The organism is Pseudonocardia sp. TRM90224, assembly GCF_021245725.1.
GTDB lineage: Bacteria > Actinomycetota > Actinomycetes > Mycobacteriales > Pseudonocardiaceae > Pseudonocardia.
In genome coordinates, this window is the sequence record NZ_JAJGSX010000007.1 from 1 (window position 1) to 407,514 (window position 407,514).

At 71.8% G+C, this 407,514-nt stretch carries 391 protein-coding genes, 21 tRNA genes, 4 pseudogenes and 1 riboswitch; of the genes and pseudogenes, 183 read left to right on the forward strand and 233 right to left on the reverse strand.

Annotated features, from left to right (window positions below):
• Positions 1-53: 53 nt before the first annotated feature.
• Positions 54-290 carry a helix-turn-helix domain-containing protein gene (locus LL648_RS45735; protein ID WP_374112034.1) on the reverse strand — a complete coding sequence of 79 codons (237 nt, stop codon included), beginning with the start codon at positions 288-290 and terminating at the stop codon, positions 54-56.
• 407 nt (positions 291-697) lie between these two features.
• On the opposite strand from LL648_RS45735, the gene LL648_RS45740 reads away from it, so the two are divergent.
• The 4 genes from LL648_RS45740 (at position 698) to LL648_RS12720 (ending at position 4,092) form a co-directional block, all read left to right on the forward strand.
• A complete protein-coding gene (locus LL648_RS45740; RefSeq protein WP_374112042.1) occupies positions 698-1,267 on the forward strand; it encodes an HNH endonuclease signature motif containing protein in 570 nt (189 codons plus the stop codon).
• Entirely contained in the window at positions 1,150-2,319 is a 1,170-nt protein-coding gene (locus LL648_RS12710; protein ID WP_232662727.1) for a Gfo/Idh/MocA family protein, read from the forward strand. Before LL648_RS45740 ends, LL648_RS12710 begins: the two co-directional genes overlap by 118 nt.
• 54 nt (positions 2,320-2,373) lie before the next feature.
• Positions 2,374-2,712: a winged helix-turn-helix transcriptional regulator gene (locus tag LL648_RS12715; RefSeq protein ID WP_232662728.1), complete on the forward strand. Its 339-nt coding sequence runs from the start codon at positions 2,374-2,376 to the stop codon at positions 2,710-2,712.
• A gap of 129 nt (positions 2,713-2,841) precedes the next feature.
• Entirely contained in the window at positions 2,842-4,092 is a 1,251-nt protein-coding gene (locus LL648_RS12720) for an MFS transporter (RefSeq protein WP_232662729.1), read from the forward strand.
• Here LL648_RS12720 and LL648_RS12725 read toward each other — a convergent pair.
• Both LL648_RS12725 and LL648_RS12730 read right to left on the reverse strand, forming a co-directional pair.
• Positions 4,002-5,672: an MOSC and FAD-binding oxidoreductase domain-containing protein gene (locus LL648_RS12725; RefSeq protein ID WP_232662730.1), complete on the reverse strand. Its 1,671-nt coding sequence runs from the start codon at positions 5,670-5,672 to the stop codon at positions 4,002-4,004. The two genes, LL648_RS12720 and LL648_RS12725, sit on opposite strands and share 91 nt — an antisense overlap.
• Before the next feature lie 18 nt (positions 5,673-5,690).
• Entirely contained in the window at positions 5,691-6,416 is a 726-nt protein-coding gene (locus tag LL648_RS12730; RefSeq protein ID WP_232662731.1) for an SDR family oxidoreductase, read from the reverse strand.
• A 99-nt stretch (positions 6,417-6,515) separates the two neighbouring features.
• Between LL648_RS12730 and LL648_RS12735 the strand changes: the two genes are divergently transcribed.
• Positions 6,516-7,031, forward strand: a complete 516-nt coding sequence (locus LL648_RS12735; protein ID WP_232662732.1) for a CGNR zinc finger domain-containing protein — start codon at positions 6,516-6,518, stop codon at positions 7,029-7,031.
• A gap of 6 nt (positions 7,032-7,037) precedes the next feature.
• Here LL648_RS12735 and LL648_RS12740 read toward each other — a convergent pair whose 3' ends face one another.
• From LL648_RS12740 to LL648_RS12765, 6 genes are all read right to left on the reverse strand, one after another.
• Entirely contained in the window at positions 7,038-8,003 is a 966-nt protein-coding gene (locus LL648_RS12740; RefSeq protein ID WP_232662733.1) for a zinc-binding dehydrogenase, read from the reverse strand.
• A gap of 33 nt (positions 8,004-8,036) precedes the next feature.
• Positions 8,037-9,578, reverse strand: coding sequence for an FAD-dependent monooxygenase (locus LL648_RS12745; protein WP_232662734.1), 1,542 nt, complete (start codon positions 9,576-9,578; stop codon positions 8,037-8,039).
• Positions 9,579-9,655: 77 nt separating this feature from the next.
• A complete protein-coding gene (locus tag LL648_RS12750) occupies positions 9,656-9,877 on the reverse strand; it encodes a hypothetical protein (RefSeq protein WP_232662735.1) in 222 nt (73 codons plus the stop codon).
• 129 nt (positions 9,878-10,006) lie between these two features.
• Positions 10,007-10,663: a hypothetical protein gene (locus LL648_RS12755; protein ID WP_232662736.1), complete on the reverse strand. Its 657-nt coding sequence runs from the start codon at positions 10,661-10,663 to the stop codon at positions 10,007-10,009.
• 2 nt (positions 10,664-10,665) lie between these two features.
• Positions 10,666-11,094, reverse strand: coding sequence for a MarR family winged helix-turn-helix transcriptional regulator (locus tag LL648_RS12760; protein WP_232662737.1), 429 nt, complete (start codon positions 11,092-11,094; stop codon positions 10,666-10,668).
• A gap of 32 nt (positions 11,095-11,126) precedes the next feature.
• The gene (locus LL648_RS12765; protein WP_232662738.1) at positions 11,127-12,317 is read right to left on the reverse strand and encodes an MFS transporter; all 1,191 of its coding nucleotides are present in this window, start codon (positions 12,315-12,317) and stop codon (positions 11,127-11,129) included.
• A 31-nt stretch (positions 12,318-12,348) separates the two neighbouring features.
• On the opposite strand from LL648_RS12765, the gene LL648_RS12770 reads away from it, so the two are divergent.
• Positions 12,349-13,389 (forward strand): LacI family DNA-binding transcriptional regulator, encoded by a 1,041-nt coding sequence (locus LL648_RS12770; protein ID WP_232662739.1) that lies wholly within the window; start codon positions 12,349-12,351, stop codon positions 13,387-13,389.
• A 3-nt stretch (positions 13,390-13,392) separates the two neighbouring features.
• Here LL648_RS12770 and LL648_RS12775 read toward each other — a convergent pair whose 3' ends face one another.
• The 4 genes from LL648_RS12775 to LL648_RS12790 all read right to left on the reverse strand — a co-directional run bounded on the left by LL648_RS12775 (position 13,393) and on the right by LL648_RS12790 (position 17,619).
• A complete protein-coding gene (locus tag LL648_RS12775) occupies positions 13,393-15,759 on the reverse strand; it encodes an ATP-binding cassette domain-containing protein (RefSeq protein WP_232662740.1) in 2,367 nt (788 codons plus the stop codon).
• Between the two features lie 69 nt (positions 15,760-15,828).
• Positions 15,829-16,254 carry a VOC family protein gene (locus LL648_RS12780; protein WP_232662741.1) on the reverse strand — a complete coding sequence of 142 codons (426 nt, stop codon included), beginning with the start codon at positions 16,252-16,254 and terminating at the stop codon, positions 15,829-15,831.
• A gap of 4 nt (positions 16,255-16,258) precedes the next feature.
• Positions 16,259-16,708 (reverse strand): helix-turn-helix transcriptional regulator, encoded by a 450-nt coding sequence (locus LL648_RS12785; protein ID WP_232662742.1) that lies wholly within the window; start codon positions 16,706-16,708, stop codon positions 16,259-16,261.
• Positions 16,709-16,752: 44 nt separating this feature from the next.
• Positions 16,753-17,619 (reverse strand): LysR family transcriptional regulator, encoded by an 867-nt coding sequence (locus tag LL648_RS12790; protein WP_232662743.1) that lies wholly within the window; start codon positions 17,617-17,619, stop codon positions 16,753-16,755.
• Positions 17,620-17,720: 101 nt separating this feature from the next.
• On the opposite strand from LL648_RS12790, the gene LL648_RS12795 reads away from it, so the two are divergent.
• The 6 genes from LL648_RS12795 to LL648_RS12820 all read left to right on the forward strand — a co-directional run bounded on the left by LL648_RS12795 (position 17,721) and on the right by LL648_RS12820 (position 23,563).
• The gene (locus LL648_RS12795; RefSeq protein WP_232662744.1) at positions 17,721-18,923 is read left to right on the forward strand and encodes an MFS transporter; all 1,203 of its coding nucleotides are present in this window, start codon (positions 17,721-17,723) and stop codon (positions 18,921-18,923) included.
• A 96-nt stretch (positions 18,924-19,019) separates the two neighbouring features.
• Complete coding sequence (locus LL648_RS12800) at positions 19,020-19,271, forward strand: hypothetical protein (protein ID WP_232662745.1); 252 nt, start codon at positions 19,020-19,022, stop codon at positions 19,269-19,271.
• 21 nt (positions 19,272-19,292) lie between these two features.
• Complete coding sequence (locus tag LL648_RS12805; protein WP_232662746.1) at positions 19,293-20,048, forward strand: DUF4184 family protein; 756 nt, start codon at positions 19,293-19,295, stop codon at positions 20,046-20,048.
• A gap of 317 nt (positions 20,049-20,365) precedes the next feature.
• Positions 20,366-21,205, forward strand: coding sequence for a helix-turn-helix domain-containing protein (locus LL648_RS12810; RefSeq protein ID WP_232662747.1), 840 nt, complete (start codon positions 20,366-20,368; stop codon positions 21,203-21,205).
• Positions 21,206-21,299: 94 nt separating this feature from the next.
• Positions 21,300-22,643, forward strand: coding sequence for an FAD-binding oxidoreductase (locus tag LL648_RS12815; protein ID WP_232662748.1), 1,344 nt, complete (start codon positions 21,300-21,302; stop codon positions 22,641-22,643).
• Positions 22,640-23,563, forward strand: a complete 924-nt coding sequence (locus LL648_RS12820) for an NAD-dependent epimerase/dehydratase family protein (protein ID WP_232662749.1) — start codon at positions 22,640-22,642, stop codon at positions 23,561-23,563. Before LL648_RS12815 ends, LL648_RS12820 begins: the two co-directional genes overlap by 4 nt.
• 21 nt (positions 23,564-23,584) lie before the next feature.
• Here the strand turns inward: LL648_RS12820 and LL648_RS12825 are convergent, their stop codons facing one another.
• Positions 23,585-24,592 carry an NAD(P)/FAD-dependent oxidoreductase gene (locus LL648_RS12825; protein ID WP_232662750.1) on the reverse strand — a complete coding sequence of 336 codons (1,008 nt, stop codon included), beginning with the start codon at positions 24,590-24,592 and terminating at the stop codon, positions 23,585-23,587.
• Positions 24,593-24,682: 90 nt separating this feature from the next.
• Between LL648_RS12825 and LL648_RS12830 the strand changes: the two genes are divergently transcribed.
• From LL648_RS12830 to LL648_RS45745, 3 genes and pseudogenes are all read left to right on the forward strand, one after another.
• Positions 24,683-25,270 carry a helix-turn-helix domain-containing protein gene (locus LL648_RS12830; RefSeq protein ID WP_232662751.1) on the forward strand — a complete coding sequence of 196 codons (588 nt, stop codon included), beginning with the start codon at positions 24,683-24,685 and terminating at the stop codon, positions 25,268-25,270.
• Positions 25,267-25,926 carry a class I SAM-dependent methyltransferase gene (locus LL648_RS12835; RefSeq protein WP_232662752.1) on the forward strand — a complete coding sequence of 220 codons (660 nt, stop codon included), beginning with the start codon at positions 25,267-25,269 and terminating at the stop codon, positions 25,924-25,926. The genes LL648_RS12830 and LL648_RS12835 overlap by 4 nt, the downstream gene beginning before the upstream one ends.
• Positions 25,927-26,369: 443 nt before the next feature.
• Positions 26,370-26,672: pseudogene (locus LL648_RS45745) on the forward strand (NADAR family protein); the annotation flags it as partial.
• A gap of 16 nt (positions 26,673-26,688) precedes the next feature.
• On the opposite strand, the gene LL648_RS12840 reads toward LL648_RS45745, so the two are convergent.
• Complete coding sequence (locus LL648_RS12840) at positions 26,689-27,006, reverse strand: hypothetical protein (protein WP_232662753.1); 318 nt, start codon at positions 27,004-27,006, stop codon at positions 26,689-26,691.
• Between the two features lie 93 nt (positions 27,007-27,099).
• Between LL648_RS12840 and LL648_RS12845 the strand changes: the two genes are divergently transcribed.
• Positions 27,100-27,534: a nuclear transport factor 2 family protein gene (locus tag LL648_RS12845; protein WP_232662754.1), complete on the forward strand. Its 435-nt coding sequence runs from the start codon at positions 27,100-27,102 to the stop codon at positions 27,532-27,534.
• A 5-nt stretch (positions 27,535-27,539) separates the two neighbouring features.
• Here LL648_RS12845 and LL648_RS12850 read toward each other — a convergent pair whose 3' ends face one another.
• Positions 27,540-29,942, reverse strand: a complete 2,403-nt coding sequence (locus LL648_RS12850; protein WP_232662755.1) for a DUF6493 family protein — start codon at positions 29,940-29,942, stop codon at positions 27,540-27,542.
• Positions 29,939-31,261, reverse strand: coding sequence for an SWIM zinc finger family protein (locus tag LL648_RS12855; RefSeq protein ID WP_232662756.1), 1,323 nt, complete (start codon positions 31,259-31,261; stop codon positions 29,939-29,941). The genes LL648_RS12850 and LL648_RS12855 overlap by 4 nt, the downstream gene beginning before the upstream one ends.
• 235 nt (positions 31,262-31,496) lie before the next feature.
• Between LL648_RS12855 and LL648_RS12860 the strand changes: the two genes are divergently transcribed.
• The gene (locus LL648_RS12860) at positions 31,497-31,931 is read left to right on the forward strand and encodes a MarR family winged helix-turn-helix transcriptional regulator (RefSeq protein WP_232662757.1); all 435 of its coding nucleotides are present in this window, start codon (positions 31,497-31,499) and stop codon (positions 31,929-31,931) included.
• Positions 31,928-32,344, forward strand: coding sequence for a hypothetical protein (locus LL648_RS12865; RefSeq protein ID WP_232662758.1), 417 nt, complete (start codon positions 31,928-31,930; stop codon positions 32,342-32,344). The genes LL648_RS12860 and LL648_RS12865 overlap by 4 nt, the downstream gene beginning before the upstream one ends.
• On the opposite strand, the gene LL648_RS12870 is transcribed toward LL648_RS12865, so the two are convergent.
• The gene (locus LL648_RS12870; RefSeq protein ID WP_232662759.1) at positions 32,339-34,027 is read right to left on the reverse strand and encodes a hypothetical protein; all 1,689 of its coding nucleotides are present in this window, start codon (positions 34,025-34,027) and stop codon (positions 32,339-32,341) included. The two genes, LL648_RS12865 and LL648_RS12870, sit on opposite strands and share 6 nt — an antisense overlap.
• Positions 34,028-34,100: 73 nt before the next feature.
• Here LL648_RS12870 and LL648_RS12875 point away from each other — a divergent pair, with 73 nt between their 5' ends.
• The 3 genes from LL648_RS12875 to LL648_RS12885 all read left to right on the forward strand — a co-directional run bounded on the left by LL648_RS12875 (position 34,101) and on the right by LL648_RS12885 (position 35,736).
• On the forward strand, positions 34,101-34,823 hold the full coding sequence (locus LL648_RS12875; protein ID WP_232662760.1) for an antitoxin YezG family protein: 723 nt from the start codon (positions 34,101-34,103) through the stop codon (positions 34,821-34,823).
• Between the two features lie 120 nt (positions 34,824-34,943).
• On the forward strand, positions 34,944-35,366 hold the full coding sequence (locus tag LL648_RS12880; protein ID WP_232662761.1) for a DUF6069 family protein: 423 nt from the start codon (positions 34,944-34,946) through the stop codon (positions 35,364-35,366).
• Between the two features lie 22 nt (positions 35,367-35,388).
• Positions 35,389-35,736, forward strand: a complete 348-nt coding sequence (locus LL648_RS12885; protein ID WP_232662762.1) for a YciI family protein — start codon at positions 35,389-35,391, stop codon at positions 35,734-35,736.
• A gap of 85 nt (positions 35,737-35,821) precedes the next feature.
• On the opposite strand, the gene LL648_RS12890 is transcribed toward LL648_RS12885, so the two are convergent.
• Both LL648_RS12890 and LL648_RS12895 read right to left on the reverse strand, forming a co-directional pair.
• Positions 35,822-36,322 (reverse strand): DinB family protein, encoded by a 501-nt coding sequence (locus tag LL648_RS12890; protein ID WP_232662763.1) that lies wholly within the window; start codon positions 36,320-36,322, stop codon positions 35,822-35,824.
• A gap of 221 nt (positions 36,323-36,543) precedes the next feature.
• Positions 36,544-37,371, reverse strand: a complete 828-nt coding sequence (locus LL648_RS12895) for an MBL fold metallo-hydrolase (protein WP_232662764.1) — start codon at positions 37,369-37,371, stop codon at positions 36,544-36,546.
• A 112-nt stretch (positions 37,372-37,483) separates the two neighbouring features.
• On the opposite strand from LL648_RS12895, the gene LL648_RS12900 reads away from it, so the two are divergent.
• Entirely contained in the window at positions 37,484-38,425 is a 942-nt protein-coding gene (locus LL648_RS12900) for a hypothetical protein (protein WP_232662765.1), read from the forward strand.
• Positions 38,426-38,535: 110 nt separating this feature from the next.
• Positions 38,536-38,952 (forward strand): VOC family protein, encoded by a 417-nt coding sequence (locus LL648_RS12905; RefSeq protein WP_232662766.1) that lies wholly within the window; start codon positions 38,536-38,538, stop codon positions 38,950-38,952.
• 12 nt (positions 38,953-38,964) lie between these two features.
• Here LL648_RS12905 and LL648_RS12910 read toward each other — a convergent pair whose 3' ends face one another.
• The 4 genes from LL648_RS12910 to LL648_RS12925 all read right to left on the reverse strand — a co-directional run bounded on the left by LL648_RS12910 (position 38,965) and on the right by LL648_RS12925 (position 43,699).
• Positions 38,965-40,104, reverse strand: a complete 1,140-nt coding sequence (locus tag LL648_RS12910) for a serine hydrolase domain-containing protein (protein ID WP_232662767.1) — start codon at positions 40,102-40,104, stop codon at positions 38,965-38,967.
• Positions 40,105-40,563: 459 nt separating this feature from the next.
• Positions 40,564-41,127 (reverse strand): RICIN domain-containing protein, encoded by a 564-nt coding sequence (locus LL648_RS12915; RefSeq protein WP_232662768.1) that lies wholly within the window; start codon positions 41,125-41,127, stop codon positions 40,564-40,566.
• A gap of 146 nt (positions 41,128-41,273) precedes the next feature.
• The gene (locus LL648_RS12920) at positions 41,274-42,488 is read right to left on the reverse strand and encodes an MFS transporter (RefSeq protein WP_232662769.1); all 1,215 of its coding nucleotides are present in this window, start codon (positions 42,486-42,488) and stop codon (positions 41,274-41,276) included.
• A 194-nt stretch (positions 42,489-42,682) separates the two neighbouring features.
• Positions 42,683-43,699 carry a TIGR03557 family F420-dependent LLM class oxidoreductase gene (locus LL648_RS12925; protein ID WP_232662770.1) on the reverse strand — a complete coding sequence of 339 codons (1,017 nt, stop codon included), beginning with the start codon at positions 43,697-43,699 and terminating at the stop codon, positions 42,683-42,685.
• Positions 43,700-43,793: 94 nt separating this feature from the next.
• On the opposite strand from LL648_RS12925, the gene LL648_RS12930 reads away from it, so the two are divergent.
• Positions 43,794-44,030 carry a hypothetical protein gene (locus tag LL648_RS12930; RefSeq protein ID WP_232662771.1) on the forward strand — a complete coding sequence of 79 codons (237 nt, stop codon included), beginning with the start codon at positions 43,794-43,796 and terminating at the stop codon, positions 44,028-44,030.
• Between the two features lie 325 nt (positions 44,031-44,355).
• Here LL648_RS12930 and LL648_RS12935 read toward each other — a convergent pair whose 3' ends face one another.
• A complete protein-coding gene (locus LL648_RS12935; protein WP_232662772.1) occupies positions 44,356-45,255 on the reverse strand; it encodes a LysR family transcriptional regulator in 900 nt (299 codons plus the stop codon).
• A gap of 92 nt (positions 45,256-45,347) precedes the next feature.
• On the opposite strand from LL648_RS12935, the gene LL648_RS12940 reads away from it, so the two are divergent.
• The 3 genes from LL648_RS12940 (at position 45,348) to LL648_RS12950 (ending at position 48,213) form a co-directional block, all read left to right on the forward strand.
• Positions 45,348-46,130, forward strand: coding sequence for an alpha/beta fold hydrolase (locus LL648_RS12940; RefSeq protein ID WP_232662773.1), 783 nt, complete (start codon positions 45,348-45,350; stop codon positions 46,128-46,130).
• 93 nt (positions 46,131-46,223) lie between these two features.
• A complete protein-coding gene (locus LL648_RS12945; protein WP_232662774.1) occupies positions 46,224-47,633 on the forward strand; it encodes a DHA2 family efflux MFS transporter permease subunit in 1,410 nt (469 codons plus the stop codon).
• A 7-nt stretch (positions 47,634-47,640) separates the two neighbouring features.
• Entirely contained in the window at positions 47,641-48,213 is a 573-nt protein-coding gene (locus LL648_RS12950; protein WP_232662775.1) for a dihydrofolate reductase family protein, read from the forward strand.
• Between the two features lie 37 nt (positions 48,214-48,250).
• Here LL648_RS12950 and LL648_RS12955 read toward each other — a convergent pair whose 3' ends face one another.
• From LL648_RS12955 to LL648_RS12990, 8 genes are all read right to left on the reverse strand, one after another.
• Positions 48,251-48,505: a hypothetical protein gene (locus LL648_RS12955; RefSeq protein WP_232662776.1), complete on the reverse strand. Its 255-nt coding sequence runs from the start codon at positions 48,503-48,505 to the stop codon at positions 48,251-48,253.
• 391 nt (positions 48,506-48,896) lie between these two features.
• Positions 48,897-50,654, reverse strand: a complete 1,758-nt coding sequence (locus LL648_RS12960; RefSeq protein WP_232662777.1) for an ABC transporter ATP-binding protein — start codon at positions 50,652-50,654, stop codon at positions 48,897-48,899.
• Positions 50,651-52,324 (reverse strand): ABC transporter ATP-binding protein, encoded by a 1,674-nt coding sequence (locus LL648_RS12965; protein WP_232662778.1) that lies wholly within the window; start codon positions 52,322-52,324, stop codon positions 50,651-50,653. The genes LL648_RS12960 and LL648_RS12965 overlap by 4 nt, the downstream gene beginning before the upstream one ends.
• Positions 52,321-53,148 carry an ABC transporter ATP-binding protein gene (locus LL648_RS12970; RefSeq protein WP_232662779.1) on the reverse strand — a complete coding sequence of 276 codons (828 nt, stop codon included), beginning with the start codon at positions 53,146-53,148 and terminating at the stop codon, positions 52,321-52,323. Before LL648_RS12970 ends, LL648_RS12965 begins: the two co-directional genes overlap by 4 nt.
• Positions 53,145-54,248: a FecCD family ABC transporter permease gene (locus LL648_RS12975; protein WP_232662780.1), complete on the reverse strand. Its 1,104-nt coding sequence runs from the start codon at positions 54,246-54,248 to the stop codon at positions 53,145-53,147. Before LL648_RS12975 ends, LL648_RS12970 begins: the two co-directional genes overlap by 4 nt.
• Positions 54,245-55,228: a FecCD family ABC transporter permease gene (locus tag LL648_RS12980; protein ID WP_232662781.1), complete on the reverse strand. Its 984-nt coding sequence runs from the start codon at positions 55,226-55,228 to the stop codon at positions 54,245-54,247. Before LL648_RS12980 ends, LL648_RS12975 begins: the two co-directional genes overlap by 4 nt.
• Positions 55,229-55,299: 71 nt before the next feature.
• Entirely contained in the window at positions 55,300-56,283 is a 984-nt protein-coding gene (locus tag LL648_RS12985; RefSeq protein ID WP_232662782.1) for an ABC transporter substrate-binding protein, read from the reverse strand.
• Positions 56,284-56,312: 29 nt separating this feature from the next.
• Positions 56,313-58,274, reverse strand: a complete 1,962-nt coding sequence (locus tag LL648_RS12990; protein WP_232662783.1) for a siderophore-interacting protein — start codon at positions 58,272-58,274, stop codon at positions 56,313-56,315.
• Positions 58,275-58,450: 176 nt separating this feature from the next.
• On the opposite strand from LL648_RS12990, the gene LL648_RS12995 reads away from it, so the two are divergent.
• Positions 58,451-59,923, forward strand: a complete 1,473-nt coding sequence (locus LL648_RS12995; RefSeq protein WP_232662784.1) for an AraC family transcriptional regulator — start codon at positions 58,451-58,453, stop codon at positions 59,921-59,923.
• 122 nt (positions 59,924-60,045) lie between these two features.
• On the opposite strand, the gene LL648_RS13000 is transcribed toward LL648_RS12995, so the two are convergent.
• The 3 genes from LL648_RS13000 to LL648_RS13010 form a co-directional block, all read right to left on the reverse strand.
• Entirely contained in the window at positions 60,046-60,417 is a 372-nt protein-coding gene (locus LL648_RS13000; RefSeq protein WP_232662785.1) for a hypothetical protein, read from the reverse strand.
• A gap of 521 nt (positions 60,418-60,938) precedes the next feature.
• Positions 60,939-61,013: transfer RNA gene (locus LL648_RS13005), tRNA-Ile, on the reverse strand.
• 103 nt (positions 61,014-61,116) lie between these two features.
• Positions 61,117-62,142 carry a DoxX family protein gene (locus tag LL648_RS13010; protein ID WP_232662786.1) on the reverse strand — a complete coding sequence of 342 codons (1,026 nt, stop codon included), beginning with the start codon at positions 62,140-62,142 and terminating at the stop codon, positions 61,117-61,119.
• 97 nt (positions 62,143-62,239) lie between these two features.
• Here LL648_RS13010 and LL648_RS13015 point away from each other — a divergent pair, with 97 nt between their 5' ends.
• From LL648_RS13015 to LL648_RS13025, 3 genes are read left to right on the forward strand one after another with little or no spacing between them, the layout of a single operon-like run.
• Positions 62,240-63,184 (forward strand): ROK family protein, encoded by a 945-nt coding sequence (locus tag LL648_RS13015; protein WP_232662787.1) that lies wholly within the window; start codon positions 62,240-62,242, stop codon positions 63,182-63,184.
• A 45-nt stretch (positions 63,185-63,229) separates the two neighbouring features.
• The gene (locus tag LL648_RS13020; protein ID WP_232662788.1) at positions 63,230-64,843 is read left to right on the forward strand and encodes an alkaline phosphatase D family protein; all 1,614 of its coding nucleotides are present in this window, start codon (positions 63,230-63,232) and stop codon (positions 64,841-64,843) included.
• Positions 64,840-65,343, forward strand: a complete 504-nt coding sequence (locus tag LL648_RS13025) for a GNAT family N-acetyltransferase (protein ID WP_232662789.1) — start codon at positions 64,840-64,842, stop codon at positions 65,341-65,343. The genes LL648_RS13020 and LL648_RS13025 overlap by 4 nt, the downstream gene beginning before the upstream one ends.
• Positions 65,344-65,349: 6 nt before the next feature.
• Here the strand turns inward: LL648_RS13025 and LL648_RS13030 are convergent, their stop codons facing one another.
• Complete coding sequence (locus LL648_RS13030) at positions 65,350-66,093, reverse strand: maleylpyruvate isomerase family mycothiol-dependent enzyme (RefSeq protein ID WP_232662790.1); 744 nt, start codon at positions 66,091-66,093, stop codon at positions 65,350-65,352.
• Positions 66,094-66,561: 468 nt separating this feature from the next.
• Between LL648_RS13030 and LL648_RS13035 the strand changes: the two genes are divergently transcribed.
• Positions 66,562-66,843, forward strand: coding sequence for a hypothetical protein (locus LL648_RS13035; RefSeq protein ID WP_232662791.1), 282 nt, complete (start codon positions 66,562-66,564; stop codon positions 66,841-66,843).
• A gap of 123 nt (positions 66,844-66,966) precedes the next feature.
• Positions 66,967-70,176: a fused isobutyryl-CoA mutase/GTPase IcmF gene (gene icmF, locus LL648_RS13040; protein WP_232662792.1), complete on the forward strand. Its 3,210-nt coding sequence runs from the start codon at positions 66,967-66,969 to the stop codon at positions 70,174-70,176.
• A gap of 76 nt (positions 70,177-70,252) precedes the next feature.
• Here icmF and LL648_RS13045 read toward each other — a convergent pair whose 3' ends face one another.
• The 3 genes from LL648_RS13045 to LL648_RS13055 all read right to left on the reverse strand — a co-directional run bounded on the left by LL648_RS13045 (position 70,253) and on the right by LL648_RS13055 (position 73,700).
• Positions 70,253-70,933: a DUF4328 domain-containing protein gene (locus LL648_RS13045; protein ID WP_232662793.1), complete on the reverse strand. Its 681-nt coding sequence runs from the start codon at positions 70,931-70,933 to the stop codon at positions 70,253-70,255.
• A gap of 59 nt (positions 70,934-70,992) precedes the next feature.
• Positions 70,993-71,577 carry a TetR/AcrR family transcriptional regulator gene (locus LL648_RS13050; protein ID WP_232662794.1) on the reverse strand — a complete coding sequence of 195 codons (585 nt, stop codon included), beginning with the start codon at positions 71,575-71,577 and terminating at the stop codon, positions 70,993-70,995.
• 149 nt (positions 71,578-71,726) lie between these two features.
• The gene (locus LL648_RS13055; protein ID WP_232662795.1) at positions 71,727-73,700 is read right to left on the reverse strand and encodes an MFS transporter; all 1,974 of its coding nucleotides are present in this window, start codon (positions 73,698-73,700) and stop codon (positions 71,727-71,729) included.
• 68 nt (positions 73,701-73,768) lie between these two features.
• On the opposite strand from LL648_RS13055, the gene LL648_RS13060 reads away from it, so the two are divergent.
• Positions 73,769-74,677, forward strand: a complete 909-nt coding sequence (locus tag LL648_RS13060) for a LysR substrate-binding domain-containing protein (protein ID WP_232662796.1) — start codon at positions 73,769-73,771, stop codon at positions 74,675-74,677.
• Positions 74,678-74,743: 66 nt separating this feature from the next.
• Here LL648_RS13060 and LL648_RS13065 read toward each other — a convergent pair whose 3' ends face one another.
• On the reverse strand, positions 74,744-75,424 hold the full coding sequence (locus LL648_RS13065) for a GNAT family N-acetyltransferase (RefSeq protein WP_232662797.1): 681 nt from the start codon (positions 75,422-75,424) through the stop codon (positions 74,744-74,746).
• Positions 75,425-75,443: 19 nt separating this feature from the next.
• Here LL648_RS13065 and LL648_RS13070 point away from each other — a divergent pair, with 19 nt between their 5' ends.
• Entirely contained in the window at positions 75,444-76,187 is a 744-nt protein-coding gene (locus LL648_RS13070) for a helical backbone metal receptor (protein ID WP_232662798.1), read from the forward strand.
• Between the two features lie 130 nt (positions 76,188-76,317).
• Here the strand turns inward: LL648_RS13070 and LL648_RS13075 are convergent, their stop codons facing one another.
• The 6 genes from LL648_RS13075 to LL648_RS13100 form a co-directional block, all read right to left on the reverse strand.
• Positions 76,318-77,766, reverse strand: coding sequence for a mannitol dehydrogenase family protein (locus LL648_RS13075; RefSeq protein ID WP_232662799.1), 1,449 nt, complete (start codon positions 77,764-77,766; stop codon positions 76,318-76,320).
• On the reverse strand, positions 77,763-78,629 hold the full coding sequence (locus LL648_RS13080; protein ID WP_232662800.1) for an ABC transporter permease: 867 nt from the start codon (positions 78,627-78,629) through the stop codon (positions 77,763-77,765). The genes LL648_RS13075 and LL648_RS13080 overlap by 4 nt, the downstream gene beginning before the upstream one ends.
• The gene (locus tag LL648_RS13085; protein WP_232662801.1) at positions 78,629-79,528 is read right to left on the reverse strand and encodes an ABC transporter permease; all 900 of its coding nucleotides are present in this window, start codon (positions 79,526-79,528) and stop codon (positions 78,629-78,631) included. Before LL648_RS13085 ends, LL648_RS13080 begins: the two co-directional genes overlap by 1 nt.
• Positions 79,525-80,643, reverse strand: coding sequence for an ABC transporter ATP-binding protein (locus tag LL648_RS13090; RefSeq protein ID WP_232662802.1), 1,119 nt, complete (start codon positions 80,641-80,643; stop codon positions 79,525-79,527). Before LL648_RS13090 ends, LL648_RS13085 begins: the two co-directional genes overlap by 4 nt.
• 73 nt (positions 80,644-80,716) lie before the next feature.
• Positions 80,717-81,961 carry an ABC transporter substrate-binding protein gene (locus LL648_RS13095; RefSeq protein ID WP_232662803.1) on the reverse strand — a complete coding sequence of 415 codons (1,245 nt, stop codon included), beginning with the start codon at positions 81,959-81,961 and terminating at the stop codon, positions 80,717-80,719.
• On the reverse strand, positions 81,958-82,971 hold the full coding sequence (locus tag LL648_RS13100; RefSeq protein ID WP_374112036.1) for a LacI family DNA-binding transcriptional regulator: 1,014 nt from the start codon (positions 82,969-82,971) through the stop codon (positions 81,958-81,960). Before LL648_RS13100 ends, LL648_RS13095 begins: the two co-directional genes overlap by 4 nt.
• A gap of 132 nt (positions 82,972-83,103) precedes the next feature.
• On the opposite strand from LL648_RS13100, the gene uxaC reads away from it, so the two are divergent.
• Complete coding sequence (gene uxaC / locus LL648_RS13105; RefSeq protein ID WP_232662805.1) at positions 83,104-84,519, forward strand: glucuronate isomerase; 1,416 nt, start codon at positions 83,104-83,106, stop codon at positions 84,517-84,519.
• Between the two features lie 113 nt (positions 84,520-84,632).
• On the opposite strand, the gene LL648_RS13110 is transcribed toward uxaC, so the two are convergent.
• Positions 84,633-86,813: an ATP-binding protein gene (locus LL648_RS13110; RefSeq protein ID WP_232662806.1), complete on the reverse strand. Its 2,181-nt coding sequence runs from the start codon at positions 86,811-86,813 to the stop codon at positions 84,633-84,635.
• A gap of 93 nt (positions 86,814-86,906) precedes the next feature.
• On the opposite strand from LL648_RS13110, the gene LL648_RS13115 reads away from it, so the two are divergent.
• Positions 86,907-87,305: a nuclear transport factor 2 family protein gene (locus LL648_RS13115; protein ID WP_232662807.1), complete on the forward strand. Its 399-nt coding sequence runs from the start codon at positions 86,907-86,909 to the stop codon at positions 87,303-87,305.
• On the forward strand, positions 87,302-88,069 hold the full coding sequence (locus tag LL648_RS13120; protein ID WP_232662808.1) for an AfsR/SARP family transcriptional regulator: 768 nt from the start codon (positions 87,302-87,304) through the stop codon (positions 88,067-88,069). The genes LL648_RS13115 and LL648_RS13120 overlap by 4 nt, the downstream gene beginning before the upstream one ends.
• Positions 88,070-88,435: 366 nt before the next feature.
• Here LL648_RS13120 and LL648_RS13125 read toward each other — a convergent pair whose 3' ends face one another.
• The 4 genes from LL648_RS13125 to LL648_RS13140 form a co-directional block, all read right to left on the reverse strand.
• Positions 88,436-89,011 (reverse strand): DUF3558 domain-containing protein, encoded by a 576-nt coding sequence (locus LL648_RS13125; protein WP_232662809.1) that lies wholly within the window; start codon positions 89,009-89,011, stop codon positions 88,436-88,438.
• A complete protein-coding gene (locus tag LL648_RS13130) occupies positions 89,008-89,367 on the reverse strand; it encodes a hypothetical protein (RefSeq protein ID WP_232662810.1) in 360 nt (119 codons plus the stop codon). Before LL648_RS13130 ends, LL648_RS13125 begins: the two co-directional genes overlap by 4 nt.
• Before the next feature lie 76 nt (positions 89,368-89,443).
• Complete coding sequence (locus LL648_RS13135; protein ID WP_232662811.1) at positions 89,444-90,574, reverse strand: L-talarate/galactarate dehydratase; 1,131 nt, start codon at positions 90,572-90,574, stop codon at positions 89,444-89,446.
• Positions 90,575-90,576: 2 nt separating this feature from the next.
• A complete protein-coding gene (locus LL648_RS13140) occupies positions 90,577-91,410 on the reverse strand; it encodes an IclR family transcriptional regulator (RefSeq protein WP_232662812.1) in 834 nt (277 codons plus the stop codon).
• Positions 91,411-91,484: 74 nt separating this feature from the next.
• Between LL648_RS13140 and LL648_RS13145 the strand changes: the two genes are divergently transcribed.
• Genes LL648_RS13145 through LL648_RS13170 form a run of 6 tightly spaced genes read left to right on the forward strand, consistent with a single transcriptional unit; the run spans position 91,485 to position 97,407 of the window.
• Positions 91,485-92,414, forward strand: a complete 930-nt coding sequence (locus tag LL648_RS13145; RefSeq protein WP_308190313.1) for a 5-dehydro-4-deoxyglucarate dehydratase — start codon at positions 91,485-91,487, stop codon at positions 92,412-92,414.
• Between the two features lie 14 nt (positions 92,415-92,428).
• Positions 92,429-93,730 (forward strand): glucarate dehydratase family protein, encoded by a 1,302-nt coding sequence (locus tag LL648_RS13150; protein ID WP_232662813.1) that lies wholly within the window; start codon positions 92,429-92,431, stop codon positions 93,728-93,730.
• 21 nt (positions 93,731-93,751) lie between these two features.
• Positions 93,752-94,735, forward strand: coding sequence for a Bug family tripartite tricarboxylate transporter substrate binding protein (locus tag LL648_RS13155; protein WP_232662814.1), 984 nt, complete (start codon positions 93,752-93,754; stop codon positions 94,733-94,735).
• Positions 94,735-95,235, forward strand: a complete 501-nt coding sequence (locus LL648_RS13160; RefSeq protein WP_232662815.1) for a tripartite tricarboxylate transporter TctB family protein — start codon at positions 94,735-94,737, stop codon at positions 95,233-95,235. The genes LL648_RS13155 and LL648_RS13160 overlap by 1 nt, the downstream gene beginning before the upstream one ends.
• 12 nt (positions 95,236-95,247) lie before the next feature.
• A complete protein-coding gene (locus tag LL648_RS13165) occupies positions 95,248-96,777 on the forward strand; it encodes a tripartite tricarboxylate transporter permease (protein ID WP_232662816.1) in 1,530 nt (509 codons plus the stop codon).
• A 27-nt stretch (positions 96,778-96,804) separates the two neighbouring features.
• Positions 96,805-97,407 (forward strand): trimeric intracellular cation channel family protein, encoded by a 603-nt coding sequence (locus tag LL648_RS13170; protein ID WP_232662817.1) that lies wholly within the window; start codon positions 96,805-96,807, stop codon positions 97,405-97,407.
• Positions 97,408-97,451: 44 nt separating this feature from the next.
• On the opposite strand, the gene LL648_RS13175 is transcribed toward LL648_RS13170, so the two are convergent.
• Entirely contained in the window at positions 97,452-98,105 is a 654-nt protein-coding gene (locus LL648_RS13175) for an FMN-dependent NADH-azoreductase (protein WP_232662818.1), read from the reverse strand.
• Positions 98,106-98,217: 112 nt separating this feature from the next.
• Between LL648_RS13175 and LL648_RS13180 the strand changes: the two genes are divergently transcribed.
• Positions 98,218-98,742, forward strand: coding sequence for a MarR family winged helix-turn-helix transcriptional regulator (locus LL648_RS13180; RefSeq protein ID WP_232662819.1), 525 nt, complete (start codon positions 98,218-98,220; stop codon positions 98,740-98,742).
• Between the two features lie 90 nt (positions 98,743-98,832).
• On the opposite strand, the gene LL648_RS13185 is transcribed toward LL648_RS13180, so the two are convergent.
• The 3 genes from LL648_RS13185 to LL648_RS13195 form a co-directional block, all read right to left on the reverse strand.
• Entirely contained in the window at positions 98,833-100,050 is a 1,218-nt protein-coding gene (locus LL648_RS13185; RefSeq protein ID WP_232662820.1) for an RNA polymerase sigma factor, read from the reverse strand.
• Positions 100,047-100,415 (reverse strand): YciI family protein, encoded by a 369-nt coding sequence (locus LL648_RS13190; RefSeq protein ID WP_232662821.1) that lies wholly within the window; start codon positions 100,413-100,415, stop codon positions 100,047-100,049. Before LL648_RS13190 ends, LL648_RS13185 begins: the two co-directional genes overlap by 4 nt.
• Positions 100,416-100,518: 103 nt before the next feature.
• A complete protein-coding gene (locus LL648_RS13195; RefSeq protein WP_232662822.1) occupies positions 100,519-102,381 on the reverse strand; it encodes a putative nucleotidyltransferase substrate binding domain-containing protein in 1,863 nt (620 codons plus the stop codon).
• A gap of 171 nt (positions 102,382-102,552) precedes the next feature.
• On the opposite strand from LL648_RS13195, the pseudogene LL648_RS13200 reads away from it, so the two are divergent.
• Positions 102,553-103,920: pseudogene (locus LL648_RS13200) on the forward strand (glycoside hydrolase family 6 protein).
• Between the two features lie 116 nt (positions 103,921-104,036).
• Here the strand turns inward: LL648_RS13200 and LL648_RS13210 are convergent.
• From LL648_RS13210 to LL648_RS13220, 3 genes are read right to left on the reverse strand one after another with little or no spacing between them, the layout of a single operon-like run.
• A complete protein-coding gene (locus LL648_RS13210; protein ID WP_232662823.1) occupies positions 104,037-105,593 on the reverse strand; it encodes a GMC family oxidoreductase in 1,557 nt (518 codons plus the stop codon).
• Positions 105,590-107,095: an APC family permease gene (locus LL648_RS13215; protein ID WP_232662824.1), complete on the reverse strand. Its 1,506-nt coding sequence runs from the start codon at positions 107,093-107,095 to the stop codon at positions 105,590-105,592. The genes LL648_RS13210 and LL648_RS13215 overlap by 4 nt, the downstream gene beginning before the upstream one ends.
• A 47-nt stretch (positions 107,096-107,142) precedes the next feature.
• On the reverse strand, positions 107,143-108,609 hold the full coding sequence (locus tag LL648_RS13220; RefSeq protein WP_232662825.1) for an aldehyde dehydrogenase family protein: 1,467 nt from the start codon (positions 108,607-108,609) through the stop codon (positions 107,143-107,145).
• 68 nt (positions 108,610-108,677) lie between these two features.
• Between LL648_RS13220 and LL648_RS13225 the strand changes: the two genes are divergently transcribed.
• Positions 108,678-109,451 carry an IclR family transcriptional regulator gene (locus LL648_RS13225; protein ID WP_232662826.1) on the forward strand — a complete coding sequence of 258 codons (774 nt, stop codon included), beginning with the start codon at positions 108,678-108,680 and terminating at the stop codon, positions 109,449-109,451.
• 170 nt (positions 109,452-109,621) lie between these two features.
• On the opposite strand, the gene LL648_RS13230 is transcribed toward LL648_RS13225, so the two are convergent.
• The 4 genes from LL648_RS13230 to LL648_RS45190 form a co-directional block, all read right to left on the reverse strand.
• On the reverse strand, positions 109,622-110,761 hold the full coding sequence (locus LL648_RS13230) for an aromatic ring-hydroxylating oxygenase subunit alpha (protein WP_374112037.1): 1,140 nt from the start codon (positions 110,759-110,761) through the stop codon (positions 109,622-109,624).
• A 10-nt stretch (positions 110,762-110,771) separates the two neighbouring features.
• Positions 110,772-113,171, reverse strand: coding sequence for a GcvT family protein (locus LL648_RS13235; RefSeq protein WP_232662827.1), 2,400 nt, complete (start codon positions 113,169-113,171; stop codon positions 110,772-110,774).
• Positions 113,168-113,521 carry a bifunctional 3-phenylpropionate/cinnamic acid dioxygenase ferredoxin subunit gene (locus LL648_RS13240; RefSeq protein ID WP_232662828.1) on the reverse strand — a complete coding sequence of 118 codons (354 nt, stop codon included), beginning with the start codon at positions 113,519-113,521 and terminating at the stop codon, positions 113,168-113,170. Before LL648_RS13240 ends, LL648_RS13235 begins: the two co-directional genes overlap by 4 nt.
• A gap of 128 nt (positions 113,522-113,649) precedes the next feature.
• Positions 113,650-114,834 carry an MFS transporter gene (locus LL648_RS45190; RefSeq protein WP_232662829.1) on the reverse strand — a complete coding sequence of 395 codons (1,185 nt, stop codon included), beginning with the start codon at positions 114,832-114,834 and terminating at the stop codon, positions 113,650-113,652.
• Between the two features lie 99 nt (positions 114,835-114,933).
• On the opposite strand from LL648_RS45190, the gene LL648_RS13250 reads away from it, so the two are divergent.
• From LL648_RS13250 to LL648_RS13275, 6 genes are all read left to right on the forward strand, one after another.
• The gene (locus LL648_RS13250) at positions 114,934-115,992 is read left to right on the forward strand and encodes a LacI family DNA-binding transcriptional regulator (RefSeq protein ID WP_232662830.1); all 1,059 of its coding nucleotides are present in this window, start codon (positions 114,934-114,936) and stop codon (positions 115,990-115,992) included.
• A gap of 13 nt (positions 115,993-116,005) precedes the next feature.
• The gene (locus tag LL648_RS13255) at positions 116,006-116,638 is read left to right on the forward strand and encodes a TetR/AcrR family transcriptional regulator (protein WP_232662831.1); all 633 of its coding nucleotides are present in this window, start codon (positions 116,006-116,008) and stop codon (positions 116,636-116,638) included.
• Entirely contained in the window at positions 116,635-116,979 is a 345-nt protein-coding gene (locus LL648_RS13260) for a UBP-type zinc finger domain-containing protein (protein WP_232662832.1), read from the forward strand. Before LL648_RS13255 ends, LL648_RS13260 begins: the two co-directional genes overlap by 4 nt.
• 107 nt (positions 116,980-117,086) lie before the next feature.
• Positions 117,087-117,407 carry a hypothetical protein gene (locus tag LL648_RS13265; RefSeq protein WP_232662833.1) on the forward strand — a complete coding sequence of 107 codons (321 nt, stop codon included), beginning with the start codon at positions 117,087-117,089 and terminating at the stop codon, positions 117,405-117,407.
• Positions 117,408-117,554: 147 nt separating this feature from the next.
• A complete protein-coding gene (ilvA, locus tag LL648_RS13270; protein ID WP_374112043.1) occupies positions 117,555-118,814 on the forward strand; it encodes a threonine ammonia-lyase IlvA in 1,260 nt (419 codons plus the stop codon).
• 81 nt (positions 118,815-118,895) lie between these two features.
• Positions 118,896-119,177, forward strand: a complete 282-nt coding sequence (locus LL648_RS13275) for a metal-sensitive transcriptional regulator (RefSeq protein ID WP_232662835.1) — start codon at positions 118,896-118,898, stop codon at positions 119,175-119,177.
• Positions 119,178-119,190: 13 nt separating this feature from the next.
• Here LL648_RS13275 and LL648_RS13280 read toward each other — a convergent pair whose 3' ends face one another.
• Both LL648_RS13280 and LL648_RS13285 read right to left on the reverse strand, forming a co-directional pair.
• A complete protein-coding gene (locus tag LL648_RS13280; protein ID WP_232662836.1) occupies positions 119,191-120,783 on the reverse strand; it encodes an AMP-binding protein in 1,593 nt (530 codons plus the stop codon).
• A 48-nt stretch (positions 120,784-120,831) separates the two neighbouring features.
• A complete protein-coding gene (locus LL648_RS13285; protein ID WP_232662837.1) occupies positions 120,832-121,635 on the reverse strand; it encodes an SDR family NAD(P)-dependent oxidoreductase in 804 nt (267 codons plus the stop codon).
• A gap of 159 nt (positions 121,636-121,794) precedes the next feature.
• On the opposite strand from LL648_RS13285, the gene LL648_RS13290 reads away from it, so the two are divergent.
• The gene (locus LL648_RS13290) at positions 121,795-122,466 is read left to right on the forward strand and encodes a TetR/AcrR family transcriptional regulator (RefSeq protein WP_232662838.1); all 672 of its coding nucleotides are present in this window, start codon (positions 121,795-121,797) and stop codon (positions 122,464-122,466) included.
• Positions 122,467-122,507: 41 nt separating this feature from the next.
• On the forward strand, positions 122,508-123,740 hold the full coding sequence (locus tag LL648_RS13295) for an MFS transporter (protein ID WP_232662839.1): 1,233 nt from the start codon (positions 122,508-122,510) through the stop codon (positions 123,738-123,740).
• Positions 123,741-123,786: 46 nt separating this feature from the next.
• Here LL648_RS13295 and bla read toward each other — a convergent pair whose 3' ends face one another.
• From bla to LL648_RS13320, 5 genes are all read right to left on the reverse strand, one after another.
• On the reverse strand, positions 123,787-124,719 hold the full coding sequence (gene bla, locus LL648_RS13300; protein ID WP_232662840.1) for a class A beta-lactamase: 933 nt from the start codon (positions 124,717-124,719) through the stop codon (positions 123,787-123,789).
• Positions 124,720-124,766: 47 nt separating this feature from the next.
• Positions 124,767-125,066, reverse strand: a complete 300-nt coding sequence (locus LL648_RS13305) for a hypothetical protein (RefSeq protein WP_232662841.1) — start codon at positions 125,064-125,066, stop codon at positions 124,767-124,769.
• A complete protein-coding gene (locus LL648_RS13310) occupies positions 125,063-125,680 on the reverse strand; it encodes a hypothetical protein (RefSeq protein ID WP_232662842.1) in 618 nt (205 codons plus the stop codon). The genes LL648_RS13305 and LL648_RS13310 overlap by 4 nt, the downstream gene beginning before the upstream one ends.
• Positions 125,681-125,750: 70 nt before the next feature.
• A complete protein-coding gene (locus LL648_RS13315) occupies positions 125,751-127,013 on the reverse strand; it encodes an MFS transporter (protein WP_232662843.1) in 1,263 nt (420 codons plus the stop codon).
• Entirely contained in the window at positions 127,010-127,576 is a 567-nt protein-coding gene (locus tag LL648_RS13320; RefSeq protein WP_232662844.1) for a TetR family transcriptional regulator, read from the reverse strand. Before LL648_RS13320 ends, LL648_RS13315 begins: the two co-directional genes overlap by 4 nt.
• Before the next feature lie 115 nt (positions 127,577-127,691).
• On the opposite strand from LL648_RS13320, the gene LL648_RS13325 reads away from it, so the two are divergent.
• Together LL648_RS13325 and LL648_RS13330 are read left to right on the forward strand one after the other, a co-directional pair.
• Positions 127,692-128,771: a multicopper oxidase domain-containing protein gene (locus tag LL648_RS13325; RefSeq protein ID WP_232662845.1), complete on the forward strand. Its 1,080-nt coding sequence runs from the start codon at positions 127,692-127,694 to the stop codon at positions 128,769-128,771.
• A complete protein-coding gene (locus LL648_RS13330) occupies positions 128,768-129,952 on the forward strand; it encodes a ZIP family metal transporter (RefSeq protein ID WP_232662846.1) in 1,185 nt (394 codons plus the stop codon). Before LL648_RS13325 ends, LL648_RS13330 begins: the two co-directional genes overlap by 4 nt.
• A 193-nt stretch (positions 129,953-130,145) precedes the next feature.
• On the opposite strand, the gene LL648_RS13335 is transcribed toward LL648_RS13330, so the two are convergent.
• Complete coding sequence (locus LL648_RS13335; protein ID WP_232662847.1) at positions 130,146-130,805, reverse strand: HNH endonuclease family protein; 660 nt, start codon at positions 130,803-130,805, stop codon at positions 130,146-130,148.
• 174 nt (positions 130,806-130,979) lie between these two features.
• Here LL648_RS13335 and dinB point away from each other — a divergent pair, with 174 nt between their 5' ends.
• A complete protein-coding gene (gene dinB, locus LL648_RS13340; RefSeq protein ID WP_232662848.1) occupies positions 130,980-132,176 on the forward strand; it encodes a DNA polymerase IV in 1,197 nt (398 codons plus the stop codon).
• Positions 132,177-132,463: 287 nt separating this feature from the next.
• On the opposite strand, the gene LL648_RS13345 is transcribed toward dinB, so the two are convergent.
• Positions 132,464-133,045 carry a TIGR03086 family metal-binding protein gene (locus LL648_RS13345; RefSeq protein ID WP_232662849.1) on the reverse strand — a complete coding sequence of 194 codons (582 nt, stop codon included), beginning with the start codon at positions 133,043-133,045 and terminating at the stop codon, positions 132,464-132,466.
• Between the two features lie 51 nt (positions 133,046-133,096).
• On the opposite strand from LL648_RS13345, the gene LL648_RS13350 reads away from it, so the two are divergent.
• From LL648_RS13350 to LL648_RS13360, 3 genes are all read left to right on the forward strand, one after another.
• Positions 133,097-133,513, forward strand: coding sequence for a MarR family winged helix-turn-helix transcriptional regulator (locus LL648_RS13350; RefSeq protein ID WP_232662850.1), 417 nt, complete (start codon positions 133,097-133,099; stop codon positions 133,511-133,513).
• A 68-nt stretch (positions 133,514-133,581) separates the two neighbouring features.
• Complete coding sequence (locus LL648_RS13355) at positions 133,582-133,893, forward strand: putative quinol monooxygenase (RefSeq protein ID WP_232662851.1); 312 nt, start codon at positions 133,582-133,584, stop codon at positions 133,891-133,893.
• Between the two features lie 10 nt (positions 133,894-133,903).
• Positions 133,904-136,084 (forward strand): glycoside hydrolase family 3 C-terminal domain-containing protein, encoded by a 2,181-nt coding sequence (locus LL648_RS13360; RefSeq protein ID WP_232662852.1) that lies wholly within the window; start codon positions 133,904-133,906, stop codon positions 136,082-136,084.
• Here LL648_RS13360 and LL648_RS13365 read toward each other — a convergent pair.
• The 22 genes from LL648_RS13365 to LL648_RS13470 form a co-directional block, all read right to left on the reverse strand.
• Positions 136,038-136,871: a putative protein N(5)-glutamine methyltransferase gene (locus LL648_RS13365; RefSeq protein WP_232662853.1), complete on the reverse strand. Its 834-nt coding sequence runs from the start codon at positions 136,869-136,871 to the stop codon at positions 136,038-136,040. The two genes, LL648_RS13360 and LL648_RS13365, sit on opposite strands and share 47 nt — an antisense overlap.
• Before the next feature lie 40 nt (positions 136,872-136,911).
• Positions 136,912-138,348, reverse strand: coding sequence for an FAD-dependent monooxygenase (locus LL648_RS13370; RefSeq protein ID WP_232662854.1), 1,437 nt, complete (start codon positions 138,346-138,348; stop codon positions 136,912-136,914).
• 38 nt (positions 138,349-138,386) lie between these two features.
• Positions 138,387-138,456, reverse strand: a tRNA-Cys gene (locus LL648_RS13375).
• A 3-nt stretch (positions 138,457-138,459) separates the two neighbouring features.
• Positions 138,460-138,544, reverse strand: a tRNA-Ser gene (locus tag LL648_RS13380).
• Positions 138,545-138,559: 15 nt separating this feature from the next.
• A tRNA-Gln gene (locus tag LL648_RS13385) sits at positions 138,560-138,633 on the reverse strand.
• A 168-nt stretch (positions 138,634-138,801) separates the two neighbouring features.
• Positions 138,802-138,879, reverse strand: a tRNA-Tyr gene (locus LL648_RS13390).
• A 1-nt stretch (position 138,880) separates the two neighbouring features.
• Positions 138,881-138,957 (reverse strand) — tRNA-His (locus tag LL648_RS13395).
• A 2-nt stretch (positions 138,958-138,959) separates the two neighbouring features.
• Positions 138,960-139,032 (reverse strand) — tRNA-Asn (locus LL648_RS13400).
• A gap of 9 nt (positions 139,033-139,041) precedes the next feature.
• Positions 139,042-139,114 (reverse strand) — tRNA-Phe (locus LL648_RS13405).
• 1 nt (position 139,115) lies between these two features.
• Positions 139,116-139,192, reverse strand: a tRNA-Met gene (locus LL648_RS13410).
• Position 139,193: 1 nt separating this feature from the next.
• Positions 139,194-139,265 (reverse strand) — tRNA-Asp (locus LL648_RS13415).
• A 163-nt stretch (positions 139,266-139,428) separates the two neighbouring features.
• Positions 139,429-139,501: transfer RNA gene (locus LL648_RS13420), tRNA-Leu, on the reverse strand.
• A 25-nt stretch (positions 139,502-139,526) separates the two neighbouring features.
• Positions 139,527-139,598 (reverse strand) — tRNA-Val (locus LL648_RS13425).
• A gap of 34 nt (positions 139,599-139,632) precedes the next feature.
• Positions 139,633-139,705: transfer RNA gene (locus tag LL648_RS13430), tRNA-Lys, on the reverse strand.
• Positions 139,706-139,728: 23 nt separating this feature from the next.
• Positions 139,729-139,805, reverse strand: a tRNA-Ile gene (locus LL648_RS13435).
• A 30-nt stretch (positions 139,806-139,835) separates the two neighbouring features.
• Positions 139,836-139,915: transfer RNA gene (locus LL648_RS13440), tRNA-Glu, on the reverse strand.
• Positions 139,916-139,950: 35 nt separating this feature from the next.
• A tRNA-Glu gene (locus LL648_RS13445) sits at positions 139,951-140,025 on the reverse strand.
• Between the two features lie 74 nt (positions 140,026-140,099).
• A tRNA-Val gene (locus LL648_RS13450) sits at positions 140,100-140,171 on the reverse strand.
• 16 nt (positions 140,172-140,187) lie between these two features.
• Positions 140,188-140,261, reverse strand: a tRNA-Leu gene (locus LL648_RS13455).
• Positions 140,262-140,341: 80 nt separating this feature from the next.
• Positions 140,342-140,602, reverse strand: a complete 261-nt coding sequence (locus LL648_RS13460; RefSeq protein ID WP_232662855.1) for a WhiB family transcriptional regulator — start codon at positions 140,600-140,602, stop codon at positions 140,342-140,344.
• Between the two features lie 126 nt (positions 140,603-140,728).
• Positions 140,729-140,801, reverse strand: a tRNA-Gly gene (locus LL648_RS13465).
• A 1-nt stretch (position 140,802) separates the two neighbouring features.
• Positions 140,803-140,874, reverse strand: a tRNA-Ala gene (locus LL648_RS13470).
• A gap of 214 nt (positions 140,875-141,088) precedes the next feature.
• On the opposite strand from LL648_RS13470, the gene LL648_RS13475 reads away from it, so the two are divergent.
• Both LL648_RS13475 and LL648_RS13480 read left to right on the forward strand, forming a co-directional pair.
• The gene (locus LL648_RS13475) at positions 141,089-145,156 is read left to right on the forward strand and encodes a serine protease (RefSeq protein ID WP_232662856.1); all 4,068 of its coding nucleotides are present in this window, start codon (positions 141,089-141,091) and stop codon (positions 145,154-145,156) included.
• Positions 145,147-149,250, forward strand: a complete 4,104-nt coding sequence (locus LL648_RS13480) for a serine protease (protein WP_232662857.1) — start codon at positions 145,147-145,149, stop codon at positions 149,248-149,250. The genes LL648_RS13475 and LL648_RS13480 overlap by 10 nt, the downstream gene beginning before the upstream one ends.
• Positions 149,251-149,328: 78 nt before the next feature.
• Here LL648_RS13480 and LL648_RS13485 read toward each other — a convergent pair whose 3' ends face one another.
• Positions 149,329-149,820, reverse strand: a complete 492-nt coding sequence (locus LL648_RS13485; protein WP_232662858.1) for a pyridoxamine 5'-phosphate oxidase family protein — start codon at positions 149,818-149,820, stop codon at positions 149,329-149,331.
• A gap of 166 nt (positions 149,821-149,986) precedes the next feature.
• On the opposite strand from LL648_RS13485, the gene LL648_RS13490 reads away from it, so the two are divergent.
• A complete protein-coding gene (locus tag LL648_RS13490; RefSeq protein WP_232662859.1) occupies positions 149,987-150,589 on the forward strand; it encodes an FAD-binding oxidoreductase in 603 nt (200 codons plus the stop codon).
• 131 nt (positions 150,590-150,720) lie between these two features.
• Here LL648_RS13490 and LL648_RS13495 read toward each other — a convergent pair whose 3' ends face one another.
• The 3 genes from LL648_RS13495 to LL648_RS13505 are packed head-to-tail and all read right to left on the reverse strand — an operon-like array spanning position 150,721 to position 153,230.
• A complete protein-coding gene (locus tag LL648_RS13495; RefSeq protein ID WP_232662860.1) occupies positions 150,721-151,791 on the reverse strand; it encodes a hypothetical protein in 1,071 nt (356 codons plus the stop codon).
• A gap of 9 nt (positions 151,792-151,800) precedes the next feature.
• Positions 151,801-152,382 carry a chloramphenicol phosphotransferase CPT gene (gene cpt / locus LL648_RS13500; protein WP_232662861.1) on the reverse strand — a complete coding sequence of 194 codons (582 nt, stop codon included), beginning with the start codon at positions 152,380-152,382 and terminating at the stop codon, positions 151,801-151,803.
• A complete protein-coding gene (locus LL648_RS13505) occupies positions 152,379-153,230 on the reverse strand; it encodes a helix-turn-helix domain-containing protein (RefSeq protein WP_232662862.1) in 852 nt (283 codons plus the stop codon). Before LL648_RS13505 ends, cpt begins: the two co-directional genes overlap by 4 nt.
• A 92-nt stretch (positions 153,231-153,322) precedes the next feature.
• Here LL648_RS13505 and LL648_RS13510 point away from each other — a divergent pair, with 92 nt between their 5' ends.
• The gene (locus tag LL648_RS13510) at positions 153,323-154,519 is read left to right on the forward strand and encodes a Gfo/Idh/MocA family protein (RefSeq protein WP_232662863.1); all 1,197 of its coding nucleotides are present in this window, start codon (positions 153,323-153,325) and stop codon (positions 154,517-154,519) included.
• 18 nt (positions 154,520-154,537) lie between these two features.
• On the opposite strand, the gene LL648_RS13515 is transcribed toward LL648_RS13510, so the two are convergent.
• A complete protein-coding gene (locus LL648_RS13515; protein ID WP_232662864.1) occupies positions 154,538-155,155 on the reverse strand; it encodes a TetR/AcrR family transcriptional regulator in 618 nt (205 codons plus the stop codon).
• 46 nt (positions 155,156-155,201) lie between these two features.
• On the opposite strand from LL648_RS13515, the gene LL648_RS13520 reads away from it, so the two are divergent.
• The 6 genes from LL648_RS13520 (at position 155,202) to LL648_RS13545 (ending at position 161,084) form a co-directional block, all read left to right on the forward strand.
• Entirely contained in the window at positions 155,202-156,038 is an 837-nt protein-coding gene (locus LL648_RS13520; RefSeq protein WP_232662865.1) for a CPBP family intramembrane glutamic endopeptidase, read from the forward strand.
• Between the two features lie 50 nt (positions 156,039-156,088).
• Entirely contained in the window at positions 156,089-156,598 is a 510-nt protein-coding gene (locus LL648_RS13525; RefSeq protein ID WP_232662866.1) for a toxin-antitoxin system HicB family antitoxin, read from the forward strand.
• A 5-nt stretch (positions 156,599-156,603) separates the two neighbouring features.
• The gene (locus LL648_RS13530) at positions 156,604-157,440 is read left to right on the forward strand and encodes a DUF4097 family beta strand repeat-containing protein (RefSeq protein ID WP_232662867.1); all 837 of its coding nucleotides are present in this window, start codon (positions 156,604-156,606) and stop codon (positions 157,438-157,440) included.
• A 102-nt stretch (positions 157,441-157,542) separates the two neighbouring features.
• Positions 157,543-158,544, forward strand: a complete 1,002-nt coding sequence (locus LL648_RS13535; RefSeq protein WP_232662868.1) for an ATP-binding cassette domain-containing protein — start codon at positions 157,543-157,545, stop codon at positions 158,542-158,544.
• A complete protein-coding gene (locus LL648_RS13540) occupies positions 158,541-159,344 on the forward strand; it encodes an ABC transporter permease (protein WP_232662869.1) in 804 nt (267 codons plus the stop codon). The genes LL648_RS13535 and LL648_RS13540 overlap by 4 nt, the downstream gene beginning before the upstream one ends.
• A gap of 129 nt (positions 159,345-159,473) precedes the next feature.
• Positions 159,474-161,084, forward strand: a complete 1,611-nt coding sequence (locus LL648_RS13545; RefSeq protein ID WP_232662870.1) for a sulfatase-like hydrolase/transferase — start codon at positions 159,474-159,476, stop codon at positions 161,082-161,084.
• A 19-nt stretch (positions 161,085-161,103) separates the two neighbouring features.
• On the opposite strand, the gene LL648_RS13550 is transcribed toward LL648_RS13545, so the two are convergent.
• A complete protein-coding gene (locus LL648_RS13550; protein WP_232662871.1) occupies positions 161,104-162,516 on the reverse strand; it encodes an MDR family MFS transporter in 1,413 nt (470 codons plus the stop codon).
• Between the two features lie 66 nt (positions 162,517-162,582).
• Between LL648_RS13550 and LL648_RS13555 the strand changes: the two genes are divergently transcribed.
• Entirely contained in the window at positions 162,583-162,999 is a 417-nt protein-coding gene (locus LL648_RS13555) for a helix-turn-helix domain-containing protein (protein ID WP_232662872.1), read from the forward strand.
• A 223-nt stretch (positions 163,000-163,222) separates the two neighbouring features.
• Complete coding sequence (locus LL648_RS13560; RefSeq protein WP_232662873.1) at positions 163,223-163,573, forward strand: hypothetical protein; 351 nt, start codon at positions 163,223-163,225, stop codon at positions 163,571-163,573.
• 8 nt (positions 163,574-163,581) lie between these two features.
• On the opposite strand, the gene LL648_RS13565 is transcribed toward LL648_RS13560, so the two are convergent.
• The 3 genes from LL648_RS13565 to LL648_RS13575 all read right to left on the reverse strand — a co-directional run bounded on the left by LL648_RS13565 (position 163,582) and on the right by LL648_RS13575 (position 165,292).
• Positions 163,582-164,337, reverse strand: a complete 756-nt coding sequence (locus tag LL648_RS13565; RefSeq protein WP_232662874.1) for an SDR family NAD(P)-dependent oxidoreductase — start codon at positions 164,335-164,337, stop codon at positions 163,582-163,584.
• A gap of 88 nt (positions 164,338-164,425) precedes the next feature.
• Positions 164,426-164,941 (reverse strand): HAD domain-containing protein, encoded by a 516-nt coding sequence (locus LL648_RS13570; protein ID WP_232662875.1) that lies wholly within the window; start codon positions 164,939-164,941, stop codon positions 164,426-164,428.
• 278 nt (positions 164,942-165,219) lie between these two features.
• Positions 165,220-165,292: transfer RNA gene (locus LL648_RS13575), tRNA-Asn, on the reverse strand.
• A 182-nt stretch (positions 165,293-165,474) separates the two neighbouring features.
• Here LL648_RS13575 and LL648_RS13580 point away from each other — a divergent pair.
• Positions 165,475-165,681, forward strand: coding sequence for a hypothetical protein (locus LL648_RS13580; RefSeq protein WP_232662876.1), 207 nt, complete (start codon positions 165,475-165,477; stop codon positions 165,679-165,681).
• A 52-nt stretch (positions 165,682-165,733) separates the two neighbouring features.
• Positions 165,734-166,153: a nitroreductase/quinone reductase family protein gene (locus LL648_RS13585; RefSeq protein ID WP_232662877.1), complete on the forward strand. Its 420-nt coding sequence runs from the start codon at positions 165,734-165,736 to the stop codon at positions 166,151-166,153.
• Between the two features lie 31 nt (positions 166,154-166,184).
• Here the strand turns inward: LL648_RS13585 and LL648_RS13590 are convergent, their stop codons facing one another.
• Entirely contained in the window at positions 166,185-168,287 is a 2,103-nt protein-coding gene (locus tag LL648_RS13590) for an alpha-galactosidase (protein WP_232662878.1), read from the reverse strand.
• Positions 168,288-168,424: 137 nt separating this feature from the next.
• Between LL648_RS13590 and LL648_RS13595 the strand changes: the two genes are divergently transcribed.
• The 7 genes from LL648_RS13595 (at position 168,425) to LL648_RS13625 (ending at position 175,468) form a co-directional block, all read left to right on the forward strand.
• Positions 168,425-169,768, forward strand: a complete 1,344-nt coding sequence (locus LL648_RS13595; RefSeq protein WP_232662879.1) for an ABC transporter substrate-binding protein — start codon at positions 168,425-168,427, stop codon at positions 169,766-169,768.
• Positions 169,769-169,772: 4 nt separating this feature from the next.
• The gene (locus tag LL648_RS13600) at positions 169,773-170,723 is read left to right on the forward strand and encodes a carbohydrate ABC transporter permease (protein ID WP_232662880.1); all 951 of its coding nucleotides are present in this window, start codon (positions 169,773-169,775) and stop codon (positions 170,721-170,723) included.
• Positions 170,720-171,634, forward strand: coding sequence for a carbohydrate ABC transporter permease (locus LL648_RS13605; protein WP_232662881.1), 915 nt, complete (start codon positions 170,720-170,722; stop codon positions 171,632-171,634). The genes LL648_RS13600 and LL648_RS13605 overlap by 4 nt, the downstream gene beginning before the upstream one ends.
• An 87-nt stretch (positions 171,635-171,721) precedes the next feature.
• Positions 171,722-172,489, forward strand: a complete 768-nt coding sequence (locus LL648_RS13610) for a DeoR/GlpR family DNA-binding transcription regulator (RefSeq protein ID WP_232662882.1) — start codon at positions 171,722-171,724, stop codon at positions 172,487-172,489.
• Positions 172,486-173,613, forward strand: a complete 1,128-nt coding sequence (gene galT, locus LL648_RS13615) for a galactose-1-phosphate uridylyltransferase (protein WP_232662883.1) — start codon at positions 172,486-172,488, stop codon at positions 173,611-173,613. Before LL648_RS13610 ends, galT begins: the two co-directional genes overlap by 4 nt.
• Positions 173,610-174,752, forward strand: a complete 1,143-nt coding sequence (galK, locus tag LL648_RS13620; RefSeq protein ID WP_232662884.1) for a galactokinase — start codon at positions 173,610-173,612, stop codon at positions 174,750-174,752. Before galT ends, galK begins: the two co-directional genes overlap by 4 nt.
• A gap of 92 nt (positions 174,753-174,844) precedes the next feature.
• The gene (locus LL648_RS13625) at positions 174,845-175,468 is read left to right on the forward strand and encodes an FMN-binding negative transcriptional regulator (RefSeq protein ID WP_232662885.1); all 624 of its coding nucleotides are present in this window, start codon (positions 174,845-174,847) and stop codon (positions 175,466-175,468) included.
• Here the strand turns inward: LL648_RS13625 and LL648_RS13630 are convergent.
• Positions 175,465-176,685 (reverse strand): serine hydrolase domain-containing protein, encoded by a 1,221-nt coding sequence (locus LL648_RS13630; protein ID WP_232662886.1) that lies wholly within the window; start codon positions 176,683-176,685, stop codon positions 175,465-175,467. The genes LL648_RS13625 and LL648_RS13630 overlap by 4 nt on opposite strands.
• A 171-nt stretch (positions 176,686-176,856) precedes the next feature.
• Here LL648_RS13630 and LL648_RS13635 point away from each other — a divergent pair, with 171 nt between their 5' ends.
• Complete coding sequence (locus tag LL648_RS13635) at positions 176,857-179,109, forward strand: ATP-binding protein (protein WP_232662887.1); 2,253 nt, start codon at positions 176,857-176,859, stop codon at positions 179,107-179,109.
• A gap of 301 nt (positions 179,110-179,410) precedes the next feature.
• Positions 179,411-179,629 carry a helix-turn-helix domain-containing protein gene (locus tag LL648_RS44015; RefSeq protein ID WP_255685400.1) on the forward strand — a complete coding sequence of 73 codons (219 nt, stop codon included), beginning with the start codon at positions 179,411-179,413 and terminating at the stop codon, positions 179,627-179,629.
• Between the two features lie 124 nt (positions 179,630-179,753).
• On the opposite strand, the gene LL648_RS13645 is transcribed toward LL648_RS44015, so the two are convergent.
• The 4 genes from LL648_RS13645 to LL648_RS13660 all read right to left on the reverse strand — a co-directional run bounded on the left by LL648_RS13645 (position 179,754) and on the right by LL648_RS13660 (position 184,293).
• A complete protein-coding gene (locus LL648_RS13645) occupies positions 179,754-180,638 on the reverse strand; it encodes a hypothetical protein (RefSeq protein WP_232662888.1) in 885 nt (294 codons plus the stop codon).
• Positions 180,639-180,692: 54 nt separating this feature from the next.
• Positions 180,693-181,088: an OsmC family protein gene (locus LL648_RS13650; protein ID WP_232662889.1), complete on the reverse strand. Its 396-nt coding sequence runs from the start codon at positions 181,086-181,088 to the stop codon at positions 180,693-180,695.
• Complete coding sequence (locus LL648_RS13655; protein ID WP_232662890.1) at positions 181,085-182,524, reverse strand: ATP-binding protein; 1,440 nt, start codon at positions 182,522-182,524, stop codon at positions 181,085-181,087. Before LL648_RS13655 ends, LL648_RS13650 begins: the two co-directional genes overlap by 4 nt.
• A gap of 110 nt (positions 182,525-182,634) precedes the next feature.
• Entirely contained in the window at positions 182,635-184,293 is a 1,659-nt protein-coding gene (locus tag LL648_RS13660; RefSeq protein ID WP_232662891.1) for an FAD-dependent oxidoreductase, read from the reverse strand.
• Positions 184,294-184,388: 95 nt separating this feature from the next.
• Here LL648_RS13660 and nfi point away from each other — a divergent pair, with 95 nt between their 5' ends.
• Positions 184,389-185,060, forward strand: a complete 672-nt coding sequence (nfi, locus tag LL648_RS13665) for a deoxyribonuclease V (RefSeq protein WP_232662892.1) — start codon at positions 184,389-184,391, stop codon at positions 185,058-185,060.
• 6 nt (positions 185,061-185,066) lie between these two features.
• On the opposite strand, the gene LL648_RS13670 is transcribed toward nfi, so the two are convergent.
• The gene (locus LL648_RS13670) at positions 185,067-185,675 is read right to left on the reverse strand and encodes a hypothetical protein (protein ID WP_232662893.1); all 609 of its coding nucleotides are present in this window, start codon (positions 185,673-185,675) and stop codon (positions 185,067-185,069) included.
• A 51-nt stretch (positions 185,676-185,726) separates the two neighbouring features.
• Between LL648_RS13670 and LL648_RS45195 the strand changes: the two are divergent.
• A pseudogene (locus LL648_RS45195) lies at positions 185,727-185,837 on the forward strand (endonuclease V); the annotation flags it as partial.
• Positions 185,838-185,873: 36 nt separating this feature from the next.
• Here LL648_RS45195 and LL648_RS13680 read toward each other — a convergent pair.
• Positions 185,874-186,410 carry a hypothetical protein gene (locus tag LL648_RS13680; RefSeq protein ID WP_232663115.1) on the reverse strand — a complete coding sequence of 179 codons (537 nt, stop codon included), beginning with the start codon at positions 186,408-186,410 and terminating at the stop codon, positions 185,874-185,876.
• A 267-nt stretch (positions 186,411-186,677) separates the two neighbouring features.
• Here LL648_RS13680 and LL648_RS13685 point away from each other — a divergent pair, with 267 nt between their 5' ends.
• Positions 186,678-187,460 (forward strand): FHA domain-containing protein, encoded by a 783-nt coding sequence (locus LL648_RS13685; protein ID WP_232662894.1) that lies wholly within the window; start codon positions 186,678-186,680, stop codon positions 187,458-187,460.
• 123 nt (positions 187,461-187,583) lie between these two features.
• Positions 187,584-189,593 carry a serine/threonine-protein kinase gene (locus tag LL648_RS13690; RefSeq protein WP_232662895.1) on the forward strand — a complete coding sequence of 670 codons (2,010 nt, stop codon included), beginning with the start codon at positions 187,584-187,586 and terminating at the stop codon, positions 189,591-189,593.
• A gap of 63 nt (positions 189,594-189,656) precedes the next feature.
• Here the strand turns inward: LL648_RS13690 and LL648_RS13695 are convergent, their stop codons facing one another.
• From LL648_RS13695 to LL648_RS13710, 4 genes are all read right to left on the reverse strand, one after another.
• A complete protein-coding gene (locus LL648_RS13695; RefSeq protein WP_232662896.1) occupies positions 189,657-191,126 on the reverse strand; it encodes an aldehyde dehydrogenase (NADP(+)) in 1,470 nt (489 codons plus the stop codon).
• Entirely contained in the window at positions 191,123-192,022 is a 900-nt protein-coding gene (locus LL648_RS13700) for a fumarylacetoacetate hydrolase family protein (protein WP_232662897.1), read from the reverse strand. The genes LL648_RS13695 and LL648_RS13700 overlap by 4 nt, the downstream gene beginning before the upstream one ends.
• A 248-nt stretch (positions 192,023-192,270) precedes the next feature.
• Positions 192,271-193,452 carry an RtcB family protein gene (locus LL648_RS13705; protein WP_232662898.1) on the reverse strand — a complete coding sequence of 394 codons (1,182 nt, stop codon included), beginning with the start codon at positions 193,450-193,452 and terminating at the stop codon, positions 192,271-192,273.
• Positions 193,453-193,492: 40 nt separating this feature from the next.
• Entirely contained in the window at positions 193,493-194,434 is a 942-nt protein-coding gene (locus LL648_RS13710) for a TetR/AcrR family transcriptional regulator (RefSeq protein ID WP_232662899.1), read from the reverse strand.
• A 108-nt stretch (positions 194,435-194,542) separates the two neighbouring features.
• On the opposite strand from LL648_RS13710, the gene LL648_RS13715 reads away from it, so the two are divergent.
• Entirely contained in the window at positions 194,543-195,718 is a 1,176-nt protein-coding gene (locus tag LL648_RS13715) for an FAD-dependent monooxygenase (protein ID WP_232662900.1), read from the forward strand.
• 79 nt (positions 195,719-195,797) lie between these two features.
• Here the strand turns inward: LL648_RS13715 and LL648_RS13720 are convergent, their stop codons facing one another.
• Positions 195,798-196,370: a TetR/AcrR family transcriptional regulator gene (locus LL648_RS13720; RefSeq protein ID WP_232662901.1), complete on the reverse strand. Its 573-nt coding sequence runs from the start codon at positions 196,368-196,370 to the stop codon at positions 195,798-195,800.
• Between the two features lie 48 nt (positions 196,371-196,418).
• On the opposite strand from LL648_RS13720, the gene LL648_RS13725 reads away from it, so the two are divergent.
• Entirely contained in the window at positions 196,419-197,216 is a 798-nt protein-coding gene (locus tag LL648_RS13725) for a class I SAM-dependent methyltransferase (RefSeq protein WP_232662902.1), read from the forward strand.
• 78 nt (positions 197,217-197,294) lie between these two features.
• Here the strand turns inward: LL648_RS13725 and LL648_RS13730 are convergent, their stop codons facing one another.
• Genes LL648_RS13730 through dnaG form a run of 3 tightly spaced genes read right to left on the reverse strand, consistent with a single transcriptional unit; the run spans position 197,295 to position 200,436 of the window.
• On the reverse strand, positions 197,295-198,056 hold the full coding sequence (locus LL648_RS13730; RefSeq protein ID WP_232663094.1) for a trans-aconitate 2-methyltransferase: 762 nt from the start codon (positions 198,054-198,056) through the stop codon (positions 197,295-197,297).
• A 5-nt stretch (positions 198,057-198,061) separates the two neighbouring features.
• Positions 198,062-198,583 (reverse strand): hypothetical protein, encoded by a 522-nt coding sequence (locus LL648_RS13735; RefSeq protein WP_232662903.1) that lies wholly within the window; start codon positions 198,581-198,583, stop codon positions 198,062-198,064.
• Positions 198,580-200,436 carry a DNA primase gene (gene dnaG / locus LL648_RS13740; RefSeq protein WP_232662904.1) on the reverse strand — a complete coding sequence of 619 codons (1,857 nt, stop codon included), beginning with the start codon at positions 200,434-200,436 and terminating at the stop codon, positions 198,580-198,582. Before dnaG ends, LL648_RS13735 begins: the two co-directional genes overlap by 4 nt.
• A gap of 133 nt (positions 200,437-200,569) precedes the next feature.
• Here dnaG and LL648_RS13745 point away from each other — a divergent pair, with 133 nt between their 5' ends.
• The gene (locus tag LL648_RS13745; RefSeq protein WP_232662905.1) at positions 200,570-200,854 is read left to right on the forward strand and encodes a hypothetical protein; all 285 of its coding nucleotides are present in this window, start codon (positions 200,570-200,572) and stop codon (positions 200,852-200,854) included.
• Between the two features lie 17 nt (positions 200,855-200,871).
• Here the strand turns inward: LL648_RS13745 and LL648_RS13750 are convergent, their stop codons facing one another.
• On the reverse strand, positions 200,872-201,459 hold the full coding sequence (locus tag LL648_RS13750; protein ID WP_232662906.1) for a TetR/AcrR family transcriptional regulator: 588 nt from the start codon (positions 201,457-201,459) through the stop codon (positions 200,872-200,874).
• A 60-nt stretch (positions 201,460-201,519) separates the two neighbouring features.
• On the opposite strand from LL648_RS13750, the gene LL648_RS13755 reads away from it, so the two are divergent.
• Both LL648_RS13755 and sigJ read left to right on the forward strand, forming a co-directional pair.
• On the forward strand, positions 201,520-202,866 hold the full coding sequence (locus tag LL648_RS13755; protein ID WP_232662907.1) for a cytochrome P450: 1,347 nt from the start codon (positions 201,520-201,522) through the stop codon (positions 202,864-202,866).
• A 10-nt stretch (positions 202,867-202,876) separates the two neighbouring features.
• Positions 202,877-203,755, forward strand: coding sequence for an RNA polymerase sigma factor SigJ (gene sigJ, locus LL648_RS13760; RefSeq protein WP_232662908.1), 879 nt, complete (start codon positions 202,877-202,879; stop codon positions 203,753-203,755).
• On the opposite strand, the gene LL648_RS13765 is transcribed toward sigJ, so the two are convergent.
• A complete protein-coding gene (locus LL648_RS13765; protein WP_232662909.1) occupies positions 203,730-204,302 on the reverse strand; it encodes a carboxymuconolactone decarboxylase family protein in 573 nt (190 codons plus the stop codon). The two genes, sigJ and LL648_RS13765, sit on opposite strands and share 26 nt — an antisense overlap.
• 102 nt (positions 204,303-204,404) lie before the next feature.
• Between LL648_RS13765 and LL648_RS13770 the strand changes: the two genes are divergently transcribed.
• Positions 204,405-204,839, forward strand: a complete 435-nt coding sequence (locus LL648_RS13770) for a MerR family transcriptional regulator (protein ID WP_232662910.1) — start codon at positions 204,405-204,407, stop codon at positions 204,837-204,839.
• A gap of 68 nt (positions 204,840-204,907) precedes the next feature.
• Positions 204,908-205,897: an aldo/keto reductase gene (locus LL648_RS13775; protein ID WP_308190316.1), complete on the forward strand. Its 990-nt coding sequence runs from the start codon at positions 204,908-204,910 to the stop codon at positions 205,895-205,897.
• A 178-nt stretch (positions 205,898-206,075) separates the two neighbouring features.
• On the opposite strand, the gene LL648_RS13780 is transcribed toward LL648_RS13775, so the two are convergent.
• A complete protein-coding gene (locus LL648_RS13780; RefSeq protein ID WP_232662911.1) occupies positions 206,076-207,374 on the reverse strand; it encodes a serine hydrolase domain-containing protein in 1,299 nt (432 codons plus the stop codon).
• A 7-nt stretch (positions 207,375-207,381) separates the two neighbouring features.
• Positions 207,382-208,758, reverse strand: a complete 1,377-nt coding sequence (locus LL648_RS13785) for an MFS transporter (RefSeq protein WP_232662912.1) — start codon at positions 208,756-208,758, stop codon at positions 207,382-207,384.
• Positions 208,759-208,821: 63 nt separating this feature from the next.
• Here LL648_RS13785 and LL648_RS45200 point away from each other — a divergent pair, with 63 nt between their 5' ends.
• Positions 208,822-209,487: a TetR/AcrR family transcriptional regulator gene (locus LL648_RS45200; RefSeq protein WP_232662913.1), complete on the forward strand. Its 666-nt coding sequence runs from the start codon at positions 208,822-208,824 to the stop codon at positions 209,485-209,487.
• Between the two features lie 120 nt (positions 209,488-209,607).
• On the opposite strand, the gene menC is transcribed toward LL648_RS45200, so the two are convergent.
• The 5 genes from menC to LL648_RS13815 all read right to left on the reverse strand — a co-directional run bounded on the left by menC (position 209,608) and on the right by LL648_RS13815 (position 214,737).
• Positions 209,608-210,714, reverse strand: a complete 1,107-nt coding sequence (menC, locus tag LL648_RS13795; RefSeq protein ID WP_232662914.1) for an o-succinylbenzoate synthase — start codon at positions 210,712-210,714, stop codon at positions 209,608-209,610.
• Positions 210,715-210,728: 14 nt separating this feature from the next.
• Positions 210,729-211,970, reverse strand: a complete 1,242-nt coding sequence (locus LL648_RS13800) for a deoxyguanosinetriphosphate triphosphohydrolase (RefSeq protein WP_232662915.1) — start codon at positions 211,968-211,970, stop codon at positions 210,729-210,731.
• 2 nt (positions 211,971-211,972) lie between these two features.
• A complete protein-coding gene (locus tag LL648_RS13805) occupies positions 211,973-212,593 on the reverse strand; it encodes a YdcF family protein (protein WP_232663096.1) in 621 nt (206 codons plus the stop codon).
• Between the two features lie 140 nt (positions 212,594-212,733).
• Positions 212,734-213,726, reverse strand: a complete 993-nt coding sequence (locus LL648_RS13810; protein ID WP_232662916.1) for an XdhC family protein — start codon at positions 213,724-213,726, stop codon at positions 212,734-212,736.
• Positions 213,727-213,825: 99 nt separating this feature from the next.
• Positions 213,826-214,737: a hypothetical protein gene (locus tag LL648_RS13815; RefSeq protein WP_232662917.1), complete on the reverse strand. Its 912-nt coding sequence runs from the start codon at positions 214,735-214,737 to the stop codon at positions 213,826-213,828.
• 239 nt (positions 214,738-214,976) lie between these two features.
• Here LL648_RS13815 and LL648_RS13820 point away from each other — a divergent pair, with 239 nt between their 5' ends.
• The 3 genes from LL648_RS13820 to LL648_RS13830 are packed head-to-tail and all read left to right on the forward strand — an operon-like array spanning position 214,977 to position 217,534.
• Positions 214,977-216,296, forward strand: a complete 1,320-nt coding sequence (locus LL648_RS13820) for a hemolysin family protein (RefSeq protein ID WP_232662918.1) — start codon at positions 214,977-214,979, stop codon at positions 216,294-216,296.
• Positions 216,293-217,285 carry a hemolysin family protein gene (locus LL648_RS13825; RefSeq protein ID WP_232662919.1) on the forward strand — a complete coding sequence of 331 codons (993 nt, stop codon included), beginning with the start codon at positions 216,293-216,295 and terminating at the stop codon, positions 217,283-217,285. The genes LL648_RS13820 and LL648_RS13825 overlap by 4 nt, the downstream gene beginning before the upstream one ends.
• Positions 217,286-217,339: 54 nt before the next feature.
• Entirely contained in the window at positions 217,340-217,534 is a 195-nt protein-coding gene (locus tag LL648_RS13830; RefSeq protein ID WP_232662920.1) for a hypothetical protein, read from the forward strand.
• 3 nt (positions 217,535-217,537) lie between these two features.
• Here LL648_RS13830 and LL648_RS13835 read toward each other — a convergent pair whose 3' ends face one another.
• On the reverse strand, positions 217,538-218,935 hold the full coding sequence (locus LL648_RS13835) for a glycine--tRNA ligase (RefSeq protein ID WP_232662921.1): 1,398 nt from the start codon (positions 218,933-218,935) through the stop codon (positions 217,538-217,540).
• 149 nt (positions 218,936-219,084) lie between these two features.
• Here LL648_RS13835 and LL648_RS13840 point away from each other — a divergent pair, with 149 nt between their 5' ends.
• Together LL648_RS13840 and LL648_RS13845 are read left to right on the forward strand one after the other, a co-directional pair.
• Positions 219,085-219,435: an ArsR/SmtB family transcription factor gene (locus tag LL648_RS13840; protein WP_232662922.1), complete on the forward strand. Its 351-nt coding sequence runs from the start codon at positions 219,085-219,087 to the stop codon at positions 219,433-219,435.
• Positions 219,432-220,097, forward strand: a complete 666-nt coding sequence (locus tag LL648_RS13845; RefSeq protein ID WP_232662923.1) for an SRPBCC family protein — start codon at positions 219,432-219,434, stop codon at positions 220,095-220,097. Before LL648_RS13840 ends, LL648_RS13845 begins: the two co-directional genes overlap by 4 nt.
• Here the strand turns inward: LL648_RS13845 and LL648_RS13850 are convergent.
• Positions 220,083-220,403: an antibiotic biosynthesis monooxygenase family protein gene (locus LL648_RS13850; protein WP_232662924.1), complete on the reverse strand. Its 321-nt coding sequence runs from the start codon at positions 220,401-220,403 to the stop codon at positions 220,083-220,085. The two genes, LL648_RS13845 and LL648_RS13850, sit on opposite strands and share 15 nt — an antisense overlap.
• Before the next feature lie 96 nt (positions 220,404-220,499).
• Here LL648_RS13850 and LL648_RS13855 point away from each other — a divergent pair, with 96 nt between their 5' ends.
• Both LL648_RS13855 and LL648_RS13860 read left to right on the forward strand, forming a co-directional pair.
• A complete protein-coding gene (locus tag LL648_RS13855; protein ID WP_232662925.1) occupies positions 220,500-220,871 on the forward strand; it encodes an ArsR/SmtB family transcription factor in 372 nt (123 codons plus the stop codon).
• On the forward strand, positions 220,868-221,281 hold the full coding sequence (locus tag LL648_RS13860; protein ID WP_308190317.1) for a Fur family transcriptional regulator: 414 nt from the start codon (positions 220,868-220,870) through the stop codon (positions 221,279-221,281). Before LL648_RS13855 ends, LL648_RS13860 begins: the two co-directional genes overlap by 4 nt.
• Here LL648_RS13860 and LL648_RS13865 read toward each other — a convergent pair.
• The gene (locus LL648_RS13865) at positions 221,271-221,930 is read right to left on the reverse strand and encodes a TetR/AcrR family transcriptional regulator C-terminal domain-containing protein (RefSeq protein ID WP_232662926.1); all 660 of its coding nucleotides are present in this window, start codon (positions 221,928-221,930) and stop codon (positions 221,271-221,273) included. The two genes, LL648_RS13860 and LL648_RS13865, sit on opposite strands and share 11 nt — an antisense overlap.
• Before the next feature lie 51 nt (positions 221,931-221,981).
• On the opposite strand from LL648_RS13865, the gene LL648_RS13870 reads away from it, so the two are divergent.
• Positions 221,982-222,785, forward strand: a complete 804-nt coding sequence (locus LL648_RS13870) for an alpha/beta fold hydrolase (RefSeq protein ID WP_232662927.1) — start codon at positions 221,982-221,984, stop codon at positions 222,783-222,785.
• A gap of 115 nt (positions 222,786-222,900) precedes the next feature.
• Here the strand turns inward: LL648_RS13870 and LL648_RS13875 are convergent, their stop codons facing one another.
• The gene (locus tag LL648_RS13875) at positions 222,901-224,028 is read right to left on the reverse strand and encodes a TerD family protein (protein ID WP_232662928.1); all 1,128 of its coding nucleotides are present in this window, start codon (positions 224,026-224,028) and stop codon (positions 222,901-222,903) included.
• A gap of 75 nt (positions 224,029-224,103) precedes the next feature.
• On the opposite strand from LL648_RS13875, the gene LL648_RS13880 reads away from it, so the two are divergent.
• The gene (locus tag LL648_RS13880) at positions 224,104-224,901 is read left to right on the forward strand and encodes a DUF1963 domain-containing protein (RefSeq protein ID WP_232662929.1); all 798 of its coding nucleotides are present in this window, start codon (positions 224,104-224,106) and stop codon (positions 224,899-224,901) included.
• 64 nt (positions 224,902-224,965) lie between these two features.
• Positions 224,966-225,559: a hypothetical protein gene (locus tag LL648_RS13885; RefSeq protein WP_232662930.1), complete on the forward strand. Its 594-nt coding sequence runs from the start codon at positions 224,966-224,968 to the stop codon at positions 225,557-225,559.
• Positions 225,560-225,566: 7 nt separating this feature from the next.
• Here LL648_RS13885 and LL648_RS13890 read toward each other — a convergent pair whose 3' ends face one another.
• Both LL648_RS13890 and LL648_RS13895 read right to left on the reverse strand, forming a co-directional pair.
• Positions 225,567-225,947, reverse strand: coding sequence for a hypothetical protein (locus tag LL648_RS13890; protein ID WP_232663098.1), 381 nt, complete (start codon positions 225,945-225,947; stop codon positions 225,567-225,569).
• A gap of 17 nt (positions 225,948-225,964) precedes the next feature.
• The gene (locus LL648_RS13895; RefSeq protein ID WP_232662931.1) at positions 225,965-226,750 is read right to left on the reverse strand and encodes an isoprenyl transferase; all 786 of its coding nucleotides are present in this window, start codon (positions 226,748-226,750) and stop codon (positions 225,965-225,967) included.
• A gap of 145 nt (positions 226,751-226,895) precedes the next feature.
• On the opposite strand from LL648_RS13895, the gene LL648_RS13900 reads away from it, so the two are divergent.
• Genes LL648_RS13900 through LL648_RS13910 form a run of 3 tightly spaced genes read left to right on the forward strand, consistent with a single transcriptional unit; the run spans position 226,896 to position 229,265 of the window.
• Positions 226,896-227,480 (forward strand): DedA family protein, encoded by a 585-nt coding sequence (locus LL648_RS13900; protein WP_232663099.1) that lies wholly within the window; start codon positions 226,896-226,898, stop codon positions 227,478-227,480.
• Between the two features lie 16 nt (positions 227,481-227,496).
• The gene (locus tag LL648_RS13905) at positions 227,497-228,630 is read left to right on the forward strand and encodes a sensor histidine kinase (RefSeq protein ID WP_308190318.1); all 1,134 of its coding nucleotides are present in this window, start codon (positions 227,497-227,499) and stop codon (positions 228,628-228,630) included.
• On the forward strand, positions 228,621-229,265 hold the full coding sequence (locus tag LL648_RS13910) for a response regulator transcription factor (RefSeq protein WP_232662932.1): 645 nt from the start codon (positions 228,621-228,623) through the stop codon (positions 229,263-229,265). The genes LL648_RS13905 and LL648_RS13910 overlap by 10 nt, the downstream gene beginning before the upstream one ends.
• A 165-nt stretch (positions 229,266-229,430) precedes the next feature.
• Here LL648_RS13910 and LL648_RS13915 read toward each other — a convergent pair whose 3' ends face one another.
• From LL648_RS13915 to recO, 4 genes are read right to left on the reverse strand one after another with little or no spacing between them, the layout of a single operon-like run.
• Complete coding sequence (locus LL648_RS13915) at positions 229,431-229,808, reverse strand: DUF2809 domain-containing protein (RefSeq protein WP_232662933.1); 378 nt, start codon at positions 229,806-229,808, stop codon at positions 229,431-229,433.
• A 37-nt stretch (positions 229,809-229,845) separates the two neighbouring features.
• Positions 229,846-230,382, reverse strand: coding sequence for a DUF3558 family protein (locus LL648_RS13920; RefSeq protein WP_232662934.1), 537 nt, complete (start codon positions 230,380-230,382; stop codon positions 229,846-229,848).
• Positions 230,383-230,402: 20 nt separating this feature from the next.
• Entirely contained in the window at positions 230,403-230,765 is a 363-nt protein-coding gene (locus tag LL648_RS13925; protein WP_232662935.1) for a WXG100 family type VII secretion target, read from the reverse strand.
• A 53-nt stretch (positions 230,766-230,818) separates the two neighbouring features.
• Positions 230,819-231,562 (reverse strand): DNA repair protein RecO, encoded by a 744-nt coding sequence (recO, locus tag LL648_RS13930; RefSeq protein WP_232662936.1) that lies wholly within the window; start codon positions 231,560-231,562, stop codon positions 230,819-230,821.
• Positions 231,563-231,659: 97 nt separating this feature from the next.
• Between recO and LL648_RS13935 the strand changes: the two genes are divergently transcribed.
• Positions 231,660-232,379: a DUF4190 domain-containing protein gene (locus LL648_RS13935; protein WP_232662937.1), complete on the forward strand. Its 720-nt coding sequence runs from the start codon at positions 231,660-231,662 to the stop codon at positions 232,377-232,379.
• A gap of 13 nt (positions 232,380-232,392) precedes the next feature.
• Here the strand turns inward: LL648_RS13935 and era are convergent, their stop codons facing one another.
• The 5 genes and pseudogenes from era to ybeY all read right to left on the reverse strand — a co-directional run.
• Positions 232,393-233,307 carry a GTPase Era gene (era, locus tag LL648_RS13940; protein WP_232662938.1) on the reverse strand — a complete coding sequence of 305 codons (915 nt, stop codon included), beginning with the start codon at positions 233,305-233,307 and terminating at the stop codon, positions 232,393-232,395.
• The gene (gene lhgO, locus LL648_RS13945; protein WP_232662939.1) at positions 233,304-234,560 is read right to left on the reverse strand and encodes an L-2-hydroxyglutarate oxidase; all 1,257 of its coding nucleotides are present in this window, start codon (positions 234,558-234,560) and stop codon (positions 233,304-233,306) included. The genes era and lhgO overlap by 4 nt, the downstream gene beginning before the upstream one ends.
• The gene (locus LL648_RS13950; RefSeq protein ID WP_232662940.1) at positions 234,557-234,904 is read right to left on the reverse strand and encodes a cytidine deaminase; all 348 of its coding nucleotides are present in this window, start codon (positions 234,902-234,904) and stop codon (positions 234,557-234,559) included. The genes lhgO and LL648_RS13950 overlap by 4 nt, the downstream gene beginning before the upstream one ends.
• Positions 234,888-236,207, reverse strand: coding sequence for a hemolysin family protein (locus tag LL648_RS13955; RefSeq protein WP_232662941.1), 1,320 nt, complete (start codon positions 236,205-236,207; stop codon positions 234,888-234,890). Before LL648_RS13955 ends, LL648_RS13950 begins: the two co-directional genes overlap by 17 nt.
• Before the next feature lie 3 nt (positions 236,208-236,210).
• Positions 236,211-236,763 (reverse strand): annotated as a pseudogene (gene ybeY / locus LL648_RS13960) (rRNA maturation RNase YbeY); the annotation flags it as partial.
• Between the two features lie 111 nt (positions 236,764-236,874).
• On the opposite strand from ybeY, the gene LL648_RS13965 reads away from it, so the two are divergent.
• Both LL648_RS13965 and LL648_RS13970 read left to right on the forward strand, forming a co-directional pair.
• Complete coding sequence (locus tag LL648_RS13965; protein WP_232662943.1) at positions 236,875-237,849, forward strand: TolB family protein; 975 nt, start codon at positions 236,875-236,877, stop codon at positions 237,847-237,849.
• 19 nt (positions 237,850-237,868) lie between these two features.
• Positions 237,869-239,092 (forward strand): D-arabinono-1,4-lactone oxidase, encoded by a 1,224-nt coding sequence (locus tag LL648_RS13970; protein WP_232662944.1) that lies wholly within the window; start codon positions 237,869-237,871, stop codon positions 239,090-239,092.
• Between the two features lie 151 nt (positions 239,093-239,243).
• Here LL648_RS13970 and LL648_RS13975 read toward each other — a convergent pair whose 3' ends face one another.
• Together LL648_RS13975 and LL648_RS13980 are read right to left on the reverse strand one after the other, a co-directional pair.
• On the reverse strand, positions 239,244-240,812 hold the full coding sequence (locus LL648_RS13975; RefSeq protein WP_232662945.1) for an alpha/beta hydrolase: 1,569 nt from the start codon (positions 240,810-240,812) through the stop codon (positions 239,244-239,246).
• 434 nt (positions 240,813-241,246) lie between these two features.
• Positions 241,247-242,272 (reverse strand): PhoH family protein, encoded by a 1,026-nt coding sequence (locus LL648_RS13980; protein ID WP_232662946.1) that lies wholly within the window; start codon positions 242,270-242,272, stop codon positions 241,247-241,249.
• A 437-nt stretch (positions 242,273-242,709) separates the two neighbouring features.
• Between LL648_RS13980 and LL648_RS13985 the strand changes: the two genes are divergently transcribed.
• Positions 242,710-246,555 carry a Pls/PosA family non-ribosomal peptide synthetase gene (locus LL648_RS13985; protein ID WP_232662947.1) on the forward strand — a complete coding sequence of 1,282 codons (3,846 nt, stop codon included), beginning with the start codon at positions 242,710-242,712 and terminating at the stop codon, positions 246,553-246,555.
• Positions 246,546-247,862, forward strand: coding sequence for a M1 family metallopeptidase (locus tag LL648_RS13990; RefSeq protein WP_232662948.1), 1,317 nt, complete (start codon positions 246,546-246,548; stop codon positions 247,860-247,862). Before LL648_RS13985 ends, LL648_RS13990 begins: the two co-directional genes overlap by 10 nt.
• An 82-nt stretch (positions 247,863-247,944) precedes the next feature.
• On the opposite strand, the gene LL648_RS13995 is transcribed toward LL648_RS13990, so the two are convergent.
• Positions 247,945-248,529 (reverse strand): TetR/AcrR family transcriptional regulator, encoded by a 585-nt coding sequence (locus tag LL648_RS13995; protein WP_232662949.1) that lies wholly within the window; start codon positions 248,527-248,529, stop codon positions 247,945-247,947.
• Between the two features lie 103 nt (positions 248,530-248,632).
• On the opposite strand from LL648_RS13995, the gene LL648_RS14000 reads away from it, so the two are divergent.
• Both LL648_RS14000 and LL648_RS14005 read left to right on the forward strand, forming a co-directional pair.
• Positions 248,633-249,766, forward strand: coding sequence for an FAD-dependent oxidoreductase (locus tag LL648_RS14000; RefSeq protein WP_232662950.1), 1,134 nt, complete (start codon positions 248,633-248,635; stop codon positions 249,764-249,766).
• Entirely contained in the window at positions 249,763-250,386 is a 624-nt protein-coding gene (locus tag LL648_RS14005) for a DUF3159 domain-containing protein (protein ID WP_232662951.1), read from the forward strand. The genes LL648_RS14000 and LL648_RS14005 overlap by 4 nt, the downstream gene beginning before the upstream one ends.
• Positions 250,387-250,525: 139 nt before the next feature.
• Here the strand turns inward: LL648_RS14005 and LL648_RS14010 are convergent, their stop codons facing one another.
• Both LL648_RS14010 and LL648_RS14015 read right to left on the reverse strand, forming a co-directional pair.
• Positions 250,526-251,440, reverse strand: coding sequence for an NADP-dependent oxidoreductase (locus LL648_RS14010; RefSeq protein WP_232662952.1), 915 nt, complete (start codon positions 251,438-251,440; stop codon positions 250,526-250,528).
• 57 nt (positions 251,441-251,497) lie between these two features.
• Entirely contained in the window at positions 251,498-252,700 is a 1,203-nt protein-coding gene (locus tag LL648_RS14015) for a serine hydrolase domain-containing protein (RefSeq protein WP_232662953.1), read from the reverse strand.
• A gap of 151 nt (positions 252,701-252,851) precedes the next feature.
• Between LL648_RS14015 and LL648_RS14020 the strand changes: the two genes are divergently transcribed.
• Positions 252,852-253,511, forward strand: a complete 660-nt coding sequence (locus LL648_RS14020; protein WP_232662954.1) for a hemerythrin domain-containing protein — start codon at positions 252,852-252,854, stop codon at positions 253,509-253,511.
• 73 nt (positions 253,512-253,584) lie between these two features.
• On the opposite strand, the gene LL648_RS14025 is transcribed toward LL648_RS14020, so the two are convergent.
• Positions 253,585-254,175 (reverse strand): TetR/AcrR family transcriptional regulator, encoded by a 591-nt coding sequence (locus LL648_RS14025; protein ID WP_232663101.1) that lies wholly within the window; start codon positions 254,173-254,175, stop codon positions 253,585-253,587.
• Between the two features lie 65 nt (positions 254,176-254,240).
• On the opposite strand from LL648_RS14025, the gene LL648_RS14030 reads away from it, so the two are divergent.
• From LL648_RS14030 to LL648_RS14055, 6 genes are all read left to right on the forward strand, one after another.
• Positions 254,241-254,720: a pyridoxamine 5'-phosphate oxidase family protein gene (locus LL648_RS14030; protein ID WP_308190319.1), complete on the forward strand. Its 480-nt coding sequence runs from the start codon at positions 254,241-254,243 to the stop codon at positions 254,718-254,720.
• The gene (locus LL648_RS14035) at positions 254,717-255,364 is read left to right on the forward strand and encodes a DsbA family oxidoreductase (protein ID WP_232662955.1); all 648 of its coding nucleotides are present in this window, start codon (positions 254,717-254,719) and stop codon (positions 255,362-255,364) included. The genes LL648_RS14030 and LL648_RS14035 overlap by 4 nt, the downstream gene beginning before the upstream one ends.
• Complete coding sequence (locus tag LL648_RS14040; RefSeq protein ID WP_232662956.1) at positions 255,361-256,053, forward strand: MBL fold metallo-hydrolase; 693 nt, start codon at positions 255,361-255,363, stop codon at positions 256,051-256,053. The genes LL648_RS14035 and LL648_RS14040 overlap by 4 nt, the downstream gene beginning before the upstream one ends.
• A gap of 679 nt (positions 256,054-256,732) precedes the next feature.
• The gene (locus tag LL648_RS14045) at positions 256,733-257,017 is read left to right on the forward strand and encodes a hypothetical protein (protein WP_232662957.1); all 285 of its coding nucleotides are present in this window, start codon (positions 256,733-256,735) and stop codon (positions 257,015-257,017) included.
• A gap of 98 nt (positions 257,018-257,115) precedes the next feature.
• Complete coding sequence (locus LL648_RS14050; protein ID WP_232662958.1) at positions 257,116-257,475, forward strand: hypothetical protein; 360 nt, start codon at positions 257,116-257,118, stop codon at positions 257,473-257,475.
• Positions 257,476-257,600: 125 nt separating this feature from the next.
• Positions 257,601-257,900, forward strand: a complete 300-nt coding sequence (locus LL648_RS14055; protein WP_232662959.1) for a hypothetical protein — start codon at positions 257,601-257,603, stop codon at positions 257,898-257,900.
• 86 nt (positions 257,901-257,986) lie between these two features.
• Here the strand turns inward: LL648_RS14055 and LL648_RS14060 are convergent, their stop codons facing one another.
• Positions 257,987-258,724, reverse strand: coding sequence for a class I SAM-dependent methyltransferase (locus LL648_RS14060; RefSeq protein ID WP_232662960.1), 738 nt, complete (start codon positions 258,722-258,724; stop codon positions 257,987-257,989).
• A gap of 50 nt (positions 258,725-258,774) precedes the next feature.
• Here LL648_RS14060 and LL648_RS14065 point away from each other — a divergent pair, with 50 nt between their 5' ends.
• Positions 258,775-259,278: a winged helix-turn-helix transcriptional regulator gene (locus LL648_RS14065; protein WP_232662961.1), complete on the forward strand. Its 504-nt coding sequence runs from the start codon at positions 258,775-258,777 to the stop codon at positions 259,276-259,278.
• Between the two features lie 76 nt (positions 259,279-259,354).
• On the opposite strand, the gene LL648_RS14070 is transcribed toward LL648_RS14065, so the two are convergent.
• From LL648_RS14070 to hrcA, 6 genes are all read right to left on the reverse strand, one after another.
• Complete coding sequence (locus LL648_RS14070; RefSeq protein WP_232662962.1) at positions 259,355-260,986, reverse strand: thiamine pyrophosphate-binding protein; 1,632 nt, start codon at positions 260,984-260,986, stop codon at positions 259,355-259,357.
• A complete protein-coding gene (locus LL648_RS14075; protein WP_232662963.1) occupies positions 260,983-261,756 on the reverse strand; it encodes a cyclase family protein in 774 nt (257 codons plus the stop codon). The genes LL648_RS14070 and LL648_RS14075 overlap by 4 nt, the downstream gene beginning before the upstream one ends.
• 58 nt (positions 261,757-261,814) lie before the next feature.
• A complete protein-coding gene (locus LL648_RS14080; RefSeq protein WP_232662964.1) occupies positions 261,815-262,570 on the reverse strand; it encodes an alpha/beta hydrolase family protein in 756 nt (251 codons plus the stop codon).
• A 120-nt stretch (positions 262,571-262,690) separates the two neighbouring features.
• Positions 262,691-263,437, reverse strand: a complete 747-nt coding sequence (locus LL648_RS14085; protein ID WP_232662965.1) for a 16S rRNA (uracil(1498)-N(3))-methyltransferase — start codon at positions 263,435-263,437, stop codon at positions 262,691-262,693.
• Between the two features lie 7 nt (positions 263,438-263,444).
• Positions 263,445-264,596 carry a molecular chaperone DnaJ gene (gene dnaJ, locus LL648_RS14090; RefSeq protein ID WP_232663103.1) on the reverse strand — a complete coding sequence of 384 codons (1,152 nt, stop codon included), beginning with the start codon at positions 264,594-264,596 and terminating at the stop codon, positions 263,445-263,447.
• Between the two features lie 63 nt (positions 264,597-264,659).
• Positions 264,660-265,679 carry a heat-inducible transcriptional repressor HrcA gene (gene hrcA, locus LL648_RS14095; protein ID WP_232662966.1) on the reverse strand — a complete coding sequence of 340 codons (1,020 nt, stop codon included), beginning with the start codon at positions 265,677-265,679 and terminating at the stop codon, positions 264,660-264,662.
• A gap of 76 nt (positions 265,680-265,755) precedes the next feature.
• Here hrcA and LL648_RS14100 point away from each other — a divergent pair, with 76 nt between their 5' ends.
• Together LL648_RS14100 and LL648_RS14105 are read left to right on the forward strand one after the other, a co-directional pair.
• Positions 265,756-266,361 carry a hypothetical protein gene (locus LL648_RS14100; RefSeq protein ID WP_232662967.1) on the forward strand — a complete coding sequence of 202 codons (606 nt, stop codon included), beginning with the start codon at positions 265,756-265,758 and terminating at the stop codon, positions 266,359-266,361.
• Positions 266,362-266,403: 42 nt separating this feature from the next.
• Positions 266,404-267,411, forward strand: a complete 1,008-nt coding sequence (locus LL648_RS14105) for an ABC transporter substrate-binding protein (protein WP_232662968.1) — start codon at positions 266,404-266,406, stop codon at positions 267,409-267,411.
• A gap of 154 nt (positions 267,412-267,565) precedes the next feature.
• Here LL648_RS14105 and hemW read toward each other — a convergent pair whose 3' ends face one another.
• A complete protein-coding gene (gene hemW / locus LL648_RS14110) occupies positions 267,566-268,711 on the reverse strand; it encodes a radical SAM family heme chaperone HemW (protein ID WP_232662969.1) in 1,146 nt (381 codons plus the stop codon).
• Positions 268,712-268,836: 125 nt separating this feature from the next.
• Between hemW and LL648_RS45750 the strand changes: the two genes are divergently transcribed.
• From LL648_RS45750 to LL648_RS14145, 8 genes are all read left to right on the forward strand, one after another.
• Complete coding sequence (locus LL648_RS45750) at positions 268,837-268,956, forward strand: putative leader peptide (protein ID WP_374112038.1); 120 nt, start codon at positions 268,837-268,839, stop codon at positions 268,954-268,956.
• 96 nt (positions 268,957-269,052) lie between these two features.
• Positions 269,053-270,729, forward strand: coding sequence for a nitrite/sulfite reductase (locus tag LL648_RS14115; protein ID WP_232662970.1), 1,677 nt, complete (start codon positions 269,053-269,055; stop codon positions 270,727-270,729).
• Positions 270,726-270,896: an Insertion element protein gene (locus tag LL648_RS14120; protein ID WP_232662971.1), complete on the forward strand. Its 171-nt coding sequence runs from the start codon at positions 270,726-270,728 to the stop codon at positions 270,894-270,896. The genes LL648_RS14115 and LL648_RS14120 overlap by 4 nt, the downstream gene beginning before the upstream one ends.
• The gene (locus tag LL648_RS14125; protein WP_232662972.1) at positions 270,893-271,597 is read left to right on the forward strand and encodes a phosphoadenylyl-sulfate reductase; all 705 of its coding nucleotides are present in this window, start codon (positions 270,893-270,895) and stop codon (positions 271,595-271,597) included. The genes LL648_RS14120 and LL648_RS14125 overlap by 4 nt, the downstream gene beginning before the upstream one ends.
• Positions 271,594-272,502 (forward strand): sulfate adenylyltransferase subunit CysD, encoded by a 909-nt coding sequence (cysD, locus tag LL648_RS14130; RefSeq protein ID WP_232662973.1) that lies wholly within the window; start codon positions 271,594-271,596, stop codon positions 272,500-272,502. Before LL648_RS14125 ends, cysD begins: the two co-directional genes overlap by 4 nt.
• A complete protein-coding gene (locus LL648_RS14135) occupies positions 272,502-273,770 on the forward strand; it encodes a sulfate adenylyltransferase subunit 1 (RefSeq protein WP_232662974.1) in 1,269 nt (422 codons plus the stop codon). Before cysD ends, LL648_RS14135 begins: the two co-directional genes overlap by 1 nt.
• The gene (locus LL648_RS14140) at positions 273,770-274,543 is read left to right on the forward strand and encodes a sirohydrochlorin chelatase (protein WP_232662975.1); all 774 of its coding nucleotides are present in this window, start codon (positions 273,770-273,772) and stop codon (positions 274,541-274,543) included. The genes LL648_RS14135 and LL648_RS14140 overlap by 1 nt, the downstream gene beginning before the upstream one ends.
• Positions 274,544-274,693: 150 nt before the next feature.
• Positions 274,694-275,125: a DUF4189 domain-containing protein gene (locus tag LL648_RS14145; protein ID WP_232662976.1), complete on the forward strand. Its 432-nt coding sequence runs from the start codon at positions 274,694-274,696 to the stop codon at positions 275,123-275,125.
• A 6-nt stretch (positions 275,126-275,131) separates the two neighbouring features.
• Here LL648_RS14145 and LL648_RS14150 read toward each other — a convergent pair whose 3' ends face one another.
• Positions 275,132-276,187 (reverse strand): LacI family DNA-binding transcriptional regulator, encoded by a 1,056-nt coding sequence (locus tag LL648_RS14150; RefSeq protein ID WP_232662977.1) that lies wholly within the window; start codon positions 276,185-276,187, stop codon positions 275,132-275,134.
• Positions 276,188-276,370: 183 nt separating this feature from the next.
• On the opposite strand from LL648_RS14150, the gene LL648_RS14155 reads away from it, so the two are divergent.
• From LL648_RS14155 to LL648_RS14170, 4 genes are read left to right on the forward strand one after another with little or no spacing between them, the layout of a single operon-like run.
• Positions 276,371-277,381 carry a hypothetical protein gene (locus LL648_RS14155; protein WP_232662978.1) on the forward strand — a complete coding sequence of 337 codons (1,011 nt, stop codon included), beginning with the start codon at positions 276,371-276,373 and terminating at the stop codon, positions 277,379-277,381.
• A 17-nt stretch (positions 277,382-277,398) separates the two neighbouring features.
• Entirely contained in the window at positions 277,399-278,298 is a 900-nt protein-coding gene (locus LL648_RS14160) for a carbohydrate ABC transporter permease (RefSeq protein ID WP_232662979.1), read from the forward strand.
• A complete protein-coding gene (locus LL648_RS14165) occupies positions 278,288-279,112 on the forward strand; it encodes a carbohydrate ABC transporter permease (RefSeq protein ID WP_232662980.1) in 825 nt (274 codons plus the stop codon). Before LL648_RS14160 ends, LL648_RS14165 begins: the two co-directional genes overlap by 11 nt.
• A gap of 25 nt (positions 279,113-279,137) precedes the next feature.
• A complete protein-coding gene (locus tag LL648_RS14170; RefSeq protein WP_232662981.1) occupies positions 279,138-280,421 on the forward strand; it encodes an ABC transporter substrate-binding protein in 1,284 nt (427 codons plus the stop codon).
• A 119-nt stretch (positions 280,422-280,540) separates the two neighbouring features.
• On the opposite strand, the gene LL648_RS14175 is transcribed toward LL648_RS14170, so the two are convergent.
• From LL648_RS14175 to LL648_RS14190, 4 genes are read right to left on the reverse strand one after another with little or no spacing between them, the layout of a single operon-like run.
• Positions 280,541-280,696 carry an anti-sigma factor family protein gene (locus LL648_RS14175; RefSeq protein ID WP_232662982.1) on the reverse strand — a complete coding sequence of 52 codons (156 nt, stop codon included), beginning with the start codon at positions 280,694-280,696 and terminating at the stop codon, positions 280,541-280,543.
• A complete protein-coding gene (locus tag LL648_RS14180; RefSeq protein ID WP_232662983.1) occupies positions 280,693-281,916 on the reverse strand; it encodes an MFS transporter in 1,224 nt (407 codons plus the stop codon). Before LL648_RS14180 ends, LL648_RS14175 begins: the two co-directional genes overlap by 4 nt.
• A 32-nt stretch (positions 281,917-281,948) precedes the next feature.
• Positions 281,949-282,185: an anti-sigma factor family protein gene (locus tag LL648_RS14185; RefSeq protein ID WP_232663104.1), complete on the reverse strand. Its 237-nt coding sequence runs from the start codon at positions 282,183-282,185 to the stop codon at positions 281,949-281,951.
• 5 nt (positions 282,186-282,190) lie between these two features.
• Positions 282,191-282,832, reverse strand: coding sequence for an RNA polymerase sigma factor (locus tag LL648_RS14190; protein ID WP_232662984.1), 642 nt, complete (start codon positions 282,830-282,832; stop codon positions 282,191-282,193).
• A gap of 178 nt (positions 282,833-283,010) precedes the next feature.
• Here LL648_RS14190 and LL648_RS14195 point away from each other — a divergent pair, with 178 nt between their 5' ends.
• The 3 genes from LL648_RS14195 to LL648_RS14205 all read left to right on the forward strand — a co-directional run bounded on the left by LL648_RS14195 (position 283,011) and on the right by LL648_RS14205 (position 284,483).
• The gene (locus LL648_RS14195) at positions 283,011-283,157 is read left to right on the forward strand and encodes a hypothetical protein (RefSeq protein WP_232662985.1); all 147 of its coding nucleotides are present in this window, start codon (positions 283,011-283,013) and stop codon (positions 283,155-283,157) included.
• 126 nt (positions 283,158-283,283) lie between these two features.
• A complete protein-coding gene (locus tag LL648_RS14200) occupies positions 283,284-284,165 on the forward strand; it encodes a sulfite exporter TauE/SafE family protein (RefSeq protein WP_308190320.1) in 882 nt (293 codons plus the stop codon).
• 108 nt (positions 284,166-284,273) lie between these two features.
• Positions 284,274-284,483, forward strand: a complete 210-nt coding sequence (locus LL648_RS14205) for a hypothetical protein (protein WP_232662987.1) — start codon at positions 284,274-284,276, stop codon at positions 284,481-284,483.
• 65 nt (positions 284,484-284,548) lie between these two features.
• On the opposite strand, the gene LL648_RS14210 is transcribed toward LL648_RS14205, so the two are convergent.
• A complete protein-coding gene (locus tag LL648_RS14210; RefSeq protein ID WP_232663105.1) occupies positions 284,549-285,427 on the reverse strand; it encodes a LysR family transcriptional regulator in 879 nt (292 codons plus the stop codon).
• A 79-nt stretch (positions 285,428-285,506) separates the two neighbouring features.
• Between LL648_RS14210 and LL648_RS14215 the strand changes: the two genes are divergently transcribed.
• Positions 285,507-286,394, forward strand: coding sequence for an LLM class F420-dependent oxidoreductase (locus tag LL648_RS14215; RefSeq protein ID WP_232663106.1), 888 nt, complete (start codon positions 285,507-285,509; stop codon positions 286,392-286,394).
• Between the two features lie 50 nt (positions 286,395-286,444).
• Here the strand turns inward: LL648_RS14215 and LL648_RS14220 are convergent, their stop codons facing one another.
• The 3 genes from LL648_RS14220 to LL648_RS14230 form a co-directional block, all read right to left on the reverse strand.
• Positions 286,445-288,979, reverse strand: a complete 2,535-nt coding sequence (locus LL648_RS14220) for a polynucleotide kinase-phosphatase (protein WP_232662988.1) — start codon at positions 288,977-288,979, stop codon at positions 286,445-286,447.
• Complete coding sequence (locus LL648_RS14225) at positions 288,976-290,385, reverse strand: 3' terminal RNA ribose 2'-O-methyltransferase Hen1 (protein WP_232662989.1); 1,410 nt, start codon at positions 290,383-290,385, stop codon at positions 288,976-288,978. The genes LL648_RS14220 and LL648_RS14225 overlap by 4 nt, the downstream gene beginning before the upstream one ends.
• 100 nt (positions 290,386-290,485) lie before the next feature.
• Positions 290,486-292,390: an FAD/NAD(P)-binding protein gene (locus LL648_RS14230; RefSeq protein WP_232662990.1), complete on the reverse strand. Its 1,905-nt coding sequence runs from the start codon at positions 292,388-292,390 to the stop codon at positions 290,486-290,488.
• A 316-nt stretch (positions 292,391-292,706) separates the two neighbouring features.
• On the opposite strand from LL648_RS14230, the gene LL648_RS14235 reads away from it, so the two are divergent.
• A complete protein-coding gene (locus LL648_RS14235; protein ID WP_232662991.1) occupies positions 292,707-293,822 on the forward strand; it encodes an LLM class flavin-dependent oxidoreductase in 1,116 nt (371 codons plus the stop codon).
• A 90-nt stretch (positions 293,823-293,912) separates the two neighbouring features.
• On the opposite strand, the gene LL648_RS14240 is transcribed toward LL648_RS14235, so the two are convergent.
• The 3 genes from LL648_RS14240 to LL648_RS14250 form a co-directional block, all read right to left on the reverse strand.
• Complete coding sequence (locus LL648_RS14240) at positions 293,913-294,662, reverse strand: N-formylglutamate amidohydrolase (protein WP_232662992.1); 750 nt, start codon at positions 294,660-294,662, stop codon at positions 293,913-293,915.
• A gap of 56 nt (positions 294,663-294,718) precedes the next feature.
• Positions 294,719-295,444, reverse strand: coding sequence for a DUF2382 domain-containing protein (locus LL648_RS14245; protein ID WP_232662993.1), 726 nt, complete (start codon positions 295,442-295,444; stop codon positions 294,719-294,721).
• Between the two features lie 198 nt (positions 295,445-295,642).
• Positions 295,643-296,044: a PaaI family thioesterase gene (locus LL648_RS14250; protein ID WP_232662994.1), complete on the reverse strand. Its 402-nt coding sequence runs from the start codon at positions 296,042-296,044 to the stop codon at positions 295,643-295,645.
• 88 nt (positions 296,045-296,132) lie between these two features.
• On the opposite strand from LL648_RS14250, the gene LL648_RS14255 reads away from it, so the two are divergent.
• Together LL648_RS14255 and LL648_RS14260 are read left to right on the forward strand one after the other, a co-directional pair.
• Positions 296,133-296,927 (forward strand): helix-turn-helix domain-containing protein, encoded by a 795-nt coding sequence (locus LL648_RS14255; protein ID WP_232662995.1) that lies wholly within the window; start codon positions 296,133-296,135, stop codon positions 296,925-296,927.
• Positions 296,928-297,309: 382 nt separating this feature from the next.
• Positions 297,310-298,215, forward strand: coding sequence for a hypothetical protein (locus LL648_RS14260; RefSeq protein ID WP_232662996.1), 906 nt, complete (start codon positions 297,310-297,312; stop codon positions 298,213-298,215).
• Here the strand turns inward: LL648_RS14260 and LL648_RS14265 are convergent.
• Positions 298,151-299,074, reverse strand: coding sequence for a 1-aminocyclopropane-1-carboxylate deaminase/D-cysteine desulfhydrase (locus tag LL648_RS14265; RefSeq protein ID WP_232662997.1), 924 nt, complete (start codon positions 299,072-299,074; stop codon positions 298,151-298,153). The two genes, LL648_RS14260 and LL648_RS14265, sit on opposite strands and share 65 nt — an antisense overlap.
• Before the next feature lie 152 nt (positions 299,075-299,226).
• On the opposite strand from LL648_RS14265, the gene LL648_RS14270 reads away from it, so the two are divergent.
• Positions 299,227-299,928 (forward strand): ferritin-like domain-containing protein, encoded by a 702-nt coding sequence (locus LL648_RS14270; protein ID WP_232662998.1) that lies wholly within the window; start codon positions 299,227-299,229, stop codon positions 299,926-299,928.
• Between the two features lie 265 nt (positions 299,929-300,193).
• On the opposite strand, the gene solA is transcribed toward LL648_RS14270, so the two are convergent.
• Entirely contained in the window at positions 300,194-301,324 is a 1,131-nt protein-coding gene (gene solA, locus LL648_RS14275; RefSeq protein WP_232662999.1) for an N-methyl-L-tryptophan oxidase, read from the reverse strand.
• 80 nt (positions 301,325-301,404) lie between these two features.
• On the opposite strand from solA, the gene LL648_RS14280 reads away from it, so the two are divergent.
• The gene (locus LL648_RS14280) at positions 301,405-302,172 is read left to right on the forward strand and encodes an enoyl-CoA hydratase-related protein (protein WP_232663000.1); all 768 of its coding nucleotides are present in this window, start codon (positions 301,405-301,407) and stop codon (positions 302,170-302,172) included.
• Between the two features lie 6 nt (positions 302,173-302,178).
• Here LL648_RS14280 and LL648_RS14285 read toward each other — a convergent pair whose 3' ends face one another.
• A complete protein-coding gene (locus LL648_RS14285) occupies positions 302,179-302,913 on the reverse strand; it encodes a GntR family transcriptional regulator (protein ID WP_232663001.1) in 735 nt (244 codons plus the stop codon).
• Between the two features lie 122 nt (positions 302,914-303,035).
• Between LL648_RS14285 and LL648_RS14290 the strand changes: the two genes are divergently transcribed.
• Positions 303,036-304,142, forward strand: coding sequence for a TIGR03364 family FAD-dependent oxidoreductase (locus LL648_RS14290; RefSeq protein WP_232663002.1), 1,107 nt, complete (start codon positions 303,036-303,038; stop codon positions 304,140-304,142).
• Positions 304,143-304,160: 18 nt separating this feature from the next.
• Positions 304,161-304,832, forward strand: a complete 672-nt coding sequence (locus LL648_RS14295) for a phosphonatase-like hydrolase (RefSeq protein WP_232663003.1) — start codon at positions 304,161-304,163, stop codon at positions 304,830-304,832.
• Positions 304,833-304,927: 95 nt separating this feature from the next.
• Here the strand turns inward: LL648_RS14295 and LL648_RS14300 are convergent, their stop codons facing one another.
• Positions 304,928-305,518, reverse strand: a complete 591-nt coding sequence (locus tag LL648_RS14300) for a TIGR03086 family metal-binding protein (RefSeq protein WP_232663004.1) — start codon at positions 305,516-305,518, stop codon at positions 304,928-304,930.
• A gap of 74 nt (positions 305,519-305,592) precedes the next feature.
• Here LL648_RS14300 and LL648_RS14305 point away from each other — a divergent pair, with 74 nt between their 5' ends.
• Positions 305,593-306,579, forward strand: coding sequence for an NAD-dependent protein deacetylase (locus LL648_RS14305; protein WP_232663005.1), 987 nt, complete (start codon positions 305,593-305,595; stop codon positions 306,577-306,579).
• Positions 306,580-306,587: 8 nt separating this feature from the next.
• Positions 306,588-307,127: a GNAT family N-acetyltransferase gene (locus tag LL648_RS14310; RefSeq protein WP_232663006.1), complete on the forward strand. Its 540-nt coding sequence runs from the start codon at positions 306,588-306,590 to the stop codon at positions 307,125-307,127.
• Here LL648_RS14310 and LL648_RS14315 read toward each other — a convergent pair.
• Genes LL648_RS14315 through LL648_RS14330 form a run of 4 tightly spaced genes read right to left on the reverse strand, consistent with a single transcriptional unit; the run spans position 307,114 to position 308,670 of the window.
• The gene (locus LL648_RS14315; RefSeq protein ID WP_232663007.1) at positions 307,114-307,626 is read right to left on the reverse strand and encodes a DUF402 domain-containing protein; all 513 of its coding nucleotides are present in this window, start codon (positions 307,624-307,626) and stop codon (positions 307,114-307,116) included. The genes LL648_RS14310 and LL648_RS14315 overlap by 14 nt on opposite strands.
• A gap of 11 nt (positions 307,627-307,637) precedes the next feature.
• Positions 307,638-308,006, reverse strand: coding sequence for a barstar family protein (locus LL648_RS14320; RefSeq protein ID WP_232663008.1), 369 nt, complete (start codon positions 308,004-308,006; stop codon positions 307,638-307,640).
• Positions 308,003-308,494 (reverse strand): ribonuclease domain-containing protein, encoded by a 492-nt coding sequence (locus tag LL648_RS14325; RefSeq protein ID WP_232663009.1) that lies wholly within the window; start codon positions 308,492-308,494, stop codon positions 308,003-308,005. Before LL648_RS14325 ends, LL648_RS14320 begins: the two co-directional genes overlap by 4 nt.
• On the reverse strand, positions 308,491-308,670 hold the full coding sequence (locus LL648_RS14330; RefSeq protein WP_232663010.1) for a hypothetical protein: 180 nt from the start codon (positions 308,668-308,670) through the stop codon (positions 308,491-308,493). Before LL648_RS14330 ends, LL648_RS14325 begins: the two co-directional genes overlap by 4 nt.
• A gap of 44 nt (positions 308,671-308,714) precedes the next feature.
• Here LL648_RS14330 and LL648_RS14335 point away from each other — a divergent pair, with 44 nt between their 5' ends.
• Together LL648_RS14335 and LL648_RS14340 are read left to right on the forward strand one after the other, a co-directional pair.
• Positions 308,715-309,680, forward strand: a complete 966-nt coding sequence (locus LL648_RS14335) for a zinc-binding dehydrogenase (RefSeq protein WP_232663011.1) — start codon at positions 308,715-308,717, stop codon at positions 309,678-309,680.
• Positions 309,681-309,771: 91 nt separating this feature from the next.
• Positions 309,772-310,236, forward strand: coding sequence for a MarR family winged helix-turn-helix transcriptional regulator (locus LL648_RS14340; protein WP_232663012.1), 465 nt, complete (start codon positions 309,772-309,774; stop codon positions 310,234-310,236).
• Between the two features lie 34 nt (positions 310,237-310,270).
• Here the strand turns inward: LL648_RS14340 and LL648_RS14345 are convergent, their stop codons facing one another.
• Complete coding sequence (locus tag LL648_RS14345; RefSeq protein WP_232663013.1) at positions 310,271-310,915, reverse strand: MOSC domain-containing protein; 645 nt, start codon at positions 310,913-310,915, stop codon at positions 310,271-310,273.
• 99 nt (positions 310,916-311,014) lie between these two features.
• Between LL648_RS14345 and LL648_RS14350 the strand changes: the two genes are divergently transcribed.
• Positions 311,015-311,704 (forward strand): DUF899 domain-containing protein, encoded by a 690-nt coding sequence (locus LL648_RS14350; protein ID WP_308190321.1) that lies wholly within the window; start codon positions 311,015-311,017, stop codon positions 311,702-311,704.
• A gap of 22 nt (positions 311,705-311,726) precedes the next feature.
• Here LL648_RS14350 and LL648_RS14355 read toward each other — a convergent pair whose 3' ends face one another.
• The 3 genes from LL648_RS14355 to lepA form a co-directional block, all read right to left on the reverse strand.
• Positions 311,727-312,809 (reverse strand): nitronate monooxygenase, encoded by a 1,083-nt coding sequence (locus LL648_RS14355; protein ID WP_374112039.1) that lies wholly within the window; start codon positions 312,807-312,809, stop codon positions 311,727-311,729.
• Between the two features lie 96 nt (positions 312,810-312,905).
• Complete coding sequence (locus LL648_RS14360) at positions 312,906-313,274, reverse strand: hypothetical protein (RefSeq protein ID WP_232663014.1); 369 nt, start codon at positions 313,272-313,274, stop codon at positions 312,906-312,908.
• Positions 313,275-313,284: 10 nt separating this feature from the next.
• Complete coding sequence (gene lepA, locus LL648_RS14365) at positions 313,285-315,135, reverse strand: translation elongation factor 4 (protein WP_232663015.1); 1,851 nt, start codon at positions 315,133-315,135, stop codon at positions 313,285-313,287.
• Between the two features lie 147 nt (positions 315,136-315,282).
• Between lepA and LL648_RS14370 the strand changes: the two genes are divergently transcribed.
• Both LL648_RS14370 and LL648_RS14375 read left to right on the forward strand, forming a co-directional pair.
• Entirely contained in the window at positions 315,283-316,206 is a 924-nt protein-coding gene (locus LL648_RS14370) for an SPFH domain-containing protein (RefSeq protein ID WP_232663016.1), read from the forward strand.
• On the forward strand, positions 316,206-316,400 hold the full coding sequence (locus tag LL648_RS14375) for a hypothetical protein (protein ID WP_232663017.1): 195 nt from the start codon (positions 316,206-316,208) through the stop codon (positions 316,398-316,400). Before LL648_RS14370 ends, LL648_RS14375 begins: the two co-directional genes overlap by 1 nt.
• 27 nt (positions 316,401-316,427) lie before the next feature.
• Here LL648_RS14375 and LL648_RS14380 read toward each other — a convergent pair whose 3' ends face one another.
• Positions 316,428-317,003, reverse strand: coding sequence for a CGNR zinc finger domain-containing protein (locus LL648_RS14380; protein WP_232663018.1), 576 nt, complete (start codon positions 317,001-317,003; stop codon positions 316,428-316,430).
• A gap of 62 nt (positions 317,004-317,065) precedes the next feature.
• On the opposite strand from LL648_RS14380, the gene LL648_RS14385 reads away from it, so the two are divergent.
• The 4 genes from LL648_RS14385 (at position 317,066) to rpsT (ending at position 321,782) form a co-directional block, all read left to right on the forward strand.
• The gene (locus LL648_RS14385; protein WP_232663019.1) at positions 317,066-318,271 is read left to right on the forward strand and encodes an MFS transporter; all 1,206 of its coding nucleotides are present in this window, start codon (positions 317,066-317,068) and stop codon (positions 318,269-318,271) included.
• A 146-nt stretch (positions 318,272-318,417) separates the two neighbouring features.
• On the forward strand, positions 318,418-320,193 hold the full coding sequence (locus tag LL648_RS45205; protein WP_232663020.1) for a GGDEF domain-containing protein: 1,776 nt from the start codon (positions 318,418-318,420) through the stop codon (positions 320,191-320,193).
• A 38-nt stretch (positions 320,194-320,231) separates the two neighbouring features.
• On the forward strand, positions 320,232-321,425 hold the full coding sequence (locus tag LL648_RS14395) for an MFS transporter (RefSeq protein WP_232663021.1): 1,194 nt from the start codon (positions 320,232-320,234) through the stop codon (positions 321,423-321,425).
• Between the two features lie 93 nt (positions 321,426-321,518).
• Positions 321,519-321,782, forward strand: coding sequence for a 30S ribosomal protein S20 (gene rpsT, locus LL648_RS14400; protein ID WP_232663022.1), 264 nt, complete (start codon positions 321,519-321,521; stop codon positions 321,780-321,782).
• Positions 321,783-321,845: 63 nt separating this feature from the next.
• Here the strand turns inward: rpsT and holA are convergent, their stop codons facing one another.
• A complete protein-coding gene (gene holA / locus LL648_RS14405; protein WP_374112040.1) occupies positions 321,846-322,811 on the reverse strand; it encodes a DNA polymerase III subunit delta in 966 nt (321 codons plus the stop codon).
• A gap of 128 nt (positions 322,812-322,939) precedes the next feature.
• A riboswitch (SAM riboswitch) is annotated at positions 322,940-323,058 on the forward strand.
• Between the two features lie 8 nt (positions 323,059-323,066).
• Here holA and thrC point away from each other — a divergent pair.
• The gene (thrC, locus tag LL648_RS14410) at positions 323,067-324,335 is read left to right on the forward strand and encodes a threonine synthase (protein ID WP_232663024.1); all 1,269 of its coding nucleotides are present in this window, start codon (positions 323,067-323,069) and stop codon (positions 324,333-324,335) included.
• Here the strand turns inward: thrC and LL648_RS14415 are convergent.
• The 6 genes from LL648_RS14415 to rsfS all read right to left on the reverse strand — a co-directional run bounded on the left by LL648_RS14415 (position 324,223) and on the right by rsfS (position 330,712).
• On the reverse strand, positions 324,223-326,700 hold the full coding sequence (locus LL648_RS14415; protein ID WP_232663025.1) for a ComEC/Rec2 family competence protein: 2,478 nt from the start codon (positions 326,698-326,700) through the stop codon (positions 324,223-324,225). The genes thrC and LL648_RS14415 overlap by 113 nt on opposite strands.
• Before the next feature lie 44 nt (positions 326,701-326,744).
• Positions 326,745-327,509, reverse strand: a complete 765-nt coding sequence (locus tag LL648_RS14420) for a ComEA family DNA-binding protein (RefSeq protein ID WP_232663026.1) — start codon at positions 327,507-327,509, stop codon at positions 326,745-326,747.
• A 559-nt stretch (positions 327,510-328,068) separates the two neighbouring features.
• Positions 328,069-328,911: a DegV family protein gene (locus tag LL648_RS14425; RefSeq protein WP_232663027.1), complete on the reverse strand. Its 843-nt coding sequence runs from the start codon at positions 328,909-328,911 to the stop codon at positions 328,069-328,071.
• 25 nt (positions 328,912-328,936) lie between these two features.
• Positions 328,937-329,677 (reverse strand): diglucosylglycerate octanoyltransferase, encoded by a 741-nt coding sequence (gene octT, locus LL648_RS14430; protein WP_232663028.1) that lies wholly within the window; start codon positions 329,675-329,677, stop codon positions 328,937-328,939.
• 10 nt (positions 329,678-329,687) lie between these two features.
• Entirely contained in the window at positions 329,688-330,311 is a 624-nt protein-coding gene (locus LL648_RS14435; protein ID WP_232663029.1) for a histidine phosphatase family protein, read from the reverse strand.
• Positions 330,311-330,712: a ribosome silencing factor gene (gene rsfS / locus LL648_RS14440; RefSeq protein ID WP_232663030.1), complete on the reverse strand. Its 402-nt coding sequence runs from the start codon at positions 330,710-330,712 to the stop codon at positions 330,311-330,313. The genes LL648_RS14435 and rsfS overlap by 1 nt, the downstream gene beginning before the upstream one ends.
• A gap of 293 nt (positions 330,713-331,005) precedes the next feature.
• Here rsfS and LL648_RS14445 point away from each other — a divergent pair, with 293 nt between their 5' ends.
• Positions 331,006-331,269 carry a helix-turn-helix domain-containing protein gene (locus LL648_RS14445; protein WP_232663031.1) on the forward strand — a complete coding sequence of 88 codons (264 nt, stop codon included), beginning with the start codon at positions 331,006-331,008 and terminating at the stop codon, positions 331,267-331,269.
• Positions 331,270-331,647: 378 nt separating this feature from the next.
• On the opposite strand, the gene nadD is transcribed toward LL648_RS14445, so the two are convergent.
• From nadD to LL648_RS14470, 5 genes are all read right to left on the reverse strand, one after another.
• Positions 331,648-332,229: a nicotinate-nucleotide adenylyltransferase gene (gene nadD / locus LL648_RS14450; RefSeq protein ID WP_308190322.1), complete on the reverse strand. Its 582-nt coding sequence runs from the start codon at positions 332,227-332,229 to the stop codon at positions 331,648-331,650.
• Between the two features lie 21 nt (positions 332,230-332,250).
• The gene (locus tag LL648_RS14455) at positions 332,251-332,874 is read right to left on the reverse strand and encodes an alpha-ketoglutarate-dependent dioxygenase AlkB (RefSeq protein ID WP_232663032.1); all 624 of its coding nucleotides are present in this window, start codon (positions 332,872-332,874) and stop codon (positions 332,251-332,253) included.
• A 42-nt stretch (positions 332,875-332,916) separates the two neighbouring features.
• Positions 332,917-333,483: a TetR/AcrR family transcriptional regulator gene (locus LL648_RS14460; protein WP_232663033.1), complete on the reverse strand. Its 567-nt coding sequence runs from the start codon at positions 333,481-333,483 to the stop codon at positions 332,917-332,919.
• A gap of 102 nt (positions 333,484-333,585) precedes the next feature.
• Positions 333,586-333,948 (reverse strand): SPW repeat domain-containing protein, encoded by a 363-nt coding sequence (locus tag LL648_RS14465; protein ID WP_232663034.1) that lies wholly within the window; start codon positions 333,946-333,948, stop codon positions 333,586-333,588.
• Positions 333,949-334,060: 112 nt separating this feature from the next.
• Positions 334,061-335,494, reverse strand: a complete 1,434-nt coding sequence (locus LL648_RS14470) for a vWA domain-containing protein (protein WP_232663035.1) — start codon at positions 335,492-335,494, stop codon at positions 334,061-334,063.
• Between the two features lie 105 nt (positions 335,495-335,599).
• Between LL648_RS14470 and LL648_RS14475 the strand changes: the two genes are divergently transcribed.
• The 3 genes from LL648_RS14475 to LL648_RS14485 are packed head-to-tail and all read left to right on the forward strand — an operon-like array spanning position 335,600 to position 339,089.
• Entirely contained in the window at positions 335,600-336,307 is a 708-nt protein-coding gene (locus LL648_RS14475; protein WP_232663036.1) for a response regulator transcription factor, read from the forward strand.
• The gene (locus LL648_RS14480; RefSeq protein ID WP_232663037.1) at positions 336,304-337,365 is read left to right on the forward strand and encodes a HAMP domain-containing sensor histidine kinase; all 1,062 of its coding nucleotides are present in this window, start codon (positions 336,304-336,306) and stop codon (positions 337,363-337,365) included. Before LL648_RS14475 ends, LL648_RS14480 begins: the two co-directional genes overlap by 4 nt.
• The gene (locus LL648_RS14485) at positions 337,362-339,089 is read left to right on the forward strand and encodes a DUF4153 domain-containing protein (protein ID WP_232663038.1); all 1,728 of its coding nucleotides are present in this window, start codon (positions 337,362-337,364) and stop codon (positions 339,087-339,089) included. The genes LL648_RS14480 and LL648_RS14485 overlap by 4 nt, the downstream gene beginning before the upstream one ends.
• 61 nt (positions 339,090-339,150) lie before the next feature.
• Here LL648_RS14485 and LL648_RS14490 read toward each other — a convergent pair whose 3' ends face one another.
• Positions 339,151-340,005 carry an AAA family ATPase gene (locus LL648_RS14490; protein WP_232663110.1) on the reverse strand — a complete coding sequence of 285 codons (855 nt, stop codon included), beginning with the start codon at positions 340,003-340,005 and terminating at the stop codon, positions 339,151-339,153.
• A 100-nt stretch (positions 340,006-340,105) separates the two neighbouring features.
• Between LL648_RS14490 and LL648_RS14495 the strand changes: the two genes are divergently transcribed.
• Positions 340,106-342,256: a RecQ family ATP-dependent DNA helicase gene (locus LL648_RS14495; protein WP_374112041.1), complete on the forward strand. Its 2,151-nt coding sequence runs from the start codon at positions 340,106-340,108 to the stop codon at positions 342,254-342,256.
• Between the two features lie 47 nt (positions 342,257-342,303).
• Entirely contained in the window at positions 342,304-342,741 is a 438-nt protein-coding gene (locus LL648_RS14500) for a nitroreductase/quinone reductase family protein (protein WP_232663040.1), read from the forward strand.
• A gap of 34 nt (positions 342,742-342,775) precedes the next feature.
• On the opposite strand, the gene LL648_RS14505 is transcribed toward LL648_RS14500, so the two are convergent.
• From LL648_RS14505 to LL648_RS14545, 9 genes are all read right to left on the reverse strand, one after another.
• Entirely contained in the window at positions 342,776-343,981 is a 1,206-nt protein-coding gene (locus LL648_RS14505; protein WP_232663041.1) for a methyltransferase domain-containing protein, read from the reverse strand.
• Between the two features lie 59 nt (positions 343,982-344,040).
• Positions 344,041-345,165, reverse strand: a complete 1,125-nt coding sequence (proB, locus tag LL648_RS14510; RefSeq protein ID WP_232663042.1) for a glutamate 5-kinase — start codon at positions 345,163-345,165, stop codon at positions 344,041-344,043.
• On the reverse strand, positions 345,162-346,631 hold the full coding sequence (obgE, locus tag LL648_RS14515) for a GTPase ObgE (RefSeq protein ID WP_232663043.1): 1,470 nt from the start codon (positions 346,629-346,631) through the stop codon (positions 345,162-345,164). The genes proB and obgE overlap by 4 nt, the downstream gene beginning before the upstream one ends.
• 84 nt (positions 346,632-346,715) lie before the next feature.
• Positions 346,716-346,973, reverse strand: coding sequence for a 50S ribosomal protein L27 (gene rpmA / locus LL648_RS14520; RefSeq protein ID WP_232663044.1), 258 nt, complete (start codon positions 346,971-346,973; stop codon positions 346,716-346,718).
• A 15-nt stretch (positions 346,974-346,988) separates the two neighbouring features.
• On the reverse strand, positions 346,989-347,297 hold the full coding sequence (gene rplU / locus LL648_RS14525; RefSeq protein ID WP_232663045.1) for a 50S ribosomal protein L21: 309 nt from the start codon (positions 347,295-347,297) through the stop codon (positions 346,989-346,991).
• A 120-nt stretch (positions 347,298-347,417) separates the two neighbouring features.
• Positions 347,418-350,645, reverse strand: coding sequence for a translation initiation factor IF-2 N-terminal domain-containing protein (locus LL648_RS14530; RefSeq protein WP_232663046.1), 3,228 nt, complete (start codon positions 350,643-350,645; stop codon positions 347,418-347,420).
• Between the two features lie 177 nt (positions 350,646-350,822).
• Positions 350,823-351,626, reverse strand: a complete 804-nt coding sequence (locus tag LL648_RS14535) for a TIGR03936 family radical SAM-associated protein (protein WP_232663047.1) — start codon at positions 351,624-351,626, stop codon at positions 350,823-350,825.
• Positions 351,627-351,780: 154 nt separating this feature from the next.
• Positions 351,781-352,275 carry a GNAT family N-acetyltransferase gene (locus LL648_RS14540; protein ID WP_232663048.1) on the reverse strand — a complete coding sequence of 165 codons (495 nt, stop codon included), beginning with the start codon at positions 352,273-352,275 and terminating at the stop codon, positions 351,781-351,783.
• The gene (locus tag LL648_RS14545; protein ID WP_232663049.1) at positions 352,268-354,244 is read right to left on the reverse strand and encodes a TIGR03960 family B12-binding radical SAM protein; all 1,977 of its coding nucleotides are present in this window, start codon (positions 354,242-354,244) and stop codon (positions 352,268-352,270) included. Before LL648_RS14545 ends, LL648_RS14540 begins: the two co-directional genes overlap by 8 nt.
• 123 nt (positions 354,245-354,367) lie before the next feature.
• Here LL648_RS14545 and LL648_RS14550 point away from each other — a divergent pair, with 123 nt between their 5' ends.
• Entirely contained in the window at positions 354,368-356,533 is a 2,166-nt protein-coding gene (locus tag LL648_RS14550) for a hypothetical protein (protein ID WP_232663050.1), read from the forward strand.
• Between the two features lie 82 nt (positions 356,534-356,615).
• On the opposite strand, the gene LL648_RS14555 is transcribed toward LL648_RS14550, so the two are convergent.
• From LL648_RS14555 to LL648_RS14650, 20 genes are all read right to left on the reverse strand, one after another.
• Entirely contained in the window at positions 356,616-357,407 is a 792-nt protein-coding gene (locus LL648_RS14555; RefSeq protein ID WP_232663051.1) for a tryptophan-rich sensory protein, read from the reverse strand.
• A 66-nt stretch (positions 357,408-357,473) separates the two neighbouring features.
• A complete protein-coding gene (locus LL648_RS14560; RefSeq protein WP_232663052.1) occupies positions 357,474-357,698 on the reverse strand; it encodes a type II toxin-antitoxin system Phd/YefM family antitoxin in 225 nt (74 codons plus the stop codon).
• 331 nt (positions 357,699-358,029) lie between these two features.
• Positions 358,030-358,845 (reverse strand): ABC transporter permease, encoded by an 816-nt coding sequence (locus tag LL648_RS14565; RefSeq protein ID WP_232663053.1) that lies wholly within the window; start codon positions 358,843-358,845, stop codon positions 358,030-358,032.
• Positions 358,842-359,654 (reverse strand): ABC transporter permease, encoded by an 813-nt coding sequence (locus tag LL648_RS14570; protein WP_232663054.1) that lies wholly within the window; start codon positions 359,652-359,654, stop codon positions 358,842-358,844. Before LL648_RS14570 ends, LL648_RS14565 begins: the two co-directional genes overlap by 4 nt.
• A gap of 28 nt (positions 359,655-359,682) precedes the next feature.
• The gene (locus LL648_RS14575; protein WP_232663055.1) at positions 359,683-360,606 is read right to left on the reverse strand and encodes an ABC transporter ATP-binding protein; all 924 of its coding nucleotides are present in this window, start codon (positions 360,604-360,606) and stop codon (positions 359,683-359,685) included.
• Between the two features lie 54 nt (positions 360,607-360,660).
• Positions 360,661-361,983 (reverse strand): FAD-binding oxidoreductase, encoded by a 1,323-nt coding sequence (locus tag LL648_RS14580; RefSeq protein WP_232663056.1) that lies wholly within the window; start codon positions 361,981-361,983, stop codon positions 360,661-360,663.
• Positions 361,984-362,132: 149 nt separating this feature from the next.
• The gene (locus LL648_RS14585; protein ID WP_232663111.1) at positions 362,133-365,399 is read right to left on the reverse strand and encodes an AfsR/SARP family transcriptional regulator; all 3,267 of its coding nucleotides are present in this window, start codon (positions 365,397-365,399) and stop codon (positions 362,133-362,135) included.
• 157 nt (positions 365,400-365,556) lie between these two features.
• Positions 365,557-366,753 (reverse strand): CehA/McbA family metallohydrolase, encoded by a 1,197-nt coding sequence (locus tag LL648_RS14590; RefSeq protein WP_232663057.1) that lies wholly within the window; start codon positions 366,751-366,753, stop codon positions 365,557-365,559.
• A gap of 5 nt (positions 366,754-366,758) precedes the next feature.
• Entirely contained in the window at positions 366,759-367,862 is a 1,104-nt protein-coding gene (locus tag LL648_RS14595; RefSeq protein ID WP_232663058.1) for an ABC transporter ATP-binding protein, read from the reverse strand.
• Complete coding sequence (locus LL648_RS14600; protein WP_232663059.1) at positions 367,862-368,680, reverse strand: carbohydrate ABC transporter permease; 819 nt, start codon at positions 368,678-368,680, stop codon at positions 367,862-367,864. The genes LL648_RS14595 and LL648_RS14600 overlap by 1 nt, the downstream gene beginning before the upstream one ends.
• On the reverse strand, positions 368,677-369,576 hold the full coding sequence (locus LL648_RS14605; RefSeq protein WP_232663060.1) for a carbohydrate ABC transporter permease: 900 nt from the start codon (positions 369,574-369,576) through the stop codon (positions 368,677-368,679). The genes LL648_RS14600 and LL648_RS14605 overlap by 4 nt, the downstream gene beginning before the upstream one ends.
• Before the next feature lie 19 nt (positions 369,577-369,595).
• On the reverse strand, positions 369,596-371,017 hold the full coding sequence (locus tag LL648_RS14610) for an extracellular solute-binding protein (protein ID WP_232663061.1): 1,422 nt from the start codon (positions 371,015-371,017) through the stop codon (positions 369,596-369,598).
• Positions 371,018-371,117: 100 nt separating this feature from the next.
• Positions 371,118-371,861 (reverse strand): GntR family transcriptional regulator, encoded by a 744-nt coding sequence (locus LL648_RS14615; RefSeq protein WP_255685336.1) that lies wholly within the window; start codon positions 371,859-371,861, stop codon positions 371,118-371,120.
• 102 nt (positions 371,862-371,963) lie between these two features.
• A complete protein-coding gene (gene ndk / locus LL648_RS14620) occupies positions 371,964-372,374 on the reverse strand; it encodes a nucleoside-diphosphate kinase (protein ID WP_232663062.1) in 411 nt (136 codons plus the stop codon).
• 21 nt (positions 372,375-372,395) lie between these two features.
• Complete coding sequence (locus LL648_RS14625; RefSeq protein WP_232663063.1) at positions 372,396-372,950, reverse strand: DM13 domain-containing protein; 555 nt, start codon at positions 372,948-372,950, stop codon at positions 372,396-372,398.
• Positions 372,951-373,029: 79 nt separating this feature from the next.
• Positions 373,030-373,434 carry a DUF4233 domain-containing protein gene (locus LL648_RS14630; protein WP_232663064.1) on the reverse strand — a complete coding sequence of 135 codons (405 nt, stop codon included), beginning with the start codon at positions 373,432-373,434 and terminating at the stop codon, positions 373,030-373,032.
• Positions 373,434-374,906 carry a bifunctional folylpolyglutamate synthase/dihydrofolate synthase gene (locus LL648_RS14635; RefSeq protein ID WP_232663065.1) on the reverse strand — a complete coding sequence of 491 codons (1,473 nt, stop codon included), beginning with the start codon at positions 374,904-374,906 and terminating at the stop codon, positions 373,434-373,436. The genes LL648_RS14630 and LL648_RS14635 overlap by 1 nt, the downstream gene beginning before the upstream one ends.
• Positions 374,903-377,524, reverse strand: coding sequence for a valine--tRNA ligase (locus LL648_RS14640; protein ID WP_232663066.1), 2,622 nt, complete (start codon positions 377,522-377,524; stop codon positions 374,903-374,905). The genes LL648_RS14635 and LL648_RS14640 overlap by 4 nt, the downstream gene beginning before the upstream one ends.
• A 227-nt stretch (positions 377,525-377,751) precedes the next feature.
• Entirely contained in the window at positions 377,752-378,426 is a 675-nt protein-coding gene (locus LL648_RS14645; protein WP_232663067.1) for a hypothetical protein, read from the reverse strand.
• 33 nt (positions 378,427-378,459) lie between these two features.
• Positions 378,460-379,653: a Cmx/CmrA family chloramphenicol efflux MFS transporter gene (locus LL648_RS14650; protein WP_232663068.1), complete on the reverse strand. Its 1,194-nt coding sequence runs from the start codon at positions 379,651-379,653 to the stop codon at positions 378,460-378,462.
• A 68-nt stretch (positions 379,654-379,721) separates the two neighbouring features.
• Here LL648_RS14650 and LL648_RS14655 point away from each other — a divergent pair, with 68 nt between their 5' ends.
• Positions 379,722-380,144 (forward strand): PPOX class F420-dependent oxidoreductase, encoded by a 423-nt coding sequence (locus tag LL648_RS14655; RefSeq protein WP_232663069.1) that lies wholly within the window; start codon positions 379,722-379,724, stop codon positions 380,142-380,144.
• Positions 380,145-380,224: 80 nt separating this feature from the next.
• On the opposite strand, the gene LL648_RS14660 is transcribed toward LL648_RS14655, so the two are convergent.
• From LL648_RS14660 to LL648_RS14695, 8 genes are all read right to left on the reverse strand, one after another.
• Entirely contained in the window at positions 380,225-380,491 is a 267-nt protein-coding gene (locus LL648_RS14660; protein WP_232663070.1) for a DUF6457 domain-containing protein, read from the reverse strand.
• Positions 380,492-380,517: 26 nt separating this feature from the next.
• On the reverse strand, positions 380,518-380,658 hold the full coding sequence (locus LL648_RS14665) for an MFS transporter small subunit (protein ID WP_232663116.1): 141 nt from the start codon (positions 380,656-380,658) through the stop codon (positions 380,518-380,520).
• The gene (locus tag LL648_RS14670) at positions 380,655-382,034 is read right to left on the reverse strand and encodes an OFA family MFS transporter (protein WP_232663071.1); all 1,380 of its coding nucleotides are present in this window, start codon (positions 382,032-382,034) and stop codon (positions 380,655-380,657) included. Before LL648_RS14670 ends, LL648_RS14665 begins: the two co-directional genes overlap by 4 nt.
• Before the next feature lie 156 nt (positions 382,035-382,190).
• On the reverse strand, positions 382,191-383,471 hold the full coding sequence (gene clpX, locus LL648_RS14675; protein WP_232663072.1) for an ATP-dependent Clp protease ATP-binding subunit ClpX: 1,281 nt from the start codon (positions 383,469-383,471) through the stop codon (positions 382,191-382,193).
• A 198-nt stretch (positions 383,472-383,669) separates the two neighbouring features.
• Positions 383,670-384,302, reverse strand: coding sequence for an ATP-dependent Clp protease proteolytic subunit (locus LL648_RS14680; protein WP_232663073.1), 633 nt, complete (start codon positions 384,300-384,302; stop codon positions 383,670-383,672).
• 5 nt (positions 384,303-384,307) lie between these two features.
• Entirely contained in the window at positions 384,308-384,925 is a 618-nt protein-coding gene (locus tag LL648_RS14685) for a ClpP family protease (protein ID WP_232663113.1), read from the reverse strand.
• A gap of 147 nt (positions 384,926-385,072) precedes the next feature.
• A complete protein-coding gene (tig, locus tag LL648_RS14690) occupies positions 385,073-386,563 on the reverse strand; it encodes a trigger factor (RefSeq protein WP_232663074.1) in 1,491 nt (496 codons plus the stop codon).
• A gap of 158 nt (positions 386,564-386,721) precedes the next feature.
• On the reverse strand, positions 386,722-387,063 hold the full coding sequence (locus tag LL648_RS14695) for a hypothetical protein (protein ID WP_232663075.1): 342 nt from the start codon (positions 387,061-387,063) through the stop codon (positions 386,722-386,724).
• Between the two features lie 96 nt (positions 387,064-387,159).
• Between LL648_RS14695 and LL648_RS14700 the strand changes: the two genes are divergently transcribed.
• From LL648_RS14700 to LL648_RS14740, 9 genes are all read left to right on the forward strand, one after another.
• On the forward strand, positions 387,160-387,720 hold the full coding sequence (locus tag LL648_RS14700; protein ID WP_232663076.1) for an RNA polymerase sigma factor: 561 nt from the start codon (positions 387,160-387,162) through the stop codon (positions 387,718-387,720).
• Positions 387,711-388,328 (forward strand): Asp23/Gls24 family envelope stress response protein, encoded by a 618-nt coding sequence (locus LL648_RS14705; RefSeq protein WP_232663077.1) that lies wholly within the window; start codon positions 387,711-387,713, stop codon positions 388,326-388,328. The genes LL648_RS14700 and LL648_RS14705 overlap by 10 nt, the downstream gene beginning before the upstream one ends.
• Before the next feature lies 1 nt (position 388,329).
• The gene (locus tag LL648_RS14710) at positions 388,330-388,626 is read left to right on the forward strand and encodes a hypothetical protein (RefSeq protein WP_232663078.1); all 297 of its coding nucleotides are present in this window, start codon (positions 388,330-388,332) and stop codon (positions 388,624-388,626) included.
• A 187-nt stretch (positions 388,627-388,813) separates the two neighbouring features.
• The gene (locus LL648_RS14715) at positions 388,814-389,827 is read left to right on the forward strand and encodes a LacI family DNA-binding transcriptional regulator (protein WP_232663079.1); all 1,014 of its coding nucleotides are present in this window, start codon (positions 388,814-388,816) and stop codon (positions 389,825-389,827) included.
• Positions 389,828-389,906: 79 nt separating this feature from the next.
• Positions 389,907-391,547 (forward strand): glycoside hydrolase family 13 protein, encoded by a 1,641-nt coding sequence (locus LL648_RS14720; RefSeq protein WP_232663080.1) that lies wholly within the window; start codon positions 389,907-389,909, stop codon positions 391,545-391,547.
• Positions 391,548-391,576: 29 nt separating this feature from the next.
• Entirely contained in the window at positions 391,577-392,950 is a 1,374-nt protein-coding gene (locus LL648_RS14725; RefSeq protein ID WP_232663081.1) for an ABC transporter substrate-binding protein, read from the forward strand.
• A 7-nt stretch (positions 392,951-392,957) separates the two neighbouring features.
• On the forward strand, positions 392,958-393,857 hold the full coding sequence (locus LL648_RS14730) for a carbohydrate ABC transporter permease (protein ID WP_232663082.1): 900 nt from the start codon (positions 392,958-392,960) through the stop codon (positions 393,855-393,857).
• A complete protein-coding gene (locus LL648_RS14735) occupies positions 393,854-394,819 on the forward strand; it encodes a carbohydrate ABC transporter permease (RefSeq protein ID WP_232663083.1) in 966 nt (321 codons plus the stop codon). The genes LL648_RS14730 and LL648_RS14735 overlap by 4 nt, the downstream gene beginning before the upstream one ends.
• A gap of 1,535 nt (positions 394,820-396,354) precedes the next feature.
• A complete protein-coding gene (locus tag LL648_RS14740; protein ID WP_232663084.1) occupies positions 396,355-397,011 on the forward strand; it encodes a DUF998 domain-containing protein in 657 nt (218 codons plus the stop codon).
• On the opposite strand, the gene LL648_RS14745 is transcribed toward LL648_RS14740, so the two are convergent.
• Entirely contained in the window at positions 396,954-397,661 is a 708-nt protein-coding gene (locus LL648_RS14745) for a (2Fe-2S)-binding protein (protein ID WP_232663085.1), read from the reverse strand. The two genes, LL648_RS14740 and LL648_RS14745, sit on opposite strands and share 58 nt — an antisense overlap.
• 90 nt (positions 397,662-397,751) lie before the next feature.
• On the opposite strand from LL648_RS14745, the gene LL648_RS14750 reads away from it, so the two are divergent.
• From LL648_RS14750 to LL648_RS14770, 5 genes are all read left to right on the forward strand, one after another.
• Complete coding sequence (locus LL648_RS14750) at positions 397,752-399,569, forward strand: ABC transporter ATP-binding protein (protein WP_232663086.1); 1,818 nt, start codon at positions 397,752-397,754, stop codon at positions 399,567-399,569.
• A 153-nt stretch (positions 399,570-399,722) separates the two neighbouring features.
• On the forward strand, positions 399,723-400,571 hold the full coding sequence (locus LL648_RS14755) for a MerR family transcriptional regulator (RefSeq protein ID WP_232663087.1): 849 nt from the start codon (positions 399,723-399,725) through the stop codon (positions 400,569-400,571).
• Positions 400,568-400,927: a VOC family protein gene (locus LL648_RS14760; protein WP_232663088.1), complete on the forward strand. Its 360-nt coding sequence runs from the start codon at positions 400,568-400,570 to the stop codon at positions 400,925-400,927. Before LL648_RS14755 ends, LL648_RS14760 begins: the two co-directional genes overlap by 4 nt.
• A gap of 446 nt (positions 400,928-401,373) precedes the next feature.
• The gene (gene gltB, locus LL648_RS14765) at positions 401,374-405,909 is read left to right on the forward strand and encodes a glutamate synthase large subunit (RefSeq protein WP_232663089.1); all 4,536 of its coding nucleotides are present in this window, start codon (positions 401,374-401,376) and stop codon (positions 405,907-405,909) included.
• Positions 405,902-407,356 carry a glutamate synthase subunit beta gene (locus LL648_RS14770; RefSeq protein ID WP_232663090.1) on the forward strand — a complete coding sequence of 485 codons (1,455 nt, stop codon included), beginning with the start codon at positions 405,902-405,904 and terminating at the stop codon, positions 407,354-407,356. The genes gltB and LL648_RS14770 overlap by 8 nt, the downstream gene beginning before the upstream one ends.
• The last annotated feature ends 158 nt before the right edge of the window (positions 407,357-407,514 follow it).

Sequence of the window (407,514 nt, forward strand, 5' to 3'; positions counted from 1 at the left end):
TCCTTCCCGACCGCCATGTCGATCACAGCGGTCGATCTTGGTCCACCCGCGGCTTACACCGTTCGCGTGACACGCCCGGTGGGGCCGCCGTGGCGACTCAGTTCACGGCTGATCGTGCACCGTGGGCGACCGAGCCGGCGCGCGATCTCGGCCTGGGAGAGTCCTTCGGCCAGGCCGAGATCGATCAGTTCGCGTTCCGTCTCGGACAGGTACCGCCCCGACGGCGCAGCAAGATCGGGTTTCACCCCGCCAGCCTGGGCGAACCAGCGACGACCGGTCGTTGCCGCCACGCCGACACGATCAGCGGCTTCTTCCACCGACCCACACACCGACAACGCCTGCCAGAACGCACGAACACGACCACGACACAACCGCGGACGACCCACCACAACACCCCACAAGATCAGGTGTTGCAACGACCCTGCGAATCGGAGCGCTCACAAACAGCCAGAACGTCGTTGTCGACGGTCTCTCCGGCGGGGCTGTGGGTGGCGGGCACGCCTTTGGCGCGACCTCGCAGAGCCCGTTGTGTCCTCGCAGAGGTTGTGCGGTCTGCGACGACACCCCCAAGTCTGCGCGGTCCTCCGCAACTTGCGGCTACCGGACCGTGATGCCGTCGACTTCCAGGAGTGGGACGGTCGTGCTGCCGCCGATCTGCGTGGAGTAGGTCATCGATCCCCGGACCGTGACCTCGGCGGTGAACTGGTCGTCGGCCACTACGTCGGTCCGGATAGCAATACTGGACTTCGGCGGTGCCATCACCACCAAAGACCTCCGCCAGCTCGCCTGCAACGCCGCCGTCATCCCGATCGTCATGAACAGCGACAGCCGACCACTCGACATCGGCCGCCTCTCCCGCGTCATTCCTGACGGAATGCGACGAGCGGTTGCCGCCCGTGACCGCGGATGCGCACGGTGCGGCCGCCCGGCGAGTTGGTGCGTCATCCACCACATCATCGAATGGCAGAACGGCGGACCAACCGAAATCACCAACCTGGTCATGTCGTGCAGAATGCATCACAGGGAGATTCATTCCACCGAATGGATCGTCCGGATGATCGACGGTCTACCGGAGTTCATTCCACCCAGATATGTCGATCCGGATCAGGTCCCCCGCCGAAGTCCCCACCACCGTGGCAGGCTCGTGCCATGCACGAGCGACCTGACCTGCGCATCGGCGTCATGGGCCTCGGCGTCCGCAGCGGCATCGCCGAGTACGCGCACCAGCCGGGCGCCGGGTCGCGGATCGTCGGCGTGTGCGACGTGAACCCGGCGCGCGTCGCCGCCGCGGTCGCGGCACTCGGGACGGACGTCGCCGGCGTCGGCACGCTCGATGAGCTGCTTGCGCTCGGCCTCGACGGGCTGCTCGTCCTCACGCCCGACCAGACGCACGAGTCGATCGCGATCGCGGCGCTGGAGGCCAGGGTCGCGGCGTTCGTCGAGAAGCCGCTGGCCATCACGGTCGAGGGCGCCGACGCCGTACTCGACGCCGCCCGCCGCAGCGGGTCGCGGCTCTACGTCGGGCACAACATGCGGCACATGCCGGTCGTGCTGGCGATGCGCGACCTCATCGCCGCGGGCGCAATCGGCGAGGTGAAAGCCGTCTGGTGCCGCCACTTCGTGGGGCACGGCGGCGACTTCTACTTCCGCGACTGGCACGCCGACCGGCGCAACACCACAGGGCTGCTGCTGCAGAAGGGCGCGCACGACCTCGACGTCATCCACTGGCTCGCCGGCGGCTACACCACGCGGGTCAACGCGATGGGCGGGCTGCTCGTCTACAGCGGGAACGGCAATCGCGTCGACCGCTCCGACCAGCTCATGCGCGACTGGTACGACCCCGAGGCCAACTGGCCGCCGTCGGACCTCTCGCTCAACGAGGTCGTCGACGTCGAGGACCTCAGCATGATGCACATGACGCTCGACAACGGCGTGCTCGCCAGCTATCAGCAATGCCACTTCACCCCCGACTACTGGCGCAACTACACCGTGCTGGGCACGCACGGCCGGCTGGAGAACTTCGGCGACACCGACGGTGCCGTCGTCAAGGTGTGGAGCCGCCGCTCGGGATTCCGCGACGAGCCCGACCACAGCGTCGACGTACCGGCCGGCGAGGGGACGCACGGCGGTGCCGACGCGACGATGGTCGCGGAGTTCGTCCGGTTCGTCCGCGACGGCGCCCCGACCCGCACCTCGCCGATCGCAGCACGGCAGGCCGTCGCGGCCGGGGTCGCGGCGACGGAGTCGCTGCGCTCCGGCGGCCGACCCGTCGACGTCCTACGCGTCCCCGCACCGCTGCAGGCGCACTTCACCGCTTGAACGTAAGCGACTTACGTCTTGTGAGGGCACTTATCTTTCGTTAGTGTCCCGGACGTGGACCTCACCGACAGTGCGTTCTGCCCGCGCTACCACCGCGCCGTCGAGCTCATCGGGAAGCGCTGGACCGGGGTCGTGCTGCGGGCGATGCTGCTCGACGTCACCCGCTTCGCCGACCTGCGGGCCGTCGTCCCGGGGCTCTCCGATCGCATGCTGGCCGAGCGGCTCAAGGAGCTGCAGGACGAGGGCGTCGTCGAGCGGATCGTGCACGACGAGACACCGGTGCGGATCGAGTACCGGCTCACGCAGAAGGGGCGTGAGCTGCACGACGCGGTCTACGCGCTCAGCAGGTGGGCCGACCGCTGGATCCCCGTCGAACCGGTGCCCGTGAGCTGATCCACCGCCCGCACCGCGGGCGACACGAACACAACCACATCCACCCGACACCGTCGGGCACTCACCGCTGCGCGCAAAACCGTTCCACGGCGCGCAGGCGATGGCGGCTGCCCGCAGAACGGAGCTCCCGTGACCCTGCCCGAACGCCCGACCCCACGCATGTGGCTGGGCGTGCTCACCGTTTCCCTCGGCATCTTCTCGATGATCACCGCGGAGCAGCTGCCGGTCGGGTTGATCCCGGCCATCGCACAGCAGCTCGACGTCTCCACCGGGGTGGCCGGCCAGACCGTCACCGTTCCGGGTGTCGTCGCGGCGTTCTCCGCGATCGGCCTGCCACTGCTGATCGGCAGGTTGGACCGGCGCGTGCTGCTGGCGGCGCTGCTCGCGGTGATGGCCGTTGCGAGCACCGTCTCGGCGTTGGCGCCCAACTACACCGTCCTGATCGTGTCGCGCCTCTTCGTCGGGATCACCATCGGCGGGTTCTGGGCCGTCGCGGGCAGCCTCGCGATGCGGCTGGTCCCCGGCGCGTACCTGCCGCGGGCGATGGTGCTGATCTTCGGCGGGGTCGGCGCCGCGGCCGTGCTCGGGGTGCCGATCGGGACGGTCGTCGGCGACTGGCTCGGCTGGCGCGCCGCGTTCGGCGCGCTCGGCGGTCTGAGCGCGCTCGTGCTGCTCGCGGCGCTGACGCTGCTGCCGCGCCTCCCGGCCGCCGAGCCGGTCCGCCTGCCCACCCTGCGTGCGCAGCTGCGCAACGGGCCACTGGTTGCGGGCATCGTCGCCACCGGCCTCCTCGTCGCCGGCCACTACGGCGCCTACACGTTCGTCAGCCCGGCGCTGCTCGCCATCTCCGGTGTCGACGCCGGTGTCGTCGGCGTACTTCTGCTCGGGTACGGCGCGCTTGGCATGGTCGCGAACGTGATCGCGGGCCCGCGGGCCGCGCGGTTCCCCGGCCGCACCGCCGCGGTGATCGTCATCGCGCTCGGCTCGACGCTCGCCCTGTTCCCGCTGCTCGGGACGAACCCGTGGAGCGGTGCGGCGCTCCTGATGATCTGGGGGCTCGCGTACGGCGGGGCGCCCGTCTTGTTGCAGACCTGGGTCCTGCGGGCGGCGCCGGCGAGCGCCGAGGCCGCGTCGGCGGTCTACTGCTTCGTGTTCAACCTCGCCATCGCGTTCGGGGCCGCGGCGGGCGGGCTCGTCGTCGACGCGATGGGTGTGCCGAGCGTGCTTTGGCTCGGCGCGGCGCTCGTGCTGCTGGTCCTGCTGACCGTGCGACGGGCGCCGCAGTCCGATCACATGTCGACGACCACCTCGTCGCGCGGACGCGCGCAACACACGAGCACGGTGCCAGGTGAAGGCTCTTCCAGCGGTGCTGGCGAGTAGTCGACCGTGCCGGAGAGCAGCGGCGTCTCACACGTACGGCACACCCCGGAGCGACACTGCCAGCGCGCGGGCACGTCGCACGCCTCCGCGAACTCCAGGAGGCTCGATCGGCGGGTATCGAATGGCGCTGTGACGCCGCTGCGCGCGAATGTCACCCGCGGGCCGGTGCCCGGCTCCCCGGCCGGCAGGTGCGGTGCGCGGCCGGTCGTGCCGACGATCCCCGGCCTGATCGCGGCGAGCGCACCGAACGTCTCGCTGCGGATTCTCGCCGCGTCGAGGCCGGCCGCCCGCAGGCCGGTCGACACGTCGGCCATGAATCCCGCCGGCCCGCACACGTAGGCGGTCGCGTCGGCGGGGAGCCCTAGTTCCGCGATCCGCTCCGCGGTGAGCCGCTCGCCCGCGGCGCTGTGGAAGACGCGGGTGCGGGCGCACGGCAGCGTGGCCAGCAGCTCGTGCGCCTCCGCGGCGAACGCCTGCTCGTCGGGTGTGCGGGCCGCGTGCAGCCACCACACCTCGCGCGTGGTGCGTTCCGCGGCGAGCCGGTGCAGCATCGCCAGGACCGGGGTGATGCCGATCCCGGCCGAGACGAGCACGACGGGCGCCGCGCCGTCGTCGAGCACGAACTCGCCGCGCGGGGCGGCGGCCTCGACGGTCGTGCCCGGTCGCACCGTGTCGTGGATGTAGCCGCTGACGGCGCCGCCGAGTTCACGCTTGACGCTGATCCGGTACGCGCCCGGCGCCGCCGACAGCGAGTAGCTGCGCACCCCCACCGGCGATCGCAGCGTGAGGTACTGGCCCGGCCGGGCGCTCGGGAGGGCCACGCCCTCGGGGTCGGCGAGGTGGATCGACGACACCGCCGCGCTCTCGCGGACCACGTCGGTGACGGTCAGCGCACGGAATCCTGCCCACGCCGGCTCGTCCTTCGTGGTCTGGTGCTCCGCCTCCGCGAGCAGCTGCCGCAGCGACGCCTGCCAGCCCGGGCTCAGCGCGGGGATCCGCACCGCACGCCGCAGCGTGTCGAGGTCGCGGTCGGGCAGGTACAGCAGCGCGTCGGCATCGGCAACGCTGACCCGCTCCGGCCCGGTCGCGGTCCGGACGATCGGGTCGCCCGCCCGCACCCGGCCCTCCCGCACCACCCGCATGTAGAAGCCGGGCCGGTGGTGCGCCACGAGCAGCGCCGCCAGCTGCGGTTCCCCGATCCGCAGGCCGGCGCGATAGCAGGTGACCCGCGGCTGGCTCACCTCGAACTCGGCCTCGCCGATCCGGTAGCGGTCGCCGATGCAGACCTCGGTGTCGGCGAGACCCTCGACGGTGAGGTTCTCCGCGAACGTGCCGGGTTCGAGGTGGCCGCGGCCCAGGCGCTCGCTCCAGTACCGGTACGACTCGAGCTGGTAGACGAGCACGGCCCGGTTGGGCCCGCCGTGACCGGCCGTGTCGCCCTGCCCGTCGCCGTCGATGCCCAGGCGACGTGCGGTGCCGCCGCCGTCGACGGGGTACTTCCAGGCGCCGGTGTGCACCGTGGCGCCGTTCCATTCGACGTCGCGGGGCTCCCCGACGTTGACCGAGACAAGTGTGGGCATGACCGCTCCGATCTGCTGTCAGGTGAGCGCTTCGCCGCCGTCGACGGCCAGCGTGACCCCGGTGAGGAACGTGGCGGTCAGCGCGTAGAGCACCGCGCCCGCGATGTCCTGCGCGGTGCCGATCCGGCGGGCGGGGTTGCGTTCGCCCTGGTCGGCGAACATCGCCGCCTTGCCCTCCGCGCCGAGCCCGTCCCAGGCGCCCGTGTCGACGACGCCGGGCGAGATGGCGTTGACCCGCACCGGCGCAAGCTCGAGCGCGAGCGAGCGGGTCAGCGTGTCGGCGGCGCCGTTGGTGATCGCGACGGCCAGCGTCCCGATGGCGATCTTGAAGGCGGCGACGCCCGAGAACAGCACGATCGAGCCGCCCGCGTCGATCCGCGGGCCGAGGTGCTTGGCCAGCATGAGCGGGCCGAGCACCTTGGTGTTCAGCGACGCCAGCACGGCGTCCCGATCCAGGTCCGCGAGCCGCCCGCGGGCGCGCGCCGACGCGGTGCTGACGACGTGGTCGAGGGAGCCGAGCCGTTCCCCGAGCGCGACGATCGAGGCGTCGTCGGTGACGTCGACGGTCTCGACGGTGATCCGGTCCTCGCCGGCGTACGCGGCGGCCAGCGCGTCGGCGTTGCGGCCGGCTGCGACGACGTTCGCCCCGGCGTCCCGCGCGGCGAGCACAACGGCGCGGGCGATCCCGCTACCGCGGCCGACGACGAGCACGGTGCGGTCCTGCAGCTGGCCGATCTCAGTCATGGCTAACTACCCATCGTTGAATAGTTGGTTAGGTTTCCAGGAATCACACACCGCGGATATCTAACTTGTCAACGACAGCATCACGGTTAGAATCGTGTCATGAAGCACACGGTGGACCCGGATGGCGAGGTCGTCCTGCTCGACCTGCTCAACACCACGCCGGTCACCGCGGACGGTCCGACCGACCTGCTGGCCGACGACGCCGCCGCGACCGCGTGGGCCCGCGCCCGCGGCGGCGTGGGCTCAGCGGCGGAGGCGACGCACCTGCGCCGCGTCCGCGACCGGCTGCAGGCCGTCGTGCGAGGGGCGGAGCCGGCGAGCGCGCTCGGGCCCGCACTGCGTGGGGTGCGCCTGGTTCCCGACATCGACGGCACCGGCCTGAGCTGGCGCCTCGACACCGACGACGACCGGCGCCTCGCCGCCCGCGCGCTCCTGGCGTGGGGCCGGGTGCAGGAGCAGCTGCCCGGCCGGCTGCGCCCGTGCGCGAACGACGAGTGCCACCTGTTCCTGCTCGACCGCAGCCGTCCCAACACCGCCCGCTGGTGCTCGATGAAGGTCTGCGGCAACCGGCTGAAGGCCCGCCGGCACTACCAGCGCAGCCAGCAGGGGGAATAGCCCACGTCAGACCAGCAGCAGGCTCTTCCCGATGAACCTGCGCGCCTCGATGTCGGCGTGCGCCTCGGCCGCCGCACCCAGCGGGTAGGTCCGGCCGATGATCGGGGCGAGCCGGCCGGCGGCGGTCTCGTCCAGCACGTGCCGGACGCGCCGCGGGCCGTCCGTCCACAGTCCCGGCAGCTGCGACATACCGAGCACCCGCACCCGCCGGTCCGTCCCGCTCAACGCCGCCTCGGAACCGCTGCTCATGCCGTAGCCGGAGAACCGGCCACCGTCCACCAGCAGGTTCGCCGCCGCCACCCCGACCGAGCCGCCGACGCCGTCGAACACGACGTCCAGGCCGTGCCCGCCGGTGATCGAACGCACCGCGTCGGACCAGCCGGCTGCCGAGTAGTCGACCGCGGCCACACCGAGCGCACGCGCGGCACTCAGCTTGTCCGCACCGCGGACGGCCGCGATGACGGTCGCGCCGGTCCGCACGAGGAGCTGCACCAGCAGGTTGCCGAGTCCGCCGACTCCCGGCGCGACCAGCACCCGTTCGGCCGCGCGCACCGGGGTGACCTCGAGCAGGCCCAGCGCGGTGCTCCCGTCGTCCATGACAGCCATCGCGCTGCGCAGGTCCATCCCCGCCGGCAGCGGGAACGACGTCTCCGGTCGTCCGACCACCGTGTCGGCGTATCCACCGCCGTAGGCCTCGCCGGCACGGGTGACCACAGTGGCGCCGAGCCAGCCCTCGTCGACGTCGTCACCGATGGCATCGACCGTGCCCGCGACCCCGCTGCCCGGCACGTACGGCGGCGCGACGGCGAACACCGCCGGCCCCTTGCCCGCCCTGATCCGGGCGTCCATCCAGACGACGTTGACCACACCGACGGCGACGCGGATCTCACCCCTCCCGGGCTCGGGTGTCGGCAGCTCGACGGGCTCGAGGACGTCGGGAGCACCGAACCTGGTCACCATGATCGCTCGCATGGCCCAAGCCTGGAACCTGCACCCGACTCGAGGTCAAGCCGCGGTGACCGTGGCCAACGCGCTGTGCAACGCCGCGGTGTCGGTAGGCCGATCGCGCCAGCGAGCCCCGACGTGGCCGTCGGGCCGGACGAGCACCGCGCCGTGCCGGGAGATGCCGCAGGCCTCGGCGAGCTCGTCGGGCAGCGGCTCGACGTGCAGCGGCACCCCGTCGACGGGCCGTGCCCAACCGGCGGGATCCGCGGTGAACAGGGTGAACCACTCGCCCACCGTGTCGAGCGTGGAGCGGCCCGGGGTGAGCCACAGGTGCGGCATACGACGGCCGGGGGCGGCGGTCGGAACGTAGTCCGTCGCTTCCTCACCCGGCGCCTCCTCATCCCGTTCGGCGCCGCTGCCGTCGGGCAGGAGCGCGGCCGAGCGGTACGTCCCACCCAGCACGAGCCCGAGCTGGGCGAAGTACCGGTCCGCCCACGGCCGGTCGGCACCCTGCTGGTTGCGCTCGTTCTGCATCTCGTGCATGAGCCGGGAGTTGGCCACCGCCTGGCGCAGCGTCCGGTGTGCGACGGGCTGCCGCTCCGCCTCGTAGGAGTCGAGCAGGCCAGGCCCGGCCCAACCGCGGAGCACCCCCGCGAGCTTCCAGCACAGGTTGTGCACATCGGCGATGCCGGCGTTCATGCCGAGCCCACCCGCCGGCGGCACGGCGTGCGCGGCGTCACCCGCCAGCAGGACGCGACCGTGCCGGAAGCGCTCGGCGACGAACGCGTTCACCGCCCAGTGCTCGACGCGCTCGACGGCAACCTTCACGTCGGCGTCCTCGCTGATCGCGCTGGCGACCAGGGCGGGCCAGTCGGCGCTCTCCGGGTCGGCCGGCGTCGGCCGGATCCAACCCCAGCCGCCTTCGGGGTAGAGCGGCAGGAACGACCCCTGCAGCGTCAGGTAGACCCCGGCGGGGTGGTCGGCGCTGCAGCGGTCGATGTCGGCGTCGAAGACGACGGTGGTCAGGCGGCTGAGCACACCAGGGCCCGCGGTGCCGATGTCCAGCAGCTGCCGGACCGTCGAGTTCGCGCCGTCGGCGGCGAGCAGGTAGCGGGCGTTGACGCGGCTCGCGACACCTTCGCGCCGGTCGAGGAGCGAGGCGATGACGCGGCCGTCCTCCTCGGTCACGTCGACCAGCTCGACCCCGAACCGCACCCCCGCGCCCGGCGCGGCGAGCAAGAGGGGCTCCAGCCGGTCCTGCGAAGTCACCGCGCCGATCTCGGGACTCTCCGGGATCGGCGCGTTGATCCCCACCATCGCCGACGACACGAAGTCGTCGTCCCGCAAGGTGGCGCGGAAGCGGATGCGACCGAACTCCGGAGGGAACGCGCGCGCCCTGATCCCGTCGGCCAGCCCGAGCAGCCGGAAGATCTCCATCGACCGCACGTTGACCAGCCGCGACCGCGGGAACGGCGCCGGCTCGGCGTGCTTCTCGACCACCATCGCCCGCACGCCCCAGCGTTCGAGCAGCGCGCGGGCGGTCAGCCCGACCGGCCCGGCGCCGACGACGAGCACGTCCACCTCGGCATCCACGTTCTGCATGCCGACACGGTGCAGGGGCGTCATCTCACCCGGCTTGCACCGGCGCTTCAGCCGCTCAGCGGCCGATCATCGGTCGATCAGCACCGCCGGCCGTTGGTGACGCACCCGCTGCAGGGCCGACCAGTGTCGGGGTTGTACCAGATCTCGCCCTCTTCCATCCGGCCCGCGCTGACGAGGGCGCAGCACCATTCCGGGATCTCGCAGTACCCCGCCTCGGCGATCGCCTTCGGGACGAACCGCGCGAGCAGGCGCTCACCCGTCCTCGCGACGCGGTCGTGCATCTTCTCGACTACGGACATGCGTGCCTCCCCGATGGCGTGCCGGACCGTTCCGGACGATCGTCGCGGACGGATCCGGCCCGTTCCAGGAATCGTGGACGCCCGAGCAGCGGACGGACGTCGTCCGGCCGATTCCTCCGCCGTCGCCCGTCAGCGCGCCGCCGCGGCCGGCCGGCCGGCCCGGATCCGGCGCCCGCGGTGCACCGCGACACCGATCACGGCCGCCAGCGTCATGATCGGGTAGTCGAGCTTGGCGACGTACTCGACGACCGGCACCACGACCGCCGCGGCATACACCCACGCGGGCGGCGTCCAGTCGGCCGGCCGCCCCGCGCGGGCGCCGCGACGACCCCACGGCTTCGCGATCGAGACCCAGACCATCAGCACCAGCGAACCGAGCGTCCAGCAGGTGCCGACGACGAGCGACGTCGCCGACCACGCCGCTCCGCCACGCTCGGCCTCGACGATCCCTTCCAGCGTGTGGCCCAGGTAGAGGCTGCCGAGCAGGACCGCGACCAGCGTCAGCCAGAACTTGACGGTGACCCAGTGGTGCCGGAAGTAACCCCATGGCGTCAACGCGCTGAGCATGAGCCCGGTGTAGGCGGTCACGATCCCGAACGGGTCGAGGATCTCGTTCTCGAGGAACAGCGCCGTCTCGAACGTGACCAGCCGGTCGCCCCCGTCCATGCCGAAGGCCCTGGCCAGCAGCGTGAGCTGGACGACGGCCATCGCCACCCACCCGACCGACGCGAGCACGTGCAGCACGAGCAGGAGCTGCCGGCCGCGCTTGGCCGTGAACGCAGGCACGGTTACGACCGCTCGACGGCGCGGCTGAGGATCGCGTGCAGCGCCACCCGGTCGGCCTCGTCGAGCCGGCCGATCGCGGGGGCATCCTCGGCGAGCTGCTCGCGCATCCGGTCGCGCACCTCGACGCCGTGCCCGGTGAGCTCGACGTGCTTCACCCTGCGGTCCGCGGGCAGGACCTTGCGCTCGACGAGCCCGCGCGACTCCAACCCGTCGACGATCCCGGTCATGTTCGACGCGTCGTAGCCCATCCGGGCGGCCAGCGCACGCATCGGCACCGGTCCGTAGATGCGCAGGACCGTCCGGGCTTGCACGACCGTCAGCCGCTCCCCTGCCGCGATGTCGGCGAACTGGGCCTTGAGGTGGTCGGTGACCGCGAACAGCATGTCGACGATCTCCGATGTCGGCCCTGGCCGACGGGGCGTTCCGTCCATGGGTCCAGCTTGGCCAGAATTACTGGTAGATATCAACCATTGTCTTGCACCAGCGTTCGGAACGCGGCCGAGCGCAGCATGACGGCCGCCCCGACCAGCCCGCAGATCGCCGCCGTCGCCACCGCGGCGACCAGGCTGCCGCGATCCAGCCCGACCCCGCCGATCCAGGCCCCGAGCGCGATGCCGATCTGGAAGGCGACGATGTAGACGGCGGAGGCGAGGTCCTGCCGGGTGTCGGCGACACGCAGCACCGCGGCCTGCAGCACCACGGCCATCCCGCCGGCCGGCACGGCCCAGAGCACAACCACGACCGCGCCGACCTGCGCCCCATCCGCCCCGATGACGAGCAGCGCGAGCATGCACGCGGCAGCGCCACAGGTGACCAGGAGTCCTGTCGCCCGGGGCCGCCCGTCGACCAGCCTGCCGATCAGCACGAGCCCCAGCAGGCCGGCCGCGCCGTGCGCGAGCAGGAGACCCGATGTCGCCGCACCGGTCAGGCCGACGTACTGCGCGATGATCACGGTGATGTAGGTGAAGGCCGCGAAGTGCCCGGTCACCACAACCGCCGTCACCAGGTTGACCCCGGCGAGGGAACGGTCGGCCACGACCTCCCGGATCGCCGCGAGTCCCTGCCGGGTCGTCTGATCCCCCGGTGGCATCGGGTCGACCGTCGCGCGGATGAGCACGACGGCCAGCGCGGCGACGCCGGCGAGCGCGAGCGCCGTCGGCCGCCACCCGATCGCCGCGCCGAGCCACGAGCTCAGCGGGAGCCCGAAGAGGAAGGCGAGCGAGTTCCCGGCGAAGACCACCGTGGTCGCACGGCCGCCCTGGCCCGGTCCGAGCAGCCGCGCGGCCATCGGCGCGACGATCGACCAGAACACGCCGTGCCCGGCCGCCGAGATCGTCCGCGCGACCACGGCGACGCCGTAACCCGGCGCGACGGCCAGCAGCAGGTTGAACGCCGCGATCGCCGCGACCGTGACCAGCGCGGCCGTCCGCCGGTCCCACCGCGAGGTCATGGCCACGAGCGGCACCACGGTGACCGCGACGACCACCGCGTAGCCCGTGACCAGCAGGCCGATCGCCGATTCGGGGACGCCGAACCCGGCCGCCAGATCCGGCAGCAGCGCGACGGGCAGGTTCTCCGACGTCACCGAGACGAAGCAGGCGGCACTGAGCGTCGCCAGCGCGACACCGGTTCGCGAGATCTGGGATATGCCCACTTGTGTAACGATACACAGATAGGCTGTGCCGGTGCAGGATCCAGGGTCGCCGCGCATCACCATGGCCGAGGTCGCGCGCCGCGCCGGCGTCTCCCCGATGACGGTGTCGTACTGCTACAACCAGCCCGAACGGGTCGCGCCCGGTACGTTGCGCCGGGTCCGCGAGGTCGCGGCCGCGCTCGGCTACCGCGGCCCCGACCCGACCGCGCGCTCGCTGCGCCGCCGCCACAACGGCGCGATCGGCGTCGTGCTCGGCGAGCACCTCGCCTACGCGTTCGAGGACCCGCAGGCCCGCCGCTTCCTCGCCGGGGTCGCCGAGGTGTGCCGCGAGCGCGGGACCGGCCTGAACCTCATCCCGACCACCGGCGCGGACGACGACGCCGAGCGCGTCCGGTCGGCGTCCGTCGACGGCTACATCGTCTGGACGACCGTCGATGCCGACCCCGTCCTCGAGGTGCTGAGCGGCCTCGACAAGCCCGTCGCGATCCACGGCGGGCCGGCCGTCCGCGGCGCGCAGGTGATCGGCATCAACAACCGCGCCTCCGCGCGCGAGCTGACCGCACGCACCGTCCGGGGCGCGCTGCGGCCGGCGGTGCTCAGCCTCCCGTTCGACCGCGACCGCAGGCCGCGCCTGGAGTTCGGGCCGCAGCCCGAGCTCGTCACGTTCCCCGTCACACGCGAGCGCCTGCTCGGCATCTACGACCACTTCGCCGAGGCCGGTCCCGACCCGCTACGCCTGCCCGTCGCCGTTGCCGCCCACAACGACCGCGCCGTCGCCGCGCCCATGGCCGAGGAGCTGCTCGACACCTGCAACCCCGACGCGGTGGTCGCCATGAGCGACCAGCTCGCCTTCGCCGTGCTCGACGCCGCCCGCCGGCGCGGGCTCACCGTGCCCGCCGACCTGGCGGTGGCCGGGTGGGACGACGACCCGGACGCGAGCGGCGCCGGCCTCACGACGATCGCCCAGTCGATGTTCGACCAGGGGCGGGCGTGCGCGCTGGTCGCGGTCGGCGATCGCGCCCCGACCACCGCGGCCGCCTGGAGCACGGTCGTGCGGAGCAGCACCCGCTGACGGCTACTTCGTGACGTACTCCGCGAGGTGCTCGCCGGTGAGCGTCGAGCGCGCAGCGACGAGGTCGGACGGGGTGCCCTCGAACACGATCCGGCCCCCGTCGTGGCCCGCCCCGGGCCCGAGATCGATGATCCAGTCGGCGTGCGCCATGACCGCCTGGTGGTGCTCGATCACGATCACCGACTTGCCGGCGTCGACGAGCCGGTCGAGCAGCAGGAGCAGCTGCTCGACGTCGGCGAGGTGCAGGCCGGTGGTCGGCTCGTCGAGGATGTAGACCCCGCCCTTCTCCCCCATCCGCGTGGCCAGCTTCAGCCGCTGCCGCTCGCCGCCGGAGAGCGTGGTGAGCGGCTGGCCCAGGCTGAGGTAGCCGAGGCCGACGTCCTTGAGCCGGTCGAGGATCGTGTGCGCGGCCGGGATGCGGGCCTCACCCGCGCCGAAGAACTCCTCGGCCTCGGCCACCGGCATCGCCAGGACCTCGCTGATGTCCCGCCCGCCCAGGTGGTACTCCAGCACCGACGCCTGGAACCGCTTGCCCTCGCAGTCCTCGCAGGTGCTCGACACCCCGGCCATCATGCCCAGGTCGGTGTAGATGACACCGGCACCGTTGCACGTCGGGCACGCGCCCTCGGAGTTGGCGCTGAACAGCGCCGGCTTCACCCCGTTGGCCTTCGCGAACGCCTTGCGGATCGGCTCCAGCAGCCCGGTGTAGGTGGCGGGGTTGCTGCGGCGCGAGCCGCGGATGGCGCCCTGGTCGATGGCCACGACACCGTCGCGGCCCGCGACGGAGCCGTGGATCAGCGAGCTCTTGCCCGAGCCCGCCACGCCGGTGATCACGCAGAGCACCCCGAGCGGGATGTCGACGTCGACGTCTCGCAGGTTGTGCGTGCCGGCCCCACGCACCTCCAGCGCCCCCGACGCCGCCCGGACCGACGGCTTCAGCGCGGCCCGGTCGTCCAGGTGCCGCCCGGTGAGCGTGCCGCTGCCCCGCAGCCCCTCGACGGTGCCCTCGAAGACCACTTCCCCACCGGCGGTGCCGGCGCCGGGCCCGAGGTCGACGACGTGGTCGCCGATCGCGATCGCCTCCGGCTTGTGCTCCACCACGAGCACCGTGTTGCCCTTGTCGCGCAGCTGCAGGAGCAGCTCGTTCATGCGCTGGATGTCGTGCGGGTGCAGGCCGATCGTCGGCTCGTCGAAGACGTACGTGACGTCGGTGAGCGACGAGCCGAGGTGCCGGATCATCTTGGTGCGCTGCGCCTCGCCGCCCGAGAGCGTGCCGGCCGGCCGATCCAGCGACAGGTAGCCCAGTCCGATGTCGACGAACGAGTCGAGGGTCTCCCCCAGCGCCGTGAGCAGCGGCGCCACCGACGGCTCCGCCAGCTTGCGCAGCCACTCGGCGAGGTCGTTGATCTGCATCGCGCAGGCGTCGGCGATGCTGATCCCGGCGATCTTCGACGAGCGGGCCTCCGCGGCGAGGCGGGTGCCCTCGCATTCCGGGCAGGTCGTGAACGTCACCGCGCGCTCGACGAACGCGCGCACGTGCGGCTGCAGCGAGTCGATGTCCTTCGACAGGTACGTCTTCTGGATCTGCGGGATCAGGCCGAGGTAGGTCAGGTTGATCCCCTCGACCTTGATCTTGGTGGCCTCCCGGTACAGCAGGTCGTGCAGCTCCTTCTTGGTGAACTCCCTGATCGGCTTGTCGGGGTCGAACCAGCCGCAGCCGCGGTAGATGCGCCCGTACCAGCCCTCCATGCTGTAGCCGGGGATCGTCAGCGCACCCTCGTTGAGCGACTTGCTGTCGTCGTAGAGCGCGGTCAGGTCGACGTCGTTGATCGAGCCCATGCCCTCGCAGCGCGGGCACATGCCGCCGAGCCGGTTGAACGTCGCCTTCTCGGCCTTCGTCTTGCCGCCGCGCTCCACGGTGATCGCGCCGGACGCCCGCACCGAGGGGACGTTGAACGAGAACGCGTTGGGCGGGCCGATGTGCGGCTGCCCGAGCCGGCTGAACAGGATGCGCAGCATCGCGTTCGCGTCGGTGGCGGTGCCGACCGTGGAGCGCGGGTTCGCGCCCATCCGCTCTTGGTCGACGATGATCGCGGTGGTCAGCCCGTCGAGCACGTCGACGTCGGGCCGCGAGAGCGTCTGCATGAACCCCTGCAGGAACGCGCTGTACGTCTCGTTGATCATCCGCTGCGACTCGGCGGCGATCGTGCTGAACACGAGCGAGCTCTTGCCGGAGCCGGAGACCCCGGTGAAGACGGTCAGGCGGCGCTTGGGCAGCTCGACGTTGATGTCCTTGAGGTTGTTCTCACGGGCGCCGTGCACGCGGATCAGGTCGTGGCTGTCGGCGACGTGCCGCGGATCCGTGCTCATCCGTGTCTCCATCTGTCGGCTGTCGGATCGGCGCCGCTCGGGGGCAGCGCATGGGGAACTGACCCGGCGTCAGGCCCGGTGCTGGATCCGGATCATATTGCCGGCGGGATCGCGGAACGCGCAGTCGCGCACCCCGTAGGGCTGGTCCATCGGCTCCTGCACGACCTCGGCGCCGCTGGCCTGCACCCGCTCGAAGATGCCGTCGACGTCCTTGGTCGCCAGCACGACGCCGGCGTAGGTGCCCTTCGCCATCATCTCGGCGATGGTGCGGCGCTCGTCCTCGGTGATGCCCGGGTCGGCGCCCGGCGGGTTCAGCACGATGGACGTGCTCGGCTGCCCGACCGGACCGACGGTGATGAAGCGCATGCCCTCGTACCCGACGTCGCCGCGGACCTCGAAGCCGAGCACGTCGCGGTAGAACGCCAGCGACGCGTCCGGGTCGTCGAGGGGCAGGAAGCTCGCGTGGACGGTCAGGTCGACCGGTTCGGATGTCATGGCGTCACGCTAGGTGCGGCTCGGGAACCGGTGCTTCTCGATTCCTGATCGGTCTCGTCACGCGCTTCACGACGCACGACGGCATCCCCGCGGTCGCGCGGGCGGCGCGCCGCTTGTAGGTGCTCGGCGGCACCCCGACCAGCTCCGTGAACCGGGTGCTGAAGGTGCCGAGCGACGAGCAACCGACGGTGAAGCAGACCTCGGTGACGCTCAGGTCGCCGCGGCGCAGCAACGCCATCGCCCGCTCGATGCGCCGCGTCATCAGGTACGCGTAGGGCGACTCGCCGTAGGCGTTGCGGAACGCGCGACTGAGGTGCCCGGCCGACATGTTCACCCCTCTGGCCAGCGCTTCGACGTCGAGCGGCTGCGCGTGCTCCCGGTCGATCCGGTCGCGCACGCGACGCAGCAGCGCGAGGTCGCGCAGGTGCTGATCCGCAGCGGGCCTGGTGGGCACGTGCCGGATCGTGCCACGTCAGAGCGGTGTTGCCCAAGAGCGGTTCACCCGTCGAGGACGGCGAGGAAAGCGGACGCCGCGGGGGTGCGCCCGGCCCGGCTCCAGATGACGTGCTCGACCCGCGCCGGCGCGTCGGTCACTTCGATCGTGGTGACGCCCGTCAGCTGCGGGACGAACGTCGAGGGGAGCAGCGCGACGCCGAGCCCTTCCTCGACCAGCCGGGCCGTCAGGTACGCGGTGGTCACCTCGAAGGCGACGTCGCGGGTGAGACCGGCCGCCTCGAACGCCAGGTCCGACTGGATGCGTCCGGCCGTCTTGTGCGGCAGGTCCACGAAGGGCTCCGCGGAGAGCCGTTCGAGGCTCACCTCCGACTCGCCCGCGAGGGGGTGGTCGGGCGCAACCACGGCGACGAGCCGGTCGCGCGCGAGCTCACGACCGTCGACGCCCTCGAGCCGGGCCGTCGTCGGCAGCCCGAGGAAGGCCACTTCGACGATGCCCTGCCGGACGGCCTCGACGAGGTCGTCGCTCGCGCCGGCCCGCAGGCTGACGCGCACGTGCGGGTACCGGCGGCGGAACTCGCGCAGCGCACGAGGCACGTCGACCGCGGCGACCGTCGAGATCAGGCCGACGGCGAGCCGGCCGCGGATCTCACCGACCGCCGCGGCGACCTCCGCGGCCGCGCGCTCGGCGGCGTCGAGGCACTGGCGGGCGGCGGGCAGGAACGCCGCGCCGGCCGGCGTCAGCTGCACCCGGCGGCTGGTGCGCTCGAAGAGCCGCGCGCCCAGCTCACGCTCCAGGCGGGCGATCTGGTGGCTGAGCGCCGACTGGACGACGAGGCACCGCGCGGCAGCCCGGGTGAAGCTGCTCGTCTCGGCGACGGCAACGACGTAGCGCATCTGCTGGAGCTCCACCCATCCATCGTGCATCGAGATCGATGGCGTGACAAACATGTGTTGGACTCATCGATCGTCGCAGGCTCTGATGGAGGCAGACCCTCGATGGAAGAGATGACATGACCACCACACACGCTGGACGCCAGCAATCGACGACCCAGCACTCGACACTGAGGGCCTGGCTGGGTGTTGCCGCCATCACGGCCAGCCTGTTCGTCTTCCTCACCACCGAGCTGATGCCGGTCGGCCTGCTCACCCCGCTGAGCTCGGGCCTGAGCATCTCGGTCGGTGCGGCCGGGCTGATGGTGACGCTCTACGGCCTCTCGGCCGGCCTGGGCGTGCCGTTCATCGTCGCCTGGACCCGGCACGTCGACCGGCGCGTGATGCTCTCGGCGCTGCTGGCGGTGCTGGCGATCGGCAACCTCGTCACCGCCGTGTCGCCGAACTACCCGCTCGTCCTGACGACGCGGCTCGTCATGGGGTTCGCCAGCGGGGTGTTCTGGGCGATCGGCGTCAGCATGGCGATGCGCATCGTGCCGGGCCGGCACGCGAGCCGGGCCGCGGCGGTGGTGATGTCCGGCATCTCGGTCGCCGCGGTGGTGGGCATCCCGCTGGGCACGCTCCTCGAAAGCCTCACCGACTGGCGCACGACGTTCCTCATCTGGAGCGGGTTGAGCGCGATCGTGTTCCTCGCGGTCGCCTGCACGCTTCCGTCGTTGCCGGCGCAGAATGCGGTGCCGGTGCGGGAGGTCTTCCAGCTCCCGCTCCGGAACGGGCGGCTGCGTTCGGTGATGGTCGTCGTCGTGCTGTTTGTGCTCGGCCATTTCGGCGCGTACACGTTCATCCGCCCATTCCTGGAAGACGGTTCGGCCGCGACCGCGGCGACCGTCACCGGGCTACTGATGATCTACGGCGTCGGTGGGGCGGTGGGGAACTTCGTGGCCGGCCACGCCGTGACGAAGCACCTGCGAGCCAGCTTCGCCGTCGGCTGCACCGGGCTCGTGGTTTCGCTGTTGCTGCTGCTCACACTGGGCAACGGGACCGCGGTACCGGTCGGCTCCCTCGCGCTGTGGGGCGTGTCGTTCGGCGTGGTGCAGTTGAGCCAGCTCACCATGACCCAGGCGGCGGCGCCCGACACGTTCGAGGCCGCGATGTCGCTCAACACCATGGCGTACAACACCTCGATCGCGCTCGGGGCGATGTTCGGCGGGCTGCTCGCGGACCATCTCGGCGTGCGCAGTGTGTTCTGGTTCGGCATGGTGCTGACCGCGGCCGCATTGCTCGTCGCAATTACCTCGGGCCGGTTGCGCCGATCCGATTGATCGGTTTCACTAATTCGCCCATGAGAAGGAATCGTTGGACAAATCAGCGGCATCGGGTTGAGCTTGTCCCACCGATTCACAACATGGGGGGAATCCGTGAAGAAGACGGTTCAGCTGATGCTCGCGACACTGCTCGTCCTCGGCGCGCCGGCGCTGGGCGCGCTCCAGAACGGCGCGAATCCGGACGGAACGCGGGTCACCGGCGTCGGCGTCGTGGCGGCGAGCGCCGACGGGCGGGAAGACGGGCGGGAGGACGGCCGGGAAGACGGCCGTGAGGACGGTCGTGAGGACGGTTGGGGCACGGACGGCCGCGACCAGGGCGTCGGCACCCAGAGCCGGGACTTCTGACCGGCAGGTCAGGATGGGCGGGTGCCGTTCACGCTCGCCCATCCGGCCGCGGTGCTGCCTCTCCGGAGGTGGCTGTGCCTTCCCGCGCTCGTCGCGGGTTCGGTTGCGCCTGACGTCGCGAGCTACCTCCCGGTGCCGGGCGGGCTGGGCGCGACACACACCCTGACGGCCGCGGTGAGCCTCGACGTCGTGCTCGGAGCCGTAGTGCTGGTCGCCTTCGTCGTCGCGCGGGGGCCGCTGATCGCCGTCGCGCCGGCGGGACTGCGGGCACGCCTCGGCGGGGCGCCGTGGTGGGTCGGCAACCGCGGGTTGGGCGGCGCTGCCGTGGTGGTCGTCTCGATCGCCGCCGGCGCGATCACGCACGTGCTGTGGGACATGGTCACGCACGCACGCAGCCCGCTGGTGCGCGCATGGCCGTGGCTGCGGGCGACGGTCGTCGGGCCGCACACGGTCTACAACGTGATCGGTTACGTCTCGGCCGTCGGCGGGCTCGTGATCATCGGGGTGACCGTCGCCGGCTGGTACCGGCGGACACCGCCGACGGCCAGGGGCGTGTCCCCGACGAGGCAACGCCGCCTGCTCGTGGTGGCGCTGGTCCTCGCCGGTGCCGCCGGAGCCGCCGCCGCCCTCACCGCCCCCGAGGCCTGGATCACCGGCTACGACGTCGTCCGCCACACGCTGATCGGAACAACCCGCGGGGCGCTGGTCGTCCTCGGCGGCTACGCCCTGCTCTGGCACGCGGCGACGTGGGGCCGCAGGCGGACGACGGTGTCGTGACCGCGCCGTGGTGACCCAGGTGTGTGCGTTCCGCACACGTTGCCAGGAAAGTGGCTTTCCTGGCACCACAGGACAGGAAAGTGGCTTTCCTGGCACCCCGGCCGGCCCAGTCCTGGGTCGCGTGTGACCGGGCAGACCACCGCGCAGACTTCCGGCCCTCGACCTACTCGCAGGCCGCGGACCCGAGCGCGCCCCAGCACGGATTCACATCCCTCGTGGCGGCCCGGAGGGCCATGACGGACTTTCCTGGCACACCGCCCGCCCGCTTTGCCGGGGAAGGCCTTGACGTCGGGACCGGCGGACGGTTGGGTTCGCAGGTGGCCGAGGGCTCCTACGTCGAGAGCCCGCCGTTTCCGGAGCTGGCGGGTGTGGTGCGCACGGTCTGGATCCAGCGCACCGGCGACACGGCGTACGTCCAGCGGCACGTGCCGACCGGCGGGGTCGAGATCCATTTCCCGATCGGCGGCCGTCCCCAGCTGCTCGGCCCGCTGACCGGCCCGCAGATCGAGGTCATCCCGGCGCACACCACCCTCGTGGGTGTCCGGTTCCACCCCGGCACCGCACCGCCCCTCCCGACGGTGCTCGACGACCTCCTCGACCAGCGCCTCGCCCTGCCGGAGCTCTGGGGCAGCCCGGTGGACCGCCTGGTCAACACGATGGCGGTGGCCGGGTCGCCCGACCGGTCGCTGATGGTCTTGCAGGCGCACCTCCTGCACGAGTACCGCAACACCGTGCGCGTCGACCCGCTGGTCGGCGAAGCGGTGAAAGTGCTGATGCCGTGGCATCCGGTCGACATCCGCAGGCTGGCCACCCACCTCGCGCTCTCGGAGAGCCAGCTGCGCCGCAGGTGCCTGAACGCGGTCGGGATGGGCCCGAAGGTCCTCCAGCGGACGTTGCGCTTCCAGGGCTTCCTCGCGTTGGCCCAGGCCGGCACCACGGCATCGGGTCGGCGCGGCACCGACGGGGTGGCCGGGCTCGCGATCGACGCGGGGTACGCCGACCAGGCCCATCTCAGCCGGGAGTGCCTCCGCCTGACCGGTCTCACCCCGCGCAAGCTCCTCGGCGGCGACGTCGACCGCTGCCTCTGCGGCCACGAGCACTCCGCGTCCTACAAGCCGTTCCTCGCCACTCGCGGCCGGCCGCCCCTGCGCTTCTGAGTGTCTGCGGGTCTGCGGGTCTGCGGGTCTGCGGGTCTGCGGGTCTGCTCGTTTCGTTCAATCCCGGTCGGCCGGCCGCTCGTAGGTTGAGCTCGTGCCCGATCCCGCCGACTTCCGCAGCTCGCTCGACGGCGAGTGGTTCAGCCCCGATTCACCCGGCTACGACGAGGTCCGCCGCCCGGCCGACGTCAACCACCGGGACGTCCGGCCGCGGCTGGTCGTCCGGTGCCACACGGTCCGCGACGTCGTCGGCGCCATCGCGCACGCGGCGGCCACGGGCGACCGCATCGCCCCTCGCGGCGGCGGGCACTGCTTCGTGGGCCGGTCGTCGACGGACGGGATCGTGCTCGACCTGGCCGGCTTCGACGACATCTCGGTGGCCGACGGCGGGATCGCGACGATCGACGCCGGCGCCCGCCTGGCCAGGGTCTACGCAGAGCTGCACACCCACGGCCGCACCCTGCCGGCCGGATGCGGCCCCACCGTCGGCATCGCCGGCCTCACCCTCGGCGGCGGCATCGGCCTGCTCGGGCGCAAGCACGGCCTGACGTGCGACCGTCTCGTCGGCGCGCGGGTCGTGCTCGCGGACGGCAGCGTCGTCGACTGCGACGACGATCGTGAACCGGACCTGTTCTGGGCGCTGCGGGGCGCGGGCGGTGGTCAGTTCGGGGTGGTCACGTCGCTGCGGTTCGCCACCGTTCCCGAGCCGACGGCCACGCGCGTCGAGGCGCGCTGGTCCGGCATTTCGCTGGCGGACCTGGTCTCCATCTGGCAGGCCTGGGCCCCGGACGCTCCTGACGAGCTCACCGTCGACCTCTCCCTCATGTCCGAACCGGACGCGCCGGTGCAGGCCCGCCTCTTCGGATCGTCGCTCTTCGACGAGCGGACGACCCGCGAGCTGCTGCGGGAGTTCGCCGGCCGGGCGGGCGTCGCCCCCACGTTCGACCTGCGCGGCGGCCTGCCGTTCCACCAGCTGAAGAGCTCCTTCGCCGAGCCTGCGGACGCACCCGAACGTGCCTTGCGGACCAGGTCGGAGTTCTTCTCCCGGGCGCTGGCCGACTCGACGCTCGCGACCCTGCTGACCCGGCTCGGCGAACCACGCACCACGGGCACCCGGGAGATCACGTTCGCCGCGATGGGCGGCGCCTACAACCGGGTCGCCAAGGACGCGACGGCGTTCGCCCACCGCGACCAGCGCTTCCTGCTCGGGCACATCGCCGCGACCACCGATCCGTGGATCGACGACTCGTGGGCGACCGCCCACGTCGACGGTTCGGGCCGCGTCTACCCCAACTTCCCCGACCTCGCGCTCGACGACCCGGGCCGGGCCTACCACGGCGGCAACCACTCGCGACTGGCCGCGATCAAGAGCGCGTACGACCCGCACAGCTTCTTCGACTTCCCCCAAGCCGTTCGACCAGCTAAGGAAACGCCATGAGCAAGATCCTCGTCACCGGTGGGCTCGGCATGATCGGCGCCCACACCGCCCGCGCGCTGCTCGACCTCGGGCACGACGTCGTTGTGACCACCCACCGCCGAGGCGAGATCCCGTCGTTCCTCGCCGGGCGGGTGACCGTGGAACCGCTCGACGTCACCGATCGCGACGCCTTTCTCGCGCTCGGCGAGCGCCACGAGATCAGCGACATCGTCCACCTCGCCGGCAGCATCCCCGACGACCCGGTCGACTTCTTCCGCACCGACCTCACCGGCCTGCTCAACGCCCTCGACGCCGCCCGCGCATGGCAGGTGCGCAGATTCGCCGTCGCAAGCAGCCTCGGCGTGTACATCGGCCGGCCGGAGATCCCGTGGACCGAGGACCTCGACCAGCCCACCACGGCGCTGCCGCACCTGATCATCGCCTTCAAGAAGGCCGTCGAGCCGATCACCACGCACAGCCTCCAGGGCAGCGGTGTGCAGCCCGTCGTGCTCCGGATCGGCACGATCTGGGGCCCGCTCGTCGACCCGGAATCGCCCTTCTTCCACATCCCGCCGTTCATCAACGCCGTGCTCCGCGGCGAGGAGCCGCGGCCGCTCTACGCCGATGACGGCGGCGACTGCTGCTACGCACCGGACGCCGGACGTGCGATCGCGCTGCTGACCAGCGCGGAGACCCTGCAGCACGACACCTACAACGTGTCGAGCGGCCGCCCGGTCGCCAACCGCGAGTTCGCGGACGCCCTGACGGCGATCACCCCGGGCCTGCCGCTCGACCTCCTGCCGGGGCGGCAGCACGGGCCCGGCGCCGATCCCCACCTCGACATCACGCGCCTCACCCGCGACACCGGCTTCACCCCGGCCTTCGACGTCGCCGACGCGGTGGCCGACTACGTCAAGTGGCGGGCCGACAACGCCCGCTGACCCAGCCCGGATCACGATTGCTCAGGCAGCTGTCGCTCCGCGACGAACGGCGGCGAGTGCCGTGTCGGTGTCGGCCGTGGCCAGGTCGGCGTTCATGTGCGCGCCTGCCATCGCGCCGGCGGCGGCGGACGCGCCTACCTGGGCGGTCAGGTCGGTGGCGTTGCCCGCCACCCAGACGCCCGGGATGGCGGTGGTGCCCGCCGGGCCGGTGACGAAGCGGCGGCCCATGCCGTTGGGCAGGTCCTCCATCGGCAGGCCGAGCCCGTCGAGGCCGGCAGTCCGCGCAAGCATGGTGGTCGCCACCGCGATGACTCGGCGAGGCACGACCTGGCCGTCGGCGAGCCGGACCCCGGTGATGCCGGCGCCGGCGGAGACGACCTCCGTCACCGGCGTGTCGACGACGCGGATGTCCCGCGCGGCGAATCGGTCGCGGGTGTTGTCGTCGAGGTCGGTGCCGCGGGTGAAGTAGACGAGATCGGCGGTCAGCTGCCGGAACAGCAGGGCGTGGTGGACCGAGGCCGGGCCGACGGCCAGCACGCCGATCGGCTCGTCCCGCACCTCCCAGCCGTGGCAGTACGGGCAGTGCACGACGCCGCTGCCCCAGTGCGGGGCCAGCCCGGGGACGTCGGGCAGCTGGTCGCGCAGGCCGGTGGCGATCAGCAGCCGGCGCGTGTGCGCCACGGTGCCGTCGGCCAATTCGATGGTGAAGCGGGGGTCGCCCTCCGCGGAGAAGGCGGCGGGAGCGGCGGCGGTGACCTCGCCGGCGACGATCCGCCCTCCGTAGCGGCGCACCTCCGCGCGGCCGGCACGCAGCAGCTCCGCGGGCGGGACCCCGTCGTGGCCGAGCAGGCCGTGCACGCCGTCGGCGGGTGCGTTGCGGGGTGTGCCGCTGTCGATCACGACGACCGAGCGGCGGGAGCGGGCCAGCATCAGCGCACCGTTCAGCCCGGCGGCGCCGCCGCCGACCACCACGGCATCGACGGTCGTGCCGGGCAGCTCGTCGCTCTCGAAACCCGTGGTCGTGGACATGGTGAGGCCTTTCTCGCGTCGAGTGGGCCGGAACGGCCCGTCCAGACCGACGCTACGCACGTCCTGCGTGATTGGCATACAGTCTTGCCTATGACGCAAGAAGACGGCGAGCTCGACAGCCTCGTGCGCAAGCGGATCCGCGCGCTGCGGGTCGCGCAGGGCTGGTCGCTCGACGCGCTGGCCGCCCGGGCCCGGATCAGCCCGTCCACGCTCAGCCGCATCGAGACGGGTCAGCGGCGCCTCGCTCTCGACCAGCTCGTCACGCTGGCGCGCGCACTGGACACGTCGCTCGACCAGCTGGTCGAGACGAGCACCGAGGACGTCATCAGCAACCCCGTCCACGACGCGGCACGCCACACGATGCATTGGGCAGTGCGCGCCGACCCCGACCTCACCGTCATGCGACAACGGATGGTCGACCCGCCACCCGACAACCCCGCTCGCCTGCGGGCCCACCCGGGCCGGGAGTGGCTGGTCGTGCTGTCGGGCACGGCGATCCTGCTGCTCGGGAACCGCCGCCTGCGCGTGGAGACCAACCAGGCCGCGGAGTTCCCCACCATGCTCCCCCACGCCATCGGCACCGCCGGCGGGCCGACCGAGGTGCTGGGGATCTTCGACCGCGACGCCCGCCGCGGACACCAGGACACACCCTCGACACGGATGGAGGTGCGGTCGTGAGCGCGACCCTCGACCGGGAATTCTGGGAGGAACGCTGGTCGCAAGCCCTGCGCGAGCACGGCGACACGATCGCGAAGATGCCCCCGAACGCCCACCTGACCGACGCCGCCGGGGACCTGCGCCCCGGCCGCGCGCTCGACGCCGGCTGCGGCCACGGGTCCGACACGCTCTGGCTCGCCGCACGGGGGTGGCGGGTGACGGCCGTCGACTTCGCCGCGACCGCGCTGGCGCACGGCCGGGCGACGGCCGAGACCGTCGGCGGGGACGTCGCGGCGCGTGTCGACTGGGTCGAGGGCGATCTCGCGACGTGGGCGCCGCAGCCCGAGCACTACGACCTCGTCGCCTGCCTCTACGTCCACGTGGCGGGGTCGGTGCGGGAGATGGTCCGGCGGATGGCGGCCGGCGTCGCGCCCGGCGGGACGTTGCTGCTGGTCGGCCACCGTCCCGTCGACCCGGCGACCGGGACCGCGACGCCCGCGGCCGGCCAGGTGCAGGTCTCCGTCGACGAGGCGGTCGCTGCGCTCGAACCCGACGGGTGGGAGTTCGTGGTTGCCGCCGACCGCCCACGGCGCCAGGCGGGCACCGGCGTCGACGCCGTCATCTGCGCACGCCGCTCGAATACGCCGCCCCCAACAAATGCTGGACAAAATCCGTAGGGGAAATTGCCGCCAGCCGTAACGCAATGCCTTGTCGAGACACTTCCGACATGCTATTCAGATCCTCTCCGACCGAGAGGAAAAAGATGATGGAAATAGTGGGCAAGCTCGCTGACCGGGTCCTTGGCCTGGTCGCACCGAAGGCGAACGCGGCCGCGTCGTGGGAGACCTGCGCGAACTTCTGCCCACCACAAGGCTGCAGCTACTGGACCTGTTGTCCCGGGCTGTGGGAGCAGAGATCATGCCGCGTCGCCAGTGGGTGCCAGCTGGAGCGACGGAACAAGTGCTGATGCCGTAGGCCGACCCATCACCATTCTGTCGATCCCTGTCGAGCCGCGCCTGCAGGCTCGGCAGGGGACGAATGCTGCCGGCCGAAATCCGCTGGAATTGTCACCGCGGTCGGCTATGGTCCGGGCATGAACCGGGCCGAGCTGATCGAGCGGATGGCGGCCGGCTACGAGCCGGAGTTCCTCTTCTTCTGGGGCCACACCGCCAGCCCCGGGCACGACCTCGGGCGGTGGGTGCTGAGCCAGTGGTGGCTGGAGGACTTCGAGGTCGACGGCGTCGTGTACCGCAGCGCCGAGCACTTCATGATGGCGGCCAAGGCCCGGCTGTTCGGTGACGACGAGATGCTGGAACGGATCCTGCGGGCCGAGGCACCGGCCGACGCGAAGCGGCTGGGCCGGGCGGTCCGCGGCTTCGAGCAGGACCGCTGGCTCGAAGAGCGCTACGGCATCGTCGTGCGGGGCAGCATCGCGAAGTTCAACGGCCGGCTGCGGCCGTTCCTGCAGACAACGTGTGATCGGGCTGGGGCACGACGACGTCCGGCCCGCTGGTGTCGGCGGGCTCGGCTCGGCCGAACCAGCCGGCGAACACCCGCATCCGGACGGGTTCGGTGGTCAGCGCCGCGACCGGGAGGCCGTACTCCTGCGGGTCGAACGCGAGCACCTCGGCCGGGACCGGCTCGCCCTCGGCGCTGCGCAGGAAGGGCAGCTGCGCCTGCCCGCACCCGAGCAGCGACAGCCCGGCGAGCGCCGATGCCAGTGCGACACAGGCACGGGTGGAGCGCAGGTTCACCATGGCATTGGGACGGTGGCGCGCGGGCGTCCGGTTGCATCGCGACGGCGGAAACCCGCCAGCGCAGAGCGCTCCGAGGAACCACAGTGATCGTCCATGACCACGTCGACAACGTCCGCCGCCGCCGTCTTGAAGGGCATGTACGCGGCAGAGGCCGAATACCTGGCCGCGGGCGGACCCGGAACGGCCTCGTTCACCCCTCTCGCCCCGTTCTTCGCCCCCGATGTCGTTTTGCACCAGGCCGATTCCCTGCCCTACGGCGGGATCTGGCGCGGCCACGACGGTCTGGAGCGGTTCTTCCTCGCGATGAGCCGGACCTGGGGCGCCTTCGAGATGGTCGAGCAGGAGTTCCTCTCGCACTTTAGCCCGCTCGTCGTGCTCACCCAGGTGCGCGCCCGCGCTCGCGCCACGGGTCGTGAGCTCCAGTTCCCGATCCTGCAGACGATCACCGTCGAGAACGGGCGGATCAGCGAGATCCGCCCGTTCTACTGGGACGTCGCAGCGATCGCGGACGCCTGCTCCACCGCCTGACCCAGCTACCCCATGGCGGCGGCGAGCCGTTTCGCTTCGGCCACCACCCTGCTCGAGCCTCGTTTGGCCGCCACCGCGGCCACCCCCGGCACGTCGTGCCGAGGCCGCACCTGCTGGGCCAGCTCGACGGCGAGCGCGATCAGGTCGGCGAGGCCGGGCACGGGGTGCCCGGCGGCCGGATCGAGCAGCGTGGGCAGCGCGGCGGCGACGAGCCGCCAGATCTGCGGGGCGGCGCCGCCGAGCGCGGCGTCGCGCAGCGCCGGGACCGCCCTGCCGAGGATGATCTCCCGCCGGGCGACCTGCCGGCCGAGGACCCCGCCGAGCGCCTCGCCGTCGAGCTGGTCGCGGGCGGCCAGGATCAGCACGGCGTCGACCGCGTACATGCGGTTCTCCGGGCCGGCGGCGCCGAAGCCGTAGCAGAGCGCCAGGTGCATCGCCTCGCCGATCGGCCCCTCGGCCTCGGCGAGCAGCGGAAGCACCGGATGTCCTCGTCCCAAGCGCTCGCTCGTGTCGAGCCGCAACGTGGGGAGCAGGTGGCCGGCGATCGCATCGCGATGCGCTGGCAGCAGGGCCGGCCAGCACGTCACCCACGGGGCGTCGTGCTGCCGGGCCGTGGTGTCGACGGCGCCGATCGGCCCGATCCGCGGCACGGCGGCGAGCAGCTGGCCCGCCTCCTGCGAGTGGTGCAGCCTGATCTCGACCGGATCGGTCGCAGGCACCCGCAACCGCGCGAGTGCAAGATCCGACGGCCACGGCTGCCAGCCCTCGGCAGCCGCCCGCCGCAACCGCTCGTCCAGGACATCGGGATCGATCAGCCCGCTGGTCGAGGTCGGGGTCGACACCAGCGCCGGCCGCGGCGAGCACGACAACCCGACAGCGATCTCGTGCAGTCGCTCGATGATCGAACAGCTGGGCGGCCGGTCGCCGATGGAGTGCAGCTCGGCGGTCCAGTCCGAGCGCCGGCCCGGGTTGGCGAGGACGGTTGCCGGCACAGCGGCGGCGCGGACCACCACGGCGAGCGCGCTGAAGGGATGCCCCGGCACCTCGTCGTTCCACGTCGCGGGCGTGGGCTCCATCCACGCGTTCTTCGCGAACAGCGGCTCCAGCCCGGCGATCAGCCCCGGCCGATCACGATGGGCGAACGACACCAGCGCCGCGAGCACCCGTTCGAGCTGGATGGCGTCCTGGTTGTCGATCCACCGCCCGAGCATGGCGGTGAGCTCCCGCTGCAGCTCGTCGACCGTCTCGATCGGCACCACCGGACCGGGCGGTGTGAACACCGCTGCAGGGGCCACGGGAGCGGCCGGGACGTCGACGCCCAGCGCCGCCGCGAGGTCGGGCGCCAGCCCGGCTGCCTCCCGCAGCACCTGCTCGCGGGCGGCCGGCGCGGCGCGCCCGACGTGCTCACGGACGAGGTCGACGGCGACCGCCTGCACGTCGGCGGTCTCGTGCCGGAACGCCGTGGTCGCGACGACGAGCAGCTCATCAAGATGTGCCGGCGCACGCGCGATGACCTCGGCGAGCCAGGCGAGCTGGGCCCGCACGAGCCGCTTCTCGGTGCGCGCGAGCAGGCGCCGGCTGGTCTCGTGGAACAGCTCGGTGTCGAGAGCGCCCGCGGCATCGAGGCGTTGCAGCAGCTCCTGGGCGCGACCGGCGACGGGCGAATGGGCATCGGCCAGCAACGACACGTAGTCGCGGGCGCGGAGCGCGACCTCATCGAGGCTCGGTGCGAGCGCGTCGTGCAGCGCGAGGAAGCCGGTGACCTCACCGGGCCGCCCGCCGCGCTGCAGCCGCGCGATGCTCGCATCGAGGACGGCCGGGCGGTCGAGCAGTCCGTCGCCGACCGACGCGACGATCGCGTCGCGCCACCACGGCGAGAGCCGCGCCCCGACGCCGTCGACGTCGAGCATCGGCAGCACGAGTGCGACCCGGCCGCGCTCGGCCAGCAGCCACTCGGGAGTGCCCTCCGCGGCGAGGTGCAACAGGAACCCGTCGCTCGTCGGGGCCGGGCAGCCGGACTCCTCGACCAGCGCCACCACGAGGCGGAACAGCCCCGGGCGGAGCTCGCGACCTGGGAGCCGCTCGGCGAGGCGCGCCGCCAGGTCGGGCAGCCACGGCACGGCACGTTCGCGTAGCACCTCCACGACTCGCGCGTTCTCCTCGTCGGGCTGGTTGCGCAGCAGCCACGCGGCTGCCGCGGCCGCCGGCAGGAGCGCAGCGCCCGCGACGGCGAGCCGGCCCCGCATCACCCAGCTGCCGGTGTCGCCCTTGCGGAGCTTCCGCTCATAGCCGACCAGCGCCTCGGCCAGCTCTCGCCGCCGCGCGGGGGTGAGTCCGCGCAGCGCCGCTGCCACCTCGGCCGGTCGGCCGGCCTCCAGCAGGCGCAGGAGGGTGTTCCACTCGGTCATGACCGCCCCCTGACGATGTCGGCGGCGAGCACGTGCTGGCACTTGCCGCGGGTGCCCCGGTACTCCACCCACCACGTGCACGTGCACGAAGTGCCGCGCACGTGGTACTCGCGACCGGCCGCCGTCACCACGGCGGCGTCGCCCTCCAGCCGCACCGCACCGGCCGTGACCAGGCTGTTCGCGTTGGCCAGCCGCGGATTGGCCGCCAGCGCGGCCTGGCCGTCGAACGGCAGCTCGCGGTGGAAGTGCGCCGACTCGGCCAGGTCGAACCCGACCCGGCCGGACGTGCCGAGCCGCGTGAGCGCCGCGCGGACGCGGGCTTCGGACAGCCCCGACCGTTGCGCCAGCTCGGCGATCTCGATGCGGGGCTCGAAGGTCAGCAACGAACCGACGAGCTCGGCGTCGCTCGCACCCTCGGGCGCGGTGAGCGCGTCGAGCACGGCGCCCTCCCCCGAGAGCCCCCTGCTGATCTCCGGGGAGAGCACCAGCACCATGCGCTGGTGGCCCAGGTCCAGCTCCCACGCGCTCACCGACGGCAACCGCCCGGGCGGCGCCGCCGGCCCGTACACCCGCATCGACCTGGCGTGCGGCAGCAACGGCCCGATCGCCTCCAGCCGATACGGCCCGGCCACGCAAACGGCACCGGCCGCGGGCCGCCCCGACAGCCGCAGCGTGCGACCCGCGGGGACCGCCCACATCGGTCCGCGCACGCCGCGCGGCAACGACCGGACGAACCGAACGGCATCCGCTCCGGCCAGCTCGGCGCGCAGGTCGAAGCCCGCCGTGATCACCTGGGTCTCGGCGAAGCCGCGCAGCCACCGCGACGGCAGCGGCACCTTGCGCTCCTCCACCGCGGTCTCGCGGGTGGTGACCACCATCCGGTCGGACCCCACGGAGACGTGCAGCGGGTCGCGGCCCACGACCCGCGAGAGCGCCCGCCGCAGCGGCTCGTTGACGTCGACGTTCGTCGTGCCCCGATCGACCACCTCACCGTCGAGCGCGCCGGACAGCACGTCGAGCCGCGCGTAGACACCGCAGCACCCGGAGAACGACTCGAAGCGCAAGCGGTCGCCCGAGCAGGTCACGACCGGGTCGAGCGACGCCCGCGCGGAAGGTTGGTAGTAGCGGGTGTGCGCCACCTTCGCCACCGCGAGCACCCCCTCCGCGGCGCTGGCCGGAAGCCGACCGCGGTAGAAGAACGGATGGACGCTCGGCCCGGTGAGCGCGGTGCCTCCGGACGTCGCGAGACCGACCGAGCGTGACCGCTCGCCGACCGTCGAACCGCTGCGATACCTGTACGTGTGAACGGCTGCCCCCATGACCGTGACGGTACGACAGGGCACCGACAGTTACGGGCGAAGCAAGGAGTCCGCGTTCCGGAGCGGTGAGTCGACACTTCCAGCACGGTGAGTCGACACCATCGGCACGACGAGTCGACACTTCCAGCACGGCGAGTCCCACGTTCCAGCTGGCGAGTCCCACGTTTCGGTTTGGCGCGACGCCCACGCACTTTGCCTTGCCGACAGATACTCCGATCTCGTATAGTCCGATCTCGTGAAATACGAAACGGTTGAACCTGACTGGTCCGCGCTGCTCGCGCTGCAGCGGGCAACACACGCCACGTTGCAGGTGCTCGCCGCCGAGCTCGTCGACCTGGACCTGACGGCGTCCGAGGTCAACGCGCTGGCCAACCTCGCCGACGGACGCGGCCGGACGGTGTCGGAGCTCGGCGCAGCCGTCGGTGCCCGGCCGACGACGCTGACCAGCGTCCTGGACCGCCTCGAGCGACGAGGGCACGTCACCCGCGGTGCGCGGCCAGGGGATCGACGCGTGGTGATCATCGAACTGACGCCCTCGGGGGCTGCGGCAGCTGCCACGATCCGGACGGCCGTCGCCGACCTCGAGCGGCGCGCACTGGACGGTCTGCCAGCCGAGGCCGTGGCCGGGTTCCGGGCAGCGTTGCAGCGCCTCACCGAGGTGTCGTCATGAGCCGCCAGGGCACGCCGGGGGTATTCGACGGAATGCTCGCCGAGGTGATGGCAGGCGCCGAGCGGTTCGGCCACCGCGAGCACGTCCACCTGACCTGGCTCGCCGTCCGGAGGTACGGAGTCCGCGGCGCCGTCGATGTCGTCAGCGCCGGCATCCGACGCACGGCGCGCTACGCGGGCAAACCGCAGAAGTACCACGCGACCATCAGCCGGGCCTGGGTGGAGCTGGTCGGATTCCACACGGCCGAACATCGAACGGCCGATTTCACGCAGTTCGTGGAGCGCGAGCCGGCATTGCTCGACAAACGGCTGCTCACCCGCTTCTACCGCCCCGCGACGCTGGCCGCGGCGCCCGCACGCAGCGGCTGGGTCGAGCCCGACCTCGCACCCTTCCCCTGGACCCACGATTCATGAGCCGTGCTGCGGAACCGGTTGTCTTGGCCGCGCCAGCACATCCGCCACCCGCACGGCCACATATCCGTACCGGCCGGCCACGATCCGGTCGTCACGCACGTTCCAGTAGATGAAGTTGTAGGAATCCTGGTCGTCGAACATCTCCGGCGGGAACGGGATGAACGTGCCGTCGCCGGGGAAGTAGAGCGCGCCGACGTCACCGCTATCGAGGTTGCCGAACCTGAGCAGCAGCCCGTTCGCCGGTCCCGGTCGCACACCCAGCACGTTCGTCCACGCCTCGACGTGGCGGCGCGGAACGCCGCCGCGGTGCATTTCGTACAGACCGGCCCCGGCACGGTAGAAGAAGCCGTCGTCACCGGCCGGCGCGGACGTCCAGTCGTACGTGCGCCGAGCGCCCATGGCGAACGTCTTCGTGCACCCGGTCCCGGCCGGGTTCAGCTCGTACCCGTCGCCGTCCCAGATCAGCACGTCGCTACCGTCGGCGAGCCGCACCGAGCCGGTTTGCGGCGATTCCGCATCACCCAGGATGCTCTTCACGACCGCGGCCGGTTCGATTCCCGGGATCGGCTCCCATTCCCCCGACGGCCCGAGCCACAGCGGGCCGGGCAAGGGATCGCCGACCTCCATTCCGCCGAACCGGAGCAGGTGCGTCTTGACCTCGTGCAGCACCACCGGACGGCCGCCCAGGAAATAGCACTCGTGCGCGTCGAGATCGGCCCCGTCCGGCCCTTTCGCCGGCAGGACGGTCGGCGGGTCGTCCGAGCCCTCGACGAGGATCGGGGTGAAGGCGCGTGGTCGGGCCCGGGTGTCGGTGGTCGAGAACGCGAGCCATCGCCCATTGCCATCGCGCGGGCGGTCGCGTGCCGCGGCCACCCAGAACTCGTCCCGCGCCAGGACGCAGCGCGGCGGCCAGACCGACAGGTCCCAGAGTTCGACCCGCGGTGTGCCGTCGCTGTGCGACATGCGGAAATCGTCGCCGACCACGTCGTCCAGGACGCTCGTGATGGGCGACATCGGCGCGGTCTCCACCTCTGTGGCAGGCATGCTGTCGGTGCCGAGATAGCTGGCCCACATCAGCGCGGGATCTCCCGGGAACTCGCCGGCGGCCGGCACTGCCAGATCCGTTGCTTCCCAATACGCCAGATCACGATCCACCGCGGCCCGCAGAACCGCCAGCATCCCGCGGTGGTCGCGCTGCCTTCCCTTCGACATCGACGCGACCTGGGCCTCGACCCAGGCGAGGACCCCGGGCACCTCGGCGGCCGGCACGAACAGACCGGCGGAGTAATTGCCGTTGAACGCGACGGGGAACCGGCCACGCAGTTCCGGTCGCGCAGCGATGAGCTCGTCGAAGAGGTCGTCCGGGCTGTAGGCGCCCCAGTGCGGGCAATCGTCCGGGAACACATCCCCCGGCCGCATCGCAAGGCTCAGCGCCAGCCCCCGCTCATACCGGTACGGCAGCATCGAAGCGCTGAACATGACGGCCGCGACGCTGATCGCCCCAGCCGCCTCGTGCGGGTCCCCGGTACGCAACAACGAGCGGGTTTGCGCCCAAACCTCGGCTGCGCCCGGATGCACGCGGTCGAGTGCGGTCTCGTCGTCGGACGTGCCCAGCAAACGCGGCACGAACGTCTCGCGGATCGCCTTCTCGTCGACCAGGTGCAGCGTGCAGTCGTATCCCACTTGTCCCCCCGGAATGAGCGCTGACCACATCCAACCATCCAGGACGTCACCACGAACCGATAGCGTCGGACCGGTGCTGTCACCGATCGAGCAGAACGAGCTCCTCACCGAGACCGCCGAACTGATGACGACCGTCATGCCGGACGCGTTTCGGATGGCGGAGCTGGACGGCATCGTGCTCGCCGGCACGTCCCTCTACCGGCTGCGCGTAGACGAGGGCGACCCGGAGAAGATGCGGCGGGTCAGCATCCCCTACGGGCTCGACGAGAAGCTGCGCGAACTGCGGCGCGGGATGTACGACCCCGAGCCCGGCACCTGGTACAGCCTCCACCTCACGCTGTCCGGCGACGGCAGCTTCACCGTCGAGTACAACTACGACGAACGCCCCGGCGCCTCGATCCTCGACGACGAGTTCACCAGGGACCTCGGCAATTTCCCCCGAGCCGAGGAGCACATCCCCGGGTGGCTGAAAGAGGTCATGGCCGGCGCGTCCAACACGTTCGGCTCGGTGCACGACGTGCCCGATCTGCCCGATCCCCACGTGATCGCGGAAGCGTTCCGGCACGCCGGATGGAGCACCGAGGTGAACGCCGACACCGAGTACACGCTCACCACCGACTGGGCCCGACTGACCACGATGAACACCTACCCGATCGTCAGGTTCAGCGGGCGGGTGGACCTCTCCAGGATCGCCGAGCTGGAGGCCGTGCTCGCGACCCTCGCTTGGCAGTCGGGGTTCGAGACCTACGACGACCGCGGGCAGCTGCTGACGGAGGTCGCCGTTCCGCGAACGTAGGCGCCCACAAAAAGATCTTGAAAGATTTCTCGGCGGCGATGTCGAACGGCGGCGGGCCCGTTCGTGGCCATGGTGAGGGACCGGCAACCGCGCCGCTCCCCGCACCTGCCGGAGGCTCCCGTGTCCATCACCGTCCCCACCACCGCGCCCGCCACCACCGCCACCTCCCCCACCGTCGGCTCGCTGCTGCTGGCCGGCTCGGCAGCCACCGTCGCCGCGGCGGTCACCACCGCCCTCGTCGCCGCCGCGGGCGAGGCGATCGGCGTCAGCACGGCCATCTCCGGCCAGCCGATCCCGGCGTCCGGGTTCGCCGTCATGACGGCGATCTTCTCCGTGCTCGGACTGGTCGTCGCCGCAGGGCTGCGCCGGTTCGCCCGCCGGCCGCGCACCGCGTGGATCCGCACCTCCGTCGCGCTCACCGTGCTGTCGTTCGTTCCCGATGTGCTCGTCGACGCCTCGATCTCGACCAAGGTGTTCCTGATGCTGACGCACGTCGTCGCGGCTGCCATCGTGATCCCCGCCGTCGCACGTCGGCTGTCCTGACCCCGAACGAGGAGCGATCGCCGTGCACTTCCTGCTTGGCGTCCTGAACGACGAGAGCGTGCCCCAGCCCACGGGCGCCGACCTCGACACACAGATGGCCCAGATCGACGCCGTCAACGAAGACATGAAGGCGAAAGGGATCTGGGTGTTCGGCGGCGGACTCATGACGTCCGACCGGGCCGCTGTCGTCCGCGATCAGAGCGGCGTCGTCACGACGACCGACGGGCCGTTCGCCGAGACGAAGGAGCAACTCGGCGGGTTCTGGGTCATCGAGGTGCCCGACCGCGACGCGGCGCTGGCCTGGGCCGGACGGTGTGCGGTGGCGTGCTGGGGACCGATCGAGGTCCGCCCGTTCATAGGCCTCGCCTGAGCCCTTTCAGGTGCTGGTGGCGAACCCCACGACGTCGTCGATCCGGCCGGAAAGGATGATCTTCACCATGGCGGGAACCGTCCGGTCAGCGGAGCGTGGCGGTGCGTCCGGCATCGATCTGCTCGCGCAGGATGTCGCCGTGACCCGCGTGCCGGGCGAACTCCTCGATCATGGATAGCAGGGTCCAACGCATGCTGACCGTTCCCTCACGGGGATTGTGCTTCGTGTCGTCGAGGTCGAACCGAGCGGCGATCACCCGCGACCGTTCGCTCGCCCGTTCGAATTCTGCGATCACGTCGACCAACGTCTCGTCGTCGGCGACGGCGAACGTGCCGACATCCCGGTTCGAGTAGCCGTCGCACTCGGATTCGTCGAGTCCCGCCCAGAACCGTTGGAACCAGATCCGTTCGGCGCCCGCCGCGTGCTTGATCAGTGAGATCGGTGTCGTCAACGACGGCACCAGCTTCCGGCGGGCATCGATTTCGGAAAGCCCTCGCACGGTCTCGATGAGAGCTGCCCGGTTGCGATCGAGCATGTTCTCGAGGATCGATCGCTCGGCACCGTCGGTGATGCGGTCGACGCTCATGGGTGCAGCTCCATTCTTCGTGGCCGAGGATCCATGTGGCGCCGCTGCGCGGAAATGTGCCGGTACCGGGAACTCGGAGACGTCCGTACGTTCGAGGCAGATGCGGGGAGATCGGACACCGCAGCCGTGGGCAGCCCTGATGGGGCGCCGAACGCGATCATCTCATGGTTGCGCGATGAGCTGGTTCGCGGGCCGGGGATCGAGGCCGGGTCGGCCTCCGATCAGGCGTCCCCGCCGTGCTCGCCCTTCGGCGCGAGCTGCTTTGCCTGCCATTCGTGCACGGCGGGCAGCCAGTCCTTGCCGTACGTGGCCGAAGGCCCGATGCGCGGGTCGTCGGGGGTGCGACCGTCGCGCAAGGCCTCCACGTAGGCGCGATCCAACTCGATGCGTGCGCGCATTTCATCGGCCCCGCAGACGGACCCATGACCGGGGACGAGGACGGCGACGTCGTCCGCCACGGCCTCGAGCAGCCGCAGCCCGACCAGGTAGTCCCCGATCGGGTCGGCGGCGCCCAGGTCAGGGAACGGCATCAGGATGTCGGACAGCATATCGCCGGCGACCACAACGCCGCGTTCCCCGATCAACAGTGCCGCGTGCCCCTGGGCGTGGGCCGGATGCTCGATGATCCGGACCTCGGGCCCGTCCCACGGAAGCTGCGCGGTTCCGGGAGGCAAGGCGGTGATGCGACCGAACAGGTCGAGCGGAATCTCATCGGCGATTTCCGGCGGCAATCCATCGGCAACCTGGGCTTTCCAGTCCGCGTTCGACAACAGGTCTCGCATGAATTCCGCGCAGCGGGCGGTGCCGTAACGGGGCGCCTCGCCGAGATCGGCGTGCCAGAGCACGTGATCCCAATCGGGGTGCGTCGCGAAGCCGGCCACAACCGGCTGCCCCAACTCGCGGATATCGGTCGCGAGGCAGGTCAATTCATCGCCCGTTATCCCTGGATCGGCGAGCAGTACGCCCGACGCGCCTTGCACGACAACGGCGTTGTTCTGGAGCAACTCGCTCTGGTGGAACAGCACACCTTCCGCGATCCGCGTCAGCACGTCACTCCTTCAACAGATTGCCGGGAAAATACCCCGCAGCGGAGGGCATCGCAAGCCGGCAAGAACGGGATGGGATTCGGCGAGCCCCGAGCCCGCTTGACATGATGTCGTCGTGGATCTGCAGCAGTGGCGTGGACTCGGTGCGGCCGAGGCGGCAGCCGCGGCGCAGGAGATCGCCGAGTCGGTCGGTGCGGCGCTGATCGGCGTGCATACCCATGAGTTCGCCGGGCGGCCCGGGCGGGTTGCTCTGTTCGACATCGACGGCGAGCGCTTCGCACTCGTTCCCGGCGGCGCGACCGAGGTCGGCTGGGACGCCACAACCTTCCGGCCGACCCCCGCGCAGCAGGACGAGCAGCAGCGGATGGCGAACGACTTCGGGTTCCCGGCCGATCTCACCGAGTTCCTCGCCTCTCTGACCACCCCTCGACGAACGGCCGTCGTACCGACGCTGCTGGTGGCGGTGCACGCAACGGATGCGCGAGGCCCGGCGCTGGCGCCGGACGATCCCGACGTCGTCGCGTTCCTCGATGACATCCGGAACCGTGCCGGTGGCGAATCGGCACCGCGTCGGGCCGAGGATCCGGGGCGGCTGCGACTCCTGCTCGACGACGACTGGTCGGTGCGAGCGGCCTGGGGATTGTGGGAGCCGTCCTACACGCAGGAAACACAGCACCTCGCCGACGCAGGCCAGCGCCTGCTCACGCCCGACGAGTGGGAGCACGCCTGCGGTGCCGGAGCCGTGACGCTGTTCCGCTGGGGCGACACCTACCCGCCTGAGGGCAGTCCGGACTCGTTGCAGGCCGGGCCGCACCGGATTCCGAACGCCTTCGGGCTGGAGATCGGCCAGGACCCCTACTCCGCCGAACGCACCGCCGACCGGAAGGTCGTGTGTGGAGGCGACGGCGGCACCCAGATCTGCGGCGGTTCCGGGCACTTCATGTCGTGGCTGGGTATCGCGACCTCGTTCCGAGAGCCCGACTACGGCATCTGGCTCGACGAGAACGAGGAGTACGTCGAAGAGCAGTACGTCCGCGCCGCGATACCGCTGCCCTGACAAACCGGCCATATCACCCGGGTGAAGCTGCCCCTATAGGTCAGGATCTGACCTGTACGGGTGCGATGCTCTGTATGAGCGAAGGAACCCGAGTGAAAGAGGACAGGCCGATGCTGCGAGGACTTTCGGGGATCTGCTACTCGACCAACGACATGCCGTCGGCGATCGCTTGGTACTCCGAGCTCGTCGGGACCAGCCCGTACTTCGTGCGCCCGGTCGAGGGCCCGCCGGCCTACGCCGAGTTCCGGGTCGGCGACCTGCAGACCGAGCTCGGGCTCATCGACCGCCGCTACACCCCTGACGGGTCCGGCGACGGCGTGGGCGGTGTCGTCACGGCCTGGCACGTCGACGACATCCGGGCGACGTTCGACCGGCTGGTGTCGCTGGGAGCACGCGAACACGAGCCGGTCACCGAGCAGGAGTCGGGGTTCGTCACGGCGTCCGTCGTCGACCCGTTCGGCAACGTCATCGGGCTGGAGTACAACCCGCACTACCTCAAGATGATCGCTGCGCGGACCGAAGCGTGACAGCGGCTCCGCTCACCGCGTTGCGCGCGCCGCGGTGACGCAGGCGCGGAGCAGGCCTTCGTTCTCCGGCGCCGCACCACCGGGATACGCGTAGCGGCGACGGTTGTAGCCGTACGCCAGGCCGCTGCGCGGATCCGCGAGGGCCTGGCTGCCTGCCGCACCGCTGTGCCCGAAGGCGCCTTGGCCCAGGAACGGGTAGAGCTCCGCCACAGCACTGAACCCCAGCCCGAACGCCTTGTGGACCCGCGAAACGACGTCGTGCCCGATCGACTGGATCTGCGCGAACGCCGCCATCGTGCCCGCATCCAGCAGGGGCGGCCTGCCGTTCATCCCGGTCGCGGCCGCCGCGTACATGCCGGCCAGTCCGCGCGCCGACGCCACGCCGCCCGCCGACGCCTGACCCTGCGCCCGGGCGATCCGCTGGTTCGGGAAGTCCCACAGCTCCGGTGCATCCGCGCGGTGTTCGTTGAACGCGATCCCGCCCAGGCTCTCCGGCTCGCTCACTTCTGCGTCGATCTCCGCCTGTTGCTCCGGTGTCGGCAGCATCGGCAGCGTGGTCGCGAACCGCGGCTCCAGCTCGTCGGGCAGGCCGAGGTGGAAGTCGAGCCCGTACGGCGCCCGAACCCGCTCCTCGAACAGCTCCTGGATGGACCGACCCGTCGTCCGCCGCACCACTTCGCCGGTCAGCGCGCCGATCACCCACGCGTGGTAGCCGAACGCGACGCCCGGCCGCCAGTACGGCCGCTGGCCGGCGAGCCGCGCCGCGATCCTCCGGTCGTCGGCCAGCTCCTCCAGGCTGAACCCCGCATCGGCGCCGATCACACCCGCCCGGTGCGCCAGCAACTCCCGCAGTGTGACGTCCTGCTTGCCCTCCGCGGCGAACTCGGGCCAGTAGTGGCTGACCCGCTGGTCCGGATCGAGCACACCGTCCTGCACCAGCAGCGCCACCACCAGCGACATCGCACCCTTGGTGGAGGAGAACACCCCGGTCAGGGTGTCGGCGGTGAACCCGGGCCCCGTCCACAGGTCCACGACCCGCTCGCCGCGGACGTACGCGACCAGCTGGCCCGCGTAGTCGTCCCGCTCCGCGGCGACCACCCTCGCGAACTCCTCGCGCACGCTTTCGAACCCCGCCGCCACTGCACCGTCCACGTTGCTCCCCCCAGCGCAGCCACCCTCCGGCAGTGCCGCCCACGATCAAGATAGCTGCGGCGGCGTCGACGACCTCGCAGTCCGAGGTCAGCGGATCGGCAAGCTGCCGGCAACCTGCCCCGACCCGCTGGTCGTCGCCATGCCCCGGAGTAGCTTCCATCTCGTCGGATGGTCTCCGGTATGGGGGGGTTGTCGTGAATTCCTTCGTCGCTGCGGTATCCGATCGATTGCTCGCACGGTTCGTCCCGCAGGTCACGGCGACCGCCGTGCCACCGTGCGGGTGCTGGCGGGTGGAACGGGCCACTGCATGTGGTTCGTGTGGGATCCGCGTATCCAGCTGTGCCGCGAATACGACAGGCGCTGCTCCTGCTGAACGCTGGACCGCAGGTCGCAATCGCGAATTGAGTGTGCTGGCGGCTGCCACAGCAGCCGTCAGCACACTCAACCGGCCAGCACGCCTCACTCTGTGTCCGGGCACGCCTGGATCCCGCATTCGCCCTCGTCGTCAGGCTTGGGACCGGAAGGCGAAGCGCTGAGGATCCGCCATCGGGCGTCGCTCTCCCAGAAGTTGCCGATCACGACCTGACCTTCGGTCGCGACCAGGAAGACGGGGACATCCGGGTTGTACTGGATACCGAGCCGTAGCTTGTTCGTGGACGGCGCCCAGACCCTGAACTGCTGATCGACGGCTTCAGCGGGTGGACCGCAGGGGCGGAGATCGATGGGGCTGCCCATGGCCGGAGCAGGAGGCGATCCCGACGTGCGGACCTGCAGGCAATTTCCGGTCTGCCGGTTGATGATCTGGGTAGCCCAACCCGCAGGACGGGTGGTCCACCGCTGGCTCGCCTCACGGCCGCATGGACGGGTCACCGCGATGGTTTCGCCGCCGTCCGTCGCGATGTCCAAGCACTGTGCGTCGCCGTCGTTGCGCAACCACTTGCCCTGGAACTCATCGGCGTGCGCGGTGCCCCCGGCCAGCAGCGACCCCGCGGCGACGACGACCACGGCGACGACTGCCGTCACTCGCATCCGCATGTTACTCCCTCGCATCCACCCTTGATCATCTCCGCGCTGACAGTACTGACCAGGGGAAATCGTGCCTATACCAGATTTCTGGGAGTCCACGCGAGCTGGCGGTCAGCTGTTCCCGGTGATCGCGACGGTCGGGCTCACGCGTCGACGGCCACGCAGATCCGACGCCAGGCGACGGCAGCCGGTATCGCCGTCAGCGTCCCCAGCGCGGCGATGGTGGCCACCGTGAACGCCGGCGAGCCGAGCAGGGAGACCAGTCCCGCGCCCGCCAGCAACCCGACCCCCTGCACAGCTATGAGCCCGGAGCCGGCCAAGCCGAACGCCTGGCCGCGTTCGGCGTCGGGCACGAGCCGCATGAACGTCGCCGCGGCCGTCACCTGGTAGGCCGCGCAGCACCCCGATCCGAACAGCAGCCCGATCGCGACCACGGCACCGGGGCGGAACGCGTACCCGAGGAGGGGCACGATCGCGAACAGCGCGAGCGGGCCGACCAGCCGCAGGCGCGTCCGCGGGCTCGCCCACCTGTTGAGCGCGAACGCGCCGGCTGCAATGCCGGCCGGGTGCGCAGCCAGCATCAACCCGGCGACGGTCGCGCCGCCGCCGATCTCCGCCGCATACGGGAGGGCAAGCCCTTCCGGGACGATCACAAAACCGGCGAGCCATGCCAGGCCCGTCAACGACCGCAGCCGCGGGTCGCGCCTGATCGTCCGCGCGCCGGCGCTGACGCGCTGCCACGGGGACGGTCCGCCGGTTCCGGTGGCGGCCGGCCGGTGCCGGACACCGTGCCGCACGACGATCGCCGACACGGCGAACGTCGCCGCGTCGACGGCCAGCGCGCGGTGGGCCCCGAGCAGCGCGACCACCACCCCGCCTGCGGCGAAGCCGGCCAGCTGCCCGGCCTGGTGCGTGATCTGCCGGATCGACTGGCCGCTCGCGTAGAGCTCGCCGGGCAGCACGGTGGGCAGCAACGCCGCCTGCGCCGCGCTGAACGGGCTGCCGGCCAGCTGGGCGATGACCAGCAGCACGGCCACGACCGCCAGGGGGATGCCCGGCAGCGCCATGACCCCGATCGCGGCGGCGCGCAACGCGTCGGCACCGATCATGATCGTGCGTCTCGGGTACCGGTCGGCCAGCCCACCGAGCACCGGTCCGGCGACGATGTCGGGCAGGTACGTCAGCGCGTAGGCGAGGGCAGGCCAGGTGGCCGAGCCGGTGTCGTGGAACACCAGCACGGACACCGCCAGCCGAGCGAGCTGATCGCCGATGACCGACTGCAGCTCCGCCAGCCAGATCGAGCGGAACTCCCCCACCGCAATCGCGGCGCGGAACGACGAATCACCAATTCTGACCACGCACAGCACTCACCGTCCTCTCCGAACATCGATCGATGTACGGGACGGTAGGCCGAGCTGCCTGCATATCGCTGAACGATCGCTGTACGCCACCTCGAACAGCCGTCCGCAGCAACAACCCTGATCGCGCGGATCTACCGGATCAAGCGCGAACTGCTGATGCGCCGATTAGCCGGAACTATCGGCATTCCCGATCATGTGCCACTCCATGACCGCACCGGGATCCCCGGGGCGTCGCACGACCCGAACTCCTCGCGCAGTGCCGGCAGGAGCTGTTGCCCTGCGAACTCCAGGAACTCGGTCTGGGTCTCGCCGCCGGTCTGGGCCAGCGTGACGTGGGTGTAGCCGGCATCGACGAACGGACGGACGGACTCGACGTGCGTGGCCACGTCGGGACCGCACGGGACCACCGCTGCGACGTCCTCGCGCCGGACGCACGCGGAGGCTGCGGCGAACCCGGCCGGGCCCGGCAGTTCGACGTTGACCTTCCACCCACCGGCGAAGAACCGGAACAGCGTATGGGCGCGCTCGGCCGCCGCGTCGGCGTCCGGGCCCCAGCTGATCAACTGCTGCCCGATCGCCGGCACCGCCGCGCCGGCCTGCTCCATGAAGGCGCCGACGAACGCGGCATCCGGGTTGACCGCCACCATCGCGTCGCTGACCGGCGCAAACGTCTTCACCGACCGCTTGCCCGAGACCGCGACAGCGATCGGCACGCCTTCGTCAGGCCGGTCCCAGAGCTTCGCCGAGTCGACGCGGAAGTGCGGCCCGGAGTGGTTGACGTATCCGCCGCCCAGCAGCTTCCGGATGATCGGCACCGCCTCGGCGAGCATCTCGTGGCGCACGTTCGCCCCCGGCCAACCGGCCCCGACCACGTGCTCGTTGAGGTTCTCCTCCGACCCCAGCCCGAGCGTGAACCGCCCACCGGACAGCACCGCGACGGTCGCGGCCTTCTGCGCGACGACGGCCGGGTGGTAGCGCATCGTCGGGCAGGTCACGTAGGTCATCAGCCCGACGCGTCGGGTCGCGGTGGCCACCGCGCCGAGCACGCTCCACGCGTACGGGGAGTGGCCCATCTCGTCCAGCCAGGGGAAGTAGTGGTCGCTGATGACCTCGAAGTCGAACCCCGCCCGCTCCGCCGCGACGGCGTCCGCCACCAGCTCGACCGGCCCGCGTTGCTCACACAGCAAGGAGTATCCGAATGCCGTCATACCGTAGTTGTACCCGCCGCCGGACCTTGCTAGGAATGCGTTCGTTCGGGCTGTCGCTGCAGTCGTGAAGACCATGGAAGAGTGAGCTAGCACGGTGCATGACGTCGTCGCCGCTGTTCTCGTTGAGGATCGGCACGTGTTGCTGACCCACAGATCACCCACCCGCATCCACCGCTGGCAGGGCGAACCGGTCAACGCCTGCCCCGCGGAGCACGATCAGATCGGCTGGTTCGCGCTCGACGATCTGCCGCGCCTCGACTACGCACACGCGGCCTTGCCCGACCTGTTGGGCAGCATGCTCGGCGGCGAGGCTCCGGTTCGTGGAGATTGATCACGTCTTGTAAGAGCTCTTACACGATGCTACTCTGCCCCCACGATGGAGGCGTGCATTCTACTTCACCGGAAAGGTCGGATATGAGCATCCTCAGCAGGGCAGCAGACCATCTGCTGGACATTCTTGTGCCGAACGTCGAGGCGGCCGCAATGGATGCCGAATGCATAGGCCCGCAATTTCTCGAGCCCTGCTCGGGTTGCGTCGAGCGTCAGCAACTCGCGAGTGAATGCACCTACTGCGCAGGTCAGAAGTATTGCGGGCCCTGCCGTTGGGTGCGGTGCTGAGCGAAATTCAACCTGTCATACGTGGAACGGAACACACTTCAGTCGCGTACGACGAAGCCGGAGACGACCTCAGCAGCCACCGTGGCGAAGGCGCGGATGGCCGCGTTCTCCCGGTCCGTGCGCCACACCAGCACGCTCTCGGTGGGCGGCATGTCCCGGATCGGGACGTGGGTCACGTCGGGGTGCCGGTAGTAGGTGGTGAAGGACGCGACGGTCGGGTGGACGATGTCGCCGCGGGCGACGAGGTGCAGGACGTCGCTGCTCATGGTGATCTCGGGACCGCGAGGGATGGGACGACCGCTCGGCGTGGCGGCCGGGAAGAACTCGTCGTACATCCTGGCCGGGATACCGGCGCGCGAGATGACGGCGTAGTCCCCGAGATCCTCGAGCGTTGCGTGGCCGCGCTCGGCGAGCGGATGACCGACGTGGACCAGCAGGATGCGCTCCTCGAGACTCAGCCGCGGGCCGATCGTCAGGTCCGGCTCGGAGATCGGCTGCCGCTGGCACATCAGGTCGTAGGCGCCCTGGCGCAGCCGGTCGAAGTCGCCGGGGAACTCCTCCGCGACGACCAGCCTGCACGCCGGGAACCGCGCCTGGAACGCTCGAGTGATCGCGGTGAAGGACGGGCCGGCCATGGAGTAGGTCGGCACGCACAGGCGCAGCACCCCGCTGACCCCCTTGGCCCGATCGGAAGTGCTGACCAGAGCCCGCTGGATCTGCTCGTAGCCGGGTCGCAGCTCGTCGCGCAGGTGCTCGCCGAGCGGGGTCAGGCCGACCCGCCGGCTGGTCCGATCGAACAGCTTGCCACCGATGCGGTCCTCCATCGCCCGGATCGTCTGGCTGATGCGGGACTGGGTCAGGTAGAGCCGCTCGGCGGTGCGTCCGAAGTGCAGTTCCTCGGCGAGCACGAGGAAGATCTCCAGCTCCCTCATCTCCATGCCGGCAGCCTACCGATCGAGTAGCTCGACTAATAGGTGGCTTGCGGAGTCGGCCGTTGATGGTCGATCGGCGCCACCCCATGCTCATAGCCATGAACAACACCGACATCTCCACCGCCGGCTACGCCAACGTCAACGGCCTGCGGATGTACTACGAGATCCACGGCAACGGCGGGACGCCACTGGTGCTGCTGCACGGCGGCGTGCTGACGATCGACATGACGTTCGGCGCCATGGTGGCCGACCTCTCGGCGAACCGACAGGTGATCGCCATCGAGCTGCAGGCTCACGGGCACACCGCCGACATCGATCGCCCCATCACCCTCGACAACCTCGCCGGCGACGTCGTCGCGCTGCTCGACCAGCTCGGCATCGAGCAGGTCGACATGTTCGGCTACAGCCTCGGCGGTCTCACGGCGCTGCGGGTGGCCATGCTGCACCCCGACCGGGTCCGTCGGCTCGTGGCTGCCGCCACCCACTACCGCAGCAGCGGCTACCACCCCGGGATCCGCCCGCCCCAGCCCGAGCTCTCCGCCGACCGCATGCCGACCATGGAGGAGTTCCAGCAGTGGCAGGAGTCGTACGAGCGCGTCGCCCCGCACCCGGACCAGTTCTTCGCGCTCGCGGAGAAGGCCACCCCCGCACCCGACGACGTCGACGGCTGGCTGGAGAGCGAGCTGCAAGGGATCACCGCCCGCACCCTCCTGGTGATCGCGGACAACGACTTCGTCCGGCTCGATCACGCCGCCGCGATGCGCGACCTGATCCCCGGCGCCCAGCTGGCCGTCATCCCGGGGGCTACCCACACCGGCCTGTTGCGCCGCATCGACCTCCTGCTCCCGCTCGTGGAGTCGCACCTCTCCGAGAAGAGCTGACCCGGTCCGCTACGACAACGAGCTGAGGTAGCCGTGACCGAACCGACCGTCCTCCTGGCTTCGTCGCCCGCGCGGGCGACGAGGCCAGGGGCGATGCCCCGCCGGGACGCAGCGATCATCGCGATCCTGCTGGTCTCCACCTTCGTCGTCATCCTCAACGAGACGATCATGGGCATCGCGCTGCCGGTGCTCACCGCCGACCTCCACGTCGACTTCGCAGCGGGCCAGTGGCTCACGTCGGGCTTCCTGCTGACGATGGCGGTGGTCATCCCGGTCACCGGGTTCCTCATCCGACGTGTCCGCACCCGCCGGCTGTTCTGCGTGGCGATGGCCTTGTTCAGCGCCGGCACGCTGCTCGCGGCGACAGCACCGGTGTTCGGGGTGCTGCTCGCCGCGAGGGTCGTGCAGGCTTCCGGCACCGCGATCATGATGCCGCTGCTGATGACCACCGTGATGAAGCTGGTGCCGCCGCAGCGGCGCGGAGCTGTCATGGGCAACATCGGCACGGTCATCGCGGTTGCTCCGGCCATCGGCCCGACGATCTCCGGGTTCGTGCTCCACTCCCTGAGCTGGCGCTTCATGTTCTGGCTGGTCCTGCCGGTCGCACTGACCGCGCTGGTCGTCGGCAGCCGGCGGATCGTCGACGTCGGCGAGCCCGAACACGTCCGCATCGATCCGCCATCGGTGATCCTCTCGGCCTTCGGGTTCGGCGGGCTCGTCTACGGGCTGAGCAGTCTCGGTCACGAAGGCACCGGCGCGTCGCCGAGCTGGGCGCCGATCGTGGTCGGAGTCACGGCGTTGGCGCTGTTCGTCGGCCGCCAGCGCCGGCTGCAGCGCACCGATACCGCGCTGCTGGACCTGCGCACCTTCCGGTCCGGCGGGTTCACCATCGCCCTGCTGCTGATGATGCTGTCGATGACCACCCTGTTCGGGATGGTCATCCTGCTGCCGATCTACATGCAGACCGTGATCGGACTCGACACCCGGACCGCCGGCCTGCTGCTCCTGCCTGGCGGCCTCATGATGGGGCTGCTCGGGCCCGTGGTCGGCCGCCAGTACGATCGGCTCGGCGCGCGGCCTCTCGTGGTGCCGGGCATGGTCCTCACCAGCCTCGCGCTGTGGTCCGCCACGCTGTTCACGTCCGACACGGGCATCCCGATGCTGATGACGTTCCACATCATGCTGGCCGTGGGCCTCGCATTGGTCTTCACCCCGCTGTTCACCGCCGGTCTGGGATCGGTGGCGCCGCGGAACTACTCGTACGGCAGCGCGATCTTCGGCACCGGCCAACAGCTCGCCGGAGCGACCGGTGTCGCGCTGCTCGTCAGCGTCATGACCGCACGTTCGAGCTCCCTGGCAGCCGCAGGAACGGTGCCGGTGGAGGCCGCGGCCGGCGGCATCCACGCGGCGTACCTGGTAGCGGCGACCCTGTCGCTGATCGGCATCGTCGGGGCGTTCTTCGTGCGCACCCCCGTCACGTCGGAGAGCACACCCGAAAGGTGATTCCACGATGTCAACGCTCATGGTCGACTTCATCGTCTCGCTCGACGGCTACGGCGCCGCCGAAGGCTGGCCCAGCTTCTGGGGTCTGGAAGGACCGGAGTACCTCGCCTGGCTCGGCGAGAACGACCAGGAGGGGATCGTCCACCTCATGGGCGCGAACACCTACCGGGTCATGGAGAGGATCGTCGGCGCGTCGCAGGACGCGGCGTCGGACGCGTTGACCAGAGCACGCAAGGTGGTGTTCTCGTCCACGCTCACCGCGCCGCTGTCGTGGTCCAACAGTGAGCTGGTCAGCACCGACGCGGTTGCGGCCGTCCGGGAGCTCAAGGAGCACGAGACGCGGCGGCTGTGCACCCTCGGCAGCCTCGGCCTGAGCCGGTCACTGCTCGCTGCCGGGCTGGTGGACCGCTTCCGCGTGGTCGTGTTCCCCGTGATCACCGGCGCCACCGGGCGGGAGCCCATCTTCGCGAACTACCCGGATCTGACGCTCGAACTCGTCGAGAGCCGCACGTTCGACGGCCGGCTCCAACTGCTCGAGTACGTCCCCACGGTGCTCGACGGCCCCCCGACCGCCCGCTGATCCTCCCGGTCGCGATGGCGACGTCGACGAGCGCCGGCTACTCCTTGTCGTAGTACCTGAAGTACCAACCGTCCGGCGTCATGACCTGGTAGAAGCAGGGGCGGGCGTAGTAGTACCGGCTGTACTCGGCACGAGTGGAGACGCACTCCCGTTCCGTGGCGTAAGGGCCCTTCGTCCCGAGGTAGCCCTGCGCGTCGACGCCGCCTTCTGCCGCGGCGGCAACCCCGGTGGTCATGGCCGCGACCGCGGCCGCAGCGAGCGCTGCAGCCGTCGCGTTGCGGAAGGACATCATCTTCTCCACCCTCTGGAACGATTCGGTAAGGGCTCGAACCATATCGAAATGCGAGCTCGTTCGTCGAGCCCTACGGAAATATCGCGTGCCGCGTCCTGGTCAGCACCCTGACCCATGAAGATGCGGCGGCCGACCAGACGCGTCGGCGGGGCGCTCCCTCGGTAGTGCGGCGGGCAGGTCGACGCCGCGCATGCGCCGGCGCGCCCGGTGCCCCGTGGCCGACAACGAGTTACGTTGTCACGTCGGCACCAGGCATGTTCAGGAGTGCGACCGCGAAGCCGCCTCCCCGACCTCGACGACGCGACCCCACAACACAACGGGCTCCTCGGCCGAGGCGCCGGCGTAGGACGGAACGCACACTTCCTGCCCAAGCTGCCGTGAGAGCACACCGTCATCCCGAAACGCCCCCGCCGCCGAGCCGCTGCCCGTCCCACCAAGCGACCCAGAGCCCGGCGTACACACCACCCGCGGCAACGAGCTCGTCGTGCGTCCCGGCCTCGACGATCCGCCCGTGTTCCATGACGACTACCCGGTCGCACGCCGCGGCCTGGGCGAGCCGGTGGGCGATCACCAGGCCGGTTCGGCCGTCGAGAGCGGCCTGGGCGGCTCGGTCGAGCAGATCGGCGTGGGTGGAGCCGGCTTCGGCGGTCGCTTCGTCGAGGATCGCCAGCTCCGGGTCGGTGAGCAGCAGCCGGGCGAGGGCGAGCTGCTGCGCCTGGGCGTCGGTGAGCGGATACCCGCTGACGCCGACGACGGTGTCCAGCCCGTCGGGAGCCAGGTCGAGGAGCGCGGTGGCGCTGGTGGCGTCGAGCGCGTTGCGCAGGTCGCGGTCGGTGGCCGACGGGGCAGCGAGGGTGAGGTTGTCGCGCAGGGTCCCGGCGAACACGTGGACCTCCTGCGTGATGACCGCGGTGCGGTCCGGGCGGGTCACCGAACCGGTCGCCGGCGGACGGATGCCGGCGATCACCGCCGCGAGCGTGGTCTTGCCCGCCCCGGAGGCGCCGACCACGGCGACGTGCTGACCAGCGGCGATGTCGAGGGTTACGCCGTCGAGCACACGTGGGGCGCTGTCGTCGTACCGGAACGCGACCTCGCGGAGCCGTACGGCGATGCCCGCATCCGTCGCCGATCGCTGTCCGCCCGCCGTGTCGTGCACGTCGGACGGAACGGTGACGACGCCGACCATGCGGCTCAGCGAGGCCAGAGCGGACTGGAGGGTGTCGATGACGAACATCAGCTGGTTGACCGGACCGAGCAGGCGCAGGACGACCAGCAGCGCGGTGGTGGCGCCGCCGACGGTGGAGGCTCCGGCGTCGATGAGGACGAAGCCGACGACGAGCACTGCGGCCAGGCTCAGGCATTCACCGAGGTTCAGCCGGGCGTTGAACCTGCTCTGCACGGTGCGGGCCCGCAGCGCCTGCACCGCGACCTGCCAGGAGGCGGCCATCACGGCGTGGTGCCGCTGCTCCGCGAGCCCGAAGCCGAGCACGGTGGCGTAGCCACGCTGGGACTCGACGATCTGCTGGGCGCGCGTGCTCATCGCCGCGCGTTCGGCACGGTACACCGCGGGCCCGTTCCGCAGGTACCAGCGCAGGGCGAGGGCGTACACGGGCAGCACGACGACGAGCGCGGCGGCGTAAGGCCACTCCAGCGCCGCGAGCCCGGCGAGTGACACGACGATCGTGAACGCGGCGACCGTGACAGCCGGGATCACCGCGGGGGCGGCATCGGTCACGGCGGTGACGTCGTCGCTGGACCGGGAGACCAGATCCCCGGTGCCGGCGCGTTCGACGACGTGCTGCGGGAGCCGCAGGCCACGCTCCACGAGCCGTTCCCGCAGGTCGGCCAGGATGCGGTGGAAGACGCGGGTGGCCAGGACGATCGTCGCCGCCGCGCCGGCGGCGCCGAGGACCGCCGAGCCCATCATGACCGCCGTGAGCATCAGGACGGTGCCGAGATCGGCGGTGCCTGCCTGCACCCGGTCGACGAGCAACCCGATGGCCACGGGAACGACCAGGTCGACGGCGGCGCCGGCGATCCCCACCGCGACGACAACGGCGACGCGGAGCCGGAGCCCACGGCTGGTGCGCCACACCTCGCGCGCCGTCTCCGGTCCGGTGGCGACGCGCAACGCGCCGCCGGCGGTCATCTGGCCTCCGTCCGGCCGGTTACCGACGACTCGGCGAGCAGGTCCACGACGCGGTCGCAGCCGGCCAGCAGTGCCGGGGAGGAGGCGATCAGCAGCGTCGAGCGTCCTGCACGAACGGCACCGAGTCTCCCCACGATCGCCTGCTCGGTCACCGGGTCGACAGCGGTCGTCGGTTCGTGCAACACCAGCACCGGCGCATCGGTCACCAGGGCACGCGCGAGCGCGACCCGCTGGCGCTGGCCGCCGGAGAGGCGGTTGCCGTTCTCGCCGACAGGATCGTCGAGGTCTGCGGCGAAGTCGTCGCACGACGCGGCCTGCACCGCGGCAGCAACGCGATCGGGGGCGGGCCCGCCGCTCGCGGGAGTGAGGTTATCGCGGATGGTGCCGGTGAACAGCGTGACCCGGTGCGGCGCGACGGTGACCCGGGAGCGGTACTCGGCCGGGCTCAGCTCGTGCGCCGCGCGACCGTCGAGCCGTACCTCGATGTCCCGGTCGCCGACCGGGTTCAGCAGGGCCCCGGCGAGACGTGCGGCGGTCGGGTCGTCGGCGCGCACTCCGACGAGCTCACCGGGCTCGACCTGGACGCGCACCCCCCGACCGACCACTTCCAGCGTGGGGACCGCCGGCGCCGGGGATCGGCCCCCGTCGCCCGGCACGGGCCCGGCAGCGCCCCGCAGGACGTCGAGCAGGCGTGCGGAGGCGGCGCGGGAGCCCGCGAGGTTGGGGATGGAGAGCCTCGCGATCGACTCCACCTGCGGCAGCAGCGCCTGGGCGAGGCCGATGGCGGTGATCAGCCCGCCGACGCTCAACTGCCCGCTGACGGCGAACCAGCCCGCCAGCCCGGTCACCGCGAGGACGAACACGCCGGTGACGACGCCCGAGCCCAGTAGGAACCGCCCGAGCAGCCCGGCGTTGCGCTGCGCCCCGACCAGGGCCGCCCGGCTGGCCTGCCGGTAGCGCGTGGTGGCCTCGGTCTCGGCGCGCACGCCCTTGATCACCCGGTAGCCGGCGACCAGATCCGTCGCCCGCCCGACCGTGGAGGCGAGCAGGGCCTGGTACTCGCGGGTGTCCCGGGACAGCCGCTCGCTGAGCAGGCCCATCAGCCAGACCGACACCGGCGCCCCGACCAGCACCACGAGCCCGAGCACCCAGTGCGTCGCCAGCAGCGAGGCGGCGATGAACCCGATGGTGACGATCCTCGCGATCGGCATGATCGCGAGGAGCACCCCGTTGGACAGGCGTCCGACGTCGTTGGTCATGACCGACACGACCTCGCCGTCCGGTGCGCGGGTGGTTCCGCCGACCGGATGCAGTACCAGCGCGGAGAGGGTGGCCCGCAGCCGATGCTGCACCAGCTGCACCGAGGAGACGGTCAGCCGCAGCGAGCGCCCGGCCGCCGCCGTCAACGCGACGTACAGCGCGATCAGCACACCGAGCCACAGCGCCAGCTGGCCCGCGTCGCCGGTCGCGAGTGCCCGGTCGATCGCGACACCCGTCACGACCGGGACCGCCGACTCGCCCACCTGCCACACGATCGCCAGCAGCATCGCCGGGACGGTGCTCCGCCGCACCGATCCGATCACGTGCAGCACGAACCGACCGGGCGTCGTCCCCGGCCCGACGGCGAACGGCCGTACCGTGGGCGAACCGGCGTCGCCGGCGCCCGTCACGGCTGCCCCGAGGGCCGGTCCCTGCCCAACGGCACCACGTGCGGTGTACCGGTCACCGGGTCGGGTACGACGAGGCAGCGCAGCCCGAAGACCTCCTCGACGAGCTCGGCGGTCACGATCTCCGACGGCGTCCCCACCGCGACCACCGCGCCGTCCTTCATCGCGATCAGGTGCGTGCCGTAGCGGGCGGCCTGGTTCAGGTCGTGCAGCACGGCGACCAGGGTGTGGCCGACGTGGTTCAGGTCGACGAACAGCTCCATCAGCTCGATCTGATGGGCGATGTCGAGGAAGGTGGTCGGCTCGTCCAGCAGCAGGATGTCGGTGTGCTGCGCGAGCGCCATCGCCACCCACACCCGCTGCCGCTGCCCACCTGAGAGCTCGTCGACCGGGCGGCCGGACAGGTCGGTGACCGCGGTGCGGTGCATCGCCCCGAGCACGGCCTGCTCGTCGGCCTCGGTCCACTGCCGGAGGAACCCCTGATGCGGGTACCGACCCCGGGCGACCAGGTCGGCCACGGTGATCCCGTCGGGTGCGATCGAGGCCTGCGGCAGCAACCCGACCCGCCGCGCCACTTCCTTGGTCCTGAACGAGCTGATGTCGGCACCGTCGAGGACGACCTGCCCGGTCGACGGCCTCAACAGTCGCGACAGCCCTCGAAGCAGGGTGGATTTGCCGCACGCGTTCGGGCCGACGACGACCGTGAACGACTCGTCGGGGATCGCCACCGACAGCTCGTGGGAGATGACGCGCTTGTCGTAGCCGATCGTCGCCGACTCCACGCGGAGACGTGAGCTGCTCAGGGTGTTCCCAGTCGTCGTACTCACAGTCGTCTCCTGGCTTCGATGAACAGCAGCCAACCGAGGTAGCCACCACCGAGCACGACGGTGATGGTCCCCACCGGCAGCGGGGTGGGCGCGACGTGCTGGGCGATGTAGTCCGCCGACAGGCACAGCAGCGCGCCCACGACGGCGGCGGGCGCGAGGGTGATCCCCGCGGTGCGGGCGAGCCGGCGGGCGATCTGCGGTGCGACGAGGGAGATGAACACGATCGGCCCCGACGCGGCCGTGACCGTCGCCGTCAGCGCCACGCCCACCACGACCAGGCCGAGGCGGGCCGGCGAGACCCGTACCCCTTGGGACGCGGCCGCATCGTCACCCAGCTCCATCTGCCGCATCGGCCGGCTCGACATCCCCGCCAGCAGCAGGAGCACGAGAATGCATGCGCCGCCGACGGCCACCTGGTTCCAGGACACGCCGTTGAGCGACCCGGAGTTCCATGCCGCCGCGGCCAGCGCCTGTTTCAGGTCGGCCTTGAGGATCAGCCAGGTGTTCAGCGAGTCCAGCACGGCCGATACGCCGATCCCGATGATGATCAGCCGGAAGCCCTGCAGCCCCCGTCGATGGGCGAGCAGGTACACGGCGACGGCGGTGGCCATGCCGCCCAGCACCGCCCCACCGACCAGCTGCCAGTAGGTGCCGTTCACGACCAGGATCACGACCAACGCACCCGTGTAGGAGCCCTGGGTGAAGCCGATGAGGCCGGGGTCCGCGAGCGGGTTGCGCAGCATCGACTGGAAGATCGCCCCGCTCACCCCCAGCGCGGCACCGAACACCAGCGCCGCGGCCACGCGGGGAAGCCGCCACTCCACCACGATGTCGTGCACCAGCCCGGTCTGCCCGCCGGTCAGCGCGGACACCACCTGCCCGGGGCTGAGCAGGTACGAGCCGGTCATCAGCGCGAGCACCGCCGTGCCGGCGATCACGAGCGCGAGCACCAGGCAGACGACGACCGAACGCTGGTCGAGCCGCACCGCGACCCGCCACCGCCGCAAGGTCAGCACCCGCCGCCCGAAGGCCACCCGCTCCCCGGACGCCCTGCCCGTCGAGCGGGTGCGCGCCGACCGTGACGACACGCCTGTGCTCACAGTCCGCTCGCCTTCTTCCGGCGCGCCAGCACGATGAGGACGGGGGCACCGACGAAGGCGGTGACGACCCCGACCGGGATCTCACCGGGCCGGATCACGAGCCGGCCGAGGACGTCGGAGGCCAGCAGCAGGACGGCGCCCAGCACCGCGCTGTAGGCGAAGATCCAGCGCTGGTTCGGGCCGACGATCCAGCGGGCCACGTGCGGCACCATGAGCCCGACGAACCCGATCGGTCCGGCGATGGCCGTCGCACCTCCGGCGAGCAGGGTGAGCGCGATGATCGCGAGGACGCGGGTGCGCCCCAGGCGGACGCCCTGGGCGACCGCCATCTCGTCACCCAGTGCCATGGCGTTGAGCGAGCCCGACACCGCGACGGCCAGGACGAGCGCCACCCCGAACAACGGCAGGATCGGCCACACCACCTCCAGCGCGCGGCCCGCAGTCGAACCGGCGTTCCAGCTCCGCATCGCGTCGAACGCAGCCGGATCGGTCAGTTGGAGCGCCTCCCGGGCGCCCCCGAGCACCGCACCGACGCAGACCCCGGCGAGCACCATGACCACCGGCGAGGAGCCCTGCCGCGTCGACCCGATGGCGAGCACCATGAGCGTGACGATCAGCGCCCCCACGAACGCGAACCACATGTAGCCGTGGACGTCGCGCACGCCGAGCAGTCCCACGGCAACCGTCATCGCGAAGGACGCCCCGGCGTGGACGCCGAGGATGCCCGGATCGGCCAGGGGGTTGCGGGTGAGCGCCTGGATCAGCGCGCCCGACAGGCCGAGCGCGACGCCGACGACCAGACCCACGACCGTGCGCGGCAGCCGGTAGTCGCGGATCGCGAACTGGTCGATGCCGACCGACGATCCGACGAGCGCGTCCCACACCACGGACGGCGCGATCGCCGTCGAGCCGATCATGACGCTCAGCACCAGCAGGACCACCAGCACCACCAGCGCGACGACCAGCCCCAGCAGACGCATTCCGGGCAGGCGACGACGCGGTCCGGGCACCGCCGCGGTGCCCGGACCGTCCCGCTGCGGGGCGAGGGCCGTCACCCCGTGGCCGGCAGGGTCGCCAGGGCGCGGTCGAGCGATTCCAGGTACCGGATGACGGACCCGTAGGAGTTGTTGCCGGGGCAGAAGACCCCGAGCGCGTGACCGGAGCCCACCTCGGGCAGCGCCTTCCAGGTGTTGGTCTCGACCACCGGCGCGAAGGGTTCCGTCGGCCGGCCCGCGACGTCGACGGGGTAGGTGATCACGTCGTACTTCGACAGCTCACCGATCTGCTCGAACGGCAGGGCCGTCCAGGCCAGGGGATCGGCGCCGTCGGCGGCCTTGGGGAAGTTCATGCCGACCTCGTCCCTGGCGATCTCGGAGCACCCGATGTCGGCGATGGCGAACGTCCCGGGATCGGACGACGAGTAGCGGGTGACGTCGACGAACGAGGTACCGCCGACGATCCCGCGGTACTTCTCCTTGATCGCGGCGAGGCGCTGCTCGAACTCCGCCTTCTGCGCGCCCAGCGCACCGGTGACGTTGCCGGCGTCCGCGACTCCGTCGGCGAGGGCCTTCCACTCGGCATCGAGCCCGAAGAACACGGTCGGGGCGATCGCCGTCAACCGCGCCTTGATCGACTCGAACTCGGACTCGGGCACCTGGACCAGGATGAGGTCCGGGTCCAGCCCGGCGAGCTTCTCCATGTCGACCTCGTCGGCGCTGGGCGCGAGGATCGTGGCCGACTTGTACGTCGCCTGCTCGTCCGCAGGCAGCAGCGCGACGTCGGAGTCCGACTCCGCCGTGACGCCGACCGGTTTCCCGCCGAGGTCGATGAACGGCAGGGTCGTGTTGCCGATCGTGGCGACACGCTGGGGCGCGACCGGGACCTCGACCGCGCCGTTGCCGGCCTGCACGGTGCGGGTCTCGGCGACCGGATCGGCGGGCGCCTCGGTGCCGGCTCCGCCGCAGGCGGTGAGGACGAGCGCCGTGATCGACAGGGTGGCGGCCACAACGGCGCCGCGGCGTCCCAGAAGGGTCATGTCTTCACTTCTTCGTTTGGGGGGAAGGGTCAGTGCGTATCGGGGTGGGATTCAGCGCGCGTCAGTTCGTGGACCGTGGTGCCCCAGCCGACGGTGTGCGTCGCGCTCCGTTCGAGTCCTGCTCGGGCGATGACGGCGTCGAGCTCGGCGGCGGTGCGGAGCCCCGAGCCGTGCACGGTGAGGGCGAGCAGATCGGTTTCACCGTCGTGTTCGTCGAGGTCGTCGGTGTCGAAGAGGTCTTCGACCAGCAGGACCCGGCCGCCGGGGAGGAGGTTCTCCGCTGCTCGACGCAAGGCATGGGCGGCATCGGCGTCGGGCAGGTTCTTGAACGCGCGGATGACGAACACGGCGTCGGCGGCGGGGCTGGGCTCGAAGACGGACTGTTCGACCACGCCGACCCGGGCGCGCTGCTGCTCGTCGGGGATGGTGTCGGGCAGGTCGCGGCGCAGCCAGTCGGCTTGCGCGGGCAGCGCGCAGATCGTGATCCGCAGGTCGGGGTGGGCGGCGACGAACTCGCGGGCCTGGGCGCCCGCGCCGCCGGAGTGGAGCACCAGGTGCCGGACCCCGGAGAGGATGTCGGAGCCGGCGATCGGCTCGGCCAGCGTGGCCTGGAACTTCGCCAGTCGTTCCAGGTAGCGGTCCTCGTAGTCCTGTTCGGCCCGTACCTCGGCATAGGTCTGCCCGCAGACGGTGGCGTAGGCCGGCCGGCCGGTGCGGATCGACTCGGTGAGCCCGCGGATGCCGAGCATCTCGCGCCCCGCCACCCCGGCGGGGTGCAGGAAGTCGGCCATGAAGTCGACGGTCAGGACCTCACCCACCGACGTCAGGTCGTAGTGGCCCGGTTCGGTTTCGGTCAGGACGTCCAGGGCGTGCAGGTAGCGCAGCAACTTGCCCAGCGCGCGCTCGTCGACGCCCGCCTTGCCGGCCAGGTCCGCCGTGGCGGTCACGCCGCGGGAGATCAGCTCAGGGAGGTCCAGCTCGACGGCTGTGCGGATCGCGACCGGTGCGATCAGCTCGGTCAGGTCGTGGAGCTTCTCGAGCGGGGTCCTCGTCTTCGCGGGGTCGGGCACCGCCCCGTCGGTCTCCAGCGCGACGACCTCGCCGCGGCGCCAGTACCCGCTGAACTCGATGTCCTGCTTGGCCACTCCCCGGTCCTCGACCAGATGCCGCCGGATGTCGCGCACCGTCGCCTGTTCTCCGGCGACCCACGCGAACGGCTTGCCGTCCCACCAGGCGCAGTTCCTGACCGCGTCGACCAGGCGGCGGGCCGTGCCGGCCTCGGCTCCGTCGCGCACGAGCCAGCTCACCTCGACGCCGGGCAGTTCCCGCAGCTCCTGGCGGTGCGCGTCCTCGGCGACCTCGATGAACACCTGCGCCCTCGTACCCTCGGGCAGCTCGTCGAGCAGGCGGGCGATCGCGGGGATCGTCGAGTCGTCCCCGGCGACCAGCAGCCAGTCCGCATCCTGCGGGAGTGCCCGCGACGAGCTCGGGCCGAAGAAGTGGACCCGATCGCCGACCTGGGCGCGGTACGCCCAGGTGGTGCCGACGCCGATGCCGTGCTTGAGGAAGTCGACGTCCAGCTCGCCCGTCCCGGGCGCCCACCGACGGACGGTGTAGAGCCTCGTCAACGGCCGCGGATCTCTCGGCAGGTCCAGGCCCTTCTCCTGCTGCACCGGCAGCACCGGCTGGTCCTGGCCGGGGTAGCGGAACACCAACCGGATGTCGTCGTCGAAACCGGTCGAGTCGAACGCCGGCTGGGCGAAGCCGTTCGCCGAGGTGAACTCGCCCAGCTGCGCACCGGCCAGCGTGATCCGCCGCATCCCCGGCGTCAGGTCCCGCACCCCGACGACCTCGACCTCCCGCAACGTCAGGGGGCGCACGGTGATCCGGCGTGAGGTCTTCGGCATGCGGGGAACAGCCCTTCCGGACGCGACGATGGTGACGAGGCCGCCCTGCGCCATCGACAGGAGGACGGCGCTGATGGTAGGCAATCCTTACTCCGCGCGGTGTGCGTGGATCGCCACATAGTTAGGACACGTTGGGCGTGGATGTCCCGCCGCCGGGCGCGAGCCGACCGCCGTCGATCCCTTGGGTTCGGTCGAAAGGCTCATGGGATCAGCCCGAGCATCTCCTGCTCTGGGTCCGTACGGGCTCGGCATGCGTCCGGGTGGAGGACAGCCCGGAGTGTCGGCTCGCCGAGGGCGAGGGGGTCTGGATCCCGGCGAACCCCGGCAACCACTGGACGGTCATCACCGAGCCGGGCACGGTCGCCTTCCCGCTGTTGACACATCCGAGTCTTGCCGCCGAGACCGTGTCCGAGCCGAGACGGTTCGTGGTTCCCCATGGCTGGCAGGACTGGCTGATCCAGCACTTCAACCTCATGGTCACGCCGCTGACCGGCCACGGATACTCCCAGGACGCGCTCGTCGATCTTCTCCGCGACTCCGGACGGCGACCGCCGCCGCGAAGCGAAGACACCCGGCCGGACGCGGTCGATCCGCCGGCGATGCCGAGAGCCGGCGGGGCCCGGGCAGTGGCCGACGAGCTGCTGCGGAATCCCGCGCTCGACCTCACCGTCGACGAGTGGGCGACCCGGGTGCTGTCCAGCCCGCGGACCCTGCTCCGCGACTTCCGCGCCGACACCGGGCTGACCTTCGAGCAGTGGCGGCTGCGCTGCAGGTTGAGTGCGGCCGTCGAGTTCCTGGCCGCCGGGTTCGGCGTCGACCAGGTGGCCGCGCGGGTGGGCTTCGCCAGCCGCAGCGGATTCACCCGCGCGTTCAGGCAGCAGTTCGGGTCGACTCCGTACGAGTTCAGCCGGACGCTCTCCGCGCACCCTGCCGTCGGCGACCACTCCCGGCGCACGGCTGCCGTGCGTCAGGCCGATGACCTCGTGACGATGATGCGGGGAGGCAGGGTCGCGCCGGATGCACCCGGGTTGCTTCCCGCGACCCGCACGATCTCGCACGCCAACGACTCCCATGTGCTCTGCTGGGCGTACCGCGGCAGCGGATACCTGGGCGTCGGCGATCGTCGTTACGAGTGGGGCCGGGGCGTCGCGACCTGGATCCCGGCGGGCGTGAAGCACGTCACCGGTGTGCATCAGGACTCGATCACGCTGCCGATCGGCGACGCCGATGCCGGCGACCTGCGGCTGATCGAGCCGTTGCAGGTCCAGTTCTCCCCCGACTGGGACGACTACCTGCTGTTCTGCTCCATCATCGCGCGCACACCGATGCGGCCGGACGGCTACGACCCCAACCATGTCCTCGACCTGTTCGCCGACCAGGTCGCCGCGCAGCGAGCGCTCTCGCTACCGATGCCGACCGACTCCCGGGCACGGGGAGCCGCCATGGACTACCTGCGCCGCATCGGCACTTCCGGGGGCTCAGGGCACGACGTGCCCGCCGCCATCCACCGGACCTTCCGCGAACAAACCGGCATGAGCTTCTCCCGGTGGTGCTACGCCGCCCGCATGCGCATCGCCCGCGACATGCTCGCCGGCGGCCCGGGAGGAGCCAAACCCAGCGCCGTCGCCCGCCGCCTCGGCTATGCCCACCTCCCGACCTTCAGCTCCGCCTTCACCCGCTTCCACGGCCTCTCACCGCGCGACTACCAGGAGCGTGAAACCGGGAGGCCCTGACCGGCGGACCCTCGCGTCGTCGGCGCGATGATGGAACTTCAGCCGTCCTGCCCTGATGGTTGAGCAGGCAGGCCACCACGCGCCGGTCCACGTCACCCGCCGTGGGCGTCCGCCGTCATCCCCTACTCGTCCCACGCCGCCTCGACGGCGGCGAGCTGCGCTGCGGACAGCGGCGGATCGAAGCCCTCGGGGTTCATCAACATGATCGGCTGCGGCCACATCGCCTCAAGGCCATGGACGCCGCACTCGAGGGCGATCTCATGGCGGTCGTTGTCCGAGCAGAACTCTCCGCCGCGGCTCCACGGCTGATCGTGAGTCAGGCAGCGGTAGCCAACCCAGGAACGGTCACAGACGGTCTCGCTCTCCTCTGCCATCGGGTCGTAGAACCCTGGCTGCCAAAGTACCTGTGTCACCTTGCCCTGCGGATCATCACGGTAGGGAGGAACGACCCTGTACGCATGCCACCGCAACGTGGTGGGAAATGCATCGGTCACGGTGGAAACTCTCCTGGGTCGTCGTCAGAACGACAACACGTTCATCGACGCTTGCGCCAGGCTACATACCCGACCAGCTCGCCAACTGGACATCTCCTCGCGCTCCCTCCTCGTCGCCATGATCCAGCAAACGTCAAGCCGTCGCATTGCAAAGGCGCGACATCAGCGGGACCTCCTGCCAGGAGCTGACCAGGCCGACACCTCGTCTGTCTACTGTGCTCTCAACGTCAGTGGGCGGCGCGGGTTCGCAGCCAAGATGGCTGCCAAGTCGTCCCAAGTAGACGTCGACGTTGAATCGACTGCCCCGACTGGAAGCCTCTCACGCTCTGGCGTCCTTGCAGCGGACAGCGCGACACGGGCGGGTACGACAACACCGTGGGTCCCCATGGCTAACGGTGCTCGCGCCATCGCAGTCGCCTCCCGGATCAACCCAAAGCGTTGGCATTCCGTTGGGTTAGATCTTGAAAGCGTATGACGTCGAGCTGACACAACGCTCTGACCTGCGGTGATACGATGGATTGTGGGGCGGGTGGGGTTCGAACCCACGACCTGACGGATTATGAGTCCGCTGCTCTGACCAGCTGAGCTACCGCCCCCGCGGCCCCGAGGTTACCGGGCGGGGCGACGCGGTCGCCCCGGGCCCGGACGTAGGAGATCGCCGAACCCGAAGGCTCGGCGATCGGTCCCACGGGAGGGAGGTCAGCTGGTCATGGCGCTGACGCGCTTGCGGGCGTCCTTGGCTGCGCCTTCGGCCTGGTGGGCGACCTCCGCGCCGATGACGGAGGCGCGTTCGGCGACGTCGCGACCCAGGCGGGTGGCCTGGTCGATGATGTCGGGGGCCTTCTTCTCCAGTTCGGCGCGCTTCTTGGTGGCGGCCTTCTGCAGCGCCGCGCCCCGCTTCTCGGCGGCCTTCTGCAGGGCGGCTCCGCGCTTCTCGGCCGTCTTCTGGAGCACCGCGCTGCGCTTCTCCGCCGTCTTCTGCAGCTTGGCGGCACGCTTCTCGGCGCGCTTCTTCGCCTTGGCCGCGCGCTTCGCCCAGTCGGTGGAGAGGTCGGAGGCCCGCGTGGACAGCTCGGAGGCCTTGGACGAGACCGCCGCGCCTGCGCCGGGGGCGAAGCCGGCGAGGCCCGCGGCCAGCCCGGCCACGGTGGACGCCGGCGAGCTCGCGCTGTGGCCCGCGCCGCTGATCTTCCCGCCGAGCTCGTGGACGGTGCCCGAGACGGAGCCGGAGACGTCGTGCGCCATCCCTGCGATCGACGCCGCCTGCGACGTTGCCGCGGTGCTCGCGAGGCGGGCCGCGCGTCGGCCGCGCCAGCCCAGCGAGGGTTTGCCAGCGGTGTCCGCGGCCGCGATGAGCAGCCCGCCGAGCAGGCCGACGTTCTTGAAGAAGTGGATCTGCTGCTGGCTGCGCTTCTCGGGGTCGGTCTCCTCCCAGAACCGGTGGCCGGCGAGCGTCGTCGGGATGAGCGACGCGGCCAGCGCCGTGGAGGCGAGGCGGGGGAACTTGCCCAGCGCGAGCATCGTCCCCGCGGCGATCTTCACACCCGCGTCGATCTTGATCAGCATCTCGTCGTCGGGGCGCTGCTCGAGTGGGACGGGCGCTGCCTCGACGGCCTTGTCGACCGCGGGCCCGACGGCATCGATGACCGGTTTGGCCGCCTCGGCGTGGCCCTGCGGCGACCTCAACGCGTTGATGCCGCCCGTGATGAAGATCGCTGCGAGCATCGGCCTGGCAACTCGTCGAAGGAGCATGCCAGACGATTCCCCGAATCCGACTTCACCAAACGCTTGATCGATCAATCCGGGGTGACATCATGCGACGGTGACGACGAGCAGGCTTGCGATCGGACTCGACATCGGCGGCACGAAGATCGCGGGCGCGGTCGTCGACGAGCACGGCAAGGTGCTGGCCGAGGTCGTCGAGCCGACCCCGGAGGAGTCCGACGCCGAGGCCGTCGCCGCGGTGCTCCTGCGCCTGATCGAGCAGCTGCGCGCCGAGCACGACGTCATCACGATCGGGGTCGGCGCGGCCGGCATCGTCGAGTGGCCCGTCGGCAAGATGCTCTGGGCGCCGAACAACCTCTACCGCGACTGGCCGGTGCGCGAGCAGCTGGAGAAGGCGACCGGGCTGCCGGTGCGGGTCGACAACGACGCCAACGTCGCCGCGCTCGCCGAGGCCCGCCTCGGTGAGCCGTTCCCGAACATGGTGCTGGTGACGGTGGGCACCGGGATCGGTGGCGGCCTGGTGCTCGACGGCCGCATCTACCGCGGCCCGACCGGCCTCGGCGCCGAGCTCGGCCACATCATCCTCAACCCCGACGGCCCGCGCTGCGGCTGCGGCAACCACGGCTGCTTCGAGGCGTACGCATCCGGCACGGCGCTGACCCGCATGGGCCGCGACGCCGCGGCCGACGACCCGGAGGGCCTGATCGCGCGGCTGGGGGCGGAGCAGGGCGAGGTCACCGGCCACACCGTGGTCGACGCCGTCCAGCAGGGTGACGAGGTCGCGAAGGCGCTCTTCGCCCGGCTCGGACGCTGGCTCGGCGTCGGGATCGCCTCGCTCGCCAACATCTTCGAGGTCGACGCGGTGGTGGTCGGGGGCGGGCTCGTCGAGACCGGTGAGCTGCTGCTCGCGCCCGCCCGGGCCGCGGCGCGCGAGTTCGCCTACGCCCCGACGGCACGTGGCATCACGCCGATCCACGCCGCGACGTTCGGCGGCGATGCCGGCAAGATCGGTGCGGCGCTGCTGGCGCTCGAGCACGTCTGACCGACCTGAGGGCGCGCACCGGCGTCCCTCAGTAGGGTGAGAGCTGTGCCACTCGTACTCGGCCCCATCCTGCGTCACGTCGGCGAAACGACCGCACAGGTGTGGGTGCAGACGGACCGACCGTGCACGGTCGAGGTGCTCGGTTCGAGCGCCCGCACGTTCGAGGTCGCCGGCTTCCACTACGCGCTCGTGGGCGTCGAGGGCCTCGAACCCGGCACGACCACGCCGTACACCGTCGAGCTGGACGGCGAGCAGGTTTGGCCGCTCGCGACGAACCTCTACCCGCAAAGCCTGATCCGCACCCGCGGCGCCGAGACCGCCCACAGCAACCGGTTCATCTTCGGGTCGTGCCGCTACGGCAAGGTCGCCGACCCGAAGCTCACGGCGAAGCTCGGCATCGACGCGCTCGACGCTTACGCCGCCCGGATGGCGCTGCGACCGCCCGAGGAGTGGCCCGACGCGCTCCTGCTGCTCGGCGACCAGGTCTACGCCGACGAGCTCACCCCGCAGCTGCGCCGGCGCATCGCGGGGCACGCCGATCGCGACCCCGACTGGCCCGACGACGAGATCGTCGGCTACGACGAGTACGTCGGGCTCTACCGCACGTCGTGGTCGGATCCGGAGATCCGCTGGCTGCTCTCCACCGTGCCGACCGCGATGATCTTCGACGACCACGACATCCGCGACGACTGGAACACCTCGGCCGTCTGGCGCGACAAGATGCGCGCGACGTCGTGGTGGCACGACCGCATCCGGGCCGGGCTCGCCTCGTACTGGGTCTACCAGCACATCGGCAACCTGTCGCCGGCCGACCTCGCCGCCGACGCCGACTACCGCAAGATCGTCGAGCACGACGGCGACACGTGGCCGCTGCTCGTGGAGCTCGCCGACCGCGCCGACGCCGAGACCGACGGCTCGAAGGGCGTGCGCTTCAGCTACCGGTGGGATCTCGGCGCCACCCGGTTGATCATGATCGACTCGCGGAACGGTCGGATACTCGACGACGGCGAGCACCTCATGCTCGGCGAGTCGGAGTTCACGTGGATCGAGGAGCAGGCCGCGGCCGCGGGCCAGGTGGACCACCTCGTTCTGGGCACGTCGCTGCCGTGGCTCATGCCGCACGCGATCGGCGACCTGCAGACCGTCAACGAGATCGCCGCCGCCCGCCCCGGGATCCGCGGCCGGGTGGGCGAGTGGATCCGGCAAGCCGCCGACCTGGAGCACTGGTCGGCGTTCCGGGCGTCGTTCGACCGGCTCACCGAGATGATCGGCCGCGCTGCCGACGGCGGGCCGGCGAGCGTCAGCGTGCTCTCGGGCGACGTCCACCACAGCTACGCAGCGAGGGCGGACCTGCCCGGCGATCCAAGCGCTCGCGTCCACCAGCTCACCTGCTCGCCGGTGCACAACAAACTCGACTGGTACATAAAGCCGGGCTTCAGCGCCGCGTGGTCGCGCCCCGCCCGCGCCCTCGCCTCGATGTGGGCCACGAGCAACGGCGCGCCGCCGAAGCCGGTGTCGTGGGAACGGCTCGCCGGCCCGCTCTTCGGCAACACCATCGCCACGCTCGACATCGACGGCCGCACCGCGCGCGTGTACTTCGAACAGCCGCAGTCGGCGTCGTCACTGGCCGAATGCGCCCGACTGGAGCTGACAGCATGAGCACGCCCTTCGCGATCGCCGGCCAGACCGTCGTCCTGCGACCCACGACGGCCGCGCACGTGCCGACGTTCCTGGAGATCCTCGACCACCCGGACATCGCCAAGTGGTGGGGCGGCTACGACCTGGAGCGGGTGCGGCGCGAGCTGCTGGGCCCGCTCGGCTACGCGATCGAGCTCGCGGGCGAGGTCGTCGGGCTGATCATCTATCGCGAGGAGCGCGACCCCGACCACCGCCACGCGGCCATGGACCTCGCGCTGCACCCCGACCAGCACAGCCAGGGCCTTGGCTGCGACGCGATGCGGGCGATGGCCAGGTTCCTGTTCGAGCGCGGCCACCACAGGGTGGTCATCGACCCCGCCGTCGACAACGAGCGGGCCATCCGCAGCTGCCGCCGGGCCGGCTTCCAGCCGGTGGGCGTCATGCGCAGCTACGAGCGCTCCGCCGACGGCGTCTGGCACGACGCACTGCTGATGGACCTGCTCAGCGACGACGTCGTCTGAGGACGATCAGAACGGACTGCGGTCCAGCCAGGACGTCCAGATGGTCGAGTCGCCGAAGACGGTGAGCCGGTCGTCGTCCGCGTCGATGCGGCGCATCGCGGCGAGCAGGAGATCGCTCGCGCGGCCGCGGACGGCGGCGTCGCCCTTGGCGTGGCCGGGCTCCCACTCGATGCCGTCCGCGGTGCCGCGCACCGACCACTCCCCCGCTGCACCGAGGCCGTCGTCGGTGGCGTGCAGGTGCAGCGTGACGCCGGGGTCGAGCGGCGAGCCGCCGGTGCGCGCGGCGACCAGGTCGAGCCACTCCGCGAGCCCGTCGGCGCCGAGCTCCGGCGCGAGGTCGTAGGGCACGCCGATCGCGATGGCGGCGTCGGCCCGGTGCACGGTGGCCTCGTGCAGCCTGCGGCGGATCCACCATGCGGCCGGGCGCGGCCCGACGAACGTCCAGACGGGGACGTCGGGGCCGACCTCCTCGACCGCGTCGAGGATGTGCCGGGCGCCCGCGGAGAGCCAGGCGAGCAGGCCGTCGACGTCCTCCGGCGGCTTCCCGTCGGCCACGGTGCGGGTGTCGACGGCGACCTGCGAGCGGGTGCGAATGATCGTCGCCGCCCACCGGTGCTCGCGCCCGACGTGGGTCAGCAGCTTGCGCACCGACCATCCCGGCGTAGTCGGCACCGGCGCCGCCAGGTCGGCGTGCCGGGCCAGCTCGCCCAGCAGGTCGGTCTGCTCGACCAGCGCGCCCGCGTAGTCCACGGAGCAAACCCTAAGCCCGGGCGGGGACGGCCGCAGCCGGCACCCGCCCGGGCCGGATCGTCAGCAGCCGCAATAGCAGACGTAGTTCGGGGTCTGCCCAGGGCGGTCGCAGCACAACATGTCGCGTAGGCCACCGGGACCACAAGGACGCTTCGGGTTGCATCTGCAGATCTCCCCCACTGCCTTGGCCTGGGCCTTGGGGACGATGATCTCGAGCATCCGGTCGCTGATCACGCGCACGGCTTTCACAGACACCTCCAGGGGTAATGGCCCACAAGAGTGCCCATGGTGCGCCGGGTGCCGCGCCGGTGGTCGCGGATTCGGATAAGTCAGAAAGCGCTCGCGCCGCCCGTGGAACCATGCACGAGCAGCAACGATGAGCAAGATCCGTACCACGGACGGTGACAATCTTCGGCGCGTCGCCCTCCCGGATGCATGGCTTCCGGACGGATCGGGTAGGAAACGCGCATGGCGCGTGACCCTCGGGAGTGGTCGATCCCAGCACCGGTGCGGGCGCTCATGTGGTGGCCGGCAGCGTCGTTCGTGCTGGTCATCGTCGCGCCGGAGGCCGCTGTCGGCTCGATCATGCTGGCCGGGGCGGCGCTCGCGCTCTTCGGTGGGCTGCTCTCGACGCTCGCCCGACGCATCCGCCGCACCGCCACGGTCATCCCCCACGAGCTGCCCGCTACCGAAACGAGTGTCGGCGACGTTCAGCCGGTCGACGTGCCCAGCCCCGGCAAGGTCGCCTGACCAGCGCCTCCCTTTTCGGACGTCGGCACCATCACGTCCCGGAAGCTTGTACGTCCGATACTAGGATGTCAAACTAAATTCGTCAGTGAGCGCTGACCCGCGCTTTCGGCGAGAGGACATCCCATGGCTGACCTGCACGTACCGGAGAACCCCATCCGGTTCGTCACCGCAGCGAGCCTGTTCGACGGGCACGACGCCGCGATCAACATCATGCGACGGATCCTGCAGCGCCAGGGCGCCGAGGTGGTGCACCTCGGGCACAACCGCTCGGTCGACGAGGTGGTGGCCGCGGCCATCCAGGAGGACGTGCAAGGCGTCGCCATCAGCTCCTACCAGGGCGGCCACGTCGAGTACTTCACCTACCTCGTCGAGCTGCTGCGCGAGCGCGGCGCCGGCCACGTCAAGGTCTACGGCGGTGGTGGCGGCGTGATCGTGCCGTCGGAGATCGAGCTGCTGCACTCCCGCGGCGTAGCGCGGATCTTCTCCCCCGACGACGGCCAGCGGCTCGGCCTGCCCGGGATGATCAACCTGATGATCCGCGAATGCGACGTCGACCTCGCCGGCCAGCCGCCCGCGGCGTTCGACGGCCTCTTCGCGGGCGAGCACGCCACGCTGGCCCGCGCGCTGACGCTCGCCGAGGCCGGCCGCCTGCCCGACGAGGTGCGCGAGCGGATCGCGGCCGCCGAGCGGCCCGTTCCCGTCCTGGGGATCACCGGCACCGGCGGCTCCGGCAAGTCGTCGCTCACCGACGAGCTGGTGCGCCGATTCCGGCTCGACCAGGAGGACAAGCTCCGCATCGCCGTGCTGGCCGTCGACCCGACGCGGCGCAAGGGCGGTGGCGCGCTGCTCGGTGACCGGATCCGGATGAACGCCCTGACCGGCGACCAGGTCTTCTTCCGCTCGATGGCCACCCGCGGCAACGACGGGAACCTGCCCGAGCAGCTCGGGGACGCGATCGCCGTGCTCAAGGCCGCCGCGTTCGACCTGGTGATCGTCGAGACGCCGGGCATCGGGCAGGGCGACGCCGGCATCGTCCCGTTCGTCGACCGCTCGCTCTACGTGATGACGCCGGAGTTCGGCGCCGCGTCCCAGCTCGAGAAGATCGACATGCTGGACTTCGCGGACGTCGTCGCGATCAACAAGTTCGAGCGCCGCGGCGCGGAGGACGCCCGCCGCGATGTCGGGCGGCAGCTCGTCCGCAACCGCGACGCGTTCGGCAGCTCGTGGGAGGACATGCCGGTCTACGGCACCAGCGCCGCGACCTTCAACGACGACGGTGTGACCGCGCTCTACCAGCACCTGACCGGCCTGCTCGACGAGAACGGCCTGCATCTCGACGAGGGCCGGCTGCCCCGCACCGACCGCAAGACGTCGTCGGAGCACGCCGCGGTGATCCCGCCGAACCGCACGCGGTACCTCTCCGACATCGCCGAGACGGTGCGGGGCTACCACGAGGCCACCGAGACGGCCGTCGCGGCCGCGCGCACCCGCCAGCACCTGCGCACCGCGCGTGAGCTGGTCGGCGAGGCCGTCGACGAGGAGCTGCGGAAGGCCGAGAAGGCGCTGCCCGCGGAAGCGGCCGAGCTGGTGGACAGCTGGCCGCGGGTCGTCGAGGACTACTCGGGCGACGAGCTGGTCGTGCGGATCCGCGACAAGGAGCTGCGCACGCAGCTGACCCGCGAGACGCTCTCCGGCAGCAAGGTCCGCAGGGTGGCGCTGCCGCGCTACACCGAGGACGCCGAGCTGCTGCGCTTCCTGCGCAGGGAGAACCTGCCCGGCCGGTTCCCGTTCACGGCCGGCGTCTTCCCGTTCAAGCGGGAGGGTGAGGACCCGGCGCGCATGTTCGCCGGCGAGGGCGACGCGTTCCGCACCAACCGGCGCTTCCAGTACCTGTCGAAGGACTCCGACGCCAAGCGCCTCTCCACGGCGTTCGACTCGGTCACCCTCTACGGACGCGACCCGGACACCCGTCCCGACGTCTACGGCAAGGTCGGCACGTCCGGGGTCTCGATCGCGACGCTCGAAGACATGAAGGTGCTCTACGGCGGGTTCGACCTGACCTCGCCGACGACGTCGGTCTCGATGACGATCAACGGACCGGCACCGACGATCCTCGCGTTCTACCTGAACACCGCGATCGACCAGCAGCTCGAACGGTTCCGCGACGAGGAGGGCCGCGAGCCCGATGCCGCCGAGCGCGAGGAGCTCGCGGCGTTCGCGCTGGCGAACGTCCGCGGCACGGTGCAGGCCGACATCCTCAAGGAGGACCAGGGCCAGAACACCTGCATCTTCTCCACCGAGTTCAGCCTGCGGATGATGGCCGACATCCAGGAGTGGTTCATCCGGCACAAGGTGCGGAACTTCTACTCCGTCTCGATCTCCGGTTACCACATTGCGGAGGCCGGGGCGAACCCGATCTCGCAGCTCGCGTTCACGCTGGCCAACGGCTTCACGTACGTGGAAAGCTACCTCGCGCGCGGCATGGACATCGACGACTTCGCGCCCAACCTCTCGTTCTTCTTCTCGAACGGGATGGACGCCGAGTACTCCGTGATCGGCAGGGTCGCGCGGCGGATCTGGGCGGTCGCGATGCGCGAGCGATACGGCGCCAACGAGCGCTCGCAGAAGCTCAAGTACCACGTGCAGACGTCCGGGCGCTCGCTGCACGCGCAGGAGATGAACTTCAACGACATCCGCACGACGCTGCAGGCGCTCTGCGCGCTCTACGACAACGCGAACTCGCTGCACACGAACGCGTACGACGAGGCCGTCACCACGCCGACGGAGGAGTCGGTGCGCCGCGCGATGGCGATCCAGCTGATCATCAACCGCGAGTGGGGCCTGTCGATGAACGAGAACCCGCTGCAGGGCTCGTTCGTCATCGACGAGCTGACCGACCTCGTCGAGCAGGCCGTGCTCGCCGAGTTCGACCGCATCGCCGAGCGCGGCGGCGTGCTGGGCGCGATGGAGACCGGCTACCAGCGCGGCCGGATCCAGGACGAGTCGATGCTCTACGAGCACCGCAAGCACGACGGCTCGCTGCCGATCATCGGCGTGAACACGTTCACCAAGCCGGAGTCGGACGAGACGCCCAAGGAGATCGAGCTCGCGCGTGCGACGGAGCAGGAGAAGCAGAGCCAGCTCGACCGGCTCGCCGACTTCCACACCCGGCACAAGTCGGAGGCCGAGGCCGCGATCCGCAGGCTGCAGGACGTCGCGACCGGCGAGGGCAACGTCTTCGACGAGCTGATGAGCGCGGCGCGGGTCTGTTCGCTCGGCCAGCTCACCGACGCGTTCTTCGAGGTCGGCGGGCAGTACCGGCGCAACATGTAGCGCAACTTCCCCACCGTTTTGCCAACTTGCACGCCTTCCAGGGTGTGCAGGTTGGCAAAACGGTGGGGAACTTTCGTCAGCGCGACTGCCAGCGGGTGATCTGCGTGATGACGGCTACGGCGAGCGCGGCGGAGATGACCGTCAGGACGCCTTGGACTGTCGCCAGCACCGCCGACGTGTAGTAGCCGTCGGTGGCGACGCTCCTGACCATCCCGGCGATCGGCCACAGCAACCACGTCCCGACCGAGACGAACCACCACAGGCCGACCAGCCCGCCGCCGCGCTGCTCGGCGGACGGCGCGCTCGCGCGCCAGACGTCCAGCACGACGATCACCGGCAGCACCAGGTTCGCGAACGGCACGAACCACGAACCGGCCGCCCAGCCCTTCGCCAGCCGCATCGGGGCCGCCGGTGAGATGCGCTCGGCGTTCTCGCGCGCCCTGCTGAGCCAGACGATGAACACGATCGCCGCCACGAAGCAGACCAGCACGGTGATGCCCTGGTTGATCATGCTCTGCTTGATCGCGCCGACGCCCGTCGCATACCCGGCGATCAGGCCGCCCGATCCCGATTGCACCCGGACGAGGGTGGCGTAGGCGGTCCAGCCCGCGATGTGGTTCGTGATCGCCCACGCGATGGCACCGATGCCGATCAGGACCGACGAGGCGACGGCGAGCCCGCCGAGCGGGTGGAGCGCGGCCGGCGGCGCGCCGCCGTACGGGTTCATGGCCGGCGGGGGTGAGGCGTGCGGGTGCATGCGCCGATCATCCGGCCCATCGCCGGTTCGGTGAAGGCAACTGAACAGGCAAAACGCGATCAGCAGCGGCCGGCGAGGATCCCGGCGAGCAGCCACTGCAGCCCGCTCGCGAAGTTGTGCTGCAGCTCGTCGAGCGGGACCGGGTTGCCCTCGGGCGGGCCGGCGGCGAACGCGGCGAAGCCGATCGTGTAGACGATCAGCACGCGGCGCGCCTCCACGGCGTCCGACCCGGTGATCCCCACCCGCTCGAGCGCGGCCGCCATGATGTCGCCGAGGCGGCGCGCGTGCGGCCCGCGCGATCCCTGGCGGGCCAGGAACGCCGGCATGAGGTCGGGATGGCGCAGAAGTGCGGTCAACGTCTCCGCCATGATCTCGCGCAGGACGGCCTCGACGTCGTCGGTGGCCGGCTCGCGGATCGTGCGCAACGTGGCGTCGAGTACCTCGTCGACCAGCTCGGTCTTGTTCGCGACATGGCTGTAGAGCGCGTTGGGCGCGACGGCGAGGCGCTCCGCGACCGCACGCATCGTCAGGGCGCCGAACCCGCCGTCGGCGAGCACGTCGTTCGCGGTGGCGATGACCTGCTCCTTCGTCAACCCTGCCCGCTGTCCTGGATAGCGCTGTCCTGGATGTCGCCGTGCGTTCATGGTTGGCAATTGTACGTCGTCCAGCTAAACTGGACGTCGTACAGCTCAACGTCTTTGGAGGGGTCATGGAGACGAAGCCCGAACCCGTCACCGGAGTTGCAGCAGGCGTGCCGTTCGTGGCCCTGCCGCCGGAACACCCCACGAGCAGCTCACCCGTCGTTCTGACCTGGCACCTCATGGATCCGCCGCGCACCGAGCGCGCGTTCGCCGCCGCGCTCCCCCTCACCGGCCTCGACGCCTGGCGGATCCACCTGGGACTGCCGCTCTGCGGCTCCCGCAGCCCCGAGGGCGGCCTCGACGAGGTCATGCGGCTCGGCTACGAGGACGCCGTGCTCAACCTGCACAAGCCGGTGACCGACCAGGCCGTCGCCGAGCTCGGACCGGCGCTCGCGGAGCTGCGCGAACGGTTCGGGCTGGGCGACGGCCCGATCGGGATCGTCGGGGCGTCGCACGGCAGCGCGGTCGCCCAGCTCGTGCTCGCCGAGGGCACGCTCCCGATCGCCGCAGCCGTGCTCATCAGCCCGGTCGTGCAGCTCGGGTCGGTGGTGACGGCGATGGCGACCCGTTACGGGTTCGAGTACCCCTGGTCGGACGCCGCGCGCGCGGTGGCCAACAAGATCGACTTCGTGGCGCGGGCCGATGAGATCGCCCGCCACGGCGCCGGGGTACTGCTTCTCGTCGGTGAGGACGACGACCGGGCCGGCTTCTGGGAGCCCGCGCAGCGGCTCAGCGCGGCACTCGGTGACCGCGCCGAGGCCCGGCTCGTCCCGGGCATGGCGCACGCGCTGGCGGAGGAGCCGGGCATCGAGCCCGCGCCGCAGATCCCGGCCGCGGCCGAGGTCGATCGGCAGGCCGTCGAGTGGCTGCGCTGGCACCTCACGCCTGGGCAGTGACCCCGCTCCCCGCGCGGGAGCGGGCATCGTGCGCAGCCGCAGCGCCAGCACGAGCGCTGCGGCGAGCAACGCGCTCACGTAGCCGAGCACGCCGAGCCAGCCGGCGCCGTCGTAGGCGAGCCCGCCCGCGGCGCCGCCGACGCTGTTGCCCGCGTAGTACGCGAACAGGTACAGCGCCGACGCGATGCCGGGCGCACCGCCGGGCAGCAGCATCGATCGCCGCCCGACCCAGCTCGACGCGACCGAGTGGCCGCCGAAGAAGCCGACCGTCACCAGCAGCACCCCGCCCAGCACGGCCGGCAGGGCATCGGGGAGCGTCACCCATGCGCCCGCGAGCGCGACGACGATCGTCCCCCAGAGCACCGGCCTGCGGCCGAAGCGGTCGCCGAGGCGTCCGGCAGCGGTCGACGCCCACCCGCCGGCGAGGTAGCCGAGGAACACGAGCCCGATCAGGCCGGGCGAGAGCAGGAACGGTGGGGCGATGAGCCGGAAGCCGAGGTAGTTGTAGACCGTCACGAACGCGCTCATCAGCAGGAACGAGATCGCGAAGAGGCAGCGCAGGCCCGGGTCGCGCAGGTGGTCGCGCACCTGCGTGGCCAGCCCGCGCAGCGGCGTCCGCGGCGGGTCCGGCGCGAGCGGCGGCGGCAGGAGCAGCCGGAACGCCACCGTGCACAGCAGCGACATCGCGCCGATGACGGCGAGCGCCATGCGCCAGCCGCCCAGCTCGGCGACCCCGCCTGCGACGAGCCGGCCCGAGAGGCCGCCGATGGTGTTGCCGGCGATCAGCAGCCCGAGCGCGCCACCGAGCCAGCGCGGCGCGACCTCGCGGGTCACGTGTGTCATCGCCAGCGCGGGCAGGGCCGCGAGCGCGATCCCCTGCAGCCCTCTGATCGCGACGAGCGTCCAGAACGTCGGGGCCAGCGGTGCCAGCACCCCGAGCACGGCGGAGGTCGCCATGGCGGCGGTCATCACCCTGGCGCGGCCCCACGACTCGGCAACCACGGAGAGCGGGACGATCGCGATCGCGAGCATGCCCGTCGTCGCCGAGAGCGCGAGGCTGGAGGTGGATGCGGAGACGTCGAACTCGGCCGCGAGCGTGGGCAGCAGCCCTTGCACGCAGTAGACCAGCACGAACGTTGCGAGCCCCGCGCACCACATGGCGGCGCCGAGCCGCCGGTAGCCGGGGCTGCCGCGCTCGTGCCCGGTGGCGACCGCACTGATCGTTGTCATCGCTACCGACCGTAGGTCGCGCCGACGTCATGCGTCCAATGCATGTTCGGAAGGGCCATGATGCAGGAATGGATGAACATTCCGTCCTCAGCGCGCTCGCGCCGCGACTGCACCAGTTCGTCGCCGTCGCCCGAGCCGAGCACATGACCCACGCCGCCGACGAGATCGGCGTGCCGCAGTCGACGCTGAGCCGGGGCATCGCGCGACTGGAGGCGGACCTGGGCGTGGCGCTCTTCGTCAGGGCCGGCCGCACCGTGCGGCTGACCAGGGAGGGCCGGACGCTGCTGCGGCACGCGGAACGGGCGCTCGGCGAGCTGGCCGACGGCACCCGCGAGATCCGCGGCGAATCCGACGCTCTGCACGGCAGGGTCGGGCTGGCCTTCCTCACGACGCTCGGCACGGCCGTCGTCCCGCGGCTGCTGCGCGACTTCCGCGCCGAGCACCCCGGCATCCGGTTCGACCTCGTGCAAGGGCCGCACGCGCTGCTGCTGGTGCAGCTGCGCGCCGGCGCGGCCGACATCGCGCTCACCTCGCCGCTGCCCGACGAGCCCGCGCTCGTCTCCGAGCCGCTCGACGAGGAGGAGCTGCGGCTCGTCGTGCCCGCCGAGCACCGGCTCGCGGCGCGCCGCGGCGGGGTCGAGCTCGCCGAGGCCGCGCGGGAGCCGTTCGTCGGGTTCCTGCCCGGCAACGGGCTGCGGCGCACCGTCGACGCGTGGTGCCGGCAAGCCGGGTTCGTCCCGCGGCTGGCGTTCGAGAGCGCCGACGTCGAGACATTGCGGGGGCTCGTCGGCGCGGGGCTCGGGGTGGCGCTGCTGCCGGTGGCACACCACCCGCACGGGCCGGGTGTGGTGGAGCTGCCCGTCACCGCGCCGCGCACGACCCGCACGATCGGGCTGGTGTGGGCGCGGGCGCGCTCGCTGACCCCGCCGGCGCTGGCGTTGCGGGAGTTCGTCAGGAGGCGCCGCCTGCTGGGCTGACTTCCCCACCGTTTTGGGTGGATGCGCGCCAAAACGGCGCGCAAGTGCACAAAACGGTGGGGAACTTCAGGCGGGCGTGCGCATGCCCGCGAAGCGGACCTGTCGGGTCGGGGTGAAGCCCATGCGCTCGTAGAGGCGGATGGCGGCGGTGTTCCGCATCGACGTGTGCAGGAACGGGCGCTCACCGCGGTCGCGGATCACCCCGATGAGCGCGCCGACGAGGCGGGTCGCGAGGTTCTGCCCCCGGTGCGCAGGGTCGGTGCACACCGCGCTGATCTCCGACCACCCGGCGGGCCGCAGCCGCTCACCGGCCATCGCGACGAGCGCGCCGCCGCGGCGGACGCCGACGTAGGTGCCCATGGCCGGGGTGCCGCTGCGGAACGGGCCGGGGCGGGTGCGCTCGACGAGGTCGAGCATCGCCGGGACGTCGTCCGGGCCGAGCACCAGCACGTCGGCGGCGGGCTCCCCGGGCTCTACGGCGGTCCCGTCGAACTGCAGGCAGTCGGTGTAGCCGGTCACCTCCCAGCCTGCCGGCGGGAGGCGGACCGGGCCGTTGATCACCACGGTCCGGCCGCGGCCGTGCAGCGCCGCGAGGTCGGCCCAGGCCGCGGCGTCCGGGTCCGTGGGGAACGCCGAGAGCGAAGTGACCTCGGCGCGGTAGCGCAGCGCGCTGCCGTGCCGCTCGGCGAAGTGGGCCTGCGGTCCGGCGAGCGCGGCCAGCGCCGGGTTCTCGAGCGGGTCGTTCACGGCAACTAGTGTCGTTCAGGTGGTGATCGACGACGAAGGGCGAACGGTTGCGACGTCCGGCACAGTGGGGCGGGTCGTGTCGATCGTCCCCTCGCTCACCGAGGCCGTCGCCGCGACGGCACTGGGGTTGCTGGTGGGCGCGACCGACTGGTGCACGCACCCCGCCGAGCTCGACGTCGTGCGGGTGAAGGGCACCAAGAACCCCGACGTCGACGCGATCGTGGCGCTCGCGCCCGACCTGGTCGTCGCCAACCAGGAGGAGAACCGCCGCCCCGACCTGGACGCGCTGCGCGCCGCCGGCCTAGCCGTCTACGTCACCGACATCCGCACGCTCGACGGCGCGTTCGACTCGCTCGCGCGGATGCTCGCCGCCTGCGGGCTCGACCGGCCGGAGTGGTTGGACGCCGCGGAACGCGAGTGGGCGGCCCTCCCGGAGCCCGCGGCGCGCCGCCGGGCAGTCGTGCCGATCTGGCGCAAGCCCTGGATGGCGGTCGGCAGCGACACCTTCACCGGGGCCGTGCTGGCCCGCCTCGGCGTCGACAACGTGCTGGAGGACGCCGAGGAGCGCTACCCCCGCTTCGACCCGGCCGAGCTGCCCCCGCACGACCTCGTCGTGCTGCCCGACGAGCCGTACCTCTTCACCGCCGACGACGGCCCGGAGGCGTTCGACGCACCCTCGGTGCTGGTGAGCGGCCGGCTGCTGACGTGGTACGGCCCAAGCCTGCTGGAAGCGGCGCGGACCCTCCCGACGGCACTCCGGTAACCCAACGCAACCACCCGCGGCGGTCGTGTGTGGTTCAGGAAAGCCACTTTCCTGTCCCCAGAGTTCAGGAAAGTGGCTTTCCTGAACTCCCCCGCGGCGCGGGTCGACGGCCAGTGGTTGCGTTGGGTGACTAGAGCTCGGCCACGTGGGCCTGCAGGAGCGCGCGGAAGGTCTGCGACTCCGCGAGCTCCTCGTCGAACACCTCGCGCACGCCGAGCATCCGGTCCACGAGCCCGCCCTGCGGCCCGGCAGCGGCGGCGCGGAGGCGGTCGGCGAGCGGGTCGTCCAGCGGCAGCGGGGTGCCGTTGACGTCCGCGCCGCGGGCCACGTAGACCATCCAGGCCGCGACGGCGAGGGCCGCCCACCGCGGCTCGGCGCCGGCGCGCAACCGCTCCCGGACCGTCCCTAGCAGCCGCACCGGCAGCTTCATCGAGCCGTCCATCGCGACCTGCGTGGTGCGGTGCTTCAACGCGGGGTTGGCGAACCGGTGCAGCACGGACCGCTGGTACTCGTCGAGGTCGAGGCCGTCGGGGCGGGTGAGCGTCGGCAGCGAGTCCTCCGCCATCAGCGCGGTCGCGGCGGCGGCCAGCCGCTCGTCGCGGACGGCCTCGGCGATCGTCGCGTAGCCGGCGAGCGCGCCCGTGTAGGCGAGCAGCGAGTGCGTCGCGTTGAGCAGCCGCAGCTTCACCGCCTCGAACGGCGCGACGTCGGCGGTCAGGGTCGCCCCCGCGCGGTGCCACGCCGGCACCGGTCCCGCGAAGTCCTTCTCGATCACCCACTGCGTGAACGGCTCCGCGACGACGAGCCCCTCGTCCCGCAGCCCGAGCAGCCGCGCAGCCTCGTCCCGGTCGGCGTCGGTCGTCGCCGGCACGATCCGGTCGACCATGCTCGACGGGAACGTGACCGAGCTGGCGATCCACTCCCGCAGCGGCTCGCCCTCGGGCGACGGCAGCGCTGCGCAGAAGTCCACCACCAGCCCGCGCACGACCTCGCCGTTGCCGACGAGGTTGTCGCAGGACAGCACGGTGATCGGGGTGCCGTGTGTGGTGGCGCGGCGCTGCAAGCCGCGCACCAGCCGTCCGATCGCGGATCCGGGCGCCGCCGCGTTCTCCAGGTCGGAGCGCACCACCGGGTCGGTCGTGTCGAGGCTGCCGTCCGCGGCGCGCCGGTAACCCTTCTCCGTGACGGTCATCGTCACCACCGCGACCGCGGCATCACCGATCCGCGCGACCACGACGTGCGGCTCCTCGACGCCCGCCACGACCTCCAGCACCGCCCCGACGACCCGCGCCGAGACGCTGGCCTGATGAGCACTGCCGGCGTCGCGCTGCAGCACGCCGTACAGGCCGTTCTGCGGCGCCAGCTGGTCGACGACCGCACGCGAGCGCTGCGTGACCCCGCAGATCCCCCACCGCGTCGAGCCGTCGGCCGCCATCGCGTCCTCGGTGTAGACGGCCTGGTGGGCGCGGTGGAAGGCGCCGATCCCCAGGTGCACGATCCCGACCGACGCGGGGTGCTGCGGCGCGCCGACGCCGGCGGCGAGCCTGCCCAACGTCGAGGCGCTCAACCTCTCGCTCACGGTTCCGGGGTCTCCTTCACTCGCGCCACGAGCTGCGTCGGGTTCACGAACCGCAGCGCGATGACCAGCAGCACCAGCATCGTCGATGTGTAGATCACGGCCATGGCGTCGATCGACTGCTGCGCCCTGATGCCGGCGGCCGACATCGAGTAATACAGCGCGACGACCAGCGTCTGCGAGTCGGGACCGGCCGTGAGGAAGGTCAGCTCGAACATCCCGACGGTGCGCACCAGCACGAGGATGGCCGCCGCGAGGATGCCCGGCACCAGCAGCGGGCCCAAGACCCGCAGGAACAGCGCGCGCACGCCCGCGCCGCACATGCGGGCCGCCGACTCGATGCTCGGGTTGATCTGCTCGATGAACGGCGTCATCGTGAGGATCACGAACGGGACGGACGGCACCAGGTTGGAGAGCACCACACCCGCGATGCCCGGCGCCAGCCCGAACTTGTAGAGCACGGTCGCCAGCGGGATGCCGTAGGTGATCGGCGGCATCAGGATTGGCAGCAGGAACGCGAACATCACCAGCCGCTTGAACGGGAACGTCCGTCTGGCCAGCACGTACGCCGCAGGCACGCCGATCAGCACCGAGATCAGCACGACGAGCAGCGAGATCTGCAACGTCACCGAAATGACGTCGAGCAGGCCGAACTCCTTCCACGCCGCGCCGTACCACTCGCCGGTGAACCCCTCCGGGAACCAGCTGTCGAACCAGCGGGTGCCGAACGAGCTGACCAGCACCGACCCGACCACACCGGCCAGGTTGAGCAGGAAGAACGCCACAGCGGCCCAGACGAGCCACGCGCCGGGGCTCGCGACCAGCCGCCGCCGGGTGGTGGTGTTCGTGCTGGTTGTGGCCGCCATCAGCCCTTGCCTCCCGTCGTGCCGGTGTAGAGCTGCGACCGGGCCAGCAGCACCACGCCGATGACGATCAGCTCGACCGCCCCCATGATCATCGCGATGGCCGAGGCGAGCGAGTAGTCGAACTTCTCGTACGCCGCCTGGTACGCCGCGAGCGAGAGCACCCGCGTCGAGCCGGCCGGGTCGCCGACCAGCACCGCCGACGGGAAGACGCTGAACGCCAGCACGAACGTCAGGCAGAACGTCGTCGCCAGACCCGGCGCGAGCAACGGCAGCGTGATCCGCAGGAACCGCTGCTTCCAGTCGGCCCCGAGCGTCGCCGCGGCCCGCTCCAGCGTCGGGTCGATGCCCGAGAGATAGGACAGGATCAGCAGGAACGCGAACGGGAACCCCGTGATGACCAGCGAGAAGAACACGCCCCAGTAGTTCTGCACGAGCTGGGGCATGTCCGCGATCCCGATCGCGCCGAGCAGCCGGTCGAACCAGCCGTTCGGCCCGAGGAAGTTGCGCAGCCCCTGCGCGGTGAGCACGGTGCCCAGCGTGATCGGCACCACGAGCAGGATCGTGAGCAGCCGCTTCCCGCGGAAGTTGCCACGCATCCGGTACGCGATCGGCACCGACGCCAGCACGTTGAGCAGTGCGGCCGGCAGCGCGAGCTTCAGCGTGATCCAGATCGTGCCGCTCTGGTAGGAGTCGCTGAAGAACGCGATGTAACTCGCGAACGGGCCGCCCTGCGCGGGCGCGAACGAGAGCTGCAGCCCGTAGAAGAACGGGTAGAGGAACAGCAGCACGACGAACAGCACGGCCGGGAGCAGCAGCAACAGCTGCCGGTCCACACCGCGTTCCGCCAGCCGGTGGCGCAGCCCGGGATCCGCCGGCGCCCGTTCGGCGGTGAGCGTCACGTGCCCGCCCCGGCTTCCACCAGCGGTTGGGCCGCGGATCCCGCGTCGGACGGGTAGAGCAGCAGGCGCTCCGGCGACACGGTGAGCCGCACCGCGTCGCCGGGCGCCAGCCGCTCCTGCGTGCGGAGGTGGAGCGCACGTCCCCCCGGCGTGCGCGCCTCCACCGCCTGCTCGCGGCCCTGGTACTCCACGACCTCGACCACGGCCTCGAGGCCCGCTCCGGTCGTGACCCGCAGGTCGTCCGGCCGGACGGCGGCCTTCACGGTCGCGCCTGTGGAGATGCCCGCCGTGACACCCGCCGACCCGCCCGCAACGGTCCCGGTCAGCCGGGTGCCGTCGAACTCCACCTCGGCCTCGGTGCCCGTCGCGCCGACGACCCGCGCGTCGACGATGTTGCGGAAGCCCATGAAGTCGGCGACGTGCCAGTTCACCGGCCGGGAGTGCAGCTCCTCGGGCGTGCCGATCTGCTGCACCCGGCCCTCGCGCAGCACGACGAGCCGGTCGGCGAGCGAGAGCGCCTCCTCCTGGTCGTGCGTGACGTACACGGTGGTGAGCCCGAGCGACTGGTGCAGCCTGCGGATCTCGGTGCGCATCTCCAGCCGCAGCTTCGCGTCGAGGTTCGACAGCGGCTCGTCCATCAGCACCAGCGACGGCTCCAGCACGACGGCCCGCGCGATCGCAACCCGCTGCTGCTGCCCGCCGGAGAGCTGGCCGGGCAGCTTCCCGGCGTGGTCCTCCAGCTGGACGAGCTTGATCCCGGCGTCCGTGCGGCGCTTCACCTCGCCGCGCGGCAACCGCTGCATCTGCAGGCCGAACGCGATGTTGCGCCGCACCGACATGTGCGGGAAGAGCGCGTAGCTCTGGAACACCATGCCGAAGCCGCGCTTCTCCGGTGGAAGCGTGTCGATCCGGCGCTCGTCCATCCACACCGAACCCGCCGTCAGCGGCAGCAGCCCCGCCAGGCAGTTCAGCGCCGTGGACTTGCCGCACCCCGAGGGGCCGAGCAGCGCGATGAACTCGCCGGACCGGATCGTCAGGTCGAGGTCGACCAGCGCATCCTTCCCGGCGAACCGCCGCCCGACCCCGTCGAGCCGCAGCTCGGAGAACGAACTCACCGCTCGACCTCGCTGACGCTCGGCCGGCGCTTCGCGCGAGCCCTGTACTGATGGTTCGCTCGCTGACACTCACTCACCCGGTCGCCCCGATCTCGCGGTCCCACCGGTCGAACGCCGCGACGATGTCCTTGGTCGCGAGCGGCGTCGTCGTCGGGTTGTTCGCGATCAGCGCGTCGTACTCGGGGCGGCCGTACTGGGCGATCACCTGCTGGCTCTCCGGCGGCGCCATCTGCAGGGTCACGTCCTTGATCGCCGGACCCGGGTAGAAGTAGCCCTTGTCGTAGGCCTTGGCCTGCTGGTCGGGGGTCAGCATGTAGGCGATCAGCGCGAGCACCGCGGCCTGCTTGTCGGCGGAGGCGCCCTTCGGGATCACGGCGTAGTGCGCGTCGGTGACCCACGTGAAGCCCTCGAACGCGTTGACCTTGTAGTTCGGCGGGACGGTCCCGATGGCGCGGCCGTTGATGTCCCACCCGGTCGTCGACAGGATGATGTCGTACGTCCCGTTGGCCAGGTTCTTCATCGTGTCGGTCGTGCCGCTGGGGTAGCTGGTGATCGTCTTGTCCAGGTCGGCGAGGAACTTCCAGGTCTTCTCCCAGCCGTTGACCGGGTCCTTCGGGTTGCTGTCCTTGAGGATGTAGGGCAGCCCCATCAGGAACGTGCGGCCGGGCCCGGAGTTGGCCGGGCGCGCGTAGCCGACCTTCCCGGGGTGCGCCTGCGCGTAGGCCAGCAGCTCGGCGGGCGTCGACGGCGGGTCGGGCACGCGGTCCGGCGCGTACTCGATGAGCGGACCCGACGGGTAGTAGGTGACCACCACACCCTGGTTGGACGCGAGCTCCTGCATGGCCGCGGCCGGCTGCAGGTAGTTCTTCATGCCGTCCAGGCGCGCCGCGAACTGCGGCAGCAGCGGCGTGAACAGGCCCTGCTCGATGCCGGCCGAGAGGCCGTCGGTGCCGGTCAGCACCATGTCGATGCCGAGTCGCCCGGCGTCCTGCTGCGCCTTGATCTTGCCGGCCATCTCGGGAGCGGTGGCCTTCTCGGTGGTCACCTTGGAGACGATGTCGGGGTTCTTCGCGACGAAGTCGTCGATCATCCCCTGCGTCAGCTGCAGGTTGCCCGCGATGTCGAGGATGTTGAGCGTGACGGGCTGGCTGGGCTTCGCCGGCACGTCGGTCGCCGGCGTCTGGCTCCCGCCACCCGGTGCCGTCGGTGCACCGCAGGCGGCCACCATCAGCAGCGCGGAAACACCTCCCGCCACCAGTGCGGTCCGCCAGCGCGGCCCCGGCTTCAACGTCGTCGTCATCGACTCGGTTCCCTTCATGAGTGACCGTCCGCCGGCCGGTCGGAGGCACGCGCGACGCCGGTGGTGGCGCGCACGATCAGCTGGGTGGGTAGCTCTCGGTGCAGTGCGCTTGCGGCGCCGCCCTCCGCGAGGACGGAGAGCAGCAGGCCGACCGTCGCGCGGCCGGCCTCGTGCTTGGGAACGGCGACCGTGGTCAGCGCCGGGTGGGTCATCGACGACATGCCGATGTCGTCGCAGCCGACCACGCTCATCCCCTCGGGGACGGCGACGCCACGCGCGCTCAGCCTGCTCATCAGGCCGAGCGCGACGACGTCGTTGTAGGCGATCACCGCGGTCGCGCCGGAGGCGATCACCAGGTCGGCGGCCGCCACCCCGCCGTCGAACTGCGGCGGGAAGTACCCGAGGTGCGCAAGATCGGTGCCCGTGTCGGCGATCGAGCGGTGCAGGCCACGTTCCCGCTCGCTGTTGGACCACGACGTGCGCGGGCCGGCGACGTAGGCGATGCGGCGGTGGCCGAGCGCTGCGAGGTGCTCGACGGCCTGCCGCATCCCGTCGGCGTTGTCGACCGTCACGCTCGGCCGGTCACCGACCCTGCGGTTCATCAAGGCGACGGGGGTGCCCGGGCCGACCGCTTCGAGCTCGTCGTCGGGCGCGCGCGGCGAGCACAGGATGATGCCGTCGACCTGCTTGGACAGCGCCCGCAACAGCCCGATCTCCGACTCCGACTCCTCGTCGGTGTCGGCGATGAACACCGAGTAGTCGGCCGCCCGCGCAGCGCCCTGCACGCCCTTCACGACGGCGGAGAAGAACGGGTTGGCGATGTCGGGCACGATCAGCCCGAGGTTGCCGGTGCGCCCGGTGATCAGGCCGCGGGCGGCGCGGTTGGGCTCGTAGCCGAGCCGGCGCGCCACGGAGACCACGCGCGCGCGGGTTTCGGGGTTGACCAGCTCAGGGGTGGACAGTGCGCGCGACACGGTCGACTGTGAGACCTGTGCCGCTTGCGCGACATCCCTGATCGTGGCTGCCACGGCGTCCTTCCGTCCACGCTCCTACCCGGGTGGCGAGAGTCTGAAACCGTTTGCGGTTCACGTCAAGACCCAGCGTCTTGCGCTGTGATGCTTCGTGTTGCAATCCTTTTCATAACTGACGTTGGAGGTCGAATGCGTCCCTTGCTGCTCGACGACGATCGGGCGCTGCCCGCCGACCCTGCGACGCGTGCGGTCGCGCGCACGCTCTACCAGGAGGTCCGCGACCTGCCGCTGGTGTGCATGCACGGCCACGTCGACGCCGCCGTGCTCGCGCAGGACCGGCCGTTCGGCGACCCGGCGAGCCTGTTCGTGGTGCCCGACCACTACCTGCTGCGCATGCTGGTGTCCCAGGGCGCCGACCTGCGCGAGCTCGGGGTGCCGTCGACGCGCGGCGGGGCCGTCGAGACCGATCCGCGGGAGATCTGGCGGCGCTTCTGCTCGGGATGGCACCTCTTCCGCGGCACCCCGACGCGGTACTGGATCGAGCACGAGCTCGCCGACGTCTTCGGCGTGACGGTGCACCCGAGCGCCGAGACCGCCGACGCCTTGTACGACCACCTCGCCGAGCAGCTCGCGAAGCCCGACTTCCTGCCGAAGGCGCTCTTCGAGCGCTTCAACATCGAGGTGCTGGCCACCACCGACTCGCCGCTCTCGACGCTGCCCGACCACGCGGTGCTGCGCGAGCAGGGCTGGGGCGAGAAGGTCATCCCGACGTTCCGGCCCGACGCGCTGCTGCACGTCGACCACGAGCACTGGCGCGCGGAGATCGAGCAGCTCGCGGAGCTGAGCGGCGTGGACACCGGGACGTACGCGGGCTTCCTCGACGCGTTGCGGGCGCGGCGGCGCACGTTTGTCGAGGCCGGGGCGCTCGCGACCGACCACGGCCACCTCGGCGCCGACACCACTCCCCTGTCGGACGAGGAGGCGGCCCGTGTCTACGCGGCGGCGCTCGCCGGCGACGTCGTGGCGTCCGACGCGGCGGCGTTCTCGGGGCACATGCTGCACGAGATGGCCAGGATGAGCTGCGAGGACGGGCTCGTCATGCAGCTGCACCCCGGCGTGCTGCGCAACCACGACAGCGACGCGCACGCCCAGTTCGGCCCCGACCGCGGCTTCGACATCCCCGTGGCCGCCGAGTTCACCCGCAACCTGCGGCCCGTGCTCGAGTCGTTCGGACGCGACCCGCGCTTCCGCCTGATCGTCTTCACCGTCGACGAGACGATCTACGCGCGCGAGCTGGCCCCGCTCGCGGGGGTGTACCCGGCGATGCGCCTCGGGGCGCCGTGGTGGTTCCTCGACACCCCCGACGGCATGCGCCGCTTCCGGGAGGCGATCACCGACACCGCCGGCTTCTACAACACGACCGGCTTCGTCGACGACACCCGCGCGTTCGTCTCCATCCCCGCCCGCCACGACCTCGCCCGCCGCATCGACGCCGGCTTCCTCGCCCGCCTCGTCGGCGAGCACCGCCTCCCGATGGACGAGGCGGTCGAAACAATCCGCGACCTGACCTACACGCTGCCGAAGGAGAGCTACCGGCGGCGGTGACGCCGGGACGCGTGCCGTCCCCCACGCGAGGGCAGGAAAGCCACTTTCCTGCCCTCACAGGGCCGGAAAGCCACTTTCCTGCCCTCCCCCAGCCCGACGCTGGCCGTGCCGGGTTAGATGATCGCCGTCGGCGGCATCGTCCGGCCCTGCCTGCGCAGGGCGGTGAACGTGTCGATGCCCAGCGCGTGCAGCGTGGTCGCCTGCCAGCGGTCGCTGATGTCCTGCCAGACGGCGAACACCTGGGTGCCGATGTCCTCGGTGACGGCGTCGAAGGCGCCGTAGAGCTGGGCGGCCTGCGTGAAGTCGCCGCGCTGGGCGGCGACGTCGGCGACGTGGACGAGCTGGTGGGCCATGCCCCACGTGTCGCGGAGCTCGGTGAAGAGGGCGAGCGACCGGTGCAGCAGCGGGGTGGCCCGTTGCGGATCGTCCAGCAGCGCGGCGGTCCGTCCGGCCATCCCGAGCGTGACGGCGAGCGGCCAGGGCGCGCCGCGCGCTTCGACGAGCGGCAGCTGCGCCGTGAAGTCCGCGTCGACGGCGGCGACGTCGCCGCGCAGCAGCCCGATGTGCGCGTCGACGATCACGGCGCAGGACTCGGCGTGCGGGTCGGCGGAGGCCTGACGGGCCTGCGCCACCAGGGCCGCGGCGCGGTCGGCGGCGGCCCGGTAGGACTCGGCGGTCGCCTGCCAGATCAGGGCCCACGCCCGCTCGGTGGAGTCGTCCGCGATGGCGGCGGCCGCGGCGCAGTGCTCGGCCGCCTCGGCGAGCGCCCCGCGCGGGAGGGCGGTGCAGCCCGCGACGAGGTGCAGCCGGGAACGCGTCGTCGCGGAGAGCTGCGGATCCCGCAGCGCTGTCGTGGCGAGCTCGTGCAGGTCGTGCAGGTGCCCGCGGACGACCCACAGCAGCCAGCCCCTGTGCGCAGCTGCGGCGAGCCGGTCGACGTCACCACGGCGCAGCAGGTGCCGCAGCGCAGCGATGATGTTCGGCTGGTCGTGGGCGAGCTCGTCGAGCGTCTCGGCGCAGTCCGGGCTCCACAGCTGCGGGGCGGCCGCCTCGAGCAACCCGGTGGTGACCTCGGCGTGCCGGTCGCGCGCGGCGTCCAGCGTGCCGGCGTTCGCAGCCTCGTCGAGCATGAAAGCCCGCACGGTCTCCAGCATCCCGAACCGGGGCTGCGCAACCGGCGCCCGGACGATCAGGCTGTGCTCGATCAGGCCGTGGTGCTGCGCGAGGACGGCGTCGGGATCGCCCCCGATCATGGCCGCAGCCGCGTCGAGCGACCAGCTGCCGATGAACACCCCCGCGGCGCGCAGCAGCTCGCGCTCGGCGTCGGTGACCAGCTCGACGCTCCAGCGCACGGTGTCGCGCACGGTCTGCTGGCGCGGTTCCAGGTCGCGGGGGCCGCGCAGCGCCGTCACCGCGTCGAGCCGGGCGAGCTGCTGGGCCGGGCTCAGCAGGCGGGTCGCCGCGGCGGCGAGCTCGATCGCCAGCGGCAACCGGTCGAGCCGGCGGCACAGCTCGTCCACGAGCTCGGGGTCGTCGACGACGGCCTGCCCGGTCGCCGCCTCCGCCCGGGCGAGGAACAGCTCCGCGGCATCGGTGGCGGCGAGGCCGTCGAGCCGGTGGACGGCCTCACCGGCGATGCGCAGGGGTGCCCGGCTCGTCGCCAGCAGTGTCAGGCGCGTGGTGGCGGCGAGCAGGTCGGCCAGGTCGGGCGCGCAATCGACCACGTGCTCGACGTTGTCCAGCACCAGCAGGAGGTGGCGACGGCGCAGGTGGGCGGCAAGTGCGTCGCGGGTGCCGCGCTGCCTGGCCTCGGTCAGCCCGAGCGCGGTGGCGATCGCGGCCAGCACGTCGCCGGGACGCGTGACCCGCGACAGCGCGACGAACACGACCCCGTCGGCGTGATCGGCGGCGCACCGGGCCGCGATGTCCACCGCCGCGCGGGTCTTGCCGACCCCACCCGGCCCCGTGATCGTCACCAGCCGGGAGCGGGTGAGCAGATCGGTCACTCGCCCTACGTCGTCGACGCGGCCCAGCATCGGGTTCGCCGGCGCCGGCAGCGACGCGAGCGGGGCGCGCGTGGGGATCGCCTCGTCCCATTCGCGGCGCTCGTCCGGCGGCACACCCAGCGCGGCCGCGAGCGCGTCGCGGGTGTGGCGGTACGGGCGTTTGCGCGTACCGCGCTCGAGGGCGCTGACGGCGTCGACGCTGAGCTCGGCCCGTTCGGCCAGCTCCTCCTGCGTGAGGCCGGCCCGCTCACGCAGCTCGCGCAGCCGCTCCCCGAACGCCTCTCGCACAGTTCGAAGTGTCCGGGACGCTGTCGGTGTTGCCGCACCCGCCCCACCGGCACGCTCCCGACGTCACCATCGTCGAACACCCTGGAGCACCCGATGGCCCGATCCGACCTCGACATCGTCCGCGACCTGTACGCGGCGTTCGCGCGCCGCGACCTGGACACGATCCGCGCAGCGATCCACCCCGCCTTCGTGATGGAGCAGAGCGCGGCGCTGCCGTGGGGCGGCACCCGCCGCGGCCCCGACGGGTTCTTCGCGTTCCTCGGCAGCCTGCTCACCCACCTCGACCCCGCCGTCGAGACCGAGCAGCTCTACGACTCCGGCCAGCACATCGTCCAGATCGGCCACACCCGCGGGACCGTGCACGCCACCGGCGCCCCGTTCCACGTCCGCGAGATCCACATCTGGCAGCTCGAAGACGGGAAGCTGCGCTCCTACCACGTCCACGTCGACGTCGAGGCCATGCAAGCGGCGCTGGACGCGCCGGCCGCATGACCCTCGGGATCACGGTGCTCGGCCCGACCGTCATCCGGGCGGCAGGGCTGCGGATCGACCTCGCGCGATCGATGGAGCGTGCGCTGCTCGTGCGGCTCGCCGTCGCGGGCGGGCACCCCGTGCTCGACGGCGACCTGCACCGCGACCTGTGGACCCGGCCCGGCCGGAGCGAGCCCGCCCGGCTGCGGGTGCTGGTCTCCCGCACGCGCGCGTCACTCGGCCCGCACGGACACCACCTCGAACGCGCCTGCGGCGGCTACCGCCTCGCGGGCGAGGCGACCGACCTCTGCAGCGTCCGAACCCTCACCCGGTACGCCGACGCCGCGGCCCGGCACGGCCGGCCGGACGAGGTCGTCGCCGCCACCACGGCCGCGCTCGACCACTGGACGGGACCGGCGCTGGCCGACCTGCGCACCTTCCCGTTCGCCGAGGCCGAGGGCCGTCGCCTCGACGAGCACCACCTCGACCTCACCATCCGCCGGCTCGACGCCCAGCTCCACCTCGACGCCGCCCAGGCCCCGGTCGGCGAGCTGGGCGCGCTCGCCACCAGACACCCCCAGCACGAACACATCCGCTCCCTGCTCGCGCACGCCCTCTACCGTGCGGGCCGGCAGGCCGACGCGCTCCACGAGCTCGCGCAACTCCGCCGCCACCTGGCCGAAACGCTCGGCCTCGACCCGACCCCCTCCGTCGCGGCGATGGAGGTGCGCATGCTCCGCCACGACCCCACCCTCGCCGCCGCATCGGTGCGGCGGGCGGGGTGAGCTGGACGACGGGATGTGTGCGCGACGCACGCGTTGCCAGGAAAGCCACTTTCCTGGCGCCGCAGGACAGGAAAGCCACTTTCCTGGCACCCCCCGACTACCCGCCCGCACCCGGCCGGCGGTCGGGTGCGACCGGGCATGACCGCGCAGACCTGGATGTGTCCTCGCAGACCTGAGTGCGTCGTCGCAGACCGCCCACGCTCTGCGAGGACACAACGAGCTCTGCGAGGACGCCACACCCGAGCTCGAACCACCCACGGGCCGGTGGCTGGGCGGGCGTGGGAGGGCAGGAAAGCCACTTTCCTGCCCTGTGAGGGCCGGAAACTGGCTTTCCTGCCCTCCCGTCACCACGGGAGCGCCGTTCGTTCAGCCGCCGGCGCGGGTGAGGAGAGTCTGTATCACGAACTCGGCGGCCGTACGCGCCTTCTTGCACGCCACCTCGCGAATCATCGGCAGGTTGCCGAGGTAGTCGTACGAGACCTGGATGGTCCGGCCCGCGGCGACGTCGAGAAAGATCTGGCAGGTTTCCTCGCGTGGGGCGTAGAGGGTCTGCGTCTCGACTGCCGGAAAGCCGGCCACACGGATGACGTCCGCCCCGAGCGGGTTGCGCAGCATGACTTCCGCGCCGTACGCGATGTGGATCTCCACGACGTATCCCTCCCTCGGCTCATCGGGCGTGTGTCTCCATTGGCACGTTCTCCTGCCATCCCGCCGCGGCTCCCGATTCGCCGATATACCGACGTCGAGCTGGATGAGCTGCTCGTCGGCCAACAGGGAGCACGGATCGAGGCCGTCGATCACGATGTCGCCCGGCCGCGGCGGTAAGGACGCGCCCCCTGGGCTGTGGGCTGTGGGCACGCCGACGACGGGCGCCGGCGAACAGGAGCTGACGATCAACGCTGCCGCCACGACAGCGAACGTCGGGATTGCACGTGCCCTCATCCACGCGGCCGGTAGGAGTTGGCGATCTCATCGTCCGTGTAGCCGTAGAACCTCGCGGTTTCGTCTAACGCACTCGCCGCCTCACGGAGATCGCTGTTGTACTGCTTGCATCCTTCGAACAGTGCTTCGATGCGCTCATTGAATGCGGCCTGCGCATCCCGGGAAACTGGATCACCACCGCAAAGACCGATTCCAGGGTTGTTGTTTCGCGCGTTGGTGAGGACGTCGTCCAGCCGATCCGCCTCCGCCATCAGCACCGCGCGTGCCTTCAGCACGTTGTCGCGGTTGACCTGCATCGCCACCGACGCCACGGCAGCATCGAGCTTGGGCCGGAAAGGCCCGGGTGAGTCAGCCATGCCGAGGAGGATAGAACTCGACCACGGCCCGCCGGGCCGTTTCGGAGAAACCCGTAAAGAGGCCCTGAAAGGATCCCTATGGCTGTTTTCCGAATTCCGCCGAGGCCACCGTCCAGGCCCGCGCCTGTTCCGAGATCGTCACGCCGATGCCGGGTCGGTCGGGGACGAGCATGCGGCCGTCGCTGATCTGCAGGCTCTCGTCGAAGAGCGGTTCGAGCCACTCGAAGTGCTCCACCCACGGCTCCAGGCCGTACGCCGCGGCCAGGTGCAGGTGTATCTCCATGGCGAAGTGCGGCGCGAGCTGCAGGCGGTGGTGCTCGGCGAGGGCGGCGAGGCGCAGGAACGGGGTGATGCCGCCGATCCTCGGCGCGTCGGGCTGCACGACGTCGGCGGCGCCCGCCCTGATCAGCTCCCAGTGCTCTGCGACGCTCGTGAGCATCTCGCCGGTCGCGATCGGGGTGTCCAGCGCGCGGGCGAGGGCGGCGTGCCCCTCGGCGTCGTACGCGTCGAGCGGCTCCTCGATCCAGGTCAGGTCGAGGTCCTCGAACGCGCGGCCCATCCGCAGGGCGCTGCGCCGGTCCCACTGCTGGTTCGCGTCGACCATGAGCGGCACGCCGTCGCCGAGGTGCGAGCGCACCGCCGTCACCCGCGCGAGGTCGACGGCCGCGTCCGGGTGCCCCACCTTGATCTTGATGCCGCCGATGCCGCGCTTCAGCGACTCCGTCGCGTTCTCCAGCACCTCCTCGATCGGCGTGTGCAGGAACCCGCCGGAGGTGTTGTAGCAGCGCACGGAATCGCGGTGCGCCCCGAGCAGCTTCGCGAGCGACAGCCCGGCCCGTTTCGCCTTCAGGTCCCACAGCGCGACGTCGATCGCGGCGATCGCCTGCGTCGCGAGCCCGCTGCGGCCCACCGACGCCCCCGCCCACAGCAGCTTCTCGACGATCCGCGCGATGTCGCTGGCGTCCTCACCGATCAGGTCGGGCGCGATCTCGACGGCGTGCGCGTACTGTCCCGGCCCGCCGGCCCGCTTCGAGTAGCCGAACCCGACGCCGCTGTGCCCGCCTTCGGTGACGATCTCGGCGAAGAGGAACGCGATCTCCGTCATCGGCCGCTGCCGGCCCGTCAGCACCTTGGCGTCGCTGATCGGCGTGCTCAGCGGCAGCGTCACCGACGACAGCCGGACCCACACGATCGCCCCGTCGGTCACCCTCAGATCCCCGTGAAGTCGACGGGCGCGGCCAGGTCGACCGGCGCCATCTGCTCGATCGCGAGCCGCGTCTGCTCCATCGCGGCGATGATCTCCCGCTCGCGACCGTCCCGCAGGCGCGTCACCGGCACCGAGCAGCTGATCGCGTCGGCGGCAGGGCTCGCGTACCGCAGTGGCAGCCCGAAGCACACGACGCCGACGTAGTTCTCCTCGTTGTCGATCGAGTAGCCGCGCTCCCGCGTCCGCCGGAGGTCGGCGACCAGCGCTTCCTTCTCGATGATCGTGTTCGGGGTGAGCGGGGTCAGCTGATCGGGCAGGTGCGGGTCGATCGCCCCCAACCGCTCGGCGAGCAGCGCCTTGCCCATCGACGTGCTGAACGCCGGCAGCGTGCGCCCGACCCGGCTGAAGGGCCGCATGTACTGCGTCGATTCCTTCGTGGCCAGGTAGACGATGTCGACGCGGTCGAGCCGGCCGAAGTGGATCGTCTCGCCGAGCGCGGCGCCGAGCTCGTTGATGTGCGGCGCGGCGATGCGCACGTACGGGTCGGTGTCGAGGTAGGTCGTGCCGGCGAGCAGCGCCCTGATCCCGATGCTGTACTGCGTGCCGGTCGGGTCGGTGCGCACCCAGCCGCGCTCCACGAGCGTCCGGATGAGCGCGTAGATGCTGCTGCGCGGCGCCCCGAGGCCCTCGCTCAGCTCACGCAGCCGCGCGGGACGATTCTGCCGGGACGCGAGCAGCTCCAGCAGCTCGACGGTGCGCGCCGCGGATTTCACCTCACGCACGCCCGGCAGCCGGTCGGCACCGCTCTCTACGTCCAGGTCTTCAGGCTCGGCCACGCTTGACAGCATAGCAACACATGCTTAGCGTCCAGATTCACACGTAGATGCTGTCTATATATGGAGACGACCGAGTGGCGGATGCAGCGGCACGCTTGCGCGAGGCGATGGGACGGTCGGTGCTGTCCTTCCCGCTGACCTCCTTCACCGAGGACGGCGAGATCGACATCGCGGGTTTCCGCGACCACGTGGGGCGCCAGGTCGCGGCCGGTCCCGCGGCGCTCTTCGTCTGCTGCGGGACGGGCGAGTTCTTCTCGCTCGCCGAGCCCGAGTACGAGCAGCTGCTCACCGCGGCGGTCGCCGAGGTCGGCGGGCGCGTTCCGGTCGTCGCGGGCCTGGGCTACGGCTGGGCGCAGGCGTCGCGGTTCGCCGCCGCCGCCGAGCGCGCGGGCGTCGACGCCGGGCTGCTCATGCCGCACTACCTCGTCGAGGCGCCTCAGCTCGGGCTCGTCGCGCAGGTCCGCGAGGTCGCGGCGCGCACGGCCCTGCCGCTGATCGTCTACCAGCGCGGGCAGGTGCGCTTCAGCGCCGCCGCGATCGCCGAGCTCGGCGGGGTGCACGGCGTGATCGGCCTCAAGGACGGCCACAGCGACCTCGACCAGCTGCAGCGCGCCCGGCTCGCCGCACCCCCTGACTGGCTCTTCTTCAACGGCGCCGCCACCGCGGAGATGCAGGCCCGCGCCTACCGCACCATCGGCGTCCCCGCCTACTCGTCGGCCGTGCACTCGTTCGCGCCGGAGATCGCCTCCGCGTTCTTCCGCGCCTTCGCCGCACACGACGACGACACGATGGAGAAGCTGCTGCGCGGCTTCTACTGGCCATTGGTCGAGCTGCGCGACAGGCGGGCCGGCTACGCGGTCTCGCTGGTCAAGGCGGCCGCCAGGCTGCGCGGCGAGCGCGTCGGGCGAGTGCGGGCACCGCTGACCGATCCCACCCCGGACGAGACCACCGAGCTGGAGGCCCTGCTCGACGCCGGTCTCGGCCTCGTAGGAGCAACGCGATGACGGGAGCCAGTTCCGTGCCAGTCAGTTCTGGGCCAACCACTTCCGGGCCCACGATCACCCGAGCGACGGTCACCCCGATCCTGATCGGCGACCCGCCGCTGCTCAACACCCAGGGCGTGCACCAGCCGTACACGCCGCGGATGATCGTCGAGCTGGAGACGGACGCCGGCGTCACCGGCGTCGGCGAGACCTACGGCGACACCGACTACCTCACGATCGCGGAACGGCTCGCCGTCGCCGTCGTCGGTCAGCCGCTGAGCTGCCTGAACCGGCTCGGCACGCTCGTCGGCGGCGATTCGAGCGCGCCGGAGTCGACCCGGCTCGACGTCGGCGGCCTGCGTGGGGTGCGGACCAGCACGAAGCTGACCGCGAGCGTCGTCTCGGCGTTCGAGGTCGCCGCGCTCGACGCGCTCGGGCGCACCACCGGCCTCCCCGTGCACGCGCTGCTGGGCGGCAAGGTCCGCGACCGCGTCGAGTACAGCGGATACCTCTTCTACCGGTGGGCCGAGCACCCCGTCCCGGACGCGCCCGCCGACGACTGGGGCGATGCGCTCGACCCGGACGGTGTCGTGGCGCAGGCCCAGCGGTTCGCCGACCGGTACGGCTTCACGTCGTTCAAGCTCAAGGGTGGCGTGTTCCCGCCCGAGGAGGAGATCGCGGCGATCAACGCGTTGCGCGCAGCCTTCCCGGAGGCGCCGCTGCGGCTCGACCCGAACGGCGCGTGGTCGGTCGCGACCGGCATCTCGGTGGCGAACGAGCTGGCCAACGTCGTGGAGTACCTGGAGGACCCGACGCTCGGCGTGACCGGGATGTCCGAGGTCTACCGCAAGACCGGCGTCCCGCTCGCGACCAACATGTGCGTCACGACGTTCGCCGAGGTCCCGGCCGCGTTCGCGGCCGACGCCGTGCAGGTGGTGCTCTCGGACCACCACTTCTGGGGCGGGCTGGTGGCCACCCGCGAGCTGGCGGCGCTCTGCCGGACGTTCGGCGTGGGCCTCTCGATGCACTCCAACACCCACCTCGGCATCAGCCTGGCCGCGATGACGCACGTCGCGAGCACGGTCCCCGACCTGCTCTACGCCTGCGACACGCACCGGCCGTGGCAGACCGAGGACGTGATCACCGAGCCGCACACGTTCAGCGGCGGCTGCGTGGACGTGTCCGACGCCCCCGGGCTCGGGATCGAGCTGGACCGCGACAACCTCGCCCGCTTCCACGAGCGCTGGAAGGCCGGCGACGTGCGCAACCGCGACGACGTCTCGGCGATGCGGGTGGCTCGACCCGAATGGACCCAGCCGGCGATGCCTCGCTGGTGACCCCACCGATCGGAGCAGACCATGCACAGGCGCATCGTGGCGCTGTTGGCAGGCACGGCCGTCGCGCTGACCGCGTGCGGAGGCGTTCAAGGCGGTAGCGCCGCGCGCGACGCGGCCGGCTTCCCCACCAAACCCGTCGAGCTGACCGTCCCGTCCAGCGCGGGCGGCAGCAGCGACCTCATCGGGCGGGCGGTCGCGCGGGCGGTGGAGAAGCCGCTCGGCACGTCCGTACCGGTGGTCAACAAGCCCGGGGCGAACGGCGCCGTCGGCGGCAAGGAGGTGCTGGGCAGCAGCCCGGACGGGCACCGGCTCGTCATGCTGTTCAAGTCGCTGATGTCGATCACGCCGCTCGCCGTGGACGACCCGGACGCGATCCGGTTCGACCAGATGACGGTGGTCGCGCCGCTGACCGTCGAGGACTACGTGCTGGTCGTGCCGGCGGCGTCGCCGCACCGCACGGTGGCCGATCTCGTCGGGGCGGGCCGGCTCTCCTACGGCACCACCGGCGCCGGCACCGGGAGCCAGCTCGCCCAGGCGCTGCTGTTCGGCGCGGCGAAGGTCGACGCCACCGACGTGCCGTTCGACGGCGGGGCGCCGACGATCACGGCGTTGCTCGGCAGCCAGGTGGACGCCGCAGTGATCCAGATCGCCGAGGCCGCGCCGCAGGTCGACGCTGGCGCGCTGCGCCCACTGGCGGTGTTCTCCGAGGCGAGGATCCCGTTCCTGAAGGACGTCCCGACGGCGAAGGAGCTCGGCTACGACGTGGTCGTCGACCAGCGCCGCTTCCTCGCCGCGCCGGCCGGGCTCGCCCCCGAGGCGCTCGCGACGCTGCAGAAGGCCGTCGCCACGGCGCAGCAGGACCCGCGATACACGGAGTTCCTGGAGAAGAACTACATCAGCCCGTGGACCGACCCGGCCGACCAGGTGATCCCGCACCTCGAGGCGGCGAAGAAGGGCTACGCCGACGTGATCGCGGCGTCCGGGATCACGTTCAAGGAATCCTGATGGATCAGGAGCAGGAGGAGGTCCAGGAGGAGGTCCAGGAGCAGGTCACGGCCCCGGCCGGCCGATCGCGGACGACGGCGGTCGCGGCGGTCGTCTCGCTCGCCGTCGGCCTGCTCGCGGGCTGGACGGCGTGGGGCATGCGGGTGGGCACGCTCTCCGAGCCGGGTCCGGGGCTGTGGCCGCTCGTCGTGAGCGTGGTGATGGTGCTGTCGTCGGTCGCGCTGCTCGTCGCAGCGGGGCACGCCACCGAGAGCGACCCGTTCACCCGCGGCAGCGCGGTCGTGCTGCTCGGCGCGGTGTCGCTGCTGGCCTACGCGTGGGCGTTCGAGCGGATCGGGTTCGAGATCCCCACGGCGCTGCTGCTGATGCTGTGGCTCACCGTGATCGGCAAGGAGCCGCTGCTGACGTCGCTGCTGGTCACGGTGGGCGCGACGGCGGCGGCCTACCTGCTGTTCGTAGTTGCGCTGGGCGTCTCGCTGCCTCGGCTGATCGCGTTCTGAGGCCGGGGATCCATGGACGTCATCGGGCCGGCACTGGCCGGCTTCTCCGTCGCCTTCGAGCCGGCGAACCTGCTCTACTGCCTGCTCGGCGTGACCCTCGGCATGCTCGTGGGCGTCCTGCCCGGGCTCGGGCCGGCCGCGACGATCGCGGTGCTGCTGCCGATCACGTACACGATCGAGCCGGCCTCGGCGATCATCATGCTCGCCGGGATCTTCTACGGCGCGCAGTACGGCGGCACGATCACGTCGGTGCTGCTGCGGCTGCCCGGTGAGGCGTCGACGGTGGTCACGGCGATCGACGGTTACCAGATGGCGCGCAACGGCAGAGCGGGCGCCGCGCTCGGGATCGCGGCGATCGGCTCGTTCATCGGCGGCACGGTCGCGATCCTCGGGCTGACGTTCCTGGCGCCGCTCGTGGCAGGCGCGGCGTTGAGCTTCGGGCCGCCCGAGTACACCGCCTTGGCCGTCCTGGGCATCCTGCTGGTCACGACGCTGGGCGGCGGCTCGGTGCGGGCGAGCCTGCTCGCGGCCGCGATCGGGCTGCTGCTCGCGACCGTGGGCCGCGACCCGATCGTCGCGACCGAGCGCTTCACGTTCGGCAGCGACGAGCTGGCCGACGGGATCGACTTCGTCGTCGTCGCGATGGGCCTGTTCGGGATCGGCGAGATCCTGTTCAACCTGGAGCAGCACCGCGGGACGAACCCGAAGCCGCCGCCGATCGGACGGGCGTGGCCGTCGCGGCAGGACTGGCGCGACGCGCGGGCCGCGGTCGGGCGCGGCTCGGTCGTCGGGTTCGTGCTCGGCGTGCTGCCCGGCGGTGGCGCGACGATGTCCTCGCTGGTCGCGTACGCGGTGGAGAAGCGCAGGGCGAAGGACCCCAGCCGGTTCGGCAAGGGCGCCATCGAGGGCGTCGCAGGACCGGAGACGGCCAACAACGCCGCCGCGACGTCGTCGTTCATCCCACTGCTCACGCTGGGCATCCCGGCCAACGGGACGATGGCGATCATGTTCGGCGCGCTGCTGCTGCACGGCATCACGCCGGGCCCGCTGCTGATCGGGCAGCACCCCGACGTGTTCTGGGGTGTCATCGACTCGATGTACGTCGGGAACCTGCTGCTGCTGATCATGAGCGTGCCGCTGATCGGGATCTTCGTGCGGGTCCTCGCGGTGCGCACCGCGATCCTCGCCCCGCTGACCGTGCTGATCACCATGATCGGCGTCTACACGGTGCGGATGAGCGTGTTCGACATGCTCGCCGTCGCCGTGTTCGGGGTGCTGGGCTACCTGATGAAGAAGGTCGGGCTGGAGCCGGGCCCGCTGGTGCTCGCGTTCGTGCTGGGGACGCTGCTGGAGACGTCGTTCCGGCAGTCGATGCGGATCTTCCACGGTGACCTGGCCGGGTTCGCGGGCCGGCCGATCTCCGGCGTGCTGCTCGGCGCGGTCGTGGTGATCGTCGTCGTGGCGGCGCTGCGCCGCCGCAGCCACCGGAAGACCGTCGACAACGACGTTTTGGCTGTTCCGGGGCCCACAAAAGAGCCATAACGTCGTTGTCGACGGTTACTGTCGCCCGTGCTCGTCGTTCTCGACCTCATCGGTGTCGCGGTGTTCGCCGCGTCCGGCGCGCTGGCCGCCGTGCACGCCAGGCTGGACGTGTTCGGGGTGATCGTGCTGGCGGCCGTGACGGCGCTGGGCGGCGGCGTCGTGCGCGACGTGCTGATCGGCGTCACACCGCCGAGCACGCTGCGGCAGTGGCCTTACCTGCTGGTTCCGGCCGTGGTGGCGCTGCTGGTGTTCCGCTGGCACCCGGCGGTGGCCCGGCTGCGCCGCGGCGTCCAGCTCCTCGACGCGCTGGGACTGGCGCTCTTCGCGACCACCGGCACCGTCGCCGCGCTCGGGACGGGCGCGCCGGCCGTCACCGCCGCGCTGGTCGGGGTGATCACCGGCGTCGGCGGCGGCATGCTGCGCGACGTGCTGCTCAACGAGGTGCCGACCGTCCTGCGCCGCGAGATCTACGCGCTCGCGGCCGCGGGCGGCGCCGCCGTCGTGGTCGCGGGTCACCGGCTCGGGCTCCCCTCCGGGCCGGTGACCCTCGCGGCGGCCGCACTCGTCGCCACCGTGCGCGTGCTGGCGCTCTGGCGCCACTGGAACGCGCCGGTGGCCGGCCACCTCTGACGCGTCGCCCTCGATGGTGAGAGGCACCGATCGGAGTTTGACGGTCAGACGCCCGCGCCGACCAGGTCCGCCAGCGCGCGACCGCGCTCCGCTGCGCGCTCGTGGGCCTGCGAGAGCGATTCGGCCGCGAGCGGGCGCAGCTCGGCCATCGCCGGCGTGACGTCGGCGAGGGTCAGCTCGGCCTCGACGACGGTGACGTCGGCGCCGAGCACGTCGGAGAGGATCCGGACGAGGTAGGGCGTCGCGTGGTCCCAGCCCTCGCGGGGCGTGCCGGCGCCGTAGCCGCCGCCGCGCGCGATCACGAGCGTGACGGGACGGTCGCCGAGCAGCTTGCCGCCCGCCTGCGCGCGGGGGTCGAGCAGCACGAGGTCGATCCAGTTCTTCAGGTGCTGCGAGACGCCGAAGTTGTAGAGCGAGGTCGCGACCACGATCACGTCGGACGCGAGCAGCTCGTCCACTAGCGCGACCGACAGCGCGGCGGCGGCCGCGTGCTGCGGCGAGCGTGGGGCCTGCGGGTCGTAGACGCCGGCCGCGGCCGAGGTCCACGCGGTCGGCGGGAGCGGCTCGGCGGTCAGGTCCCTGCGGACGACCGTGCCTTCCGGGTGCCGGCCGGTCCACGCCTTCTCCAACGTGTCGGCGACCTGGCGGCTCACCGAACCCTGCTGGCGGATGCTGCTGTCGAGACGGAAGAGCGTCATGACTTCTCCACTACTCCAAGTGCGTGGTTGTGCTGTCCAGACGATGTTCTGCTTTGCAGACGATCGTGTCAACAGACAGTAGCCCAGGTCGCATTCCCGGTATGCTCGACGTGTGACCACCCCCGCCGGCGTCGAGACCGATCTCGGTTGGGCGCTCGGCACGGTGATGCGCACGTACCTGCGCATGGCCGACGCGCGCCTGGCCGGTATCCCCGGTGGCCCGCGCGGCTACCAGGTGCTGGCCTCCGCGTCCGACCCCGAGCTGAACAGCCAGCTGGCGCTCGCGAAGTACCTCGGCGTCGACCGCACGGTGATGACCTACTTGATCGACGACCTCGAGGGCGCCGGGCTCGTCGCGCGCGTCCCCGATCCGGCCGACCGCAGGGCCCGCCGGATCGAGCTGACCGACGCGGGCACCGAGCGCCTCTGCCAGCTCGAACGGAGCCTGCGTGAGGCCGAGGAGCACCTGCTCGGCGCCCTGGAGCCGGAGGAGCGCGAGGTGCTGCGCACCCTCCTGCACCGCCTCGCCACCCGCGGCGAGCAGCAGCACAACGCGTGCGACGTCGCCGACATGCTCGACTCGGCAGGCCCCGCGGGCCCGCCCGCCGCACCCACGCGGCGCAAGCGCCGCCGCTGACCCGACCCCCGTAGAAGTTCCCCACCGTTTTGTGCATCTGCGCGCCTCCAGGGCGCGCAAGTGCACAAAACGGTGGGGAAGTTCGGGGTTCTAGCGCAGCGCGGCGGCCTTGCGTTCGAGGTAGGCGCGCTCGGGGAGGCTCGTGGTGCGGCGGGCGGCCTCGAGGTAGGAGGCCAGCGCGCCGGCCCTGTCGCCGATCAGCTCCTGGAGGTAGCCGCGCACGGCGTGCAGGCGGTGGTGGCGCGAGACGCGCTCGTCCTTCTCCAGCGGCTCCAGCAGCGCAAGCCCGGCCGCCGGGTCCTGCGCCTTCGCGACGGCGACCGCGTGGTTGAGCGTGACCATCGGATTCGGCGCGATCGTCTCCAGCACCCCGTACAGCACGACGATCTGCGCCCAGTCGGTGTCCTCGTCGCGCGCGGCCTCGGCGTGCACCGCCGCTATCGCGGCCTGCAGCTGGTACGGACCGACCGCGGCGGTCGCGAGCGCGCCGCTGATCAGCGCGACGCCTTCGGCGATCTGCGCATGGTCCCAGCGGGCCCGGTCCTGGTCGGCGAGTGGGACCAGGCTGCCGTCCGCGCCGGTGCGGGCCGCGCGCCGGGCGTCGGTCAGCAGCATGAGCGCGAGCAGCCCTGTCACCTCGCCGTCCTCGGGCAGCGCCGCGCGCAGTTTCCGGGTGAGCCGGATCGCCTCCGTGGCCAGCTCGGGACGGTGCAGGTCGGCGCCGGACGACGCGGTGTAGCCCTCGTTGAAGATCAGGTACAGGACGTGCAGCACCTCGGGGAGGCGTTCGGTCCCGGCCGGCAGGTGGAACCCGTCCGCCTGCTTGATCGACTTCTTGGCGCGGCTGATGCGCTGCGCCATCGTGGCCTCCGGCACGAAGAACGCGTGCGCGATCTCCGCGGTCGTCAGACCGCCGACGGCACGCAGCGTGAGCGCGATCTGCGACGGCGGCGAGAGCGCGGGGTGGCAGCACAGCAGGAGCAGCGTGAGGCTGTCGTCGACCGGCGCCGCCGCCTCGCCGGGACCGGCGCCGACCGGCTCGGGATCCAGGACGGCCAGCTCCGCCTCGCGCCGCCGTCGCGCGCTCTCGCTGCGCCACTCGTCGGTCAGCCGCCGCGTCGCGACCGTCAGCAGCCAGGCGCGCGGGTTGTCCGGCAGGCCGTCCCCCGGCCACTGCGTGGAGGCGGCCAGCAAGGCCTCCTGCACGGCGTCCTCGCACGCGTCGAACTGGCCGTGGCGGCGCACGAGCACGCCGAGGACCTGCGGCGCGAGCTCGCGCAGCAGGTCCTCGATGCGGGTGCCCGTCACATCTCCATGCCGGCGGAGAACATGACCGGCCGGACCTCGATGCCCAGCCCCTCTATGGCCGCGTCGGGGATCATCGCGGCCAGCTCGTAGGCGCGTTCCTCGCTCTCGACGTCGACGAAGTAGAAGCCGCCGATGTACTCCTTCGCCTCGACGTAGGGCCCGTCGGTGACGACGGTCGAGCCGTTGCGGACGCTCACCACGACGGTGTTCGCCGGGTCGCCCAGCGCCTGCGTCCCGATCATCTCGCCGGACTCCTTGATCGCCTCCATGAACGCGCCGTGCCCCTCCATGACCGCGTTGCGCTGCTCCCCGGTCAGGGCGTCGAACACGGCCGGGTTCTGGTGCATGATCAGCAGGTACTTCATCGCTTCTCCTCGTGGTCGACCACCGCACCCGCGGTGGACACCGCAGGGTCGGAGCCGGGTGGCCGATCTCGACACGGACTCTCGACACGGACCGTAGTGCGTCTCAGCGCACGCCCTGCTCCAGCTCCCCCGCGATCCGCCGCTGCACGGCGGCCACCGCTCGGAACGCCTCGCGCAGCGACGCCCGGGTGACGGCGGAGAGGTCCCGCGGGCGCACGAGGTCGTCGGGGACCTCGCCGGCGCGCAGCTGCTCGACCTGGTGCGCCAGCCGCAGCTGCAGCACCAGGTGGAACGCCTCTTCGAGGGTCGCGGCGGCGCCGGCGTCGAGCGTGCCCGCCGCAACCGCGGCACGCAGCCGTGCCGGCGTCGACGCGCTGGTGACGCCCGCGGCCATCCCGGCCCACCTGGCGAGGTCGACGATCGGGACCAGACCGCCGGACTTCAGGTCGAGCCGGCCGCGGCGCCGACCGGTGTGCTCGACGACGAAGTCGCGGAGGAAGCCCGTCGGCGGCCGGTGGGCCAGCGCGTACTTCCCGAGGAGCCGCAGCAGGTCGGGGTGGCGCCGCGCGTTGCGGAAGACGTCGGGGACTGCGGGGTCGACACGCAGCCCCCACACCGGGCGCGCGTCCACCATGAGCGAGACGAAGATCGGCGCCTTGGTCTGCGCCGGATCGGTGAGCCAGCCGCGCGCGGCCGCCTGCCACGCCTCGTACGAGCGCGCGAAGAGCCGGTTGCTCGCGACCGCCCCGTTGGAATCGGCCCGGAACCCGGCCGCGGCGAGCCCGTCGAGGACCCGCTCCGCCAGTGTCCGCCCGTAGGTCTCCGCCTCGTCCTCGTCGGCGGGCCCGACCCAGACGAGCCCGCTGTCCACGTCGGACGACGGCACGGCCTCGCGGCGCGCGAGACTGCCCAGCGCGAGCCAGGTGAGCGGGCGCGGCGGGTTGCCCAGCTCGGCGACGACCAGCTCGATGAGCCGCCTGGTCAACGCGTCGACGACCACCGACGTGATGCCGGCGATGTCGCTCGCCGCGACCTTCGCGTCGTGCAGGGCGATCACGGTCGCGGTGAGCCCCTGCGCGGCAGCCACCAGCTCGGGCACGGTCGCGGCCCGCGCGATCGCTGCACGCAGCCCGAAGCTGCTGCGGGTGGTCGCGGCGACGACGTCGGCGTCCTCCAGCACACCGAGCAGCCGGCCCGTCGCGTCGAGCACGGGCACGTGGCGCACGCCGCGGTCGAGCATGTCGAGCAGCACCTCGCCGCCGAGCCGGTCGGCGGCCGTGGTCCACGCCGGAGCGCTCATCGCGAGCCGGACGGGCGCCGCGGTGTCGGTGCCGTCGGCGATGACGGTGCGCAGGTCGCGGTCGGTGAGGATGCCGAGGCGGCCGTTTCCCGGTGGACCGTCGCCGAGGGGCACCACGACGGCCGTGGCGCCGCACCCGGTCATCCGCTGCGCGGCCTCGCGGATCGAGGTCTCCGCCGGCACCGTGCACAAGGGCGCCCTGATCAGCTCGCGGACCGGGCGTTGCGCGGCGTCGGGCCCGCTGTCGGGGCCGCTGTCGGGACGGGCAGCCGCGAGCAGTGTCGGGGCCAGCAGCGAGCGGGCGACGTACCGCAGGCCGGCCGGTCGGCCGAGCAGGTCGCGGACCGCGGCGGCGGGCAGCCGCAGGCACGTCGTCGGGCCGTGCGCGACGGCGGTGAACCCGATCGGCAGCCCGGCGAGCATCGCGGCGTGGCCGAACAGCTCGCCGGGGCCGAGCAGGTCGAGCACGCGCCCGGAGTGCACGATCTCGACCGACCCGCTGCGGACCACCCGCACGTGCTCCGGCGGGCCTTCGCCGCGCACGAGGATCGACGCCCCGGCGGGGTGGTCCTCGGTCGTGGCCGTGGCGGCGAGCGCCGCCAGCTCGGCGGGTTCGAGACCGTCGAACGGCGGGTGCGCGCGCAGGAACTCCGCCTCGTCGGCCACGCCGCCATCCTCGCCCATCGGGCCCGGCAACGGAATTCGCCGGTGGGCGGTCGTTTTCGAATGCGATCGTCAGCGCAATCCAGCTGACAGGTGTTTCACTCCCCCGTGGCATTCCTCGGCGGCCCCGAGTCCAGAAAACTGTGCGCTATCGCCGCGAGGAAGGCAGCATCCGTGTTCAGACCTGCGCGGCACGGCCTGCTGGCCTCCTCCGCGGCCCTCGCGGTCGCCATCAGCGGGCTCGGCGCACCCGCCGCGGTCGACCCCGTTCTGAGGCCCGGGACGACGTTCTTCACGCCACCGCCGAAACCGGAGGCGCTCAAGCACATCGCCGAGGTTGCCGCAGGTGGTGACGTTGCGCTCGCCGCCAAGCTCACCGACATGGTGACCACGCCGCAGGCGTACTGGCTCGCCGGCGACAAGCCGGCGAGCATCGAGCGCCGGGTGCGCACGGTCACCACCGCGGCGGCCGCGCTGGGCCAGGTGCCGGTGCTCGTCGCCTACAATATCCCTTTCCGCGACTGCGCGCAGTTCTCCGCGGGCGGCGCCACGAATACCGCGGAATACCTCGATTGGATGGGCGCGTTCGCCAGGGGCATCGAGAACCGCAAGGCCGTGGTGCTGCTCGAACCCGACGGGCTGGGCATCATCCCGCACCACCGCAACATCCAGGGCGAGCCGGAATGGTGCCAGCCGAAGGAGGCCGACCCGGCCACCGCGGCCGCCGAGCGCTACACGCAGCTCAACAGGGCCGTCGACATGGTCACCGAGCTGCCCGGCACGAAGGTTTACCTCGACGGCACCCACCTGCACTGGCTCGGTGCCGGTGACACGGCCAAGCGGCTCGCCGCTGCCGGCGTCGACCGCACCGACGGGTTCTTCCTGAACGTGTCGAGCTTCGAGACCGACGCCTACAACGCCCGCTACGCGCTCTGGGTGAGCTCGTGCCTCGCCTTCGCGGCCAACCCGGACGACGGCGGATGGCGGCTCGGCCGTTACGAGTAGTGCGCTAGCCAGTACCACCCCGCGAAGGTCGACGACGAGAGCACGTGGCACCTCACCGACAAGTGGTACGCCGACAGCCTCGGCAGGGCGCGCCCGACCACCCACTACGTCGCCGACACCAGCCGCAACGCCCGCGGCCCCTGGACGCCACCGGCCGCGCACCCGCCGGGTGACCCGCAGACGTGGTGCAACCCGCCCGACCGCGGCCTCGGGTTCAAACCGACCACCCGGACCGGCAACCCGCTGCTCGACGCCTACCTGTGGGTGAAGGTCCCCGGCGACTCCGACGGCGAGTGCAACCGCTGGAACCCGCCGGGCGCGATCGACCCCGTCCGCGGGAAGCACGACCCGCGCGCCGGAGCTTGGTTCCCCGACCTCGCCGTCGAGCTGGTGCGCAACGCCGGCCCGACGCGGCCGCCGGACGAGGCGCAGCTCTCCCCCGCGCTGCCGGAAGGCACAGGGGCGGAGCAGACGGGCGAGGACCCGAGCTGGCCCCACGTCGACCTCCCCGACGAGCGGCGCTGGCCCCAGCAGTAGGGCGGCCCCGGCGGCCCCATGCGTTCCGCACGCGAGGGCAGGAAAGCCACTTTCCTGCCCTGTGAGGGCCGGAAAGTGGCTTTCCTGCCCTCCCCAGCGCCGTGGCCGGGGCGCCGCTAGGCGCGAAGCAGGTCGGCCGCCTTCTCCCCGATCATCATGCAGGTGATGTTGGGGTTGATCGCCGGCAGGAACGGGAGGATCGACGCGTCCGCGACCCGCAGCCCCGTCACCCCCCGCACGCGCAGCTGCGGGTCGACGACGGCGTCCGGGTCGCTCGCCGGACCCATCTTCGCCGTGCTCGCGGGGTGGTAGACGGTGTTGTGGGTCTTGCGGATGTAGTCGACGAGGTCGTCGTCCGTGACGGCGTCCGGGCCGGGGGTGAGCTCGCGCGCCACCCAGTCCTTCAGCGCGGGCTGCTCCGCGATCCGCCGCGCCAGCCGCACCCCGGCGAGCATGACGGTCATGTCGTGGTCTTCGGGGTCCGTGAAGTAGCGCGGGTCGACCTTCGCGCGGTCGCGGAAGTCGAGCGACCGCAGCCGCACCGTGCCCCGCGACCGCCCGCGCGTGACGTTCGGGGTGAGGCAGAACCCGTTGTCGGTGGTCGGGTAGCCCCAGCGCACGGTGTTGAGGTCGAACGGGACCGAGCCGTAATGCATCATCAGGTCGGGCCGGTCGAGCCCCTCGCGGGTGCGGGTGAACAGCCCGATCTCCCACCACTGCGTGGAGCGGGTGACCATGGGCCGGGTCGCCTCCCACATGACGAGGCCCTCGACGTGGTCGTCGAGGTTCGCCCCGACGCCGGGCGCGTCCACCAGCACCTCGACGCCCATCTCACGCAGGTGCGCCGACGGTCCGATGCCCGAGAGCATCAGCAGCTTCGGCGTGTCGATGGCGCCCGCGGAGAGCACCACTTCGCGCCGCGCCGTGACGGTGTGCCGGCCGGGTCCGATGTCCTGCTGGTACTCGACGCCCGTCGCGCGCCGGCCGCCGTCCTCGTCGCCGAAGAGCACCCGCGACGCCCACGCCCCGGTCCGGATCTCCAGGTTGGGTCGGGAGCCCATGATCGGGTGCAGGTAGCTCACCGACGCCGAGGCACGCGTGCCGTCGGGCAGCTGGTTGATCTGGAAGAACCCGGCGCCCTCGCACACCGTCGTGCCCTCGTTGAACCGCACGGTCGGCAGCCCGACGGCCGCCGCGGCCTCCAGCACGGCGACACCGCACGGGTCGTCGGCCGGGATCTGCATGAGGTTGACCGGGCCGGAGCGCCCGTGGCCGTCCCACTCGCCGTCGTTGGTCTCCAGCCGCTTCAGCAGCGGGAAGCACTCGTCGGCGCTCCAGCCCTCGCACCCGGACGCCGCCCACTCGTCGAGGTCCTCGCGCGGCGTCCAGAACGCGATGCACGAGTTGTGCGACGAGCACCCGCCCAACACCTTCGCCCTGGCGTGGCGCAGGAAGCTGTTGCCCCGCTCCTGCGGCTCGACCAGGTAGTCCCAGTCGTAGCCGGAGTCGAGCAGCGCCATCCAGTCGGTCAGCTTGAGGATGTTCTGGTCGCCGACGTCGCTCGGGCCCGCCTCCAGGAGGCACACCGTCACGGACGGGTCCTCCGACAGCCGCGCGGCGAGCGCGCAGCCCGAGGAGCCACCGCCGACGATCACGTAGTCGAACTCGCTCACGGTGCTTGCTCCAGGTTCTTCGCCATGTGCTCCGGCAGCGTGCCGACGTGGTGGCGGCCGCGGAACTGGTACCAGGCCAGCCCGCCGAGCGCGACGATGCCGATGAAGATGAACGCGATCCAGCTCAACCAGCCGGTGCCGTACACGGCCTCCCGCGGCCACGCGAGGTTGATCGCCATCGCCGCGCCCCAGACCACCGCAAGGATGTTCACCGGCAGCCCCCACCGGCCGAGCGTGAAGTAGCCGGTGCCCGCGCCCTCGTCCGGCCACTCCCCACGCAGCCGCTTGCGCAGCATGGGCACCGTGACCAGCAGGTACGCGATGTAGATCATGATGATCGCGACGCTGGTGACCGCCGTGAACACCTCGGGGACGCCGGCGTTGGCGACCAGGATGATGATCGCGAGCACGCCGATGAGCACGGCCGGGATCACCGGCGTCTTGCGCACGGGGTCGATCTTCGCGAGCGTCGCGCCGGCCGGCAGCGCGTTGTCGCGGGCCATCGCGAACATCAGCCGGATCGCCGCGGTGTGCACGGCCAGCGCGCAGACGGTGATCGCGATGGTGATCGCGATCAGGAAGATCGTGCCGACCGGGCCGCCCAGCACCTGCAGCAGGATCAGCTGGCCGCCGCCGTTCTTCTGCCCGAGCGCGGGGTCGGCGAGGTTCGGCGCGGCGAGGATGCAGAGCAGCAGGATGAGCCCGCCGATCACGAACGACGCGATGACGGCACGCAGGATCGCGGTCGGCGCGGTGCGGCGCGGGTCGACCGTCTCCTCGCCGAGCGAGCTGGCCGTGTCGAACCCGTACATGACGTACGCGGAGGCGAGCGCCGCGATGAGGAACGTGCCGAGGTAGCCGCCCGTCCCCTCGCCGAAGCCGGTGGTGTCGAAGAGCACCGACGGCGGGTTCACGATGTTGAACGCCAGCGCGATGATGATCGCGACGGCCGCGATGAGCTCGATGAACACCCCGGCGCTGTTGATCTGCGCCATCAGGCGGACGCCGACCGCGTTGATCACGGTGGTGAAGATGATCAAGATGGTCCCGAGGATCACCCCGTTGAGCGCGGCGTCGGTCGCCTCGGCGGCGCTGCCGACGAACTGGAAGCCCGACCAGATCTGGGGCAGCACCAGCTGGTAGGCCAGCACGACGGCGGAGATCGTCACGATCGACGCCGTGAGCATCATCCAGCCGGCCATCCAGCCGGTGGTGGTGCTGCCCAGGCGCTTGGCCCAGTTGTAGACCGAGCCCGCCACCGGGTAGCGCCCGGCGAGCTCCGCGAAGCTCAGCGCCACCATCAGCTGGCCGGCGAAGACCAGCGGCCACGACCACCAGTACGGCGCCCCACCCGTGCTGAACCCGAAGTAGAACAGCTGGAACGTTCCGGTGAGGATCGATATGTAGCTGATCCCCGCAGCGAAGCTGGCGAACTTCCCGATGCTGCGGTCGAGCGTTTGGCTGTACCCGAATTCAGCCAGGTCATCAGAGTCCTGCGTCATCGCAACACCTCCGTGGGATCAGCCCCCGACGAATCAACACCGACGTATCAACCCTTGAACCACCGCGCCGGCGCTGGTGCGGTGTTGTGCCACACGTGCTTGTGCTCCTGGTACTCGGCGAGCCCGGTCGGACCCAGCTCCCTGCCGTTGCCGGACCTCTTGAACCCGCCCCACTCCGCCCCCGGGACGTAGGGGTGGTAGTCGTTGATCCACACCGTGCCATGTCTGAGCGCGCCCGCAACTCGGTGCGCGCGGCCCATGTCGGCCGTCCACACCGCCCCGGCCAGCCCGTACTCGGTGTCGTTGCCCAGCTCGATCGCCTCGGCCTCGGTGCTGAACCGCTCGACGGTGAGGATCGGCCCGAACGTCTCCTCGCGGATCACGCGCATGTCGCGGCGCACGTCGGCGAAGACGGTCGGGCGGTAGAAGAAGCCCTGCTGCAGCTCCGGCTCGTCCGGCCGCTTGCCGCCGACGACGAGCCGCGCGCCCTCCGCCTGCGCCGACGCCACGAAGTCCTCGATCTTGGCGCGGTGCGCGGCGGAGACCAGCGGGCCCGACTCGCTCTTGTCGTCGAAGCCGTTGCCGAGCCGGATGCGCTCGGCCCGCCGGCCGATCTCGGCCACCAGGTCGTCGTGCAGGGCGTCCTCGACGATGAGCCGCGCGCCGGCCGAGCAGACCTGGCCGGCGTGCAGGAACACGGCCGTGAGCGCCCAGTCGGCGGCGAGGTCGAGGTCGGTGTCGGCGAAGACGATGTTGGGGTTCTTGCCGCCCAGCTCGACCGCGACCCGCTTCACGGTGGCCGCCGACGCCCTGATGATCGCCTGCCCGGTGGCGAGCCCGCCGGTGAAGCTCACCATGTCGACGGCCGCGTGCTCGGTGAGCGGCGCGCCGACGCTGCGCCCGTCGCCGAGCACGATGTTGACCACGCCGCGCGGGACGCCCGCCTCCTCCAGGAGCTTCACCAGCAGGATGCTGGTGAGAGGCGTGACCTCGCTCGGCTTGATCACGCAGGTGTTGCCGGCCGCGAGCGCCGGCGCGACCTTCCACGACAGCTGCAGCAGCGGGTAGTTCCACGGCGTGATCAGCACGCAGACGCCGACGGGCTCGTGCACCACCCGGGCGAGCACGTTCGACTGCCCGGTGTCGACGATCCGGCCGGCCTCCTTGTCGGCGAGGTCGGCGTAGTAGCGGAAGACCGCCGTGACGTCGTCGACGTCGATGCGGCTCTCGACGAGGGTCTTGCCGGTGTCGAGCGTCTCGGTGCGGGCGATCTCCTCCTTGTCCCGCACGAGCAGCTCGGCGACCCGGCGCAGCAGCGCGCCGCGCTCAGGCGCCGACGTGGTGCGCCACGGCCCGGTGTCGAAGGCCGTCCGAGCAGCGATGACGGCGCGCTCGACGTCATCGGGGCCCGCCTGGTCGACCGTCTCGACGACGCTCGCGTCGAACGGGTTGATGACCTCGGCGCTGCCGCCTGATCCCGCGGTCCATGATCCGTCGATGTAGAGGCTGGGCACGCGCTGATCGTCCTCTCAACCGTCGTCACGTCAAGCACTGCGTTCGATTTGGTGCTAATAGTTTCGTCATGAGCAACACCGCTGGTCGTGATGGTGGCGTGCAATCCGTCGATCGGGCCATCAGCGTGCTCGAGATTCTCGCCAGACGTGGTGAGGCCGGCGTCAGCGAGGTCGCCGCCGAGATCGACGTGCACAAGTCGACGGCCTTCCGCCTCCTCGGCGCGCTGGAGGGCCGGGGGCTCGTCGAGCAGGCGGAGGACCGCGGCAAGTACCGGCTCGGGTTCGGGCTGATCCCGCTGGCGGGGGCCGTTTCAGACCGGCTGGACGTCACCCGGCAGGGCCGCGAGGTGTGCAAGCAGATGGCCGTCGCGATGGGCGAGACGATCAACGTCGCGGTGCTGCAGAAGCAGTGGGCCGTCAACGTCGACCAGGCCCGCGGGCCCTCCACCGTCGCCACGCACAACTGGATCGGTCGCCTCACCCCGCTGCACAGCACGTCGAGCGGGAAGGTGCTGCTCGCCCACCTCGACGAGAAGCGCCGCGCGGCACTTCTCGCCGGCGGCATGGAGCGGTTCACCGCCCACACCGTCCGGACGGTCGCCGCGCTGGAGAAGGAGCTCGCGCAGGTGCGGGCCGACGGGTACGCCGTCGCCGTCGAGGAGTACGAGGTCGGTCTCAACGCGATCGCCGCGCCGGTGCACGACCAGTCGGGCGACGTCGTCGCGGCCGTCAGCGTCAGCGGGCCCAGCTACCGGCTCGACGAGCCGCGCCTCGCCGAGCTGGTCGTGCCGTTGAAGGCCGGGACCGCCGAGATCAGCCGTCGGATGGGCTGGCTGGGCTGAGCTGAACCCCGAACTTCCCCACCGTTTTGTGCACTTGCGCGCCCGCAGGGCGCGCATCCACCCAAAACGGTGGGGAGATCGGGGGTCCGGCGCCGCAAGGTCCCCACCGTTTTGCCAACCTGCAGACCTGCAAGGCCGTGCAGGTTGGCAAAACGGTGGGCGGCTTCGGGTCAGGCGAGGCGCTCCTGCAGCCAGCTGTGGAACTCGCCGATGTGGTGCTCGCTCGGCACGAGCACGCCGCCGTCGCGGTAAGCGCGGCTGGCCATTCCGGGCTGGGTGCGCTCGCAGGCGTCGAAGTCCTGCTGGTTCACCCGGTGGAACAGTTCCACGGAGACGTCGAGGTCACGGCCGCTCGCGACGACGTCCGGCGCGAAGAGCCAGTCGCACTCCACGATCGTGCGGTCCGCGGCGAGCGGTGTCATCCGGTGCACGATCACGTGGTCGGGCACGAGGTTGACGAACACCTGCGGCTTGATCGTGATCGCGTAGTAGCGCCGGTCCTGGTCGTCGCTGACGCCGGGGAGCTTGTCGGCGCCCGCGCTGCCGTCCACCGTGAACCCGTCGATGTCGCCGCCGAACGCCGCACCGTGCCCCACGAAGAACTGCGCCGCGTACCCCTCCGCGAACTCCGGAAGCACCTCGGTGAGCTCCGGGTGGATCGTCGCGCAGTGGTAGCACTCCATGAAGTTCTCGATGATCAGCTTCCAGTTGGCGGCCACGTCGTAGCGGATCCGCCGGCCCAACGCGAGGTCCTCGACGCCGTAGCGCTCGATCGACCCGACGTCACCGAGCCGGGTGACGACCTCGCCGATGACGTCCTCCTCGAACGAGGGCGGGTCGTCGCCGAGGCAGATCCACACGTACCCGAGCCATTCCCGGATGTGCACGGGCAGCAGGCCGTAGCGGTCGCGGTCGACGTCGGGCATCGACGTGAGGTTGGGCGCCGCGACCAGCTTGCCGCTCAGGTCGTACGTCCACGCGTGGTACGGGCACTGCAGGTTGCGCCGCAGCTGACCGGTCTCCTCGGTGCACAGCTGCGCGCCGCGGTGGCGGCAGACGTTGAGGAACGCACGCAGCGCCCCGTCGCGCCCGCGGACGAGCACGACGCTCTCCCGCCCGGCCTGCACCTTCTGGAACGCCCCGGTCGCCGCGAGGTCCGCGACGAGGGCGACGCACGTCCAGGAGCGCTCGAAGATCTGCTCCTGCTCGCGCGCGAAGATCGCCGGGTCGGTGTAGTAGCTGCCGGCCAGCGTGCTGATCAGACTCGTGCTGATCGGACTCGGCGTCACACCCGGAGTGGCGGCGGTCACACGATCTCCTTCAGCATCTGATGCGCTTCATCTCTGGGTCGAACAGCGGCTCCGCGGCCACCACCGCCGCGAGCCGTTCACCGAAGTACTCCACCTGCACGGCCGTGCCCGGCGCCGCGGCCGCCGCCGGCAGCCACGCGTAGGCGATGCCGGCGCCGATGGTGTGCCCGTACGCCGCGCTCGTGACGTACCCGGCGGGCGCGCCGTCGACGTAGACCGGCTCCTTCCCCAGCACCACCCGGTCGCCGGCCAGCAGCAACGGCACCAGCTTGCGGGACGGGCGCTCGCGACCGGCGATGGCTGCCCGGCCGACGAAATCGCCCTTGTCGGGGCGCACGGCGAACCCGAGGCCCGACTCGTACGGGTCGTGCTCGGTGGTCATGTCGGTACCGGCGGAGCGGTAGCCCTTCTCCAGCCGGAGGCTGTTGAACGCGTGCCGGCCGGCCGCGATCACCCCGTGCCGCTGCCCGGCCTCCCAGAGCAGGTCCCACAGGTGCAGCCCGAGGTCGGCCGTGGTGTACAGCTCCCAGCCCAGCTCGCCGACGTAGGACAGCCGCAACGCGGTCACCGGCACCGAGCCGACGTGGATCTTCTTCGCCCGGAAGTAGCCGAACCCCGCGTGCGAGATGTCGTCGGCCGTGAGCGGCGCCAGCAGGTCGCGGGCCCGCGGGCCCCACAGCCCGATGCAGCACGTCCCCGCGGTGATGTCGGCGATGTGCACGTCGCCGGCGCCACCGGCCTCCCGCAGGAGTCGGTCGAGGTCGGTGTTGCCGTTCGCGCCGACCTGGAAGACGTCATCGGCCAGCCGCGCCACGGTGAGGTCGCTGCGCACCCCGCCCGACGGTTCCAGCATCAGCGTGTAGGTCACCGCGCCGGGCTTCTTGTCCAGGTTGTTGGTGGTCAGCCGCTGCAGCAGCGCCAGCGCGCCCTTGCCGCTGACCTCCAGCCGCTTGAGCGGGGTCATGTCGTACATCGCGACCCGCTCGCGCGTGACGAGCGCCTCGGCGCCGGCGATCGGCGACCAGTGCTTTTCCGCCCAGTCGTCACGCGGCGGGACCCGCTCGACCTCCGGCAGCCCGCCGTTGGCCTCGAACCAGTACGGCCGCTCCCAGCTGCCCATCTGCAGGAGCAAGCCGCCCAGCTGGCCCTGGCGCTCGTAGAACGGGCTGACCCGCAGCGGCGGCTCGGTCGTCGTGTCGAGCGGGTGCAGGATGTCGTAGACCTCGACGAACCCCTGGGTCGAGCGCGTGCTGATGTACTCGGGCGAGAGCTGGACCGCCTCGAACCGGTTGAGGTCGCACTCGTGCACGTCGATCTCCGGCTCGCCGTCGACGAGCCACTCGGCGAGCGTCTTGGCCACCCCGCAGGAGTGCGTGACCCAGACGGCCTCGGCCACCCAGAAGCCGCGCAGCTCGGGGTGCTCGCCCAGCAGCGGCATGCCGTCGGGGGTGAAGGAGAAGATCCCGTTGATGCCGCTCTCGATGCCTGCGTCGGTGAGCGCGGGCAGCAGCGCGCACGCGTCCGCGAACGACGGCGCGAAGTCCTGCGGCGTGAAGTCCAGCACCGACGGCATGCCGGTCGCCGGAAGGGCCGACACGTCGATCGGCATCGGGCGGTGCGCGTAGGAACCGATGCCGATCCGGTCGCCGTGCTCGCGGAAGTACAGGTCGCGGTCCTGGTGGCGCAGGATCGGCGAGACGGCGTCGGCGGTGACGCCCGCCATGGCCGCCACCTGCCCCGACCGCGCGTACTGGTGGGCCATCGGCAGCAGCGGGATGGTCAACCCCACCATCGCACCGGTCTGCGGACCCCAGAACCCGGTCGCGGAGACCACGACGTCAGCGGGCACGTCGCCGTGATCGGTGCGGACGCCGGTGACCCGGCCGCCCTCGGAGAGCACGTCCAGCACCTTGTGCTCGGCCAGCACCCGCGCGCCGCGATCGGTGGCGCGGGCCAGCTGCGCCGCGACCGCGCGCGGTGCGGCGGCGAGCCCGTCGGTCGGGGTGTGGAAGCCGCCCAGCACCGCGTCGGCCGGCAGCAGGGGGTGCATGGCAGCGCACTCGCCGGGGTCGACGAGCCGCGACTCGATGCCCCAGCTGGTCGCGAAGCCGTGGCGCCTGCGCAGCTCGGCGAGCCGCTCCGGCGTCGTCGCCACCTCCAGGCCGCCGACCTGGTTGAAGACCTCCAGCCCGACCATCTTCTGCACCGTGTAGGCGGCGAACCCGGCCATCGTCTTCGACGGGTTCGTCTGGAACACCAGCCCCGGCGCGTGCGACGACGAGCCGCCCGGGAGCGGCAGCGCACCCCGCTCCAGCACGGTGACGTCGGTCCAGCCGCGCGCGGTGAGCTCGTCGGCAACCGCCGCCCCGACCACGCCGGCACCGATGACGACGACCCGGGGCGAGCTCACGACGCTGCTTCCAGCTCGTCGCCGCCGATGTCCGCCATCACGTCCGGCGTGGAGAGCACCAGGTAGACGGAGTCCGCCTCCACGAGCACCCGGTGCGTGCGCACCGGCTTGCGCGCCAGCAGGCCGTCCGGCTCGCCCGTGCGCAGGTCGAAGATCGCCGCGTGCAGCGGGCACTCGACCTCGCAGCCCTCCAGCCACCCGTCGGCGAGCGACGCGTCCTGGTGGGTGCAGGTGTCATCGATGGCGTAGAACTCACCGTCGGAGGTGTGGAACACCGAGACCGGTGGGACGAGCGGGAGTCGGCGAGCGCTGCCACGGGGCATGTCGGCGAGCGCGCAGACGTGAATCATGTGGGTTCTCCGGAGCGCAGTGCGGAACGGTGTGCACGACACGCAACAGAGTTCGTGGTCGAAGGGCCGCTGTCAAGCGGCCGGCGGGCCCGAAACCTGCCGGTAACCTGGCAATTCTCGCGAAAGCATCAACCCGCGGTGCGCTCGCGGCTCGCGCCGGCAGCGAGCAGGCCGAGCACCAGCGCGCCCAGCACGACGAGCAACCCGCTCAGGATCCCGTTGTGGTCGGAGATCAGGCCGATCAGCGGGGGCCCCGCGAGGAACGCCGTGTACCCGATGGAGCTGACCACCGAGACCCGCGCGGCGGCCCGCACCGGGTCGTCCGCCGCGGCGCTCATGCCGACCGGGAACCCGAGCGAGGCGCCGATCCCCCAGAGCAGCGCGCCGGCGAGCGCGACCGGGGTCGAACCGCCGAACAGCACCAACGCCAACCCGGCTACGGCGATCACCGCGGTCGCGCGCAGCACGGGAACCCGGCCGAAGCGCTCCAGCGCCGAGCCGCCGAACAAGCGGCCGATCGTCATGGCCGTGACGAAGAGCCCGAAGGCGATCGCGCCGACCGTCTCCGACGCACCGTGGCCGTCGACGAGCGCCAGCGCGATCCAGTCGTTGGCGGAGCCCTCGGTGAACGCGAACCCGAGCACCATCAGCCCGACGACGAGCGTGCGCGGCTCGCGCCACGCGCCGAGCACCCCGGATCCGGCCCCCTTCTCGTCGGCGCCCACCTCGACGACCGGCAGGAACCTTCGGGTGACGACGAACGCGACCACCGGCCCGACCACCGCGATGACCGCCACCTGGACCCCGACCGCAACCCCGAGCGCCGCCGACGCGGCGCCCAGCGCGGCACCGGCAACCGTGCCGAGGCTGAAGGCCGCGTGCAGGCGCGGCATGAGCGAGCGGCCGAGCCTGCGCTCGACGTCGGCGCCCTCGACGTTCATCGCGACGTCCCAGACGCCACTGCCCAGGCCGGCGAAGGCCAGCCCGATCCCGGCGGGGAGGACGGTGGCCGTGAACAGGCCCGTGGCCAGCAGCGCGAGACCCAGCCCGACCGACAGCGCACCCAGCAGCACACCCTTGCCCGCGCCGAGCCGGTGCACGATCGGCCCGGACAGCGGCAGTCCGGCCACCGCGCCCACGGAGAGGCAGAGCAGGAGCAGCCCCATTTGGGCGATGGAGAGGCCGAGCGTGTCGCGGATCGCGGGGGTGCGCGAGATGAAGGACGCGAACGACAGCCCGTTCGCGCCGAACGCGATGACAACAGCCGTTCGTGCGCGGAGGAGCTCGGCGGGCGGCGCGCTCGTCGTGGTCACCAGTTCTCCTTGTCGAATCGATTCGATCGAAGGAAACCGTACGTCACGCCCCTGCCGGTCGGCAATCGCTTTGGGCCGGTTGCGACTACCGTCTCGTTCGTGACCACCCGCCCGACGCTGGCCAGGGTCGCTGCGCACGCCGGCGTCTCCCCGTCGACGGCGTCGCTGGCGTTCTCGGGAAGCCCTCGCGTGACCCCGGCGACACGCGACCGCGTGCTCGCCTCCGCCGCCGCGCTCGGCTACGCCGGGCCGGACCCGCTGGCGGCGTCGTTGCGCCGCGGCCGGGTAGGCGTCATCGGCACGTTCGTCGGCGAGCGGCTGCTCTACGCGTTCCGCGACCCGGTGGCCGTCCAGCTGCTCGACGGCATGGCCGGGGTGCTCGGTACGCACGGCGTCGGCCTGCTCCTGCTGGCGGGCGACTACGGCCGGCCCACATCCGAGCAGATCGCCCGCATCCCGCTCGACGCCGCCATCTTCGCCACCTGCGGGCTGGAGGACGACCCGGCGCTGCACCAGCTGCGCGCCCGCGGCGTGCCGATCGTCGGGCTGGAAGGTCCCGACCTCGACGACGTCGTGCTGATCGACATCGACGACCGCGGCGGCACCCGCATCCTCGCCCAGCACCTGCACGACCTCGGGCACCGGCGGGTCGAGGTGGTGGCGATGCCGCTGCGCCTCGACGCCTCCCGCGGCCCGGTCAACGCAGCGCGGCGCGCGCGGGCGCACTACCGCGACGTGCGCCACCGCCTCGAAGGCGTGGAGGACGTGTTCGGCCCGGTCCCCGCGTTCGAGACCCCCAGCAACGCCGTCGAGGAGGGGGTGGTCGCCGGCCGCGCGATCCTCGACGTGCCGGCGCACCGCCGCCCCACCGCCGTGATCGCGCAGAGCGACGTGCTCGCCGCCGGAGTGCTGAAGGCCGCCGAGGAGCTCGGGCTGCGCGTGCCGGAGGACGTCTCGGTGGCCGGGTTCGACGGCGCCGACCTGCACTGGCTGGGCGAGACGCGCCTCACGACCGTCGTCCAGCCGACCGAGGAGAAGGGCCGGCTCGCCGCGGAGGCCGCGATGCAGCTCGTCGAGGGCATCACCCCACCGGACGTGATGCTGCCGGTCAGCCTGCGCATCGGGACGACGAGCGGCGCCCCACCCGCCGACCGGTGACTACGCTGGCCCGGTGAGCACGCCAGCGAGCCGGCCCGTCGGCCGTCGCGAGGAGCGCACGGCGACCAGCCGGGCGCGGATCCTCGACGCCGCGGTGTCGTGCCTCGTCGAGTCCGGGTACGCGGGCGCGACGACGCTGCGGATCCAGGCCAGGGCCGGAGTCTCGCGCGGCCGCCTGCTGCACCACTTCCCCTCGCGCGACCAGCTGCTCGTGGCGGCCTCCCGGCATCTCGCGATCACGCGGATGGACCGCAGCTTCGACCGCAGCGCCGAGTTCGCCGGCCTCTCGGTCGCCGAGCGGCTCGACCGGGTGATCGACCTGATGTGGACGACGTTCTCCGAGCCGTACTTCTGGGCCGCGATCGAGCTGTGGACGGCCGCGCGCACGAACCCCGAGCTGCGCACGGCGCTGCTGCCGGAGGAACGTGAGGTCGGGGTGGCGATCCGGGCCGGGATGGACCGCTACTACGGCCCGGAGATCCGGGCGCTGCCCCGATACGCGCACGTGCGCGACCTGATCTTCACGAGCATGCGGGGGGTGGGGCTCAGCTACGCGCTGGAGCACCGCGACCCGCGCACCGACCCGCACATCCCCATGTGGAAGTCCGTCGCACGGACGCTGCTTGCAGAAGGAGACCGCACATGACATCGGCAGGCATCAACCCCGGCGCCGCCCCGAGCGGACCGGGCTGCGCCGACTGCGACCAGGTCGGCGGCTGGTGGGTGCACCTGCGCCGCTGCGCGGAGTGCGGGCACGTCGGGTGCTGCGACTCCTCGCCGGCCCAGCACGCCACCGCGCACTTCCGCGCGAGCGGGCACCCCGTCGTGCAGAGCTTCGAACCGGGCGAGGACTGGTTCTGGAACTACACCACCGGCGAGGGCCTCGACGGGCCGCCGCTCGCCGCACCCACGCACCACCCCGTCGACCAGCCGGCGCCCGGCCCGGCCGGCCGGGTGCCCGCCGACTGGCGGAGCAAGGTCCATTGAGGACCCGACGGCGGGTCGGCAGCATTTCGGCGCGGTGCCCGCGCCGATCGGCGACGGGTTCCACGCAACTGGTCCACAGTGGTGCGTCGCTGGTTAGCCTCCGCTGCATGCAACCAGCCGTTGAGGACAGCACGCCCAGATTAGGTCAGCTCCAGAACGACCTCGTCGGCGCATACGAGTCGATCGCCTCCACCGACAAGCGGGTCAAGAAGATCGACAAGCAGGTGGCGTCGATCGACACCCGCGTTGCGTCGATCGACGAACGCGTCACCTCGCTCGACACCCGCGTCACATCGCTCGACGAACGCGTCACCGTGATCGAAAGGCAGCTCGCCGAGCACACCCTGATCCTCGACAAGCACACCGAGATCCTCGACGAGCACGGCTCCAAGCTCGACCTGATCATCGAGCTGCTCCAGGGGCATTAGGCCCCAGCGGGATGCGTGCGTGCGTTCCGCACGCGAGGGCAGCAAAGCCACTTTCCGGCCCCCACAGGGCAGGAAAGTGGCTTTCCTGCCCTCCCGGGCGCCCTGCCCGGAGCCCCGCTCCGTCCGTCCACTTCGGGTGCGAGGAGGATCGGGGGCGTGTCCGCCCCGTCCGTCGCCGACGACGTCGCCGCAGCAGCCGCACGGCTCAGTGGTGTCGCCGTCCGCACCCCACTCGTCCGCAACGACCGGCTGAGCGCCGCCACCGGCGCCGAGGTGTACCTCAAACGCGAGGACCTCCAGGTGGGGCGCTCGTACAAGCTGCGGGGCGCGTACAACCTCCTCGCCCAGCTCAGCACCGAGGAGCGCGCCGCGGGGGCGGTGTGCGCGAGCGCGGGCAACCACGGCCAGGGCGTCGCGTACGCCTGCCGCACGCTGGGCATGCGGGGGCGCGTGCACGTGCCTGCCACGACCCCGCGGCAGAAGCGGGAGCGGATCGTCGCGCTGGGCGGCGGCAACGTCGAGCTCGTCGTCGGCGGCGACACCTACGACGAGGCCGCGGCGGCCGCCGCCGAGCACGCAGCGCTGACCGGCGCCACCGTCGTCCCCGCCTTCGACGACCCGCGCACGATCGCCGGGCAGGGCACGGTCGGCGTGGAGATCGTCGAGCAGCTCGGCCGCGCGCCCGACGTCGTGGTCCTTCCCGTGGGCGGCGGCGGGCTGCTCGCCGGCGTCGGGACCTGGCTCGCGGCGCGACACCCGGGCGTCCGCGTCGTCGGGGTCGAACCCTCGGGCGCAGCCGGGATGGCGGCCGCGCTCGCCGCGGGCGAGCCGGTGGCGCTGCATGAGCTCGACACGTTCGTCGACGGCGCCGCGGTGCGCCGCGCGGGCGACGTGACGTTCCCGCTGGTCCGCGACACAGGTGCCGAGCTGGTGGCCGTCGCGGAAGGCCGGGTCTGCACCGAGATGCTCGACCTCTACCAGGTCGACGGCATCATCGCCGAGCCCGCAGGCGCGCTCGCCGCGGCGGCACTGGGCGACGAGGTGCTGCTCGAACCGGGCGCCACGGTCGTCTGCATGCTCTCCGGCGGCAACAACGACGTCAGCCGCTACGCCGAGGTCGTCGAGCGCTCGCTCGTGCACCGCGGGCTCAAGCACTACTTCCTCGTGGAGTTCCCGCAGGAGCCGGGCGCGCTGCGACGGTTCCTCGACGAGGTGCTCGGCCCCGACGACGACATCGTCCTGTTCGAGTACGTGAAGCGCGACAACCGCGAGACCGGCGCCGCGCTGGTCGGCGTGGAGATCGCGGCACGCGACGGGTACGAGCCGCTGTGGGCGCGCATGAAGGCCAGCCCGCTGCGGATCCAGCTGGTCGCACCGGGCAGCACGGCGTACCGGTTCCTCGTCTGACCGTGTGAACGTCGACCTGGGTGAACGTGACGCGGGGCCCCGCACCCCGTACCGTCGTGGGGGACGAACGACGGAGGCGTGATGGCGAGCTACAGCGGCGATAAGGACGCCTACCTCAAGCGACTGCGGCGCATCGAGGGTCAGGTCCGCGGATTGCAGCGGATGGTCGAGGAGGACAAGTACTGCATCGACATCCTGACGCAGGTGTCGGCAGCCACGAAGGCGTTGCAGTCGTTCTCCCTCGAGCTGCTCGACGAGCACCTCGCGACGTGCGTCGTGCAGGCCGCGGCGGCCGGTGGCGAGGAGGCCGACGTCAAGGTCCGCGAGGCGTCCGACGCGATCGCCCGCCTCGTCCGCAGCTGACGGGCACAGCGAGCTACTTGGGCGATACCCCCGCCATCAGCACCTGGCGGACCTCGCGCTTCAGCACCTTGCCCGTCGTCGAGCGGGGCAGCTCCGGCCACACCTCGACCTGCATGGGCGCTTCGACGCCCCCCAGCTGATCGTCGGCGAACGTGAGCAGGTCGGCGATGGCCGCTTCGGTGTCGTCGACGGGAGCCTCGGCCAGCTGGACGACCACCACGATCCGCTCGCCCCACTTCTCGTCGGGCAGACCGACCACCGCGCAGTCCAGCACGGAAGGGTGCTGCATCAGCGCCTGCTCGACCTCGGCGGAGTAGATGTTGGAACCACCGCTGACGATCACGTCCTTGGCGCGGTCGACGAGGTACAGGAAGCCGTCGTCGTCGAGGTAGCCGATGTCGCCGGTGCGGTGCCAGCCGTGCCGGCGCGACGCGACGGTCGCCGCGGGATCCTTGTGGTAGCCGGCCATCACCAGCGAACCGCGCACCACGATCTCGCCGCGCTCCCCCACTCCGAGCGGTGTGCCGTCCTCGTCCATGATCCCGACGGTGACCAGCGGCGACGGCCGGCCGACCGACGTGAGCCGGTGCCGGGCGATCGTGCCCTCCCGGTCGAAGTGGTCGCGCGGGGCCATCGTCGCGATCACCAGCGGCGCCTCGGCCTGCCCGTAGAGCTGCGCCATCACCGGCCCGATGGTCGTGATCGCCGCTTCGAGCCTGCGCGCCGGCATCGGCGCCGCGCCGTACCAGAAGCACTGCAAGGACGAGAGGTCGGCGTTCGCCAGCCCCGGGTGCCGCAACACGGCGCCGAGCAGCGTCGACGACAGGAGCGTGTGCGTCACCCGCTGTTCGACGACCAGGTCGACGAACCTCCCGACGTCCGGCTTCCGCATGATGACGATCCGTCCGCCCAACGTCATGATCGGGAGGCAGAGGCCGGCCGCCACATGCGTGGGCGTGCACATCGTGAGGAAGGTGGGCCGACCGTCGAACGGGTACCCGCCGAGCACAGCGGCGACCATCGCCTCGATCGCCCGCCCGGTGATCACCACGCTCTTGGGGGTGCCGGTGGTGCCGCTCGTCCCGGCGATGATCGCGATGTCGTCGGGGTTGGGTGCGTCGACCGGATCGCTGGGTGCCGGATCGGGGTCGGCCGTCTCCTCGGCGTCGGTGCCCGCCTCGAGCCAGCTCTCGAGCGACGGCAGCGCAGGCGCTTCCGCGTCGAGGCACACCAGCACCCGCAGGGCCGGCAGCTGCGACGCGATCCGGCTGAGCAGCGGCGCGAACGCCGACTGGAAGATCAAGCCGGCGCAGTCGACGTGGTCGAGCAGCCTGCGGACCTCCTCGGCGTCGCTGTGCGGGCTGATCGGGCACCAGACGGCGCCCCGGCGCGAGATGCCGAAGATGCAGGCCGAAGCGACCGGGTCGTTCTCCGAGAGGACGGCGACCGTCTCCCCCGGTTGGATCCCCGATCGGGCGAGCGCGCGGGCGACGTCCCAGCTCAGGTCCTGCACCTCGCCGTAGGTCAACACCTCGTCGTCGGTGACGAGACAAGGGGCGTCGCGGCCGAGCGACGCGCCCTTGTCCAGCTGGTCGACGAACGCCATCTCAGCTCTGCGCGCCCATGCCATCGACCTCGCAGATCACCGCGACCGTCACATCCCCATCCCGCCGTCGACCGGCAGCCCGACGCCGTTGACGAACCGGGCGGCGTCGGAGGCGAGGAAGACGACGGCGTCGGCCATGTCGGCCACCTCGCCCAGGCGACCGGACGGGGTGAGCCCGACGACCGCGGTGACGGCCGCCTCTGGGCTCTCGAACAGGCCGAGCCCCGCGGTCTCGACCGCCAGCTTCATGCCCATCTCGGTAGGCACGAGCCCCGGGTAGAGGCAGTTGACGCGCACGCCGTAGCCCAGCTTGCCCGACTCCATGGCAGCGACCCGGGTGAGCCGGTCGACGGCCGACTTGGTCGCGGAGTAGCCCGCGATACCGGGGAAGGCGATCGTGGCTGCGACCGACGCGATGTTGATCACCGAGCCGCCCGCGCCGGCGGCACCGCCGGGCCGCATGGCGCGCAACGCGTGCTTGACGCCGAGGGCAGTGCCGACGATGTTCACGTCGAGCATCTTGCGCAGGTCGTCTGCGTCGAGATCGACGAGGAGCTGGGTGATCTCGATGCCGGCGTTGTTCACGACGATGTCGAGCCCGCCGAGCTCCGCGACCGTATGCGCGACCGCCTGCTCCCATTCCGCGTCGCTGGTGACATCGAGCTGCACGAACCCTGCTGTGGCTCCGGATGCGGCGATGGTGCCCGCGGTCTGCTCGCCGAGGTCCTTCAGGACGTCGGCGATCATCACCGAGGCGCCGGCGGCGGCCAGCGCCTCGGCCATCCCCGCCCCGAGGCCGCGTGCGCCTCCCGTGACGAGCGCCTTGCGACCGGTGAGCTCGAAAACACCCATGCGTTGCCGTCCTTTTCTCATCCCCGCTGATGTGAACCTCAAGGTAGAAGACGTCTTGACAGGTGTCAAGATTTTCTTGGGCAGTCGTCAAGACGCCCTGCGCTACCCTGACCTCGTGATTTGTGTCGGAAAGGACGTCGGAGGAGAAGACAGGCCGAGATGACCGCAACCGCCGACAAGCTCGACCGCGTCTCGCGACGTCAGGTCGACAAGTTCGAGGAGCGCCGTCGCGAGCTGGCCTCCGCGGCGCTGCTGACGCTGTCGGAGCTCGGCTACGCGCGCACCAGCCTCCGCGAGATCGCCCAGAACTCCGCCTTCTCCCACGGCGTGCTGCACTACTACTTCCGCGACAAGAACGACCTCATCACCTATTGCGTCCGGCAGTACAAGGCGCAGTGCGCGCAGCGCTACGACCAGGTCGTCGCCGAATCACCGACGGCCGACGCGCTCGCCGCCGGATTCGCCGACGCCATGATCGCGACGCTGCGCGAGGACGGCCACATGCACCGGCTGTGGTACGACCTGCGCTCGCAGGCCCTGTTCACGAGCTCCTTCCGCAGCGACGTGCTCGAGATCGACGAGCTGCTCGAGCAGATGATCTGGCGGGTCGTCTCCCGGTACGCCGAGCTCGCCGCCGTTGCCGAGCCGAAGTCGTCGGCGCTGACGTACGCGCTGTTCGACGGGGTGTTCCAGCACGCGCTCCTGCGCCACCTCGCCGGCCTCGACGTCGCGCCGACGCTGCACTCCGACGTGCTGTGCGTACTGGGCACGGTGGTTCCGCGCGACACCGATCCGGCCGTTCCCGAGCAGGTACCCGCCACCACCACATGAAATCGGTAGGCCGGCTGACCCTGGGCCTCTAAAGTCGGGCGGTGGCTTCGGGCGCGGTGACGCTGCTGGTGTCGAACGCCGGTTTCCGCCGGCTCAGCGTGGCCCGGGTGGTGTCGTTCGTCGGCGACTCGCTGAGCCTGGTCGCGCTGATGCTGCACGTCGCGGAGACCACGGGGCAGGCGCTGGCGGTCGCCGCGTTGCTGCTGGTCGGCGACTTCGCCCCGGCGTTGCTCAGCCCGATCAGCGGCGCCATCAGCGACCGGTTCGACCGGCGCCGGGTGATGATCACCTGCGAGCTCGTCCAGGCCGCGCTGCTCATCGCGATCGCGGTCGCGCTGCCTCCACTGCCGCTGCTGCTGGTGCTCGTCGGGGTCCGGGCGCTGGCCGGGCAGATCTTCCAGCCCGCGTCGCGCGCCGCGATCCCGGCACTGGTACCGGGCAAGGACCTCGAAGCCGCCAACTCCACGCTGGGGTTCGGCACCAACGGCGCGGAGGCGCTGGGCCCGCTGGTCGCGGCGGCACTGCTGCCGTTCGTCGGCATCCAGGGGGTGCTGCTGGTCGACGCCGCATCGTTCCTGCTCTCCGCGGCGCTGCTGGCCAGACTGCCCGCGCTGCCACCTGCGCGGGACGACACGGCTGCCGACGCCCCTTCCCCGACGCTGCTCGGGCAGGCCCGGGAAGGGCTGGGATACATCTGGTCGATGCGCTCGATGCGGATCATCGCGATCGGGTTCTGCGCCGTCGTCGCCGCGAACGGGATCGACGACGTCGCGCTGCTCGTGCTGGCCACCGACACCCTGCACGCCGGGGAGTCCGCCGTCGGGCTGCTGCTCGGCGCCGTCGGGATCGGGCTGCTCGTCGGCTACCTGCTGCTCACCCGCACCGCGAACCGTTCCATGGTCGTGCTGCTCGTGGCCGGGTTCGCCGTCAGCAGCGTCGGCAACCTGTTGACCGGGCTGGCCTGGGCCGTCGCCGCGGCGTTCGCCGTGCAGCTGGTGCGCGGGCTGGGGATCGCGGCCATGGACGTCGCCAGCAACACGCTGGTCCAACGCCTCGTGCCCGACCACATGCTCGGGCGCGTCTTCGGCAACCTCTACGGCGCGATCGGCGTCGCTGCCGCCATTTCCTACATCGGCGGCGGCCTCCTGCTCGACGCTACCGACGCCCCGACCACCTTCATCGTCGCCGGCGCCGCTGGCACCCTCGCCACCATCGCCGTCGCGCTCACCCTGCCCCGCGCGCTGCGCCGCACGCCACCGTCGACAACGACGTAATGGCTGTTGTTAGCGCTCACAAACAGCCAGAACGTCGTTGTCGACGTCAGCCGCCGGTGTTGATCGTGGTCGGGATGGGGACGAACGCGTCGGGTGTGCCCAGCTGCGCCGCGACGATCTTCGCAGCCTCGGCGATCAGTGCGCTGTCGGCTACGGCGTCCTTCGCGGGCTTCGTCGAGAGGATGGAGACCACGATCGCGGGCATCGACGGCGGCCAGGCGATGGCGACGTCGTTGGCGGTGCCGTAGCTGCCGGTCCCGGTCTTGTCGCCGACCTTCCAGTCGGGCGGCAGCCCGGCCCTGATCCGGTCGTCGCCGGTGGTGTTGGTGGTGAGCCAGCGGGTCAGCTCGAACTTGGTGTCGGTGGCCAGGCGCTTGCCGAGCACCAGCTCGCGGTAGTCGTTGCCGATCGCGCGCGGGCTGGTGGTGTCGCGGGGGTCGCCGGGTTCGGCGCTGTTCAGCTCGGGTTCGATGCGGTCGAGCCTGGTCACGTCGTCGCCGAGGGACCGGAGGAACGCCGTGAGCTCGGCCGGCCCGCCGATCTGCTCCAGCAGCAGGTTGGCCGCGGTGTTGTCGCTGTACCGGATGGCCGCGTCGCACAGCTCGCGCACCGTCATCCCGCTGCCGACGTTCTCCTTGCTGATCGGCGAGCCGTCCAGGAGCGCCCGCGAGGTGAACGGGACGACCTCCTCGAGGTGGCTGATCGGGAACTTGTCGAGCAGGGCCGCCACGGCGAGCCCCTTGAACGTCGAGCACATGGGGAACAGCTCGTCGGGGCGGTGCCGCACCTCCTTGCCCGAGATCGGGCTGATCGCGTAGACGCCGAGGCGAGCACCGAAGCGGCCCTCCAACGCGGCGAGATCCGCGCTCGCCGGCGACGCCGCCGGAGGCGCGATGTGGTCCTCCGCCAACGCGCACCCGGCGAGAGGCAGCATCAGCGTCGCGGCGAGCAACGTCCGGCGTCGCATGGTGGCACCCATGTAACCCATGATCTCGGTGCGACTGATGTGACGCCGGACGGGGTGGGTCAGTTGCAGTATTCGTGCACCGTACGGGCGGTGTCGCTGACGCCGTCGGGGCCGCCGGCGGCACCGCGGCGGACGGCGTCGAGCAGGGGCCCGAGCTCGTTGCCACCGTCGCCGAGCCGATCGACGACGGGCTCCACGACGGTGCTCCACACCGCGGAGCGATCGCTCGGGCTGGCGTCGAGCCACTCCTCGGCCGCCGCGCAGACCACCTCGGCGCCGACGGAGGAGCCGCCCTTCCCGCAGCCGCTGACGAGCGCTGCCGCCGCGACGGCGACCGCAACGACGATCTTCGCCTTCATCGGGCGCTCTTCTCGAACGACGCGCGCCGGTCGGCGTCCTCGGGCTGCTCGCCCTTGTCGGACTTCCCGCTCTCCCACAGCGGGCCCGCCACCAGCCAGATGCCGACGACCACCCACACGCGGCCGATCCACCAGCTGAGCAGCCCCGACTGCGACTCGTCCGCGACGAACCAGATCAGCCCCAGCAAGGTCGCCGACGCGATGGTGGCCGCCGTGACGACGCGGTTCCACTCGCGCCACAGGTGCGCCTTGCGCACCGGGCCGCGCTTCGGCAGCTTCTCCGGCTTCGGCCCACCCGCGAACCGGTAGGCGAAGTGCTTGTCGGCCCACCGGACGATCGTCGGCCCGAAGGCGACGCTGAACCCCAGGTAGACCGCGGCGAGCCCGTGGATGGCGCGGGCCTCGGCGCCGTTGTGCAGGTCGAGCACCGTGGCGATGACGAGCACGACGTCCAGCAGCGGGATCCCGGCCAGCACGACGGTGCTCGTGCGGCGCAGCCGCAGCAGATAGCGGGCGGCCAGCCCGGCCGCGAGCATGATCCACAGCCCGAACTCACACGCGATGATCACCCCCGCGATCGGGTTGTCCCTCAGCAGCTGCATCAGTTCCGTCATGCCTCGAATGCTGCTGCGGGAGACCCCTTCCGGTCGTCGGCGGCAGGATCGATCTCCGCGGCCGGTTCCGTCATCCCTTCGCCTGATCCGGTGCGACGGAAGGATGACGCCGCAGGCCGCGCGAGCACGCCGCGTAGACGGCCGCGAGCAGGCATCCCGCGGCGATCACGGCGAACCCGGCCGCGGCGCCGCCGGCGTCGACCACCGGCCCGAGCGCGAGCAGCCCCAGCGGGCCAGCTGCCACGGCGACCGACGTGTAGCTGCCGATCACGCGGCCGCGCAGGCGTTCCGGCGTGCGCTCCTGCATGATCACGGCGACCACCGGGTTCACCGGTCCGGAGACGACCCCGGCGACGAACGCCAGCGCCAGCATCACCGGCACCGTCGGGAGGAACGCAAAACCCGCGAGGCCGATCGCCGTGAGCGTGACGGTGCCGACCAGCACCGGACGCTCGGTGAAGCGGTGGCCGACGAGCCCGTACCCGATCGCGCCGGCCAGCCCACCGACCGCCAGGACGGCCAGGATCAGGCCGTACTGCCCGGGTTCGCCGACCTCCTGCAGGTGCGCGTTGAGCACGACCGACCCGAACGGGGCGATGAACGCGACGATGACCGTCGCGGTCAGCGCCACAGCTCGCAGGCCCGGATCCTTGAGCAGGAACACCAGGCCTTCCTTGACCGAGCGCAGGTAGGGCTCGCGCACCGGCAGCGGCGACAGGTGCGCCGGCACCGTGCAGGCGGTGATCACCGCCGAGAGCACGAACATCACCACTGTCACCCACAGTGCTCCGAACCCGTTCAGCGCGACCAGGAGCAGGCCGCCGATCCCCGGCCCGACCATGTTCCCGACGCTCTCCGCGGCCTCGCCCCAGGCGTTGACGCGCGGCAACGGCTGCGCGCCGGCCTTCGCGACGTCGGGTCGCAGTGCCTCGCGGGCCGCGGCGCCGGGGCCGTCGAAGACCGCCCCGAGCGCAACGAGCACGAGGATCAGCCAGTACTCGAGCCCGAACGCGGCGTCGAGCAGCGGCATCGCGGCGACGGCGAGCGCGCTCAGCACGTCGGCGCCGACCGCGCAGAAGCGCCGGCCGAGCCGGTCGATCAAGGCGCCGCCGAAGAGCGCGGCCAGCGCGACCGGCAGGATCGCCGCCGCCCCGGCGACACCCGCGGCGGTGGCGCTGCCGGTGCGGGCGAGCACGACCCACGGCACCGCGACCGCAACAACCGCGTTGCCGGTGACGGAGAGCGCCGTCGAGACGAGCAGCCCGGCCAGCGGGCCACGAACCCGCCGGCCGCGCTCCGGGGCCTTCACCGCAGCCTTCACGGCGGGGTTCATGACGGTCCGATACCGCTGATGAGCGTGTCGAAAGCCAACGCCGGCGCGTCGAGCACGGCCAGCCGGCCGGCGGCGACCGCCTCCCACGCGGAGTACGCCAGCGAGTAGAGGATCGAGACGACCCACCAGACGGGGACGCCCGAACGGATGGTCTGCTCCTTCTGCGCGCGCAGGATGAGGTCCTCGACCGGCACGTCCAGCGTCTCGACCCGCGACATCAGCGCGTCGTCGAGCTCGTCGGCGGCGTGCCGGATCAGGAACGTCAGCCGCGGGCCGAGCGGGATGAGCGCGCCCAGCAGCCTGCGCAGCGCGGCGGCGTCCGCCGAGTTGGCGATGTCGGCGCCGGCGATGGCCTCCTCGATGCGGTCCATCGAGTCGCGCCCGATCGCGATTAGCAGTGCCTCCCGCGTCGGGTAGCGCTTGTGCAGGGTGGTGCGCCCGACCCCGGCCGCAGCCGCGACATCGGCGAGCGACGCGCGTGGGTCGGCGATCAGCACCTCGGCCGCGATGTCGAGCATCGCCCGCTGGTCACCGCGGGGAGATCGACGAGAGTGAACACTCATGTTCAGAAGTGTACATCACTGTTCGTTCAGGCCGGAAGAGGCGACTATCTCAGAATTGAGACATACCTCCCCGATCGAGTGAACCTCGTCTAACATCCGCCGTCATGGTGGCTCCATGACGGGCTCGATCACGACGCGCCGCGGCTTCCTGACCGTTGCGGGCGGGACCGCGCTCACCGCGCTCCCGCTGCCGGCCGGGCAGGGCCCGCACGACGACCACCCACCCGGTGGGTCGAGCGACGGCGGGCAGGGCGGGAGCGGGCAGGGCGGGAGCGGGCACGCACCCGATGCGCATGGCGGGATCAACGGGGCGACGTTCCGCGGCGGCGCCGGCGTCGACCACACGTTCAACGGCTTCGACCCGCGCACACTGCTGCGCGAGTTCGACCTCGGCACCACCTCGACCGGCCCCGACGGGCGCACGGTGCGGGAGTGGGAGATCGTCGCCGAGGACCGCGAGATCGAGGTGGCGCCGGGCGTCCGGTTCCCGGCGTGGACGTTCGACGGGCGCGTGCCGGGCCCGACGCTGCGCTGCACGGCGGGCGACCTGCTCAGGGTGCGGTTCGTCAACCGCTCCGAGCACCCGCACACGATGCACTTCCACGGCATCCACCCCGCCGACATGGACGGCGTCCCGATGATCGGGCGCGGGATCATCAGCCCCGGCGAGGAGTTCACCTACACGTTCGACGCGGAGCCGTTCGGCCTGCACCTGTACCACTGCCACGTCGGGCCGCTCGCCGAGCACATCGCGCGCGGCATGTACGGCACGTTCATCATCGACCCGCCCGGCGGCCGGCCGCCCGCCGACGAGATGGTCATGGTGATGCACGGCTACAACACCACGTTCGACGGCGAGGGCAACCAGCTCTACGCGGTGAACGGCATCCCGTTCGTCTACATGAACGACCCGATCCGGGTGCGCCGCAACGAGCTGGTGCGGATCTACCTCGTGAACATCCTCGAGTACGACCCGATCAACAGCTTCCACCTGCACGCGAACTTCTTCGACTACTACCCGACCGGCACCCGGCTCGAGTCGGCCGAGTACACCGACACCGTCGTGCTCGGGCAGGGCCAGCGCGGGATCTGCGAGGTGCGGTTCCCGCACCTCGGGAAGTACATGTTCCACGCGCACAAGACCGAGTTCGCCGACCTCGGCTGGATGGGCCTCTTCGAGGTGGTCGAGCCATGACCAGCGCACCGCGGACGCGCCGGACCCCGCTGTGGGTGCTCGGCGCCGGTGCCGTCGCCGTGATCGCGGCCGTGCTGACGGCGCTCGCGGTGTTCGGCGGGGCCGCGCTGCCCGAGCGGGCCGGGCCGCCCATCGAGGAGCTCGCCGTCGAGCGGACGGTGCTCACCCCGGGGACGATCGAGCTGGCGCTGCGCAACACCGGGCCCGATCCGGTGACCGTGGCGCAGGTCTTCGTCAACGACTCCTACGTCGACTTCGCCGGCGGCGACGAGCCGATCGGCCGGCTCGGCACCGACACGCTGCGGCTGGCCGTGCCGTGGATGGACGGCCAGCCGTACACGATCTCGATGATGACCTCGACCGGGCTGGTGATCGAGCACGTCGTCCCGGCCGCCGTCGCCACCCCGCCGCCCGACCCCGACTTCTTCGGCCTGATGGTGCTGCTCGGCACCTACGTCGGGGTGATCCCGGTCGCGCTCGGCATGCTGCTGCTCCCGCTCTTGCGGCGCGCGAGCAGCACGGTCGTGCGGGTGCTGCTCGCGCTTACCGTGGGGCTGCTCGCGTTCCTCGCGGTCGACGCCGCCGCGGAGGGCTTCGAGCTGGCCGTCCTGGGTGGTGGGGCGTTCGGCGGCGCGCTGCTGGTGCTGCTCGGGGCCGCGCTCGCGTTCGTCGTGCTGATGGCGGTCGACCGGTGGCTCGCCACGCGCAGCGCCACACCCGAGGGCGGGAGCAGCAGCGGGATGCGGCTCGCCGCGATGATCGCGATCGGGATCGGGCTGCACAACCTCGGCGAGGGCCTCGCCATCGGCTCCGCGTACGCGGTGGGCGAGCTCGCGCTCGGCACGGCGCTCGTCGTCGGGTTCGCGCTGCACAACACGACGGAAGGGCTGGCGATCGTCGCCCCGCTCTCGTCCGCGCGACCGCGGCCCGTTGCGCTCGTCGTGCTCGGGCTGGTCGCGGGCGCGCCGGCGATCCTCGGCGCGGTCGTCGGGGCGGCGGTGAACAACGCCGCGCTGGCCGCCGTCCTGTTCGGCGTGGGTGTCGGCGCCATCCTGCAGGTGATCGTCCAGATCCTGCCGGGCCTGCGCGGCGAGGGCCGCACCGTCGACCTACCGGTGCTCGGCGGCCTCGCCGCCGGCGTCGCCGTGATGTACCTGACGGGCCTCCTCGTCGCCGCCTGACGAACCGAAACGCGGAACTCACCTACCGAAACGTGGGACTCGCCGGCCGAAACGTGGGACTCGCGCGCCGAAACGTGGGACTCGCGGCTCCGCGGGCGAGTCCCGCGTTTCAGTGGGCGAGTCCCGCGTTTCAGTGGGCGAGTCCCGCGTTTCAGTGGGCGAGTCCCGCGTTTCAGTGGGCGAGTTGCGCGTTTCAGCCGGCGCGTTCGAGGGCTCTCGTGTCGTCGGCGACGGGCTCGCCGGGGCACGTCGCGAGGATGCGTTCGATGGCGCCGCGCTCGGCGGCGGTCACCCACAACCCGTACCGCGCCTTCACCGCCACCTGCCGGGCGACGTACGCGCAGCGGTAGGCGCGGTTGGGCGGCAGCCAGGTGGCGGCGTCGCCGTCGCCCTTCGACTGGTTGACCTTGCCCTCCGTCGCGATCAGGTTGAGCGGGTCGTTGCCGAGCCGCTCGCGGGTCGCGGCGTCGAGCTGCTGCGCGCCGGTCTGCCAGGCGTTGGAGAGGGCCACGACGTGGTCGATCTGCACGTCGTCGCTGGTGGTGTTGCCGCGCAGGAACGGGATGGTGCGGCCGGTGTAGGCGTCGTGCAGCGTCCCGGTGAGGACGACACAGTCGTGCGTGCCGGGCTTGAACGTCTCGTCGACGAGGTCGCGGGCGAGGACGTCGTTGCGCTGGTCGCAGCCGTTGCGGTCGATGTCGGCCCAGCGTTTGCCGAACCCGTCGCGCTCGTAGCCCGTGCGCGGTGCGCGACCTTTCGTCGGCAGCTGCGCGAGCACCGCCGCGGCGTCACCCTGCAGGGCCGCTTCGGGTAAGGCTCCGGGCCCCGTCGAACCCGCCTCAGCGGGCACCACGGAACAAGCTCCGAGAAGAACGACGAGAACGCAGACGACCCAGCCCCACCTGAGGTACCGCAGGACCCCTCCCACCACTCAGGTCACAAATGTAACCCCCGGACGGTATCGCCCGATCGTGGTGATCGCCGGCTGAACACGCCGCTCGCCACCGTCGGTCTCGGATGCGAACATATGTTCGTGCGCGCCACCGCCACGATCCTGCACGCCGACCTCGACAGCTTCTACGCGTCCGTCGAGCAGCGCGACGACCCGCGCCTGCGCGGCGAGCCGGTGATCGTCGGCGGCGGAGTGGTGCTCGCCGCGAGCTACGAGGCGAAGGCCTACGGCGTCCGCACGGCGATGGGTGGGCGGCAGGCCCGCGCGCTCTGCCCGCGCGCGATCGTCGTCCCGCCGCGCATGTCGGCCTACTCCGATGCGAGCAAGGCCGTGTTCGCCGTCTTCAAGGACACCACACCGCTGGTCGAAGGCCTGTCGATCGACGAGGCGTTCCTCGACGTGAGCGGGCTGTGGCGAATCGCCGGCACCCCGCTGGAGATCGCGACGAAGCTGCGCGGCGAGGTGGCGTCGCGCGTCGGACTGCCGATCACGGTCGGCGTCGCGCGCACGAAGTTCCTCGCGAAGGTGGCGAGCGGCGTCGCGAAGCCCGACGGGCTGCTGCTCGTCGACCCGGAGGCGGAGCTGACCTTCCTGCACCCGCTGCCGATCGAGCGGCTGTGGGGCGTCGGCACGGTGACGGCCGCCAAGCTGCACGCGCTCGGCGTGCACACGGTCGGCGAGGTCGCCGGGCTCGGCGAGGCCGCGCTCGTCTCCATCCTCGGCCGGGCCACGGGCCGACACCTGCACGCGCTCGCGCACAACCACGACCCGCGGCACGTCGACACCGGCCACCGGCGCCGCTCGATCGGCTCGCAGCGCGCGCTGGGGCGCCGGCAGCGCAGCACGGAGGAGCTCGACGCGATCCTCGCCGGGATCATCGACCGGCTCGGCCGGCGCCTGCGCGCGGCGCACCGGGTGTGCCGCACCGTCGTGCTGCGCATGCGGTTCGCCGACTTCACGCGCGCCACCCGCTCGCACACCGTCGCCGAGGCAACCGACCACACCGAGACCCTGCTGGCCACCGCACGCATCCTGCTCGCCGACGCGCTGCCGAAGATCACCGCCGACGGCATCACGCTGCTCGGCGTCTCCTTCACGAACCTCCAGGACGACCGGTCGGTGCAGCTCGCGCTCCCGTTCGACCAGCAGAGCGGCCGGGCACTGGACACGACGCTCGACTCGGTGCGCGACCGCTTCGGCTCGGCGTCGATCACCCGGGCCGCCCTGCTCGGGCGCGACCAGGGCCTCAGCGTTCCGCTGCTGCCCGACTGATGACACCTCGACCAGGGTGGCGTCCGCCACGGTGGATGTGAATCCGTGCGCGGCGCGGCCCGGCCCGGGCGGGCGGGCGCCTGGAAAGCCACTTTCCCGGCGTGAGGGGCCGGGAAAGTGGCTTTCCCGGCAACGTGTACGACCATGCCGTTCGCACCGTTCACCCGGGTGCTGGGGAGGGCAGGAAAGCCACTTTCCAGCCCTCACAGGGCAGGAAAGTGGCTTTCCTGCCCTGTCGTGCGCAACGCACACATCCCGACCGGCCGTCGCGGCCCGGCCCCGAGCCCTCAGACCTTCCGCCCCACCAGCGCGAGGGCGATCCGCCAGTCGTCGGTCCCGCTGTAGGGCAGGATCGGGCCGAACGGCGCGTCGACGGTCTCGCGCACCGGCCCGCCCGGGATGCCTCTCGCGATCTTCAACGTCGCGGCGACCAGCTCGTCGTCGGGGGTGTAGGCGATCCCGAGCGTGGTCGCAACGTCCCAGGCGTGGACCGTCGAGTCGAGCAGGTGGAACGAGAGCACCAGCCCCGCGGGGAACCGCATGTCGTCGCTCATCTCGGCCATGCGCACCGGCGTGTCGAGGTCGGCGGCGGCGAACGCGGTGGCCAGCCGGTCGGCCGACTCCTTCCAGTCGGCCTCGACGGCGTCCGGTTCCGGTGGGCGTTCGGCATACGCGGAGCGCGGCGCGTCGCCGTCCTCGACGGCAGCGGCGAAGCCGTGGTTCTGGCCGACCATGTGGCCGAGGAGGGCCCGCAGGTCCCAGCCGACGCACGGGCTCGGGCGGGTGAGGTCGTCGGGGCCGATGCGCGCGATCAGCCCGGTGGTGTCGTCGAGTGCGCGGCGGTGCAGAGGTCGCAAATCCGTGTGCATGTGTAGATGGTCTACCGAGGTAGATTATATGTCAAGCGATAGGATCCCGACGTGCCCGAGCAGCAGCAACGTGATCTGGGAGAGATGCTCTTCGTGCTCGCCAGGACCGTCATCGAGGCGGAGGAGCCCCTGCTCCGCGGGCACGGTGTCGAGATGTGGGACTACGCCGTGCTCAGCCGCCTCGCGGACGGCCCGGCGTCGACGCAGGCGGAGCTCGCCGCCGCCGTCCGGCGCGACAAGACCAGGCTCATCCCGATCCTCGACCGGCTGGAGGTGCGCAAGCTGCTGCTGCGCTCCCCCGACCCCGCCGACCGCCGCAACCGGATCGTCTCCCTCACCGACGCCGGGCACGAACTGCTCGCCGCGTGCAAGGCGTCGATCCGGCAGATGGAGGACGAGCTGCTGGCCGACCTCGGCCCGCAGGAGCGCGCGACGTTCGTGGCGGCGCTGACCCGGCTGGTCGACTGATCGGCCGACCGTCCCTCTGTCGCGTTCGTGCAATACCCGCGGCCGCCGGTCGACCTAGCGTCGCCGCCATGTACTTCGGCTACAACGGCACCATGCGCACCCGGCCCGGGCGGCGCGACGAGGTGGTCACGCTCCTGCTCAGCGGGCTGGAACACCCTGCCGTCGGCTGCCTCTCCTACGTCGTGGGCACCGACGACGAGGACGCCGACCTGATCCACGTCACCGAGGTGTGGCTGAGCGAACAGCACCACGACGACTCGCTCACCCTGCCCGAGACGAAGGACGCGATCGCGCGGGCGATGCCGATGCTGACGGGCGAGTTCACGAGCACGCGGATCACCGTCCTCGGCGGGGTCGGCCTCGAGGTCGGGAACGCGTAGCTTCACGACGGTGGACGTCGATCACCTGACCGTGGCGCAGAAGGCAGCACTGAGCATCGGCTCGTCGGTGTGGGACACCGCGGCCGTTCCGGAGCACGACATCGAGTCGATCACGCTCTCCGACGGCCCGCACGGGCTGCGGTACCAGCCGGCGGACGAGCAGGACGACCTGATCAAGGGCCGGCCGGCCACCTGCTTCCCGACGGCGTCGGCGCTCGGCTCGTCGTGGGACGAGGGGCTGGCCGCCGAGGTGGGCGCCGCGATCGGGGTGGAAGCGCGGGCCAGCGGGGTCGCGGTGGTGCTCGGCCCGGGCGTCAACATCAAGCGCACCCCGCTGTGCGGGCGCAACTTCGAGTACTTCTCCGAGGACCCGTTCCTCTCCGGCCGGATGGGTGCCGCGCTGGTCGAGGGCCTGCAGTCGCAGCAGGTCGGCGCCTCGCTCAAGCACTTCGCCGCGAACAACCAGGAGACCGAGCGCCTGCGGATCAGCGCCGACGTCGACGAGCGCACGCTGCGCGAGATCTACCTGCCGGCGTTCGAGCACATCGTCACGACCGCACGGCCGTGGACGGTGATGTGCGCCTACAACAAGGTCAACGGCACGTTCGCGTCACAGCACCGCGAGCTGCTGACCGGGATCCTGCGCGACGAGTGGGGCTTCGACGGGCTGGTGGTCTCCGACTGGGGCGCCGTGCACGACCGGGTCGCGGCGATGATCGCCGGTCTCGACCTGGAGATGCCGCCCAACACCGGCATCAGCGACCGTGCGGTCGTCGAGGCCGTCGCTGACGGGTCGCTCGCCGAGGATGTGCTCGACGAGTCCGTCCGGCGGCTGCTGCGGCTGGTCGAGCAGGCCCGCGAGCGCAAACCCGCCACCGCCGACCTCGACGCGCACCACACGCTCGCCCGCCGCGCCGCGGCGGAGTCGATGGTGCTGCTGAAGAACGACGGCGGGGTGCTGCCGATCGCCGACTCCGCCGGCCTGACGGTCGCGGTGCTCGGCGAGATGGCGACGGTCCCGCGCTACCAGGGCGCGGGCAGCTCGCTGGTGAGCGCGACCCGCGTCGACATCCCGCTCGACGCGCTGGCCGCGGCGCTGCCGGCAGCGACCGTCCGGCTCGCAGGGTCGGCGAGCGACGTCTCCGGCGCGGACGTGGCCGTCGCGTTCCTCGGCCTGCCGCCCGCCGTCGAGTCGGAGGGTTTCGACCGCGCCGACATCGACCTGCCGGCCGACCAGGTCGCGTTGCTGGAGGCGGTGGCCGCCACGGGTGTGCCGGTCGTGGTCGTGCTGTGCAACGGCTCCGCGGTGCGGACCAGCACGTGGGACCACCACACCGCCGCCGTGCTGGAGTGCTGGCTCGGCGGGCAGGCCGTCGGGTCGGCGGTGGCGGACGTCCTCACCGGCGCCGTCGCACCGTCGGGGCGGCTGACCGAGACGATCCCGCTGCGGCTGCAGGACTCCCCCTCGTTCCTGAACTTCCCCGGCGAGGAGGGGCACGTCCGCTACGGCGAGGGTGTGTTCGTCGGCTACCGCGGGTTCGACGCGAGCGACACCGCTGTCGCGTACCCGTTCGGGCACGGGCTCACCTACACCGAGTTCACCTACTCCGCCCTGGACGTCTCCGTCGCCGGCTCGGCCGACGAGGGCACGCTCGCGATCACGGTCGCGGCCACTGTGACCAACACCGGGGCCCGTGCCGGCCAGGAGGTCGTGCAGCTCTACGTCGGCGACCCGGTGGCATCGGTCGCGCGGCCGCCGCGGGAGCTGAAGGGCTTCACGAAGGTCCGGCTCGGACCGGGCGAGCACACGACGGTGACGTTCCCGCTCGCCGCGCGCGACCTGTCGTTCTGGTCGATCGCGAAGCCCGGCTGGCTGCTCGAACCGGGCGAGTTCACGATCGCCGTCGGAGCGTCGTCTCGTGACCTGCGGCTGAGCGCGACGATCACCGTCGACGCGACGCTGCCGAGGCAGCCGCTGACGGTGACGTCGACGCTCGGCGAGTGGCTCGCCGACCCGGCCGGCGCGGCGCTGATCGCCGCCGCGGTGGGCGACTCGGCAAACGGACTGTTCGAGGATCAGGGGACGCTGCGGATGATGGCGCCGGTCCCCCTCGACAAGCTCGTGCTCTTCCAGGGGACCGGTGTCACCCGCGCCATGCTGGACGAGCTGGTGGCGCGGCTGCCCGGGTAACGGTGCTGGTATCGGCGCTGGTGGCGATGAGGACCGTCGCACCGAGCTCGTCGCACCGGCTCACCGCCGGGTCGAGGCCGGCCGCGGTGGCGATGGCGGCGGCCGTCCCGATCTGGCGGTCGCTGGTCTCAACGAGCAGGTGCCCGCCGGGCGCCAGCCATGCCGGGGCCTGCGTCGCGACCCGGCGCAGGACGTCGAGCCCGTCGGCGCCACCGTCGAGGGCCACCCGTGCCTCGTGCAAGCGGGCCTCCGCCGGAAGCAGCTCGACGTCGTGCGACGGCACGTAGGGGACGTTGGCGAGCAGCACGTCGACCCACCCGCGCAGCGCCTGCGGGAGCGGCTCGAAGAGATCACCCTCGTGCACCCGCCCACCAGCGGGTTCGACGTTGCGGCGGGCGCAGTGGACGGCGGCCGGGTCGACGTCGGCGGCATGCAGCTCGGTGTCGTGCACGGCCGCGGCGACGGCGAGGCCGAGCGCGCCGGTGCCGCAGCAGAGATCGACGACGACGGCGCCGGGCGCGGCCCGGCGCACCGCCTCCCGCACGAGATGACCGGTGCGGCGGCGCGGCACGAAGACCCCCGGCTCGACGACGACCCGCTGCCCGCAGAACTCCGCCCACCCGACAACCTGCTCCAGCGGGAAGCCCTGCGCGCGGCGTTCGACCATCGCGGCGAGCTCCGCCGGGCTCGATGCGGCCTCGACCAGCAGCGCGGCCTCCTCCTCGGCGAAGACGCAACCCGCCACCCGCAGGCGAACCACGACGTCATCGACCGGAACCGGCTCCATCCACGCAATGCTATCCAGGGCTATTCAGGGCTATTCAGGGCTATTCCGCGGGCTTGCCGAACCAGCGGGCGAGGTGGTCGTCCAGCTCGTGCTGGTGCTCGCCGATCCAGGCGACGTACCCGTCGGGGCGCAACAGGATGGCCGGAGCATCCACCGCCGCCTCGGGAGCGGCGATGAGGTCGACCCGGTCCGACCAGCTCTCGACGGTCAGCCGTCCGGTGCGGTCGAGCACCAGGCCGCGCCCTCGGCGCAGCCGGTCGTACAGCTTGCCCGCGCCCAGGTGGACGTCGGGCAGGCGGCGGCCGAGCAGGTCGGGGCCTGCACCGAGGTCGTAGCGGACGCTGAGCGCGGTGATCTTCTCGATCAGGTGGCGGTGCACCTCGTCGAAGGCCATCAGCTCGGTGAGCAGCTTGCGCACGGCCCGCGGGCCCGGCTCGGTGGACGTCAGCACCACCTGGGCGCGGGTGTTCTCCAGCACGTCTTCCGCGACCGGACGGCGTTCGGCCTCGTAGGTGTCGAGCAACGCCTCCGGCGCCCAGCCGTGGATCTGCGCGGCGAGCTTCCACCCGAGGTTGAACGCGTCCTGAACACCCAGGTTCATGCCTTGGCCACCGGCGGGCGGGTGGATGTGCGCCGCGTCGCCGGCCAGCAGCACCCGCCCGACCCGGTACCGCTCGGCCAGCCGAGTGGCATCACCGAAGCGGGACAGCCAACGCGGGGAGTGCACGCCGAAATCGGTGCCCGCGACCGCGCGCAGCTGCTGGCGGAAGTCCTCGATGGTGGGTGGCTCCGCGCGATCTTCCTCGACGCCCGCGGCGGGCACCACAACACGGTAGGCCCCTCCACCGAAGGGCCTGAGGCTGAACACCTTGTCGGTCTCGCGGATCTCGGCGACCTGGGCGGCGATCTCGGCCTGCGGCACGCCCACCTCCAGCTCACCCATCAGCGTGTCGACGCGCGAAGGTTCGCCGGGGAAGCCGACACCGAGCAGCTTGCGCACCGCGCTGCGCGCGCCGTCGCAGCCGACGAGGTAACGCGACCGCAGCCGCTCCCCGTCGGCCAGCTCGACGGTCACGCCCTCGTCGTCCTGCGCGAGACCGGCCACCGCACAACCGCGCCGGACCTGCGCACCCAGCTCGACGGCATGCGCTTCGAGCAGCTGGTCGACGATCGGCTGCGGGATGCCCAGCTGGTAGGCGTAGGCGGAATCCAGGGCGGGGTCGGTGGCGCTGGGGCCGGGGATGGCGGCGAAGACGCCACCGAGCGGACGCTGCCGGCCGCGTTCGAGGAAGCGACCGAGCAGCCCGCGCATCGCCATCAGCTCGAGCGTCCGGACGTGCATGCTGACCACCCGCACGAGCGACGACACCGGTCGCGGTTCCTTCTCCAGAACGAGCACCCGCACGTCGTGCAGGCGCAGCTCGGCGGCGAGCGTCGCGCCCGTCGGCCCGCACCCCGCAACGATCACATCGAACATGAACCACCCATCCTCGCTCGACTCTCTGCGACTGATCGAGTCACCGGTGGGAGTCGAACCCACATCAGCCGCTTTGCAGACGGCCGCCCCCAGCCGGAGAACGGTGACCTGCGGAAGATGAAGGAGTCGAACCCTCAGGACGCGCTGCCTGGCCGGGTTTTCAAGACCCGTTGCCCACCACCGGGCGCCATCTCCCTCCATGGTGCATCAGCACCCCCACCAGGACTCGAACCTGGACCTCCTGAGTCAAAGTCAGGCGGGACTGCCGATTGCCACCACGGGGGTCCAAGGCCGTGTTTAGGGAGTCAGGGTCGATGCACTTCGTGATCCAGATCGTCGCCGGCAAGGCGCCGCCACGAGCCGTCGTACTGAGTACCCGGTCGTGGCGGCAACGCCGCCAGGGGCGATCTGGGCGCGAAGAGCGCGATCAGGACTCCCTAAACACGGCCTTCGTCCCAGCAGGAGGATTCGAACCTCCACAGCCCGAAGGCAGCGGCTTTACAGGCCACTTCGCTCACCAGCGCTACCGGGTTGGGGTGATCGGCGGGACTCGAACCCGCTCTCTCCAGGGTCACATCCTGGCGCCTCGACCGCTTCGGCTTCGACCACAGCTCCCCCAGCAGGACTCGAACCTGCACCCATCTCCTTAACAGGGAGCCGCTCAGCCGGTTGAGCTATGGGGGACCGAACAAGTGGATGCGGCAGGAGTCGAACCTGCGACAGCCCGGGCTTCAACCGAGCGCTCTACCGTCTGAGCTACACATCCTTGGTGGCGGTGGTCGGACTCGAACCGACGATCTCCAGGCTTATGAGGCCGGCGTGATGGCCGCTTCACTACACCGCTGCGGTCACGACGGGATTCGAACCCGCATCCTTCCGGCTGACAACCGGCTGCTCCACCGTTGAGCTACGAGACCCTGATTCCGTTCAAGGGATTCCATTCACTTGCCGTCCGTGCCCACGAGCGTCGAACGGCCACCGCAGGAGCGATAGGGATCGAACCCATCCCGGCCGGCTTTGGAGACCAGCCTGCGACCCAGCGCCACTCCCATGACGTGATGACATGATCTAGTTGTTGCGTAGCCCCACTCGGACTCGAACCGAGAACCCCCGGGTTTGAGCCGGGTCCATATGCCGATTCTGGTACAGGGCCATCGGCCGGCCACCCAGGCCGTGCGTGTCCTCGGCAGGAATCGAACCTGCGCACTCCTCGATGTCGACGAGGTGCTCTCCCGCTGAGCTACGAGGACGTAGCGGACGTGCTGCCGTACTGCCGTGCTGCCGTACGCCGAGAAGGATTCGAACCTTCGCCTTGAGGATTAAGAGTCCCCAGCTCTGACCGCTGAGCTACCGGCGCGTGACGGGCCGTTGCGGGCCCAGTAGGAGCAACTGGATTCGAACCAGTCTGATGTCCTCGTTATCAGCGAGGTGGCCACATCCGAGCAGCCCCTGCTCCCCTGCGGATGGCATCCGCGACTTCGATCACGTAGCGCTGACGGGACTCGAACCCGCGTCGCTTGTCCGGGGTGAAAACCCGGCGGCCCCTTACCGTCAGAGCAACAGCGCCACAACCCGGCGCGGCACCCCCGTGACGCACCCCCGCATCCCATGTCGGGCTCGAACCGACGATCTTCTGGCTGAGAACCAGATGAGCTTTGCCAACAGCTCCAATGGGACATCTGGATGGAATTTTCAAGGGTCGCGCCTGCGGGTGTCGCAGCGTTCGGCTCTCGCCTCCTGCTGGCCCGACGTACCTGGTAGAGGACTCGAACCTCCGCGTGGCGGTGTGTGGAACCGCTGCTCTGCCGCTGAGCTAACCAGGCGCATGAAGTTGTGACGTAGCTCCGGTGGGAGTCGAACCCACAGACTCTCGGGTCTGAGCCGAGCCCATATGCCAATTCTGGTACGGAGCCATCAAAAATGCCGTCGCGAAACTCAGTGGTGGCGACGGAGAAAATCCACGTAGCCCGGTCACGTCACGGGCCACGGCCGCTTACGCGGTATAGGCCCGCTTTCGGGTCGATACGGAGGCCGCGCGCTTCGCGATGCGCCGTTCGTCCTCCGACAAGCCGCCCCAGATCCCGGTATCCTGCCCCGACTCCAGAGCCCACGTAAGGCACTCGGACGTCACGGTGCAGCGACGGCAAACCGTCTTCGCCTCGGCGATCTGGAGCAGGGCAGGCCCGCTCGTCCCGACGGGGAAGAACAGCTCAGGATTCTCGATGCGACAGATCGCTTGGTGTCGCCAGTCCATGGTGCTCGCCCCCTCTCCGAGACGTCGGTAGTAGCTTCGGGTGACAACGGTACGTGGATGACCGGGGACCGTCAACTCTTTTTCGGACCCTCTTTGGTCGTCCGGCACCGCTCTCGTGCCCGTACGAGTCCCGAACCGGATTCGAACCGGTACGACTGCGTTGGAAGCGCAGCATGCTGCCGTTGAACATCATCGAGACGTGGACCCGCTCGGATTCGAACCGAGACCTGACTGTATGCAACGCAGCCGCACTGCCGTTGTGCTACGAGCCCGTGGATGAAGTTGTCAGGGTTTGCCAGGACGACTGATTCGAACGCATGGGCACCAGGGCCCCTCGAACCATTCAGTTGATGTTCTGTTGTGCTTGCTCTTCAAGAGTAGCTCCGGCCGTCAAAGCAATATCTGGCGTCCTCTCCAAACGATCATGGTCAGTGTGGCGACCATGGACCGGACACCACGTACCTCGGGGGATAGGCTGCGGCCGTCATGGGGGAGACAGCCACGGTCAGGGGCGGGCCCGCGGTAGCGGGCGCCGTCGTGCGCTTCTGGAACTCCATGGGCGAGCCGGTCGGCGGCGGTTTCATGGTGGGCACAGATCTCATCGCGAGCTGCGCGCACGTCGTCGCCGACGCCGTCGACTGCGATCCCTACGACCCGTCCGCGCCCGCCGAGCCGGTCACCGTCGACTTCCCGCTGCTCACCGGCGGCGGGCCGACGCACACCGCGCTGGTGGAGCGGTGGTCGCCGATCGCCGAGGACGGGACGGGCGACATCGCGATCCTCCGGCTCGTCGAGCCGCCACCGGCGCAGGCGGCGATGCCGCCGTTGCGGCGGGTGGACCGGCTCTGGAACCACGGGTTCCAGGCGTTCGGGTTCCCCGGCTCGCACCCGGGAGGCGTGTGGTCGAGCGGCCTGATCCGCGGCGAGCAGTCCACGCGCTGGTTCCAGCTGCAGAGCACCCCCGGCGAGCAGCGCGTCGAAGGTGGCTTCAGCGGCTCGCCGGTGTGGGACGCGCAGACCGGCGCCGTCGTGGGGATGACCGTCGCCGCCGACCGCGGCGACACCACCACCGCCTACCTCATCCCGATCGACGCGGTGCTCGGGCTCGACCCGGCGCTGGCCACCTGCCCGTACCGCGGCCTGCAGCCCTTCGACGAGGAGCACGCAGCGACGTTCTTCGGCCGGTCCGAGGAGATCGGTCTGCTGCTCGACGCGGTGGGGCGCCAACCGGTGACCGCGGTGGCCGGTCCGTCGGGTGTCGGCAAGTCGTCGCTGGTCAGGGCCGGCCTGCTGCCCCGGCTACGGGCCGGCGGCGCGTCGATCGTGGACCTGCGGGCCGCGCCTGGCGTCGAGCTGGCCGCACGGCTCGACGCCACGCGCGAGCCCGGTTCGGTGGTGGTCGTCGACCAGTTCGAGGAGCTGGCCGCGATCGACCCGGCCGGCGCGCGCGAGCTGCTGGAGCGGCTGGTCGGGATCACCGCGACCGACGGCGTGCGAGCAGTGCTCACGATGCGCTGGGCGGCGCTGGACGAGGTGGTGCCGCCCGCGCTGCTGGGGACGCTGGAGCGGGGCATGGTGCTCGTCGCGCCGATGAGCCGCGCGCGGCTGCGCGAGGTGATCGTCGGGCCGGCGGAGCGCTCGCCGGGGCTGGCGTTCGAGCACGGGCTCGTCGACCGCATCCTCGACGACGCCGGCAGCGAGCCCGGCCAGCTCCCGCTGGTGGAGTCGCTGCTGACCGACCTCTGGCACCAGCGCGACGGCGGCCGGCTCACCTTGCGCGGGTACGAGGCGGCCGGCGGGGTCGCCGGTGCGGTGGCCCGCCACGCGGAGCGGTCGCTGCAGTCCACGGGCGCGGCGGCGCTCGGGCCGGCCCGGGCCCTGTTCACCGCGCTGACCCGCCTCGACCGCGACGACCGGTTCGTCCGCCGCCCGGTGCCGCTCGCGCACCTCCCGCCGGAGCAGCGGGCGCTGGTGCCGGCGCTCGCCGACGGCCGGCTGCTCGTCGTGGGCCCGGACGGCACGGTCGAGCTGGCGCACCAGGCGCTGATCGACCACTGGCCGCGGTTGCGCACCTGGCTCACCGAGGACCGCGCGTTCCTCGTCTGGCGGGCGCGCGTCGAGGGGCAGCGGGAGCAGTGGGACACCGAGGCCCGCGCCGACACCGCGCTGCTGCGTGGCGCGGCGCTGGCCGAGGCGGCGGAGTGGCTCCCTGCCCGGGTCGCCGATCTCGGTGAGGGCACCGTCGACTACCTGCGCCGCAGCCAGGCCCGGGCGCGCTGGGAGGTGCGCCGCTGGAGGGTGGTGACCGCGGTGCTCGTCGTCCTCGCGCTCGCCGCCGCGACGCTCGCCGTCGTCACGATCAACCGTCGTGACGTGCTGGCCGGGCAGCTGGCGAGCGCGGCGGCGGAGATGGCCGGCCGCGCGTCGCAGGCCCGCGCACCGTCCGATCCCGTGCTGGCCGCGCAGCTCGCCCTGGCCGGCCGGCGGACCGACCCGGCGAGCCCGACGGCGACGGCCGCGCTGGCGTGGTCGTACCAGTCGCTGCGCACGGCGCAGGCCGAGCTGCTGAACACGGGCAGGGAGCCCATCACGGGCCTCGTGGTCGCCGGCACCACCGCGCTCGTGCTGACCACGACCCGCGCGGTGGCCGTGCTCGACGCCGACGGACCGCAGCCGCGGCACGTCGAGCTGCCCGAGAGCGCCGGGAACTCCCACGTCCTCAGCCCTGACGGAACCCGCATCCTCGACCTGACACCGGACGCCCGGACCATCCGGCTGCGGACGATCGCAGGCCCGGCGGCTACCGACATCGAACTGCCGCTACCGGCGGGTGAGATCTCGGTGCCGCGGTTCTCACCGGACGGCAGGCGACTCATGTGGGTCAGGTTCGGCGCCGCCAAGTCGTTGCACCCCGTCGTCTGGGACCTGGAAGCGGGACGTGAGATCCCGACCGGATTGGGCCCGCTCCCCACCGATACGCAGGCGTTCTGGCTGACCACACAACCGGACCGGATGCTCCTGCGGAACGGGCGGTCGAACTCCCCCGACACGCGGCTCACGCTGCGTTCGCTCTCCGACGGTTCGGAGATCAGCGCCGCGTCCCCGTCGTCGGGGGTCGTGGAGGACGGCGCGGCAGTGGTGACGTGTGTCGCGGGCGCGAAGCTCGGCGACGGGTCGACGGTGTCGGTGTCCGGCATCGGCGAGGACGCGCCGCGGCTCCAGTTCCCCGCGCTGCGGCCCGGTTGCGGGAGACGTCTCACCGCGGATGGCCGAACGCTGGTCGAGCCCGACTTCTCGGTCGCGGACATGACCGACACGGTCCGGCTCACCGATCTGCGGTCGGGAGCCACCCGGCAGGCCACGCTGCCCAAGGGGATGATCGGCGAGGATCCGAGGGCGGCGTTCGGCGTCACGTCCCTCGCGCTGGTGGCGCGACCCGGTGCGCCGCCCGTCGTGCTCGGCGCACAGGGGGCCTCGCTGCTGCGGTTCACGACGGCACCGCTCGCGTCCGGCAAGGCAGGATACGACGGCACCAGTCGCGAGATCTCCACCGACCAGCGGTACGTGATCCGCCGGGACGGCGACCTGCGGATCGCCGTCGAGGACGCCGTGACCGGCACGACGCTCGCCGAGCTGCCCGAGGCTTTCCAGCCGCCGGTCCAGACGGGGGTCGGCGAGGACCTGTGGGTGATGGACACCGAGGCCGACCGCTGGCGGCTGCGCACCTTCACGCTCCCCGAGCTCCGCCCGATACTGACGATCCCGTTCCCGGCCTCCCCTGATCCGATCCCGGTCGACGGTTTCGACGGGCCGCGGGTCGCCTTCGAGAGCTCGGAGAACGACTCCGACGGTGTGCTGGAGACCGTCAGCACCGGCATGCTCTCGACGATCGACCTGCGCACCGGACAACCGCTGCACGCCCCCGTAGCGCTGGGCGCCACCCCGGAGCAACATCGCTGGTACCAGCGTTTTCCCACCGTCCGGGCCCGACACGGCCATCCCGGCCAGGCCGTCGTCGCCGACGACGTCGGCGCGCTGCAGCTCAGGGACACCGCATCGGGCGCCGTCGTGCGGACGATCCCGACGACCTGGCGGCCGAAGAGCTTCATCGACCCGAACCCGCCGAAGTTCGCGATCGACCCGACGGGTGCCCGGCTGGCGCTGCTCACCCCGGAGGCGACCCTCGAGATCTGGGACCTGGACACCGCGACGATGACGGGCCGGCCGGTCCCGGCGCCGGGGGTGTCGGACCTGCTCGGCTTCACGAGCGACGGGATGGTGGCGGTGGAGTTCGAGCAGGAGCACGCTGCCGTGATCGATCCGGTGGCGGGCCGCGAGATCGCCCGGTTGCAGGTCCCGTCGCGGACGGCGTCGCTGGACGGTGACGGCTCGGCGATAGCGGTGAAGACCCTCGACGGCGAAGCGCCGTACGCACTCGCGATCACCGTCGACGGCTGGCGCGACAAGCTCTGCGCCGTGCTGGACCGGCCGCTCTCGGACGCTGAGCTGGCGCAGCTCCCCGAGGGCGCCGACCGGGAGCGGCCATGTCGGTGAGCAACGAGATCGTCGCGGGCAGGGACCTGACGGTCGTCGCCGGCGCGGTGCTGCGGGTCTGGGCGCGGGGGGAGGTCGTCGGAGCGGCGTTCCTCGTCGCGCCCGACCTCGTCGCGACCACCGCCGGCGTGGTCGCGGAAGCGTTGGGCCACGAGCCGGGTGCGCCGCCGCCGTCCGGTCGGGTGGTGCTCGACCTTCCGATGCTGCGGGTGGACGACGAGCCGCCGAGGGTCTCGGCGCGGGTGGAGCGCTGGGCGCCGGAGCACGACGTCGTGCTGCTGCGGCTCACCGACCCCGCGCCCGCCGGCACGCGGATGCCACCGCTGCGCCGCATCGAGTACACGCAGGAACGTTCCTTCTCCGTGCTGGGCTTCCCGCCGGGCCTGGTCGACGGCGTGTGGACGACAGGGGCGATGCGTCCGGCCGGAACCCAGCCGGCGCTGCGGCCGATGCTGCTGGCGGCCGCCGGCGAGCAGCGGATCGGCGCCGGTCACGCCGGTGCCCCGGTCTGGGAGGCAAGCACCGGTGCCGTGGTCGGGATGGTCACGGTGCGCAGCGGGCCGCCCGGGCTCGTCCCGATCGACGACGTGCTCGGGTACGACCCCGAGCGGCTGCCGTGCCCTTACCCCGGGCTGCGGCCGTTCGGGGAAGGCGACGCGGGCACGTTCTTCGGGCGCGACGCCGACATTCGCCGGCTCGCCGATGCCGTCGAGCGGCTCCCCGTCGTCGCGGTCGCGGGACCGTCGGGAGCCGGGAAGTCGTCGCTGGTGCATGCCGGGCTGGTGCCCCGCCTGCGCGCGGCCGGCGCAGAGGTCGTCCCGTTGCGCGCCGGGGCCGGTCCGATCGCCGTTCCAGCCGCGACCGGCAGGCGCACCGTGCTCGTCCTCGACCAGTTCGAGGAGCTGGCGATGCTCGACCCCGCGGCGGCGAAGGAGCTGCTGGAGCGGGTGGTCGCGCAGACCGGCGACGCGGTGCGGGCGGTGCTGACCGTGCGCTGGTCGACGCTCGACGAGCTGCTCGTCCCCGAGCTGGTCGAGACGCTGCGCTCGGGCATCGTGCTGGTCGGGCCGCTCGACCGGGACCGGCTGCGCGAAGCGGTGGTCGGGCCTGCCGCGCAACCGCCCGGCCTCGCCTTCGAGGAGGGCCTCGTCGAGCGCATCCTCGACGAGGCCGGCGCCGAACCGGGGCAGCTGCCGCTGGTCGAGTCGCTGCTCACCGACCTCTGGGAACGCCGCGGCGGCGGGTCCTTGACGCTTTCGGACTACACGGCCGCGGGCGGCGTCGCGGGCGCGCTCGCCCAGCACGCCGAACGTGTTGTCGGCCCGATGGCCGCCGATCCGGCGCTCCCCCGGCTGTTCACGACGCTCGCCCGGCCCGACCACGGCGGGCGGTTCGTCCGCAAGGCGGTCCCGCTCGACCAGCTCCCGCAGGAGCAGCGGGCGCTGCTGCCGGCGCTGACCGGCGGGCGACTGCTGGTGGTGGGGCGCGCGTCCGGCTCTGCATCGGGCCACGGCGACGGGCACGGCGACGGGCACGGCGACGGGCACGGCGATGTCGTCGAGCTCGGCCACCAGGCGCTCATCGACCACTGGCCGCGGCTGCGTGGCTGGCTCGCCGACGACAGCGCGTTCCTCGCCTGGCGCGAGCAGGTCGGCAGCGGGCGGGAGCGTTGGGAGGCGGAGGACCGCGCCGACACCGCGCTGCTGCGCGGCGCGCTGCTGGCCGGCGAGGGCGAGCACCTGCCGGCCCGCGCCGCCGACCTGCCCGCACCCGACCTCGACTACGTGCGCCGCAGCCGCGCACGGCAGCGCCGCGAGGTGCGGACGTGGCGGATCGTCGCCGCGGTGGCCGCGGTGCTCTCGCTGGCCGCCGGTGGCCTCACCGCGGTCGCCGTGCAGAGCGGGAACCGGATCGCGACCCAGCTGGCCAGCGCCAACGCCGAGACGCTCGGCCGCGAGTCGCAGACGAGGGCGGCCGAGGATCCCGCTGCCGCCGTGCAGCTCGCGCTGGCCGCCTGGCGGGAGGACCCGCGCAGCCCGCAGGCCCGCACCGCGCTCGGCAACGCCTACGTGGCGAACCGCTCGCTCGAGCGCGAGCTGCCCGACCTCACAGCGGCCCCGATCTCGGCGGCGCAAGCCGGCGGCGACACCGTTCTGCTCTACTCCTCGCCGCACGTCACGGTGGTCACCGGAGTCTCCGGCCCGGAACCGGTGCGCACCGAGCTGCCCGATGTCCTGCCCGACCGGCAGATGGCGCTCGGCGCCGACGGGCGATGGCTGGTCAACCAGCTGCCCGACCGCAGCGCCCTGCAGGTGCGGGACGTGATCGCCGGGACGCCCCCGGTCACGCTGCCCGCGTCCCCGGGCACGGAGGCCGTACAGGGCCGGATCTCCCCCGACAGCAGCCGGGTGACCTGGATGGAGCTCACGGGCCCCACGGCCCGGCTCAGGATCTGGGACCGGGTGACCGGCGCCGAGATCCCGCACGGGCTGGGCCCCCTGCCCTCCGACACGGTCGCGGTGGTCCCCGGCCCACTGCCCGACCGCGTCGTCTTCCGGCACGGCACCCCGAGCCTCCCCGACTCGCGGCTGGTGGTGCGCTCGCTGGACGACGGGGCCGAGCTGCTGACGCTCCCCGCCGGTTCGGGCAACGTGCTCGGCGGCACGGCCGGAGCGGCGTGCGCGGACGAGGACGGGACGAGCTCGACCCCGGCGGTGATAGTGGTGACCCCGTACGACGGCAGCGAGCCGCGCCGCATCCCGATGACGGGCAGCTGCTTCTCGCAGACGTCCTTCATCATCACGACGGACGGCCGCGCCGCCATCGAGCGCGACTCGTCGCGCAGCGGGCTCGGATACGCGTCGGCACGGCTGATCGACCTGGCCACGGGGACGCCGTACCTCGTCCGCACCCCGACCACGCTCCAGCCGGACCTGAGCGGCGCGGTCGGCTTCCTGGACGACCTCAGCTTCCTGCCCGGCCCACGACCGGCGTTGCTGCAGGCCCGCGGGACGTCGTTGCTGCGGCTCGCCGCCGAACCGTGGCCCGTCGATCGACCCGGCGAGCGGCAGTTCTTCAACCACGACGGGCACGTGGTCGGGGCCCTGCCCGCGCAGGCCGGCTTCTTCGTCGACGAGATCGCCACCGGTCGGCGCGTCGCGGAGCTTCTGGAGCCCGACAAGAGCGCCAGGACACTGTCGCTGTTGCGGGGGCAGCTGTGGGTCGCCCGCACCACCACAACCGGCTGGGACCTCGCTCGGTACACCATGCCCGACCTGCGACTGATCGACCGGTTCCCGCTGCCCAGCCGCGACGGTGCCGCGCCCACCGGGAGGGACGACGTGCCGCCCTCGGTGTCCATGGAGCGCGAACGGCCCGCGGACGGCGGGCGGGTCTACGCCATCGCCGACGGCGTGCTCACCGCGTGGGAACCGGACACCGGTCGCGCCATCGGGACACCCATCACCCTCGACCCGGCCCGGCTCGACGCCAAGTACCTGAAAGTCTTCCCGCGGCTGGTGCTCCGGCCCGGTCACCCCGGTCAGGTCGCCGTCGTCGGGCCCAAGGAGATCCAGATCTGGGACGTCCCCGCAGGCCGGATGCTCACGAGCATCTCGACGAGGTTCGACCTGTCGGTCCTCTCCGGCAACACGGCTGCCGTCGCGTTCGACCCGAGCGGCAACCGGCTCGCCGTCATCACCGACGAGCAGACCCTCCAGTTCTGGGACGTCGACCCCGGTCGGCAATCGGGCCACCCGATCCCCATGCCCGCGGTGCGTGGCCTGATCGGGTTCGACGCCGACGGCTACCTCTCGTGGCACTCCGGCCTGACCCAGGACGCGACCGTGCACTTCCTCGACCCGACGACCGGGGCGGAAGCCGGCACGGTGAACCTGCCCGTGCTGGTGGGGTTCGTCGACGAGGCGAGGACGACGTTGCAGCTCCAGCAGGGCGTCGGTGGGCCGCTCGTCGACCTCCCGGCGCGTGCCCAGGCCTGGCACGACGCCCTCTGCGCCGTCGTCGACCGCCCCTTCACCGAGGGCGAACGGCGCCTCGTGCCAGCCGGCGCCTCGACCGACCCGCCCTGCGGCTGAAACTTCCCCACCGTTTTGGGTGGATGCGCGCTCCTGCGGCGCGCATCCACCCAAAACGGTGGGGAGATTGAGCGCTGTTCAGTCCTTGCGGATGACCCGCTCGTCCTCGCCGCGCTTCCAGACCGTGATGGTCAGGCCGCCGTCGGCGATCTCGACGGCGGATCCGCCGAGGATGTCGGCGACGTAGAAGTACGGGAACTCGCGGCCGCGCAGGTCGAACCCCGTCGTCTCGTACAAGACGTCGGTGAAGCGCCGGTGCAATGCCGGGTCGGGAACATCGACGACCGTGCCCCAGATCTTTGCGTCGCCGTCCGACACGTGGGTGTCGACGGTCGCCGTGTGCAGCGTGAACCGCGGATCGCGGTGCAGGTCGGCGAACTTCGTGGTGTTCGGCATCCCGCCGACCACCAGGTGTTCCTCGAACATGCGCGGCTCCATGGGGCTGATCCGCGGGAAGCCGTCGGAACGCAGGGTCGCGAGCATGCAGAGGTTGCCGGTTGCGGTGTGCCGCCGCACGAAGACCTCGGCGATCCGGGGCGCTGCCTTGGTGAACTCGCTCCAGGTGGTCATGCATAGCAACGTACGGCCGATCCCTGCCACCTCCTGTCAGTGAAAGGCCGGGAGTAACGAAGATGCGCCCACACGGACTCAATAACCACCAGTGGGGTCGATCCGCGACCTCGCCGTTTGTCGATGTGGCGAGGGAAGCATCGGATCATCCGCGGAAGGTGGACAGATGAGCATCCGGTCCGAGAACTGGACGCCGGGCTTCACACCCCAGGACGTCACCGCGCTCGAGAGCGTCACCGAGGGCGACGTGCTGCTGGCGGGCGCGCCGTCGTTCTGCACCGAGATCGGTGTCGGCGAGGCGCACGCCCCCGACATCGCGCTCGTCGCCACCAGCACGGCGGACGTCGTCGCGGGCGTCCGGTTCGCGAAGAGCTTCGGCCTCGCGATCACCGTCGCCGCGCCCGGCGAGGCGTTCGCGGAGCCCGCGAAGGGCGGTCTGCTGATCGCGACGAGGAAGCTCGACAGCATCCACGTCGACGTCCGCGGGCGCACCGCGATCGCCGCCGCGGGCGCGATGTGGTCCGACGTCGTCGCGCGGGCGGAGGCGCACGGCCTGGCACCGCTGGCGCCGGCCTACCCCGGTGCCGGCGTGCTCGACCCGGCGTTCACATGGACCCGCGAGGAGGTCGCCTCGATCGAGGTCGTGGAGGCGGACGGGCGGATCGAGCACGTCACGGCGCGGACCGACCCCCGCCGCTTCCGGGAGCTGCGCACGGGCACGATCGCCTCGAGCGTCATCACGGCGATGACGTTCACGCTGTTCCGCTAGCCGCGGTCAGGGGCACGCACACGCGGGCTGCGCCCGTTCCGCACGCGAGGGCAGGAAAGCCACTTTCCTGCCCTGTGAGGGCCGGAAAGTGGCTTTCCTGCCCTCCCCAGGGCGCTGTTGGGCCGGCGCGGTCACGTGCCCGTCAGGTCGCCGATCAGCTGCGCGCCGGGCTTCGGCTCCGGCGCGTCGGGCTGCCGGACGAGGTTGTCGATCGCTTTCTGCACGATGTCGGTCTCGTCGCAGGTGCCGACGCCGACGGTGAAGCCGCCGTTGTAGATGGTCTTCTCTTCCTTGCTGAACAGGAGGTCGGGCAGCACCGCCACCTGGTACGCGCAGCCGCCCGCGGCGATCCCACCCGTCCGGTAGGTGGTGAAGTCGCCGATCTGCACTGGTTCCCCGTCGAGGTCCAGGATCGCGGAGTAGATCTCGAACTCCACGGCGTACTTCGAGATCGCCGTCCCGGATTCGCCTTCGCAGCTGTACGGGTCGCTGAGCCGCACGGTGCGCGGCTCACCGGGGTCGTCGGGAATGTCGGCGACGGCGGCGAGCAGCGCGGCGCACGGGTCCTTGCCGAGCAGCGGGATTCGTGGTGTCGTCAGCCCGGCGGCGAGCTGCGGCGGGTTCTTCCACTTCGGCAGGACGACGTCGGCGAGGTACTGCTCGCCGGTCTCGCACACCTGCGCGTCGCTCGGTTGCGCACCGGTGTTCGCCGCCTGGGAGTAGCTGATCTCCGCGCGCAGCCCGACGTTGCCGGCCGCGAACGGCACGAGGTACTCGCACTTGCTGGAGATGTCGGGGTTGCGCATCACCTTCGTGCCGGCGAGCGAGGCCTGCTCCCAGCCCTCCGTCAGCCGCTGCCCGACCGACAGCGAGAAGTCCCATCCCGCGGCCGGCCGGCTCTTGTCGACCTCGAGGGTGCATGTGGCCAGACCGGTGGACAGCCGCATCGACGCACGCTTCGCGCCGGTCGCCTTCTCGGCCGCCTCGACGTCGAGCAGCGCGCACACATCCGTGCTGCGCGCTTTGACGAAGTCCGGCGCGAACGTCGCGGAACGCTCGTCGTAGGTGATCTGAGTGGGCGCGCCGCCTGCGGAGCCGGTGCCGCTGCCCGCCGGCGACGCGCGGCCGGGCTCGACGACGGTGCACGCCGACACGAGCGCCAGCAGGAGCAGGACGACGCCCAGCCGCCGGACCCTCGACATGCCGGCAGGCTACAACGCCGCAGGCTGAGAGCTCTCCGGAGTCGCTGAGGACGCTGAGGACGCGAGGTGGGCGGCGATCCGGCGCGCGCACTCGATCGACTCCGCGCGGCCGGTGTCGATCTCCACGTCGTACGCCACACCACTGTGGACGATCTCGGCCTGTGCCGCTGCCATGCCGGTCGTCCGGTCGCCGCGCGCGATCTCACGGCCGGTGGCCACGTCGGGATCGCACCGGACGCCCACCCAGAGCACGTCCAGTCCGCGTAGAGCCTCGCGCCAGCGTTGCTGGGAGGCCGGGCCGCCGAGGAAGACGTCGTCGACGATCATCCCGGCGCCGGCGCGCGCCATCGCGGCGACACCTTCCATCCACGCCGCCTCCAAGGTCCGGAAGGAGGCGCCGACTACCACTCCACCGTCGGGGGCGAACTCGATGCCCATGTCGGACGCCCGGAGCGCTGCGGGCATCGCGTCGACCAGCGTGTCGACCCCGACGACGAGCCACGGTTCGGGCAGCACGGCCTGCAGGCACCGCGCGATCGCCGACTTGCCCGAGCTGGAGCCGCCGTTGAGCACGATCACCCGGACGGTCACGGGGCTGCCGGCCTCGGGACGGTTGCGCGGTACTCGCGCCGGAACATGGCCGGGGGCACGCCGCACTCCGCGGTGAAGGCCGAGTAGAACCGGCTGACCGAGCCGAACCCGGAGTCGGTGGCGACCCTGCTCACCGGGAGGCCCGTCGTCACGAGCAGCCTGCGGGCCTCCGCGAGGCGGCAGCGCAGCAGGTGGTCCCCGAGCGTCATGCCCGTGACCTTGCGGAACTGGGTCATCGCGTAGTTCGGGTGCAGCTGCGCTGCGCGGGCGACGTCGGCGACGGTGAGCGGCTCCCGGAACTCCTCGGCGATGTGCTTCGCCATCGAGGCGGCCTGGCGCAGCGTCGCGTCGGTGCCGGCCCGGAGCGGCGCTGTGCGGGACAGCGCCGGATCGGGCGGGACGACGAGGAAGACCCTGCGGATCTGGGCCTCGATCTCCAGCATCGCGATCCGGGCGCGCTCGGGGTTGCGGCTGTCGAAGTCCGCGACCCACCGGTCGAAGGTGGCTCGGTCGGCGAGGGCGTGCCGCGTCGAGATCAGCGGCGGGCCGGACAGCAACCGCCCGGTCGCGGCCTCCGGGAGGCCCCAGCCGAGGAACGTGCCGAAGGGCACATGGACCCAGAACCCCTTCGACACCGAGCTGGCCACGACCTGGTGCGGCAGCGCGGCCCAGAACACCGCCAGATCGCCGGGCCCGACCTCGACCGGTTCGCCGCCGAACAGGTAGACCATCGAGCCGCCCTCGGCCACGAAGTTGATCTCGAGGTCGTCGTGCTGATGAGCGGAGGGCATGAGCGACGGGAGCCCGACCCACGCTTGCACGCCGAAGCTGGAGATGGTCGATGTCATCCGAGAATCCTGGAACCTCTACCTCTGATCGATGAAGAGTTCGCCGATTCTACGCCCTTACGGTCGAATCTCCACGACCTCGGAGGGTTCCCGTGTTCTCAATCGGCATCGTCGGCGCCGGCCAGTTCGCCGGCTCGTTCGCGAAGCTCTGGAAGCTGCACCCCGGCGTCGGCGACATCGTGGCGACCGACCTCGTCCCCGAACGGGCCGCCGCGCTGGCCGCCGACCACGAATTGGCCGGCACCCTCCCGTCCTTCGACGCCGTGCTCGACTCCGACGTCGACGCGGTCGCGATCTTCACCCAGCGCTGGACGCACGGCCCGCTGGTCGTCGCCGCGCTGCGGGCCGGCAAGCACGTCTACTCGGCGGTGCCGATGGCGGTGACCGAGGCGGAGATCGCGGCCATCATCGACGCGGTCCGCGAGACCGGGCTGACCTACATGATGGGCGAGACCAGCCACTACAACCCGGCGACCGTCTACGCCCGCGAGCAGGTCGCGAAGGGCGCGTTCGGGCGGCTGTTCTACGCGGAGGGCGACTACGTTCACGACATGGACCTCGGCTTCTACGCTGCGTACCAGTACAGCGGCGGGGAGAACTGGAAGCCGACCGCGAGCTACCCGCCCCTGCTGTACCCGACCCACTCGATCGGTGGGGTGCTCGGGGCCTGGGACACCTACGCGACGAGCGTCTCCGCGATCGGCGTCGTCGACCAGCGCGGCGACGGTGTGTTCGACCGCGAGGTCAGCCAGTTCGGCAACGACTTCTCCAACGCGACCGCCCTTTTCGAGGTCGCGGACGGCGGATCGTTCCGCACCAACGAGTTCCGCCGTGTCGGCTACCCGTCGCACATCCGCGAGTCGCGGTTCCGGTTCTTCGGCACCGAGGGCAGCTTCGAGCAGCTCGTGACGGTCGGTCTCTGGCAGGACAAGGAAGGCGTCCACGACGTCTCGCAGCACCTGCAGCCGGCCGCGACGCTCGCGCTCGACGATCCGTCGCTCGCCGGCGTGGATCCCGCCCTGCGGGAGGCGTTCACCTCCGGCTGCGCGCCGGTGCACGACCGGTCGCGGCTCCCGGTCGAGTTCGCCGGCGCGCCCAACGGCCACGAGGGCAGCCACCATTTCCTGGCCGACGACTTCGTCCGCGCCGTGACGACCGGCTTGCTGCCGCCGGTCAACGCGTGGGTCGCCGCGCGGTACACGATGCCCGGGATCGTCGCGCACGAGTCGGCGCTCAAGGGTGGCGTGCGGCTCGACATCCGCGACTTCGGCGACGCACCCGGCACCTGAGACACCAGGCGAACCCGATCAAACGGGCGGGGGAACCAGCTGGTCCAGCTCCGCCCGCAGGAGAGCCCGGACCTGCGCCGCCGGCATCGCGTCGGCGAACATCGCACCCTGCAGGGTCAGCCCGTCGACGACGACGTGCAACCGTGCGGCGAGAGGTTCCAGCTCACCGCTGACAGGGTCCCCGATGGCCGCCGGCGCGGGCACGCCGAAGCACAGCGCGACCGCGGTCCGGCAGATGTGGCGCTCACCGGCCCACGCGCCGGCACGAAGGTCGTCCCAGGTGCTGTCGAGGCGGAACCGCGTCAGGCAGGCGAGCCACACGTCGGCTTCGACGCGACGGTCGGCGTCGAGCGGGAGCAGCTCCTCGAGCAGCCCCTGAGCTGCGACGACCCCACTGCTCATGGGTTCGAGGTCGCGAGCGAGCCGGGCCTGCGCGGCCACCGCGACCTGCTCCGCGGCGAATCGGAGCAGCCCGTGCTGGCTGTCGAAGTAGTGCCGTAGGCCGCCGACGGACACCCCGGCCCGCTCCGCGACCCTGCGCACGGTCGCACCTTCGATGCCGTGGCGGTCGATGACCGCCCACACCGCCCGGACGAGCTGCGCGCGCCGATCGTCATGGTCGACAACCTTCGGCATGCCCGTCATTACAGCACAAGCGTGCGGTTTCCTATACCGTACAAGCGTGCGAAATAAGGGGGTGCTCACGGCAGGACTGGCGATGATCACCGGTGCCGCGGCGTGGCTGGCCCTCACGGGCCGAGCGGACATCCGGTACTCCGCCGACCACACCTCGACGCTGCCGATGTGGCACCGCTGGGTGCCCGCACTGGTCGGGATCGCACTGGTCCGCCTCACACCGCCGCACCTGCCAGCAGCCGCGCCGCACGGGCGCCCGGACCGCTTCGAGACGGTCACGCTGGTGGCCGCCGCCGTGACCTTCGCCGTCGCGCTGCGCGCCGTCGGCGGCGGCGAACCCGCGCACACGCTGCTCAAGATCCCGCTGCTGCTGGGCGTCCCGCTCGTGGTGTTCGCAATGACCCGGCGGCGCGCGCCGGGTCTGCCCGTGGCCGCCCTGGCGCCAGGCGTGTGGCGCCACTACGGCCCCGCCGTCCCGGTCGCGGCCTGGCTCGCGATCAGCTACGCGTCCCCATTGGCAGTTCCACCCGACACCACTGCCGCACGCTTCGACGCCTTCACGCTGGTCGCGACGGTGCTCGTGGTCTTCCTCGTCAACGCCGTCCTGGAAGAGGTCTTCTACCGCCGCTGGCTGCAGACCCGCCTGGAGGCGACCGTCGGACCGTGGCCGGCGATCGTCGTCTCTTCACTCTTGTGGGCGGCATGGCACGTCGGCATCCAGGGCACCGGAGACCTGGCCGTCGACCTCGCGTCCGCGGCCGTGAACCAGGGCATGCAAGGCCTTTTCCTGGGCTTTCTGTGGAGCAGGTACCGGATGATGTGGCCGATCCTGACTGTCCACGGCGCCGCCAATGCGGCACCACTGCTGCTCGGACTGCTCTGAGCGCCACATCGAGACTTGTCATGGCGCCAAGATGGTGTCATAGTGGCGCCATGGATTTGGGGTCGTATGTCGAGTCGATCCGTCGCGAGCTCGCGGTAGCGGCGGAATCCGGTGACGACGAGTCGCGCGCACTGGCCGAGCGGCTCATCGCCTCGGTGGGTTCCGCGGTGCGGTTGGCCCTGCTCGAAGCGCTGGCAGCCGCGGCCGACGAGATCACCCGCGAGCTCGCACCCGGCTCCGTTCACATGACTCTACGCGGCCGCGAGCCGGGGTTCGTCGTGGTGGTGCCACCGGCCGACAACCAGGAGGCGAGCTCGCCGGCCGCCGAGCTGCCGACGCCGCCGAGCCCGCCCGAAGCGATGGACGGCGCCACGTCGCGCATCAACTTCCGGCCGCCGGAGAACCTCAAGACGCGAATCGAGGAAGCCGCAGCCAAGGAAGGGCTCTCGGTCAACGCGTGGCTCGTGCGCGCCACCTCCGCCGCGCTCGACCCCGGCCAGCAGCGCGATCGTCGCCCGCCGCGCGCGTCCGGCGGCCGCTTCACCGGATGGGTCGGCTGATTCCCGTGTACAGCTTCGAGACACCCGAGCCCATCGCCGTCACGCTCGACCTGCCCAACAGCAGCGTCCGCATCATCGCGAGCAAGCGGAGCGACACCCGCGTCACCGTGCTCAACACCGATACCGACGACAACAACGTGCACGTCGACTTCCTGAACGGACAGCTGCTGATCAAGGGCACCCCGCACCGCGGTCTCGGCTGGGCGCTCGACCTCATCCGCGGCAGCAAGGCGCAGGACGTCGAGATCGAGCTGCCGGCCGGTTCCCGCTTCGGTGGGAAGGTCTCGGCCGGCGACCTGCGGTGCGAGGGCCCGCTCGGCGAATGCCGGTTCTTCACCAAGTACGGCAACATCCGGTTCGACGAAGGCGGGCCGGTCCAGCTGGCCACCACGTACGGCGACGTCGAGGTCGACCGCGCCCACGGCCACGCGGAGCTCTCCACCGGCTTCGGCGAGATGCGCGCGCACCACGTCGATGGCACCGCGGAGATCAGGAACAACTACGGGGATTCGCGCATCGGCGAGGTCGCGGGCGACCTGGATGTCGAGGGTCTCTACGGCGAGATCCGGGTCGACAGGGCCGGGGCCGGCGTTGTGGCCCGCACGGCCTACGGCAGCGTCCGGATCAAGGAGGTCGTGCGCGGCGTCGTCGACCTCAGCACGACGTCGGGCGAGCTGGAGATCGGGATCAAGGCGGGCACGGCGGCCTGGCTCGACGTCAGCTCCACCACCGGCAAGGTCCGCAACAGCCTCGACGGGCACTCCGGGCCCGACGGGTTCGCCGAGACCGTCGAGATCCGGGCCAGCACCAGCGGTGGCGACATCCTGATCCACCGCGCCTGACCCCGGCACCCAGCACAAGCACCGAACCCACCACCGGTACACCGCGGCGTCTCATGGCGCACGCGGCGATCCGGCCTGCCCGCACGACGGAAAGGAGTGACCATGACCGCCCCACCCACCGCCTCCGCGATCACGGTTTCGGACCTGCGCAAGTCCTTCGGCGACCTGGTCGTGCTCGACGGCATCGACCTCGACGTCCCCGCCGGCACGATCTTCTCGCTGCTCGGCCCGAACGGCGCCGGCAAGACCACAACCGTGCAGATCCTCTCGACGCTCATCCCCGCCGACGCGGGCGTCGTCCGCATCGGGGGCCACGACCTGCGCGCCGACCCCGGCTCCGTGCGTGGCGTCATCGGCGTCACCGGCCAGTTCTCCGCCGTCGACAACCTGCTGACGGGCGAGGAGAACCTGATGCTGATGGTCGACCTCAACCACCTCGACCGGCGGGAGGGCCGCCGCAAGGTGGACGACCTGCTGCAGCGGTTCGACCTCGTCGACGCGGCGAAGACGACGCCCTTCACCTACTCCGGGGGGATGCGGCGCAAGCTCGACCTCGCGATGACGCTCGTGGGGAGCCCGCGGGTGATCTTCCTCGACGAGCCGACGACCGGGCTCGACCCGCGCACGCGCCGGACCATGTGGGAGATCATCCGCGAGCTCGCGGCCGACGGCGTCACGATCTTCCTGACCACCCAGTACCTCGAAGAGGCCGACGAGCTCGCCGACCGCATCGCGCTGCTCGACCACGGCCGGATCGTCGCCGAGGGCACCCCGGCCGAGTTGAAGCGGATGATCCCGGGCGGGCACGTCAGCCTGCGTTTCACCGATCCGGCCCGGCTCGCGGCCGCCTCGGCGGCGTTCGACGACGCCTTCCGGGACGACGAGGCGCTCACCCTGCAGGTGCCCAGCGACGGCGGGGTGCGCTCGCTGCGCGCCGTGCTCGACCGGCTCGACGCGGCTGGTGTGGAGGCCGACGAGCTGACCGTGCACACCCCCGACCTCGACGACGTCTTCCTCGCGCTCACCGGCCGACCAGCGCCGGCCGACCCCACCGCTGCTCCCACCGCTGCAGCCGCCGACAAGGAGAAGGAGCTGAGCCGATGACCACGCTCGCCTACACGGTCCGCGACTCGCGGACGATGCTGCGCCGCAACGTCCGGCGCATGCTCCGCTACCCGTCGCTGACCGCCATGGTCATCGGGATCCCGGTGGTCCTCCTGCTGCTGTTCGTCTTCGTGTTCGGCGGGACGTTGGGCGCGGGCATCGACGCCGCACCCGGTGGCGGCCGCACCGAGTACGCGAACTACGTCGTCCCCGGCATCCTGCTGATGACGCTGGCCGGCGCGGTGCAGGGCACGGCCATCTCGATCTCGATGGACATGACGGAAGGCATCGTCGCCCGGTTCCGCACGATGGCGATCTCCCGGGCCGCGGTGCTGACGGGACACGTCATCGGGAGCGTCATCCAGTCGGCGATCGGCGTCGTCGTGGTGCTCGCCGTCGCGTTCGCGATCGGGTTCCGGCCGACCGCGGGCCCGCTGGAGTGGCTCGGCGCGGTCGCCGTGCTCCTGATGGCGGCGCTCGCGCTCATCTGGCTGGCCGTCGCGCTGGGGCTCAAGGCGAAGAGCGTCGAGACGGCGAGCAACACGCCGATGTTCCTGATCCTGCTGCCGTTCCTCGGCAGCGGGTTCGTCCCGACCGACTCGATGCCGGTGGCGCTGGCGCTGTTCGCCGAGTACCAGCCGTTCACCCCGATCATCGAGACGCTGCGCGGCCTGCTGCGGGGCACGCCGATCGGCGCGAGCGGGGTGCTCGCCGTGGTGTGGTGCGTCGTGATCGCCGGCGGCGGCTACCTGTGGTCGCGGCGGCTGTACGAGCGGGCCTCGGTCCGGCCACGCGCCTGATCCCGGCTGCCGCCGGACGGATCCGGCCGGGAAAGGCTGAACCCCTTCCCCGCCGGATCCGTGCTGACTGGTGTGCTGAGAGCTTCCCCGAAAGCCCAGAAGCCCCGCCGGACGCGTCGGGTGATCGGCGTGACGGTCACGATCGCCTCCGCCGCGCTGGTGTTCATCGCGCTGGTCGCGCCCCGCGAGGTGGGGCAGCTCAGCCCGCTCGCCCTGCTGCGGATCCCGCTGGAAGGGCTGCTCGGCGCCGCGCTGCTGCTGGTGCTGCCGGCGCGGGCGCGACGGATCGTCGCGCCGGTCGCCGGGGCCGTGCTCGGTGTGGTGACGGTGTTGCGGGTGCTGCAGATGGGCTTCCTGTCGGTGCTGGCGAGACCGTTCGACCCGCTCTTCGACTGGCCGCAGCTGGGCAGCGCGGTCGAGCTGCTGCACGGGTCGCTGGGTGATGCCGGCGCAACCGCCGTCGCGGTCGGCGCCGTCGTCGCCGGCGTCGTGCTGGTCGTCGTCATGCCGCTGGCGGTCCGGCGGCTCGCCGGTGTCGCGGCGCGGCACCGGGGCGCCACGGCCCGTGCCGTCGCGGTGCTGACCGTCGCGTGGATCGGCTGCTTCGCGGTCGGCGCGCAGCTCGTCGCGCCGGTTCCGGTCGCGGCGCGCAGCGTTGCCGCGGCCGCGACGCAGACCGCCGACCAGGTCGCCACCAGCCTGCACGACCAGCGGGTCTTCGACGAGCAGTCGGCGAGCGACGCCTTCGGGCGCACCGCCGATGCCGACCTGCTCACCGCGTTGCGCGGGAAGGACGTCGTGCTGACCTTCGTCGAGAGCTACGGGCGCTCGGCGCTGGAGAACCCGCAGTTCGCCCCGACCGTCGACGCCGTGCTCGACGAGGGCACCCGCCGGCTGGCCGCGGACGGTTTCTCCGCCCGGAGCGCGTTCCTCACCTCCTCGGTGACCGGCGGTGGCAGCTGGCTCGCACACGCAACGCTGCTTTCCGGGCTCCAGGTCACCAACCAGCACAGCTTCGACAAACTGGTCGGCAGCAACCGGCTCACCCTCTCGAGCGCATTCGGACGAGCCGGCTGGGAAACCGTATCGGTGATGCCCTCCAGCGTCGGTGAATGGCCGGAGAGCACCTTCTACGGCTTCGACCGGGTATACGACTCGAGCAATCTCGGGAACCGCTCGGGCACCTATTCCGGATTCCAGACCCCGGACCAGTACACCCTTTCCGCATTCGAGCGGCTCGAACGCAGCCGTGCCGGTCGTGGGCCGTTGATGGCGGAGATCCCGCTGGTCACCAGCCACTGGCCGTGGGCGGAGGTGCCGAAGTTGCGCGACTGGGCCGACATCGGCGACGGCACGGTCTTCGACCAACCGGAAGCCGGTCGCAGCGAGTCGGTCGAGGCCGTCGAGAGCGATCCGGACCGCATGCGCGACGGGTACCGGCGCTCCATCGAGTACTCCCTTTCGACGTTGATCTCCTACGTCGAGACCTACGGCGACGACAACCTCGTGCTCGTCTTCCTCGGCGACCACCAGCCGGCCACGTTCGTCTCCGGGGACGGTGCCGGGAAGGACGTCCCGATCACGATCGTCAGCCGCGACCCCGGCGTGCTCGACCGGATCGCCGGCTGGGGCTGGTCGACGGGGCTGCGGCCGGACGCGCAGGCGCCGGTCTGGCCCATGGCGTCGTTCCGCGACCGGTTCCTGACCGCGTACGGGCCGACGCGCAGCGGCGCCAGGTGATCGCTGTTCGAATCCGGGCTCAGCTCGGCTTCGGCTTCGGCACGGCCAGCGCCAGCACGACGAGCACCACCGCGGCGGGCAGGCTCCACATCAGCACATCCGGGATCGTGTCGGCGACGAGGTCCGCGGTGACCTGGCTGCCTTCGAGCCTGCGGCTGAGCATGTTGCCGAGCACGGCCACACCCAGCGTCATGCCGAGACCGCGGATCGACAGCGCGGCCGTGGTCGCGCCGGCGAGGTCCGAAGGCTCCACGGCGTTCTGCGACACCGTCACCAGCAACTGCATGATCAGTCCGAAGCCCAGGCCCATCACCACGCAGACCACCACGAACAGCGGGTATGAGCTGTTGTGGTCCAACATCGACAGCAGCGCGACGCCGGCCGTGATGATGATCGGACCGAGCACCAGCAGCGGCTTCGCTCCCACCGACGCCACCTTCGCACCCGCGATGCCGGAGGCCAGCACGAACGCGAGCATGTACGGGATGAGCGCGAACCCGGACTGCGTGGCGCTCATCCCGAACGCGTTCTGCATGTACGTCGGCAGGAACACGACCACGCCGTACAGCAGCGCACCGAGAAGCGCGGCCGCGGGCAGCGCCACCGCGAGCGTGCGGTTGGTGAACAGCCGCAGCGCCAGCACCGGGTTCGCCGCTCGCCGTTCCCAGGCGACGAACCCCGCCAGCAGCACGACGAACGCGGCCGCCAGCGAGAGCACGACGCCCGATCCCCAGGCGTACGTCCGGCCGCCCCATTCGGTGACCAGCATCAGGCTGACGACGGCGCCGACCAGCAGCGTCGACCCGAGGAAGTCCACGGCAGCGTCCTGGCGGAGCAACGGCAGCCGCAGCGTGAACGCCACCAGGAGCGCCGCCACGACACCGATCGGCAGGTTGACGTAGAAGATCCAGCGCCAACCGACGGCGTCGGTGAGCACTCCGCCGACGAGCGGGCCACCGATGCTGGCCACGGCGAACAACACCCCGACGTAGCCCTGCACCTTGCCGCGCTTCTCCGGTGGGTGGAGCTCGGCCAGCGCGATGGTCGGCACGACGAACAGCGCTCCCGCGCCGACGCCTTGCAGCGCGCGGTAGGCGATCAGCTCGCCGAGCGTGCCCGCCGAAGCGCACAGCAGCGACGCCACGGTGAAGAGCATGATCGAGAACAGGTAGACCGGCCGCCGGCCGAACCGGTCGCTGAGCCTGCCGTACAGCGTGCCGGTCGCAGTGGAGGCGAGCACGTACGCGGTGACGACCCAGCTGATCGACTCGAGCCCGCCGAGGTCGGTGGCGATGCTTTGCAGCGCGATCGCCACCACCGTCTGGTCCAGTACGGAGAGCAGCACCCCGAGCGCGAGCCCGATCGAGGCGAGCGGGACGTTGCTGGTGCGTGCCGGCCGGCCCGCCTCGGTCTCGATGACCGCCTCGTCCATCGTGTTCCCCTTCTTCCGGCGCAGGTGTCCTTGACGTGCGGCCCAACTCTGCAAGTTAATGTGAACATGAAGTCAAGCGGTGCGACCTACTCGATCGGTGCGCTGGCGGCCCGGTTCGGGCTGGCGACCCACGTGCTGCGGCACTGGGAGGCGGTCGGCCTGCTCACCCCCGCGACGAGGGTCAGCGGCCGCCGGCGCTACACCGACGACCACGTGACGCGGGTCGTGATGATCCTGCGCGGCAAGCAGGCGGGCTTCAGCCTGGCGCAGCTGCAGGAGATGCTCACCGCACCGGACCCGGCAACGAGACGCGTGCTCATGCAGCGCCACCGGGATGAGCTCGACGCACGGCTGTCGGAGATCCTCGAATCCAGGAAGCTCATCGACCACGCGCTGGCGTGCGAGGCCGAGGACTTCACGCAGTGCCGGACGTTCCAGCGCCTGGTGCACTCGCTGGTCACACAGTGGGGAAAGACCCACTGAGACGGAAAGGTCCTTACCTATTCCAAGCGATTTCCCAATGGTGTGAGCAATTCGACGCCGAGTTGACAGCGACGGACGCAGTACTGCAGGATCGAACGCTCATGCAAGACAAGTCGGGGGATTCATGCAGGAATTGATTCGCCGACGAATTCTGTTCATCGTATTTCCACCGACAGCGGCAGCTGTACTCATGGCGGCAACTTTTGTCGCGATGGTCGGCAGGGTGACCGATACGGTGGAGGTCGGGCAGCTCGGCCGCAACGGCCTCCAGCACACGACGTTGTTGGCGCACGCGGCGGTGCACGTCTGCACCGGGGTGCTCATCTCGGCGACGGTCTGGGTGCTGCTGCACTACGTCACGTCGACCGCCGGACCGGCGTTCGTCGTCCGCGCGCTCACGTTCCTCTCCTGGTTCACCGTGGCCGTGCTCACCTACCGGCAGGGCGTCGAGATCTCGGCGAACATCGGCTTCGCCGGCGAACACACGTCGCCGTGGCTGTCGGTGCTCGACTGGACGGTCGGTTTTGTCGCCGGCACCGTCGCGGTCGTCGCGATCCGGCTCGACGAATCGTGACCCGCGGCTCAGACGATGGTGTAGCCGCCGTCGATGACGATGGTCTGCCCGACGACGAACGCCGATTCGTCGCCGCAGAGGTAGGTCACCAGCGGCCCGAGCTCGTCGGGGCGCCCCATCCGCCCCGCCGGCGTGCGGCGCATCCACTCGTCGACCATGTCGGGGTCGGTCGTCGACACGGACTTCGTCATGTCGGACGCGAAGTAGCCCGGCGCGATCGCGTTGACCCGGATCCCCAACGGCAGCCACTCGACGGCGAGGCTCGCCGTCAACATCGACACCGCCGCCTTCGACGCGTTGTAGGCGGCCTGCGGCTGGGGCAGGTTGACGACCATCCCGGACATCGACGCGACGTTCACGACGGACCCGGTCAGCCCAGCGGCGACCACCGCGCGGGCGAACGACTGGCAGGGCAGGAACGTGCCGGTGACGTTGACGTCGAGCACCGTGCGGAACCGCTCCGCCGTGACGTCGATGGCCGGCTCGTTCCACGCGATCCCGGCCGCGTTGACGAGGATCGTCGCGGTGCCGAGCTCGTCTGCGGTGCGGGCGAACACCTGGGCGACCTGGTCGGCTTCGGTGACGTCGCAGCGCTGAGCGGCGACGGCACCGGGCAGCTCGGCGTCGAGCCGGGCCGCGGCATCGGTCACGGACTCCAGCACGTCGACCAGCATGAGATCGGCGCCGTTGCGACCGAGCGCCTCGGCCATGGCGTACCCGAGTCCCCTGCTGCCGCCGGTGACGACGGCGGTCCTCCCGGCCAACGACCCTTCCGACACTGGCATCGGGGTCTGCTCCCGTCCTGACGTTGATCGTGCAGAACCGGCAGCCTGGGGCCGGGGCGGGCAGCTGTCAAACCGGCACGTCCTCGGTCAGCCACGCTTCGAGCGCCGTCAGGTCGGCGCCACGCAGGCCCAGCCGGGGATCCACCCTGTGCAGAAGCGTCGGCTCGGGGTGGTGCGCGGACATCCACCTCCGGTCGATGTCGGTGATCTCGTCGTCTACCCAGGCGAACCGCCGGCCCGCCGCCCATGCGGAGAGGGCCCGGGTCTTCCAGTGCAGTCCGGCGCGCTCGTCGAACGCCTCCTCCTCGGTGGGCGGCGGCCAGTCCACGAACGGAAGCGGCGGCAACCCGAGGCGCGGTGCGACGCATTCGTTCGCCTCGCCCATCCAGGTCGTCGCCCACACCAGCTCGCAGCGCATCGCGAGCAGCCGGGGTCCGATCGAAGGATCGACCCGCGCCAGCAGCGGGTGGTCGTGCGGGGGCGCGGGCGGGAACGTGGGATAGCCGCCCGGATGCGTCACGACAGTCGCGCCGAACGGGACGAGCGGACCGTCGACATCGAGGAAGAGCACGGGTACCGCCACCCGCGGACGGTAGCGCCCTCCGGCGGCGAGATGGGCTGTGTCGCGGCCTGGGCAACGCTGCCGCCCATCTCGTCATGCGCGCGTCGCCGGCGTGCACCGGCCCAGGAGCGGCTGCCAGGGCAGACCGGGGGTCGCTCGTGCACAGGATCGGCTGACGGGTGCCGCTGAGGTGCTGGAGGTGTTCGGCTCGCTCCCCACGGGTTCCACCGAATAGTGGGGGTAAAGTGGGGGCTGATCTTGAGATTCTCGCCGCATTACCCCTCTGACCTGGGGTTTTGCTCCTCCGACTGGACTCGAACCAGTAACCCTGCGATTAACAGTCGCATGCTCTGCCAATTGAGCTACGGAGGACCGTACGGGTGCGGGGGCGTGCCCCGCTGGCAGGAAGAACTTTAGCGCACCCCCGCATCCGGTTCGGGTGGGGGTCCCGCCGGCCGCACGGGTTCGGCGGTCCGCCGCTCCTGCCGTCGGGACGGGGTTCGGGGGCGCGCGGCTGGGGCACTATGGGTCGGGAGGCGAGGCCGGGAGGCATCATGCTGAAGTTCCTGCTGGGTGCGGCCGTCGGTTACGTGCTCGGGGCGAAGGCGGGGCACGAGCGGTACGAGCAGCTCAAGCGCACCTACCAGCGGGTGGCGGATCATCCGGCCGTCCAGGGGGCGGCGGGGGTGGTGCGCGCCAGGGTCGAGGAGACGGTCAGCGGGCGCCGCCACGACGAGGGCGCGAGCGGGCACCACCGCTGAGGGTGGCGCGTTCGTGCAATACCGCCGGCCGACCGCCGGTGAGGATCGGGCCATGACGATCGACATGGCGGCTTTCAACCGGTCGCTCATCGAGGAGTTCCGGGCGACGGGGGGTCGGCCCGGCGGGCCGGTGGCCGGGATCGACCTGATCCTGCTGACCACGACCGGCGCGCGGACCGGCCGCCCGCACACCACACCCCTCGGCTACACGCTCGACGGGTCGCCCGACCGGATCATCCTGTTCGCGTCGAACCGGGGCGCCCCGCGCCACCCGGCGTGGTTCCACAACCTGGTCGCGCACTCGGAGGTGCAGGTCGAGCGCAGGGACGAGACGTTCACCGCGCGGGCGCGCGTCGCCGAGGGCGCGGAGCGCGAACACCTGCTGGCGCTCTGGCTGGCCGCATCCCCGGCGACGGCGACGCACGAGGCCATGGCGGGCCGCACCATCCCGATGGTCCTGCTGCAGCGCTGACCCACCGCACACACCTCGTGGCTGTGTGCCGTCAGAGCGGGGTGGCGTGGACGATCACGGCTTCGCCCGGGTTGAGCATCGGCGCGGCCAACCCGACGTGCACCAGCGCGGCGCCGGGCAGCTCGGCGCCCGGGTCCAGCCAGCCCGGCAGCGCGCGGCCGGCCGTCCCCGCCTCGGGGCGGGCACGCACCCGGTAGCGACGGTTCGCGTCCAGCCCGGGGAACAGCAGCCGCTGCGGCACCTGGTCGGGCCCGGTCGCGAGCCGCACGTAAGCGTAAACGCCCTCGCCGTCGCGCACCACGCCGTGCAGCAACGCACCCTCGCCCGCGTCGTCGGCCCGCACGGTGACGCCGGCGTGCAGCAGCCCGCGCAGCTCCTTGTACAGCGCAGCCCATCCGCGCAGCCTGGCGACGTCCTCCGCGGGCGCCGCGGAGAGGTCCCACTCGATTCCGGCGTGGCCGAAGAGCGACGTGGCCATGCGCAGGCCGAGGTCGGTGGTCCGGCCCGTCGTGTGCCCGACCGTCGCGCCGATGTGCGCCCCGACCAGCTCGGGCGGCAGCAGCAGGCCGGTCCACCGCTGGATCTGCTGCCGCTCGATGGCGTCGGTGTTGTCCGAGGCCCAGATCCGGTCGGTGCGGGCGAGCGTCGCGAGATCGGTGCGGGCGCCGCCCGACGAGCACGACTCGATCTCCAGCCGCGGGTGCCGCGCCCGCAGCTCGTCGAGCAGGCGTTGCACGGCGAGCGTCTGCAGGTGCACGCCGGGCCGGCCGGCGTGGACGGCTTCCAGCAGGTCGCGGTTGTGGTCCCACTTCAGCGCGTCGAGGTCGTACTCCGTGACCAGCGCGTCGAGCGCGCCGAGGACGTACGCGAACGCCTCCGGCCTCGCCAGGTCGAGGACGTGCTGGTGGCGGTACTCGCGCGGCAACCGGCCAGGCGCGGCGAGCACCCAGTCGGGGTGCGCGCGGGCCAGATCGGAGTCGAGCGAGATCATCTCCGGCTCCACCCACAGCCCGAACTGCATGCCGAGGCCCCGGACGTGCTCGACCAGCGGATGCAGCCCGGACGGCCACACGGTCGTGTCGACCGTCCAGTCGCCGAGCGAGCTGGTGTCGTCGCGCCTGCCGTGGAACCAGCCGTCGTCGAGCACGAACCGCTCGACCCCGACGGACGCTGCGAGGTCGGCCAACGCGGTGAGCCGGGCCAGGTCGTGGTCGAAGTACACGGCCTCCCACGTGTTGAGGATGAGCGGGCGCGGCGAGCTCGGGTGCGTCGACCGCGCCCTGACGTGGGCGTGCCAGCGAGCCGACAGCCCGTCGAGACCGGTGTCGGACCACGTGGCGAGCAGCCGTGGCGCCGCGTAGCTCTCCCCCGGCGCTAGTACGACCTCGCCGGGGTGCAGCAGCTCGCCGCCGCCGAGGACGGCGCGGCCTTCGGGGATCCGCTCGGCCAGGTACACGGCGTCGCCGCCACAGGCCACGTGCACGCCCCAGACCTCGCCGGTCGCGAAGCCGAAGCCGGGCGTACCGGCGATCAGCAGCGGCGTCCGGTCGTGCCCCGGGCGGCCGCGCCACGACTCCCGCGCGCGCGTCCCGATCGTGAAGGCGGTGCGCTGCGGCGACGTCTCGCGCGCCCACCGCCCGGTGAAGTCGAGCAGCTCGCGGGCGCGCTGCGGCACGGGGAGCACAGGCGTGATCCCGTCGAGGACGTACGGGTCGGGGCCGTCGTTGCGCAGCTCGGTGTCGACCGCGGCCACGCCGGCGGCGTCGAGCGCGATCGTGACGGTGAGCGCGAGCCCCAGCTCCTTGTCGGCGGCCTCCACGGTGACGGCCGACGCCGTCGCGCGTGTGACACCGACCACCCAACGCGGGAACGCGGCCGCACCGTCGCGATGACCCCGCACCGCGGGCCGCGCCGGCCAACCGTCAGCGGCCCCGGGCAGCACCGTGAGCGGCCACGGAACGTCCAGCGATCCGCCGCTCCGCCCTGGTACGAGAGCCGCGACGAGGTCGGCCGCCCCGTCGCCGAGGTCGACGTCGGCGCCCCAGTGCAGCACGCGCGGCAGGTCGGGACCGCTCACGTCCAGCAGCAGCGAGACGCCACCGCCCCGTAGAGCGATGTTCGTACTTGTCGACATCTGCGCGACTCCCCTGTTCGAAGTTGTTGGGAAGTATTGACTGTTCCGCCTTGCTGCGCCATCGTTCGTTCACCTCGCGGCCGGGGACGGGGCATGACGAGGAATTCGACCCTGACTTGATCACCAATGGAGGCGACATGTCCCGACCCTCGTCAGAGGCGCAGTACCTGGCACGGCTCGTGCCCCCGTCGGTCGCCGCGACCGGCATCAACCGTCGCGCGCTGCTGCGGGGTGCCCTCGGCGGCGCCACGCTGCTCGGCGCCACGAGCCTGCTCGCCGCCTGCGGCTCCGGCGGCGGCAGCGGCTCCGTCCCCGCTGACGGCGCTCTGACGATCGGCTCGAGCGCGTCGGACGCGGTGCCGAAGAAGGCGCTGGCCGACGTCGTGGCCGGCTTCAAGGAGCCGGGCATCACCCCGCGCATCAACACCGTCGAGCACGAGGCCTTCCAGGAGAACATCAACAACTACCTGCAGGGCTCCCCGGACGACGTCTTCACCTGGTTCGCCGGGTTCCGCATGCAGTTCTTCGCCGCGCGCGGTCTCGCGGGCGACATCAGCGACGTCTGGCAGAACGTCACCGGCATGACCGAGGCGCTCAAGAAGCAGTCGACCGGCGAGGACGGCAAGCAGTACTTCATCCCCAGCACGTACTACCCGTGGGCCGTGTACTACCGGCCGAGCGTGTGGGCCGAGAAGGGCTACACCGCGCCGAAGACGCTGGACGAGTACGTCGCGCTCGGCGAGAAGATGAAGCAGGACGGCCTGGTCCCGATCGCGTTCGCCGACAAGGACGGCTGGCCGGCCATGGGCACGTTCGACCAGCTCAACCTGCGCATCAACGGCTACGACTTCCACGTCGGGCTGATGGCGGGCAAGGAGTCGTGGGACACGCCGCAGGTCAAGAACGTCTTCGACACCTGGCGCCGGCTGCTGCCGCTGCACCAGCCCGACTCACTGGGCCGCGAGTGGCAGGAGGCCGCGCAGGCGATCCAGCAGAAGAAGGCCGGCATGATGGTCTTCGGCATGTTCATCGGCGAGCAGTTCAACGAGGGCGCCGACCGCGAGGACCTCGACTTCTTCCCGTTCCCCGAGGTCGACTCCCGCATCGGCACCGACGCCATCGAGGCGCCGATCGACGGCTACATGATGTCGGCGCGGCCGAAGAACGAGCCGGGCGCCAAGAAGTTCCTCAGCTACCTCTCCAGCCCGGCGGCGCAGGACGTGCAGGTCAAGGCCAACCCGACGGTCGTCGCGACCAACTCCGCCGCCACCACCACCGGCTACTCGGCGCTGCAGAAGAAGGCCATCGAGTACGTGGCGAGCGCCAAGTCGATCGCCCAGTTCATGGACCGCGACACCCGCCCCGACTTCGCCTCGACGGTGATGATCCCGGCGATCCAGCAGTTCATCTCGAACCCGAACGACATCGACGGGCTCGTCAAGAGCATCGAGAGCCAGAAGAAGACGATCTTCACGGGCTGATGTGATGACCACACAACAGACCGCACCCCCGAAGGCGGGCGCGGCGGCCACCGCGCCCGCCGGCCGCGTCAACCGGCGCGTCCGCCGGCTCACCGGGCTCGACCTGGTGGTCGTCTCGCTCATGGTGGCGATCCCGACGCTCGCCGTGCTGGTACTCGTCTGGTTCCCCGCCGTCGCGTCGGTCCTGCTGTCGTTCACCAACTGGGACGGCGTCGGATCGATCGGCGACATCGACTGGATCGGCGGGACGAACTACGTCAACGTCGCGACCAACTACCCGCCGTTCTGGCCGGCGCTGCAGCACAACATCATCTGGTTCGCGGTGCTGTTCCTCTTCGCGACGCCGGTCGGCATGTTCTTCGCGGTGCTGCTGGACAAGGAGATCCGGTTCACCCGCTTCTACCAGACCGCGATCTACCTGCCGGTCGTGCTCTCGCTCGCGTTGACCGGCTTCGTCTGGCAGCTGCTCTACTCGCGTGACCAGGGCCTGATCAACGGGCTGCTGGGGACGCAGATCGACTGGTACGGCGACCCGAACTACAACCTGTGGGCCGCGATCGTCGCGACGTGCTGGAAGCACATCGGCTACATCATGTTGCTCTACTTGGCCGGCCTGAAGGCGGTGGACGCCTCATTGCGCGAGGCGGCCTCGATCGACGGCGCAAACGAGCGGCAGACGTTCTTCCGGATCGTCTTCCCGGTGATGCGCCCCATCAACGTGATCGTCCTGGTGATCACGGTGATCGAGTCGCTGCGCGCGTTCGACCTGGTCTGGGTGATCAACAAGGGCCGCAACGGGCTGGAGCTGATCGCGGCGCTGGTCACGGCGAACGTCGTCGGGGAAGCGAGCCGGATCGGCTTCGGCTCGGCGATGGCGACGATCATGCTCGCGATCAGCTCCGTCTTCGTCGCGATCTACGTCACGATCGTGACGCGAGAGGAGCGCCAGTCATGACCGCCGTGCTCGAGACCCCGCCGGGAACGACCGGCGGGTCGCTGCTGCCGACGAAGCACCGGCCCGGGCCGCGCCGCATCCTGCTGCACGTCTTCCTCGCGCTGGCCTCGCTCGGGTTCCTGTTCCCGCTGGTGTGGGCGGTGCTGAACTCGTTCCGCGACTACGAGTACACCGCCATCCACGGCTACGTCTCGTTCGGCGGGTTCACGCTCGACAACTACGCCGAGGCGTGGGTGCGCGGCGACTTCGGGCTGCACTTCTGGAACTCGCTGATCATCACGGTGCCGGCGGTGCTGATCACGCTGCTGCTGGCGTCGTGCATGGGCTTCGTGCTCTCGCGGTTCAGCTTCCGCTTCAACACGACGCTGCTCGCGGTGTTCCTCGCCGCGAACCTGCTGCCGCCGCAGGCGCTGCTGATCCCGATCTACCGGATGTTCCGCAGTGCGGAGGTGCCGTACTGGCTCAGCGACTCGGGGACGCTGCTCAACACCCATCTCGGCGTGATCGCCGTGAACGTGGCGTTCCAGCTCGGGTTCTGCACGTTCGTGCTCAGCAACTACATGCGCACGATCCCGCGGGAGATCTACGAGTCGGCCCGGGTCGACGGCGCGAGCGTGACGCGCCAGTTCCTCCAGCTGACGCTGCCGCTGTGCCGGCCACCGCTCGCCGCGCTGGCGACGCTGCAGGTGACGTGGGTCTACAACGAGTTCTTCTGGGCGACGGTGCTGCTGCAGAGCGGCGACAAGTACCCGATCACCAGCTCGTTGAACAACCTGCGTGGCGAGTACTTCACCGATTACAACCTGCTGTCGGCGGGGTCCGTGCTGATCATGCTGCCGGTGCTGCTGATCTTCTTCCTGCTGCAGCGGCAGTTCGTCGCAGGCCTGACGCTCGGCGCCACGAAGGGCTAGCTCATCCACTATGGATCTCGGCGGCTTACCGGGCGGCGCTGCTGCCATCATGAGGGCGCGCCACACCGGCGAACGGGGAGAGAACTGATGCTCGCGCGGCAACGCCAGGAACTGATCCTGGACGAGGTGCGCCGGACCGGCGGGGCACGGGTCTCCGAGCTCGTCGACCGGCTCGGGGTCTCCGACATGACCGTCCGGCGCGACATCGAGGTGCTCGCCGGGCGCGGGCTCGTCACCCGCGTCCACGGCGGGGCGACGCTGGCCGGCAGCAGCGTCGACGAGCCCGGCTTCGTCGCGAAGTCGGGCTTGCACACCACCGCGAAGCAGGCGATCGCGACGGCGGCCGCGCAGCTCGTCGAGGCGGGGGCGTCGGTGGCGCTCTCGGCGGGCACCACCACGCACGCCGTGGCGTCGGCGCTGCTGGGCGTGCCGCGGCTGACCGTCGTCACGAACTCCCTGCGGGTGGCCGAGGTGCTGCACGAGTCGGGGCGGGACGATCTCACCGTGGTGATCACCGGTGGGGTGCGCACCCCGTCCGACGCGCTGGTCGGCCCGGTCGCGGTGGCCGCGCTGCGCGGGCTGCACGTCGACTGGCTGCTGCTCGGGGTGCACGGGATGGACGCCGAGGCGGGGTTCACCACACCGAACCTCGTCGAGGCGGAGACGAACAGGGCGCTGGTGGCGAGCGCACGCAGGGTCGCGGTGGTCGCGGACAACTCGAAATGGGGAGTGGTGGGTTTGAGCACGATCGCGGCGCTGGACGAGGTCGACGTCGTGGTGACCGACACCGGGCTGGAGCCCGGTGCCAGGTCGGTGCTGGAGAACTCGTGCGGTCGGCTGGTGCTCGCCGCATGAGTGCGACCGTACGACGGACCGACGCCCGCATGGCCGACGGGCGTGAGCTGTTCTACTTCGACGACACCGAGCCCTACGCGAGCGGCGGGGCGAGCCGCGCGGTTCCCGACACGCGTGACCTGCCGCCGGTGCAGCACGGCTCGACGATGCGGTTCGACGTGCTCACCGGCGAGTGGGTGACGATCGCCGCGCACCGCCAGGACCGCACGTTCCTCCCGCCGCCCGACGAGTGCCCGCTCTGCCCGACCGGGCGCGGCTCGGAGCCGTCGGAGATCCCGGCGGCCGACTACGACGTCGTGGTGTTCGAGAACCGGTTCCCGTCGTTCTCCCAGCATCCCGACCCGGACGTCGCGCCCGCCGTCGACGGCGACCCGCTCTGGTCGCAGCGGCCCGCGGTCGGCCGGTGCGAGGTCGTCTGCTTCACGAGCGACCACAAGGGGTCGTTCGCGAACCTGCCCCCGTCGCGGGTCCGCACGGTGATCGAGGCGTGGGCGAACCGCACGGCGGAGCTCTCCGCGCTGCCCGGTGTCGAGCAGGTGTTCCCGTTCGAGAACCGCGGGCCGGAGATCGGGGTGACGCTGGAGCACCCGCACGGGCAGATCTACGCGTTCCCGTTCGTCACGCCGCGCACCGCGCAGCTGATCACGAGGGCGGGCGCGCACCGGCAGCGCACCGGCCGCGACCTGATGGGCGACGTGCTCGACGCCGAGCGCAAGTCCGGCAGCCGGATCGTGCTCGACGGCGAGCGCTGGACGGCGTTCGTCCCCGCCGCGGCGCGCTGGCCCGTCGAGGCGCACCTCGTGCCGCACCGCGCGGTCCCCGACTTCGCGGCGCTCGACGACGACGAGCGCGCCGAGCTGGCCGTCATGTACCTCGACCTGCTGCGCAGGCTCGACCGCTCGCTCGGCGAGCTCTCCCAGCTGCCCTACATCGCCGGCTGGCACCAGGCGCCGGTGCACACCGGACGCGACCTCACCCGGCTGCACCTGCAGCTGTTCTCGCTGCGCAGGGCCCCGGGGAAGCTCAAGTACCTCGCGGGCTCCGAGTCGGGCATGGGCGCGTGGGTCAACGACGCATCACCGGAGCGGATCGCGCAGCGGCTCCGCGACGCAGGAGGATCATGAGCACGTTCGAGGAGCTGTTCGGCCGCCCACCGGACGGACGGTGGGCAGCGCCGGGCAGGGTCAACCTGATCGGTGAGCACGTCGACTACGCGAACGGGCTGTGCCTGCCGTTCGCGATCGCCGAGCGGACCGTCGTGCAGGTCGCCGCCCGCACCGACGACGTGCTGCGGCTGCGCAGCAGCGCGGAGGACGACGGCTTCGAGGGCACGATCGACGGCGTCGGGCCGGGCGCACCGGGGGCGTGGGCCGGCTACGCGGCCGGCGTGCTGTGGGCGCTGCGCGCCGCTGGGCACACCGTGCGCGGCATCGATCTCCTGGTCACCGCCACCGTCCCGCTCGGCGCCGGGCTCTCGTCGTCGGCCGCGCTCGAATGCGCGACCGCGCTCGCCGTCGACGACCTGTTCGGGCTCGGGCTCGGCGGCTCCGACAAGGGGCGCCGGACGCTCGCTGCCGCGTGCATCCGGGCGGAGAACGACGTCGTCGGCGCGCAGACCGGCGGGATGGACCAGGCGGCGTCGCTGCTCTGCACCCAGGGGCACGCGCTGCTGCTCGACACGCGCGACGGCTCGACCCGCCAGGTGCCGTTCGCGCCCGGCGACGCGGGTCTCGCCGTGCTGGTGATCGACACGAAGGTCCGCCACCGGCTCGCCGACAGCGAGTACGGCAACCGGCGGGCGTCGGTGGAGAAGGCCGCGGCCGCGCTCGGGCGGCCCGACCTGCGCGACGCGACGCTGGCGGACATCGAGCCGCTCGGGGAAGGCGGCAACGGGGAGCTGCTGCGGCGGGCGCGGCACGTCGTCACCGAGATCGCGCGCGTGCGGGAGACCGTCGAGCTGCTCGACCGGGGCGACCTGGCCGGCGTCGGCCCGGTGCTGGACGCCTCGCACCGCTCGCTCGCGGGCGACTTCGAGCTGTCCTGCCCGGAGCTCGACCTCGCGTGCGCGACGGCGAACGCGTCGGGCGCGCTGGGTGCGCGGCTCGTCGGCGGCGGGTTCGGCGGCTCGGCGATCGCGCTGGTGCCGGCGGACCGGCTCGCCGCGGTAGCGGCAGACGTCACGGCGGCGTTCCAGGACGCGGGCTACAAAAAGCCGGACATCCGCACAGCAGAACCGTCAGCGGGAGCGGCGCGCGACACGTGAGGCGTCGACAACGACGTTCTGGCTGTTTGTTAGCGCTCACAACAGCCATAACGTCGTTGTCGACGGGCTCCCCCGGTGCGCAAACTGGGGGCATGTACGTGCCTGCGCACTTCACCGCGGACGAGCGTGACGTCCGCGAGCTGCTCTCCCGGCCCCAGGCCGCGGACCTCGTCACCATGACCGACGACGGGCTCGTGGCCACGTTCCTCCCGTTCGTGTTCGACCCCGACGCGGGCGAGCACGGCGCGTTGCTCGGGCATGTCGCCCGCAACAACGACCAGTGGAGGCGGACGCCGACGGGTGAGGCGTTGGTGATCGTGCACGGCCCCGACGCCTACATCACGCCGAACTGGTACGCCACGAAGGCCGAGCACGGGCGCGTGGTCCCGACCTGGAACTACGTGACCGCGCACGTCTACGGCGAGCTGGTGACGCACGACGACCCGGCGTGGCTCGACGCGCTCGTCCGCAGGCTGACACAGCTGCACGAGCGCGGCGAGCCGGCACCGTGGTCGGTCGACGACGCGCCGGCGCCGTTCGTGGCGGGGCAGCTGCGTGCGATCGTCGGCGTCGAGCTGCGGATCACCCGCATCGAGGCGAAGGTGAAGCTGAGCCAGAACCGCCCACCGGCCGACATCGACGGCGTGGTCGCCGGCCTCGCCGCCCGCGGCGACACCGCAAGCTCCGAGGCGGTGAGCACGGCCCGGAAGAACTAGCGCGACCAGGTGGCGCCGGTCTGCCGGTAGCCGAGCGAGGCGTAGACGGCGTCGATCAAGGACTGGCCGCGCGGGTTGAGCCCGAGGCCGAGACCCTGCCGGTTCATGACGTAGCCGAACGAGATCCGCGCGCCCGGGTCGGCGAACCCGACGGAACCACCGATGCCGGGGTGCCCGAACGCGTCCTCCGAGTAGCGGACGCCGTCGCGGTCGCCTGGGTTCCGCTCGTGCTCGTTCATGATCGCCTTCACGAAGCCGAGGGTGAACCGGCTGGTCACCCCCATGGTGAGGTCGACGCCGTGCGAGCGTTCGCGGCCCATCAGCGCGAGCTGCTCCTCGTCGACGAGCCGCACACCGCCGTACGCGCCGTCGAGCGCGAGCGGCCGGTAGAGCTGCGCGAGACCGCGGGCGCTGGTGATCCCGCCGACGCTGCCCATCTCGGCGGCGTGCGCGGCGCGGCTGTCCGACTCGAAGGGGTCCATGTAGCCGCCGGTGTTGCCGATCTGCAGCGCCGGCACGGACGTGGGGTCGGACATCGCGGTGAGGAACATCGTCGGCACGGCCGCACCGGGCGCGGTCGGGTCGGCGGGGATGTTCGGGGCGACCCGCGACTCGGCGTCCTCCGGCAGCCCGAGGTGCATCTCGATGCCGAGCGGGCCGGCCACCTCCTCGCGGAAGAACGTCCCGAGCGAGCGGCCGCTCACCCGGCGCACCACCTCGCCGACCAGGAACCCGAACGTCAGCCCGTGGTAGCCGTGCGCGGCCCCGGGCGTCCAGAACGGCTCCTCCTTCGCCAGCGCGTCGGTCATGGCGTTCCAGTCGTAGAACGCGCCGCGCGGCAACGGCTGGCGCAACGCGGGCAGCCCGGCCTGGTGGGAGAGCAGGTGCGCGACCGTCACCGCCTCCTTGCCGAACTTGGCGAACTCCGGCCAGTACGTCGCGACGGGCGCCTCGACGTCCAGCTCGCCGCGGGACGCGAGCATGTGCGCGCACAGCGCGGTGGCGCCCTTCGTGCACGACCACACGTGCGTCAGGGTGTCGTGGCTCCACTCCCGCCCCGAGGCGACGTCGGCGACCCCGCCCCAGAGGTCGACGACCGGCTCCCCCTCGATCGTCAGGTGCACGGCCGCGCCGAGCTCGGCACGTTCGGCGAAGTTGCGTTCGAACTCGTCGCGCACGGCGGCGAACTCGGGCGCGCACGTTCCGTTGACGGTCATCAGCTGCTCCTCGACGTCGGAACCGCATGCCACCACGCCCCGTCCACGCCGGGTAAGTAGTGGTTCCGCAACCACTAAGCCAACTTCCCCACCGTTTTGTGCACATGCGCGCCATTTCGGCGCGCATCCACCCAAAACGGTGGGGAACTTCGGGCCGGGGTGTGCGCGAGGATGGCCGTCCGGGACGAGCGGGAGGGCGTCATCACGAGCGAGCTGGTGGGCCGGGCGGCCGAGCTGGAGCGGGTGCTGGCCGCTGTGGGCGGGGCGCCGTCGGCCGGGCTGCTGTGCGCGCTGGTGACGGGCGAGCCGGGCATCGGCAAGTCGCGGCTGCTCGACGCCGTGGCCGGCGGATTGCGCGAGCGGGGCTGGACCGTGCTGTCGGCTGCCGCCGACGACCTGCTGCGCCGCATCCCGTACGCCGCGCTGCGGACCGGAGTTGAAGCGCTCCCGGGACACGAGGGCGTGCTCGACGCGCTCACCCCGGCCGCGGCGGTATCGCCGACGTCGTTCGGCAGCGCGTGCGACGCCGTCACGCGGCTGCTCACGGAGCTGAGCGCGGCCGGCCCGGTCGCCGTGTGCGTCGACGACGTCGACCAGCTCGACGACGACTCCGTCGCGCTGCTGACGGTGGTGCTGCGCCGGGTCGCGGCGGCGCCGGTCGGCCTGGTCGCGACCGTCCGGTCCGCGGTGCTCGCCGAGCATCCCGGTGTGCAGGGGTTCCGCGAGCGGCTCGCCGGGTTCGCCGAGCTGACGACGTGCGAGCTCGGCCCGTTGAGCAGCGCCGACCTCGGCCCGATCATCGCCGCGGAGCTCGGCGGGCCGGTCGACGCGTCGATGGCGGCCGACGTGCACCGCCGGGCCGACGGCAACCCGTTCTTCGCCACGGAGATCACGCGCTCACTGCGCGAGCTGGACGTCGTGGCCGTCGTCGAGGGCCGGGCGCGGCTCGCAGTCGCGCCGGCGGACATCCGGCTGACCCGTCGCGACGCGCTGCTGCGGCGGGTCGCGCCGCTGCAGGGCGACACCCGTGCCGTCGCACAGGCCGTGTCGGTGCTGCGGCAGGCGCGGCTCGACCATTTCCCGTTGCTGGCGAGCGTCACCGAGCTGCCCGAGCGGTCCGTCGGGGCGGCGTTCGACGAGCTCGTGCGCACGAGGCTCCTCGTGGGCGACGAGCGCGGCGACTACCGCTTCTCGCACGCGCTGGTCGCCGACGCGTTGTACGAGGGGATCGGGCCGGCGGAGCGCCGACGGCTGCACGGGACGGTCGCGGCGAGGCTGCTCGCCGACCGCGAACGCGGGATGCCGGTCGGCGTGCACCGGCTCGCGTGGCACGTCGAGGAGTCGGCGCGGTTCGGCGACGAGGCCGCGGTCGCGGTGCTGGCCGAGGCCGCGATGCTCGCCCGGACGAGCGCGCCCGACCGGGCGGCCGCGCTCTGCGCCACCGCGCTCACGCTGCTCGGGCCGGCCGCGCCGCAGCGGCCCGGGTTGCTGTCGACGCGCTGCAGAGCCCTGGTCAGGGCGTCGCGGCCGGTGCCGGCGATCGAAGCGGGACGAGCGGCGTTGCAGCTGCTGCCGCCGGGCCGCGAGCGCTCGCAGACCGTCACCGCCGTGCTGGCCGCACTCTTCGCCACCGAGCGGTTCGTCGAGGCCATGGCACTGGCCGACGCCGAGGTCGCAGGCGGCGCGGCCGAACCGACCGTGCATGCCGTCCGCGCGATGCTCTCGGTCTTCACCGGCCGGTCGGCGGAGGCGCTCGCGCTCGTCGAGGCGACGGAGGCGCTGCCCATGTCGTCACCGGCGGAGGCGGTCGTCGTCTTCGGCCGGCTCGCGATGACCACGTCGGTGCTCAACCGGCACGACCGGACCGTCCACTACGCAGATCGGGCACTGCGCGCCGCCACCACCCCCGATCTCGAGCTGCAGGCCGCGGCGATGGGCGCGGTCACCGGCTCGCTCGCCGGCCTCGTCCGCGACGCGACGCGGCGGCTCGGCAGGGCGGAGGAGCTGGCCCGCGCCGGCGGCGCCGGGTTCCGGGGGCGAGCTGCTCGTCTCGCGGCTCGCGCTCGACTGGCTGGCCGGGCGGTGGGACGCGGCGCTGGAAGGGATCGGGCAAGCCGGCAGCGAGCTGGCCGCCCGCGACGAGATCGTGCTGCACGACGCCGTGCGGGCGATCGAGCTCGACATGCGCACGTGGCGCGGCGAGCTCGACGTGGCGGCGCGGCTGGCCGCGCAGGAGCCGCCGCGCTCGCCGAACATGCGGGGCCTCTTCGCGCTCGCGCTCAGCGCCTACCGGACGGTCGCCGGCGATCCCGCCGGTGCGCGGGCCGCGATCGCGACGGCGACCGCGGCGCCCGCCACCGACCCGTACGCGTGCGTTCTGCTGGGCCGGCTCGTCGAGCTGCTGCTGGCCGGCGGCGACCGTGACGGAGGGGACGGGGTACTCGCGACGCTGGTGGACGTCGCGGCCGGGCGGACGTCACCCTGGTCGCGGCTGGCGCTGCACCGGGCCACCGGCCTCACCCGGCGCGACGCCGACGAGCTGCGTGCCGCGGTCGTCGACGCCGCAGCGGGCGGGCTGGTGTTCGAGCAGGCGCGGGCCCAGCTGGCGCTCGGCGAGCTCGTCGATGACCCCGGCGAGGGCCTGGCCGAGGCGTACCGCACCTTCCACCGCCTCGCCGCGCACGGCCTGCGCCGCCGTGCCGGCGCGCGCCTTCGGGAGCTGGGGATGAAGGTGCCGAGGGCGGGCACCCGTGCCGCCGGGGTGCTGACCGACTCCGAGGAGCAGGTGGCCCGGCTCGTCCAGCAGGGCATGCGCAACCGCGACATCGCGGCGGCGCTGCACTACTCCCCCAGGACGGTCGAGGTCTACCTGTCGCGGATCTACACGAAGCTCTCGGTGTCGTCGCGGCTGGAGCTCGCGCGCAGGCTGGACACCCGCCGTTGACGGGAAGAGGACCTGGACGGGCGACACGTGCGTTTCGCATGCGAGGGCAGGAAAGCCACTTTCCGGCCCTCACAGGGCAGGAAAGTGGCTTTCCTGCCCTCCCCCGGACGACCCCAGTGGGCGTTCAGAGGCTCGCCGCGAGTTGGGGGTAGGTCGAGGCCAGCTGGTGCAGCAGGTGCGCGGCCGCCGTGTTGTCGCCCATGACGAGCGGGTACTGCAGCGCCCCGAGGAGCCTGGCCTGCTCCGTGGCGACGGCGGCGGCCGCGGTGGCGCCGATCCGGGACAGGCTCGTGGCGGCGTCGGCCAGCCTGCGTGTGCCCACCTTGACCGCGAAGTTCGCCAGGTGCGCGCGAAGGCCCTCGTCCGGGCCGGCCGCGATCATCCCCGCGAGCTTCGTGGCGGCAGCGGCGCTGCTGGCGCCGTTGCCGAGCCGGTCGCGGGCCTGCGGGAGCGACGCCGCCAGCGCGTCGAGCACGTCGACGTCGCGCGTGCGCCGGAACCCGCTGAGCATCGTGAACGGCTCGGCCGGGTAGTCGAATGAATTCGACCCCCACGCGGCGCAGAATTCGTCGATCGGCAGCGTGGCGAACGGGAATCCCTGCGGGTCGTGGAAAACGACCTGCTCGGCGACGTCGAGGACCACCACGAAATGGTCGGAGCCGATCGGGCCGGTCATGTCGGGGGCGTGGCGCAGCAGCTCGATCTCGACGGGGCCGACGAACACCGACCCCTCGCGCGTGGCCGCTCGCAGGCGGGCGACCGCATCGGCTGCCGGGCCGCCACTCGTCCAGTCCGCGTGCCATCCCAGCAGGTCAAGGGCAGCAGGCAGGCCGATGACCGGGTCCCAGCCAGGCGCGTCGAAGTACGGCGTGCCGTTCTGGAACTGCATCCCGAACGGCGAGCCCGTCAGCACCTCGATGTCCGACGGCGACGGGGCGGGCGCACCGAGCACCATGGCGAGCGAATTCGCGTAGCAATACGGGCCGGACCCGGTGTAGGAAGTCTCCATGCCTCGATCGTGGCAAATTTCCTACATAATTCGCAACATTTCAGATTTCACCGGTCAGTTCAATGCTTCCCCGTCGTGCTCGACGACCGTACGGATGGTGAACGACGGTCGCAGCATCATCGTCAGCTCCGTGCGTTCGAGCGCATCGGCGAGCTCGTGCGCCTCCGCCGGGCGGATCCGCGTGGGCAACAGCACGCGGCGGTAGAGCAGCGTCGGCGGACCGCCGTCGAGCGTCACGACGACCTCGACGTCGCCGCGCTCGCCGAGCCGACCGAGGTACGTGCGGGTGGTCATCGCGCTGCAAGCGGCGAGCGACGCCGTCATGAGCTCCAGCGGCTTGGGACCCGCGTCGCCGTGGTCGACGACCATGTCGTGCTGGCCGATCCGGACCGTCACCGACGTGCCGGTGCCGGCGGTGGCGTCGGCGCTGGCCAGCGGGACCTGCATCATTCGGGAACCTCTTCCATGGGGAGCAGCACCTGGAACCGGGTCTCGCCCGGTTCGGAATCGACCCGCACGTCACCGTGGTGGCGGCTGACGACCACCCGGTAGGTGACGTCGAGGCCGAGGCCGGTACCGCGTCCGACCGGCTTCGTCGTGAAGAACGGCTCGAAGATCCGCTGCCGGATCTCGGGCGGGATGCCGGGCCCGGTGTCGCCGATCTCGACGAGCACCCGCCCGTTCTCCCGGCCGGTGCGCACGGTGAGCGTGCCGCTGCCGTCCATCGCGTCGATGGCGTTGTCGATCAGGTTCGTCCAGACCTGGTTGAGCTCGGCGGGATAGGCCGGGATCGTGGGGAGCGACCGGTCGTAGTCCTTGACGATCGACACCCCGCTCTCCTCGCCGAGCTTGCGGCCGAACATCACCAGCGTGGCGTCGAGGCCCTCGTGGACGTCGATCCACCGGTGCGGGGCGCGGTCCATCTGCGAGTACTGCTTCGCGGCCGTCACCAGGTCGGAGATACGGGTGGTCGCGTCGAGGATCTCGCGCAGCAAGCTCTCGGTCTCGACGGTGTAGGCGAGCCAGCGGACGGCGCCTTCGAGCGTGGTCTCCTCCGCGGCGGTGGCGACGGCCTCCATGTCCTCCACGCCGAGCCCGCCGGCGACGAACACCGGCGCGAGGTCCCAGCCGCCCTGGATGCCGTGCTCGTCGAGCCAGTCGCCCACCTCGTCCTCGAGGTCGGTGGCCTGCAGCGGGGAGAGCGTCGGGGCGTGGCGGACCTTCTTGACGAACTCGTCCTGCGCCATCACCAGCTTCTTCAGCTGCGTGCCGGCGAGCTTCCCGTCGGCGATCATCGCGAGCTTGGCGCGCATCCCGGCGACCTTGTCGCGCAGCGCGTCGGTGGCCCGGCCGGCCGCGGCCGCGGGGTTGTTGAGCTCGTGCGTGAGGCCGGCGGACAGCTTGCCGAGCGCGAGCAGCCGCTCCCGCTCGCCCACCAGCGCGTTGCCGCGCCGCAGACCGAGGACCATGCCCTCCAGCAGGTGGACGGCCATCGGGAACCACTGGCGGAACTGCGCGGCGAACTCCTCGGCCGGAAGCGCGAGCACCGCGCAGTCGCTGATCGCGCGTACCGACGCCGGGTAGCTCTTCGCCGTCTCGTCGTCGAGGTAGAACTGCGTGGCGCCGAAGTACACCCCGCGCTGCTCGGTGCGGGTGGTCTCGACGTCGTCGCCGGCGATGTTGCGGCTCATCGCGATCGTCCCGGAGAGCAGGACGTAGAAGCAGCGCGACGGATCGCCCTCGACGACCACGTCGGTGCCGGCGCTCTCCTCGACGACGTCCGCGTTCTCCGACACCCAGGCCAGCTGCTCGTCGGTGCAGTCGGCGAAGAGGAACAGCGTGCGCAGCTCGTCGGGGGTGAGGTGCGCCGGTGCTGATGTGCTCACGGATCGAGCGTAACCCTCGATCAGCCGCAGCGTCGTCACCCGAACTTCCCCACCGTTTTGCCAACCTGCAGACCCTGGAGGGTGTGCAGGTTGGCAAAACGGTGGGCGGCTTACTGCTCGGACAGGTACCGGTGCACCAGCGTGACGGCCATGGCGCCCTCGCCGACGGCGGAGGCGACGCGCTTGACCGAGTCGGCGCGCACGTCCCCTGCCACGAACACGCCGGGCACGCTCGACTCCAGGTGGTACGGGTCGCGGTCGAGCGACCAACCGGCCGGGCGCTTCCCGTCGACGACGAGGTCGGGGCCGGTCCGCACGAACCCGCGGACGTCGCGCTCGACCACCCCGTCGAGCCACTCGGTGCGCGGCGCGGCGCCGATGAACACGAACATCGACCCCGCCCCGACGGTCTGCTTCTCCCCCGTCGTGCGGTCGGAGAGCACGAGGTGCTGCAAGTGCCCGTCGCCGCTCGCCTCGGCGACCTCGGTGCGGGTGCGCACCGTGATGTTGTCGATCACGTCGAGCTGCTTGATCAGATAGCTGGACATCGACGCTTCCAGGTTCGGCCCGCGCACCAGCAGCGTCACGGTCGCGGCGTGCCGCGAGAAGAAAACAGCAGCCTGACCTGCGGAGTTGGCGCCGCCGACGATGTAGACGTCCTCACCCGCGCACCCCGGCGCCTCCGTGGCGGCGGAGCCGTAGAACACGCCGCGACCGGTCAGCTCGGCCACACCCGGCGCGTCGAGGCTGCGGTAGGAGACACCCGTGGCGAGCACGACGGAGTGCGCGGCGATCTCGCTGCCGTCGCCGAAACGCACCACCCGCGCCGAACCGCGCGCCTCGAGCGCGACGACGTCGCGGGCCGTGAGCACCTCGGCGCCGAACTTGGCCGCCTGCCGACGCGCGCGGTCGGTGAGCTGCGCCCCGGAGACGCCGTCGGGGAAACCGAGGTAGTTCTCGATGCGCGAGCTCTGCCCGGCCTGCCCGCCGGTGGCCTGCCGCTCGACCAGCACGGTGCGCAGCCCCTCCGACGCCCCGTAGACGGCGCTGCCGAGGCCGGCCGGGCCGCCGCCGATCACGATGAGGTCGTAGAAGTCGGTCGCCGGGTCGGTGGTGAGCCCGACGGCCGACGCGATCTCGGCATCGCTCGGCGCGCGCAGCACGGTGCCGTCCGTGGTGATCACGACGGGCACGTCCTCCGGCGACGCCCCGGACGCCTCCAGGAGGCGGGCGCCCTCCGGGTCCTCGATCGAGTAGTAGCGGTAGGGCACCGAGTTGCGGGCCAGGAAGTCGCGCGCCTCGAAGCACTGGGCCGACCAGCGGTGCCCCACGACGCGGATCTCGTCGACCGGCCGCACGCCGACCGCGCGCCAGGTCTCCACCAGCGCGTCGATCACCGGGTAGAGCTTCTCCTCCGGCGGGTCCCACGGCTTGAGCAGGTAGTGGTCGACGTCGACGACGTTGATCGCCTGGATCGCGGCGTCGGTGTCGGCGTACGCCGTGAGCAGCGCCCTGCGCGCACGCGGCGCGATGTCCATGGCCTGCTCGAGGAACTCGATGCCGTTCATCTCCGGCATGCGGTAGTCGGCGAGGATCGCGGCGACGGGCTCGCCGCGCAGCGTCAGCTCACGCAGCGCCTCCAGCGCGTCGCGCCCCGACTCGGCCCGCACGATCCGGTAGTCCTGGCCGTAACGACGACGCAGGTCGCGGGCGACGGAGCGGCTCACGCCGGGGTCGTCGTCGACGGTCATCAGGACGGGTTTGGTCACTACGTACTCCTGCTCGCGATGCGGTGTGCGCCACCGAAACTAGCCGTCACGAGACGCCCCCGCGAGTGCGTCCGCACCGGGAGCAGACTGGCGTGGTGCAGATCCCGCCCGTCAGCTCTCCCGCCACCCTGGACGAAGCCCGGCGGCTGCAGGCGGACCTGGCCTCCCGGGTCGAGCTCACGGACGCCCCAGGCGGGCTGCCCACCGTCGTGACGGGTCTCGACGTCTCCTACCGCGTCGGGTCCGACGACGTCGTCGCGGCCGCGGTTGTGATCGACATCGCGTCCGGGGAGATCATCGAGCACCAGGTCGTGCGCGGCACCGTCACGTTCCCGTACACGCCGGGCCTGCTGGCGTTCCGCGAGATCCCGATGCTGCTGGAGGCGCTGCGCGGGCTCCGTACCGATCCCGGGCTGCTGCTCTGCGACGGGCAGGGCATCGCGCACCCGCGCCGCTGCGGCCTCGCGAGCCACCTCGGGGTGCTGCTCGACCTGCCGGCCGTCGGGTGCGCGAAGCGGCGGTTCATCGGCACCCACGACGAGCCGGGGCAGCGCCGCGGCGACCGCGCCGCGCTGGTCGACGGCACCGAACGCATCGGCTCGGTCCTGCGCACGCAGGACGGCGTGGCGCCGGTGTTCGTCTCGCCGGGGCACCGGATCGACCACGAAGCCGCGTGCGAGCTGGTGCTCGCCGCGGCGCCGCGCTACCGCCTCCCCGACCCCGTCCGGCACGCCGACCGGCTGTCCAGGGCCGCACTGGTGGGGTGAGCCGGATCAGGCGCCCCAACTCTTCGCGACCTTGTCGATCACGGAGGTGGCGAGGTACAGCGTGCCGCGGGTGGCAGGCCCGACCTCGAGCGTGAACGGGTACAGCTCGGGCGAGGTGATATCTGTGATCGGTGTGCCGTCGACCGCCAGCCGGACGCCTGCCGGGTTCACGGTCCGCAGCTTGGCCGGGATCCCGCTCGTCGCGGTCGCGAAGGCCGCGGTCGAGAAGCAGACGTAATAGGAGCCTTCGAGCTCGTCGAAGTCGAAGACCGTCCAGCCGATCGAAACCTTGAGGTCGCCGGAGCGGGCAGCCAGGTAGGAACTGACGAGCTGCCTGTTGCGGACCGAGAGCACCCCGGAGAACGCGACCGGTTGCAGGGCGCCCAGCCCCCAGCTGACGTCGCCGAGCGCAGCGACGATCGGTATGGCAGGGCCCCCGGCCGGGTCGCCGCGTCCGGCGAGGGCGCCCGCCTGAACCGGATCGGTAACGCTGATGTCCGCCACCAGTGCCGTCGTGCCGACGGTGAGGCGGGTGATCACCCCGACGGGGTTCCGCTCCTGGGACGTCGGGTTGAAGGTCTGGCCGATATCGCAGGACTTCCTGAACTCCGGCATGGCCGACATCCTCCCGCGAGGCGGCGTCGAGCGGGCGGCAACTTCGGTGCGATCGACGGCGCCGAACGCACCGGCTCGGTCCTGCGCACGAAGGACGGCGGCGCGCCGGTGTTCGTCTCACCGGGGCACCGGATCGGCCACGACGCCGCATGCGAGCTGGTGCTCGCCGCGGCGCCGCGCTGGTGGGGTGACCGATCCCTACTTCTTGCAGTACTTGCCGTTGTTCGTCGAGATGTAGAGGATCGGCGGTGCGTGCGGCACCGTGATCTTCAGACAAGCGCCCTTCTTCCCGTGCTCCGTCGCGGCCCGGCGGATGTTGTCGCGCAGGACGTAGGTCTCGACGGCCGGCTTCGCGACCGCGAGTGCGCACAAGGCACCCGCAGCGGCCGTCGGCTTGTTCTCCTGCAGCGGGTGGCAGACCTCGTCCTTGAGGTACCTGAGAAGGGCCGCGCCATCGCCCTCGCGCTCGTGCAGGTTCTTCGTCGCTGCCCGCGACAGGTAGAAGGAGCAGGAGCCCACGCTGCAGTTGACCGTCACCACCCCCCTCGTGACGGAACGGTTGAGGAGGCCGCTGCCGCGGCAGCTCCCGTTGTCGTTGTGACCGAAGACGCACAGGCCTGCGGGGGCGGCCGGGGTTGCGGGTACCGCGGCGTTCGCGACCGCCGGGCCGGTGAGCTGCATCGCGGCGAGCAGTCCCACGATCGCAAGGACGCGGCCGATCAGGTTCGCATTCATTCTTCGCATGGTTGATCTCCTCGATCGACGGCGATCGTCGATGCGGTCGCAGGTCTGATTCGGTGTCTTGACGACCGCGCGTTGTCGTCGCCCGGAATCATCCGAGGCGGCCGCCGGGCGGTGGAACCCCCGAACTCAGGGGTACCGCCGGTCCGTACCGGTGCACGCCCGATACCATGTGCACAGGTGGACGGCAACCCTTGAAGTCGGTCGGCGGAAATGACGGAACCAATGAGCACCGCACAGTGCGGGCCAGTACGCATAAGCGTGCATGAACGCGATCCGATCATTCTGCTCGAACCGCTTCGCCGCATCACGTTCGGTCGGGATCCGACGGCCGATCTGGTTTTCTCGGGCGACCCCGGCCTGTCGCGTCATGCCGGGGAGATCCGGCACGCTGGCTCCGGCGTGGTGATCGCGAATCTCAGCGCACGGCATTCACTGTTCGTCGCGGAAGCCGGCCGACGCACCAGACTGCACCCGGTGCAGAGCGGCGCGGCGCGGGTCTCGCTGTTCCTCGCCGCCGGCGTCTTCGAGGTCACGGCACAGAACTGGGAGGCGTCGGGCTGCCGCATCGCGATCCACGTTGCGCCCGCCGATCCCGTCGACGTGGAGCAGGTTCCGGCGCAGGCGCGCACCGAGACCGAACACTCCCTTCGGCTCAACCCGGCCACCAAGGAGTTCGCCACCGCACTCGTGCTGTGCAGCGCCAAGCTCCGAACCGGAACGGCGGCCTCCGTGCCGACGGTGCCGGAGCTGACCCGCCAGGTACTGGAAGCCACGGGCAGCTGGCACCTGCTGCGTCGCCTCGATGACGATCCCGCCACCCGAAGCAGGCTGACCGGACGCATCCACGAGCACCTCAAACAGCTGCGCTCGAAGCTCAAGGCGCGGAAGCTGGCGCCCGAAGGCGCGATGGCACCCGCACTCCTGGCCGACGTGCTCATCGACAACGACATCATCGCGCCGACCCATCTCGGGCTCCTGGAAGATCCCGACTGGCTCGCCGTGCAGGCCGAACTGTGGTGGTCCGCGCCCGACGACGGATAGGGGTCAGGGTTCCCGAACCCCTGCGTTCAGGGGGATGCCCGCGCACTGCCGCCGTGTATCGTCGACGCGTCACATCATCGGGCACAATTGATCGTCGCGGCGGAGCACGGGCTGAGGTGTGTCGTGAGCACGGAACCGGATCCGTCGAGAAACTTCGGACGCTATCGTCTCGATGAGTTGCTCGGCCGCGGCGGAATGGGTGACGTGTACCGGGCGTTCGACACCGAAACAGAACGCGATGTGGCCGTCAAACGGTTGCGGCCGGAACTCGCCCAGGAGAAGACGTACCGAGAACGGTTCCAGCGCGAATCCAAGATAGTTTCCAGACTGAATGAGCCGCACATCATTCCCGTCCACAACTTCGGGGAGATCAACGGCTGGCTGTACATCGAAATGCGGCTGGTGAAAGGACTCGACCTCGCAGCGCTGCTCGACCAGTTCGGCCCGCTCCCGGCCGAGCGTGCGGTGAGCATCGTGGTCCAGATTGCGGACGCGCTGGCTGCCGCTCACGGTGAAGGTCTCGTCCACCGCGACGTCAAGCCGTCGAACATCCTCGTCGCCGGCAGCAGTCACGGCGGCGACGGCTTCGTCTACCTGACCGACTTCGGGATCGCCCGAAGCACGACGTCCACGTCCTTGACGATGACCGGGGCAGCGATCGGCACCTTGCACTACATGGCACCCGAACGCTTCGCAGGCCGAGGGGACGATCCGTCGGCCGACGTGTACGCGCTCGGATGTGTGCTCTACGAAGCGCTGACCGCGAGGAAGCCGTTCGCCGCGGAGGATCCGGCAGCACAGATGTTCGCGCACACCAGAACGCCACCGCCCGCCCCGTCGCACCGGATGCCGAACCTGCCCGCCGCGCTGGACGACGTCGTTGCCAGGGCCATGGCGAAGGACCCGCGACAGCGTCACCCCACCGCGATCGAGTTCGCCACCGCCGCGCGCGCCGCCCTCGTTGCCGGTCCGGCGGCGCCGGTAGCGGCGCAAACGGTGACCGCGGCATCGTTCGCGATCGGGGCGAGCATCTCGGTCCGATCCGCTGTCGGGGATGCACCGAACGGGGCGGCAGCGTCCCGATGGTCGCGCCGGGGCCCGCGGAAGTGGATCACCGGAACGGTCGCCGTCAGTGCAGGCGCAGCCATGGCGCTCGCGTTGTGGGGCGCTACCGCGCAGTGGACCCCGAGGGTCACCGCCGCCCCGGAAAACCCCGCCGTCGTCGCCGCCGGCGTCCCGCGGAACACGGTGATCGCGACCGTAGGTGTCGGCGCCTACCCGATCGGGGTCGCGGCTTCCGCCGGCGTGCCGAAGGTGTACATCGCCAACTCCGACTCCGCGGCCGTGTCGGTCTTCGACACCGCCGCTGGCACCGTGACCTCGACGGTGAAGGTCGGCGGAAGCCCGTTCGACGTGGCTCTCGCACCGGACGGGAGCCGCGCCTACGTGACGAACATCAGCGACAACTCGATCTCGGTGATCGACACCGCAGACGACTCCGTCGTGGCGACGGTCCCCGTCGGTGCGTCACCGCGGGGACTCGCCGCGAACCCACGCGGTACCGACGTCTATTTCACCACCGTCGGTTCGAACACGTTGTCCGTGCTCGACACCACCACCAGGACCGTCACGTCATCGATTCCGGTGGGGAACTTCCCGATCAGCGTCGCCCTGGACGAGGCGGGGGCCCGCGCCTACGTCTCGAACATCCAGAGCAACACGGTGTCCGTGATCGACACCGCAGCCGGCATGGCCGTCGCCACGGTGCAGGTCGGGACGTCGCCGAGCGACGCGGTGGTCAGCCCCGACGGGAAGCGGGTGTACGTCGCCAACAACGCCGCGAGCTCGCTCTCGATCATCGACACGCGGACCGACACCGTGATCGCCACGGTCCCGCTGGTGGCCGACCCCGACCGCCTCGCTGTCACACCGGACGGCCGCCGCGTCTACGCACTCAGCCCGGGGACGGAATCGACGGTCTCGATGATCGATACGTCGAGCCTGTCGGTGGCATCGACCTTCAGGGTCGGCCCGCATTCTGCCGACATCACGATCTCGGCCGACGGGACGCGCGCCTACGTCACCGACAACGCTGCCAACACCGTCTCGGTGGTCGACATCACCGCGGGCTGACGTGTAGGGCTTGACACTCCGGCAGGCAGCGTCTTCGGCGTGCTCGTCCGGAAGGCGGCGCGCCTACAACGCCTCAGTCGTGACCGTCCCGTCCACCCTGCGCGGCAGGCCGAGCGGGTTGCCGTCGAGCAACGCCTCCGGCAGCAGCGCCTGCGGGGTGTCCTGGTAGCAGATCGGGCGCTGGAACCGGCGCACCGCCGTCACGCCGACGCTCGTGTGCACCGAAGCCGTCGTGGCCGGGTACGGGCCGCCGTGGTGCTGCGCCCAGGACACCGCAACCCCGGTCGGCCAGCCGTTGTAGACCACCCGGCCGGCACGTTCCCGCAGCCGCGAGACCAGCGGCGCGAGCGAAGCGGCGTCGGAGTCCTCGGCGTGGACGGTCGCGGTGAGGTTGCCGCTGAACGCCGCCGCCGCGGCGAGCAGCTCGTCCTGCCCGGTGTACTCGACGACGATCGAGGTGGGGCCGAAGCATTCGCGCAGCAGCGCGTCGGGGTCGGCGAGCAGCTCCTTCGCCGACGTCGCCAGCAGCGTGGCGGCCACCCCGGCGTCGCGGTCGCCGCCGTCGACGAGCGTGCGCACCGCGCCGAGACCGGTGAGGCGGGCGCGCTCGTGCTCGTGGCCCTCCTGGATACGGTCGTTCAGCATCGCGGTCGGGACCGTGCCGCCGACGGCGCCGACGAGCCGCTCCTCCAGCCCGTGCCCTTCAGGGAGGAACAGCAGGCCCGGCTTCGTGCAGAACTGGCCCGTGCCGAGGGTGAACGAGCCGACGTACCCGTCGGCGATCGCCTCACCGCGCGCCGCGAGTGCCGCCGGCGTGACGAACACGGGGTTGAGGCTGCCCAGCTCGCCGTAGAACGGGATCGGCACCTCGCGCGACGACGCGATGTCGAGCAGCGCGCGCCCACCGCGTTCCGAGCCGGTGAACGACGCCGCGGTGATCCGCGGGTCGGTGAGCGCCGCCGTGCCGACCTCCATGCCGTGCACGACGGCGAGCGTGCCGTCGGGCGCACCGGCCGCGCGGAGCGCCTCGATGAGCACCTCGCCGGTGCGTCGGGACGTCTCGGGGTGCCCGGGGTGGGCCTTGACCACGACGGGAGCGCCGGCGGCGAGCGCGGAGGCGGTGTCGCCACCGGGCACGCTGAAGGCGAAGGGGAAGTTGCTGGCCGCGAACACCAGCACGGGGCCGACCGGCACCAGCATCCGGCGCAGGTCGGGCCGCGGCACCGGCTTGGCGTCCTTGTCGGCGCTGTCGATGATCACCTCGAGGATCGAGCCCTCCTCGAGCGCGGCGGCGAACATGCGCATCTGCCCGCTGGAGCGGGCCACCTCGCCGGTGAGGCGCGGCTGGGGCAGCTTCGACTCCGCCATCGCCAAGGGGACGAGCTCGTCGACCGCGGCGTCGAGCGCGTCGGCGGCGGCGCGCAGCAACGCGGCCCGCTCCGCCGGGCGCATCGCGGCCAGCGGTTCGGCGGCGGCCGCGGCAGCGGCGAGTACGGCGTCGAGCTCGGAGGAGGTGGTGTCGCTGACGGTCACTGCTGAACCTTCCGTGCAGAGGGGTGGTCGAGCGCGTCGACGAGCCAGCTCATCGCGTCCCGGCCGCGGACGACGGGGTTGGACAGGGTGCCGACCTGCGCGATCGTGATCTCGACGGTGTCGCCTTCGTCGAGGGAGAACGACAGCTCGGGGACGATGCCGGTGCCGGTGGCCAGCAGCGCGCCGTCGGGGAAGTCGAGGCCGGCGAAGAGCGCGCCGACGAGGTCGGTGAGGCTGCGGTGCAGGCGCGACGTGCTGGTCTCGCCTTCGAAGGCGACCTCCCCGCCGCGCAGCACCTTCGCGGTGATCGCGAGGTCGGCGGGGTCGACCTCCCACGCCGGGCGGATCCCGCTCGCCAGCGCGCAGCTGCCGTTGTAGATCTTCGCCTGGGGCAGGTAGAGGGGGTTCTCGCCCTCGATCGAGCGCGAACTCATGTCGTTGCAGATCGTGTAGCCGACGATCTCCCCGAACTGGTTCGCGACCAGCGTGAGCTCGGGCTCCGGCACGTCGAGGGTGGAGTCGGCGCGGATCGCGATCGGCTCCCCGTCGGTCACCACCCGCCACGGCACCGCCTTCAGGAACAGCTCCGGCCGCTCGGCGTCGTAGACCTTCTCGTAGACCGAGGCCTCCGCGCTCTCCTCGACCCGCCCGCTGCGCGACCGCTCGTACGTGACGCCGGCGGCCCACACCTCGGTCCGGCCGTCGAGCGGCGGCAGGAGGCGCACGTCCGCGACGTCCACGGTGGGGCCGGACGGCACCAGCTGGTCGCGCAAGCCGGCCAGCGGCAACCGCAGCAACTCCGCGACGCTCCCGAACGGCAGCGGCGCGACGGTCCCACCCTCCCGCAGCCCGACCGCGACCTGCCCGCCGTCCCCGACGTACCGCACGATCTCCACACGCGCCCCCGTTCCTCGTCTGATGACCCGAACCGTAGGGCTGCCCGGGTGCGCCGATCAACAAACGTGAGCGGGGACGCCAGCCCGAGCACGAACTTCCCCACCGTTTTGGGTGGATGCGCGCCTGCGGAGCGCGCAAGTGCCCAAAACGATGGGGAAGTTGGCCGCGGCACCCCCGAACTTGCCCACCGTTTTGCCAACCTGCACGCCTCCGCGGGTATGTAGGTAGGCAAAACGGTGGGGAAGTTTCAGTCGCCCTTGACGTTCAGGATCTGGCGCAGCGTGTGGTCGATGGTGACGAGGTCCTTCGCGTCCTCCATCACCTGGTCGATGTCCTTGTACGCCGCCGGGATCTCGTCGAGGAACGCGTCGGCGTTCTCGGCGCGCCACTCGATGCCCTGCATCGCCTCGGCGAGCTGCTCGACGGTGAACCGGTCGCGGGCCGCGCGGCGGGAGAAGTTCCGCCCGGCGCCGTGCGGGGCCGAGTTGAACGACGCCGGGTTGCCCAGGCCCGTCACGACGTAGGACCGCGTGCCCATCGAGCCGGGGATCAGGCCGCGGCGCCCGGCCGACGCGTCGATGGCGCCCTTGCGGGTGAGCCAGACCGTCTTCCCGCCGTGCTCCTCCTGCTCGGTGTAGTTGTGGTGGCACTGGACGTCGTCGGTGCGCTGGATGTTCGTGCCGGCCCACTCGGCGAGGCACCCCACGATCCTGTCGAGCATCTCGGCGCGGTTGAGCAGCGCGAACCGCTGCGCCCACCGGAGCTCCCTGATGTAGCGCCAGAACTCGTCGGTGCCTTCCACGAGGTATGCCAGATCGCGGTGCGGGAGCGTGATCCACCATTTCTCGCACAGCTGCTGCGCCACTTTCACGTGGTGCTGCGCGATGCGGTTGCCAACTCCTCGCGAGCCGGAGTGCAAAAACACCCAAACCCGTCCGTCTTCATCGACGCACAGCTCGATGAAATGGTTTCCCGAGCCGAGCGTGCCCAGCTGGAGACGCCAGTTGCCGGCATACGAGGCCGGGTCGAACCCAGCCTTCTCCGCCGCCGCCTCGAGCTCTGCGACCTTCGGCTCCGCGGTCGGTGCGACCTTCGTCGTGTACCCGCCCTTCGACACCGGGACAGCCGCCTCGATCGCCGTGCGCAGCGCGGCGAGACCCCGCGGGTTGCCCTGGACGTCGTCGATCCCCAGCTGGGTGCGCACCGCGGCCATGCCACATCCGATGTCGACGCCGACGGACGCCGGCATCACGGTGCGGATCGTCGGGATGACGCTGCCGACGGTGGATCCCATGCCGAGGTGGGCGTCGGGCATCAGGGCGACGTGTGGCCGGACGAAGGGCATGGTGGCGGTCTGGACGGCCTGTTCCCTGGTTGCGTCCTCCAGTACGGAAGCCCAGTTCAGCAGGCCCTTTGCGATCTGCTGCATAGCGCATTCCTACCAGTGCCGCCACGTTCGCCGCGATGCATTAGCGATTGCTCACCATCTCTTCCATACCGTCGAGCACGCGCTGCAACCCGAACTCGAAAAGGCGGTCGAGATCGAGATCGTAGTTGCCCATCCCGCTCACCTCACGAAACGTCGGGAAGGGCCCGTTGGTCAGCAACTCGATGAGCGGCTGGTCGACGTCGGCCCATTCGTCCCCGGTCAGCCCGGTGTCCTCGGTGGCCTCCAGCTCCGGCGCGAGCCCGATGGCCACACCACGGACGAAGATGCAGACGGTCATGTGGATGTCGAGCAGGTCCTGCTGGCCCAGCCCGAGCGGGACGAGCCCGGTGAGGTTCCACTCCGCGATGCGGAACAGGTTGACCAGCGGCTGAGGCCGGGTCAACGAGATCACCTGCGCGAGCCAGGGATGGCGCCGGTAGCTCGCCCACTGCAGCCTCGCCGAGGCCGCGAGCGTCTCTCGCCAGCCCGTCGGTGCCACGGCGGGGTAGGGCTCCTCGCCGAACGTGGCATCGATCATCAGCAGCACCAGCTCGTCCTTGCTGCGGACGTGCCGGTAGAGCGACATCGTCGGCACCTCGAGCCGGCCGGCGATGCCCCGCATCGAGAGCGCGGCGATGCCGTCGCGATCGGCGGTCTCGACGGCGCAGCGGACGATCCGGTCCACGGTGAGCGCCCCGCCTGGTCTCGCGCCGGGCCGCGCGGGGCGCCGCGCGGCCCGCTGCGGTGTCTGCTGGTGGAGCCGCCGGGCCGCGACGACCGTCCCGACCCGTGGCACGGCGTCCACCAGCCCCTCGTTGCCGAGCACGGCGAGCGCCTTGGTCGCGGTGGCGAGCGCGACGCCCCAGTCGCGCATGATCGCGCGGGTCGACGGCACGCGGTCGCCCGGCCGCAGCCGGCCGGTGGCGATGCGCTCGCGCAGCTCGCCGGCGATGCGCAAGTAGGGCGGATCGGCGTCGGACACGAGCGCACAGTAGCGCACTCCTGTACTAGGACAAGCCAGATCTGAGCTAGTACAGAACCTACACTGACCTGCTTGTATCTTTGCTTCAATCAGATTTACGGTGTACCCATGACTGGTACAGCGCACACCGTCCTGATCTCGGGGGCCAGCGTCGCGGGCCCCACGCTCGCCTACTGGCTGCGCCGGCACGGCTTCACCCCGACGGTCGTGGAACGGGCCGCGGCCCCGCGGGTCGGCGGGCAGGCCATCGACGTTCGCGGAGTCGCCGTCGACGTGGTCGACCGGATGGGCGTGCTCGCAGAGGTCCGCGCAGCGCGCACGCAGATGCGCGGGATGGCGTTCGTCGACGAGAACGGCGCCGAGCTGATGAGCACGACGACGATGACCTTCACCGGCGGCCCGACCGAGGGCTCCGACGTCGAGATCCTGCGCGACGACCTCAGCACGATCCTGCTGAAGGCCACCGAGGGGATCGAATACCTCTACGGCGATTCGATCAACGGCATCACCCAGCACGCCGACGGCGTGGACGTCACGTTCGAGAAGGCGGAGCCGCGGACGTTCGACCTGGTCATCGGCGCCGACGGGCTGCACTCGGCAGTGCGGGGGCTCGCCTTCGGCCCGGAGCGCGACTGCGTGACGCACCTGGGCAAGTACCTCTCGGTCTTCACGGCGCCGAACTTCCTCGACCTCGACCGGTGGCAGATCTTCCACCAGACGACCCCCGGCGCCATGGCCGGCCTGTACACGGCGCGCAACAACACCGAGACCCGGGTGAACATGGGCTTCGAGTCGGAGCCGTTCGACTACGACCACCGCGACGTCGAGCAGCAGAAGAAGCTCATCGCCGACGCGTTCGCGGGCGCGGGCTGGGAGGTGCCGCGGATGGTCGAGGAGATGTGGCGCTCTCCCGACTTCTACTTCGACTCGATGGCGCAGGTGCACCTCGACAGCTGGGCACGCGGGCGGGTCTCGCTGGTCGGCGACGCCGGCTACTGCGCCTCACCGCTCTCCGGCCAGGGCACCAGCCTCGCGCTCGTCGGTGCGTACGTGCTCGCGGGCGAGCTGAAGGCCGCCGGCGGCGACCACGCGGCCGCGTTCGCGAGCTACGAGCGGGAGATGCGCGAGTTCGTCGCGGCCAACCAGCACCTCGCAACCATCAACGGCGAGCAGATGAAGACGCTCCTGGAGGAGCAGGCGCAGGACGACGACGCGATCGAGCAGCGCGTCGGCGACCACTGGGTCGCCTCGGCCGCGAACCTGATCACGCTCAAGGACTACTGAGGCGCCAACTTCCCCACCGTTTTGGGCGGATGCGCGCTCCGCAGGCGCGCAAGTGCCCAAAACGGTGGGGAACTTCCGGTCAGGCGAGCACCGTGCGGACCGTCTTGTGGACGGTTTCGACGGCCGGCGGGGCGGCCCTGTCGGCGAAGAGCATGTGGGTGGCGCCGATCAGGGTCGGCGCGAGGGTGTCGACGTCGGCCGTCGGAGGGATGCGGCCGAGCTCGCGTTCCGCCGCGAGGTAGCCGGCGATCATGGCCGCCGCCTCCGTGAGCAGCGGGACGCCGGTGGGCCACCGCTCGCGCAGCCGGGCGCGCAGCTCGTCGCGGAAGATCAGCAGCGCGACGACGGCGACGGCCACCGACCCGAACAGCGCGGTGAGCGCCTCGGTGAGGTTGCCGGTGACGGTCCCGGTCCCCGCGGACTCCCGCAGCGCGATCGCGGCCGCCTCCATCCGCTGGACGCGGTCGATCACCAGCTGCGCGAGGAAGTCGTCGAAATCGGTGAAGTGGCGGTGCAGCACCCCCTTCGCGACCCCGGCCTCCTCGGTGACGGCGCGGCTGGTCAAGCCGTTCGGTCCGGCCTGCAGCAGCACCCGCTCGGCGGCCTCGAACAGCTGCTCGCGCGCATCGCGGATGTGGACGCCAGTGGGCAACCGGACTCCTCGGTCGACGAGTGGGCACGTGCCCACTAGAGTGGGCGCATGCCCACTCTACCCGAGCCGCACCGGCATCGAGACACCGCGGAGTCGTTCGGCACGAACGCCGCCCGCTACGACCGGACCCGGCCCAGCTACCCCGACGCCATGGTCGCGGCGATCGTCGCCGCAGGTCCGGGACCCGGTGTGCTCGACGTGCTCGACGTCGGGTGCGGCACCGGCATCTCGAGCAGGCAGTTCGTGGCAGCGGGCTGCCGCATGCTCGGCGTCGACGCCGACCCGCGGATGGCCGAGTTCGCCCGCGGCACCGGCCTCGACGTCGAGGTGGCGAGGTTCGAGGACTGGGAGGCCGCCGGACGGACGTTCGACCTGGTCGTCGCAGGGCAGACGTGGCACTGGGTCGACCCGGTCGCCGGTGCGGCAAAGGCGGCGACGGTGCTGCGCCCCGCCGGCCGGCTGGCCGTGTTCTGGAACGTCGCACAGCCGCCGGAAGAGGTAGCGGAAGCCTTCGCCGAGGTGTATCGCCGGGTGCTGCCGGACAGCCCGTTCGGCACCGTGTCGGCCCAACCGCTCGACGCGTACGCGCCCGGTTTCACGACGGCCGCCCACGGGATGCGGGCTTGCGGCGCCTTCGGCGAGCCGGCGCACTGGCGCTACGAATGGGAACGCCTCTGCACCCGCGACGAGTGGCTGGACGTGGTGCCGACGCACGGCGGGCACAACCTGCTGCCGCCCGCGCAGCTCACCGAGCTGGTCGACGGCTTCGGCGCCGCCATCGACGCCGCGGGCGGCAGCTTCCCGATGTCCTACACGACCGTCGTCGTCACCGCCGCCCTCAACTGACCCAGAAGTTCCCCACCGTTTTGCCTACTTGCACGAGGTTTTGGGTGTGCAGGTTGGCAAAACGGTGGGGAAGTTGGGCTAGCCGAGGCGCTTGCGCGCGACGACGAAGATCCGGCGGAACGGGAACCAGGTCGTCTCGTCGGCCTGCGCCGGGTACGCGGCGCGCAGCAGCGGAGCCAGCTCGGCGCGGAAGGCGGCATACCGCTCCTCGTCGAGCGCGTCGCGGACGGGCCGCAGTGCCGTCCCGCTGATCCACTCCAGCACCGGGTCGGTGCCGGTGAGGCGGTGCAGGTAGGTGGTCTCCCACACGTCGACGTCGGCGCCGGTGCCGGCGAAGAGCTCGGCGTAGGCGGCCGGGGTCGGCACCGCGTTCTCCCCGCGCAACGCGAGGCGCGCCCGCCACCGCGGCGCCGCCGCCAGCTCCCTGACCAGCACGTGCGACGGCGCGCCGAAGTTGCCGGGCACCTGCATCGCGAACCAGGCCCCCTCGGGGAGCGCGGTCATCCACCCGGGGATCAGCTGGGGGTGCGCCGGCACCCACTGCAGCACGGCGTTCGTGACGACGACATCGGTGTCGGGCCCGGGCATCCAGTCGACGACGTCGGCCTGCTGCGCGTCGATCCCGCGCTCGCGCGCTGCGGCGACCATCTCGGCCGACGAGTCGAGCGCGGTGACCACGGCACCGGGCCACCGGGCGCTGAGCAGCCCCGTGAGGTGTCCCGGACCGCAGCCGAGGTCTACGACCCTGCGCGGGGCATCGGCACCGATGCGCGCGAGCAGGTCGTGGAACGGGCGCGAGCGGTGGTCGTCGAAGCGCAGGTAGAGCGCCGGGTCCCACAGCGTGCTCACGGCGCCAGCCCCAGCGTGCGGGCGACGTCGGAGGCGAGCGAGCGCACCGACGTCTCGTCCGTCCCGGGGTCGGGCCGGACCTGCAGGACGATCCCGTCGCGGCCGGGCACCTTGCGCCGGACGAACCACGCGCCGCCGCTCGGGAGGTCGCGGTGGTGGCGGGAGCGGATCGACCCGGTGACCCGCTCGTGCACCACCTGCGGGACCTTGCCCGGCTGGGCGAGCTTCAGCCGCCGCGGGGCGAGGTCGTTGATCAGGACGGCGCCGCCGACGTCGACGCCCTCCTCCGACTCGATGATCGTGATCACGTCGTTCTTCCAGGTCGCCTTGCTGATGAGGTGCCAGCCGAGCCGCCGCCCGTCGGGGAGCAGCAGCCCCCGTGAGGTCGCGACGAGATGCTCGCCCTCGACGATGGTCGCCGCCGCGAGCACGTGCTCGTCGGCGTCGAGGGTTGCGGGAAAACCCGGCGGCAGCTCGCCGCGGCCGAGCAGCCTGCGCACGATGGCGAGCGGATTCACCGCAGGGCCTTCTCGCGCAGCGCGATGCGGTACTGCTCCAGCGGAACGAGGTCGCCGAAAAGCTGGTGGTACGCGTCGGCCTCCTCGATCGGGTTGGTGCGCTGCAGCCGCGATTTGAGCTCGGCGACCTGCGCCTCGACCAGCGCGAGTCGCACGCCGGCGATCACGCTGGCGACGTAGCGCGCCTCCTCGACGTTCTTGCGCGGCAGCTCCATCGGCTCGACGGCCAGCTCGGTCACGAGCCCGCGCGCCTCGGTGTTGCACTCGCTGAGCACCGACTCGACCCAGGCGTGCCCTTCCTTCCCACCACACACCCCGCCGGCGGCCTGCACCGCGCGGTGCACGCCGGCGAACACGGGGTGGGTGAACGCCTGCTCCGGCAGCTCGTCGTAGGACGGGCCGGCGACCGAGGGCACCTGCAGGGCTGCCTTGAGCGCCTCGCGTTGCAGGTGCAGGCGCGGGTCGTCCTTGTGGGGCGCGTCGACGACCTTCTGGCGGGGCGCCCGGACGGGTTCGGCCGGCGCGCCCGCGCTCTCCCGGACGCGACGCACGACCATCGCGATGTCGTCCCAGCTGGCCCACCCGGCGAGCCGGCGCGCGTACTCGTCGCGCAGGTCCTCGCGCCGGATCCGCGCCACCAAAGGCACGCACCGCTGCAGCGCCGCGACGCGGCCCTCCGCGGTGTCGAGGTTGTGGTCGCGCAGCATCGAGCGGATCGCGAACTCGAACAGCGGCTCGCGGCGCGCGACGAGATCGCGCACCGCGGTGTCGCCGTGGCTCTGCCGCAGCTCGCAAGGGTCCTGACCGTCGGGAGCGATCGCGACGAAGGTCTGCGCGGCGAAGCTCTGGTCGCCCTCGAACGCCTTCAGCGCTGCCGCCTGGCCAGCCGCGTCGCCGTCGAAGGTGTAGATGACCTCGCCGAGGTCGAACGAGTCGTCGCCGATCAGCCTGCGGATCACCGAGACGTGCTCGGCGCCGAAGGCCGTCCCACAGGAGGCGACGGCGGTCGGCACGCCGGCCAGGTGCATCGCCATGACGTCGGTGTAGCCCTCGACGACCACCACCTGGCGGCGCTTGGCGATCTCCCGCTTCGCGAGGTCGAGGCCGAACAGCACGTGGGTCTTGCGGTACACCGGCGTCTCGCTGGTGTTTAGGTACTTCGCCTCGATCTGGTCGTCGTCGAAGAGGCGGCGGGCGCCGAACCCGACGACGTCGCCGCCCAGGTCCCTGATCGGCCAGAGCAGGCGCCGGTGGAACCGGTCTATCGGGCCCCGCCGGCCCTCCTTCGACAGGCCGGCCTTCATCAGCTCGTCGAGGGTGAACCCGGCGCCGAGCAGGTGCTTGGTCAGGACGTCCCAGCCGCCGGGCGCGTATCCGCAGCCGAATGTCGTGGCCGCGGCGGTGTCGAACCCGCGGGCGGTCAGGAACTGGACGGCCGGCGCGGCCTCCGGGGTGCGCAGCTGCGCGGCGTAGAACTCGGCGGCCCGCTTGTTCGCCTCCAGCAGGCGCGAGCGGGTGCCGCGGTCGCGTTGGACGGAGCTGCCGCCGCCCTCGTAGGTGAGCTGGATGCCGACCTTGTCGGCGAGCCGCTCGACCGCCTCGACGAACCCGACGTGCTCGATCTTCATGATGAACGCGACTGCGTCGCCGCCTTCGGCGCAACCGAAGCAGTGGAACATCCCCCGCGACGGGCGCACGTTGAACGAGGGCGTCTTCTCGTCGTGGAACGGGCAGAGGCCCTTGAGCGAGCCCGCGCCGGCGGGGCGCAGCGCCACGTACTCGCCGATGACCTCGTCGATGCGGACCCGGTCGCGGACCTCTGCGATGTCGCTGTCGCGGATCCGGCCTGCCACATCGGCGAGTCTATGCCGCGCCGCCGCGCGGGCTGCCGGCGAGCGGCCATCGGCCGAAAGGTGGAGCGGTTCGGACGGTGATCCGTACCTCCGACCGAGGTCAACGGCTTCCAAAGTGGCCAGAGTGGACACCATGACGATCGCGGACTTCGTTGGGATCCTCGGAGCCATTGCCGGGATCGCGGTGCTGGCGCTCATGGCGGCCGTGCCGCTCCTGCTGGCCCTCCCCCTCCCGAGCAAGAGCGCCCAGCCGATCAAGAGCACAGGACGACCGGCGCCGGTCGACGCGGTGGCGCCCGCTCCGGCGGCGGCCCCGCCCGTTGCGGTGCCGGCGCAGCGCACGGCGCCGGTGCGGCGGATCACCACCCCGCACCTCGGGTCGCACGGCGCGCACGGGACGCACGCGGCGGCGAGCTGAGCCGTCAGGTCGCGCCGTCAGGTCGCCGGGCGCAGCCCCACGGCGCCCGGGATCGCCGCCAGCGCAGCAGCCAGCTCCGCACCGGACGGTGTTGCGTCGGGATCGAGCAGCCACTGGGCCAGCAGGCCGTCGGAGATCGCGATCTGGAACGACGCCAGCGCCCTGGCGTGCGGACCCTCCGGCACGCCGAGCGCACCGACCAGCAGCTCGGCAGCAGCGACCCGGCTGCGCTCGTACGCCGTCGCCAGCTTCTCCTTGAGCTGTGGCGAACGTTCCGCCTGCGCGAGCGCCTCGACGAACGCGACGGCGAGCCCGCGGAACTCACCGAACGCCGCGATCATGGCCGACCACGACGCCGCCATGAGGCTGAAGGCGTCGTGTGCTGGGGCGATGTCGAGGGTGAGCACCCTGACCCGGTCGACCCACTCCTCGAACATGTCCGAGATGGCCTCGTTGAGCAGCGCTTCCTTCGAACCGAAGTGGTAGCCGATCGAGGCGAGGTTCGTCCCCGACTCGGCGACGAGGTCGCGCGCGGTGGTGCGGGCGTAGCCGCGCATCTCCAGGCAGCGGCGCGCGCCGGCGAGGAGGTCTTCCCGGTGGCCCATGCGGATCACGATAGCCGAACCGATAGACGTCTGTCTTATACGTACGTATGATTAGCTAGCATGAGCTCGCTGCCGCCCGGTCCCCGCGTTCCGCTCGCCGCCCAGACCCTGCTCACCTGGCGCCTCACCCGCTGGTGGCTCGACACCTGCCACCGCCGCTACGGCGACATCTTCACCGTCCGCGTGGTGCCGACCGGAACCGTCGTCTACTTGGCCGACCCCGCCGACATCGCGACCGTCTTCGCCGGCAGCCCTGCCGTCTTCCACGCCGGTGAGGGGAACGTGGCACTGAAAGGACTGCTCGGCGAAGACTCGGTGCTCCTGCTGGACGAGGAGCGCCACCGCGACCGCCGCAAGCTGATGCTCCCTGCGTTCCACCGAGCCTCGGTGCGCAAGCAGGAGGCCGAGATCGCCGACATCGCGGCGGCCGAGGTCGCCCGGTGGCCGGTCGGGCGGGAGTTCCCCGTGGCGGAGCGGATGGCGGCGGTCACGCTGGAGGTCATCCTCAAGGTCGTCATCGGCACCCGTGACGAGACCAGGCTCGCGGCGCTGCGCCGAGCGCTGCCGGCCGTCATGCGCAGGGGGTTCCGGGAGACCTCGGCCATGGCCCGGCCCGAGCTGCTCGCGCTGCGCCCGTGGCAGGCCATCCGCGACCACCGCGCCGAGGCCGACCGCCTGCTGCACGACGAGATCCGGCGCTGCCGGGCCGATCCCGCGCTCGCCGAGCGCACCGACGTCCTCGCGATGCTCGTGCGCGCCTCGCAGGAGGACAGCCGCGCGATGTCGGACGGCGAGCTGCGCGACCAGCTGATGACGCTCCTGCTCGCCGGTCACGAGACGACCGCGACCGGGCTCGCGTGGACGCTGGAGCGGCTCGTCCGGCACCCGGACGTGCTGGCGAAGGCCGTGCGCGCCGCGCAGGACGACGACGTCGAGTACCTCGACGCGCTGGTCAAGGAGATCCTCAGGGTGCGTCCGGTGATCATGGATGTGGCGCGCAAGCTGACGGCGCCGGTCGAGGTCGGCGGGTACCTGCTCCCGGCCGGGACGGTGGTCGCGCCGGCGATCGGACTCGTGCAGCACTCGGCGCGGCACTACCCCGACCCGCTGCGGTTCGACCCCGACCGGATGCTCGGCGCCACGCTCACCCCGACGACCTGGCTGCCGTTCGGCGGTGGCGCCCGCCGTTGCCTCGGGGCGGTGTTCGCGCAGGTCGAGATGCGGTTGGTGCTGCGGGAGATCCTGCGGGCCGTCGAGCTGGCGCCGACGTCGGCACGCGCGGAGCGCGCCCGTTCGAAGCACATCACGCTGGTCCCGCACCGTGGGGCGCGGATCACGGTGCGGGCCCGCCACCCGAGAGAGGTCGAGGGAGCAGGGGCCGGGACGGCCGGGGCTGGGACCGCGTAGCTTCCGGGGCGTGCTCACCGACGAACTGGGGTTCGAGCAGCACCGCGCCCACCTGCTGCGGGTCGGGTACCGGATCACCGGGAGCGTCGTCGACGCCGAGGACGCCGTGCAGGAGGCGTGGCTGCGGATCGCGGCGCTCACCGACGCGGCGCGCGCCGAGGTGCGCGACGTGCGGGCGTGGCTCAGCACGGTTGTCGGGCGGATCTGCCTCGACCGCCTGCGTTCGGCGACGGCCCGCCGCGAGCGCTACGTCGGCCCGTGGCTGCCCGAACCGCTGGTCACCAGCGACGACGCCGACGACCCCCTGACCGCGGTGGTGCGCGACGAGGGGGTGCGGATGGCCGCGATGGTCGTGCTGGAGCGGTTGAGCCCGCCGCAGCGGGTCGCGCTCGTGCTGCACGAGGCGCTCGACCTGCCCTACGCCGAGATAGGCGACGTGCTGGGCTGCTCGGCGGCCGCGGCCCGGCAGCACGCCGCCCGCGCCCGCCGGATCGTCGAGGCCGACCCCGCCCCGCCGCGGGCGAGCTCGGCGGAGCAGGAGGAGGTGCTCGCGCGGTTCGCCGCCGCCGTCGCGAACGCGGACACCGCCGCGCTGCTCGAGCTGATGCACCCCGACGCCGTCTGGCTCAACGACAGCGACGGCCGCACCAAGGCGGCGCGGCAGCCCGTCGTGGGCGCCGACAAGGTCGTGCGGCTGATGCTCGGGCTCCTGGAGATGTACGGCTCCGACATGACGGCGGGCTGGGAGCCCGTGCTCGTCAACGGCGAGCTCGGCATCCGGTCGGCGGGCGCGGGCGAGGTACCGCGCTCCATCGCGGCGATCGCGATGGAGGGCGGCCGCATCACCGGCATCTACCAGGTGCTCAATCCGGCGAAACTCCCAACCTGACCTTGCATGCGGCGTCGAAGCCCTGGTCGACGATGCCCAGCGCGGCGTAGCTGCGGGCACGCATGTTCTCCAGCCCGATCTGCAGCGTGAGCTCGACGAGCCCGGCCCGGCCCAGTGCCGCCTCCAGCTCGGCGAGCTGGTCGTCGGTGACGGTGGGCGGCTGCGCCGTCATCGCGTCGGCGTAGGCGATCGCCATCCGCTCGACCGGCTCGTACAGCGGGTTGGTGGCGTACTCGTCGATGTGCTTCAGCCGCTCGACGTCGAGCCCGTCCAGACGGTGGAGCATGGTGCCGAAGTCGACGCACCACGAGCAGCCGACCTGGGTCGCCGTCTGGAAGACCGCCAGCTCGCGGATCCTGGCCGGCAGCACGCGGGACGCGCGCTGGTAGCCCAGCTCCGCCACCATCGCCGCCCAGAACAGCTTCTTGTGGTGGCGCACCACCGAGAACGGCTCCGGCACAACCCCGAACCTGCGGCGGAACACCTTGTACGCCAGTCGCCCGAACACGCCGGCCTCCGCGGCCGGCACCGATGGGATGCGTCCCATTTCGTCCTCCCTGTCTCGTCCTTCGCCATTTGGACGAGACAGCAGGACGATCCGTGACACGGGTTTGCGTTAGAGCGCGCTCGAAGGCCTACCGTCGATCCCATGACCGCAACGGTGGACGGGAACGCAGCGATCGACCGGCTCCGCATGCAGAACGCTGCTGTGCCGGAGGCGGGCGCGACGCTCACGATCGCCGACATCGCCGAGCGCACCGGCGTCACCGCGCACACCTTGCGGTACTACGAGCGGATCGGCCTGCTCGACGTCGAGCGGGACGGCGCGGGCCACCGCGTCTACGGTCCGGCGGAGTACCGCAGGGTCGTGTTCCTCAACCGGATGCGGATGACCGGGATGCCGATCCGCGAGCTGCAGCGCTACGTCGCGCTCGTGCGCGAGGGCGAGCAGACCATGCCGGAACGGCTCGCGCTGATGCTCGCCCACCGCGAGGCCGTCCGGCGGCAGCTGGCCGAGCTGACGTTCGCGCTGGAGACGATCGACTTCAAGATCACCGCATACGGCGGCGACTGCCCCGTCTGACCTGTCCGTTTGCGTCAACCGGCCCGCGACCTGCGGCGTCGGGCGATCACACCTGCTTGGAGAACACCGTGTCACGTGCAGTTTCCCTGCCCACCCGCACCCTCGGCGGCCTCGACGTCTCCGCGCTCGGACTCGGCTGCATGGGCATGAGCGTCGCCTACGGTCCGGCCGACCGCACCGAATCGATCACGACGCTGAACCGTGCGCTCGACATCGGCGTCCGGTTCCTCGACACGGCCGACATGTACGGCCGCGGCCACAACGAGGAGCTGCTCGCCGAGGTGCTGCGCACCCGCCGCGACGAGATCGTGCTGGCCACGAAGTTCGGCATCCTCGTCGAGGACGACCTGCGGGTCGTCGGCGTCGACGGGCGCCCGGAGTACGTCCGCAGCGCCTGCGAGGCATCGCTGCGCCGGCTCGGCGTCGAGCACATCGACCTCTACTACAACCACCGGCCCGACGTGAACGTGCCGATCGAGGACACCGTCGGCGCGATGGCCGAGCTGGTCACCGAGGGCAAGATCGGCCACATCGGGCTCTCCGAGGCGTCGGCGGAGACGATCCGCCGGGCTGCGGCCGTGCACCCGATCACCGCCGTGCAGTCGGAGTGGTCGGTGTTCAGCAGGGACATCGAGCAGGAGGTCCTGCCGGCCTGCCGTGAGCTGGGCATCGGCGTGGTGCCCTACAGCCCGCTCGGGCGCGGGCTGCTCACCGGCGCGCTCGCCGAGATCGGGGACAACGACTTCCGCCGCACCCTGCCCCGGTTCCAGGGCGACAACCTGGATCGCAACGTCGCCGCCGTGGCCACCGTCAAGGCCGTTGCCGACGCGCACGGCGCCACGCCGGGCCAGGTCGCGCTGGCGTGGCTGCTCGCGCAGGGCTCGGACGTCGCGCCGATCCCCGGCACGAAGCGCGTGCGGTACCTGGAGGAGAACGCCGGCGCGCTCGACGTCCGGCTGACGGCCGAGGACCTGGCCGAGCTGGACGGGCTGCGCCCGGCTGGCGACCGCTACCCCGACATGACGTGGGTGGACCGCAACACCGCGCAGGCAGGCTGACCGCGAACTTCCCCACCGTTTTGTGCACATGCGCGCCGTTTTCGCGCGCATCCACCCAAAACGGTGGGGAAGTTGGGCCTCCACGTACCGACGACAGGTAGAAGGTCCCCACCGTTTTGCCAACCTGCACACCCGAAACGCCGTGCAGGTTGGCAAAACGGTGGGGAAGTTCGCGGGTTCAGCCGTCGGAGTGGGTGCGCCTGAAGACGCGGCCGCCGATCCGCAGGCCGAGCAGCGCACCGTCGTCGGTCCGCAGGAACTCGGCGGGGAACCCGCGCCACACGCCGTTGCGGACGCGGAACAGGTCGCCCTGTTCGCGGCCGAGCTGCAGGCCGTCCGGGTGGACGTCCGGGTCGTGCTCCGATTCGAGCCGGATCACCAGACCAGAGTCCTGCGACCGGACGGAGATCCGCTCGTCCGGCCCGCCGATGTGCGGCACGACGTAGCTGCCCACCAGCGCGGCGACGGTCGCGGCGTCGACGTCCGGCTGCAGCTGCGGATCGTGGAATTGGATCCCGGCGTACTCGGCGAGCAGCTTCTCGGTGAGCGCCCGGTGCAGCGGCTCGCCGGCGTCGGCGTTGGTCAGGACAACCGCGGCGAACCGCGCTTGCGGCACGAACAGCCCGACGGACGCGCTCCCGGAGAGCCGCCCCTCGTGGTAGACGAGGTCGGCGCCGGGGTGGTGCACGATGTGCCAGCTCAGCCCGGCCGAGGCCGGGCCCGCGCCGACCGGCACCAGCTCGGTGAACATCCGCCGGCGGGTCGCGACGGTGATCGGGCCGCGCTCGTCGTCCGACATCCACCAGCGCAGCCACGCCAGCTGGTCGGCCGCAGTGGAGATCAACCCGCCGGCCGGGTTGGCGCAGCGCGGCACCAGCCCGGACATCGCGGGCGCGGAGATCGACTGCTCGGCGAAGAACGTCGACGACGTCATACCGAGCGGTTCGAGGATCGTGCGCCGGACGTGCTCCTCGTAGACCTCCCCGGTGACGACCTCGACGATGCGGCCGGCAACGACGAACCCGCTGTTCGCGTAGGAGAAGGTGGTGCCGGGCGGCAGCACCTGCGGCGCGTCCTTCATCGCCACGACGTGCGCGGCGAGCGCGCCGTCACCGCGGTCGCCCTCCCCCGGGATGTCGCCGATCCAGCCGACGGCGTGGCGCAGCAGGTGCCGGACCGTCACGGCCTTGCTCGCGGCCTCGTCGGCGACCCGGAAGTCGGGCAGGTAGGTGCGCACCGGGGCGTCCAGCTCGACCTTGCCCGCCTCGACGAGCGCGAGCACCGCGGTCGCCGTGAACGGCTTCGACATCGACGCCACCGGGACGCGCGTGTCGACCCGGAACGGCGCCGCGGGATCGGTGCGGGCCTGCCCGTAGGCCGCGAGGACCGTCTCGTCCCTGTGCGCGATCCCGACCGCGCAGCCCGGGCACCCGTGCTCGGCGAGCAGGCTCTCGACCGTCTCGGTGATCTCGTGCATAGGTCGACTATCCCGGTGAGCCACCGCTGATGCCCAACCGCCGCGGCGCCGTCCACGCGACGGCCGCAGCGACCGCGAAGAGGCCCGCCGCGCCGAGCACGCCGACCCGGTAGCCGCCGACCAGCTGCGCTCCGGCCGAGGCGGTTGCGACCAGCGCCAGCACCGCGAGGACCACCGCGGCGCCCAGCTCCTGCGCGGAGTTGATCAAGCCGGCGGCCGCACCCTGCTCGCCGGCATCAACTCCGTGCGACGCCGCGACGAACGTCGGCGCGTACGCGGCGGCGCTGCCCAGAGCCAGCAGCAGCATCCCGGGCAGCACGTCGAGCCAGTACGTGCCACCCTCCGGCATGCGGGCCAGCAACATCGCGCCGGCCGTGAGCAGGACGAGCCCCGTGCCCAGCAGCCGCGCGACGCCGAAGCGTCCGGTGAGCCGGGCGGCGAGCGGCGACAGCACCAGGATCACGAGCGTGACCGGGGCGAACGCCGCGCCCACCGCCAGCGCCGAGTACCCGAGCACCACCTGCAGGTACAGCGTCAGGAAGAACAGCGTGGCACCGAGCGCGCCCGCGTTCAGGAACAGCGTGACGTTCGCCGTGCGCACGCCGGGCAGCCGCAGCAGCGCGAACCGGAGTACCGGCGCCGGCTGCCGCCGCTCGACCAGCGCGAACACCACGAAGAGCACAACCGCGGCCGCTGCGAAGATCGGCGCGCCGGCGCCCGCCTCGCTGATCGAGGTCAGCGCCAGGATCGACGCCGCCAGCGCGGCCGTCAGCAGCAGCGCACCACCGACGTCGACCGGCTCCCGCACCCGCCCTGCGTCCTTGACCAGCACCGATGCGAATACCGCGATCACAACCAGCCCGATCGGCACGTTGATGAGGAAGATCCACCGCCAGCCGAGGATCTCGGTGACGGCACCGCCGACGAGCTGCCCGGCGATCGCGCCCGCCGAGCCGACGCCCGCCCACAGCCCGAGCGCCCAGTTGCGCTGGGCGCCCTCGGCCAGGCTCGCGGTGATCGTCGCGAGCGCGTTGGCGGAGACCATCGCGGCACCCACGCCTTGCAGCGCGCGGGCGGCGAACAGGTGCCAGTCGGCCTGCGCGACCCCGGCCAACACCGATGCCAGCACGAACAGCCCCAGCCCCGCGAGCAGCATGCGGCGCCGACCGGCCAGGTCGCCGAGCCGGCCGCAGACGATCAGGAGGCTGCCGAACGTGAGCGTGTAGGTGATCCCGACGAGGTGCACGCGGCTGTCCGGGACGCCGAGATCGGCCCTGATGGAGGGCACGGCGACGTTGATGATCACCACGTCGAGGATCAGCATGAACTGCGCTGCACAGAGCGCCAGCACGGCCGTCCGCGCCGTTCGGGGCAGGGTTCGCACGATGTCTCCATTAATTCTACGACGTAGATTTTCGAACGGAACCCTACGCCGTAGGATGCGGGCGTGCCAACCGATGTGACGAAACCTGCGAAGCGCCCCGGGCGGCCGCGCCGCGACCAGCCGGGGCTCACACGGCAGGCGATCCTCACCGCGGCGCTCGCGCTCGTCGACGAGCACGGGCTGGACACCCTGAGCATGCGCAGGCTGGCCTCCGAGCTGGGCGTCGACCCGATGTCGATCTACCACCACCTGCCCAACAAGGCCGCGATCGTCTCCGGGCTGGTCGGCGAGGTGTTCTCACGGATGCCGTTGGAGCTGCCCGCCGGGACGTGGCAGGAGCGGGTCCGCGCGTGGGCCGAAGCCTACCGCGGGCTGGCTCGCGCGCACCCGAACCTGGTGCTGCAGATCGTCACCGACAGCGCCGCGGTGTCCGAGGCGGCGATCGCGATCAGCGAGCCGCTCTACGCCGCGCTCGACGCCGCCGGACTGGCGGCGGCCGAGGTCATCGCCGCGGCCGACACGATCGTCGACTTCGTCAACGGCAACGCGCTCGGCGCCGCCGCCCCCGGCGGCCCGGACCAGCTGGCCGAGCGCCTGGCGGCACGGGACACCGACGACCCCGACGACGCCGACACCGCCCCGACCATGCGCCGGGTCCACGCGGCCGGCCGCGTGACGGCGGGCTTCGACGCGGGGATCGAGATCATCCTCCGCGGCCTGCGGCGCTGAAGCGCACAGAAGCGTGCGTCCCGCACAGGTTGCCTGGAAAGCCACTTTCCAGGCGCCACAGGCCGGGAAAGTGGCTTTCCAGGCACTCTCCGCACGCGAGCCGCGCGCCGGTGGCTCGGCCTACGTGAGGGGGATCCACTCCACCGAGGTCGTGGCCTCCGTGAGCCGGTCGGGGTCGGGCGTCACGCCGATCCCCGGCCCGTCCGGTACGGCGACGTGCCCGTCGACCAGCACGAACGGCTCCGTGATGTCGGCGGCGTAGTACCGGTCCGACGCGGACGTGTCGCCGGGGAGGGTGAAGTTCGGCAGCGCGGCGAGCGCGACGTTCGCGGCCCGCCCGATGCCCGTCTCCAGCATCCCGCCGCACCAGACCGGGATCCCGTTTGCGGCACAGACGTCGTGCACGCGCCTCGCCTCGAGGTAGCCGCCGACCCGCCCCGGCTTCACGTTGACGACCGTGGTGGCGCCGAGCGCGATCGCGTCGGCGGCGGCCCGCGCGGAGGTGATCGACTCGTCGAGGCAGATCGGCGTGCGCATGTGCTTGGCCAGCTCGGCGTGCCCGCGGATGTCGTCCTCGGGCAGGGGCTGCTCGACGAGCAGCAGGTCGAAGGGGTCGAGGCGGGCGAGGTGGCGGGCGTCGGCCAGCGTGTAGGCGGTGTTGGCGTCGACCTGCAGCAGGATATCGCCGAACCGTTCCCGCACCGCACGCACCGGCTCGACGTCCCAGCCCGGTTCGATCTTGAGCTTGATCCGCAGGTAGCCGGCATCGAGGTAACCGGCGACGGCGTCGAGCAGCTCGGGCACCGAGTTCATGATCCCGACCGAGACGCCGGCCGGCACGGTCTCCCGCACAGCGCCGAAGTAGCTGCCGAACGACGTGCCGGCCCCCCGCAGCTGGGCGTCCAGCAGCGCCGTCTGCAGCGCGGCCTTCGCCATCGGGTGGCCCTTGATCGTCTCGAAGATCGGCTCGACCTCGTGCGCCTGCGCGCTCGGCAACGCGGCGACGCCGGGCACCAGGAACCGGCGGATCACCTCGGCCGCCCCGTCGACGTGCTCGCTGGAGTAGAGCGGCGCGCTCATCGCGACGCATTCGCCCCAGCCCTCCGCGTCGGCCGTCACGGCGCGGACCAGCAGCACGTCACGCGCGTGCTCCACACCGAACGACGTGCGGAACGGCGCCACCAGCGGCATCGCGACCCGACGCAGCTCCACCCCGGTCAGTTTCATGTCCACCATCCTCGTCAGCCGGCGACCGCGGCGTGCCGGGCGACCGCCTGCTGGTCGGTCAGCACCGCAACCTGATCGAGCACCACTCGCATGCGGGCAGCCGCGTCGCCCGCCGCGGCCCAGTCGTCGGTGAAGACGGGGTCGAGCGTGTCCGGAGCCGAGGCCAGCAGCGCCGCCGCCAGCTCGGCCAGCAGCTCGCGCTGGCGCGCCTGCATCGTGAGCCGGTCGGGGTCGCTCATCACGTACCGCAGCGCGACCGCCTTCAGCAGCGCGACCTCCGCGGCGGCCTGCGGCGGGACGACCAGATCGGCCGCGTAACGCACCAGCGGCCCGTCACCGTGCTCGGCGCGGGTCGCGTCGGTGGCGGCGACGACGAACCGGCCGACGAGCTCGCTGGTCAGGCGCTTGAGAGCGATGTGGCCAGCCGCGGTCGCCGTCGCGGCGGCGAACCCGCGCACCTCGGCGACGTACGGCAGCACGAGCAGCGCCTCCGCGGCCTCGGCCAGCGCGTCGGGGTCGGCGCCGAAGTGCTTCGCCGCGAGCTGCATCAGCACGTCGCGCTCCGCGGGCGAGCCCAGCGCGGCCAGGTCGATGCGGCCCGCAAGGATGCCGTCCTCGACGTCGTGCACCGAGTAGGCGACGTCGTCGGACCAGTCCATCACCTGCGCCTCGATGCAGCGCCCGTCCTCCGGAGCGCCCTCGCGGACCCACGCGAAGATCTCGGCGTCGGCCGGGTACGCGCCGTACTTGCGCTCTCCGTCGCGGCGCACCCACGGGTACTTGCACGCCGCGTCGAGCGTCGCCCTGGTCAGGTTGAGCCCGCTGCCACCGATCTTGGGTTCGAGCCGGGTGAGGATGCGCAGCGTCTGCGCGTTGCCCTCGAACCCGCCGCACGCGGCACCGAACTCGTCGAGCGCGCGCTCGCCGTTGTGCCCGAACGGCGGGTGGCCGATGTCGTGGGCGAGCCCCGCGGTGTCGACGACGTCGGGATCGCAGCCGAGCTCCTCCGCCATGCCGCGGCCGATCTGCGCGACCTCCAGCGAGTGCGTGAGGCGGGTCCGCGGCGCGCCGCTGACCTCGGCACCCTCGCCGGGCCCGACGACCTGCGTCTTCCCGGCGAGGCGGCGCAACGCGGCGGAGTGCAGCACCCTGGCGCGGTCGCGGGAGAACGCGCTGCGCGCCTCGCGCCGCCCCGTGCTCTTGGCGGGCTCGGGGAGCAGGCGCGCGCGGTCGTGATCGGTGTACGGGTCGGTCACGGTCAACCGAGGCCGGGCCCGCTGGAATCGACCGAGGCGTGGGTGAGCCGGTAGTAGAGCAGCGCGGCGGTCTCGCGGACGATGTAGCGGGCCTGCGTCTCCCGGGTCTGCACGACAGGGCCGCTGCGCGTCGGTGACGTCCACGCGCTCAGGCCCGCGTCGCGGGCCATCGTGCGGGCGCGCAACGAGTGCCACGGATCGCTCACGAGGAGCGCGCTGTGCCAGCCGTCCTGATTCGCGCGCGCCGCAACCGCCTTCAAGCTCTCGAGCGTGTCGGAGCCCTCACCGACGGCGATGACGTCACGCGCGGGGACGCCACGGTCGATCAGGAACCGCCGCCCGGCCTCCGCCTCGGTGTACGCGTCGCCGGCCCGGCCGCCGCCTGCTGTGACGATGCGCGGCGCGAGCCCCGACCTGTACAGCGACTCGGCGTGCCGCAATCGCGAGGCGAAGATCGAGCTCGGGTCGCCGTCGTACTGCGCCGCGCCGAGCACCACAACCGCGTCGGTCGGCACCCGGTCGTCGAACCGCGCGACCTGCCACACGCGGAACGCCGTCCCGCCCACCACCAGCACCCCGAGCAGCAGCCCACCTGCGATGACACGCAGGAACCAGCCGCGCACGCCGGGGCCGTCCGGTATCGGGGCAGCATCCCGCCGCGCGCCGCGCAGCGGCCGCGTCGGTGCCTCCGAATGCCGGGTACTCACGTCTCGCCCCCTCGAACCGTTCCTCCGATACTGCCAGTTCGCCGGTCGGATGCCGGTCAGGTCCCGATCTGCCCCTTCGTGTCGGCGAGCGGAACCGCCGCTCGACCGGCCCGCGCGGCGATCACCTGCGCGACGATCGACACCGCCGTCTCGGCCGGTGTGCGGGCACCGAGGTCGAGCCCGACCGGTCCACGCAGCCGTCCCAGCTCGGTCTCGTCGAGGCCGGCGGCCAGCAACCGCTCCCTGCGGGCGGCCTGCGTGCGGCGGGAACCGAGCGCACCGATGAAGCCGCGCCCCCGGCGCAGCCCCTCGATGAACGCGGCGTCGAACGACGGGGCGTGGTCGAGCACGACCAGCACGTCGGCGTCGGAGAAGGCGGCGACGGCCTGCGCGGTGGCTTCCGGCTCGGACTCGTGGCGCACCGACCAGCCGAGCAGACCGGCCTGCGCGGCCAGCGCCTCCCCGATCGCGCCGGCGCCGGCGATCAGCACCGACGGCACGGGCACCCACAGGTCGAGCAGGAGGTCGTCGACCCGTTCCGTGGTGGTCGCGCCGCGGCGGAGCAACTGGCGTGCGGTCGCCGTCGCGGTCTCGTCGAGCGCGGGCGACCCGAGGCCGCCCGTGACGGACTCGAGGTCGGGGCCGGCGAGGACGAGCGCGGCCGTCCCGTCGCCCGTCGAGACCAGCGCGGCCGGGACGCCCCCTTCGAGCGCCGCACCGAGCGCGGCGGCCTCCGGGGCAGGGAGCGGGTGGGCGAGCAACGTCGCGCCGCCCGCGCACGCCAGCCCGGCAGCGAGCGCGGCCGGCTCGCTGACGTGGGCCTGCGTGGTCGTCGGGGAGCCGGACGCCGTTGCGGCAAGCGGGATCGCCGCTTCGTCCAGCGCGCCCCGGTAGAGCACACCCGCGACGGCCCCGGACGCCGTGCCGGCCAACATCTGCCCGCTCTCGACGGTCCCGAACCCGTGTCGCTCCAACACACGCACGACCCCGACCCCGTCGCTCGCCAGCGACTGCAGTGCGGACCCGAGCTCGCGAAGCGTGGTGTTCACACCGGCAAGCCTAAGCGCCCACCCAAACTTCCCCACCGTTTTGCCAACTTGCACGCCTCTGGAGGCCTGCAGGTTGGCAAAACGGTGGGGAAGTTTGCGTCAGCCGACGTCGAAGGCCGCTCTGATCCGCGCGGCCACCGGTGCGAAGTGCGGTGGCAGCTCGTCCCAGACCCATCGCACAACCGACATCCCCATCGCCCGGATGCGGTCCTCTCTCAGCTTCTCCGCCACCACGACATCACGAACGTCAGCACCTTCCGCCTCCGGGACGCCGTACTTCACCATCCCGTCGAACTCTCCGACTGTGCGGAAGCCCGGCCACCAGAAGTCCACGATCGAGGTGGTTCCGGCGACCGGGTGCTGCAAGACGGGCGGCGGCAAACCGGCCCGGCTGATCGCCAGGCGACTTCGGGTCTCCCCCGGGCTCATCGAGCCGGCATCCGCGAACTCCACCAGCCGGCGAGCGCCCGCGATTCCCGACCGGTTGGCACAGCGACCGAGCTGTTCCTGCAGGAGTTCTGGCGACGTCATATGGCGGTGCAATGCCGCGTCCGCAGGCACGAGAGCCCGCTCGAACGACTCCGTGCAAGCAAGATCGACGATCGTTCGAGCGACCGATGTCACGACGACGCCATCGATCGAATCGACCTCTTCGTCGGCCAACATCGATGCGTGGACGTGCAGGAGCGCGGAGATGCGCCCGCCGGTGCGGCGACTGCGGGTGACGTGCACCCGACCGAGCGCAACCTGCCACAGCGGAAGCCCGTGCAGGACGGCTGCGGACACGTGACTCACCACCGAGTCCGGCGCGATCTTGCTCACGGTCGTTCTGGTCAAAACGGCGTGCTTCTCAACCGGATCACTCAAGCGAGGATCGTCGGGCTCGAGGTAGACGCCGGGCCGCACTGTCGCCAAGGCATCAGCTGCGCGCAGCCGACGTAACTCGCCGTCGCTGACGCCGGAGGCACGCAAGACGGGTCGATGAGCTCCATCACGAGGGTTCGGATCCATGGTGGACAGCGTGCCGCCCGTCCCTCGATCGCGTGGCCGAACGGCAAATCCCGCCTCGGATCAGCGAACTTGCCCACCGTTTTGCCTACTTACACGGCCTACAGGGTGTGCAGGTTGGCAAAACGGTGGGGAACTTCGACGCTTGGTCGAGCGTTGAGCCCGTGAGTGTCCGCGCACGAGACAGGATCCATGGACCCGTCAGACAGTACCGGCACCGTCCTGGCAGGACGGTCCGCTCGATGATCGAATCATTGCTCTCCATCGGCTTCGGCGTACTCGTCGTGGTCGTGATCACCGCGTTCACGGGCTATTTCGTCGCGCAGGAGTTCGGCTACATGGCCGTCGACCGCGCGCGGCTGAAGGCCACCGCCGTCGCGGGTGATCCCGTCGCCGAGCGCGCGCTCGCGATCACCGGCCGCACGTCGTTCATGCTTTCCGGCGCCCAGCTGGGCATCACCGTCACCGGGCTGCTCGTCGGTTACGTCGCCGAGCCGCTGATCGGCGACGGGGTGGCCGCCGCGCTCGGCGGGTCCGGCGCCGCGGTGGCGGCCGGGACGGTGTTGGCGCTGCTGATCGCGACCGTCGTCCAGATGGTGTTCGGCGAGCTGTTCCCGAAGAACCTCGCGATCGCCCGCCCCGAACCGGTCGCGCGGGCGCTCGCCTTCTCGACCACCGCGTACCTGGCCGTCTTCGGCTGGCTGATCACGCTGTTCGACGCGGCGTCCAACCTGCTGCTGCGCGCGCTGCGCATCGAGCCCGTGCACGACGTCGAGCACTCGGCCACCCCACGCGACCTCGAAGCGATCATCGACGAGTCGCGGACCAGTGGCGAGCTCGACCCGGACCTGTCGACGCTGCTGGACAAGATGCTCGACTTCACCGACCGCACGGCCCGCGCCGCCATGATCCCGCGGCCGCGCGTCACGTCGATCGGCGCCGAGGAGACGGTCGCCCACCTCGTCGACGTCATGGCGTCGGGGCATTCCCGCCTGCCCGTTCTCGGCCAGGGCGCCGACGACGTCGTCGGCGTGATCTGCCTGCGCGACGTGCTCGCGCTGGAGGGGCAGGACCTCGCCGCCGTACGGGTCTCGGACGTCGCCCGCCGCCCGGTGCTGGTGCCCGCCTCGCTCCCGCTCCCCGTCGTGCTCGACCGCCTCCGCGAAGCGGACGACGAGTTCGCCTGCGTCGTCGACGAGTACGGCGGTCTCGCCGGGGTGATCACGATGGAGGACATCGCGGAGGAGCTGGTCGGGGAGATCACCGACGAGCACGACCCGGCCGGCGCCGACCGCCCGCGCGGCGGCGACGGCACGTGGACGGTGCCGGGCTCGCTCTCGATCGACGACACCGAGCGCCTGATCGGCGCCGAGCTGCCCGCCGGGGAGTACCAGACGATCGGCGGGCTGGTGATCGACAAGCTGCAGCGCCTCCCCGGCGTCGACGACTCCGTGGAGCTCATGGTCGCCACGGACGGCGACGAGGAGCAGCTGCTCACGGTCACGGTCTGCTCCGTCGAGCGACGTGTGCCCGGGTCGGTCCGGCTGGCGGTGCGCGGATGAGCACGACGTTCGCAATCCTGATCTCGGTCGGGCTGGTCGCGCTCAGCGCGTTCTTCGTCGCGGTCGAGTTCGCGCTGGTCGCAGCGCGGCGCTACCGGCTGGAGGAGGCGGCAGCGACCAGCGCGTCGGCACGCGCCGCGCTGCGCAGCGCGAAGGACCTCTCGCTGCTGCTCGCCGGCTCGCAGCTGGGCATCACGCTCTGCACCGTCGGCCTCGGTGCGCTGGGCAAGCCCGCGGTCAAGGAGCTGCTGCACCCGCTCTTCGGCGGCCTCGGTGACACCGCGGCCACCGTCATCTCGTTCGTCATCACGATCGCCGTCGTCACGTTCGTGCACCTCGTGGTGGGTGAGATGGCGCCGAAGTCGTGGGCGATCGCGCATCCCGAGCGGTCGGCGACCCTGCTGGCGCTGCCGATGCGGGCGTTCATGGTGGTCACCCGGCCCGTGCTGGTGGCGCTCAACGGTGCGGCGAACTGGTGCCTGCGGCGGGTCGGCGTCGAGCCCGTCGACGAGCTGGGCTCCGCCCGCAACCCAGCTGACCTGCGTGAGCTCGTCGAGCACTCGGTGGAGACCGGTGCGCTCGACGCCGCCGAGCGCGACCGGATCGTCACCGCGCTCGACCTCGACGTCGCACCGCTGCGCGAGATCGCCCGCCCGCGCTCGGAGATCGTCAGCGTCGCGCCCGACGCCGACGTCGCACAGATCCGGGAGGCCGCACGGGCCAGCGGCCACCTCCGGCTCGTCGTCGCCGACGGTCCGGCCCGCCCGGTCGGCGTCGTGCACGTGCGCGACGCGCTGGTCGCGGCCGCGGGCACGACGGCCGCGGACCTCATGCGCCCGCTGCCCACGCTCGACGCCGGCACTCCGATCCACGACGCGCTGCGCGTCATGCGCGAGCGGCGCAACCACGCCGTGCTGGTGGCCGAGGGCGACGTGCTGCTCGGATTGGTGACGATGCAGGACGCCCTCGACCGCCTGCTGCCCGCCTGAAGCCCCGATCAGGGGCTCCCTGCGGCAGGCCGACCGGTCCTACGATCGCGCAGCATGAACGCCCTGCACCCGGCCGAGCTGGACGACACCGCGCTGGCCAAGGTCCGCGCGCTGGAGGAGCAGCTGGGCTGCCCGCTGGTCGCCTACACGCCGGAGACCCCGTACGCGCCGCTCACCGACGACCAGGTCGCGGAGCTGCAGCGCGCCGAGGCCGAGCTCGGCGTGCAGCTGGTCGCGTACCGCCGCTAGCGCTCAGGAGCCGAGCAGCCGGGTGGCGAGGTAGCTCTCCACCTGGTCGAGCGCCACCCGCTCCTGCTCCATCGAGTCGCGCTCGCGGATCGTCACGGCCTGGTCGGTGAGGGTGTCGAAGTCGACCGTGATGCAGAACGGCGTGCCGATCTCGTCCTGACGACGGTAGCGACGACCGATCGCGCCGGCGTCGTCGAACTCGACGTTCCAGCTCTTGCGCAGTTGCGCCGCGAGGTCGCGCGCCTTCGGCGAGAGGTCCGCGTTGCGGGAGAGCGGCAGCACCGCGGCCTTGACGGGCGCGAGGCGCCGGTCGAGCCGCAGCACCACCCGCTTGTCGACGCCGCCCTTGGCGTTGGGCGCCTCGTCCTCGACGTAGGCCTCGATCAGGAACGCCATCATCGAGCGACCGACGCCGGCTGCGGGCTCGATCACGTACGGGCGGTAGCGGGTGCCGCTGGCCTGGTCGTAGAAGGACAGGTCGACGCCCGAGTGGTTGGAGTGCGTCGTGAGGTCGAAGTCGGTGCGGTTCGCGATGCCCTCGAGCTCGCCCCACTCCTGGCCGGTGAAGTGGAACCGGTACTCGATGTCGACGGTGCGCTTCGAGTAGTGGGAGAGCTTCTCCTTCGGGTGCTCGTAGTGGCGCAGGTTCTCCCGCGCGATGCCGAGGTCGACGTACCAGTCGGTGCGCTGGTCGATCCAGTACTGGTGCAGCTCCTCGTCGGTGCCCGGCTCGACGAAGTACTCCATCTCCATCTGCTCGAACTCGCGGGTGCGGAAGATGAAGTTGCCCGGTGTGATCTCGTTGCGGAAGCTCTTGCCGATCTGGCCGATGCCGAACGGCGGCTTCTTGCGCGACGTGGTCTGCACGTTGAGGAAGTTCACGAAGATGCCCTGGGCCGTCTCGGGCCGCAGGTAGGCCAGGCCCTCCTCGGACTCGACCGGCCCGAGGTAGGTCTTGAGCATCATGTTGAAGTCGCGCGGCTCGGTGTACTGGCCACGGGTGCCGCAGTTGGGGCACGGGACGTCGGAGAGGTCGTCCTCCGTGGCGGCCTTGCCGGTGCGCTCGGTGTACTCCTCGGCGAGCTGGTCGGCGCGGAAGCGCTTGTGACAGCTCAGGCACTCGACGAGCGGGTCGGTGAAGACGCCGACGTGACCCGACGCGACCCACACCTGGCGGGGCAGGATCACCGAGCTGTCGATGCCCACGACATCGTCGCGGCCGGTGACGACGTTCTTCCACCACTGCCGCTTGATGTTCTCCTTCAGCTCCACTCCGAGCGGGCCGTAGTCCCAGGCCGAGCGGGTACCGCCGTAGATCTCGCCGGAGGCGAAGACGAACCCGCGACGCTTCGCGAGCGCGACGATTGTCTCGATCTTGGCGGAACTGGGCTTGCTGGCCACGGATGACGCTCCAGGAACTGCGGATGGACGAGAAGAAGCTCTCAGCGTAGTGCCCCCGTTCCAGATGGTTCCCGGCACCGTCGACCCCTCGCGGCGCGCCCGAGCACCAGCATTGACTTATATAAGTGAACTCTTCTAGAGTACGGGCCGTGCACGCATTCGACGTACTCGGCGACCCGGTGCGGCGGCGGATCCTCGAGCTGCTCGCCGGGAGCGAGCTCACCTCCGGCGCGGTCAGCGACGTCGTCCGCGCGGAGTTCGGGATCTCCCAGCCCGCCGTCTCCCAGCACCTGAAGGTGCTGCGGGAGAACGGGTTCGCCACCGTCCGCGCGGAGGGCACGCGACGCCTCTACGCGGTGCGCGCCGAGCCGCTGCGCGACGCCGCCGCATGGCTCGACGGCTTTCGCCGGTTCTGGACGCCGGCTCTCGAGGCATTGGCTACCGAGGTCGCTCGCGGCAAGCGCGAGCGCCGACTGGAAGACGAAGGGACAGACCTGTGATCGACGTGACCCAGCAGATCAACTCCGTGCGCCGGCAGCTCGGCCGCCGGCAGCTCGAGGCGGGCGAGGCGGTCGTGGCGACGATCACCCAGACCTACGCCACGGATCCCGAGGACCTCTGGGAGGCCGTCACCGACCCGGACCGCATCCGCCGCTGGTTCCTCCCGGTCTCCGGTGATCTGCAGGTCGGTGGCCGCTACCAGCTCGAAGGCAACGCCGCCGGCACGGTCGAGAGCTGCGACCGGCCGAAGGGCTTCACCGCGACCTGGGAGTTCGGCGGCGGGATCAGCTGGATCGAGGTGCGGATCAGCCCGGCGGACGACGGCAAGGCCCTGTTCGAGCTGGACCACATCGCGCACATCGACGAGACGATGTGGCCGCAGTTCGGCCCCGGCGCCGTCGGCATCGGGTGGGACATGGGCTTCCTCGGACTGGCGCTGCACGTCGCCGGCGGGGACAAGTTCGAGGAGGGTGAGTTCGAGGTCACCGACGACGGCAAGCTCTTCATCCGGCTCTCCGCCGAGCGGTGGCGCGAGGCCGACACGTCGTTCGGCACCGACCCGGAACAGGCCGCGGCCTCCGCGGAGCGCAGCCGGCAGTTCTACACCGGCGAGCTGCCCCCGCCGGACTTCTCCGGGGAGGGCGGCTCAGGCCAGCAGTGAGGGATGCGTGGTCGCTTCGCCGTTCGTCGCGCTGACCAGCGTTTCGTAGGTCGAGGACGAATCGGCGAGCGCTTCGGAGAGCAGCGGCACCACGTGCTCGCGGACGGGGAACGGGGAGAGCGCGCGGCGGTAGGCGTCGACGGTCGCGAACCGGGCGGTCAGCACCCACTGCTCCGGTTCGTCCACCGAGCGGCCGAGCTCGCCGCCGTCGCAGCCGGGCGCGGCGGTGAGCAGCTCGAGCGCACGCTGCGCGCGCTCCTGGAAGGCGGCGGGGTCGGTCGGGACGAAACGGCAGACGAGCAGCACCGGACGAGCATGTCACCGCACGCCTACGATGGTGGAGCGGCCCGGTGCGGAACAAGTGCCGGGGGGCGTGGCCGCCGCCCCTGGGGATGAGGCCCGATGTCGATCGTCGCTGGTGCGGGCGCCGCCGAGAGCACCGACGCCCACACGGGTGAGCACACAACCGCGGCTCCGGCGCCCGTGCGCACGCCGCGCACGCTCGCCGCGGCCGGCGACCTGCTGCGCGCGCTCGCCGCGCCCGTGCGGATCGCGATCGTGCTGCAGCTACTGGAGTCGAGCCGGTGCGTGCACGACCTCGTCGACGCGCTCGGCGTGACGCAGCCCCTGATCAGCCAGCATCTGCGGGTGCTCAAGGCCGCAGGTGTGGTGCACGGCGAGCGGCAGGGTCGCGAGGTGGTGTACTCCCTGGTCGACGACCACCTCGCGCACATCGTCGTCGACGCCGTCGAGCACGCGGAGGAGAGCCGGTGACCACAACCAGTCCGAAGGTGCTGCGCGCCACGAAGCAGCGGGCGGCGGTCTCGGCGATGCTCGACCAGCTCGACGACTTCCGCTCCGCGCAGGAGATCCACGAGGAGCTGCGCCGCAAGGGCGACGGGATCGGCCTGACCACCGTCTACCGCACGCTGCAGACGCTCGCCGACAGCGGTGAGGTCGACGTCCTGCGCACCGGCACCGGCGAGGCGATGTACCGCCGCTGCGCCACCGCCGAGCACCACCACCACCTCGTCTGCCGTCGCTGCGGGCGCACCGTCGAGATCGCGGGGCCGGCGGTCGAGAGCTGGGCGAAGGCGGTCGCGGAGACGCACGGCTACTCCGAGCTCAGCCACACCGTCGAGATCTTCGGGCTGTGCCGGGAGTGCAGCGCCGCTACCCGGTAGCCCCGGTGGGCGCAGCCGCGGGAGCGCTGCCCAGCACCTGCGCGGTGCCCTCGACGATGACCCGCAGCCCGTGGTCGAAGGTAGTCGGCTCGAACGGATCGCCGCCGTCGCGGACGGCGTGGTGCAGCGGGCCGGCCGGGTCGTCGTCGAGGATCCGGTCCAGCGCGGCGACCTGACGGTCGGCCTCGTCGAGGCGGGCAGTCTGCTCCTGGAGCACGAAGCCGTTCACGTACTGGGCGATCGTCGTGATCGTGCGCAGCGCGAGGACGGGAGTGAACCCCTGCGCGACCATCGCACCCAGCTCGCCGTTCAGCTGTCGCACCGTCTCGGGCCCCATCCGCGCGTTCGCGACGATCCGCGCGCCGTCCCGGTGCGCACGCAGGGCGTCCCGGTAGCCCCGACCCCTGCGCAGAAGCCATTCCTGCCACGACTCGCCCTCGCGCGGTGGTCCCATCCCGGCCGATCGGACGATCTCGTCGGCGACTGCGTCGAGCAGCTCGCGCTTGTCCCGGAAGTGCCAGTACAGCGCCGGGTTCTGCACCCCGAGCAACGCCGCGCACCGGCGCACGGTCAGCCCGTCGAGGCCGTCGTCGTCGATCAGCCGGATCGCGGCCTCGACGATCACCGCTCTGGTCAGCCGCTCGCGCACCACGTCACCTTAGCGGTGCTAAGCTGCCTTAGCGCCGCTAAGGAGACTCCGATGGTCCAGACCCTGACGACGACCGGCCTCGACGGGATCGGCATCCGCGCCACCGACCGTGGCTCGGGGCCCGCTGTGCTCGTCGTGCACGGCGGGCTCGACGATGGCGCGTCGTGGCAACAGGTGGCGGAGGCACTCACCCCGTCGCCGGCGACCAGGCGCCGGGTGATCACCCTCCATCGGCGGCAGTACCGGCTCGACCTGCCCGGCTCGGGTTGGTCGATCACCGAAGAGGCGGCGGATGTGGTTGCGCTGGCGGCCGTGGCCGCGGCGCCCGTGCTACTCGTCGGCCACTCATCGGGGGCCGTCGTCGCACTGGAGGCGCTGGTCGCGGCGCCGGACGCGTTTGCGGGCGCCGTCCTCTACGAGCCCCCGCTGCACACCCGGCACGCGGAATGGGCGGCGCAGATCGCGCGCGCCCGCCGGGCACGGACGACCGCGGGCGCGATGACGATCTTCCTGCGCGACATCGTGCGGCTGCCGGCGTGGCAGGCGGTGCCGGCCGCCGCCGCGATCGCCGCGGTCCCCCGGATGCGCGAGCTGGCGCCACGCCAGATCGACGACGCCGACGCGATCAACCGGCTGGGGGTCCGGCTCGACGCCTACTCCCGCATCACGGCGCCGGTCCTGCTGCTCGGCGGCGAACGCAGCCCGCGCCACCTCCTCGACCGCATGTCGGAGCTGGCCGAACACCTGCCCGCCTCGGCGACCGTCGTGCTCGACGGGCAGGGCCACGGCGCGCACGTCGGGGCGCCGCAGCGGGTCGCCGCCGTGATCGAGAGCCACGCCTCAGTCGTGCTGTAGACGACCAGGTTGCATGCGCTCCGCCCGCGAGGGCAGGAAAGTGGCTTTCCTGCCCTGTGAGGGCCGGAAAGTGGCTTTCCTGCCCTCCCCAGCACCGGACCGCTGCGCGATTGCCTCACATCCCGGCGACCAGCGCCTCCGCCGGCGCGAACATGGCCCGCGCGGTCTTGCCGTCGTGGTACTCGCCGATCGCGGTCATGTCCCACGCCGCGCCGGATCGGCGCAGCACGCACATCACGACGCCGGTGCGCGGCGCGGAATCGGTGAGGTCGAAGCGCACCAGCTCGGCGCCGGTGGTGAGGTCGACCAGCCGGCAGTACGCGCGGCGGACGTCGGTGAACTTCTGCCCGCGGAACGAGTTCACGACGAACACGACCGCCTGCGCGTCGTCGGGCAACCGCCCGAGGTCGACGGTGATCGTCTCGTCGTCGCCCTCCCCCGCGCCGGTGAGGTTGTCGCCCGAGTGCTCGATCGCGCCGCGGCAGGCGCTCTTGCTCATGAACCAGACGACCTCGGTCTTCTTGCCCTTCGGACCGATCACGATCGCGGAGGCGTCGAGGTCGATGTTGCGGGCCCCGGCGGCGGGATCCCAGCCCAGACCCATCGCGACCTTGCTCAGCAGCGGCGTGCCGCCCTTGACGAGCGAAACGGTCTGCCGCTTGGTGAGCGACACCTTCCCCTTGTCGAGGGTGATCTTCTGGCTGGCGGGCGGAGCTGCGGGGGCAGCAGGGGCAGCAGTCGGCGTCTCGGCGGGCTGGTCCTCCTCCACCGAGATGCCGAAGTCGGTGGCGATCCCGCCGAGCCCATTGGCGTAGCCCTGCCCGACCGCCCGCACCTTCCACTGCCCGCCGCGGCGGTAGACCTCGACGCACAGCAGCGCGGTCTCGGGGCCGAGCCCGTCGGGCTGGAACACCACCACCGGCTGCCCCGAAACCGCGACGTCGAGCCGCAAGCCGCCCAGGGCGCCGAACGTCGCCGGCCCGCGCCCGTCGAGGCTCGCGGTGACCACGACCTTCTCGATGGCGCTCTCGACCGTGGAGGGGTCGACGTCGACGCCGTCGGGCCGGTAGGTCACACCTTGCGCCGAGGGCTGGTTGTAGAACACGAAGTCGTCGTCGCTTCGCACCTTGCCCGCGGCGGTGACCAGCAACGCGGAGATGTCCACCGGCGCGGCAGCCGTGACGCGGACGGAGACGGGACCGGACGGGAGGGCCGTGTTGGCCCCCTTGGGAAGCGTCTGCACCCGACCGATACTGCCAGCAACGCCACCTGGCACGATCAGCAGTGATCTGATCAGCACAATGACCAGGACGGCGTGATGTCCACCAACAGGGCGGACCTGGCGGAACACCTGCGGCTGCACGGATTGGGCGAGCACGCCGATCGGCTGGCCCACGAGGTGGCGACGATCGGCTTGCTGCTCGAACCCGGCGGATCGGGACTGTCCCGGATCGGTGGACTGCCGCTGCTGCCCCCTGACGTCGCGTGGCCACGCACGAGCGACGACCGGCCACTGTCGTTCCTCGCGGCGCTCGACCTCGCCGAGATCGGACCGCTGCTCGGCCCACAGTGGCCCACGTCCGGTGTGCTGATGTTCTACGCCGACATCGACCCCGAGCACATCGAGGACCTCCTCAGCGGCGTGCCCAACGCGGACGGCGCCGAGGCGCGGGTGTTCGCCACCGACACCCCGACGCCCGTCGACGTCCCGAGCACCCTCGTCGAACGCGAGCGCTTCCTCGACGTGACGCTTGTTCTCGACGAGCGGGTCGTGCTTCCGCGAACCGCGCTGAGCCTGCCCGACGGGTACGAGATCTGGCACCGGCTCGGATTCCCCGAGGATCACGACGGCCGCTACGACGAAGCCCTCGAGGCGATGGTGAGCTCCCGCAGCGGAGCCCCAGACGCACCGGAGCACTGGGTGGGCGGCCACGCTGCCGGCGTTCAGGTCAACCAGCCCGACCCGGCCGACACGATCCTGCTGCTTCGCCTCGCCTCCGACTCCGACATCCGGTTCGACTTCCTGGACGGCGGCACCATCCAGTTCCGCATCCCGGAAGAGGCACTGGGCCGCTCGGACTGGAGCGCGGTGGTCGGCATGGCCGATTCCGCCTGACGTCCCACCCTGACGTCTCACAACGACACATCCGGCCACGCCGGATCCGGCTAGCGTGCCGCGGGTGGCCAATGCCCCGGGCAGCAACGGAGAACAGCCGAGCACCGTCCGCGCGCTCGACGGCGCGGAGGCGGCGTCGCTCGCGGCGCAGGCCGCGGTGTTCGAGGACCTGCAGTACGTCCTGCGCTGCTGCGAGCACCTCGTCGCGGTGCTGGCGAGGCCGGAGCCGGACGCCGCGATGGTCGAGGCGCTGTGGACGGGCGCGCTGGTCGGCTACGTGCGCTGCTTCTCGGGCCGCACGGCCGTCCTCGCCGACGCCGACCTGGCCGAGCTGAAGCTCGACGGCGACATCACCGAGTTCCACGGCATGGTCAAGAAGCTGCGCGACCACTACGCGTCGCGGCACGTGAACCCGCGCGAGGCGTTCACGATCGGCGCCGCGCAGTCCAACGACGGGAGCCCGACGGGCATCGCGGTCGTCTCGGCACCCCGCCCGATCGTCGACGACACCACGGTGCGGCTGCTCGGCCGGGTCGCCTACGCGTTGAGCGGGCTGCTCGACGCGCGGATGGCGCAGCAGCAGGCCGACGTGCTCGCCGCGGCCGGGAAGCTGAGCGCGACGGAGCTGAGCAAGCGACCCCTGGTACACCTCTCCTAGGAGGGTCCTACGGTTCGGTGAGCTCGGCCCGCATGCTCGACGCGCTGCTCACCACGAGCATCAGCAGCGTCCCCATCGCCTTGTCGTCGAGGCCGGCGGCCGGGAACGCGTAGCGCAGCGTGACGTCCCAGCCCTTCTCGCCGCGGATCACCCGCGGCGTGCCGAAGAGCCCCTCCCCCGCGCCCATCGCGACGCGGGTTGGCACGTCGCTCTCGCTCGGCAGGTCCCACGCGACGACGCACGTCAGGTTGAGCACCGGGAGCCCTTCCTCGAGCTCCATGCCCTGCACGACGCACAGCACGCCACCGTGCGCGAAGGTCAACGCGCCGTCGTCGTCGACCGTGACGTCGTGGTAGCGCTCCAGCGCGGTGCGTGCGACGCCGAGCATGTCCGCGATCGGGCCGGTCACTTTGCACTCTCCGGGGTGTCGAGCGCTCCACCGAAACGGCGGTCGCGGCGCGCGTAGATCTCGATCGCCTCCCAGATGTGGCGGCGGTCGAAATCGGGGAACAGGGTGTCGAGGAAGACCATCTCGGCGTAGGCCGACTGCCAGAGCAGGAAGTTCGACGTGCGCTGCTCGCCGGAGCTGCGCACGAACAGGTCGACGTCGGGCATGTCCGGCTCGTCGAGGTAGCGGGCGATGGTCCGCTCGTCGATCTTGGCGGGATTGATCCGGCCCTCGGCGACCAGCGCCGCGATCTGCCGCACGGCGTCGGCGATCTCCGCACGGCCGCCGTAGTTGACGCACATCGTGAGCGTGAGGACGTCGTTGTAGCGGGTCTTCTCCTCCGCCACCTCCAGCTCCTTGATCACGCTGCGCCACAGCCGCGGCCTGCGGCCCGCCCACCGCACCCGCACGCCCATGGCGTGCATCTCGTCGACGCGCCGGCGGATGACGTCGCGGTTGAAGCCCATCAGGAAGCGCACTTCCTCAGGGCTGCGCTTCCAGTTCTCCGTGGAGAACGCGTACGCCGAGAGCCACCGCACCCCGACGTCGATGCACCCGCGGGCGACGTCCATCAGCGACGCCTCGCCGCGGCGATGGCCCTCGATGCGGGAGAGGCCGCGGGCGTTGGCCCACCGTCCGTTGCCGTCCATCACCAGCGCGACGTGGTTCGGGACGAGCTCGCGGGGGATGTGCGGGGGCCGCGCACCCGACGGGTGCGGCGGCGGTGGCTGGAACCGACTCACCGGGCAACCCTACGACCGGGGTGTGGTCGACCCCAGTACGGGCGCTCCGAGCACCCCAGTCCGACGACGATCATCCGTTCATAGCGTCGATGACGTGACCGGAACCGTAGAACTCGACGGGATCGTCGGCTGGGTCGTCGATCTCATGTCCACGCTCGGTGCGCCAGGGGTGGGCATCGCCATCGCGCTGGAGAACATCTTCCCGCCGCTGCCGAGCGAGGTGTTCCTCCCGCTCGCGGGGTTCACCGCGGCTCGCGGGGAGATGAGCGTCGTCGCAGCGATCGTCTGGACGACGCTGGGCTCGCTCGCCGGAGCGCTCGTCCTGTACGGCATCGGGGCGGCGCTGGGCAGGGAACGGCTGCGCGCAATCGTCGACCGGATGCCGCTCGTGCACCTGCGCGACCTCGACAAGGCCGAGGCGTGGTTCGCCCGCCACGGCGCTAAGGCGGTGTTCCTCGGCCGGATGGTGCCGCTGGTCAGGAGCCTGATCTCGGTACCGGCAGGCGTCGAGCGGATGCCGCTGCCGCTCTTCGCCGCGCTGACGACCGCAGGCAGCCTGATCTGGAACACGGCGTTCGTGCTGGCCGGCTACGGGCTCGGCGAGAGCTGGCCGGTCGTCGAGCAGTACGCCGGCATCGCGTCGAAGGTCGTGCTCGCAGCGGTCGTGCTCGCGGTCGGGTGGTTCGTCGTCGCGCGGTTGGTCCGGCGCGGCCTCCATGCGCGCCCGTGACCTTAGGGTCGACCACGTGCTGAAGCAGGCGGTGCGGACAGCGGCTGGGCTCGCGCTCGGCACGGTGTCCGCGCTCGCGCACGTCGTGGCGCTCGTGGTGGCTGCCGTGGCGCTGCTGATCCCGCAGGCCCGGCCCGGTGTTGCCGCGGCCGCGGTCCGGCTGGCCGAGCTGGAGCGTCGCCGAGTGACGGCGCTGCTGCGCGGCGTCGAGGCGGGCAGCGTCCCCGATGGTGGGCGGGCGATGCGCTACCTGGTCGCGCGGGTCCCGGCCGGACTGCTCGGCGGGACGATCCTCTTCCTGATCGGGTTCGGGCTCGTCGGCGCGGCGACGATGCTGTGGTCGTGGCTCACCGACACGGCGTGGGTGCTCGACCACCAGCCGAGCGAGCCGATCACCGGCCGCGTCATCGCGCTGAACGTCCTGCCGGGGATCGTGTTGCTCTACCTGGGCCTCACGGGTGCCGCTGGGGTGGCGCGCTGGGAGCGTGCGCTGCTGCGCCGGCTGCTCGCGGCGACCCGCGAGGAGCAGCTCGCCCGACGGGTGGAGGCGCTGGCCGAGTCGCGCGCGGCCGTCGTCGCCGCGGTCGACGACGAGCGGCGGCGAATCGAACGCGACCTGCACGACGGCGTGCAGCAGCGGGTGGTGGCGCTGGGCATGCTGCTGGGCCGGGCGCGGCGACACCCCGAGCGGGCCACCGAGCTGGTCGAGCAGGCGCACGAGGAGGCTCAGCGGGTGCTCACCGATCTCCGTGACGTCTCGTGGCGGATCTACCCCGCTGTGCTCGACACCGGCGGGCTGGCCGCTGCGCTGGACTCCGTCGCGGAGCGCGCGCCGCTCCCCGTGCGGATCACGTGCACGCTGGATGTCGAGCCACCGGTCCCGGTGCGCGCGGCGGCGTGGTTCGTCGTGTGCGAGGCGGTCAACAACGCAGCGAAGCACTCGGCGGCGTCAGCGGTGACCGTGGCCGTCCGGGGTGAAGGCAGCATCCTGTGCGCCGAGGTGCGTGACGACGGTGTCGGCGGTGCCGACCCGGCGGGTGGCGGGTTGGCGGGGCTCGCGCGCCGGGTGGCGGCCGCCGACGGGACGTTCAGCGTGAGCAGCCCGCCCGGCGGGCCGACCGTCGTACGAGCGGAGCTGCCGTGCGCGTGATGATCGCCGAGGACTCGGCGCTGCTGCGCGAGGGCCTCGTCCGGCTGCTCGCCGACGAGGGACACGACGTGCTGGCTGCGGTCGGCGACGCGAAGGCGCTGCTCGGCGCGGTGGCGCGGGAGCAGCCCGACGTCGTCGTCGCCGACGTCCGGATGCCGCCGACGCACACCGACGAGGGGATCGTCGCGGCCCTGAAGATCCGCAAGCTGTGGCCGCAGGTCGGGGTGCTGGTGCTCTCGCAGTACGTCGAGCGGCGGCACGCCGTCGAGCTGATCGCCGGCGAGGGCGGCCGCGTCGGGTACCTGCTGAAGGACCGGGTCGCGCAGGTCGGCGAGTTCCTCGACGCGCTGGAGCGGGTCGGGGCGGGCGGCGCCGCATTCGACCCGGAGGTGGTGCGCCAACTGCTCGCCCGCGGCGCGCGCACCGACCCCCTGACGACCCTCACCCCACGCGAACGCGACGTGCTCGACGCGATGGCGGAAGGCCTCACCAACACCGGCACGTCCGCGCGGCTGCGGATGTCGGTCAGCGCGGTCGAGAAGCACGTGGCGTCGATCTTCGGGAAGCTCGGGATCGCGGAGACCGAGGGCTACAGCCGCCGCGTGCTGGCGGTGCTGCGCTACCTGGGGACATGACGGCGCTGAGCTGCGGGCCGCAGGGTGCCGGGGTGCGGCGTGTGTGGAAGGTCAGGACGGGGCCGGATACGTGCGATCCGCACGCGAGGGCAGCAAAGCCACTTTCCGGCCCCCACAGGGCAGGAAAGTGGCTTTCCTGCCCTCCCCCGAGCGTCCCGGGGACGATCAGCCGTTCAGCCGGTGGTCGATCGTCCCGGCCACGAGGCAGCCCGCGGCGTAACCGAGCAGGTCGGGCCACGCGAAGGTGCTGCCCAGCAGCAGCGCCGCCGGGCGGAAGGCGGCGGCGAGCGCCGCCGGCGCGGGCGTCAGCTGGAGCAGCTCGACCGCCACGCACACGGCGAGAGCCACCGCCGTGACCGTGCGGGGACGCAGCCGCGGCGCGACCAGGCACACGGCGAGGTAGACGGCGGCCGCGTACAGGACGTTGCCGACGTGGTCGGCTATGGCGAACTCGCGCAGGAGCTGCAACACCAGCCCGCACGCGATCACCCCGGCGAGCGCGACCAGCACCCATCGCCGTTGCCGTGCCACGGGTGCCGTCACGCCGATCATCGTGCCCGAGCGGCGGTCGGGAGACCGCTCACCCCTGCGCGAGGATGGTCCCCATCACCAACTCCGCGGCAGTGCGGGCTTTCCCGCACGCGATCTCCCGCGTCATCGGAACTGAGCTACCGCGGTAGCTGTATGCGACTGTGAGCGCCTTTCTGTCGGTCACATCGATCAACGCGATACAGCCCCTATTCGGGTCGTCATGAATTCCCTGTGTGAACACCGTGGCGAAGCCAGCGATCACCTCGACCGTCGCGCCTCGTGGTGCCGCGAGTGCGGCCACTGCGCCATATCTTGTTTCCCGCACCACAGCGAAGGACTCGATCGGTTCGGCAGGAGAATGCGTCCACCGGCAGCGATCGCCGATAACAGCATCGGCGCTGCTGTAGACCCCTTCGAACACCCCGAGCAGTGCGCGGTCGGCATCGTCGAGCACCGAACACAGATCGAGGTCGTCAACGCGGATGTCGTGCGGCCGGGGAGGCAGCTGCGGCACCGATGGGCCTCCACCGTCCATCGGCGGTTGGACCACGCGTGCGCAGGCTGCCAGCACGAGCGCACCGATCACGACAGCCATCGTGCGGCGGATCATCGGTCGCTGACGAACGATGCGGCGATCTCCTCCTCGGTGTACCCGTATCGACGCGCTACGTCGTCCAGTGCATGCGCAGCCTCACGTAGATCCCTGTTATAGGTACGACAATGCTGCACAAGACCGTCGATCCGCTCGTTGAACGCCTTCTGCGCATCCTTCGAGACCGGGTCACCACCACACAACCCGATACCCAGACCGTGCTGAAGATTGTTGTCGATCACGTCGTCCAATCGATCAGCCTCAGCAAGAAGCACCGCCCGTGCCTTTAGGACGTTCTCGCGGTTGACCTGTAACGCGACATCGGCAACGGCAGCATCGAGTCGTGGGCGGAAGGGTCCGGGTCCGGGTCGGGTCATGCTCGGAGGATATTCCGCACACCCATTCCCCGGGGCCGTTTCGACGAATCCGGCTACCGGGGTTGAACCCGCCGCTCCACGAGCGGCAGCGAGCGCAGCTGGCGCTCCAGGTGCCACTGCAGGTGCGCCGCGACGAGCCCGCTGGTGTCGCGCCGCGCCGCGGCACCGGCGGCGTCGGCGACGTCCCACTCGCCGTGCAGCAGCGCGTCGAGCAGGGTGAACGTCTCCCGCGACGGGGTGACCGAGCCGGGTGGGCGGCACCGCTGGCAGACCGCGCCACCGGCCGCGATGTTGAAGGCGGGGTGCGGGCCGGGCTCGGCGCAGCGGGCGCAGTCGTTGATCGCCGGAGCCCACCCGGCGTGGGTCATCGCGCGCAGCAGGAACGCGTCGAGCACGAGCGAGGCGTCGCGCTCGCGGTCGGCGAGCGCCCGGATGGCGCCGACGAGCAGCAGGTACACCCGCAACGAGGGCTCGCCCTCCTCCGCGACGAGCCGGTCGGCCGTCTCGAGGATCGCGCAGCCCGCCGTGTAGCGGCTGTAGTCGCCGACGAGGCCGGCGCCGAACGCGTCGACGGTCTGGGCCTGCGTGACGATGTCCAGCGACCGTCCCGAGTAGCACTGCACGTCGACGTGGTTGAACGGCTCCAGCCGCGCGCCCCACCGCGAGCGGGTGCGCCGGACGCCTTTGGCTACCGCCCTGATCTTGCCGTGCTTGCGCGTGAGGATCGTGACGATCCGATCGGCCTCACCCAGCTTCTGCACGCGCAACACCATGCCGGTGTCGCGGTACAGGCTCATGAGGAGGAGCCTACGACTCGAAAGGGCAGGCCATCACCACCCCGCGCCGCATCCGCCCTACGATCGGCACGACCGACGGACAAGAGGGAGCAAGCGCATGTCGCAGGACCGGCCCAACCCACCGGACGACGATCCGACCGCGGTCTTCCGGCCCGACGACGTCGCCGGCTCCTCCACGGACAAGCCCGTCTCGCTGGGCAAGTCGTCCGACACGGGCAACGCGGGCGCCCAGTCGCCGACGCCGGCGTACGACCCGACGGCGCAGACCCAGCAGCAGGGGTACGGCCAGCAGGCCCAGCAGCCCGACCCGACGCAGCAGTACGGGCAGCAGCAGCCCTACGGCGGCCAGCCGTCCGGGTACGGCCAGCAGCAGCAGTACGGCCAGGGCTATCCGGCTCAGCCGGCCCAGCAGGCCCAGCCCGGGTACGGCCAGCCGTCGTACGACCCGGCCCAGCAGCAGTACGGGCAGCAGCAGCCGTACCCGACCCCGCAGCCGGGTTACGACCAGTACGGGCAGCCGCAGCCCTATCCCGGCGGCGGCTACGACCCCGCGTACGGCGGTGGCTACCCGGCCGCCGCGCCGCCGACGAACACCATGGCGATCCTGGCGCTCATCTTCGCGTTCGTGTTCTTCCCGCTCGGCCTGATCTTCGGCTTCATCGCGCGCGGGCAGATCAAGCAGTCCGGCGAGAGCGGCGACGGGCTGGCGCTCGCCGGGATCATCATCAGCGCGGTGCAGCTCGCCATCATCGTCATCGTCATCATCTTCGCCGTCATCGCGGTCATCGGCGTCTCCAGCCAGATCCCGAGCCGCTGAGCAACGGCCTGCTCTAGAACCCGAGCTTGCGCAGCTGCCGCGGGTCGCGCTGCCAGTCCTTCGCGATCTTGACGTGCAGGTCGAGGTAGACGCGGGTGCCGAGCAGCTTCTCGATCTGCTGCCGGGAATCGGTGCCGACCTGGCGCAGCCGCTCGCCGCCCTTGCCGATCACGATGCCCTTCTGGCTGGAGCGCTCGACGTAGACGATCGCGCGGACGTCGAGCAGCTCCGGCTTGTCCTCGCGCGGCACCATCTCCTCGATCACCACGGCGATCGAGTGCGGCAGCTCGTCGCGCACCCCTTCGAGCGCCGCCTCCCTGATCAGTTCGGCGACGAGGGTTTCCTCCGGCTCGTCGGTGAGGTCGCCGTCGGGGTAGAGCGGTGGGCCTTCCGGGAGTCGCGCGACGAGCAGGTCGGCGAGCAGCCCCACCTGGAACCCGTCGACGGCGGAGCACGGCACGATCTCGGCGAACTCCATGAGCTTCGTCAGCTCCGTGAGCCGCTCCGCGACCTGCTCCGGGCGTGCGATGTCGGTCTTGGTGACGATCCCGAGCACCGGGGTGCGGCCCGCGACGGAGCGCAGCTCGTTGACGATGAACTCGTCGCCCCGCCCCACCGGGACGTCGGCGGGCACGCAGAACCCGATGACGTCGACCTCGGCCCAGGTCTCGCGCACGACGTCGTTGAGCCGGCTGCCCAGCAGCGTCCGCGGCTTGTGCAGGCCCGGCGTGTCGATCACGACGAGCTGCGCGTCGGGCCGGTGCAGGATGCCCCTGATCGCGTGCCGCGTGGTCTGCGGCCGGCTGGAGGTGATCGCCACCTTCTGGCCGATCAGCGCGTTGGTGAGCGTCGACTTCCCGGCGTTGGGCCGCCCGACGAAGCAGGCGAAGCCGGAGCGGAAGTCGTCGGGGACGTCGCGGAAGCTCACGCTGCTCCCAGTGGGGGCAGCGAGTCACCGGTGAGGCGCATGAGTATCTCTCTTCCGATCGGCAGCGCCGCGGTCGCGGCGGGGCTCGGGGCGTTCAGGACGTGCAGGACGGAACCGGCTCCGCTGCCCCCGTTGATGTTGGCCTGGTCGACGAACAGGAAGTCGTCGACCAGCGTGCCGTCGGCGCGCACGGCCTGCGCGCGCACGCCGGCACCCGCCGGGTGCAGGTCCTCGGCACGCACATCGGGCAGCATGCGCTGGATCTCCCGCACCATCGCGGCCTTCGACAGCGAGCGGTGCACCTCCCCGATGCCGTAGCGCCAGTGCGTGCGCGCCACCCGGAGCATCCCCGGGTACGTCAGCGTGCCGAGCAGCTCCTTCGGCTTCACGGTGCCCCACGAGTAGCCCTCCCGGGCCATCGCGAGCACGGCGTTCGGGCCGGCGTGCACGTGCCCGTCGATGCCGCGGGTGGCGTGCACGCCCAGGAACGGGAAGGCGGGGTCGGGCACCGGGTAGATGAGCCCCTTGACTAGGTCGGCGGCGCGGTTGCCGAACCCGGAGTACTCGCCGCGGAACGGGATGATCCGGATGCCGGGGTCGGCGCCGGAGGCCTTTGCGAGCTCGTCGCAGCGCAGCCCCGCGCAGGCCACGACCTGTGTGCCGATCAGGTCGCCCGAGTCGGTGCGCACCACGACGTCGGACGCCCGGCGCGCGATCGAGTGGACCGTGCGGCCGAGGTGGATCTCGCCGCCCTCCTTGGCGACGAGCTCGCCGAGCTTCTCCGCGACGAGCCGGAAGTCGCAGATACCCGTCGACGGGACGTGCAGCGCGGCGATGCCCCGCACGTGCGGCTCGTGCTCGCGCATGCCGGCGGGGTCGAGCTCGTGCGCCTCGACGCCGTTGGCCTTGCCGCGGCGGGCCAGCTCGGCCATCCGCGGCAGCTCGGTCGGGTGGGTCGCGACGACGAGCTTGCCGCAGACCTTGTGCGGGAGATCGTGCTCGCGGCAGAACGCGACGGTCTCCGCGCAGCCCGCGACGGCGAGGCGCGCCTTCAGCCCGCCAGGGGCGTAGTACAGGCCGGAGTGGATCACGTTGGAGTTGTTGCCGGTCTGGTGCTTGGCCAGCGCGCTCTCCCGCTCGACGACGGCGACCGAGCGGCCGGTGCGGGCCACGGCGTGCGCGGTGGCCAGCCCGACGATGCCGCCGCCGACCACGACGACGTCGAACCGGGGTGTCACCGGGAGGCCGGTCACGGCGCCACCAGCTCCTGGACGGCGCCCGACGGGTCGGCGCGCAGGACGTGCGCCGCCGGTGCGAGGTCGCGGACCGCGGCAAGCGATGCGGCGTCGACGGCGCCCTCGGCGGTGACCACCGCGGCTGCCTCCAACCCCGGCGCGCCGCTCGACACCGCGGCTGCGACCGCCGCCTGCAGCGCGGTGAGCTGCAACGACGGCAGCGCGACGGTGGCTGCGGCGTAGGTGCGCCCGTCGGTGTCGCGCACGGCCGCGCCTTCCGCGGCGCCCGTCCGGGCCCGCGACGACCGGGCGAGCGTCACGATCTTGCCGTCTTCGGGGTCGAGATCAGGCGGGACGGGCATCGTGCTCCTCGTTCTCGGGTTTCTCCACGGGCTCGACCAGCACCGACGTGATGCGGATCCGCCCTCGCGCGTCCTTCCCACCTTCCGCCAGCAGTCGCAGCCCCGCCACCTCGGCCACGGCGCCGGGCAGCGGTACCCGGCCGAGCTGCTGCGCCAGCAGGCCGCCGACGGTGTCGACGTCGGCGCCGTCGAGCACCACGACCAGCTCGCTGTCGTCGCCGTCGGCGCCGGGGAAGAGCTCCAGCAGGTCCTCGACGGGCAGCCGGGCGGAGAGGCGCATCGCGCCGTCCTCCAGCTCCTGCACGTCGGGCACCTCCTCGGAGTCGTACTCGTCGGTGATCTCGCCGACGATCTCCTCGAGGATGTCCTCGATCGTGACGACCCCCGCGGTGCCGCCGTACTCGTCGACGACGATCGCCATGTGGTTGCGGGCGGCCTGCATCTCCTTGAGCAGCTCGTCGACGCGCTTGCTGTCGGGCACGAACGCGGCGGGCCGCATGACCTCGGTGAGCGCCGCGTCGGGCTGCTCGGCCTGCGCGCGCACGAGGTCCTTGAGGTAGGCGACGCCGACGATGTCGTCGATGCTCTCGCCGAGCACCGGCAGCCGCGAGTAGCCGCTCTTCAGCGCCAGCCGCAGCACCTTCTCGACCGGGGTGTCGCGCTCGGTCCAGACGACGTCGGGCCGCGGCACCATCACCTCGCGCACGAGCGTGTCGCCCAGCTCGAAGACCGAGTGGATCATCTGCCGCTCGTCCTCGTCGACGACGCCGCTGGTGCTGGCCATGTCGACGAGCTCGCGCAGCTCCACCTCCGACGAGAACGGGCCCTGCCGGAAGCCCTGCCCCGGGGTGATCGCGTTGCCGACGAGGATCAGCAGCTTGGTCAGCGGGCCGAGCAGCGTGGCGAGCGCCCGCACCGGCGCGGCGACCAGCATGCCCACCCGGTACGGGTGCTGGCGGCCGAGCGTGCGCGGCCCGACGCCGATCAGGACGTACGAGACGACGAGCATGATCGCGCCCGCGGCCAGTGCGCCGCTCCAGACCGTCCGGAACGAGCCGACCAGCGCGACCGTGAGCAGCACCGTCGCCGCCGTCTCCGACGCCAGCCGCAGCAGCAACAGCAGGTTGACGTGGCGTGGCCGGTCGGCGACGACGGCCGCGAGCGCGCGCGACCCGGTCCGACCCGCCCGCACGAGCGCGTCGACCCGCGCCCGCGACACCGAGTTCAACGCCGCGTCGGCGGCCGCGAAGAGTCCCGCGAGCGGGATCAGCACGATCGCGATGACGATCAGCGAGACGTTCATGAGGTGGTGTCCCGCCCCGTCAGCTGTCCTCGAGGCCGACGGTGCCGAGCACGGCGGAATCGCTGCGGCGCTGCGCCTCCAGCGCGGCGGCCTTCTCGCGCGCCGAGCGCCACTCGCCGAGCAGCTTGCTCTGCAGCCCGAACATCTCGCGCTCCTCCTCCGGCTCGGCGTGGTCGTAGCCGAGCAGGTGCAGCACGCCGTGCACCGTGAGCAGGTGCAGCTCGTCGTCGAGCGAGTGCCCCGCGGTGCGGGCCTGCGCCTTCGCGAACTCGGGACAGAGCACGATGTCGCCGAGCAGGGCTGGGCCCAGCTCGGGGGCGTCGGGGCGGCGCGACTCCTCCGCGAGGTCGTCCATCGGGAACGACATCACGTCGGTCGGCCCCGGCTCCTCCATCCAGCGCTCGTGCAGCTCGGACATCGCGTCGAGACCGACGGCGAGGATGGACAGCTCGGCGGCGGGACTCACGCGCATGGCGTCGAGCGCGAAGCGCGCAACGGACGCGATGAGCGGCTCGTCGACGCTCACGCCGGACTCGTTGCAGACCTCGATGGACACGTCCATCAGGGTAGAACGTGGCCCGTTGCCCGAGTTCGCCAGGCGGTCACCCCAACCTGAGGGCCGGGTCGGACGTCTTCTCAGGTACGCCACGTTCTCGGGGGAGACATCATGCGCGTCGATCGGATCATCACTCGGATCATCACGGCCTGCGCACTGCTACTGGCAGCAGGTTGCGCCGCATCACCAGCCGCAACCACCGCCCCGGCGACCACACCGCCGACGACAACACTGCCGGCGGCCGCGGCGGCCGCGGCTCCGCCGCCGCCCAGCACGTTCCTCGCCAGCACCGACGGCGACACCGACCTGGTCGAGGTCGACGCCGCGAGCGGCACCGTGCTGCGCACGCTCGTCGACCTCGGGTCGCCGGAGCGCAGCGACCCGAACGCCGCGCCGCCGCGCTCCATCGACGGGGTGGCCAGGACCCCCGACCGGCAGACGATCTACTTCAGCGCCGGCCCCGAACCGGCGATCAGCACCCTGTACCGGGTCGGCGCCGCGGGCGGGGAGCCGGAGCAGATCGGGCAGGGCAACTCCCCCGCCGTCGACAGCTCCGGGCGCTACCTCGCCTACGCCGCCGGGCCGTGGCTGACCGTCCGCGACCTCACCACCGGCACCGAACGGACCTGGGGCCCGGCGGCGAGCAACGAGTTCGTCAACGGCCCGCTGTCGTGGGAGCCCGGCGGCAGCCGGGTCGCCTTCACGATGGGCTCCGGGGCGCGGCAAGGCATCGGCGTGGTCGACACCGCTGTCCCGGGCCCGTTGAACGGACCGCTCCAGTTCGGTCCCGGCGAGCACGGGATGTTCTCGCCGATCCTGGTGGACGGATCAACGGTGCAGGCCGTGGTCTCGTGCTGCGCGGAACAGGCTGCCTACGGCGTCGCCGGCTCCGAGATCGTCACGGTCGACCTGCGGACCGGGTCCGTCACGGACCGGCGCACGCCGGCGCAGCCCGTCCAGCAGGTCGTCGGCGACGGCGCCGGCCACCAGCTCGTCACCACCGTGCCCGATCCCACGACCGGGAAGCGCGCGGTGCTGGCCGGGGACACCGTCCGGCTCGACGACGCGACGTTCGCCGGATGGTGAGGCCGGTAGGTTCGCGCTGGTGACGACGAACTGGGCCGGCAACATCACGTTCGGCGCGACCGCCCTGCACCGTCCCACCTCGGTGGCGGAGGTGCAGGAGATCATCGCCCGGTCGGAGCGGGTGCGTGCGCTCGGCTCCGGCCACTCCTTCAACCGGATCGCCGACACGGACGGCGTGCAGGTGTCCCTCGCGGCGCTGCCGCGCCGGGTCGAGATCGGCGACGGCGAGGTCACCGTCACCGCCGGGCTGCGCTACGGCGAGCTGGTCGCCGAGCTCGACGCCGCGGGTTACGCGCTGCTCAACATGGGCTCGTTGCCGCACATCGTGGTGGCGGGCGCCGCCGCGACCGGCACACACGGCTCCGGCGTCGCCAACCAGGTGCTGGCCGCGGGCGTCTCCGCCGTCCAGCTGGTCGGCGCCGACGCCGAGGTGCGCACGCTGCGCAGGGGCGATCCCGCCTTCCCCGGCGCGGTGATCTCGCTCGGCGCGCTCGGGATCGTCACGGCCATGACGCTCGACCTGCAGCCGGCGTTCGGGATGCGCCAGTGGGTGTACGAGGGGCTGCGCGGGTTCGAGGACGTCGAGGAGGTGCTCTCGGCCGCCTACAGCGTCAGCCTGTACACGCACTGGCGCGGCGAGGGCTTCGAGCAGGTGTGGGTGAAGCAGCGCGACACCGACCCCGAGCCGCCCGCGCGGTGGCTCGGCATGACGAGGGCGGACGCGCAGCGCCACCCGGTCGGCGGCGACCCGGCCCAGTGCACACCGCAGCTGGGGCAGCCGGGCCGCTGGTACGAGGTGCTGCCGCACTTCCGGCTGGAGTTCACCCCGAGCAGCGGCGACGAGCTGCAGTCGGAGTACTTCGTGCCGCGCGCCGCGCTGGTGGACGCCCTGCGGGCGCTCGAGGGGGTGCGGGAGCGGCTCGCGCCGGCGCTGATGGTGGCCGAGGTGCGCTCGATCGCCGCCGACGACCTGTGGCTCTCCCCCGCGCAGGGCCGCGACACGATCGCGCTGCACTTCACGTGGTACCCCGAGGAAGGGCCTGCCCGGCGGGCCGTCGCAGCTGTGGAGGAGGCGCTCGCCCCGCTCGACGCGCGCCCGCACTGGGGCAAGGTGTTCTCGACGTCGCCGGAGCGCGTCGGAGAGCTGTGGCCGCACCTCCCCGACGCCGCAGCGCTGATCCGCCAGCACGACCCCGAGGGCAAGTTCCGCAACGCCCTGCTCGACACGTACCTACCGCGCTGAAGTTCCCCACCGTTTTGCCAACCTGCACGGCCTCGCAGGTCTGCAAGTTGGCAAAACGGTGGGGAAGTTGCGGGTCGGACCCCGGATCTCCCCACCGTTTTGGGTGGATGCGCGCTCTGCGGGCGCGCAGGTGCACAAAACGGTGGGGAAGTTACGTGGGCTGGCGGGGGCAGGTGGTGTCTTGCGCGGGCGGGGTGAGGTCGACGAGGTAGCGCGTGGCCACAGCGTCGGTGCAGGCGTTCGAGCCCTGCAGCGCGACGGTGTGGCTGTCGTTCTCGACGCTGAGCAGGCGGGCCTTCAGCTGCTTCGCGAGCGAGACGCCGTCCTCGTACGGGGTGGCGGGGTCGCCGGTCGAGGAGACCACGAGCACCGTCGGCAGGCCGGGGGCCTCGACGGGGCCCGCGGTGCTGGTCGGCGGTACCGGCCAGAACGAGCACTGCTCCAGCACGTTCGACGGTCCGAGCCCGGGGTCGCGGAACGGCGCGAGCTCGTTCCACTGCCGGCTGATGTCCAGCGCCTGCGCGCGGTCGGTCAGGCCCGCCGTGTCGGCGCAGCCGATCACCTGGAACGCCTCGAGCAGGTTGCCGTAGCTGCCGTCGGCGTTGCGGTCGTAGTAGGCGTCGGCCAGCCGCAGCAGGTTCGTCCCGTCACCCCGTGCGACCTGGGCCAGCCCTTCCTGCATGAACGTCCACAGCGTCTCGGAGTACAGCGCGGTGAGCGTGCCGAGCAGCGCATCGGGGTAGCCGAGCGTCCGGCCGGTTGCACCCGCCGGCACCGGCTTCGTGATCAGCGGCTTGATCAGCTCCTGGAACTTCGCGGACGCCGCCGGCACGGAGGTGCCGAGCGGGCAGTCGGGCCGCTTCGCGCAGGCGGTGGCGAAGTTCTCGAACGCCCGCTGGAACCCGCGCGCCTGGGTGAGACGCGACTCCACCACCCCGAGCGACGGGTCGATGGCGCCGTCGAGCACGAGCGCGCGCACGTCGCCGGGGAACTGCTCGGCGAACTCCGCGCCGATCTGCGTGCCGTAGGAGAAGCCGACGTAGGTCAGCTTCTGGTCGCCGACGACCTTGTAGGCGATCTGCAGGTCGCGGGCGACGTCGCGGGTGCCGACGTTGGCGAGCACGTCGAGGCCGACGCGCTCGGCGCAGCGCTTGGCGAAGTCCTGGAACTCGGCCTCGGTCTGCGCGACCCCGGCAGGTGAGGTGTCGATGTCGAGGTCGACCCGCTCGGCGTCGATCTCGACGGGGTTCGAGCAGTCGATCACCGGCTCGCTCGCGCCGACGCCGCGCGGGTCGAACCCGATCAGGTCGAACCGGCGCGCGACCTCGCTGCCGGCCAGCCCGCTCGCCAGGTTCGGCAGGAAGCCGACCCCGGACCCGCCGGGCCCGCCGGGGTCGGTGAAGAGCGACCCGATCCGCGCGGCGGGGTCCTGCGCCTTCTGCCGGAGCATCGCGAGCTTCGCCGTGCGGCCCTCGGGATGGGCGTAGTCGAGCGGCACCTCGAGGTAGGTGCAGTCGAAGGCCGGGTTGCCGAACGTCGCCCGGTCGTCGTCGCTGCGGGCGAAGGCCGCGCACGGCCCCCACGCCAGCTGCTGCGTGAGAAAACGCTCGATCCCCCCACCCTGGGCCGTTCCTTGGGCCCCGGCCGGCGCCACCAGTAGCGAGACGGTGACAACACCCGCGAACGCGGTTGCCAGGAAGGTACGGAGAGTGAGCGGCACACCACGATCCTGGTGGCTCCGGCGCGCTACGGACAACCCGAACACGAAACACTCCGTGTATTGCCCACCCATCCGGGTGACGTAGGCCGTGTTTAGGAAGTCAGGGTCGATGCTCTTCGTGATCCAGATCGTCGCTGGCAAGGCGCCGCCGCGATCCGTCGTACCTGGCGTACCCGGTCGTGGCGGCAACGCCGCCAGCGGCGATCTGGGCGCGAAGAGCGCGATCAGGACTTTCTAAACACGGCCTAGGTGCCCCGTCACGGAAGGTTGGCGCAGGAATCGGGTGATCCAGTCGTCTGCGGGCAAGGCGCCGCCCGCAGCTCAGACCGGGCGTCTTTGCAAGGGCGGCAACGCCGCCAGCGGGCGACTGGGCGCCCGAGTTCCGTGGTGAACCTTTCGTGACGGGGCACTAGCGGCCACCACGGACGGGATCATCACCTCCGGCGCGAGCGCCGGTCCTGCGGCGGGCCGGTGCGCGGCGCCGCCGAGCGCAGGTTCGGCCGCTCGGTGGCGGCGTCCCAGCGCGCGTAGGCGTCGACGATGTCGGCCACCAGGCGGTGCCGCACGACGTCCTTGCTGCTCAGCTGCGAGAAGTGGACGTCGTCGACGTCGCCGAGGATGTCGCGCACGACGTTGAGGCCCGACTTCGTGCCGCCCGGGAGGTCGACCTGGGTGGTGTCGCCCGTGACCACGATCTTGGAGCCGAACCCGAGCCGGGTGAGGAACATCTTCATCTGTTCCGGCGTGGTGTTCTGCGCCTCGTCGAGGATGATGAACGCGTCGTTGAGGGTGCGCCCGCGCATGTACGCGAGCGGCGCGACCTCGATCGTGCCGGCGGCCATCAGCTTCGGGATCGACTCGGGGTCGAGCATGTCGTGCAGGGCGTCGTACAGCGGGCGCAGGTACGGGTCGATCTTCTCGAACAGGGTGCCCGGCAGGTACCCGAGCCGCTCGCCGGCCTCGACGGCGGGACGGGTGAGGATGATCCGGTTGACCATCTTCGCCTGCAGCGCCTGCACGGCCTTGGCCATGGCCAGGTACGTCTTGCCCGTGCCGGCGGGGCCGAGCCCGAACACGATGGTGTGCGAGTCGATCGCGTCGACGTAGCGCTTCTGGTTGAGCGTCTTCGGCCGGATCGTCTTGCCGCGCCGCGACAGGATGTCGAGGCTCAGCACCTCGGCGGGCGACTCCCCGATCCGCGCGCGCTCGTCGGCCGAGCCGTCGGCGAGCATCTCGACGGTGCGCCGCACGGCGTCGACGGAGACCTGCTGGCCCCGCTCGGCGAGCGTGATCAGCTCGGTGAAGACCCGCTCGGCGAACGCGACATCGGCCGGGGTGCCCGAGAGCGTCAGCTCGTTGCCGCGGACGTGGACGTCGGCTTCCAGCATGTCCTCGGCGACGCGCAGGCTCTCGTCACGAGATCCGAGCAGCGCGAGCAGAGCGGCATCGGGAACAGCCATGCGGGACTGGACGGTGGGGCCGGGTTCGGTACCGGTCAAGGATCAGCCGCCTGCTTCCTACATCTGCGCTTGGGACGTCGCCAATGCTACCGCTCGGCCCCGACAGAACGCCCGCGCTTTCCACCAGCGGTCCGGAGTGGCGCACGCCCCCCGCACGCTGCGCCTGGAAAGCCACTTTCCCGGCGCGTGGTGCCGGCAAGGTGGCTTTCCAGGCACACCCCGACCGTTCCCTTTCCCCGGGTGAAGTCCGGCACGTCTCCGAGACCGCGCGAACACCTACCGTTAACCTGGCTGACGAGATCGCTGTGCCCCGGGTGGTGCCGGACGTCCCGCACCCATCCTCGACCCGGCTGACGACACAGCAACGGTTCACCCGGAAGGTGAGACATGCGCCCGCGCGCTGCACGCTGCTGTCGTTCTGCTCCGGCCGGTGCCAGGTGACACTCGCACTCACCCGCGCCCCCGCACTCTTCCCCGCAGCGCCCGCCCCGGCCCGCCGCACGCTGCTCGACGTGCTCGCCGAGACCGCCGCGAAGCACCCGAACGAGGCCGCGATCGACGCCGGCGGCACCGTGCTCGGCTACCGCAGGCTGGCCGAGGAGATCGACGTCGTCCGCCGCCGCCTCGACGACGCCGGGATCGGGGTCGGCGACCGCGTCGGCGTCCGGATCTCCTCCGGCACCGCCGAGCTGTACGTCGCGATCCTCGCCGTGCTCTCCGCGGGCGCGGCGTACGTGCCCGTCGACGCCGACGACCCCGAGGAGCGCGCCGAGCTGGTGTTCGGCGAGGCCGCCGTCTCCGCGGTGCTCGGCGACAACGGCGCCTTCACCAAGCACAGCGCGCCGATCGGCACCCCCGGCACCCCCGGCCCCGACGACGACGCCTGGATCATCTTCACCTCCGGCTCGACCGGCACCCCGAAGGGTGTTGCGGTCAGCCACGGCTCCGCGGCGGCGTTCGTCGACGCGGAGGCGAACCTGTTCCTCACCGACGAGCCGATCGGCCCGGGCGACCGCGTGCTGGCCGGGTTGTCGGTGGCGTTCGACGCCTCCTGCGAGGAGATGTGGCTGGCCTGGCGCCACGGCGCGTGCCTCGTGCCGGCGCCGCGGGCGCTGGTGCGCACCGGGGTCGACCTCGGCCCGTGGCTGGAGGCGCAGCGGATCACGATCGTCTCCACCGTCCCGACGCTCGCCGCGCTGTGGCCGCAGGACGCGCTGGAGGACGTCCGGCTGCTGATCTTCGGCGGCGAGGCGTGCCCGCCGGAGCTGGCCGAGCGGGTCGCCGTCGAGGGCCGCGAGGTCTGGAACACCTACGGCCCCACCGAGGCCACCGTCGTCGCCTGCGCCGCACAGCTCACCGGTGAGGGCCCCGTCCGGATCGGGCTGCCCCTCGACGGCTGGGCGCTCGCCGTCGTCGACGCCGCCGGTGAGCCGGTGGCGATGGGCGAGAGCGGCGAGCTGGTGATCGGCGGAGTCGGGCTGGCCCGCTACCTCGACACCGAGAAGGACGCTGCGAAGTTCGCCGCGCTGGAGTCGCTCGGCTGGGAGCGCGCGTACCGCAGCGGTGACGTCGTCCGTGCCGAGGAGGCCGGGCTGCTGTTCCTCGGCCGCGCGGACGAGCAGGTCAAGCTGGGTGGGCGGCGCATCGAGCTCGGTGAGGTCGACGCGGCGCTGCTGTCGCTGCCCGGTGTGCGTGGCGCCGCCGCCGCCGTGCGCCGCACGCGCGCCGGGAACCAGGTGCTGGTCGGGTACGTCGTGTCCGAGGGCGAGCTCGACACCGACGCCGCGGCGGTCGCGTTGCGCGAGCAGCTGCCCGCCGCACTCGTCCCGCTGCTCGCGATGGTCGACGACCTGCCGACGCGCACCTCGGGCAAGGTCGACCGCGACGCGCTGCCGTGGCCGCTCCCCTCGGCGAGCGGGCTCGACCCGGTCGCCGCCGGCCTGCTGACCCCGACGGAGGGCTGGCTGGCCGAGGGTTGGGCCGAAATCCTCGGCGTGACGGTGACCGACCCGAAGGCCGACTTCTTCACCAACGGCGGCGGCAGCCTCACGGCGGCGCAGCTGGTGGCGCGGATCCGCACCAGGCACCCGCAGGTGTCGGTCAACGACCTCTACCTGCACCCGAAGCTCGGTTCGCTCGCGGCGCGGCTGGACGCGCTGAACACCCGCACGACGGAGCGGCGCGACATCGCGCCGACCCCGCGCCGCGCGGCGGTCGCGCAGGCGCTGCTGATGGCGCCGATGCTCGCGCTGGTCGGGCTGCGCTGGGCGAGCGTCGCCGCGGCGATCTCGACGGTCGCCGCGCTCGTCGTGCCGTGGGCGCCGACCGTTCCGTGGTGGTCGCTGGCACTCGCCTGGCTCGTGCTCTTCAGCCCCGCCGGCCGGATCGGGATCGCCGCGGGTGGCGCCCGGCTGCTGCTGCGCGGTGTGCGCCCCGGCACCCACCCGCGCGGCGGCTCGGTGCACGTGCGGCTGTGGGCGGCCACCCGGCTCGCCGAGCTGTCCGGCGCGACCGGCGTCTCCGGGGCGTCCTGGACCACCCGCTACGCCCGCGCCCTCGGCGCGAAGATCGGCAAGGACGTCGACCTGCACTCGGCCCCGCCGGTGACGGGCATGCTCAAGCTCGGGCGCGGCGCGGCCGTCGAACCCGAGGTGGACCTCGGCGGCTACTGGGTCGACGGCGATGTCGTGCACATCGGCAAGATCCGGATCGGCGCGGGCGCGACCGTCGGGTCGCGCAGCACGCTGCTGCCCGGCGCGCGGATCGGCAAGGGCGCGGAGGTCGTCGCCGGCTCGACGGTGCGCGGTGCCGTTCCCGCCGGTCAGCGCTGGTCCGGCTCCCCCGCTCGGCGGACCGGCAAGAGCGGCGTGCACTGGCCGTCGAGCCGACCGACGCGCTCGCGGCTATGGACGGCCGCGTACGGCGTGACGTCGGTGCTGCTCGGGCTGCTGCCCACCGTCGCGGCGCTGCCGGCGCTCGCGATCATCGCGACCGGTGTCGTCGGCACGGCCTCACCCGCGGACGCCACCGTCGGCGCACTGCTGCTGGTCGCCCCCGCAACGCTGGCCTACCTGCTGGCGTACGCGGCGCTCGTGGTCGTCGGGGTGCGGCTGCTCGGCATCGGCATGGTCGAGGGCTTCCACCCCGTGCACAGCCGCGCGGGCTGGCAGGTCTGGACGACGGAGCGGCTGATGGGGATGGCCCGCACGGGCCTGTTCCCGCTGTACTCCAGCCAGTTCACGGCGGCGTGGCTGCGGCTGCTCGGCGCGAAGGTCGGCCGTGACGTCGAGGCGTCAACGGTGATCGCGCTGCCGAAGATGACCACCGTCGCGGACGGCGCCTTCCTCGCCGACGACACCATGGTCGGCACCTACGAGCTCGCCGGCGGCTGGCTGCACGTCGCGCCCTCGCGCGTCGGCAAGCAGGCGTTCCTCGGCAACTCCGGGATGACCGCGCCGGGCCGCTCGGTGCCCAACCGGGGGCTCGTCGGCGTGCTGTCCTCGACCCCGCGCAAGGCCAAGAAGGGCTCGTCGTGGCTGGGCCTGCCGCCCATGCCGCTGCGCAGGGCGGTCGAGCAGGGCGACACGAGCCGCACGTTCCACCCCCGCCGCCGGCTGAAGGTCGCCCGCGGGCTGATCGAGCTGTGCCGGGTGGTGCCGGTGATGTGCTCCGGCGCGCTGGGCGTGCTCGTCGTCGGGCAGCTGATCGCGATCCACGCCGCCGCCGGGATCGTTGCCGCGGCGCTGCTCGCCGGCCCGATGCTGCTCGCGGCCGGCATCACCGCTGCGGGCGTGACGACGGCGATGAAGTGGCTGCTCGTCGGGCGCTTCCGCGCGGTCGAGCACCCGCTGTGGAGCTCGTTCGTCTGGCGCAACGAGCTGGCCGACACGTTCGTCGAGGTGCTGGCCGTGCCGTGGCTCATCGGCCCGTCGAGCGGCACGCCGGTGCTCGGCTGGTGGCTGGAGACGATGGGCGCGAGCATCGGACGCGGTGTGTGGCTGGAGACCTACTGGCTCCCCGAGTCCGACCTCGTCCACCTCGGCGACGGCGCGACGGTCAACCGGGGCTGCGTCGTGCAGACCCACCTCTTCCATGATCGGATCATGAGCATGGACGAGGTGCGCATCGACGAGGGCGCGACGCTCGGGCCGAACGGGATCATCCTCCCCGGCGCCGGCATCGGCGCGGCCACGACCGTCGGCCCGGGCTCGCTGGTGACCCGCGGGGACACCGTCCCGGCGGCAACCCGCTGGCTGGGCAACCCGATCACGACGTGGGGCTGAGGGGCAAGCCGACGGCCGGCTCCGCCCGGTCGGCCGACCCCTACCTGCCCACGCACGGCAACGGTGGGTACCGGGTCGAGCACTACGAGCTCGACATCGACTACAAGCTGGTCGCCAACCGGCTGACCGGACGCGCGGTGCTCACCGCCGTCGCGGAGCAGCCGCTGAGCCGGTTCAGCCTCGACCTCTCGGCGTTCCGGGTGTCGCGGGTGCTCGTCGACGGCCGATCGGTCAAGTACGGCCACCGGGGCGGCAAGCTGCACGTGACCCCGGCCCGCCCGGTGTCGGGCCGGTTCACCGTCGAGGTGCGCTACGTCGGCAGCCCCACGCCCGTGCGCAGCCGCTGGGGCGACGTCGGCTGGGACGAGCTCACCGACGGCGCGCTCGTCGCGAGCCAGCCGATCGGGGCGCCGTCGTGGTTCCCCTGCAACGACCACCCCTCCGACAAGGCGACCTACCGCATCTCCGTGACCACCGCGGCGCCGTACACGGTTGCCGCCACCGGCGTGCTCACCGGACGGCGACGCTCCGCAGGCACCCGGACCTGGGTGTACGAGCGGCCGGAGCCCACGGCGTCGTACCTGGTCAGCGTGCAGATCGGACGCTACGACGAGGTTGTCCTCGCCGAGGGGCCGGTGCCGCAGGTGGCGCTCCTCCCGGCCAGGCTGCGCAAGAACGCCGCCCGCGACCTCGGCCGGCACCCCGCGATCATGACGGCGCTCGAGGGCTTCTTCGGCCCGTACCCGTTCGGCAACTACCAGCTCGTCGTCACCGACGACGCCCTGGACGACCCGATTGAGGCCCAGGGCATGTCGATCTTCGGCGCGAACCACCTGGACGGCCGCCGGACGCACGAGCGGCTCGTCGTGCACGAGCTGGCGCACCAGTGGTTCGGCAACAGCCTCACGATCGCCGACTGGCGCCACATCTGGCTCAACGAGGGCTTCGCGACGTACGCGGAGTGGCTGTGGTCGGAGACCTCCGGCGGCCGCGCCGCCGCAGCGCACGCCCGCGAGTGGCGAACCCGCGTCGCGGCGAAGCCCGCCGACCTCGTGCTCGCCGACCCGGGCCCGGCCCGGATGTTCGACGAGCGGGTCTACAAGCGCGGCGCGCTCGTCCTGCACGCGCTGCGCGGGCGGATCGGCGACGAACGCTTCTTCGCGCTGCTGCGCGAGTGGGCGCAGCAGCACCGGCACGCGACGGTGACCACCGCGCAGTTCGTCGCACTCGCGGAGCAGCACGCCGGCGCCGACCTCTCGGCGTTCTTCACCGCGTGGCTGCACCGGCCGGCGCTACCCGCGCTGTAGGGCCCAGCCCGGCCCGGCAGTGGCCGACCCTGCACGGGCGATGAACACGGGACGCCCACGTCGCACACGAGGGCACTCGCCGCTAGCCCGTGAGGCAGTGCTGCACCAGCGGCCCGAAGCGGTCGACGAGCTCGTCGGTCGACGCGGATGTGAGGGGTTCGAGCCGCGCGATGTAGCGGGCGACGGCGAGGCCGAGGATCTGCACGTTGACCATCCCGACGCGGATCGGCGCGTCGGGCGTGTCGAGCACCGCCACGAGCCGGCCGGTGATCTCCCGGTCGATGAACTCGCGCAGCAGCGCCTGGGCGTGCTCATCGGTCGGGGCCGAGCGGGTGAGCGTGACGAGCGGGGCACGGTCGGACTTGTCGAGGTTCTCCAGGAGCGTCCGGACGATGCGGTTGCCGATGCCGTCGAGACCGCCTTCGAAGATCGAGTCGATGGCCGGCGGGAGGTCGGGCGGCACCTCGATGGCAGCGGCGAACAGGCCCTTCTTGGTCTCGAAGAAGTAGTAGACCATCGACGGGTCGACCCCGGCCGCGGCGGCGACCGCACGGACGCTCGCGCCCCCGTAGCCGTGCTCGCGGAACAGCACGCGGGCAGCGTCCAGGATCCGCTGCCTGCTCTCCGCGCCTGATCGCCAGCGCCCCGGACGGCCGTGTTCTGCCATGACGGGGGCAGTCTAGGCGGACCTTTCCCCACCATGCGTTGAAGTTTTGGGTAGTGTTTTCTACACCAACTGGTGGAGAAAAGGCGGGAAGATGCGGGTGATCGTGATCGGTGCAGGTCCGGGCGGGTTGACGCTGGCCCAGGGGCTGCGCGGGGCGGGGATCGACGTCGTCGTGCACGAGCGCGACGGCGAGCGGGGGCGACCGCAGGGGGTGAGCCTGCACGTCGACGACCGCGGGTGGACGGCGTTGCGGGCGTGCCTGCCGCCGGCGCAGGCCGCGATGGCGGAGGCCACGGCAGGTGGCCCGCGGCTGCGGACCCTCTCCGTCGACGAGCGGGACGGCGAGCTCGTGATCGTCGGGGCCGAGCCGCTGAGCGACGCCGGTCCCGTCCGGCCGGGCCGGCAGGTGCACCGTCCGCTGCTGCGGGCCGTGCTGCTCGCCGGGCTGGAGGGAGCCGTGCAGTTCGGCTCGGCGTTCACGGAGTACGAGGTCGCCGCCGACGGCCACGTGCTGGCGCGGTTCGCCGACGGCAGCACCGAGACCGGCGACGTGCTGGTCGGCGCCGACGGGATCGGGTCCGCGGTGCGCCGACAGCTCCTCCCGGACGCTCGCGTGATCGACTCCGGCCGGCGCATGGTGATGGGCGCGACCCCGCTGCGGGCGGTCGCCGACACCGGGCTGCCGGAGCTGATCGGCCACAACGCCACCGCCGTCCGGGCCGGCGACACCTTCGTCGCGCTGGGCGTGCTGCGGTTCGGCGAGCCGCCGGTCGCCGCACGCGACCGGTGGCTGCCCGGCCTGCGCTCGGCAGCCGTCGACGCCGCAGAGGACTACGTGATGTGGGCGCTGCCGGTCACGCGCGAGCAGCTGGGCTCGACCGGGGCGCCAGAAGCGGTGTGGAGTCGAGCCCGCGTGCTGGTCGCCGCCCAGCACCCGGCGCTGCGGCTCGTCGTCGACGAGGCCTGGCCGGACACCACCGTCCCACTACGGATCGGTGTGATCCCGGCCGTCCCGCCGTGGCCGCCCGGCCCGGTCACGGTCATCGGCGACGCCGTGCACCTGGCCCCCGGCTTCGGCGGGAACCTGGCGATGCGCGACGCGCACCGCCTCCGCGACGCGCTGGTCCGCGCCGCCCGCGGCGAGCAGGACCTGGCGACCGCCATCGGGGCGTACGAGGACACGATGCGCCGCGAGAGCTTCCCCGCGGTCCCCCGGACCGTCGAGCGCACCGCATGAACAGCGACCTGCTGACCAGGAGATCGCTCTCCCTGTTCGCCGCGGTGGGCGGCTGGCGCAGCGTCGCGGAGAGCGTCGCGTCGCGGGTGGTCTTCCTGGTCGCCTATCTCCTGACCGGGCACGTGCCGACGGCCGCGCTGATCGCCGTCGGGGCAGTGGTGGTGCTCGCGGCGCTGCGGGCGTTCACCGACCGGAAGTTCTGGCAGGCCGCGTTCGGGCTGGTGACGGTCGCAGGCTCGGCCCTGCTGGCCGGCAGCACCGGGCAGGCCGTCGACTTCTACCTGCCCTCCGTGCTCATCCAGGTGGGCACGGGGGCGGTGGTGCTGGTGTCCATCATCGTGCGGTGGCCGCTGGTCGGGCTGGTGGTGGGGGCGCGCCCCGGCGACCGTTTCGGGTGGCGACGCGACCGCGAACGGCTGCGCCGGTACCAGCTGTGCACGGCCGTCTTCCTGGCGAAGTGCACCATCGCGACGGCGGTGCTGGTGCCGCTCTACGTGGCGGGCCGGGTGACGCCGCTCGGCATCGCGTCCATCCTGCTCGGCGGCGCACCCGCCGCCGGGCTCTGCGTCTACCTGTGCTGGCGGATCCTGCGCGACCGGCCGGCCGGCGTCGAGGCGTGACCGGTGCGGACCCGGGCCGTGGCGGCTCGATCGCGACGCGTGCGTTGCGCACGCGAGGGCAGGAAAGCCACTTTCAGGCCCTGTGAGGGCAGGAAAGTGGCTTTCCTGCCCTTCCCCGGGGCCGGGGCGGGCCCCGGCGCTACCCGACCTGGATGATCGTCTTCCCCGGCGTGCGGCGGCCGCGGGCGAAGGCGGCGGCGGTCTCGGCGAGCGGTCGCACATCGCCGACAACAGGCTTGAGCCGCCCGGTCCGCACGCGCTCGGCGAGGTCGGCCAGCCGGGCGCGGTCCGGCTCGACGACGAAGAAGATCGCCCGCCCGTCCGCCGGCTGCACGGTCGGCGGTGCGGCGATGGTGACGAGGGTGCCGCCCGCGCGCACCAGCGCGGTCGACCGCTCCAGGATGCTGCCGCCGATGACGTCGAACACCACGTCCACCTGGCCGACGTCCTGCAGGTCGTCGGCGTCCAGGTCGAGGAAGGTGTGCGCGCCGAGGCCGAGCGCGACCTCGCGGTCGGCGGCCCGGCCGGTGCCGATCACGTGGGCGCCCACGTCGCGCGCGAGCTGCACGGCGATCGAGCCGACGCCGCCGGCGGCGCCGTGCACGACGACGGTCTGGCCGATGGTCAGGTCGGCGTGGTCGAACAGCCCCTGCCACGCGGTCAGTCCGGAGATGGGCAAGGCGGCGGCGACGGTGTGGTCGATGTCGGCCGCGAGCGGGGCGAGGTTGCGGGCCTCCACCGCGGTGTACTCGGCCAGCGACCCGTTGCGCGTCCAGTCGGCCAGCCCGAACACGCGCTGGCCCACCGTCAGGCCGGTGGTGCCGTAGCCGAGCTCGGCCACAACCCCCGACAGCTCGTGCCCGGGGATGGTGGGCGTCCGATCGCGCCCGGATCGGTCGGTCCACGTGCCCGGCCAGTCCAGCTCTCCGGGGGTGAAACCCGCCGCGTGCACTCGCACGACGACGTCGTTCTCCGCGGCGTGGGGGTACGGCATGTCGGTCAGGGTGAGCCCGTCGACACCTGCCTCACGGTCCTGCGCGGTGATCGCTTGCATGATCGGTACCTTTCAGATCGGCCAGGGGAGCCGACGATGCGCTCGACGCCGTGGACGCTACCCCCGCCCGTACAGCTCACCGATGACCATCCGCGCCATCTCGACCGCCGGCGCGCGGCCGTCCGGCGCAGGCGCCAGCGACGCCCAGACCACAACGGTGATCTTCCGGGTCGGGTCGTGCCCCACGAAGGTGTTGAAGCCGGGGAGCTCGCCCGTGTGCCCGTACATCGGCCCGAACTTGGCCAGCGCCAGCCCGTAGCCGACGCTCTGCGGGTCGGCGGGATCGACCGGCTGGATGCTCGCCAGCCGGGTGTGCTGCATCGCCGGGCCGAGCAGGCCGCCGCCGACCAGCGCCTCCGCGTAGTTCGCGAGGTCGTCGGAGGTCGAGATGCCGGCGCCGGCGCTCCAGGCCCACGAGGGGTTGGAGAACGTCACGTCGATCGGCGCGAGCGTGCCGGCCGCCGCCGCGGCCTGCTTCTCCGGTGAAAGCACGTTGGTGTCGATCGTCTCGACGTTCGTGCCGTACGTGTAGCCGTTCGGGTGCGGGCTCGGCAGCGCGTTCGACGTCGCCGGGAACGCCGAGCCGCCCAGGCGGAGCGGGGCGAAGATGCGCCGCTCGAACTCGGTGGCCAGCGGGTTGCCGGTGATCTGCTCGATGATGCGCCCGAGCAGCGCCGTGTTGGTGTTGGAGTAGAAGTAGCCCTGGCCGGGCGGGAACCGGACGGGTTCGGCAAGCCCGATCCTGATCAGCTCCTCGGGCGGGAACACCGTCTCCGGCGCGGTGTCCAGGATCCGGTTCAGCTCGGGCGACGCCGTGTAGTTGCCGAGCCCGCTGCGCATGGTGAGCAGCTGCTCGACGGTGATCGCCGCGCCGTTCGGGACGTCCGGCCGGTACGTCGCGACCGGGTCGGCGAGGCGCAGCCTGCCTTCGTCGACCAGCTGCAGGACCACCGTGCCCGTCCAGGTCTTGGTGACGCTGCCGATGCGCACGTGATCGCCCGGCTGCACCGGATCCGTGCCGCGGAAGGTCCGCGTGCCGAACGCGCCCGTCCAGTCGCCCAGGTCGGCCGACCGCACCCTTACGACGGCGCCGGTGACGAGCAGGTCGCGGACGAGCTCTTCCAGCTCCGGCCGCAACTTCGTCGCGTAGCCGGGCACGGCCGACGCGGACGGGCGCGGGTCGACGGGCGCCGCGGCGCAGGCCGCCAGCGCCAGCCCGGTGGTCAAGGTGGCTGCAACAACGCGCAGTCGGATCGACATCGAACCTCCACGAGTGGGAACCCTCGGCGGCGCCGGCCCCCGATCGTGGCGTCCGACTGAGTGTCGCTCTCCCATCGCCGCAGGTCGAGGGCCTGACGCCGCGATATTTCAGTGAAAGGCGGATGAAACGTGTGCGGGTCATCCTCTGCTCATGCCGAACGCCGCCGCCGTCGACACCTGGGACATGGTTGTCGTCCACCGGTTCTTCCGCCGGGAGTTCGCCCGCCTGCCCGCGACGATCCGCGCGGTGCCCGACGGCGACACCGCGCGCGCCGACGTCGTCGGCGGCTGGCTCGCCGACGTCGCGGGAGCGCTGCACCACCACCACACCGGCGAGGACGAGCTGCTGTGGCCGGCGCTGCGGGAGCGCGTCGCGGTGCGCGCCGACCTGGTGGCCCGGATGGAGGAGCAGCACGACCGGATGAGCGAGCTGCTGCACACCGTCGACGAGCTGCTGCCCGGCTGGCGACGCTCCGCGGCCGTCGGCGACCGCAACAAGCTGGCCGACGTCGTCGAGCACGCCTCCCGAGTGCTCGACGAGCACCTCGTCGAGGAGGAGCTCTGGATCCTGCCGCTCGTCGCGCAGCACATCACCCACGAGGAGTGGGCGACGCTCGGCGAGCGCGGCAAGGACTCGCTGCCCAAGGCGGGCAAGAAGGCCTTCCTGATCCTCGGCGCGATCCTCGCCGACGCCGACGTCGAGGAACGGACCCGCTTCCTCAAGATGCTCCCGCCGCCGCCCCGGATCCTGTACCGGCTCATCGGCGAGCGGATCTACCGCTCGGAGATCACCCGGATCCACGGGAGCTGAAGTTCCCCACCGTTTTGCCAACCTGCACGCCGAAATGCCCGTGCAGGTAGGCAAAACGGTGGGGAAGTTCGGGTTACGGGGGGCCGGTCGCGGCGCGGGCCATCCGGACGAGCGCCTCGGTGAGGTCGGCGAGCGAGCGGTCCTCGTCGTGGCGCCAGTGCCGCACCTGCTCGGCGGTGAGAGCGGCCAGCAGCGCGCCCGCCCGGACGTCCGGGTCGGGGGTGCCGGCCTCGGCCAGCAGGATGGCGATGTGCTGGCGCCACAGCCGGTGCGAACCGGTGCGCAGCCGCGCGCCGGAGCTCGCCGTCTGCGACATCGCAACGACGTCGAGGTGCGCGTCGACGAACGCCAGGTACGCGCCGACGAAGGCGGTCAGCCGCTCCCCCGCGGGCGCGCCGGGGCCGAGCGGCGGCGGACCCGTCAGCATCGCGGCCTGCAGCTGCGACTCGCGCTCGTCGAGCAGCGCAGCCGCGAGGCCCGACTTGTCGCCGAACCGGCGGTAGAGGGTCCCCTTCCCGACGCCGGCGGCAGCCGCGACGTCGTCCATGCTGACCGTCGCGACCCCGCGCGCGTCGAAGAGCTGCTCCGCAGCGGCGAGCACCTTCAGCCGGTTGCGCGTCGCGTCGGCGCGCTCCTTCGGGGCGCCGCCGGACAGCAGCGGCAGCTCGGTCACGCCTCGACTCTAACCGACCTCGACAGAAACGGACTGCAGTCCGTATTGTCGCTGGAGTGAACCTGACCACCACAGAGGGCCTCGAACTGGTCCGCCGCTACGGGGAGCCGGAGCGCTGGCTCGCGGTACTGGTGACGCAGCGCGCCGACGGCCGCCCGGCCACCAGCGTCGTCAACGCCGGCGTGCTGCCCCACCCCGTCTCCGCGGAACCGACCGTCGCGTTCGTCGCGCGCGGCGCCACGGCGAAGCTCACCAACCTCCGCGCCGACCCGTCGGCCACGCTCGTCTTCCGGGCCGGCTGGGAATGGGTCGCCGTGCGCGGCGCCGCCGAACTGGCCGGCCCCGACGACGAGCTCCCGGGCCTCCCCGACCTGCGGGCGCTGCTGCGCGACATCTACCACGCCGCCGGCGGCCACCACTCCGACCTCGACGAGTACGACCGCGCGATGGCGGCCGACCGGCGAACGGCCGTGCTGCTGCGGCCCACATCGTTCACCAGCAACCCTCCCGGGACCGAGCACGAGGAGACGGCATGACGACGATCCAGGTGTGGTCCGACCTGCTCTGCCCGTTCGCCTACGTCGGACTGCTGCGGCTGCGCAGGGCGCGGGCCCGGCTCGGGCTCGACGTCCAGCTGGAGCACCACACGTTCCCGCTGGAGCTCTTCGACGGCCCGCATCCTCGTCGCGGCACCGACACCGAGGCCGTCGGCGTGGGCCGGATCGAGCCCGAGGGTCAGTTCAGGGTGTGGGCCGGCCCCGACGACCAGTACCCGCACACCGTCCTGCTGGCGGCGGAGGCCGTGCACGCGGCGAACGCGCAGGGTCTGGAGGCCGGCGAGGAGCTCGACCTCGCGTTGAGGCAGGCGTTCTGGACGCACTCCCGCTCGATCAGCCACCGGAAGGTGATCCTCGACGTCGCCGGCGCAGTGCCCGCCATCGACACCGAGGCGCTCGCGACCGCGCTGGACAGCGGCCGGCACCGCGCCGACGTCATGGCCGACTTCGCCGTGGCGCAGACCGACATGATCAAGGGCAGCCCGACGTTCGTGCTGGCGGACGGCTCCACCGCCACGAACCCCGGCATCGAGGTGCACTGGGACGGGCCGTGGGCCGCCGGGTTCCCGGTGATCGACGCCGACGACGCGACCGTGTACGACGAGCTGCTGAAGCGGGCATGACGCCCGTCCTGCGGCGGGTCGTGGTCGGCGTGCTCGACACCAACTGCTGGGTGCTGCACGCCGACGGCGACCGGCGCGCGCTCGTCGTCGACCCCGGCGACGACGCGCCCGCCATCGCGGCAGCCGTCACCGACCTGGACGTGGTGGCGATCGTGCTCACCCACGCGCATTTCGACCACGTGCTGGCCGCGCCGGAACTGGCCGCGCGCTGGCAGGTGCCGGTGCTCGCACACCCCGGCGATGCCCCGGTCTGGCCGGACGAGCTCGACGTCGTGCGACGCACAGGCTTCTGGGACGCCGGCACGGCGACGGACGACCTGCTCGCGACCACCCCTGACCGCCTGCTCCCGCCGGCCGGACCGCTCTGGGACGGGCGCAGCACGCCCGTCGCCGACGGGGAGGTGCTGGAAGTGGGGCAGCTTCGCGTGGAGGTGCTGCACACGCCCGGCCACTCCCCCGGCGGGATCAGCCTGCTCGTCGGCGAGCATGTACTGACCGGCGACACCCTCTTCCCCGGCGGCCCCGGCCTCACCGGCACGCGCCTCTCCGACTTCCCGACGATCATCCGCTCGGTGCGGCGATTGTTCGAGCTGCCCGGCGGCACGCGCGTGCACCCCGGGCACGGCGCCGATACGTCCATCGGCACCGAACGCCCACACCTGCGCGAGTGGGTCGTGCGGGGTTGGTGAGATGTCACAATCAAACTTTAGATCCTTTGTGACGAATCAACGAGTCACACACTCTGCGTTCACTATTGCAAATATTCTCGCCAAAGTCTGCTACCCTCCACCACGAACCTGCGATTGTTGACTTCCAGAACGAGCCCGACCGGAAGTCGACGAAGCAGGCGGTGATCACGAATGTTAGACACGAAGTCAGCCAGGTTAATCGTCGCAGCAACAGCTGCGATCTGCATGGCCTTACCGAGCAATATCGGCGCCAGTGCAGCCGAGACGACCGAGCCAAATCAACCTGGCTCCCGAAACACGAACCCGATCGACTGGACGATTTGAGCGTCTACAGATCAGCTCGCGGAGACGCAGTACCACTTCGAATCGGGCAGCATAATATTAAGACTGCAGGCGGCTTGGAGTTCGACGGATTCGGCAGGGACCACATCATCGACGACCACGGGACCATGGTTCCGGACCCGGTACTCATCAGAACGTTGTCAGGCTCCTGCAAGCCAATCACACTGAACCGCGTTAGATGCGAGTCAGACGAAGCATATGCAGTCTATGACACCGGACGAGACCCGCGGTCTCCCGACCCCGATATCGTCGGTATCATCACTTCCTACTTCAACAGCCCCTTCGCATGCTGGCAGGGACAAAGATGTACTCTCGGAACAAGTACGTTCAAGAGTTCATGAGCGATGCAATCGGCGCGCTCCTCGACTACCTCGAGAATCTCGACAAAGGGCAGCTGCACACCTGCTCCCTGATCCGGGAGGACGATGCCGACTGGATCGAGGTCTCGTTCTCACTGGAAGCCCGCCCGGGTGTCGAATACACTTTCCGGCGAGGAATCACGGACGCCGCCGTCGAGCCAGAGATGGGCACCCATCTCGACGTCAGCATCTTTCTCTCCTCCATCATGCGACGCATCCACACTCGGACACAGGCCGTCGACGGAAAGATCTCGCTCGACTGACTACCGGACAGGCATACCAGGTGTGGCAGGTACGTCGCGGGCGACCTCCACTCCTTCTCAACTAACTCACACGCATCTGCTGCCCGGAGGTGCCTCCAGTGGCGCACTCACGCAACACCTACTCCTACGAATTCATGAGCGATGTGATTTGCACCCTTCTCGACCATTTCGAGAATCATGACAAAGGCCGCCTGCACACCTGCTCGTTCATCCGGGATGACGAGGCCGATTGGGTCGACTGCTCATTCTCCGTCGAACACCGTCCCGAAGTTGTGTACACGTTCCGGCGCCCTATCAGCGCAGCCACTGGCGTCGAACCGATGATAGGCACGCAACTCGCCGTCAGCATCTTCCTAACTTCCATCATGGAGCGCCTAAACGACCGCGGTTGCTATGACACCGCCGGAACGATCTCGCTCGACGACCCTTTGCCCCCTCAGTCCCACCAGCCCGGGTAGCGCATCGACAACGACGTTATGGCTGTTTGTGAACGCTCACATCGACCAAAACGTCGTTGTCGACGCAGTCCAGTCCGCCAACAAGAGGTTCGATGTACTCCCGAGATACATACACTCACCAGTTCATGAGCGAAGCAGTGGGATCACTGCTCGAATACCTCAGGCAGTCCGACAAAGGCCAACTGCATACCGTCTCCCTGGTCCGTGACGGTGAAGCGGACTGGATCGACTGCTCGTTCTCTCTCGACTCCCGCCCGGGCGTCGAGTTCACCTTCCGAAGCCCCATCAGCGCCGCGACTGGCGAAGAGCCACAAACGGGCCCACACCTCGCCGTCAGCATCTTCCTGATGTCCATCGAGGAGCGCACCCAGTCCCTCCACCGCGCCCGCACCGTGGCCGTCGACGGGAAGATCTCGCTCGACTGACGCAGGTCCCGAGTAGCGCGTCGACAACGACGTTATGGCTGTTTGTGAACGCTCACATCGACCAAAACGTCGTTGTCGACGGCGCGTCAGAGCCGCCGGGCGTGGCCCAGGTACGTCACCGGCGGTTTGCCCGCCTTCCGAACCATCTCGACGATCGCGGGGATGTCGGCGTCGGTGATGTCGCCGCGCTTGCGGGCCAGCGCCGCGGTCAGGAGCTTGCGCGGGTCCTTCGGCGCGAAGCCGGCGACGCCCCCGTTGCGCAGGCCGTGGCGCGCGAACGCCGCCGCCGTCTCGGCGGGCGTGCGCAGCCTGCTGGCGGAGTAGCGGCCGCGCGGCATGATCCGGGTGGCCGGGACGAGCTGGAACAGTCCGAGGTAGATCAACCGCGAGATCACCGAACGGCTCACGGTGTCGTAGACGAGCACGCCGCCCGGCGCGAGCGCCGCGGCCACCCGCTCGACGACGCGGTCGAGGTCGGCGGCGACCTCGAAGGTGTCGGCCACGTAGACGAGGTCGCACACACCCTCGTCGGTCAGGTCCTCAGCGCGGCCGGTGCGGTACTCGATACCGAGCCCTTCGTCGTCGGCGCGCGCCATGTCGGTGGCGGCCGGTGACGGGTCGAGCGAGACCACGTCGAACCCGAGCCGCGCGATCCCGCGCGGCAGCACTCCGCGCCCGCCCCCGACGACCAGCGCGCGCCCGGACGCCGGATCGGCGCCCAACACCTCGGCGAGGTAGTCCATCCGCAGGTCGTGGAACGACACCGCCCTGATCTGGCGGCCGTCCACGGCACGCGGATCGGTGGAGTCCAGTTCGATCATCATGCTTCCCCCTAGGTTCCCTCAGGGAACTTAGCAGGATGTAGGCTCGCGCGGTGACTCGCACCTCGCTGTCCGACGTCGCGTGCTCGGTCGCCCGCGCCACCGACCTCTTCGGCGACGCCTGGACCGCGCTGATCATGCGGGACGTGCTCGTCGGCATCAGCCGGTTCGACGACATCGCGCACGACCTCGGGATCTCGCGGAAGGTCCTGGCCGCCCGGCTGGCCCGGCTCGTCGAGGAGGGCGTGCTGGTGCGCGAGCGCTACCAGGACCAGCCGCCGCGCGAGGACTACCACGCCACGGAGAAGGGAAAGGAGCTCTACCCGGTGCTGCTCGCGCTCATGAGCTGGGGCGACAAGTGGTACGCCGGCCCGGCCGGCCCGCCGCTGCGGGTGCACCACGACACGTGCGGCCGCACCACCACCCCCGTCATGACGTGCGAGCACTGCGGCGAGCCCGTCACGATCGACAACACCAGCCCGCGTCCGGGCCCCGGCGGCGCCGTCGGGCCGGGGACGATGGTGATCGGCCAGCTGGTCCCCACGCATTCCGAGTGACCAACTTCCCCACCGTTTTGCCTACTTACACACCCAAATCGGTGTGCAGGTTGGCAAAACGGTGGGGAAGTTCGGGTCAGTGCCCGCGGAACGCTTCCGCCAGCCACCACGACCCACCGTCGGAGGCGATCTTCGCGTCCACCAGCAGCGGTCGGGAGCGGGCGCCGGCGACCCAGTCGGCAACGCCGTCGACGTCGGCGGGAGTCCGGACGGTCACCGCGTCGAAGCCGTACCCGCGTCCGATCGCGGCGATGTCCGTCTCGGGGAACTGGACGGTGTCGAGGTCGTCGCCGACGAAGTGGTGCACCTCGGCCCCGTAACCCCGGTCGTCGTACACGAGGACGACCATCGCCAGCCCGAGCCGCGCGATCGTCTCCAGCTCCGCGACCGACATGAGCGCGCCGCCGTCGCCGAGCGCGGCGACGGCGAGCCGGTCCGGCCGCGCGATGGCCGCACCGATCGCCGTGGCCAGCCCCAGCCCGATCGACTGGAAGCCCTGCGTGAAGCACGACCCCTGCTCGTCGGGCACCCGCAGGTAGGCCATCGGGTAGCCCATGAAGTTGCCGGAGTCGACGGCGACGACCCGCTTGGCCGGCAGCACGTCGTCGAGTGCGATCGACAGGGTGCGCGGGTCGATCCCCTGCGGACCGCTGAGGTCCTTGTACGGCACGCTGCGCCAGCGGATCCCGTCGGCGATGGCCGCGCGCACCTGCGGCGTCCGGTAGCGCGTGCGTCGCCGCGGGAACGCGGCGAGCGTCTCGACGGCGGTTGCGCCGACGTCACCGAGGACGCCGAGGTCGACGGGCCGGTTCGCGCCGATCCCGTCGGGGTCGACGTCGACCTGCACGACCTTCGCGCCGGGCCCGATGAGCGCGCCGTGCCGCATGGTCCACATGTTCAGCGCGCAGCCCCAGCCGACGACGAGGTCGGCGTTGCCGATCAGCTCGGCGGCCAGCGGCGACGAGAAGCCGCCCGAGATCCCGAGTGACCACTCGTCGTCGGCGAAGAGCCCGTTCGCCACGGCCGACGTGGCGAGCAGCGCGCCGACAGCGGAGGCGAGCGCCCGCAGCGGCTCGCCCGCGCCTCGGGCTCCGCGGCCCGCGACGAACACCGGACGCTCCGCCGCCGCGATCAGCCCCGCCAGCGCGGTGACGGCCTTCGCCCCGGGTCGGACGGCCGCGAGCTCGGGCGGCGCCGGCACGGTCCAGCCGTCGGGCACCGTCGTGGCCTGCACGTCGAGCGGCAGGTTGAGCACCACCGTCCGACGCTGCTCGACGGCCGTGCGGTAGGCCCGCACGGTGTCGGCGAGCGCGGTCTGCGCCGAGTGCACCCGTTCGGCGACCGCGCCCACGGCCGTCACCAGCGCCGTCTGGTCGATGCGGAAGTTGGACCGCACCGCGCCGGCACCGGTGTCGCCGGCCAGCACGAGCAGCGGCGTCCGGCTCTTCGCGGCCTCGGCGATGCCGGTCATCGCGTTGGTCAGCCCCGGCCCTTGGTGCACCGACAGCACGCCGACCCGCCCGCTGACCCGCGTGTACGCGTCGGCCATCGTCGCGGCGCCGCCCTCGTGCCGGGTCGCGAGGTACGGCACGCCGGCGACCCGCAGCGCGTTCGTGACGTGGAAGTTGCCGCTGCCCACCACGCCGAAGGCGTATCCGACACCCAGCCCTGCGACCGCCGTGCCGACGAGCTCGGCGACCGTCGTCACGGCCGTTCCACCAGCGCCAACACCCGCGCCGGGCTCCCGGACCCGCCGACGATGGGCAGCGGCGCCGCGATAACCAGCGCGCCCGTCGCCGGCAGCAGCGCGAGGTTCTGCAGCTGCGTGAGCCCGTACTTGCCGGCGCCGAGCAGGAACGAGTGGCACGGGAACGGCGGGTCGAAGCTGTGCGCGGCGCCGGCGTCCGTGCCGACCGTCTCGACCCCCACGCCCAGCACCGGCGACTCCTCGGCGAGCCAGCGCGCGCACTCGACGGAGATGCCCGGGGTGTGCGGGCTGCCGGTGTCGTCGGCGTTGAGGAAGGCCCCACTGTCCTCGCTCCGCGCGTCCCAACCGGTGCGGTAGAGCAGCCAGCCGCCCTCGGGGAGCGCGCCGTGCTCCGACTCCCACTGCCGCACGTGCTCGATCTCGAGCAGGAAGTCGGGGTCGGTCTCGGCGGAGAAGTCGAGCACGACGGCGGGTGCCACCAGCGAGCGCGGCGGCACCTGGGCGACGTCCTCGCCGTCCTTCCCGGTGATCCAGTGCACGGGCGCGTCGAAGTGCGTGCCCGTGTGCTCCGAGGTGTGGATGTTGTTCCAGTACCAGGCCGGACCGCGATCGTCGTAGCGGCTGATCTCGCTCAGGCTGAACGGCAATGCGTTCTCGAACTGCAGCGGGAGCTGCAGGATCGGGGTGCCGGCATGCAGTTTCGCGGTGAGGTCGACGACCTCGACACTTCCTCCGCGCAACGCGTCGAGCAGATCTTGCAGCACCGCCATGGCACGCCTCCCGTTGTCCGTCAGCCGACGCCCATCGTGGTCGTTCGCGGGCCGGAGGTCACGCGAGCAGACGCTCCACAGCGGCACGGCACGCGCGCCACCCCTCGGCGGCGGGATCGATCACGGCGAAGTGGTCGGCGCCGGGCAACGTCACCAGCTCGTCGCCGGTCGCCGCGACGAACCGCTCGCTCTGCCTGATCGGCACGTTCACGTCGGCGGTGCCGTGCACGCAGATCACCGGCACCCCGATCGGCACGCGCGCGACCGGGGAGGCGATCTCGTACCGGTCGGGGTGCTCGGTCGGCGTGCCGCCGAGGAATTCGACGACCGCGCCGGAGCTCAGATCGACCGCGTCGACGAGGTCGAGCACCCCGGCCTGGCTGACGACCCCACGCAACAGGACGGCCGGGTTCGCGCCGGGAGCGCCCGTCGGGAGCCCCGGCCGTGAGGCTGACCAAACGGATAGGTGCCCACCGGCGGAGTGGCCGACGGCAACCACTCGGTCGAGGTCGAGCCGGCCACCGGTGGCGTCCTGGACGGGCCCCGCGAGCAGGTCGAACGCGGCGGCGACATCCTCGAACGTCGCGGGCCACCCACCGTCACCGCCGACCCTGCGGTACTCGATCGTCCACGCCGCGAACCCGGCGGCGACGAGGTCGGCAGCGAGTGGCCTGCCGAGCTCGAGCCCGTAGCGCTGCCGCCAGAAACCGCCGTGCACGACGACGACCACACCACGGGGGTCGTGGTCGGGGAGCGAGAGTTCGCCGAACTGGCTCGGATGCGGGCCGTACGGGAGGTGCAGCGTCTCGGTCACGGGCATGATCGTCGCAGGAACGTTCAGGCGTCGCGCCGCGGTGGACGTGGGGGGACGTGCACCGCGACGCGACTGGCGCAGACGATAGCCCCAACCCCTACCGTCTCGAAACCGTCGAGATCAGCCTTCGGGATTCCAGCGGCGGGTCAGGACGCCGAGCGCGCCCAACGCGACGGCCGCGGCCGTCGACGCACGCAGCACTTCCGGGCCGAGCCGGACCGCAACCGCGCCGGCCGCGGAGAGCTCGGCCAGCTCGGCGTCGCTGACCCCGCCCTCGGGGCCCACGGCGAGCAGGACCTCGCCGTCGGTCGGGAGCCGGACATCGGCGAGCCGTGTCGTGGCGGACTCGTGGAGGACGAGCGCACACGCCACCGCGGCGACGCGGCGGGCGAGCGCGGCCGTCGATACCGGCTCCTCCACCTCGGGCAGCCACGGCCGCCTCGCCTGCTTGGCCGCCTCCCGGACGGTGCCGCGCCACTTCGCGAGCGCCTTCGCACCCCGCGGCCCGTCGTCCCAGCGCGCGACGCACCGGGCCGCGCGCCACGGCAGGATCGTGTCGACGCCGGCCTCGGTGGCCATCTCGACGGCCAGCTCGCCGCGGTCGCCCTTCACCAGGGCCTGCGCGAGCAGCACCCGCGGCGCCGGCGGCGCGAGCGTGCGCCGCCGGCTGATCGTCAACGTGACGGTGTCGCGCTCCGCCGCGTCGACGACGGCGTCAGCGAGCCCGCCGCGACCGTCGGCGAGCAGCACCCGCTCGCCGGCACGGATCCGCTTGACGGTGGCGGCATGCCGTCCCTCCGGCCCGTCGAGCACGGCCTGCGCGCCCGCTGGCAGCTCGTCGACGAGGAACAGGGGCGCGGTGCTCACCCTTGCCCTACCGCCCGAAGGAGTCGCGCAGCCGCGAGAACAGGCCGTGCTCGTTGCGGCTGCCCGCGACGAGGTCGGGCTGCTCCTCGCCGCGCAACGCGGCGAGCTGGCGCAGCAGCTCGGTCTGCTTCGCGTCGAGCTTGGTGGGCACCTCGACGTCGACGTGCACCATCATGTCGCCGCGACCGTCGACGCGGCCGGTGGAACGCAGCCGGGGCATGCCCTTGCCGCGCAGCGTGCGGATCGTGCCCGCCTGCGTACCCGGCTCGATGTGCAGGTCCTCCTCGCCGTCGAGCGTGCGCAGCGGGATCGTGGTGCCCAGTGCGGCGGCCGTCATCGGCAGCCGCAGGGAGAAGTGCAGGTCGGCGCCGTCGCGGGTGAACAGCTCATGCGGCTCCTCCTCGACCTCGACGTACAGGTCGCCGGCCGGGCCGCCGCCGGGGCCGACCTCGCCCTGGCCGGCCAGCCGCACCCGCATGCCGTCGGCGACGCCGGCGGGGATCCGCACGCTGACGGTGCGCCGCGAGCGCACCCGGCCGTCGCCGGCGCACTGCTGGCAGGGCTCGGGGATGACCTCGCCGAAGCCGCGGCACTGGGGGCACGGCCGCGACGTGACGACCTGGCCGAGGAACGAGCGCTGCACGCTCTGCACCTCGCCGCGGCCGCTGCACATGTCGCACATCGTCGGCGCGCTGCCCGGCGCGCAGCCGGAGCCGGAGCACTCGCCGCACAGCACGGCAGTGTCGACGGCCAGCTCGTTGGTGACCCCGACGGCGCAGTCCTCCAGCGTGAGGTGCATCCGGATCAGCGCATCCGCACCGGGCTGGACCCTGCTGCGCGGCCCGCGGCCGCGCCCGCCGCCCTGGCCGCCGAAGAACGCGTCCATGATGTCGCCGAAGCCGAAGGCGCCGAACGGGTCGGCACCCCCGCCCCCGCCACCGTTGCCCAGGGGGTCGCCGCCGAGGTCGACGACGCGGCGCTTCTCGGGGTCGGACAGCACCTCGTACGCCGCGCTGACCTCGCGGAACCGCTCCTGCGCCCCCGGATCGGGGTTGACGTCGGGGTGCAGCTCGCGCGCGAGCCTGCGGTAGGCCCGCTTGATCTCGTCGGGCCCGGCGTCCTGTGCGACGCCGAGGATCCCGTAGTAGTCCCGTACCACGTGCGCGTTCCCCATGATCCTTCTCGCTCAGCAATGCCTTCGTGCCTGGTCGGGCGTGCGCGGTCAGCGCCCCGCCAGGATCTCACCCACGTATCGGGCGACGGCATGCACCGCCGCGATGGAGCCCGGGTAGTCCATCCGGGTCGGCCCGACGACACCCATGCCGCCCAGGACGGTCCCAGCTCCGTAACCGATGGAGAGCACGGACGTGTTCCGCATCTCCTCGGCCTCGTTCTCCTCGCCGATGTGCACGGTCACCGTCCCCGGGTCCTGCGCGGCGGCCAGCAGCTTCAGCACCACGACCTGTTCCTCGAGCGCCTCCAGCACCTGCCGGAGGGAGCCGGGGAAGTCGGCGGCGTTGCGCGTGAGGTTGCCGGTGCCGCCGAGCACGAGCCGCTCCTCGGGGTGCTCGACGAGCGTCTCCACGAGCACCGTGGTGACGGTCGTGATCACCCCGCGCAGCTCCTGCGGCGCCGTCGCCGGCAGGTCGGCGACCGCCACGGAGGCGGCCACGAGCGGCTTGCCGACCAGCGCACCGTTGACCAGCACCCGGATCTGGGCCACGTCGTCGTCGGAGAGCACCTCGCCGAGGTCGACGACCCGCTGGTCGACGCGTCCGCTGTCGGTGATCAGCACCAGCATCAGCCGCGCGGGCGTGAGCGCGACGACCTCGCAGTGGCGCACCGTCGAGCGGGTGAGCGTCGGGTACTGGACGACCGCAACCTGCCGGGTGAGCTGCGCGAGCAGCCGCACGCTGCGCCGCAGCACGTCGTCGAGGTCGATGGCGCCGTCGAGGAACGTCTGCACGGCCCTACGCTCGGCCACCGACAGCGGCTTGACCTGCGCCAACCGGTCGACGAACACGCGGTAGCCCTTGTCGGTGGGCACCCGCCCGGCGCTGGTGTGCGGCTGGGCGATCAGCCCGTCCTCCTCCAGCACGGCCATGTCGTTGCGCACGGTGGCGCTGGAGACGCCGAGGTTGTGCCGATCGACGATCATCTTCGACCCGACCGGCTCGTGCGTGGAGACGTAGTCGGCGACGATCGCCCGCAACACCGCGAATCGACGTTCGTCCGCGTTCACTCCACCTCCACCGGCCGGGGGACAACTCCAGTCTATGTGTTCTCCGAGCGTGGGGCCTGCGTGCACGATGTCGGGTGTGCAGATCCGCATGGTGACGCTGCAGGCGATCGCGGCTGGTGAGATCACGTTGGCGTTCCGCCGATGGGACCGGCCGCGCGTGCGGGTGGGCGGCACCCAGCGCACCTCCGTCGGAGTGCTGGAGTTCACCTCCGTCGAGCCGGTGGACGCGGGCGGGCTCACCGCCCTCGACGCCGCTGCCGCGGGGTACGCCGATCTGCCTGCGCTGCTCGCCGCGCAGGTCGGCGACGGGCAGCTCTACCGCGTCGGGGTCCGGCTGGCCGGGCCCGACCCGCGGGTGGCGTTGAGATCACGATCACGGCTCACCCCGAAGGCGCGGGCGGAGATCGCGACCCGGCTGGAGCGGCTGGACAAGGCGTCGAAGCGCGGCCCGTGGACGGCCCAGGTACTGGCGCTGATCGCCGACAACCCGGGCGTCCGGGCCCCTGACCTGGCAGCCGGCCTCGGGCTGGAGACGCTGCCGTTCAAGCGGGACGTCCGCAAGCTCAAGGAGCTGGGGCTCACCGAGAGCCTCGAAGTGGGTTACCGGCTCTCGCCGCGCGGGCGCGCATACCGGCGCGGCGCGAGGCCCGACCGCTTGACGGTGACAGCGCCGAGCACTTAGGAATGCCTAACCATAGTTCGTCCCTGGTTGGAGCTCCCCGTCATGCGCGTCCCCCGCTCGCTGGCCGGCATCACGCTGGCCGCCGTCCTCGTGCTCGCCGGGTGCGGCGGCACCGCGCCCGAGACGCCTGCCTCCGCGCCCACTCCGTCCGGCGCGTTCCCGGTGACGATCACGCACGCGCTCGGCACGATCACGATCGACAAGGAGCCGCAGCGGGTCGTCGCGCTCGGCTACGGCGACATCGCGGTGGCCAACGCGCTCGGGACGCCGATCGTCGGCGCCACCCGCAACTACGTGGAGCCCAACCCGAACCTGCCCTACATCAAGACGTCGCTGCCGGAGGACGTGCTCGGGCTGACGGCCGCGATCGGGCGCACCGAGCTGGAACGGATCGCCGCCTACGACCCCGACCTGATCCTCGCGACGGGCAGCCCGCAGCTCGTGCCCGACACCTACGCGGCGCTCAGCGGCATCGCGCCGGTGGTGGCGTACGAGAAGGGGCTCTACAAGTCTTCGATGGAGGACGACGCCCGGCTGATCGGGAAGGCGCTCGGCAAGTCCGAGGCCACAGAGGCGCTCATCCGCGAGTCGGCGGCCGCGATCGACGAGTTCACGGCCTCGTTGCCGGGCCTCGCCGGCCACACCTACCTGTACGGACAGGCCCGTGGTGACGTCCTCCCGATGGTCGTCGGCAAGGAGAACCTGAGCACGATCTTCATGGGCCGGCTGGGCCTGCTGGTGCCGGAGGAGTTCCGCAACGTCGAGGCGACCGCGGCGCTCGCGCCGGGCACCGTCGGGCTCAGCTACGAGGAAGCGGGCAAGCTGAGCTCGGCCGACGTGCTGTTCGTGACGTTCGCGACGCTCGGCGACCGCGGGGCGTTCGAGTCCAACCCGATCGTCCGCACCACCCGTCCGGTGCGCGACGGCACCTACGCCCCGGTCGACCTGGACACCGCCATCGCGCTGCAGGCACCCAACGTCGTCGCGGTGAAGTGGCTGATCGGGCAGCTGCGCCCGCCGCTCGAGAAGGTCGCCGCCACGCCCGCGTAGCCGCACCCCGCCCGAAGTTCCCCACCGTTTTGGGTGGATGCGCGCCGAAACAGCGCGCAAGTGCCCAAAAACGGTGGGGAACTTGCCCACCGTTTTGCCAACCTGCACGCCCCTTTGGGTGTGTAGGTAGGCAAAACGGTGGGGAAGTTCGGGGTTACGCGGGGAGGAGCGCCTTCACCACCGCGTCGGCGAGCAGGCGCCCGCGCCGGGTGAGCGCGGCGCGGCCCGCCGCGAACGCCGGCGCGTCGAGCAGCTCGTCGTCGACGGCCCGCGCCGCGGCGGCCCGGCCCGCGGCGTCGAGCAGGTCGAGCGGCAACCCTTCGGCCAGCCGCAGCCGCAGCATCACGCGCTCGGTGTGCCGCTCGGCCGGTGTCAACGTCTCGCGTCCAGCCTCGGGCGACGAACCGTCGGCCAGCAGTGCGGCGTACCGGGCCGGGTGCTTCACGTTCCACCACCGCTGCCCGGCGAGGTGCGAGTGGGCGCCCGGGCCGAGGCCCCACCAGTCGCCGTCGAGCCAGTACCCGAGGTTGTGCCGGCAGGCTGCCCCCTCCGATCCCGCCCAGTTCGACACCTCGTACCAGCCCAGACCGGCCGCGCAGAGCCGGTCGTCGATCATCTCGTAGCGCGCGGCGGCCACGTCGTCGTCGGGCGCCGGCAGCTCGCCGCGCGCGACCCGCCGGGCCATCGCCGTGCCGTCCTCGACGATCAGCGCGTAGGCGGAGACGTGGTCGACGCCGGCGTCGAGGACGGCGTCGAGCGACGCGCGCAGATCGTCGTCGGTCTCGCCGGGGGTCGAGTAGATGAGGTCGAGGTTGACGTGCGCGAACCCGGCCGCCCGGGCCTCGCGGGCGGCCGCGACCGCCCGGCCGGGTGTGTGCCGCCGCTCCAGCACCCGCAGCACGTGCGGCGCGGCCGATTGCATGCCGAGCGACACCCGGGTGAACCCGGCGTCGAGCAGGCCGGCGAAGAACTCCGGCGACGTCGACTCGGGGTTCGACTCGGTGGTGACCTCGGCGCCCGCCGCGAGCCCGAACGTCTCCCGCACCGCCCCGAGCACGACGCCGAGCCGCTCCGCTCCCAGCAGTGACGGCGTCCCGCCCCCGACGAACACCGTGTCGACGGCCCGCTCCCCCACGACCGACGCGGCCAGCGCCAGCTCCTGACGCACGGCGTCGAGCCACCCGTCGGGGGACGCGCCGGAGCCGTCCAGCTCCGAGGCGGTGTAGGTGTTGAAGTCGCAGTAGCCGCAGCGGGCCGCGCAGAAGGGCACGTGGACGTAGATCCCGAACGGCGGTGGCACGAGGAGCAAGTCTGCCCCTCGTCGACCGCACGGTCGAACGGCCCCGGGCCCGCACGGATGTGAATCCGCTCCCAGCATGCGGACGGCAATGGATCGCTGACCGGACAGGTGGCACTCTTGTCACCATGACCGCGTCGATGTCCGAGCCCGCTCGTGGCTCGTCGGCGCTCTCCTTGCGTCTCGTGGCCCGTCGCCACGTGGACCTGCGCCGCGTCAGCAGCGCGCTCTGTCGAGCCGGCCGCTAGTCCCGCCGCCCTCTCACCCACCACGGCGCCGGGCGCAGCCGCAGCCCCGCATGCCCGGGGTCGGCCGCGCAGCGGCCGCGATCCGGAGGCACCGCCTTGCCCCCCTCGACGCCCACGACCACCACCCCCAAACGCAAGCGCGGCGAAGGCCAGTGGAAGCTCGGCCACCGCGAGCCGCTCAACCCGAACGAGCGCACCAAGAAGGACGACGACGGGCTGAACGTCCGCGCGCGGATCGAGAACATCTACTCCAAGCGCGGGTTCGACTCGATCGACCCGGCTGACCTGCGCGGACGGATGCGCTGGTGGGGGCTCTACACGCAGCGCCGTCCCGGCATCGACGGCGGCCGCACCGCCGCGCTGGAGCCCGAGGAGCTCGACGACCGCTACTTCATGCTGCGCGTCCGCATCGACGGTGGCGCGCTCACCACTGAGCAGCTGCGCGCCGTCGGTGAGATCAGCCAGCAGTACGCGCGCGACACCGCCGACGTCACCGACCGGCAGAACATCCAGTACCACTGGATCCAGATCGAGGACATGCCGGCGATCTGGGCGAAGCTGGAGGGGCTCGGCCTGCTCACGACCGAGGCCTGCGGCGACACGCCGCGCGTGATCCTCGGCTCGCCGGTCGCGGGGGTGGCGGCCGAGGACCTGCTCGACCCCGAGCCGGCGATCCGGACGATCCTCGACCGCTACATCGGCAGCAAGGAGTTCTCCAACCTGCCGCGCAAGTTCAAGACGGCCATCTCGTGGCAGCAGGACATCGCCCACGAGGTCAACGACGTCTCGTTCATCGGCTCGGTGCACCCGGAGCACGGGCCGGGCTTCGACGTGTGGGTCGGCGGGGGGCTGTCCACCAACCCGAAGATCGCGCAGCGGCTCGGGACGTGGGTCCCGCTCGACGACGTGCCCGACGTGTGGGCCGGCATCATCTCGATCTTCCGGGACTACGGGTACCGCAGGCTGCGCCACCGCGCGCGGATCAAGTTCCTGGTCGCCGACTGGGGCGCCGCCGAGTTCCGCAGGGTCCTGGAGGAGGAGTACCTCGGCCGCAAGCTCGCCGACGGTCCCGCGCCGGCGACCCCCGACCGTCCGGTCGACCACATCGGCGTGCACAAGCAGGTCGACGGCCGCAACTACATCGGCGTCGCGCCGCCGTCGGGCCGCGTCTCCGGCACCACGCTGGTCTCGCTCGCCGACGCCGTCGAGCGGGCGGGTTCGGGGCGGGTGCGCCTCACCGCGCAGCAGAAGATCGTCGTGCTCGACGTCGCCGACAGCAAGGTCGACGCGCTGAAGGCCGAGCTGAACACGCTCGGGCTGCAGGCCGACCCCTCGGTGTGGCGGCGCGGCACCATGGCCTGCACGGGCATCGAGTTCTGCAAGCTCGCGATCGTCGAGACGAAGGAACGCGCGATCCGGCTGGTCGAGGAGCTGGAGAAGCGGCTGGCCGACCTCACGCCCGACGCGCCGATCACGATCCACCTCAACGGCTGCCCCAACGCCTGCGCGCGCACGCAGGTCGCCGACATCGGGCTGAAGGGCCAGATCGTCACCGACGCCGAGGGCAACCAGGTCGAGGGCTTCCAGGTGCACCTGGGTGGCGGGCTCGGGCTCGACGCCGGGTTCGGCCGCAAGCTGCGCGGGCTGAAGGTCACCAGCGACGAGCTGGGCGACTACGTCGACCGGGTCGTGCGGCGGTTCATCCTGCAGCGCGAGCCGGACGAGCGCTTCGCGCAATGGGTGCAACGGGCCGCCGAGGAAGACTTGAAATGAGTGAGCGGGCCGTTCCGTTCTACTGCCCGTACTGCGGCGACGAGGACCTGCGTCCCGCCGAGCAGACCGAGAAGGTGCCGCACGGCGCCTGGTACTGCGCGTCCTGCCTGCGCACGTTCGCCCTCAAGATGATCGGAATCGGAGTTCCCGAGGTGTCACGATCATGAGCACCACCATCACGAAGACCGACCTGCGTGCGCTCGCCGAGAGCGGTGCCGCGCAGCTCGGGCCCGACGCCACCGCGGAGCAGGTGCTCCGGTGGACGGCCGAGACGTTCGACAAGCTGATCGTCGCCTCGAACATGCAGGACGCCGTGCTCGTCGACCTAGCCGCGAAGGTCGTGCCCGGCGTCGACGTGCTGTTCCTGGAGACCGGCTACCACTTCGCCGAGACGATCGGCACCCGCGACGCCGTCGAGCACGTCTACGACATCCGGCTGGTCAACGCCCTCCCGGAGCAGACGGTCGCGGAGCAGGACAGCCTGCTCGGCAAGGACCTCTTCGCCAGCGACCCGAACCGCTGCTGCGCGCTGCGCAAGGTCGCGCCGCTGACGAAGACGCTGGCCGAGTACGACGCCTGGGTCACGGGCGTGCGCCGCGTCGAGGCCCCGACCAGGGCGAACACCCCTTTGATCACGTATGACGAGAAGTTCGACCTCGTCAAGGTCAACCCGATCGCCGCGTGGAGCGACGAGCGGATGCAGGAGTACATCACCGAGCACAACGTCCTGGTGAACCCGCTGGTCGCCGAGGGCTACCCGTCCATCGGCTGCGCGCCCTGCACTGCGAAGCCGGCGCCGGGCGCCGATCCGCGGTCGGGCCGCTGGGCCGGCACCGGCAAGATCGAATGTGGGTTGCACGTCCAATGACTCCCGCGATCGACACCCTCGATGCCCTCGACTCCCTGGAGTCGGAGGCGATCCACATCTTCCGCGAGGTCGCGGGCGAGTTCGACCGCCCGGTGATCCTCTTCTCCGGCGGCAAGGACTCGACGCTGCTCGTGCACCTCGCGGTCAAGGCGTTCGCGCCGGCACCGGTGCCGTTCGCGCTGCTGCACGTCGACACCGGCCACAACTACCCGGAGGTCATCGACTTCCGCGACCGGCTGGTCGAACGGCTCGGGCTGCGGCTCGAGGTCGCGCACGTGCAGGACTGGATCGACGACGGGCGGCTCGTCGAGCGCCCCGACGGCACGCGCAACCCGCTGCAGACCACCCCGCTGCTCGACTCGATCGTCGAGCACAGGTTCGACGCCGTGTTCGGCGGCGGGCGCCGCGACGAGGAACGCGCGCGGGCCAAGGAGCGGATCATCAGCCTGCGCGACGCGTTCGGCCGGTGGGACCCGCGCAGCCAGCGCCCGGAGCTGTGGAACCTCTACAACGGGCGGCACGCACCCGGCGAGCACGTGCGGGTGTTCCCGATCTCCAATTGGACCGAGCTGGACGTCTGGCGCTACATCCAGCGCGAAGGGATCGAGCTGCCGTCGATCTACTACGCGCACCAGCGCGAGGTGTTCCGCCGCGACGGGATGTGGCTGGCCGAAGGTCCGTGGGGCGGCCCGCGCGGCGCGGAGACGCTGGAGCTCAGGTCGGTGCGCTACCGCACCGTCGGCGACGGGTCCTGCACCGGCGCCGTCGAGTCCACGGCGACGACTCTCGACGAGATCATCGCCGAGGTCACGGCATCGCGGCTGACCGAACGCGGCGCCACCCGGGCCGACGACCGCCTCTCCGAGGCGGCGATGGAAGACCGCAAGCGCGAGGGGTACTTCTAGTGAGCACCAAGGATCTGCTCCGCTTCGCCACCGCGGGCTCCGTCGACGACGGCAAGTCGACGCTGGTCGGGCGGCTGCTCTACGACACGAAGTCGGTGCTCGCCGACCAGATCGAGGCCGTGCAGCGCGCGTCGGTCGACAAGGGGCTGACGACGCCGGACCTGTCGCTGCTGGTCGACGGACTGCGCGCCGAGCGCGAGCAGGGCATCACGATCGACGTCGCCTACCGGTACTTCTCCACGCCGACGCGCGAGTTCGTGCTCGCCGACACCCCTGGGCACGTCCAGTACACGCGCAACACCGTCACCGGGGCGTCCACGGCGGAGCTCGCGGTGCTGCTGGTCGACGCCCGGCACGGGGTTGTCGAGCAGACCCGCCGCCACGCCGCCGTGCTCGCGCTGCTGCGGGTGCCGCGGCTGGTGCTGGCGATCAACAAGATCGACCTGGTCGGCTACGACGAGGCCGTGCTCACCGCGATCGCGAAGGACTTCTCCGGGCTGGCCCGCTCGCTCGGGTTCGCCGACGAGGCCGTCGTGACGATCCCGGTCTCGGCGCTGGTCGGCGACAACGTCGTCGAGCGCTCGGCGAACACACCCTGGTACGAGGGGCCGACGCTGCTGGGCCACCTGGAGTCGGTGCCGGTCACCGGGCCGGAGGCGGGCGCGCCGTTCCGGATGCCGGTGCAGTACGTGATCCGCGAGCACAGCCGCGACTACCGCGGCTACGCGGGTCAGGTCGCGGCCGGCACGGTCGCGCCCGGCGACGAGGTGGTCGTGCTGCCCGGTGGCGCCCGGACCACGGTCTCCGCGGTGGAGACGGCCGACGGGTCGCTCGCATCGGCCGGCGCAGGCCGCAGCGTGACGGTGCTGCTCGCCGACGACATCGACATCTCCCGTGGCGACGTGCTGGCCTCGGCCGCGGCGCCGCCGCGGGTCGGCACCGAGATCGACGCGACGCTGTGCTGGCTCTCGGACAAGCCGCTGCGTCCCGGGGCGCGACTGCTGCTCAAGCACGGCACGCGGACCACGCAGGTGATCGTCGGCGCGCTGGGCGACCGGCTCGACACCGACACGATCACCTACACCGACGCGCCGGGGCAGCTCGGGATCAACGACATCGCGAAGGTGTCGCTGCGCACGGCCGACCCGCTGCCCGTCGACGACTACGCCGACGACCGGGCCACCGGCTGTTTCCTGATCATCGACCCGCCGACCGGCAACACGCTCGCCGCCGGCATGGTGGGCCACCCGCTCACACTGGCGCCGTAGTGACGGCGCTCGTGGCGGTTGCGCACGGCAGCCGCGACCCGCGGTCGGCCGCGACCGTCGCGGCGCTGGTCGACGAGGTGCGCCGGCAGCGTCCCGACCTGGACGTGCGGCTCAGCTTCCTCGACCTGTCCGCGCCGCGGCTGCCCGACGTGCTCGCCGGCGTCGCCGCCGACGGGCACCGCTCGGCCGTCGTGGTGCCGCTGCTGCTCGGCAACGCGTTCCACGCCAGGGTCGACGTGCCCGGCGAGGTGCACCGGGCCGCGAGCCGCCACCCGCAGCTGCGGATCGCGACCGCCGACGTCCTCGGCGGCGACCCGCGCGTCGAGGCGGCGGCGCTCGACCGGCTCACCGCCGTCACCGGCCCGCTGCACGACCCGGGGCTCGGTGTCGTACTCGCGGCGATCGGCTCGTCGGACGTCGCGGCGAACCGGGCCGTCACGCGCGTCGCGGCTCGGTGGGCCCGTCGTTACGGCTGGTCGGGCGGGATCGCGGCGTTCGCGACGACCGTCGAGCCGACCGTGCCCGCCGCCGTCGAGCAGCTGCGCGCCGGCGGGGCGGAGCGGATCGCGGTGGCGCAGTGGATCCTCGCGCCCGGGCTGCTGCCCGACCGCGTCGAGCGCTCGGCACGCGCGGCGGCCCCCGACGCCCTGATCGCCGCGGCGCTGGGCCCGCACCCGGACCTCGCCGCGCTCGTCGTCGACCGCTACACAGCCGCCCGAATCGACACCGCCCGAATCGACACTGCCGGCTCCCCCGCGCGAGCTGCAGGCTGAAGTTCCCCACCGTTTTGCCAACCTGCACGGCCTCCAGGGTCTGCAGGTTGGCAAAACGGTGGGGAAGTTTTTGTGCCCGGGCCCAACCGGACGTGGTGGGTGGTGGTCATCCCCGTCGAGACCGTCCACCCACTCCTGAAGGAGCCCGCCGTGAGCACGACCCGTCGCCTCGCCACCCGATCCGCCGTCGCGTCCGTGCTCGCCGGCGCGGCGATCGTCCTCTCGGCCGGGCCGGCCGCCGCCGTGACCCCGGGAGACCTCACGGCCAGCGCCGTGCCCACTGGCTCGACCGGCGCCTACTGGGGCGCGATCGCGATCTCGGTGCGCACCGGCAACGTCGGCTACGCGTGGGACCACACCAACGCCTCCAGCGCCTCCTCGACCGCCGTCAACAAGTGCAACGCCGGCGACTGCGAGACGGTCGTGCAGGTCCGCAACGGCTGCGCGGCCGTCGCGCAGGCCACGAACCGCGCGTGGGGCTGGGGCTATGCGACGACCATCGAGGGCGCGAAGCAGCAGGCCATCTCCGGCGCCCCCGGCAGTGGCGCCAGGGTGATCGGCTGGGTGTGCACCACCCGCTGAGGCGTGTCAGGCGTTCGGCAACGCCGGTAGCAGGGTCCGCGAGAGACCGGTCGAGCGGCGCAGCTTCAGCTCGGGCCTGACCAGCACCTCGACCGGTTCGACGTCCTGCCCGCCGAGCATCTGCATGACCGTCAGCGCCACCTTCTGCGAAAGCTCCTCCGTCGGCTGGCGCACGGAAGTGAGCGGCGGGTCGCTGCGGTCGAGGAACGGCGAGTCGTCGTAGCCGATCACCGAGACGTCGGCCGGCACCTGCCCACCCCGCTCGCGCACGGCGTCGACCACCCCGAACGCGATCTGGTCGTTGGCCGCGACGACGGCGGTGACCTCGGGCGCGCGGTCCAGCAGGTCGAGCGCCGCTGTGCGGCCGCCCTCGCTGGAGTAGTCGCTGCGCGCGACGACCAGCTCGGCGGCGGGCACCCCGCGCCGGACGAGCGCCCGCTCGTAGCCTGCGAGCCTGCGGTCGGACGCGCGGATGCCCTCCGGACCCGCGACGAACCCGATCCGGCGGTGCCCGAGCTCCCACAGGTGCGCGACGGACATCTCGGCCGACTCGGCGTGGTCGGTGGAGAACACCGGGCTGGGCAGCTCCTGGAAGCCGCCGTTGAGCGACACGATCGGGATGTGCCGCTTGATCAGCACGATCCGGTTCTCGCGTTGGGTGGTGCGCAATATGTTCGGCGACGAGAGGAACACCACGGCCGAGACCCCGGCCTCGGCGAAGTACTCGATCTGGTGCCGTTCGAGCGTGTTGCCCGCCCGCGACGTGCAGACGACGGGGTGCATGCCGTAGCGCAGCAGCTCGTCCTGCAACGAGTCGCACATCCTGGCGAAGAACGGGTTGTCCAACCCGGGCGAGAGGATCAGCACCATCCCGTCCTGCACCCGCTCCGGCCGGCCGAGCGCTCGCAACGCCTCCCGCACCCGCAGCCTGGTCCGCTCGGCGACGCCCGCCTTGTGGTGCAGCACCCGGCTGACGGTGGCCTCGCTGACGCCCGCGAGCCGGGCGATCTCGGCGAGGCCGGGCTGGCCGGCACGGCCCCGCCCGCGGGGTGAGACATCCATGCGTCGAGAGTAACCCGGCGTTGCAAGAATTCGTCAAGTCGGCCAGCAGAAATCACCGCCCTGCGGTCTGAACGAAGCATCAGCACAGCTCAGAAGGCTGCAAGCTTGCAGATGAAGTTGCAAGAAATCCCCTCCCGGTCGTACCGTTCGCCGGGCACGAGACCCGTCGCACCCAGGAGCACGATGTCCGGATACCGGCATGATCTGACCCCGTTCGTCGAGGACGTCGTCCGCCGCCTCGATGGGTTCTCGCTCGGCAGCCCCGGCCGCTACCGCAACTCGCTCGACGCCGTTTACGACGCCACGGCGCCGGACGTCTATGGCTGCGCAGACGCCGCGAACATCGCCTACAGCCTCGGTCTGCTGCCGACGTCCGGCGCGGAGCGCGACCAGTGGGTCGCGGAGATCCAGGCCCACCAGGACCCGCTGACCGGCGCCTTCCGCCACCGCACGCACACCGAGTACCACACGACGGCGCAGGTGCTCGGCGCGCTGGACCTGTTCGACGCCAAGCCGCTGCACCCGCTGAAGTTCCTGCACCCGTTGCTCGACGAGGGTGCGATCGAGCACTTCCTCGACGGCCTGGCCTGGTTCGACGACCCGTGGTTCTCCTCGTGGGACGGCGCCGGCAGCGCAGCGGCACTGGCCATGACGGGCGAGGCGCCGCCCGAGTGGTTCGACCGCTACTTCACGTGGCTCGACGCCGAGACAGACCCGAAGACCGGCTTCCTGCGCAAGGGCTTCATGCTCCCGCTGGAGGTGCGCCGGGGGCTCTTCGCGAACCTCGCGGGCTCGTTCCACTACTTCTTCAACTACGTCTACTTCCACCGCCCGCTCCCCCATCCGGACGCGGTGATCGACACCTCGCTCACGCTCTTCCACGAGAACCCGTTCCCGATCGCGCTGGAGCACGTCGGGTATCCCGAGGTCGACTGGGTCTTCGTGATCAACAGGGCGGCGCGGCAGACGGCGCACCGGCGCGACGAGGTGGCCGCCGCGCTGAGCGAGGTCGCCGACCGGGTGGCCGAGCGCGTCAACGACGAGGGCCACCGCAACCAGGACAACTACTTCCGCACGGTGCACGGCCTGCTCGGCACGGTCTGCACGGTGGCGGAGCTGCAGCAGGCCGTGCCCGGCTCCTTCCACACGCCACGACCGCTGCGGCACGTCCTCGACCGACGGCCGTTCATCTGAGACCGGGAGAGCAGGTCATGGCTCGGACGACGACCTCGCGAGTGCGCAAGCGCGACGATCGCGCGGCGTACGTCTTCCTGCTGCCGTGGTTCGTCGGGCTGGTCGTGATCACGATCGGCCCGATGGCGATGTCGCTCTACCTCTCGTTCACCGATTACTCGATGCTCGCCCCACCGAACTGGGTCGGTCTGGACAACGTCGAGCGGCTGCTGACCGACGAGCGGCTGCACAACTCGCTGCGCGTCACGTTCACCTACGTGCTGGTCGGTGTCCCGTTGCAGCTCGCCGTGGCGCTGGCGGTCGCGGTGGTGCTCAACCGCGGGATGCGCGGCCTCGCGTTCTACCGCTCGGTCTTCTACCTGCCGTCGCTCCTGGGCGGCTCGGTGGCGATCGCGGTGCTGTGGAAGCAGATCTTCGGCAGCACCGGGCTGGTGAACGACGTGCTCGCGCTGGTCGGGATCGCCGGCCCCGGCTGGATCTCCGACCCGCGCACGGCGCTGTCGAGCATCATCCTGCTGCACGTCTGGACGTTCGGCGCACCGATGATCATCTTTCTGGCCGGGCTGCGGCAGATCCCGGAGATGTACTACGAGGCGGCGACGGTCGACGGCGCCGGCCCGTTGCAGCGGTTCCGGCGGATCACGCTGCCGATGCTCAGCCCGATCATCTTCTTCAACCTGATCCTGCAGATCATCGGCTCGTTCCAGGCGTTCACGCAGGCGTTCATCGTCTCCGGCGGATCGGGGGGTCCGTCGGACTCGACGATGTTCTTCACCCTGCTGCTCTACCAGCGCGGGTTCGGCGAGCTGGACATGGGTTACGCCTCGGCGATGGCCTGGCTGCTGCTCCTGATCATCACGATCTTCACCGCGGTGAACTTCATCGCCTCGCGCTACTGGGTGTTCCATGAGAGCTAGCAGCCTCGTGCGGCACGCCGTCCTGATCGTGGCCTGCCTGATCATGATCTACCCGCTGCTCTGGATGGTCGTCAGCTCGTTCCGGCCCGACGACCTGATCTTCCGGCAGCCGGGGTTGTGGCTGACGAGCCTCGACACCGTCAACTACCGGGAGGGCTGGTCGGCGCTGACCCGCCCGTTCAGCGTCTACCTCGCCAACTCGGCGGTGGTCGCGCTCGGCGCGATCATCGGCAACCTGGTCTCCTGCTCGATGGCGGCCTACGCGTTCGCGCGGCTGGAGTTCCGCGGCCGCAAGGCGCTCTTCGGCATCATGCTGTTGACGATCATGTTGCCGTTCCACGTGGTCGTCGTGCCGCAGTACATCCTGTTCTCCCAGTTCGGATGGGTGAACACGTTCTGGCCGCTGATCGTGCCGAAGCTGCTCGCGACCGACTCGTTCTTCGTCTTCCTGATGGTGCAGTTCATCCGCGGCATCCCGCGGGAGCTCGACGAGGCCGCCCGCATCGACGGCGCCGGGCACCCGCGGATCTTCCTCGCGATCATCCTGCCGCTGATGACGCCGGCGCTCGCGACGACGGCGATCTTCACGTTCATCTGGTCGTGGAACGACTTCTTCACGGCACTGATCTACCTGACCGCACCCGACATGTTCACGGTGCCGGTGGCGCTGCGGGCGTTCGTCGACTCGACCGGCAGCACCTCGTGGGGATCGCTTTTCGCGATGTCGATCGTGACGCTCGCGCCGGTCTTCCTCGCCTTCCTGCTCGGCCAGCGGTTCCTCGTCAAGGGGATCGCGACGACCGGCATCAAGTAGCCGTTCCGCACAAGGAGGTCCGGACATGCGCAAGGCTCTGACGGTGCTGATGACGGGGGTGCTGGCGGCGGCACTGCTCGCGATCGCCGGGAGCGGCGGCGCGGCCCCTGACCCGAACGCGCCGGCCGCGATCCGGTTCATGTGGTGGGGCGCCGACCAGCGGGCGAAGGTGACCACGGCGGCCGTGCGGGCGTTCGAGGCGGCGAACCCGGGCGTCGCCGTGCAGGTCGAGCCCACGACGTTCGACGGCTACTTCGACAAGCTCGCGACGCAGTTCGCCGCGAACGACGCCCCCGACGTCATCCAGTTGACCCCGGACAAGGTGCTGGAGTTCGCGGGCCGCGGCGCCCTGCTCGACCTCGCGTCGATCGACACGTCGAAGATCGACCCGCGGCTCGTCCAGATCGTGAAGACCGAACGCGGCCAGGCCGGCATCCCGGCCGGCATCGGCTCGCACGTGATGGTGGCCAACCCGCGCCTGTTCGTCGAAGCGGGCGTGCCGATGCCCGACGACACGACGTGGACCTGGGCGGACTACCGGCGGATCGCGCAGGAGATCACCCGCAGGACCGGCAAGGAGGGCGTCTTCGGCTCGCAGGCCTTCGGGATCTCCAGCAACGGCCTGTCCGTCTGGCTCAGCCAGCAGGGCAAGACCCTGTGGACGAAGGACGGGCAGATCGGCTACGAGGCGCCGGACTCGACCGGCTACTTCCAGCTGCTGAAGGACATGAGCGCGGAGGGCGGGCTGCCGACGCCCGAGCTGATCACCGAGGAGCTGAGCGCGCCGCTGGAGCAGTCGGGCATCGCGACAGGCCGATACGCGCTGGCCTACGCCGACACGAGCCAGTTCTCGTCGCTGGTCAAGGCCGCGGGCGAGGACCTGGAGCTGCTGCGCTTCCCCAGCCGGACCGGCAAGGCGGCCGACGCGAAGATGGAGGTGCGCTCGTCGATGTACTGGATCGTGCCGGCGCGCACCGAGCACGAGGCGGCGGCGAAGAAGCTCGTCAACTACCTGGTCAACAGCCCCGAGGCCGGCAAGCTCCTGCTCGGCGACCGGGGTGTGCCCACCAACTCCGCGGTCCGCGACGCCGTGCGCGCGCAGCTCGACCCGGCGAGCGCGGAGTCGGTCGCGTTCATCGAGGAGATCTCGCCGGAGGCCCGCGACTTCGTCCCGCGTGCCCCCGTCGGCGGCGGCAACCTGGAGGAGATCCTCAAGCGCCAGACGTCGGACGTGCTGTTCGGCCGGGCCACGCCCGCGGAGGCCGCACAACGGCTCATCGACGAGTCGCGGGCCGCGACCCGGCGCTGACGCCGGCACATCCAGCCGCGCGCGGGATGCGTGCGTTCCGCACGCGTGGGCAGGAAAGCCACTTTCAGGCCCTGTGAGGGCAGGAAAGTGGCTTTCCTGCCCTCCCCGGACGCCGAGGGTCACCACGAAACCCGCAGGAGCTCGATCGTGCGGACGAGCTGGTCGAGGTACTCGGGGCAGCCGGGGCACTCCGTGAGGTGCAGGACGAACTCCCGGTCGTCGAGCGTGCCTTCGAGGTGCTCGGTGACCAGCTCGGCGAACTCGGCGCAGGTCATGCGACCGCGGCCGCCGGGGCGGACCGCCGCAGGGCCGTCGCCGCCAGCAACGCGCCCACCAGAAGCGCGACGCCGGTGAGCAGCCAGCCCGCGGTGTGCACGCCGAACGCGGTGCTGACGACGCCGAACACCACCGAGAACGGGAGGAACACCAGCCACGTCAGCGAGCTGACGCCGGAGGCGACGCCCGCCCGCACCGTCGACGGGACGGCGTTGTGCACGAGCAGGCTGACGTGCACCGCGAGCGCCATCAGCAGCAGGCCGAGCAGCACCTGCGCGAGCGTGATCACGACGACGTGGGTCGCGACGGTCAGGGTGACGCTGCCCAGCGCGAGCAGGCCCGTCACGACCCCGAGCACGGCGGGCCGGTCGAGGTCGACCCGCCCGGCGAGCAGGCCGCCGAGGCCGAGCGTGGTCATCAGCGCGGCCCAGTACGGGCCGAACAGCACGGCCGGGGCGGCGATCGCGACGAGCCACAGCGGCCCGAACTCGAAGATCGACTGCATCAGCACCGCGCTGAGCACGGCCAGCACGATCACCGGGGCGAGCGATCGGGTTCGGGTCAGCACGCGCAGCGTCGTCGCCACGTGCTTGCGCAGCGGGGTGCGCTCGTCCGACCGGTGCAGGCGCGGCTCGCGGAACCGCAGGTAGGCGACGACGGACAGCAGCGCGAGCGGGATGGTCAGGAAGTACGTGGTCCGGGGCGAGAGCAGGCTCGCCACCCAGCCGCCCGCGAGCGAGCTCGCCACCAGCGCCGCGCTCTCGATCGCCCGCACGGCGCCGATCCGGCGCTCGAACCCGTCGCTGCCGCCGGTCTCCTCCAGGACGGTGTCGTAGACCATCGCGTCCAGCGTCCCTGAGTACATCGCGAAGTAGACGCCGAGGAACATCGCGCAGAACGCGTAGCTCAGCACGTCGTGGCTCAGCCCGCCGACCAACGCGCACGCCGCGAGCATCGTGCTCGCCACCACGAGCACGCCGCGTCGGCTCCACCGGTCGGCGAGGATCCCGGAGGGCACTTCCAATATCGGCACGACCGCGGCGTACGCGGCGGCCGCGAGCCCGACGGCCGTGGGGTCGAAGCCGATCTCGCTCATGAACAGCTTCTCGACGGGCGCCCAGAGCATGAAGCCCTGCAGCGCGACCCCGATGTGCAGCGGCAGCAGTCGGCGGCCCAGTCGACGGTGCAGGTTCACCGCCGGCGGTGAAAGTGTGGTCATGCAGGATGCAGTGACACGAACCCCGCCGGGCGTTACACGCCTTTCTTCCGGAACGCTGCCAGCAACGCCGCACGGCTCGGTTCGGGCAGCTCGGCGACGTCGTCGGCCGGCAGGTGGCCGAGCCGCTCGACGGTCGACCGGAACTGCGCGACGTAGGTCGTGCAGCCGTCGCACAGCGAGAGGTGCTCGACGACCCGCTGCTCGGTCGTGGTGTCGAGCGCGTCCTCGAGGAACGCGGTGACGAGCTCGGCCAGCTCGACACAATCCATGTCGCTCACGGCGCGACCCTCCCTTCCGCGGCGTAGAACTGCGCGAGCTCGTCCCTGACGAACACCCGCGCCCGATGCAGCAGCACCCGCTGGTTCCCGGCGCTGATGCCCAGTATCGAGCACACCTCCTCCGCGGTGTGCCCCTCGACGTCGCGCAGCACGATCACCACCCGCTGCCGCTCGGGCAGGCGCCCCACGGCGTTCGCGATCTGCGCCATCGACTCGGCCGCGAGCGTGCTCTGCTCCGGCGACGGCCACGGCGTCGGAAGCTCGCGCCAGTGCCCCGGGTACGGCTCGCCCGGACCCTGGAACCGGGCGGGATCGAGCGCGGGACCCTCCTCGTCGGGGGTCAGGCTGCTCCACGGGATGCTGCGGCTCTCGCGATCGCGCCGCCGCTTGGCCGTGTTGACCAGGATCCGGTAGACCCACGTCTTCAGCGAAGAGCGGCCCTCGAACTTCTCGACGCCTTCGATGACGGCGAGCCACGCGTCCTGCACGACCTCGGCCGCGGAATCGGGTGTCGAGACGAACGCCCGCGCGAGCCTGAGCATGCCGCCCGACCACGCGTCGAGCAGCAGCGCGAACACCGTCTCCTCGCCCGCGCGCAGGCCCGCGACCAGCACGTCGTCGGCGGGCAGCTCGGACATGGCGGAGATGGTGCCACGCATCGCCGACATTTCCCCGCAATCCAGGAGACCCTCGTCACGGGTCCGGCGTGAGTATGCGCTGTGACCAGGCGACGATCAGAAGTCCGGACATTTCAGCGCCGTCCCGGAGCACGGACACCGTATTGTCCTTCGGCCTGCGGGAACGCACGATGGTGTGGTGACCTCGACGCCGCTGCGCCCGCAGCCCGGCCGTGCCGCCCTGCGGCACGCCGATTCCGCGTCGATGGAGTGCTTCCTCTTCACCGGCCTCGAGAGGTTCTGGCCGTCCCGGCGCGGCCACGCGTTCGACGAGCTCTGTCGCTGATCACCGCTGTTCCCCGCCTGCACTGATCTGCGGCCGCGCACGGCTCCTCAGCCGTGACCACCACCAGCTCGTCCCGCCTCCCCTCGGAGTCACACCCCCATGCGTACCTTGATCATCTTTGCCCTCGTGGGCTTTGGCGCCCAGCTCGTCGACGGCGCGCTCGGCATGGCGTACGGCGTCACGTCGACCTCGCTGCTGCTGCTGGCCGGGGTGAACCCCGCGGCAGCGAGCGCGTCGGTGCACCTCGCCGAGGTCGGCACCACGCTGGCCGCGGGCGCCTCGCACTGGCGGTTCGGCAACGTCGACTGGAAGCTCGTGCTGCGCCTCGGCGTGCCGGGCGCGGTCGGCGCGTTCCTCGGCGCGACCGTGCTCTCCGCACTGTCGACGGAGGACGCCGCCCCGTACATGTCGGGCGTGCTGCTGGCGCTGGGCGTCTACATCCTGCTGCGCTTCTCGATCCGGCCGCCGCGGGTCTCGACCGCGCGCGTCTCGCCGCACCGCTCCAAGTTCCTCTCGCCGCTCGGGCTGATCGCCGGCTTCGTCGACGCCTCTGGCGGCGGCGGTTGGGGACCGGTCGCCACCCCGGCGCTGCTCACGGCGGGCCGCACCGCGCCGCGCACCGTCATCGGCTCGGTGGACACGTCCGAGTTCCTCGTCGCGCTGGCCGCGAGCGTCGGCTTCCTGATCGGGCTCGGCACCACGGTGCTCGACCCGTGGACGATCGGCGGGCTCCTGCTCGGCGGCGTGCTCGCCGCCCCGCTCGCGGCGTGGCTGGTCACGAAGATCCCCGCGCCGGTGCTCGGCACCGCGGTCGGCGGCATCATCATCCTCACCAACACCCGCACGATCCTGCGCGCGCTGGACATCACCGGCTGGGGGAGCACCACGGTGTACCTGGTCGTGGTCGGGGCCTGGGCGGCGGCGATCGCCATCGCGGTGTCGAAGCTGCGCAAGACCACGAAGGAAGCCGCTCCCGTCGCGGAAGAGCCCGTCGAAGTCGGCGCCTGAGCGCCTGCGAGCCATGCTCACCCGGCGGCGCGACCGCGACCACTGCCACACCGCGAGCGCACTCTGTCAGGTGGACCGCCCATCCCCGGTCCACCTGACAGGAGAGCCATGTCCACCCCTGCACCGACCCGCAACGACGTCCGCAAGCACATCGCCGACCGGCTGCTGACCTCGCTCGACGACCTGGTCCGCCGGCACCGCACGCTCGCGCTGCACACCGAGCACGTGGAGCTTCACGCGGAGCTCATCGCCGCGGAAGTGGCGCACGAACTGGCGCTGACGCGCACCGCGCTGCACCGGCACCCGCCGCTGCACTAAGCGTCGACGACGACGTTCTGGCTGTTGTGAGCGCTAACAAACAGCCAGAACGTCGTTGTCGACGGTCATCGTGGGGCCAGTTCCGCGGCCACCTCACGCAGCAGGGTCAGCAGCTTGCGCGCCGCAGGCGCCGGGGTGCGCGGCAGCACCGCGGCCACCCGGCGCGCCGAGCCCGCCCCGCGCAGCGGGCGCAGCACGACGTCGGGCCGCACGCCCTCCGCCGCCAGCGAGGGGACGACCGTCAAGCCGAGCCCGGCCGCGACGAAGCCCTGCTTGGCGGTCCACTCACGCACCCGGAACACGCACTCCGGCGCCGGGTCAGCCGCGGCGAACAGCTCGTCTGCGACGTCGGGGGCGCCTTGCACCCACCGCTCACCGGCCAGGTCCGCGAGCCCGACGGACGCCGCCGCGCTGAGCCGGTGCCCGCGTGGCATCGCAACCATCAGCGGGTCGCTCGCCAGCACGATCACGTCGGCGGGGAGGCGCCTGTCGAGCGGGGAGGCGAAGACGACCGCGAGGTCGAGGTCGCCTGCGACAACGGCCTCGGCGAGGTCGACGCTGCCACCCTCGCGGAACCGCAGCTCGACATCGGGATTGCGCTGCTCGAGGCGGGCCAGCGCGCGCGGCACGAGCGCGGCGTTGCCGGTGGGCACGGAGCCGATCCGGACCGGGCCCGCGGCGCCGGCGCGGACGGCGTCGACCGCCGCCTCGGCGTCCTCGACCGCCCGCAGCACGGTGCGTGCGTGACGGTTCAGCACCTCCCCGGCCGCGGTTAGCCGCACCCCGCGGGCGTCGCGGTGGAAGAGCGCGACCTCCGCCGCCCGTTCGAGCGCCGCCACCCGCCGCGAGACCGCCGACTGCGTGTAGCGAAGGCGCTGCGCCGCCGCCGTGAACGAGCCGCCCTCGGCAACCGCGACTAGCAATCGCAGGTCGACCAGATCCATGTTCACCGGGAATGGCTGCCCTTCCGAATCATCGCTACTCGCATACCTGAAGCGGACCTACCGTAGCGGCGTGAGCAGCATGACGATCGGATTCTTCCTGCACAACGAACACCTCGCGACCGACCCGGCGCTGGCGGCCGAGGTCGCCGTCATGGCCGAACAGCTGGGATACGACTCCTTGTGGGCGCCCGAGCACGTCGTCGTGCCGAGCCCGCGGGTCGCCCCCTCCCCTATGGAACCCGACGATCCGATCCTCGACCCGCTGGTGGTGCTGGCCCACCTGGCCGCGCGCACGACCACGATCCGGCTCGGCACCGGCGTGATCGTGCTGCCGCAGCGCAACCCGCTGGTGCTGGCCAAGCAGGTGGCGAGCCTCGACGTGCTCTCCGGCGGCCGGGTGCTGCTCGGCGTCGGCGCCGGCTACCTCGAGCCGGAGCTGCGTGCGATCGGCGTCCCGCTCGACGAACGCGGCGCGCGCACCGACGAGTTCGTCGCTGCGATGCGCGCGCTCTGGACGGCGGACGGGCCGGTCGCGTTCGCCGGCACGACCGTCGCGTTCGAGGGCGTCGCGGCGCGGCCCCGACCGGTGCAGCGGCCCGTCCCGCTCGTGGTGGGTGGCGAGAGCGGGGCCGCGCACCGGCGAACCGCACGGGACGCCGATGGCTGGTACGGGTTCCGGCTCTCCCCGGAAGCCGTCGCTGAGCAGGTGGGCGCCCTGCGGGCGGCTGCGGCCCGGATCGGACGGGAGCGTCCGGTCCACATCTCCGCGACACCCGACCGCAAGCTCGACCCGGCGACCGTCGCGGAGTACGCGGCCGCCGGGGCGCAGCGCCTGATCGTCGCCGCGCCGCCGAACATGGCGCCGGACCGCCTGCTCCAGTTCGTCGAGGCGAACAGCCCCGGGATGCTCGACGCAAAGCGTGCGTTCCGCACGCAAGGGCAGGAAAGCCACTTTCAGGCCCTGTGAGGGCAGGAAAGTGGCTTTCCTGCCCTCCACACGCACCCCGCCCGCAGCAGCTAGAGCCGTGGGTCCACCGGCTGCGACTCCAGCGCCAGCACGGCGAAGACGCACTCGTGCACCCGCCACAGCGGCTCGTCGCGGGCCAGCCGGTCGAGCGCCTCGATGCCCAGCGCGTACTCGCGCAGGGCGAGTGAGCGCTTCGTCCCGAGCTTGCGGGCGCGCAGGCGGTCGAGGTTCGACGGCGCGGTGTAGTCGGGGCCGTAGATGATCCGCAGGTACTCCCTGCCGCGCACCTTGACGCCCGGCTGCACCAGCCCGCCGCGCGCGCCACGGGTGAGGTTGGTCATCGGCTTCACGACCATGCCTTCACCACCGGCGCCCGTCAGCTCGTCCCACCATGCCGTTGCGGCCGCGGTCGAGCGCTCATCGGTCGTGTCGACGACCACCGTCGCAGTGCGCTTGAACAGCACCGGGTCGGCCTCGACGAGCCGGTCGGCCAACGCGATGTGCCAGCTGTGCGGCCGGGTGTGGAAGGCCGCGCCTTCTGCGGCGAGCACCTGGAACGGCGCGAGCTGCACTCCGCGCAGCCCGTCGGTCGGCCAGCAGTAGCGCCGGTACGCCGCGCGGAACGCCGTCGCCGCGTCGACGCGGGTCCGGATGCCGGCGGCCAGCTCGCCCACGTCGACGCCCCGCGCCGCCGCGGCCGCGAGCACCCCGTCGGCCGCTCCGAGCCCGACCTGCGCGGCCGCACCGACCGCCGCGTACTGCTCGCGGATCAGCCCGCCCGCCTTCGCGCTCCACGGCAGCAGCTCGGCGTCGAGCAGGAGCCAGTCGGTCGCCAGCTCGTCCCACAGCCCCGCGGCGGTGACGGCCGCGCGCACGCCGTCGAGCAGCTCGCCGGTCAGCTCCGACCCGAAGAACGGCCGGCCGGTGCGCGTGACGACGACCCCGCCGCCGTCGATCCCGAACCGGCGCGCGCCCGACTCCTTGCAGACGAGCACGACCGCGCGGGAGCCCATGTGCTTCTCCTCGCACACGACCTCCTGCACGCCGGCGTCCCGGAACCCCCCGAACGCCTCCTGCGGGTGCTCCAGCACACCGGGCAGCGTCGAGGTCGCGGTCGGCGCCATCGTCGGCGGCAGGTACACCAGCCAGCGCGGGTCCACCGCGAACCGGCTCATGACCTCCAGCGCGGCCGCGGACTGCTCCGCGGTCACCGTCACGTTGCCGTGGTGCTGTGCGGTGACGATCCGCTTGCCGGTGACGTCGGCGATGTCGAGCACGTCGGGCTCGCGAGGGCTCGGCGCGTCGGGCACGAGCGGGCGGGCCGGCTCGTACCAGACCTGCTGCGCATCGACGGAGACGATCTCGCGCTCGGGGTAGCGCAGCGCCGTCAGCGCACCGCCGAAGACGGCGCCGGTGTCGAGGCAGATCGTGTTGTTGATCCACTCGGCTTCCGGTACCGGCGTGTGCCCGTAGACGACGGTCGCGCGCCCGCGGTACTCGTTCGCCCACGGGTAGCGGATGGGCAGGCCGTACTCGTCGGTCTCGCCCGTCGTGTCGCCGTAAAGGGCGAAGCTGCGCACCCGCGACGACGCCCGGCCGTGGAACCGCTCCGGCAGCCCGGCGTGCGCGACGACGAGGCTGCCGCCGTCGAGGACGTAGTGCGCGATCAGCCCGTCGCAGAACTCCAACGCCTGCTTGCGGAACTCCTCGTCCTGCTCGCCCAACTGCGCCAGCGATTCCGCCAGCCCATGCGTGACCTGCACCTTCCGCCCCGAGAGCGAGCGGACGAGCTTCTGCTCGTGATTTCCGGAGACGCAGAACGCGTCGCCCGCCGCGACCATGCCCATGGCCAGCCGCAGCACGCCGGGGGTGTCCGGGCCGCGGTCGACGAGGTCGCCGACGAACACCGTCCGCCTGCCCTCCGGGTGGTGCGCGCCGATCGCGCGGTCCGCACCGTCGCGGGTGATCGTGTAGCCGAGCTCGCCGAGCAGCTGCTCCAGCTCGATCCGGCAACCGTGGACGTCGCCGATCACGTCGAACGGGCCGCGCTCCTCGCGCTTGTCGTTCAGGAGCGGCTCGATCTCGATCCGCGCCGCCTCGACTTCCTCCACCGAGCGCAGCACGTGCACCCTGCGGAACCCCTCGCGCGCCAGCCCGCGCAGCGACCTGCGCAGGTCGGCGCGCTGGCGGCGGATCACGTGCGGCCCGAAGTCGCGGTCGGGACGCTCGACGTTGCGCGCCTGGCAGACCGCCTCCGGGAGGTCGAGCACGATCGCCACCGGCAGCACGTCGTGCGCGCGGGCCAGCGCCACGAGCGGCGCTCGCGACGACTGCTGCACGTTGGTCGCGTCGATGACGGTGACCCGTCCGGCGTCGAGCCGCTTGCCCGCGACGAAGTGCAGCGCCTCGAACGCCGGCTGCGTCGCGGACTGGTCGTTCTCGTCGTCGGCGACCATCCCGCGGAACGTGTCGCTGGACAGCACCGCCGTCGACGGGAAGTGCGTGCGCGCGAACGTCGACTTGCCCGAGCCCGAGGCGCCGACCAGCACCACGAGCGCCATGTCGGGGATGCGCAGGATGCTCATCGCGAGAACACCGCCATCTGCGTCGGCGGGCCGACCTCGGGGTCGTCCGGCCCCACCGGGACGTACCGGACCGCGTAGCCGTTGCGCTCCGCCACCCCCGACGCCCACTCCCCGAACTGCGCGCGCGTCCACTCGAACCGGTGGTCGGTGTGCCGGAACCGGCCCGGCTCCAATGTCTCGTACCGCACGTTGTGCTCGACGTTCGGCGTGGTCACGACCACGGTCGCGGGCTGGGCCGCACCGAACACGCTGCGTTCGAGCGCCGGCAGCCGCTCCTCGTCGACGTGCTCGATCACCTCCATCAGCACCGCCGCGTCGAAGCCCGCAAGCGAGCCGTCGACGTAGGTCAGCGCCGACTGGCGCAGCGTCAGCCGTGCCCGCTTGTGCTCCGACATCCGGTCGAGGTGCAGCCGCCGCTCCGCGAGGGCGAGCGCGGTCGAGGAGACGTCCACGCCGACGATCTCGGTGAACGACGGGTCGCCGAGCAGGTCGCGCAGCAACGCCCCACCACCGCAGCCGAGGTCCAGCACGCGGCGCGCGCCGGCGGCGCGCAGCACGGCGAGCACGCTGCCCCGCCGCAGAACGGCCAGCGGCTCGCGACGCTCCGGCTGCTCGTCCTGCTCGTCCTGCTCCGGATCCACGACGGCGTTGTCGATCGCCTCCACCGCCGTGTCGTCGGCCTCCGCGAGCCGTTCCAGCGCCGAGCGCACGAACGAGCGGCGGTGCGCGAGGTAGCGGCGGCTGATCAGCTCCTTCTCCGGGTGCCCCGGCAGCCAGCCCGCGGCGACCCGCAGGAGCTTCTCGACCTCGTCGGGCCCGATCCAGTAGTGCTTGCTGCCGTCCAGCGCCGGGATCAGCACGTACAGGTGGGTCAACGCGTCGGCCAGCCGCAGCACGCCGGTCAGCGTGGTGTCGCGGTAGCGCGAGTCGCCCCACTCGGGGAACTCCGGGTCGAGCGGGACGGCCGTCGACTCGACGGTCCAGCCCAGCGGCGCGAAGAGACGTTCGATCATGCTGCCGTCGCCGGGGCACGGCAGCGTCGGCAGGTGCACGGTGAGCGGGATCGGGGTGTCCACCAGCTCGGGGCGGGCCGTGCAGCGGCCCTTCATCGCCGAGGAGAACACCGAGCCGATCGCGACCGCCAGCATCGAGCCCGCGACGTAGGGCCGGTCGTTGACGTAGCGCCCGAGCGTGAACCCGTCGTTGCCCTGCCGGCCGCGCACCAGCGCGACCGGGTCGACGTCGAGCATCAGCGCCGCCGTGCACGTGTCCGGGTCCGCTTGTGGGTAGAACACGTGGGCCGTGCCGGCCGAGACGGGAAACGCCTGTACCCGATCGGGGTGCTTGTGCAGCAGGAAGCCGAGGTCCGTCGCCGGCTCGGCGGTCGTGGTCAACGTCAACAACACGCGGCGAGTCTGCCGGACCCGCCCCGAACTTCCCCACCGTTTTGCCGACTTGCACGGCCTGGGAGGCGTGCAGGTTGGCAAAACGGTGGGGAAGTTTCGGTTACGCGGCGGCGGCCGCCGAGGCAGGCAGGCTGCGCAGCACCGCGCGTGCGACCGCGTCGTTGTAGCGCAGGCTCTGCGCGTTCATGCCCGGCCTGGTGAACGCGCCGCCGGGCTTGACGGCGGTGTGCGGGCCGACGGCGAACCGGCGCGGGTGCACCGCACCGGTCGCGTCGACGAGGGCCCCGTCGGCATGCCGCACCCTGATCAGCCCGGTGCTGCCCAGCAGCGTGCCGTCGGTGTCGACGAGCACGTCCTCGCTGATGGCGCCTTCGCACAGGAGGCTCGCCAGCAGCGGGTCGGTGGTGCGCGCGACGCTCGGCTCCGGCAGCCGCGCGTCGACGAGCACGTCGGCCGTCAATGGCTCCGCACCGGGCAGCGACGCGCTCCCGGCGACGAACCGCCCGTCCACGACGTCGACCCACATCCCCGCGCCGAGGAACCGGACGAACCCCGCCCGCGAGAGGGCAAGCAGCTGGCGGACGCGGAACCCCGGCGGCCCGCTCGCCACACCGTTGAAGAACCCGTTCCACCACCGCAGGTCGACCGCACGCGAGCGCGCCGACAGCACCCCCGTCCCTGCGAGCCTGCTGATCTCCGCGTACACCGACAGCATCGCGACGAACGCACCGAGGTGCGGGGTGTGCGCGGGGTCGACGTGCTGGCGCAGGTCCTCGGCGATCCGCTCGCGCACCAGCGGCTGCAGCGCGGCGAGATCGGGTGCCGTCACGCCGTCGAGCGGGCGGTCGAGCGCGGCGAAGTTGATGCGGTCGACGGGGTCCGGGACGCCCGCGGTGATCAGCTCGGCCATCGCGGGCGAGCCCCACTCATGTTCCGCGAACCGCTCGGCGAAACCCGCCCACGGCAGCGCGACCCGATCCGGGTGGCCGAGGAACAGCTCGTGGTACCAACCCCACGCGATCTCCTTGGCCATCAGCGGCCACACCTGTTCCCGCAGGTCGACGGGGGCGTGCGCGGCCACGATGGCGTCCACCGCGGCGCGTGGCAGGAACCGCGGCAGCGGTGGACGACCGGCGCGCAGGCCGTAGTGCGTCTTCGAGTGGTAGGGCGCACCGCGCGGCGAACCGGCCACCAGCACCGGCTCCGCGCCCGACGGGACGTAGCGCAGCTCGTCGCCGTCGTTCTCGAAGCGGCCGCCCCGGCCCTCGAACAGCAGCACGACGAGGTCGATGAACGCGAGCCCCATCCCGCGCACGAGCACCGTCTCGCCCGGCGCGATGACCGAGAGGTCGGTGTCGGTCGTCTGCTCCGGCGGGAGGTAGCGCAAGCCCTGCTCAGCGGCCCGGCCGGCGAGGGCGAGCTCGTCGGGCGGCATCGCCGCGTCGAGGTGGCCGGAGGCGAGCACGACGGTGTCGGCCGGCAGCGGCGGCGCGCCGTCGAGGTGCACGAGCTGACGGCCGCGCTCCTCGGAGAGCCCGGTGGCGCGCCTGCGGTGCACGTGCACCCGCATGCCGTCGGGCAGCCGCGCGACCAGCTCGCCGAACACCCACTCGAGGTAGACGCTCTGCAGCCGCCTGCTCGGGAACGTCGTGGCGGTGACCGCCCGCAGCTCGGCGCCCAGCGCGGGCTCCATCGCATCCGGGTCGGCGTGGTCGCGCGTCCACTCCCAGAACGACGGGCCTGGCCGGATCGGGCCTTCGCACTGCACGGTCTCGTCGGTGAAGAGCGTGACGTCGGCCGCCATCGAGTTCATCGCCAGCAACGGCGACTGCTCGGCGCGCCAGATCCGGCCGGCCCCGGCCGGGTACGGATCGATCAGGTGCACGTCGAGACCGCGGCCCGCGAGCGCGGGCCCGTACAGCTCGGGGGCGTTGGCGGCGATCCGTTCGAGCAGCCCCGCACCGCGGGGACCGGCACCGACGATCACGATGCTGGAGGGGGTCATGGGTTCCTCTCGGGCAGCCGGACACGGACGTCCGGCGGCTCAGAGGGCGGCGCAGGTGCGGCAGAAGTCCACGTGCCGGCGGCTCGCGAGATGCATCCCCACGGACCAACCGTAGATCGGGCCGTGCGGCGAGGCCAGCGGCACGTCGTCACATCGGTGTTGACCGTCGCCCTGAGCGGTGTTGTGGTGGGAGGCGTGTCGGTCATGGTTCCGCTGGTGATGCGGCGGCACGTCGACTTCGGACGGGTCTGGTCGGCGGGGTGTCCGGGCTCCTGAGCCCGTGCCCGTTCACCTCACCCACCCGGAAGGACCCCCCATGCCCGTCGAGTTCCTCGGCATCGGCGCGACCAACAACGGCACCGAGACCGAGCAGCGCACCGGTCCGGCGTTCGACAAGGAGTTCACGATCGCGCTGGCCCGCGCGCACGAGGAGACCGGCTGGGACCGCGTGCTCACCGCGTACGGCTCCGGCTCCCCCGACCCCGCGCAGGCCGCGGCCCTGATCGCGCTGCGGACCGAGCGGCTGCAGCTGCTGCTCGCGCACCGCCCGAACGTCTCGCACCCGACGTTCGCCGCGAAGACGGTCGCCACGCTCGACCAGATCAGCGACGGCCGCCTCACCATCCACGTGATCACCGGCGGGAACGACCACGAGCAGCAGCGTGAGGGCGACACGCTGCCGAAGGACCGCCGCTACGACCGCACCCGCGAGGCCATCCAGATCTTCAAGAAGGCGTGGACGTCGCGCGAGCCGTTCGACTTCCACGGCGAGCACTACACGTTCACCGACTTCGTGCTGGACGTGGAACCCGCGCAGAAGCCGCGGCCGCGGATCTCGTTCGGCGGCTCGTCGCCCGCCGCGTACAAGGTGGGGGCGGAGGAGGCCGACATCTACGCGCTGTGGGGCGAGCCGCTCGCCGGCACCGCCGAGCAGATCGCGACGATCACGCAGCTCGCCGCTGCGGTCGGCCGGCCGGCGCCGACGTTCCAGGTGGCGTTCCGCCCGATCCTCGGCCGCACCGAGGAGGAGGCCTGGGAGAAGGCCTACGCGACCGTCGCGCGCATCCAGGACCGGACGAAGGGTGGCACCGTCGGCCTCACGCGCCGGCACAAGCTGACCGACCCGGAGAATGCCGGATCGCAGCGGTTGCTGGAGGTCGCGGCGCAGGGTGAGCGCTTCGACAGGGCGCTGTGGACGGTCACGGCGAAGGCCACCGGCGGGGCCGGCAACTCGACGGCGCTCGTCGGCACCCCCGAGACCGTCGCGGCGGCGCTCATGGACTACTACGACCTCGGCGTGCGGATCCTGTCGGCCCGCGGCTACGACCTGATCGAGGACGCCAAGGAGTTCGGCCGCGAGGTCATCCCGCTCGTCCGGGCCGAGGTCGCGCGGCGCGACGCGGCCGAAGTGACAGCCACCGCGTCAGCCTGACCCCGAACTTCCCCACCGTTTTGGGTGGATGCGCGCCGAAATCGCGCGCAAGTGCACAAAACGGTGGGGAAGTTCTAGGGCTGGTGGCGTTCAGAGGGCGTCGATGAGCGCGGCCAGGCACGCGATGGTCGGCTCGAACGTCAGCTGGTGGACGTCGCGGCGCAGCTCGATCATGATCGAGTGCACCCGCCGGTCGACGCGGTGGTGCGCGAGCGGCACGTAGCACCCCGAGAAGGGCGTGTTCAGCGCGACGTCGCCGAGCGGGGCGAAGGCCTGCCGGGCGGCATCGACCAGCCACGGCGGCGTGTGCGCCGCGTCGGTGCCGAGGCAGACGGCCGGCCGGGGACCGTAGGCGTGCAGCTCGTACGGGAGCGGCTCGGCCGGGTAGGAGTGGACGTCGACCAGCACCGCGCGCCCTGTCGCGCGCAGCCGGTCGTCGACGGCGGTGCGCACCGCGTCCGCCCACGGCTCGTAGAAGGTGGCGAGCAGGTCGTCGCGGTGCTCGTGGTCGTCCGCGCGGATCCGCTGGCCGCGCGTGCCGTGGGTGTAGACCGCCGCCATGCCGACGGCCGCCATCTCCTCGCGCTCGTCGGGGAACCGCTCGGGATCGACGACGAACCGGGACGCCTCGTTGACCAGCACGAACGGGCGGAGCTGGGCTTGCTCGGCGGCGCGGAGGGCGATCGCGTCGGTGTGGTGGTCGGTGAGCGCCGCGAGCTCCGCCGCGAGCCCGGCGTCGTCGACGAGCAGCCGGTCGCGAACCCAGCCCGGGATGTCCGTGCCGGCGTGCGGCACGTGGAGCAGCACGGGGCTGGCGTCGTCGCCGGAGAGGCGCCGCACATGGGTGTGTCCTCGCACAGAGGTGATCCTGTGCGAGGACGCGCCCAGTAGGAAGGTCAGCGCCGCAGCTGGTGCTTGGGGTCGTCGACCTCGACCTGCTCCTTGCGCACCTTCTCCGAGACCGTGTGGTCCTCGGTCACCTTCTCGGTGCCGAGCCGGACCCGCTCGACGGCCTCGACGCGCTTGTCCACGACGGGGCGCTCGGCGTGCAGCGTGACCTCCTGCACGTCCTCCCCGATCCGCGGACCGCGTGCGGCGCGGTCGCCGTCGCGCACCGGCTCGCGCTCGACCCGCACCTCCTCGTGGCTGACGGGCACGTTCACCTTCTGCTGCTCGGTGACGACGTACTTGCGCAGCCGGACGGTGCCCGTCTCGTGCGACTCGGTGCCGACGCTCAGCCGCTCCTCGGAACGGGTCATGCCGCCGTCGCGGTGCATGTCCCGACCAGAGTCACGGCCGCCTCCGTTCAACCAGCGCGCGTAGTGCCGGGTGAGCCTGCGCTCCTCCTCCACGCTGATGTGGTCGGCGGAGTCGTCCACCTTCGGCGCGTCCTTGACCTCGTCCTTGGAGACGGCGAGCGTCAGATCGCGGTCGTGCATGTCCGCGCGTTCCAGCGGGACGAAGCTCTCCGTCAGCCCGAACAGGCCCGTGTTCACCGAGGCCCACTTGGGCGAGCCGTCCTGGCCGTCGACGAAGATCTGACCGACCTTGCCGATCTTCTGGCCGTCGCGGTCGTACGCCTGCTGGCCGACGATCTGCGGAATCATGTCCTGCGTGATCATTCGAGATTCGCCCTTCTGCTCGTAGCGATGAGGGAACACCAGAAGGGTTGTCGGCACGGCCGGCATCGACACAGGAGCGATCGGATCGAGTGATCTTGGTGCCCATCGGCACCAACGTCGTGATCGTGTGTCACCGCCGCCGCGGGTCACGTCCGTCGATCGTGGACACGTCCGGGGGTCCCGCCGAGCACATTGTGATCAACGGAAGACGGCCTGCGTCTGCGTCACGCGTGCGCAGAGCCGGCCGTCGCCGTCGCGCAGCACCGTGTCGACGACGATCACCGTGCGCCCGACGTTCAACGGTGTCGCGACCGCTTCGACGTGGCCGGACCGGACCGGACGCAGGAAGTTCGTCGCCGACGTGACCGTGGCCGTCCCGGTCGCGCCCTCCGGGAGGTTCAGGAACGCGCAGAGCCCGCCGGCGGAGTCGGCCAGCGCCATCAGCGCGCCGCCGTGCATCAGGCCGGCCGTCGTGCAGCGCGTCTCGTCCCAGTCGAGCCGCAGCCGCACCTGCTCGGGCGTCGAGGCCACCGCGGTCGCGCCGAGGAGGCGGGTGAACGGCATCGCGGAGTGCAGCTGCGCCGTCGGGTCGTCGGTCATGCCGCACAGGCTGCCGCGCGCGAGGGATGCCCGTCCATTACCTCCGACGTCATCGAGCGGCCGCGGCGCTGCCAGTAGCGTCGCCGTCATGACGACAGCCACGCTCCCTTCGAGCTTCGGGATGATGCTGCGCGACTGGCGCCAGCGCCGCAGGCTCACGCAGCTCGACCTCGGGCTGCAGGCCGACGTCTCCGCGCGGCACCTCAGCTTCCTCGAGACCGGGCGGTCGAAGCCGAGCCGGGACATGGTGCTGCACCTCTCCGAGGAGCTGGACGTGCCGCTTCGTGGACGCAACGAGCTGATGGTCGCGGCCGGGTACGCGCCGGCGTACACCGAGCTGGGGTTCGACGCCGAGGAGCTGGCCGAGGTGCGCAGCTCGCTCGGGCGGATCCTGGACGGCCACGACCCCTACCCGGCCGTGCTGGTCGACGGCTCGTGGAACCTCCTTGCGGGCAACCGCGCCGTGGCACTGCTCACCGACCTCGTCGACCCGGCACTGCTCGCGCCGCCGATCAACGTGATGCGGGTGAGCCTGCACCCGCGCGGGCTCGCCCCCCACGTCGTCGACCTGCCGGAGTACGCGGCACACCTGGTGTCGCGGCTTCGCCGGCAGGCCGAACGGGCCGCGACGACGGGGCTGCGTGCGCTGCTCGGGGAGCTCGTCGGTTATTGCCGCGACGCCGGGCTCGATCCGACCGCGCAGCCGCACGACCGGATCGTCCTGCCGCTGCGGCTGCGCCACCCCGACCAGGAGCTGACGATGTTCAGCACGGTCGCGGTGCTGGGCGCGCCGCTGGACGTCACGCTGGAGGAGGTGGCGATCGAGAGCTTCTTCCCCGGCGACGACGCCACCGCCGCGTACCTGCGCAAACGGTTCGACTGATCATCTGCGAGCTCGACCGCTGAAGAAGGTGTCGCCGACGGATCGCGATGCGGCACTCGCGAGGACGTGGATGGCACATGGCCATTTCGGCGCCGTCCTGACCTGCGAACGGCACGCTCTGCAGCGGCGGCGGCCATCGTCGACGTGAACGGCCAACAGGGCGACGACCAGGTCGGGCATCCCGGCAAGGGCCCTTGCTGCAGGCCAGTCGGTCGGTTCGTCGTCCACGGGTGAAGTCTCGGACGATCGGCGCCTACGCCCCACCCCGCCGCGGATTGATACTGGACGCACGATTCCCCGTTCAACGGGGAGGCCGCGTACGATTCGACCCATGCCGTCTCGCGGAGCTGGGCGGAGGAGACAGGTCGAGTTAGCAGCCGCCATGCGTGCGCGGGGTAAGCCATGGCGGCTGATCGCCGATGCGCTGCGAGAGCAGTTCGGGTTGAACGCGCGTGCGGCGATCCGGTTGGCGCACGGCTGGAGCCAGTCGGAGGTGGCACAACGCTGGACAGCTGAATGGCCCGACGATCCGAAGACATTCAAGAACATCTCCTACTGGGAGACATGGCCCAGCACGACCGGCTACGCGCCGTCCCTCGCCGTGCTCGAACGACTCGCGTTCCTCTATCGGTGCTCGGTTGCGGATATGCTGGTCGACTGGGGTGACCATCGCGGCCGCGATGTCGAGTCGACGCATCCTGCGCAGGAGCCGATCGCGTGGCAGGTCGAGCACCTGGCGCTGCCGGAGCTGACCAGGTCCATCGAGTGCTGGTCGAGCCAGCTCCCGGAGGCTGAGAGGCATTGGCTGCTCCTCAAGCTCAGCACTGCGACCGCTGCCGCCGCACACCTCTCAGCGAGAGGTGGAGGAAACTCGACGATCACCAGCGGCAGGAACGACCTCGATCGGCTGTGCGGACGCTGGCGGAGCGTCTACCGATTTCGGAGCACGAGTCGCAACGCTGAACTCGAAGGCGTCCATGAGCTGTCGTTCCGCACCGCGCAAGGGCAACTCATCGGGCACAGCCAGCCGAATACGTCGGGTTCCATCCTGGAGATGGCGTTGCGGGTCGACGGGCTCGCTGTCACCGGATCGTGGGAGGAGCGCACTTCACCAACAGGCCACTACCGGGCGGCGACGTATCGAGGAAGTGTCGAGTTCGTGCTCGACCCAACGGGTCGCTCCATGACAGGCCAATGGCTTGGGCTCGGCAAGCACTTCGTCGTCAACTCCGGACCGTGGGAGCTGAGCTGGATCGGCGATGCCGATCCGGATACGGCGCACCCGTGATGACCGCGACGACGGTCGTCCCCCGTCGGATCTCGTCGTCGGCGATGCACGCGAAGATCCCGAAGAGCATCTTCGCCACGTAGACCATTTCGAGCTCGATGCCGTGGCGCTCGGCGAAGTCATCGGCGAAGGCAACGAGCTCGGGCGTTCGCTTGGCGAAGCCGCCGAAGTGAAACCGATGGTCGATATCCCAGTTCTGCAGAACGCTTCCGACAGCGGCTGCCTGCAGCGCGCCGACATCGGCACCGAGCGACGTGACACCTCGAAGAACCGAGAATCCGCGTGCTCGTTGGCCGCTCCCGAGCCCGGCTGCCAGCCCGGCAAGGGTTCCTCCGGTGCCGACGGGGCAACAGATGAGGTCAAATGGCTGGTCGATCTCGGATACGAGCGCGGCACAACCCGGGATGGCGAACGGTGTCGATCCACCCTCCGGAACGACGTAGACCGATCCGAACCGTTCGCGTAGATCAGTCAGGAACGCCGGGTCGTGCTTCTGCCGATATTCGGTGCGAGACACGTAGTGCAGCTGCATCCCGAGCTCGATCGCCCTGTCGAGCGACGCGTTGGTCGGACGCTCCTCGCCACGAACCACTCCGATGGTCCGGAAGCCGAACTCACGTCCAGCCGCCGCCACCGCTCGGATGTGGTTGGAGTACGCACCCCCGAAGGTCAAGAGAGTCGATGCCCCGGACCGCTGCGCATCCGTGATCAGGTGGGCCAGCTTCCGCCACTTGTTGCCGCTGAGATCGGTGCCGATCAGATCGTCACGTTTGACGAGTAGCCGCACCCCGCGCAGCCGCTCGTCGCGCACCTCCTGAAGCGGCGACGGCAGCCTGAGATCCACGCCCGACACGGACACCGCGCCAGAGTAAGCCGGTGAAGGCTGCGTCGGCGCCGTCGCGAGCGTCACCGGCCGAGCCGGTGGGCGTGTGCCGGTTCGTCCAGTGAGGATCGTGTGCGGGGTTGGTGAAGACCCGCCCGATCGGCGCCCGCGCGGCACATCATGCCGGTGTGACGTGGCAACAGGAGTTCGAAGCGGCGGCGGCCGCGCGACCGGCTGACCCCGACTGGACCCGCGGGGCGCACCTGCAGTCCGCGCTCGCGGCGAGCCTGCAGCGGTTCCAGGTCGGCGAGGCCGGCGACGGCGCGAACCTGATCGGCAAGGCCGACCGGGCAGGCGACCCCGGCTACGCCGCCGCCGTCCGGCTGTTCGTCGCGGAGGAGCAGAACCACGCCCGGATGCTCGGGCTGCTGCTGGACGCCGGGGGTGTGCCGCTGATCGGGTCGCACTGGTCCGACGCGGTTTTCGTCGCTCTGCGCAGGTCGTTGGGGCTGCGGACGGAGCTGATGGTCCTGATGGTCGCGGAGGTCATCGCGCTGCGCTACTACCGGGCACTGCGCGACGGGGCGCCCGACCCGCTCGTGCGCGAGGTCAGCGGGCGGATCCTCGCCGACGAGGAGCGGCACGTGCCCTTCCACGTCGACCGGTTGCGAGCCGGGTTCGCGACGCTGCCGGTGCCGGCGCGGGTGGTCGTCGTCGCTGGGTGGTGGGTGCTGTTCTGCGGGGCTGCCGTCGTCGTCGCGTGGGACCACGGGCCGGCGCTCGTCGCGACCGGGGTGCGGCGGCGCGGGTTCCTCCGCGACGTCGTGGGGTTGGTGCGGAGGGTGGTCGCGGACGTGTTCGCCGTGCGCGCGCCGGCCGGGGCGCGGTGAGCGCGCCCGCCATGGACGAGGTGCCGCAGGCGCGAGCGGTGGTGGCCAGCCGGGATGTGTGTGTTCCGCACGCAAGGGCAGGAAAGCCACTTTCCGGCCCCCACAGGGCAGGAAAGTGGCTTTCCTGCCCTCCCCGACCCCTGGGTGAGCTGCCCCGGCCGCCCGGAAACGAACGAACGGCACTCTCGTCCAATAGGTATGGACGAAAGTGCCGTTCGTTCACCGACCCAACCGCGGCCGTACACCCGAGCCGAGCGCCGAGGCGCTAGCCGGCCAGCCTGGCCGGGTCCAGGTGGCCGATCGGGAGGTCCGTGCCGCCCGTGCTCGCCAGCTGCGCTGCGATCTCGCCGAACACGGTCGACATCTTGAACCCGTGCCCGGAGAACGCGCCGCACAGCCAGACGTTGCCGGTGCCGGGGAGCCGGCCGAGCAGGCCGTGCCCGTCGCTGGTGAAGGCCTCGGGGTGGGTGGACACCCGCAGCGGCGTCGGGACGAGGCCCGGCAGCCACTCGGCAACCGCGGCGTCGACCCGTTCGGTCACCGATGGTGGCACGTTCCGGTCGAACGTGTCGGCGTCGTGCAGCTGCCGGACACCGCCCTCCGGCGACACCTTCACCAGGCCGCCGTCGAGCGTCGGGAACCCGTAGATCGAGCGGCCGCCGCCGATGTCCCTGATGAAGATCGGGAACCGGTCGGCGGTGTACGCGCCGGCGTCCAGGGCGAAGTACCAGGCCAGCAGCAGCTGCTCGACGCGGACGTGCCCGGCGAGCTGCGGCGCGAACCTCGCCGTCCACGGGCCCGGCGCGACGATCACCTGCTCGACCGTGTACGCCCGGCCCCCGGCGTGCACGGTGACCAGGCCGTCTCCGGGGTCGACCGCGTCGACCCGGCACGACGGGACGACCGTCGCCCCACGCGCCTGCGCGCACCGCACGGCAGCGAGGACCGCGAACTCCGGCCGGAGGAACCCGGCCCACTCGTCCAGGAAGCCGATCTCACCAGGCCCGACGCGGTGCTGCGGGAACCGGGCGGCCATCGCGGAGTCGTCGAGCACCTCGTGCGGCAGGTCGTACTGCTCGGCGCTGGCCGTGATGTTCGCGAGCATGTCCGAGCCGGGCGCGCCGATCATCAGCCCGCCGGTCAGCGTGAGCAGCCGCGCTCCCGACTCCTCCTCCAACTCCCGCCACAGCTGCCTGGCACGCAGCAGCAGCGGGACGTACTGCGTGCCTTCGAGGTACGCAGTGCGGAAGATGCGCGACTCGCCGCCGGCGGCGGCACGGTCGTGGCCGGGGGTGAACTGCTCGAACCCGATCGCGCGCACGCCGCGCTTCGCGAGCTGCCACAGCGCCATCGAACCGGTGCTGCCCAGACCGATCACAGCGACCTGCGCGTCCATACCGCTCCGTCCCCGCACTTCGACGACCTGATCAGCTCGATCATGCCTTCCCCGGACGACCCGCGGGATAACGTGCCGTCATGACCGACGAGCTGGTGCACCTCGACGTCACCGACGGCATCGCGACGATCACGCTGGACTCCCCCGCCAACCGCAACGCGCTCTCCGCCCAGCTGCGCCGCGAGCTCCGCGACCACCTGGAGGCCGCGATCGGCGACCCGGGCGCGCGAGTGATCGTCCTGACCCACACCGGCACGGTGTTCTGCGCCGGGATGGACCTCAAGGAGTCCCGCGGGGCCGACGCGCAGGCGCAGGGCGTCAAGGAGTTCCCGAGCGTGCTCGAGCGGCTTTGGTCGTCGCCGAAGCCGGTCGTCGCCAAGCTCGCGGGCCCGGCTCGGGCGGGCGGGGTCGGCATGGTCGCCGCGTGCGACATCGCCGTCGCCGATGCGGGGGCGACGTTCGCGTTCAGCGAGGTCCGCATCGGTGTCGTGCCGGCGATCATCTCCGTGACGGTGCTGCCGCGACTGCTCCCGCGTGCCGCGCACGAGCTGTTCCTCACCGGCGAGACGTTCGACGCCGACCGCGCCGTCCAGATCGGGCTGATCAACAGCGCGGTGCCGGGGTTCGACCTCGACACCGAGGTCGGCCGCTACGTCGAGATGCTGCGCCTCGGCGCACCCGGCGCGCTCGCTGCGACGAAGGAGATGCTGCGCGCGCCGCGCCCCGACGCGATGGAGGAGCAGTTCGCCGAGATGAACGTGCTCTCCGCCCGTTTCTTCGCCGGCGAGGAGGGCCAGGAAGGCATGCGGGCGTTCGCGGAGAAGCGGAAGCCGAGCTGGGCGCAATAACAGCGGCTAGCCGGACCGCACCATCGCCGCGCGCGACCGGGTATTGGTGATCGTCACCGTCGCGACGTCGGAGCGGTAGCGGTCGTCCGACCACTCCAGCGGCACCCCGGTCGAGCTGGCGGTCAGTCGCCGCTCCCGCAGCAGCGGGGCCCCTTCCGGCACGTCGAGCAGCCGCGCGTCCTCGGTGTCGGCCGCGATGGCGTCGAGCGTGTGCCGGGCCGCATGCAGGTCGGCGCCGCGCTCGATGAGGTAGGCGTAGATCGAACCGGCGTCGAGGTCGACGTCTAGCAGCGCCCTCCCGATCGAGGGAACGAACGTCGTGCGCTCCAGCATCGCCGGCACACCGTCGAGCAGCCTCAGCCGGACGAGCTGGACGGCCGGCGTGTCGGCGTCGAGGTGCAGGGCGGCGGCGACGGCGGGGTCGGGGCGGCGCACCGCGATCTCCTGCGTGCGCTGGCCGGGTGCACGCCCGATGAGCTGCGCCCATCGGGAGAACGACAGGAACGTCTCGAACGGCTGCGACGCCACGGAGTCCAGTACAACCGCGCGCCGGCCCTGACCACCGCCGATCAGGCCCTCGTCACGCAGCGTCGCGAGCGCCTGCCGCACCGGCCCGCGGGAGGAGCCGAACTCGCGGCAGAGCTCCGACTCCGAAGGCATCGGGTCGCCGACCGCAAGCCGTCCCGAGCGGATGCGCCCTCGCAGCTCGGCAGCGAGCGCGGTGTGCAGAGGAGTCTCCACGGGCTGACCATACAAGTTCGAGCGATCCGGTTCACGAGGACATGGCAGCGCAGGTGAATTGCCTATGACTTGTATCTACAAGTTGTTGACGCCGATCTCCGGCGGCTGCAACCCTCCTCCCCGTGAGCACGGATCTGGTTGTCGTCGGAGCCGGCATCGTCGGCCTCGCCCACGCCGTCGACGCCGTCGCCCGCGGTATGAGCGTCACCGTCGTGGAGCGCGACGAGCGCGCAGTCGGCGCCTCGGTCCGCAACTTCGGCCACGGCTGCCTCACCGCGCAGGTCGGCGACGCCTACGCGTTCGGCGGCCGAGCCCGCGGTACCTGGCTGCGGCTCGCCCGCGAAGCCGGCTTCTGGGCTGCCGAGTCCGGGACACTCGCGGTGGCGCGCTCCGCCGAGGAGATGGCCTGCATCAACGAGCTCGGCGAGCTTCGCGGCGCCGACGAGGTGGTGGCGCTGAGCGCAGCGGAGGTGGCCGAGCGGGTTCCGGTCGCCACCGCCGGACTGCACGGGGGCGCGTTCCTGCCCCGGGACATCCGGCTCGACCCGCGCGCCGCCGCGCCGGCGATCGCGGCGTGGCTCGCGGACCAGCCTGGCGTTCGCATGCTGTGGTCCACGACCGTCACCGGCGTCGAGAGCGGCGGCGTGCGCACCCCACGTGGCGACATCGCAGGGCGCAACGTGGTGGTCTGCGCCGGCCACGACCTCGACCGGCTGCTGCCGGCCACGGCCGAAGAGGCCGGCATGCGGCGTTGCGGCCTGCAGATGATGCAGGTCAGGGCCCCCGGAGGGATCACCGTGCCGCCAGCCGTGCTGACGGGCTCGTCGCTGCTGCGCTACCCGGCGTTCAGCGCGACCGCAGGCGCCGCCGCGCTGCGCAAGAGGTGGGCGGAGGAACGCCCCGAGATGCTCGACGCCGGGATCAACCACATGCTCACCCAGCGTCCCGACGGCGACCTCGTCGTAGGCGACACCCACACCTACGCCAGGACTCTCGACCCGCTGCGCAGCGAGTCGCTCGACGAGCTGCTGCTCGCCGAGACCGCCGCGCTGCTCGGCGTCGACGAACTGCGGGTCGTGCACCGCTGGCAGGGCGTCTACGCCAGCGCCCCCGACGCCGAGTTCCTGCGAACGACGGTCGCGCCGGGCGTGACCGCGGTCGCGGTCACCGCCGGCATCGGCATGACCACCGCGTTCGGGTTGGCCCCCGACGTGCTCGACACCCTCTGACCAGCCGGGAGCCCCGTCATGACGATCCAGCTCGTCGCGCTCGACATCGCAGGTACCACGGTCGACGAGGGCGGCGCGGTGTACCGGCTGCTCGCCGAGGTCGTGCGCGACCACGAGCCCTCCGACGCCGACATCCGGCACTGGATGGGCGCCGACAAGCGCGAGGCCATCGCCGCACTGCTCGACGCCCCCGCCGCCACGGTCGAAGCCGTGCACACCGAGTTCGTCGAGCGGCTGGTCGCCGCATACGCCGCACAGCCGCCGCGTCCGCTGCCCGGCGTTCCGGCGGCGTTGGCCACGCTGCGCGCCGCCGGGGTGCTCGTCGCGCTCACCACCGGCTTCCGCCGTCCCGTCACCGAACCGCTGCTGGCGGCGGTGGGCTGGACGGTCGGGGAGCACCTCGACGCCGTCGTGTGCGCCAACGAGGTGGCCGCGGGCCGCCCGGCGCCGGACATGATCCGGGAGGCGATGCGGCGCACCGGCGTCGACGATGCCGCAGCGGTCCTCGCCGCGGGCGACACCGTCCTCGACATCCGGGCCGGCCTCGCCGCAGGCGTCGGCATGGTCGTCGGCGTGCTGACCGGCGCCCAGACCGGCCCGGAGCTGGACGGGGCCGGCGCAACGCACGTCATCGCCGGCGTGGCGGAGCTCCCCGCGCTGCTCGGCCTGCCGAGCTCAACGCGCGGGTGAGTGGGCGCCCGGGAGGGCAGGAAAGCCACTTTCCTGCCCTGTGAGGGCCGGAAAGTGGCTTTCCTGCCCTCCCCCCGCACCGCACCCGCGTTCCGTCACCGCTTCCACGCTGGGTCGCGGCCCGCAGCGGCGAGCGCCTTCTCGAACGTGCTGGCGCCATCGGGCACGTCCACCTCGGCCGCCATCCAGCCGCCGTCGCGGCCCATAGGCGCGATCGCTGCGACGCCGCCGGCCACCTCGTCGGCCAGGTCCGGGGCAATGTCGAGGGTCTGGCCGGTGGCTGCCGCGACGTCCCAGCCGTGCACGGCGAACTCGGTGGTCATCATCGAACCCACGGCGGCCGCGGGCATCGCGCCGCCGCCGAAGGTGGTCTCACCCTCCCAGACCGACGGGTCGGCCCACGCCTTCGCGGTGGCCGCGCCCTGCTCGGCGACCAGGTCCGCCCACCGCTCCCGCGGCACGTCCACCAGGTACGGCGCGATGTCGGCCGCCTTCCACTCCGGCTCCCACTCCTGGCGCGCCGCCGCCCGCTGCGCGAGCAGCATGCCGAACCCGATGTGGCTGACGACCTCGCCGACGGTGAACTCGGTGCACGGGCTCGGGTCGTCGTAGCGGGCGGGATCGGCCCCGCGGATCGCCGCGACGGCCACGTCGATGCTGGCGCTGAAACTCTCTGCGTGATCCATGTCCCCAGTCTTCCGCCGGGCCGGCGCGGCGTATTGGACGAACGCGACACCATCACCGCGGTTAGCCTGGAGGGGTGGATGTGCTGGCCGGGCCGCTGGAGCGGGCGATCGAGGTGCTGGCCGGGCTGCGGCTCACGGTGCTGACCGGCGCCGGGCTCTCCACCGATTCCGGCATCCCCGACTACCGCGGGCCCGGCTCGCCGCGCCGCACACCCATGACCTACCAGGAGTTCCGCTCCGGCCCGGTCGCGCAGCGGCGGTACTGGGCGCGCAGCTACGTCGGGTGGGCCCGGATGGCGCACGCCCGACCGAACGCCGGTCACGACGCCCTGGCCAGGCTGGAGCGCGCGGGTGTCGTGCACGGGCTGATCACGCAGAACGTCGACGGCCTGCACACCGCCGCGGGCAGCGGCACTGTGATCGACCTGCACGGCCGCATCGACACCGTCGTCTGCCTCGAGTGCCTGCAGCGCAGCCCGCGCGTGGAGCTGCAACGCCGGTTCGAGGCGCTCAACCCCGGTTTCCTGGAGGCAGCCGGCGCGGAGATCGAGTCGGCACCCGACGGCGACGCCGTGCTGGAGCGGGTCGACGGCTTCCGGCTGGTCCCGTGCCTGGAGTGCGACGGCGTGCTCAAGCCCGACGTCGTCTTCTTCGGCGAGAACGTGCCCCGCGAGCGGGTCGCCGCCGCCTACACGATGGTCGACGACGCGGAAGGGCTGCTCGTCGCCGGCTCGTCGCTGACCGTAATGTCGGGGCTGCGGTTCGTGCGCCATGCCGCGAAGGCCGGCACCCCGGTCGTGATCCTCAACAGGGGCGCGACCAGGGGCGACGAGTTCGCCACCGTGCTCGTCGACGCGGGCTGCTCCGAGGCGCTCACCGTGCTGGCCGCGCCCTACGAGCGCCCTGAACAGCTGGGACCTACTGCGCGTCGCCCAGGCGGCGCCCCCGCGGCGTTGCGCGAATACGTCGATACAACAGCGGTATCGCCGCATCCGCGCGCCTTGCGAGGACACCACCTGGACGCCGCTCGCTACGGCCCCAGCTGTTCAGGACCCTCCTAGTGTTCCCCGTGCTGGAGACGCCCCGCCTCATGCTGCGCGAGATCGTGCCCGCCGACGCGCACTCGCTTTTCGCCTTCCGCAGCGACGTCGAGGAGCAGAAGCACAACGACCCGCCGCACAAGGCCGTCTCCGAGTCGTACGAGCTGATCGCGCGGCTGGCCGCGGAGTACCGCGAGACGGGCGCCGTCCGGTGGGGCCTGACGATCAAGGGGTACGACGACGTCGTCGGCCTGCTCGGCTTCAACTTCTGGGCGCGGGAGCACCACCGGGCCGGGATCGGTTACGACCTCAGCCGGCACCTGTGGGGTCAGGGCCTGATGTTCGAGGCGATGACCGCGGCGCTGGAGCACGGGTTCACGACGATGGGCCTCAACCGCGTCGAGGCGCACACGAACAGCGACAACCTCGCGTCGCGGCGCATGCTGCAGCGGCTGGGCTTCTGGCAGGAGGGCACGTTCCACGACCACTTCTTCGAGGACGGCGCCTACCACGACGTCGCGCTCTACGTCATGCTGCGCCGCGACCGGCCCGAGCCTAGGGTGCCGTAGCGGCCAGGACGGCGAGCCAGCGGGCGCTCGTGTCGCCGTCGAACGGCGGCACGCCGGCCAGCATCGCCTTGTGCACCTCGTCGCACGTGCGCAGCGCCTCCTCGATGAGCGGCGCCGGGTAGGAGAGCAGCTCCTGGCGCTCGACGAACTCGTCCTCGTCGTCCACCCAGATCCGCCCGGCCCGGTCCTTGATCACGTCAAGATCGAGGTCGACGCACGCCGCGGTGCCGTCGTGCCACACCGGTGTCGTGCAGATGTCCACGTAGGTCGAGAACGGCGCCGAGGACACGTCCTCGTAGAACGCGGCGGCGAACCCGGCGGGCGGCAGCAGCGCGACGTAGTCGTACGACGAGGTGAACGCCGCGCCCGGCCGGCTGACCGGGGTGCCGTTGCGGGCACCGACCCAGATGCCGTGCTCGTCGGCACCAAGGCGGACCCCGTCGTACTCCCAGTGCCGTGCACCGTCCCATTTGGAGAACACGATCCGAACGGCCGTCACGTCTTACCAACCTACGGGGCCGGCGGCGCCAGCAGAACCCGCAACGGTCGCGGTCCCGACTTCGACTCCGCCGCGGCGTCGGTGAGGATCTCCAGCACCGCGCGGTGCGTCGCGGGGTCGGCGGCCAGCAGCGCGGCGTCGTCCTCCCAGACCAGCACGACCTCGCCCGCCGGGAGCCAGGAGAGGTCGCGCACGCACTCCTCCAGCGCGTCGAGGTTGCGCCCGTAGTAACCGGGGAACTGCAACGCAGCGCCAACCTTTGTGAACAGCGAGCGCCGATCCGCCACTGCGGGCAGCACACCGACCGTCGCGCCGCCCCGGCGCGCAGCCGCGGCGACCTCGGCGGCGGGTCGCTCGACCCGCTCGACCCCGGCCCTCATCGCGTCGCCGTGACGTCGACGACGACGAAGCTCTCGTAGTGGTCGGCGGTGTAGTACACCTCGCGGTCCTTCCCCGTGACGAGCCGGCGCGCGCCACGATCCGACTCCCCGGGAGTGGGCACGGTGTACTCGCGGTAGAAACCGTCCGGTTTCCGCGGCAGCAGCCGCTCGCGGTTGCGGAAGGTGATCCCGTCGCGGTCGTAGCGGAACGGGCCGCCCGCCACGATCTGCTTCCACACCTGCGCGGCCTCCGGCGGCAACGCGCAGAGCGGCTGAACTGGAAGCCCCGACTCGGCGGCTCCCGGCACATCGGGGGCGACGGGACCGCATCCGGCCGGCGCTTGGGCCGTCCCTTGGACCGCCGTCCGGGCCGCCGCCGGGTCCGCACCGGCAGGCACCGGACCGGCGGGCCGGACGAGGAACGCGACGCCGATCACCGCGACGACGAGCACGAGACCCGCCAGCAGCGACCACGTGCGCCGGGTCATTCGCGCCGGGCCGGGAACTTGGCCGAAACGACGTCGAGGAGGCGGTCGACACCAGCGGAAACGCCCCAGCAGAGCGGGATCAGCACCACCGTCGCCAGCAACACCTGGAAGGGGAACGGGAGCTGCGTGAGCCACAGCTCGACCGCGTCCCACCAGTCCGCGATCGCCCGTACCACGCCTCACAGCGTAGACCCGGGCGTTCTTCGTTAGGTTCGGGCACATGTTCGCCGTCTATGCAGCCGAGCCCAACGCCGATGCTCCGCTCGAGTCGCTCCGGGTCGGTGAGCGCCCCGAGCCCCAGGTCCCCGACGGTTGGGTGCCCGTCTCGGTGACGGCCGCCAGCCTCAACATGCACGACCTCTGGACGCTGCGCGGGGTCGGCATCAAACCCGACCAGTTCCCCATGATCCTCGGCTGCGACGGGGCCGGCACCCTCCCCGACGGGTCAGGTGTCGTCCTGCACTCCGTGATCGGCGACCCGTCGTGGCGCGGGGAGGAGACGCTCGACCCGAAGCGCACCCTGCTCACCGAGAAGCACCAGGGCACGTTCGCCGACACCGTGGTCGTGCCCGCTCGCAACGCGGTACCGCTCCCGGACGGCCTCACCGCCGCACAGGCGGCCGTCATGGGAACCGCGTGGCTCACCGCCTACCGGATGCTCTTCGTGAAGTCCGGGCTGCGGCCGGGGCAGACGATGCTCGTGCAGGGCGCCTCGGGTGGGGTCTCCACCGCCCTCGTCCAGCTCGGGAAGGCCGCCGGGATGCGTGTGTGGGTGACCGGGCGCACCGAGGAGAAGCGCGCGCTGGCCGCGAAGCTCGGCGCGCACGCCACCTTCCCCTCGGGAGAGCGCCTGCCCGAGCGCGTCGACGCCGTCTTCGAGACCGTCGGTGACGCCACGTGGGCGCATTCGATGCGGGCGCTCAAGCCCGGCGGGGCGATCATCGTCTCCGGCGCGACGAGCGGCCCGAACCCCGGAGCGGACCTGCAGCGGCTGTTCTTCCTCCAGCTGCGGGTGATCGGCTCCACGATGGGCACCCGCGACGAGCTCGCGGACCTGCTGGCGTTCGTCGCGAACGCCGGGATCGACCCCGAGATCGGGCTCGAACTGCCAATGGAAAGGGCCGAGGAAGGGTTCCGCGCGATGCTCGACGGAGACACCGCAGGCAAGATCGTGTTCACCCGCTGATACCGCTGGGCGCGGTCAAGGGGCCGTTCGTCTCGAATCTCAGCAACCTTAGAGCCTCGATCGGCCCTCTCAGCACGTACAGTCTGTGACCGTGTCTGAGCCAGAGAGTCGAAGGGCGCCGGGATCGGTCTTCATCCCGGCGCCGCGAGTGACAGGTCTGGTCGAGCTGCTCGACCGGTTGGACCGCGCGGTGGCCACCGCGCTGTCCCCGGTCACCTCGGCGGAAGGCGTCAGCCGCGATGGCTGGCGCGTGTTGTTGATGCTCGCTCGTGGAGGTGGGCGGAGCATGGGCGAGATCGCTTCGCACACCGCGCTGCCGGCCCCGACGGCCACCCGGGTCGTCGACAAGCTGGTGGCGTCGCGGTTGGCGTTCCGCCGCACCGACCCGGTGGATCGCCGCCGGGTCCTCGTCCATCTCGCCACCGACGGACGTGCGGTGGTCGAACGGGTCTGCGGGCGCGTGGAACGCCGCGCAGGCGAGGCGATCGGCGCGTCGCACACCCCAGAACGCGCGCAGCTCGCCGAACTGCTCGAGGTGCTCGCTGTGCGCGCCTGAGCGACGAACGACCGTCTCCCCTACCGTCTCCCCGTCACAGCGTCGTGCCGGCCCCGATCCGGTCCAACCACTCCCGCCCGCGCGCACCCAGGTGCTCGCGGGCGGACTGCATTGCGGGCACGTGCTCGCGGTCGCCCGACATCGCCGCCACGACGTCGCGCACGGTCAGCCCGTGCGCGGGACGGTCGAGCAGCTCGACCGGGTCGCCGGCCGCCACCGTGCCCGCCCGCTCGACGCCGAGGTAGGCGCCGGGCCGCCGGGCCAGCGTGAAACGCTTCACGAGCCCCGGCTCGTCGAGGAAGCCCGCGAAGACGCGGCACGGGATGCGCGGGCCGCGCACCACCAGCACCGCCGTCCCGACTCGCCAGCGCTCGCCGACGACGGCGCCGGAGCAGTCGACGTCGGCCAGCGTCAGGTTCTCCCCGACCGAGCCGCGCACGATCGGCCGGCCCAGCTCGGTCGTCCAGAACGCAAGATCGGCCACGGAGTACGCGTACACGGCCTGGTCGGGTCCGCCGTGGTTGTCCACGTCGCAGACCGTGTCCCCGGCGACCCCGGCGGCGTCGACGCGGACGGCGCCTGGAACAGGACGTTTGTCGATCGCGGAACGACCCATACGGCCCGTCCACGCCCCGGTGCGCACCACCCCGACGTTGACCGACTCGACGCGGCCCGTCACCTCCCAGCCCCCATCGGTCCAAACTAACCCGATGAGTTCCGCCCCGTCGGCGGGTCACCACTTCGGTACGGCAACCCCGATCCGAGGAGAGGAGCCTCCGTGAGCACAACGTCGATACCCGACAGCGCGCTGCCGCCGGTCGTCTCGGCAGCGGAGTGGGCCACCGCCTACGAGGCCATGCTGGTCAAGGAGAAGGAGCTCACCCACGCCCGCGACGCGCTCGCCGCCGAGCGCCGCCGGATGCCCATGACGCCGGTCGAGAGCGACCACCGGTTCATCGGCCCGGACGGCGAGGTCGGCCTGCTCGACCTGTTCGCCGGGCGGCGCCAGCTGATCGTCTACCGCTTCTTCTACCAGCCTGATGTCGACGGCTGGCCGGACAAGGGCTGCGAAGGGTGCTCGTTCTTCACCGACCACGTGCCGCACCTGGCGCACGTCAACGTCCGCGACACGACCTTCGTGCTGGTCTCGCCGGCCGACCAGGAGAAGATCACCGCCTTGAAGCAGCGGATGGGCTGGGACGTGCCCTGGTACACCCTGCTCGGCGACGCGTTCAGCAAGGACTTCGGCGTCGACGAGCACTTCGGGCTCAACGTGTTCATCCACGACAACAGCGGCCGGGTGTTCCGCACCTACTTCGTGAACGGCCGCGGTGCGGAGCCGTTCACCCCGACCCGCTCGCTCCTCGACATCACCCCGCTCGGCCGGCAGGAGGAGTGGGAGGACACGCCGGCCGGCCGCCCGCAGGGCACCCCCTACTGGTGGGGCCGCCACGACGAGTACGACTGACGGGTGGTGCGCGGTCGCAGCGTCAGCCGGCCCACTGGCGGGCCATCGGCCTGCCCAGCGTGGAACGCCCGACGCCGAGCCGCGAGGCGGTGTTGGCGGCCGCGGCCCGGGCCTCGTCGAGCAGCACCGCGACCAGCTCGCCCACCGGCAGCTGACGGCCGAGCGGGTAGGCCTGGCCGGCCCACAGGCTCATCGAATCGGGGTCGCCCAGCGCCCGGATCGGCTTCGTCATGTGGTGCAGCTGCGGGTACGCGGCCGGCGCAGCCGACGAGTGCTCGTCGAGGAACGGGTTGCGGATGCCCCGCGCGGGGCGCCCGGTGAAGGCGCGGGTGATCACCGTTTCGGCCTTCGCCGCGGCGAGCGCCGCACGGTGCGCCGGTGTGGTGCCCGCCTCCGGGCAGCGCAGGAACGCGGTGCCCAGCTGCGCCGCCACCGCGCCCGCCGAGAGCACAGCGGCGATCCCGGCGCCGTCCATGATCCCGCCCGCGGCGATGAGCGGGCGGTCGGTGACCGACGCGACCAGCCGCAGCAACGCGACCAGCCCGAACGTCTCGCCGCCCTGCGGGTGCGCGGGATCGTCCGAGTGGACGCCGCGGTGGGCGCCGGCCTCCATGCCCTGCACGACGAGCACGTCGGCGCCGACAGCGGTGGCCACCCGCGCTTCGTCGGGGCTGGAGACCGTCACGGCCACCTCGGACCCGACGCCGTGCAGCGCCGCCACCGTCTCGGCGTCGGGGCAGCCGAACGTGAACGAGACGATCGGCACCGGGTCGGCGAGCAGGAGCTCGAGCTTGCCGGGGTAGTGGTCGTCGTCGTGGATGGGCTCGCCCGGCTCGAACCCGGACGCCTCGAGCCGCTCCCGGTACTGCGCGACCCCCTCGTCGCGACGCGGGCCGGGAAGGAACAAGTTCACGCCGAACGGACGCACCGACAGCCGGTGCACCGTCGCGATCTGCTCGGTGAGCGCCTCCGGCGTCAGGTACCCGCCCGGCAGGAACCCCAGCCCGCCGGCCGCAGCGACCGCGGCAACGAGCTCCGGAGTGCCGACGCCACCCGCGAGCGGCGCAGCGATGACAGGAGACTGCAGCGAGTCGGTCAAGCCCATGCTCCGATGGTGCCTCCGCGCCGGCCGCGGCGTCATCCCACCTGAGAGGGATCACAGGCTGGCCGGGAAAACCGCTGCGCAACGGCGGTGCGGCTGCTACCGGGGCGGCAGCAGCCCTGCTGTGGCGGCGCCCGCGGCCGCATACGGGAACACCGCGAGCAGCAGCGCTGCGACGGCGATCACAACGAGCCGGCGGAACCACGTGCCGCGGCCGCACAGCCACCCCGCGAGGTAGCCGACGATGAGCGGCACGGTGGTCGAGTAGAGCGCCGTGACCTCCGTCGCAGGATCGTCGCCGGGGACGCCCGCAACCGCGGTTACCGCGATCCCGAGCACGACGACCGCGGCGAGGCCGGTCAGCAGGTACGTCCAGCGCCGCTTCGCCCGGCCGGCGAGGATGCCGAGCACCAGCACGACGACGAGCACGCCGCCGGCGACGCCGACCCCTCCCGGTGTGCCCGTCACGCTCGCCGGCCTACTTCTTGGCTTTTGCCGTGTCGGCCGCCGTGGAGTCCGTGGAGAGCGCCGCCACGAAGGCCTCCTGCGGCACCTCGACCCGTCCGATCGTCTTCATGCGCTTCTTGCCCTCCTTCTGCTTCTCCAGGAGCTTGCGCTTGCGGGTGATGTCGCCGCCGTAGCACTTCGCGAGCACGTCCTTGCGCATCGCGCGGATGTTCTCGCGCGCGATGATCCGCGAGCCGATCGCGGCCTGGATCGGCACCTCGAACTGCTGGCGCGGGATCAGCTCGCGCAGTTTGGACGTCATCGCCGTGCCGTAGGCGTACGCGTCGTCCTTGTGCCGGATCGCGGAGAAGGCGTCGACCGGCTCGCCCTGCAGCATGATGTCGACCTTGACCAGGTCCGACTCCTGCTCGCCCGCCTCCTCGTAGTCGAGGCTGGCGTAGCCGCGGGTGCGCGACTTCAGCGAGTCGAAGAAGTCGAAGATGATCTCCGCGAGCGGCATCGTGTAGCGCAGCTCGACGCGCGTCTCGGAGAGGTAGTCCATCCCGCCGAGCTGACCGCGGCGGCTCTGGCACAGCTCCATGATCGAGCCGATGAACTCCGACGGCGCGAGGATGGTGGTCTTGACGATCGGCTCGAAGATCTGCGCGACCTTGCCGGTCGGCCAGTCCGACGGGTTGGTCACGGTCATCTCGGAGCCGTCGTCCTTGATCACGCGGTAGACGACGTTGGGCGCCGTCGAGATCAGGTCGAGCCCGGCCTCGCGCTCCAGCCGGTCGCGGGTGATCTCCAGGTGCAGCAGACCGAGGAAGCCGCACCGGAACCCGAACCCGAGCGCGGCCGACGTCTCCGGCTCGTAGGTGAGCGCGGCGTCGTTGAGCTGCAGCTTGTCGAGCGCCTCGCGCAGGTCCGGGTACTGCGAGCCGTCGACCGGGTAGAGGCCCGAGTAGACCATCGGCCGGGGCTCGCGATAGCCGGTGAGCGGCTTGGTGGCGCCGCGGCGCTGGCTCGTGACGGTGTCGCCGACCTTCGACTGGCGCACGTCCTTCACGCCGGTGATCAGGTAGCCGACCTCGCCGACGCCGAGCCCGACCGACGGCTTCGGCTCCGGGGAGACGATGCCGACCTCGAGCAGCTCGTGGGTCGCGCCGGTGGACATCATCTTGATCCGCTCGCGCGGGGTGATCTTCCCGTCGACGACCCTGATGTAGGTGATCACGCCCCGGTAGGTGTCGTAGACCGAGTCGAAGATCATCGCGCGGGCCGGGGCGTCCGAGTCGCCCACCGGCGGCGGGATCTGGAAGACCACCTCGTCGAGCAGCTCCTCGACGCCGACACCCGTCTTCGCGCTCACCCGGAGCACGTCGTCAGGCGCGCAGCCCACGATGTGCGCGATCTCCGCGGCGTACCGGTCGGGGTCGGCGGCCGGCAGGTCGATCTTGTTGAGGACCGGGATGATCGTGAGGTCCTTCTCAAGCGCGAGGTAGAGGTTCGCCAGCGTCTGCGCCTCGATCCCCTGCGCGGCGTCGACCAGCAGGATCGCCCCCTCGCACGCCTCCAACGCCCGCGAGACCTCGTAGGTGAAGTCGACGTGGCCGGGGGTGTCGATCAGGTGCAGGACGTAGTCGACGCCGTCGGTCTCCCACGGCAGCCGCACGTTCTGCGCCTTGATGGTGATGCCGCGCTCGCGCTCGATGTCCATCCGGTCGAGGTACTGCGCGCGCATGGCGCGCTCCTCGACGACGCCGGTGAGCTGCAGCATCCGGTCGGCCAGCGTGGACTTGCCGTGGTCGATGTGGGCGATGATGCAGAAGTTCCGGATCTGCTCCGGCGACGTGAACGTCTTGTCGGCGAACGAGCTCACACTGTTCCTTCGGGTACGGGTGCCTCCATCGTCCCATGCGTGCCGAGCTGCGACGCCGAACGGGTGAGCCGGTCACCCTCGCTCAAAAACTGATATCATTTTGCTAGCCGCGACCGGCGCGGCACCGGAGACACGAGGGGGCGGGCCATGTCCGCTACGCACGACGTCGAGCCGACCACCGTCCGCATGCCCGATCCGGTGGTGCGCGAGCGGCAGGGGTTCAGCACCAACGGCTTCCTGGGCCTGCTGGCCGGACTGGCGCTGCTGTTCGGCGTGGGAGGCGCCGGGATCGCGGTGGTCAACGCCGGCAGCGCGGCCACCGGCCTCGTCATCGGCACGCTCGGCCTCCTGCTCGGCCTGCTCACGCTGGGCGGGCTGACCACCGTCGCGCCGGGCGAGGCCAAGGTGCTGCAGTTCTTCGGCCGCTACGTCGGCACCGTCCGCGCTGCCGGCCTGCGCTGGGTGAACCCGCTGACCAGCCGCAAGAAGGTGTCGACGCGCATCCGCAACCACGAGAGCGACGTGCTCAAGGTCAACGACAACGACGGCAACCCGATCGAGATCGCCGCCGTCGTCGTGTGGAAGGTCGACGACACCGCACGTGCGGTGTTCGAGGTCGACTCGTTCGTCGCGTTCGTGCACACCCAGACCGAGACCGCCATCCGGCACATCGCCACCAGCTACCCGTACGACGGCCACGCCGGCGAGGAGCTGTCGCTGCGCGGCAACGCCGAGGAGATCACCGAGCAGCTCTCCGCCGAGATCGCGGCGCGGGTCGAGTCGGCCGGCGTGCAGATCATCGAGTCGCGCCTCACCCACCTCGCCTACGCGCCCGAGATCGCCGGCGCGATGCTGCAGCGCCAGCAGGCAGGGGCCGTCGTCGCCGCGCGCGAGCGGATCGTCGAGGGCGCCGTCGGGATGGTCGACATGGCGCTGGCCCGCCTGTCCGAGCGCGAGATCGTCGAGCTGGACGAGGAGCGCAAGGCCGCGATGGTCAGCAACCTGCTCGTCGTGCTCTGCGGGGACCGGGCGACGCAGCCCATCGTCAACGCGGGGTCGCTCTACCACTGATGGCTGAGCGCAAGGGCTTCCTGCTGCGGCTCGATCCGGCGGTCCACGACGCGCTGGCCCGCTGGGCCGCCGACGAGCTGCGCAGCACCAATGCCCAGATCGACTACCTGCTCCGCGCCGCGCTCGCCGAGGCCGGGCGGCTGCCGAAGGACGCCAAGGGGACCCGTCCCCGCGGCCGCCCCCGCGCAGACTGAGCCGGCGCAGTCTGAACGTGCTCGGGCTCAGTCTGTGCCGGGGTCGGCGCGGCGGCGGGCCCGGTGGTTGGCGACGTTGATGCGGTTGCCGCACACGGCGGGCTCGCAGTAGCGGCGCCGGCCCGCCCTGCTGGTGTCGACGAAGAGTCCCGCGCAGGTCGGTGAGGCACACTCGCGGAACCGCGTGTGCCCCAGCGTGCGCAACGTGCCCAGCAGGCCGATCGCGGTGACGAGCGCAAGCAGGTCGGCCGGCCGGGCATCGGGCCGAGACCGCACGCACCAGTCCCACCGCTCGCCGACGACGTGCGACAGGGCCGGGCCGACCCCGCCGCGGGCGACGAGCTCGGCCGCCCGTTCGGCCACGTGCGCCGCGTCGTCCGACTCGAGCAGCTCGCGCAACGCTCCGCGCAGCTCCCGCACCGCGTCGAGATCGCCGGCGGTCGGCTCTTCGGGATAGCGGACGCGGTGCTCGGCGAGGAACCGCCCCAGCGCCGCCGGGGCGTCGAGCAGGTCACCCTTGTGCGGCCACACCTCAGGCGCGGTGTTGACGAGATCGGTCACGACCACCGCACCACGCACGTAATCGTCCAGCGCGACTTGCAAGCCTTACCATCCTCTCCTACGGTAATGGGTGTTCAAGACTATACACCTTTCAAGGGAGGGTCGTGAACACCGCATCGATCGCAACGCGCAAGCCGTCGGCCGCAGTCGTGCTGGTCGGACTACTGGCGCTCTCGCTGAACCTGCGCGCCGCACTCGCCGGCTACCCACCACTGCTCACGGCGGTGCGCGACGAGCTCGGCGTCGGCGCGGGCACCGCGGGGCTCGTGCAGGCCGGCGCGGTGCTCATGATGGCCGCGGGATCGTTCGCCGGCCCGCGCTTCGCTGCGCGGTTCGGCGCCGAGCGCGGGCTCGCCGTCGCAGTCGGACTGGTCGCGGCAGGCAGCCTGGTCCGCGGTGTGCCGGTGCTCGTGCTGCTGATCGCGGGCAGCGTCGTGATCGGGTTCGGCATCGGCGTCGCGGGTGTGCTGCTCACCGCCGTCATCAAGGACCGCCTCTCCACCCGCGTCGGCGCCGTCACCGGGGGCTACGTGGTGGCGATGATGCTCGGCTCGACGGCCGCGAGCGCGCTCGCGGTCCCGATCGCCGTTGCCGTCGGCGGCTGGTCGTTCTCCCTCGCGGTGTGGGCGGTGCCCGCGATCGTCGCCGCGGCGGCCTGGACGGGCATGGTCCCGGCCCGGACTCGCCAGGACGGCGCCGAAACCCCTTCCCCTGCGCCCGCCCGCGCGCATCGCCTGCCGTGGCACGACGGGTTCGCCCGCCTCGCCGCGTGCTACCAGATCGGCACGTCGATGCTGGTCTACGGCTGGCTCACGTGGCTGGCGCCGTACTACGAGAGCCAGGGCGTCGAGCCGGCGCAGGCCGGCCTCCTGCTGGCGGCCTGGAGCATCTCACACATCCCGGGGGCGCTCTTCGTCCCCGCGGTGGCCGATCGCGGCCGCTGGACGTTCTGGGCCGGCCTGATGCTCGCCTCCGTGACCGTCGGGACGCTGGGCGTGCTGCTGCTCCCCCAGCCGCCCGTCGTCGGACCGTGGCTGTGGGTGGTGCTCATGGGGATCGGCTCCGGCGCTGGTTTCCCGCTCGGCCTCACCATGATCACCCGGCGAACGCCCGACAGCGCCGCCAGCGCATCCACCAGCGCGCTCGCCATGGGCGGCGGGTACACCGTCGCCGGCACCGGCCCGCTGCTCATGGGCGTGCTGATCGACGCCGCCGGCGGCGGGCCGCTCGGTTACCACCTGGCGATCGGGCTGCTGCTGGCCGCCGCCGTCCTGCAGGGCGTTGCGATCGCCCGGATCGGCGACGGGTAGCGAGCCCCCCACCCGACCTGCCACTTCCACCGTCCGCGTGTCACCATGACCGCCGAAACGCAGCCGGCGTGTCGGAGCGGCTGCCGCACGGCGAGGAGTCGGGATTCCCTGCCCGGCACATCATGCGGAAACGAGGGCCCGCCCCGGTGTCACCCACGCGCTCGCGCACGACGAGCGACAGGTCGACCGGTTGCGCGCTGGTCGCGGGTCAGGGCACGTGCCGATGCGCCGAGCAGGCTTCCGACCTCACCGAGAGCGAGCTGCTCTCGCGGGCCTCCGCGAAGCTGATCTGGTACCAGCGCGCCAGACCCGCCGGACGCGCGGCCGCGCGGGACGGCCTCGACGCGATGATCGCCGCAGCCCGCGGGACCCGCTCACCGGAGCTGCTCGCCGAGCTCGTCCGGATGGGCGTGATGGCCAGGGTGCTCACCGCGGATCCCGCCGACGCCGCGATGGCGGACGAGCTGCTGCAGGAGCTCAGCGAGCTGGCCGAGACCGAAGGCAGCGCGCGGCGGCGCGGCGAGGCGGCGGCGCTGCGCGCGCACCGGACGGCGGCGTTCGGGCACGGTGAGAACGCGCTCGCCGACACCGCGCTCGCGACCGCGCTGCTCGCGGAGGCCGAACCCGGCAGCGACGACGACCCCGCCGAGTGGCCGCGCCTGATCGCCCGCGCGTACAACAGCCTCGTCATCGTGCTGCTCAAGCTGGGCTCGCACGAGCTGGCCGACGACTTCTCGCAGCGCGCCATCGCGGCGGCGGCACAGTGCGACGACCCGATGCAGCTGCTGATCCACCACCTGAACCGGGTCCGGCTGCAGCTGTCGTGGGCGCTGCAGCTCGAACGCGCCGGCCGCGACGCCGCGGCCGCGACCCGGTTCTTCGGGGCCGCGCAGACCGCGCACAAGGCCTCGAGACTGTGGGGGCCCGCGAACGGCGACCCGGCGATGGCACCGGCGCAGGCCGCGACGGAGTGCTCGATCATCGGCGCGGCCTTCGCCCTGCAACACCCCGACGCCGACCACCTGCCGATGCTCGAGCGGCTGAAGGAGCGGGCCCAGTTCACGCTCGACCGGATCGTGCTGGCCATCGCCACCGCGCGGTCCCACCTTGCGGCCGGCGCTCCTGCGGCCGCCCGCCGGGTGCTCTCGCCGGTGCGCGAGGCCCTGCACGGCGACACCTCGGAGACCGTGCTCGCGCTCGCGCTGCACCGCGAGTTCGCCCGGGTCGCCGCCATCGTCGAGGGCTCGGCTGCGACCTCGGAGGTGCTCGCCCGCTACGTCGATGCGCTGGAAGCGGAGCTGTGGGCGCTTCGCGAGGCCCGGATCACGGCGTTGCGCAGCCACTCCGAGCACCACCGCCTCGCGAGGGAGCACGGCGCGGTCGCAGCACAGGCGATGCAGGACCCCCTGACGTCGCTGCCCAACCGGCGGGCCCTCGACCTGCACCTCGCCGAGTCCACGAGCTCCCCCGCCACGCAGCCATGCGCCGTCGCGCTGATCGACCTCGACCGGTTCAAGGACGTCAACGACGTCCGCTCGCACGCCGCCGGCGACTCCGTGCTGCGCGAGGTGGCCGGCTGTCTGCGGACCGTCCTGCGCAGCCAGGACCTCGTCGCCCGCTACGGCGGCGACGAGTTCGTCGTCGTGATGCCGTCGACCCCGCTGCCCATTGCACGAGCCGCGCTGGCCAGGGCCGCCGAGGCCGTCGCGGCGCTGCCGGCCGAGCTCGCGGCGGGCGTCACGATGTCGGTCGGGGTGGTGCGGGCACCGCTCGGCGGCGACCCGGCCGTGGCGCTCTCCGCCGCCGACGCCGCGATGTACGTGGCGAAGCGCGAGGGCGGCAACACCGTGATCAGCGGAACCGTCCCGGCGCCGTCGGACAACGCCGACCGGCGCTTCCGGTTCATCCCGACCACGCACTAGCGCTCCACTCGCCGGCGCGGGCGACGTACTGTCGGCTCGTGGCATCGACGCCGGCGCAGCCGTCCCTACGCGGGTGGGCGACCGTCGGGGCGGCGTTCGTCTCGATGGCTGTCGTGTTCGGTGTCGGCTACAGCTTCGGGTCGTTCTTCGCACCGATGGCAGCCGAGTTCGGCACCGGGAACGGCGCCACCTCCGTCGTGTTCAGCATCACAGCGTGCGTCTGGTTCCTGCTGGGCTCGGTGAGCGGGCGGATCGCCGACCGCGTCGGGCCCCGACCGGTGCTGCTCGTCGGCGCGGCAGCGCTCGCCGCCGGCCTCCTGCTCACCTCGCTCGTGCACGAGCTGTGGCTGGGCTACCTCACCTACGGCCTCGGGGTGGGCATCGCCGTGGCCTGCGGGTACGTGCCGATGGTCGCCGCCGTGGGTGGGTGGTTCCACGAGCGGCGCGCGTTCGCGCTGGCCATCGCGATCGCCGGGATCGGCATCGGGACGCTCGTCGGCGCACCGCTCGCCGCCGCGCTGATCGACGCTCTCGGCTGGCGCACCACCCACGTCGTCTACGGGCTCGCCGGCGCCGCGCTGCTGGTGCTGTGCGCGCTCGTCGCGAGCCGCCCGCCCGAGCCGGAGGGCGAGCCGGCGCTACCGCTGCGGCGGTTGATCTCGACGACGGCCTTCCGGTCGATGTACGCCGCGACGTTCCTGGCGGCGCTCGGGCTCTTCGTCCCGTTCGTGTTCCTACCCAGCTACGCGGTGTCGATCGGCGTGTCGCCGGTCGCCGCCGCGACGCTGGTGGGCGTGATCGGCGTGGCGAGCGTCGTCGGGCGGCTCGCCATCGGCGCGCTGGCCGACCGCATCGGCCGCATCAGGACGTTCATCGCCAGCTTCGGCGTGCTCGCGCTCAGCTTCGTGTTGTGGCTGTTCGGGGGCTCGTTCCCGGTGCTGGTCGCGTTCGCCGTGGTGCTCGGGATCGGGTACGGCGGCTGGATCGCGCTGCAGCCCACCGTGCTCGCGGAGATCTTCGGCGTGCGCGGGCTCGGCGGCGTGGTGGGGCTCGTCTACACCGCCGCCGGGTTCGGTGCGCTGCTCGGCACTCCGCTCGCCGGCCTGCTGATCGACACCACCGGGACGTACGGCTGGGCGATCGGTGCCGCAGGCATCTGCGGCCTCGCCGCGTTCGCGAGCCTGCTGCCACTGTCCAGGGTCGATTTCCGGGCGGCGGAGCAGCGCTGTTAGCATGGAAAGCCGAGCGCCCGGCGTGCTCGCACGATCCACCCGCCGCCGGAGCCAAGACCAGTCCAGCGGCAGGAAGAAACTCGAGGCATTCGCGTGGCCAACATCAAGTCCCAGATCAAGCGGGTCAAGACCAACGAGAAGCGCCGGCAGCGCAACAAGTCGGTGCGTTCGTCGGTTCGCACCGCGGTGCGCCGGTTCCGCGAGGCAGCGGAGGCAGGCGAGACCGAGAAGGCCGCCGAGCTGCAGCGCGCCGCCAGCAGGGCCCTCGACAAGGCGGCCAGCAAGGGCGTCATCCACAAGAACCAGGCCGCCAACCGCAAGTCGGCGATGGCCAAGCGGGTCACCGCCGCCTCCTGAGCGCGGCCGACCTACGACATCCAACGGCGCCACCCGAGCGGGTGGCGCCGTTGTCGTGTGCGGTCAGCGGCGCTCGCGCGCGGCGCACATGCGCTCGACGGCACGCTCCAGGGCGTACTCGGGGTCGGCAGCAACACCCTTGACGTCGGCGTTGACCTCCGCCGCCGCCGCGAAGGCGATGGCCAGCGACTCCGGGCGCCAGTGCCGCACCTGTTGCTGCGCCTTGCGGATCTTCCATGGCGGCATGCCGAGCGTCTGCGCGAGCCGGTTCGGGTCGCCGCGGCCTGCGGAGCCGACCTTCGCGAGCGTGCGCACGGCGTCGGCGAGCGCGTCGGCGACGAGCACGCTCGGCACGCCGAGCACCTGCGCCCATCGCAACGCCTCGAGCGCACCGGCCCGGTCGCCCGCGACGACCTTGTCGGCCACCGCGAACCCGGACGCCTCCGCCCGACCGCGGTGGTAGCGGCGCACCGCCTTCTCGTCGACGTTGCCCCCGGTGTCGGCCACCAGCTGGCTACTGGCTGCCGCCAGCTCGCGCAGGTCGGACCCCACGGCCTCGATCAGCACGCCGACCGCCGCCGGGGCGATCTTCCCGCCGACCCGTCTGACCTCGCTGCGCACGAAGTCTGCCCGCTCCTCGTACCGCGTGATCTTGTTGCAGGTCGTGACCGCGGCCCCGCCCTTGCGCAGGGCGTCGGCCAGCGCCTTGTTGCGCGCTCCACCGGCGTGCACGACCACCAGCACGATGCCCTCGGCCGGGTCCGACGACTGCTCGATGATCGCGGCGGCGAGCTCCTTGCCGACCTCGTGGGCGGCCTGGAGCACGATCACCCGGGCCTCCGCGAAGAGCGACGGCGACAAGCTCTCCGCCAACTCGCCGACCGTCAACTCGGCGGCGCGGTAGCGACGCAGCTCGGCAGCCGGGTCGGCAACCCGTGCCTGCGCCACGACGGCCTCGACTGCACGCTCGACCAGGAGTTCCTCCTCGCCGACGACGAGCTGGACGGGCGAAAGGCTCATGGCTCCCATGCTCGCGCACGGCCCCGACACGACGTGACCCGGCTCCCAGATCGTGGGCGGCCCTTGGGACGAGCGTGGGAGGTGCCGTACGGTGAAGGTCAACCGTGGGCCCCTGTGCCAGCGGAACAACTGAACATGGCTCATCCAGAGGGGCAGAGGGAACGGCCCGTTGAAGCCCCGGCAACCGGCGAAGCGCACGTCATGCGCTCCGATCACGGTGCCAATTCCGACCCGCGCGGTGCGGGGAAGATGAGGAGACTTCAAATGACCCTGACTGCTGACCTCTCGGCGTCCACCTCCTTCGATCTCGGTCCGGCTCGTGCGCTTTCCTGTCGCGAGTGCCGCCACCAGATCCCGCTCGCGGCCGAGTTCGCGTGCCCCCAGTGCTTCGGCCCGCTCGAGGTCGCTTACGACTTCGGCACGGTGACCCGCGAGTCCATCGAGGCCGGACCGAAGTCGATCTGGCGCTACCAGCAGCTGCTCCCGGTGCCGTCGAACGTGCGCGAGCACCCCAACACCGAGCCCGGCCTCACCCGCCTGATCAAGGCCGACCGGCTCGGCGCCGAGCTGGGCATCCGCAACCTGTGGGTCAAGGACGACACCGGCAACCCCACCCACTCCTTCAAGGACCGTGTGGTGGCCGTCGCGCTCGCCGCTGCCCGCGAGCTGGGCTTCACCGTGCTGTGCTGCCCCTCCACCGGCAACCTCGCCAACGCCGTCGCGGCCGCGGCGTCGCGCGCCGGCTGGGACTCCGTGGTGCTGATCCCCTCCTCACTCGAGCAGGCCAAGGTGCAGATGACCGCCGTGTACGGCGGCACCCTGCTCGCCGTCGACGGCAACTACGACGACGTCAACCGGCTCGCGACGGAGCTCGCCGCCGAGCACGAGGACTGGGCGTTCGTGAACGTGAACGTCCGCCCCTACTACGCCGAGGGCTCCAAGACCCTCGGATTCGAGGTCGCCGAGCAGCTCGGATGGCGCCTCCCCGAGCAGGTCGTGATCCCGGTCGCCTCGGGATCGCAGCTGACGAAGGTCGACAAGTCCTTCACCGAGCTCGGTGCGCTCGGGCTGGTCGAGCCCACCCCCTACAAGATCTTCGGCGCCCAGGCGACCGGGTGCTCGCCGGTGTCGAAGGCGTTCGCCGAGGGCCACGACGTGATCCAGCCGGTGCGGCCGGACACGATCGCCCGCTCGCTCGCCATCGGCAACCCCGCCGACGGCCCGTACGTCCTCGACACGACCCGCCGCACCGGCGGTGCGGTGGCCGACGTCTCCGACGAGGAGGTCGTCGCCGCGATCCGGCTGCTCGCCCGCACCGAGGGCGTGTTCGCCGAGACCGCGGGCGGGGTCACCGTCGCCACCACGAAGAAGCTCGTGGAGACGGGACAGCTCGACCCCGACGCGGAGACCGTCCTGCTGATCACCGGGGACGGCCTGAAGACCCTCGACGCCGTAGCCGACCAGGTCGGCCCCACCGCCACCGTGCCCGCCACGACGAAGGCGGTGCGCGCGGCGCTGGCCGACCGCGCCTGACACAGCGCCTGCCGCTGGGCCTGACACCGGGACACCGGCGCCGGCGGGCCGGTAGCGGGTCGCCCCGCGCGACCAGCGCCAGCCCGCCTGCGCCGCCGATCACGGCCAGGTCACCCGAGAGATCGGTGCGCCGGACCCTCGCACCGGCGCGTTCGAGCTCGCCGAGCAACCGCAGGTTCGGGTGCCCGTAGCGGTTGCCGGCGCCGACGCTGACCAGGACCGTCCTGGCGCCCACCGCTCTCAGGAACGCGCTCGAGGTGGAGCGGGACCCGTGGTGCGGAAGCTTCAGCACGTCGGCCTGCAAGCCGGCACCGGCGGCGAGCAGGTCGGACTGCGCGGCCACCTCGGCGTCGCCGGTCAGCAGCACCGTGCCGGCCGGCGTACCCAGCCGCAGGACCAGCGACCCGTCGTTGACCGCCGCGCCGTCCTCCGCGTCGACCTCGCCCGCGGGGTGGACGGGGCCGATCACGTCGACCGTGAGAGCGGGCCAACGCAGTCGGGTGCCCTTGGCCAGCGCGACGAGCGGGGCACGGGCGTCGGCGGCGGCCTTTCGCACCACACCCAACGCCCATCGCGGCTCGTGCACCGGTCCGAGTGCGATCGCGCCGACACCCCGCCCGCGGACGGCGCCGGCGATCCCGCCTACGTGATCGGCATGGAGGTGGCTCAGCACGACCATCGCGAGGTGGTGCACGCCCAGCCTGCGCAGGCAGGCATCGACGAGCCCCTCCTCCGGCCCGGCGTCGACCAGCACGGCCCAGCCCGGAACGCCCGTCGCGAGGACGATGGCGTCGCCCTGCCCGACATCGCACGCCACGACGCTCCACGCCTCCGGCGGCCACCCCGGCGGCCGCAGCCTGCTCGGCACCAGCACCAACGCAGCCCCCACGGCGAGCGCGATCATCAGCGCGCGCACCGCACGGGAGCGGGCGAGCGCCACCACCACGACGAGCACGCCGACCAGCAGCAACGCACCGACCACGCCCTCCACCCAGGGCAGCGTCGCCCCCGGCACGGCCGCGGCCTGGTCGGCGACGAACACCAGCCACCAGACGGCAGGAGTGCTCGTCCACGCGACGGCCGTGGCGACCGGGGCTCCGAGCGGCGAGACCAGGGCCGCGAGGACCCCGAGCACGGTCGCCGGCGCGACGGCGGGCGCGGCGAGCAGGTTGGCGACGACGGCAACCAGGTTGAGCTCCCCGTTGAGCCCGGCGACGATCGGCGCGGTAACGACGAACGCCGCCACCGAGACGGCGAGCGCCTCCGCGGGCCAGCGGGCGAGCCCGCGCTGCTGCAGCCTGCGCGCCCAGCCGGGGGCGAGCAGCACGAGCGCGGCCGTCGCGGTGACGGAAAGCGCGAACCCGACGTCGACGGCGAGCGACGGATCCACCACCAGCAGCACCAGCACCGCGGCCGCCAGCGCCGGCACCGCCGCCCGCGACCGTCCTGCGCCGAGCGCGAGCAGCACGATCGCAGCCATCACCCCGGCCCGCAGGACACTCGGCGACGGGCGGACGAGCACGACGAACCCGACGAGGGCAACCGCGCCCACCCCTGCCGCGAACCGCGGACCGGCCCCCAGGAGCGTCAGAAGCCCGACCACGGCACCGCTCACGATCGCGAGGTTCGCCCCGCTGACCGCCAGCAGGTGGGTGAGCCCTGCGGCGCGGAAGTCGGCTTCGACCTTGGCGGAGAGCACCGACGTGTCGCCGACCGCCAGCCCCGGGAGCAGCCCGGCCCCCGACGGGGTCAGTGCGGCCGCCGCGGCCTCGCGCAGCCCGGCGCGCAGTGTGGCCGCCACGCCCTGCCACCACGGCGGCGCGAGCACGTGCTGCGGAGGCCCCCGGACGCGCAGTACGGCGATCGTCAGGTCGGCCCGGTCGGCGGGCACGAGCAATCCTTCCGCGGTGAGCGCCTGCCCCGGTAGGAGGCCGTGCCAGCCCTCGTGCGGGGCCAGCAGCACCACCGAACCGCCGAGCGTCCAATCAGTGTCGTCGGCGCTCGCGCCGGTGAGGGTGGCCGGTACCACGACCATCGACGGTTCACCAGTCTGCGAGCCATAGGCGCTCGCCCGCACGGCTCGGGGGTCGTCGTCGACCACGACGTGGAGCGTGACCGCGGCGCCGCGATCGGCGAGGGCCCGCAGCGGGTGGAGCCCGACGGCGAGCGTGTGCGCCACGATCACCAACCCTGCCGCAGCGGCACACCCGGCAGCCGCGAGCAGCCACGGCCGGCGACCCTTCCACAGCGCGATCGCAGCGACCACGCCGGCGCCGGCCGTCGCGACTCCCCCACCGACCGGGCCGAACCCCAAGCCCATCAGCATCACCGCCCACACGGCGAGCGCCGCGGGCACCAGCCGCATATCGGGACCACGGCGGGTGGGCTCTTGCATCGGCTGGGTGCGCATCACACCGTCACCAGCCCGCGCAGCTGGCCGAAGCGGCGCTCGCCGATGCCCTCGATCTCGCGCAGCTGCTCGATCCTGGCGAACCGTCCGTTGTGGCTGCGCCATTCGACGATCCGCTCGGCGGTGACCGGACCGACGCCCGGTAGCGCGTCGAGCTGCTCGACCGACGCCACGTTCAGATCGATCTTCCCCATCGGTCGGCTGCCGCGCGCACCGGTGGCCGCAGGGGGTGTCCCGGCGGATGCCACAGCGGCCTCCGCAGCCTCGATGGCCGGCGGCACCCCGACCGCCACCTGCTCGCCGTCGGCGAGCCGGCGGGCGAGGTTGACACCCGCGAGGTCCGTGCCGGGCAGCGCACCGCCGGCCGCGGTGATCGCATCGGCGACCCGGGCCCCCTCGGGGACCTGGACCAGCCCCGGGCGCGCCACCTTGCCGGACACGCTCACCACGAGCGGACCCGGCGGCGACCCGGCCGACGGCTCGCCCGACGACCCGGTCGGCGACGGGTCCGGATCGGAAGCCGGCCGCGTCATCGCCTGCTCCGCTACGGAGACGGCCGGCAAGGCCGCAACGGGCTCAGCCTGCGGACGCCCCGACCAGACCGCGATCACCACGGCGACCGCCGCGATCGCGGCCGCGACGACCAGCGCTGCCGCACCCGGCCGGCCCGGATCGAGCCGGGCACCGCATAACGCCGATGGGACGAACCTTCGCAGCCCGCGCGGAGGCGGCTCAGGAGGCAGCTCCAAACGCGGCGGTGGCACCGGCTCGTCCGATGGTGGGCCGCTACCCCCTCCAGCGGATGGGAGCGCAGATGGCCGCAGGGAGGAGAGCCGGTCGGATGAGAGGAAATCATGTCGAGGCACGTCTTCGACGCTAGGACCTCCGGCCGCCTTCGGACGGACGATCCGAGAACTGTGGACAGTTCACCTCCGATGTGGACAACTTCGGCGGCGCACCCTGGAACTGTCGGTCCCCAACCGCATAATGCGCCGCCCCGCGCCTTTCACCGGGCAACGCCGGTGCAGGGCCCGCGAAACCCCTGGACCCGGGACTGTCCGCGTCAGGCGAGGGTGCGGACCGAGGACGGCCCCGACGTGGGTGAACGGCAGTCGTGGTTGCCCGTGGAGCCGGACGCGTGGAAACGGGCATCCGGACGGCACTGATCGCGCTGTTCGGGCGCGAGCCGAGCGGCAAGGGCCGGATGACCGACCGCATGGCGCTCTTCCGTCATCGGTGACGAGCGCTACACGAAGGCGCCGCCGCTCCTCCCGACCAGGTTGCGCCGCAAGCTCGCGTCCCGCTGGTAGGAAGGCTCGCGGCTCAGCTCTTCGGCACCACCACGACGCCGAGCAGCCCGAGCCCGACGTGCGCGCCGATGACCGCGCCGATCTCGGAGACCAGCAACCGCGAGACGTCGAGCCGTTCGGTGAGCCGCGCGGCGACCTCATCCGCGCGGGCGGCGGCGCCGAGGTGGTGCACGGCCAGGTCGACCGGACCGTCGCGCACGGCCGCGACGGCCAGCTCGACGAGCCGCTGTGCCGCGCGCGCCGTGGTGCGCACCTTCTCCAGAGGCACGATCCGCCCCTCGCTGACGTGCAGCAACGGTTTGACGGCCAGCGCGGTGCCGAGGAACGCGGCGGCGGCGCCGATCCGTCCGCCGCGGCGCAGCCGGTCGAGGGAATCGACGCTGAAGAACACCCGGCACCGCGCTGCGACGTCGGTGGCTGCGGCCTCGACGGCTGCGCCGTTCTCCCCCGCTTCCGCGGCGTCGGCGGCGGCGAGCACGGCGTAACCGAGGCCCATCCCGGTGGCGCGGGAGTCGACCACCCGGACCCGACCGCCGCCGACCTCGTCGGCAGCCATCCGCGCGGCCTCCCACGTGCCCGAGAGCTCGCGGGAGAGGTTCACGCAGACCACATCGGTCGCGCCCTCGGCGAGCGCCTCGCGGAAGCACTCGGCGAACTCCGCCGGTGTCGGCCGGGAGGTCTGGACGTCCAGGTGGCGGTCCGCGAGCGCGGCGGTGAGGGTCTCCGACTCGATCTCGACCTCACGCGCCACCGCCTCACCGAGCCTGACCTCGAGCGGGACGACGCGGATCCCTCGCTTCTCCGCAACACCCTGCGGGAGGTACGAGGTGGAGTCGGTGACAACAGCGACGGGCACGACGTCGCACCCTACTGCCCGCAGGTCACTCGTTGGGTACCAACGGCCGCAACAGCTCCGCGCATGCGCCGCCGACGGCCGCGTGCCCGGCCCAGCCCCAATGCATGCCGTCGGGGTTGCCTGCACCGCTCAGGACGTGCTCGGCGACGAGCGCGCGCAGGTCGAGCAACCCGACGTCGTTGGCCTGCGCCCACGCACGCGTGGCCCGTTCGGCGGCGGGCCGGCCGGCGTGGACGCCCCGGTACTCGCTCGCGCGGTGCACCGGCGGCAGCACCGCGACCACCGGGACGTCCGGCCTGATGGCGAGCACCGCGGAGCGGCACAGCTCCAGATAGCGCACCGTCAGGTGCGGCGGCAGGGCGACGGGGCCGCCGCCGGGCAGCCGGGCGAACACGCTGGCCGCTCTCGGCTGCGCCCGCCGGTACCCGGCGCGGACCGCACGGCGCAGCGGGTCGGGCCGCAGTGCCGGGATCAGCTCGCGCAGCGCCGTTGGCAGCGGCGACGGCAGCGTGTCCATCCCGCCGACGCCCAGCACCAGCGCGTCGACGTGCGGCATCAGCGCCCACACCCGGGGGTCGTGGGTGAGCGCGTGCCATGCGTGCCGTGCGGTCCAGCCGATGCCGGCGACGAGCTCCGCGCGGCCCCCGAGCGCGGCAGCGGCGACGTTCGGCCACAGCCCCGGCTCGTCGGCGGGCTCGGCCCGCTCCGGGCCGTGGAACGCCAGCGAGTCGGCGAGCACGAGCAGAACGGGCCGGGCTGCTGTCATGCGCGGACCGTCACGCCCCGGCGCCGACGTTGTAGCCGGCAAGCCTCCAGCGGGGGTGGTCGTCGCGACGCGCGAGCGCGGCCCACCGGCAGTTGCCGACACCGCCGATCGACGGCCACGCCGATGTCGGGAGCGCCAGCATCGCGCTGACCAGCCCTGCGATCAGCCCACCGTGCGCCACCAGCACCACACACGTGTCCGGGCCGTCGGCGAACTCGTCGTCCAGCTCCTCGACGACGGGCCGCGATCTGCGTACGACCTCGAGGCGCGACTCACCACCCGGCGGAGCCCAGGCGGGATCGGAGCGCCAGACGGCGATCGCACCCGGCCAGGCCTGCTCGATGTCGGCGACAGTCTGGCCCTGCCACTCGCCGAGGTGGGTCTCCCGCAGGCGCGGGTCGAGCTTGACCGGCAACGACGTGGCCGCCCCTACGACGTCGGCGGTGTCGACGGCCCGCTTGAGGTCGGAGCTGATGATCAGATCGGGGGCCAGCCGTGCGATCTCGGGCGCGACGGCGGCGGCCTGGGCCCGCCCGCTGTCGGTCAGCATCGAGTCGATGTGGCCCTGCATGCGGCCCGCGACGTTGTAGTCGGTCTGGCCGTGCCGCAGCAGGACCAGCCGGCGCAAGCTCACTACTCGCCGCCCTCTGCGGAGCCGCCCTCTACCGCGCCGACGACGGCTTCCGGGAAGTCGATGCGCGGGCAGTCCTTCCAGAGGCGGTCGAGCCCGTAGAACCCGCGCTCCTCCGAGTGCTGGACGTGCACGACGACGTCGACGAAGTCGAGCAGGACCCATCTGCCCTCGCGGGTGCCCTCGCGCCGGGTCGGCTTCGAGCCGTGCTCGCGCAGCTTCTCCTCGACCTCGTCGACGATCGCCTGCACCTGCCGCTCGTTCGGTGCGGAGGCGATCACGAAGCAGTCGGTGATCACCAGCTGTTCCGAGACGTCGAGAACGACGATGTCCTGGGCCTTCTTGTCCGCTGCCGCGGCCACGGCCACGCGGGCGAGGTCCAGCGCCTGATCGGTTGCGGTCACGCTGGCATCCTCATCGCCGACATCTCCACCATCGAGCCCTCTCCCGGTCGGCCCGGCGGGCGACCCGTAATCGCTCCAGTGTCCCAGCGCAGGGAAACCCTTTCCCCGCGGGGTGGCAGGTCAGCGGTACACGCCGCACTCGGAGATGTGGGGAACGCTGGAACTCTCCAGCATCCCCGGGCGGTGCTCGAAGAACTCGATGATGGCGCTCGCCTGGGTGCGGTCACGGTCAAGGGCGAACCGGCGGGCGGGCCTGGTCTCCAGGGCACCGATCCCGCGAGCGAAGACCGGGAATGCCGAATCGCACCCTCTGTAATCCCTACGGGGTGTCCGGGAGTCGTGTGCGGCTCTGGCGAGCGCTCGCGTACCGGGTCGGGGTCGACCGGTCGACGGTCGGCCGCTGGGAGGCCGGGGAGACCGACCCGCAGCCGTGCGTACGGCGCAAGCTCGCAAAGCATCTCGGCGTCACCGCACAGGAACTACTCGATGCGGGGGATGGCTGTCTCTGCTCGCCGCGACGCTGCACGTCGACCTGGAGCAGCAGGCCGCCGCGGTAGCGCGGCTGCGCACCGCCGGCTCTCTCGCCCGCGAGAGCGGTAACGACGAGATCCGGGCGTGGACCCTGGAGACGGAGGCGTGGCGGGTGCGCACCCTCGGGGAGTACGCGCAGGCCGCGAGCCTCTCGCAGGGCGCGCAGCAGCTCGCACCCGCGGGCTCGTCGGCGCTGATCCAGGCGGCGAAGGCGACGAGTTACACGGTGACGACCCTCTCGTGGGCCGGTGACCCGGCGGCGGTCGACTGCGCCCGCGAGATGATCAACCGGCTGTCACCGAACGACCCGCACGGCGGCCGGCCCCGCCGGCTCGCCTCCGCCCGGCTCGATCCGCGGGTAGCGGGGCCGCACACGCAGCTCCCGCACCGGTCCCGGTGGCAGGTCAGCGGTACAAGCCGCGCTTCGAGATGTACTGCACCACGCCGTCGGGCACGAGGTACCAAACGGGATGGCCCTGCTCGACCCTGCGCCGGCAGTCGGTCGAGGAGATCGCCATCGCCGGCACCTCGACGAGCGTGACGGCGCCGTCGGGCAGGTGGTCGTCGCCCAGCTCGTACCCGGGGCGGGTGACCCCGATGAAATGTGCCTTCTCGAACAGCTCCTCGACCTTGTGCCAGCTGAGGATCTGCGCGAGCGCGTCGGCGCCGGTGATGAAGTAGAGCCGCGAGTCGGGCCGCTCGTCGTGCAGGTCGGCGAGGGTGTCAGCGGTGTAGGTGGGCCCTTCGCGGTCGATGTCGACCCGGCTCACCGTGAAGCGCGGGTTGGACGCCGTGGCGATGACCGTCATCAGGTAGCGGTCCTCGGCGCGGCTCACCTCGCGCTCCGTCTTCTGCCACGGCTGCCCCGTCGGCACGAACACGACCTCGTCGAGGCCGAACCGGTCGGCGACCTCGCTGGCCGCGACCAGGTGTCCATGGTGGATGGGGTCGAACGTCCCGCCCATCACCCCGATCTTGCGATGCACCCGCGTACACTACTTGCCACGTCATCGGCGCTGGTAGGCGTGCCGGAACTGGATGCTGATGCGTGCCCCGGCGGCTTTCGTCTTGGGCACGGAGTGCTGCCAGGTGCGCTGGCACGAGCCGCCCATCACGAGCAGGTCGCCCGGGCCGGGGAGGAACCCGACGCTGGTGCCGCCGCCGGTGGGGCGCAACCGGAAGGGCCGCACGGCACCCAGCGAGACGAGCGCGACGACGGCCTCCGGCAGCTCGCGGGCGACGCGGTCGCCATGCCACGCGACGCTGTCGGCACCGTTGCGGTAGAGGTTGGCCCCAACCTGGGAGAACGTGACGCCGTACCGCGCACCGAGCAGCCCGGCCATGCCGTGGAGCACGTCCGGCGGCGCTGGGCCGTCGTCGAGGTGCCACCGGTGGGTGAGCCGCGGTTCGGGGACGATCCGCTCGTACATCCGCACCTCGCGCCCCGTCCACGGGGTCTCGTGCAGGAGCTGCGCGAAGAGGACGTCGGCGCCGGTGCACCAGCCGGGCACGAGGTCGAGCCACGCGCCCTCCCCGAGCTCATGGCGGCGCAGCCCGCGGAACGTCCCGTCCGCCGCGGCGACAGGGCTCTCGTCGAGGAGCGACGGCTGCCACGCAACGTCGAAGGCCATGCCCGGACGCTAACACGGAATCGAACATCAGTTCGATGTCGATCAGCCGGCGGTCAAGGCTCCGGCCAGGAAGTCCAGCTCACGACGCATGCCGGCGGAGCCTTCGCCCTCGTGCCGGGCCACCGAGTGGCGATAGCTGAGCGCCGACGCGAGCAGGAAGGCGGCGCTGTCGACGTCCGCGCGGCTCGCGCACTGCGGCACCGCCGCCACCATCACCGCCCTGATCTGGTCGATGATCCGCTCGAACCGCGCCTGCAACGCCTCCAGCACCGCCGGGTGCGTGTCGGCCTCCCGCCAGAGCAGGTGCGAGAGGACGGCCGACGAGTCGAGCTTGCGGTCGAGCACGTCGACGAGCCGGTGCAGGCTCTCGGCGATGTCTCCCGGCACCACGACGCCGTCGGTGGCGATCCGGTCGTCCGGCAGCCGCTCGACGAGCGCCTCCAGCAGGTCGGGCTTGCGCTTGAAGTAGTAGTGCACGAGCCCTTTCGGCACACCGGCCCGCTCGGCGATGCGTGACGTCGGCGTCGCGTCGAAGCCCGACTCTGCGAACAAGGCTTCCGCCGCCCCGAGTATGCGTTCGCGGGCGGGCTCGTCGGCGGGCGAGGTCATGGGCGCTCCATCGCTGTCATCGCGTCCATGATGGCGCCAACGCGAAACGGCCGCGGCTCCCGAGCCGCGGCCGTTCGGTGGAATCTCCGGCTGGTACTGCAATCAGTGCGAGCTCGCCAGGCCCCTGTGCTCGGCGGTCGCCGCAGGCACTGCCACGGCTCCCACGACCACAGCCAGCACGCCCGCGATCCACGACGTCCAGGACGCCCCGCCGAACGCGCTGTACCCCAGCACCCACGGCGAGATGAACAGGAGCACGCCGAGCACGACGTGCACGTACTCACTGGCCACCGAACCCGGTGCCGCCAGCGACCACAGCCCCGACGCGGCGAGCAGCACACCGAAGACGATCAGGGTCCACAGTGCGGCTGCGTTCGTTGCCACGACGATCGGCGAAAGAGCCGTCAGCACACCGATCACGAGTGCCGCCCAGTCCTGCCAGCGGTGCCATGTCCTGTTGGTCATCGCTACCACCTCCCCTTTCCGAAGGACCCTCTGATCATGCGCTTGACTGGCCGCCCGGTCAAGCCTGGTGACTGATAGATCGCACCCGCCCCGACCAGGGAATAACCGCGGTTCAGACCGGCAGCAGAGCCTCCACCACATCGGCCAGCTGACCGGCCGTCCGGCACTCGTGCATCGGCAGCACGTCGGCGTACCGGAGGGCGGCGGAATCGCCGCTGCCCCACTGCCGACGCGGCTCCGGGTTCAGCCAGTGCGCGTGGCGGGCGGTGCCGACGAGCCTGCGCAGCACGGCGAGGTTCGGGTCGCGGTAGTTGGTGCGGGCGTCCCCCAGCACCAGCAGCGACGTCTTGGAGGTGATCGCCTCGCCGTAGAACTCCGCGAAGCTGCCGAACGAGCCGCCGTAGTCGCTGTGCCCGTCGAACGCGACGAGGTCGGCCTCACGCAGCACCCGCTGCATCACCCCGGCCAGCTCCGCGCCAGGCGCGAACAGGTGGGTGACCTCGTCGGCCCGCTCGACGAACGCGAAGACCCTGACCTTGCTGAACTGCTCCCGCAACGCCTGCACCAGCAGCAACGTGAAATGGCTGAACCCGGCCACCGAGCCGGAGACGTCGCAGAGCACCACCAGCTCCGGTCGACCCGGCCGGCGCGTGCGGTAGGCGGGGCGCATCGGGACGCCACCGGTGGACATCGAACGGCGCAGCGTGCGCCGCATGTCGAGGGTGCCGCGCTTGGCGTGCTTGCGGCGCACGGCCAGCCGCGACGCGAGCCGCCGGGCCAGCGGGTGGACCGTGCGGCGCAGCTGCGCCAGCTGCTCCGCGTACGCCGAGAGGAACTCGACCTGCTCGACCTGCTTGGGCACGGCGGTCTTCGCGACGGTGTCGCGGCCGCGGATCTCGGCGGTGCGCCTGCGCACCTCGTCGGTGATCATCTTGCGGAAGGCCGCGATGCGGTCCCTGATCTCCCTGCGCAGCACCTCGTCGGCGAACGGGGTGGACTCGTCGTGGCCGGCCTTGAGGTCGTCCATGATCCTGGCCAGCAGCGTCTCCGGCGAGAGCATCCGCAGCGCCTGGTACGCCGACCAGCTCGGTTGCCCACCAGCTCCCCTGATCCCGATGCCGGACGCCCCGGAGCGGCCGAGCGCATCGACGACCGCCCGCGCGAGCTCGGCGAGCGCGTCGGTGTCGCCGTCGCGCAGGAGGTCGGCCAGCACCTCGCGCAGCGAGTCGATGTCGACGGGGCCGTCGTCGGTGTCGTCGACCCGTGGGACCTCGACGTCGCTCGCGCCGGCGCCGAGCGCGGCCGGGAAGTACAGCTCGAAGAGGGTGTCGAACGCCTGCCGCTGGCCCGACCGGCGCAGGAGCGCGGCGGCGAGGCCTTCCTTGACGTGCTCGCGGTGGATCAGGTCGAGCGCGCTCAGCACCTCGGCCGCGTCGACCGTCTCACCGGGCCCGACGGCGACCCCGTGCTGTCGCAGCGCGGCGACGAAGTCGACGAGGTGCCCCGGCAACCCGTGCTCCGGCGCGATCCGCGCGGTCTCCTCCACGGGCTCATCATGCCTGCCCGATCGGCCCCGCGCGCGGCTCGAACTCCACAACACCTTCACAACTGCCGCAGATGCCCTCCACGTTCGATCCCTATGGTCGTCCCCATGCAGGGACCTGCGGTTACCGGCCAGCGCCGGGTGCTCGTCGTCGAGGACGAGCCGACCATCGCGGCGTCGGTCGCCGCGCGGCTGCGCGCCGAGGGCTTCCTCGTCGACGTCGCGCAGGACGGGCCGTCGGCGGTGGCGGCGTTCGCTCGCGTCGAACCGGACCTCGTCGTGCTCGACGTGATGCTGCCGGGTTTCGACGGGCTCGAGGTCTGCCGCAGGATCCAGGCGCGGCGGGCGGTGCCGGTGATCATGCTGACCGCCCGGGACGCCGAGACCGACCTGCTCGTCGGGCTGGCCGTCGGCGCCGACGACTACCTGACGAAGCCGTTCTCGATCCGCGAGCTGGCCGCGCGCGTGCACGCGCTCTTCCGCAGGGTGGACCGGGCCGCCGAGCAGCACGCGCCCGCGCCGTCGGACCGGATCGTGCTCGGCGAGCTGGAGATCGACGTCGCGCAGCGGCGGGTGTGGGCCCGTGGCGAGCAGGCGCACCTCACGCCGACGGAGTTCGACCTGCTGGTGCACCTCGCCGGGCAGCCGCGCACCGTGCTGCCGCGCGACGTCCTGCTCTCGAACGTGTGGGGCTGGTCTGACGCCGCCGGCACCAGGACGGTCGACAGCCACATCAAGGCGCTGCGCCGCAAGCTCGGCGCCGACCTCATCCGGACCGTGCACGGCGTCGGCTACGCGCTGGAGGTGCCGCAGTGACGTTCATCGACCGCGCGGCGGCGCTCGCCGAGCTGCTGCCGCGACCGCTCGACCCGGTGCGCTCGATCAAACTCAAGATCAGCATCTTGCTGCTGTTCTCCGGTGCGGCCGGCCTCGTCTACCTCTACTACGAGTTCCGGTGGCAGCCGCCGGTGCCGATCACGCTGGTGACGGTGGCGATCGTGCTGGTCACCGCGCAGGTGCTCGCGCACGGCATGACCCGGCCGATCCGGGAGATGATCGTCGCGGCGCGGGCCATGGCGCGCGGCGACTACACCCAGCGGGTCAGGGCGTCATCGCGCGACGAGGTGGGCGAGCTCGCCGCGGCCTTCAACCTGATGGCGGCCGATCTCGCAGCGGCCGACCAACAGCGACGTGAGCTGATCGCCAACGTCTCGCACGAGCTGCGCACGCCCATCGCGGCGCTGCAGGCCGTGCTGGAGAACGTCGTCGACGGGGTCGCCCGACCCGACCCCGCGACCCTGCGCACCGCGCTCTCGCAGACCGAACGCCTCGGACGGCTCGTGACGGAGCTGCTCGACCTCTCCCGCATCGACGCCGGGGCGCTCTCGCTCACGCCGGAGCTCTTCGAGCTCGCGCCGATGCTCGCCGACGCCGTCGCCGAGGCACGGGTCGCGGCCGACGTCATCGGGCGTGGGGTGGGCTTCCGCATCGACGTCGAGCCGCCTCGGCTCACCGCGCTCGCCGATCGCGGGCGGCTGCACCAGGTCGTGGTCAACCTGCTGGACAACGCGGCGCGGCACAGCCCGCCACATACGGACGTCCGGGTGACCGGACGACATGAAGGGGGACGTCTCGTGCTGGAGGTACAAGACAGCGGACCGGGCATCGCGGTCGAGGACCGCGACCGGGTCTTCAACCGGTTCACCCGAGGGGAGCGGGCCGTGGGGGGCGGCACCGGGCTCGGGCTGGCCATCGCACGCTGGGTGGTCGACCTGCACGGCGGGCGTATCGGGGTGGTGGCGCCGGATGCCACGGCGGCGGCCGCGCCGCTTCCCGGGTGCCGGATCCGCGTGACCCTGCCGGGGCAGCCATGAGCGCCGACGAGAAGCCGGAGCCGAGCACCGACGCCGAGGGGCCCGCAGAGGGATCCGACGAAAGACCGGCCGCCCTGGAAGGACCGGCGGAGCCGGTGCCAGCCTTGGCCCCGGGCGGGCAGAGCGTGTGGTCGGCCCCGCCGATGCCGGCAGCCGGCCGGCTCGCACTGAAGGTCGACCCGTCCGCACCTCCCGGTCCACCATTCGGCCCGCCGGTCGGCCCACCATCCGGCGCCGCGCCGCGCCACCCGGGACTGGGGCCGGCGGTCCCGTACCCGCCGCCACAGCCGCTGTTCGCGTGGTGGCCCCGCCCTGCGTCGCCGCCGTCGCGCCGCATCCTCGGCTGTGCCGCGGCCGCAGGGGTCGTCGCTGCCATCGCGGTGCCCGAGGGCCGTGCCGGGGTGGGTTTCCTGGTGACCGCGCTGGTGATGACGGTAGCCTGGCTCGCGGTCGGCCGGCCGCAGCGCCCGACCCACGCCGCACTGCCCCACCTGCTGTGGGGCGTCGCCGCGGTCGGCCTCGTGGCTGTCACCGTGGTGCGCGACGCCGAGTGGCTCGCCGCGCTGTGCCTGCTCATGGCCTGCGTCGCCGGCTCGCTCGCCGTGGCCGGCCGCTCGTTCGCGACGGTGCTGGGTGGTGTCGTCGCAGTGCCGATCGCGGCGATGCGTGCCGTGCCGTGGACGGCACGCGGCCTGACGACGCTGCGGCACGGCGCGGGCGGCGTCCGGGTCCTGCTCTCGGTGCTCGCCGCCGTGGTGGTGCTCGTGGTGTTCGTGCCGCTGCTCGCCGCCGCCGACGCCGCGTTCGCCAGCCTCGTCGACGCCGTCGTCCCGACCCTCGACCTGTCGTCGGCGATCCGGTGGGCCGTGCTGTTCGCCCTGGCCGCGCTCGGCGTGCTCGGCGCCTGCTTCGTGCTGGTGGCGCCGCCGCAACGGACGGAACGGGCGGAACGGCCCACGCGGCTGCAGCTGCGGGACTGGGTCATCCCGGTCGGCGTGCTCGTGCTGCTCTTCGTCGTGTTCGTCGGCGTGCAGTTCGCGGCGCTCTTCGGCGGCGACGAGTACGTGCGGCGGACGACCGGCCCCTCCTACGCGGAGTACGCCCGCAGCGGCTTCGGCCAGCTGGTGGCGGTCACGCTGCTCACGCTCGGGGTGCTCGTGCTCGCCATGCGGTTCGCACCGGCGACGACAGCGAAGGAGCGGCGCTGGAAGCGCACGCTGCTGGCGGTGCTCGTCGCGCTCACGCTGGTGATCATCGCGTCGGCGCTCAGCCGCATGTGGCTCTACCAGCAGGCGTACGGGTTCACCGTGCTCCGCCTGCTCGTGCTCACCTTCGAGCTGTGGCTGGGCCTGGGTTTCTTGCTGGTGCTGGTCGGGGTGCTCCGGCTGCGGCACGCGGGGCTCGCCCGCGGGATGCTCGCGGCCGGCGTCGCCGCCCTGCTCGGGCTGGCGGTGCTGAACCCGGAGGGTTTCATCGCCGAGCACAACATCGCGCGACTGGCGGACAGCGGCAAGGTCGACGTGGGGTACCTGAGCACACTCTCGGCGGACGCCGTGCCGGCGCTGCAGCAGCTGCCCGAGCCGCACCGCACGTGCGCGCTGGGGACGATCGCGCAGCGGCTACCGGAGACCGACGACTGGCGCAGCGCCAACATCGCCCGCGCGCAGGCGCGGGAGGCGCTGGCGGGCGCGGCCGCACCGAACTGCTCGGACGGCAGTCGCTGACCCGGCCGCATGCCCCATCGTGCTCGGGGTGGGGGTCGGGCGGCCGCGCCCGGCACTCGGTCTAGTTGAGGCGCAGCTCGGCGGCGGCCTTCACCGTGTCGGACTGGTGCTTGAGCACCACGCCGAGCGTCGCGCGGACGGCGTCGTCGTCGAGGGTGTCCATGCCGAGCGCGAGCAGCGTGCGTCCCCAGTCGATCGTCTCGGCGACGGACGGCGACTTGCGCAGCTCCAGCCCGCGCAGCACCCGGACCGTGCGGACGAGCGCGTCGACGAGCGCCTCGGCGAGCTCCGGCACGCGCGAGAGCACGATGCGCCGCTCCAGCTCCGCGTCGGGGAAATCGAGGTGCAGGAAGAGGCAGCGGCGCTTGAGCGCCTCCGACAGCTCACGCGTCGAGTTGGAGGTGAGCAGCGCGAACGGGCGGCGGGTCGCCGTGATCGTGCCCATCTCCGGGACGGTCACCTGGAAGTCGGAAAGCACCTCCAGCAACAGTCCCTCGACCTCGACGTCGGCCTTGTCGATCTCGTCGACGAGCAGGACGGTCGGGTCGGGGCGGCTGATCGCCGTGAGCAGCGGGCGCGGGAGCAGGAACTCCTCGGAGAAGACGTCGTCGCGCGTCTCGTCCCACGACTCCTTGCCCTGGCCCGCGGTGATCCGCAGCAGCTGCTTCGCATGGTTCCACTCGTAGAGCGCCCGTGCCTCGTCGATGCCCTCGTAGCACTGCAGCCGGACTAGCCCCGATCCGGTGCACTCCGCGACGGCCTTGGCGAGCTCGGTCTTGCCGACCCCGGCCGGGCCCTCGACGAGCAGCGGCTTGCCCAACCGGTCGGCGAGGAACACGGTCGTCGCGACGGCCGTCGAGGCCAGGTAGCCGACGCCGGCCAGCCGCTCGGCGACGTCCGCGACCGAGCCGAACATCGGTGTCTGGTTGGGGCTCACGGCGCCATCCTGCCCTGCGTCCTGCCGATCCGCCCAGCCTGCAGCCCACCCGGAAGGAGTGAGCCGGGTCGCTCCACCGATGCGGAGACGGCGGTGCCCCACCCGGCACCCTGTCGGTGCGGTCGGCCACCATGGGTCCGTGACGACGACCGAGCGGGAACTCCGCGACCGCGCCGAGGACGTGCTGGCCACGCTCGCCGGAGCGGGAGCCCGGCTGCGCGAGGACCAGTGGACCGCCATCCACGCGCTCGTGGCGCAGCGGCGGCGAGCGCTCGTCGTCCAGCGCACCGGGTGGGGCAAGTCGGCCGTGTACTTCGTGGCGACGGCGCTGCTGCGGGCGTCGGGGGCCGGGCCGACGGTGATCGTCTCGCCGCTGCTGGCGCTGATGCGCAACCAGATTGACGCCGCGCAGCGGGCCGGGATCAGAGCCGTCACCGTCAACTCCGCCAACACGTCCGACTGGGAGCGCACCTACGCCGCGGTCGCCGACGGCGAGGTCGACGTGCTGCTCGTCAGCCCCGAACGGCTGAACAACCCCGACTTCCGCGACCGCGTGCTGCCCCGGCTCACCGCGAGCGCCGGCATGCTCGTCGTCGACGAAGCGCACTGCATCTCCGATTGGGGCCACGACTTCCGCCCCGATTACCGCAGGCTCCGCGCGCTGATCAACGACCTGCCCGAGGGCATCCCGGTGCTCGCGACCACCGCAACCGCCAACGACCGCGTGGTCGTCGACGTCACCGAGCAGCTGGGACTAGCGGCGGGCGAGCCGCTGGTGCTTCGTGGCTCGCTCGACCGGGAGAGCCTGCGGCTCTCGGTGGTCCGGCTGGCGACCCCGGCGCAGCGGCTGGGCTGGCTGGCCGCGCACCTCGACGACCTGCCGGGCGCCGGCATCATCTACACGCTGACGATCGCAGGGGCCGAGGAGGTCGCCGATTTCCTGCGCGAGCGCGGCTACCCCGTCGCGTCCTACAGCGGCAAGACCGAGCCGGAGGAGCGCCTCGCCGCCGAGGGCGACCTGCTCGCCAACCGGGTCAAGGCGCTGGTCGCGACCAGCGCGCTCGGAATGGGCTTCGACAAGCCCGACCTGGGGTTCGTCGTGCACCTCGGCGCGCCGGCCTCCCCGGTGGCGTACTACCAGCAGATCGGACGCGCCGGACGCGCCGTCGAGCGGGCCGAGGTCGTGCTGCTGCCCGGCCACGAGGACCGCGACATCTGGGCGTACTTCGCGTCGCTCGCGTTCCCGCCGGAGCCGCTGGTGCGCCAGACGCTGCAGGTGCTCGACGCCGCTGAGGGCCCGCTCTCGACCGCCGCGATCGAGACCAGGGTCGATCTCTCCCGCACCCGGCTGGAGATGCTGCTCAAGGTGCTCGACAGCGACGGAGCCGCGAAGCGCGTCAAGGGCGGGTGGATCAGCACCGGCGAGTCGTGGGTCTACGACAGGGAGCGCCACCAGCGGATCGCCGAGGCCCGCAAGGCCGAGCAGCAGGCGATGCTGGCCTACATCGCGTCCGACGAGTGCCGCCTCGCATTCCTGCGCCGCCAGCTCGACGACCCGCAGGCCGGTCCGTGCGGGCGGTGCGACAACTGCGCGGGTGCGGCGTGGAGCAGCGACGTCGACGCGAGCGCCACAGCGGCGGCGGGCGAGCGGCTCGCGAAGCCCGGTGTGGAGGTGCCGCCGCGCAAGCAGTGGCCGAGCGGGATGGCCGAGCTGGACGTCCCGGCGTCCGGGCGCATCCCGGCCGCGGAGCTCGCCGAGACCGGACGGGTCATCGGCAGGCTCTCCGACATCGGCTGGGGCACGCGCCTGCGCGAGCTCACGCAGGGCGAGGACGCCCCGATCCCGAAGGACGTGCTCGACGCGTGCGTGCGGGTGCTCGCCGGTTGGGGCTGGGAGGAGCGGCCCGTCGGCGTCGTGGGGATCGGTTCCCGCACCCGTCCGCACCAGCTCGACCACCTCTCCCGGCGGATCTCGGAGATCGGCAGGCTGCCGCTGCTCGGGATGCTGGAGCCCGTCGGCGGGCGGCCGGAGGCGCACGCGAACTCGGCCCAGCGGCTCGCCGCGGTGTGGGGCGCGTTCGCCCAGCCGGGTTTTGCTGTGCCGCAGGGCCCGGTGCTGCTCATCGACGACGTGATCGACACCGGCTGGACGATGACGGTCGCGGCCCGGCTGCTGCGGCAGGCCGGCGCCACCGCGGTGCTGCCGCTCGCGCTGGCGCTCGCAGGCTGAGCAGGTCGGGCCCGGCCAAGTTACCGCCGGTAAGTTAGACTGGGCCGATGCCCCACGACCTCGCACTCAAGGCCATGAACGCCGTCCACCGGCTGATGCTGGGTGCCTCCGGCGGCAAGCTCGGGTGGGACGCCGGCGGCATGCCGGTTCTCGAGCTCACCACCGTCGGACGCAAGAGCGGGCAGCGCCGCGCTGTCATGCTCACCTCCCCGTTGCAGGAGGGCGACCGGATCGTGGTCGTCGCCTCCCGCGGTGGCGACGACCACCACCCGGCGTGGTTCCTCAACCTGCGCGACGAGCCGAACGTCGAGGTTGCGTACCGGGGTGGCCCCAAGCGACCGATGATCGCCCGCATCGCCGCCCCCGACGAGCGGGCCCGCATGTGGCCCACGGTCACGAAGCGCTATCGCGGCTACGCCGGCTACCAGCGGCGCACCGAGCGGGAGATCCCGCTGGTCGTGCTGGAGCCGGTGCCGACCGCCTGACGTCTCCCGGCGTGACCTCCGGTCGGGCGGAGGATCACGTGACGGGCGCGTGCCATGTCGTCAACACCCGCGCGCTCGGGGTCGCCACCACGGCCGAGCCCGGCGCCACGGTGACGGGCAGCGGGCGCGGCGCAACCACGAGGCCGAGGTCGGCGGCCTGCGGGGAACCCGCCGCTTCCCATTCCGCAAGCGCGAGGAGCATCCGCTCCGCGGGCCCGCGGCCGTCGATCCCGAACGCCCGCACCGCGGAGGTGTCACCGGTCGCGGCGGCCAGCGCAACACCGCGCCCCGGCCCGACGAGCGCAACTCCCGCGTGGGTCGGGCCGACCGCGAACATGCTCTCGGCGAGCAGACCCGCCGGCTGGTTCGCGCTCAGCCGGACCATCCGCGGATCGTTGAGCGCCAACCACAGCCCGAACCCGTCCCAGACGTCCCGCGGGCCCAGCGGCACCGGCGAGCCGCGCACCGGCCCCGGCGCGGCCAACGCCGCGATCACGTCCGCGGGATCGGGGACGGTCTCGGCGTCCTCCGGCAGGAGCATCGCCAGCTCGTCGCCGAGCATGACCGTGGTGTCCGGGCCGGCGCCGATGCCGCGCAGCCTGATGAACGCGCACCCCCGCACCGAGTCGCTGTAGAGCAGGCCGTCCGTGCCGAGGTCCAGCGACACCGACAGCTGGCTGCCCCGCACCGCGAGCGGCAGCAGCAACCTGCCGCCGGCGGAGAGCTGTGCCACCCACTCCGGACGCACGTCGGAGCTGCCGACGGTCAGCACGATCCGGTCGTACGGCGCGTTCTCCGCGTATCCGAGCGCGCCGTCGGCGCAGACCAGCCGCACCCCGCTGACCCCGGCCGCAGCGAGGTGGCGCTCCGCGGAGTCGATCAGCTCCTGGTCGATGTCGACGGCGGTCACCGAGCCGGTCGGGCCGACCATCCTGGCCATCAGCGCCGCGTTGTACCCGGTGCCGGCGCCGATCTCCAGCACCCGGTGGCCGGGGCGGACCGCGAGCTGCTCCAGCATGATCGCCATCATCGACGGCTGCGACGCCGAGCTGGTCGCGACGCCGTCGACGAGCTGCACGGCAACCGCCTCGTCGGCGTAGGCCATCTCGATCGGGAAGTCGGGGACGAACAGGTGCCGTGGCACGTTGCGGAACGCATCCTCGACCGTTGAGCTGACGACCCGGCCCGAGTCGCACAAAGCGGCCACCATGCGGGATCGGGCACGCTCGGCAGTCGTCATCACGCCGAGTGTGACGGCGTGCACAGCCGACGACAAGCGGAGGCCGAGCCCCTGCCGGCTCAGCTGTCGATCAGCGGCACCAGGTCGTCGGCATGAACCACTTCCCGGCGCTGCTCAGGCGGCAGCTCGCGGCTGCGCCGCCCGATGAGGTCGGGCAGCTCACCGGCGTCGAACCCGACCACGCCGCGGGCCACCACGGCGCCGGTCGGGCCGACGAGGTCGACGACGTCACCTGCGACGAAGTCGCCGGAGATCCCGTGGATACCGGCGGCGAGCAGCGAACGGCGGCGCCCGATCACGGCGGCGACGGCCCCGGCGTCGAGCATCAGCGAGCCGCGCACGTCGGCGGCGTGGCGCAACCAGAACCGCCGCGCCGACATGCGCCTACCCGAAGGGCGGAACGCGGTGCCGACCTTCGGCCCGTCGACGCCCGTCTCCAGCGCGGCCGCAACGTCCTCCGCCGCGGCGAGCAGCACCGGGATGCCGGCAGCGGCGGCCATCGCGGCCGCCGTGATCTTCGTGGCCATCCCGCCGGTGCCGAGGCTGCCCGCGCCGGGCCGCGCGACGGTGACCGCCTCCAGGTCCGTCGGCGCGTCGACGTCGGTGAGCAGTCGGGCGCCCGGCCGGCGCGGGTCGCCGTCGTAGAGCCCGTCGACGTCCGAGAGCAGCACCAGCGCGTCGGCCCCGATCAGGTGCGCCACCAGCGCGGCGAGCCGGTCGTTGTCGCCCACGCGGATCTCGTCGGTCGCCACCGTGTCGTTCTCGTTCACGACCGGCAGCACCCCGAGCCCGAGCAACCGCTCCAGGGTGCGCTGGGCGTTGCGATAGTGGGCACGACGGATCATGTCGTCGGCGGTGAGCAGCACCTGGCCGATCGACTGGCCGTGACGCGCGAACGATGCCCCGTACGCCTGCGCGAGCAGCAGCTGCCCGACCGCGGCGGCTGCCTGCTGGGTCGCGAGGTCACGGGGGCGGCGGGCTAGCCCGAGCGGGGCCAGCCCGGCCGCGATCGCCCCGGATGAGACGAGCACAACCTGACTGCCCGCGGCCGACCTGGCCGCCAGTGCGTCGACGAGCGCATCTAGCCGCTGCGGGTCGAGTCCTCCGGTGAGGCTGGTCAGCGACGACGAGCCGACCTTCACCACGACCCGCCGTGCGGCGGCGAGCTGCGCCCGTGCGCTCATTCTTCGCTCGACGAGAGCTCGATCTGCAGCTCGGCGTCGGTGCGGTGCTTGCGGCGGTCGATCCTGGCCGCCTTGCGCTCCGCCGCACCGATCCGGTCGGTCTGCTCCAGCCGCCGGTCGGTGCCGCGGCCCGACATCATCGCGGCGATACCGGCCGGGGTGCTCGGCTCCCAGTCGAACGTGACGTCGCCGATCGTCACCGGGCAGCCCGGCTGCGCACCGGCTCTGGCGAGCGCGTCCTCGACGCCGAGGCGGGCCAACCGGTCGGCCAGGTAGCCGACGGCCTCGTCGTTGTCGAAGGACGTCTGCCGGATCCAGCGCTCGGGCCGGGCGCCCCGCACGACGAAGCCGCCAGGCAGGTCCGGGTCGACGTCGATGGTGAAGCCGGAGTCGTCGACGGCCGTCGGCCGCAGCACGATGCGGGTCGGCTCGGCAACGGGCTGCGCGGCCCGGTAGGCGTGCACTTCCTTGGCCATCGCGAACGTCAGCTCACGCAGCCCGCTGCGGCTGACGGCTGAGATCGGGAAGACCCGCCAGCCGTAGCGCTCGGTGATCTCGGCGGCGACCAGCTCGGACATGTCCTTCGCGTCCGGGACGTCGATCTTGTTGAGCGCCACGAGGCGCGGCCGGTCGGCCAGCTCCCCGCCCAGCGCCGGCGTGTAGCGGGAGAGCTCGTCCTCCAGCGCCTGGATGTCGGAGAGCGGGTCGCGACCCGGCTCGAACGTCGCACAGTCGACGACGTGCACCAGCACCGAGCAGCGTTCGATGTGCCGCAGGAAGTCGAGCCCGAGACCGCGGCCCTCGGAGGCGCCGGGGATCAGGCCGGGCACGTCGGCGACGGTGTAGATCTCGTCACCTGCGCTCACGACACCCAGCTGCGGCACGAGCGTGGTGAACGGGTAGTCGGCGATCTTCGGCCGGGCCGCGGACAGCGCCGCCACCAGCGACGACTTGCCGGCCGAGGGGAAGCCGAGCAACCCGACGTCGGCCATGGAGCGCAGCTCCAGCACGAGGTCGACGCTCTCGCCGGGCTCACCGAGCAGCGCGAAGCCGGGCGCCTTGCGCGCCGCGGACGCCAGCGCCGCGTTGCCCAGCCCACCTCGGCCCCCTTCGGCCGCGACGAACCGGGTGCCGGCACCGACCAGGTCGGCGACGATCTCGCCGCCGGCCGAGAACACAACCGTGCCGTCGGGCACGCGCAGCTCGAGGTCTTCCGCGTTCGCGCCGGCCCGGAAGCCGCCCTGCCCCTGCTTGCCGTTGCGCGCGGCGGCGTGCGGGCGGTGGTGGAAGTCGAGCAGGGTGTGCACACCCTGGTCGACGACGAGCACGACCGAACCGCCGCGCCCTCCGTTGCCACCGTCAGGGCCGCCGAGCGGCTTGAACTTCTCGCGGTGCACCGAGGCGCAGCCGTTGCCGCCCGCCCCCGCCGCGGCGTGCAGCACCACGCGGTCCACGAACTTCGACATCGACTCTCCTCAACCTGAACACGACAACGGCGGACCACCCCGAGGGCGGCCCGCCGTTGTCGGAAAAACGCTGGTGGTGCGGCCTCAGACAGAGGCCGGCACGATGTTCACGACCTTGCGGCCGCGGGTGTAGCCGAACTCGACCGCGCCGTCGATCAGCGCGAACAGCGTGTCGTCGCCGCCGCGGCCGACCCCGGTGCCGGGGTGGAACTTGGTGCCGCGCTGCCGGACGATGATCTCGCCCGCGCCGACGACCTGGCCGCCGAAGCGCTTCACACCGAGCCGCTGTGCGTTGGAGTCGCGCCCGTTGCGCGAGCTGGACGCACCCTTCTTGTGTGCCATGGCCCGAGTCTCCTACTACTTCGCGATGCCGGTGACCTGGACCTTCGTCAGGGGCTGACGGTGCCCCTGACGCTTGTGGTACCCGGTCTTGTTCTTGAACTTGTGGATGCGGATCTTCGGACCCTTGGTGTGCGCGACCACCGTGGCCGAAACGGTCGCGCCGGCGAGGGCGTCCGCGTCGGTGGTGACGTCGTCCCCATCAACCAGGAGCACCGCGGGGAGGGTGATCTCCGCGCCGGGCTCACCATCGATCTTCTCGACGGTGACCACGTCGTCGACGGCCACCTTGTACTGCTTACCGCCGGTCTTGACGATCGCGTACATCGACGCACTGCTCCTGAAGCTCGGGGGACGAAGCGCAAGGTTGCCCTTGCGCGGACCGCGGCTCAGGCATGGCCGAGCGCGGTGCAGGTATCCCAGGGTACGGAAGGCTTTCCTGAAGGGTCAAACCGGGTCGCCCCCTTCGGGGCTCGACGCGGCCGACGTCACATCGTCGCTGGTCACGGCGTTGTCTGTCGCGTTGTCTGCGGCGTTGTCCGGCGCAGTCTCCGGGGCCGGCGGACCGGCCGGCCGGGATGCCGCCCGACGCGCGCGGCGCGGGCGGGTGGTCGCCACCGGCTCGGGCTGCGGAGCCACCGGCGGCGGTGTGACGGAGAGCGGCGCCGCCGGCGTGGCGGACGCCACATCCGGATCGACCGGAACGGTGAGCACAACCGCGGCAGGCGCACCGGCCGCGACGTCGGGAGCACCGGCCGAGCGGGTGACCCGACCGCGCCTGCGCGCCGGGCGAGGGCTCTCGACCTGCTCGGGCTCTACGACAGGTTCCAGGACCTGTTCCTCGACAGGTGCAGGAGCGGACGCTCCGACCGTCTCGGCGACGGGCTCGGCGTGCCGCGCCACGTCGCGCTCGACGACAACCTCCTCGACGGCGTCGGCCGCCACGTCGGCGGTCTCGCGCTGCGGCTCCGGGCGGGTCTCGACGACCACCGACGACGGCGCCGCCTCGACCTCGCCGGCCCCGACCGCCACAGCTGCGTCGGCTGCCTCGACCTCAACGGTTTCGGACGGCTCAGTTTCGGACGGCGCGTCGGACGGACGGTTGCGCGGCACCATGCCACCCAGCGGCGGCGCAGTCTCCTTTTGCGCAGTCTCCTTGTGCGCGACCTCGCCGTTCTGGGTGCTCCCGTTCTGGGCGCTCCCGTTCTGGGCGGACTCGTCGCGCCGCGCGTCGTGGCCGTTGCGCTCCTGCTCGCCCTCGCCGCGGCGGCGGCCACGGGAACGGCGCCCGCCGCCCTCGCCGCCGGCGCGGCCGGAACGTTCGGGGTCGGCCTTCTCCACCACGGGCTCGGGCGTGACGATCACGCCTCGGCCCCGGCAGTGCTCGCACTGCGTCGAGAAGTGCTCGAGCAGCCCGCCGCCGACCCGCTTGCGGGTCATCTGCACCAACCCGAGCGAGGTGACCTCGGCGACCTGGTGGCGCGTCCGGTCGCGGGCGAGGCACTCGGTGAGCCTGCGCAGCACGAGGTCGCGGTTGGCCTCCAGCACCATGTCGATGAAGTCGATCACGATGATGCCGCCGATGTCGCGCAGCCGCAGCTGGCGCACGACCTCCTCGGCCGCCTCGAGGTTGTTGCGGGTGACCGTCTCCTCGAGGTTGCCGCCGGACCCGGTGAACTTGCCGGTGTTGACGTCGATGACCGTCATGGCCTCGGTGCGGTCGATCACCAGCGTGCCGCCCGAGGGCAGCCAGACCTTGCGGTCGAGCGCCTTGAGCAGCTGCTCGTCGATGCGGTAGGCCGCGAACACGTCGGTGGTGCCGACGTGGCGGTGCAGCCGCTCGCCCAGCTCGGGCGCGACGTGCCCGACGTAGTTCTGCAACGTCTCCCACGCCTCGTCGCCCTCGACGACGAGCCGGGAGAAGTCCTCGTTGAACTGGTCGCGGACGACCTTGATCAGCAGGTCGGGCTCTTCGTAGAGGAGCGTGGGCGCCTTGGGCTTGTTCGGGCCGGTCTGCTCCGACCTGGTCTTCACGACCTCCCACTGCGCCTGCAGCCTGCGGACGTCGCGTTCGAGCGCTTCGTGGCTCACACCCTCCGACGCCGTGCGGATGATCACCCCGGCGTCGCTGGGGACGATCTCCTTCAGCATGTCCTTGAGCCGCTTGCGCTCGACGTCGGGCAGCTTGCGACTGATCCCGGCGGCGCCGCCGCTCGGCACGTAGACGAGGAACCGGCCGGCCAGGCTGATCTGCGTGGTCAGCCGCGCGCCCTTGTGCCCGATGGGGTCCTTCGTGACCTGCACGAGCACGCTGTCGCCGCTCTGCAGCGCCTGCTCGATGCGGCGGGCCTTGCCACCCAGACCGGCGGCGTCCCAGTCGACCTCGCCGGCGTAGAGCACGGCGTTGCGGCCACGGCCGATGTCGACGAACGCGGCCTCCATGCTGGGCAGGACGTTCTGCACGCGGCCCAGGTAGATGTTGCCGACCATCGAGCCACCGTCGCGACCGGCGACGAAGTGCTCGACGAGCACGTCGTCCTCCAGGACGGCCATCTCGATGCGGTCGCCGCGCTCGCGCACGACCATCGAGCGGTCGACCGCTTCGCGGCGGGCGAGGAACTCGGCCTCGGAGAGGATCGGGACACGCCGGCGGCCGGCGTCGCGCCCGTCGCGGCGGCGCTGGCGCTTCGCCTCGAGCCGGGTGGAACCGCGCACGCTCTGCACGCCGTCGCCCTCGTCGTCGCGCTCGCTGCGGGGCGCGCGGACCCTGGTGACGGTGCCGGGCGGGTCGTCGTTCGAGTCGGCGTCGTCGGCCCCCTTGCGGCGGCGACGCCTGCGGCGCCGGCGCGACCCGACGGCCTCGCCGTCGGACTCCGACTCGTCGTCGCCATCGGACTCGGCGTCCTCGCTGCTGCTCTCGGCGTCGTCGCCATCGTGGCCGGACTCGTCGTCCTCGCCCTCCGGCTGGCCCGACTCGTCGGACTCGTCGCCGAGGTCGCCCTCGCCGCCACGACCACGACCACGGCCGCGGCGACCGCGCCTGCGGCGCCTGCGGGTGCCGGACTCGTCGTCGCCGTCGACGTCGGTCTCGCCGCTCTCGGTGTCGTCGGCTTCGTCGACGACCGGTGGCTCGACGATCTCCTCAGGCTCGGGCGACGACACGGGCTCGGTGGCGCGGGCGCCGCGGCGGGTGCGTGCGCGGCGACCGGTCGGGGTCGGCGGCTCGGCGTCCTGGATGCCCGGCTCCGGCTCCGCGGCAGCGACGGGCTCCGCCGGCTCGGCGACCGCGGCCTTGCGGCGACGCGTCGGGCGCGTCGGCTCCTGGAACAGGGGGGTCGGCGGCGCGAACACCGGCGCGAGCGCGGCAGGCTGCGCCGGCTCGGCCTGCGGGGTCGGCTCAGGAGCGGCGAGGGCTTCAGGAGCCGCCGCCGGCTCAGCGGCCGCGGCACCCGGCTGAAGTGCCGTAACGACCTGCTCAGCTGCCTTGCGGTCGATGCTGGACTGCGCGCTGCGGGCGTCCACGCCAAGATCGGCGAGCGCGCCGAGGACCTCCCGGCTGGTGCGGCCGAGCAGCTTCGCGAGCGCGTGCACCCGCATCTTCTCGGGCAGGTCGTCCAGGGCAGGTACGGTGACCGGCCCGCCGGTGCTACCGGCGGGCGAATCGATATTCGACATTCAGCTCCTCCGCCCCCGGGCGCCCTCGATGAAGGCGGCCGCGCAGGGGCACGTGCAGTTCTCTCTCCACGCGGTGCGCGGAAAGCAATCCTCGGTCTCGCTCCGCCCCGGAGGGCGGCCGTGCTCCGACAGCGTGCCGGTGACCGGCGGTAGCGCCGGTGCGCCCGGTCTACTCGCTCAGGCCCGGGTGGTTACCCGATCGGAGCCGAGTGGATCGGTGAGCGCGCCTCCGTGGTCGAGCAGGCCCTGCGCCATCCGGGTCGCCTTCGCGGGCACCGGCGGCTTCAGACCTGCGACAACGTCGAGTGCACCCAACACGTCATCGGGTCGGACGGCAGGTGTGGACTGTCGCACGACCGCAGTCATTATCGCACAGACTTCGTCCCCGCCGGTGGGTATCGCCGGTGACTCCCCCGACGGAGACCGTTTCGCAGCCGTCCCGTCCGGCGTGTCGACACGCACGAGAGCTGCGCGGACGTCGATCTGCTTGCGTCCGGAAGGTGTGATGCGCTCGACGACGACCGACTCCTGCGCGAGGAGCGCGTCGAGCGCGGCACGCAGCTCGGCCTGCCCGACACCGGGCAGCTCGAACGACCAGATGCTGGCGTCGATGCGGTCGCTGAGCGCCGCTCCCTCCGCGACGGCCGCGGCGAGGACGTCCAGCCCTTCGGGTAGGGCGGCGTCGAGCGCGGTGGCGAGCGCGGCCGGGTCGACCGGGCTGGTCAGCCCGATCTCGACGAACTCCGCCTCGCTCGCCGCGCCGGTCGGCGCCGCCCCGATCCAGGACAGCCGCGGGTGCGGGCTGAACCCGTGCGAGTGCGCGACGGGGACGCCGGCCCTGCGCACGGCCCGCTCGAAGCTGCGCGCCACGTCGCGATGGGAGAGGAACCGCAGCCTGCCCCGCTTGGCGAACCGCAGCCGCACCCGCATGACGGTGGGCGGGGCCGGGTTCGCGGCCTCACCGGGGCGCACTCGTGCCATGCCGGGCACTCTACGAGCGCCGGCTCGGTCGCCGCCGGGGCGGCCCCGGGCGGCGTGCCTGGAAAGTGGCTTTCCAGGCGTGTGGGGCCGGGAAAGTGGCTTTCCAGGCAACACGTGCGGGACGCACGCACCCGCCCCTTGCGTCGGCCGTTGGTCAGCGGCCGGGGTCGAGGGAAAGCAGGTCGGTGGCCCGGTCGAACCCCGCACGCTGGTAGAACGCCGCGCTGCCGGCCGTCGGGGAGAGCAGCAGCCGGCGGTAGCGCCGCGTGCGGGCGTGCTCGATCACGGCGCCGAGCAGGGCGCCGGGCACCCCCTTGTCGGCGAAGGTGGCCAGCACGAACGCGTTGCCGACGTGCCCGATGCGGCCGCTGCGCGCACCCGGGCGCGGCATGTGCACGATCTCGACGACGTTGATCGAACCGACGGCGGTGAAGCCGCTGCGCGGGGTGCCGACCTCGGCCAGCCAGAACGTGCGGCGGGGAAGCTCGACCCGCCACCACTGCTCGAAGGCGGCCTCGAACCCCGGATCGCCGACGGACTGCCCTGCGCGTTCCTCGAGCCACGCCCGGCGCAGGCCGGCGAGCGCGGCCATGTCCCGCTCGTCGGCGACCCTGATGCCGACCTGCGAATGCGCGGCGCTCTCAGCCACCCGTGCCCGTGTCCTCGCCGCGATCACTCGCGGCAGCCCGCAGCGGGTTCACGACCGTGAGCGGCAACAGCGTCGTGCCACTGGGGCCGACCTCGATGTCCGTGCCGGTCGACGGGCACACGCCGCAGTCGAAGCACGGCGTCCAGCGGCAGTCGTCCTGCTCACGACCGTCGAGCGCGTCCTGCCAGTCGTCCCACAGCCACTCGCGTTCGAGGCCGGAGTCGAGGTGGTCCCACGGCAGCACCTCATCGCGCCCGCGCTCGCGGGTGGTGAACCAGTCGAGCGAGACCCCGAGCGGCTCCAGCTCGGCGGCCGCCGCGGTGATCCAGCGCTCGTAGGAGAAGTGCTCGCTCCAGCCGTCGAACCGGCCGCCCTCGCGCCAGACGCGCTCGATCACTCGCCCGACCCTGCGGTCGCCGCGGGCCAGCAGGCCTTCGATCAGCGACGGCTGCCCGTCGTGGTAGCGCATCCCGATGTTGCGGCCGATCTTGCGGTCGCTGTTGACCGCGGCGCGCAGCTTGCGGAGGCGGTCGTCGACGACGTCGGGGTGCGCCTGCGCCGCCCACTGGAACGGGGTGTGCGGCTTGGGCACGAACCCGCCGATCGAGATGGTGCAGCGGATGTCGTTGCGGCCCGACGCCGCCCGGCCGGCCTTGATCACGCGGTGCGCCATGCCCGCGATCTCGAGGACGTCCTCGTCCTCTTCGGTCGGCAGCCCGCACATGAAGTAGAGCTTGACCTGGCGCCAGCCCTGCGCGAACGCCTCGCTGACGGTGCGGATGAGGTCCTCCTCCGACACCATCTTGTTGATCACTCGCCGGATCCGTTCCGAGCCGCCCTCCGGGGCGAAGGTGAGCCCGGAGCGGCGGCCGTTGCGGCTGATCTCGTTGGCGAGGTCGATGTTGAACGCGTCGACGCGGGTGGAGGGCAGCGACAGCGAGGTGTTCGTGCCCTCGTAGCGGTCGGCGAGACCCTTCGTGACCTCGGCGATCTCGGAGTGGTCGGCGCTGGAGAGCGAGAGCAGCCCGACCTCGTCGAACCCGCTCGCGCGCACGGCGGAGTCGACCATCTCGCCGATGCCCTGCAGCGACCGCTCCCGCACCGGACGGGTGATCATCCCGGCCTGGCAGAAGCGGCAGCCGCGCGTGCAGCCGCGGAAGATCTCGACGCTGGCGCGCTCGTGGACGGTCTCGGCGAGCGGGACGAGCGGCGCCTTCGGGTAGGGCCACGAGTCGAGGTCGGTGGTGGTGCGCTTGGTGACCGTGCCGGGCACGCCGTCCTCGACCGGACTGACGTCGGCGATCGCGCCGTCGTCCGCGTAGCTCACCGCGTAGAGCGAGGGGACGTAGCAGCCGTCGGTCGCGGCGAGGCGGCGCAGCAGCTCGTGGCGCCCGCCGGGGCGGCCCTGCGCCTTCCACTCCTTCACTACGTCGGTGATCTCGCCGACGACCTCCTCGCCATCGCCGATCGCGGCGACGTCGATGAAGTCGGCGATCGGCTCCGGGTTGAAAGCGGCGTGGCCGCCCGCGACGACGACCGGCGCGTCGACGTCGCGGTCGGTGGCGTGCAGCGGGATGCCGGCGAGGTCGAGCGCGGTGAGCAGGTTCGTGTAGCCGAGCTCGGTGGAGAAGCTGACACCGATCAGGTCGAACGCGCCGAGCGGGCGGTGTCCGTCGACGGTGAAGGCGGGCACACCGTGCTCGCGCATGAGCGCCTCGAGGTCGGGCCACACGGCGTAGCAGCGCTCCGCGAGCGCGTCGGCCCGCTCGTTCAATACTTCGTAGAGGATCATGACGCCCTGGTTGGGCAGGCCGACCTCGTAGGCATCGGGGTACATGAGCGCCCACCGGACAGCGGCCGAATCCCAATCCTTGCTCTGCGCGTTCAGCTCACCGCCGACGTACTGCACGGGTTTGGCGACCTTGGGCAGCAGTGGCTCGAGCTCGGCGAAGACGGACGGGGCTGTCACGCTGACCCAGGGTAGCCCCATCCTGGACACGGGCCGGTGGCCGGTTGCACTCAGTGTGATCACGGGCCGCCCAGGAGGCCGTGCCGGTCGCTACCGTCGCCGGACCGGCGGAGGGGATGGCGAATGACGGCAGCTGTGCGCGCGTCCTCGGCGGCCGCCGGGGTGGTTGCCGGTGCCGCACTGTGTGTGCTTGCTGCTGGCGCGTTCGCGCTGCCGTGGTGGCACGGCCCGACGGTGGCGCTGCTCGTCGACGGCCCGAGCGCGGCGATCGACCCGCTGCCGCTGGCCGGATGGGCGGTGGCGGGGTGGACCCGCACCGCCGCGGTGGCCGTGCTGGCCCTGGCCGCGCTCGTCGCCGTGTCCCTGCGCCGGCGGCTCCCGCAGATCCTGCCCGCGGTTGCCGTCGTCGCCGCCGGGACGGCCGCGGCGACGGTCGGTGTGCTGGGCTTCGCCGACCGCGGGCCGGCGAGCGCGGCGGGGGCGTGGATCGCCGTGGTCGCGGGGATCGCCGCGGTGCTGCTCGTGGTCGTGCGCAGCATCCGGCTGGTGGCGGTCGTCGCCGTGGCAGCTCTGGTCGTGGTGCTGCTCCCCGGTGCGCGCGCCGCACACACGGAGGGCCCGTTCGTGCGGATCGACGCCGTGCCGGCGGACCAGCTCGGCACGGTCGACGGGGCCGCGGCCGCTCTCACCGCCACGGGCGTCTCGGTCGTCGACGCCGCCGGACGGGCCACGCTCGTCGCCGCGCTGCAGGAACGCGGTGGCACCGTCCTCGGGATCGCCGGGCGCCGGGTGGCGCGGTGGGTCGCCGCCGACACCGTCGTCATCGCCGGGCTCGACCCGGGCGACCCGGTCTGGGTGACCGTGCGCGACGTCGGCGCGGCGGGGCCCGTCGGCGCCGACGGGACGCTGTGGCTGCGCGCGGTGGGCGATCCGGCCGGCGCGATCCGCAGCCTGAACCTCGCCGCCTACGACGGCGAGCAGGCGCTGGCTGCGGCGTACCTGCCGGTGGTCACGATCGCCGTGCCGGGTGGTGTGCAGGCGATCAACGCCGCCACGCTCTTCCCCACGAAGACGGGCGGGCTGCGGTTCGCCGAGCAGGAGGTGGGCTACCGGCTGGAACGCGTCGAGCCGACCCCGGACAGCGCGATCGTGCGGCATCTCGCCGGCGGCGCGGATCCCACCTGCGGGGCGAGCCGGACGGCGACGGACGCGTTCCTGGCGCGTTCCGGCCCGGTTGCGGTCGACGCCGACGGCGGTATCTGGTTCGCGGTCGACCGCGAAGGCCGCGACACGCTCGCCCGCCTCGGCCCGGACGGCGTGCTGCGGGCGGTGCCGGCGCCGGTGCCGGGGCGGGTGCACGCGCTGGTGGCGACCGCCGACGGGGCGATCGTGCTCATCGCCGTGGCGGATGCGGGGCCGGTGCTCTGGCGGCTGCCCGCAGCCGGGGCGGCGCTGGCCGACCTGCCACCGACGCCGGAAGAATGCATCCCCGCTCCCCCGCAGGTCGGACCAGGCGTCACGCTCGTGCCCGTCGGCAACAGTGCGAGCGACGCGCTCGGCGTGCCGCTCGGCGTCGACGGGCGGTGGGCGAGCGGGCGGCGCGGCGGCCTGACCCCGATCGAGGCCGTAGTGCCGGGCGAGCGGGTGCCGCTCGGGACGCGCAACGACGGGGAGCTCGATCGCTTGCAACCCGACGGCGTCGGGGGCGTCTGGTGGGTCGAGCGGGTCGCCGGCACGACCTTCCAGCTCGTGCACGGCACACCGAACGCCGTCGAGCAGCGGTTCCCGCCGGTCGAGCTGCCGGAGCCGTTCAGGCTGGTCACCGACCTGTCGGGGCAGCCGCCGCTGGCGGCGACCCCGCGCGGCGCCCTCCGGATCAGCGAGGGAGCGGTGAGCACGGTCGTGCCCGGCGACGTCCGCGGCGGCGTCGTGCGGGCCGGTGGGCGTGGATGGCTGCTCGTCGACGGCCGGCTGGTCGCGACCGACGGCAACCGGGTGGTCGGCCCGGTCGTCGACGCCGGGGAACGCAATGGCGACACCACACCGATCGCGGTGCAGCTCGCCCGCGGCGTCGCGCCCGATCGGCTCGCGCTGCCGCGCGCCACCGTCGGGCTCGACGGCAATGGGCGCGCTGTCGTCGTCGCCGACGGGGTGGTGCTGGCCGTCGACGATGCCGGTGGTGTGCGGGTCGTCGCGCAGGACCAGCGGCTCGGCCCCACGTACGCGGTGGAGGGCGGGCTGGTCGTCCACAAGGACGGGACGTTGCTGCGCGTGGACCTGCCTGGCTGAAAGTTCCCCACCGTTTTGCCAACCTGCACGGGTCCCAGGGTGTGCAGGTTGGCAAAACGGTGGGGAAGTTGCGGGCTGGGCCCTAGCCCCAGGCGGCGCGGGGTGGGTTGCCCGCGGCGGAGATGCGGCGGGCGATCGCGACGAGCACGACGACGATCGCGGCAGCGCCGGTGACGACCACCGCGGCGGGCGGCTCGTTGAGCGAGATGCCGATCAGGCCCCAGATCGCGGCGATGGCGTAGGCGACGACCGCGGTGCCGGAGAGCACCACCCACGCCATGATCACCGTCACCGCGGCGAGCACCACGACGGCGGCGACGACGGCGATCGCGTTGTCGCTCGGCAGGCCGATCGCGGCACCGCTCGCGGCCGTGCCGACGACGATCGCGACCGACACCCAACCGGCGTACAGCGCGACGGGCGTGCGCAGGAAGAGGCGTTCCGTGCGGTCGGCTGCCGGCTCCTTGCTCAACCGTCCGAAGACCACGGCGACGCTGACCGTCAGCACGATCAGCACCAGCTCTGCCAGCAGCACCGAGCGGGCGCCGAACGCCAGCATCCAGACGGTGTTGCACACGGCGGCGAGCACCATCCACCAGCCCGTCCTGCGGTGGATCTCCCGGCCCCGCTGCGCAGGCAGAAGCTGGTAGATCGCGTGCACGAGCAGTCCGGCGTAGATCGGCAGCCAGATCGCGAACGCCCACGAGGCCGGCAACAACGGCGTGGGATAGGAGATGGCGACCGCGCCGATCGACGCCCCCGTCACCCCACTCCCGACGAGACCCGCTACCGCGACCTGCACGATGGCCAACACGATCACCGCGTAGCTGCGCACGCGATCGATTACGGTGGGGCGCTGCGACGTGACCGTCATGGCTCCATCATCGACCCGCCGGGTCGGTGCTGCCACAAGGATCGCCCGACGAGGCCAACCACACAGTCAGCGGCAACCTGACCGCGCTTGGACGAGGCTCTCCATGAGGCGCGCCGCGTTGGCCGGCGACCGCAGGAGGTGAGCGGTCTCCTCCAGGGCGTCGAAGTCCGGCTTCGCGATGAGGACCGCGGCGCCGCGTGGCGAGATGATCTCCACGGGCGTCCGGTCGTCGTTCACCTGCTCGATCAGCGCGGACAGGTGCCGGCGCGCCTCGCTCGCGGTGATGGCCATGGCGGCTCTCCTCTGGTCTGAAGGTTTGCTTCCACTCGGCGCCCGGGTCGTGATGCCGGCCGACTTGCGGGTGCTGGTGGCTGTCGCGCAACCATCACCACCCGCAACTCAAGTGGGCGCCCCGGTTCGACGAGCGTCTCACGCGTATCTGGCCGGCCGGGATGTGTGCGTTGCGCGCACGAGGGCAGCAAAGCCACTTTCCGGCCCTCACAGGGCAGGAAAGTGGCTTTCCTGCCCTCCCTCGACCCCAGCGTGAGCTGCGCGGTCACAGTCACGCACCCAGCCCGCAGGCGCCCGCTCTCCCCTGGGCACCCAGGGTGCGCCGGGGCCGCTACTTCAGCAGCAGCACGTCGAGCCGCCGTGCGGCCACCGCCACTCCGAGCACGATCATCACGGCGAAGTAGGCGACGTGCACGAGCATGCCCGGGCCGACGAGCCCGGTGGTGAGGCCGCGCATCAGCTCGACGGCGTGGTAGAGCGGCAGGCACTCGACCACGACCTGCAGCCAACGCGGGTACACCGAGAGCGGGAAGAACGTGGTGGAGAACAGGAACATCGGCATGATCACGAGCGTGACCAGGTCGAAGTCCTGCCACGAGCGCAGGTACGACGTCGCCGCCATCCCGACCGCGGCGAACGCGAACGCCACCACCAGCGCCGCCGGCAGCGCCAGCAGCGCCCACGGCGAGACGAGCAGTCCGGACCCGCCCATCACCGCGAGGAACCCGAGCGCGTAGAGCCCGCCGCGCAGCAAGGCCCAGCCGATCTCGCCGAGCGCGACGTCGACCGGGCCGAGCGGGGTGGCGAGCATGGCGTCGTACAGCCGCGCGTACTTGAGCTTGAAGAAGACGTTGAAGGTGGAGTCGAACACCGCGCCGTTCATGGCCGATGCCGCGAGCAGGCCGGGCGCGATGAACGCGATGTAGCTGATCGGGCTGCCGTCGGGGCCGGGCAGCGGTCCCACCATCGACCCGAGCCCCTGGCCCATCGCGACCAGGTAGAAGACCGGCTCGAAGAAGCCCGAGAAGAACGCCATCCACGCCCTGCGGGCCGCGGTGGCCGAGCGCAGCAGCAGCATCCGGGACCGCCCCGCGTAGCTGCCGCCCGGCAGCAGCCGCAGCGCGAAGGGGGTCTCGAGCGCGCTCACGGGGCCAACCGCCGCGTGAACAGGCGCGTCGCGCCGAACACACCGATCGCGACCAGCAGCAGCAGATAGGCGGTGTGGCCCAGCGCGGCGAGCGGCACCCACCGGTCGAGCGCGGCAGCGCGGGCCAGCTCGGTGCCGTGCCAGAGCGGCGAGATCCACGTGAGCGGCTGGACCCAGCCGGGCAGCCGGTCGACCGGGAAGAACGTGCCCGAGAACAGCGTCATCGGCAGGATCACGAACCGGAAGAGCGCGCTGAACGCGGTGCCCTCGTTCTTGACGGTCGCGGCGTAGGTCGTCACCAGCGCGCACACCGCGGCGCAGGTGAGCACCGCGGCCAGCAACGCGACGATCACTCCGGCGCTGGCGACCCCGCCGGCCAGCGCGATCACCCCGACGAACACCGCGCCCGTCGCGAGGTTCTTGAGGCAGACCCAGCCGAGGTGCCCCAGCGCCACCTGGGCCGGCGTGATCGGACCCGCCACCATCGCGTGGTACATGCGCTGCCACTTGAAGCCGGAGAGCACGGGGTAGGTCGACTCGAACGCCGCGCTCTGCGCGGCGGACACCGCAAGCAGCGCCGGAGCGAGCCACACCAGGTAGGAGACCCCGCCGGTGGTCTCCGCGGTGCCCGCCCGGCCCTGGAGCAGCGCGCCGAACCCGACCCCGAAGGCGAGCAGGAAGAGCAGCGGCTGCAGCACGGACGACACCACGGTCGAGCGCCAGTTGCGCCGGTACCACGTGAGGAAGTGCTCCCCGACCATTAGCACGCCCAAGGCGAACCCGGGCGCACGCGCGACGCTCGTACTCATCGGTCTCGTACTCATCGGTTCGCCCCCGTCAATCCACCAGGGTGCGGCCGGTCAGCGAGAGGAAGACGTCCTCCAGCGACGAGCGCCGCACCAGCGCGGAGAGCGGCCGGTGGCCGGCGCGCGCCACCTCGGCCTGGGCGCGCTCGCCGTCGGCCGTGTAGAGCAGCAGCCGGTCGGGAAGCGACTCGACCCGCTCGACGAGCGGCGCCAGCACCTCCGGTTCGGGCCGTGCCTCCGGGGCGAACCGCAGCTCCAGCACCTCGCGGGTGGCGTGGCGCTCGATCAGCTCGGCGGGCGAACCCTCGGCGACGATCACGCCGTGGTCCATCACGACGAGCCGGTCGCACAGCTGCTCGGCCTCGTCCATGTAGTGGGTGGTGATGATCTGCGTGACGCCCTCGCGCTTGAGCCGGTAGAGCCGCTCCCACAGCAGGTGGCGGGCCTGCGGGTCGAGGCCCGTGGTCGGCTCGTCGAGCAGGAGCAGTTCCGGGTCGTTCACCAGCGAGCGCGCGATCGTGAGCCGCCGTTTCATGCCACCGGAGAGCGGCTCGACGGGGTCGTCCGCGCGCTCGGTGAGCTGCGCGAACGCCAGCAGCTCCCGCGCCTTCTCCCGCACGTGCGCCCGCGGGAGCCCGAAGTAGCGGCCGTAGATCTCGAGGTTCTGCCGGACGCTGAGCTCGGCATCGAGGTTGTCGAGCTGCGGCACGACGCCGATGCGGGCCCGGATCCGCGGCCCGTCGCGGCCGGGGTCCATCCCCAGCACCTGCAGCTCACCCCCGGTGCGGGGCGACACGCAGGCGATCATCCGCATGGCCGACGACTTGCCGGCGCCGTTGGGGCCGAGGAAGCCGAACACCTCGCCGCGCGCGACGTCGACATCGATGCCGCGCACCGCCTCGATGGCGCCGAAGCGCTTGTACAGCCCCCGCGCCTGGACCAGTCCGTCAGCCACGGAGGGGACGGTAGCCGGGGGCACCGACAGAACGCTTGGACGAAAAGGAACTGGTCAGGCGAGGACGGGGAAGTTGGAGCGGAGCACGCCGTGCGGGTCGCGGGCCCGCTTGACGTCCCGCAGCCGGGCGAGCGCCGCACCGGGGAACGCCGCGGCCGCCCGCTCGCCGGGGGCGAGCATCGTGAACGGCTTGCGCCCCGTCGTGACGGGCCGCAGCGCCGCGGCGAGCTCCGACTGGCGCTCCCCGATCGCCGCCGCGACGTCCGGGGCCGTGGGGATGCCGAACATGTAGACGAGGTGCTGCTCGGTGAAGCCGCCCGTGGCACCGCCGTCCGGTGCGGGGCGGCCCAACGCCCCGCCGAGCTGGCGCAGCTGCACGCTCAGCAGCGGCGCGATCGGCCGGTCCAGCAGCGCGGCGGCCGCAGCGTCGTCCAGCTCGCCCAGCAGCTCGGTGCGGGACCGGCCGGGGCTGGGGTCGAGCGGCTCCGCGCAGATGCTGCCAAGCTCGGCAACGGGCAGCATCCGGCGTCCGTCCGCGGTGCGCCCGGCCACCTCGTCGAACGGCTTCAGCAGCGCGGCGCCCTCCGCGGCGGAACCGAGGTGGGTCACGTCGACGGCGACGGCGGGGGCGCCGCCGAACGCGGAGAAGTCGAGGAGGTCCAGCCATACGGTCAGCTCGTCCGGCGCGGACGCGGTGACCGTCCGGTAGACGTCCAGGAGCTCGGCCGCGCGGTCGGCCGGCCACATCATGCGGCCGCCGTAGAGCTGTGGAGCCGGCTTCAGCTCGAACTCCACCGCCGTGACGACCGCGAGGTCGCCACCGCCGCCCCGCAACGCCCAGAACAGCTCGGCGTCGGACTCGGCGGAGACGCGCGCTGTCGCACCGTCGGCCGTCACGACGTCGAAGGAGCGCACGGCGTCGGCCGCGAGCCCGTACCGGCGGCTGAACCAGCTGAGCCCGCCGCCGAGGGTGTAGCCGACCACGCCGACGCCCGGCGAGCTGCCGGCGAGCCCGGTCAGGCCGTGCGGGCTCGCCGCAGCCAGCACCGCACCCCAGCGCACGCCCGCCCCGACCCGCGCGATCCGTTCCTGCGGGAGCACCTCGACGCCGTCGAGGGCGGCGGTGCGCAGCAGCACCACGCCGTCGACGTCGCCGGCGGCGCCGTGGCCCGTCGTCTGCGTGGTGACGGCCAGCCCGGCCAACCCGGCGCACCGTACGGCCGCCGCGACGTCCGCAGCGTCGGCGACGTCCACGACGGCACGCACCCGCTGGTCGATCGCGACGTTCCACGGCGTGCGCGCGGCGTCGAAGCCTGCGTCGCCCGGAACCAGCACCCGGCCGGTGATCGCTGCTCGGAGGTCCTTCTCGAATGTCATGGGAGAAGAGTGCAACGGCCGACTTGGACGTCACTTGGAGGCGGCCAGGTGCGGTGTGGGGAGGGCAGGAAAGCCACGTTCAGGCCCTGTGAGGGCAGGAAAGTGGCTTTCCTGCCCTCCAGCCGAAGGCGGGACGGGTCGTCGTGCGGCTAGCCGAGTTCGGCGGCCAGCCGTTCGCTGCGCTCCGCCCAGTAGGTCAGGCCGAGCGTGCGGTGCGTGTGCAGGGCGCGGGCCGCGTGGTCGCGGGCGCGGTCCTGCCGGCCGAGGCGGTTCGCCAGCTCCGCGAGCACGGCGTGCGTCGAGCCGAGGCCCGAGCTGCCCGTCCCGGCCACGACGAGCAGGTCGGCGTGCGGTTCCAGCAGCTCGTACATCCGCGCGGGGTCGGGGGCGCCGGTCCGCGCGGCGACGAGCCCCCACACCGCGAGCGCGAAGTCGCCCGACCAGTCGGCCGGCAGGTCGGCGCCCCAGCGCCGCACCATGTCGACGGCGCGGGCGTGTTGTCCCGTCTCGGCCGCGGCCAGGGCCGCGACCGGGCGGGCCGGGCGCATCTGCGGCTCCTCCGCAGCGGCGGCGAGCGGGTCGACGATCTCCGCGAGCCGACCCTGCCCGCGCCGCACGGTGAACATCGTGACGTGGTGGTGGTAGCCGACGCCCCATTCGGTCGCGCCGTACCGGATCGTCGCGTAGCGCCCGAGCAGGTCCTCCGCCTCGTCGAACCGCCCGTCCATGAGGCAGCGCGCGGTCCGCGCCATCCCGACGAGCGACTCCAGCTCCGGTCGCCGCGCCACGTCGAGCAGCCGCTCGCACCGGGCCAGGTCGCGGTCCCATTCGGCGAGGTCACCGGCCCGCAGCAGGCACGCCATCCGCTGCACCCTGCCGACGACCGCGTGGGCCGTCGGGAGGCCGGGCAGGTCGACGAGCTCGGCGGCGACCCGCAGCCGGTCGGCGTTGCGGCCCGGCACGAACGTCGCGTGCATGAGGTTGGTCAGCGTCCGCCCGAGCAGCGCGGGGTCGTCCAGCCCGCGGGCCAGCTCAGCGGCTTCGCGGGCGGTCCGCTCGGCATCACCCCGGCGCGGGCTGTAGTGCAGCTCGACGGCGAGGGTGCCCAGCAGCGCCGCCCTGTCGTGGTCGGCGAGCGGTCCGGCCAGCAGACCGTCGAGCGTGGCCACCATGCCCACGTCGACCACCCCGTAGGGCCGCCACAGCCAGGGCGACGGCCCGCCGAAGGCTGTTGCCGCCGCGACGAGTGCCGGCCGGTCGCCGGTCTCGCCGGCCAACAACAGCGCCTCCTCGACGTCGCGGCGCGCACCGGCTGCGTCCCCCGAGGCGCGGCGCGCCTGCCCCAGCTCGGTCAGCACGGCACAGCGGCCGGCCCGGTCGGCTGTCGGCGTCGAGGCCAATGCGAGCTCCCACAACTGCACGGCCTCGGTCAGCGCGAGCTGCGCGCTCGCCTGCCGGGCCGCGCGGGAGGCGTGCGCGACGGCCTCGGCAGCGCCGCCGACCTTGGCCGCCTTCGCGAAGTGGTGCGCCAGCCGCGCAGGGTCCGATCCGGGCAGCTCGGCCAGCGTCCGGCCGGTCGCGAGGTGCAGCCGGGCCCGGTGCAGCCGGCTCAGCCCGGCGTCGAGCGCGTCGCGTACGAGCGCGTGGGAGAAGCGGTAGTCGAACGTGTCGGGCACCTCGGCGAGCAGCCCGGCGGCCACGGCGGGCTCCAGCTGCGTGATCACGTCCTCGGCCGGCAGCTCCGTCACCGCGGCCAGCACGTCGACCTCGACGTCCCGCCCACCGACCGATGCCGCGCGCAGCAGCTCACGGGCGGATTCGGGGAGCCGCGCGACCCTGCGCTCGATGACGTCGCGCGCCGCCGCGGGCACGCCGGACCCGTGCTCGGGCAGCCGGAGCAGCTCGGACAGGTAGAACGGGTTGCCGCCGCTGCGGTCGAGCAGGCCGGCGACCGTCGCCGGGTCGTCGGGAGCGCCGCGCAGCCGCAGGTAGGCGGCCACGTCGTCCGCGGTGAACGGGTGCAGCTCGATCCGCGCGGCGCCCGGCACCCGATGGATCTCGGCGAGCACATCGCGCAGCAGGTCGGGACGGGCGCCGGGCTCCGGGCGAGCCGTCACCACCAGCATCAGCGGCAGGCCCGACGCCTCCCGCGCAACGTGCTCCAGCAGCCGCAGCGACGACGGATCGGCCCAGTGCACGTCGTCGATGACGACCAGTACGGGCTCCGGGCTGCCGCCCAACGCTGCGACAACGCGGTCGTGCAGGGCGTGCAGGTCGGCGTCGGGGTCCCGGCTGCGCTCGGGCGCGTCGAGGGCGCCGGTGGCACCGAGCGCCCGCAGCACCGACACCCACGGGCGGAACGGCGGTGCGGCGGCGTCGACACACGTGCCGGCGGCGACGAGCATCCCGCGCGATGTCGCGGTCTCCGCGACGGCCGTGACCAGCGTGCTCTTGCCGATCCCGGCCTCCCCAACGACCACGACGGCACCGCCGCGGCCCTGCCGCGCCGCCGTCAGCCGCTCGTCGAGCAGCCCGATCTCGGCGTCGCGGGCGACCAGCCGTTCGCTCTGCACGCGGGCCGGCACAGCCGCAGCAGCCGGCGCTCTGGGTGCCTCCAGGTCGGGCGACTGGCCGAACACCGCCTGCTCCAGCCGGCGCAGCTCGGGGCCAGGCTCGATGCCGAGGTCCGCCGCAAGCCGCTCCCGGACACCGCGTAGCGCACCGAGCGCGTCGGCCTGCCGGCCGGCGCGGTAGAGCGCGAGCACGAGCAGACCCCATGACCGTTCGCGGTAGGGGTGCGCGCCGACGAGCTCCTCCAGCTCGGGCACGGCAGCGGCCGTCTCGCCGAGCCCGAGGCGGGCGGCCATGAGGTCCTCGACGGCCGACGTGCGCAGCTCGCCCAGCCGCACGGCCGTGGCGGCGGCGAACCCGAGATCGGCGAACTCGGCGAGCGGCTCGCCGCGCCAGAGCGCCAGCGCGTCCCCGAGGAGCCTGCGGGCGGCGTCGTGGTCGCCCCGGTCGAGCGCGCCACGGCCCCCGGCGACCGCCGCGGTGAACCGCGGAAGATCGACCTGGCCCGGCGCGACGTCGAGCAGGTACCCGGGCTCCCGCGTGAGCAGCAGGCGGGGCGGGGTGCGCGGCTTGCGGTCGGGCTCCAGCACCTTGCGCAGGTTCGAGACGTAGGCCTGCAGCCCGCCCGCCGCCTTGGCGGGGGCCTCACCGGACCAGAGCTCGTCGATCAGCCGGTCGACCGCGACCACCCTGCCGGGATCGACGGCGAGCATCGCCAGCACCGCACGCTGCATGCGCGGGCCGAGGTCGAGCCGGGAGCCGTCGGCGCCATCGCCGGAGCCGCCGCGAAAGACCTCGACCGCGCCGAAGAGCCGCACCGAGAGCGCCGCGTCCACCATCCCCACCTCGATCAAGGGCCCTCATCGTGCCACCCCGACCCGCCGTGACACTCCGTGGTCGTTGTTGGGTCAGGAAAGCCACTTTCCTGTCCTGTGGGGACAGGAAAGTGGCTTTCCTGAACTCCCCGGGACCACGGGGTGGTCACCGAGAGTGGGCGGGGCGTCAGACCGCCAGCGCCACCACCGCGTTCATGGGGGTCTCGAGCCGGTGCGGGCCCGGTGCCCCGGGGAACGTCACGCGGTCGCCGGTCACGAGCGTCCGCCGCTCCTGCGGGTCGACGAGGTAGGTGCCGGCGCCGTCGACGGCGACCAGTTCGTCGCCCACCCTGAGCAGGACGGGCGCGTCGCGGCCCGCGCTGATCGCGATGCGCCCGGCGTCGATGCCGTCGAGCACACCACTCTCGTCCGCGCATTGCACCCACGTCGTCGGCCCGCCCAGCGGGCGGCCGTGCGCGGGCGTGTGGAAGTCGCTCCCGCCCAGCGGCAGCACGGTCGGGTCCCACGCGAGCCACCACGCCAGCGGGCCGCCCCAGCGCCGGTCGAGCCACGTCCAGTGCCAGATCTCGGCGAACCGCGGCCTGCGCGCCATCGGCTGGCGCCACGCGCAGTCGCTGGCCAGCGGATGGTTGATCGAGAGCAGCCCGCCGCCCGTCTCGACGTCGGCGAGCCACGCGTCGGCGGGCCGCCGGAAGTCCACCCAGCCGATGTCTCCGAACGCGTTGGCGTGCCCCCGGTCGGTCGTGACCTCCTGGCCGGGGATCAGCACGACGCCCGCTCGTGCGCCGGCCGCCGGGAGCAGCGGGTGGTGGCTGACGGTGTTGTGGTCGGTGACGGCGAGGAAGTCCAGCCCGACCGCGGCGGCGAGGTTCGCCAGCTCGTCGATGCCCAGCGCGCCGTCGGAGTGCACGGTGTGGCTGTGCAGGTCGCCCGCCAGCCAGCGCAGGCCCGCCTCGGCCGGGAGATCCCGCCGCGGCGGGCGTTCGGTGACCGGCGGCGGTGCATGCTCGGCCGGCGCGGCGACGGGCGCGGTGTCGACCGTGACCTCGTAGTCGAGCCCGTCGGACGGCAATCGGTGCAGGCCGAGGCAGACCCGCCACGTCCCGGCCTCGATGGGGCCTGGCAGGTAGCCGGGCGTCGCCCAGCTCTCGGTGATCGTGTACGTCGTGCGCGCCCCACCCGACCAGCCGCGGAACCCCGCGGGGGTGAAGCAGCCCAGGTCGAGCACGCCGGCGCTGCGGTCGTAGTCGAGGTGGACGGTCAGCGCGCCCGCGCCGGCCGGGACGTCGAATTGCAGCTCCCGGTAGAACGACTCGGCGCGGTCGTCGAGCGTCCAGCGGCCGCGCTGCACCGTCGCCGGCACGCGGCTCAGGCCTCCGCGAGCGCCGGCGCGCGCTCGCTGCCGACGAGCTCGCCGTCGTCGCGGCGGTAGACCAGCACCCGCTGCGGCGCGGCGACCGCCCAGCCGCGCGAGCCGATCGGCGGCTCCTGTCCTTCTGGCACCGTCACCTGGACGATGGTGGCACCGACCTCGAGCGAGACCAACGACCCCACGCCCATGTTCTCGATGATCGCGACGGTGCCCTCGATGCCCGCGTCGGCCGCTTCGGTGCTGAACGTCATGTACTCGGGCCGAGCCGCGTAGACGACCTCCTCGCCGTCGCGCACGTGCGCCCGCGCCGACTCCGGCAGCGGCACCGACGTGCCGGCCACCCGGACGGTGTCGCGGTCGATCGTGGCGTCGAGCAGGTTCATCGGCGTCGACCCGATGAACCCGGCGACGAACGTGCTGGCCGGGCGCTGGAACACCTCGCGCGGCGTGCCGATCTGGCGGATCCGGCCCGCCTCCATGACGGCCATGCGGTCCGACATCGCGAGCGCCTCGGCCTGGTCGTGGGTGACGAAGACGGTGGTGACGCCCAGGTCGCGCTGCAGCCGCTTGAGGAACGTCCGCGCCTCCAGCCGCAGCCGGGCGTCGAGGTTGGAGAGCGGCTCGTCGAACAGGAACACCTGCGGGTGGCACGCCACCGCCCGCGCGAGCGCCGCCCGTTGCTGCTGGCCGCCCGAGAGCTGGCCCGGTCGCCGCTCCAGCAGCCCGCCGAGGCTGAGCCCTTCCGCGGTCTCCTCCGCCTTCTCCGCGCGCTCCTGCTTGCCCACCTTCTTGATCTTCAGCGGGTAGGCGATGTTGTCGCGGACCGTCATGTGCGGGAAGAGCGCGTAATCCTGGAACACCATCGCGATGTCCCGCGCCCCGGGGGCCAGCCGCGTGACGTCGCGCCCGCCGATGCGGATGCTGCCGCCGCTCACGGTCTCCAGCCCGGCGATGGAGCGCAGCAGCGTGGTCTTGCCGCAGCCCGAGGGGCCCAGCAGCGCGAAGAACTCGCCGTCCTCGATCGTGACGTCGAGCCCGTCGACGGCCCGGACCCCGCCCGGGTACTCCTTGACCAGCTGTTCCAGCACGATGTCGGCCATCAGCGCTTGATCCCTCCGTGGAAGCGGAACCCGTAACGCCGGTTCACGAACACGTACATCGCGACCACCGGTATCGAGTAGAGCAGCGAGAACGCCGAGATGAGCCCCAGATCGGCCTGCCCGCCCTCGGTGTAGAAGGTGTAGACGACCACCGCGGCGGGCCGCTCGGCCTGCCGCAGCAGGATGAACGGGGTCAGGAAGTTCCCCCAGACCTGCACGACCGTCCACACCGCGATCGTCGCGAGCCCCGGCCGGACGACGGGCAGCACGACGTCGCGCAGGATCTGCAGCGGGCTTGCCCCGAACACCCGCGCCGACTCCTCGTAGGAGCGCGGGATGCCGTCCATGAAGTCCTTCAGGATGAAGATCGCGGTCGGCAGCATCCCGCCGGTCAGCACCAGCACGACGCCGAGCTGGGTGTCGACCAGCCCGATCTGCGTCATCAGCGTGAAGATCGGCACCATCGCCGCGGTCCCGGTGATGATCGACGACAGCAGCAGCAACGCGTAGAGCAGCCCGTCCCGGCCGGGGATCTTCACCCGCGAGAGCGCGTACGCGGCCAGCGCACCGAAGCTCGTCACCAGCGCCATCGTGCCCAGCGCGTGCACCAGCGAGATACCGATCGACGGCAGCGCGTCGGGGTTGCGCAGCAGCTCGCCGAAGTTGCGCCCCGTCCAGTCCGGCAGCGACGTGCTCAGCGTCGGGGAGGCGTCGAAGGGCGCGAACAGCAGCCACAGCACCGGCAGCGCCATGAACACCGTGATCAGCGAGATCAGGACGTAGAGCCCGACCCGCCCCACCAGCTCCTTCGGGCTCATGCGCGACGCTGCTTCAACAGGCGGAGGTAGACCACCGCGAGCACGAGGTTGATCAGCAGCATCAGCAGCGAGACGGCCGAGCCGAAGCCGAGCTGCCCGCCGGGGATCGCCGTGTTGTAGACGAACACCGGCAGCGTCTCGGAACGGCCGTTCGGGCCGCCCGCGGTGATCAGGAACGGGCTGAAGTCGTTGAACGTCCAGAGGCTGATCAGCAGCAGGTTGGTGAGGATGTGCCCGCGGACGTGCGGGAGCACGACGTCGCGCAGCTGCTGCCAGCCGGAGGCACCGACCATGCGTGCCGTCTCCAGCTGCGAGGGCGGGATCCCGTTCAGGGCCGCGCTGAAGAGCAGCATCGAGAACGCCGTGCCCCGCCAGGCGTTGAAGATGATCACCGAGAGCATCGGGTACTCGATCAGCCACGCCATGCCCGGCGTGTTCAGCAACACGTTGAGCGTGCCGCCGTCCCGGTCGAGCAGCGCGATCCACAGGAACGCCACCACCGAGCTGGGCAGGATCCACGCGAGCATCACGAGCAGCTCTACGACCGTCCGCACGGTCCTCGGCACCGCTCGCAACGTCCAGGCCAGCACGAACCCCAGCACGCACTGCCCGATCACCGCCGAACCGATGACGAACAGCAGCGTCAGCCACAGGGAGTTGAGGAACTCGGGATCACCGAGCGCCCTCGCGTAGTTGTCCAGCCCGACGACCCGGGGGCGGAGCGCCGCGACGCCGGTCAGTCGGTAGTTGGTGATCCCGAGGTACAGCGTCCACAGCGCCGGGAAGACCAGGAACGCCGCGATCAGCGCCAGCGCGGGCGCGACGAACACCGAGGCGCGCGCCCTGCCCAGCCCGGCGGCGTCGGTGGCCGCCTGCGGGGCCGGGCTCTTGGTCACCCCAGCCGCCTCGGCCGGTTCAGCCGGTGGTGATGCCGTCAGCGCCACCGAGCACACCCTCCAAGGCCGACTGGTACTTCTTTGCGGCGTCCGCGGGCGCCGCCCCGGTGACGACGGCCGCGGTGGCCTCCTGCAGCGCCTTCGACACCTCGGGGTACTCCCCCAGACCCGGCCGGTAGGCGGTGATGGGGAGCACCTCCTTGGAGACGAAGCTCAGCATCGGGTCGGCGGCCAGCACCTCCGCGTTGACGTCGTCGCGCGCGGTGATCTGCGCGCTGCCGCCGAGCCGCGCCTTCTGCGCATCGGCCGACATGATGAACTGCAGGAGCTTCCACGCCTGCTGCGGGAAGTCGGTGCCGGGGTTGATCGCGTTCATGCCACCGCCGGACATGCTGACGAAGTTCTGGCCGTTCGGGCCCTTGCCCGGCTGTTGCGCGGGGATCTTGGCGTAGCCGACGACGGAGTCGCGGTCGGCCATCGGCGCGATGCCCTTGGTCGGCTCGATCACCGAGCGCCAGAAGTAGTCGCTCTCCAGCAGGATGCCGATCTGCCCCGCCGCGAACTCCTGGAACGACTTGTCGCGGCCCTTCGCCTCCTGCTGCAGCAGCGGGTCGCCGAGCCCGCCGCCGTAGACGGACTGGTAGAAACCGAGCACGTCGCGCACGGCCTGGGTGTCGCCCAACCACTTGCCGTCGGTGTTGAGCGGGGTTGCGGTGCCCGCGAGCAGCGGCAGCACACCCTGCATCGTGGTCGCCTCGCCCATCGCCGTGCCGGCGTTGATCTGGATCGGGTCGACGCCCGGCAGCGCCTTGAGCTTCGCGCCGGCGTCGAGCACCTCCTGCCAGCTCGCCGGCTGCCACTGCGCGGGCAGTCCGGCCTTCGCGAAGAGGTCCTTGTTGTAGAAGAGCACGCGCCCGTCGGTGCCGGTCGGCACGCCGTAGCGCTTGCCCTCGAACGAGCCCAGCTGCTCGACGGAGTCGGGGATCTGCGCCCAGCCGTCCCACTCGCCGGCCGCGGCACCGACCACCTCGTCGAGCGGCTTGATGTAGCCGGCCTGCGCGAACTCGCCGACCCAGATGCCGTCGAGCGCGACGATGTCGGCCCCGCCGCCACTGCGCATGTCGAGCGACTGCTGGGTCTTGTACTGCTCGTCGTCGACGCCGGAGGGCTGGAACGTGACGGTCGCGGTGACCCCCTCCGCGGCCATCTGCTTCGTGAACTCGGGGATCACGTAGTTGACGAGCCAGTCGGCATCGCGGGTGTTCTTGCCGCCCTGCGCCGCGTTCCCGGCGATCGTGAGGGTGATCGTCTTGGCGTCGGCGCCGCGCTGCGGGTCGCCCGCCGCCGTGCCCCCGTCCCCGCCGCCACCACACCCGGCAAGCGCCAGCGCCCCGACCGACGTGACCGCGAGCGCCACCCGTGCTGTTCTGCTGAATGCCATCGAGCCGCCCCCATTGGCGATCGTGTGTAGCGAACCTGGCGGGACTATGTCATGACGTACTGAGGAAGTCCATGTCTTGCCTTCACGCCTCGACGTCGCGTCAATGGCTGGTCAGCGCCAGCTCGAAGGAGTACCGCGAGGCGCGGTAGAGGTGGTCGCCGAACTCCACGACGGCGCCGTGCCCGTCGTAGGTGGTGCGGCGCATCGTCAGCAGCGGAGCGCCCTTGCGCTCCTCCAGCAGAGCGGCTTCCGGCGGGCTCGCGCGCCGCGCGCCGATGCTCTGCCGGGCGGCCGCGAGCGTCACACCCGCCTCGCGCAGCACCTCGTACAGGCCGCGACGCTCCAGCACGTCGGCGCTCAGCTCGACGAGCCCGCCGCGCACGTAGTTGCGCATGATCGCGAGCGGTTCGCCGCGCGAGCTGCGCAGGCGCTCCAGCACGTACGCCTCGGTGCCGTCCGCAACCTCCAGTGCGGCGGCGACCGGCCCGCTCACCGCCTGCAGCTCCAGCGAGAGCACGCGGGTCGTCGGCGCCTGCCCGGAGCCGGCGAGGTCGTCGTAGAGGCTGGTGAGGCCGAGCGGGCGGCGCACCCGCGGACGGGCGACGTGCGTGCCGACGCCGCGCTTGCGCTGCAGGAGGCCCTTGTCCACCAGGAACTGGATCGCCTGGCGCATGGTCGGGCGGGAGAGGCCCAGGTCGCCGGCGAGCGCGATCTCGTTGTCGAGACGGGTGCCGGGCGGCAGCTCACCCGACTCGATCGCCTGCTCCAGCTGGCGGGCGACCTGGAAGTAGAGCGGCACAGGACTCGCCCTGTCGACGACCACGCGCGGGCTCACCGTGCTCATGCCCGGAGCATCCCGGACGCACTTCGTCCTGACAACATGTTGTCCGAGTGGTCCGTCGAGAACGACGTTGGTGGTGCGGCGTCGTTCTCGACAGACCCGAGATCAGAGGTTCGGGAACCAGAGCTTGATCTCGCGCTCGGCGCTCTCCGGCGAGTCGGAGCCGTGCACGAGGTTGAACTGGGTCTCGAGTGCGAAGTCGCCGCGGATCGAACCCGGCGTCGCCTTCTCGACGGGGTCGGTGCCGCCGGCGATCTGACGCCACGCCGCGATGGCCCGCGGGCCCTCGACGACAGCCGCGATGACCTTGCCGGACGTGATGAACTCCAGCAGCGACTCGAAGAACGGCTTGCCGTCGTGCTCTGCGTAGTGCTGAGCGGCGAGCTCGCGGTCGACGCTGCGCAGGTCGAGCGCGACGATGTCGAGCCCCTTGCGTTCGATGCGGGAGACGACCTCGCCGATCAGCTTGCGCTCGACGGCGTCGGGCTTGACGAGGACCAGGGTGCGTTCAGTCACGCCACAGAGGGTAACGGCGGGTCAGGCGCCGACCGGTGCCAGGGCGGCGGCGGCGAAGGAGACGCTGAACCGGTCGCACCAGATACTGACGCTCGACAGCTCGGTGAGATCGACGTCGGCCGGGATCGGGTAGTTGGAGCTGCCCTTGTTGCCCTTGAGGTCGCCGAGGTCGACGTGCTTGCCGTCGTCGAAGACGTACCAGCCGTCGGTGCCTTCAAGCACGGGCGCGTCGGCGAGCCAAACCTTGAGCTTGGGCCCGTTGCTGGTGTCGAGGTTCTCCAGGCGCAGCACCCGAGACCCGTCGGGCAGCCGCAGCACCGAGACGGAGCCGCTGCTCGCGTGCTCGTGGCTGATCAGCTCGCCGCTCGCGAGCACGAGCACCCCCTGCTCGGCCGGCTGCCCGCCCCGCTGCTGCTGCTGTGGGGCGGCCGGCGCGGTCGCGACCGGAGCCGCCTCGTCGACCTGCTGGTCGACGACGAGCTTCCAGGGCTCGAACACGAACAGCCCCACGACGACCGCAACGACACCGACGATGAGCAGCACCCGCACGATGGGGCGTCGAAGCAAACTGGCCATGCGCACACTTTGCCGCTCGACGGCTCTGCCCGGTACATCCGGTTGATTACGGTATCCGGACGTCCGTCACCGATTTCCCTTACTGTTCGGGAAGGTCGCTCGCCTCGCGCTCCTGCTGCTTCTCGACGAGCTGCGCCGGCAGCTCACCGCGTTCCATCTTCTGTGCGACATCGCGGCGCATCAGTAGCAGGCCGACCCAGACCAGCGCGAACACCGCACCCATCACGCCGAGCGCCGGCACGAGCAGCCCGCACGCGATCGCGGCCACCTGTAGCGCCAGCGCGAACGGCAGCCCCCACGACCGGCGCTGCACTCCAGCCGCGACGATCATGAGCAGAGCGAGCCCGCTGATGATCCCGACGCCGAGCGGGGTGGCGCCCTCGCCGAACTTCGGCAGCACGAGCAGCGCGAGCAGGACGACGATCGCCTCCAGCACGAGCACCGCGGCGAACACACCGCGGACCCCGCGCATCGGGTCGATCATCAGGCCGGTTCCTTCCCGAAGAGCGCGCGGGCCTCGCCCGCGGTCACCACCGAGCCGGTGATCACCACGCCCACCCCGGACTTCCCCGCCTCCTCGGCCAGCTCACCGGCCTGCTCGACGGCGAGCGCGAAGGAGGGCTCGACGCTCACCCGCGCACCGCCGAACACCTCGCTCGCCAGCGCGCCGAGCTCGTCGGGGTCCATCGCCCGCGGCGAGGAGTTGGCCGTCACGACCACCTCCTGCAGCACCGGCTCCAGCTCTTCGAGGATGCCCCGGACGTCCTTCTCGCGCATCACCGAGATCACCCCGACGAGCTGGGTGAACCGGAACTCCGTGGTCAGCGCGGCGGCGAGGGCCTTGGCGCCGTGCGGGTTGTGCGCAGCATCGGCGAGCACGGTCGGCACGCCCCGGCCGGCCGCCAGCCGCTCCAGCCGTCCCGGCGACTGGACGCTCGACAGGGCCGCGCGGACCGCATCGGGGTCGATGGGCTGGCGCGGACCGGCGCCGATCAACGCCTCTGCCGCGGCCAGCGCGAGCGCGGCGTTGCTCGCCTGGTGCTCGCCGTGCAGCGGCAGGAAGATGTCGTCGATCGTGCCGCCGAGCCCCTGCAGCGCGATCCGCTGCCCGCCGACGGCGATCTCCCGCTCGCGCACACCGAACTCGGCGCCCTCACGCGCGACCTGCGCGTCGACCTCGACGCAGCGCTCCAGCAGCAGCTCGGCCACCTGCTTGTCCTGCGCCGCCAGCACCGCGACGGCGCCGGGCTTGATGATCCCCGACTTCTCCCGGGCGATCCCGAGCAGATCCGTGCCGAGGTACTCGACGTGGTCGATGCCGATCGGAGTGATCACCGCGACCGTGCCGTCGGCGACGTTGGTGGCGTCCCAGCGCCCGCCCAGCCCCACTTCGAGGATCCCGGCCTCGACGGGCGCGTCGGCGAACGCGGCAAAGCCCATCGCCGTGAGCACCTCGAACTTCGACAGCGTGCCGTGGCGCGCGTCGACCAGCTCGACGAACGGGATCACGTCGCGGTACAGCTCGACGTAGCGCTCCGGCGTGATCGGCCGGTTGTCGATGTTGATCCGCTCGGTCGCGCGCTGCAGGTGGGGGCTGGTGTAGCGGCCCGTGCGCAGCCCGATCTCGGCGAGGATCGCATCGACCATCCGCGCGGTCGACGTCTTGCCGTTGGTGCCGGTCAGGTGCACGACCGGGTAGCCGCGGTGCGGTTCACCCAGCGCGTCGACCAGCGCGGAGATGCGCTCCAGCGACGGCTCGATCACCGTCTCCGGCCAGCGCTTGTCGAGCGCGGCGTCGACGGCCAGGAACTCCGCGAAGCTCACCGTCGTCGACGTCGCCGGCACGACGTCGGGCGAGTCCGAGCCGCGGATCGCGTCGAGGACGTGCGAGATCACCGCATCCTCCGGCGCCGGGATCTCGCCCTCGCCCTCGGGGCCCACCTCGGGGCCGCTCATGCGTCGGGCAGCGCGGCGAGCCGTGCCGTCAGCCGCTCGACATCGGCGGAGGCCGCCGCCGACCGCGCACGGATGCCGTCGACGACGTCGGCGGGCGCCTTCTCGACGAACTTCGGGTTGCCGAGTTTCTTCGCGGCCTGCTCCAACTCCTTCTGGGCTGCCGCGAGGTCGCGCCCGAGCCGCGTGCGCTCGGCCGCGACGTCGATCGCGCCGGACGTGTCGAGCTCGACGTGGACGGTGCCGCCCGCCAGCACGACCTCGACCGTCGCGGTGGGCGAGAACCCGTCGCCCGGCGGCTCCAGCCGCACCAGCGAGGTGATCGCGCCGACGTGCCCGCCGAGCCCGGCGGCGTCGAGCCCGACGATCCGGGACGCGACCCCCTTCCGGTCGGGCACCCGCTGCTCGGTGCGGAACCGGCGGACCTCGGTGACGAGCTTCTGCAAGTCGGTCATCCGACGGGCCGCACCGGCCTCGACCGGGCTGCCGGCGTCGGTCGGCCACGGCGCGACGACGATCGACTCGCCGCCGGTGAGCGCCTGCCACATCGCCTCGGTGATGAACGGCATCGTCGGGTGCAGCATCCGCAGCAGCGCGTCGAGCACGTGCCCGAGCACCGCGCGGGTGCCGTCGGCCGTCGCGGGGTCGGCGAGCTGCGGCTTGGCCAGCTCGATGTACCAGGAGCAGAACTCGTCCCACGCGAAGTGGTAGAGCCCTTCGGCCGCCTTCGCGAACTGGAAGTCGTCCATCAGCGCGTCGTTCTGCTCCGCGACCTCACGCAACCGCCCGAGGATCCACGCGTCGGCGTCGGTCGGCGAGCTCGGCAGCGGCAGCGCGGTCGACGCGCCCGCGGAGAGCGCGAAACGGGTGGCGTTCCAGAGCTTCGTGCCGAAGTTGCGCGCCGCGGCGACGTTGTCCTCGCCGATCGGTGCGTCGGTGCCCGGGTTCGCGACCCTGGCCAGCGCGAAACGGGTGGCGTCGGTGCCGTAGGCGTCCATCCACTCCAGCGGGTCGACCGTGTTGCCGACCGTCTTCGACATCTTCTTGCCGTACTGGTCGCGGACCAGGCCGGTGAGCACGATCGTGTCGAACGGGCGTGCGCCGTCCATCGCGTAGAGCCCGAACATCATCATCCGGGCGACCCAGAAGAAGATGATGTCGTAGCCCGTGAGCAGCACGGATGTCGGGTAGAAGCGCTCGAGATCGGGGGTCTTGTCGGGCCAGCCCAGCGTCGAGAACGGCCAGAGGGCCGACGAGAACCAGGTGTCGAGGACGTCCTCGTCCTGCGCCCAGCCGGCCGGCGGCTCCTCGTCGGGGCCGAGGCAGAGCTGCTCGCCGTCGGGCCCGTACCAGACCGGGATGCGGTGGCCCCACCACAGCTGGCGCGAGATGCACCAATCGTGCATGTTGTCGACCCACCCGAACCAGCGCGGCTCGAGCTCTTTCGGGTGCACGACGACGTCACCGCTGCGGACGGCATCGCCCGCGGCCTTCGCGAGCGGCCCGACCTTCACGAACCACTGCAGCGAGAGGCGCGGCTCGATCGGCTCGAACTTGCCGCGCGACGCGTGCCCCACGCTGTGCAGGTAGGGGCGCTTCTCCGCGACGATCCGACCCTGCGCCGCCAGCGCCTCGCGGACCTTGACGCGGGCCTCGAAGCGGTCCATGCCGTCGAACTCGGTGCCCGAGCCGGCGATCTTGCCGGTCTCGTCCATGATCGTCGGCATCGGCAGGCCGTGGCGGCGGCCGATCTCGAAGTCGTTGGGGTCGTGCGCCGGGGTCACCTTGACCGCCCCGGTGCCGAAGGACGGGTCGACGTGCTCGTCGGCGACGACCTTCAGCATGCGCCCGACCAGCGGCAGCTCGATCTCCTTGCCGACGAGGTGTCGGTAGCGCTCGTCGTCGGGGTGGACCGCGACCGCGGTGTCGCCCAGCATCGTCTCGACCCGCGTGGTCGCGACGACAACGGCGTCCGCGCCGTCGCCGTAGCGGATGGAGACGAGCTCGCCCTCGACCTCCTTGTGGTCGACCTCGACGTCGGACAGCACGCTGCGCAGCTCCGGCGACCAGTTGACCATCCGCTCCGCGCGGTAGATCAGCCCGTCGTCGTAGAGCCGCTTGAAGATCGTGCGGACGGCCGCGTTGGACTTCTCGTCCATCGTGAACCGCTCGCGGCTCCAGTCGACGCCGTCGCCGAGGCGGCGCATCTGGTCGAGGATCTTGCCGCCGTACTCGGCCTTCCACTCCCAGGTGCGCTCGACGAACTTCTCGCGCCCCAGCTCGCGGCGGCTCGTGCCCTCCGCGGTGAGCGCGCGCTCGACCAGCGCGTGGACGGCGATGCTCGCGTGGTCCATGCCCGGCAGCCACAGCACCTCGTAGCCCTGCATGCGCCGGCGGCGGCACAGCGCGTCCATCAGCGTGTGCTGGAACGCGTGGCCGATGTGCAGGCTGCCCGTGACGTTCGGCGGTGGGATGACGATCGAGTAGGGCGGCTTCTCGCTCGTCACGTCGGCGGTGAAGTACCCGGCCTGCACCCAACCCTCGTACAGCCGCCCCTCTACCTCGCCCGGGTTCCACTGGGCGGGGAGGTCGGCAGTGCGCGGGGAGAGGGTGTCGGTCACCCGTCCAAGTCTACGAGCAGCTCACCGTTGACTTTCGGCGCGTCCCGTGCAGGGGCGGGCCGCCGGGCCGGGGAGGGCAGGAAAGCCACTTTCCTGCCCTGTGGGGGCCTGAAAGTGGCTTTCCTGCCCTACTGATTCCGTGCCGGAACTGTCGACTCACCGTGCTGGAAGTGGCGACTCACCGTGCTGGAAGTGGCGACTCATCCGTCCGGCCCGGCGGTTTCCGGTCAGGCGGGGAGGAGGACGGCGTGCAGGCGGTCGAAGCCGAGCACCCCGGCCAGCTTGCGCCGGCGCACCACGTCGAGGTCGAGCCGGCGGACCTCACCGCTGGTGGGTTCGTAGACGCGCCACGCCTCACCGTCGAGGCCCAGCGCCATCACGTAGTGCCGGGGCACGAAGGTGCCGACGAGCAGCGGCACGGGGCGTCCCACGGTGAGGGCCTTCGCCGCGGCGGCGAGCGCGTCGTCGACGTCGGGCGTGTTCATGTCGTCGACGAGCCGCACGCGGTAGGGCCCGGCGGCGGGCGCGTTGCGGCGCAGCCAGCCGACCATCCCCCACGGCGACGTGCCCAGCGCCTGCGGCCAGAAGCGTGTCGACTCCTTATGCACCTGCTTCTGGCGGGCGTCGAACCGGCGCCCGAAGCCGGCCGGTGCCGAGTCGAGCCGCTCGATCTCGTTGGGGTCGGCCCAGGCCGAGAGCGCGACGAGCACGGCGCTGCCGCACGTGGTGCCGTCGACCTGGTCGAGCCGCACCCCGCCGCGGCGCTGCTCGCCGACCCGGTCGGTCAGCAGCGGCTGCCGCCCGCCGGCGAGCGGGCGCACGGCCGCCACCGCGACGACGGGTTTGCCTCGGCGTCCGACGAGCCTCTGCACCAGCCGTGCCAGCCCGCACACCGTCCGCATGCCCTCATGATTCCGCGTGCACGCGCGCCGCCGCTACGGATCGCGCCGGTCCAGTTGCCAGGAGACCAGCCCAAGAGCGATCGCGACGATGATGAGCCCGACCCCGAGCCACGACGGCGCGGTGAAGCCGAGCCCTGCGCTGATCGCGATGCCGCCGAACGCCGGGCCGAGCGTGTTGCCGACGTTGAACGCGGCGGTGTTGGAGGCACTGGCCAGCGTCGGCGCCGCACCGGCGAGGGTGAACACACGCGCGTTCAGCGGCGCGCCCGCAACGAACGCGACCACTCCCAGCAGCACGACCATGCCGACGACCAGCGCCGGGACCCTCGCGAAGAGGGCGATCAGCGCGAACAGCAACCCGCCCGCGGCGAGCGCCACGAACAGCGTCGACCACGGATGCGCGTCGGCGAGCCAGCCACCGATGAGCACACCGGCGAGGCAACCCACCCCGAAGCCGAGCAGCACCGCCGGCACCCATTCCGAGGGCAGGCCGGTGACCTCGGTCAGCAGCGGCGCGATGTAGCTGAACGCACCGATCATCGCCGACTGGTAGGCCGCCGTCGTCGCGTACGCGATCCACAGCCGGCCCTTGCGGAACGCCGCGACCTCGGCGGAGATGCGCGGCGGTGCGGTGCCCTCCACCCGCCGCGGCACGCTGAGCAGCACACCCGCGATCCCGGCGACGGCGAGCGCGCCGACCGCCCAGAACGCGGCCCGCCACCCCCATTGCTGCCCGATCAGCGCGCCGAGGGGAACGCCGGCGACGTTCGCCACGGTCAGGCCTGCGAGCAGCACCGACAACGCCCGCGCCCGGTCGCGCGGCCCGACCGACGACACCGTCACCACCGCGGCGACGGCCCAGAACGCGCCGGTCGCGACGGCCGTGACCACCCGGGCCGCCATCAGCAGCGCGTAGTCCTGCGCCAGCGCTCCGACGACGTGCCCCAACGCGAACACGGTGAGCGCGGCGACGAGCGTGGTGCGCCGCGGCAGCCGGAGCGTCAGCACCGCCATCGCGGGCGCGCCGACGATCATCCCGACGGCGAACGCCGAGATCAGGTAGCCCGCCTGCGGGATCGTGATCGCCAGGTCCCGCGCCAACTCCGGCAGCAGTCCGGCGATCATGAACTCGCTGGTACCGAGCGCGAAGATGCTCACCGCCAGCACGGGCACAACCCGTGGGATCCGCCCGCGCTCCACCACTGCCGTTACCGCTGTTCCCCCCATCACCCCAGCAGACACTCCGCGGGGTGTTTCCGGAAGGGGCTTCTGATCACACCGCCTACTGTTCGAGGGTGGCCATTCTGACCTCTGAGATCCGCGCCTTCTTGAGTGAGGGAACCCGTACCGGCAAGGTCGCCTACACCGCGGCCGACGGCAGGGCGCTCGTCGCCCCCGTCTGGTTCGCCTTCGACGGCGACGACCTGATCTTCAACACCGGCAGCAGGACGGCGAAGGGACGCGCGATCGCACGCGACCCGCGCCTCACGCTCTGCGTCGACATCCAGGAGCCGCCCTACGCCTACGTTCAGGTGCAGTGCGAGGTCACGACGTCGGAGGACCTGGACGAGCTGGTGCGCACCGCCACCCTCATCGCCGCCCGCTACATGGGCGAGGACCGCGCCGAGGAGTTCGGCAAGCGCAACGGCGCACCGGGCGAGCTCGTCGTCCGCCTGCACCCGGTCAAGGTCGTCACCGACCTGAACGTCACCGGCTGACCCGGAAGTTCCCCACCGTTTTGCCTACTTGCACACCCGAAACGGTGTGCAGGTTGGCAAAACGGTGGGGAAGTTGGCGCCTAGCTGCGGTCCCAGCCGTCGGCGAGTGCCTTCACGGCCTCCGCGTGGTCGCGGGCCGCGACCAGCGGATCGGCGGCCTTGCCCGCCGCCAGCCCCACGAGGAACGCCGTGACGGGCGCGCCGGGTCGGCTCACACCGTGCGCGACGTCGGCGGTCAGGTCGAGCACCATGTCGACGACGGAGCCGTCGACGGCCTCCAGTCCCAGCTCGCGGGCCACAGCGGTGACCCAGTCCGACAGCGCCTGCGCATCATTGCTTCCGCTCACGGCCGCACCCTAGTGCCCCTAGCCGCTCACGTCCCGAACAGCGCCGGAATCTTGATCAGCAGCTGGTAGAGCCCGTAGCCGAACGGGACGAGCACCCACAGCCAAAGCAGCACCGTGCCGGCCCACTGCAGTGCGCCCCACTGCTGGGGACTGTCGCTCGTGCTCACGCCGCCGCTCCCGCCTGCGCTGCGCCGGACCGGTCCGGCTCGTGGAACTTCGGGTCGACCGGACGGATCAGCTCGTTGCACACGAACCCGACCACCAGCAGGCCGATCATGATGTAGAAGGACATGGTGTAGCGGCCGGGGCCCTGCACGCCGGCGGCGATCTGGGCGTCCGCGATCGCGTTGACGATCAGCGGGCCGAGCACCCCGGCCGTCGACCACGCGGTGAGCAGCCGGCCGTGGATCGCGCCGACCTGGTAGGTCCCGAACAGGTCGCGCAGGTACGCCGGCACGGTCGCGAACCCGGCGCCGTAGAACGACAGGATCACCATGCAGGCGATCAGGAAGACGACCTTGTTGCCGTTCTGGGCGAGCGCGAGCAGCAGGTAGAGCAGCGCCCCGACGCCCAGGTAGATCCGGTACATGTTCTTGCGGCCGAGGAAGTCCGACGTCGACGACCACAGGATCCGACCGATGGCGTTGGCCAGAGAGAGGATCGCGACGAACCCGGCGGCAGCCGCCGCGAGCGCCTGCGGCGTCGTCGCGTCGGGGAAGAAGTCGCGATAGATCGGCGCGGCCCGCTCCAGGATGCCGATGCCGGCCGTCACGTTGAAGCAGAGCACCACCCAGAGCAGCCAGAACTGCGGGGTCTTGATCGAGTTGCTCGCCGAGACGTGCGCGGAGCTGACCAGCGGCCGCTCCTTCTCCGCGGAGGCGTTCCAGCCGGCCGGTGCCCAGCCCTCCGGCGGCACCCTGATCAGCAGCCAGCCCACCGACATGAACACGGCGTAGATCAGGCCCATCACCAGGAACGTGTTGCCGATGCCGGGGACGCTCGGGTTGTCGCCGGTCGCGCCGAACGTGGAAAGCAGCTGCTGGGTGAGCGGCGAGGCGATCAGCGCGCCACCGCCGAAGCCCATGATGGCGATGCCGGTCGAGAGGCCCGGCCGATCGGGGAACCACTTGATCAGCGTCGACACCGGCGAGATGTATCCGATGCCGAGCCCGATGCCGCCCACGAACCCGTACCCGACGATGACCAGCCAGTACTGGCCGAGGTAGAGCCCGACGGCGGAGATCAGGAACCCGGTCACGAAGCACGCCGAGGCCGTGAGCATCGCCCAGCGCGGCCCGTTGGCGTCGACCTTCGTGCCGAACACCGCTGCCGAGAGGCCCAGCATGATGATCCCGAGCGTGAACGGGAGGGCGCTGAGCACGCCGGAGATCTCCAGGCCCGCCTCGAGCGGCGGCTTGAAGACGCTCCACGCGTACGCCTGCCCGATCGCGAGGTGGATCGAGAGCGCGGCAGGGGGGATCAGCCAGCGGCTCCAGCCAGGCGGCGCGACGATCCGTTCACGTTGCAGGAACCCGACCGCCATGGAGCGCCTCCTGTGCGACAGTGCAGCAGTATGGGCGTGAAACTAGATCGGGATACGTGACGTTGCAACCGATCGCAGAACGCAGTTGGGTGACAAAAGAAACACCGGCCACGCCGTCATCGGCGGGCCGGTGTTCTGCGTAACGGGACGAAACGCTCAGGCGGAACGTTCCTGGCGCGCACGCCGCGCCGGCGTGCGGGGCACGATCGTCGGGTTGACGTTGCTGCGCACCGTCTGCTCGGTGACAACCACCTTCGCGACGTCGTCGCGGCTCGGGATGTCGTACATCACCGGCTGCAGCACCTCTTCCATGATGGCGCGCAGGCCTCGGGCACCGGTGCCACGAAGGATCGCCTGGTCGGCGACGGCCTCCAGGGCGTCCTCGGTGAACTCGAGCTCGACACCGTCCATCTCGAAGAGCTTCTGGTACTGCTTCACCAACGCGTTGCGCGGCTCGGTGAGGATCTTGACAAGGGCTTCCTTGTCGAGCGACGTCACCGACGCGACGACGGGGAGGCGACCGATGAACTCGGGGATGAGCCCGAACTTGATGAGGTCCTCCGGCATCGTGTCGGCGAAGCTCTCCGCGCTCTCCAGGTCGTTCTTGGAGCGGATCTCCGCGCCGAAGCCGAGCCCACGACGGCCCACCCGATCGCCGATGATCTTCTCGAGGCCAGCGAACGCGCCGGCCACGATGAAGAGCACGTTGGTGGTGTCGATCTGGATGAACTCCTGGTGCGGGTGCTTGCGACCGCCCTGGGGCGGCACGCTCGCCGTGGTGCCCTCCAGGATCTTCAGCAGCGCCTGCTGCACGCCCTCGCCCGAGACGTCGCGGGTGATGGACGGGTTCTCCGACTTGCGGGCGATCTTGTCGACCTCGTCGATGTAGATGATCCCGGTCTCGGCCCGCTTGACGTCGTAATCGGCCGCCTGGATGAGCTTGAGCAGGATGTTCTCGACGTCCTCGCCGACGTACCCGGCCTCGGTGAGCGCTGTGGCGTCGGCGATGGCGAACGGTACGTTCAGCAGCTTCGCGAGCGTCTGCGCTAGATAGGTCTTCCCACAGCCGGTGGGGCCGAGCATCAGGATGTTCGATTTGGCCAGCTCGACGCCGTCGCCGTCGACGCCGCGGCCCTTGTCGCCGGCCTGGATCCGCTTGTAGTGGTTGTAGACAGCCACCGACAGCGTCTTCTTGGTCTGGCTCTGCCCGACGACGTACTGGTCGAGGAAGTCGTGGATCTCCGCGGGTTTCGGCAGCTCGTCGAGCTTGACCTCACCCGCCTCCGCGAGCTCTTCCTCGATGATCTCGTTGCAGAGATCGATGCACTCGTCGCAGATGTAGACCCCTGGACCGGCGATCAGTTTCTTGACCTGCTTTTGGCTCTTCCCGCAGAACGAGCACTTGAGCAGGTCACCGCCGTCACCGATGCGTGCCATGAGTGCAGACCCCAAATCCTTCTCTGCGCGACCCCGGCCGGCGAGCCCGGTAGGAGCGTCCTCGTGACGGTACCCGCTCGACACGTCCTCGGGGGAGCGTCAGCACCCGGGAGTTCCTGGACGTGTCGGCGGACGGTCCACGTCGGGGTGCCGGAACACCCCGACGTGTTGCTGCGATGAGCATGCGATCCGGGTGGATCAGACCGCGGAGAGCTTGCGGCTCTGGATGATCTCGTCGATGATCCCGTACTCCTTGGCCTCCTCGGCCGTCAGGATCTTGTCGCGCTCGATGTCCTCGCGGACCTGAGCCTCGGTGCGACCGCTGTGCTTGGCCAGCGTCGCCTCGAGCAGCTTGCGCATGCGGGAGATCTCGGCCGCCTGGATCTCCAGGTCGGACACCTGCCCGTAGATGCTCTCGACCGCGGGCTGGTGGATCAGGATCCGCGCGTTCGGCACCGCGAGCCTGCGCCCGGGGGTGCCGGCCGCGAGCAGCACGGCCGCTGCCGACGCCGCCTGCCCGAGGCAGACGGTCTGGATGTCGGGGCGGATGAACTGCATCGTGTCGTAGATCGCCATCAGCGACGTGAACGACCCACCGGGCGAGTTGATGTACACGCTGATCTCGCGGTCGGGGTCGGCCGACTCGAGGCAGAGCAGCTGCGCCATCACGTCGTTCGCCGACGTGTCGTCGATCGGCGCACCGAGGAAGATGATGCGCTCTTCGAACAGCTTGTTGTACGGGTTCGACTCCTTGACCCCGTAGCTGGTGCGCTCGACGAACGAGGGCACCGTGTAGCGGGCGCTAGGCATCGGCCCGTCGTACCTACCCATGGCACTCACTTCGCGCTCCCGTTCCCGTTCTGAGCAGTGGCGTCAGGGAGCTGCCCTGCGCGGGAGATGACGTGGTCGACGAAGCCGTACTCCAGTGCCTCCTGCGCGGAGAACCACCGGTCGCGGTCGAAGTCCGCGATGATCTTCTCGACGGTCTGCCCCGTGTGGCCGGCGATGAGCTCGGCCATCTCCCGCTTGTGGCGCTTGAACAGCTCCGCCTGGATGGTGATGTCGGACTCGGTGCCGCCGACACCGGCCGACGGCTGGTGCATGAGGATCTGGCAGTGCGGCAGCGCGTAGCGCTTGCCGGGCGTCCCCGCGGAGAGCAGGAACTGCCCCATCGAGGCCGCCATGCCCATCCCGTAGGTGGCCACGTCGCACGGGATGAACTCCATCGTGTCGAAGATGGCCATGCCGTCGGGCACCGAGCCGCCGGGCGAGTTGATGTAGAGCTGGATGTCGGCGTTCGGGTCCTCTGCCGCGAGCAGCAGCATCTGGGCCGCGATCCGGTTGGAGATCTCGGAGTCGACCTGCTGGCCGAGCACGATGATCCTTTGCTGCAACAGCCGCTCGTAGACCGAGTCGGAAAGCGTCATCGAGACGGGTGCACCGCCTCGACGCATCGCCTCCCCGACCGGCGTGTCCTGCTTGGTCACTTCACCCTGCCTTCTGCTGGTCAGCTCGCGTCTGTTGTCTGATTCGACCCTACGCGGACGAACGGGCCGCCCGCCGGATCCGGCCATCTTGTTCGCTCTGGGCGTGGCGGGGGCTCAGCTCCCGCTGGTCGCCTTGACCTCGTCGGCCTCGTCCGCCTTCTCGTCGGCCTCGGCCGTCTCGTCCGCGTCCGCCGTCTCGCCGGCCTCAGCAGCCTCGTCGGTCTCGGCAGCCTCGTCGGTCTCGGGTGCCGGCACCTCGAGGATCTCCGGCGCCGCCTCGTCGTCGTCGCCCAGCAGCTCCGAGAGGTCGACGGGCGCACCGGAGGCATCGGTGACCGTCGCCGCGCGCACGGCCGTGATCAGCGCCTTGCTGCGGCGGACGTCGGCGTAGATGGCGCCGAGCTGGCCGGCCTCCTGGATGCGGCGGACGAACTCCTCCGGCGGCATCTGGTACTGCTGCGCCTGGAAGACGATCCGCTCGGTGAGTTCCTGGTCGTTCACCGAGACCTGCTCGGCGTCGGCCAGCGCGTCGAGCACGAGCCGCGTGCGCACGGACTTCTCGGCCTCGGCGCGCGCCTCGGCGTCGAACTCCTCGCGGGTCGTGCCCTGCGTGGAGAGGAACTCGGCGAAGCGCTCCTCGTCGTGGTCGAAGCTGTGCACGGCGTCGTGGACGCGCGAGTCGACCTCGGCGGTGACGACGCTCTCCGGCAGCGGCACCTCGACGGCGTCGATGATCGCGTCGAGCACCTTGTCGCGGGCGGCGGTGACCTGGCCCATCCGCTTGACGCGCCCGATCCGCTCGCGCAGGTCGGCGGTGAGCTCGTCGAGGGTGTCGAACTCGCTCGCCAGCTGGGCGAAATCGTCGTCGGCCTCGGGGAGCTGGCGCTCCTTGACGGCGGTGACGGTGACGGTGACCTCGGCGTCCTTGCCGGCGTGCTCGCCGGCGACGAGCTGCGAGGTGAAGGTCTTCGACTCGCCCCCGGAGAGGCCTTCGATGGCCTCGTCGATGCCGTCGATCAGCCCGCCCTGCCCGACCTGGTAGGAGAAGCCGGTGGTCGCGGCGTCCTCGACGACCTCGCCGTCGACGGTCGCGGAGAGGTCGATCTGGACGAAGTCGTCCTTTGCCGCCGCGCGGTCGACCCCGGTGAGGGTGCCGAAGCGGGCGCGCAGGTTCTCCAGCTCGCCCTCGACGTCCTCGTCGGTGACCTCGACGTCGTCGACCGTCACCGCGAGCTTGTCGAGCTCGGGGAGGGTGATCTCGGGCCGGACGTCGACCTCGGCGGTGAACGCGATCTTGTCGCCGTCGGCGATCTCGGTGACCTCGATGTCGGGCTGCCCGATCGGGGTGACCTTCTCGGCCGCGGTGACGGCCTCGGAGTACTTCGCCGGTACGGCGCCGTTGACGACCTCTTCCAGCACGACGCCGCGGCCGAGGCGGGCCTCGATGATGCGCGCCGGCACCTTGCCCGGGCGGAAGCCGGGCACCCGGACCTGCTGGGCGATCTTCTTGTACGCGCGGTCGAAGTCCGGCTTGAGCTCGTCGAAGGGCACCTCGACGTTGATCCGGACCCGTGTCGGGCTCAGCCGCTCGACGGTGCTCTTCACGGTGGGGTACTCCTCGATCTGTGGAACGGCTCGATCTTCCAACATCAACAGGGACGCGCCTCGGGGCCTTCCGTGCGGTGCCCCGGAGGTGCGATGTCGGTGCACGACCTGATCGGTCGGCCGACTGGCAGTCCGCACGAGTCTAGGCGGTTGCGAACTCAGGGTTGCGGACCGCCCATCACGCCGTGACCGGATGCTGTCGCAACGGGCTCGACACGGGGTGCGACGTCGGTGACGGTGACCTCGACGCGGACCGGCCCGAGCAGGCCGCGCACGATCGCGCCGAGCTCGTCGGCCAGCCGCTGCAGCGGGGTGCCCAGCGCGGCGACGAGCGCGAGCTCGACCGGCTCGGCGCCCTCACCGACCCGCACGCCGACCAGGCGCCGGCCGGGCAGGTAGGACGCGACGGTGCCGAACGGCCCGCCGTCCAGCCGCACGACGCCGGGATGGCTCAGGACGGCGGCAGCCAGTGCCTCGGTCCGTGCTGACCTGTCTTGCACGCCAAAACAGTACGCGTGTGCCGTTCGGGCGGGCTCCGCCATCGGCGCTACCGTGGCGGGGTAGCGCACTCGCCCAGGATCCGGGATCGGAGTCCGGTGCCCCCGGTTTCCCACACGCCAGCCGACCAGTTCGACGAGGCCACCCTCGTCGTGCGCGCGCAGGAAGGTGACGCGCGCGCCTTCGAGGCGTTGGTCGTGCGGCACCGCGCGGCTCTCTACCGGCTCGCGGTGCGGATCACGGGCGACCCGGCGGAGGCCGAGGACGCGCTGCAGGAGTCGCTGCTGGACGCGTGGCGGCGGATCGGGCGGTTCCGCGGCGAGTCGTCGTTCGCGACCTGGATGTACAGGGTGGTCAGCAACCGGTGCATCGCGATGCTGCGCCAGCACCGCCCGATGCCCGTCGAGAGGCTCGACGACGTGCGTGCGGCCCCCGACTCGCCGGAGCGCAGCGCCGAGCTCGACGCCGAGCTGGCGGCGCTCGGGGCGGCATTGCGCGGGCTCGGCGACGAGCTGCGGGTGTGCTGGGTGCTGCGCGAGCTGGAAGGTCTCGGGTACGCCGAGATCGCCCGGATCACGGGCGCGGGCGAGGATGCGGTCCGCGGGCGGATCCACCGCGCGCGGGTGCGGCTGGCGGAGGTGATGCGACCGTGGCGGTGAACGAAACGACCGGCACAGCCGGGCCGGACGATGGCGGGTCGGACGACGGCGGGGCGCCGGAGCTGCTGCCCTGCGGCCGCGACGCGGCGACGGTCTGGGACCGCGCCGAGGCCGGCGTACCGCCCGACGAGCACGAGCGCGACTGCCCGTACTGCACCGCGACCGCGGCCGACGCGATGCGGCTCGACGCCGTGGTGCACCGGATGGCCGCGGCGCCGGTCGAGCCACCGCCGGCCGTGCTGGAGCGGGCGATGGACAAGGTGCGCGGGGCGCTGGCGCGCGACCTGCGCGAGCACGAGCTGCTCACGCTGGCGTCGCCGCTGGGTCCGGTCCGGTTGAGCCGCGCGGCGGCGGCCACCGTGCTGCGTGACGCCGTCGACCGCATGGGTGACGTGCGGGCGCGCAGCTGCCAGGTGGAGCAGAACGAGCAGATCGACGCCGGGACGACCGTGGCGATGACCGTCTCCGCTCTCTACGGCGTCGACATGCGCGCGGTCGCGGCCAGGGTGCGGCGCATGGTGATCGCCGCCGGGACGCAGGCGCTCGGGCTGCCGGTGGGCGCGGTCGACGTCACCGTCGTGGACGTGTTCGGCGAAGGGGATGCCTGAGATGACCGGCCCGACCGACCCTGCCGTCCGGCTGCACGTCGAGGCGCCCGCCGTCGCGTCCGTCGCGGCACACCGCGCCCGGCTCGTCCCCGGCGTCGTCGCGCTGCGCCCCGGCGGGGTCGGCGCGACGGTGCAGGGCGGCGCCGCCGAGGTCGCGCTCACGCTCGTCACGCGGCTCGGGCACAACTGCCGCGACCTCGCCGTCGCCGTGCAGCGCGAGGTGACGAACGAGATCGCTGACGTCACCGGCCTCGCGGCGGTCGTGACGGTGACGATCGCGGACGTGCTGACGGACTGAGCCTCGGGCCTCGACGCGACCGCTTCCCCGGCGCACCCGGGGGCGGTCACGGCGGTGCCAGGAAAGTGGCTTTCCTGGCACCTCAGGACAGGAAAGTGGCTTTCCTGGCATCCCTCCCGTGACACGTCGAGAAAGCCCCCGCAAGCCGACGCAAGTTCTTGCGCAATCATGCGCTACGGTTGCAGCCATGACACGACGGTTGGCGGTGGTGGCCGAGAAGGTCGGGGTGAGCGAGGCGACGGTCAGTCGCGTGCTGAACGGCAAGCCCGGTGTCTCCGAGGCGACCCGGGAGGCGGTCCTGACCGCGCTCGACGTGCTCGGTTACGAGCGCCCCACGCGGCTGCGCGGTGAGCGGGCGAGGCTGGTCGGCCTGGTCGTCCCCGAGCTGCAGAACCCGATCTTCCCGGCGCTCGCCGAGGTCATCGGCGGTGCGCTCGCGCAGCAGGGCCTCACGGCGGTGCTCTGCACCAGCTCGACCGGACTCGCGAGCGAGGCGGCCTACGTCGACCTCTTGCTCCAGCAGCAGGTCTCCGGGGTGATCTTCGCGGGCGGCCAGTACACGGAGGCCGACGCCCAGCACGACCACTACCGGCTGCTGCTGCAGCGCAAGCTGCCGACGGTGCTGGTCAACGCGGCGGTCGAGGGGCTGGGTCACCCGCAGGTCGCCTGCGACGACGGCGCCGCGGTCGAGCAGGCGTTCGGGCACCTCACGGCACTGGGCCACGAGCGGATCGGGCTGCTGCTCGGCCCGCCCGACCACGTCCCGTCGCAGCGCAAGCTGGCCGGTTTCGCTGCCGCGTCCGCGCGGGTCGGGCGCGCCGTCGACCCCGAGTTGATCGACAACGCGATGTTCTCGTTGGAGAGCGGGCAGGCGTCGATGATGCGCCTGCTCGAGCACGGTGTGACCGGCGTGATCTGCGCGAGCGACCCGCTCGCCCTGGGCGCGATCCGCGCGGCGCGCCGCCGCGGTCTGCACGTCCCACGCGACGTCTCGATCATCGGCTACGACGACTCGATGCTGATGACCTGCGTCGATCCGGCGCTGACGACGATCCGGCAGCCGATCGAGGCGATGGGCAAGGCGGCGGTCGACCTGCTCGTCCACCAGGTCGAGGGGAGCAAGGTCCGCACCGCCGAGCTGCTGTACGAGCCCGAGCTCGTCGTCCGTTCCTCGACCGCGCCTGTCACGGTTCCGACTTAGTTCTGTCAGAACCTTGCAGAGTTCTGTTCGATACAGATAGCGTCCGCGCCACCAATTCGGGTGACGCGGACGGGGTGGCATGGGCGAGCAGTCGGATCGGCAGTGGTGGCGCGACGCCGTGATCTACGAGGTCTACCCGCGCAGCTTCGCCGACGCCGACGGCGACGGGACGGGTGATCTCGCCGGCGTGCTCTCACGGCTCGACCACCTCGTCGAGCTCGGCGTCGACGCGATCTGGTGCACGCCCTGGTACGCCTCGCCGATGGCCGACGGCGGCTACGACGTCGCCGACTACCGCGCCATCGACCCGGCCTTCGGCACTCTCGCCGATGCCGAGCGGCTCATCACGGAGGCGCTCACCCGCGGCATCCGCACGATCGTCGACGTCGTGCCGAACCACGTCTCGGCGCAGCACCCGTGGTTCCAGGCCGCGCTCGCCGCGGCGCCGGGCTCCCCCGAGCGTGCCCGTTTCTGGTTCCGCCCCGGCCGCGGCGACGGCGGCACGGAGATGCCGACGCGCTGGCGCTCGGAGTTCGGCGGCGACACCTGGACCAGGACGAAGAACGCCGACGGCACCCCCGGCGAGTGGTACCTGCACCTGTTCAGCGCCGACCAGCCCGACCTCAACTGGAGCCACCCGGACGTCCGGCGCGAGCACGAGGACGTGCTGCGGTTCTGGTTCGACCGCGGTGTCGCCGGCGTGCGGATCGACTCGGCGGCGCTGCTGGTCAAGGACCCCGCGCTGCCCGAGGTGCCGGCCGAGCCCGGCCCCGGCGAGCACCCCGCCGTCGACCGCGACGACCTGCACGACATCTACCGCGGCTGGCGCGCGGTCGCCGACTCCTACCCCGGCGAACGGATCCTGGTCGGCGAGATCTGGCTGCCCGACGTCGAGCGGTTCGTCCGCTACCTGCGCCCCGACGAGCTGCACACCGCGTTCAACTTCGACTTCCTCGCCCGTCCGTGGGACGCCGAGCAGCTGCGCGCCTCCATCGATGCGACGCTCGCCGCGCACGCCCCCGTCGGCGCGCCGGCCACCTGGGTGCTCTCCAACCACGACGTCACCCGGCCGGTCACCCGCTACGGCCGCGCCGACTCGAGCTTCGCGTTCACGGCGAAGCGCGCCGGCACTCCGACCGACCTCGCGCTGGGCACGCGCCGAGCCCGCGCCGCCGCGCTGCTGACCGCGGCGCTGCCCGGCTCGCTCTACCTCTACCAGGGCGACGAGCTGGGGCTGCCCGAGCACGAAGGGCTCGACGACGACCTGCGTCGCGACCCGATGTTCCTGCGCTCCGGGGGTGTGGACCCCGGGCGGGAGGGCTGCCGGGTGCCGCTGCCGTGGTCGGGCGACGCGCCGCCGTTCGGCTTCGGCCCGGCGGACGCCACCGCCCCCACGTGGCTGCCGCAACCCGCGGACTGGGCAGAGCTGACCGTCGAGGCGCAGGTCGGCGACCCGCGCTCGATGCTCGCGCTCTACCGGGCCGCGCTGCGGATCCGCCGGGCCGAGCTGAACGGCGTCGAGGGCATGAGCTGGCTGCCGTCGGCGGCCGGCGTGCTCGCGTTCGACCGCGGCAGTGCGTTCCGCTGCGTCGTGAACCTGTCGGCGCAGCCCGTGCCGCTCCCGCCGCACACGGCGGTGCTGCTGGTCAGCACCCCGCTCCAGGACGGAGCACTACCCGCCGACGCGGCCGCGTGGCTGCGCACCGGCATCGACCAGTGATCGACAAGGGCACGGGAGAGGGAGCGACGATGGGGTCCATCCGGAAGTCCGCGACGGCCGCGGCGGCGGTGCTCGCCGTCGCCGGCGTGCTCGCCGCGTGCGGCGGCACCGCGCAGCCGCCCGCGGCGGGCGGCAAGACCGCGATCTCGGTGGTGAGCCTGAAACCGGGCAGCGAGAAGGCCGCGTTCGACGCGTTCGAGGCGCAGGTCGCGCAGTTCGAGGCCGCGAACCCGGACACCGACGTGACGTCGCAGGAGTACGAGTGGACGGGCCCGACGTTCACGGCGCAGCTGGCCGGCGGCACCCTGCCGACGGTGTTCACGGTGCCGTTCACCGACGGCAAGGGCCTCGTGGAGCGGCGGCAGCTGGCCGACATCACCGACCACGTGAAGTCGTTCGGCTACGCCGACAAGTTCAACAAGACAGTGCTCGCGGCCGGCCGGTCCGACGACGGGCGCATCTACGCCGTGCCGACCGAGGCGTACGGCGTGGGGCTGCAGTACAACCGCACGCTGTTCACCCAGGCCGGGCTCGACCCGGAGAAGCCGCCGACGACGTGGGCGGACGTCCGGAACTACGCGAAGCAGATCGCCGAGCGCACCGGCCAGGCCGGCTACGCGCAGATGACGCAGGAGAACACCGGCGGCTGGATGCTCACGACGCTGACGTACGCGCACGGCGGGCGGATGCAGGTGGCCGCGGGCGAGAAGGTCGAGGCGACCATCGACAACCCCGGCGCGAAGGCGGCGCTCGGGCTGCTGCGCGACATGCGCTGGACCGACAACTCGATGGGCAGCAACTTCCTGCTCGACTGGTCGGGCATCAACCAGGAGTTCGCCGCCGGCAAGATCGGCATGTACATGGGCGGCTCCGACGTCTACACCTCGCTCAAGCAGCAGAACAACATCAACCCCGCCGACTACGGGCTCGCGGTGCTGCCGCTCGTCCCGGGCGCGCAGTCGGGGCTGCTGGGCGGCGGGACGCTCGCGGCGGTGAACGTCAAGGCCACGCCCGAGCAGCAGGCCGCGGCCGCGAAGTGGATCGACTTCTACTACATGGCGAAGCTGACCAAGAAGGACGCTGCGGAGCTCGATGCGAAGACGCTCGCCGCGAGCGACCAGCCCGTCGGCGTGCCGAAGCTCCCGGTCTTCGACAAGGCGACGCTCAGCCAGTACGACGAGTGGATCAAGCCGTACGTCAACGTCCCCGTCGCGCAGATGACCTCGTTCACCAACGGCATCTTCGAGCAGGAGCTCGCCGGTGAGCCCGTCTCGCACACGCAGGAGATGTACGCGGTGCTCGACAGCGTCGTGCAGGCGGTACTGACCGACCCCGCGGCGAACATCGACGCGCTGCTGGCGAACGCCGATGCCGAGGTGCAGTCGATCCTCGACAGGGGCTGATCGGGCGATGCTGACACGGGTGCGGCGCTGGGCCGGCGACGGCGGGCTCTCGACGTTGCTGTTCCTGCTCCCGCTGCTGGTGGTCTTCGGGGTGTTCTCGTGGTTCCCGATCGTGCGCGCGGCCGTCATGAGCGTGCAGCAGACCAACCTGGTGACCGCACCCGTGTTCGTCGGGCTGGAGAACTTCGAGACGGTGTTCTCCGACCCGCTGCTGTGGACGGCGGTGCGCAACACTGGCTGGTTCGCGCTGCTCGCGCTGCTGTTCGGCTACCCGATCCCGCTGGTCGCCGCGGTGGTCATGAGCGAGGTGCGGCGGTGGCGCGGACTCTACAGCGCGCTGGCGTACCTGCCGGTGGTCGTGCCGCCGGTGGTGGCGGTGCTGATGTGGAAGTTCTTCTACGACGCCCGGCCGGAGGGTGTGTTCAACACGATGCTCGCGTGGGTGGGCATCGGGCCGTTCAGCTGGCTGCAGTCGGCGGCGACCGCGATGCCCTCGCTCGTGCTGGAGGCGACGTGGGCGGCCGCGGGCGGCACGGTGATCATCTACCTGGCCGCACTGCTCGGCGTCCCACCCGAGCTGTACGACGCGGCGGAGGTCGACGGCGCCGGCGTCTGGCGCAAGGTGTGGCACGTGACGATGCCGCAGCTGCGCGGCGTGCTGCTGGTGACGCTGATCCTGCAGGTCATCGGGACGGCGCAGGTGTTCGTCGAACCGTTCCTCTTCACCGGCGGCGGGCCGGCCAACTCGACGATCACCGTGCTGCTGCTGATCTACGACTACGCGTTCGCGTCGAGCCTCGGCGGCGACTACGGCGCCGCGACCGCGCTCAGCCTGCTGCTCGCGGCCTTTCTGGCCGTCCTCTCGGCCGTCTACTTCCGGCTCACGCGGTCCTGGAGCACGTCATGAGCGCAACCACCACGGAACGCCAGGCCACTGCGTCCGCGGTGCCGCCGCCGTCGCCGCTGCGCAGGCGGCGGGAGCCGGCCGATCCCGGCAACCGCGGGATCGTCTCCGCGGCCGAGCGGCGCACGCCGCTGCTCGGGACGGGGCTGCGGCTGGCGCACGTCCTGCTGCTGGCCCTGCTCGCGCTGGTCGGGCTGGGGCCGTTGCTGTGGCTGGTGAAGGCGTCGGTCAGTACTACCCAGGACACGCTGCGCGACCCGATGGCGCTCTTCCCGAGCGGCATCGACCTCGCCAACCTCGCGACGGCGTGGAACGACGTGAACATCGACCTGCACTTCGCCAACAGCATGATCGTCGCGGTCGGGGCGTGGCTGGTGCAGATCGTCGTCGCGACCACGGGCGGGTACGCGCTCGCGATCCTGCGGCCGCGCTACGGGCCGGTGCTGTACTGGCTGGTGCTGAGCACGCTGTTCGTGCCCTCGGTGGTGCTGCTGGTGCCGCTCTACCTGACGATCCTCTCGCCGCCGCTGCTCGGCACGTCGCTGATCAACACGTTCTGGGCGGTGTGGCTGCCGGCCGGCGCGAACGCGTTCAACGTGCTGCTCGCGAAGCGGTTCTTCGACAACCTGCCGCATGAGGTCTTCGAGGCCGCCCGGATCGACGGCGCGGGGCCGACCCGGATCTTCTGGTCGGTGCTGCTGCCGATGTCGCGCCCGATCCTCGGCGTGATCTCGGTGTTCGCCTTCATCGCGGCGTGGAAGGACTTCCTCTGGCCGCTGCTGGTGCTGCCCGACCCGGCGGTGCAACCACTCTCCGTGCGGCTGCCGACCCTCGCCCGCTCCATCGAGCTGGACGTCCTGCTCGCGGCGCTCATGATCTCGGCGCTCATCCCGGTGGTGCTGTTCCTCGTCTTCCAGCGCACGTTCCTCAAGAGCGCCGGGCTCAGCGGGGCGCTGAAGGGGTAGGGGTAGCACCGGCCCGCCCGGCCGGTGGCCGGGGTGCCAGGAAAGTCCGCCATGACCCTCCGGGCCGCGACGAGGGATGTGAATCCGTGCGCGGCGCGGCGCGGCGCGGCCCGCCGGGCGGTCGGGAGTGCCTTGCGCACGCATCCGCGGGGCCGTGCTGGGGCTGGGAGGTGTGCGTTGCGCACGCGAGGGCAGGAAAGCCACTTTCAGGCCCTGTGAGGGCAGGAAAGTGGCTTTCCTGCCCTCCACCTGCACCCCGGGGCAGGTGGCCGACCGCTTCGTGGGCCACATGGAACCGTGTGGTTGTCACGCAGCCCTGTGGATCAACCACGAGGTTCCATGAGGCGACCTCGGGCTCGTCGTGGGACCGGGTGGGGTCGACGTTGCATACCGTGGGTGTGCGTTGCACATGGCCGGCCATGTGCAAGGTGTGTCGACGGTGTGCAACGTCGAACCAGGGCTAGCGGCGATTCACCTGACAGCCACTTTCCTGTCCTGTGGCGCCAGGAAAGTGGCTTTCCCGGCAACGTGTGCGTTGCGCACGCATCCTGCTCGCGGGTAGGTCGGCGGGCTTCGGGGACGGGCTCATGATCACCGTCTCGGCGCGTGGACGACCCATTTTCTTGGTCGGTTCGTGCACCAAGCTGGTGATCATGGTCGATCAACTCGCAGTCGTTCAATGCGACACGTGAGCGAGTGCGCGCTGACCCTGCGCCCGTCCGCGACATGGAACCTTGTGGCGGACTTGCAACGTGGCGGCGGATGAGCCGTCTCGTGAAGCCGCCCGACCCTGGCCGACCGCGACCGCTGTACCTGGTGCTGGCCTATCGAGAGTGTGCTGACGGCTGTCGCGGCAGCCTCAGCACACTCAACTTGATGAGCACACCCGCATCGGCGAGCACCGGAAGCGCGCGAACGGAACTTTCGGGCCAACCTATCGTTCGAAAGCGCCGTTCGCGCAGCTCACCTGAGGGGTGAGAGGGCAGCTGGCTGTTGCGGCCCGGGTCGAGCCGCGGGAGTTGCTCGGGCACAGGTTCGCCTCGCCGTGCACAGGTTCGAACGTGTGCACGAAGGCACCAACTGTGCACGAGCGCGCCCTGCGCCCGCTGTTCGCGCACCCACCTCGTCCACCGCGACGCACCCGACACGGGTTCCCAGTCCTCGTGGCTGCCCACACGCCAGGAAAGTGGCTTTCCAGGCACCCCCGCCCACCCGCCGGGCGGGAAGCGAACGAACGGCACTTTCGTCCACTAGGTATGGACGAATGTGCCGTTCGTTCACCGACCCCACCGCAGCCGCGCACCCGGCGCCGCGCCCAGCACGGATCCTCATCCCTCGTGGCGGTCCGGAGGGCCGCGGCGGACTTGCCTGACCTTCCGCAGCGACGACGGGCGCGTGCGATAGGTGGACGGGTGCGGGAAGCACGCGTTGCCGGGAAAGCCACTTTCCCGGCACTCTCACCGACCCCAGACACCGTCGGCACGTCGGGGCGCGCCCTTCCGGCGTACCCGCGGTCCGGGATGCATACTGCATCCATGCCGACGAGGGCGCTCCACTGGTGTGGCGTCGTGGGACCGGTGCTGTTCGTGGTGGTCTTCCTGGTCGAGGGCCTGCTGCGGCCGGGCTACGACCCATTGCGCCATCCGGTCAGCTCGCTGGCGATCGGGCCCGGCGGCTGGGTGCAGTCGGTGAGCTTCCTGGTGACGGGCGCGCTGCTGGTCGCGTCCGCCGTCGGGCTGCGGCGCGACGGGATCGTCGTGCCGGTGCTCGTCGCGGTCGTGGGCGCCGGGCTGATCGGCGCCGGGCTGTGGACGTGCGACCCGATCAACGGCTACCCGCCCGGCACTCCCCCGGCGCCGCCGCGCACGACGAGCGGGCACCTGCACGACGGGTTCTCCGCTCTGCTGTTCCTCGGGGTGCCGGTGGCGTGCCTCGTGCACGCGTTCCGGTCGCTGCAGCGCGGCGCGAAGCGGGTCGCCTGGTGCAGCGCGGGCACGGCGGTGGCGTTCTTCGCGTTCTTCGTGCTGGCCGGGATGGGGTTCGCGCAGAGCCCGACCCTGATGCCGTACGGCGGGCTGATGCAGCGCGCCGCGCTGGTCGTCGGCTTCGCGTGGCTCGCCGCGCTCGCGCTCGCTCAGCTGCGCGCCGAGAGCACGCAGTCGCCGCAGAGGCCGCCCCCGGGCACCCGGTAGAAGAGGCAGCAAGAGCGGCGCCGGAACGTCCAAATCCGATCCGGCGTGCCGGGCGGCAGCAGTTCTCCGGTGCCGCGCAGCACGCCGGTGTCGAGCAGTGCGGCCGCGACCTCGGCCGCGCGCGGGGCGAGGGCCGGGCGGGCCGCCGCGATCATCCGACGGGCCCCGGCCACCGACGACGCGACGTTGCCCCACAGCACCCGCGACGAGACCGGCACCTGCCGCCGCACCGCCGCGACCAGCGGTTCCAGGTGCGGCTCGACGAGCGCGCCGGCCAGTGCGCCGGCCGGGTCGGGGGCGGCCTCGGCGACCGGCTCGGCGCACCACAGCGGCCACGTCCCGGACGCCGCCGGGCGCCAGTGCAGCGTCGTGGGCGTGAGCACGGGCAGCTCCCTGTGCGCCACGACGGCCGCGAGCGGCGCGGAGACCAGCAGCGTGGCCAGCCCCTGGAACGCGATGGACGCCGCCACCCGGTCGTCGGAGCCGAGCGTGCGGCGGACGTGCGCGATCCGATCCGCGAGGTGCGCCGGATCGGCGTAGAGGTCGGCGAACGGTCGCCACGTGGGGTCCGCGGACTCGGCCGGGTTCGTCCCGACGACGAAGAACGGCCCGAACGCGGCGACATCGCTCAGCAGCGCAGCTCCGTCCAAAATGCCCTCCCGACCGTCCGTTGTGGGCGGGAAACTCGCTCGCGCCGCACCCGCTCCCGGAGTCATCATCTCGTGGGAGAGAGGACGGACATGACCACCCCGCATGCCCAACCGCAAAGATCCGCCGTCATCTTGGCGCTGCGCTTCTACCGAGACGAAATCCTTCGCAACCGCTGGGCCGCCCTGCCCGCGCTGCTGATGCCCGCGCTGGGCACCATCGGGCTTTCCTACATCGCCCCCCTCGTGATCGCCGGACTGGCCGGCCGGTTCGTCGCGACCAACGGACAGCTGCCGGCCGATGCCGCGTTCTGGGCCGCCGCCACGCTCGCCGGCATCATCCTGGTCTCGGAAGCGCTCTGGCGCGTCGGCTTCCACGGCCTCAACCGGCTCGCCGCCCGCGGTGTCGAGCACCTCTACGCCGTCGGCATGGACGAGCTGCTGGCGAAGGACGCGACGTTCTTCCACAACAACTTCGCGGGATCGCTCACCAAGCGCGTGCTCAGCTTTGCCTCGCGGTTCGAGCCGTTCGTCGACGCGCTGGTGTTCCACGTGATGACCCAGTTCGTGCCGCTGATCTTCGCGTCGGTGGTGCTCTGGCAGTACGACCCGATGCTCGTCGTGGTGCTGGTCGGGCTCATCGCCGTCACCGGGCTCGTCGTCACACCGCTGGTGAGGCGCCGGCAGCGGCTCGTCGACCAGCGGGAGGCGGCCAGCGCCCGAGTGTCCGGGCACGTCGCCGACACGCTGTCGAACATGGACACGGTCCGCGCGTTCGCCGCGGAGGAGCGCGAGGCCGACGAGCACAAGGTCCGCATCGCCGACTACCGCCGGAAGATGATCCGCTCGTGGGACTACGCGAACCTGCGGATCGACACGCTGGTCTCGGGCATCTCGGCGGTCATGAATGCGACCGGCTTGCTGATCGCGGTCGGGCTCGCCAGCCGGGTGGGCGTCGAGGCGATCCTCGTGACCTTCATGTACTTCTGGAACGCCTCGGGCATCCTGTTCCGCTTCAACCAGATCTACCGGCAGCTGGAGAGCTGCGTGACCGAGGCCGCCCAGTTCACCCAGCTGCTGGAGATCCCGCCGACGGTGCTCGACAAGCCGGCCCCCGAGCCGGTGCGCCGCGCCGTCGCCGACGTCCGGTTCGAGGCGGTCGACTTCACCCACGCGGGCGGGCTGCCGCTCTTCACCGGTCTCGACCTGGTGGTGCCGAGCGGCACCCGAGCGGGGCTGGTCGGGCGCTCCGGCGGCGGCAAGACCACGCTCTCGCGGCTGCTGCTGCGGATGATGGACGTCGACGGCGGCCGGATCACCATCGGTGGCCAGGACATCGCCGCGCTGCGCCAGTCCGACCTGCGCAGCCTCATCGCGTACGTCCCGCAGGACCCGACGATGTTCCACCGCACCCTGCGCGACAACATCGCGTTCGGGCGGCCGGGGGCGTCCGACGAGGACATCCTGCGGGCGGCCGAGGCCGCGCACGTGACCGAGTTCGTCGACGGGCTGCCCGAAGGCTTCGAGACGCTCGTCGGCGAGCGCGGCGTGAAGCTCTCCGGCGGGCAGCGCCAGCGGGTCGCCCTGGCCAGGGCGATCCTGCGCGACGCACCGATCCTGCTGCTCGACGAGGCCACCAGCGCGCTGGATTCGGCCAGCGAGGTGCTGATCCAGGACGCGCTGTGGCGGCTGATGGAGGGCCGCACGGCGCTCGTGGTGGCCCACCGCCTCAGCACGGTGGCGCAGATGGACCAGCTCGTCGTGCTGGAGCGCGGGCAGGTCGCCGAGCGGGGCAGCCACAGCGAGCTGCTCGCCCGCGGCGGCGTGTACGCGGGGCTCTGGGAGCACCAGTCCGGCGGCTTCCTGGAGCCGGAGACGGCAAGCGACGACGAGCGGGTGACCACCGGGTAGCAGCCTGGAAGCCGCACCCGAGGGCAGCAAAGCCACTTTCCGGCCCGCAGAGGGCAGGAAAGTGGCTTTCCTGCCCTCCCCAGCCCACCCGTCGGGTCACTTGCACGATCGGGTCTTGGCTCTCCCCCTGAGGGAGAGTCCAGGATCGGTCGTGTGACCGACGGACTGCTAGCGATAGGCGCGTTCTCGCGCGCGAGCCTGCTCTCGATCAAGGCGCTGCGCGTCTACCACGAGTCGGGCATCCTCGTGCCGGCCCGCGTCGACCCGGCGACGGGCTACCGCAGCTACCACACGTCGCAGCTGATCGACGCGGCCGTCATCTCGCGGTTGCGGTCGCTCGACCTGCCGCTCGAGCAGGTGCGACGGGTGGTGCACGCGCGCGACCCGCAGGTCACCGCGGAGGTCCTCGAGGCGCACGAGGTGACGATGCGGGAGCGGCTCGCGGATGTCACGCGCATCGTGGCGCAGCTGCACGAGGGCCTCGACGCGCCGGCCGCGCACACGCCCGTGCACGTCCGCGACGAGCCGCACCAGCACACGCTCGCGGTACGCGGGCAGGTGACGGAGGCCGACTTCGCCGAGTTCCTCGACGAGGCCTACGGCCGGCTCGGCGCCGCCGCCGAACAGCTGCGCATCGCGCCGACCGGGCCGCCCGGCGCGCTCTACCCGCCCGAGCTGCTCGGCGAGCTGGACGACGTGGAGGCCTACCTCCCCATCGCCCGGCCGGCCGGCGCGCCGCCGGGCGGGGTCGTCATCAGCGAGGTGCCGGCCGCGCAGGTCGCCGTGCTCGTGCACGCCGGCGACTACCCGTCCATCGCCGACACCTACCGGCAGCTCGGCGCCTGGGTGGCCGAGCATGCCGAGCCCCGCAACTCCCCCGTCCGCGAGGTGTACGTCGTCAGCTTCGGCGAGACCGACGACCCCGAGCGGTTCCGCACCGAGATCCATTGGCCGATCCAGCCACCTGTCCACCCACCTGTCCACAAGGAGAACCGATCATGACCAGCGCACTCGCCAACATCACGTTCGACTGCACCGACGCCGCCGCGCTCGCCGGTTTCTGGTCAGCGGTGCTCGACCGGCCCGTCGACCCCGACGGATCCGTCCACTTCGCCAGCATCGGGATGGGCGACGCCACCGCCACCAGCTGGCTGTTCGGCGGGGTCCCGGAGGGCAAGACCGCGAAGAACCGCATGCACGTCGACCTGGTCGCGCCCGACCGGGACGCCGAGGTGACGAGGCTGGTCGGGCTCGGCGCCACGCACCTGCGCGACGTCGCGGAACACGGCCACGCGTGGGCCGTTCTCCGCGATCCGGAAGGGAACGAGTTCTGCGTCGCGCAACAACCCTCGGAGTAACGCGACGGGTGGGAAGAGAAGCAGGGGTAAGGTCGTCCGGGAAGCGACGTTCGCCACGTCCGGCGCTCGGGAAAGCCGTATACGATACCCGCCGCCGACGGTTGCTGCAGACCTCATAGCAGGTCAAGTTGGTCACGCCCGCTCTCACTGGCGAATTGCGGGCCCAGCATGCAACATTGTCGAAACGCGAAACCGCACCCGCTGCTGCGTGCGCTCGCGCCCGTGCGTACAGCCGGCCGACGCCCCACGACGGCGTCCGGTCGTCGTGCCGGCCCGTCCCAGGCGACACGCCGCCCGGGAGGCCTGCACCGCTCGGACCAGGCACTCACGCATGCCCCCGTTCGGCTCAGAACAGGCGCCCGGACGGCTGATGCGTCTACCCTCTTCCCACCACACGTCGTCCCGATGCCAGTTGTCGGGGTGCACCGAGACGACAGGAGGCACTCTTGGCTGCGAACACAGCGGGTACCTCGGCGGGGCTCTACGCCCCTGACTTCGAGCACGACGCCTGCGGCGTCGCCATGGTCGCCGACCTCGCCGGTCGCCGCGACCACGGCATCGTCCGCAAAGCGATCACGGCATTGCTGCGCCTCGAACACCGCGGGGCGCGCGGCAGCGAGGCGAACACCGGGGACGGCGCGGGCATCCTGATCCAGGTCCCCGACGAGTTCTTCCGCGCGGTCGTCGACTTCGAGCTGCCCGCGGCCGGCGAGTACGCCGTCGGCATCGCGTTCCTCCCGGCCGACGACGATGCGGCCGACGCGGCCGTCGCCGAGATCGACAAGATCGCCGAAGAGGAGGACCTGCGGGTCCTCGGCTGGCGCGATCTGCCCGTCGACCCGGACAAGGCCGACCTGGGCCCCACGGCCCGCGCTGCGATGCCGGGCTTCCGCCAGCTGTTCGTCGCCGGCAACGCGGGCGAGTCCGGCATCGAGCTGGAGCGCAAGACCTTCTGCCTGCGCAAGCGCGCGGAGCACGCCACCGGCACCTACTTCCCGAGCCTGTCGCCGCGCACCCTCGTCTATAAGGGGATGCTGACCGAGCCGCAGGTCGAGGCGTTCTACCCGGACCTGTCCGACGAGCGGGTGATCACCGCGCTCGCCGTCGTGCACTCCCGGTTCTCCACCAACACGTTCCCGGCGTGGCCGCTGGCGCACCCGTACCGGTACGTCGCGCACAACGGCGAGATCAACACACTGCGCGGCAACCGCAACTGGATGGCCTCGCGCGAGGCGCTGCTGCGCTCGTCGCTGATCCCGGGCGACCTCACGCGCCTGTCCCCCATCGTCACGCCCGACGCCAGCGACTCCGCGACGTTCGACGAGGTGCTGGAGCTGCTGCACCTCGGCGGGCGCAGCCTGCCGCACGCGGTGCTGATGATGATCCCGGAGGCCTGGGAGAACCACGAGGAGATGGACCCGGCCCGACGGGCGTTCTACGAGTTCCACTCCACGCTGATGGAGCCGTGGGACGGGCCCGCGCTGGTCGCGTTCACCGACGGCACCCAGATCGGCGCCGTGCTCGACCGCAACGGTCTGCGTCCCGCCCGGTACTGGGTCACCGAGGACGGCACGGTCGTGCTCGCCTCGGAGGTAGGCGTGCTGGACGTCGAGCCGTCGGCGGTCGTGCGCAAGGGTCGGCTGGAGCCGGGCCGCATGTTCCTCGTCGACACCGAGGCCGGCCGGATCGTCGACGACGCCGAGGTCAAGAACGCGCTGGCGGCCGAGCACCCGTACGCCGACTGGCTGCACGCCGGCCTCATCCACCTCGACGAGCTGCCCGCCCGCGAGCGCGAGGTGTTCGACCACGCGGCGATCACGCACCGCCAGCAGTCGTTCGGCTACACCGAGGAGGAGCTCAACGTCCTGCTCAAGCCGATGGCGGCGAGCGGGGCCGAGCCGATCGGCTCGATGGGCAACGACGCTCCACTGGCGGCGATCTCCGAGCGCCCCCGCCAGATCTTCGACTACTTCATCCAGCTGTTCGCGCAGGTCACGAACCCGCCGCTGGACGCGATCCGCGAGGAGCTCGTCACCTCGCTGCGCAGCCTGCTCGGGCCGGAGCAGAACCTGCTCGACGCCTCGCCCGCGAACTGCCGCACGGTCGTCGTGCCGTTCCCGGTGCTCGGCAACGACGACCTCGCCAAGATCATCCACATCAACGACGACGGCGAGCTGCCGGGCTTCGAGACCGTCACCGCCAAGGGCGTGTTCCGGGCTGCCGAGGGCGGTTCGGGGCTCGAGCGCCGGCTCAAGGAGATCTGCACCGAGGTCTCGGAGGCGATCGAGGACGGCGCGCGGCTGATCGTGCTCTCCAACCGGGGGGTCACGAAGGACTTCGCGCCGATCCCGTCGCTGCTGCTCACCGGCGCGGTCCACCACCACCTGGTGCGGGAGAAGACGCGCAGCCGGGTGGGGCTGATCGTCGAGGCGGGCGACGCGCGCGAGGTGCACCACATCGCGCTGCTGCTCGGCTACGGCGCCGCCGCGGTCAACCCGTACCTCGCGATGGCGACCGTGGAGGACCTCGCCGAGCGCGGCGACATCCCCGGCGTCGACCCGGCCACCGCGGCCCGCAACCTGGTGAAGGCGCTGGGCAAGGGCGTCCGCAAGACCATGTCGAAGATCGGCATCTCGACGGTGGCCTCGTACACCGGCGCCCAGATCTTCGAGGCGATCGGGCTCGGGCACGACGTCATCACCTCGTGCTTCGCCGGCACGACCTCGCGGTTGGGCGGAGTCGGCTTCGACGTGCTCGCTGAGGAGGTGCTCAAGCAGCACCGCAGGGCGTTCCCGGCCGACGACGTGCGGCCGAACCACCGCTCGCTGCAGGTCGGCGGCGAGTACCAGTGGCGGCGCGAGGGCGAGCTGCACCTGTTCAACCCGCAGACGGTGTTCAAGCTGCAGCACTCGACCCGCCAGGGCCGCTACGACGTCTTCAAGGACTACACGCGCTCCGTCGACGAGCAGGCGCAGCGGCTCATGACGCTGCGCGGGCTCTTCCGGTTCAAGGAGGGCATGCGCCCGCCGGTGCCGATCGACGAGGTCGAGTCGGTCGACGAGATCGTCAAGCGGTTCGCCACCGGCGCCATCTCCTACGGGTCGATCTCAAAGGAGATGCACGAGACGCTCGCGATCGCCATGAACCGGCTCGGCGGCAAGTCGAACACCGGTGAGGGCGGTGAGGACGCCGACCGGTTCACCCCGGACCCCAACGGCGATTCGCGGCGTTCCGCGATCAAGCAGGTGGCGTCCGGTCGGTTCGGCGTCACCAGCGAGTACCTGGTGAACAGCGACGACCTGCAGATCAAGATCTCGCAGGGCGCGAAGCCGGGCGAGGGCGGACAGCTGCCGGGGGCGAAGGTCTACCCCTGGATCGCGAAGACCCGCTACTCGACGCCCGGCGTCGGGCTGATCTCGCCGCCGCCGCACCACGACATCTACTCGATCGAGGACATCAAGCAGCTCATCCACGACCTGAAGAACGCCAACCCGAAGGCCCGCATCCACGTGAAGCTGGTCAGCCAGGTCGGCGTCGGGACGGTCGCGGCCGGGGTCGCGAAGGCGTACTCCGACGTCGTGCTCATCTCGGGGCACGACGGCGGCACGGGCGCCTCGCCGCTCTCGTCGATCAAGCACGCCGGCGGCCCGTGGGAGCTCGGCCTGGCCGAGACGCAGCAGACGCTGCTGGCCAACGGGCTGCGCGACCGCATCGTCGTGCAGGCCGACGGGCAGCTCAAGACCGGCCGTGACGTCGTCATCGCCGCGCTGCTGGGCGCCGAGGAGTTCGGTTTCGCGACCGCGCCGCTCGTCGTCTCCGGCTGCATCATGATGCGTGTCTGCCACCTCGACACCTGTCCGGTCGGGGTCGCGACGCAGAACCCGGAGCTGCGCAAGCGCTTCGACGGTCGACCCGAGTACGTCGTCAACTTCATGCGGTTCGTGGCGGAGGAGGTGCGCGAGTACCTGGCGCGGCTCGGGTTCCGCTCGGTCGCCGAGGCCGTCGGGCACGCGGAGATGCTCGACACCGACGACGCCGTGCGGCACTGGAAGACCGAGGGGCTCGACCTCTCGCCGATCTTCCACATGCCGGAGCTCAAGCCGGGCACCGCGCGGCTGCGCACCAAGAGCCAGGACCACGGGCTGGACAAGGCGCTGGACAACACGCTCATCCAGCTCTGCGAGGGATCGCTGTCCTCCGGCGACAAGGTGCGGCTCGACCTGCCGGTGCGCAACGTCAACCGCACGGTCGGCACGATGCTCGGCTACGAGCTGACCCGGCGGTGGGGCGGCGAGGGCCTGCCCGACAACACGATCGACGTCACGCTCACCGGTTCGGCCGGGCAGAGCTTCGGCGCGTTCGTGCCCAAGGGGATCACGCTGCGGCTGGTCGGCGACACCAACGACTACTTCGGCAAGGGCCTGTCCGGTGGGCGGCTCACGCTGCGGCCCGACCCGTCGGCGCCGCTCGTCGCCGAGGAGAACGTGATCGCCGGCAACGTCATCCTCTACGGCGCGACGTCGGGCGAGATCTTCGTCCGCGGTGTGGTCGGCGAGCGGTTCTGCGTGCGCAACTCGGGCGCGTTGGCCGTCGTCGAGGGAGTGGGCGACCACGGCTGCGAGTACATGACCGGCGGCAAGGTGGTTGTGCTCGGTGGCATCGGGCGCAACTTCGCGGCCGGCATGTCCGGCGGCGTCGCATACGTGCTCGACCTGCCGCGCAACCGCGTCAACCCGGAGATGGTCGACGTCGACCCGCTCGACGACGCCGACCGCGAGTTCCTGCGCGAGGCGGTCGAGCGCCACCACGCGGAGACGGGCTCGGCGGTGGCCAGGACGCTGCTGACCGACTGGGAGCAGGCGCTGGGCCGCTTCGGGAAGGTCATGCCGAAGGACTACAAGCGGGTGCTGCAGGCCCGCGAGGCCGCGGAACGCGACGGCCGCGACGTGAACGAGGCCATCATGGAGGCGGCACATGGGTGACCCGAAGGGATTCCTGACCACCCCGCGCGAGACCCCCCAGCGCCGCCCCGTCGACCTGCGGTTGATGGACTGGCGCGAGGTCTACGAGGACTTCCCGAAGAAGGACCTGGAGAAGCAGGCGGGCCGCTGCATGAACTGCGGCATCCCGTTCTGCCACCAGGGCTGCCCGCTGGGCAACCTCATCCCGGAGTGGAACGACCTCGTCTACCGCAAGGACTGGCGGGAGGCCGCCGAGCGCCTGCACGCGACGAACAACTTCCCGGAGTTCACCGGCACGCTCTGCCCCGCCCCGTGCGAGGCGGCCTGCGTGCTGGCGATCAACGACGACGCGGTGACGATCAAGCAGGTCGAGATCGAGATCATCGACCGCGCCTGGGAAGAGGGCTGGGTGCCGCCGCAGCGGCCCACCACCCGCACGGGCAAGAAGGTTGCCGTCGTCGGCTCGGGCCCGGCCGGGCTCGCCGCGGCGCAGCAGCTCACGCGGGTGGGGCACGACGTCGTGGTGTTCGAGCGCGCCGACCGCATCGGCGGGCTGCTGCGCTACGGCATCCCCGAGTTCAAGATGGAGAAGTCGCGGCTCGACCGGCGGCTCAAGCAGATGGTCGACGAGGGCACGCTCTTCCGCGCGTCCGTCGACGTCGGTGTCGACGTCACCGCCGAGCAGCTGCGCGCCGACTTCGACGCCGTGGTGCTCGCCGGTGGCGCGACCGCGTGGCGCGACCTGCCGGCGAAGGGCCGCGAGGTCGAGGGCGTGTACCAGGCGATGGAGTTCCTGCCGTGGGCCAACCACGTGCAGCAGGGCGATATCGACGCGCCGCCGATCACGGCGGAGGGCAAGCACGTCGTGATCATCGGCGGCGGCGACACCGGGGCCGACTGCCTCGGGACGTCACACCGCCAGGGCGCGGCGTCGGTCACGCAGCTGGAGATCATGCCCACGCCGCCGGAGAAGCGCACCGTCGGCATGCCCTGGCCGACCTACCCGATGGTCTACCGGGTCTCCTCGGCGCACGAGGAGGGCGGTGAGCGGCTGTTCTCGGTGAACACCACCGAGTTCGTCGCCGACGCCGAGGGCAAGCTGGCCGCGCTGCGGATCGTCGAGGTGATCCGCGATGCCGAGGGCCGGTTCGTCCCGGTCGAGGGCACGGAGCAGGAGCTGCCGGCGCAGCTCGTGCTGCTGGCCATGGGCTTCGTCGGGCCGGAGAAGGGCAGGCTGCTCACCGACCTCGGCGTCGAGCTCGACGCGCGTGGCAACGTCGCCCGCAACGGCGAGTTCATGACGTCGGTCGACGGCGTGTTCAGCGCCGGCGACATGGGCCGAGGGCAGTCGCTGATCGTCTGGGCCATCGCGGAGGGTCGCGCCGCGGCCGCCGGGGTCGACGCCTACCTGACGGGCCGCGACGTGCTGCCGAAACCGATCGCGCCGACGGACCGGCCGCTCGTCTGACCGGCCGATGCCTGACCGGCCGCAGCGGGTCGTAGCGAGTTCAGGAAAGTCCGCCATGACTCTCCGGGCCGCGACGAGGGGTGTGAATCCGTGCTGGGCGCGGCCCGGCCCGCCGGGCGGTCGGGAGTGCCTTGCGCACGCATCCGCGGGGCCGTGCT

Coding starts and splice junctions, on each gene's coding strand:
- LL648_RS13855 (WP_232662925.1), top strand. CDS start 220,500: ATGTCGATCGTCGCTGGTGCGGGCGCCGCCGAGAGCACCGACGCCCAC.
- octT (WP_232663028.1), bottom strand. CDS start 329,677: ATGACAGCAGCCCGGCCCGTTCTGCTCGTGCTCGCCGACTCGCTGGCG.
- LL648_RS14740 (WP_232663084.1), top strand. CDS start 396,355: ATGCCGACGAGGGCGCTCCACTGGTGTGGCGTCGTGGGACCGGTGCTG.
- LL648_RS14210 (WP_232663105.1), bottom strand. CDS start 285,427: ATGGATCTGGTCGACCTGCGATTGCTAGTCGCGGTTGCCGAGGGCGGC.
- LL648_RS13630 (WP_232662886.1), bottom strand. CDS start 176,685: ATGACCGTCAACGGAACGTGCGCGCCCGAGTTCGCCGCCGTGCGCGAC.
- LL648_RS13130 (WP_232662810.1), bottom strand. CDS start 89,367: ATGGCTGACTCACCCGGGCCTTTCCGGCCCAAGCTCGATGCTGCCGTG.
- LL648_RS13935 (WP_232662937.1), top strand. CDS start 231,660: ATGTCGCAGGACCGGCCCAACCCACCGGACGACGATCCGACCGCGGTC.
- LL648_RS13755 (WP_232662907.1), top strand. CDS start 201,520: ATGAGCTCGCTGCCGCCCGGTCCCCGCGTTCCGCTCGCCGCCCAGACC.
- LL648_RS13555 (WP_232662872.1), top strand. CDS start 162,583: ATGAAGTCAAGCGGTGCGACCTACTCGATCGGTGCGCTGGCGGCCCGG.
- LL648_RS13870 (WP_232662927.1), top strand. CDS start 221,982: ATGGTCCAGACCCTGACGACGACCGGCCTCGACGGGATCGGCATCCGC.
- LL648_RS14600 (WP_232663059.1), bottom strand. CDS start 368,680: ATGAGCCCGAAGGAGCTGGTGGGGCGGGTCGGGCTCTACGTCCTGATC.
- galT (WP_232662883.1), top strand. CDS start 172,486: ATGAGTGCGACCGTACGACGGACCGACGCCCGCATGGCCGACGGGCGT.
- LL648_RS13320 (WP_232662844.1), bottom strand. CDS start 127,576: ATGAGTGTTCACTCTCGTCGATCTCCCCGCGGTGACCAGCGGGCGATG.
- LL648_RS14300 (WP_232663004.1), bottom strand. CDS start 305,518: ATGGATCACGCAGAGAGTTTCAGCGCCAGCATCGACGTGGCCGTCGCG.
- LL648_RS13900 (WP_232663099.1), top strand. CDS start 226,896: ATGTCCACGCTCGGTGCGCCAGGGGTGGGCATCGCCATCGCGCTGGAG.
- LL648_RS14220 (WP_232662988.1), bottom strand. CDS start 288,979: ATGAGCATCCTGCGCATCCCCGACATGGCGCTCGTGGTGCTGGTCGGC.
- LL648_RS13370 (WP_232662854.1), bottom strand. CDS start 138,348: ATGTTCGATGTGATCGTTGCGGGGTGCGGGCCGACGGGCGCGACGCTC.
- icmF (WP_232662792.1), top strand. CDS start 66,967: ATGGCTGACCTGCACGTACCGGAGAACCCCATCCGGTTCGTCACCGCA.
- LL648_RS13525 (WP_232662866.1), top strand. CDS start 156,089: ATGGATTTGGGGTCGTATGTCGAGTCGATCCGTCGCGAGCTCGCGGTA.
- LL648_RS14215 (WP_232663106.1), top strand. CDS start 285,507: ATGACGATCGGATTCTTCCTGCACAACGAACACCTCGCGACCGACCCG.
- LL648_RS13995 (WP_232662949.1), bottom strand. CDS start 248,529: ATGGCAGAACACGGCCGTCCGGGGCGCTGGCGATCAGGCGCGGAGAGC.
- LL648_RS14625 (WP_232663063.1), bottom strand. CDS start 372,950: ATGGCCAGTTTGCTTCGACGCCCCATCGTGCGGGTGCTGCTCATCGTC.
- LL648_RS12865 (WP_232662758.1), top strand. CDS start 31,928: ATGAGCCGCCAGGGCACGCCGGGGGTATTCGACGGAATGCTCGCCGAG.
- LL648_RS13010 (WP_232662786.1), bottom strand. CDS start 62,142: ATGCTCGCAGCGATCTTCATCACGGGCGGCATCAACGCGTTGAGGTCG.
- LL648_RS14125 (WP_232662972.1), top strand. CDS start 270,893: ATGAGCACCACCATCACGAAGACCGACCTGCGTGCGCTCGCCGAGAGC.
- LL648_RS13750 (WP_232662906.1), bottom strand. CDS start 201,459: ATGGGCCACCGGGAAGACCTCCTCGCCGGCGCGCGCCGCTGCCTGGAG.
- LL648_RS13160 (WP_232662815.1), top strand. CDS start 94,735: ATGGATCAGGAGCAGGAGGAGGTCCAGGAGGAGGTCCAGGAGCAGGTC.
- LL648_RS13080 (WP_232662800.1), bottom strand. CDS start 78,629: ATGGCGGCCACAACCAGCACGAACACCACCACCCGGCGGCGGCTGGTC.
- LL648_RS13650 (WP_232662889.1), bottom strand. CDS start 181,088: ATGATGCAGGTCCCGCTGGCCAGCGCCGACGCCACCGCCGGCACCGGC.
- thrC (WP_232663024.1), top strand. CDS start 323,067: ATGACCCTGACTGCTGACCTCTCGGCGTCCACCTCCTTCGATCTCGGT.
- LL648_RS14580 (WP_232663056.1), bottom strand. CDS start 361,983: ATGACATTCGAGAAGGACCTCCGAGCAGCGATCACCGGCCGGGTGCTG.
- LL648_RS13345 (WP_232662849.1), bottom strand. CDS start 133,045: ATGCACACGGATTTGCGACCTCTGCACCGCCGCGCACTCGACGACACC.
- LL648_RS13925 (WP_232662935.1), bottom strand. CDS start 230,765: ATGACCCGACCCGGACCCGGACCCTTCCGCCCACGACTCGATGCTGCC.
- LL648_RS13815 (WP_232662917.1), bottom strand. CDS start 214,737: ATGGATCCGAACCCTCGTGATGGAGCTCATCGACCCGTCTTGCGTGCC.
- LL648_RS14485 (WP_232663038.1), top strand. CDS start 337,362: ATGAGCGCCGACGAGAAGCCGGAGCCGAGCACCGACGCCGAGGGGCCC.
- LL648_RS13725 (WP_232662902.1), top strand. CDS start 196,419: ATGCCCACTCTACCCGAGCCGCACCGGCATCGAGACACCGCGGAGTCG.
- LL648_RS13265 (WP_232662833.1), top strand. CDS start 117,087: ATGCAACCAGCCGTTGAGGACAGCACGCCCAGATTAGGTCAGCTCCAG.
- LL648_RS14060 (WP_232662960.1), bottom strand. CDS start 258,724: ATGATGATCGAACTGGACTCCACCGATCCGCGTGCCGTGGACGGCCGC.
- LL648_RS13125 (WP_232662809.1), bottom strand. CDS start 89,011: ATGAGGGCACGTGCAATCCCGACGTTCGCTGTCGTGGCGGCAGCGTTG.
- LL648_RS14010 (WP_232662952.1), bottom strand. CDS start 251,440: ATGCAAGCGATCACCGCGCAGGACCGTGAGGCAGGTGTCGACGGGCTC.
- LL648_RS14595 (WP_232663058.1), bottom strand. CDS start 367,862: ATGGCCGACATCGTGCTGGAACAGCTGGTCAAGGAGTACCCGGGCGGG.
- cysD (WP_232662973.1), top strand. CDS start 271,594: ATGACTCCCGCGATCGACACCCTCGATGCCCTCGACTCCCTGGAGTCG.
- LL648_RS14155 (WP_232662978.1), top strand. CDS start 276,371: ATGTCCGGATACCGGCATGATCTGACCCCGTTCGTCGAGGACGTCGTC.
- LL648_RS13495 (WP_232662860.1), bottom strand. CDS start 151,791: ATGTCGAGGGTCCGGCGGCTGGGCGTCGTCCTGCTCCTGCTGGCGCTC.
- LL648_RS13965 (WP_232662943.1), top strand. CDS start 236,875: ATGCGCGTCGATCGGATCATCACTCGGATCATCACGGCCTGCGCACTG.
- LL648_RS14680 (WP_232663073.1), bottom strand. CDS start 384,302: ATGGGTAGGTACGACGGGCCGATGCCTAGCGCCCGCTACACGGTGCCC.
- LL648_RS14560 (WP_232663052.1), bottom strand. CDS start 357,698: ATGGCCATCACCGCGAGCGAGGCGCGCCGGCACCTGTCCGCGCTGATC.
- LL648_RS13035 (WP_232662791.1), top strand. CDS start 66,562: ATGGCGCGTGACCCTCGGGAGTGGTCGATCCCAGCACCGGTGCGGGCG.
- LL648_RS14005 (WP_232662951.1), top strand. CDS start 249,763: ATGAACAGCGACCTGCTGACCAGGAGATCGCTCTCCCTGTTCGCCGCG.
- LL648_RS12945 (WP_232662774.1), top strand. CDS start 46,224: ATGCCCCGCCGGGACGCAGCGATCATCGCGATCCTGCTGGTCTCCACC.
- LL648_RS14245 (WP_232662993.1), bottom strand. CDS start 295,444: ATGATCACGCAGGACATGATTCCGCAGATCGTCGGCCAGCAGGCGTAC.
- LL648_RS13215 (WP_232662824.1), bottom strand. CDS start 107,095: ATGACGCAGGACTCTGATGACCTGGCTGAATTCGGGTACAGCCAAACG.
- LL648_RS12780 (WP_232662741.1), bottom strand. CDS start 16,254: ATGACATCCGAACCGGTCGACCTGACCGTCCACGCGAGCTTCCTGCCC.
- LL648_RS14495 (WP_374112041.1), top strand. CDS start 340,106: ATGCGGAGACGGCGGTGCCCCACCCGGCACCCTGTCGGTGCGGTCGGC.
- galK (WP_232662884.1), top strand. CDS start 173,610: ATGAGCACGTTCGAGGAGCTGTTCGGCCGCCCACCGGACGGACGGTGG.
- LL648_RS13585 (WP_232662877.1), top strand. CDS start 165,734: ATGACGATCGACATGGCGGCTTTCAACCGGTCGCTCATCGAGGAGTTC.
- LL648_RS13780 (WP_232662911.1), bottom strand. CDS start 207,374: ATGCACGAGATCACCGAGACGGTCGAGAGCCTGCTCGCCGAGCACGGG.
- LL648_RS12735 (WP_232662732.1), top strand. CDS start 6,516: ATGAAGCACACGGTGGACCCGGATGGCGAGGTCGTCCTGCTCGACCTG.
- LL648_RS12925 (WP_232662770.1), bottom strand. CDS start 43,699: ATGACGGCATTCGGATACTCCTTGCTGTGTGAGCAACGCGGGCCGGTC.
- LL648_RS14375 (WP_232663017.1), top strand. CDS start 316,206: ATGGCTGAGCGCAAGGGCTTCCTGCTGCGGCTCGATCCGGCGGTCCAC.
- proB (WP_232663042.1), bottom strand. CDS start 345,165: ATGAGCGCACGGGCGCAGCTCGCCGCCGCACGGCGGGTCGTGGTGAAG.
- LL648_RS13605 (WP_232662881.1), top strand. CDS start 170,720: ATGACCGCCGTGCTCGAGACCCCGCCGGGAACGACCGGCGGGTCGCTG.
- LL648_RS14415 (WP_232663025.1), bottom strand. CDS start 326,700: ATGCGGCTGGTGCCCGCGGCGCTCGCCGTGTGGGCGGTGATGCTGATG.
- LL648_RS14320 (WP_232663008.1), bottom strand. CDS start 308,006: ATGAGGGCCGGGGTCGAGCGGGTCGAGCGACCCGCCGCCGAGGTCGCC.
- LL648_RS14500 (WP_232663040.1), top strand. CDS start 342,304: ATGCCCCACGACCTCGCACTCAAGGCCATGAACGCCGTCCACCGGCTG.
- LL648_RS14180 (WP_232662983.1), bottom strand. CDS start 281,916: ATGACCACACTTTCACCGCCGGCGGTGAACCTGCACCGTCGACTGGGC.
- LL648_RS12905 (WP_232662766.1), top strand. CDS start 38,536: ATGCTGCGAGGACTTTCGGGGATCTGCTACTCGACCAACGACATGCCG.
- LL648_RS13095 (WP_232662803.1), bottom strand. CDS start 81,961: ATGAAGGGAACCGAGTCGATGACGACGACGTTGAAGCCGGGGCCGCGC.
- LL648_RS14185 (WP_232663104.1), bottom strand. CDS start 282,185: ATGGATTGTGTCGAGCTGGCCGAGCTCGTCACCGCGTTCCTCGAGGAC.
- LL648_RS14750 (WP_232663086.1), top strand. CDS start 397,752: ATGACCACCCCGCATGCCCAACCGCAAAGATCCGCCGTCATCTTGGCG.
- LL648_RS14150 (WP_232662977.1), bottom strand. CDS start 276,187: ATGGATGTCTCACCCCGCGGGCGGGGCCGTGCCGGCCAGCCCGGCCTC.
- LL648_RS13705 (WP_232662898.1), bottom strand. CDS start 193,452: ATGCAGCAGATCGCAAAGGGCCTGCTGAACTGGGCTTCCGTACTGGAG.
- LL648_RS13490 (WP_232662859.1), top strand. CDS start 149,987: ATGAGCATCCGGTCCGAGAACTGGACGCCGGGCTTCACACCCCAGGAC.
- LL648_RS14460 (WP_232663033.1), bottom strand. CDS start 333,483: ATGACCTCGCCCGCCGACGAGCCCGCCCGCGAACGCATACTCGGGGCG.
- LL648_RS14505 (WP_232663041.1), bottom strand. CDS start 343,981: ATGACGACTGCCGAGCGTGCCCGATCCCGCATGGTGGCCGCTTTGTGC.
- LL648_RS13820 (WP_232662918.1), top strand. CDS start 214,977: ATGATCGAATCATTGCTCTCCATCGGCTTCGGCGTACTCGTCGTGGTC.
- rplU (WP_232663045.1), bottom strand. CDS start 347,297: ATGTACGCGATCGTCAAGACCGGCGGTAAGCAGTACAAGGTGGCCGTC.
- LL648_RS12890 (WP_232662763.1), bottom strand. CDS start 36,322: ATGAGCGTCGACCGCATCACCGACGGTGCCGAGCGATCGATCCTCGAG.
- LL648_RS13365 (WP_232662853.1), bottom strand. CDS start 136,871: ATGGAGCCGGTTCCGGTCGATGACGTCGTGGTTCGCCTGCGGGTGGCG.
- LL648_RS14260 (WP_232662996.1), top strand. CDS start 297,310: ATGCGTGCGCGGGGTAAGCCATGGCGGCTGATCGCCGATGCGCTGCGA.
- LL648_RS14685 (WP_232663113.1), bottom strand. CDS start 384,925: ATGCGTCGAGGCGGTGCACCCGTCTCGATGACGCTTTCCGACTCGGTC.
- LL648_RS13765 (WP_232662909.1), bottom strand. CDS start 204,302: ATGGGACGCATCCCATCGGTGCCGGCCGCGGAGGCCGGCGTGTTCGGG.
- LL648_RS13290 (WP_232662838.1), top strand. CDS start 121,795: ATGACCGCAACCGCCGACAAGCTCGACCGCGTCTCGCGACGTCAGGTC.
- LL648_RS14715 (WP_232663079.1), top strand. CDS start 388,814: ATGACACGACGGTTGGCGGTGGTGGCCGAGAAGGTCGGGGTGAGCGAG.
- LL648_RS14325 (WP_232663009.1), bottom strand. CDS start 308,494: ATGACCCGGCGCACGTGGTCGCTGCTGGCGGGTCTCGTGCTCGTCGTC.
- LL648_RS13590 (WP_232662878.1), bottom strand. CDS start 168,287: ATGTCGACAAGTACGAACATCGCTCTACGGGGCGGTGGCGTCTCGCTG.
- LL648_RS12740 (WP_232662733.1), bottom strand. CDS start 8,003: ATGCGAGCGATCATGGTGACCAGGTTCGGTGCTCCCGACGTCCTCGAG.
- LL648_RS13460 (WP_232662855.1), bottom strand. CDS start 140,602: ATGGACTGGCGACACCAAGCGATCTGTCGCATCGAGAATCCTGAGCTG.
- LL648_RS13355 (WP_232662851.1), top strand. CDS start 133,582: ATGTACTTCGGCTACAACGGCACCATGCGCACCCGGCCCGGGCGGCGC.
- LL648_RS14710 (WP_232663078.1), top strand. CDS start 388,330: ATGACCGGCCCGACCGACCCTGCCGTCCGGCTGCACGTCGAGGCGCCC.
- LL648_RS12710 (WP_232662727.1), top strand. CDS start 1,150: ATGCACGAGCGACCTGACCTGCGCATCGGCGTCATGGGCCTCGGCGTC.
- LL648_RS12745 (WP_232662734.1), bottom strand. CDS start 9,578: ATGCAGAACGTGGATGCCGAGGTGGACGTGCTCGTCGTCGGCGCCGGG.
- LL648_RS14635 (WP_232663065.1), bottom strand. CDS start 374,906: ATGAGCGGCCCCGAGGTGGGCCCCGAGGGCGAGGGCGAGATCCCGGCG.
- LL648_RS13475 (WP_232662856.1), top strand. CDS start 141,089: ATGGGGGAGACAGCCACGGTCAGGGGCGGGCCCGCGGTAGCGGGCGCC.
- LL648_RS12960 (WP_232662777.1), bottom strand. CDS start 50,654: ATGACCGCCGGCGGCGCGTTGCGCGTCGCCACCGGACCGGAGACGGCG.
- LL648_RS13825 (WP_232662919.1), top strand. CDS start 216,293: ATGAGCACGACGTTCGCAATCCTGATCTCGGTCGGGCTGGTCGCGCTC.
- LL648_RS45750 (WP_374112038.1), top strand. CDS start 268,837: ATGACCGCGTCGATGTCCGAGCCCGCTCGTGGCTCGTCGGCGCTCTCC.
- LL648_RS13275 (WP_232662835.1), top strand. CDS start 118,896: ATGGCGAGCTACAGCGGCGATAAGGACGCCTACCTCAAGCGACTGCGG.
- LL648_RS14205 (WP_232662987.1), top strand. CDS start 284,274: ATGTCCACCCCTGCACCGACCCGCAACGACGTCCGCAAGCACATCGCC.
- LL648_RS14445 (WP_232663031.1), top strand. CDS start 331,006: ATGCCGAATCGCACCCTCTGTAATCCCTACGGGGTGTCCGGGAGTCGT.
- LL648_RS14370 (WP_232663016.1), top strand. CDS start 315,283: ATGTCCGCTACGCACGACGTCGAGCCGACCACCGTCCGCATGCCCGAT.
- LL648_RS14630 (WP_232663064.1), bottom strand. CDS start 373,434: ATGATCGACCCGATGCGCGGGGTCCGCGGTGTGTTCGCCGCGGTGCTC.
- LL648_RS14610 (WP_232663061.1), bottom strand. CDS start 371,017: ATGGCATTCAGCAGAACAGCACGGGTGGCGCTCGCGGTCACGTCGGTC.
- LL648_RS12840 (WP_232662753.1), bottom strand. CDS start 27,006: ATGGTGAACCTGCGCTCCACCCGTGCCTGTGTCGCACTGGCATCGGCG.
- LL648_RS14725 (WP_232663081.1), top strand. CDS start 391,577: ATGGGGTCCATCCGGAAGTCCGCGACGGCCGCGGCGGCGGTGCTCGCC.
- LL648_RS14355 (WP_374112039.1), bottom strand. CDS start 312,809: ATGGGCTTGACCGACTCGCTGCAGTCTCCTGTCATCGCTGCGCCGCTC.
- LL648_RS14530 (WP_232663046.1), bottom strand. CDS start 350,645: ATGTCGAATATCGATTCGCCCGCCGGTAGCACCGGCGGGCCGGTCACC.
- LL648_RS13165 (WP_232662816.1), top strand. CDS start 95,248: ATGGACGTCATCGGGCCGGCACTGGCCGGCTTCTCCGTCGCCTTCGAG.
- LL648_RS14255 (WP_232662995.1), top strand. CDS start 296,133: ATGACGACAGCCACGCTCCCTTCGAGCTTCGGGATGATGCTGCGCGAC.
- LL648_RS14160 (WP_232662979.1), top strand. CDS start 277,399: ATGGCTCGGACGACGACCTCGCGAGTGCGCAAGCGCGACGATCGCGCG.
- LL648_RS13060 (WP_232662796.1), top strand. CDS start 73,769: ATGGATGAACATTCCGTCCTCAGCGCGCTCGCGCCGCGACTGCACCAG.
- LL648_RS14170 (WP_232662981.1), top strand. CDS start 279,138: ATGCGCAAGGCTCTGACGGTGCTGATGACGGGGGTGCTGGCGGCGGCA.
- LL648_RS14020 (WP_232662954.1), top strand. CDS start 252,852: ATGCCGAACGCCGCCGCCGTCGACACCTGGGACATGGTTGTCGTCCAC.
- LL648_RS14455 (WP_232663032.1), bottom strand. CDS start 332,874: ATGGCCTTCGACGTTGCGTGGCAGCCGTCGCTCCTCGACGAGAGCCCT.
- LL648_RS13240 (WP_232662828.1), bottom strand. CDS start 113,521: ATGATTCACGTCTGCGCGCTCGCCGACATGCCCCGTGGCAGCGCTCGC.
- recO (WP_232662936.1), bottom strand. CDS start 231,562: ATGAGCCTGTACCGCGACACCGGCATGGTGTTGCGCGTGCAGAAGCTG.
- LL648_RS14535 (WP_232663047.1), bottom strand. CDS start 351,626: ATGGCACGAGTGCGCCCCGGTGAGGCCGCGAACCCGGCCCCGCCCACC.
- LL648_RS12955 (WP_232662776.1), bottom strand. CDS start 48,505: ATGATGTCCTTCCGCAACGCGACGGCTGCAGCGCTCGCTGCGGCCGCG.
- LL648_RS13280 (WP_232662836.1), bottom strand. CDS start 120,783: ATGGCGTTCGTCGACCAGCTGGACAAGGGCGCGTCGCTCGGCCGCGAC.
- LL648_RS14490 (WP_232663110.1), bottom strand. CDS start 340,005: ATGTTCGGCTCGGTCGCGGACGTCGCCGAGCGGCTGGCCGGCGTCGGC.
- LL648_RS13580 (WP_232662876.1), top strand. CDS start 165,475: ATGCTGAAGTTCCTGCTGGGTGCGGCCGTCGGTTACGTGCTCGGGGCG.
- LL648_RS14035 (WP_232662955.1), top strand. CDS start 254,717: ATGACGACGATCCAGGTGTGGTCCGACCTGCTCTGCCCGTTCGCCTAC.
- LL648_RS13515 (WP_232662864.1), bottom strand. CDS start 155,155: ATGCCGAAGGTTGTCGACCATGACGATCGGCGCGCGCAGCTCGTCCGG.
- LL648_RS12855 (WP_232662756.1), bottom strand. CDS start 31,261: ATGGGGGCAGCCGTTCACACGTACAGGTATCGCAGCGGTTCGACGGTC.
- LL648_RS12845 (WP_232662754.1), top strand. CDS start 27,100: ATGACCACGTCGACAACGTCCGCCGCCGCCGTCTTGAAGGGCATGTAC.
- LL648_RS13115 (WP_232662807.1), top strand. CDS start 86,907: ATGGCCCGATCCGACCTCGACATCGTCCGCGACCTGTACGCGGCGTTC.
- bla (WP_232662840.1), bottom strand. CDS start 124,719: ATGGGTGCCACCATGCGACGCCGGACGTTGCTCGCCGCGACGCTGATG.
- LL648_RS13635 (WP_232662887.1), top strand. CDS start 176,857: ATGGCCGTCCGGGACGAGCGGGAGGGCGTCATCACGAGCGAGCTGGTG.
- LL648_RS13600 (WP_232662880.1), top strand. CDS start 169,773: ATGACCACACAACAGACCGCACCCCCGAAGGCGGGCGCGGCGGCCACC.
- LL648_RS13955 (WP_232662941.1), bottom strand. CDS start 236,207: ATGAACGTCTCGCTGATCGTCATCGCGATCGTGCTGATCCCGCTCGCG.
- LL648_RS14475 (WP_232663036.1), top strand. CDS start 335,600: ATGCAGGGACCTGCGGTTACCGGCCAGCGCCGGGTGCTCGTCGTCGAG.
- LL648_RS14735 (WP_232663083.1), top strand. CDS start 393,854: ATGAGCGCAACCACCACGGAACGCCAGGCCACTGCGTCCGCGGTGCCG.
- LL648_RS13680 (WP_232663115.1), bottom strand. CDS start 186,410: ATGAATGCGAACCTGATCGGCCGCGTCCTTGCGATCGTGGGACTGCTC.
- LL648_RS13770 (WP_232662910.1), top strand. CDS start 204,405: ATGACCGCAACGGTGGACGGGAACGCAGCGATCGACCGGCTCCGCATG.
- LL648_RS13175 (WP_232662818.1), bottom strand. CDS start 98,105: ATGACGCTCTTCCGTCTCGACAGCAGCATCCGCCAGCAGGGTTCGGTG.
- LL648_RS13595 (WP_232662879.1), top strand. CDS start 168,425: ATGTCCCGACCCTCGTCAGAGGCGCAGTACCTGGCACGGCTCGTGCCC.
- LL648_RS14045 (WP_232662957.1), top strand. CDS start 256,733: ATGAGCGATGCAATCGGCGCGCTCCTCGACTACCTCGAGAATCTCGAC.
- LL648_RS14335 (WP_232663011.1), top strand. CDS start 308,715: ATGTTCGCCGTCTATGCAGCCGAGCCCAACGCCGATGCTCCGCTCGAG.
- LL648_RS13950 (WP_232662940.1), bottom strand. CDS start 234,904: ATGCCCGTCCCGCCTGATCTCGACCCCGAAGACGGCAAGATCGTGACG.
- LL648_RS13505 (WP_232662862.1), bottom strand. CDS start 153,230: ATGACATCGACCATCTCCAGCTTCGGCGTGCAAGCGTGGGTCGGGCTC.
- LL648_RS12730 (WP_232662731.1), bottom strand. CDS start 6,416: ATGACTGAGATCGGCCAGCTGCAGGACCGCACCGTGCTCGTCGTCGGC.
- LL648_RS14465 (WP_232663034.1), bottom strand. CDS start 333,948: ATGACCAACAGGACATGGCACCGCTGGCAGGACTGGGCGGCACTCGTG.
- LL648_RS13045 (WP_232662793.1), bottom strand. CDS start 70,933: ATGCACCCGCACGCCTCACCCCCGCCGGCCATGAACCCGTACGGCGGC.
- LL648_RS14570 (WP_232663054.1), bottom strand. CDS start 359,654: ATGAGTACGAGCGTCGCGCGTGCGCCCGGGTTCGCCTTGGGCGTGCTA.
- LL648_RS14015 (WP_232662953.1), bottom strand. CDS start 252,700: ATGTCGATCCGACTGCGCGTTGTTGCAGCCACCTTGACCACCGGGCTG.
- LL648_RS12775 (WP_232662740.1), bottom strand. CDS start 15,759: ATGAGCACGGATCCGCGGCACGTCGCCGACAGCCACGACCTGATCCGC.
- LL648_RS13535 (WP_232662868.1), top strand. CDS start 157,543: ATGACCGCCCCACCCACCGCCTCCGCGATCACGGTTTCGGACCTGCGC.
- LL648_RS14120 (WP_232662971.1), top strand. CDS start 270,726: ATGAGTGAGCGGGCCGTTCCGTTCTACTGCCCGTACTGCGGCGACGAG.
- LL648_RS14770 (WP_232663090.1), top strand. CDS start 405,902: ATGGGTGACCCGAAGGGATTCCTGACCACCCCGCGCGAGACCCCCCAG.
- LL648_RS13120 (WP_232662808.1), top strand. CDS start 87,302: ATGACCCTCGGGATCACGGTGCTCGGCCCGACCGTCATCCGGGCGGCA.
- LL648_RS14040 (WP_232662956.1), top strand. CDS start 255,361: ATGACGCCCGTCCTGCGGCGGGTCGTGGTCGGCGTGCTCGACACCAAC.
- LL648_RS13715 (WP_232662900.1), top strand. CDS start 194,543: ATGACTGGTACAGCGCACACCGTCCTGATCTCGGGGGCCAGCGTCGCG.
- LL648_RS12760 (WP_232662737.1), bottom strand. CDS start 11,094: ATGGACGGAACGCCCCGTCGGCCAGGGCCGACATCGGAGATCGTCGAC.
- LL648_RS12940 (WP_232662773.1), top strand. CDS start 45,348: ATGAACAACACCGACATCTCCACCGCCGGCTACGCCAACGTCAACGGC.
- LL648_RS12795 (WP_232662744.1), top strand. CDS start 17,721: ATGACCACCACACACGCTGGACGCCAGCAATCGACGACCCAGCACTCG.
- LL648_RS12985 (WP_232662782.1), bottom strand. CDS start 56,283: ATGACCCTTCTGGGACGCCGCGGCGCCGTTGTGGCCGCCACCCTGTCG.
- LL648_RS13540 (WP_232662869.1), top strand. CDS start 158,541: ATGACCACGCTCGCCTACACGGTCCGCGACTCGCGGACGATGCTGCGC.
- LL648_RS13315 (WP_232662843.1), bottom strand. CDS start 127,013: ATGAACCCCGCCGTGAAGGCTGCGGTGAAGGCCCCGGAGCGCGGCCGG.
- obgE (WP_232663043.1), bottom strand. CDS start 346,631: ATGTCGAAGTTCGTGGACCGCGTGGTGCTGCACGCCGCGGCGGGGGCG.
- LL648_RS12935 (WP_232662772.1), bottom strand. CDS start 45,255: ATGGAGATGAGGGAGCTGGAGATCTTCCTCGTGCTCGCCGAGGAACTG.
- rpmA (WP_232663044.1), bottom strand. CDS start 346,973: ATGGCACACAAGAAGGGTGCGTCCAGCTCGCGCAACGGGCGCGACTCC.
- LL648_RS14615 (WP_255685336.1), bottom strand. CDS start 371,861: ATGAGCACGGTGAGCCCGCGCGTGGTCGTCGACAGGGCGAGTCCTGTG.
- LL648_RS12820 (WP_232662749.1), top strand. CDS start 22,640: ATGAGCAAGATCCTCGTCACCGGTGGGCTCGGCATGATCGGCGCCCAC.
- LL648_RS13485 (WP_232662858.1), bottom strand. CDS start 149,820: ATGACCACCTGGAGCGAGTTCACCAAGGCAGCGCCCCGGATCGCCGAG.
- LL648_RS12980 (WP_232662781.1), bottom strand. CDS start 55,228: ATGCGTCTGCTGGGGCTGGTCGTCGCGCTGGTGGTGCTGGTGGTCCTG.
- LL648_RS13480 (WP_232662857.1), top strand. CDS start 145,147: ATGTCGGTGAGCAACGAGATCGTCGCGGGCAGGGACCTGACGGTCGTC.
- LL648_RS14295 (WP_232663003.1), top strand. CDS start 304,161: ATGACGATCCAGCTCGTCGCGCTCGACATCGCAGGTACCACGGTCGAC.
- dinB (WP_232662848.1), top strand. CDS start 130,980: ATGTTCGTGCGCGCCACCGCCACGATCCTGCACGCCGACCTCGACAGC.
- LL648_RS12725 (WP_232662730.1), bottom strand. CDS start 5,672: ATGCCCACACTTGTCTCGGTCAACGTCGGGGAGCCCCGCGACGTCGAA.
- LL648_RS14190 (WP_232662984.1), bottom strand. CDS start 282,832: ATGTCCGAGCTGCCCGCCGACGACGTGCTGGTCGCGGGCCTGCGCGCG.
- LL648_RS12830 (WP_232662751.1), top strand. CDS start 24,683: ATGACGCAAGAAGACGGCGAGCTCGACAGCCTCGTGCGCAAGCGGATC.
- uxaC (WP_232662805.1), top strand. CDS start 83,104: ATGCGTCCCTTGCTGCTCGACGACGATCGGGCGCTGCCCGCCGACCCT.
- LL648_RS14175 (WP_232662982.1), bottom strand. CDS start 280,696: ATGACCTGCGCCGAGTTCGCCGAGCTGGTCACCGAGCACCTCGAAGGC.
- LL648_RS14670 (WP_232663071.1), bottom strand. CDS start 382,034: ATGGCGGTCGGGTTCCTGCAACGTGAACGGATCGTCGCGCCGCCTGGC.
- solA (WP_232662999.1), bottom strand. CDS start 301,324: ATGGACGCGCAGGTCGCTGTGATCGGTCTGGGCAGCACCGGTTCGATG.
- LL648_RS13645 (WP_232662888.1), bottom strand. CDS start 180,638: ATGGAGACTTCCTACACCGGGTCCGGCCCGTATTGCTACGCGAATTCG.
- LL648_RS13260 (WP_232662832.1), top strand. CDS start 116,635: ATGACATCGGCAGGCATCAACCCCGGCGCCGCCCCGAGCGGACCGGGC.
- LL648_RS12850 (WP_232662755.1), bottom strand. CDS start 29,942: ATGACCGAGTGGAACACCCTCCTGCGCCTGCTGGAGGCCGGCCGACCG.
- LL648_RS14250 (WP_232662994.1), bottom strand. CDS start 296,044: ATGACCGACGACCCGACGGCGCAGCTGCACTCCGCGATGCCGTTCACC.
- LL648_RS13155 (WP_232662814.1), top strand. CDS start 93,752: ATGCACAGGCGCATCGTGGCGCTGTTGGCAGGCACGGCCGTCGCGCTG.
- LL648_RS13625 (WP_232662885.1), top strand. CDS start 174,845: ATGTACGTGCCTGCGCACTTCACCGCGGACGAGCGTGACGTCCGCGAG.
- menC (WP_232662914.1), bottom strand. CDS start 210,714: ATGAAACTGACCGGGGTGGAGCTGCGTCGGGTCGCGATGCCGCTGGTG.
- LL648_RS13880 (WP_232662929.1), top strand. CDS start 224,104: ATGTCCACCAACAGGGCGGACCTGGCGGAACACCTGCGGCTGCACGGA.
- LL648_RS14760 (WP_232663088.1), top strand. CDS start 400,568: ATGACCAGCGCACTCGCCAACATCACGTTCGACTGCACCGACGCCGCC.
- LL648_RS14075 (WP_232662963.1), bottom strand. CDS start 261,756: ATGGCGGTGCTGCAAGATCTGCTCGACGCGTTGCGCGGAGGAAGTGTC.
- LL648_RS14165 (WP_232662980.1), top strand. CDS start 278,288: ATGAGAGCTAGCAGCCTCGTGCGGCACGCCGTCCTGATCGTGGCCTGC.
- LL648_RS13310 (WP_232662842.1), bottom strand. CDS start 125,680: ATGACGGAACTGATGCAGCTGCTGAGGGACAACCCGATCGCGGGGGTG.
- LL648_RS14730 (WP_232663082.1), top strand. CDS start 392,958: ATGCTGACACGGGTGCGGCGCTGGGCCGGCGACGGCGGGCTCTCGACG.
- LL648_RS14720 (WP_232663080.1), top strand. CDS start 389,907: ATGGGCGAGCAGTCGGATCGGCAGTGGTGGCGCGACGCCGTGATCTAC.
- LL648_RS13190 (WP_232662821.1), bottom strand. CDS start 100,415: ATGAAGTACCTGCTGATCATGCACCAGAACCCGGCCGTGTTCGACGCC.
- holA (WP_374112040.1), bottom strand. CDS start 322,811: ATGGGAGCCATGAGCCTTTCGCCCGTCCAGCTCGTCGTCGGCGAGGAG.
- LL648_RS13745 (WP_232662905.1), top strand. CDS start 200,570: ATGACGATCGCGGACTTCGTTGGGATCCTCGGAGCCATTGCCGGGATC.
- LL648_RS14235 (WP_232662991.1), top strand. CDS start 292,707: ATGCCCGTCGAGTTCCTCGGCATCGGCGCGACCAACAACGGCACCGAG.
- LL648_RS13670 (WP_232662893.1), bottom strand. CDS start 185,675: ATGCCGGAGTTCAGGAAGTCCTGCGATATCGGCCAGACCTTCAACCCG.
- LL648_RS13330 (WP_232662846.1), top strand. CDS start 128,768: ATGACCAGCGCACCGCGGACGCGCCGGACCCCGCTGTGGGTGCTCGGC.
- LL648_RS13550 (WP_232662871.1), bottom strand. CDS start 162,516: ATGGACGAGGCGGTCATCGAGACCGAGGCGGGCCGGCCGGCACGCACC.
- LL648_RS13305 (WP_232662841.1), bottom strand. CDS start 125,066: ATGAAGGCGAAGATCGTCGTTGCGGTCGCCGTCGCGGCGGCAGCGCTC.
- LL648_RS12825 (WP_232662750.1), bottom strand. CDS start 24,592: ATGTCCACGACCACGGGTTTCGAGAGCGACGAGCTGCCCGGCACGACC.
- LL648_RS14555 (WP_232663051.1), bottom strand. CDS start 357,407: ATGACGGTCACGTCGCAGCGCCCCACCGTAATCGATCGCGTGCGCAGC.
- LL648_RS14055 (WP_232662959.1), top strand. CDS start 257,601: ATGAGCGAAGCAGTGGGATCACTGCTCGAATACCTCAGGCAGTCCGAC.
- LL648_RS44015 (WP_255685400.1), top strand. CDS start 179,411: ATGAAGGTGCCGAGGGCGGGCACCCGTGCCGCCGGGGTGCTGACCGAC.
- LL648_RS13285 (WP_232662837.1), bottom strand. CDS start 121,635: ATGGGTGTTTTCGAGCTCACCGGTCGCAAGGCGCTCGTCACGGGAGGC.
- LL648_RS14645 (WP_232663067.1), bottom strand. CDS start 378,426: ATGCGGACGGTGTGCGGGCTGGCACGGCTGGTGCAGAGGCTCGTCGGA.
- LL648_RS13610 (WP_232662882.1), top strand. CDS start 171,722: ATGCTCGCGCGGCAACGCCAGGAACTGATCCTGGACGAGGTGCGCCGG.
- LL648_RS14105 (WP_232662968.1), top strand. CDS start 266,404: ATGCGCGTCCCCCGCTCGCTGGCCGGCATCACGCTGGCCGCCGTCCTC.
- LL648_RS13890 (WP_232663098.1), bottom strand. CDS start 225,947: ATGCTCGGCGTCGCACGCACCGCGCTGGAGCGCTACCACGACGTCACG.
- LL648_RS13325 (WP_232662845.1), top strand. CDS start 127,692: ATGACGGGCTCGATCACGACGCGCCGCGGCTTCCTGACCGTTGCGGGC.
- LL648_RS13050 (WP_232662794.1), bottom strand. CDS start 71,577: ATGAACGCACGGCGACATCCAGGACAGCGCTATCCAGGACAGCGGGCA.
- LL648_RS14280 (WP_232663000.1), top strand. CDS start 301,405: ATGACCGACGAGCTGGTGCACCTCGACGTCACCGACGGCATCGCGACG.
- LL648_RS12750 (WP_232662735.1), bottom strand. CDS start 9,877: ATGTCCGTAGTCGAGAAGATGCACGACCGCGTCGCGAGGACGGGTGAG.
- LL648_RS13225 (WP_232662826.1), top strand. CDS start 108,678: ATGAGCAACACCGCTGGTCGTGATGGTGGCGTGCAATCCGTCGATCGG.
- LL648_RS14230 (WP_232662990.1), bottom strand. CDS start 292,390: ATGACCCCCTCCAGCATCGTGATCGTCGGTGCCGGTCCCCGCGGTGCG.
- LL648_RS14550 (WP_232663050.1), top strand. CDS start 354,368: ATGACGGCAGCTGTGCGCGCGTCCTCGGCGGCCGCCGGGGTGGTTGCC.
- LL648_RS13055 (WP_232662795.1), bottom strand. CDS start 73,700: ATGACAACGATCAGTGCGGTCGCCACCGGGCACGAGCGCGGCAGCCCC.
- LL648_RS14650 (WP_232663068.1), bottom strand. CDS start 379,653: ATGGGGGGAACAGCGGTAACGGCAGTGGTGGAGCGCGGGCGGATCCCA.
- LL648_RS13830 (WP_232662920.1), top strand. CDS start 217,340: ATGAACGCCCTGCACCCGGCCGAGCTGGACGACACCGCGCTGGCCAAG.
- LL648_RS12950 (WP_232662775.1), top strand. CDS start 47,641: ATGTCAACGCTCATGGTCGACTTCATCGTCTCGCTCGACGGCTACGGC.
- clpX (WP_232663072.1), bottom strand. CDS start 383,471: ATGGCACGCATCGGTGACGGCGGTGACCTGCTCAAGTGCTCGTTCTGC.
- LL648_RS13980 (WP_232662946.1), bottom strand. CDS start 242,272: ATGGCTGTTCCCGATGCCGCTCTGCTCGCGCTGCTCGGATCTCGTGAC.
- LL648_RS13025 (WP_232662789.1), top strand. CDS start 64,840: ATGAGCACGCCCTTCGCGATCGCCGGCCAGACCGTCGTCCTGCGACCC.